This window comes from Brevibacillus sp. IT-7CA2, from assembly GCF_949767855.1.
In the GTDB taxonomy this organism is placed as follows: domain Bacteria; phylum Bacillota; class Bacilli; order Brevibacillales; family Brevibacillaceae; genus Brevibacillus.
In genome coordinates this window covers 112,573-573,945 of record NZ_CATKQT010000011.1, presented here as the reverse complement: position 1 = coordinate 573,945, position 461,373 = coordinate 112,573, and the positions used below count along the sequence as shown (strand labels likewise).

The following is a 461,373-nucleotide window of genomic DNA, read 5'->3' as shown; positions in this document are numbered from 1 at the left end:
CATGTTGACGAGCGATCAACGCAATGCGCCAGTATGGCTGTTATTAGGATTAGAGCATGCTGAGCAGGGGGATCGTACGGAGGCTTTACAGGCGTTTACGCAGGCCCTTGCCTATGGAAATGAAGCGATGAAGGAAAAAATTGTGATCGAGCTCAACAAGCTACAAAAGGAATCCCCATATTCGCGGACGTTAAAAGGGATCCATCAGAAGGATTCCTCTACATATACTACGATGTTTACACCTAAGATACGCGTCATCGAAGGGGGCAAAGGGAAGGCCACCGAGAAATCGGTTCAACTCGTTGAGAAAACGGCAGGTTTTGGAATGGTCGGCGGGCTTGGACGAGTAAAAGAGGCAATCTTTCAAAGACTCCTACATCCTATTTCGCAACGGTTGCCTCAAAAGAGAAGTACCATTTTACTTTACGGACCATCGGGGTGCGGAAAATCTTTGCTAGCAAAAGCAACCGCAGAAGAATGCCAGGCTCATTTTTTCTCCATGGCGATCACAGGCGGTCGAAGTATGTATACGTCGTCGAACAGGCAGTTCAACATCCATGACTTACTGGCAACAGTCCCTGCCAATAAAACGTTTCTGTTCTTTTTAGATGAACTAGACGCTTCCAGCCATTACGAAGAGAATGCGAATTCCAACAGACAGGAGATCGATTCCAAATGGCTTCAGCAGATAGTGGAGGCAGGCGAGTACGACGAACGATTCGTCCTGATGGGAGCAACCAACGTTCCATGGGAATTGGAGCCTTCCATGCTCCGAGCGGCTGGTTTTGATCACTGGATTTTTGTTGGACCGCCAGATCGGCAAGCACGGGAGGATATTTTTCGCTTAAAACTGGAGGGCCGTCCCACTGAGATGCTCGATTATGGGCATTTAGCAGGATGGACAGAGTTTTATTCGGGGGCAGACATCGAGTATGTAGTGGAGCTCGCAACGGAGCAGGTATGGCATGATATCGTAACAAAAGGGGTCGATCGCCCGATTCAAATGAGCGATCTACGAGAGGCTATTGCAGCTACCTATCCAACAACCATTGAGTGGTTGAGGACTTTGAAAGAACATTTGAAACAAGTGGATTACAACGGAATCTACGATGAAGTGTGGGACTACCTGTCTCTTCATAGTAGAATCTGATATCAACGAAAAGACTGTCGGCTCACTATCAAGCTGCGGTCTTTTTTTGGCACAAATGTTAGAATATTGACTCAATATAGTCTTTTTTGTACGCTGAGTATAGGTATAAACAGTTGCTGGAAGGTGGAGGATTCGCGATGAAAATAATAGATATATCCCGTCCGCTCATGGCAGGTATGCCGACCTGGCCAGGGGACACTCCCTTTCACTATGTCGTAAACTGGCCCAAAGCGGAGAGTGGCTCAGTCAATGTCGGTAAAATAACGATGAGTGTACATACGGGTACACATGTGGATGCTCCATTCCATTTCGATGATGATGGTCGAAAAATGGCGGCATTGCCCTTGGATCTGTACATTGGAGTGACAAGAGTGGTAGAGCTTACTGGACGTCCCAGCATTGGCCCAGAAGATTTTGCCCACGTTGATCTGGAGGGGGTGGAGCGCTTGTTGCTCAAAACATTATCGTGGAGCGACCCCGATCAGTTTCCATCAACCATCTGTCATCTGCGAGCGGACTTGCCAGCGTTCCTCGCCCAAAATGGCATTCGGCTGATCGGAGTGGATGTCCCATCTGTCGATCCGTTGGACAGCAAGGAACTGGCTGCTCATCATGGGCTTCACCAGCATGATATTCATATTTTGGAGGGGCTTCTGCTCGATCATGTCGAACCGGGTGATTACGAACTGATCGCACTGCCGCTGCTTTTAATGGAAGCAGATGGAAGTCCAGTACGTGCAATCTTGCGTCGTTCGTAAGGCTGCATATTGATAAAGCAGAGATTTTCTCGAATAATAACAGTGTAACTACAAAAACCATCATCACGGCGTATGTATGAAGGGAATGAAAAAGTAGATGGAAGCGATGACCTTTGTCCTTTTTGGCGCGACAGGTGATTTAGCCAAACGCAAAATTTTCCCTGCGCTCTTTAACTTATATGTAGATCAAAAGTTGCCTGCTGCCTTTTCGATTATCGGTGTGGGGAGAAGGGCCTGGTCTGATGACGATTTTCAGGAATCTGTTCGCCAGTCTGTCCATGAATTTTCCCGTCGCGCCCAGATTGATTCCCACGAGCTAGACGCTTTCTTGTCTGCTTGTCGCTATGCGGAAGTAGATGTCATGGAACCACGTGCTTATGTAACGTTACATGATCTGGTCCTGCAAAGAGAGCAAGAGCTGCAAATTCCGCAAAACCGGATGTTTTACTTGTCAGTAGCCCCGCAATTTTTCGAGGGAATTGCAACCAATGTCAAAGCCAGCGGACTAGGTTCAACGACAGGCTGGAAGCGTCTGATCATTGAAAAGCCATTTGGACATGATTTGCAATCCGCTGAAGAATTGAATGAAAAGCTGGGGAAAGCATTTTCGGAAGAAGAAATATATCGCATTGACCATTACTTGGGAAAACCAATGGTCCAAAATCTCGAGGCTCTCGAATTTGCGAACCCGGTCTTCCAAGCTCTCTGGAACAATCAGTACATCGCCAACGTGCAAATTACGGCGAATGAAACGGTCGGGGTTGAGGATCGGGCTGGATATTACGAGCCTGCCGGGGCACTGCGCGACATGCTCCAAAATCACATGCTGCAAATGCTCATGATCATCGCCATGCAGCTTCCGAAGCGAATCACGTCCGCCCATATCCGCAAAGAAAAGCGCAAGGTGATGGCAGCCGTGCGTCCGATGAAGAAAGAAGAAGTCGGGACCCACGTTATTCGCGGTCAGTATAGCGAGGGACATATTCAAGGAACGCCTGTGGCTGGCTACAGGGACGAGCCTGGTGTCGATCCCGTTTCGATAACAGAAACGTATATTGCTACGCGTGTCTGGATTGATGCCCCGTTTTGGCAAGGGGTACCATTTTATATTCGCACGGGAAAAAGACTGCAAGAGAAATCAACCAGGATCGTTATTGAGTTCAAAAATCCACACGAAAAGCTTTATCAGGAGCAAAATGAAACGACATCGCCTAATTTGTTGATCATCAGCGTGAATCCGAACGAAGGTATTGCCTTGCAGGTAAATAGTAAGAATCCGACAAATAGCGGTAAGATTGAGCCGGTGACGGTAGATTTCAGTGCAGGGACAAAAGACGTGCCAGAAGCGTACGAGCTGCTCTTGTTCGATGCACTCCGCGGGGATTCCACCTACTTTGCGCATTGGGATGAGGTCCGGCTGTCGTGGGAGTGGGTGACACCGATATTGGAAGCCTTCGCTGAAAATTTGGTGCCGCTCTTTACGTACGAAGCTGGTTCATTCGGACCGAAGGCCGCAGAGCAATTACTTGCTGCGGACGGATTCGTGTGGTGGCTGGATAAGGTCGAAGATCGAGTGCCGGTCACTGCAACGAGATAGACAAAAAGAAAAGGGAGCGGATGAGATGCGATTTGGCGTAATCGGAACGAACTGGATCACCGAGGAATTTATCCAGGCTGGTCAAGAAGTAGAAGGATTTTCTCTTCAGGCTGTTTATTCACGTACCAGCGAACGCGCCAAGGAATTCGCTGACAAGTACCATGCTCCATTTGCCTATAACAGCCTAGAAGAAATGGCTACAAGCAAAAATATTGACGCGGTCTATATTGCGAGCCCCAACTCCTGCCACGCGGAACAAGCGATCCAGTGCATGGACGCGGGGCTACACGTATTATGTGAAAAGCCACTGGCTTCCAATGCGATTGAGGTAGAAGAATTGATCGAGGCAGCGAAAAGAAATGACGTGCTACTCATGGAGGCTGTCAAATCTACACTATTACCCAATTTTTTTGCAATACAAGACAACCTGCACAAGCTGGGAAAAGTACGACGCTTTATTGCTAGTAATTGCCAATATTCTTCGCGCTATGACGCATATCGCGAAGGGAAGGTTTTACGTGCTTTTGATCCTGCTTTTTCAAACGGAGCCTTGATGGACATCGGTATTTATTGTCTTTATCCGTTACTCATCCTTTTTGGCAGACCAGACGACATTAAAGCAGAAGGAATTGTGCTTGATTCTGGAGTGGACGGAGAGGGCAGTATGCTTTTGAAGTATCGAGAGATGGACGCAATCATTAGTTTCTCGAAAATTACGACCTCCTATCAACCAGCAGAAATTCAAGGGGAGAACGCTACAATGGTGATTGATCGAATCAACCATCTCAAAGAAGTGGACATTCGTTACAGGGACGGACGAATCGAGCAAGTGACAAGGCCTCAAACCCCGAAGACCATGCATTATGAAATAAGAGAATTCCTACACTTGGCGAAGAGCGGGGTCAGACAATCTGCAACGAATTCGCATGAAGTCTCCAAAATGGCCATGCAGGTCATGGATGAAGCGAGAAGACAGATGGGGATTGTTTTTCCAGCGGATCGTAAAAAACAGTAGGCAAAGGGGAGGGCGTTTGGGATGAAAATGTATGATGTAACTGCCACCGTGTACGAAGGAATGACGGTGTATAAAAACAAGCCGGAAAAGCAGCCGAAAATACGTACCACTACGAATGGCTATGTAACAGAATCGAGAATCGACATGGACCTTCATTCTGGTACCCATGTAGATGCTCCCCTGCACATGGTGAATGCTGGCGATACATTTGAGAGTATTTCCTTGGAAAAGCTAGTGGGCAATTGCAAGGTTCTCGATCTCACAGCGGTAGAAGACAGGATCACTCGCTCCGACTTGGAACGCTTCGATCTTGTGCGAGGAGATTTTGTCCTGTTTAAAACGAAAAACTCTTTTGAAGAGGCGTTCTCTTTTGAATTCATCTTTCTGTCTGAAGAAGGAGCAGAATATTTAAGTGAGCTGGGTGTGCGGGGCATTGGTACTGATGCACTTGGAATCGAACGCGCCCAGGAAGGACACCCCACACATAAAAAGCTGTTTGCAGCGGGAGTCATTGTCGTGGAAGGCTTACGGCTAGGTGAGGTCCCGCCAGGCGAGTATTTTCTGGTAGCAGCACCACTCAAGCTGATCGGAACGGATGCAGCCCCGGCAAGGGTCCTATTGTTTGAAGGCTTACATAGCGTATAATGGTGACGGTCACCCGCCTGTGAAGATCAGGCGGGTGCGTTCGTATTGGGATGGGGATGCATGGTGGTATAATTTGTCTATCCAAAATGAATGACGAGGAGTGGGAAATACATGCTCAGACGACCAGAGCGCGATGAATACGCTGCTTATTTTGACTATTATATTGGGCTTGTACCTGAGGGGGAGCTGCAAACGATCCTCACACAACAAGGCGAGAAGCAAGTCGCGTTATTTTCGTCACTTGCGCCCGAGCAAATGGATTATCGGTATGCACCAGGCAAATGGACGGTAAAAGAGGTTTTGGGTCATCTCGTCGATACAGAACGCATCATGAGCTATCGCTTGCTGAGAATCGCGAGAGGAGATCAGACACCCCTCGTCGGCTTTGATGAAAATGCTTTTGTAGAACACGGGTGTTTTCACCTAAGAGACCTCTCTGATTTATTGGAAGAGTATAAGGCTGTGCGGGCTTCCACCATCGCGCAGGTGCGAGGAATCTCTCCAGAAGCGTGGTTGCGTACAGGACTTGTCAACGGAAACAAGCTATCTGCAAGGACGTTGGCCTATGTGATTGCTGGACATGAAGCTCACCACACTACGATTTTGAAAGATCGGTATTTGGGGTAGGTCAGAGCCTCTCCTCGTTTGTCGGCAACAGCTGGACGAATATTTTTCCGGCAAGAGACAGTCCTTTTCTGTTCCCCTGTGGATGAAAGGGACAGACTTTCAGAAAACAGTCTGGCACACATTGACCACCATTCCCTATGCGCACAAGATTACATACACGGAGCTAACCGCGTTAATTGGGAAGGAAAATGCAGTGAGGGCAGTTGGGAATGCCAACGGAAAAAATCGACTGAACATCATCGTGCCATGTCACAGAATTATAGGAGCAAACGGGAGTTTAACAGGCTATTCGGGTGGCTTGTGGCGAAAGGAATGGCTCCTGGCCCACGAACAATGTTCGCAAAACACGGTCCCGCCACTGTAAGAGGGAGTCAGCGTCCAATAAGCCACTGGTCTATCAATATAGACGGGGAAGGCGACGCTAGATGATGAACCCAAAGTCAGGAGACCTGCCTGTTTCGACAACACTGATAGACCTACGGGAGATAGGGAGGTGTTAGAGATGGCTTGCGAAAAACAGCGAGTAGACAAGTACGTCCCTCCTTTTCTGGCATTTTCTAACGATCGTCACGGTCGAGTAGAAAATGCTCTTTTTATTTTGGGTAGGATAAAAGAAGAGGAGGGTGTGCGATGATGCAACTTTTTATTTGCCAATGGTGCGGATATGTCGAGGAAAAAGAGCTGCCCGAGGAATGCCAGGAGTGCGTGTTTCATTGCACTTGCTGCAGTATGGAAGAGGTAGAAAGCCTGTTCACCTACACCTGAAAGCCTGACCAAATCAGCTTGCAATCAGAAAAGAAAGAATTTTGTTGACGCTTGCCTTGGAATTTCTTAGAATAAAGCTCAACAGCATAAATAGTTCTTATCCAGAGAGGTGGAGGGTCTGGCCCGATGAAGCCCGGCAACCGTTGCATATTGCGACAAGGTGCCAATTCCTGCGAGACGTTTCGTCTCGAAAGATAAGAAGCGGGTTACTCGATTAGTAGGTGAACCTTCTTCTTAGCGAAGAAGGTTTTTTTCAATTTCATATTTTCTTTATCCAGAGAGGTGGAGGGACTGGCCCGATGAAGCCCGGCAACCGTCACGCATGTTTTGTGACAAGGTGCCAATTCCTGCAGGACATATACGTCCTGGGAGATAAGGAGGGGAGCAGTAGCTGCTAACAAGCCTTCTTCTTATCGAAGATGGCTTTTCTTTTTATCTAAAATTCGGGGTATGGGGTGGTCAGGATGAGTGTAGAAGTGGTACGCGTGGGATTATTGGGATTGGGAACAGTGGGTGGAGGCGTAATCAAAACGATCCGTTCGCAGCAGGAGAAGCTGGCTTCTCGTCTGGGTAAACGAATTGAGATCGTCAAGGCATTGGTGCGTGACTCGGAAAAAGAGCGGGCGGTTCATATCGACCCGGCATTACTGACAACAGACTTTGAGGATGTATTGAGCAGCGATGTGGATATCGTGGTGGAGGTCATGGGCGGTGTAGAACCTACCTATGACTACGTCCGTGCTTTGATCGAAAAGGGCTGCCATGTAGTAACTGCCAACAAAGAACTCCTGGCGAAAAAAGGAACGGAGCTAGTCGATTTGGCAAATCAGCATCAAGTGCATCTTGCCTATGAAGCGAGTGTGGCAGGGGGCATCCCGATCTTGAGCGTGCTCCGGCAGTTCCTACGCACGAACGATATTCAAGGCGTTCGCGGTATTCTTAACGGAACAACGAACTTCATTTTGACGAAAATGGAGGCAGAGCAGCTCTCTTACCAGGAGGTGCTCAAGCAAGCGCAGGAGCTGGGCTATGCGGAAGCGGACCCTCGTTCGGATGTAGAAGGCTTTGATGCTATGTACAAATTGTATATCTTGGCACAGCTTGTTTACGGAGAATCGCTGCCTTTAGCAGATGTTGTTCGCAGAGGAATTGCAGATTTGTCAGCAGGTCACATTCGGATTGCTAGCGAGCTGGGGTACCGGATCAAGCTGATCGCGCAGGCCTATCAAGCTGAGAAAGGAATTCGCCTATCAGTTGAACCAACCATGCTTCCGCTGAGCCATCCGTTGGCACAAATCCACGACGCGTTTAATGCTGTCCAGCTATCCGGCAACATCGTGGGAGACTTGTTGTTTACAGGAAGAGGGGCAGGAGAGCTCCCTACAGCAAGTGCAGTCGTGGAGGATTTGGCCTATTTATTGACACAGCCATTCACACCACATCCTACCTGGAAAGAAAAAACGGCCGACAAAGCTGGAGGCACGGTAAACTCGGCAGAACACGTCCTATGTTACCTTGAGGGCTCATGTCATACTGCTACGCCAGATCGTGTCCTGCATTTCCTTCAGCAGGCAGGAGTCAACGTGCATAAACTAAAAGTCCAATTCGACTTGGGAGGCGTCTTGCGCGCAGGTTTGATCGTGACAGGAATCAGTGAAGAGCACGAGTCCCTATTGAAAAATGATTTCGGCTTAGAAGTGCGCTGCTTCCCCATTATCGAATCTGCGTAAGTAAGAGGAATCATATGAAGAAAAGCCGTATTTCTAGTTACCTGGAAACACGGCTTCTTTTGTCAGGGGGCAGTCTCCACCGCTTTTGCACGCGGCTGTATACGCCCGTCACTTTGTATGTCGACACTCTCAGAAATGGATTCAATGCGTTTTAGCAGGGCAGCGCCGTTGCTTTCATTCATGGGTACAGCTTGTCCCAATTCTGCGTGAAACGGAAGCATCGTCAGCTCACAATCACCGCTTTTCGTACAGTTTGCTTGCAGGACCATCGTTTCCCAAGTCTTGGGTTCGTTTGATCGTGTGAAAATGAAATTGCCGAGACTGTACGCAATCCATTTGTCGTTGTATCGTTCAAAACCTTGAAGTACGTGGGGATGACCGCCGACAATCAAATCTGCACCAGCATCGATGTAGGCACGAGACAACTCTTTTTGATGATCGACAGGATAATCAGCGCGTTCCTTGCCCCAGTGTGCAATCACCACGACGAGATCCGCTTGGTTGTTCGCATCTTGGATCGCTTTTACTGCTAGCGTAGGATCATAGGAAGCGGCCATACCTGGCTGGGAATCCCCCGCATACCAGCTCGTTTCGGGAATGACCCTGCTGAAGCCGAGAATCGCGATCTTGATGCCGTTCTTTTCTATGAATACAGGTGAATAGGCACGGCTGGCATCCTTACCTGCGCCGACGTATTCAATCCGGTTTTCGTCTAAAGCGTCAAAGGTATCCAGCAATCCCGGAACTCCTTGATCCATGGAGTGATTATTGGCGAGATTCACCACATCAATCCCAGCGTTTTTCATGGCAGGAACAGCAAGTGGCGACGACTTGTAGACATACGCCTTGTTCTGTGCAGCAACTCCTGTCTCGGTGATCGGCGTCTCCAAATTGGCAATCGTGATATCATCTTGCAAAAAGAGTGAGCTTACATGCTTGTATGGGTAGTCATAGCTGTTTGCGAGTAAGGTTTTCTCTACATTCCCTGACATCATGACGTCACCGACAAAGGTGAGCTGCACAGAAGTCTTTTGGTTCACGGTATTGTCAGGAGCAGGCTGCGTGTTCGGGTTGGCATGTTCTCCATCCATAGCAGTTTGGAATAGGTAGTAGGTTCCGACGACGAAGATGGCCAACACGCTAAATAGGAGCGTGTTCTTTCCAACACGTGCCCATTTTCTGCGTGAGTGCTTGCGCCGAACTTTTACCCGGCTTGATCTGGTCTCGTTCATTTTTCCCCCTTGTCATTCTATCCTTACATAAATGAATTTTGATATCCTATAAGTAATACGAAAAGAGGCGAAAAAAGGTGCGATTAACTTTTGATCATTTGGTTCATTTTGTACAGCGAACTCCTCAGGAAGCATCGGAACAATTTTGCCAAGCGGGTTTTCATGCAGTAGCTGGAGGGCGTCATGCGTCTTGGGGGACATGGAATAGCCTTAGTTATTTCGGGCTTTCTTATGTTGAATTTTTGGCGGTTGAACACGAGGAGCTTGCTCGACAATCAGATAATCCGCTCGTACGTCAATGTATCGAGGATGAAGCAAAGGGAGAAGGATTTGGTCAGATTGCGCTTCGTACCAACGAGATGGATGCGTGGGCAGAGCGCCTGCGAAGCCAAGGTTTGAAGGTTACTGGACCTGTTGCGGGAAGTCGTACGCGTGATGATGGCACGACGCTTCGGTGGCGGATGTTATTCCTCGAAGATGCAGATAGTGCTCTTCTACCGCCATTTCTCATTGAATGGTCGCAAACAGATGAAGAAAGAATAGAAGATTTGACTAATCGTGGCATCATTGGCGTACATCCGAACGGTGCAGCCCATCTCCAGTCAGTAGGCTATGCAGTAAAGGATCTGGAAGAAGCAACAGCACGTTGGCAAAGCTGGTTCGGATGGAAGAAGAGCGAAAGATTCCATGATAAAGAACTGGGGGCCATCTGCCAAGCATTTGAACTTCCGGGTGGAAATGTAGTGCTTTGCCAACCGACTGAAGAGGGATTGGCGCAGACTGCATGGGAAAATCGCGGGCAAAGACCGTTTTTTGCGAGGCTGGCAGGAGCGAGCCAAAATAGCGAGTATAAGATTGGTGGAGGATCTTACTTTCTAGCAGCGCTGGAATAGTCGTTTAGAACCTATTTACGTAAGTGTCCCTATCTGACACACACATACAAGGGGTGGTACCAACGTAGTTGACACCACCCGTAATGTAGATAGTTTAATCATCTACCAAGCCTATTTATTTTTGTTTTCAGCATATCCGTTCGTCTCTCGTAAAAGTACATTTGGAACAAGACGAATATATAATAGTTCCCCAATAAGTTCTACAATTGTTTGCGTTACGATTACAGCAGACACTAGCCCGTTTAGAGGTTCAGGTAGCGCCAGTGCAAAAGGAAGAACGACAAGAGAGTTACGGGTTCCTGCACTAAAGATAAGAGCCCGCCCAGCTCCGGTATCTAAACGGAATATACGAGAAACGATACGTGCAATAATCGGTGTAATGGCCATATATGCTACATAGACGGGAATCACTTGGCTAATAAAATGAAAAGAGGTATATAGTTTAGCGATTTGGGATGCAACAACAATAAAGAGGGTTAGTGCCATAAAAGGCACAGGAAGCCATGCTGTAGCATCAAGAAAACGTTCTCCGTATGGTTGGCGTCTTGACCACCATTGAGTAAGTAGAGCAAGTACCAGTGGAACAACAATAAGACCTAAAAATGCTTCGAGAAACGGCCCGACACTCACAATTTCTGCCGATGTCTTGCCCATAAAAAGCCATAGATAAATAGGCAATAAAAGCATTTGGGTGACAAAGAGTATAGGGGTTGAAACCAAAACAAGCTTTTCGTTCCCTCGCCCAAGATGTGTAAAGACGATAACATAGTCAATGCAGGGGGTAAGCAAAACAAGAAGTACACCTAATAGAATTGCTGGATCGGTTGGAAGAAACCGAGTTAACCCCCAAATAAGGATAGGTACAGCTATGTAATTCGTAACAAGTAGCGCATAGATGAACTTTCGGTTCGTCAGTGCCTCTTTTAAACGAAAAAACGGTATTTGAGCAAACATTCCATACATTAAGATGGCAAGTATGAACGAAATCATGCTATCTAAGCTCTTACTGGATTCTGGCCACAACAAGCCTGTTCCAGCGGCAATAATTAGTACGAAAGCATAGAGCCATACTTGATTCTTTTCAAATTGTTCTCTTGAAATCACTTCTTGCACTTCCCCTTCCTAACACGAACCCGTATTTTCTATCTTCTCCAAGCATTCCGAGCATGTAAGACATTTACAGCTTAGCCCTCTGTCTAGTATCTGTATCATCGAGTTAAGCTGTTTTTTCTTCTCCTCAAGTTGGGAGCGTTTTTGCTTTGCCATCTGCTCCCACCGCTCGGAAAGTGGATCACGGGTATCAAAACCTTCTAGCCAAATAGCGATATCCTGGATGCTAAAACCGGTTTGTTGTGCAATTTTAATAAAATGGATGCGTTTACCTCTGCTATTGACGCGAGTTGCCCAATGCTAAGTCCAGTCATAACTTCACTCGTTGACTTAAAGTTAACATTAAGTTTAATGATCAATTATATCTCGTTACCAAAGGGGAAGATAGTATCGAGTAAAGAAATATCTGTCGCTTGTTGCCATACGGTTTTTGCCCATTCTTAACGTTTACAGTCATTGCAAGCAACGAAGAGAACCCGGTTTTGCTAGAACTTACCGGAAACGAAGAAGCGAAAGCATTCAAATCAAAAACCATCTCGTAATCAGAGAGGGTTTTTGGTTTTTTTATGTTGTACGTTCCTCGATCACTGGATGCCAACCGTTTTCTTACCCAGAGGATTCTTGTGATGCTGGAATGCCCAATCTGAAACGGAATGAAAATTAGAATTTGTAAAAATGGTGAAATTTGGATGAAAAAACGCAAAAATGAAGATAAAATACAAGGCAGAAGAGAAAGTGGAGGTGATAGGGATGCTCATAGTGAGTATCTTATTAAACATAGTCCTAATTGTTCTGTTAGTCTTTATTTACAAAAAACGTGAAGAAACCGAGTCAAACCTAGGATGGAAAGTTTTTGGATATTTTTGTTTAGGGGCATTTGCTTTTATGGTAGACGAGATCCCCTTACCTTTAGGTTTTTTGTTATTTCTTTTGATTTTCCGCCCAAAGACGAATGTTAAAACAAAAAAATGTTCCGCTTATCTCGGTTTAGTATGTTTCCTCATCCTGCATTTGATTTTGCCAGCAGTGGAGAGGGATCTGTTTGAACGTCCACGAGATGTAGTTGCTGCCAGCGACAATATGTTTCAAATCAATTTCACGAACGATTGGATGACGATACGAGATCAACTCAAAATCGACGAGCATGCACGGCTGGTATATTTTAAGGCGCATTATCAAAAAAATGGTCAGATAGATGACTTGTACTATTATGTAGTCAGCGTTTCAGGAAAGAACTCTGTTTATTATGATATCAATTTTTCTGTTGACACAAATCGATATACAATTCGCGCTGAGAAAATTGGTGTTGAAGGGTTAGAATATGTGGAATTTGTAGAGGCTTCGAGATTTTTTGAAGTTTTGGATGAGGTTCAGGTCCAAAACCTATCTCTGGAACAGCCTTTTGTAGGGTATACCCTCAGATTCGATGGAGAATGGATAAAGGATACTGACGAGTATCAGCAAAAATATGTGATCCTGGGGAAAGAAATCAAAACCATTACCAGGGATCAACTTCCGACGGAAGGGTACCCCATCAATATTTGCGGGAAAGAGAAGCCTTACGAATTACCGACTGGCTCTGGAGTATCAAACAGATGTGAAGCGAATGCAGATTTCTTTTTTGATGACTGAATAATGAAAGAAACCACCTCGTATTGGAGGTGGTTTTCTATTAGGTGCCAAACGTCTTTTTGGTTAAATTCCGGTACATCACCAGCATCGCGATACGCCAAGGTACGAGCATACCGAATGCGAGCAAGAAGAACAGTCCACCCGTTTGAATCGGTGTAAAGCTATCATTGATCAGCAGTTTAATAATCAGCCGGATGACCAACAGACCGGACAAAATGAAGAAAAACGCACGGGACCGTTTCAAATACACATCTTGCCCAATGATTTCGAAACGTGACGTCATAATCAACGGAATCGAAAAGATAAGCCCAACCACAAAGGCTGCAATATCAAACTTGGGCGGTAATTGCGCCTCCGGGAACAAGAACATCGCAAACCCTGTCGCCATAAAGAAGGGTGGCAAAATAATGCTTTTTGCAGAAGCCGGCTTTTTTTGCCGACGCATTCTCACAAAGATCACGGCAATGGCCATGACGAGAGGCAGCAAAATTCCCAAAATGGGAGAGGAAAGTATCTGCATGGAAAGACGCCTCCATAAGTGTTCAACATACTTCCACTAGTGTACACCAAAGCATGGTCTGTGGGAAAGCGTTTGTCATGGTATGTTACATTCCGATACTAGGCAGCTGCTTCATCGTGAGAGCGTACATCCAGCTTATGCTTTTTACTGTAGAAGAAAGTCAACAAGCCAAAGAGCAATGTCACCGAGCCGATGAAGAGGAGGTAGCCGCTAATGCCGAGAAGGTCCAGTCCAACCCCTGTAATCGCGAGAGCCAACAAGAAGAATCCACGATCCAGCATGCTTTTGAAAGAAAAGAATCGCCCTTGCTGGTGTGGAGGTAGGCGCTTCTGGAAAATCGTTGCGATAACCGGGAAGAAGAAAGCAACGACAAAGCCGAACATGGAGAAGGAAGCAAGCACCATGAATTTGTTATCGGCGAATGACATGCCGAACTGGGACAGTGCGAAGAAAAAGAGCATGATGGTGGACGCTGCCACAAGGTTTCTGCGGCCTATCCACCGTTTTGCCAAGAGCCCCCCCATCAAAATGCTGATTCCTTCTGCTGCATAGATCCATCCCATGAGCTGAGGTTCCTGTTGCAGCTCGCTAAAGTTCAAGATCATCAGGTTCACACCGCCGAGGAACAAGGTGATCAACCCGTTATTAATCAATCCGACAAACAAGGTTGGGTCCTGTCGCGAGATCGTCAGTACTTCGCGAAACTCCACTTTTTCCTGAATCTTCCGAGAAGTGACTGGCGGAATGCGGAGAAAGAGTGTGACGACAGCGAGTACAGCGTACGCGATGATGGAGCACACATACAGCATGGATAGGTCCATAGACGCAACGAGTATACCGCCGATCGCTGTTCCCCCAATGCGCGAGAGGGTAGAAATATTCAAATATGCGCTGTTCGCCTTGAGTAACTCGTCTTGGGAAAGGATGGCTGGCAAGGAAGCCTGCACGGTCGGAAAATAAAACGCAGCAGAGCATTGCATCACGATCAAAGATACGATCATCCACAGAAGAGAATCGTTTGCAAGAGCCGGGAACATGAAGACTGGGCTGAGTGTTCGGACCAGGCTGGCAAACAGCATGATCTTGCCCTTGTCGTACATGTCAATCACCACACCCGCTTTAGGGGCGAGGAGAATGCTGACCACCAATCCACACATCAGAATCAAGCCCTTCACTGTATCAGAAGGAACAAGTTTCTGCATGAACGAAAGATTGGCAATAATCGAAATCCACATGCCCGCTCCCGCGACGATCTCTCCGCTCATTAAAAGCAGAAAGGTACGATTACGCCATAACATGAGAGCCACTCCAAACATTCGTTAGATAGGTAAAAATTTGAACAGATCCATTCATTTGATAAAAAACGATTTCTCTAGTATAGCATTCATGCAAACGCTTGTATATTTATTGTCTTTGTGGGTATTCTTCGCATTCATAACGGACAAACTAACGCAATACTGCGGCCATTACGCCCAAAAGGAGCTATTCGTAAATGGCGCGAAAACGAACGTTGCTACTGTTGATCGTGTATGGATTTGCTGCGACACTCACGATCTTTTATGGATTGGTGGAAAAGCATAGCGTCATTGTCACGTTCTTTTCTTTTCATGTGCTCGTTTGCATCTGTATCCCCGTCATTCACGGATGGTGGGAAGGAGATTTGCGAATGCACGGGCGCTTAGCGTGGGGAAGTTTTGAATGGCAGGGTACTTTATACGGACTGGCATTTGGCGTTCTTATGCTGACAGGAGTGCTGGCTGGGCTTTGGTTGCTCCTGCAGGAACCGGGAAGACCTGAAGCTGTTCGAACAGGTATGGAAGCATGGGGGATTGAACGCCGCTGGATTTTGGTTTTTTCCTTCTACCTCGTTTTCATTAACTCGCTGCTGGAAGAGTTATTCTGGCGAGGCTTCGTATTGCAGCGGTTGCGCGCATCCTTATCCATCTTGATGTCCATTTTTCTTTCCAGCTTTTTTTATTCTTTGTATCACCTGATTATCTCTACGATCCTATTTGGTTTTCGAAACGGCTTGCTCATTACGTCGATGGTTTTTGGTGCAGGGCTGATTTGGGGATGGATGAAAGGAATGTTTCCTTCGATTTATCCAAACTGGCTTAGTCATTTGTTCGCGGATTTGGGTCTCGCACTAGCTGTGATTTTCTGGATTTATTGACCGGATAGGAGGGCGAAACTGATGCTGGCGATTCATGAAGAAACGAGGCTTCGCAAGCGATTGCTCAGTATACTTCGGCAAAACAGTGAAGCATTTCAACTTTACTATGACACGTATGGTTATACCCCGGTTGAGCCGTTGCTGGACTATCTTCATACGCTGAAAGGGTGCGCATACATAACCAGGCAAGATCTTCATCAAGTCGTGGAATTCGATCCGGAGCGGAGTGTCGAATGGGACGGTGGAGCACTCATTCGAGTTACCTTCGGATTTTTGCCCTCGATTGCAAAAAGCAGGCTCATCGAGATCGTACCACCTGACGTTCTTTATTACGGAACACATCGAAAGTTAGTGAAACAAGTACTCACTGGAGGCCTGTTGCCGATTGCCAGTGAGTATGTGCAGCTTGCGGATAGACCGGAGCATATTGGAGAGCCGACAGACACATTGCGCCTCGTGGCTGTGAATGCAAAGGAGGCCCATGAAGCCGGGATTTGCTTTTACCGAGTGGGTGAACACTATTGTTTGAGCGATGCTGTCCCAGCCGGTTATTTGCAGCTGTACGCAGATTAGTTCGACTCGTTGTTTCGACGTGCTTCGCGCCTTTGTAGCTGGTGCTGGCGTTCTGCCAAAACGTCGCTTCGATCTCTCAGGGTATGCTTATTCAGCAAGTAGGCGTTTTGCATATCGCTATCCCGATGTTCAGGGTGATTTTGCATCGTACAAGCCTCTTGATACGCCTGTTTCAAAGCATCGGACATGGGCAAGGACAGGCTTCGATAGGGCTGACCATTTTGTATTTCCGTCAGGCGCTCTTCAAGCAGGCTCGCTAGACTGTCACTATCCAACCCAAGCTTTTGGATGTCAAGATGATGCTTTTTGACAAGGGATATGGCGCTTGTGAGCATTTTGATTGCACCTGACTGATTCCCTCGTCTCTGGTGATAAAGAGCGACGGAGATTTGAATCAAGCCAACCCATACTGGCTGTCGCTCATGTGGAGGAGCGCTTTTCCAATACTCCTCGAGAATTTCATGACACTCAAAATAATCGCGTTCTACATGAAACTGGATCAAATAATCCAGATACGGTTGCGGATACATGGTGATCTTCACCTCACTGCTTGGTTTTCAATAGTTCGTTTATGTACTATTATAAAGCATAGAGAGTAGAAAATGAGGTGTAAAACCATTTATGACAAGAGATGAACTCGTAGCCGTATTGGAAAAAAAGCGAATGACCGAAATCATAGAACTGATCGAGGATGCAGAACAAGGAGAACTGGAAGAGCTCGAGCTCGTGGAAAGCCTGGGATTGCTCATGGATCAGGAGTTGAACAAAGAAGTCCTTTCGTTATTGGAGAGCTTGGGAGTCACCGTTATTTACTTGAGCGGTGATGAAGAAGACGAAGAGGAAGAAGACAACGAAGATGACGATAATTAGTAAAAAAGAGAACCAACCTTGTGCATGGTGCCAGGTTGGTTTTTGCATTCCTTACTTTTGCGTCCATACGCGATTTTTATTTCGTGTAGCGGGGAACTTTTCCCCTCTGGAAAGCTCGATGATCATCGGGTCCTGCACACTTGCGCCGGATTCACCAATCTCCATGTATACGGCATTTTTCGGAGACTTTTCTCCTTCACGAAAACGACTGTGTTCTCCCACGAAGGCACCTTCTTCCTAAGGAATTGTCATCTGAATTAGTATGACCCGGTACACTGGCTTCATGCTTTCCCTTCTATTGACGATCGATTTTGAATTCCTATACGATCATTTTAATTACTTTTGGAGAGGTGAATACATGCTACCTTTGACCTTGAAAAAGGAATCCAATATATCTTATCACGAGCAATTATACCAACAAATTTCATCCTCGATTCGAAGCGGTGAGCTTCCTTCCCAAGAGCAGTTGCCAACGGTTAGGGAGTTGGCGGCACAGTTGAAAGTCAATTACAACACCGTTCGCAGCGTGTATTTGCGTCTCCAGCAAGAAGGGCTGGTTGATTGTCGGCAAGGGAGGGGAACGATTGTAAGCAATAGCGCAAGTGACGCGCTCTTGACACGTAACCCGATCCATCTTGCTTTACTCGCCAAAGAAACCATTCATAAAGTAAAAGCAATAGGCTATTCCATGGATGAATTCTCTCGCGTCCTTTCCTGTGTGTTACAAGAAATCAATCAGTTTCCGGTTCTTTTTTTGCGGTTCACAGAGCTGGAGGTCACTGAATATATGCGGTTGGTGCAGTACCATCTTCCGAGTGTGATGGTCGAAGGGAGAACTTTCGAGGATTTTTCCCAGCAGGTACAATGCGATGCGAATTTTTTGCAACAATACAAAGCCATCGTTATCCCTCCTTGTGTTAACCTGAAACTTCCGAAGGATGCTCCTCCTATCGTTAGCCTTGATTTTATCCCGGACCCGACGACTGTGATCCCTGCCATGGAGGCCTACCCACGAAATACGAAAGTCGGATTGATCTGTGCGACCATACGAGGTGGTGCGGGGATGATCAATGATCTCTACAACGCAGGCATTACACATTTGGATATTCGGACTATAGAAGCGAACCATGCCGAAGTGTTTGATTTGATTACATCTTGTGATGTCGTGTATATTTCCAAGCCTGGCTATATGGTGAAGCCTCATTTGTTGACGTTGCCAAAAGTAAAGGAATTTCAAGAAATTCCCGACCACCACGGTATTAATGAGCTACGCAAGCTCGTTACCCATTAAGTTGGATGAATGAGTATGCTCTCATGTACCGGAGTTACCGGCAGAATCCGTTATTTTTGGGGCAGATGATCGGAAAAAGCGCGATCCAATCAGCAATTGACCACTCCTACTACTGAATTGCCTACGAGACATCCGCTGATTTTGACTAGTGTATAGACTTATGTCCATGCCGATATGTCTTCACCTACATACCTTGTAGATGTAACGAACAGGAAGGAGTGAGGTTAATGAGTTGCGGATGCAGAAGATCTCGTCGCAGATGCTTTAAATGCTGCGAAAAGAAAGTGTACAGAAAGCATTGCTTCTACAAGCCACACTACAAAACCCATTGTAAACCATACGGTCGTAGTGGGGGACACGGACATTGTGGCGGTTATGGCCACTTTGGCGGCGGTTACGGCGGTTTCGATGGTTACGGCTCCTCTCATGGTGGCGGGTACGACGGCGGATACGGCGGCATGTACGGTGGAAGTCACGAGAGCAAGTATTAATAGAGAAAGGCGCCGTGGTGGCGCTTTTTTCGTTTTTTCGCAAGTTTTGCGCAATTTGTCGTACAATAGAGGAAAAGGATTAATGGAGGTATGGATATGCAATTCCTGAATGGGAAAGAGGAACGAATGTGGGCGATGATCGTACATCTATCCGCCTTCCTTGGTTTTATCGTTCCGTTCGGCAATGTACTAGGACCTTTAATCGTATGGTTGATCAAACGTGAAGAAGGAGCCTTTTTTTATCAGCATGGAAAAGAGGCACTGAATTTTAGCATCTCGGTGACGATTTATGCCGCCATTTCGAGTTTGTTGATCATCATTTTTATCGGCGTACTATTATTGGGAGCCCTCTTTATTTTTTGGGCGATCTTCGTTATTATCGCTGCGGTGAAAGCGAATGAGGGAAAAGAATTCCGTTACCCGCTCACTCTCCGGTTAATAAAATAACCGTTCTTGGAAAAGTCGTTCCACTTGGGACGGCTTTTATATTTGTTTGAATTTTCTATTAAAAAAGAGGGTGAACAGTCGTTCATCTCGAATTAAAGGAGAGTGTAGTCGGTGAAGGGGGAGTCAAATTATGTTGACGGGAGTGACGATAGTTGATTTTTCTCGCCATCTTCCAGGTCCGATTTGTACGATGCGCCTGGCTGATTTGGGGGCAGAGGTCATCGAGGTGGAACCGTTTCACGACAAAGCTCACTCACCGTTAACCGGGCCTTCTCATCCTGAAGCTAGAGAGACGGGAGCGTTTTACCTGCGTTCACATCGCAATCATAAAAGTATTTCCTTGAATTTGCGGACGAATGAGGGAAAAGCGCTCGCGTTTGCTCTGGCCAGACAGGCTGATGTCGTGGTGGAAAGCTATCGACCAGGTGTAATGCGACATTTGGGACTTGATTACGATCGCCTGTGGGAGATGCACCCTGCGGTCATTTATTGCTCCGTGACGGGCTATGGTCAAAGCGGCGAGCTATACCAAATAGGGGGACATGACTTGAATGTCCAGGCAGTAAGCGGATTTCTCTCGCTGATTCGCGATCTGGAAGGCAAGCCTGTCGTTGCAGATATTCCGCTATCTGATTATGCGCTCGGGTTGTATGCCAGTGAACAAATATGCGCGGCGCTTGTGCAACGTGAACGGACAGGACGAGGAGCTTATTTGGATGTTTCGTCGGCTGACTTGTTTAGTTCTTGGACAGGGCTGCATGCACTGTTCATGTTATACAGCTCCTCGATTGGACGGGAGACCGGGAGAGGAAGTTTGCTGGCGTATCAGGTCTTTGAGACAGCAGACGGTCAGTATGTCGCACTTGCTGCTTTGGAAGAGAAGTTCTGGCTTAATTTTTGTCGCGCGGTAGGAAGAGCAGACTGGGAGCTATGCTATCGAGCTAGCGTTGCTGAGCATCCAGAGGTGTTTGACGATATGAAAGCACTGTTTCTGTCCAGAACCCAAGCAGAGTGGAGTGAACTGGGCAGTGAAGTGGATTGCTGTCTGACCGCCGTTGAAGATTGGGAAAACTGGGTAGACAATCCATACGTTGCGAACAGGGAGATAGCGTATACGCTTCCTTATTTGGAAAAGAAGTCGCCCGATCAAGAGGGGAGCTTCGCACATCGATACAGGGCGGAGCGATTGTCACCCCCGTGGCACACCGATTACACGTACGAGCTGCTCAAGCGCAAGCTGAACCTTACAGAGGAGGATTTGAGCAGGCTGCAAAGGCAGGGGGTTATTCCTGCTGCTTCTTTATAGGAAAGGGTGAGAAAAATGATGGAACAGGATCATCATACGCAATTGATCGTAACAAAAGCTGGTGGAATCTGCACGATTACGCTCAACCGACCACAGGTCCTTAATGCGATGACGGTTGAAATGTTTTCCCTTTTGCAGGACGCGATCGCAAAAGCCTCAGCAGATGAGGAAGTCGATGTGCTTATTTTGCGGGGAGCGGGGGGGAACTTTTGCTCCGGTGCTGATTTGGGCGTGTTGACTGCGCTGACGGATAAGAGTGACGCTGATCAATCATTGACGATCATTAATGATTTCATCACCAACTTGCATCAAATGCCAAAGCCTGTGATTGCAGTCATCGAGGGAGTAGCCGTCGGAGCGGGACTCAACCTCGCGTTGCATGCTGATTTTGTCATTGCGAGGGAGGACGCTCTGTTGCAGGAGCCTTTTGTCCAGATCGGTCTGACAACGGATTTTGGCGGGACATACCTTATGCCAAGGCTTGTTGGTACGGCATGGGCGAAGCGTCTCGCACTGCTGGGAGAAAAGATTACAGGGAAAAAAGCGGAGGAAATCGGCTTGATCTATCGAGCGGTAGAAGCTAGTCAAGTCGAAAGTGAGGTTGCAAAATTGGTTGCTGCGGTACGTCGCCTGCCGAAGCAAGCGTATGCGGTAACAAAAGAAGGATTGGGACGCTGCCAGGCAAACGGCCTAGAATATGCATTGGCTTGGGAAAAGCAACAGCAGCCGTCCCTAATCGCACGTCCTGAATTTCAGGCGCTTGTACAAGCGAAGCTGAAGCGCACGTAGCGGTTTATTTTGGCAATGGGATGTTTAGCTCATGAATGCGCTGTCCTGTCGCTGCACTTTCCTCGAACAAAGAGAGCACAGGTGATTTTGCGCTTGGGTCCAGCTTGAGATCGATGGAAAAGCTCCCCCAGTCAGGAGCCCCCATGCTAGCTGTCACAAAGCTATTTGCCAATGTCTTGTCTCCGTCCTTCACGACGAATCGTACGTTGGCTTCGTTCACGCGTGCTTCACCCTTAATCGTATATTGTCCTTCACCTGTTTTGGTGATCGCAATATTCCGAAACGATTCATTCTCGTATCGTCCCTTGTCCTCGCCAACAGGATGAGAATGTGTGCTAGCTGCTGCGGGCGGAATGATGGTGGGGAATGATACAGCATTCAAGCTCATGGCGAGTAAGCAGGTTGTCAGCATGTTTGTTCGAAATTGCATGTTTTTCCTTCCCTTCATTCGTTTTCCTCTCTAGGTTGGCGAAATTGGAGTGGAACTATTCTTGGGAGTTAAAATGTGTATCCTTCGTGTAGAAGGGATGAGATAAAAGTCCAAAGGGAACTTTATCCGTTGAGCAAAGGACCATTCTGTGATAAAGTAGGGATATCAAGATCCTGCGATGTACGATAGGCCGTAAATGTTTCTAACCTTATACGTGTTTTTCGGGAGACGGAAACTGTGATGGATGTCAGGCCCACCTCCTTTTTGGATGCATGGGAAGGCTGAAGTGCAGAAGGGTCGCCCACCTGTGTGAGCGCAGGTTATAGAAACATGAGGTCAACGGCAGAGCGGGGACTTGGCCGTTTATGAATGCAATGAATTGCCGATAGCACAAAAAACCACTTGGAATCTGCTTCCAGGTGGTTTTTGTTTTTGTAGCTTGATTAATGGGTGGTTTTGTTTTGCTTGCCCGAGCCGTGACCCTGCCCTTGTTTTTGGGAGCCCTGGTCTTGATCCCCGTGATCGACAATGGTCAGGTCCTTTTCAAGTGTTTGGGAGTCTTGGGCGTCTTGAAGAATTTGATACATTTGCAGGAAGTTTGCTTTTTGCCCCTCAGGAATTCCTTTAATGCGAACGGTCAGTTCTTGCGGGCCGCCGCCATTTTGCTGTTGCCCACCTTGGCTGTTCCCTTGTCCGCTGTTTTCATTTGAACTCGGCTGCTCATCAAGAAAGCTGAGAAACATTGAGTCGCTGTCTTGGTCTTGTTGGTTATTTTGTCCGCTGCCGTGTGATTGCTGTCCTTGTCCGTTTCCGCCTTGTCCGCCCTGTCCGCCTTGCTGCTCAAACAGCACGTTGAATTCGTTAAGATCGGTCTGGATGATGCCAATGACGTTCATCCTGATCCTCCTTCCAAAATAGAAATGATGCTTCAGCCCGGATGTTTGGAATGATGGACTCCGTGCCGTTGCAGGTAACCATGGAAAAAGTATTCGACCACCGTAATGGCAAATGCCGTCAACAACAAACCAGATAAGGATATGGTCTGACCAAACAAGTAACAGCCAAGCCACAAGGAGGCAAACACGAACAAGAAATCAGCGGAGCTCGCAAACGTATTGTTCGTACGCGGAAGGATTGTCAAATCAAGTACATAACCCAGTAAACTGACAATCACGCTTGCGAGCACTGCAAACATAAGGGACGTTCCCGACCACCAAAGCCCTGGAATGGCAATGATTCCGTTAAACAAGAGCTTGAGAACGATGTTCAAAGAGCGAACACCACCTTTCATGCCCTTAGTATGAACTTAGGTAGTCGCACTATTCGTAGAAGAGGTGTTTGATTTTAAACGGCGGATCAGTGCTTCATTGGGTGTCACATACAGCGTTCGTTGCTGCTCGTAGATCACATAGCCAGGCTTGGCCCCGCTCGGTTTTTTTACATGCTTGACGAGCGTGTAATCTACGGGAATTTGACTTCCTTCTTTGGCACGACTGAAATAAGCCGCCAGATTTGCTGCTTCAAGCAACGTTTCATCCGAAAATTCACGAGCGCGAATGACTACATGGGATCCAGGGATCTCCTTGGTGTGCAGCCATGTTTCTTGCGACGATGCGAGCTTGTTGGTCAAGTATTCATTTTGCTTATTGTTTTTACCGACCAAAATTTCAATGCCGTCCGAAGAAAAGTACGTATCAAGCTCTGGTCGGATATCTTTTTTCTTGCGCGGACCGCGTTTTTTACGATCACGCATGTAGCCTTGCTCAACGAGCTCCTCGCGAATTTCTTCGGCATCTTTTAAGGTGGCATGTTCCAGTTGAACCAATACACCGTCCAAATACAAGAGTTCAGCCTGCGCTTGCTCAATCTGCTCACTTACGATGGAAAGGCTGTTTTTGGCCTTGTTATACCGCTTATAATACGACTGCAAATTTTCCGATGGGGTCTTCAACGGATCGAGCGGAATTGTGATGGTACCTCCCGCTTCGTCATACCAATTGACTGTGACGAGTTCGCGATCCCCTCGCTTCATTTGGTGCATATTGGCGGTCATCAATTCACCGTACAGGCGGAACTGATCTGCTTCATGCGCATCTTGCAGTGTTTGCTCGAGCTTCTCGATTTTCTTTTCATTTTTATTGCGCTCAGAGGTGACAAAACGAATTAAATCGTGTGCACGCTGCTTGACAGTGTCACGGAGCGCCTTTCCTTCGTAAAATGCCTGCAAGCATTCTTGGGCGGAAGGATAGGGGGTGGTAACCCCATTTGAGAGATGAGTCAGCTCAACGACGTGAAAATACGCTTTGCCATTTGCCTCTATAATGGATGGCAAATACTCATGAGCATTGATTGCCTTCATCACCTGTGAAAAGACAGCCCATAGTGTTTCACGATTCGCGAGGCCAGCTCTGTGCAAAATTTCTTTTGCCAATAAGGGGCTAATCCCGGTATAGCCATCTACGATTTGCTTGTCCAAACGGCCGCCGTTCCAGTCGAGGGAAGAAATAAACGCTTGCTCGGTTACAGTGAGAGGGTCGCGTTTATCTTGGCTCGGAGGAGAGACATAAGGTCTGCCAGGTGTAACTTGTCTGTACTGGCTAATGGCGAGCGTCACATGCATAGCGCTGTCCAAAATCATTCCGGTTGCAGGATCGATGAGGATGATGTTACTGTGCTTGCCCATGATCTCTACAATAATTCGGCGGACAGCCGTGTCACCCAGCTCATCTCGGGTGCGTACGTCGATGTGAATGATTCGCTCCATCCCGATTTGCTGGACAGATTCAATTACGCCGCCTTCACAATGCTTGCGCAATAGCATGCAAAACATCGGAGCTTCCAGCGGATTCGTGAATTCTTCTGTCGTGATGTGCAAGCGGGGATAGGTCGGGTTTGCAGACAGGAGAAACTTTACCGTTTCTCCTTGTGTCCGTATTTGCATAACAATATCACTATGGTGGGGCTGGTGGATTTTCGAGATGCGTCCTCCTACCAGTTTATGTAATTCCCTCGCAACGGAGCGGGTTACTACGCCATCAAATGCCACAAAGGTCACCTCAGATCAAAAAAATGGCTAGAATAATAAATAGAGAGCTGCCAGTCACAGTGTAGCATAAGTCAGAGCAAGGAGGAATCTCATCGTGGTGGGGTTGCTTCGGTTGACACTGCCAAGAGTTGTCTCCTATAATAAATTAACGATTTTTTCGTCTATGGAAGTGAAAACTTGTGATTCGAAGCATGACTGGTTACGGTAGAAAAGAAGATAGCAAAGGCTCCATTCGAGCAACAGTCGAGATTCGTGCAGTGAATCACCGCTTTTCTGAGATTGTTGTGCGCCTGCCCAAAGCATGGAATATGCTTGAGGATTCGATTCGTAAGCTGGTCGCGCAGTATGTCAGAAGAGGGCGTGTCGATGTCACTGTCTCAGTGGAAGGGAAAAATTCTTCTGCTACGGTTATGGACATTGACTGGGATGTAGCTGAACAGCTAGTCTCCATTTCCCGCGAGATGACTCAGCGTTTTTCGCTTGAGACGCCTTTAACCGTCAAGGATCTGCTACACTTTCCTGGCGTGATACATACCAAAGAGTCAGAGGACAATGTCGAGGAGCTGGCAGAGTGGCTCCAAGACCTGGTCAGGGGCGCAGCAATGGATCTCGTTTCGATGAAAGAGACCGAGGGTAATCTGCTGCACACTGATCTAGCCAGTCGCCTGACTGCCGTCAACACATGGACGCGGGAGATCTCCCAGTTGGCCCCACTTTGTAGAGAAGATTACAAGGGCCGACTTGAGCAACGCGTAAGTGAGTGGGCCGGTTTGACACCTTTTGAATTGGACCCTGCTCGTGTAGCGCAAGAGGTTGCCTTTTTCGCTGATAAAAGTGATATTAGTGAAGAGTTGACCCGTTTAGATAGTCATTGCCAACAGTTTGCTATTCAATTAGGCAAAGAAGAAGCAATTGGTCGAAAACTGGATTTTCTGCTCCAGGAAATGAATCGGGAAGCCAATACGATTGCTTCCAAAGCGAATCATTTGCGCATTCAGCATCTGGCTGTCGAGATCAAGACAGAACTGGAGAAAATGCGGGAGCAAATACAGAATGTCGAGTAGTATGAAAGGATGGGCTGGGCCGTCATGGCAATCAAGCTAATCAATATCGGTTTTGGCAACATCGTCAATGCCAACCGCATTATTTCAATTGTAAGTCCGGAATCCGCTCCTATCAAACGGATCATCCAGGAAGCGCGTGATCGCAACATGCTTGTGGACGCTACCTATGGGAGACGTACACGTGCGGTAATTATTACAGACAGCGATCACGTGATTTTGTCAGCGGTACAGCCAGAAACAGTGGCACAGCGCTTGACTACGAAGGATGACGAATCGGACGAATAATGTAGGAGTGTAAACAATGAGTATGGTTGATCGTGGTCTCCTTTTGGTTCTTTCCGGACCAGCTGGTGTGGGAAAAGGAACAGTATGCAAGGCGCTTCGTGAAGTGATGCCTAATCTGGTGTATTCTGTTTCCGCTACCACACGCCAGCCGCGTCCTGGAGAGGTGGAAGGAGTTAATTACTTTTTTAAAAGCCAGGAAGAGTTCAAGCAGATGATTGAAGAAGATGCTCTTCTGGAATGGGCAGAATACGTAGGAAATTACTACGGAACACCTCGTCATTTCGTGGACGATATGCTGAATGAGGGGCGCGATGTCATTCTTGAGATCGAAGTTCAGGGTGCTCTTCAAGTAAAAGAGCGCTTCCCGCAAGGTACATTCCTGTTCCTGGCTCCGCCTGATTTAAACGAACTGGAAAACCGGATCGTTGGTCGCGGGACAGAATCACAAGAGATCATTCGCAAGCGCATGGAAGTGGCGCGTGCTGAAATCGAGCTCATGGACCACTACGATTATGTAGTCGTCAATGACGTCATCGAATCGGCTTGCGATCGAATCCAAGCGATTATTACAGCGGAACATCTGAAAAAAGAACGTCAGGTTCACAAATATCGCAAATGGTTACAGGAGGTTGAATAGAATTATGTTGTATCCATCTATTGACGAATTGACTGAAAAAGCGGAGAGCAAGTACATCCTGGTGACAGTAGCGTCCAAGCGTGCGCGTCAGCTTCGCGAAAACAGCGAAGTTCAAGTGGTGAGACCAAAATCCAAAAAGTTTGTAGGTTTGGCACTGGAAGAGTTCATCACCGACGAGCTCGTTCACGAGTTTTTGGACGGTCGTAAATAAGCAGTCACCTTAAAAAACAACCTCGCGAGGTTGTTTTTTTCGGATTTCGGATAGGGGAGAAAGGAGAGAGTGCAGATGCATTCGCTTGCAGGAAAACGTATTGTTCTTGGAGTATCTGGCGGCATCGCTGCTTACAAGGCTGCTGCACTGACCAGCAAGCTGACACAGGCAGGTGCATTGGTGCATGTCATTTTGACAGAGAGCGCCTTGCAGTTTATTCAGCCTTTGACGTTTCAAGCCTTGTCTCACCTGCCTGTTTATACAGATACGTTTACAGAGCCAGATCCACATGTGATTAGCCATATTGAACTGGCTGATCGAGCTGATCTCGTTTTGATCGCGCCAGCAACAGCCAACGTGATTGGCAAAATGGCGAATGGCATAGCGGATGATATGCTGACGACGACTTTACTGGCTACGAAAGCGCCAGTCATGGTCGCGCCTGCCATGAACGTCAATATGTACAATCACCCTGCGGTTATCGCAAATATGGATAAGCTTACGGCTTATGGTTATCGGTTTGTTGAGCCAGGTGTCGGGCTCTTGGCATGTGGCTGGATTGGCAAAGGACGTTTGGCGGAGCCAGAGGAAATCGTCGAAGCTGTTCGTCAATGGTTTGCTTCCGATGAGACAAGACAAACGATCCGAGAAAAAGATTTGCTGGACAAGCACGTACTGATCACAGCGGGACCAACTCGTGAAAAAATTGATCCAGTTCGTTACATAACCAATCATGCTTCAGGAAAAATGGGCTACGCCATCGCGGAAGCGGCACGAGACAGAGGGGCGAAGGTCACACTGATCAGTGGGCCGACTTCCTTGGCACGTCCTGATGGAGTGGAATTCATCGCGGTGGAATCGGTACAAGAAATGTTTGATGCCGTGATGGAGCAGTTGCCGGACTGTGACATCGTCGTCAAATCAGCAGCAGTGTCCGATTATCGACCGAAGCATGTAGCTGAACATAAGATGAAAAAGGGTGATGGTCCACTCGAACTTGCGCTAGAGAAAGCACCCGATATTTTAAAGACCATTGGTGAGCGGAAAACGAAGCATTTCGTCGTTGGCTTTGCAGCAGAGACCCAAAACGTGTTACAGCATGCCCAGTCCAAGCTGGAGCGAAAAAATCTCGATATGATCGTAGCCAACAACGTATTGCTCGAGGGAGCAGGTATGGGGAGCGATACGAATATCGTGACCTTGCTAACCCGTGGCGGAGAGCAACTGGCATTGGATAAATTGAGCAAGCGGGCTGTGGCAGACAAGCTGTTTGATGCTGTCCTTGCAGTGCAAGAGCATAGACCGCTCCGAGACCTGTCATGATTGCCCAAATTATCGTGGATGTTCCGGTCAATCGGACGAATCGACCTTTTGATTACCATGTTCCGCCTTGGTTGCGTCCGCTGATTCGCATTGGCAGCCGTGTGGTTGTCCCATTTGGTCCCCGTCAACTGCAAGGCTATGTCATCGGGATCGTAGAGGATGACGAAGCCATACCAGATCGTTCGCGACTAAAAGACGTCGTGCAGGTACAAGACGACACTCCTCCTCTTACGCTAGAGCTGCTAAAGATGAGCGAATGGATGTCTAAGCAATACTTGTGTCCATGGGTAACGGCTGTACAGGCGATGCTTCCGGCTGTGCTCAAAGGGAAGTCGGAGAAGTGGCTGACGGCGACAGACGCATTAGACGAAGAAGCATGTGGGAGATCGGGGCTTCTGTGGGAATTGTTTCGCAAAAGGCAACTGCCGCTGACAGAAGTGGAGAAACAATTTGCGGAGGAGTATTTGCTCGTTCCGGGTTGGATACAGAGTGGTCTGCTTGCAACGGAGTATCAAGTAAGGGACAAAATTACTCGCAAGCAGCAATCATTTGTCCGGAGCTTATTGGATGAGGGTAAGCTGGAAGAAGCGATTAGTTCGTTGCCTGCACGAGCAGAGCAGATGCGCCGTGTCCTTCAACTGATGTTCATGCACAAGGAGCAGTCCTTATCTGTACAAATGCTGCGGGATGAATACGGAATAACGCGTTCTCCATTGAAAAGCCTGGAATCAAAAGGCTGGATCACGATCGAGCAAGTGGAGGTTTACCGGGACCCGTACGCCAATCGGCGTTTTCAGGAAAAGCAAAAACCGGTCTTTACCCCGGTACAGGAAGCGGTACTGACACCTATCTTGCAATCGATTGAATCGGGAACCTATGCTTCTTACTTGCTGCACGGCGTTACCGGAAGCGGTAAGACAGAAGTGTATCTCGAAGCGATCGAACGAACGTTGGAAAAAGGGCGGGAGGCGATCTTTCTCGTTCCGGAAATTTCACTGACTCCGCAAATGGTGGAGCGCTTCAAGGCCCGTTTTGGTGCAGACGTCGCTGTTTTGCACAGTGCGTTGTCACAAGGAGAGCGCTATGACGAGTGGCGCAAGATCATTCGCAATCAGGTCAAAGTGGTGGTAGGTGCACGATCTGCCATCTTTGCTCCGTTTCGGAATGTTGGTTTGATTGTGATCGATGAAGAGCATGAGAGCTCGTATAAACAAGAAGAGACCCCTCGCTATCATGCACGGGAAGTAGCCCTGTGGCGAGCGAAAGAGAATCAGGGTGTACTCGTCATGGGAAGCGCGACTCCTGCCTTGGAGACGTATGCATTAGCTACACGAGGCCGATACGAGCTGTTGCGCATGCCAGAGCGTGTCGGGAATCGCCCGATGCCAGAGGTACATGTTGTGGATATGCGCGAGGAGCTTCAGGCCCAGAATCGTTCGATGTTCAGCAGGAAGCTACATGAGATGATTGCAGATCGATTGGCAAAAGAAGAGCAGATGGTCATTTTCCTTAACCGAAGAGGCTTCTCTACCTTTGTCATGTGCCGATCCTGCGGCTATACGATGCGCTGCATTCATTGCGACATCTCGCTTACTTATCATAAAACGAATCATACGGCGCGCTGCCATTACTGTGGATACACCATCGCACAGCCTAAGCATTGTCCAGAGTGTCAGAGTGAGCATATACGTTTTTTTGGTACCGGAACGCAAAAGGTGGAAGCAGAACTGGCAAAACTTTTCCCTGGAATCCGGGTCATCCGAATGGACGTGGATACAACCTCGCGTAAAGGCTCTCACGAAGAGCTTCTAAACAAATTCCGCTCAGGTCAAGGCGACGTTTTGCTCGGTACGCAGATGATTGCCAAGGGCCTTGATTTTCCACGAGTGACGCTGGCGGGAATCATTGCAGCGGATACGTCCTTGCATCTGCCTGACTTCCGTGCAGCGGAAAAGACATTTCAGCTCCTGACGCAGGTAGGTGGACGCGCAGGACGGCATGAGTTGGACGGCGATGTCGTGATTCAGACGTATACGCCAGAGCACTACAGCATTATTCACGCGACTAAGCATGATTATCCCGCATTTTATCAGGATGAAATGATGCAGCGTAGACGAACTGGCTACCCGCCGTATTTCCGTCTCGTATTAATTACGTTTAGCCACGAGGATGTACCTGTTGTTATCCGCGGTGCGCATACAATGGCTGACTATTTGCGGCAGCGTTTGGCACAGACGACGGTCCTCTTGGGTCCAGTCGCTTCGCCCATTGCAAGGGTGAAGGATAGATTTCGTTTTCAGATCATGCTAAAATATCGTGATGAACCGCAACTGTCAGACCTGCTCGCTCAGGCGACGGCTGCGTTTGAAGAATGGAACAAACAGCAGAAAGTATTGATGACGATTGACGTCGACCCTTACGTACTGCTTTAGGGAGGATATGAAACACATGGCGATTCGCACAATTGTAAAACATCCAGATCCGATTTTGCGTGAAAAGGCAATGGTCGTAACCAAATTTAATTCCAACTTGCACAAGCTGCTTGATGATATGGCAGATACGATGTACGATGCAGACGGTGTAGGCTTGGCTGCTCCACAAGTGGGCATCTCCAAGCGTGTCATCGTGATGGATTGCGGTGATGGACTGATTGAAATGATCAATCCGGAAATCGTTGAGCATGAAGGGGAGCAATACGATTATCCAGAAGGCTGCCTGAGCATTCCTGGTCTGCAAGGAGACGTTCGTCGCCACAAGTGGATCAAGCTGCGCGGTCATGATCGTAACGGGAATGTGGTTGAGCTCGAGGCAGACGACCTGTTGTCCCGTTGCGCTCAACACGAGATCGATCATTTGAATGGTGTCCTCTTTATCGATGTAGCTGACAAGGTGTACAAAGTAAACCCGAACCAGGAAGGGGAATAACCATTTGAAAGATGCTCGCATCCTGTTTATGGGTACGCCTGACTTTGCTGTATCGAGTCTTACGGCTGTACTCGAAGCAGGCTACAACGTGATTGGAGTCGTAACGCAACCCGATCGTCCCGTTGGACGCAAGCAAGTATTGACGCCGCCCCCCGTGAAGGAGGCGGCTTTGCGTCATGGACTTTTGGTATTGCAACCAGAAAAAATCAAGGCAGAGGAAGCACTTGAAGAAGTGCTGGCGCTCGAGCCAGACCTGATCATTACCGCGGCGTATGGGCAGATTTTGCCTAAAAAACTGCTCGATGCACCGAAATATGGCTGCATCAATGTGCACGCCTCTCTTTTGCCGAAATATCGCGGGGGTGCCCCGATTCATAAATCGATTGTCGAGGGAGAAGCGGAAACAGGCGTGACCATCATGTACATGGTGGAAGCTCTCGATGCAGGGGATATGCTGTCCAAGGTAGTCGTGCCGATTGAGGAGCGCGATACCGTAGGGACTTTGCATGACAAATTGGCTGCGGCAGGCTCTGAGCTGTTGATGGCTACCGTCCCGCGCCTGTTGGCTGGTGAGCTCGTAGCAGAGCAACAGGATCATTCGGCAGCGACTTTTGCCCCGAATATCAAGCGTACAGATGAAAAAATTGACTGGAGCCGTTCTGCGGAACAGATTTACAACCAAGTCCGCGGCTTGAATCCATGGCCGGTCGCATTTACTACATGCGAAGGCAAGATTTGGAAGCTGTGGTGGGTAGAAAAAATGCCTACGTCAGTCGAAGGCAAAGAGCCGGGAACGATCATCGCCCGTGAGGAAGACGGTATCGTTGTCACTTGCGGTAGCGGTGCAGTGAAAATAACCGAATTGCAGCCAGAAGGCAAAAAACGTATGAGTGCACTCGACTTTTTGCGTGGAGCGGGCAGCAGCATTGAAATCGGCACAAAGGTAGGAGAATAGTCCGTGGCAAAAAAGGGAGCTCGCGATATCGCCCTCGATGTTTTGAACAGGGTAGAAGAACATAAGTCCTACAGCAATCTTGAGCTGCGCAATGTCTTGGATCGGGAAAATCTCAGTGCAGTAGATGCAGGGCTGGTAACAGAGCTTGTGTACGGTACCATTCAGCGCAAGTTGACGCTGGATCATGTCCTGTCCCATTTTGTCGGGAATAAAAAGGTCCAGACCTGGGTCCGTAATTTGCTGCGTCTCAGCTTGTATCAAATTCGCTTTTTGGACCGTATTCCTGAGCGCGCTGCCGTACACCAGGCGGTTGAAATCGCCAAGAAACGTGGTCACCAAGGGATTGCTTCGATGGTCAATGGTGTCTTGCGTAATGTGTTGCGCCAGCCGGATGTGTGGGAGCGTCAGCCAAAAGGCGGCCGTGCCTTGCAAATCGCCGTAGCCTATTCTCATCCAGAATGGCTTGTTCGTCAGTGGCTCGCCGTATATGGCGAAGAGACGACGATTGCGATTTGCGAAGCCAACAACAGAACCCCGCATAGCTCTGTCCGGGTCAATGCATCGAAAACGACGAAGGATCAATTGCTGGACAAGCTGGCGGAAGAAGGGCTGGAAGGACAAGCATCGACTGTCAGTCCTCATGCTATTCTGATGGAAGGCGGACATGCAGCAGGCTCTCGCTTGTTCAAGGAAGGCTACTTCACGATCCAGGATGAGAGCTCTATGCTCGTAGCACCAGCTCTTGCTGCCGAACCAGGCATGCGTGTACTGGATGCTTGCGCGGCACCTGGTGGAAAAACAACGCACATAGCAGAAATGATGGAAAACCGCGGGCAAATCATTGCGAGTGACGTGCATGCGCACAAACGCGATCTGATTGCGAGTGCAGCGAAAAGACTCGGGATTACGATCATCGAGCCAATCGTTAGTGATGCGCTGGACCTACCTGAAAAAGCGTTGGGAACTTTCGATCGAATCCTGCTGGATGCGCCATGCACCGGATTTGGCGTGATTCGTCGCAAGCCTGATCTGAAATGGAACAAAACACCTGAAGATGTCCGTGCGATTGCTCAGCTTCAGTACGAACTGCTCAAGACATTGGCGCCGATGCTTGCTCAGGGTGGTGTGATGGTTTACAGCACATGTACGATCGAGCCAGCAGAAAACCAGGAGATTGTTCGCCGCTTTGTCGAAGAACACCCTGATTTCGTATTAGATGATACACTGGCACAAGACCTGCCTGAGGCTGTCAGAAAGCATGTCGATGAAACCGGAGCCTGCGTACAAATTTTGCCTCACCATTTCGAGAGTGATGGATTCTTTATCGCGCGATTGAAACGAAGAGGATAAGGAAACGGACATACAAACAAGGGGTGGCGCACCAACAGGTGGAAAATGCCACTCCTTTGCCTTTGTTTGCGAGCGCGCGTATTGGTTTACACTAGGAAAAGCGACGCATTTATGAATCTGGATGTCAAAACCGTTTGAAGCGAGACGCCCCACGAGGTACAATGATAGAATGGATTTAGGCAAGCAATGATTTTGAGGATGTGGAGATAGAATGCCGTTAACGACATTTACAAGCGCAAAGCCGCTTATTTACAGTTTGACACAAGATGAAATGAAGGAATGGCTGGTTAGTGCTGGCGACAAAGCATTTCGTGCGCAACAAATTTTTGACTGGCTATATGTAAAGCGCGTCACTACTTTTGACGAGATGAGTAATTTGTCCAAGGACCTGCGCGAAAAGCTGGCTGATACATTCCGCATGGAGCCACTCAAGGAAATCACGCATCAGGAGTCGCAGGATGGGACGATCAAGTTTTTGTTCCAGCTTGTCGATGGACATGCGATTGAGACGGTGATTATGCGTCATAACTACGGAAACAGCATTTGTGTTACAACACAGGTGGGCTGCCGTATCGGATGTACGTTTTGTGCCTCTACATTAGGTGGACTAAAGCGTAACCTGGATGCAGGTGAAATCGTCTCTCAAGTATTGACGGCACAACGCAGATTGGACGCGGAAGGTGAGCGAGTAAGTCACGTTGTCGTCATGGGGATCGGGGAGCCTTTCGAGAACTTCGAGAGCTTGATGGCGTTCTTGTCCGTAATCAACGATAACCGTGGACTGAATATCGGTGCTCGTCACATAACAGTTTCCACCAGTGGAATTGTGCCGAAGATTTACGAGTTTACTGAACGAGGCGGACAAGTGAACCTGGCGATTTCCTTGCACGCTCCAAACACGGAGCTGAGAAGCCAGTTGATGCCGATCAACCGCGGCTTCCCGCTCGATAAGCTGATGGAAGCATGCCACCATTACATTAACAAGACAGGGCGCCGCATCAGTTTTGAGTACGGTCTTTTCGGTGGGAAAAACGATCAGCCTGAGCATGCAGAGGAGCTGGCCGAACTCATTGGCGACATGCTTTGCCACGTGAATCTGATCCCAGTGAACTACGTACCAGAGCGTGATTATGTGCGTACGCCTCGCAATGAGATTTTTCAGTTCAAACGCATTTTAGAGGAAAAAGGAATCAATGTGACCATCAGACGCGAGCAAGGCAGTGACATTGCTGCTGCTTGCGGACAATTGAGGGCACAACACGCTAAAGAAACCGTGGGGTGATGCCATGGAAATCGCGATGAAATCCCATGTTGGCCGCGTTCGACAGGTTAACGAGGACTATTATGCCTGTGTGACCGATTTAAACGGACGCGTGCTCGCCATTGTAGCAGATGGTATGGGTGGCCATCAGGCTGGTGATATCGCCAGTCGCCTTGCTGTTGAGCGAATAGTAAAAGAACTGCGTCACCTAGATGGGGAACTCGAAGCAGAGGATGTGCGTGAGCAATTGATGAACGCTATCCTGCTGGCGAATAAAGAAGTCTATGAATATGCGGTTGAACATCCGGAGTGCAGTGGCATGGGCACAACTGTGGTTGCTGCCTTGTTCGATCAATCCACTGTGATTACCGCGCATATTGGCGACAGCCGTCTGTATTTTTACAACCAAGACGGACTGGTCATGAAAACAGAAGACCATTCCCTTGTCAATGAATTGGTGAAAAGTGGACAGATTACAGCCGAGGAGGCGTCTGTCCACCCTCACCGCAACGTCATTATGCGTTCGCTCGGGACTGAACCGGATGTGCTCATTGATCTTGGGCAGTTTGAATGGTCAGAGGGTGATATCGTCTTGATTTGCTCAGATGGACTGAGCAACAAGGTCAGTCATCCTTCTTTAGAAGAAGGTTTGCATAAACAGATATCGTTACAAGCGAAGGTGGACGGTTTGGTGCAGGAAGCACTGGATGCCGGTGGGGAAGATAACATAACGCTGGTTGCCGTACGAAATACGCTTGATGCCGGTCAGGAAGAGGGGTGAGAGAGATGGAAGGTCAACGACTGGGAGGACGATACCAAATAGAATCCCGCGTCGGTGGGGGCGGTATGGCCATTGTATACAAGGCCAGAGATTTAATTTTGAATCGTCCAGTGGCAGTCAAAGTGCTGCGTTCACAGTTTGGTACGGACGAAGATTTCGTCAATCGTTTCCGACGAGAAGCGCAGGCGGTGGCGAGCTTATCTCACCCCAATGTGGTTGGGGTGTATGATGTCGGTCAGGAAGGCGATACCCATTACATGGTGATGGAGTACATAGAAGGCTACACGTTGAAAGAGGTCATCATTCAACGTGGTGCGCTGCCGGTAGAAGAGGCAGTACGGATCGCCGAGCAAATTTGCGATGCACTCGATCATGCGCATCAAAACCAGATCATTCATCGAGATATCAAGCCGCATAACATTATGATTGGAAAAAATGGTCGGGTGAAGGTTACGGACTTCGGGATTGCGCGAGCCGTTACTTCAGCAACGATAACGCATACGAATGCGATGCTTGGCTCTGTCCATTATTTTTCGCCAGAGCAGGCGCGCGGTGGGATTACCGGAGAAAAATCCGACATTTACTCGCTGGGGATCGTCTTGTACGAAATGGTGACGGGTGAACTGCCGTTTTCCGGTGATTCGCCTATATCAGTGGCGCTCAAGCATTTGCAGGAGCCGCTTCCAGAGCCGCGCCAAGTCAATCCGGCTATCCCACAGAGTGTGGAGAATGTCATTTTAAAGGCGCTGGTAAAGGATCCGTTTCTCAGATACGCATCCGCGAGCGAAATGCTAGAAGATTTGGAGACCTGCCTGTTTCCAGAGCGATTAAACGAAGAAAAGCTGACGTTTCCGGTGGATGAAGAGATGACGCGTGTGGTGCCGATCATCACACCTGACATGCTCGAAGGTCATGCCAATGGCAAAACCGGGGGAGCGGGGCGTGGTCGCTATGAGCAGCGTACGGAAGAAGAGGACGCCAAACCAGCCAAGAAACAATGGTGGGTCAAAGCCCTATTATGGGTAGGCGGTATTGGACTGTTTTTCGTACTGGCATTCTTCGGATTTAACTTACTGTTGAATCTGTTTCCTTCCGTTCCAGAGGCACAGGTACCTCATGTAGAAGGGATCGAAGTGACGCTTGCCGAGAAGAAGATTCAGGATGCCAAACTTGTTGCCCGTATCGTCGAAGAAGCCAATGATACGATAGAAAAGGGAATGGTGATACGCCAGGACCCTGCACCTCCCATGCGGTTAAAGGAAAATTCCGTTGTGACCTTGTATGTAAGCAAAGGACAACAAGAGATCAATATGCCAAATCTGGTTACGTTGCCGCGGGCAACAGCAGAGGAAGCATTGAAAAGCAATGGTTTTAAACTGGAGAATGTCACTTTCGTAGAGGAAGAGGACGACAAGGCCGAGGTCGGAACGGTTATCAAGCAGTCTCCAGCCGCAAATGAAAAGGTGTTCCCGACCAAAACGAATGTAACGGTCACGATTAGTAAAGGAAAAGCCTTCGTGAAAATGCCGGATGTCCGGAATAAATCAATAGAGGCTGCACAAGTAGAATTGTTCAAAAGAGGGCTGTCTGTCGGTGAAATCAAGGAAGTGCCTACTTATACCACTGACAAACCAGGCATTGTTCTGAGTACGCACCCATACGATCCGGGAATGGATGTGCAAAAGAGTGTAGCAGTTCCGCTTGAGGTAAGCAATGGCCAGTACCCGCAGGACGCCAAGCTGGCAAACGTTCCGGTTTATGTAGAGGTTGTGCCTGGTGAAACACTGGAAGTGAAAATTGAAGTGACAGATGCTCGTGGAGAGGCAAAAGTTCTCCACACAGAAACGATCACCGAAAATAAAGAGTACGATGTACCAATCGTCTTAGCGCCACAGAAGGACTCGGTAGTCAAGGTCTTTGTGAAACGATCGACTGATCAAGGCTTCAATGAATACCAGACGATTCCAGTTTCGTATAACAGCTTGCCATAGTGTAGTGGAGGGACATGAATGCCAGAAGGACGGATTGTGAAAGCGCTCAGCGGTTTCTATTATGTAGCCGACGAAGGGCGAATCTACAGTTGCCGTGCACGAGGGCTCTTCAAGAAAAAAGATGCAAAAGTAAATCCACTGGTTGGGGATTGGGTCGTCTACGATGCAATCAATGAGGAAGAAGGCTATATCATGGCGGTGGGCGAACGGACGAATGAGTTGGTTCGTCCGCCCGTTTCCAATGTGGATCAGGCGGTACTCGTCTTTTCGATGTACAAGCCGATGTTCAGTCCGTTGTTGTTGGACAAGTTCCTGACGCACACGGAGCGTGCAGGGATTGATTCCGTGATTGTGCTATCCAAAGCCGATCAAGTGTCGGAAGAAGAGGTAACCGAAATCGTGGAGAAATATGAAGCGATCGGGTACCGCGTGATTCCGACTTCAACAGCGGATGAACGCGGTGTGGAGGACGTGCGTGAGATTTTGAGGGACCGTATTTCGGTTTTTGCAGGTCAGTCAGGTGTAGGCAAATCCTCCCTGATCAACATGCTGTTTCCGGGTGTCAGCCTGCAGACAGGAGATGTCAGCCAAAAGCTCGGACGAGGAAAGCATACAACGCGTCACGTCGAACTGATTCCGCTTGCGAGCGGCGGCTATGTGGCAGACACACCGGGCTTCAGTTCACTCGAATTTATCGATTTCTCCGAGCTTGATCTGGCGGAATCCTTCCGGGACTTTGCCGATCGCAGTTCGGAATGCAAGTTCCGCGGCTGTCTTCACGTAAGCGAGCCAGCTTGTGCCGTACAGGCCGCACTGGAAGCCGGTGAGATCAGTGAACAGCGCTACGAACACTACAAACAATTCCGCGAAGAGCTAAAAGAATACCAACGGAGGAACAAACCATGGTAAAAATCGCACCTTCTATCCTATCTGCTGATTTTGCCCGTCTGGGTGAAGAAATTCTCGATGTCGAGAAGGGAGGAGCAGATTGGATTCACGTGGATGTGATGGATGGACACTTCGTTCCAAACATTACGATCGGCCCTCTAATTGTGGAGGCGATTCGCCCAGTGACCAAGCTGCCTCTCGATGTACACTTGATGATTGAGGAGCCAGATCGCTACATTCCGCAATTCGCGAAAAGTGGGGCAGACTGGATTACTGTTCATCAGGAAGCATGCCGTCATCTGCATCGCACGCTGCACTTGATCAAGGAGCAAGGCGTGAAAGCAGGAGTGGTATTGAACCCGGCTACACCGATTTTCACGATTGAGCCAGTCCTTGCTGATTTGGATATGGTTCTCCTCATGACAGTGAACCCTGGTTTTGGTGGACAAAAATTCATTCACAGCGTTGTGCCAAAGGTTGCCCAGTTGCGTCAAATGCTGAACGAGCGTGGCTTGGGTCATGTGGAAATCGAAATCGATGGCGGTGTCAATGCACAAACAGCACGTTTGTGCGAGGAAGCAGGGGCGACTGTCCTCGTTGCAGGCAGCGCGGTATTCAATCAGGCAGATCGCGGTCAAGCGATCGCTGCGATTCGTGGATAGTAAGAATAACACGTAGCTGTAAGCTGACGACGATATGCAATCGGCGTCAGCTTTTTTGTGCTTTCTCCTATTTATGTCGTTTGTAATCATCTGAATATTGCAATTAATTATGTGATAAATCAATTAATAATAAAAATAAAAGTATAATTATAGTTCGTGCTACAAATAGAATAAAATCGAATTATTCCTATTATTACAAGGATTTATGGTCGTATATGGTAAAGGTTAATTAACAAAAATAAAACATTTTGGAAAATATTGCTTTTCAATAAATATAATGATTAAATCAAATTATCCAGATAGTGGTAAAAACTTCCTATCTGAGAGATACTGGCCAGTATCAAGAAATGTTTCTCGCCCTCTAAAAAAATCAGGAGTTGATCATGTATGAAATCGTTATGGAAAAACAGTGTAGCGGTTCTCACCATTCTCTCCATTCTGCCATTTTCACAAACTGCCGTGCACGCTGAACAAAAACATTCGGAGCCGATCGCGACTTCTCAAGAAGACGTGCAAACGAAAAAATTGTCTATCGAAAAAGAAGGTACATTGACAGCGGTTGAACGAGCATTCGTAGGAAAAGTAAAATCGAAGAAGGGTGTACATCGCCAAGGCGACCTGTATGTGGTCTCCCGTGGTGAAATGCCTACCTCTGGCTACAATTTGAAGGTTGTTGGAACTCAGCAAGGATGGGAAATGCTCACGGTCTATGTAGAGCTGACAAATCCTGCTCCAGAAGAGATTACAATGCCAGCGGTGCACACACCTTATATCATTGTGCGTGCAAGCCTACCGCCGTACACAACTATGGTGTTTATGGATGCGAATACAGATAAGGTGTTGTTCCGATAAACTGCTTGATGGATAGAAATATAAAAAGGCCGGATGATTATATCCGGCCTCAGAGTGTTGAGAAAGTCCCCTTTCGCAAAAAAGGGGACTTTCTGTGCCATTTTAGGGGGTACAAATATGTCTCCCCACCTTCGTAAAACGCCTTAGAAGCGAATCTAGAAGGTCAAAATTTTTCATCTTAATCCGAGAAATCCAGACTGGGGGTTTCTCGACAGCCTGAGGCCGGATGATTATATCCGGCCTTTTTTCGTCGCAGAGCTGCTATTCTATTTCGGATGAGTGGTAAATTAAGGCTGATTCGATGTTACATACGTACCGGCGATCAAATCATGGATCGAGCGTTTATCCTGACGAACACCAACCATGATGGCGCTGACGATTATACCAAGACCGAGTGTAATGACATACACGATTCCTCCAACTAAGTTGCGTAACAGCATGGTTCCGATTCCTACAGGCTCTCCATCGATTCGGGCGATGCGAATAACGGCAATTCGTTTGCCCACTGTATAGCCATGCCAAAATACAGGCACGAGGAGGCTATACAGTGAGGAGATGATATTGGTAACAAGATTGTCTTCTGTATTGCCTGTAATGATATAGGTGATCAGTAGTAGCGGTAGTCCGATAATGATTGCATCTAGCAGACCGGCACCCAGCCGGCGCCAAAATCCTACGGGATTGCTTGGCGATGTGGTGATTGATTCCATGTTTTACCTCTCCTTGTTATTCGAATAGGAATATATATGACTGCCCATTCGAAAATAGTGCAGATAAGGCTCCGTCGTTAAATAGACGGAGCCTTAATTTTCCATAAAATTATACACCTGTAAATTTATTATGACAAGGTTAAAAACATCCGAAGCATTACGGCAATCCTGCCAGGAATGGCGTCAATGACGATATGCTCGTGGGAAGCGTGGGCTCCATCACCAACAGGTCCCAAACCGTCAAGCGTTGGTGTTCCTGCATCAGCGGCGAAGTTTCCGTCGCTTGTTCCACCGACACCTTGCTCCGTCAATTCAAATCCTTCCAGACGAGCTTGTTCCTGCGCATGCAAGAACAGTTGCTCGGTACCCGCCGTTCGTTCCATGGGGGGCTTGGTGATCCCGCCTTCTAGGGACAGCTTGGCTTCGGGATGGACAGGGGTCAACTGACTCATCAATTGGGTAATACGCTCGCTTTCCTCGCGGCTTTGGATACGCACATCGATTTCTGTCATGGCAAAGTCAGGTACGACGTTCGATGCACTTCCGCCTGTAATGGTACCGACAGACAGGGTAGTCCCCGCCTCATAATTCGTAAACGATTGAATATCGAGGACGTGGTGAGCCAGCTCAGCGATCGCATTGATCCCCTTGGCGTGATCATTGCCTGCATGTGCAGCGCGCCCCGTTACTTTTAAAATGAAGTCTCCGCCGCCTTTGCGGCTTGTTTTCAAAGAGCCATCCCCAGCGGCAGGCTCCAGTACCAATGCATATTTACTTCTTTTTGCTTCCTCTCTAATGAGCATTTCGGAGGAAACACTGCCAATCTCTTCGTCGGTGTTCCAAAAAAAGACGAGCTTATTTTTGGGCGAAAGATTATGTTCCATCATGGCGCGCAGGGCGAAATAGCTAAAAACGATCCCTGCTTTCATGTCGTATGTACCAGGCCCATAGAGTCGGCCATTTTCCTCGCGACAAGGCTCAACGGCTAATGTTCCAATCTCTTTTACGGTATCGAAGTGACCGAGAATGAGGATTTGCTCGTCGCCATCTCCATACTCCATTCGCAGCTGATTTCCGTATTGTTCTTGTGGCAAGCTCTCTACCCGACACCCCAATTGGCGAAAGCGTTCGGCAATCAGGCTGCCTAATCGATCGACAGCTTGCTTGTTATGGGTAGGTGTTTCCATCTCTACATATGTACGCAGTTCCTCAATAATTTCTGGGAGCTGCTGCCGAAAATAGGTCGTCCAGTTTTTCTCCATGTCAGCCTCCTGTAATTCCTTTTACTAGCACTATAAAGCCTTGTTTGCTTTTCTGCCACAAAAATAAAGATTTGTGCATAAAATTCTGTATATTCCGCGTTTGAAATGTGAGTAAAAAATGATTGAAATTGTTCAGATTATGAGTAAAATAATCATTGTGATGCATAAATATAAGTTTTCATGCAAATTAATGCTACGAATAGACTGCTTTATGCGTAAAAATCAGAACAACGGGGGTTCATCATGAAGAAAACAAAATCATTTATTTCTCTGGCACTTACTTCTATGCTTGCGGCAGTCGTGATCGCTGGATGCGGTACAGGCAATCAAACCGCAGCAGGACAAGCACCTGCACCTTCTGCTGGCGATAAGAAAACATTGGTCATGGCTACTTCTGCTGACTATAAGCCATATGAATATCACGATCTGAGCAGCGGAAAAGATGAGATTGTCGGCTTTGACATTGATATCGCGAAATACATTGCAAAAGAGCTCGGCTATGAACTGCAAATCAATGACATGAACTTTGACGGACTTATTCCGGCACTGCAAACGAATCGCGCGGACTTCGTTATGGCTGGCATGACAGCAACACCTGAGCGCGAGAAGAACGCTGATTTCTCCACCATCTATTACGATGCGAAAAATACGATCGTAGCAAAGAAAGACAGCAATCTGACCAAACCTGAGCAATTGGCTGGCAAAAAAGTGGCGGTACAGCTCGGTTCTATTCAGGAAGGGGCAGCAAAGGAGATTGCTAAGACTGTTTCCGGCTTGCAGATCACTTCGCTGAACAAGCTACCTGAGATTGTCGAAGAAGTAAAAGCGGGCCGTGTAGATGCTGCTATTATCGAGGACACGGTAGCGAAAGGCTTTGTGGAAAACAATGACACTCTTCAATTCACCACTCTGGAAGAAAACGAACAGAATGGCTCTGCTGTTGCGTTTCCACAAGGATCGCCACACGTAGAGAAATTTAATGAAGTTATTAAAAAGATGCAAGAAAACGGAGAAATGGACAAGCTGATTCAAAAATGGTTCGGTCAATAATCTCTCCAGGCAACGAAGAATAACGGTATAAGCAGCAAGAGGGGAGAATGGGCATGAATTTGGATTTTGCACAAATCGTGCCCTATATTCCTTTCATATTGGAAGGGATAAAGGGCACGCTACTTGTTACTTTGATTTCGGTTGTATTGGGATTTTTCTGGGGCTCCATCCTCGCACTCATTAAAATTTCGAATGTGAAATTGCTAAACTGGATCGCGGTTGCCTATACGTCTGTTTTCCGCGGGACACCTTTGATTTTGCAGCTGACCTTTGTTTATTTTGCAACGCCACAGCTTACTGGCTACAACATTTCGCAACTGGAAGCAGCTGTACTGACGTTTACACTAAACTCAGGTGCATACATTTCTGAGACGATTCGCGGTGGAATTTTGGCGGTGGATAAAGGGCAGTGGGAAGCGGCTAAGGCGCTTGGTGTACCATATCACCGGATGATGCTCGACATTATTTTGCCGCAGGCTGTCAAAAATATCTTGCCTGCACTTGTCAATGAAACAATTGCGCTTTTGAAGGAATCTGCACTCGTTTCCACTATTGGTCTTGCAGACATCATGCAGAACGCGAATGTGGTTAAAGGCACCATCTTCCGCTATTTTGAGCCATACATGATCGCCGGTACCCTGTACTATGTCATGGTTATGATCCTGACTTGGGTAGCTCGCGTACTGGAACGGAGGATGAGACTCAGTGATTAAGATCGATAACATTACGAAGTCATTTGGACAACTGAATGTATTGAAGGGCATCACTACGAACATTGGAAAAGGGGAGGTTGTCGCCATCATCGGTCCATCTGGATCGGGGAAGTCAACGCTATTGCGTTGCATCAACCTGATGGAGACACCAACGACGGGTACAATTACGATCAACGGACAGGAAATCACAGCTCCAAAAGCTGACGTAATGGGCATTCGTCAGCAAATCGGGATGGTTTTCCAGCATTTTCACCTGTTTCCGCATATGACGGTATTGAAAAACTTGACCTATGCCCCAATGAAAGTAAAAGGCATGTCTGCGGCTGAAGCGGAACAAAAGGCGAAAGAGTTATTGGCGCGCGTAGGGCTGGCAGACAAAGCGGATGTCTTTCCATCACGGTTGTCAGGCGGTCAGAAGCAGCGTGTAGCCATTGCCCGTTCGCTGGTGATGGAGCCACAAATCATGCTGTTTGACGAGCCGACCTCTGCCCTCGACCCAGAGATGGTCAAGGAGGTTTTGGAGGTTATGAAGGGGCTGGCTGATAGTGGAATGACCATGGCAATCGTCACGCATGAAATGCGCTTTGCTGAAGAGGTGTCAGACCGTATTTTGTTCCTCGATGATGGTCGTCTGTTGGAGGATACGCCACCAGAAGAGTTTTTCCAAAAGCCAAGAAGTGAACGTGCCCAGCAATTTTTGGAGAAGGTTCGGTAATACAACTAGCCGCAGTGCCGATGAGGCAGCGGCTTTTTTCTTTGACACGAGCATAGACTTGGGCTAGAATCAGAAACATTATCAGTGTAAAAAATTTTTTGTTTATTCTATTTTGAGGAGTGACTATTTTGGATCGTCAACGGTTGGTCATTTTGTTGGAAATGGCGATGATGGCGGCTCTTGCAATTGTGTTTAGTCAGATCAAGGTTTTCGATATGCCACAGGGCGGCTCTGTATCCCTGGTGATGGTGCCAATCGCGTTGATCGCTGTTCGCCGTGGACTCGCTGCTGGTGTGATTACAGGACTTGTTGTCGGATTTCTTCAATTGCTCTTGGGCAGTACAGTTGTCCATCCAGTTCAGCTGTTGCTGGATTATCCGCTCGCTTTTGGTGCGCTGGGTCTCGCTGGGCTTGTTCGCCTGTCTGGCTACGAAGGAACGAAGCAACGAATCATGGTACTGTGGAGCGGCTTGTTCATCGGCGTGATTGGACGATTTGTCTGCCATTTTCTATCGGGTATTATTTGGTTTGGCAGCTACGCGCCAGAAGGTGTACCCGTCTGGCAATATTCCCTCATTTATAACATCACGTATCTGCTGCCAGAAATGATTATCGCAGGAGTCGTCTTGACAGTTGTGCTTAGCAGTGCATCGCAGCTACTGTTCCCCGCACGCGATCGAGTCGCATAAGAAACAGGAAAAATCGGTATCAAGTACAAACTTATCCACATAATGTAATCAGGCAGCGAGTTCCGTTGCCTGATTTTTTACTTCTTAGGCATATACTTTTTTCATGTGGCAGGATACATGTTTATCCGACAGCAGAATATGATGTAATATGCACGTTTTTGAGAACACCTAAAGGAGGTGCGGCACGAAATGGGATTGCGCTCCTATCGCCTGCGACAGGGGGGCGCCTTGCGACGTGTTCTCGGGGTTGCGTTGGCTGTCGGGGGAATCACCATTTTCTTGTATTGGGCACCTCCGTGGGTTTGGTATAGCCTATTGGCATTAGCACTCATAGGGGCCGGCGTGTATTTGTATCGTGTGTAGTAATTTCGGTGAGGAGGGGTAGCATGCGGTTTTACACCATCAAGTTGCCGAAGTTCCTGGGTGGCATGATTCGGGGCATCATCGAGGCGTTCAACAAGAAGAAGTGAAGCTTCGGCCCCGATTCTCCTTTGGGAGAAGAGTGGAGAAACGGGAGAAATGCAAAAAAGCACCTCGAGGGTGCTTTTTTTCGCATAGCTGAGATCAACTATACGCGAGTTACGAGACCGGATTTCAGTGCTCGAGTACTTACATAAACGCGCTTCGGTTTTCCATTTACGAGAATGCGCACTTTTTGTACGTTGACACCCCAAGTGCGGCGAGTTGCGCGCATGGAGTGGGAGCGAGCGTTTCCAGCTTTAGCAGATTTACCTGTTACAAAGCAACGACGTGCCATTACAATCCACCTCCCTTGTTACATATAAACGGGATTTCCTTTGTGGGAAATACAAATACTCGATTATATTAGCACAACATTGCTGTCAATTGCAATACTTGACAACATGATTTACCCCTACTTTCTCAACGTGTAGGAATTTATGAAGTAAAACGCGGTCGCTCCCCCATGCTAGACCTCGATACAGTTTTTTATAGGGTTGATAGGATCGACAAAACGCTTCATTTCTCTTTTGTGTTAGTGTAGAATTGTAAGGAAGCATGGTTATGCTTACCTATGACGGTCAAGCTGTTTAACAGAGGAGGAGTCCTTGCATGACAGTGGAAATGAATACATCGCTAGGAAAGATCGATGTTACAGAAGATGTGATCGCACGGATCGCTGGAGGCGCGGCCATGGAAGTTTTTGGACTTGTGGGCATGGCTTCTCGCAAAGCGTTGAAAGATGGAATCGCTGAACTGTTAGGAAGAGACAACCTGAGCAAAGGTGTCGTCGTTCATAACACAAATGGCGAAGTAGTATTGGACATGCACATTATCGTCAGCTATGGCGTGAAAATTTCCGAGGTGGCAGGCAACGTTCAACGCCGTGTTCGATATACCTTGGAGCAAACGGTAGGCATTGATGTGACTGCTGTTAATATTTTTGTGCAGGGAGTTCGTACAGACAGGGATATGTAAGGAGGAACATCAGTTGGTACATACGCGTCTAGATGGCGTGCTGTTTAGCCGGATGGTTTACCTGGGGGCGAACCTTTTATCCGACAACGTCAGAGTAGTGGATGGATTAAACGTCTTTCCTGTGCCGGATGGCGATACGGGGACAAACATGAATTTGACTTTCTCTTCCGGTGTGGAAGAGCTGACTCGAAAAGAATCCCCCCGAATCACTGAATCGGCAGCTGCTTTGGCAAAAGGTCTGTTAATGGGCGCGCGCGGTAACTCCGGCGTGATTTTGTCCCAGTTATTCCGCGGCTTCAGCAAATCAGTCAATGGAAAAGATGAGGTTAACGCCCGTCAGTTTGCCGATGCCTTGAAAGCTGGTGTTGACTCTGCGTATCAGGCAGTGATGAAGCCGGTAGAAGGCACGATTTTGACTGTTGCCCGTGAAGCGGCGGAGATGGCTGTGCGTGCAGCGCGCACGTCAGATGATATTATCTCTGTCATGGAAAAAACATACGAGCAGGCGCAAGCTACGCTGTTGCGTACGCCGGAAATGCTGCCTGTTCTAAAAGAAGTGGGCGTAGTCGACTCAGGTGGACAAGGTCTCTTGTTTATTTATGAAGGGTTTTTGCGAGCATTACGCGGGGAAGAGCTATCCGCCGATCGTGAGCGTTCGGTACCTAAAATCGGTCAGGAAGAGCTGGACAAGCTCATTTCTGAGCAGCATAATGCACAAATCCACATGAAAACAGAAGACATCACGTACGGATATTGTACGGAGTTTATGGTTCATGTCGCGCATAGCACCGAGCCGAACAAAAAGCCGTTCTCAGAAGCGCTGTTCCGCAACCATCTGGACACGATGGGCGATTCATTACTAGTCGTCTCTGATGAAGAAGTCGTCAAGGTACATATTCATGCAGAGCATCCGGGAAGCGTATTGCAATACGCTCAGCAATTCGGCAGTCTGCATCGACTGAAGATAGAAAACATGCGCGAGCAGCATGCGAACATTCTAAAAGCGGAAGAGAGCAAAGGACAGGCGAAGCCAGAAACAGCTGCTCAACCTGCTACAGAGCTGCTTCCATACGGATTGATCGCGGTAGCTGCTGGTGGGGGAATCGCTACGATTCTGCGCAGCATGGGTGTGCATGTGGTAGTAGAGGGCGGTCAAACGATGAATCCGAGCACAGAGGACTTCATGAAGGCCATCGAAGGACTGAATGCCCAGCACATCATCATCCTGCCAAACAACAGCAATATCATCATGGCAGCACAGCAGGCATCCGAGCTCGCTGAAGTTCCTGTATCTGTCATACCGACGAAGAGCATTCCGCAGGGATTGGCAGCACTGGTCAGCTTCCGTGCAGATGTTGAACCGGAAACGAACGTGCAAGCGTTGACTAAGGCGATTGCTCAGGTGAAAACAGGTATGGTGACGCACGCGGTTCGCGACACGCAAATGGGTGAGGTAGAAATCAATGAAGGCGATTTTATCGGCATGGCTGAGAAAGAAATCGTCACTGCAGGTCCCGACTTGCTAGCTTGCGCAACGACGCTGCTCTTGGGAATGGTGGATGAAGACTCCGAAATCGTGACGATATTCTTAGGAGAAGATGCGACAGAAGATCAGGCTCATGCTTTAGAAAAAGCTTTGTCTGATGCATACCCGGATGTGGAAGTTGAGATCCAGGCAGGCGGTCAACCGTTGTATCCATTCATTTTTTCTGTCGAGTAAAAGCCAACTTTTTGAATACGAACGAATAGGGAGAGGAGCGATCGAGAATGCCAATTGTGATTCTTACCGACAGCGCGTCTGATATCGATGCGTCTGTGAGGCAATCATTGGGGATCGTGGCCGTCCCGTTGAAAATCATGTTTGGGGCGGAAACGTATGTGGATGCGGTCACTATCTCGTCTTCGGAGTTTTTCGATAAGCTGAAGCAATCGAGCGTGATGCCAACGACCTCGCAGCCGTCTCCGCTTGAATTTGCCGAAGCGTACAAAGCGATCTATGAGAAATATGGCAAGGACGTGCAAATCATTGCCATACTCTTATCGGGTTCCTTATCGGGTACGTATCAATCAGCGATGATCGCCAAGTCGATGTTGGATGAAAATATCGACATTACGGTGATCGATTCTCGCAAAGCTTCATTTGTTCATGGAATGATCTGCGTAGAGGCTGCCAAAGCCGCACAAGCAGGCAAGAACAAGGAGCAGATTCTGGATCAGATTGATCGTTATTTGGATGAGGTGCAGGTATACTTTATTGTGGATACACTGGAGTTCCTGCAAAAAGGCGGTCGGATCGGCAAAGCATCTGCCGTCATCGGTTCGCTCTTGAATATCAAGCCGATTTTGACACTGGATACCGCTGGGTACGTGTCTGCTTTTGACAAGGTAAGAGGGACGAAGAAAGCCCTAAATCGCGTATTTGAAGCTTTGCAGGAATACGCGCAAGGGGAGTCTGTGAAAATCGCTGTGCTGCACAGCAGTGTTCCAGATCAAGCGGCTGAGCTCTTGGAGCGACTCAAGCAAGAGTTTTCGGTAACGGACTCTTGGTTGGAACAGATTGGTCCCGTGATCGGTACGCATACAGGTCCAGGGCTTCTTGGGATCGTCATGGTAAAAGATAAGTAAGGCATATATCGTATGGAGAGGAGCTTCCCTGAGGCAGGGGGCTTCTTTTTTATACAGAGGTTCTGTTAAAACTATTTAACAGTTATGAGAAATAAGGGGGAGGTTTTGGTGAATAAGGATGATTTCCTTAATGAGTTGGAGGATATTGTGTATGACTCTCTATTTATTGGCGGTCATAAAGATGATTTGAACAAAGAAATTTCTGCTAATAAATAGAGAATAGACAACAGCAAATTTTAAAATCAAATAGTGATCATGGAATGCTGTTATATGTTTGGTTCGATTGGCAGGCTTCGCAACTAAGATTTAATCTTATATCTCAGATTCATGAAAGACTCCCCTTTAGCGGAAGGATTGAAATCCTTGATGTGCTTGAACCAATCATTAACGAGTTTATTCATTTCCCTTATCATGATGGAATTCCAATAGTAGAAACAGCAAACGAAGGAAATGATGTTCAAGCAGATTTCGACCAAGAACTAGATTCCGTAAAGGTATTCTTAATTTCACTTCCTTGACGACCCCCCTTCTTTTCAGAGGGAGTATTTTCATTTAGCCTGATTTGACCGCATGTTGTCAGCATAAATCGGTTATGATTGCTTTACGTACAGTTTCCTCTGTAGCGCTTTCAAAGGCTGTAGGATACAATGAAAGTGAATCTTGTTGAACCCCTTGTGATTCAGGAGGAGAACCGGTTGAAGTACAAAAGCGTATTTGATATTATCGGTCCAATCATGGTTGGGCCATCTAGTTCCCATACGGCTGGTGCAGCCCGTATCGGTCGTGTGGCTCGCAAGCTGTTTGGCAGAATGCCTTTGCGAGCAGAAATTGTTTTTTACGGCTCATTTGCAAAAACGTATCAAGGACATGGTTCTGATGTGGCTACTGTTGCAGGAATTCTTGACTTTGACACGTCGGATTTGCGTCTGAAAAATTCGTTGGTGATTGCAGAAAAAGCTGGCATGGAAGTGGAGTTGACCACTTCTGACGTTTTGACAGAGCACCCGAACACGGCGCGGATCAAGCTGTCTGATGATGAGCAACAGATTGAAATCGTTGGTGTTTCCATTGGTGGAGGGAAGATCGAAGTGTTGGAAGTGAACGGGTTTTCCTTTCAGTTGGGCTTCGATACACCGACGCTCTTGGTCTTGCATGAGGATCGCTTTGGGATGATTGCGGCTGTGGCAAAGGTGCTGACCCAGCACAACATTAATGTGGGGCTCATGGAAGTGTCTCGACACACACGTGGTTCGCGTGCTTTGATGGCAATCGAAACGGATTCGACGATCTCGCCGGAAGTCTTGGAGGAAATTCGTCAAATCCCCCATATCTTTGACGTATCCCTGCTCGCATTAAACTAAGCAAAAGGACGAGCAGGATTAGAGGAGTGAACAACCAGATGTTTCGTAATGTGGCTGAACTAGTAGAGCTGGCCGAATCCCAGGGGAAGAAGATCTCCGAGGTGATGATTGAAGCAGAAATGGAAGTTTCCCAGCGTAGTCGGGATGCCATTATGCAAGATATGTACGCCAACCTCGATGTGATGGAAAAAGCAGTACGTCGCGGGCTTACCGAAGATATTCGCTCGCATAGCGGGTTGACGGGCGGCGATGCGAAGAAGCTGCAAACATATATGGAGACCAAGACGTTTTTGTCTGGTCCCACACTTTTGAATGCCGTCTCGATGTCTGTGGCGGTTAACGAAGTAAACGCAGCAATGGGTACGATTGTCGCAACGCCTACAGCAGGAGCTTGTGGCATTGTACCAGGGACGTTGTTTGCCGTATCTGACAAGCTGCAACCGACCCGCGAGGAAATGGTCAATTATTTGTTCACAGCAGGCGCTATCGGGTATTGCATCGCCAATAACGCATTCATTTCGGGTGCTGCGGGTGGTTGTCAGGCAGAGGTGGGCTCCGCAACGGCCATGGCTGCGGCGGCGATTGTAGAAATGGCTGGCGGTACGCCTGAAGAATCTGCCCAAGCAGTGGCGATCGCGTTGAAAAATATGCTCGGTCTGGTCTGTGACCCCGTAGCCGGACTAGTTGAAGTACCATGTGTCAAACGAAATGCGATGGGAGCAGCGATTGCGACGGTAGCCGCAGATATGGCAATGGCAGGCATCAAGAGCGTAATCCCGACAGATGAAGTCATCGATGCCATGTACCGAATCGGCTGCGCCATGCCGACTACGCTGAAGGAAACCGCACAAGGTGGTCTTGCTGCCACGCAAACGGGCCGCATGATCGAAGCCAAAGTGTTCGGCGTACGGATGGAGAAGTAAGATGGCTGGTGCATATCATTCGCCCGTCTCCCTTTTGCATGGGGTAGGGGAAGAGCGGGCGAAGGCATTTGCAGGACTGGGAATCAACAGCATTGGTGATTTGCTGGAGTATTTCCCGTCTCGCTATGAAGATTACCGTGTGCGCGATTTGACAGAAGTAAAAGACGGAGAGAGGGTCACGCTGGCAGGTACGGTGTACGGCGAACCCTCTGTTCGTTTTTATGGAAAAAGAAAATCACGACTGTCCGTCAAGGTTGTCATGGATCGTGTCGTGGTGACGGCTGTCTGGTTCAATCAGACGTTTGTCAAAAGCAGGCTGTCGCCCGGCAAGGAAATCCTCGTCACAGGAAAATGGGACAAGCACAAGCTACAAATCACTGTGAGCGAAATGACAGAAGTAGACTCCGAACGTGCGACAAAACGAGGTGAGCTCGCCCCTGTCTATCCACTTGGCGGCGATGTGACGCATACCCTGCTGCGCAAAACCATTCAACTGGCGTTGCGTCAGTACGGCAAGGAGATTCCTGAGATCCTTCCGGCAGATATCGTGGAGCGCTACCGACTGATGCCGCGGATAAATGCCTTTCATTCGATTCATTTTCCGGAAAATGCGGAAGATGGTCGTCAAGCGCGGCGACGGATTATGTTTGAGGAGCTTTTCTTATTCCAGTTGAAAATGCAAACACTGCGCAAGATTAATCGGCAGCAAACGGAAGGCGTTGCTTTGGCGATCCCGATGGAAGAGGTACGGGAATTTGTCAAAGGGTTACCGTTCCCGCTGACAGATGCACAGAAACGAGTGGTAAAAGAAATATTGGACGACATGCGGGCCCCTCATTCGATGAATCGGCTGCTGCAAGGGGACGTAGGCTCGGGGAAAACCGTCGTAGCTGCCATCGCGCTGATTGCTGCGGTGAAAGCAGGTTATCAGGGAGCGTTGATGGTACCGACGGAGATTCTCGCCGAGCAGCATGTGCAGTCGTTGACGAAGCTCTTGTCCGATTACGGCATTCAGGTCGCGCTCTTATCTGGCTCGCTGACGGCGAAACGTAGACGCGAAGTCATCGGCTCTCTGCAAATGGGGTTAATCGATGTTGTGGTCGGCACCCATGCGCTCATCCAAGAGGATGTCTTTTTCTCCCGTCTTGGTCTCGTGATTACGGACGAGCAGCACCGATTCGGTGTGGAGCAGCGGCGAATTTTACGAAATAAAGGTTTGTCACCTGATGTCTTGTTTATGACTGCAACGCCAATTCCGAGAACACTGGCAATTACGGCGTTTGGCGACATGGACGTCTCGACGATTGATCAAATGCCTGCGGGGCGCAAACCGATTGAGACGACATGGAAAAAGCATGATCAGTTTCCGGCTGTGTTGGAGCAAATGCGGGATGAGCTGCGCAAAGGACGACAGGCGTACGTTATTTGCCCGCTCATTGAGGAGTCGGAAAAGCTCGATGTACAAAATGCGATTGATGTACATGCTCAGCTCACACACATTTTCCCTGAATTCGGCGTAGGATTGATGCATGGCCGACTGCCAGCGAAGGAAAAGGATGCAGTCATGCAAGCCTTTCTTGCGGCAGAGCATGCTGTCCTGGTCAGTACAACGGTCGTAGAGGTCGGTGTGAATGTGCCGAATGCCACCTATATGGTGATTTATGATGCGGAGCGGTTTGGTCTTGCTCAGCTTCACCAATTGCGCGGGCGGGTAGGACGTGGCTCTGAACAGTCGTATTGTGTGCTGATCGCTGATCCGAAATCCGAGATCGGAAAAGAGCGGATGCGTGTCATGTGCGAGACGACGGATGGATTTGAGCTGTCGCAGCGCGATTTAGAATTGCGAGGACCGGGTGATTTTTTCGGGACAAAGCAGAGCGGCTTGCCGGAGTTTAAAGTCGCTGATTTATTAAGTGATTACAAGGCGTTGGAGGTAGCGAGACAGGAGACTGTCAAGCTGGTAGCAGAGGATTCTTTCTGGCGCGATGAAAAGTATCACTGGCTGCGTGACTATTTGAAGAATGAGGGCGTGCTGGACGGTGTCGTCTTCGATTAAGAAAGGTAGGTAGGCCTTCCCACTTTAAGCATGTGGGGGGCTTTTTCTTTTGTGGGGTGAAACTTTAAGCAGGCTATCGACGTCTATCCTCTGTAAGGTAAATTTTTCTAGGAAGCGAGGCGAGTTTTTTTGTCTTTGCGAAAAATTCGGGGAATGAGTATGTCCATTGTGTTCGCATTGCTTATCATGACAGGATCCGACTTCGCGCAAGCAACTTCCACGGACAGTCGGATTGCTCAGACTGACCCATCCCATACGACCAGCCAAACGACTAAGGAATGGAAGCAAAAGGAACTGCCTTATGACTACGCGGCGATGAAAGAAGACGTGGTCATTCAGCTAAACGATGCTCCACAGCTCCGTTCTCCTCGAAGAACAGTCGTGGGACCCGCACCACAGGCGTACACCATATTTTTTAAAGAAGCTGTGAACCGTGGAACAGTCGAAGCAGCTATCCGCAAAAATGCCCAGGAAGAGACCAAAAAAGAGGACTTGGGCTACGTGGAGCCGATTTTTACGTTTCACTGGGTGCACGACCGTCAACTGCAATTGAAGGCTACCCTTCCTGATACGCTTGCCAAAGACAGAAGCTGGACGGAATATGTTGTAAACGTAGCAGGAGCGAAGACGGTAAAGGGAACCGTGTTTGACGATACGAATGATTTTTCGGCGGTGGTGTTTGCTCCGTCTCAGATTTGGCGAGTCTCAGTCGATGGTAAGGTGAAAGAAAAAATGACGGACTTTGCCGTCAGGACTCCCATGGAATTTATCGACCCTGAGGAACGGTATGTGCTGCTGGAGCGATTTACAGAATATTGCGAGTGCGATGCGCGATTCCCCATGCTGTATTCGATTTATGACACACAGACAAAAGAGTTGACTGCTTATCCAGTGGAGCTGACTGACAACTATAGCGGTGCAGGCGACTTCATGGTAGATCGCCGCGGCTTCTTTTTCGCTCTTCCACCGAAAGGGACAGAAATACCGAAAAGCGAGTTTGCCACTCGTGTCAAGGTAGATGGATATGTACATGGAGCCAGCTTTAGCCATGATCGCAAGCATGTATTGATGGCAGTAGGAAAAACCGAACAGAAAAAGGATCTCGATCTGGTCGTGTATGATTTGGCGACTGGAAAAGAACGGCGCCTCCCAGGTGTAATTAAAGGATGGGTCCCAACAGATGAGATGAATGGGCAAGTCCAGCCCGTCAGTTTTATGGATGATGGACGTTACGCAACGTTTGAAATGAGAACAGAGGAAGATAGCTTTGAAGAGCTTCGTCAACGCTACGATTGGCAGTCAGGCAAGGTAATCAGCTGGAATCCACCCGTACCCAAAGAAGCTTGGTCTGGCTATATCCAGTCGACAGATGGCGCCTATCAAATGTATTGGAATGCAGGGGTGTTTAAGGGCGACGTCAAACTGATGGAAATGAAGCCAGAAGCGATATGGATTCCAGGCACTCACCATTTGGTTTATATCGATTGGGAAAAAGCTGAACAAGGAGCGGAGTCCGTGTCGTCGCTCTTCCTGTTCGATGCCGATCGTAAGCAACAATCTGTGCTGGTGAAAGGACTACCAGCAAGTGTATCGATTTTGGGAGCTAGCAACGATGGCAAATGGCTGTACGTCACGACTCCGGACGCATTTGCCCCCTAGGCGTCATATTCCGTTGCCAGCATCGATAAAATGATCAAGGATTCGTAAGTATCGCCTGATTTCAGGCAATCGCGCAAGGTGCCCTCTATGTGAAACCCTTCGGACAAGTAAAGGCTGCGGGCGCGGTCGTTCGTTTCTTTTACATCCAGCCATAGTCGATGGGCTTTTTGCTCGATGAATGCCCAATGCTTGATTTGACGCAGGATGTTGCGACCGTAGCCTTCCCCCTTCACTGCGATTGTAATACGCATAAGCTCAATACATTGATGAGGATTGGTCAGCCCGGCGATGATAACGTAGCCGACGGGGTGGCCTGTTTCTTTTTTTTCGGCAATCATATGGAGGATGTCCGGGTCGCCAAGAGCGTTGTGGTGCCGATGTTCGCTCCACGGAATAATGAACGGGGTATTTTCTGGTGCATTTTCTACTTCGCATACGAATGGCATGTCTGCCGGTGTAGTGCGGCGCAAGTGGATGGTCATGCCTGTATCTCCTCTTCCGTTTAACATTGGCTTACCATGATCAGATTGCCGTCGGGATCGCGGAAGTTGAACCAGTGGCCATGCTGGATAGGAACAACGACTTCAACTCCGCTCTCCTTGAGAAAGGCATAAGAGGCTTCAATATCCTGTGTGTTGAAATGAAATAAGGGGGCATCATCTGTGATGCGCTTCGGAAAGATTTTGCTGTCCAGAACGAGCGTCAGTCCGCTTTGCAAGGGAATGCAATATATATGTCCGAACATAATCTCACCGTCTGCGGGAATGCCCAATAGGCGGCAGTACCAGTCGCGTGCGTGCTCGATGTCGCTGACGGCTACAAAAATAGCTCCGATTTGGGGGAGCAGGGGGGAAGTGGTTGTCATTGTGATAAAGCTCCTTTCAATTGGTGTTTTTCACAAGGTAGACCCGTCATAATCGTGCACCAAATGTCGGATCGCCCGATTTTGCATCTGTTATTCTGAGGGGGAAAGAGAGGTCATTACCATGGATTTGCTTGCAAAGCTGAATGAGGCTCTGGACTATATCGAAGACAATTTGACAAGCGAGATTGACTACAAAGAAATCGCTCGGGTGGCTTGCTGCTCCGAGTATCACTTCAAAAGGATGTTTTCTTTTCTCGCTGGTGTTCCGCTATCCGAGTACATCCGGCGTCGGCGCATTACGCTTGCAGCTTTTGAACTTGCGGACAGCAACGAGCGAGTCATTGACATTGCGATCAAATACGGATACGGATCGGCTGATTCCTTTTCCAGAGCTTTTCAGAATGTGCATGGATTCATTCCGACAGAAGCCAGACACATCGGCCATTCCTTGAAGGTTTATCCGCGAATGACCTTTCATCTATCCATTAAAGGAGGCAGTGCCATGAACTACCGCATGGAAGAAAAAGAAGCATTTCGCATTGTGGGTCTGAAAAAAAGAGTCCCGTTGATTTATCGTGGAGTCAATCCAGAGATTGCGGCCATGTGGGCTTCATTAGAGATGGAGACGATTCAGCAACTGAAGTCTCTATCCGATGTCAAGCCACTTGGACTGCTCAGTGCGTCCACGAATTTTTCAGAAGGTCGGCTGGAATATGGCGAGCTCGATCACTATATCGGCGTAGCCACTACAAAAGCTTGTCCAGACTATCTGGCGGTACTCGAAGTTCCTGCTTCCACCTGGGCGGTATTCGAAGCAGTGGGTCCTTTTCCTGATACGCTGCAAGATGTCTGGGCCCGGATTTATTCGGAATGGTTTTTATCCTCCGGCTATGAACAGGCTGAGGGTCCAGAGATTTTGTGGAACGAAAATAAAGAGATTTCATCACCGACCTTTCGAAGCGAAATTTGGATTCCTGTCGTGAAAAAGTAACCCCTTATTGGATTCGCTCTCGCCTGCGGAACACCTACCGGCGTGTGCTTATCCGGTGGGAAATAATTACCAACTTTTTTTTGCGCGAGACAGGCATAAAAACGAACGTTTGTTTGCTATAATAAGAACAAAGCAAAACAAGAACATAAGTTCTTATTAGGGGATGATCGTGTGTCCAATGCGAACAAGCGGATCGTGTTTTTGATCGACATGCAGAGCTTTTATGCCAGTATCGAGAAAGGGGCCAATCCAGAGCTGCGAAACAAGCCGATTGTCGTCGCAGGTGATCCAGAGCGGCGCAGCGGAGTTGTGCTGGCAGCGTGTCCGATTGCCAAGTCATACGGAGTGGTCGCGGCTGAAGCGCTATGGCAGGCGCAGCAAAAGTGTCGCCAGCTCGTCGTTGTTCGTCCGCGCATGGAGATGTACATTCGCATCTCCATGCAAATCACTCGCATATTCGAGGCATTTACAGACAAGGTGGAGCCGTACTCGATCGATGAGCAGTTTCTCGACGTGACGGGCAGCGTCCATCTGTTTGGTGATCCGCTACAGATGGCTGCGCAGATTCGGCAGCGCGTCTGGATGGAGACGGGAATCAACTGTCGGGTAGGCATCGGAGAGAACAAGGTACTGGCCAAAATGGCCTGCGACAATTTCGCCAAGAAACGGGAAGAAGGCGTTTTTTGGCTCAAGCGGGAAACGTTAGCGGATACGCTCTGGAAGCTTCCGATTGAAAAGCTGTTCGGGGTAGGCTCACGCATGAAGCGTCATTTTCATCGAATGGGCGTCTATCAGATCGGGCAGCTTGCAGATATGAGGCCAGCCATCCTCACCCGACATTGGGGAGTGAACGGGGAAGTGCTGTGGCGCACGGCTCACGGAATCGACGATTCACCTGTGGCTTTGGATTCCTATGATTCACAAAAAGGAATCGGTCATCACATGACGTTGCCTCGGGATTACCATACAGCAGCAGAAATCAAGGTTATATTATTGGAGCTATGCGAAGAAGTATGCCGTCGGGCGCGGAAAAAGGAGCTGATGGGCTCTGTTCTGTCTGTGGGCTGTCGTGGAGCCGATTTGGCTGCTGGAACGGGCTTTGGGCGGCAGATGAAGCTCACGGACCAGACGAACGATGCCATGACTCTGTACGAAGCAGCCTGCTTTCTGTTTGACCGTCACTGGCAGGAAACGCCCGTCCGCAGTATCGGGGTCAATCTGGGGCAGCTTGTCCCTGACAACGTGGTGCAACTCAATCTGTTCACGGACAATCACAAGCGGCGTTCGTTGGCACAAGCCATGGATGATATCCGGAGCCGATACGGTCAGGACGCCATCCTGCGCGCCACCTCTGCCTTGGAAGCGGGACAGGCGAAAGAGCGTGCACGTAAGATCGGAGGACACTACAAGTGACGGAGCCGATGGTGTCAGACGAGCAGGAATTGATACGCCAGTATATTTTATTTGGCATTTTGTTTCGGGCAGTCATGGCCGATCTGGGGCAGATGCGGATTGTGCCGTTGAAGTTTTCTTATCAGATGATGTTCGATGAGCTCTCGCGGTGGGCGGAGCGGCAGCATCACCAGCTGCGTCGCATCTTGCGGCAGCGAGGGTGCACCGTGGTCAGCTCACGACGTCAGGGACATATGTATGTCGTCCACTATCGACAACGCGGGTACGTGCGAGAAGCGATCTATACGATTGAGGTATTGCGGGCAGAGTGTCAGGAGCTCGTCCATTTGTGGACCCGATATGAACAGCGAGGAGAGAACAAGCGATGAGGGAAAAACGCGTGTCCAAAAAGGAAAATGTATTCGTGGCCAGTCGGTTTGTGCTACCGGAGCATCGGGAAATGTATTTGCGCATCAAGGAAGAAGAGCGCCGCTATGTACCACCCGAGCTGGATCAGGAGCAGCTCAGCGCCTTGAGCGAGCTGGTATGGCAGGCGTTCCAGACAGAGAGCACCCTGGCACTGACCTATTATGACGGGCGAGAGCCGCGACGCCTGTCTGCCCACATTATCCATATTGATCAGGCGGCGAGACGCCTCAAGCTTCGGGCTGGCTCCGAGATTCACTGGGTTCCTTTTGCTCGACTGCTGCATGTGGAGCTGGCAGCGAGCTTCTAAAACGAGGAAATACAGGTACATGATGGGCAGGACATGAAAATTACTCAGGAAATCTGCAAAAATAGGCCTCTTTTTCAAAAGCAAGCGGCAAAAAACAGCGTGCCGCGTTGAAACGGTGTGTGCGAGGAAGATGTGAGATTCCTGAAACGAAAAGCGGTCAAAAACAACCGTTTTTCGTGTTTTTTTGGCTTACACGGATTTTGCCAGAAGGGAGGTTTCCCTGTATTGTTAGATTATCTTTTGAAGCATATATTTGACGGATAGAACAAAGGAGATTTTACATGCTAGCACAAGAAATGGGTGTCATATTCACCAAGCACGCCGATCAAATTACTTCCAAGCGTTGGGGAGAATTCATGCAACAATTGGAGGAAAAAGGCCTGTACGTGCTCATTGAGACAGACACGATCGGAAGAGTGATGAGTCCATTGGGCGGATTGATGCCCATGCCGTGTAAAAGTGAGACGCTCCATATTGTGACAGCTGATGAGCTGGAGCAGCGCGGCTTGCCGCTCGGACACCACATCGTAACGAAAGCGAAAGAAAAAGTAGTCCAACCATAATCGAAAAAACCAACGCAACCTTTCCTGTGGGAGCTAGCCTCCAAGTGGGAAAGGTTTTTTGTGTGAAAAACGTCCCCTCTCATCGGGGGATCGAAACATCTCGACGTTTTTCATAAAGGTGGATGCGACCGCTTGCGGTCAAACAAAACGGTCATGACCGTTTTGTTGTTCCCAAATAAGATAATACTCCGGCTAGGGGCAAGATCTATCCGGCAATCGGCGGTAGAGGGCAGAAGGTCACATTATGATAAGAGGTAGGACAAAAGAAGCAAGCAGGAGAGAGGAGAACAGGAATGACGACAATGGAGAGCAAAGAGGGGATGCAACCCAAAAAAGGCGTGCGTCGCTTGCTGGAGATTGCGGATGAGAAGCGCGGATTGCTCGTCGTCTCGGCAATATTGTCTTCCTTGAGCGCAATATGCATGTTGGTGCCTTATGCATCTGTCTACTTCATTTTACGCGAACTGTTAACGCATGCAGCGTCTCCCGCTATGGCAGACGGGGCGTACATGATTCGGTGGGGAGTTATTGCACTTTTGGGACTCGTGGGAAGTCTGGTCATGATGTATGCGGGCGGGATGGTGTCTCATATCGCTGCGTTTCGCATTTTATACGGAATGCGGGTCAAATTGGCTTCGCATATCGGCCGTTTGCCGCTTGGTTGGCTCAACGGAACGTCTACCGGTGCAGTTAAAAAAACATTGGAGCAAAATGTGGAAAAGGTCGAGACGTTTGTCGCGCATCAGCTTCCGGATTTGGTACATGTAGTCGTGACGACGGTGCTCATGATCGGCGTGATGTTTTACTTGAACGTCTGGCTGGCGCTGGCCTGCGTCGTGCCGATCATCCTGGGACTGATTGTGCAGATCATTACGTTTTCCGGGACGAAAACAAAAGAAAATATCAAGAGGTACTACGATTCGCTAGAACGGATGAACGGATCTGCCGTCCAGTATGTACGCGGAATGCCGGCGATCAAGGTATTCGGGCAGACGGTTCATTCCTTCCGGCGCTTTTATGCAGATATGATCACCTATCGGGACTATTGCGTCAAGCATACGGATGATTTTCAAAACGGATTTTTGGTGTTCAAGGTGATCCTGAGTTCATTTGCGGCCTTCATACTCCCGGTAGGGGTGTTTATGCTGAGTCAAGACCCGCAAAATGTTGCGTTTGCGTCTGTTCTGCTCTTTTTTCTCGTAATGGCGCCAGGTGTATCTGCACCGATGTTTAAGCTCTTGTTTTTGACCTCTACCCTGCGTGACATTGGCGAGGGGGTGGAGCGCATGGATCGAATTTTGGCAGAGCAACCCGTTACCGAACCGCTTAGCTCCCAGCGTCCACAGAGCTTTGATGTCGCATTTGAAAACGTCTCTTTTTCTTATGCAGCAGAGGGAAAAACAGGAGGAGAGACACTATCTGGCATATCTTTTTTGGCGAAGCACGGGCAGGTGACGGCTCTGGTCGGACCGTCTGGTGCAGGAAAATCTACGGTAGCGAATCTCATTCCAAGATTTTGGGATGTTTCGGAGGGAGCGATTCGCATTGGCCAGGTAGATGTTCGGGAGCTGTCGAGCACGGATTTGATGAACACCGTAGCATTCGTCTTTCAGGATACGTTTTTGTTTTACGACACGGTTTACAACAACATTGCCATTGGATTGCCAGAAGCAACGCCAGAGGCAGTCTATGCAGCGGCGAAGGCAGCCCAATGTCATGATTTTATTCAAAAGCTCCCGAAAGGCTACGACACCCTGATTGGGGAAGGGGGAGTCTACTTGTCCGGGGGAGAGGAGCAGCGTGTGGCGGTCGCACGGGCGATCCTGAAAAACGCACCGATTCTTGTCCTCGACGAGGCGACTGCCTTTGCTGATCCTGAAAATGAGTATGAGATGCAACTGGCTCTGGCAGAGCTGATGAAGGGCAAAACCGTCATTGTCATCGCGCATCGCCTGTCAACGATTCGGGATGCCGATCAAATTTTGGTGCTGGAAAAAGGGAAGCTGATCGAACAAGGCAGGCATCAATCATTGGTAGAGGCGAATGGGCTCTATGCCCGGATGTGGAACGCTTACACCGATGCGCAGGACTGGCAAATGGGCGAAGGAAAGGGGAGTGTGGACACAGATGAGTATGTTGAACAATATCACAGCAGGTAAACCAAGGGCGCTGATCAAACCCGTTATTTACACGACACTTGCCAACCTTGCGCAAATATTGCCGTTTGCCTTGCTCGTGGAGGCTGCCCGATTGATTTTTGAGCCGTTTGCCCAGCCGGATGCCCCATTGAACATCGAGCGACTCTGGTGGGTATGCGGATGGATGGTAGTCTCGTTGCTCCTTTTGTTTCTATGCGAAATTCCAGCGTATCGTACACAGTTTCGCGGTGCCTACAGCACGGCTGCAGAAGGACGAACCAAGCTCGCAGAGCATCTTCGCAAGTTGTCACTCGGTTACTTGAACAAAAGAGACCCAGGAGATTTGGCCAATATGATGATGGGAGACTTTACGATGGTGGAGCACGGGATTTCCCATCTCGTACCGCAAATGCTGGGGGCGATCATCATGCCTGTCATGGCGATCGTAGGTCTTTCTTTCGCAGATTGGCGCATGGCACTGGCCCTGTTTGCTGCATTTCCCATAGCGATTCTCTTGGTGCTGATGACATCAGGACTTCAACGCAGGCTCGGAGCAACGCATATGCGGGCCAAAATTGACGCCGCCAATCGCTTGCAGGAATATTTGAACGGCATTCGTGTCATCAAGGCGTACAATTTGACCGGCGAACGCTTTGTACGGCTGGAGCAATCCTTTCGCGAGTTCATGCGGCAGAGCATACGAATCGAAGGTTTGCTGGGACCGATTGTGCTCGCCGCCATTGCTTTTATCCGAGCTGGCCTCACACTCATGGTCATGGTCGGCGTGTATTTGCTCGTAGCAGGTAGCATAGACCTGATCACGTTTGTCATGTTTCTGCTGGTTGGTACACGTCTCTTTGATCCATTGACAGCTGCACTCGTCAACTATGCAGAATTCCGTTACCACGAGCAAGCGGGGGAGCGGATTGTCCAGTTACTGGCGGAGCCGATCATGACAGGCGAGCACCAACCGCCTGCGGAAAACGATGTGAAGCTCGAAGGCGTCTCTTTTGGCTACATCGAAAAGAACGTCCTGAACAACGTGAGCATGCACATGCCAGTCGGTTCATTTACAGCGTTGGTTGGGCCGTCCGGCAGTGGAAAAAGCACCGTGATGCGGCTGATTGCCAGATTTTATGACCCGTCGCAAGGCACTGTTCAGCTAGGCAATCAACCGCTTGTCGACATGGACCCGGAGGCACTTCTCTCCCGAGTGTCGATGGTGTTCCAGGACGTGTATTTATTCCAGGACACGATTGCAAACAACATTCGCTTCGGAAAAAGGGATGCGAGACAAGCTGAGGTCGAGGAGGCGGCCAAACTAGCGAGCTGCCATGATTTCATCATGAAGCTGCCCGATGGCTACGATACGCTCGTAGGAGAAGGGGGAAGCACGCTGTCAGGCGGGGAGAAACAGCGCATTTCCATTGCCAGAGCGATCTTGAAAAATGCGCCGATCATTCTCTTGGATGAAGCAACAGCCTCACTAGATCCGGAAAATGAGGCGCAAATTCAGAAAGCGATCGATACGCTTATCGAGGGAAGAACGGTTATTGCCATTGCTCATCGCCTGAAAACCATCCGAAATGCTGACAACATCTATGTGCTGGAAAATGGCACTGTCGTCGAACAGGGACAGCATGATGAGCTTGTGATGAAAAACGGCTTGTATGCACGGCTGTGGAAGCTGCAGCAAACGACAGGCGGCTGGAGACTGTCTTCATAAATCGGTGACAAAACCCGCTAGGCAAGACAAGTCAGCCGAAGCGGGTTTTATCATGGGCGCACGCTTACGTTTAGTTGTCTGGTTTTTTAGTCGCAGGGACGTGACGGAATAGCTTGGTCATGCACGCCCATGCGATGAGTGGGCCGATTCCGATGCATAGAATCAACCAGTTCAGCGTAAGCGGAGAGACGCTCAAGGAGGTTACCAGCAGAAAGATCAGAATCCCCACCAGCCGACCAACGTCCAGAGCGAACTCTCGCAGCACGACATACTCGACCCGATTGCGTGCGCTCTCTTCGTTAGTGCCAATCAGATCAAAAATCGTGGAGAGCATGGGCACAGAGAACAGCGGATAAGCGATAGACACGGCGATCCCGAAAATAAGCAGTGTCGTAAAGCTCACCTGCCAAAAAAATACGAAGAGAATCCCCCACATGATGACAGAACCAGTGAGCATTCCCCACTTGCGATAGCGAGGAGAGAACCATTTGGCGATCAGGAAATAGCTTACAAGCCCCACGGCAGATGTAGTCAACCAGTAGTTGCCGAGAGTCATCTCGCTTCTCGTGGAAATGTAGACGAGTAGACCGATCACAAAGCCGAATACGCCTTCACGCAGTCCTTGACCAGCTAAAGCGCCTGCTGCCCAGCGCCACTCGGGCTCCTCTCGCAAGCAACGTAAGGAAAAGCTCCAAGAATACGTCCCTTCCGATTGGCGTTTTTTCAAAAAAAAGCTGATGAACACGCCGACGACAAATAGCGCAAGAGAGATCCCGAAAATAAGGGAGTAGCCACTATTGCCCGGAAGCTGCGTAATGAGCAAGCCTGATATCCATGGAGCGAGCATACCGCCAATGGAAGCAAGCAACCCTGCCCAACTGTTGAAAAGGTCGCGGTTACCGGCATTCGTGATTTCGAAGTACACCACATTAAAAGAAAGCCAGAAAAATCCACTCGCCATACCCTGAACGAGCCCAAGCGGTACGGCATAAGAGACAGCTTTTGGCCCCGCCAGAAGAACGAGCAAATAAAAAAGGGCAGAAACTGCCATTCCGGCACGCAAGACATTCATTTTGTTCAAACGCTTGACGTACCAGCCAGCAAGCCAGAAAGTAAGAGCACCCGCGAGATGGGCGGCAAAAGTAAACCAAGCGATCGGCGCAAATTGACTTTTTACCTTCCACAAATAGACGTTTACAAACGTGCCAGAAAGGGCGCCGGCCGCAATGAATACAGCGTTGACCAGGAGCAGCAGCTTGGCTTGATTGTCCAGACGCCCTGATGGCTTTTGCTGAGAAGGCTCGTGGCGCGACATTTTCAGACCAGTGGACTCCTGAGTTTGAAGGAAGGGTGGAAGGCGTTTTTTTGTTTTCTGTTGCATACGTTCCCTCCGCGCAAAAATAGGACATGAACATAACGTGCCCTACCGCTGCTGCTTTCAACAGGAAAGTGAGTAAATACCATGTTTTCCCAAATGAAAGGTCGCAATTTTTTGAACGTTATTTCATTTCAGGGAGGAAAACGACTATCAGCAAACAAATTAAGAGAGGATAGGCATGCGAAAATACAGAAGCGAACAGAAAAGAGGTCACGAGATGGCGACAACCATTTTCAGGAATGGACGCATTTACACAGGAGATACCAGGCATTTGTTCGTACAAGCACTAGTCGTTCGAGATGGAATTGTCCATGACTTGGGCAGCGATGCGGACATGCTTCTTCAATACGGAGGCAGCGATGCAACGATCATTGATCTGCAAGGATATACCGCTACTCCGGGATTGATTGACAGCCACCTGCACTTGGGATGGCTCGGTCTCACGTTTTTGCAGCTGGATTTAAGCAAAGCTCGGTCCAAGGACGAGATGCTGTTTCTCTTGAAAGAAAAAGCGCAAGCCACACCAGAAAATACGTGGATACAGGGCTACGGCTGGGATGAGAATTTGTTCGCGGATGGTGGCGGCATTCCTGACATCGAAGAGCTTGATGAAGCTGCACCACATTGCCCGATTCTTCTTGCACGAATATGTGGACATGCGAATTTGGTCAACAGCAAGGCATTGGAGCTATGTGGCTATCATCGTGACATGGAGGTGCCTGCGGGGGGAGTCATTGTACATGATCCTGTGAGCGGAAAGCCAACGGGTATGCTATTAGAAACTGCCTCCACCCTGATTACGAAGCATATTCCGAGACCTGACTACGATCAGTTGAAGCAAAGCCTGCGCAGCTCGATTCGCTATGCAATGGCGCATGGATTGACAGGGGCACATACGGAGGATTTGCGTGAATTGGGTGGACTTGCGCAAACGTATCGGCTCTATGATGAGCTCATCAATGGCGAAGAGCTTGCGTTGCGTAGCAACCTGCTTGTCTTCTATCCGCATATGCATGAGCTGCGCGACTTAAACATGACGGCAGGTTACGGCAACGCACATGTGCAAATCGGTGCGGTGAAAATTTTTGCAGATGGGGCATTAGGACGCAGGACGGCTTACCTGTCAGCTCCGTACGCTGATGATCCGAGCACCAGTGGTTATCCCGTACATGAGCAAGACGAGCTGACAGAGCTGGTTCGACAAGCACGTGGACTCGGGATGCCCATTGCTGTACACACCATTGGCGACAAAGCACTGGAAATGGTGCTGGACAGCTTGGATCAGTTCCCGGCAGTCGCCTATCGGGACCGCCTCATACACACTCAAATCTTGCGGCCGGACCTGCTGGACCGCTTGAAGCATCCTCTTCGAATCGCTGATATTCAACCGCGTTTTCTTGCAGGAGACTTCCCGTGGGTGATGGATCGCGTAGGGCAGGAGCGGATTCAACACTCGTACATCTGGAAAACGATGATGGATTACGGAATCATTTGTGCTGCGGGCTCGGATACACCGGTAGAACCAATCGATCCTCTGTTGGGGATACACGCAGCCGTCACGCGCAAAGCACCGGGGGAAACACACGATGGATACTTCCCGCAAGAAAAGCTGACGATGGAGGAAGCGATTCATCTGTTTACATTGGGCAGTGCACAGGTGACGAATGAAGATCAAGTCAAAGGCACGCTGTCTCGTGGAAAATATGCGGATATGACCGTCTACTCCAAAGATCTGTTTACCATCGATCCAGACGAGCTGCTCTCGACAAAGGTCATGATGACCATCATTGGCGGGAAAGTTTGCTACACGTCTTAAAAAATAACCCGAAAATCAGAGCAGTGGCTGTCCTGGACAAGAAAGTAAAGTCCTGGACTGCCGCTGTTTTATGGAACGATCTACTTTTCAGACATACTTGCCAGATGCACTTCAAGACGATCCATAGTCTGTTCGGCACCTGGAACGGCGTATGTTTTCACCTTATCGAATACAGCGGCAGTTTCTTCAAAAACGGTGCGATAAGTGAGTTTGGTCTTGCCATCCAGATCCTCAAAGATGGCTGTCGCTTGAAAATGAGGAAATACAGTATGTTTGAAGACGATTCGCTCGAGATTAACGACCTCGACAAATACGTTGGTGTTGGGAAAATCAACGCCATCAGGACCGTGCATGATAAACTGCCAAGTACCGCCCGGTTTTAGATCAAACTTCTGAGAAGTCGTCGTAAAACCTCGAGGCCCCCACCACTTCGACAGGTTCTCCTCTTTCGTCCAAGCATCAAACACAAGATCGCGTGGAGCATCAAATACCCGGGTGATCACAATCTCGCATTCACCTACTTGCGTTGTGATTTTGTTTGCTTCGTTGTTTTGGTTCATGCCCATCCCTCCATACTAACTAGCTTCGTCATGGATAAACTCATTTTTTCAATCATAGCAAATAAATCAGGCTTGGAATTCCTTCAGATTACTCTCTTTCATGACCCAACGCAAAACCCAACTCAGGATAAGTGGGTCGGGTTTTTTGTCAGCTGCTTTCCGCGCAGCAAGCTCTTCACATCGATTTCCGCAATCAGCACACTGATCAAAACGAGACCTGCGCCTATGTACCCGCGAGCAGACAGTGTTTCGCCTGCGACCAAGAAGGCAAACAGGGCAGCGAAGACTGGCTCCAAGGAAAAAATAACACCGGTGTGCGTGGCAGTCGTATATTTTTGGGCCACCGTTTGAACGACAAAGCCAATTGCACTGCACAATACGCTAAGGGCGAGCACGGCGATCCAAGCCTCTGTAGTCTGCGGCAATGTGGGAGTCTCCAACGCAAAAGAAAAAGTAATGCCCAACAGTGCCGTAAAGCCAAGCTGGTAAATCCCCAACTGGATCGTATCCGATTGATTGGCCCATCGGCCTGTTACGGTAATATGTGTAGCGTAAAAGAGGGCACCTGCGATGCACAAAAGGTCTCCTTGGCTGATTCGAAATTCAGCGTTTAGTGTGAGCAGGCCGATACCAATCATGGCCAGTCCAGCGCCGACAAAGACTCTTTTTTCAGGACGGTTTCTCAAGAGAATAGATAAGAGCGGAACAAAGATAACGGTCAAGCTAACGAGAAAACCAGCCTGGGAAGCTGTCGTTGATTTCACTCCGTTCGTGATGGTGGCAAAAACCCCGAAAAGGAGCGCACCGAGTACGAATGCATGGAGCAATGTTTTTCGATTCGTGCCACGCAAGCGTTTATGGAACAAGGCGGCTGCCAGTAGAAAAGCGATGCCAAAGCGGATACCGATCAGATTGAAAGTCTCCAAATCCTTCAATCCCATTTGCATAAACACATACGACGTTCCCCAAAACAGGGTGACCAAAATCATAGCCAAATCGGCTTTCACTTGCGGTTTCATGATGGGATAAGCCTCCTTGCCCGGGAAAAAGCGGGTCCTAATCACTGTTGCGCCATAAACAGTATACGAGTATCGTTTAAATAAGAAAAATGAATGTTTGTGATGATTTTCATGAATCAGATTCATGTAAAGGGGACGAAGAAGGGTGAGTTTGAACAAGTTTGAGGTAGTGATCACCGTTATTGAGTCGGGGAGCTTAACCAAAGCTGGCGAAATACTAGGTCTGACACAATCAGCGATCAGCCATGCGATTGCGAGTCTGGAACGGGAATTTGGGTTTTCGCTTTTGACCAGAGGACGATCGGGCATTAGCCTCACGAGTAATGGGGAGCGACTGCTACCGTACATGCGTGAGACCTTGCGCTGTCATGAGCGGATGAAGCAAGAGGTGTTTGCCATCAACGGGTTGGAGGTCGGGACGGTGAGAATTGGAACGTTCACGAGTGTTTCCACGCAATGGCTTCCCGGAACCCTCAAGCGGTTTCAAGACCAGTATCCAGCGATCGAGATTAAGCTGATGGAAGGGTATTACGATGGAATTGAGAGCTGGATTCAAACCGGAGAAATTGATTTCGGCTTCGTCTCCTTACCGACAACAGAGGATTTGGAATGTATTCCTTTAAAAAAGGATCAAATGTATTTGCTGGTGACAGAGGAACACCCGCTCTACGGAGAGGAGCGGGTGCATGTGAGCCGATTGGCCGAAGAGACATTTATCATGCCGAAGACGGGCTGTGACAATGATATACAGCGCTTGCTGGCCCAGTATCAGATCGAGCCGCGAATCAAATATGAAGTGGGAGATGATCACGCGATTATTGCCATGGTGCAAAATGGGCTCGGGATCAGCATTCTTCCGGAAATGATTTTGTTCCGTTTGCCTGCAAATATTCGGATGATCCCGCTTGAAGGGGAGCATTACCGTTCGCTGGGGGTGGCAGCAACTTCTTTTTCCAAGCAGTCACCGGCTGCCAAGCGCTTCTTGCAGTTTGTAACCGATTGGGTGAACGAGCAGCAAGCGTAATTCAGACAGATAAATCGCCCCTGACTTCCTTCGCCAACGGCTGCTTTTGGACAAAGGGCAGGTACAACAAGAAAAACAAAGCGAGTGCTACTCCTTCCAACGAAATGATATACCACGGATACGGGCCCAAAAAGTCAATCAGACTGGGATTGTCCGGTTTGCGCGAGACAAATAAGTAATTTCCGCCCGTCCATTGGTTGACGAAAAGTGCGACGAGCAAAAGCAGGTTTAAAAAGCCCATCGTTTTCCAAATCGAACGGACAGTCGGACGGTAGCCTTCTACCCACGTCATGTACAGGCAAGCAAGGACAATTCCCGCGTGGGCTACAAAAAAATGCACAAAGCGAAAATGTGGAAATGGATAAAACAACTCGGGGGTAAGCAATGCTTGCATGGCTCCGCCAATCCCGGCAAAAAACGTAATCTCATATAGCCCGTAGCTTCTCGTCATCAGCATCACGGTAGAAAGAAGGAGAGTCACGCTACACAACTGCAAGGGCAGTGTGTAAGCAGCCGTCCAGCTCTCGGTATAAACATGCCAAAGCTGATAACAAATCTCTGACAAGAGCAAGACACCCGCAAGTACGTAACGTGTGGCGAGTCGATTTGTCGGGGCTTGGAGCTTTTGCCGAAATAAATAGGTGAGCACGATAAGACAGAGCACAAGAATCAAGGTGATAACGTGAGAAGTGGAAAACAGCCGAAACGGCTCCCCTGTCAGGAAAAGTGAAAAATAGGGTGAGGTCATGATGATCTCCTCTTTGTTTATTATTTTTTATATTTGAAAATTCACGAAATTTTAACAGATAGCTATTTGTCTGATATAAATCTTTGGTTATAATATAAATAGACTACGTTACATCATTGAGAGGAGATATAGTCTTGAACTTAGTGCTCACGGAAAAACAATGCAAGTCTTGCCAGGCTCGCTTGACCGAGTATGAAATCGAGAACAATGGTGCACTCTGCATGGAATGCTTCAAGGAAGAACAAGGCGAGTAAAAGTAACAGCAAGGCATACGGCAACCGACTGTCTACTGCTATCTAATAATAGACCCTTTCAATCAGACCCTCTCTTTTTAATAGAGAGGGTCTGATTTTTTTTGCAGGCCTTATTCCGGGAGCGGAATGATGAGTTCCATTCTCCGGCTGCCGTCTTTCATGCTTGTTTCAAACAAGATCAGTGTCAGTGTGCTGTTCGGCTCCGCTTTTTTCACTTTCAGTGTATGGGTAAAATCTCCCCAATCAGGAGCAGCGGTCGTAGCCTGCACGAAACCTTGCGTTAGCTCGTTATGTCCATCTTCTACGACATAATTGAGTACAGCTTCGAACACGCTCGCCTGTCCTTTGATTTCAAACGTGTCTTGGGCGGTTTTCTTCACAGTGACATTGCGGAAAATATCATTGGCATAGACTGTCTCCTGCTGAGCTGGTTGCTCCGTTGGTGGTTTCTCAGGAGTTGTAGGTGGTTGCGTGGTTGCGGGTGGCTCAGAAGCAGGTGTCTCTGGCTCGGCCGCAACGGGTGGCTTCTGTTGTTCTGTTGGAGTGGAAGGGCTAGTTGTGCCACTCGTGCATCCTTGCAGCAAGCCAATCGTCAACAGCAGCAAAAGCAGTTTTTTCATGGTATCCCTCGATTCTGTCTGGTATGAAATGGTACCTACAAATAGTAAGACGTAAAAACAAATAATAGTGTTTCAGGTGGAACGGTCTTCCTGCGTCAAACTGTGGTAGAATGGAGAGGAAGTAGCAACCATTATCCTAGAAGGCTGGTCTGATAAGAATGGAACAACAGACGTTTCGAGTGGAAAAAGACTTTCTCGGCGAGAAGCAAATTCCAGTAAATGCTTATTATGGCGTGCAAACGATGCGAGCAACGGAAAACTTCCCAATCACCGGGTATCGTCTTCATTTTTCCCTCATCAATGCAATGGCAATGGTAAAGAAAGCAGCTGCGATGGCAAATATGGAAGTTTCCAGATTGAATCCGCGCTTAGGAAATGCGATTGTCGCTGCGGCGGAAGAAATCATGCAAGGAAAATGGCATGATCAATTTATCGTCGATCCGATCCAAGGTGGAGCAGGTACTTCGATCAATATGAATGCCAACGAAGTGATCGCGAACCGCGGTCTTGAAATGATTGGTGAGAAAAAAGGGGATTATTTCCACCTAAGCCCAAATACACATGTCAACATGTCTCAGTCTACCAATGATGCTTTCCCGACAGCGATTCATATTGCAACACTCACCCTGTTGGAAAAGCTGCTCGTGACGATGGATAAGATGCATGATGCATTTGGCCAAAAAGCAAAAGAATTCGATGATGTCATAAAAATGGGCAGAACGCATTTGCAGGATGCGGTTCCGATTCGCTTGGGCCAAGAATTCGAAGCATACCGTCGAGTACTTGAGCGCGACATCAAGCGTATCAAGCAATCTCGTCAGCATTTGTACGAAGTGAATATGGGAGCGACTGCGGTAGGAACGGGTTTGAATGCTGACCCTCGTTACATTACAACAGTAGTCAAGCATCTTGCCGATATCACAAGCTTCCCGCTGACAGGTGCAGAGCATCTCGTGGATGCTACACAAAACACAGATGCGTACACAGAAGTATCAGCAGCACTGAAAGTTTGCATGATGAATATGTCTAAAATCGCGAATGACTTGCGTTTGATGGCATCAGGACCTCGAGCTGGACTGGGAGAAATCTCCTTGCCAGCACGTCAGCCAGGCTCCTCGATCATGCCAGGAAAAGTCAATCCTGTCATGGCAGAGCTCATCAACCAAGTAGCGTTTCAGGTCATCGGAAATGACCATACGATTTGTTTGGCATCCGAGGCAGGTCAGCTAGAACTGAACGTTATGGAGCCTGTGCTTGTCTTCAATTTGCTGCAATCGATCAGCATTATGGACAATGCATTCGATGTCTTTACGCGTCACTGCTTGGAAGGAATCGAAGCAAACCGCGAGCGCATGAAAGAATACGTGGAAAAAAGCGTTGGCGTCATCACTGCGGTGAATCCTCATCTCGGGTATGAGACTGCTGCACGTATTGCCCGCGAAGCTATTTTAACAGGAAAGTCTGTACGTGAGCTGTGCTTGCAACACAATGTACTGACAGAAGAAGAACTGGATCTGATTCTTGATCCATTTGAAATGACTCATCCAGGTATTGCCGGAGCATCCTTGCTGGATCGCGACTAAACCCAAAAAACTCCCGCGCTTTGCACATGCGAAGCAGCGGGAGTTTTTGCTTGCAAAAGGAGGGGGTGCACTACTTTTTCGGAAGGTGATCCAAGCTCTTGAATTCATAGCCTTGCTTGCGTGCTTCATCGATTATCATCCCGAGAGCCTCTGCATTGTCTTTGGAGACAGAATGGAGCAGAATAACAGCGCCGGGATGCAATTGGGCCATCACGCTATCATAGGCATATTTTGCCCCCCGTTGGACTTTGGTATCCCAATCCTTATAGGCGACCGACCAAAAGACATTGGTATAGCCCAAATCTTTGGTTACAGCAAGTGTCCGATCGCTGAAAATACCTCTAGGAGGTCGCAAGTAACGCATGTTAGCTTGTCCGGTCACTTGCTGGACCGCATCGCTTACTTTCGTCAGTTCGTCTTTGATTTTTTGATTCGATACAGTTGTCATATCGGGATGGCTCCAGGAATGGTTGCCGATCAGATGTCCCTCTTGTGCCATTCGCTTTATCAACTCGGGCTGTTCCTTCACAAAGTGCCCTGTCACAAAGAAAATGGCAGGGACTTTTTTCGCGACAAGTGTATCTAAAATCTTTGGCGTAAAGCCATTTTCATAACCGTTATCAAACGTCAAGAAAAGCTCTTTTTTCGTAGTATCCCCTAAAAAAACCGCACCGTGACGATCCACAATGCCTTTAAAGCCTTCCTCGTTGATAGAGGGTAACTGACCATTCTTGCTCTTTTTAAATCCAAAATGGTACGGGTGATCTGGTGAGGCCATAATCGAGTCAACTGGCAAGGCACTTGTAAGCAACAAACTAATCCCAATCAACAAGCTTTTGATCATTCGTCTTTTCAATAATGAGCTCTCCCTTCTGTAGCGAAGTCGTGATGTATTTAAGGCGATTCCCTCAAAAGTTTGTCCAGTCTACTTCCAAATATGTAAACGTACATCTACAACTGCGGCTAGGCAGAAGCGCACGTGAAGCGGTATTCCAAGTTGTGTAAAAAACTTCTTTGGGTAAGGCGACAACTGTCCATACAAGAAAAAGAAACTCGTCATATAGTATCAAAGTCGACAGAAAACTGTTGGCAAATGCCACCAAGTAATCATCTATAGCCAGGAGGTGTGGTTAACATGGAAGAATGGTTGGAGCAATTACGTGAGGCCATCGGTGAAGGTGCAGAAGAATTGGAAGTAAAAATTGAATACGAAGATGGTACTACGAAAAAATTGTACTTCGGCAGTAATGAAGAAGATGAGGAAGATGAAGACGAGGAATCCGAAGACGAAGAATCCGAAGACGAGGAATCCGAAGACGAAGAATCCGAAGACGAGGAATCCGAAGACGAGGAATCTGAAGACGAAGAATCAGAAGACGAAGATGAAGATGAAGATGAAGATGAAGACGAAGATGACGACGACTAATCGTTTGTATTTGTTGAAAAAAGATACGCGTACATGCGTATCTTTTTTCTGTTGCATTCTGTAATATTAAACATATTTCATGAAGAGGATGGAACAGAAAATGAGCTTTCAAGTGAGTCATCAAACGATAAAAGAATGGTGCGGTCGCCTTTCTTATGAAAGAGGAAAGACTTTTTACCGTTCTGGGAACGTGCTTGTGGAGCATTTTCAACAGGAACCTGCCTGGATCAAAACGACAGTGAACGCAGGAAAAAATAATTATCAGGTCACTATTGAACTGGACGAGTCTGGTATGGCAGCAGTGTGCAGTTGTCCTACTTTAGCGTCGTACGATCACTACTGCCAACATATCGCAGCCTCGTTGTTAACCATGCGTGATCTGCAAGTTGACGAGCATCCTGTCAGCTATTCCAATTCCTCTGCAACGAGACCAGCAGGCATGACAACACAGTCTGATTCCCAACTAACAGAGGGACTGTTCGGCTTGTTCGTGGACCGGCCGATTCGGACAAGCCATAATCGCGTGTTGCTGGATTCACGAACAACGCTTGACTTGGAAATCATATGTAAAATCGTACCGTACGGCTTTCGCAAGAGCATGATCGGAATAGAGCTGAAGCTAGGGCCAAAGAGGTTGTACATCGTAAAGGACATTCGTGCGTTTTTAGACCGTGTGGATAAGCAGCAAGTGTATCGTTTTTCTAGCCAATTTACCTATGATCCGAATTTGCATCGCTTTTTGCCAGAACATGAAGCCATCCTCCGTGAACTCCTGCAAATTTACCGCACGGAAAAAATATATCGAGAGACAGCCAGTTACCAGTATCAGGAACAGAAGCATGTAGGTGGGGAACGGGTTCTTCTTGTTCCACCCTTTACCTGGGAGCGATTATTTGCTTTGCTACTTACCGCACCGTCTGTTCACATTCAGCATCATGACCAAATGTATCCAACGTTTGCATGTATCGATGAGCCGCCGCCACTCCACTTCGAATTCGACCAGACAAAAACCGATCAATATCAGCTGGAAGTCCAAGGATTCAAGCAAATCACTGTCTTGGAAGCTTACGGATTGTTGCTCGTAGATGGCAAATGGCACAGACTGCCAAAGGAACAATGCCACAGTTTGGCAGAGCTGAAGCACTTGTTAGAATCTCATAGCAGTGAGCGGATTCACATTCCTACGGAAAAAATAGAGTCATTCATGGTGCAGATTGTTCCGGCCTTGATGAAACTGGGGAACGTGCAAATTGCAAAGGCCGTCTCAGAACGAGTCGTGCAATTCCAGTTAAAAGCCAAGCTGTATTTGGACAGGGTAAGAGACCGGCTGCTGGCGGGACTTGAGTTTCAATACGGCGATATCATCATCAATCCGTTGGAAGGCAATGAAGGGGGAGGGCAACGTGGCAGTGAGCTGATTTTGATGCGTGACGGGGAGAAGGAGCGACAGATTTTAGAGCTGATGGAGGAAAGTGCCTTTACCCGCACGGAAGGAGGGTATTTTCTCGATGACGAGGAAGCTGAATATGACTTCCTTTACCACGTCGTCCCTAAACTGGAAAAACTGTTAAAGGTATACGCGACAACTTCCGTAAAAATCAGGATTCAGCCTCTCCACCTACCACCAAAAGTAAAAGTGGATGTCGATGAGCGAACAAATTGGCTGGATTTTCGCTTTGATATGGATGGGATACCCGAGTCCGAGATCCGAGGTGTGATCCAATCGGTAGAAGAAAAGCGCAGATATCATCGGCTGTCGAATGGAGCGCTCCTGCCGCTTGAGACAAAGGAATTTGAGCAAATCAATCGTTTCCTGGACGAGATGGGCATGCAATATGCTGAGCAAATGGGAAGTGGTTTTCAACTGCCTGCTTTTCGCGGACTGCGCTTGCTTGATATACCTATGCAGGGGCAGTCTGTTCAGCTAGGCAAATCATTGCGCCAGTTTTTGGAGAATATGCGTAACCCTGATAATCTGGACTTTCCAGAACCCGAATCTTTGCAAGCGACACTTCGAGATTATCAGAAGTTTGGCTATCAATGGATGAAAACACTGGCACACTACGGCTTTGGGGGAATTCTTGCAGATGATATGGGCCTGGGGAAGACATTGCAAAGTATTACTTTTCTTCTCTCTGTTCTGCCTGAAATCCGAGAACAAAAGCTCCCAGCGATTATCGTGGCTCCTGCCTCTCTTTTATACAATTGGCACAATGAAATCAAAAAGTTCGCGCCAAATATCCGTAGCGTTATTGTGGATGGTACGAAGGAAGAGCGAAATCAAATCGTAAACGAGCTGTCAGAAATCGATGTGCTCATTACTTCGTATCCGCTCTTGCGTCGTGATCATGCCCAGTTCGAGGAGCATTCCTTCCACACCTTGATCTTGGATGAAGCGCAAACCTTCAAAAACTATGTGACTCAAACAGCCCAGACAGTAAAACGAATAAAAGCCAAGCATCGCTTTGCTCTTACGGGAACACCTGTGGAAAACAGGGTAGAAGAGCTGTGGTCCATCTACGATGCTGTTTTCCCTGAGCTTTTTCCGGCACGAAAGGAATTCCTCGACTTGCCGCGAGATACGATTGCGAAGCGGACGCGTCCATTTTTATTGCGCAGGCTCAAAACTGAGGTACTGAAGGAATTGCCGGCCAAAATTGAAACACTGCAAAGCGCAAGACTGTTGCCAGAACAGAAAAAGCTGTATGTCGCCTACTTGGCGCAGCTCCAACAGGAAACAGTGAAGCACCTGTACAATAAAGGTTTTCAAAAAAATCGGATCAAAATTCTCGCAGGCTTGACGAGACTGCGCCAAATATGTTGTCATCCAGCGCTGTTCATCAAAGAGTATGACGGAGGGTCAGCCAAGCTCGAACAGCTATTCGAGATTATCGGTGAATGTAAAAACGCAGGGAAGCGCGTTTTGCTCTTTTCTCAATTTACGGAGATGCTAGGGATAATCGGACGCGAGCTGGGGTATCACGGTGTCCCGTTTTTCTATCTGGATGGGCAGACGCCAGTGGCAGAGAGACTAGAATTGTGCAACCGATTTAACGAGGGAGAACGGGATTTGTTTCTCATGTCTTTGAAAGCTGGGGGAACAGGATTAAATGTGACGGGTGCGGACACCGTAATCTTGTATGATCTGTGGTGGAATCCCGCTGTGGAACAACAGGCAGCTGATCGTGCTCATCGTATCGGACAAAAGAATGTCGTCCAAGTGATCAGGCTTGTTGCAGAGGGAACGGTCGAAGAGAAAATGTACGAGCTGCAACAAAAAAAGAAAAACTTGATCGAGGAAATCATTACACCGGGGCAAGAGGCAATCTCAGCTTTAACCGAGCAAGAAATACGCGAATTGCTGATGATTTAACACGAACAGCTTGACTATCGCTACCATGCGAAGGGTCAAGCTGTTTTTTTGCGAGACTTTATCCCTGTGCGAATAACGAATTGGCAGACTCCCAATGATATTTGTCCGGTTCGAGATAAGGATATAGCGAATAGCTTATGGAGAAGGACGAAGGCATCACCACAGGAGTGTGGGGGGAATGGAATGGAACAATATGTGATTAAGCCATGGGATACCCGAGAAGGGAATGTGGAAACGCCGGCTAACTGGGATATGACAGTGCCACCGGAAGTAGATGCGATCGCAGAACAAGTGATCAAAGAGTATGACATGTCGGTGAAGAGTCGTACGCTCATTACTTCCAAGCCAGACAAAGGCGGGGCTATTTGGCGCATTGAGACAGATAAAGGTCCGCGCAGTCTAAAGGTACTGCACCGTACGCCTGAACGCAGTCTCTATAGTGTGGCTTTCCAAGAATACGTCGTCAAACAGGGGGCAAGGGTACCAGCACTGATTCCTGCCCGAAATGGCAGTCTATATGTGGAAAAGGCTGGGAAACTCTGGATTGTTACCGATTGGATTGCCTTGCAACCGGCAACAAAAGTAGATTTGATAGGCGCGCAAGAGCTTTGCTACGGTCTTGGTGAATTCCATCGTCATTCGAAAGGCTATGTTCCGCCCGCCGGAGCCAAAAACTCTTCCCGTTTATATCGTTGGCCCAATCATTATCAAAAGATTGCCAAAAAAATCGGGTGGATGCGGGAAGTAGCAAAAGCCTACAGTGAAACACCAGCAAGTAAATCCATTTTGGCCGTCGTCGATCACTATGAACAGCAAGCATGGGCAGCCTTAGAGAAACTAAAAGCATCTGCCTATCCGAAAATGATCAAAACGGGAGAGGCACACTGGGGATTAGTGCACCAAGATTATGGCTGGTCAAATGGTCAAAATGGTCCGGGAGGGCTTTGGGTCATCGACCTGGATGGCGTGTCGTACGATTTGCCGTTTCGGGATTTGCGCAAGCTCATCACCAGTACGATGGATGATATGGGCGTCTGGGATGTAACCTGGATGCGCGGCATGATCGAAGCCTATCATAAGGCAAATCCACTGGATCGCGAATCGTTTGAAGTGCTCTTAAATGACATGGCAGTGCCAAACGAATTTTATAAGCACCTCAAAGAGATGTTTTACGATCCCGAAATCTTTCTGTCGACGGAAGCGGAAGGCATTCTTCAGCGAGTGTTGACGGGGGATAAAACGAAAGATGCGGCATTGGCAGAGCTCGCAAAAGACATCAGCAAATACGAACCGGGCAACTATGACCAAATAACGGAAGTAGTTGAACCGCAAAGGCTGGCGTCAGGTATCAAGGAATTCATCCCTGTTGCGGTATCCACTCCACCGACAGAGTCTTTGGTCGAGGCGCCGAAAGACAAAGAGTCCAAGAGCAAGGTGTCTAAGGTAAAAGTGTCTAAGGTGAAGGGATCCAAAGACAAAGAGTCCAAAGTCAAGGAGCCTGCAAGCGATAAAACGCCAGTTATACCGGAAGAAAGCCAGCGAGAAGCGGCAGAGGCAGAACAAAGCACTACTCGCAGAACTCGAATCTCATTCTCGGGAAATGTTCCTTTTACGCCATCAGCGCCACTCGCTACAAGCGAAGCACGAAACCTCGTTCGTCGAAACAAAAAACGGGGGATGAGCTCAGCTGTCTCAAAAAGCAGCAGCAATAAGTCAAGCAAGCCTCAAAGGAGAGTAAAGGTCTCTATCCAAGTAAAGGCCAAATCACCACAAGCAAAACCCGCAAGTCAAGGGAAAAACAAAAAAGGAACTTTGTGGACATCTAAAGAGCAGTCCCGGACCGTCACTTCCAACAAGAGTAAGAAAGTTGCCAAGACGGCGAAACCAAGCCGTAAATTCATCAACAATCAGATGAAGAAGCAGCGTCAAAAATCAAAGAAGACGAGAGGCAACTAATGTAAGAAGGCGGAACGGGAAAGGAGAATACGGATGAAAGTTATCATGGTCTGTACAGAAAAATTACCAGTTCCTCCTATACGAGGGGGAGCGATTCAGACATATATTGCAGGGATTGCAGATATTCTAGGGAGGCATCACGAGCTGACTATCCTGGGAACGTCGGATCCCACGCTACCGAAGGATGAAAATGTTCGCAATGCGCGTTATGTGCGAGTAGATGGTCAAGGTGTTTTCGAGATCTATGCACGCGAAGTAGCCGCTTTCCTGAGTGCGAACAACTATGATGTCATCCATGTTTTTAACCGACCGAGGATGGTTCCCATCATTCGTGAAGTATGCCCGAACGCACGTATCATTCTAAGTATGCACAATGATATGTTTGATCCGGTAAAGATAGGGCAGGCAGAAGCTGCTAGAGCCGTTGCTGAAACGGAACGTATCATCACCATCAGTGATTATGTCGGCCGGGTCATTGGCTCGCTATATCCCGAAGCCGCAAACAAGCTTCGTACGATTTATTCAGGTGTGAACTTGGAAACATTCGTTCCGGTGGCAGGATCCAATACGGCGCAAAAGATTCGTCAGGAACTGCGGGCGACGCACAATCTTGGCAACAAACAAGTGATTTTGTTTGTAGGACGATTGACGCCGAAAAAAGGAGCCGACATTCTGGTTCGTGCGATGAATGAACTCCGCTCCTACCATTCCAACATCGCTCTCGTCTTGGTTGGAGGGTCCTGGTACGGTGAAAATAAAATCAGTGACTATGCAGCGTATGTACGCTCATTAGCGAATCGTTCGCCTGTTCCGGTTATTACTACGGGATTTGTTCCGGCAGATCAGATTCACCACTGGTTCTGGGCGGGAGACGTTTTTGTCTGTCCTTCGCAATGGGAGGAACCACTGGCACGTGTCCATTATGAAGCGATGGCTGCCGGTCTGCCTTTTGTCACGACAAAACGGGGTGGAAATGCTGAGGTGATCATCGGAGGCAATGGACTGTTGGTCGAGCAGCCGGAGGACCCTCAAGCGTTTGCTGTACAGCTGAAACAACTGTTGTCCAGCCGCGATCTCCAACGTCAAATGGGGAGAAGTGGACGCCAGCTTGCCGAACAAAGATTTACATGGGATCGAGTCGCAAGAGAAGTGCTAGACGTATGGAATAACAGTGGTAGGTAAAACCCAAAAGTGAATGCTATCAGCCCACTTCCCGCAAAAGAGATCGGAGAAGTGGGCGTTTATTCATACCTTCGAGACGAAAGAGTCATGCAATTTCCTGCTAGAGTGGACAGGCCTGTCTGAACAAAAAGGCTTGTCCCACATGTTATATTGCACGGAATGGGGGGAGATGCGGGGAATCTACTACGCACAGACTCCCCGCATCTTTAGGCAAACCTAAAGCCTCGCAGAATATCAGCTTTTTCAATAAGGTTCTGCATTTGGAATAATCGCGACGATGTGGGTGATAGGAATCAGGATAGAGGCTCCGTTTGTACGTGAGGAGGTTAAGGTCTGTAATTCAATGATTCCTTCATCCACTCTAAGAAGCTTGCCGACTCGGTAAGAACGACTCTCAGGTCCCCAATCCGTCGTCAGTAAGACCTCCACAAGTTGATCGTTTCTCAGGCATTTGCTGAGCTCTTGACGAAGCCCTTCTATACATGCTTGATCCGCTGATTCTTCCGCTTCGACATCTACCTTCACTAATGGTGCCGGGATGACGATTGGCTTCGGAGCTTCCACTTGTACATAAGGTGCCTCTACTTGTACAACAGGCGGTTCTACATGTACAACGGGTGCTTCTACTTGTATAACGGGTGCTTCTACTTGTACAACAGGCGGTTCTACATGTATAACGGGTGCTTCTACTTGTACAACAGGTGCTTCTACATGTACATCAGGGGCTTCTATTTGTGGAAAGGGGGTGGTCACATTCACTCGGGGTGCGCGAACATGGATACGCACAAAACGGCGTAATTGCCTGAGCAGACTTTTGGATTTGCGTCTGGTAGATCGCTTCTTGCAGCGGGCTTGCTTCGCTTTTAGCTTCTTTTTTCTCAATGCTTTCAAAGTCAATACCCTCCTTCCTATACATGCAATATCATATTCAGCAGGGGGGCGACCGCATTGGACTAACACCTGATTTGACAAAATCAGGCAGGAAAACATTAGCAAAATTAGATGATTTTTTTAAAAAAATAGGAAAATCGTGTATACTTATCAGGTAATCTCAAAAAGAAAGATGGAGGTTTCTCATGAATCGTACGCCGATTGCCCCCATGGGAGTGGGGAAGCTGTTGGACAAGAGCTTTTCTGTGTATCGCCAGCATTTTGGAGCATTCTTTTTGTTGGCTTTAATTTGGTTCGGTCCATTGTTACTCCTGCAGCAACTGCTTCTGGTTGACCTTACCAGAGTGCCTTTGCTCGCACAAGATACAGAAGGTATGGACTTTGCAGAATCGTTAGGCGCAAGATTTGCCGGACAAGAAGAATTTATGACACAAAGCCTGCCTATGCTGCTCATATTCATATTCCTTGTCGCACCAATCCTTTTGATCATCGCCTACCCGCAAATGATTTCCGGTTCGATTTTACTGACGAAGGCTGCTCTCGAGGGAGAGACCTTGAGCTTAAAAGATGCCTTGAAGGGGGCACTTCGTCGATTTTGGCCGCTCGCGGGCAGTACTTTCCTATATGGAGTAATCGCGTTTGCAGTGTCGACAGCATTTGTCATCGTATATGGATTGATTTTCGTTATGATCGCCTTCGCGGGTGGAATGACATTGGAAACCATATTTGATCCGTCAGATGAAGGCAGCATTGTGCTTATGATCGTTTTGGTTTTATTTGGCTATTTATTCTTAATTGCTGGGATGATGCTCGTACCGGGTTTTTTCTTAATTCGTTGGGGTTTTTATATGCCGCTCGTTCTGTTCGAACGTGATGGTGTCGGAATCGGCCAGAGCTGGAATTTGACAAAAGGAAACTTTTGGCGTTTATTCGGTATTTTTGTTGTTCTTAGTGTGATCTACTCGATGTTCTCGAGCGGCATGCAATTAGCACTCACTGGCGTCTTAGGTACATCTATCCTCGCGCAAATTATTCTGGTTGCACTTACCTGCCTCTTGAGCCCTTGGATGGCCATTGTTTACGCTTTGGCTTACTTTGATCTGCGCGTGAGAAAAGACGGGACAGATTTACAAGAGCTAGTAAGCCGTCAGCTTGCCACATCTGCACAAGTAGAACCAGCAGCTCCTACCCCTGCACAAGAGCCGGGAGTTACACATGATTAGCACGAGTCCTTGGGTAGATGACAAGGAGCATTTACAAGAGATTCTAGCCAGAGAAGAGTTCAATTTGCCCCAAGGCAGTGGAGAGAACTGGATTCAAAGAGCGATGGAGTTTGTGATCGAGTTGATCGCCGATCTTTTTGAGTGGACCAGTATTCCATCTGGTGCGGCTAATACCGTATCTACACTCGTGCTCATTATGGCAGTACTGGGACTGGTCGGCATCATTTACTGGTTGTTCCGCAGAATGATTTGGGTACAGAAGAAGCATCGACCGCTGTTTATGGAAGGTGAAAAAATACGTTCTCATGCAGACTATTTGCGTGATGCGAAAGAAAAAGCAGCGCGAGGAGAATGGCGGGAAGGAGAACGCTCGTTGTTTTTGGCGTTGTTGGTTTATTTGCAAATGAAATCATGGGTTCGTGTGGAGAAATGGAAAACGAATTGGGAATACGCAGAAGAAATTGAGGCAAATCAACCGAGCTTACGCGATGTGTTCGGCAGCTTCGCACGAGAATTCGACGCTGTTTGGTACGGGCAAGCACTTGTTGATGAAGCGTCGTTCTGGCAGCGTGTAAACGAACTGGAAGGCATCTGGCGCGAGGAGGGACAGCATGGATAGTTTGCGCACCTATCGTGTCGGAATTGTTGTGGCTACCTTGCTGCTCGTCATCGTGGGCTGGTTGATTGTCAAGCCTACAGCTGAGCCTCTTCCACCGTACTTGGCTTCTTCTGCACAGCCGAGCGGAATCAAGGCTGTGCTCGTATTGCTGGAGGAAAAAGGCAAGCAGGTAAAGGAATGGCGGCAGCCTATGCGTTTTTTACCAACAGCAACTGGGCAGGCCATGCTCGTAGTAGAGCCGGAAAGACTGATGCCAGAGGAACAGATAGACATTCTGGATTGGGTCAGTGAAGGCAATAACCTGATTCTCTTTCACTCGAGACCAGAGTGGGAAGGCCTTCCCTTTTATACGGAGTACATCCGGGATAAAGAAAATCAGGAGCGAAATATTCAGGGACCTCTCGTTCAGGGTAGGTTCATGGGCAAAGCAGAGACCTCATTGAGATTTTTAGAAGATGACGACATGGAGCCACTTCTCTACGACGATCAGGGGATACTCGGAGGAAGAACAGAAGTGGGAGATGGCAGTGTCACGTTTTTTCTCGTACCGGAATGGCTAACCAATCAAAAAATTGATCGACTGTCCCACTTTGAAGCGATCTGGCCGTACGTACAAGGAGATTGGTCGGTCCTTTGGGTAGACGAATACCATCACGGCTTGCAGGAAAAACCAGGTTTTTTGGCGATCTACCCAGGGTGGCTCATAGCTGCCTGCATTCAACTCGGTATCCTGCTTTTGCTATATGTGTGGTGGAGAGGAAAACGTTTCGGACCGGTTTATACGCTTAGGGAATGGACGGTGCGACGTGGTGATGAGACGTTGCTCGCCGTGTCTAGCTGGTATGAGCGAAGAGGGCTGGCACAGGATGCGTTACGCCATCGAGAGGCTTACATGCGACAGCTGTTGTACGATCGGTGGGGAGTGCACCAACGGGCTGATCGTGTGGAAATTGTGCGATATGCCAAAACAAGATGGACAAATCAAGAGGTAGAGAAATTCGCTCATCTATTGGAACGACTGGAACAGGCAAAAAACGAAGGGCGATACTCGCCGAAGAGCTTGCTTGCAGACAGTCTTTTGTTGGATGAGATTACGAAGCGTCTGGAGAAGGAGTGACAACAACTGTGGAGCAATTGTTGCAACAAATGGAAAAAGAGCTGGTTGGTCAGCGGCAAAATGTCCGGCTACTGCTAACAGCTTTGGTTGCTGGTGGACATGTCTTGCTAGAAGGTGTACCTGGTATCGGAAAGACGAAAATGGTCAGGACCTTATCGGAATTGATGGGGGGCGTAAGCAAACGCGTCCAGTTTACGCCTGACATGATGCCATCGGACATTATTGGTCACGTGGTGTTCAATATGCAGCAAAACCAGTTTGAGACAATCAAAGGTCCTGTTTTCGCTAACTTATTGCTGGCGGACGAGATCAACCGGACTCCCCCGAAAACCCAAGCGGCCCTTTTAGAAGCAATGGAGGAAGGGCAAGTGACGATTCATGGTGTCACCTATCCTTTGCCAGATCCGTTTTTCGTCGTCGCTACGCAAAACCCGGTGGAGTACGAAGGAACGTATGTGTTGCCGGAGGCTCAGCTTGATCGCTTTTTGTTCAAGCTAACGATGTCCTATCCTTCGCATGAAAACGAAAAGCAAATCCTCGCCAAACATATTCCCAACAAGCGCAGCCACGAGCGTAATCAAGAGCCGCTCTTTACATGGGAGGCGATTTTGGAGAAGCGACGCCAATTAGAAGAAGTTGTTGTGGATGATTCGATTTTGGAGTACATCACGACACTGATTCGCAATACACGCGAAACGAAACGATTGCTTTTAGGTGCCAGCTCTCGTGCTGGAATCGCTGTGTTGATGGCGAGTAAAGCCTGGGCACTTTTGGACAATCGCAAGTTTGTGACGCCTGATGACGTGAAGATGGTGGCCCGCCCTGCATTGCGGCACCGACTCATACTGTCACCGCAGGTAGAATTGGAGGGGGGTACCAGTGACCACATCATCGAAGAGACGCTGGCGGCTATTCCAGTTCCTCGCTGATTTTTTGGCAGACCGTTTTGTCTTGCCATCCAAGCGACTGCTTGTGGCAGTTTTGCTAGGCACACCCATCGCGATCGTCGGATTTCTACTGGAGATTGGTTATTCGACATTCTTTTTGTACAACGGTTTACTCCTGATCGCTAGCATCTTGGATTGGATGACCATCCCTAAACGCCGAGACTTGTCGATCCAGCGAATCTTGCCTGAGCAGACGGATATCGGACAATCGTTTTTGATAGAGCTTGAGCTGGCGAACAGAAGCGGGCAATCCGTTGCGTATTCCATCGTGGACGATCTTCCACTGTCATTTGAAGAAGCCGGACCGGTCACAGGTGTGATGGAGCAAGCCTTAACTAACATAAGTTTTGAAACAAGAGGAAAAGAACGCGGAGAGTACGTGTTCCGCTGGCTTTACATGCGGTGGCATGGCAAGCTCGGCTTATGGTATCGACAAAGCCGCTTTGCGTGTGAACAAACGATCAAGGTATACCCCGACCTTTCAGCCGTTCGTGGCTATTTGGCTTCGTTGCAGGAGAGCTTGATCGTCGACGGAAAAAAAATCATGCGCAGGGCAAAAGCTGGGACGGAATTCCATGCAATCCGCGATTACGTGCCTGACGATGATCCTCGGATGATTAACTGGTCTGCTTCAGCACGCTCCCGCCGTCTGATGACGAACCAATATCGACCAGAGCATGGCAAGGTGATTACCATACTGGTCGATTGCGGTAGGTTGATGGGTGTTGAGCTGGATAACCAGACGAGACTGGATCGATCACTGGAGTCTGCGCTCACGTTAGCAGCAGTAGCATTGCGTCAAGGAGATCAGGTAGCGCTACTAGCCTATTCGCATGAGATCAAGACGTACATACCTCCAGGCAGAGGGCTGCGCCACTTGCACACCCTTTTGGAGGCAACCTACAACCTGACGAGTGATTTTGTAGAGGCTGATCCGGCGAAGGCGCTTGAATTTTTGAATCGCCAGCAGAAGAGAAGGAGCTTGGTGGTTCTTTTTTCAGATATGGAAAACTACCTCGTCGAAGATCAGTTGAGCAATTATTTGTGGCGGATGCGCCGTTCGCATTTGCTCTTGCTTCTGTCTTTGGCAGATCCGCTTCTGCATGAATGGAGTCATATAGACACGAGCAACAGCAGCTTGGCGTTTACGAAGGCGGTAGCTCAACGGTTCCAGCTCGATCGCAGGGCGTTTCAACAAAAAATGATCGGCGCGGGTATCCAGGTACTGGACGTTCCGGCCGATCAATTGACGCTAACGGTTATCAATACTTATTTGGACATCAAATCAAGAGAAGCTTTGTGAGAATCGGGTCTGTATCCGAGGAGGTACCAGGCAATCAGCAAAAGCAATGTGCCGACAGCTACGATGTACTTGGCTTCGAGTGAGAGACTCGATGGAGTAATATAGCCCTCGATGATTCCCGCGATGAACAAAAGTGGGATGGTAGCCAATAGTAGATGCGCTGATTCTTTTGCCGCCTCCAAAAATTGATGTCTTCGTGCGTACCGGCCGGGCACAAGCAGACGGTACCCCATGTGAAGACCTGCTCCGCCAGCAATGAAAATGGCAGTCAGCTCGATCACGCCGTGTGGCAAAATGTAGGCCCAAAACGCATAGCTGCTATCTGCCTGATAGTAGACGGCTGCCAAAGCTCCAACGAGAAGGCCATTGAACAAGAGAAGGTAGATAGGGACGATTCCAAACGTTATTCCACTGACGAAGGCCAGCATCGCGACTTTGATGTTGTTGGTCATAATCATCGTGGAGATGACCGGACTGTCGAGAGATTCGTGCCCTTCTCCCAGCCTAGATGGATCGATCTGCTCAGCCATCCCTTGTGGCAATACATAATACAGGTTGAGTGGATCGACCATAACGGCGGCAAAGCCAGAAATACCACCGATGATGAAGAGAAGCGCTGCCACACCAATGAAGCTCATTCGCTTATGTACGAGACCCATCAAGTAGTTACCAAAGAAATGCTTGAGCTGCTGCCAGCTGCCTATTCGCTGCTTGTACGCCAAATTATGTGCACGTAAGACGAGTTGATTTAAGTAAAGTGTGATCTCGTCTGCAGGATGGTAGGAGCGCACATAGGCCAAATGAGCAGATGTTTTCTTATATAGTTGAGTCAGGCGATCAATATCGGTAGCACTGATGTGTCGAGGTTGTCGGGTAAAACGCTCCACTAATTGTTCCAGTTCGGCCCAAGAGGCTTTATGCTTGTGCCAAAACGAGGTAATATCCATGTATAATGCCTCCTTCATTAGCGCGTGTGTAAAACTCGAAAAAACCTCAAAGTTTCGAGGGGGGGAAGAAAAACATCATGAATGAACCGACATACGTCAGTGGGGCAAATCGAGAAGCGTCTGTCGTGACGCCTGAGCATGTTATGCTGCGATTTCAGACGGCAGGTCTAGGCAGCCGCGCCACTGCGATGCTGATTGATACAGGAATCTTGCTCCTGGTTAATCTTACTGTATTTATTTTGTTTGGTATAGTTTTATTTGGAAATGAAGATGGTTTTTTCCTGGATTCTGACAACTACGTGTTGGCCATCGTTCTCCTGGTTATCTTCGTAGTGAATTTTGGCTACTATTGGTTATTGGAAGCATTCTGGGGCGGACAGACCGTTGGCAAAAGGCTGGTGGGAATCCGGGTCATCCGTGATAACGGACAGCCTGCGACTTTTGTTTCCTCAACGATCCGGAATCTGTTTCGCATCATTGACGCAATGCCAACTGGTTATTTTCTCGGGGCGCTCGTATGCTTTTTCCACCCTCGTGATAAGCGAATTGGCGATATGGTAGCGGGCACAATTGTCGTGGTGGAGTCAGGACAGCAATCGACTCTTTTTCAGAAAAAGAAAGACAAACAGCCAAACGGCTTTGATTTGAATCATGCGCTACTCGTTCTTGATGAGCGCCAAAAACAGGCGATTACCCGAGAGGACTGGCAGCTGCTTTCCTCCTTTATCAGCAGATTATCCTCTTTAACTCAAGCGAAAAAATATGAACTCGGGAATCAAATTGCCAGCATCATGCGCAAAAAATTAGAGCTTGTTGACGAACAGAACACCAAGGAAGACCCGATCCTGTTTTTGCAAAGGCTGCACAATCAGTTGCAAAGCGAATTTCAACTCCGAAAATAAAGGGAGGTACCGCCAAAAATATTGGCGGTATTTTCTTTTCTTGACCTATTTTTCCATTATTCAGCAAAATGCTGCTTCAAAAACTTTCTATGTTATAATGAAACCTCACTCTAAGTCACAGAAAGGAGGAGGGGGCCGATGGACGACAAATACATGGGAGCGTCATCTACTTCGTCACCCACACTGCCACTCCCGGCAAACGGGAAGCAGAAAGGAAGACGCAGAAGAGGCAGTCTTTTTCAGGCATTGATTCCCTCCCAGACAGAAGGTAAGCGCCCTTTACTACCAATCGTTTTGGCCGTTCTGGTCTGGGTAGGACTTGCCTACGCTGGATATGCCTTTGCTGTTTATACGTTGGACAAGCAGCAGCAATTTGTGAACCAACGAATTGATCAAATTCAAGAAGATAATCAAAAGCAGATGAAGGTATTGGGAGATCAATTGACTCTGGTGCAGGAAGAAATGCAAAATGTCCAGAAGGGTCTGGGAAATCTGGAAGAAGATCTGGCATTGACTGGTGAAACCATTGGTGGAACTAACAAGACCAAAGAAGCTCTGCAGGATCGGGTTGACCAGCTCAACAAACAGCTGGTTGATTTGAAAGCATCTCTGAAAAAATTGGAGGATGCTGCCCGTGCTTGGTAAGATAAACCGTTTCTTTCTCTTTCTGGTGGCGCCTGCTCTCGGTTTTTTGGTCGCTTTTGCGCTGGACAATCCAGGGGACAAGCTCCAGACAGAAGGCCTGAAGCTTCCTTCTGCCGTAGCGAAGAGCCAAGCAGATGAGCTGGGGGAACGGCTCAACGACACCAAGGTGCAGCTTCGAAATGTAGAAGTTGTCATCGAAGACATCCAGGATCGCTCGAAAAAGGAACAGAAAGAATACGAGCAACAAAACAAGAACATCAGCAGCGCACTTGAAGCGAGTAAATCCCAGACGCAAAAATCTGCGGATGTATTGGACACGATTTTGTCCAACATGCTTGGCAAGCCGATCGGTCAACACTTCGGGAAAAACTCGACAGTGAAAGTCTATTCCCTGCAAGAAGGCGGATACCGCGGTTATATGGCCAAAGTTCGCCTCAATGATCCGAACGCGTTGAAAATGGTGCTGGCCAACAACTCTGTGAAAAGTAAAGGAGAAACGACGAGTCAAGCTGGTAAGCGGACAGGAGCCATACTTGCGATCAATGCAGGCGGCTTTATGGCGGACAAGCAGGGCAATCTGACTCCGTTAGGCATCACTGTTGTTGACGGCAAGATTCGAACCTTTTCCAATAATGCGAAGCTGAGCTTTGTCGGTTTCAACAACAAAGGTCATCTGGTTGGAACGAACATCAAGACACAGGCGCAAATTACGCAACAAGGGATATTGCAGGGAGCGAGCTTTTTGCCGCGTCTCTTGCAAGACGGAAAGCGATTGCCTATTCCTCGTGAATGGGCGAATGCGCGTCAACCGCGAACACTGATCGGTCATTTCGACAACGGCGATTTGCTGCTGATTGTTATTGATGGAAGACGAGATGGTTGGAGTAATGGTGTTACGCTGGAGGAAGCGCAAAGAAAGCTGCAAGAGTGGCATGTAGTAGATGCGTATAACCTCGACGGTGGCGGCTCCAGTGCGTTTTATTACAATGGCAAGCTGTTGAACAAGCCTTCAGGCGGCAAAGAACGACGCGTGGTGAGCAATTTGGTCGTCATGCCATAAGCAAAAATCGCAACACTCTTCTGTGAAGACGACAAGTCTTGCTGCAGAAGAGTGTTTTTTTCTGTAGAGAAAAGTTTGCCTAGGCAACTGTGAATGTGGGTTGACCTTAAAAAATGCCGAAAATTATAATAATAGGTAGAAGTAATGAAATGGTATAGGAGGGATCGCATGAAAAAAGGGATGTTGGTTGCTCTCTCGATTGTTTCCGTGCTTTCGTTTCCTCATTTTGCTGTGGGAAAAGTCCCAGGTGTACCAGCAGGTGTGCAAGGAGCTACAAAAGGAATTGTCGCGGTCTCTCATCCAGCAGCGGCGCAGGTCGGTAGAGATATCTTGGCAAAGGGCGGTAATGCGATTGACGCTGCGGCTGGGATCCAATTTGCTCTGAATGTGTCAGAACCGTATATGTCCGGTATCGGCGGCGGTGGCTTCATGATGATTTATGTGAAGGATCAAAACAAAGTGACCGTGTTAGATAGTCGGGAAGTGGCGCCTGCCAAGGTGACTCCCCATATGTTTTTGCGGGCGGACGGTACGCCGATCCCGTTTGAGGAGAGACATACGAGCGGTCAGGCCGTAGGTGTTCCAGGTACATTGCTGGGTGTAGAACAGGCGTTGGAATCGTATGGGACATGGGACCTGGGAAAAGTGATAGAACCGTCGATTGAACTGGCGGAAAAAGGAGTTCGCGTCAACTGGGTGTCTGCTCAATTTATTGCCAATTCCATGGAAAAGCTGAAGAAGCACGGGACGGCTGCACAGGTGTTTGTGCCAAACGGCGTTCCACTCAAAGAAGGCGAGATACTGGTTCAGCCCCAGTTGGCGAAAACGTTAAAGATCATCCGCGACAAAGGCTCGGATGCCTTATATGAAGGGGAAATTGGCAAGGCCCTCGTCGAGGAGGTACAAAGGACGGGTGGCTCCATGACACTCGATGATTTGCAGGCGTATCAAGTAAAAGAGCGTGAACCGGTCCGCGGCATGTATCGCGGATATGAAGTGATTTCGATGGCACCACCCAGCTCTGGCGGCTTGACGCTGATTCAGATTTTGAAGCTGATGGAAGGCTACGATAACACAAAGGACGAAATCGGGTCGGTAGCCTATTTGCATCATCTGATTGAAGCCAACCACCTCGCCTACGCAGATCGGGCGGCGTATATGGCGGACGAGGACGTGTATCCAGTACCGAAAAAGGGGCTGATTGCGGAGGAATACATCAAGGAACGGCGTCAGCTCATTCGTGAAGAAACCGCGAATGCCAATATAGTGGCAGGCGACCCTTGGAAGTACGATCCTGGCAAAAAGCCAGAGGTGTCCATAAAACTGAGAGATCAATCTCCGGTCAAGCAGACCACGCACTTCTCTGTGATGGACAAATGGGGGAATATCGTTGCGTATACGACCACCATTGAGGATATTTTTGGCAGCGGTGTGATGGTTCCGGGTTACGGCTTCATGCTCAATAATGAGCTTACAGATTTTGACGCGATTCCTGGTGGTGTCAATCAGGTCGAGCCTGGCAAGCGTCCACGTTCGAGCATGACACCAACCATGGTGCTAAAAGACGGGAAGCCTTTTTTAGCAATTGGCTCACCTGGTGGCTCCACGATTATCGCCTCCGTATCGCAGACGATTCTCAATGTGATCGATCATGGAATGGAAATTGAGGATGCCATCCGTGCACCACACATTTTTTCTAGCGGCTATCCGAATGTGACGTGGGAAGCGGGCATTGACCAAGATGTCATCCTGCAATTGATGGCAAAAGGTCACGTCTTTGCTGAGGAACCGACGAACATTGGCAACGTCCAAGCGATTGTGTACGATTTTGAAACGGGAAAAATGTACGGTGGAGCGGATAACACACGCGAGGGCACTGTACTCGGGGTCGATGCCATTGCGTATACGGCTGCGCAGCCAGTCCAGTCGCCAAAAGAAAAAGAAGGCCCCTTTGACTTACGATTGAACGGCAATGTCTACCCATATACAGCAGAGCAAAAAGTGATGATAGATGGGGTAGCGTATATTCACGCCAACAAGTTGCTGTTAGGTTTGGGACAAAAAGTGACGTCCTTCCAGTCAGATGTGGTCATGGTAAGGGGAATGCCTTACTTGCCTGTCAAAAAAGTTGGCGAGAAGCTGGGTTATACGGTCATTTGGAAGGAAGAGGAGCGGTCCATCGAGTTGAATCGCAAAAAGTAGGCTGATCAAGGAAAGGATGTAGCAAAATGAAGAAAGTACTTGTACTCGGAGGAACGCGATTTTTTGGAAAGCGATTGGTCCAGCTTCTCGTTGAAGCTGGGGTAGACGTTACGGTGGCAACGAGAGGGCTGACCCAAGTGGAGTTGCCTGACTCTGTCAAAAGAATGACGCTTGATCGCGATGACGTCCATTCACTAGCGGTTGCAGGGGAACAGCAGTGGGACGTGGTGTACGATAACATCTGTTATTCCTCCCAAAATGCAATGGATGCGTGTAAGGTTTTTCGGGGGAAAGTGGGTAAGTACGTTTTGACCTCTACCCTGTCCGTCTACGATTATGCAGAGGAACCACTACAGGAAGAAGCATTTGATCCATACACGTATGAAATCAACCGGAAAACGAGAGACGAGACGACCTATCAAGAAGGCAAACGTCAAGCAGAAGCTGTCTTTTTTCAGGAGAAGGCCTTCCCTGTCGTAGCCGTTCGTTTTCCAATCGTACTGGCGGAAGACGATTACACTCGTCGGCTATGGTTTCACATTGAGCATGTGCAAGAGGAGCGACCGATTGGTATCACGAATCCCGCTGCCCGGATATGCTTTGTACATGCACAGGAAGCAGCTCAATTTTTGGCATGGGTGCAGACAACGTCCATCACAGGGCCAGTGAATGCGTGCTCGGATGGGACTGTTTCGCTTGCTGAACTGATGGAGATGATTGCGCAAACAGTCGGAAAACCTGCCCGCATCGAGCCAACGACAGATGCTTCTGATGCGTCTCCCTTTGGGTTTGTAGCATCCTTTTACATGGATAACAGTAAGGCTAAGGCCGCGGGCTTCCCATTTTGGTCGCTGGATGAATGGGTGTCGGCGCTTGTCAAAAACCTAAACGAGGAATATACCTTTTGAAAAAGCGTGACCTATCTACCTTTTCTTTCGTATAACTCCATGGTAAGGTAGAGCAGAACATATGTGTCTGTAAGGAACCAGGAGGATCGATCATGAACAAAAATCGCACCAGCAGCCTTGCGATCGTCGCAGCATTATCAGTAGCACTACTCAGTGGATGTGAACCTCCCTCATTAAGTGGAATGTTATCCAGCGAGTCGAATGGACAGTCCGCGGGAGAGGGAACGCAGTCAACGACAGTTGAGCCAAATAACGAGGAGACAGCACGTCCCCAACGGGCATCTCTTACAGAGACGATAAAAGATGTGGATGGAGTGCCAACCGTTACGAATGCAACAGATCCCTCGGTTGTCGTAAATAAACAGCGGGCATTGCCTGCCGATTATATTCCGCCGGATTTGATAGAGCCGAATGTGCCGTTTCCTTTTGATGAAAAAGTTGAGAAGCGATTGCTGAGAGCAGAAGCCGCACAAGCATTAGAAGAACTGTTTGCCAAAGCAAAGACAGAAGGTATTGAACTGTATGCTGTTTCTGGCTACCGCTCATATAAGACCCAAAAATCGCTGTACGAAACGTATGTAAGAACACAAGGTGCTGAACATGCCGCTGCCTACAGTGCTGTACCTGGAAAGAGCGAGCATCAGACTGGCTTGGCTATGGATGTGTCCGGATATGATGCAAGTACACGCTTGGAAGAATCATTTGCTGAGACACCTGAAGGAACATGGCTGGCAGCCAACTGTGCAGACTCTGGCTTCGTCATTCGCTATTTGAAGGGCAAGGAAGATACGACTGGATATGCGTATGAGCCTTGGCATTTGCGTTATGTAGGGAAGGAAATGGCGAAAGAAATTATGGCAGGTGGCCTTACTTTGGAGGATTATTTTTCTGAAGCGGCAATTGCCCACAAATAACGTCATCGAAAATGAAAAGAGCCGCCCCGATAAGGAGCGGCTTTTTTCTGCATGGATAAATGTTAACGTGGAAGGCGAACCTGGGACAGCGGCCAGTATACGACCTCTGCACGTCCTACTACATGATCCAGTTGAACAGGGCCAATGACACGGCTGTCCATACTGTTGTTGCGATTGTCCCCCATAACAAACACACTGCCCTCAGGAATCTTCACAGGATCAAAATCTTCGGTTAACGTCACACCTGATGAAGAAGCTTTTAGCTTGTTTTCGACCAAATACTCTTCGCTGAGCGGTTGGCCATTGACATACACTTGATCATTTTTGGCTTCAACGGTGTCACCAGCTACTGCGACCACGCGCTTGATCCAGTTGTCGCCAGTTGCATCTGGATGAATGATGACGATATCGCCAGGTTGCGGTTCTTTGAGATAGTAAACCGCTTTGTTTACAATGACACGCTCGCGGTCATGCAACGTACTTTCCATGGAACGCCCTTGGACGACGTAGGGAGCCATGACAAATACGTAGATAAAGGCAGTCAATCCGCCAATCAAGACAAACGATTTTAACCAATCGAGCAATTCCGCTTTCCATTTTGGTGTAGGGTTGGTTTGTTCCATTGAAATTCTCCTATGTATGTAGTTTCTGTGGCAAATATGCCTGAGTCAAATGCCTCGTGTGTGTAAGGCTGTCTTCCCATTATACATGCTTTACGAATAGATACGAAAGATGATTCAAGGAAATAATTGGCTTCGTGGATGAAACTGAAAAAGTCGTAACATTATTTTGCAAGCTTACCTATTGTCAGTTTTTCCTGTTTGAGTTAAGATGTTCTTGAAATAAGTTTTACAATAAAAATATTAAGTGGTAAACACTTTGTCTGGCTCATACATATCTTTCGTGAAAAGAAATAATTTCGGGAGTGCTCTTGATCTTCCGGTACTTAGGCTATATAGTTTTATAGTAAAAGTACTTATATTATTAATTTTCCGAAAATGGGTGATGTTGTGAGCAATATGTCCCGTGCCAGTAAACTTGAGGAACTGGATCGAGTATTTGTCGAGATTGCTCGTTTCTTTATTAACAATTGGCTAGAGGAAGAGTCAATCAGTCCGAAGCAGTTTATCTTGCTGCGTGTGTTACATCAAAAAGGACGAAGCACAGTTTCTGAGCTGGCGACTATTTTGAAGTTATCCAATAGTGCCACCACAATCGCACTCAATCGGTTAGTCAAGGCCGGTTTTATTGACCGGGTTCGAGATGAACAGGATCGACGTGTCGTGTGGGTCACTTTGTCACAACAAGCCATTCCGACTCTGGAAGGACTTTTGTGCCACAGGAGAGCACTAGTAGGAAAGCTGCTGGAGAATCTGACTGACGACGAGTTAGAGCAGTTTACGTATTTTCTCAGGAAAATGCAGCAGTGCATATAGCATGCCTTCAAGTTCGGGTTTGGGGACATTCGTGTAAGACAAAAGTGTGTACCGCGGGAATGGGAGTGTACACATATGAAAAAGAAAAGCACACTGATCATGAGTTCTTGTATCCTAGGAGCAGCTCTCTTCACACAAGCTGCATTTGCAGAAGAGGCAGTAAAAGCTACTGAAACGACTACTGCAACAGAAGCAACAACAACGACAACAGAAGAAAAACCTGCAACAGATGAAAAGCCAGCTACTGAAGCACCTGCAACTGAAGAAAAGCCTGCAACTGAAACAACACCTGCACCTACAACAGAAGCAAAACCAGTAGCTCCACAAACAGTTAACCCTATTCAAGGGCTGACTCAACAAGGTGGCTGGATGATGATGCCAGGTAAAGATGAGTTCGTAATGGTGAGTGGCCAATACGTTCCAGTAATCTCTACTGTAGCTGGATGGACAGCGATGCCAGGAACAGATCAATTTGTTACAACTAATCGCATCACTCCTGTAAGTGCTCCAGCTGCTGGTTGGACAATGAGTGCACCTGAATCCGATAACAATAAATAATTTCCTTTAAAAAAGACGCTTTGTCCCTCGATGGGCAAGGCGTCTTTTTTCGGCTAAATCTGGAGATTCCCGTACAAACTATAGCGGATAGAAACCAAAAGGAAGGAGGAATGGAAATGGCAGGTTATGATAAAGATCAGACTCGATCCAGGGTGAGAGAGTTGGGCGCTGAGGATGCAGGTGGAGCCGTCTACTATCAAGAGGCAGACGAATATACGGCTGGTCTAGCTACAACGCAAGAGTTGGTCAGTGACATGTACAAGATGGGAACCATTGAGGACAGGGAACAGACGGTGTAAAATCATAGGAAAAGAGCAAGGTCAGCCTGGATACAAGGAGGCTGGCCGCTTTTTGTTTCGTTGATAAAAAAAATTTTATTGACTTGGTAGATTGTATCGGTAAAAATACAAGAGGAATCAGAAAATTTAAAAAGGGTGTGCCACGAATGAGAGACTCACGATTAGATCAATTAGCGTACAATCTGGTTAACTATTCTGTACGAGTACAGCCAGGGGAAAACATTTTGATCAACGCGAAAGGGGACACACCGGATTTGGTGCAAGCCCTCGTGCGTGAGATTTACAAAGCAGGCGGCAGTCCTTATGTTCAATTGATTAATCCCGCCGTAAGCCGAGAAATCGCAATGAATTGCAATGAAGAGCAGTTGAAGACCATGGCTCAACATGAAGTTGAACTCATGGAGAAAATGCAAGGTTACATCGGGATTCGTGCAGCGAACAACATCAATGAGATGGCTGATGTTCCAAGTGACAAGCTCGGCATCTATTCTCGCCTGTATGAGCTGCCAGTGATGAACGTGCGCGTGCCTAAAACGAAGTGGGTTGTTCTTCGTTACCCGAATCCTTCCATGGCACAGCTTGCGAACATGTCTACAGCAGCTTTTGAAGATTTTTACTTCCAAGTATGTAACCTGGATTACGCGAAAATGGACAAAGCAATGGACAGTCTGGTCGACTTGATGAATCGCACAGACAAGGTTCGCTTGGTAGGGCCTGAAACGGATCTCAGCTTCTCAATCAAGGATATTCCTGCTGTAAAATGTGCTGGCCTGCGCAATATTCCAGATGGTGAAGTGTATACAGCACCTGTGAAGGATTCCGTAAATGGCGTTATCACCCATAATGCGCCAACACCATACCACGGCTTCACTTTCGAAAATGTTCGCCTGACCTTCAAGGACGGTAAAATTGTGGAAGCGACAGCGAACGATACCGAACGTTTGAATCAAATTTTGGATACGGACGAGGGGGCGCGCTTCGTTGGCGAGTTCGCTATCGGTGTGAATCCTTACATTCGCAACCCGATGAAAGATATCTTGTTTGACGAAAAAATAGACGGAAGCTTCCACTTCACGCCTGGTCAATGCTATGACGAAGCATACAATGGCAACAAATCGTCTGTGCACTGGGACATGGTTTCCATCCAGCGTCCGGATTGGGGCGGAGGAGAAATCTGGTTTGATGACGTCCTGATTCGCAAAGATGGTCGTTTTGTCATTGCAGAGCTTGAATGTCTGAATCCAGAAAACCTGAAAGGGTAAGGCAAAGCCTACCCAAATCATTTGTCGTACTGACGAAGCCTTTCGTGAGCAAGCATAATATCCATTTCTAGCTGAAATAGCATGTGCAGATTGCTTGAAGGAAGAGTAATTCTGCGTGCCGCGTGGTAGAGAAGTGGCTTGTTTTGTTTGAAGACGGTCATGATTTCCACAACCGGAGGAACGACTTGCTTGATTCTTAGCAGACTTTGCAAATAGCGAAGAAAGGTTTGAATGCTAGCCTGGTCATCCTTATTCGGTACCGTTTCAATCAAAGCGAAAAAGTCTCGGACGATGATACGCTTCGTCTCCTGAGGCTCCACTATGGTTGTACGATTCAATTGATCCACCTCACGGGAAAGAGTAACAGCTTCTTTTCTTTACCCGAGAAATGACAAGTGATAAACCTTTTGCTCGATAAAAAGTCTTTGGCATGTGCGTGTGCCAAAGACTTTTCGGTTTTATGACTCACGATGACCATCGTAGACGCTTGCTTCTTCCAAGGGAATCCGTATACGCAGGAGCAGCCAGGCATTCAAGAGTGAAAACGTCAGGGCAGTTGTCACAGCGGAAAATGTTAGGGGGAGTAAGAGCAGCTCAAGCGATACGACCAAGTAGTTGGGGTGACGAATGAACCGATAAGGACCTCGCTTGATCGGAGCCTCCCCCGGGAGTATGAAGATGCGAGTATTCCAGCGTTTGCCCAAGCTGCGAATGCACCAGTAACGAAGTCCTTGCGCGATCAAAAAAAGGCTGAACGGAACCGCCCACCAAGAGGGCAGAACCAAGGCGCTGCCTTTTCCCACCACCTCGAAAATAAGCGAGAGAAAAAAGAAAAGATGAAGAAGGACGATGTATTTGTAATGACTCGCCCCAACCTCGTAGCCACCTTTTGACCGGATATAGCGGGCATTCCTCATGGCAACGAGAAGCTCGACCAGCCGCTGCAACACGACTGCAACCATGACGAATCCAAAGAAGAGCAACATGACTATCTCGCCTCCAGAAGTAAGAGCTCGGAGCTAAATCCAGGTCCAAGCGCAGCGACCAAACCACGATCTCCTGGCTCCCACGCCCTCTCCAAGCTTTTTTCCAAGACGAACAAAACCGTAGGGGAAGACATATTTCCAAAATTGGTTAAGACATCTTCAGACAAACGAGTGGCCTCTGTACCAATGCCCAGAGACCGTTGGTAAGCCGTTAATACCTTGACTCCTCCTGGATGGAAAATGAAATGACGCAGATGATCAATAGACATCCCATGCGGTGACAAAAAGCTCTCGACGTTTTCTCGCATCGAAGAACGAATGAGAGTAGGGATGTCGCGAGAGAAAATGACTTTTAACCCTGGATCGGTCAATTCCCATCCCATAACATCTACGGTGTCGGGCCATGTTGTCGTTCGCGCATCACAAAATTGAACCTTAGGTGCGTCAGAAGAGGACAAGACTTGGTCTCCTTCTATTAATGCGGCTGCAGCTCCATCTCCAAATAGGCACGTTGCGACCAAATTGCTTTTAGACAAATCTTGTCGGATGAAGGTCAAGCCGCACAGTTCTACGCTCACAAGCAATACTCGCCGTGAGGGATAAGCCTGGGTGTATTCACATGCCCGCGACAATCCCATCGCTCCACCGGCACAGCCAAGGCCCCACAACGGTACACGGGTTGCTTGCGGACGGAGTCCTAAACGGTGAAGCAAGCGGGAATCAAGGCTTGGGGTCGCAATGCCAGTGCTTGATACAAACATCAGACAATCAATGGATGACGGCTCGACACCAGCTTTTGTCAAACACTTTCGGGCTGCTTCCTCGGCCAAGGCTTCTGCATGTTCGATATACAATTGATTTTTCTCTGCAAAGGGCCGGTCCTCCAAAAACCAATCCATTGGCATGCTAAAATATCGCTTCTGAATGTGACTGTGTGCAAATACGTGTAACAAACGGTCTATGTCAGGAAAAGCATCTTGAAAAAATAGGCGTGCCAGCTTCATGGAATCCTCTTGTGTAATCTCGTGGGAAGGTACTGCTGTAGCCACTGCTTCAATACGGGGCATACATTCATTCACTCCCGTCTGTCTTCATTAGCCATTAGCTTATCCCTTCCAATTGGTTCCAATTCATGTTGCACCATGTGTATAGACCACAGGCTGGTTGTCAGGATTTTTCCAAGATTCGCTTGAATGAATAAGTAACAGTTTCGTGGTTTTGCTTGAACTTACAAAAAAAGATAGGTAAAATATTCCTGATTATACGAAAAAAGACCTACTATAAACTCGTTTAGATAGGTCTAATGTCCGAATTGAATTGAAATAGGGTTACATCGGATAGATTGGGGGTAGTGTACTTTGGGCTCACGCTGGATAAGCTTGGGTGTGTCCTGTGTGATCATCTCGGTTTGGCTGATCGGATACGGATTGCCGACGGATGAGAGTATGATTGTCTTTCTTATACTTGTGGCTATCATTCAGTCGCTTGCTGCCTATCAAATAGGGAAATATGTAGATCAGTTGCGGCAGATGGCTTATCACGATTCACTTACAGGCGTTCTCGTCAATCGCAGATTTCTGGACAAGTTGGTTGAAGAAGTAGAGTTGGCAAAAAGCAATCATCAATCTGTTACTTTATTGTTTATTGATTTGGATAATTTCAAAATATTCAATGATTCATTTGGCCATTTGGAAGGCGACCGACTCCTTTGCCAATTTGCAAGACTCTTGCAAACAAGTGTACGTAAACAAGATACGGTTGGAAGATGGGGTGGGGAAGAATTCGTCGTTTTGTTAACACATACAGACACAATAAGAGGACTGGCAATCGGAGAACGTATTCAAAATCAAGTGAGGCACGCTCTTTCAGGTGTCACGGTCAGCATCGGAGTAGCCTCGTACCCACACCATGCTTCAACAGCGGAAGAGTTAGCGAAAAAAGCAGATATGCTTATGTATGAAGCGAAAAAAAGGAAAGATTGCATGATGGTTGCTTCGAATGAAAAGATAAATATTGGCAAGAATAACACTCGTCATCTCTCTTGACACGGGTGTTTTTTTTGATTGTAAAGGGCATTTACAAAAACTTAACAATTCCTTAAAGAAAAATATACACACTTGACCTTGATTTTAAATTTACGGAAACAATAACTTTCGATATAATCTGTAAGGTGTCATTTATTCAAAGGAGTGAAGAAGTCCCGTATGTTGAAATCAAACAAGTATATCTTCTTTGATCTGTTCGAGCAGCAGATTGCCACTGTGCACAAAGGAACTCATCTTTTCTATGAAATGATAGGAAACTATCAAGATCTAGAAACAAAGGTTAAGGCAATCAAGGCTGTCGAGAAAGAAGGAGACGAGATCGTTCGTCGCATCATGAACGAGTTAAACTCCACTTTTATCACTCCGCTTGAGCGTGAAGACATTCACCAACTCGCTCATACGATGGACTCGATGATCGACTACATTGACGGTGTCGCTGATCGTATGTATCTGTACCAAGTGACTCAACCAGATCCACGTGTATTGGCACAAGCAAATATTTTGGTAAAATGCTCGGCTAAGCTGATCGAGCTGATTCGCACACTGCGCAAGCTGGATCATAAAGTCGTTACACAAATCGCTGGGGAAATCAAAGATTTGGAGCATGAATCTGACTCCAACTACCGCAAAATGGTATCTGATTTGTTGAATTCTCCTGATACCAACCCAATGGAAGCGATCAAACTCAAAGAGATTTACGATAAGCTCGAAGACTGTGCTGACTTTGCTGAGGACGTCTCCAACCTGGTAGAAGGGATCGTGTTAAAGAATGCCTGATCTTTCGCCAGAGTTGCTTATTCTGGTACTCGTCGTCATCATGGCGCTAGCTTTTGACTTTATCAATGGTTTTCACGATACAGCGAATGCAATTGCGACTTCTGTTTCGACGCGTGCATTAAGTCCGAAAACCGCGATTATTATTGCATCCGTGTGTAACTTGCTTGGTGCACTTTCGTATACAGGTGTAGCGAAGACAATCGGGGGAGGCATTACCGATCCATTCAAACTGGAAAATGGATTGGTCGTCGTTTTGGCCGCGTTGACATCTGCGATTTTGTGGAACCTGATCACCTGGTGGTTCGGAATTCCTAGTTCGTCCTCGCACGCGATTATCGGCGGTGTTGCAGGTGCTGCTTTTGGTGCCGCAGGAAGTGGTGCCATTAACTGGTCAGGCTTCATTAGTATTATCCAAGCGTTGATCGTATCACCGCTTGTTGCCTTTGCTGTTGGTTTTGTCGTGATCAAGCTTGTGTCTTGGTTTGTTCGTAACTCAGCGTACCACAAAACCAATCGAAATTTCCGTTCGATGCAAGTCGTGTCAGCAGCTTGGCAGGCCTTCAGCCATGGAGCCAACGATGCGCAAAAAACAATGGGCGTAATCACCCTTGCTCTGATTTCTGGAGGATTCTTGATACAAGAACCGGGCGAATTCGTCATTCCACTGTGGGTAAAACTCTCAGCTGCTATTGCAATGGCTTTAGGTACAGCCTTTGGTGGATGGCGTATCATCAAGACCTTGGGTGGTAAGATTATGAAAATCAAGCCAATTTCCGGTTTCTCAGCAGACCTGTCTTCTGCCTTGATTATCACAATCTTTACAGCTTTGAAACTGCCGGTGAGCACAACGCATGTGATCACATCCGCCATCTTGGGGGTTGGGGCATCGCAAAAGCTAAACGCAGTAAAATGGGGCTTGGCTGGCCGAATTTTGGTCACTTGGGTCATTACCCTTCCGATTACCGGACTTTTGGCTGCAGCATGCTACGTCGTGTATGACGTATTCCTGTAGAGCTACATCTTTATACAACAGACACCTTTCCGTGTAGAGTACGCGGGAAGGTGTCTTTTTCATTAATTTGATCCAGTTAAACGCTCCCATAAGCCGGGCTTGGGTTTAATTTGTACGAGGCGTACGGCAGAGAATGGGATGTAGTCCAGCGAGCCATCCCGCTCTTCAATTAAAATCCCATTTGGGCTGTAATCATATAATTTGCCTTCTGCATATGCGGATAATCCTTGACCGATCATATCAGGAGCAAAATGAATACGTACGTAGCGATCGAGATACTCTTCCAAAATTCCATCATCCATGTTATTCTCCTCCTTTTTTCATTCTTTCTCCTAGTTATTGCCTGCATTGCGACAATTCAGACAAGGTAAAGAAAAAACCACCCAGTCGGACTGACCTGAGTGGTAATGGATATAGCGTGTTGACGTTATTCAATTGAGTTTTGGGAATGTCCTGTCTGCTTGCTTTTGCGTGCAAACACGAGCATCAAGATGACACCGGCAGCAATTAAGCACAGACTGACTAATTGAGCGACACGCAGGGTATCTGCTATTAACAAGCTGTCTGTACGCATTCCCTCAATGTAGAAGCGACCGAGTGAATACAGGATCATGTAGCTAAACAATACCTGTCCATCGAATTTTTTGAACCGGTACAGCATGAACATGAGAACGGCGAAAACGAAAAGGTTCCAAAGTGATTCATACAAAAACGTAGGGTGGTAATATTGTCCGCCGATAAACATTTGTTCGCGGATGAATGCAGGGAACTTTTCCATAAACTCAGCAGAGACGGGACCACCGTGCGCTTCCTGGTTGATAAAGTTTCCCCACCGTCCGATGGCTTGACCCAAAATGACACTTGGCATAAAGATGTCAGCCAAACGAAGGAACGGCAGATTATGTTTTCGAATATACCAGCTTCCTGCCAGAACACCACCGATTAATCCACCGTGAATAGCCAAGCCGCCTTGCCAAACTGCGAAGATGTCCAGTGGATTGTCTTTGTACTGCTCCCATTCAAACGTTACATAATACAATCTTGCACAAACGATGGCTGCTGGAATGATCAGAACCACCATGTTCAAGACGTGATCAGGATCAATGCCAGAACGTTTGGAATTGTAGCGCGCGAGATAAGTACCCAAGAAAAACGCCAGCCCCATAATAATGCCATACCAGTGAATCTTTAAGGGGCCGATTGCAATTGCGATCGGATCAATCATGAATGTGCCTCCTTGCCTCAAAACATCTGTGCCAAGTATAGCACAAATAGGCTGCTGGATTCCAACTAATGGCTTACTGGGACTGCAAAAAGCCGAGGATGGCATCAAGGGAGGCTCGTTTCGTCGGAGCAGATACGGATGAGAATAAATCTCCGAATGCTTCCAGGCGTTTGGGCACCGTATAAACGGTAAAGTCTGTGGGATGAGAATGGGGAACCTCCTCCCACAGGAGTGGTGTTGATACGGTTGCCTGTTCTTTTGCACGGGTTGAATAAGGGGCTGGTAATGTTTTCCCGCGCCAGTGTTGCAAATAGTCAATGTACAGCTTATCTCCCCGATTCTTCACTAGTCGCTCAATGGTTAAAAGTGAGGGATGCTTGCTGACTAAATAGGATGCGATGAAATGTCCGACCTGGCGTGTCTGTTCAAACGTATAGCGGAGTTCAATCGGAACGTATACTTGCAAGCCGCTGGAACCAGATGTTTTGACCCATGAAGGCAGCTGTAATTCATCGAGCAGCTGTTTCAATAAGAGGGCAGACTCTATCACAACGGCAAAATCATCTGTGGAAGGGTCGAGGTCAAATACGAGCTCTGTCGGAGTCTCATCCTTGGCGAGGTGAAAGGAGACGTGCCACTCCAATGCTGCTTGATTTGCCATCCACACGAGTGTCCCCCGATCATTGCACAGTACGTAACGGACATTTTCCCACATACGCGTTTGTATCCAGTCAGGCGCATAGTCAGGGGCGTTTTTTTGATAGAAGTGCTTGTCGCCAACTCCGTGAGGGTAGCGAATGACGGTTAACAGCCGATCCTTGCTATACCGTAGAAGTGGGGCTGCGACAATCAGCAAATAGCGCAAGTAATCTAGCTTGGTTACCTTGGCCTGTGGCCATAGAGGCTTGTCAGGATTTGTAATGGACAATGTGTGATTGTCGATCGTCAGCTCGTACTCTTTTGTTGCAGTACGCAATGGCGTTTTCACCTTCCTTATTAAACGGTTTAGGTGTTCCTACTATCTCCCATCCGTGTTTCTCTATGTAAAAGGAATACCTCTTTGCATATATTTCCTGCCAATCAACCATAATACGGGTAGCTTTCTAATGGCTGGTGATGAAATGAAATTCAAGAAGAAAGATAAAATGAAAGAACTGATTGAGACAATGAATGCCTGCAGCTTGATTGAGCTGGAGGGTATACCGATTTCGCCTCAATTGGGAGAGAACATTGATCTGTTGAAAAAAATGTTCGCTGATTGCTCCGATTTTGTCATACGAGAATTCCGCCAAAAAAACAGTGTCCGAGCGATTGCTGTCTTCGTAGATGGGTTAATTGATACCAAAGAGGTCAATTCTGCACTGAAATCGTTAATGGTGCTTGAAGACGGCGATGAAGATATAAAAGTGATAGAAGAGTCACTTTTGCCCGTTTCCCAGATGGGAAGAGTAGACGATTATAAAAAGCTGCTACAAGCTGTGCTTTCAGGTGATACAGCTATTCTTGTAGAGGGAAATACAGAAGCGCTCACGCTCGGCATTCGTGGAGCAGAAAAACGCTCCGTTAACGAACCAGAAGGAGAAGCGGTCGTACGGGGGCCGCGTGAGGGCTTTATCGAAAATATTCGCACGAACACGTCGATGCTGCGGCGCAAATTGCGAACACCTCGATTGAAAATGAAGTCCTTGGTAGTTGGACGTGAGACGAACACCAATCTGGTGGTTGCCTTTCTTGATGGGATTGCTGATCCAGAGATCGTACAGGAGGTCACTGGTCGAATCAGCAAGATCAATATGGATGCTGTGCTGGAAAGCGGATATATCGAAGAGATGATCCAGGATAACACGTACTCGCCTTTTCCACAGCTGATGTATTCCGAGCGCCCAGACACGGTTGCTGCGGCATTGCTGGAGGGACGTGTCGCGATATTTGTGGATGGGACACCGATGGTTTTGATAGCGCCTGTTACGTTTTGGATGATGATGCAGGCGAGTGAGGATTATTACGAGCGATTTCAAATGGCTACGTTTGTTCGACTGTTGCGTTATCTGTTCCTCATCATTTCGCTCATTACCCCTGCCTTATATGTGGCCATTACGACTTATCACCAACAGATGCTGCCAACCACGCTCCTTTTAAGTATTGCGGCTGCGCGCGAGTCTATTCCTTTTCCTGCTATTGTGGAGGCTTTTATCATGGAAATTTCTTTTGAAGCCTTGCGAGAAGCCGGGATTCGTCTCCCGAAAACGGTCGGGCAAGCCGTCAGTATTTTAGGCGCGCTGGTCGTTGGTCAGGCAGCCGTGCAGGCAGGGATTGTTTCTGCCCCCATGGTTATCGTCGTATCGCTTACAGGGATTGCTTCGTTTACCATTCCGCATTTTAATGCATCGATTTCACTGCGAATGCTGCGTTTTCCGATCATGATTGCCGCTTCGATCCTCGGCATCTATGGAATGCTGGTATCGTTATTGCTAATCCTCGGGCATATGGCCAACCTGCGCTCTTTTGGTGTCCCTTATTTATCGCCACTAGGACCGATGTCGATCGGCGATCTTAAAGACGTACTGATAAGAGCTCCATGGTCGATGATGGAAAAACGCCCGAGCTTCTTAGGCGTACAAAACGCAAGGCGCATGAACGATGGTTATGCAAATTCTATCCAGCAAAGAGGAGGGCAATCAGGGATGACAGGGAACCGTCAGCAGAGTGAGGAGGGGCAATCGTGAAGACTGTGACCCGCGTGCTGGTAGTGTCGCTCTGTATGTTCCTAGTATCGGGATGTTGGGATCGCCGTGAAGTAAATGATATGGCCATCGTCATTGCAATGGCGATGGATAAGGAACCAGACGGCAGGTATCGGTTATCCATTCAGGTCCCACTGGTCAGCAGTCTAGGCGCACAGTCCGGAGGTGGCGGTGGGACGAGTGGTGATAAGAGTTATTACGTTGATTCCGCAGTAGGCAGGACAATTCGGGAAGCGAATGGATTGATCCAAGCAAGAATGTCTCGAGAAATTTACTACTCCCATCACCGGATGATCGTCATAGGCGAAGAACTGGCGAAGAACGGAATGTCGGAGGTGCTGGATATTGTGGCGCGCTTTCCAGAAAACAGACTGACAGCTTACATTGTCATGACAAAAGGCAAAGGAATCGAATTACTAACCGCCCAGCCGCAATTTGAACGTTTTTCAGGAGAGGCGATGCGTGAGTTGGTCAAGATGGGGGGGATTTCGGTAACGTTGAAGGATGTGGCCCAGATGCTCGGTACACCAGGGATTGATGCCATTTTACCCGTTCTGGCAGCAGTGGATTCCCATCCGAAAGGAAAGTCAAAAGAAATAGAGGCGACGGGGGTAGGCTTATTTCGACACGACAAGCTCGTAACCATCGCGAAGCCCAAAGAACTGCTCGGCTTGCGATTGTTCCAACGCGATTTTACACCGTTTTCTGTTGTGTTGTCCCTTAACAAACACGAACGGCTTACGATAACTCTTTCGAAAGGAAGGGCGAATATCAAGCCCGTAATCAGGAAAGGCCACATCCATTTCAAAATTGACCTCTACGCTTCTGCCGTTGTGGTGGAGAATATTTCAAACCTCGATCTCGAGGAAGAGAAAAATATTAGAATGCTGCAAGCGAAGCTCGTCGAGCAAATCAATAACGGTGTGAAACATATGATGCAAACGATCCAACAGAAACAATCAGACTTCATCGGGTTAGGAATCGCATTGTCAAGGAATTATCCGCGAGAGTGGCGAGACCGATATCGGAACAGGTGGAATGAGGAGCTTCCGAAAATCACATATGAAATCCGAACCAAAGTGAACATGGCCAATTTCGGGCAGACAACGAAAAATATAACCCAAGGTGAAGATGATCATGAATAGAATATTTCTGGTCTTTTTTGTCTTCATGCTGTTACTTTCCTTTGGAGAATTCATCCTGAAGCGAAAAGGCATGGATGGAAGACAACAGCGAGTCATTGTTATTTTCTACACCCTAACCATTGTTTTTCTGATTGCTTTACAATTCCAGTATTATCAAGTGCTACCCACGAGTAATTTGATGAACTTTCTATCTCCTCATGTGAAGCGGTGGGTGGATCAGTTCGTATAAGGAGGCCCCAAGTATGATTCACAAGCAAGTTGTCAACCATCGACAAATTGCCTGGCTGGTCGGCAGTGTCTTGATGACAGGAATGATGATCAGTTTCTTGCGGTCTGTCGTTCAGGTAGCAAGGATGGATGCTTGGTTCTCTCAAATTTTCCCCATCTTTTATGCGCTTTTTATCGCCTACGTTTTGAGTGGGCTGGTTGAAGCATACCCCGGGAAAAATATCTTTGAAATCTTGTTTATCATTGGCGGGAAGTGGATTGGTGGAGCTATCAATCTACTCATTTTGTTTTACATTTGGATCATCCTGGCGATCGATATTAAAGGGGCTGCTGATTTTTTACATATCTCGTTATTGCCAACCACACCATTGGAGGTCATCTTACTCGTCTTCGTCCTGCTAATGATGTACTATGGCAAAACGAGTCTTGAGGTGGCGGCACGGGTAAATGAGTTTTATTTTCCCCTTTATTTCATCATGTGCATTTCGCTATATTTCCTGCTGATTAATGAATACAACGTAGAGCGATTGGAACCAATCTTGACCAGTAGGTTGGATCGGATCGTGGTCAGCAACTTTTTACCAGTGGGTGTATATGGTGATATTTTTCTCATTGGGGCATTCTTACATGCCATTGTAGAGCCGCGACTATTTTATGCTGCGATGAAGCACGGGGTCATCATTGTTGGCTTTGGGACGACGATTATGTTGCTCGTCTTGCTCGGGGTCATGGGCTTCATTATCGCCGGTCGACTGAATTTCCCCATCTATATTCTCGTCCAGCAAATCCACATCACAGATTTTCTGGACAGGGTCGAAATGATCCTCTTTAGCGTGTGGTTCCCCGCTTTCACAATCAAGGTCATAGTTGCTTACTTGGCATTTTTAGTGGGGGTGGGATCATTTGGAGGACAGCGGCATTACAATACATTCAATGCTCCGTGTGGATGGTTTATCGTTGTATCATCCATATTTGCGTTTCCAAATGTAGCGCATATCGATCAATTTATTAGTTATAGTTTGCCGTTGATCGTGCTCGTTTTTCAATTGCCGTTGGCGATCTTTTTGCTTATTCACGTAAGGCGAAAGAATAAAGGAAGAGAGCAAAGCCTCATTCCCGAAGGAACGAAGCTTTATCGATTTTACCGGTCGATGGTGTGGATCACGAAACTCTGTTTGAGTGGATGTGTGCTAGTGATTTTTATTGGGGACTTTTTTAAGGATAAATCAGCGGTAGGAGGGGTTGCGACAGCTGTTGTGTACATTTCCCTCTTACTTATAGCGCTGTTGACGAGCTACGGGGAAATGCAAGCGCTTAATCATGGCAAGCAAAAGCTGGGAAAGGCAAAACAGGCTGGATCTTTTCGGCAATGAGGTCGAAAGCCAAGGAGTTCCTTACTCCAAAACACACTGGTGAGGAGGGACATCAACAAAGCCTTGTATACTTGGCTGTCGCAAGGAATGCCCTTCCTTCCACTCCGCAAATTTGATTTTGACGGTGATTTCCGGTTGTATCCATAAGGTATTGGTTGCGCGTGGTGGCTTGTTAACAAAAGCCATCTTCTGTTGGACGAGGGGCTGTATTCTCTCCGTTAAAGCACGCCAGTCCGTTTGGGTCAATTTTCCAGTGCCTGCATGACCGATGTACCAAAAAGAACCTTGTTGATCGAAGAGGCCCAGAAGCAAAGAATTGACAATATCATTCCGAAGCGTAACGCCGCCTACAACAGCGATGAGATCCCGGTAATACTTTATCTTTCTCCAGCGTTTATCTTTCCCATTGATCAAGTAGCTGCTTGACGTATCCTTCATAATGATTCCTTCCATGCCTTGAGTTTCTACGACACGGTAAAGAGCGTCTCCATCAGGAAAATTTTCAACGAGCTGCACATGAGAAGTAGGAGTGATGATTTTGCCCAGTATTTGTTGGCGCTCTGATAGTGGATAGGAAGTTACCCATTCATCATTCCAGTACAGTACATCGAAGACCATGTATGTGACAGGGACAAGCTTTTGTATCGGGGGGACTTTCTCTAAACGGCGCAGCCCGTCTCTCCTCATGACCTCATAAAAAGAAGGCTTTCCGTCCGGGCCAAGAGCGATTATTTCGCCATCCAAAATCACAGAATCGGCACGGCAATACGAGCGAAGATCGGTCACTTCAGGATAATGGAAAGTCCGTTCGTTTAATTTTCTGTTGAACAGTTTGACCTCCTGTCCATCGTAGTAGGTAAGAATGCGAACGCCATCCCATTTCACTTGGCCTATCCATTGTGGTCCTACAGGTATAGCTTCCGTGCTGGTAGGCTCAAAAGGAAAAAGCGGGGTTAGTTCCATAGCTGCCACCTTTATGTTTAGTTGGGACTTGCCCAGTTTTCTAATACAGTTTCACGGATGGGCATGATCTATACGAGTGGTGAAGGTGGATGAATTCCTGTGCGAATTTTACGAAACTTTTTTATTGATTAAGTATTGAATTCGAGCTATACTACTTGTATCTAAAGGAACTGATGGGTTAGCGAGTTGGGCTGTATCTGGTTGAGCTGCTTCCTCCTTCCGTGGTACGTCCACCACACCTCATGGGAAGGAAGCTACTCTCTAATATGGCCCTCTTTGTGTTTCGGTCCGGTTGGGAATTTTTGTTGTTCACTTTCTTTAATCCTTTTTTCATTGATATACAATTAGAGACTTGTTTATAATGACTGTGCGAACTCATTTACGAAAGAAGGAATTGACTTGCCGTTTCTTCGGTTTAAAGGCTTTGCGAAGCAAGACATAGAGCCCATTTCTCAGATTCTTATAGAAGAGTTTTCCAAAATTGCTCAGGTAGCTCAGGAAAAGGTGAAATTAGAGCTGCTTCAGGTAGAACAATTGACAAACAGTCCTTTGTCCGTAGAGATCATGATGTTTCCACGTGAACAAAAGCAGCATGACGCGATTGCTAGTGCCATACACGGCATTTTGAAGAAGCAAGGCTTTCTACATGTCCATATTTTCTTCATTCTGCTATCGCCCTCTCTCTATTATAAAGAAGGACTTCCGTTGCAAGTCGGAATGACGAAATAAGCAAGAAAAAAGGTCGAGATCCTCCAAAGGGATTTCGACCTTTTTCTATTAATAATAGAGGCTTTCGGTTTGCTGGCATTTGGAGCATGTTCGCGTAAGTGGAGTTTCGATATAGACGTGGCTGCAGTCCTGTTGAATCAGCCGCAATTGTTGTTTAGATTGCTCTAGCTCAGCTTCTAATCGACTAATCTTTTCACGTAAACGACTAGCTTCCTCCATAGGCATCCTCCTTCATTACGACTGGTACAAACGGCTTCCCTGTTCGCGGAACTCACGCGATTTTTCCTGCATCCCTGCAAGAATAGCGGGATCTTGGGCAGACCCTTGTTGATTGGCGATGTGACGAATGTCGTGCGATATTTTCATGCTGCAAAATTTAGGTCCGCACATGGAACAAAAATGAGCGGATTTGGCGGCTTCTGCTGGCAATGTTTCGTCGTGATATTCGCGAGCGCGCTCTGGGTCCAGGGACAAATTGAATTGATCGTTCCAGCGAAAATCAAAACGAGCTTTGGATAAGGCGTCGTCTCGCTGTTTTGCCCGCGGATGTCCTTTTGCGAGATCAGCGGCATGCGCTGCGATTTTGTATGCGATTAAACCGTTGCGGACATCCTCTTTATTGGGTAAGCCGAGGTGCTCCTTGGGCGTTACGTAGCAGAGCATTGCTGTTCCGAACCATCCAATCATGGCGGCGCCAATCGCTGAAGTAATGTGATCATAGCCGGGTGCGATGTCTGTCGTGAGTGGCCCAAGTGTGTAAAAAGGAGCCTCATGGCAAATGGATAACTGTTTATCCATATTTTCGCGAATGAGATGCATCGGGACGTGACCAGGGCCTTCAATCATGACTTGTACGTCGTGTTCCCACGCAATTTTTGTGAGTTCTCCCAATGTTTCAAGCTCTGCGAACTGCGCCTCGTCATTCGCATCCGCGATAGAGCCAGGACGTAGTCCATCTCCGAGGGATACACAAATGTCATAGGCCTTCAGAATTTCGCAAATTTCAGCGAAATGCGTATACAAGAAGTTTTCCTCATGATGGGCCAGGCACCATGCGGCCAAAATCGATCCGCCGCGAGAGACGATACCAGTAACACGGTTAGCTGTCATAGGAATGTAGCGCAATAGAACGCCAGCATGAATCGTGAAGTAATCGACGCCTTGTTCTGCTTGCTCAATCAAGGTGTCTCGGTAAACCTCCCATGTCAAATCCTCGGCTTTCCCATTTACTTTTTCAAGTGCTTGATAAATCGGGACAGTACCGACTGGAACGGGGCTGTTGCGGATAATCCACTCCCGCGTAGTGTGTATATGTTTTCCCGTCGAGAGGTCCATAATGGTGTCGGCACCCCAACGGACCGACCAAATCATTTTTTCAACTTCTTCTTCCATCGAAGAGCTGACGGCCGACGTTCCGATGTTGGCATTGATTTTGACATGAAAGTTGCGGCCAATGATCATCGGCTCGCTTTCAGGATGGTTGACGTTAGAAGGGAGGATCGCACGTCCAGCGGCGATTTCTGCCCGTACAAATTCAGGGGAGACCCCCTCGCGAATGGCAACGTATTCCATTTCCGGTGTGATGATATTTTTTCGGGCATAATGAAGCTGGGTAACATTTTTCCCTGGCTTTGCCCGTTTTGGTTTGTAGCCCTCGCGAGGGAAAGTAGGGAGGGTGGCTGCCTTCTCTTCGTTTCGGATGCCGTCGTCAACTAGTTTTGGTTCGCGACCAACATACGTTTCCACATCATTTCGCTCATCGATCCACTTGTGGCGAATGGAGGGCAGTCCTGCTTGAATGTCAGGAACGTAACCCGTTGCGGTATACTCGCCACTCGTATCATACACGCGAAGAGGAGGATTGGGTGTGGAACCAGACAATCCTTCGGTAGGATGAAGGGAAATCTCGCGCATCGGGACACGGATGTCCGCACGACTACCTGTTTCGTATACTTTGCGACTGCCTGGAAAAGATGACACCAATGACATAAGAAAAACCTCCTTGTTTTGGTTGCACGAAAGCGAGAACCGTTTAGGGAGGCGAAAGAAACATCCCACGAAAAAGCGCCGCATAAACAACATGCGACGCCAACGCGAGAGTAGAGAAGAAACGGGTATCCTAAAAATACACGCATCTTTTCGTGTCGTATATGACATTCCTCCGCTGGCATTACCCAGTTCAGGTTCAACGGTCGATGGCACAGTACCATCCTCTCAGCCTGGTGATTTCCAAGCTCCCGTGCTTTTTTTTATTTTGGATTGCAAGAATAGGATAACGGGAAGTCCATTTAATTTCAAGGGAAATTTTCCAGTGAAAAAATTGCGGGTGTGCAACACATTTTCCTCCCCCCTATTCTCATGAATCGGACTAAAACTGTTTCTGTAGACCCACATGAATCCTATCTGTTACGATGAAGTTCGAAAAAAAGCAACTGCTTCCAGCGCTTTGATTTTTCTCGTTGTCGAAGCAGGATGGAGAAGTATTTTGAGGTGATGAGGTATGGATGTCTATTCGGATCTAAAACAAGGAGAACGTGGAGCGTGGGTAAGTATTTTCGCCTACATATTCTGCTCTGTATTAAAAATAGGAGTTGCGTATGTCACTGCGTCGGAAGCTTTAATGGCCGACGGTCTTAACAACTCAACGGATGTCGTCGCATCGATTGCTGTTTTGATCGGGCTTCGTATTGCAAGGAAACCACCTGATAAAGATCACCCGTATGGTCATTTTCGGGCGGAGACGATTTCAGCACTTGTCGCATCATTTATTATGCTATTTGTCGGAGTTCAAGTCGTTACGAATGCCGTACCATCCTTATTGGACCCAAAGCATGAGGCTCCTGACCTGTTGGCAGGGTGGACAGCACTTGCGACTGCAGTCATTATGCTTTTCGTCTATCGCTATAATAAAAAGCTCGCCATCAAAACAAACAGCCAAGCATTAAATGCAGCGGCCGCTGACAACCGTTCAGACGCATTCGTCAGTATCGGGACGTTTATCGGGGTAGCTGGCGCACAATTTCAATTGCACTGGCTTGATCCTTTAGCTGCTTTTGTTGTTGGTCTCATCATCTTGAAGACTGCTTGGGACATTTTCAGGGAAGCTACTCACCGTTTGACAGATGGCTTTGACGAGAGCGAGCTTGCGGACCTGCGGGCTACCATTTCCTCGATTTCGGGAGTTAAGGATATCAGTGACATCAAAGCCCGCTACCATGGCAGCAGCGTGCTGGTGGATGTTGTGATCCATGTAGATCCAGGTCTGAATGTGGTGGAGAGCCACACCATCACCGAGAAAATTGAAGAACAGATGCGCAAGATTCACCGCATTAACGCCGTTCATATCCATATTGAACCATGCAAGAAGATGGTGCCAAACTAGATTCCATGATGTGAATGCAAAAAACCTGTCCATAGTGGGCAGGTTTTTTTAGGTGCAATTAAACAGGGGTAGCCTTCTTTTTGCGCAGGGTTTTGGTTGTAGAAGTAGTCGTAGTCTTTTTCAGACTGGCTGCGGTCTCCTTTTTCGATGCCTGCTCTTTATCGGACGAAGAGGCAGCAGTGGTACGTTTTCGCGCAGGCTTTGACGGAGTTGGTTCAGGCTCGATTTTGATGGGAAGTGCGGCTTGACCAGCTGTAGACTCCAAGCTTTCTTTTAGAGCCTGCATAAGATCAATTACATTGGTTCTTGCCACGGTAGGTGCGGTGGCGATCTCCTGGCCCTCCAGTTTTTTCTCAATCAGTTTTTGCAGGTCGGATCGATATTCATCTGTATATTTTGCCGGATCAAAAGGGATCGTCATATTGCTAATGAGCTCAGTTGCCATCTTCAGTTCATTTTCGGCCAACGGTACAGTGGCTTCTGGCAAGGCAGGTACTTGACTGACGGGACGTACCTCATCTGGATAGAAGATCGTCTCCAGCATAATGCAATGCTCATACAGTCGGATAACGGCCAGGCTCTGCCGATTGCGCATCGTCACCTGTGCAACGCCGATTTTGCCTGTCTGTTCCATGGCGGAGCGCAGCAGGGCGTATGCTTTTTCACCAGTGTCCTGTGGGGATAGGAAATAGCTTTTATGAAAATAAACCGGATCGATCTCCGACAAGTCTACGAAGTCGATAATTTCAATGGCTCTACGTGTTTCTGGCGTAATGGCTTCCAGATCATCATCGTCAATCATAACAAAGTGTCCTTTTTCATATTCGAAGCCACGGATGATTTCGCTCGTATCAACTTCGCGCTGGCAGTGCGGGCACATTTTCGTGTACTTGATCGGGGTATTGCACTCTTTATGCAGTTGGCGAAAGCGAATATCGCGCTCTTCCGTTGCAGTAAACATGCGAACAGGTATATTGACGAGGCCGAAGCTGATCGAGCCCTTCCACACCGTATGCATGCGGATACCTCCTTCACAGCTATTTTTTTATAGTATCTGTAACCGCATCGAAGAAGTGCCGAGGGAATTGAAGGTGGAAAAGTAAAAAGCCAGCCGATTCGATGCGGCTGGCTTCTTGTATAGCTACTGCCCATGTTTGACGATGTCCGATTGATCTGCACGTGATTGCATGTCTCGCGCCAGCTCGACATCATTGCCAGTACGGTCCGCAATGGACTGGGCTTTGGACGCCTTCAGCTTTTGTGCAGACGGTCGCTTTTCTGCCATGAACGACTCACTCCTTTCAGGCAATCTACATGTAGGGGGGTGTTGCAGGTACATGTAGTATGCGCTGCACACAAAAAAATACCCCATCGCCAAATGACGAGGGGCAGCCGTTCAACTCCTCCCGATGAAGGGAGCGATGGCACGAAATGCTCCTATCAGACACGTCGTGCGCCAGAGTGAACAGCCTTTCAATTATGGGAGAGGAGAAACCGGAGGAAGAGCTTATGGGGAAACGTAAGTCTTCTCCGCGGTTGTCAGCGACACCGTTGCGTCGCTATTCATCATCTTTTCCAATCGAAATGGGTTGTATACCTTTCTTGCACATAAATTTTTCCAGTTGCTAATTTTACGGGTGTATGCAGTTGTGATAGTATGATATCATTCTCAGTCTTAGAAAATTGCGTCTAACAATACGCGTTCAAAAAGTCATCTTTTTGAACAACCTCTTACAACATACATAGGAAAGCAGACAGGTGAAATGAGTATGCGAGTCATCGCTGGAGAGCACAGAGGAAGACGGTTGGCAGCAGTTCCGGGCAAAGGAACCAGACCGACAACCGATAAAGTTAAAGAATCGATTTTTAATATGATTGGTCCGTATTTCGATGGCGGTTGGGCATTGGACCTATACGCAGGAACAGGTGGTCTCGGGATCGAGGCATTGAGTAGGGGAGCGGATCGAGCTGTTTTCGTGGAGCGAGATCACAAAGCATTTGCCGTGGTAAAACAAAACGTCAGCACTTGCAGGCTAGACGATTATGCAGAACTATATCGAATGGATGCGGACCGCGCCATTCGCACACTGAGTACGAGCAATCAAAAATTTGATCTCGTCTTTTTGGACCCGCCGTACGCCCAGCAAAAAATTGTCGAAGAAATTGAGATGTTGCAGGAGCTGGGAATGTTGGCGGACGGAGCATGGATCGTGGCTGAGCATGATATCACAGACTCCTTTCCAGATGCGATTGGTCATTGTGTAAAGGATCGAGCGGCTAAGTATGGGGATACGGCCATTACCGTGTATTATTACGCTTTGGAGCCACAAGCCTAATTTTCAAATCAAGGTGCAAAAGAGCACCAAGGGAGGATAACCCGCTATGGCAATCGCCGTATGTTCAGGAAGCTTCGACCCTGTTACGTATGGGCATCTCGACATTATTGCGCGGGGTGCCAACGTTTTTGATAAAGTCATTGTTGCCGTCTTGATCAATTCAAAGAAAAACTCATTGTTCAGCGTAGAAGAGCGCGTCGATTTGCTTCGTCAGGCAACGGCTGACATGAAAAATGTAGAAGTGGACTCTTTTGACGGCTTGTTGATTGACTATATGAACAAAAAGGGTGCACAGGTGATCATTCGTGGCCTTCGTGCTGTTTCTGATTTTGAATATGAGATGCAAGTCGCCTCGATTAATAAAAAGCTCGACGAAAATATCGAAACGTTTTTCATGATGACGAACAATCAATATTCATACTTAAGTTCAAGTATTGTAAAGGAAGTTGCGAAATACAAGGCGAGTGTCGCCGATTTGGTGCCGCCGATCGTAGAAGAGGCACTGAAGCGAAAAATGGCCGAGTAGATTATCGTGTCTTGCTTCGGTTCATGCGCGAAAGAGTCAAGCTGGTACACAACAGAATCGCACCGACGCCGATGGCGATTCCCCCTGATAGGAGCAAGGTCTCCCACCAACTCGTCGCCGGAATCTCAGATTTCACATGCATAAATACGGGGACGGCTTTCTCTACGAACCAGGAGCTGACTGTGGCAAGAGGACCCCAAAAGACAAAGGTCAAAATCGCAGCTAGAAAAGCGTGCAGCGCTCTGGCAATCAAGTAAGGGGCGACACGAATATCCGTTTCACTCAAGATACTCGCGACTTGCGCGTGAACACTCAAACCGCCCCAGGACAATATAGCGCTGGCAATGGCCGCTTTCCAGACCAAGGAAACATTGTCAGGCACAATGCTCGCTGCTTGTGCGCCGAGGGTTACTTCGAACAACCCAGCCACGATTGCTTGGGAAAAAGTTGGTGGAAAACCAAAGGGACCGAGAATGATCGAGAGAAGCGTACTGATGATCTGTGTCAGATGAATTGTGGAGAATAGTTGAATTAATACCGAAAAAACAATGATGAAGCCACCGATCATGAGCAAAGTATTCAGGGCGGATTGCACCGCTTCCCCCATTAATCTTCCGAACGGACGTCCATCGCGGACACGTGCCCGATGCATCGCTTGCAAGGCGCGTAAAGGAAGAGGCAGTGAATTTTTCTCCAATGGGGCTGAAGTAATGGCAAAAGGCGCATGGAAACGATAGATTACGCCCATGAGTACAGCTGACAAATAATGAGTCAGAGCTAGTGTGATGCCCATTTGCTCACTGTGAAAAAATCCGATTGCCACTGCTCCCATGACGAATAAGGGGTCTCCCGTCGTTGTAAAAGAGACGAGACGTTCACCCTCAGCCTTCGTTACATTGCCTTGTAGACGCAGGCGTGTTGTCAGCTTTGCGGCTACCGGATAGCCGGACGAGAAGCCCATAGCCAGTACGAACCCGCCAGTGCCCGGAACGTTAAACAGTGGACGCATTAATGGCTCCAGTAACACGCCGACGAAATGAACGACGCCCAGACCCATCAACACCTCAGACAGCACAATAAAGGGAAGGGTAGAGGGGAAAACTACCTCCCACCATATTTTCAGACCGCGTACGGCAGCTTCAAAAGAAATCTGCGAGTAAGCAATCAACGAAATAACAATGAAAACTGTCGAGACGGCGAGCAACAAAGTAAGTACGGGTGAGTGGCGTGACATGGATTCCTCCTGAATCGAAGAAAAGTAGTAGTACATGTCTACGTGGCAGGCGGGAGAACTATGCGTAAGCTTGGTCGACGAATATCTCCCAAGTGTGAAAGATACAGCGATTTACCACATAGGCTGGTTACGGGGAGGGGTTTTTCCATGGAGACAAAGAGTAAACCAATCGTGGGTGTAGCCCTGGGTTCTGGGGGCGCTCGCGGTTTTGCGCATATTGGTGTATTGAACGCGTTAGAAGCACATGGCATCCAGATTGACATGCTGGCTGGCTCCAGTATGGGCAGTTTGATTGGGGCCGTCTATGCCAACGGAATTGAACCGCACATGATGGGAAAGCTTGCCCTTAATTTAAAACGCAAGCATTGGCTCGATTTAACCGTACCCAGCATGGGCTTTGTTACGGGGGAAAAGATCAAGCAATTGATTCGTCTGTTAACGCACGGAAAGCGCTTGGAAGAGCTGAACAAGCCGCTTGCCATTGTGGCGACGGATATTGAATCCGGAGAGCGAGTCGTATTTCGAGAAGGCCCAATTGATCAAGCTGTGAGGGCGAGTATATCCATTCCAGGCATCTTCGTACCTGAAAGAGTAGGGGGTCGGCTTTTAGTCGATGGAGGCGTCATTGATCGTGTGCCCGTGACGGTGCTGCGTGAAATGGGCGCTGATATTGTAATTGCGGTAGATGTCGCCCAATTCGATACACGGATGGAGGTCAAAAGTATTTTTGATGTCATCGCCCAGACGATTGATGTGATGGAAAGGGAAATTCTGCGACATCGAATCATTGCGGCAGACATCGTAATCAGGCCGGATGTTGGACACTATAGCAGTATCGCGTACACGGGTGTCGAAGAAATTATCGAGCTAGGCGAACGTGCGGGTACTGAGCATATCGAACGCATTCAGGAACTAATTGCAAATTGGGAGGCACAAGAATGAGTGAGGAACAGCTTTATGCCAATAGACGCAGATCTACAGGAACCAGAGGCTTTAGCTGGATACTTGCCTTGGTTTTCGTCTTGTTGGGTATTTCTTTTTTTGTACCGACGAATTATTACGTGAGTCGACCGGGTTCAGCGATTGAGTTGGGGCCGATGATTCAAGTGGAAGGTGGCAAGAAAGACGAGACCGGCTCCTTCATGCTCACGACAGTTCGAATGGGCGAAGCGAATTTGCCGTGGTATTGGTATGCAAAAGTGGCGCAGGATGTTGAATTGATGCCCAAGGAGCTCGTTGTCAGCAAGGGCGAGGACAGCGAAGATTTTATCCGTCGAGAACAAGCAGTCATGGACAATTCACAAAAAATTGCGGAGGCAGTCGCATTCCGTCTTGCCGGTTTCGAAGTGAAAATCGAGAAGCAGGGTGTGTGGGTGATGGGTACCTTGGAAGGGTTCCCTGCCTATAAAAAATTGCAAATCGGTGATGTCATTACGTATGTAGACGGGGTTCGCACGTCTGAGGCAAAAGATTTGCTGACAGCCCTCTCTACAAAAAAAGCAGGCGATCAAGTCGAAATTACGTACACAAGAGATGGACAAGAGGCCAAAACGATGTTAACCTTGGAACCACTACCTGAGTCCAAGTCAGTTGGAATTGGTGTACGCCCTGACAACAAACAGGAAATCATCATTCCGAAAGAAGTAACCATTGCCTCTCAAGGGATTGGTGGTCCTTCTGCTGGATTAATGATGACACTGGAGATTTATGACCAGTTAAATACGGAGACGGATTTGACAAAAGGCTATAAAATTGCAGGAACAGGCACGATTTCGTTAGACGGAAAAGTAGGCAGGATCGGTGGCATTAATCAAAAGGTAATCGCAGCGGACACAGCGGGCGCAGAGATCTTCTTTGCTCCACAGGATACGCCAGATACGAACTCCAATTACGAGGAGGCGTTAGCGACTGCCAAGCGGATTGGAACTTCAATGAAAGTGGTTCCGGTCAAGACGGTAGAAGAAGCGATTACGTACTTGAATGGACAAAAACCGAAATCTACCTGAGCAAACTAGCTGTCAAGCAAAAATGGTTGACAAAGCTTTGGGCAGGGTCTATAATCATCTTTGTTGTGCATGAGGTGAAATGCTATGAACATTAAGTTAGCAGAGTTAGAGCACCGAAAAGGAGAGCCGTTGCCATTCCAGGTAACCCTGGAAGCAGATGAGCTAAAGAAGCGCCATGATGAGATTCGCGGGATTACTCCTGTGACTGCGAGTGGTGAAGCCGTACAGCTGGGCAATCTCTATTACGTAAAAGGAAGCATGAAGGCAGATGTGAATTTTGTCTGCGCGAGATGCTTGAATCCTTTTGTCGATCAGGCAACAGTAGATTTCTCTGAGACATTTGCGCTTGCGGATGATCCAATCCTGCAAGATGACGAGGACAGCGATATCCTTCCTTTGGAAGGCGATGAAATCGAGCTGGACTCACTGCTTCAAGAGGATTTCTTACTGGCAATGCCGACCTTCCCGCTTTGCGAGGAGGATTGCAAGGGTCTGTGCCCGACTTGCGGTGTGAACCGTAATGAAGTGGCATGCAGCTGCAAGAATGAGCGTGTTGACCCGCGTTTGGCTGGGTTGGCTGACTTTTTCAAAGACAGCAAATAAGTATTCTTACTGTATTCAAGATGATTCGCCGACCATTCGTGGCAGCGTCTCATTTTTGAAGGATGGCATAAGCATTTTGCCTATACTGTCCACCCAATAGAGCTTCTTAGCATTTGTCAGTTGAAGGAGGTGTAAGGAAGATGGCAGTACCTCAACGGAGAACTTCCAAAACCCGTAAAAGAATGCGTCGTACGCACTTCAAATTAGAGATTCCAGGCATGATCAAATGCGATAATTGCAGCGAATACAAGCTTGCGCATCGTGTTTGCCCAAGCTGCGGTCACTACAAAGGCGTGAAAGTAGCGAAGTAATATTCGCTGCTAAGAAAGCAAGGTGAGAAATCGCCTTGCTTTTTTTGTTTCTTCCTATTGCTTATGATTACTTACAAGTGCTTATTATCACTTGTATTATTTACTTAAATGACTTATAATGAAGTCAAGATAAGGATGGGGTTGAGGCTTCGTGTTTCAAGAGGAGAGGCTCGCTGCAATTCTTGCGTATTTGCAGGAGTATCAGCGAATCAGCGTGCAAGAAGTAGTTGAGCAGTTTGGGGTTTCCCGTGACACAGCGAGGCGTGATATCGTCAAGCTGGAGGAGCAGGGGCAAATTCTGCGAACTAGGGGAGGAGCAGTATTGCCCAGCCTCAACAAAAAGAACTACTCCCATCAGGAACGAATGCAGCTTGATTTGACAGGAAAGCGCAGTATTGCAGCAGCGGCGGCCAGTCTGATCAAAGATGGCGATTACTTGCTGCTCGATGCGTCCACAACTGTTCAGCTAACAGTGGAATCCTTGCAGACCCGCGACCATGTCATCATCACGAATTCATTAGCGGCTGCCTCCAGTATGTCCCGAAAAGAAGGCGTTCTTGTCAAGCTTTTAGGTGGAGACGTACATGCTGAAGATCAATGTGTGCTCGGTTCACGCGTGATTCAAAACCTCGCTGATTTTCATGTGGATAAGGTTCTGGTTGGTGCTTGCGGTCTTACAAAGGAAGGGCTCATGTCCACGCAGGAAGATCACGGCTTTCTGATCAAAGAAATGATCAAGCGCGCCGATCAAGTGATCATACTCACCGACCATACCAAGTTTGGAAAAAGCATGCTGTATCGCGTTGCAGGTTTTGAGCAGATCGATATTATCGTGACCGATAAGCTGCCTGAAAAGGAAATAGCTGAGGCTTTGCACGCCAACGATGTAGAGGTGATTGTAGCTTCCACATGAAGCTATTGATCCATAAAAAAGAGGATAATTTCCATTTGGCTGGCGTGAATGGGTGACCAGCGTGACAGCAAATGGATTTATCAGAGAGAGTCCTTCAAATGGGAAGGGCTCTTTCTTTTTTTCTTGCATTTGTGTACGGCCCCTGCTATTCTAGTAATCCTGACTTTTTCAAGAGGAGGGTTATATGGTCTATTGGCGGATTATTCGCAAGAGCTATCGTCGAAATCTTCAGTATCGTTTATCGCATGTCATCAACAATGTCGCAAGCTCGATTTTTGGGCTTGTTTTTATTGCCATTTGGACGGGTGTCCTTTCTGGAAAACAAGTATACGGTCCCTATGATGTCAAAACGATGGGATATTACATCGCGATTTGCCAAAGTGTTCTCTGGATGACAACATTTATATCGCCGGGCCTGAATGTGCAAATAGCGGTAAGAAGCGGGGCTGTCAGTTTGGATATGATCAAGCCTGTTCATTACCTCTGGTACATGCTTAGTCAGGAGTTTGGAAGACTTTTGTACAACGCTTGTTACCGAAGTGTTCCGATTGGCTTGCTGCTAGGATTAGCGGTAGGCTTCTTTTTTCCCTCCCATCCGTTCACTTACTTCTCGTTTATCCTCTCGCTACTGCTAGGAACTTACGTAGGTATGTTGCTCTTTTATCTCGCGGGGATTTCCTCCTTTTGGACGACAGAAATTCGCTGGGTACACCTCATCCTTTTGTCATTGATCTTTGGGTTAGGTGGACAAATGATTCCGATAGACTTGATGCCCGGGATGATTGGAAAGGTAGCACCTTATTTGCCTTTTTCCGCGATGATTTATTATCCAGTCATGACCTTGCTAGAGCTTGCGCCTCCTTATGGCATGCTTGTACAAGCTGGCTGGGCGCTCGTTTTAACGGCAGTTGCTTTATTGGTGACGAACATGGCAAGAAGAAAGCTAGAAATTCAAGGAGGATAACCACACATGTTTGCCCTCTATCGCAAGCTGATTACGGCCAGCATTCGCTCGCAAATGCAATACAAGATAAATTTTGTCACGAGCGCTGCCACGACCGGAATGATTATGGTGCTTGATTTTATTATTCTCTCTGCGATTTTGTACCGATTTCACGATGTGGTGGGGTGGAATATTTACGAGGTTGGGATGCTTTACGGGATTTCCTCGGCATCTGTCTCCTTGTATCGAATGTTTGCCCCGGAAATCAACGACTTTGAGAAGTACATCGTACAAGGGGAACTCGATCAATTGCTCATCCTTCCCGTTTCACCATTGCTTCTGCTATTGACACGCAATCTTGATTTGTCGAGAGTGGGAGGCTTGGTGCAAGGGGTGTCTGTTTTGGTCATCTCATTGTCGGGTCTTGCGGCGGAAGGAAAATCGATCATGGGGTTGGTGCTATTCTCACCGATTGCCATATTGTCTGGCGGAGTAATCTATTTCTCCATTGGGCTTGCTACGGCAGGGGTTGCCTTTTGGACGCATCAGATGAAAGACATGCTGACCTTTACCATTTATGCGCCAGCCAATGCTTCCAATTATCCGATCGAGCTATATCCAAACTGGCTCAAATGGTTGTTTTTCTCAGCGATTCCGATCGCGTATATGAATTATTTGCCAATGTTGACGCTGTTGCGCAAAGGGGGCGAATGGTTTTATCCGATACTCACCCCGGTAGCTGCAGCGATTGCTTTTTATTTCGCTCGTATGCTGTGGAATGTCGGGATTCGACACTACCATAGTACAGGGAGCTAAGGAGGGGTAACAATGATTGAAGCAAAGCACATCGAAAAATCATTTTTCCTGAATCAAGCGAAAGAGGGGCGCTTTGCTTCTCTACGAACACTCTTTTCTCGAGAACAAAGGGAAGTCAAAGCCGTCCACGATATCTCTTTTTCCATTGATAGAGGCGAGTTCGTGGGATATATCGGGCCGAATGGCGCAGGAAAATCGACGACAATCAAAATGCTCGCAGGAATTCTTCATCCCAGTCAGGGGGAAATACGAATTGGCGGATATAGTCCACAGCGGGAAAGAATTCAAGTAGCTTCACAAATCGGTGTGGTGTTCGGTCAGCGAACACAGCTGTGGTGGGATCTGCCGGTCAGAGATTCCTTCGAAATTTTGCAAGCGATGTACAAGGTTGAGGACAAGGCATATCGGCGATCGATGGAGGCGTATCAGGAACTGCTGGATCTGCATGAATTCCTTGATACGCCAGTGCGTAAGCTGTCATTGGGTCAGAGGATGAGAGCTGATTTAGCGGCGGCACTGCTACATGATCCGCCTGTCCTGTTTTTAGACGAGCCTACGATTGGGTTGGATGTGGTCGCGAAGACTCGCATCAGAGCGTTTTTGAAAGAAGTGAATCAATCCCAGAAGAAGACCATTCTATTGACGACTCATGATATGGACGATATCGAGCAACTCTGCAACCGAATCATCGTGATCAATCATGGCAAAAAGATGATGGATACGAGCTTGGCCGATTTGCGACGTCAGATAGGGTTGCCAAGCCTCATTCGAATCGAATTTCGACAACGGCCCGAAAAGCTTTACGACCTAGAGGGAATCGAGCGGATGGAGCTATCAGAAAATGTACTTTCGATTTACTTCGACAAAGGAAAAATTTCTTCCCCGCGAATCCTTGCCGAAGTCGCGGGGTGGGGGGAGCCTCTGGACATTCAGATGAAAGAACCGGGGATTGAGGAGATCATTCGCCTCATTTATCGTTAGGGACGGCTACCTAATTTCGTGAACAATACTTGTAATTCCACATCTTCTCCCTTATACTGTGTTTTGGTACCAGGTATTAAAAACAGATCGCAATCATACATAGTACAATTGAATCCTGCTTAAGGGGGTGTTCGGCATCGCCCGCTTGCCAAAAAAAGATCGCCAGTCCCGCTTGGTGCAGTATCTGGCGGATAATCCATTTGCGACGGACGAAGATCTGGCTGAGTTATTTCATGTCAGTATTCAAACCATACGTTTAGACCGACTGGAATTAGGAATACCGGAACTGCGTGAACGTATCAAGACGGTCGCAGAGAAAAGTCTTGATCCTGTAAAATCATTGGGCGTCGATGAAATCATCGGTGAAATGGTTGATCTACAGCTCGATTCACAGGCTATTTCCGTATTGGAAATAAAAGAAGAACACGTATTTTCGAAAACACAAATTGCCAGAGGGCATTATATATTTGCTCAGGCCAACTCATTGGCAGTAGCAGTAATTAACGCAGACGTAGCGTTGACAGCTACGGCGAGAATCCGCTTTGTCCGTCCTGTACGAGCAGGGGAGAAGCTGGTTGCCAAAGCAGTGGTGAGAAGTCGTAACGGCGACGAATGTAAGGTGCGTGTAGAGACGAAGGTCCAAGGTGAATTGGTCTTTACCGCAACCTTCCGTGTAGTTGAAATGTCGAGCTACCATAACAGCATGAATGACGAGTAAGGAGGAGTCACGGTTGCGAATTGCAGTGGATGCGATGGGCGGCGATCACGCACCGAAGAGTACCGTATTAGGGGCGCTTGCTGCCATCAAGGAAAACCCGGCCATTACAGTTGTATTGGTGGGAGATGAACAGGCTATTCGGAACCACTTGCCGCAGGATATTCCGGCAAACATTGAAATCGTTCCTGCAGCGGAAGTGATTTTGCCAGATGATGAACCGGTTCGAGCTGTTCGGCGTAAGAAAAATTCTTCACTGGTCGTAGCTGTTGAGATGGCGCGTGAGAAAAAAGTCGACGCAATGATCTCGGCTGGGAATACGGGCGCATTAATGACAGCAGGCTTGTTGTACGCAGGTCGCATGGATGGAATCGAGCGCCCTGCGCTTTGTGCCTATATCCCGAATACAAAAGGCCGAGTAACACTGACGCTGGACGTCGGAGCCAATATGGATGCCAAGCCGCACCAGCTTGTACAATACGCGGTGATGGGGAGCTTGTATGCTGAAAAAGTGTTGGGCTTCGAGCGTCCGACAGTAGGCTTGCTGAATGTCGGGACAGAAGAAGGAAAAGGGAACGAATTGACGAAGGCTGTTTTTCCTCTCCTTCAAGAAGCTGACTTGAACTTTGTAGGAAATGTGGAAGCACGCGATGTTATGCAAGGAGCCTGTGATGTGCTCGTATGCGACGGCTTTGTAGGAAATGTTTTGCTAAAGGCCGTAGAGGGTGCTGCTTCCACAATCTTTTCGCAGTTGAAGCAGGAGTTTACTTCCAGCCTGATTAATAAGCTAGGAGCGGCCATTCTGAAACCTGGATTGGTTCGCTTTAAAAAGAAAATGGATTATGCGGAATACGGTGGTGCTCCCTTGCTGGGATTGAAATCCCCAGTGATCAAGGCCCACGGTTCCTCAAATGAACGCGCGATGAAAAACGCGATCGTCAGTGCTACGCGTTTTATTCAGCAGGACGTGAATGATGTTATCCAGCAATCATTACAGAAAAATAATTTGGGAGAAAGCGAGTGAAGCAGATGAGTGCAAAGCGTTCAGTAGGGATTTTGTCTACAGGCTCTTATACCCCTGAGCGGGTGTTGACGAACTTTGATCTGGAGAAAATGGTGGAAACCTCTGATGAGTGGATTGTTTCCCGTACTGGAATCAGAGAACGCCGCATTAGCTCACCGGAGCAAGCTTCCTCCGACTTGGCTTACGAGGCTGCCAAAGAAGCGCTCCAAAAAGCAAACATCAGCGCGGAACAGTTGGATATGATCATTGTCGCTACCGTAACGCCTGACATGTCGTTCCCGTCTACTGCTTGCTTGCTGCAAGAAAAGCTGGGTGCTACGCGTGCGGCTGCTATGGATCTTTCCGCGGCTTGCACAGGCTTTTTGTACGGAATTACGACAGCGACTCAGTTCATCCAAAACGGTTTGTATAAAAAAGTGTTGGTCGTAGGCGTTGAGACCTTGTCTAAAATTACGAATTACAAAGATCGAAATACATGTGTCTTGTTCGGAGACGGCGCGGGTGCGGCTGTTATCGGTGAAGTTACCGAGGGCTACGGCTTCCAGTCCTTTGAGCTCGGCGCAGATGGATCAGGCGGGTCCCTCTTATGCATGCCGGCAGGTGGTTCCAGAACACCTGCATCCGCTGAGTCTGTCGAACAAGGACTGCATTATCTCTACATGGCAGGCGGAGAAGTTTTCAAATTCGCCGTTCGCGTTATGAATTCTGCAACAGAGGCTGTCTTGTCCAAAGCGGGCGTATCGAAGGATGAGATCGACCTGTTGGTGCCGCATCAGGCAAACAAACGCATCATCGACTCTGCTGTACAGCGTTTCGGTCTGTCTGAGGATAAAGTTGCGATCAACCTGGATCGCTATGGAAACATGTCTTCTGCTTCCATTCCAGTAGCGCTGGATGAAGCAGTAAAGGCTGGTCGTGTAAAAGAAGGCGATAACCTGATTCTGGTTGGATTTGGTGGTGGCTTGACTTGGGGAGCGACGCTCTTGAAGTGGTGCACGACTCCGGCAGAAGGGAGCAAGTAGGAATGGGAAAAGTAGCCTTTGTTTTTCCAGGGCAAGGTTCACAATTTGTAGGAATGGGGCAAGCTCTCTCTGAACAATCGGAAGCTGCCCGTCACATATTTGAGCAGGCTGATGAAGCGCTCGGATTTTCCTTGTCGGGACTGTGTTTTGCAGGACCAGAAGAGGAATTGAAGCTGACAGCAAACACACAGCCAGCTATTTTGACAGCAAGCATCGCTGTTATGGCAGCATTGAACGAAAAGTTGCCTGACTATAAGCCTGCGTTCGTAGCGGGTCACAGCTTGGGTGAGTATTCTGCTTTGGTTGCAGCGGGGGCCTTGTCCTTTGCAGATGCAGTCAAAACAGTGCGAGCTCGTGGTCAGTTCATGGAAGAGGCAGTGCCAGCGGGACAAGGTGCAATGGCGGCTGTCTTGAACATGGATCGCGCGGCACTGCATGCGGTTTGCGAAGAAGTAACAGCATCTGGACATCCTGTTCAATTAGCAAACATGAACTGCCCAGGGCAAATCGTAATCTCTGGTTCTGCTGAAGGTGTGAAGCTGGCCGGTGAAAAAGCGAAGGAAGCGGGCGCAAAGCGTGTCCTTCCATTGAATGTAAGCGGTCCGTTCCACTCGAGCTTGATGCAGCCAGCAGCAGATAAACTGCAAGCGGTTTTGGCTGGAGTAACGGTACAAGAAGCGACTGTGCCTGTTGTGGCAAACGTAACGGCTAGACCGGTGTCTGAGGCTACAATCATTGTAGATCAATTGGTTCAACAAGTTTCAGCTCCAGTTTTGTGGGAGGATTCTGTACAATGGATGGTCGAAGTAGGCGTGACGACCTTTATAGAAATCGGTCCAGGAAAAGTTTTGGCTGGATTGATCAAGAAAATCGCACCAGCGGATACAACGATTATCTCTGTACAGGATATGGATTCGCTTACTGAGCTTTTGAACGGAGGGGTACTATGTTAACAGGAAAAACAGCACTGGTCACAGGGGCTTCCCGTGGTATTGGGCGTGCGATTGCATTGAAGCTGGCAGAAGCTGGGGCTAATGTGGTTGTCAATTACGCAGGTAGTGAAGCTGCGGCGAGTGAAACTGTTGCCCTTATTAAAGAAATGGGCCGCGATGCCATTATGATTCGCGCGAACGTTTCTTCTACAGAAGATGTCAACGACATGTTCAAAGCTGCTTTGGATCATTTTGGTGCGATCGATATCCTCGTGAACAACGCGGGAATTACTCGCGACAACCTGATCATGCGCATGAAAGAAGACGAGTGGGACGATGTCATTGCGACGAATCTGAAGGGTGTATTCAACTGCGTAAAGGCAGCGACCCGCCCAATGATGAAGCAGCGTTCAGGCAAAATCATCAACATCACTTCTGTGGTAGGGGTTTTGGGGAACGCAGGACAAGCAAACTACGTGGCGGCAAAAGCTGGGGTTATCGGCTTGACGAAGACGGCTGCTCGCGAGCTGGCTAGCCGCAATATCACGGTGAATGCTGTTGCGCCAGGATTTATCGATACAGAAATGACTGCTGTATTGCCGGAGGATGTCAAAGCAGGGCTCACAAGCCAAATTCCGCTTGCCCGTTTGGGACAAACAGATGATATCGCATCTGTCGTGCTGTTCCTGGCATCTGACGCAGCCAACTACATGACAGGGCAGACCCTGCACGTAGACGGCGGAATGTACATGTAGGAAGAAAACCTCAATCGAGCGTTTTCACGAAAACTGGTTTTTTGAAAGCTCATCCACTATAATACGGGAGAGGGGGTGAAGCAAGATGGCAGATACTTTGGAGCGTGTAAAGAAAATCATCGTCGATCGTCTGGGTGTAGATGAGTCCAAAATTACTTTGGAAGCTTCTTTCAAAGAAGACCTGGGCGCTGACTCCCTGGATGTGGTTGAACTCGTAATGGAACTCGAAGATGAGTTTGATTTAGAGATTTCCGACGAAGATGCTGAAAAGATCACTTCTGTTGGTGAGGTTGTTAAATACATAGAATCTCACAAGTAGGTTGATCTGTTGGAAGTCCCGTACCATACGGGACTTCTCCTTCAATAGCCACCTGTTACATAATCCAAATAAATACACGTTTTGCATGCAGTGAATGTTAGAAGCTGACTGCTGACTTTCATATAGAGGTGATTGCAATGAAACGCAGAGTGGTGATTACTGGCGTTGGTGTCGTTTCTCCAGTAGGGAATGACGCACAGACTTTCTGGAACAGCTTGCTGGAAGGAAAATCAGGCATTGACCGTGTGGCTGCCTTTGACGCTTCTGATTATCCGACACAAATTGCAGGCGAAGTGAAAAACTTCGATCCTGAGCAGTATATGGACAAGAAAGATATCCGACGTACAGACCGATTCGTTCAGTTTGGATTAGCTGCTGCCAAAATGGCTGTAGAAGATGCAAAACTGGAGATCACGCCAGAAAATGCGGAACGAGTGGGTGTATACATCGGATCCGGAATCGGTGGTCTGACTACATGGGAAGAACAGCATTCCGTATTGTTGGAAAAAGGACCGCGTCGCGTGAGTCCATTCTTCATTCCGATGCTGATTGCAAACATGGCGTCTGGTGCAGTATCCATTCAATACGGTGCAAAAGGACCAACTTCCAGCGCGATTACCGCTTGTGCGACAGGTACAAATGCGATCGGTGATGCGCTGCGTCTGATCCAGTTCGATCACGCAGATGTCATGATCGCAGGTGGAGCAGAAGCAACGGTGCGTCCAATGGCATTTGCAGGCTTTTGCTCAGCGAAAGCGATGTCCACCAGAAACGAGGAGCCGCAAAAAGCAAGCCGTCCGTTTGACCAAGACCGCGATGGCTTCGTAATGGGCGAAGGTGCTGGTGTACTGATCTTGGAAGAGCTTGAGCATGCGAAAAAACGTGGAGCAACGATCATCGCGGAAGTCATTGGCTACGGGATGAGTGCAGATGCTCACCATATTACTTCTCCATCTCCTGGTGGCGAAGGGGCAGCGCGTTGCATGGCAAGCGCAATGAAAGACGCTGGCGTTGACCCAACGGAAGTCCAATATATTAATGCACATGGTACTTCTACTGGCCAAGGAGATATCGCAGAAACACAAGCGATCAAGAGTGTGTTTGGCGAGCATGCATACAAACTGGCTGTCAGCTCGACTAAATCGATGACAGGCCATTTGCTGGGTGCTACTGGTGGTGTCGAAGCAATCGCGACGGCATATGCGCTGCGTGATCAAGTACTGCCTCCAACAATCAACTTGGAAAATCCGGATCCAGAATGTGATCTGGACTATGTTCCGAACCATGCGCGCAAGGCGACCGTCAATGTGGCTGTTTCCAATACATTTGGATTCGGCGGTCACAACGCAACGGTAATCCTGAAGCGATACGAAGCATAAATGAGCCCTACTGATAGAAAAAGTAGGCAGTCTCCTGGAATGGTGGTGAGGGTGATGAATTTTGCACAGCTGCAAGAAACGATAGGCTTTCGCTTTCGCGATGAAAGTGTTTTGCGGCAGGCATTCACCCATTCTTCCTACGTGAACGAGCAACGCGGCAAACGTATATCAGACAATGAGCGGCTAGAGTTTTTGGGGGATGCTGTGCTGGAGTTGACTGTCTCCCAGTTTTTGTATAAAACTTTTCCGAAGATGAGCGAAGGGGAAATGACGAAGCTGCGTGCAGCCATTGTCTGTGAACCTTCTCTCGTTAAGTTTGCTGAACTGTTGAATTTTGGCGATCTCGTATTGCTGGGAAAAGGGGAAGAGCTGACAGGTGGACGTCAGCGACCAGCCTTGCTAGCGGACGTTTTTGAGGCGTTTGTAGGTGCGCTTTACTTGGATCAGGGGTTGGACGCGGTCTTTTCCTTTATGGAAAAATACGTGTACCCGCGCATCGACAAAGGAGAGTTTGCCCAGGTAACCGACTTCAAGAGCCAGTTGCAGGAATTTGTTCAACAAGACAATCTGGGAGACATCCATTACCGAATAGTAGAAGAAAAAGGACCAGCTCATAATCGAGAATTCGTATCTGAGGTGCTTTTGAACAATCGTTCGCTTGGCATCGGCTCTGGCCGCTCCAAAAAAGAAGCGGAACAGCAAGCTGCTGCACGAGCGTTGGTCAAGCTGGGGGATAAATAATCACTCGTCAGCGAGAAGGGCTGCATCATCTGCTACAAGATGGTGCAGCTTTTTTCTTTCGGGTGGGAAACATAGGGAAAATACTGCGAGATGACCGCTATCTATGATACACTTACCTATAGATGACCATGTAGGCTCGTAGTAGGTAGCTCCTGTTTGATGCAGGGGCTTCTTTTCGGGTACCATCCGAACCTTGCATGTTTTTAAGTCTGTCAGTTTGGCAGGCAGTCTGGATGGTTTCTTAAGGAGGACCGTACGTATGTATTTGAAACGCCTGGAGCTGGCTGGATTCAAATCCTTTGCCGATCGCACGGAATTGGAATTTGTACCAGGGGTAACAGCTGTAGTGGGACCGAACGGAAGCGGGAAAAGTAACGTTTCTGATTCGATCCGCTGGGTGCTGGGGGAACAGAGCGCGAAGTCGTTGCGTGGAGCGAAAATGGAAGACATTATTTTCGCGGGCAGTGATAAGCGCAAGCCAGTGAATTTCGCAGAAGTGACACTCACCTTGGACAATACAGATCGTTCGCTCGATGTGGAGTATTCGGAGGTATCCGTTACCCGCAGAGTGTATCGTTCTGGTGACAGTGAGTACTACATAAACAACAGATCCTGCCGTCTAAAAGACATCATGGAGATGTTCATGGATACCGGGCTGGGTAAAGAAGCGTATTCCATTATTGGTCAAGGAAAAATTGAGGAAATTCTCAGTACCAAGTCCGAGGATCGCCGTGGAATATTTGAAGAAGCAGCCGGAATCGTCAAATACAAAACGCGCAAGCGCGAGGCTGAGAAAAAGCTCGATGACACCGAACAAAATCTGGTGCGTATTCACGATATCGTCAGTGAAATTACAGAGCAGATCGGACCTTTGCAAGAGCAGGCAGAAACAGCCAAGACGTACAAGGAGCTTCATCGCCAGCTGGTTGAGCATGAAGTAGCTCTTTACGTGCAGCAAATTGAAGCAGCTCATACGAAGTGGGAAGCAGCCACAGGACGCGTAGAGGAACTCAAGCATCTGTTAATCGGACAAACGACCGAAGCATCCAAGCAAGAAGCTGACTTGGAGCAGGCGCGTTTTCATGTCACCCAAATCGACCAATCTATCGAAGAACTGCAACAAGTTCTTTTGACAGTCAGTGAAGAGACCGAGAAAGTCGAAGGACAACGTGAGGTATTGCGGGAGCGTATGCGCAATCTCAATGCCAATCGCCAGCAGACGATGGAGCAGATGCATCGGATTACCGAGAAGCAGCACGGGATTGAGGCCGAACTGGCTGAAGAACAAGAGCGGGCAAAGGAAGCGGATCGTCGAATGACCGAAGCCCACGCTTCGCTGCAAGAAGCAGAAGGTCAATTTTTTTCCATGGTGCAATCACTGACAGATGATGTCGAGCGTTTGAAGAGCGATTACTTCGAAAAGCTTAACGAAATGGCGAATCTGCGCAACGAAAATCGCCATCAAGAGCAGCTTCTCAAGACTAGCGAGGCCAGAGTTGAACGCCAATTGTCTGGAAAAAAACAGCTGGATGAAGAAGAAGAGCAGCGACTAGCTCAGTTGAGCCAGCTCCAAGATCAGCTGGAGAAGATCGTTTCTACCATTGAAGAAACCGGCGTCAGATACAAAGAGCTGGTTGAGGGCATGCGCGAAGGACAAGCACGCCTTGAAACAACTCGTCGAGAGCTGCGCCACTGGGAACAAAAGCGGGAAGCAGCGAAGTCGCGTTTTGACCTGTTAAAAGAAATGCAGTCGGAGTTCGCAGGGTTTCAGCAAGGGGTAAAAGAAATTTTGAAAGCACGCGAGCGGGGCTTCAAAGGGATCCATGGAGCAGTCGCTGAGCTCGTTGTCGTGCCACAGCAATACGAGACAGCGATGGAAGTCGCATTGGGTGGCGCACTGCAAAACGTCGTCGTGGACAACGAAGCATCCGGTCGTGCAGCCATTGCTCACTTGAAGCAGCACAATGCGGGTAGGGCGACATTTCTTCCGCTCGATGTCATCCGTTCTCGCACCTTGCAGGCAAGCGATAAGCGCCAGCTGGAGGCGGAAAGCGGAGTTGTTGGAATCGCGAGTGAGCTCGTGTCCTTTGAGGAAGCGTACCGACCCATCCTCGAAAGTCTATTGGGCAATGTCATTATTACGGAAAAGCTGGAGCAGGCAAACCGAGTGGCCCGTACCCTTGGCTACCGCTATCGTGTCGTGACGCTGGAAGGCGATATCGTGAATGCTGGCGGTTCCATGACAGGCGGGGCCTTGAAAAAGAACAGCACGAACCTACTTGGACGCAACCGTCAATCAGAAGAGTTGGAAGCACAGCTGGTAGAAATCGACCAGGCAATTTCTGGGCATACTACCCTTATGGAGCAGCTGACGAAGGAATTGACGCAAATGCAGCAGGAGCAAGAAGCTCTGCGTACAGAAGGCGAGAGTCTGCGACTGAAAGAACAGGAAGTAAAAGGGCTTTTGAAGCAAAAAGAATCGGAAGGTAGATCCTTGGGCGAGCGAGCAAAGCTTGTTGAACAAGATATTGAAGGCTATCGCCGCGAGATGGAAGAAGCCAAACGCAAGCAAGAGCAGCTGCAAGCCTCTTTGGCTGCCATGGAGCAAGAGGAAAAAGAGCTCGGTGCGCAGATCGCAGAAGCAGAGGCGAAACGCCAAGAGCAGCTCGAATCCAAAGAAGAAATGAATCAAAAAATAACAAGTCTCAAAGTACTGAATGCGCAGGTCAAGCAAGAGTATCAATCACGATTGGAGCAAACAGAGCGTTTGCTGGAGCAAAAAAGCCAATTGCAGCGCGAATGGGAAGAACAAAACGCGAACTTGGCATCTCTTGATGAGCTGGAGCGTACGAACGAATCGTCCGGGCTTGAGCTGGATCAGCGCATTAGCGAATTGCGTCAGGATAAAGACCGTGTAGCTGGCTTGATTCAAGAGCGGCGAAGTGAGCGGGCGACTCTCTTTTACAAACAGGAGCAAGTGGAACAGCAGGTGAAGGAAATCCGCCGCGAGGTCAAATCGCTCGAGGAAAAGCTTCATCAGGAAGAAGTAAAAGTAAACCGTAACGAGGTAGAGCTCGATCATCTGTTGAATAAACTCTCCGAAGAATACGAAATGAGCTACGACCTGGCAAAGCAAAAATATCCGGCACGTGGCGAAATTCAGGAAGAGACACAAGTGGTCAATCGTCTCAAAAAACAGATTGGGGCACTTGGCACTGTGAATCTTGGCGCGATTGAGGAATATGAGCGCTTGTCCGAGCGACAGCAGTTCTTAAGCTCGCAGGAAGCTGATTTGAATGAAGCAAAAGACATGCTCTATCAAGTGATCCAAGAAATGGACGCAGAGATGTCGCGCCGCTTCAAAGAAACATTTGATGCGATCTCGGAGCAGTTCCGCGACGTGTTTGTCCAACTGTTTGGAGGAGGACGAGCAGATCTTGTACTCTCCAATCCAGATAATTTGCTTGAGACGGGCATCGATATCGTGGCGCAGCCACCTGGCAAGAAGCTGCAAAATCTTGCGCTCTTATCCGGGGGCGAACGCGCTTTGACTGCGATGGCCTTGCTATTTGCCATCCTGCGTGTGAAACCAGTACCATTCTGTGTATTGGATGAGGTAGAAGCCGCTTTGGATGAGGCAAACGTTAACCGTTTCGCCGAGTACATGCACCATTTCAGTAACCAGACGCAGTTTATTTGCGTCACGCACAGAAAAGGCACAATGGAGAGCGCAGACGTGCTATACGGTATCACGATGCAAGAGGGCGGCGTGTCCAAACTCGTCTCCGTGAAGCTGGAGGACAGCGACAAGTTTATCGAATCAGCCTCTTAAACGGATTTGCCATTCAATTGATACTACCCGCAAAGGAAGATGAACATGAGTTTTTTCAAGCGCCTTCGTGATGCTATTGTCCAAAAGTCCGAAGAGGTCACCCAGAAGTTTACGGATGGTCTGGCTAAAACGAGAGACCTGTTAGTAGAAAAAGTAGAGGATTTGGTACGTCGCTACAAAAAGATCGACGATGACTTTTTCGATGAATTAGAGGAAATTTTGATTACGTCCGATGTGGGCGTCAATACCGTGATGGAGCTCATTGACGACCTGCGGACAGAAGTACGCAAGCAAAAAATTGAGAATGCGATCGACCTGCAGCCGATTCTCTCAGAAAAACTGGTTGCCCTTTTGAAAAATGATGATGCGGCGGATACGACTCTGAACGTAGAGGACGGTCGTCTGAACGTCATTTTGTTCGTAGGGGTAAACGGAGTAGGGAAAACGACCACAATCGGTAAAATGGCACATATGTTCAAGCAGCAAAATAAAAAAGTGCTGTTGGCAGCAGGTGACACGTTCCGTGCAGCAGCGATTGAACAGCTAGAGGTTTGGGGAGAGCGTGTAGGAGTTGACGTAATCAAGCAACAGCAAGGCTCTGATCCAGCTGCTGTGATCTACGATGCGATTCAGGCAGCGAAATCCCGACAGGTTGATGTGCTGTTGTGCGATACCGCAGGCCGCTTGCAAAATAAAGTCAATCTGATGGAAGAGCTGGCGAAGGTACACCGCGTATTGCAGCGTGAATTGCCAGGAGCTCCGCATGAGGTCTTGCTAGTTTTGGACGCTACGACTGGACAAAATGCGCTTTCGCAGGCGAAAACGTTTGGTCAGTCTGCTGGTGTAACAGGTTTAGTCCTGACCAAGCTGGATGGTACAGCAAAGGGCGGTATCGTCATTGCGATTCGCAACGAGCTGAACATTCCAGTGAAATACGTCGGGTTGGGGGAAAGAATGGATGACTTGCAGCAGTTTGATCCCGAGCAATTTGTTCATGCGCTGTTTGCTGGATTGATCCAAAAAGATGAAACAGAAGAGCAGGAAAATGCGTAAAACATAGTGTTTCGAAGATAAAAAAATGATGTCAATAAAAAACCTTGACACTAGGTGTGGAATTAGGTACTATAATCTACGTGCTGTAAAGAAAAAGCCTTTACAGTTTGAAACGAGTACCTCATAGCAAAGGATTGGTTTCATGTTAGAAAAGACCAATCAAGTCAATCTCTTGTTTGACTTTTACGCGCCGCTACTCAAGGGCAAGCAGCGAGAATATCTTGAGCTGTATTATCTGGACGATTTATCGCTCGGAGAAATTGCCGAGATGCATGAGGTCAGCCGCCAAGCTGTTTATGATCATATCAAGCGGGCAGAGAAGCAACTGTTTGAATACGATCAGAAGCTTTGCCTCGCTGAGCGTCATGAAAAGCGCATGGACGTGTTGAATCGCATGAACGAACTTGTAAGTGAGCTTTCGGAGAGCGAGACAAGAGACGAGCTGAACACTTTGCTCCACCAACTGTCAGAGATGGATTAGGAGGGCTCGCATGGCGTTTGAGAGCTTAGCCAATCGGCTGCAAAACGCATTTGACAAACTGCGCGGCAGAGGGAAAATAGACGAGACCATCGTGAATGAAGCGATGCGTGAAGTTCGTCTGGCCCTGCTGGAAGCAGACGTTAACTTTAAAGTAGTAAAAGACTTCGTTGCTCGTGTCAAGGAGCGCGCAGTCGGTCAGGAAGTCATGAAAAGCCTGACGCCTGGTCAAATGGTGATCAAGATCGTGAACGAAGAGCTGGTCGCTCTGATGGGTGGTAACGTCGCTCAGCTCACGATGGCGCACCGCCCGCCGACCGTCATCATGATGGCAGGTTTGCAAGGGGCAGGTAAAACGACCACAACAGGTAAGCTGGCCAAGTATTTGCAAAAGCAAAACCGCAAGCCGCTTCTGGTAGCAGGAGACATTTACCGTCCTGCTGCGATCAAGCAGCTTCAGGTTTTAGGGGACCAACTCAATGTTCCAGTCTTCACTCTCGGTGATCAAGTCAGTCCTGTCGATATCGCTCGCCAAGCGATTGAACACGCGAAGACGAATCATCTCGACGTAGTCCTCATCGATACCGCAGGTCGCCTGCATATTGACGAAGCGCTAATGGACGAGTTGAAGCAGATTCGCGAGGTAACCAAGCCCGATGAGATTTTGCTCGTCGTGGACTCGATGACAGGTCAAGATGCCGTCAATGTAGCAGAGAGCTTTAATAGCCAGCTCGAACTGACTGGTGTGGTTCTCACGAAGCTCGACGGTGATACCCGAGGCGGTGCGGCACTGTCCGTCAAAGCTGTCACTGGCAAGCCGATCAAATTCGCGGCGATGGGTGAAAAGCTGGATGCGCTCGAACCGTTCCATCCGGATCGTATGGCTTCCCGTATTTTGGGTATGGGGGACGTACTCAGCCTGATTGAAAAAGCACAGGCATCCGTGGATGAAGACAAAGCACGCGATATGGAACGCCAAATGCGTCAAGGTGAGTTTACCTTCGACATGTTCTTGGACTCCATGCAGCAGCTTCGCAACCTGGGTCCTTTTGAAGACATTCTCGGCATGCTGCCAGGAATGAACAAGATGAAGGGCAAAATGAACGTGGATGAGAAGCAGATTGCCCGCGTTGAAGCGATCGCCAAATCCATGACCAAACAAGAGCGCGCTAATCCTGATTTATTGAATGCCAACCGTCGCAAGCGCATCGCAAGCGGAAGCGGAACGAGTATTCAAGAAGTCAATCGCTTCCTCAAGCAGTTCGAGGAAATGAAAAAGATGATGAAGCAATTCTCAGGCGCTGCTGACAAGATGGTCAAGAAGTCGAAGAAAAAAGGCTTCGGATTACCTTTCATGGGCAAAGGCGGAGGTAACAACCAAGGCGGCATGAACTTCCCTTTTAATTTCAAGCCACCGTTCAAGTAAGTAGGCATGATCTCTCGCGACACTGACTTATCAGATGGACGCGATGGTTCAGATATAGTAGCACCAACGCAGATGTTCTTCTAGCGTTGATTAATACAGGAGGTGACACAACATGGCAGTAAAAATCCGTCTGAAGCGTATGGGTTCCAAGAAAGCTCCTTTCTACCGTGTAGTAGTAGCTGACTCCCGTTCCCCACGCGATGGCCGTTTCATTGAAGAAATCGGTTACTACAATCCGGTTGCACAACCGGCAGTGGTGAAAATTGATACCGACAAAGCGGTACAATGGATCCTGAATGGTGCAGCTCCAACTGATACCGTTCGTAACCTTCTCTCCAAAGAAGGCGTTATGGCTAAAGTGCACGAAACCAAATACGGCAAGTAAGTCGGTCATCTGGAGGTTTGATGATGAAAGCGCTGGTCGAAACGATCGCTAAAGCTCTCGTCGATCATCCGAATGAGGTTCGTGTTAACGCAGTGGACAAAGAGCGAACTCTCGTCTTTGAATTGTCTGTGCACCCTGATGATATGGGGAAGATTATTGGCAAGCAAGGTCGAATCGCGAAAGCCCTGCGCACGGTCGTGATCGCCGCATCCGTGGAAACGGACAAGCGTGTCACGGTTGAAATTGTATGAGAAAAGGCTGGGAGCTTTCCCAGTCTTTTTTCTAGTATCCAAGATGCTCATAAACCATGATGGTTTTTCCGAAAGGAGTGGCGAAAGGTGCTTACTATATTTCGGACGGTACAGGTTAAACTGATCATTACGGAAGCATCACGGGCTGCTCTCATTGATCAGTATAGCCAACGACTTCGTTTGCAGCGTAAAGAGTGGGAGCAGTGGCAGTTTCAATCGAAAAAGCTATTAACCGAGGCGAAGAAAAAGTCTGCGGATACATATGCGTTGGCGCAGGAAAAAATCGCGCAAGAAGAGCGTCGACGCAAGGAAAAGATAGATCATCTGACATATACCCTCCAGCAGGTAGAAAATCTCCCAGAGGGAAGCGAGATCGATTACCAGACTGTTCAAAGCCCTGTCACGATTCAAGAGGGCGATGTATGGGATGAAATTATGTCCGGAACGGAAATCATGATAAAAGATGGCCTGGTACATGAGATTCGGTTACAAACGAAAAATGGGAACAAAGAAAAGGAGGAATGAACACGTTGAGCCAAAATAGTTTTTACGGAGTAGGCAAACTGGTTAATACGCATGGCCTGCGTGGTGAAGTACGTGTAACACCGACGACTGACTTTCCAGATCAGCGTTTTCACAAAGGAAATGAACTGTACTTGTTCCATCCGACACTCAGTGAGCCGCTAAAATTGAAAATCGCTTCCCGTCGCTCGCATAAAAATTTTGAGATTGTGAGCTTTCATGGCTTCGAGCATATTAACGATATCGAAAAGTACAAGGGCGGAGAGTTGAAGATTCCAGCGGAAGCGCTGATGGAATTAGAAGAGGACGAGTTCTACATTCATCAGCTCGTCGGTTGCGTCGTAGTAACTGACGAGGGCGAAGAACTGGGGAAAATCGTGGATGTCATGCAGCCAGGAGCAAACGATGTGTGGGTAGTGAAGGGAAACCGCGGAGAAATCTTGCTGCCGTATATCGATGAATGCATCAAGGAAGTGGACATCGCGAACAAACGTGTGGTCTGCCATCTGATGGAAGGCTTGCTGTAGGAGGAACTTCAGATGCGGATCGATATTTTCACGCTCTTTCCCGAAATGTTTACAGGTGTTTTGTCCAGCAGTATTTTGGGAAAGGCAAGCGAAAAAGAACTGGTTGATTTTCACGTCACCAATTTTCGCGATTTCTCTGAGAGCAAGCATGGTACAGTAGACGACACCCCTTATGGTGGTGGCGGTGGAATGGTTTTGAAGCCAGAGCCGTTGTTCCGGGCAGTAGAAGCCTTGTCAGGAGAGAAAAAACCTCGAGTGATTCTGCTGTGTCCACAGGGTGTACCTTATCATCAAAAGCTTGCAGAAGAGTTAGCGCAAGAAGAGCACCTTGTCTTCATTTGCGGTCATTATGAAGGGTACGACGAGCGAATTCGGGAGCATCTCGTCACGGATGAGATATCGATTGGGGACTATGTACTGACCGGCGGGGAGCTTGCAGCGATGGTCGTAATCGACAGTGTTGTCCGCTTGCAACCAGGGGCATTAGGAAACCAGACGTCAGCCGTGGAGGATTCCTTTTCAACGGGGTTGCTTGAATACCCTCATTACACGAGACCGGCTGAGTTTCGTGGCTGGAAGGTTCCAGATGTTTTACTGTCTGGACACCATGCGAATATCATCAGTTGGCGGTTAAAGGAATCGCTGCGGAGAACCAAAGCACGACGTCCAGATTTATTGGATAAAGTAGAGCTGACGAAGGAAATGAAAAAGCTTTTAGCTGAATTGGAACAGGAAAAAAAGTAGGGGACAATTGATAGAACGTCCTTGTGGTTTACTACCTACTGTGTTAATATATTTCTTGTGGCAATTTTGCCCGCTGACTAAGGCGGTCCGCTACTCGTATCTCAACTACTTGTGGTTGACCCTACTAAATGGGTTAGACGAGTAAGAACGTCTATCGGAAGGAGGAAATTCAAATGAACCAAATTATCCGTGAACTGGAAAAAGCGCAATTGAAACAGGACATTCCTGCGTTCCGACCTGGTGACACTGTTCGTGTACACGTTAAGGTTATCGAGGGTCAGCGTGAGCGTATCCAGCTGTTCGAAGGCGTATGTATTCGCCGTCGCGGTACAGGTGTCAGCGAAACATTTACAGCTCGTAAGATTTCTTACGGCGTAGGTGTTGAGCGTACATTCCCAGTACACACGCCTAAGATCGACAAGATCGAAATCGTGCGTCATGGTAAAGTACGTCGTGCGAAACTGTACTATCTGCGCGATCGCGTAGGTAAAGCAGCTCGTATTAAAGAAATTCGTCGATAAGCGTAACGCTTAGAAAGAGGACTGGCCTGCTTGCCAGGCCTCTTTTTTCCATTTAACGATCTTGAAATAAAATAGTTCATCTTGACATATGTTACAGCTAAGGTTGGACGAGCTTTCATGGGAGGATCGTAAGTCATGAGCGAAGAAATTACCTCCAGTCATAAGAAGAAAAATGAACTATGGGAATGGATAAAGGCACTTGGGATCGCGTTAGTCTTGGCGTTTCTCATTCGTACCTTTTTGTTCGCCCCGTTTATTGTAGAAGGCGAATCCATGGAAATTACATTACATAACAGCGAAAAATTAGTTGTGAACAAGGCGATTTACTTTTTGCAAGATCCGAAGCCTAGTGAAATCATCGTGTTCCATGCTGAAAAGGAACGAGATTACATCAAGAGAGTCATTGCTGTTGAGGGTGATACAGTAGAGGTCAAAAGCGATCAGCTGCTGGTCAATGGCAAAGTGGTAGAGGAACCGTATCTTGCACAATTCAAAGAACAAGCGAAGCAGCAGGGAGAGCCGTTCTTTACCCACGATTTTCCCCCGGTCCAAATACCAGCAGACCATATCTTTGTGATGGGCGACAACAGGTTGAACAGTCATGACAGCAGAGCCATTGGTCCTGTTGCCGTCAGTACGGTTGTTGGTAGAGCTGAATTTACTTTTTGGCCGGTTGCGGGAATTCGCTTGACTAGATAACGCAAAGCTTCAAGGTAGGTGAGACATCATGACGATCCAATGGTTTCCTGGCCATATGGCTAAAGCACGTCGTCAAGTAACGGAAAAGCTGAAGTTAATCGATGTAGTCATTGAGCTTCTCGATGCACGTCTGCCGCTTTCCAGCCGTAATCCGATGATTGACGAGATTGTCAGTGATAAACCACGTTTGATATTACTTAACAAAGCAGATTTGGCGGATGAACGGGCAACAGATGAGTGGATTGCTTATTTTCGCAAACAAGGCATTCGCACATTGCCGATTGATGCCCTGAGTGGAAAAGGTGTCAGCAAGCTGCCAGAAATGTGTAAGGAGCTAGCTGCTGACATGCTGGCAAAGCGCAGTGAGCGGGGGATGCAAGGTCGTGCCATCCGCATTATGATCTTGGGAATCCCCAATGTCGGCAAGTCTTCCCTTATTAACCGCTTGTCCAAGCGCTCGGTAGCGGCAACAGGTGATCGACCAGCGGTAACCAAGGCGCAACAATGGGTAAAAATGGGCGATACACTAGAGCTTCTCGATACGCCTGGTATTCTTTGGCCGAAATTCGAAGATCAGATGGTAGGTCTGCGATTGGCGGCAAGTGGGGCAATTAAAGACGAGCTCATCGATTTTACGGAGGTAGCATTATTTGTTATCAGCTACATGATGCACTACTATCCGGAACGCCTGATCGAACGCTTCAAGCTAAAAGAATTGCCTGAGGATCGAGTAGAAATGCTTGAAGAAATCGGGAAGAAGCGTGGATGCCTCGTTTCTGGTGGAAATATCGACTACGACAAGGCAGCGGAAATTTTCCTGCGTGAGCTGCGTTCCGGCAAGCTGGGAACGATCTCTGTCGAGCGCCCGATTGACTGGGAAATGGACGAACCGATTGGTAAGCCAGTATCTTTTCCAGAATAAGCTTTCCAGCCATCAAAAACCTGTCTATCGATATATACGGTAGGCAGGTTTTTTACTATGAGGATCGGTAAGGAGAAATGAGTCAATGAATCTAGCGGATATGTCGATAAAAGAAATACGAGTGACGATGGAAAAGTTGGACGAGGTACCCAAAGATTTTTTACAATTGCTGAAAGAAGATAAAAGAGCGGGTGTGCAGGCTCTAGCGAAGCAGGTGGAAGCAGCGATTGTGCGTCAAGAAAAGCTCGCACAGATGTGGGCTGACATGACCGTATATGAGAAAGCCATGTTTGAGAAGGGGCATCAGTACATATTCGGAGTTGATGAGGTCGGAAGAGGACCATTGGCTGGTCCAGTTGTCGCGTGTGCCGTGTGCCTGCCCAAGGATTTTTACTTGCCAGGCCTGAATGACTCGAAGAAGCTACCTGTATCCACTAGGGAAGCTTTTTGCGAAATCATTCAAAGAGATGCACTTGCTGTGGGAATCGGAATTGTCGATGCAGCAAGAATCGATGCGATCAATATATTGGCTGCTACAAAAGAGGCGATGAAGCTGGCGATCCAACAGGCAGGTAAATCTCCAGATGCTTTACTGATTGACGCTGTGCAGCTAACCGGAATGGATTGCGAGCAGGTTCCGATTATCGGGGGAGATGCCAAGAGTGTCTCGATTGCAGCCGCATCGATCGTAGCCAAAGTCACCCGCGATCGATTGATGGCCCAGTATGCCGAACAATATCCAGCCTATGGCTTTGACAAACATGCAGGCTACGGCACCCCTGAGCATCTGGCAGCAATCGCTCGATTTGGACCTACACCGATTCATCGCAAGACATTCACTGGCGTAAAAGAACACGCCTAAAAAGTGCTAGTAACATATTGCCTACAGGAGGAGGATCTGCATGTTTTCCCCGTCGCAACTTATTCAATCATTCGTGCAAAAAGCACCCATATCCGCTCCGAAGCCGGTTGAGCTTACTCCCGGACAAGTGTTTAAAGGCACGGTAATCAAGCATTACCCGGACAATATGGCGCTCGTACAAGTCGGGGGAATGCAGGTTCAGGCGAAAATGGAAGCAAGTCTGGAACCGGGCCAGAAAGCTTGGCTACAAGTCCAACCATCAACAGGTGTCGTCACGTTGAAGGTTTTGGAAAGCGTCGGTGAAGGAGCTGGCAAAGACGCATCTCTAGAAGGGCTAATGCGGTCACTAGGGATTGCCGATACAAAAGAGAACAAAGCGATCGTGCAAGCCCTGCTTGGTGCCAATCTTCCTGTGAATAAGGAAACGATACAAGCTTTTTCAGCCGTGGCTGGGCGATTAGGAGTAGACAATGCCACTATTGAGGCATTCATGACTGCCATGAAACGAAATTTGCCACTGTCTCCCGATACAATCGCAGGGCTCAAAGCTTTTTTATCGGACAAACCAATGGGGCAGCTCATGCAAAACCTGCTGCAGCAAGCCTCGCTCTTTTTAGAGGGAGAGGGCCAGCCTTCACAGCCGACAGGGCAGGTGCCTCAAAGCCAATCACAGCAAGTCCCCGGACAAGCTAATGTAGCAACGGGAGATGTCAAACAGCTTGTTAGTCAGTTAAAAGAAAAGTTGACGGGACTCTCTTTCCTTATCGCGGGGAACGATGGTACAGACGAGGGACTGGCAGTCAAACAAATGCCACAAGGGAATCAGCCCAATCAAGCTGCTTCGCAGAACGCGACTGGAGGAAGCCAGACTCAGCCGCTGCCTGGACAGAGCGGTCAGCCTTCATCGCAAGTGCAGACATCGCCCCAACCATCAACGCAGGCTTTCAGTAACATACCATCGCCATCACAAGCTGTTTTGTCAACTGTTTCCACTGAGACAGTACCTGCACCAAACACCGCCGGTAAGCAGGTGGAATCGCAGCAAAACACCATGACCGGAAAGAGTTATCAGTTGCTGCCTAACCAGACCAGTGGTCCAAGTATCGAGTCAAAAATTGCTCGAAACGAGCCATTGCCTACTCCTCAGTCATTACAGATGAATCAGGACACGATCCAAAACAAGCAGATGGCAGAGCAAAGGGCCGTAGTGACAGATGCTGGGCAAAAAGTCATTCCACAAATGATGTCTCAAGCATCTAGTGCAGCGAATGGAGCCACAGCTGCTAACCCGATTGCTGAATTGTTTCGTCATTTAGGCGTAACCCACGAGAGAGAATTGATGGGACAGGCACTTTCACAGGGGGCAAGCGATTCCCATTCGTTAAAGCAGATGGATACAGTCAAATCCCTCTTGCTGCAAATCAGTCAAGCGCCAGCTCAGGCACTTCCAACCGCCTTGCGTGAAGCTGCAGATCAACTGCTGCAACAAGTGACCGGACAACAGTTGATGATGGTACAGCCCTCTAACCAAGCTTTGTCTCAAATCGTTATGCAAATTCCGATTCGCCAAGCAGAAGGGGATGAGACGGCTTTTGTCCAAATTGAGTCGAAAAAGAAAGGCTCTGGACAGCTTGATCCGGAGAACTGCCGTCTGTTCTTTCATTTGGAGCTCCAAAGTATGGGGACAACCATGATTGATGTAAGTATCGTGAATCGAATCGTGAACCTGCAAATTTTTAACGATACGCCATGGGTGGAAGCACTCATTCAAGGGTCCAAGGATCGTTTTGCTGACCAATTACAGGACGTTGGTTACCATCTATCGGCTATGCGTGTCCAGCCAGTCCCGGCCGAGCGCGGCAAGTCAATAAGTCCGATTCAAACCAAAGGCCCCATCCTGGCTGACTATAAAGGGGTTGACCTTCGCATATGAAGCCGCCATCCTCTTCAGAGCAAAAACGCAAACAGGCAGTTGCGCTAAAATACCAGGCGGGTACCATGGAAGCGCCAAAAATTGTGGCAAAAGGCAAGGGATACGTGGCTGACAATATACTGAAGACAGCTAAGGAGCATGATATACCGGTACAAGAGGACCCATCACTCGTAGAGGTTTTGGGCAAGCTGGATTTGGATCAACAAATTCCTCCGGAGCTGTATCAAGTTGTGGCAGAAATCCTTGCTTTTGTCTATCGCATCGATAAAGGCGGAGGAACCAAATAATGAGCGATCGCCGCCGTCTTCTTGGTCAAAGAGGAGAACAGCTTGCTGAAAGCTTTTTAGTGAACAAGGGTTTCCGTATTGTCGATCGAAATGTTCGAACAAAACGAGGGGAAATGGATTTGATTGCTCTAGACGGAAATTGCTTGGTTTTCATTGAGGTTCGAACGAGGAGCAGCCAATTTTTTGGAACAGCAGGCGAGTCCATTACTTGGAAGAAGAAACAGAAGCTGCGTGAGCTTGCCATCGAATACTTGCAAAAAACCTCACAGCCAATCCCTGCTTTTCGTTTTGATGTCATCGCGATTTACACGGGTACATCAACGCAAGGTGGAGACATCATGAAGCCAGTCATTGAGCATTATGAGAGTGCTTTCTAGGAAAAACGGGCTCTCGACTACGGATATATTGGGGATACGTCTACAGCATCAGTCGCAGAGCCAGCGTACTATGTACTGTACTCGACGCGATGAAACTCCTCCAAGCATCAATATCCGCTTTCCGGCTCAAAGCTGGAAAGCATTTTTTTTGATGAAACGGATCGATTCGATTCGTACAGACAAGCCCATAACTAGTGTCACTTTTGCTTTTGTATTTGGGTTACCAACAATTGTTTGAAATAAAAACAAATATTTTTCAAAAAAAGAGCATATTTGGTGTGACATTTTTCCATCTCATACGTCAATACAAGTATAGGAAATAATTTGGAGGTAAAAACATGAAAAAGATCAAAAGCAACTTAATGAAAAACGTCTCCTTAGCGGTTGCAACAATTTGTACTGTTCAATTTTCAGTTACAGGTATTGCTTCTGCACAAGTCACGACACCACAACCTTTACAAGCTTATAGCGTGGTAGCAAGTACTTCAGGCCTGAAAGCCAACTCGAGTTCAATGAATATCTCCGTAGGTTCAACACAAACGGTTCGCCTTACTTATAATGGCAGCACCATCGATAATGGACTGGTTAACTGGGAAGTAGGCACTTCTAGTATCGCTACTGTTTACAATGGAGTCGTGACAGGTAAAAAGGCAGGATCGACTTTTGTTACAGCAAAATATAATGGAGATAAAGTAACAATCAGAGTCACCGTTTCAAAAGCTGAGATTTTGGAAGCAAATCGTTCTGAAATCAACATTAAAAAAGGTAAGAAATCGACAATTAGTTTGAAATATGCTGATAAGACTCTAGCTGGATCAAAGGCAGATTGGAGTACTGAGGATAAATCCATTGCTACTGTGGATGATGGTGAAATAAAGGGTGTATCTTCTGGAAGCACAATCATTACCGCGGAATATAAAGGCCAAACAGTAGAAATTCAAGTAAATGTTGGTCAAAGCAACTCAGATGGGAAACTGGAAGCAGACGTCTCAAAACTCAAGATGGAGAAAGGCGATAAAGAAACAATCAAATTGACTTATGACGATGATAAACTGTCTGGTTCCAAAGCAACTTGGAAATCGTCGGATACTTCCGTAGCAAGAGTCAGTGATGATGGGGTCGTTACTGCTAGAGCCAAGGGTACAGCTACGATTACTGCCAAATACAAGGGCGACGAGGTAGAAATTGACATCTATGTCGATACAGATGCCTCAGGTAGACTGGAAGCGGATTATACTAGTATTTCCTTGAAAGATGGACAAAGAGAGACTATTCAGTTAAGATATGACGATGAAAAATTGTCTGGTTCCAAAGCAACTTGGAAAACATCCAATTCGTCTATCGCAACTGTAAGTGACGGGGTTGTAACAGCTAGAGGTAAAGGAACTGCTTACATTACAGCTGAATACAAAGGTAACAAGGTAGAGATCCAAGTAAAAGTTGATGCAAATACCTCAGGTAAGCTGGTAGCGGACGACACCAAACTCTCCATGAAGAGAGGAAATCGTGAAATCATTATTCTGACTTACGATGGTGCAGTGATCAGTAATTCCCAAGCAACCTGGAAAACTTCTAGATCTTCCGTAGCAACTGTCAGCAGCAGCGGTACTATTACAGCGACAGGTAAGGGTAAGGCAACGATTACAGCTAGTTACAGAGGCGAAACAGTTGATATTGATGTAACTGTTGATGGTTCATCCTCATCACTGGAAGCGGATGATACCAGCCTCACCATGGATAAAGGTGACAGAGAAATCGTTGTATTGAAGTATGATGGCGACATCATCAGTGGTTCTAAAGCATCATGGAAATCCTCTAAAACTTCTGTAGCGACTGTCAGCAGCAGTGGTACGATTACTGCAAAAGGAAAAGGAACGGCAACGATTACAGCTACGTATAAAGGCGAAAAAGTGGAGATTGAGGTAAAAGTTGACGGCTCAAGCTCAGGTAAGTTGGAGGCAGATGACGACACTATTTCGCTCAAAAAAGGTGACTCCGAAAAGATCAAGCTCACATATGATGGCGATGATATCAGTGGTTCCAAAGCTACATGGAAGTCCTCCAAGTCTTCTGTAGCCACCGTATCAGACAATGGAACTGTAAAAGGGAAAAAGAAAGGTAAGGCCACTATTACAGCAAAATACAAAGGCTATACAGTGGAAATTGAAGTTACTGTAAAATAGGATAGTACAGAAAACTCGCTGAATCTTAATTGGTTCAGCGAGTTTTTTTCAAAAAGAAAGGGAAGCCTGATATTTGTTGTGGAGGAGGAATGAACCTTGAGAGAGACCATCTTGGAAAAGTTAAAAGAAATCGAGCAAGAGCATGACTTGAAAATATTGCTCGCTGTTGAATCAGGAAGCCGAGCATGGGGATTTCCGTCAAAAGATAGCGATTACGATGTACGTTTTGTTTATGTGAAGAAACCCGAATGGTATTTGTCCATTGACGACAAACGGGATGTTGTAGAAGTACCGATCAATGATCTCTTAGATATTAACGGCTGGGATATTCGAAAAGCGCTTAAGCTATTTCGAAAATCGAATCCGCCCCTACAAGAATGGCTTGTGTCAGATATTGTTTATCTCGATACACTTGGCTTTCGAGATGAGCTGGAAAGGTTGCAAGGGGAAGTATTTTCGCCAAAGGCTTCCATGCATCATTACCTCAGTATGGCAAAAGGGAATTTTCGGGACTATCTGCAAGGGGAGCAAGTCAAAATCAAAAAATACTTTTATGTGTTACGCCCGATTCTCGCATGCATATGGATCGAAACGTATCATACGAATCCCCCCATTGGATTTGATCGGTTAGTTGCAGAGCTGATAACCGATTCTACGTTAAAAGGTAAAATTTCTGAGCTGCTCCAAAGAAAAATAGCTGGGGATGAGTTGAACTTGGAGCCAAGGATCGAAGAGCTTCACCATTTTATTGAGGAACAAATTGAGCGTCTGACTGCACTCACTAGTCAATATACAAGGGATCTGGAGGACCCAACAGACAAGCTGGATGAGATATTTCGGAAGTATTTACAGAGGGCGTGGAACGTCAGTTAGTCATGATGGAAACGTTACGATAGATAGGGAGGTACAAATATTCATGCAGGATCATATTCGAAAACATATGCAGCAACCTCTCGAAATTCACTTCGATCAACCAGACAAACCTTACGGCTGCTTCTCCAATTTCTCCGGTCATCCAATAGAGTTGGAAGGAGAACTATGGACAACCTCGGAACACTATCTGCAAGCCAAGAAAGTCTCAGGGATTATTCTTGAAAAAGAGATCATGCGCAAGGCATTACAAGCAAAAGTAGAACAGTACCCTGTCATTCGTGAAATTCTGCTCTCTACTGGGGATGCAGCCTTAATCGATCGTACGAGTAACGATTCAAATATACTAGGAAGATTGTGGATGGAAGTACGTGTAAGCTTAGATGGATATCAACCGCATTTCTATTTGCCGCCGTGGATTGTGTTTCCAGAAGAGCATCCTTATAGTTTGTTTTGGCGGATGGGTTTTGGTGAGGACTATGTCATGCATTATTGGCCATGGCTAGAGGAAATGAGCGAGGATGCCAAGAAAGAGTATGACGCTTATTTTCCGGTACCAGAGGAATGGCAGTTTGAAGATTTGGATGAGGAGGAAGAATGAAGCTACTGTTCATTTGCAGCAGAAATAAATGGAGGAGCTTAACGGCAGAAAAGATTTTTCATGGGATCAATGACTATGAAGTAAGATCAGCAGGTACTGAAACTGGGGCGCGTATCAAAGTAACAAGTGGTCTTATCGGCTGGGCTGATCTCATTTTTTGTATGGAGAAAAAACATGTAAGGCGGTTACAAGAAAAGTTTGGCTCGGAACTGATGGATAAAAGGATCATTTGCTTGGGCATCCCTGATGAATACATATACATGGATGAGGAACTGATCGAGATATTAAAATCGAGTGTTTGCGCATATATAGAGATTCCGGATTAAGCTGTTATTACCCGTTGTCGATGTATACCGGATTATTATGTATAATGGGGATGATATGGCTCGATCGCACTATCCATACTTATCGTAAAGCGAGGATTTTCACCATGAAGAAAAAACTTGTACTGGTTCTAGATGTTGAAGTAGCAGACAAAGCTGATATGCAGCAACTGGCCGATTCTATGTCCACAGCAATTCAATCCGTGGAAGGAATTGCTTTGCAAGACCTGGTTATGTTTGATAACGATGAAAACAATGCTGACAAGCTAATTGCTAACATAAAAAAAGAAATGTCCTAAAGAGGAGAGCAGTCCTGTGTTTTTCGTTTATGTACTGGCTTACCTGATCGTTGCTCTCCTTTATGGATTTTGGACGATGAAAAGCCAACAGCTCTGGGTTCGACTAACAGGAAATTTCATCGTTCACCTATTTATTGCTGCAATAGTGAGTCTCGGTTACTTTTTTGCGTAAAGAAGTGGCTATGACCTGTAAATGGGAGATGAGTGTATGGATTATCAAAAATTGAGTAAAGAACTGTCCTATGCGCTTCGTCATGCCCCCCATGAATATGAGCTTGAGTTAGACGAACTAGGATGGGTACCTATCAAGCAATTGCTTTTGTCACTTCATGAACAGCCCAAGTGGCGAGCGGTTACCGAAGAAGATTTACATACGATGATTGCGTTATCAGAAAAAAAGCGTCATGAGATCAATCAAGGCAAAATTCGCGCCCTCTATGGACATTCAGTGCCGCAAAAGATTCAAAAGGAAGAAAAAGAACCGCCTGCGTATCTTTTTCATGGCACGCCGCAAAAATTCCTCGATTCTATTTTGGCTAGCGGGCTTGTTCCAAAAGGAAGGCAGTATGTGCATCTGTCTGAAGACGTCCAAACAGCACAGCAGGTTGGGAAAAGGCGAGACGATCATCCCGTACTTTTGCGAATCGATGCGAGGCAAGCTTGGCAAGATGGTGTGAGGTTTTACCATGGAAATGAGCTCGTTTGGTTAGCAGATCACGTGCAAAAAGAATACATCACCGTCTATCAGAAGTAGCTCGATTTGCTCAAGAAGAAACAACACAGCATGAGAAAAGACTCGCATTCGATCGCGGGTCTTTTTTATATCAACGTTAATCGTAAGGAGGTAAAAGCGGCATGGAATTGTTGTTTGCTTTTCTACTGTTGGCAGGACTTTTTGCAATTTACGACGCGATTCGGAAGATGAACCAGAACATCGTAACACAAGTGGATCAAAACCAGCGAATCATTGAACTACTGAATGAATTGAAGAGAAAGCAGTGAGGTAAGTCTGACTGAGCACGACTGCGCAGTTGTCACGACAGGCTTGGAGTAAGCAGTTTTTTACGTATTCTGCATGATGATCGATGAGTGGAAAATCGCTAATCCGGAGTAAACTGTAATTACATCCATCGGGCACGGTGTCGTCCCCCATCGTATTCAAATGGTTTCAGCAATAATACCCGTTCTAAATCGTTGGATAAAGTGATGCGGTCCAGTTCACCTTCGTTTTTATGCTTTTTCATAAAGATAAAAAATACCGTCGTCGATCGACCAACAACGTAATGAATGCCTCCAATCGCTTGTTTGCGAGGGTAAGTATTTTTCGAGGTCATTTACGATTTTTTCCCAATTTTGATCACTATCATTAATCTCAATGAACTCACCGTATACCAAGTCAAAAACGAGGTAACCCATTTCGTACTCAATGCAATCGATCTTATAGTAAGAGACACCGTATACTTCGTCCCAGTCGATCTGAACAGGTTCAGCATGTTCGTAGTGGATGGAAATTTGATGGCGATCAACAGTAAAAATCAAAGAGAACCAACCCCTTTCCTGTTTATTTGCAGTATACCTGTTGGAGTGAAAGTTTTCCATAAATGTATGGGGGAGTAGAAGCTACGTGGGGAGAGTGCAGACGTCAAGTTTGGAAATGAGTTAGATTAAGAGTTATTAGAATTAATAGCAATCAGGAGAATTCTTTAACGATGTGGTCCGCTATCAATAAAAGCATTTTACTGTTCTATACCCAATGCAAATGAAGTCCAGAATAAAAGACTTTTGACAAGTTTGTATAAACGTTTCGGCAAAAGCCCCAATTTACTTGCCCACCCCCTCTATCTTTTCCTACCCTATAACCAGAGGGGGAGAGAACATGTACGCATGCAGTTATTCAGGCACTGTGCTTGGCATTGACGGAATGGTCGTCACTGTAGAAACAGACATAGCAAATGGCTTACCTCAATTCGATTTGGTCGGGCTTGGCGGTTCAGCAGTTAAAGAAGCGAGAGATCGCGTTCGTGCTGCCTTGCGCAATGCAGGATACGACTACCCAATGCAGCGGATCACTGTCAACCTGGCACCAGCAGACCAGCGTAAGGAAGGTTCTGGTTTCGACCTTGCTATTGCCTTTGGAATTTTACTAGCATCGAAGCAAATGCTCCCTAGAGCAGAGAGAATCCTTGTTCTAGGAGAGTTGGCATTAGACGGTTCTCTTCGCCCTGTAACGGGTGTACTCCCCATCCTGCTAGAATCCAAAAATGCAGGATTTACCCACGTGATTCTCCCCGAACAAAATGCAGCGGAAGCACGGCTAGTCGACATTACCGTATTACCTGCGAGCAATCTGGAAGAGGCCGTGAACTATTGGAAAGAAGGACTTCATAGTAAAAACTCCGACTATATTTTTCCCGAGTCAGAGAAAGGCAAGACAAATGCGAACCAGCTGCCTCCCGACTTTGCCAATGTTTACGGACAGCAATTTGTAAAACGTGGCTTGGAGATCGCAGCAGCTGGATTTCATAATGTGATATTGGTGGGGCCTCCAGGTTCAGGGAAAACCCTATTAGCAACTTGCCTGCCTGGCATCATGCCTAACATGACCATTCATGAATCTTACGAAGTGACGAAAATATACAGTATTGCTGGTCAATTGAAGCGGGAGAGTGGGCTTGTCGAGGAGAGACCTTTTCGTGCCCCGCACCATACGATTACCGCTACTGCACTAATTGGCGGTGGTGCGCAAATCCCGCGTCCCGGAGAGTGTAGCTTGTCTCACGGTGGTATCCTCTTCCTTGATGAGATGCCCGAGTTTTCTCGGCATGTATTAGAGGTACTGCGCCAGCCGCTGGAATCAGGGGTTGTCACGATTGGACGATCTAAGCAGGTTTTTACCTTCCCTGCTCGGTTTCTGTTAATCGGTTCGTGCAATCCTTGCCCTTGTGGATTCTTTGGTACTCGAGAGAAGCAAACCTGCTCGTGCTCTCCCCAACAAATCTACAAATACCGTTCAAAGCTCTCAGGTCCCTTGCTAGATCGCATAGATCTGCACATCGAGGTTCCGAGAGTACCCGTTCAACTTCTTCACAACAGAAAAGCAGAGGAGTCCTCAAAAAACATTCAGATGCGAGTAGAGCAAGCGAGAGCTGTCCAATGCGAAAGATACCACTATCGTCCAGGATGTCCTTTTAACAGTGTGATGAATGGAGAAGAGCTGCGTCAATTCGCTCAGCTGGATAAGGAAGGACAAGAGATGTTGCAGCTTGCCTTCGAGACATTAGGTTTGAGTGCAAGAGCCTACGATAGGATTGTGAAAGTGGCGAGAACGATTGCAGATTTAGATGGGGCTTCTCGTGTTGATGCTGCACATGTAGCGGAAGCAATTCGCTACAGAGCATTGGATCGAGGGCTACTATTTTAAGAGTCCTGAATATATAAAAAAACCGTTAAATTTTGACGTCTCAGTGCTAATACATCAAAGAAATGGACATTTACCCTCATTGCTATGGTGAAAAGAAAGAACATAGATGTCTTGAGGAAGAAACCATCATTTTCATTAATATTAGGTGTATACATGTAAATTTTAACCTCATTCAGACTCACTAGTTTCATCAAACAAAGTCTTATCCTCAGCAGTAAATTCTAATCGCAAATGAATACGATACAAGATTTCAATTACTTCAGCAAATCCAAGCAAAAATATAGAAGGAATGATGGAATAAAACACACTGGTTAGAAAATGAAGAAAATTATCATTAAGATCGTCGAACCAAATATATAACCCGACGATAAAACCAACTATAGTAATAACAGACGCCAGAATCCGAATCCATCGAGCGTATTTATTTGTATAGCGTTTGAACAATACTCTCAACTCCAAGTATCCAATATTGTGGAAAGTAGAAATCCTCAACATTTTGGTTAAGAAAACAGAGTAGGGCAGTAGTTATCACTCGCATCATTACATTTAGTCTCAAGTAAGTGGCATTCACTTTTTATCTTTTTCGTCATCGTATGTAGGCTTTCAAACAAATGGTTTGCCATGATCGTCGCAAGCCCCAAAACGAATAAAGGTTCCCTGTACCTCTCGGAGGGATACTTTGTTTGCGCCCCTATCTGAATCTGGGTCCATAAATTGAAGGAGATCACCCTCTTAGAAGCAGAATGAACAGACATCAAATTCTCCATCATGGTAGAGCCATTTATAACCGCAACATGGACAAGTAAATTTTGTATTCATTTGAATTTGCTCACTTCCTAAAACCAAGAGATAATTTTCTCAACAGTGAATCAACTACCTTGCCATAATGAGCAATCCATAAGAAAAAAAGATCCATACGATCAACAATGATCCGAAGACTGCATGTCGCCTATAATCCTTATTGTTGACAATTTTCTTCATAATAAATGTAAAGTTAACAAAGAACAAAATAGCCAGAATAGGGTTAAGGTACAATGCAGATAAAGCAATGAAACCCATATTATTCACCTCATCCAAATTATACCATATCCTTCTGGATGATTATCAATATGCGCAGATTGAATCAGTATGCTGATCATGCTCCTTCTGTGTTCCTCGACTTTTGCTCCTCAACTAATGTTGCTTCGATGCACAGTTTGCTTTACTGCATGGCCACGTCTGCAAAGATGTCAACGCCTGTCCAAATGGCAGATAGTTAAATTGTCGAGGAAAATCGTTTAGTCTGCATGCGCTTGTAAATGAACACAGCACATACAGACTAACCACTTCACTACCAAGTAAGTAACAGTAAGTATTTTTTAAAACATATCTCCTATAGAACCGTAACAACATAAAACACAAATTCCCCGCAATCCCCACTATCCCAAGGCCGACAATACTTCAAAGAAATCGACGTCATTCCTCGCCGCAAAGCCTGAAAGGACATCACCTGATGCCCCTCTTGCCCAATACGAGCTGGCGATGGTGGAGGAACAAAATGATTCGCATGCAACGATAAAAAGCGAGCATCCACTGGATTAGACAAGTCCCACTGGTAGCCAGTTGAGGGATTTGCCACTAGCGTAATCGTGAACAAGTGGCCTTCCTGAACTTGTAGTGTATACGTTGAGGTCTTGACCACTGGTTTTCCCCCCTTTGGATGATGTCGATACCCATTTTCCATACCATATGAAAAAAGATTGATAGCTGCTAACGACGAAACAAGCAGTAAAAAATTTATTTTCATTTATTTCATGTGATTCAGTGCGTTTACAAGTTGTGGAATTACTTGATAGATCTATCATTTTGCGAAAATATAACGATAGAAAATATTGATTATACGTACAATGTTCCTAATTAATTTGAAACAATTAGTATGATCTGGAAAGGAATATGCAAGATGCTGGCGAATATGTAGGGACAAAGACATATATTGTCGAAGTGTCTGTTGTTATTTGTAATCTTTATTACCTAGTTGTTGTTATGACCCGAATTATCCAGAGAGAGTAGAATTTCTTTTGCTCGTGCATGTAGGTACATTTCCCAGCACTTCCATGGCGCAGAATATCTCGCGCATAGAAGAAGCTTTTTCTTTGTGTTCATACTTGCTAGGAAAGGGAAAGGAAAATTGATGGAGAGCATTGCAGAATTATTTAAGAAAAAAGAGTACTACCACGCATTTCAGCCCATATGTCAGCTTCCTGAGAAAAGTAGGATAGGGTATGAAGTATTACTTCGCAGTAAAGCGGGGATCCATCCAGAGGCATTGTTTTCTTTGGCGAAGGAAAACAAAATGCTGCCAGAACTCGACGCTCAATCCCTGCATTATGCGCTCTTGACTTTTTTTCATTCGTCGATTGAACACAAAAACGAGCTTTTATTTGTGAATATTTTTCCTTCTACCATAATAGAAGACACATTTCCTGGCTTCATTCAAAAGATCGCTCGTTCCTTCCATCCCTTTTTAACCCAAATCGTTTTGGAGATCAACGAATCGATTATGGAAGGAGAATGCTGGAGCGAACCCGTTTTTACACGACGCATAGCTGAATTGAAAAAGTTGGGGTTCCTAATTGCGTTGGATGATGTCGGAGATGGCGCAAACATATTCAGTAAAATTGAAGATATCTCGCCTGATTACATCAAGATTGATCGCTTTTTTTCGCAAGAGCTCTCAAGTTCATTAGAAAAGCAAAAGACTGTAAAATTGTTTGTCGATTTTTGCAAAGATGCACCTCAACTCATTCTCGAAGGAGTTGAAGAAGAAGAGGATTTTGCTTGTGCTTCTTTATTGGGCGTTGCAATCGGCCAGGGATACTTGTTTGGTAAACCAGGCAGTTTGCCGGACGAATAAGAGGGCAATGCAGAATTGGAGGAATTTTTATGGCTAGTGATAACAACGTATATTCGCGGAAGGCAACGCTTTCCTTAAAAATATCCGAGTTTGAAGTCCCTCCGATGCAAGATCTGTTGATCATCGGACGGAAAGCACCAATTGGCCCTGAGGCAGCAAGGAGAATGGCGGATGCCCTTTCACCAGAGCAGTTTACTTTACTGAAAATGAATCATCCAAAGATTGAGGCGGTTTTGTTAAGAAATACCCTTTTGCAAATGATTGATGAAAAATTGTTGATGAAAATCATTCTGGAAGAGGCAGAGCGTATGATTAGCGACTCTATGGTTCTGCGATCTGAGTTGAAAATAGCATTGTCTGTTCAACGAGAGGTGGATCTCTTATGAATATCTCCGACATCATGACGACGACGATTTGTACCATCACCTCTGACAAAAGTGTCTCTTATGCGGCGGAGCGAATGAACGAATCTCAAGTTGATTCGTTAGTTGTCATGGATCACGGAGAGGTACTGGGAATGGTTACGACAAGAGATGTTTTGTCAGCTCATCCAAACCGAATCGTTGCCGATGCCATGAGTAGTCAGCCGTTCTATCTGTCAGCCAATCACAATGTTTGGGAGGCCTATCACGCGCTTCATCAAGAACAAAATGGACTTGCTTTGGTCAAACACGAGGATCAACTGATCGGATTCATCACAAAAGAAATCGTAGAGATGAAAATAGCAGAATATCGAGACCCATTATCGGGTTTGTATCGCGCTCCATACATCCAGTTTATTGGGGAAAATTTTTTAAAGGAGCGAAAACCTTTCCATTTGCTTTTCATCGATTTGAACGACTTTGGCCGAATTAATAAGCTGCATGGCCATCCATTCGGGGATGATGTCATCCGCACCTATTCTTCGGTCCTCTCTTCTTTGGCGGAAGAACAGGGGGATTACTTATGTCGTTATGCAGGGGACGAGTTTGTTTTGATCTCTACGATTTCCGATGAACAAATTCAGGAATACATTACGCTCATTAAACGTCCAACAAACGTTCTGGATATCTTCGTATCTGCAGCTGTTGGTCATGTGAACGGGTACCAAACACCAGACTTCTTCGCCAGATCGTGGCGGGAATTAATCGCTGAAGCAAGTTTAGGCTCCTCAGCTGCCAAATTATCCAAAACACTTACTCCCACGGTGGGATAGGAAAAGTATAGTTTGCCAGCAATGCGCATACACTTTTGGACAGGCTAAGATCATTCTTTGCAACCGATTATTTTATGGTACGTAATACATATTGTGAATAGATCGATATGAGGAGGCAATGACATGATTGTAACTACTACCAGCATGATCCAAGGAAAAGAAGTGGAGCAGTATTTGGATATCGTCAGTGGAGAGGTAATCATGGGTGCAAACGTAGTCCGTGACTTTCTCGCAGGGATTACTGACATCATCGGAGGCAGAAGTGGCTCATATGAGAGCAAGCTCTCAGAAGGTCGTGAACTGGCCTTGCGTGAAATGAAAGAAAAAGCACGGGTATTAGGTGCAAACGCAGTGATTGGGGTTGATCTCGACTTCGAAACATTGCGAGAAGGTATGATGATGGTTATTGCCACAGGCACAGCTGTACGTGTGAAGTAAGCCGGTAAACACCCGGCTTTCTTTTTTTACCTAATGGGGTGCTAGTACATAGAATGCAAGGAGAAGTGAGCATGCAAGTACAAAAAACTCTTCAGGATTTATCGGATAGAATAAACGCCCAGCCACAAGGGATCGCTGGATTACATGCGGTGTACCATTTTGTCCTAAGTGGAGAAGAGGTGGGCACCTACGAGGTTGTCTTTGCCGATAATCAAGCGGACTACAAGCTGGGTGTGACAAGGGAAGCAGGCTGCAAGCTGGAGTTGTCTGACAAAGATTTTATTAAGCTCGTAGAGGGACGCTTGAATCCCACCGTTGCTTTTGTAACGGGTAAGCTAAAAATTAGCGGAGAAATGGGACTTTCGTTTAAATTGCAAACAATTTTACATCACTATCAATCACAAAAATAACGAAAAAACTAGTCAATTCTTAAAAGGTTGCGTTAAAATATGACCAAACAATGACACCTACTCTAACATAAAACGAGGGGAAACATGCGCCATATTTGTTCATTGATTGCGATGGTAAGCCAACTGGAAGAACAATCTGTGCGTTTTGATTTTTATCAAGAAATCAGACGATCCAAGCCAGAACGTCAGTTATTAAAGCATCATGCACAATTACCGCGTCATTATTTCGATTATTTAATTCATTCAGGAGTATTGGAAGTGGAAACAGATGCTCCATATCAGCCGGGGAAGATCATGCCTGCTTCCATCGGTATGAACATACGCTCGCTTGGTGGAAATGTATTGTTTGACATGTGCTTTGCTCCACAAACATATAAATTGTGGCAAAACACAGATGCAAGCATAGAAGACCTTTCTCTGCCTGCTGATATATTTGAAGAATACGTCTATCGCTTAGGAGCCATCAGTCGCTTTCGCTATTTAGGCCGAATCGATGATCCCGTAACAGCAACAAAACTTGGTGAAAACGACATGATTGAATTCAAACGCGACTTTCTTTATTCGAAGACGGGAATTATTAAGTCTATTGTGGCGTTTGCGAATTCAAACAACGGGAATTTATTTTTAGGGATTACAGATGAGGGGACAGTGTGCGGGATTGATCATGAGATCGAGCAGTATGGAGACCCGGACAAATACATTCTTGCCATTACGCAATACATCCAAGATAAGACGTCACCATTTGTGACCCCATTTCCAAAAATTTCGTTGAAAAAAATAGATGGGAAAACGGTGGTAGCTATCTTTGTAGAAGCCTCATCTGATTTAATTTGTGGTTTGGACAAAAACAATGAAAAGTATGTGGTGATCCGTACGAACAATCGCTCCGTTATCGTGAAAGATCCGCACCAAATTGGTGAAATTTACGTGAAACGAAAGCTTGGCAGTGAGATCAGCCGTCGATTGGGACTTCTGTAGCGTTATCTTACAGGAATACACGAGGAGGGTTACTGCGTGATATCGTCTTTACGTACGTGTCTACTGGTTATGATGGTGAGTAGCTTGTTCGTCACTGGCTGTGCACAGTCGGGCAAGGTTTCTGATGACATGAAAGATCATATCGAGACAGAGCTTGGTGCCGTTGAAAAAGTAACGGTGATGTCAACAGATGGACAGGAAGTACTACTGGACTCGCGCTTGTTTTTGCAAGAACTGTCCGGACAGGGACAAGATTTACAAATATCATCCGAGCCTTTAAAGCAAGAAGATGTACGTTTTACGCTTGTCCTCTACCGAACTCAGCAGGCTCCACTCGTGGTGACAGTGGGTGAGTCGGCAAGTGAGATTGGAGGACACACGTATCGTGGAGCGGGTGCCAGCTATTTTTATCAGTGGGTAAACAAGTTAACTGGCAGAGGAGTGCTCTCACAAAAAATTCAGAGCGTGCGTTTAGCGGCAGAGGACCTTGGTCAGGCGCGCGTGTTGAACGAAGCAGAAGCAGAATACATCAGGAAAGTAATGGGATCGGCAGTCCCGGAGGTGGACAGTCGTAGCAAGCAGTATCCACTCTACCCAAACTATCGGATGAGAATAAATTCTGCTGACAAACCGGTGGAAGTGGCCATTTTGACGCCGACGCTGATTGCGGTTCCATTTGGGAGAGAAACGTTTTTCTTTCACGTAGAGGGTAGCCTCTTTTCGCGCTTAACGGAATGGATGCCGCCAAGCAATCGTAAGGAAGACAGAATCGACCAGTTATTTAAATCTACACGGATTCGCATCACAGCAAATGGCGAGATGAACGTCCAAGACTCAGAGTTGGATGTCACCCAAACGACGATCGAGCAAGGAATTGCCCATCAATCTGTCCGATTGCTAAAAAATGCAGATCCACTAAATGCTCTACCGAAAGATCTGGGCTCAAAACAATACGAACTTCATTTTTTGGTGAATGATACAGAACAGAGAATTGAATTATATCCACGTTACTTTAAGTATGACCAAACTTGGTACATTCACGATGAACTCGCTGAAAACCAGTGGAAATTGTTTCAATTTCTACGAAAATGAGGAATTTCCTCATGAAGTTTCGCATTTCTGGTCACGATAAAAAGAACATATTACTACCACTTTTGCAGTTTTTGTCGTAGAATAGTTACGTTGCACTGATAGTGGAGGTTATGACCGGAAAAAGACAGACGTCTTTGAACCGGTCTAAAAGCCTGCCGATCTTTATCTGCCATAGGAGGATGGAGAATGAACATTCATGAGTATCAAGGTAAAGAGATACTTAAGCAGTACGGTGTAAAAGTTCCTGAAGGACGCGTAGCTTTCACAGTGGAAGAAGCTGTTGAAGCAGCGAAAGAACTGGGCACCCAAGTAAACGTAGTAAAAGCGCAAATTCACGCTGGTGGCCGTGGTAAGGCTGGCGGTGTAAAGGTTGCAAAAAATCTTGATGAAGTTCGTACATATGCCAGCGAAATTCTTGGCAAAGTACTGGTTACTCATCAAACAGGACCAGAAGGTAAAGAAGTTAAGCGCCTTCTGATCGAGCAAGGCTGCGACATCAAGAAAGAATACTACGTTGGTGTAGTAGTTGACCGTGCTACTGGAAGCGTTGTAATGATGGCTTCCGAAGAGGGCGGTATGGACATCGAGGAAGTAGCAGCAAACAATCCAGAAAAAATCTTCAAAGAAGTAGTTGATCCAGTAACAGGTCTGAATGGCTTCCAAGCTCGTCGCCTGGCTTACGCAATCAACATTCCAAAAGAATTGATTAACAAAGCTGCCAAGTTCATGATGAGCTTGTACCAAGCTTTTGTTGATAAAGATGCTTCTATCGCTGAAATCAACCCACTGGTTGTAACTGGCGACGGTGAAGTAATGGCACTGGATGCGAAACTGAACTTCGACAGCAACGCTCTCTATCGTCACCCTGACATCGTAGCTCTGCGCGATCTGGATGAAGAAGATGAGAAAGAAATCGAAGCTTCCAAGTTCGATCTGTCCTACATCGCACTTGATGGTAACATCGGTTGCATGGTAAACGGTGCAGGTTTGGCGATGGCAACGATGGATATCGTGAAATTCTACGGTGGAGACCCAGCTAACTTCCTTGACGTTGGTGGCGGAGCTACTGAAGAGAAAGTAACGGAAGCGTTTAAAATTATTCTCCGTGACGAAAAAGTAAAAGGTATTTTCGTCAACATCTTCGGCGGCATCATGAAATGCGACGTTATCGCAAACGGCGTAGTGAATGCAGCAAAACAAATCAAATTGGACAAACCTCTCGTTGTACGTCTGGAAGGTACAAACGTAGATTTGGGTAAGAAAATCCTCAATGAGTCCGGTTTGAACATCGTAGCTGCAGAATCTATGGCGGATGGTGCTGAGAAAATCGTATCCTTGGTGAAGTAAGATATTTCGAGTAGATACGTTAAAAAAGGTGGGAAAATTACGCGATGAGTATTCTCGTTAATAAAAATACAAAAGTAATTACGCAAGGGATTACGGGTGCAACTGGTCTGTTCCACACTCGCGGAGCCGTTGAATACGGTACACAAATGGTGGGCGGTGTAACACCTGGTAAAGGTGGAACCGAAGTTGACGGTATTCCAATTTTCAACACAGTAAAAGAAGCGGTTGAAGCAACTGGTGCGACTGCATCCGTTATCTACGTTGCTCCTCCTTTCGCTGCTGACGCGATCATGGAAGCAGTTGACGCTGAACTGGATCTGGTAATCTGCATCACTGAAGGTATCCCAGTTCTGGACATGGTGAAAGTTAAGCGCTACATGGAAGGCAAGAAAACCCTTCTCGTAGGTCCTAACTGCCCTGGCGTAATTACTCCAGGTGAGTGCAAAATCGGTATCATGCCTGGTTACATCCACGTTCCAGGTAAAGTGGGTATCGTATCTCGCTCCGGTACCTTGACGTATGAAGCAGTTCACCAAACTTCTACTCGCGGCCTTGGTCAATCCACAGCTGTAGGTATCGGTGGAGACCCAGTAAAAGGTATGGAGTTCATCGATGTACTGAAAATGTTCAACGAAGATCCAGGCACAGAAGCAGTTATCATGCTGGGTGAAATCGGTGGTACTGCGGAAGAAGAAGCAGCAGAGTGGATCGCTGCGAACATGAAAAAACCAGTTGTAGGCTTCATCGGGGGACAAACTGCTCCTGAAGGAAAGCGTATGGGCCACGCTGGTGCGATCATCTCTGGTGGTAAAGGTACAGCTGCTGAGAAAATCGCGAAGCTCGAAGAATGCGGTATTCGCGTAGCGAAAACACCTGCGGTTATCGGTGAAACACTTGTTGAATTGCTGAAAGAGCGCGGTATGCTCGAGAAAGTAATGGGCAAGTAAGCAGATAAGACAGAAGTGGACAGGCTCAGGCTTGTCCGCTTTTTTATTTTTGAAGCAGCCTCTTTCTTTCGATAGAATAGCTTTCAATACCGTCCGCTGTGACAATTGTGATCGGGATGAAGGAGGATTTGGAGTGGAAAAGGCGAAGCTCGACGAGAGAGACTGGGTGTATGTGTTAACGATGATCTCAGGTTTGGGAAGAAAGAAAATCCGAGAAATTTTTGAAAGCACAGGTTCTTTTCAGGTTGCAATCGAAAATTGGTATGAATTGGCACGTGAGCTCAGATTGACTTCCTCGATCACTGGGCAGGTTGATAAGCATAGCAATGTAGCTTCAGCTATGGCACTATTGGAAAAGCGTGAAGAAGAGGGAACGCGCTTCTTATGTCCTTTTGACGATGCTTATCCTGCTTCGCTCCGCAATATCCCTGATTCTCCCTGGACGTTGTTTTATCGTGGCGATCACACATTATTGGATAAATTGTCGATTGGCGTCGTTGGTTCGCGCAAACCGACACCATATGGAAGAGCGAGCTGTAGCTTTTTTGTCCGAGAACTGGTACAAGCAGGTCTTGTCATTGTCTCAGGGGTAGCGTATGGAATTGATGCGGAGGCTCACCGAGCTACCTTGAAAGCAGGCGGTAAGACTATTGGCGTGCTCGGCTGCGGAATGAATCACGTTTATCCTTCTCGACATCGAGAACTTTATCGCGAAATTGAATCTTTTGGCCTACTCCTCAGCGAATATCCTCCTCATATTCCACCTGTTTCTGGATTATTTCCAGAGAGAAATCGTATCATAAGTGGACTTTCTATCGGTGTATTAGTGGTGGAAGCAGCAGAAAAAAGCGGATCCTTGATTACGGCAGACTGTGCACTTGAGCAGGGCAAGGAAGTTTTTGCAATTCCTGGTCCGATTTTTTCATTGATGAGTGCGGGACCGCATAACTTGATCAAACAAGGTGCAAAGCTAGTAACGTGCAGTAGCGATATATGGGAGGAAATCAAACATCATCTTCCAGTAGCTGAGCAGATGCAGCAGGCCGAAAAAAGCAATGCAACCGATGTTATTCCCTTATCTAATGAAGAAAAAGCTATTGTGGAAGCCGTAACATATGATGGGATTCATCTGGATGAGTTAATGAGTAACTTAGAAAAAGAACAACACAGGATGCTACATCAGCTGGTCATTCGTTTGGAAGCAAAAGGGGCCATCGTGGCACTTCCTGGCGGTTATTTTGCACGACAATAGCATATCCGCTAGCTTTTTGGCAATGCTTAGAGGCACAAGTGTTTGACAAACCGGATGAGGGTATTTAATAATAGGGAAGATTCCTTACTAAAAGGGGAGGAAAAAAATGGCTGATACGCTAGTAATCGTAGAATCCCCTACGAAGGCCAAAACCATTGGAAAATACCTGGGTAGTAAATATATCGTGAAAGCGTCTATCGGGCATGTACGCGATTTGCCGAAAAGTCAAATGGGTGTAGACGTTACACATAATTTTGAACCCAAATACATAACCATTCGCGGCAAAGGCGATGTATTGAAGGGCTTAAAAGATGCCGCTAAAAAAGTAAAAAAAGTATATCTCGCAGCCGACCCGGATCGCGAAGGGGAGGCAATTGCTTGGCATTTGGCACAATACTTGGGTCTCGATTTGAATCAACCGCTTCGTGTGGTATTCAATGAGATTACCAAAGATGCCATTAAAGAAGCGTTCAAGCATCCACGACACATAAACATGGACTTGGTAAATGCTCAACAGGCACGTCGCATTCTCGACAGACTCGTTGGCTACAATATCAGTCCAATTTTATGGAAAAAGGTTCGAAAAGGCTTGAGTGCCGGACGTGTTCAATCGGTTGCGGTAAAGCTTATTATGGATCGTGAGCGGGAGATCCAAGAGTTTATCCCGGAAGAGTATTGGACAATTGCGAGTACATTGATCAGCGACGGTAAAGAAATTAACGCGAAGTTCTATGGTTATGGCGTTGAAAAGGTGGAGCTTCATTCGGAAGATGATGTAGCAGCGGTATTGAAACGAATGAAGAACAAACCATATGTGGTACAAAAGGTAACCAAGCGTGAGCGCAAGCGCAATCCTGCACCTCCTTTTATAACGAGTTCTTTACAGCAAGAGGCAGCGCGTAAGCTGAATTTCCGCACTTCTAAGACCATGCGAATTGCTCAAGAGCTCTATGAGGGAATCGACGTTGGCAATAAAGAAGGCGCAGTTGGTTTGATTACCTATATGCGTACAGACTCTACTCGCCTATCTGTAACTGCACAGAACGAAGCAAGAGAATACATCCTTGAGAAATATGGTCCAGACTATGTGTTATCTGAGCCACGCAATCAGGCGAAAAACGAAAATGCTCAAGATGCTCACGAAGCGATTCGTCCAACAGGTGTGATACGTACACCGGATGAAATTAAGGAATACTTGTCGAGAGATCAGTTGCGCTTGTATCGATTAATCTGGGAGCGTTTCCTCGCCAGTCAAATGTCATCTGCTGTTCTTGATACGATGAGCGTAGATATTGACGCAGGTGGAGTTACCTTCAGAGCAACTGGATCAAAAGTGAAGTTCCCTGGATTTATGAAGGTATATATTGAAGGAAACGATGATGGCGCAGAAGAAGAAAGCTTCCTTCCGCCCATTGAAGAAGGACAAATCCTCGAACAAAAAGAAATCGAACCGAGTCAGCACTTTACACAGCCTCCACCTCGATTCTCCGAAGCGCGCATGCTTAAATCGCTGGAAGAGATGGGAATTGGACGTCCGTCTACCTATGCGCCTACATTAGAAACCATTCAAAAGCGGGGATATGTAGCATTAGAGGAGAAGCGATTTGTCCCGACTGAGTTGGGTGAGATTGTGATCACGCTTGTCGAGGAGTTTTTCCCAGAGATTCTCAACGTAGAATTCACTGCGCATATGGAATCGGGCTTGGATAATATCGAAGCAGGAGCCACCAATTGGGTGCAGGTGCTGGACGATTTTTATCAAGACTTTGCAAAGCGCGTAGTTGTTGCAGAAGAAGAAATGAAAGAAGTAGAGCTGAAAGTAGAAGAATCGGATGAATCATGCGAGCTTTGCGGCCGTGTGATGGTATATAAGCTTGGCCGATTCGGCAAGTTTTTAGCTTGTTCTGGATTCCCGGATTGCCGTAATACGAAGCCGATTGTAAAAGAAATCGGCGTAAAGTGTCCGCAGTGTGAAACCGGAGAGATTATCGAACGTAAATCTAAGAAGAGTCGTATTTTTTACGGCTGCAATCAATATCCGGAATGCGATTTTGTATCATGGGACAAACCGATTGCCAGACCTTGTCCAAAATGCTCCAGCATGCTGGTGGAGAAAAAGCGTAAGAAGCAAGGAGTTAGCATTGTTTGCACCAAGTGTGATTATCAAGAAGAGGCAGACTCCTAAGCAGCCTGATTCGATTTTGTAGTTTGGAGGATTAACAGCATGTCACAACCAACAATTACAGTAGTGGGCGCCGGCCTCGCTGGTAGTGAGGCAGCATGGCAAATCGCGCAGGCGGGTGTAAAAGTAAAGCTGTATGAAATGAGACCGAAGACACAAACGCCTGCACACCATACCGATAAATTTGCAGAGTTGGTATGCAGTAATTCATTGCGTGCTAACACGTTGACGAATGCAGTGGGTGTATTAAAAGAAGAAATGCGTCGATTGAACTCTGTCATTATCGATGCGGCAGATCGTTGCGCGGTTCCAGCTGGAGGCGCGCTTGCCGTAGACAGACACGAGTTCGCGGCTCATGTTACAGATGCCGTTCGTAATCATCCATTGGTGGAGGTCATTTCGGATGAGATTACCGAAATTCCTGATGGGATTGTCGTAATTGCGACGGGGCCACTTACTTCTCCAGCTTTGTCTACAAAGTTAAAAGAGCTGACGGGTGAAGAATATCTGTACTTCTATGATGCAGCTGCGCCCATTATCGAGAAAGACTCGATTGATATGAACAAGGTATTCGTTGCTTCCAGATATGATAAGGGTGAAGCAGCCTATCTGAACTGCCCGATGACAGAAGAGGAGTTCAATCGCTTCTATGATGCGCTGATCTCTGCAGAAACAGTTCCATTGAAGGAATTTGAAAAGGAAATCTTCTTCGAAGGCTGCATGCCGATTGAAGTATTGGCAAAGCGTGGTCACAAAACCATGACATTTGGTCCCATGAAGCCAGTAGGTCTGGTTGATCCGCGGACAGGCAAAAAGTCTTACGCAGTTGTACAACTTCGTCAGGATAATAGTGCTGCGACATTGTATAACATCGTAGGCTTCCAGACCCATCTGAAATGGCCGGATCAAAAAAGAGTCTTTTCACTCATTCCTGGGTTGGAAAACTGCGAAATCGTTCGTTATGGTGTGATGCACCGCAACACCTTTATCAACTCGCCAAAACTGTTGAAGCCTACGTATCAGTATAAGGACCGGGAAACACTTTTCTTTGCTGGTCAAATGACTGGTGTAGAAGGATATGTAGAGTCAGCGGCATCTGGTTTGCTTGCGGGGATAAATGCAGCACGACTCGCAAAAGGGGAAGAATTGATCGAACTTCCGCCAGAAACAATTATGGGCAGCATGGCTCGTTATATTACAACGGCAGATCCAAAGCATTTCCAACCAATGAACGCAAACTTCGGGTTAGTACCGGAATGGCCAGAAAGAATCCGAGACAAGCGTTTGAAAAATGAAAAGCTCGCTGAGCGGGCGCTAGATACAATTCAGAATTTTACACAAGAACGACACAATTAACATTGATATCCGATTTTCGTCTGTGTTACTATATAGGTGCTTCGAGGAGGGTGCATCCCGTATGGACATTTCGCAACAAAATTCTGCGGATATTGAGATGTTTACCCGCTATTTGCGAGTTGAAAAAAACGCCTCTCCTCATACGGTGAAGCAGTATGTGGCAGATATCAGCGAATTTGTCTCCTTTATGGAACAGCACCAAATCACCGTATTTGCTGCTGTTTCTTATTTGCATGGTCGCTCCTTTCTCGCGCAATTGGCTGGCAGGGGGCTTTCCCGACGAAGTATTGCCCGCAAGCTATCCAGTTTGCGTAGCTTGTACCGATTTCTGTTGCGTGAAGATCAACTGGAACAGAATCCATTTCAACTAGTCTCCACTCCCAAAATGGAGAAGAAACTTCCTTCCTTTTTATATCCGCAAGAAGTTCAAGCTTTTTTCGATCTGCCTGATACCACTACTCCATTGGGAATTCGTGATCGGCTGATTTTTGAACTGTTGTATGCAAGCGGCATGCGTGTTACGGAGCTCACCACTTTATCTGTGAATGATGTGAATCCGAGCATGGGAGTCGCATTGGTTTATGGAAAAGGAGCGAAAGAACGGTATGTGCCGGTTGGAAGTTATGCCTGCGACGTTCTTCGGCAATACCTAGAATATGGAAGAGAAAAACTGTTGGCTGGAAAAGTAGAACACGGTAATTTGCTGGTTAACTATCGGGGAGAACCGTTATCCGACCGCAGTGTTCGGCGGATTGTAGACAAATACGTAGATACGTACGCTCTTCAATTGCGGGTTTCACCGCATACCTTTCGTCATACGTTTGCGACCCATATGTTGAACGGCGGCGCTGATCTGCGTACCGTGCAAGAATTACTGGGCCACGTCAATGTTTCGACGACACAGGTGTACACGCATGTGACCAAAGAGCGACTTCGGCATGTATATGACACCGCTCACCCACGAGCAAACCCGGGCAATACAGGTTCCGCCAATCGGACATAACGGGAGGAATCAGTGATGGAACAGTTTCACGCAACAACCATATTTGCTGTACAGCACAACGGGTCTGTAGCGATGGCCGGAGATGGTCAGGTTACTTTTGGCAACAGCATGGTAATGAAGCACGGTGCCAAAAAAGTAAGACGTCTATATCGCGGCGAAGTTTTAGCAGGATTCGCTGGCTCTGTTGCTGATGCCATTACGCTTTTTGAGAAGTTTGAAGGAAAGCTGGAGGAGTACCACGGCAATCTGCAGCGTGCTGCTGTAGAGCTGGCGAAAGAGTGGCGCATGGATAAAATTTTGCGTCGTTTGGAAGCAATGATGATTGTTGCCAATAAGGAGCATTTGTTGCTTATCTCCGGAAATGGCGAAATCATTGAGCCTGATGATGGGATTCTTGCAATTGGTTCTGGCGGTAGCTTTGCCCTTTCAGCAGGTCGTGCATTGAAAACATATGCGCCTCATCTCGGCGCACGTGAAATTGCGGAAGCATCGCTTCGTACCGCTGCTGAAATTTGCGTGTTCACAAACAACAATCTTGTTGTGGATGAGTTGAATTGAGCGAAAGGGAGGAACCTACTGTGCTGAATCTTGAGCAATTAACCCCGCGTAAGATCGTAGAGCATTTGGATAAATACATTGTCGGGCAGGCACAAGCCAAGAAAGCCATTGCTGTAGCGCTTCGCAACCGCTATCGTCGCAGTCGTTTGCCAGAGCAAATGATTGAAGAGGTTGTTCCAAAAAACATCTTGATGATCGGACCTACTGGTGTTGGAAAAACGGAAATCGCACGTCGGATTGCAAAACTGACAGGTGCTCCTTTTATTAAAGTAGAAGCAACGAAGTTTACGGAAGTCGGTTATGTAGGACGAGATGTGGAATCGATGGTCCGTGATCTGGTGGAAGCTTCTATCCGTACGGTCAAACAGGAAAAAGTAGAGTCGGTGAAAGAGAAAGCCGAGAAGCTTGCGAATGAAGCGATTGTGAACGTACTTGTCCCATCTCGCAAGCAGTCGAGCTCGTTCAAAAATCCGTTGGAGATGTTCTTTGGTGGACAGCAGCAACAGCAGCAGGATACCTCTGATCAAGAAGAAGTGTCGATCCAACAGCAACGCAGACAAACCATGTGGCAGTTGACGAATGGCCAGTTAGAAGAGGAAATGATTGAGATTGAAATCGAAGATCAATCACCTTCGATGTTTGACATGTTCCAGGTTCCGGGTACAGAACAAATGGGGATGCAAATGCAGGATATGCTCGGCAGCCTGATGCCTAAGCGGATGAAGAAACGAAAATTGCGAATAAAAGATGCGCGAAAGGTATTAATTCAGCAGGAAGCGCAAAAACTGGTGGATATGGACGAAGTTACGCAGGAGTCAATTCGTCGAGCTGAACAACACGGTATTATCTTCATTGACGAAATTGACAAGATTGCGGGTAAGGATGGGCGTGGCCCGGATGTATCCCGTGAAGGGGTCCAGCGTGATATTTTACCGATTGTGGAAGGCTCAACTGTCATGACCAAGTATGGTCCTGTCAAAACAGATTATGTTCTGTTTATCGCAGCTGGTGCTTTTCACATGGCAAAGCCATCAGATTTAATTCCTGAATTGCAAGGCCGTTTTCCGATTCGGGTGGAACTGACTAGCTTGCGCGTTGAAGATTTTGTCCGAATTTTGACTGAGCCTAAAAACGCGTTGCTTAAGCAGTACGTGGCCCTCTTGGAAACAGAAGGTGTGCGTGTTGAATTTACACCGGAAGCCATTCAGGAACTCGCTCGTCTCGCTGCTGAGGTCAATCAGAGCACAGATAACATTGGTGCTAGACGATTGCACACCATATTGGAGAAGCTACTGGAGGATCTCTCTTTTGAAGCCCCAGAAATCCACCTAGAAGTAGTACAGATTACCCCCGATTATGTCAAACAGAAATTAGGTACAATCGTGGGGAACAAAGACTTGAGTCAATATATTTTATAAACATTGGATAGGCAGCACATATAATTAGGAGGAAATACAGATGGATCTACTGTCAAAAACAAGAAGAATTAACCGCATGTTGCAAAAATCTGCGGGTCATGCCGTGAACTTCAATGAAATGTCCCAAGTTTTGAGTGACGTTATTGAAGCAAATACTTATGTTGTAAGCCGCAAAGGAAAACTTCTCGGCTTTGCGATTCATCAAGAGATGGATAACAGCCGTATGCGCAAAATGCTGGAAGAGCGCCGTTTTCCAGAAGAGTACAGCATTGGGTTACTGAAAGTAGATGAAACATCTGCGAACCTGGATGTAGATAGCCCATACACCATTTTCCCAGTTGAAATGAAAGAAGTATTCCGAACAGGTTGGACGACGCTCGTTCCAATTATGGGTGGAGGAGATCGTCTCGGTACGCTGATTTTGGGACGCATTAACGATCAATTTGTCGATGACGACCTGATTCTTGCAGAAGTAGGGGCAACTGTAGTAGGTATGGAAATCTTGCGTGAGCGTTCTGAAGCAATCGAAGAAGAAGCGCGCAGCAAAGCGGTTGTACAAATGGCGATTGGTTCCCTCTCTTATAGTGAGCTGGAAGCAGTTGAACATATTTTTGAAGAACTCGAAGGCAAAGAAGGCTTGCTCGTAGCCTCCAAAATCGCGGATCGCGTAGGAATTACTCGCTCTGTAATTGTAAACGCACTGCGTAAGCTGGAGAGTGCGGGTGTTATCGAATCCCGTTCTTTGGGAATGAAAGGTACCTTCATTAAAGTGCTGAATGAAAAGCTGTTGCCTGAATTAGAGAAGCTCAAAAGCTCGTAATATACCTTGCCAAAAGTTACACGAAAGTAAACAAAAGGTGTAGCAACTCATGTTGCTGCACCTTTCTTCATGGGACTTTAGTCCTGTTTATTGCAAAAAACGACACATTATTACCATAAATTATATGTTGATTTTTAATGCATGCCTCGATGTTTGCAATGGTTTGAATATGGATTCCTTGTAAAATGCAGTAAAAAAACAGGAAGGATAAGGGATTTAGTCCCATTGAATCATTTTGAAAAACGTCATGAAAAGGGGCTTTTTTGTCCAAATTGATTTTGCTATGATTGAATCGTATTAGGATGTCGAAAATACAGGAAATATAGGTGGTTTTAGGGAAAGCAATTGACTCATATTGGGGGAGAAGGAAAAATGCTGGATAGTTACCATCTGCAGGTCCTGGAGAGATCACTCGACGCTGCAACATTGCGACATAGAACGATCGCAAACAACCTTGCCAACATAGACACCCCTCAATTCAAAAGTCAACAAGTCATCTTCGAGAGCTTTTTGCAAGATGAGTTGAACGCAAGAGCGGGAAATGGCAAGTTAGAAGCGTATCGGACCAATCAACGACACCTCCCGTTTGGAAATGTAGGGGGCGTTGCAGTACCACAGGTTGTGTCCAATCCGAATAACTTCATTCAGAACAGTGGCAATGATGTTGACTTGGAAACAGAAACAACAGAATTGGCCAAAAACCAAATTTGGTACAGCGGTTTAACGCAATTGACAGCAGGACATTTTCAAAAACTACGCAGTGTAATTGAAGGTGGAGGTAAATAAAGATGAGCTTGTTTCAGGGAATTAACACAAGTGCTTCTGCCTTAACAGCTAACCGCTTGCGGTTGGATACGATTTCTTCCAACATTGCAAATGCGGAAACCACTCGAGCAAACTTCGTAGATGGCGCCTGGCAGCCATATCGGAGGAAAATGGTGGAGTTGTCACCTCAAACAAATGGAACATTTGATAACTTCCTGCAAGCAGCCGTAGGGACGGTCTCAGGAAGTCGGGGTGGACAAGGAGTGAAGGTCACAGCGATTCAAGAAGACAATACTCCGTTTAAGCGAGTATTTGATCCATCTCATCCAGATGCAGATCAAGACGGATATCTCTTGATGCCGAATGTCGATCCGATGAAAGAGATGGTGGACATGATCTCCGCATCAAGATCATACGAAGCCAATGTGACAGCACTGAACGCTTCCAAATCGATGATGTTAAAAGCATTGGAAATCAAGTAAAGCGGGTGACAGTAAGGAATGGAAATGAGTGCAATCTCCCAACTAACGCCAATTCGTACGCCGAGTGTGAACAAGCCAACTCCAGCTGAAGTCTCCCAAGAATTCTCATCGTTTCTATCGGATTCCATAAATAAAGTGAATCAGGCGCAAGTAGAATCGTCGAATCTTGCCGACAAGTTTGCAGCGGGAGAAATTACCGACTTGCACCAATTGACTGTTGCAGGTCAAAAAGCTTCCGTGATGCTACAAATGACTATGCAGGTCAGGAACAAGATGATTGAGTCTTATCAAGAAATCATGCGCATGTCGATTTGATCGTTGTTGGTATCCTTTGAGAGGTGAAACATGAACGAACGTTTAGCAGTATACAAAGACCAGTTTGCGTCAAAATGGAACCAATTTTCCAAGAAACAAAAATGGATGATTCTCGGTATTTCGCTCTTCCTCTTGATTTCGCTTGGTCTATACATATACATCGCTTCTCAGCCGGTGTACAAACCACTCTACAACCAAAAATTGAGTGAACAAGAAATCGGGACTATCAAGCAAGAGTTGGAAGGTTCACAAATCCCTTATCGTATCACGGGGAATGGCACAAGTATCGAGGTTCCAGAAAAGATGGCACAAGATGTCATTGTCGATTTGGCTGCACAAGGTATTCCGAGTCAGGCAGGAATTAATGCAGAAATTTTCTCCAGTACCCTTGGAGTTACAGATCGCCAATTTGATGTCATGAAGAAAGAGGCTTTGCAACAAGAGCTGCGCAAGATGCTGGAACGTGTAAAAGGTGTACGCTCCGCACAAGTGATGATTACATTGCCGCAGGAAAGCGTTTGGGTGACGGAGACTCCGGATACAGCTACGGCTTCCGTTATCGTCGATGTTGAACCTGGAACAACGCTTGATCAAAAGCAAATTAACTCGCTTTATCTGCTTGTTTCCCGAAGCGTTCCGAAATTGCCGATGGAAGCGATTGCGATTACAGACCAGTATTCCAATCCGCTAGAACGTTCCGAAGGCAATGAAAACGAAGGCACATTGAGTAGCTTTAAGCAACAGGAAACAATCAAAGCAGATGTTGAAAAGAAAATTCAACAAAACCTGTACAACTTGTTGGGTACAATCATGGGCCGCGATAAAGTCATCGTCCATACGTTCCTCAAAATGAACTTTGACAAAGAAAATCGCGTAGAGAACATAGTCGAGGCACCTGACAAAGAGAATAACGAAGGACTTATCATTTCTTCTCAAAAATTATCAAAAGCTTTCTCTGGACAAGGTCAACCTCCAGGGGGAATTGCAGGAACTAATAACAATGCAGTTACGAACTACCCGGGGGCTACCCCACAAGGAAGTAACAGTCAATACGAAGAGTTGAATGATACGATTAACCGTGAAGTAAATCGCATCACACGAAATGTTACATCAAGCCCGTACAAGATCGAAGACATCACAATCAACGTTGGGGTAGAACCGCCAGATGGTGGCACGTTGGATGCTGCTACGCTCGAAAGCATCAAGCAAGTGTTACGCAATGTTGTTCGTGTCACATTAAGTGATCAGGCTTCTGATTTAACGGATGCTGAGTTGGATAAGCATATTTCCGTACTCCCTCGTCAGTTCTCAGGAAAAGCTGAGATGGAGGATTCCAGTGCACTAAGTCCTGCTGTTCTTTGGACTGTTGGCGGTATTGCAGTCTTGGCACTTGCTGCTGTTGCCTTCCTCGTTTATCGCAGACGCAGTCAAGCGAAGCAACAAGAAGAAGAAGAAGAATTGCCAGACTTGCTGACACCGTTAAACGCGGGCGAAATACCAGACTTGATTTACCAAGAAGATGGAGACCAGGTAGTGGTCAGAAAGCAACTTGAAAAATTGGCGCGAAGCAAACCAGATGAGTTTGTTGTTCTGCTTCGTACATGGTTAGCAGAAGATTAAGGAGTGAATGGTATGGCTCGCGGCGCTAAAGAGTTGTCAGGACGACAAAAAGCAGCTATCCTCCTCATCTCACTCGGGCCGGAAGTTTCTGCCCAGGTGTTTAAGCATTTGCGTGAGGATGAGATCGAGCAACTGACATTAGAAATCGCCAATGTGCGAAAAGTGGATACGGATGAAAAAGATAAAATTTTATCTGAATTTCACCAGATAGCAGTTGCCAAAGAGGTAATTGCACAAGGCGGGATTACATACGCCAAAGAAATCTTGCAAAAAGCTTTGGGTGAGACCAAAGCGATGGATATTATCAATCGCTTGACGGCAAACCTTCAAGTTCGACCGTTTGACTTTGCTAGAAAGGCTGACCCAGGTCAGATCCTTAACTTTATCCAAAATGAGCATCCGCAGACGATAGCTTTGGTGCTTTCTTATCTGGAAGCTCAACAAGCAGCCATGATCCTGTCCGCTCTTCCGCAAGAACGTCAAGCAGAGGTTGCGAAACGTATTGCGACTATGGACAGTACTTCACCGGAAGTAATCGCCCAAGTTGAACAGGTATTGGAGCAAAAGCTCTCTGCCACTGTTACCCAAGATTACACCCAAGCAGGCGGGATCGAAGCGATCGTGGCGGTACTCAATGGTGTCGATCGTGGAACCGAACGCACGATTCTGGATTCCCTCGAAATTCAAGATCCAGAGCTGGCAGAAGAAATCAAGAAGCGTATGTTCGTCTTCGAAGATATTGCTACACTCGACAACCGTTCGATTCAGCGCGTTATCCGCGATGTGGAAAATGCCGATCTGCAACTTTCTCTCAAAGTATCCAGCGAAGAAGTTCGGGAAGTTATTTTCCGGAACATGTCCAAACGGATGGCGGATACCTTCAAAGAAGAAATGGAGTTTATGGGCCCAGTTCGCCTTCGCGACGTAGAAGAGGCACAATCTCGTATCGTTGCAATTATCCGTCGCTTAGAGGAGGCTGGTGAGATCATCATCGCCCGCGGTGGAGGAGATGATATCATTGTCTAGAATCATCAAAAGCGCCAATTATCGGCCTTCTGAGGAATCTTTTCTCCTCTCGGTGACGCCTGTACCACTTAAGACGGAAGAAGTTGCCGAAAGGTTGCAAGAAAATCAAGAAATTTTAAATCAAGCTGAGATCGAAGCGAAAACGATCATCTCAGATGCAGAAGAGACCGCGCAAAACATCCTGCAGCAAGCTTCGGAGCAAGTAGAGCAATTAAGACAAGAGACTCTTGCTCAGATGGAAATATGGTGGGAACAAAAGCGTCAGGAAGCTGCGCAACTGTTTCAACAAGTACAAGAGCAGGCTATGACGGAAGGGCAAGAGGCAGGTTTCGAAGCGGGTAAACGTGAGGCGTACGAGGAGCAAACAGCTACACTCAGCCAAGCAAAAACCATTCTGGAACAGGCGTTTGCCGAAAAAAAACAGATTATAGCTGAGGCGGAGCCTTTTCTAGTGGAACTCAGTATGGAAATCGCAAAAAAAATCATTGGACAGGAATTGCAACAGCATCCCGAGCAGGTCCTGGAAATGACGAAGAAGGCACTCCGCCGTTCCCGTGTTCATGGCGAGATAACGGTGTGCGTCAACCATAAGTACTTTGATTATGTGCTCGAACATCGTGCTGGTTTTCTGGAATTGTTAGATGGACAAGCAGAGCTCTCCATTTATCCTGACTATACAGTACAAGATGGTGGATGTGTCATCCGTACTGCTTTGGGAAGTGTCGATGCCCGCATTGATACACAAATGGAGGAGATTAAGCAGGCGCTGCTTACGATTGCCAGAGGAAGTGAGGCTCCATGAGCATCCTAGATCTCTCGAAGTACAAGCACATGCTGCATGGATTAGATCCGATGCGCGTGAATGGCAAAGTGACACAGGTTGTTGGGCTCACTATTGAGTCGCAAGGGCCAGAAGTGAGATTAGGCGAGATATGCCATCTATATCCGGCTAACACAAAGGAACCGATCATCGCAGAAGTAGTTGGCTTTCGCGAAAACAAAGTGCTGTTAATGCCATTAGGCGAATTGAACGAAATTGGTCCAGGTTGTGATGTGGTCGCGACAGGACGTTCGCTAGATGTAAAAGTTGGACCTGAAATATTGGGTTCGATCCTCGATGGACTGGGCCGACCCTATCAAGGTTCACTGCCATTTGGGCTGACGTCTTATCCTACGAACAATATGCCGCCAAATCCGATCCTTCGACCGCGCATTCAAGAACCATTGAGTGTAGGTGTGAGAGCGATAGATGGTCTGCTTACCATTGGGAAAGGTCAGCGGGTCGGCATCTTCGCTGGATCAGGGGTAGGAAAAAGTACATTGATGGGAATGATCGCCCGAAATACTACGGCAGATATCAATGTCATTGGTCTAATTGGAGAACGCGGCCGTGAAGTCATGGAGTTTATCGAGCGTGATCTTGGGGAAGAAGGACTAAAGCGATCTGTTGTTGTCGTAGCTACTTCCGATCAACCTGCCATGATTCGAATCAAGGGAGCAATGATTGCGACTTCCATAGCGGAGTATTTCCGCGATCGCGGAATGAATGTCATGCTCATGATGGATTCCGTCACGCGTTTTGCCATGGCACAACGTGAAGTGGGCTTGGCAATCGGAGAACCGCCGGCTACACGTGGTTATACGCCATCAGTGTTTGCGATGCTGCCAAAGCTGATGGAGCGCGCAGGAACAGCGGATAAGGGAAGTATTACGGCCTTTTATACCGTATTGGTTGATTCTGACGACATGAACGATCCGATTGCAGATGCGGCGCGGGGGATTTTGGACGGTCACATCGTTCTTGACCGAAAAATCGCTCACAAAGGACACTTTCCTGCGATTGATGTGATGGCGAGTGTGAGTCGTGTCATGAATGAAATTGTCGATAGTAACCATTTGGATGCTGCTCGTCAGCTGAAAAAGCATTTGGCTACGTTTCGTGAAGCGGAGGACCTCATAAATATTGGGGCGTACAAGCCTGGGAGCAATCGGGAAATTGATGCAGCCATTCGCTATCGTGATATCATTTCTGGTTTTACGGCACAAGGAACGCATGAGCCATCTACTTTACAGGGCACTATCCAAGCGTTGACAGCTCATTTCGGAGGAGTGAACTAACGTGCGTGTGTTTCAGTTTCATCTCCAAAAGGTTCTTGATTTAAAGGAAAAAGAAAAAGAACAAGCAGAGTGGGCTTTCGGAAAGTCGATCCAGCGTAAAAACGAAGAAGAGTGGAAGCTTTCTCAACTAACCGAGCATCATGATGAGATGACGGTGAAGCTCCAGGAAGTACAGATGCAGACATGCAGTGCTGCACAGCTCATTACCATTACGCAATATCAGCAATCTGTTGCAAGATCGATTCAGAATCAGCAACGTACTTTGCACGGTTGTGTACAGGATGTGGAACGCTGTCAGTCACGATTGACGGAACGTATGAAAGAGTCCCAACTATGGCAACGCCTTCGGGAAAAGTCGCTCCACCAATTTCTGGACGACCAGAAGCAAAGAGAGCAAAAAGAGTTGGATGAGATCGGTACGCAACTCTATCTTCGCCGAAGTTACTGAGGGAGGTTCCAAATGGAAGAAATCCAAGAAGAACGGGAATACGGCAGGTGGGAATGGTTCTTTTATATGATTGTCATTCCTGCACTGTTTGCCAGCCTCCTTGGCGGTGTGCTCCTGAGCTTGCTCGGAGTAAATGTGTTAGGGAATGTTCTCCACTGGGCTAACTCCATACCGTACGTGGAAAAATTAGTTCCAGACGAATATGCGACAACTCCCAACTCAGAAGAACAACCTGACATGGACAAACAAGTGGCAACCCTACAGCAAGATCATGCAAAAAATCAGCAGCAGATTTCCACTTTAAAAGAAGAGTCAGCAAAGAAAGACGCCACCATTGAGGCGCTGGAAAAACAACTGGATGACATAAACAAGGCAATGGAAGACAAGCGTGCGACTGAGGAAGAGCGTCAGAAGCAGTTTGCAGGTTTGGCAAAAGTGTATACAACCATGTCACCGAAAAATGCGGCGGCCATCATTGAAAACCTAAAACTGCAAGAGTCAGTTGCCGTTATGACAAAAATGAAGCCTGCACAACAGGCAGACATTTTGGCCAAGATGGAACCGAAGAAAGCTGCCGATATTTCGATCTTATTAAAAGATTCAGTAGTGAACAAAGATGATGACATTGCGGCCTTGCAACAACGTGTTGATGTGTTGACAAGGGCATTAAGCGATACGCGTGAGGGTTCTGATGCAGAGGATCTAAAAAAGACGTTCGCTCAATTGCCTCCAGCGGATGCTGCTGCCATCATTCGTTCACTCATGGATACAAACAAGGGTCAAGCTATTGCTTTAATGAAAGATTTGCCTGTGGATAAACGGGCACAAACTCTCTCAGCGATCGCCAATGACGACAAGAAGCAGAAAGAACCAGATAATCTGGCGGCTCGCGTCACGACAGAGTTGCTTCGAAAATAGATTGAGTAATCATCTGTTTTCGTTTCTATAAGCAACAAATCAAGAAGAGGAGGTGAACGAGATGAATGTGGCCAATTTGACTCCTGCCGTAGGATCAGCAGGATCTGTTACAGCGACACCTGTAGCAAATGCGGGAGGAACTGGTTTAGGTCAAATGTTTTCCATGCAATTGATGCAGGTGTTGGATCAGGTGGGGAACGCAGAAGAGACTATGGTGGCCCCAGAGGGTTTAAGTGAAGAGGAAATGCTAGCATTAGCTGAGCTCATGGCATTATTTGCCCAACTGCTTGGCTCTGGCCAAACTACGCAAGACGAATTACCGCCTGACGCCCAAGAAAAATTTGCAACTGCTATTGAACAACTTTTGGGTAAAGCGCAAGGAAATGCTGGTCAAGTGAGTGAGGATTTGAAGCAGATTCTAGCTAACCTGAAAAAAGGGGAAGCAACTCCAAACGAACTGGATAAGCTGGCAGCTCTTCTCGAATCCCTGAAGAATCAAAAAGGAAATACTGAGGAGTCAAAACGAAGTGGACTGAACTTGCGATCCGATGTGATGGCAAACATGAACACAACGCAACAGGACACGTTTAAGACGATTTCTCCACTGCGGTTGAATCAAGGTCTCTCGGCTTACAAGCTAGAGGCAGGGATTCAGTCCCAGACAGTACAGTCTACCCTTCAAAGCGGCCTTTTGAATCAAGAGGGCAATGCAGAAGAGGGCATGTTGAATGGAAATGGTCAGACACCGATTATTGCTTCTTCTAATACGCAGACACAATCTGTACAGACCTTTCAGCAACAGTCGGTTCCAACACATCATGTGAACGCCAATCAACTGACACAGCAAGTCACACAGCTTTTCGTGTCCAAGATGCAGTTGACGCAAAATAATGGCGTCCATGAGGCAAAGCTGATTCTGAATCCACAATCTTTGGGCCAAGTAGATGTTACGATTACTTCCCAAAATGGAGTGATTACAGCACAGTTCCATGCTGAAACACAGGCTGGAAAGGAAATGCTGGACAATCAGCTTCCACAGCTTCGAGCTGCTTTGACCCAGCAAGGCTTGCAGGTTGATCGTTTGGAAGTAAACCAGCAACAGGATACAGCTTTTAACTTCCAACAGCAGCGTGAACAAGCACGACAGCAACAAGAGAATCGACAACAGCAAGATAATGACGAGCAAGAATTTGCTCTCGATGCCCTAGTAGACAGCAATGAATCAACAGAAGTGCTATGGAATCGATTGCGGGACACGGCTCGCGGCATTGACGACATCGTCTAGGATTGGATATAAGGAGGAAGCGCCATGAACCATTTTCGTGTGGGGCAACCCTATTTTCCTCCGAATACGAATCACGTCGCAAAAGCTACTACCCAAACTGCTCCGGGAAACAACAAGTTATTTCAGCAGTATTTGACGGAATCGATTGGCGCTGCAACCAAGTCGGAGCCACTTAGCTTTAGTCAGCATGCCGTCAATCGCTTGCAGGAGCGGGGCATTACGCTAGAAAGACAGCAGATGGAGCGTTTGGAGTCCGCTGTGCATAAAGCAGCCGCCAAAGGCGCCAGAGAGTCTCTCATTATGATGGATAATGTGGCCTACGTCGTGAGCATCGTAAATCGGAAAATTATTACCGCCGTAGACGATGGCAGCATGAAGGACAACGTATTTACAAACATCGACAGTGCCATTTTCGTGTAGGTTGCTGTTTACTGGGCTGGACCTCCTTTTGAGGAAGCCCATTCGGCTACCGACTGACAGAGGTAGCCGCTGTAAATGAGAAGGTAAAGGAGGAAATAAATATGCTTCGCTCAATGTACTCAGGTATTTCAGGTATGCGTGGTTTTCAAACAAAACTGGACGTTATTGGTAACAATATCGCGAACGTAAACACAGTTGGCTTTAAAAAGGGTCGTGTGATGTTTCAAGATATTTTGAGCCAAAACGTTCAAGGGGCTGGTGCTCCTACAGATGGTGGTAAAGGCGGTACAAACCCGACGCAAATCGGCCTTGGTGCTTCCATTGGTTCGATTGATACGGTTTTCTCTGCTGGTAGCCCAATGACAACGAACCTGCCGACAGACCTTTCCATCGAAGGGGACGCGTTTTTCATGGTCAGTCCTGATGAAGGGGCAACCATTTATTACACGCGTGCAGGGAACTTCACTCGTGATGCCCAAGGTTTCTTGGTGAACTCCCAAGGGATGAAGTTGATGAACACTGACCCAGCTCCAATCCAAATCAACCAAGCAGATGGAATTGTTTCCTACTCCATTGGCAAGGATGGCGTAGTTACGACTGTGGATGATACTGGAGCACTTGCTTCGGACAATACCATTGGCGTAATGACCTTCAACAACCCAAGTGGTTTGAAGAAGATCGGTAACAATCTCTACGAAAACACAGTGAACGCCGGTGCACGTGATGATGATCCAATGACTCCAGCTACTCCAGCTGATGCTCGAATCAGCATCATCGCAGGACAACTGGAAATGTCCAACGTTGACCTTTCTGAAGAATTTACAGAAATGATCGTGGCACAGCGCGGTTTCCAAGCAAACTCTCGGATCATCACGACATCTGACACAGTACTAGAAGAACTGGTGAACCTGAAACGATAATTTCGTTTAACGGAAAAAAGCCGGGGAAGTGTTCTAAGCCTTCCCCAGCTTGATCTGGAAAGGAGCAGCCAATGATTAAGTTAACGCGGTTTAACGGCTCTACTTTTTATCTGAACATTACTCACATTGAAACTGTTGAAGGAACTCCGGATAGCGTAATCACGCTGTTCAACGACAGAAAGTACATCGTGAAGGATTCGGTGGAATCCATCGCTGAACGTGTTCAGGCTTTTTATCATAATGTTCCTCCGGCAACATCTGTACCGAAAATGCCGGGTGATTCAAATGAATAGCGGGAGGCATTAGCGATGTTTCAAAATCGATTGTTTAACATGGCTCTAATCATTATCATCGCGATATCGCTACTGGGAGTGATCTCGTTTGTTCTCTGGCAAACATATCTCTCTCCGGCTGCGCAAACAGCCACGACGGAAGAGCAAGAAGTGAAGACGCTCACGGCAGAGGAAATGAAAGAGTTCTCCGTTGACACTGGCGAAATTACTACGAACTTGCTAACGAATAATTACATGATTGTACGCTTTAGCATTACAGCCGACAGTGCTGATGCTAAAACAGAGCTGGAGCAGCGTTTGCCGCAAGTCAATCAGGTGATTATTAAAACATTGGCGGGGTTGACACCAGAAGACATAAAAGGAACTGAAGGTGTGAACAAGCTGGAAGCTAAAATCATGAATGAAATCAGCTCCCTGATGCAAGAAGGTAAGATTGTTCAAGTAGTGACAACCAAACGCGTCTTGTCATAGGAAGCGATTATGGTATACATAGCAAGGAGGTGACGACATATGGCCGAGGTTCTCTCACAGAGTGAGATTGATGCGCTGTTGGCCGCCCTATCTTCGGGCGAAATGGATGCCAACGAGCTGAAAAAGGAAGAAACTGAGCGTAAAATCAAAGTATATGATTTCAAACGCGCCCTGCGGTTCTCAAAAGATCAGATCCGTGGTCTAACGCGAATCCATGAAAACTACGCGAGGCTGTTGACTACGTATTTTTCAGCTCAGCTCCGTACCTTCGTGCAAATTACGGTTGCCTCCGTCGATCAATTGCCGTATGACGAATTTATACGTTCTATTCCCAAGATGACCATCTTGAACATCTTTGAAGCTCCTCCACTGGAAGGACGAATGGTTTTGGAAGTCAATCCAAACATCGCCTATACCATGCTGGATCGACTTCTGGGAGGACAGGGGGCGATTCCGGAAAAGATGGGCGCCCTTACGGAAATTGAAACAACGGTGATGGAACGCGTATTCGGCAAAGCGCTGGATACTTTCCACGAGGCATGGAAGCAAATCATTGAGCTCGATCCATATCAAGAAGGTTTGGAGATGAATCCACAGTTCATGCAGATCGTCTCACCTAACGAGATTGTCGTGGTAATCTCCTTTAGTACCAAAATTGGCGATACAACAGGAATGATCAATCTCTGTTTGCCTCACGTGGTACTGGAGCCAATCATGACAAAGCTGTCTGGACAATACTGGTTCTCCAAACAAAAGAAAACGCGGGATGAAGAAGAGCGCCTGCGTGTAGAAGAGCGAGTAAAAGTTGCAAAATTGCCGATTGTTGCTGAAATGGGAACAGCTACGATTACAGTAGGAGATTTCCTACAGCTACAAAAAGGCGATGTCATTCAATTAGATCAATCGATCGACAACAAGCTGAAAATTAAAGTGGGCGACCACTTAAAGTTCTTGGGTCAACCAGGAACACATAAAGGAAGAGTCGCCGTACAGATTGATGAAGTCATAGAGGAGGGGGAGGAACAAAATGAGTAGAGATATGCTTTCTCAAGACGAGATTGACGCGCTGTTACGTGCGAACAACTTGGTTGAGGACGAAGAGGAAGCTGTGTCGGCAGTGACCCAGGATGTTGCTGAATTTCTGTCCCCGTTTGAACAGGATGCACTTGGAGAAATTGGTAATATCTCCTTTGGGAGCGCGGCTACTGCGTTATCTACTTTGTTAAGTCAAAAAGTAGATATTACAACCCCTACTGTTTCCGTAGTCAATGTCGATGAATTGGAAAGCGAATTTCCGATTCCTCACGTGGCCGTCCACGTGGAATATACAGATGGTTTCAAAGGAATTAACCTGCTAGTCATTCGCATGGAAGATGCTGCAGTTATCGCGGATTTGATGATGGGCGGAGACGGCAGACCAGCGAACACTGAAATGTCTGAGCTTCATATCAGCGCGGTTCAGGAAGCGATGAATCAGATGATGGGTTCCGCTGCTACGTCCATGTCGACGATTTTCAACCAGTTTATTAATATTACGCCACCAGGCATTGATGTAATGGATCTGGCGCAAGGCAAGGGTGGAGACAGTTTCTCTGATGATGACAGTCCTCTGGTGAAAGTATCTTTCCGCTTAAAGGTAGGAGAGCAAGGCGAACTTATCGATTCAAATATTATGCAGCTTCTTCCGCTGTCCTTTGCGAAAAAGATGATTGATAGACTGGTTGGAGGTACAGGGGATGAAGCAGCAGCGGCAGCCCTCATAGATGAGATAGAGATGCCTTCTCTGCCTGCTATGAGTATGTCGGCTCCTTCTATCCAACCGAGTGCGCAAGAGCAACCACAGAGCCACGTACCGCCTGTAGCGCCGCCACAACAGCAACAGCCGATGTATCAGCAACCGCCGGGTTACGCACAGCCGATGGGTTACCCAGGACAGCCGCCGATGTATCCTGACGCGTATGGACAACCAATGATGCCACCTGGCTACGCTCCATACCCAGGAATGTATCAGCAGCCTCCAATGGCTCCGCCAACACCACAGCATTTCGGAGGTCCTGCAGCTAGTCAGGCGAATGTAGTATCAGCACAATTTGCTCCGCTTGGAGGTGCTCCTATGTATACAGGAGACATACAGAACTTAAACTTGCTTCACGATATTCCATTGCAAGTAACAGTTGAGTTAGGTCGTACGAAAAAGCTTATTAGAGAAATTCTTGACTTGTCCGCTGGATCGATTATACAGTTGGACAAGCTGGCAGGTGAGCATGTAGACATTTTGGTGAACAACAAATTAATTGCCAAGGGCGAGGTTGTCGTCATTGATGAGAACTTTGGGGTTCGTGTTACAGACATCATCAGTCAGATAGATCGTGTTCAAAAATTACAATAATACAATTAAGAGGGAAGTATTAGGGAGGAGCTATTCATGTCTAACAAAGTTTTAATCGTAGACGATGCAGCATTCATGCGTATGATGATCAAGGAAATTCTTTCGAAAAACGGGTACAGCGTCGTGGGGGAAGCAAGTGACGGTGCACAAGCAGTTGAAAAGTACAAAGAATTGGGACCTGATCTCGTAACCATGGATATTACCATGCCAGAGATGGATGGAATTTCTGCATTGAAAGAAATTAAAAAGTTGGATCCTAACGCGCGTGTGATCATGTGCTCCGCGATGGGACAACAAGCGATGGTAATCGATGCGATCCAAGCGGGCGCAAAAGACTTCATCGTAAAACCATTCCAAGCGGATCGCGTTCTGGAAGCGATCAAAAAGACAATGAGCTAATGATGATGATCCGGAATGCAGGGGCAAGACTCCTTTTAGCCTTCAGTCTGATCCTGTTGCTTTTCGTCTCCTCCCTGCCGAGTACCGTTTTTGCGGAAGGTTCAGTAGCGGATGCGTACAACCAGGGAAAAGTGCCAACTAGCAATGCGTCCGCCGGCAGTGAACAGCCGGCGGCCATTCCGGGCAGCGGAACAGGAAGTATGATCGGGTATCTAGTTCAAGTCATCTTTTCACTTGGCTTTATTGCAGTACTGATCTTTTTATTGCTCCGTTTTCTTGGTCGACGTCAAGGGGCTCAAAGTCATGGACCGATTAAAGTGATTAGCGCTACTGCGCTAGGCAATGGCAAAACACTTCAGGTTGTTATGATCGGCGAGTCATTGTACATCGTGGGAGTTGGAGAAGACGTTCAATTGCTTCGTAGGATCGAACCGGGCGAAGAGGTAGATTTGATCTTGGCTGACGCAGAGATCAAACCGATGAAAAGCCCATTCTCGCTAGAATGGCTCCCATTCGGTAAGAAAAAGCAGGCAGAAGAAGAAATCTTGTTTTCTTCTGATATGGAGGGCAAAAGCTTTCAAGATCTGTTACAGGGTCAATGGAACGACTTGAAAAATCGTCCAAACCAAACAGAACATTGGAAGAAAGAGCAAGCTCAGGACAGAGGGGACCAAAAATGAAATATTTTTTGCAGGTGCTGATGCTTGTCGGAGTGTTGCTATCCGTACCTGATATGGTCATGGCGGCGCCAGCGGGTACACCGCTTGTTCCGAGTATTGATTTGAAGATAGGCGGCGGAACAGGAACACCGCAGGAGACATCGACGGCCATTCAGCTGTTACTGATTTTGACAGTACTATCTGTAGCTCCAGCGATTTTGCTTTTAATGACCAGTTTTGCGCGAATTATCATTGTCTTGTCTTTTGTTCGAAATGCGTTGGCAACTCAACAAATGCCACCGAACCAGGTATTGATTGCCCTTGCGTTGTTTATGACATTTTTCATTATGGCTCCGACACTCGGACAAGTGAACGAAACAGCCGTGCAGCCGTTTATGCAAGGAAAGCTAACACAACAGCAGGCATTGGACGCAGCGGTCATCCCCTTTAAGGAATTTATGGCAAAGCAGACGCGTGAAAAAGATTTAGCACTTTTTCTGGAATACACAAAAGCCGAACGACCAAAATCGATCCAAGATATTCCGTTGAATGCGCTGGTACCTGCTTTTGCCATTAGTGAATTGAAGACGGCTTTTCAGATCGGCTTTATGATATTCATCCCATTTCTCGTAATTGATATGATCGTCTCCAGTATTTTGATGGGGATGGGGATGATGATGTTACCACCGGTTATGATTTCATTGCCGTTTAAGATTTTATTGTTCATTATGGTGGACGGCTGGTATCTCATTGTGAGATCACTTTTGACTAGTTTTTAGCGACATTCCGAATGCCTCAGGAGGTAGAGCATGACACAAGAATTACTTATGCAGATTGCCCAAAGCTCTGTTTATACCATCCTGCTGGTTTCGGCACCCGCACTTGGGGTCGCCTTACTGGTCGGTTTGATGGTCAGTGTCTTTCAGGCAACGACACAAATTCAGGAGCAGACACTCGCTTTCATTCCAAAGATCGTGGCCGTATTTGTCGTGATCTTGGCTGTTGGTCCATGGATGCTTCGGGTACTGCTTGATTTTACGATGGGGATCTTCGGTAACCTTCATCGTTTTGTTGGGTAGCATATGAATCTTTTTCTGATGTATCTGCCCGTATTCTTGCTTGTTTTTGTCCGAATGAGTGCCTTTTTTGTAACGGCTCCGTTCTTTTCTATTCGTGGTGTACCGAATCAGTTTAAAATCGGTCTCGCGTTTATCCTTGCCGTCATCAGTTTTCAATCCTTGCCGGTACAAGGCGAGATTCCGATGGATTTGACTTTTATTCTGTATATCATGAAGGAAGCACTTGTTGGTGTCATTCTTGGTTACATATGTGAAATGATGTTTATCGCCATTCAGGTTGCCGGTGGATTGATGGACATGCAGATGGGTCTTGCCATGGCAAACGTGATTGACCCTAAAACGGGTGCATATATCCCGGTAACAGGTAACTTCAAAAACATTCTCGCTGTCCTGTACTTTTTCAGTATTGACGGGCATCACATGCTGATACGAGGTGTGATAAGCAGTTACCAGGTTATACCGGTGGACATCATGTGGGCGGCTTTCGGAAGCGAAAACGTCATGATGACAGCAATAAAAACATTTCAAACGATGTTTACGAGTGCGTTTATGATTGCGGCACCGATCGTCGTTGCATTGTTTCTGGTTGATCTCTCTCTTGGTATTATCGCCAAATCTGTCCCGCAGTTTAATATCTTTGTGGTGGGCTTGCCCATTAAACTGCTTGCCGGCTATTTACTGCTTATCGTGGTGATGCCTGCGTTCTTGCTGACTCTGAACGGATTGTTTGGGAACATGTTCCGGGCACTTGCAGAAATGATGAAATCGCTCGGAGGATCACCATGAATCAATTGAGGCTTTCTTATCAAGTAGATCTTCAATTTTTTAATGGGGAAAAGACAGAAAAAGCTACGCCCAAGAAAAAGCAAGACGCACGAAAAAAAGGGCAAGTCGCGAAAAGTCAGGATCTTTCCCCAGCCCTATCTTTGACAGCATTTTTCTTTCTGTTAATGATGCTTGGCTCTACTATGCTAGGCATATTTCAAGATTTGATGCGGGAGTCATTGATTACATACACGACGTGGCAAATAAATGAAGAAAATTTAAAAGTCATCGTGATGCAGCTCGCATTTGAAGCGATAAAGATTGTAGGACCTATCCTAGGCTTGAGTTTTCTTGTCGCATTTGCGGTGAACTACATGCAGGTAGGCTGGCTAATTAGTACAGAACCCCTTCAAATGAAACTGGAAAAGATCGATCCGATTAAAGGGGCAAAACGAATTTTTTCCTTACGCTCGCTCGTAGAGCTACTGAAATCATTATTAAAAATAAGCGCAGGCATCTATGTCGCGTACGTCATTTTGTGGAATGCAAAGGAACAAGTTGTACAGCTTTCCTTATTGTCTATCGGAGCAGTCCTATCGTTTACTGCCGAAGAGGTGACAAAGCTGGGAATCTATCTCGGGTTATTGCTTTTCATTCTCGCGATTCTGGACTACGCCTATCAGCGTTATGAGCATGAAAAGAATCTGCGGATGTCCAAGCAGGATCTCAAGGACGAGCATAAGCAAGCGGAAGGTGATCCGCTCATTAAAGGGAAGATTCGTGAACGGCAAAGAAGTATGGCCATTCGCCGTATGATGCAGGAGCTTCCCAAAGCGGATGTCATTATTACGAACCCGACTCACTTTGCCGTTGCCGTTCGCTATGACGCAAGTGCGATGAGTGCACCTACGGTAATCGCCAAAGGGCAAGATTATCTAGCATTAAAAATAAGGGAAGTAGCGAAAAAGCATCGTATCGTTACCATGGAAAACAAGCCCTTGGCCCGGGCTCTCTATAGTCAAGTTGAAGTTGGGCAACAAATTCCCGAAGAGATGTTTAAAGCGGTCGCGGAAGTTCTCGCGTACGTCTACAAGCTGCAAGGGAAAGTGAAATAAATGGAAGGAGGATAACCAGTGGGATTCAAATTTAAAGAAATTGGTACGATCCTTTTTGTCATAAGCATTGTTGTCATGATGGTAATCCCACTTCCTTCAGCGCTACTTGATTTGCTGTTGATTTTGAATATCTCCCTTGCATTGACCATCTTGCTTGTGTCGATGTATACAAAAGAAACTTTGGAATTCTCGATCTTTCCGACGGTTTTGCTTATTACAACACTTTTTCGACTAGCCTTGAATGTGTCGACGACGAGAAATATTTTATCGCACGGTGAAGGCGGTAAAGTTATTGAAACGTTCGGTAGCTTTGTAGTCGGTGGTAATCAAGTCGTCGGTTTCGTCGTGTTTCTGATCTTGATCATCATTCAGTTTATCGTAATCACCAAAGGTTCTGAGCGTGTCGCTGAGGTAGCAGCACGTTTTACGCTCGATGCGATGCCTGGTAAACAGATGAGTATCGACGCCGATTTGAATGCAGGAATGATCACAGAAGCAGACGCACGTGTCCGAAGAAAAAAGATTGAGAACGAAGCTGACTTTTATGGAGCAATGGATGGTGCCAGCAAATTCGTAAAAGGGGACGCCATCGCGGGTATTATCATTTTTATCGTAAATATTATCGGTGGTTTTATCATCGGGATGCTCATTCACGATATGAGCTTTGCCGAGTCTGCCTCTCGATTCACTACCATGTCTGTCGGTGACGCACTGGTGAGCCAGATTCCAGCGCTCTTAATCTCGACCGCAGCGGGTATTATTGTAACGCGTTCTACTTCTGGTGAAGGTCTTGGTGAAGATATCGTCAAGCAAATGTTCAGCTTTCCGCGTCTTCTCTATATCGTAGCCGGCTGCATGCTTTTGCTGGGGCTCTTTACACCGATTGGAATTCTGCCTGTACTTCCGGTATGTGGGATAATGGCATTTGCTGCATGGAAAATGGAGAAGAACCAAAAGATGGAAATACAAGAATCCGCCGACAAGGTGGAAGAGCAGCAAATGGAAGAAGTACGCAGTCCAGAAAGCGTCGTGAACCTGTTACAGGTCGATCCGATCGAATTCGAGTTCGGTTATGGCTTAATTCCACTTGCTGATGTGAAGCAGGGAGGAGATCTGTTAGATCGGGTCATCATGATTCGAAGACAAATCGCACTCGAGATGGGGATCGTTGTACCGGTCATTCGTATACGTGACAACATCCAGCTTCGACCGAATGAATACATGATCAAAATAAAAGGCAACCAGGTCGCAAAAGGGGAAATCATGCTGGATCACTATCTGGCGATGAGCCCGGGGATCGAAGATGATTCCATTGTTGGGATAGAAACCGTAGAACCTGCGTTTGGATTGCCTGCATTATGGGTAACAGAAGAGAATAAGGAGATTGCTGAGCTGTCTGGCTATACAGTTGTCGATCCGCCTTCTGTTGTGGCTACACACCTGACAGAGGTCATCAAGCGACATGCCCACGAATTGTTAGGTCGCCAGGAAACAAGGGCCCTGATCGACAATGTACGGGAGACAGCACCGGTTCTCGTAGACGAGCTGATTCCAAGTCTGCTCGCCATTGGGGACGTACAGAAAGTATTGCAAAAGCTGTTGCGTGAAAAAGTGTCTGTTCGAAATCTCCACGTCATCCTTGAAGCACTTGCGGATCAAGCCATGTATACAAAAGATCCAGATGTACTCACAGAATATGTGAGACAAGCGATGGCGAGACAGATCACACTCCAATTTACGGAGCCAGGGCAACCACTTCATGTGCTTACAGCTGGAGCAGGATTGGAAAAAGCAATCTCTGAACGTGTGGAACAGTCTGAGCAAGGAAGCTATCTGGCGATGGATCCGGAAACGTCTCAGCGAATATTCCAAAACATGTCGACTGAAGTGAGCAAAATGATCAACTCGGGTCAACAGCCGATCATTCTTTCATCACCAGCGGTCCGAATGTACTTGCGTCAATTAGTAGATCGCATGATGCCAGACGTTCCCGTTTTGTCGTACAGCGAGCTCGAACCACATGTTGAAGTGCAAAGCGTAGGGATGGTGAACATTTCGTGAGGGTAAAACGTTACATTGTCGATTCGATGCCAGAAGCAATGGAAAAAATCAGGACGGACTTAGGAATGGATGCAGTGATTCTTAATTCCAAGCCGATCAAAACAGGTGGATTGTTCGGGATGTTTGGCAAACAACGAATCGAAGTAATCGCTGCTGTCGATGAAAAGGCATCCGAGCGAGAAAATCCCACAGTAGCAGCTGAACATCGAACCAACAACGTTTTGCCCAAATCGCAGACGGGTACGTACACGGCTGCTCAAGCGTATCGAAGACCGACTGTGACAAAAACATCAGAGAATCAACAAGTTGAATCAACAGGTAGGGAGCAGGTCGTCGCCGCGATGACACAAACCGCGGTTGCGACGCCTCCAAAAGAAGAGATCCCAGATACGAGAGTTGTGCAAAAGCAAGGAGAGCCAACTGAGCAGCATGCTCCTGTCACGACATCCCAAGAAAGAGCTTTACCCGCAAGCAATCATGACGCGATTGCCACTGAAATGCGAGATATGCGTCAAATGTTTCAAAAGCTGTTGGTGCATGACTTAAGTGAACAACTTCCTCCGGCGATACAGTCTATTCGTGCAAAGTTATTGAAGCAAGAAGTGACTGAAGAGCTAACAGCGGAAATCATTCGAAAAGTAATGGAAATGCCGCAACCGGGTGAAAAGTGGACGGAGGAGGAAGCGTTTGTGGCATGCCGAACGATCATCACTTCGATGATCGAGCCATATACAGCATCTTCGCCAAAGCTGGGTAAGAACGTACGGTACGCTTTCTTTTTCGGTCCGACAGGGGTTGGAAAAACAACGACCATTGCGAAGCTTGCGGCGAACAGCATGTTGAAGGAAAAACGAAAAATTGGCTTTATCACGGCTGATACGTATCGAATGGCAGCTGTAGAACAATTAAAGACGTATGCAAACATTTTGAATGTCCCGCTGGAAGTTGTCTTTTCACCGAAAGAAATGGCGTCAGCCATGGAACGCTTAAGTGATTGTGACCTCATTTTTGTCGATACGGCTGGACGGAATTTTCGCAACGATGAATACGTGGAAGGCATTCGTGAATTGTTGGAGCATGGAAAAGACAGCGTGAACTACTTAGTACTTAGCTTGAGCTCCAAATTCAACGATATGAAAGCAATCGTCCAAAATTTTGCGGAAGTTCAAGTGAAGCAAGTCATTTTTACAAAAGCGGATGAAACGAACAGCTTTGGCACGATGTTGAATGTTTGTCAGGAGATGAATCTACAGCTCTCCTATGTAACCACAGGTCAAAATGTACCAGATGATATCGTTGTAGCTACACCCGAGATGGTTTCAACGATGATTATGGGAGAGTAAACAGATGCGTGACCAAGCAGAGCAACTCCGTGAGCGGATGCTACAAAACAAGAAGACACGACCAACTAGACTGGTGACAGTGACGAGTGGAAAAGGTGGTGTCGGCAAGTCCAATTTCAGTTTGAATTTTGGGCTTGGTTTGATTGAGAAGGGTCATAAGGCGGTTTTGTTTGACTTGGATCTGGGTCTGGCAAATCTGGATGTATTAATGGGAATTACCCCAAAAAAGCATCTGTTTCATTTGTTAGAGCCAGATACGACTGTTTGGGACATTATCGAGCATGGGCCAGGAGGCTTAGAATTCATCGCGGGTGGATCTGGATTTACGCAGATTATGCAGTTAGATGATGAGAAGCTAGATCGCTTATTCTCGCATCTGGACCCGTTGCAAGGCTATGCCGACACAATTATTTTTGATACGGGAGCAGGTTTTTCAAAAGAATCCATGCGATTCATGCTCTCCTCTGACGAGGTCATCCTCGTTACCACCCCCGAACCACCAGCGATAACGGATGCATATGCAGTCATTAAGATGCTACACGCACGTAATCCCGCTGTCTCTATTCGATTGGTGATAAACAGAGCGTCTTCGGAGAGAGAAGGGAAGATGACGGCGGACAAGCTTGCGATGGTTTCTAAACGTTTTTTGAATATGGATATTCAGTCGCTTGGATATGTTTCGGATGATCCTTATGTTTCAAAAGCAGTTAAACTGCAGCGTCCTTTTCTACTTACATATCCACAATCGCAAGCCGCGAGAAGCATACGAAATCTGGTAGAACGGTATTTGGATGGTCCAGTTACTTCAGATGCTTCTGACAGTGGTCTCAAAGGGTTTCTTGCGAAGTTGAGGCACTTCATACGATGAGACATAAAAGTAGGAAGGGAGCGACATTCGAATGAGCAAAATCCGCGTTCTCGTCACGGACGATTCTGCATTCATGCGTAAAGTGATTTCGGACATTTTATCTACGGATCCTGAGATTGAAGTGATTGATCGAGCTAAGAATGGACTCGAATGTATTGAAAAATGTAAAGAACTGGCGCCGGATGTTCTCACACTCGACATTGAAATGCCGGTTATGAACGGTTTGGACGCTCTGGAAAAGCTGATGAATGAGTGCCCGGTTCCAATCGTCATGTTGAGCAGCCTGACAAAAGAAGGGGCCGAAGCTACGATTCATGCGTTGGAACTAGGCGCGTTTGACTTTGTAACGAAGCCTTCTGGTCCAATTTCTCTCGACATCCACAAAGTGGGCGATCGTCTTATCGAGCGCGTGAAGGCTGCGGCAGCATCGAAAGTACGTTTGAAAAAGCAGATCTCTCGCGTAGTCAAACCGGTATCTTCGGAATCAAAAGCTGCACCGGCCTCTCCAGTAATACGTACGAAAATACCGAGCTCGCCTGCCGTGATGCGGTCACAAGTAGGTGGAAAGGCAAGACTGGTGGTTTTAGGTACTTCCACGGGTGGTCCTAAAGCATTACAGAGTGTACTGACTGCAATTCCGGCGAATTTTCCGGCACCAATTGCCATCGTTCAACATATGCCAGCAGGTTTCACAAAATCGTTAGCAAATCGGCTAGACTCGTTATGCCAAATTCGAGTAACCGAGGTTGTCGATGGCGAGTATTTGGAAAATGGTACAGCTTACATAGCTCCAGGCGGCTTTCATTTCGAAGTTCGTCAAGTAAATGGGAGACTGCAGGCCTATTTACATCAAGAGGAGCCACGAGGCGGTCACAGACCGTCTGTCGATATCCTGTTTGAATCAGTCAGTCAATTGACAAATGTAGACAAATGGGCAATCATCATGACAGGCATGGGAAATGATGGGACTAAAGGGCTAAAACGCATGAAGGAGCTTGACCGTGTCACAAGCATTGTCGAAGATGAGTCGAGTTGTGTCGTATATGGAATGCCACGAGCAGCGATTCAAGCAGGCTTGGCAGACAACGTGGCCCCATTAGAAAAGATTCCAGAGCTGTTGTGCAAGCTCTTGCACTGATTTTTGGGAGGTGGATCACCTATGGATATGAATCAGTATTTGGACATGTTTATTGAGGAGTCAAAGGAACACCTACAGGCAATCAACGCCAACTTGTTACTCTTGGAAAGTGATCCGGGTAATATTGGCCACGTCAAAGAGATTTTTCGTTCCGCTCATACATTGAAGGGTATGTCGGCGACCATGGGCTTTGAAGACATGGCGAGTTTGACTCACGAAGCGGAAAATGTACTTGACCTGATTCGCAATCAGAAGTTAACGATTACCAGTGATATCATGGACGCTATTTTTCAGAGCGTAGATTTGATTGAAGGCATGGTCATCGATATCACAGAAGGTGGAGACGGTTCAGCGGATGTATCCGCTATTGTAACGAAGCTACGGGCGATTGTAGCTGGAGACTTTTCAGCCGAGCAGGAAGTAGCAGCTGCTACTATGGAAGTGGAAGCACCGCAAGAGGAAAGCACGCCAGCTGAAGATCATGAGCTGGATGATTATGCAATGATGGTCTTGAAGCAGTCTCAGGAGCTCGGAAACAACGTTTTGTGGATCAAAGTGACATTGAATGAAAACTGCTTGCTCAAGGCTGCTCGCTCTTACATGGTTTTTGATCAATTGGAATCCATGGGTGAAGTGATCAAAACGAAGCCAGCTGTTGAAGATATCGAGAACGAGCGATTTGAACAATCGTTTGAAATTGCCTATGTGACGGAGCAATCGATTGAAAAAGTACGTACTACGATTCTTAACATTTCGGAAATCCAAGATGTGACAATCGAAACGATTCAATTGAAGAGTGAAGCTCCACCTGCTCCCGTAGTGCAACAGACACCAGCACCAGCTGAAAAAGGAGCAGCAGAAGCTCCTCAGGCACCTGTGAAGAAGGCGACGGCTGGTGGAAAAACAATTCGTGTGGATATCGAACGCTTGGATATCTTGATGAATCTGTTTAGCGAATTAGTCATTGATCGCGGTCGTTTGGAGCAGTTGGCACGCGAGATCGGAAAGAATGAACTGCAGGAAACCGTGGAGCACATGAGCCGGATTAGTGGCGATTTGCAAAACATCATTCTGACCATGCGGATGGTTCCGGTTGAGCAAGTATTCAATCGTTTCCCACGTATGATTCGCGATCTGCAAAAAGATCTGAATAAAAAAGTGAATCTGGAGATTATCGGTGCGGAGACAGAATTGGACCGAACCGTCATCGACGAAATCGGGGACCCACTCAATCACTTGCTGCGTAACTCGCTTGACCACGGAATTGAGTCTCCAGCAGATCGGAAAAAGGCGGGTAAGCCAGAGGAAGGTAAAATCGAGCTCCGCGCTTTCCACAGTGGGAACCATGTATTTATTGAAGTAAAAGATGATGGTGCTGGAATCAATAAAGATAAAGTTCTCAAAAAAGCGCTTGAGAGAGGCATTGTCAATCCTGCTACTGCAGATAGCATGAGCGACAAGCAAATCCACGAGTTGCTTTTTGCAGCAGGCTTTAGTACCGCGGAAGTTGTTTCTGATATTTCCGGTCGTGGTGTTGGACTGGATGTCGTTAAGTCCAAAATTGAATCGTTGGGCGGTAGTGTCGGCGTAGATTCTGTGCGCGGCCAGGGCACGACTTTCCTCATTCAATTGCCACTTACGCTCTCTATCATTTCCGCGATGCTGGTACAAGTGAAAGATGAGAAGTACGCTGTCCCACTCAGCTCCATCATTGAGACGGCTGTATTTAAAAAAGATCAAATCATGATGGCTCACCGCCAAAAAGTGATCGACTTCCGGGGACGTGTAGTTCCGCTCGTTTCGCTTCAGGACATTTTCCAAGTGCCTGATAATGCGGAAACGATGGAAGATGAAGTGGCAGTCGTCATCGTACGTAAAGGTGAGAAAATGGCAGGCCTAGTCGTCGATTCGTTCATCGGCCAACAAGAGATTGTTCTAAAATCTCTCGGCAAATATCTGGTTAATGTATTTGCCATTTCAGGTGCAACGATTCTGGGAGACGGTCAGGTCGCGCTCATCATAGATTGTAACTCGCTGATTAAGTAGAAGGAGGGGCAGCCACATGCTCGATCAAAAAGAAGTCATTAGTGAAGTGAAAGTGATTGTCTTTCGATTGAAGGACGAAGAGTACGGCGTAGAGGTTCATCAGGTCAAATCCATTGAAAAGCTGGAGCACATCACAAGAGTTCCTCGAACGCCTAGTTTCGTCAAAGGGGTTATTAATCTGCGTGGTGTTGTGACACCGATTATTGACCTGCGCAATCGCTTTAGTCTCGAAGAAAGCGTCTATTCCGAAGCAACTCGAATCATTATCGTGGCCGTAGGCGAGTTGGAAGTGGGTCTCATTGTAGATGCTGCTAATGATGTCATTGATATACCAGTTGATGCGATTGAACCGCCTCCAGAGGTTGTTGGAGGAGTGGAAGCTGCTTATTTGCGAGGCGTCGCTAAACTGGATAAACGACTGTTAATCCTCTTAAACCTCGATAAAGTATTGAGCACTGAGGAAATCAAGCAGTTGGACGCAATTGAGGGGTAAGTAAAATGGGCGATTTTACGAAGTTTGGGGATTTCCAATTTGACGTTTTACGGGAAATCGGGAATATCGGTGCTGGTCACGCTGCCACGGCTCTCTCCAAGCTCATACAAAAAGAAATCGATATGAAAGTTCCACAAGTCAAGATTATCCCCTTCGACGAAGTTGCAGATTGTGTAGGAGGAGCGGAAACTGTAGTAGTGACCGTCTTCCTCCGGGTTGAAGGCGATTGTCCAGGGAACATGTTTTTCATCCTTGATTTGGATTCTGCCAAGCACCTGCTCGAACAAATTACAGGAATTAATAAAGATGTGTACGAGTGGGAAGAGCTGGAGATCTCAGCGCTGCATGAGATTGGCAACATCTTAACAGGTTCTTATCTATCATCGTTAGCTGATTTTACACAATTAAATTTACAGCCGTCCGTACCTGCACTCGCTGTGGATATGGCTGGAGCTATTCTAAGTTATGGATTAATAGCGTTGGGTCAAGCGGGTGACTTTGCCCTCACGATTGACACCGCTTTTTTCGAAGGCAATGATCAAGTAAAAGGGAACTTTTTCTTAATTCCTGATCCTGAATCGCTCCCAATACTATTTCGTTCATTAGGGGTTCCGTTCGATGGAGATTATTAAGATAGGGATGGCTGATCTTGGTGTGGCAAAGCCGCCGAGTAAGCTCCGAACTACCGGTTTAGGTTCTTGCGTAGGGGTAGTGCTCTACGATCATATCCATAAAATTGCAGGTATGGCACATGTTATGCTTCCAGAATCGTCTTTGGCTAAAAGCGGGGAGCTAACGATAGGCAAGTATGCGGATACAGCAATCCCCCATCTGATTCAGTTGATGGTGAAGGCTGGCGCGGAGACCAGACACACAGTTGCGAAATTGGCTGGCGGTGCACAAATGTTCGCATTTTTAGGGAATAATGACACCATGCGGATTGGGCCTCGGAATGTAGAGGCATGCAAACTTGTATTGAAGGATGCTCATATAAAGATCGTGGCAGAAGATACAGGGGGAAACTGCGGTCGGACAATAGAGTTAGATGCCACAAACGGCATTCTTCAAATCAGGACCGTAAATCAAGGTGTGAAGGAAGTATAACAAATGTTAGGAACCATTTGGATTAATTTTGGATTAGGAATGCTCGCATTTCTTGTGACGCTGGGTACGGCTGTGGCGAGTAATGTCTGGCTCGTATCACTGGAGAGAGCAGGTATCGCATTTGTCCTATTCTTCCTCGCTGCATTTCCAATTCGTTGGCTGCTCGCAACGTTCATACAGTCATCTACTCCACCAATGGTTACGGACACGCTAGAGGGGACAAGCTCTCCTCTAGCAGAAGGTGGAGTCGTTCTGGAAATTGGACAACACTTGGAACAGGAAGATCAAACATTTGCACCACTCTCAATCAACAAGATGGAAAGGGTTCATCCTACTGAGGATCCAGCCACCGTTGCAGAGGTCGTTAGGCGCTTATCAGATGAGTAAAGGTTGGTGACTATTCGTGGCACGGCTAACCAGTCAAGAAAAAGCAAAAGAGTTCGATAAATGGGTCATGTGGAAGCAAGAGGGAAGTCGCGAGGCGGAGGTTGACTTGATCACGCGGTTTTTGCCACTGGTAGATAAGGTGGCAAATCGGTTGGCAATTAATCTGCCAGCAAATGTGGACAAGGATGACTTGATTAGTTATGGGCGCTTTGGGCTATTGGACGCTTTGGCTAAATTCGATCATACCCGGGGTCTCCAATTTGAGACGTACGCCATGTGGCGGATTCGTGGTGCAATGATCGATGGACTACGCGAGAACGACTGGATCCCTCGTACTGTTCGAGACAAGGCCAAAAAAATCGAAGAAGCATACACCACCTTGGAACAGCAAATGCTGCGAATGCCAACCGATCAAGAAGTGTCTGATTATCTGGGAATAAGCAAAAAGGAGCTTCAACAGGTTTTCTTGGAAACCTCTCTTGCCAGCATGGTTTCTATCGATGAGGCAGTAGGGGATGAGGACGAACAAAAAACAGCAAGACATTCGTATATCATCGACGAGCTCACACCTCGCCCTGAAAACGTGGCGGAAGTATCCAGCTTAAAAGAGGTTCTTGTAACGGTCATCGACAAATTGCCTGAAAAGGAACGATTGGTTGTCTCCTTGTTTTATTTTGAAGAAATGACCTTATCAGAAATTGCGGAAATCATGAGCTTGTCACCTTCAAGAATATCCCAGTTGCACTCCAAAGCTCTTTTCCGACTTCGTTCTGCGTTGTCCAGATGGAAATCGCAATTGATGTAAGGGGACATTACCCAAGCTTGAGAGGGGTAGAATGATGGAAGGGATCGGGAAATATAAATTAGAAGTAAAAATTTCAGCTGATAAATTAGAGGCTGAGTTACTTCTCCGTATGGACGAACAAGATATCGACGAAATTGTCGTTTTGGAAACAGATGTATACAAAGTATTACAAACAAGCAATGTGAAGTATGGAATTCTCGACGATGTAGTTCAGAACTTATGTGCCTTACCCGCGAAGTATGCAAACGCGAGAGTAAAGGTTGCTCAAGGGATTGCACCTGTGGCCGGAACCGATGGGACTATCGAGTACCCCTATTTGGCATCTATTAATGAAGGGGAAGGTCCAAGAGAGCTAGAGGATGGCCGGGTTGATTTTTATAATGTGACGACAATCCCAAATGTGGCAAAAGGGCAACTCTTGGCACGTAAAATATCAGCAAGCCAGGGACAACCAGGCACAGCAGTTACCGGAGAGCCCATCGCTCCCAAAGCCGGCAAGGAAATAAACATAAAGCCTGGGAAAAATGTTGTGCTTAATCAAGAGCGGACAATGCTATACGCCGCTATTGACGGACAAGTCTCCTTTACGGAACAGGCAAAAATGAACGTGTTTCCCGTATTTGAAGTAAACGGGGATGTTGATTTTGGTGTTGGCAATATTGATTTTGTGGGAACGGTGGTCATTCGCGGGAACGTATTGAATGGCTTTCGCGTAAAGTCATCAGGAGATATACGCGTACTTGGTAGTGTAGAAGGGGCCGAGTTGTACGCGGAAGGCTCCATTGAAATCAAAAGCGGGATTGTTGCCCAGGACAAGGGCTGCATTGTTGCGGGGAAAGATGTCCGGACATCCTTTATCCAAAACGCCAATGTAACGGCTGGCAATCAAGTGATTGTTTCTCAAAGCATCATGTTCTCAACCGTACGAGCCGGAAAGCAAATCATTTGCAAAGGGGCAAAAGGCTTCATCATTGGCGGCGTGTTGCAAGCTGGGGAAAAGATTGTGGCTCGAGTATTTGGGAACAGTAGCGCCACTCCTACGATACTCGAAGTAGGAGTAAAACCGGAATTAAGACAAGAACTGGCGAACATTCAAAAAGAACTACAAAATGTGTATGAAAATTTACGCAAAACAGATCAAGGTCTGGGCGTTATTAATCAGATCCTTCAAGTCAGCAAAGAACTTCCAGCAGACAAACGTCTCATGCAAATCAAGCTAACTAATACTCGTCTGGTTCTGGAAAAAGAAAGCAAGGAATTAGAAGCACGCAGAAATGATATTGAACTCGAGCTGAAAGGGGAAGGACCAGCAGCTATTGAGGCATATCATGTGATGTATCCAGGAATTAAAATGACGTTTGGAAAACTGGTTCACTTTATCAAGCACGAGTATGCGAGAACGCGATTTATTGTGCTGGACGGTGAAATTAGCACAGCAACTCTTATCTAATCCAGGATGCTTACATACTTAGTGTGACAAAGGGAGTTGGGGCCATATGAGTTTGAAAGCGGTTGAATTGCAGGTGGCAATACCACGCACGCTAGAAGTCAGCCGAATTCAGGAGCATCAGCAACAACGAACCATGCATGAGCAGCAATCAATGATTGATCAGCGAAGAGACCTGGATGAACATATGCGCCAGCGCCCGAGCGATCTTGAGCAATCACAAAAGAACCAGATACGTGAACGAGAAAAAAAGCAAGGACAGCAAGAACATCAGGACAAAAAAGAATCCGCTGGAAGTCAATTGTCCGAATCGAGCGAAGGTGTATCTACGAATGCTGATCTCATGAGAGATCCATTGCGTGGACGTATTATAGATATTTCTTTATAAACGAAGTCAAGCCAGAAATAAAGGTGGACAACATGGACGTAGTGTATCCCATCCTGATTGGAGCAGGAATGATCAGCATGCTTCTTGCTTTTGTCATTAAAAAGAAGCAGCCTGTTGACTCCTTTTCCTCAATACCGACACAACGCACGACGGACAAGGACGAGCTCGAAAAAAGCGTGCAGCGTCTTCAAAAACAGGTAAAGCAAGAAACCAATCTTCTTGCTGCAGAATGGCAGGAAATGAGAGCGGATCTTCTCGAGGATATCGCTAGTTTGAGCAAGCGATTAGACAATGTGGAAGAACAATGGCAAAAGCGTGAAACTCATAAGCAAGAAGCTCCAAAGGATACGAATAGGATAGAACCAGCACCTCAAGCTCAAGAGGTGGATATGCTGGCACTGCGAGAACGTTATCGCCGTGCCTTTGAGCTGAGTAAAGAAGGTTTGTCTCGGGATGAGATCGCAAAACGACTCGGTGCCGGCAGAGGGGAAATCGATTTGATCTTTTCCTTGGCTGACAGGCATGAACGAGGTCTTGCCGATGCGTAAACAAGAGCTATTATTTGGATTTGGAGCAGGACTGATTGTCGCTACCTCCATTATCGGACTGTTAGCGCCTAAGCAAACTGCGCAAGCCCCAGCCATGACTGTCGATCAAATGAAAGTAGCTGCACAAGAGCTGGAAATGGTCGTACTTACTGCAGAAGAGTACAAACAGTGGCAGGAAGAAAAGAAAGTGAACGTACAGCCAGCTCCTGGAGTGCCTAAGGCGCCAGTTGCGCCAAAGGTAGGTCAAACAGTGGCGCCTGTGACAAAGCAACCGCAGACGCCAGCTGTACAGGCTACGACACCTGCAACTTCATCAGAGCAAAAGGTGATTCCGCCAACAAATCCAGTGAGTAAGGACAACCAGCCTACTCCAACCGTACCGAATACGCAGACACCAACGTCACCCAATATGGTAGCTCCTAAAGCTCCGACAGTGGAAGCACCAGTAGCAGACAAGAAGGTATCTTTCACTGTTCCTTACAAAGCAACTGCAGAGGATGTAGCGCAGGTTCTAGTCAAAGAAGGAATTCTTCCTGCCGACAATCAATTTGTGGCCCAGCTACGTGCAAGCGACAAGCTAAATCGTATTCGTGTCGGTACCTATGAAGTGTCGACCGCCGCTAAGGAAGCAGATATCGTCAAGTTGATAACAACTCCGCCTAAAAAATAGGCGGTTTTTTCAATGTAACCAAATGTGTCCATTTGTCGTCTGCCAAAAAGGGTCAAAACTTTTTTTACGAAATAAATGGAATTGGTTTGTTGCAATTGAAACTCCCATATGATATATTCATATACGGTGTTGAAATCGCACGTCCACCAATTCCGGCAACGGTGCTGCCTATGGCAGAATTGCTTGGAACATGCGGTGAGACGGAGGTAGGCATCACAAAAACCATTTTTGAAGGAGGTGTGAAATATGGCAGTAATTTCGATGAAACAATTGCTCGAGGCTGGTGTACACTTCGGTCACCAAACTCGTCGTTGGAACCCGAAAATGGCTCGCTATATCTTCACCGAACGTAACGGAATCTACATTATCGACCTGCAAAAAACCGTTAAAAAAGTAGAGGAAGCGTACAACTTCGTACGTGAACTCGCTCAAGACGGCGGAAAAATTCTCTTCGTTGGTACGAAGAAACAAGCACAAGAATCCGTTAAAGAAGAAGCAGAACGCACAGGTCACTACTTCATCAACCAACGTTGGTTGGGTGGTACTCTGACAAACTTCACTACTATCAAAAAGCGTACTTCTCGCTTGGCTGAGCTGAAGCGTATGGAAAACGATGGTACTTTCGAAGTATTGCCTAAGAAAGAAGTTATCGTTCTGCGCAAAGAAATGGATCGTCTGGAAAAATTCTTGGGCGGTATCGCTCACATGGATAAATTGCCTGACGCTCTGTTTGTCATCGATCCTCGTAAAGAGCGCATCGCTGTAGCAGAAGCTCGTAAATTGGGTATCCCAATCGTAGCGATCGTAGATACTAACTGCGATCCAGATGAAATCGATTATGTGATCCCAGGTAACGATGATGCAATTCGCGCTGTGAAATTGCTCACTGCTAAAATGGCAGACGCTCTGCAAGAAGGAAACCAAGGTACAGAGCAACAAGCAACAACAACTGCGTAAGCATGTGTGTTAAAGGGTGGACTGAGGGTGTCAGAACCCCCGTCCATCCTTTTTTGCTGATTAGCGTCGCTGAGGTGTTAGCAGGCGGCTTGCTTTTCGACTATAATAGGATCGTAACTTTCCGAGGAGGTTTCACTCAATGGCAATTAGTGCACAAGCGGTTAAAGAACTGCGCGAGCGTACAGGCGCAGGTATGATGGATTGCAAACGCGCGTTGGAAGAAACAGCAGGCGACATGGAAAAAGCAATTGACTTGCTCCGTGAGCGCGGTGTAGCGAAAGCAGCGAAAAAATCCGGACGTATTGCAGCAGAAGGTTTGACTGCAACTGCGGTAGCTGGAAACGTTGCAGCAGTTGTAGAAGTAAACTGCGAAACTGACTTCGTTGGTAAAAACCCTGAGTTCCAAACACTTGTTAAAGACATCGCTGAGCACGTTGTATCCCAACGTCCTGCATCTGTAGAAGAAGCTTTGGAGCAACCTTTCAAAGGTGCTGGCGAGACTTTGGGTCATGTAATCAACGAGAAAATCGCGACTATCGGAGAAAACATCTCCTTCCGTCGTTTTGCACTCTCCGAGAAATCAGACAACGGCGCTTTCGGTGCTTACCTGCACATGGGTGGCCGTATCGGTGTTCTGGTAACTTTGGAAGGTACACAAGACGAAACACTGGCTCGCGACCTGGGCATGCACGCAGCAGCGTCTAACCCTCGTTTTGCTAACCGTGATGAAGTTTCCGCTGATGAGATCGAGCGCGAGCGTGAAGTTCTGAAAAACCAAGCATTGGCTGAAGGTAAACCTGCTAACATCGTTGAGAAAATGGTAGAAGGCCGCCTTTCCAAATTCTTCGAAGAATACGTACTGGTTGAGCAACCATTCGTAAAAGATACTGACAAGAAAGTAGCTGTTCTGTTGAAAGAAGCAGGTGCTACCTTGAAAGGATTCGCTCGCTTCCAAGTAGGCGAAGGTATCGAGAAAAAACAAGAAGACTTCGCTGCTGAAGTTATGGCACAAGTTAATAAGCAGTAATAAAGGTTATAGGGAACACCTTCGTGTTCCCTATTTTCAAAGCGAGAGTTTCACTTAATGTGAAACTCTCTGCATGTAAAGAGCAATGTGTACCTGTACCCTTGTAGAAGGAATGAAGACTGGGCACAGAGAATGATTCATGAATGGAGGCCGTTTCACATGCCACTTCCTGCCTATAAACGGGTTGTGTTAAAGTTGAGTGGGGAAGCTTTGGCGGGGGACTTAGGGTATGGTATTGACCCAAAGGTTATTTTCTCCGTCGCTAACCAGATCAAGGAAATCGTAGAATTGGGTGTACAAGTCGCAGTAGTCGTCGGAGGAGGTAACATCTGGCGCGGACTTTCCGGCAGCTCTAAAGGTATGGATCGGGCAACAGCCGATTACATGGGGATGCTGGCCACAATTATGAACTCACTCGCCTTGCAGGATGGGTTAGAAAAAGTGAACGTCCCGACTCGTGTTCAAACCTCGATTGAGATGAGACAGGTAGCAGAACCATACATACGGCGTCGTGCCATTCGTCATTTAGAAAAAATGCGCGTGGTCATCTTCGCTGCAGGTACTGGTAACCCTTACTTTTCAACGGATACGACTGCTGCTCTGCGTGCAGCTGAGATTGAAGCTGAAGTAATCCTGATGGCGAAAAATAAGGTAGACGGTGTGTACTCTGCAGACCCAAGCCTTGACCCGAACGCCAAGAAGTACGATCAGTTGACATTCCTGGAAGTGCTGAACAAAGGTTTAGGTGTCATGGATTCTACAGCATCCAGCCTGTGCATGGATAACAGTATCCCATTGATCGTCTTTAACATTTCTGAAGAAGGCAATATTCGTCGGGCAGTAATGGGCGACAAAATCGGTACTCTAGTGAAAGGGGAATAATTATGCCACAATCTGTGCTAAAAGACATGGAAGATCGCATGAATAAAGCGATCAATGCTTTGAAAAAAGACATGTCCAGCCTGCGTGCAGGACGTGCGAACCCAGCGATGCTGGACCGCGTAACAGTAGACTACTACGGTACTCCAACGCCGATTAGCCAATTGGCTAACATCAGCGTACCAGAACCACGTATGCTGACTATCCAGCCATGGGATAAAACAGCGCTCAAAGAAATTGACCGTGCGCTGCAGCAATCGGATTTGGGAATTTCTCCATCCAACGATGGCGTGATTATCCGCCTGATGATTCCTCCACTCACAGAAGAGCGTCGCAAAGAGCTCGTGAAGCTGGCTGGAAAAGGTGGAGAAGAAGCAAAGGTAGCGATTCGTAACATCCGTCGTGATGCAAACGATGAAATTAAGAAGCTGGAAAAGGCTGCTACCATTTCTGAAGATGATTCCCGTCGTCACCAGGAAACTATCCAAAAAACAACGGATAAATTCATTGCTGAAGTTGACAAGGTCGTCAAGGACAAAGAGAAAGACATTTTGGAAGTATAGGTAATGGTAATCCCCCTCGTTTGAGGGGGATGTACGTCTATATCTCTCATTACGGGGGAACACTTTATGTTAGAACATCTGGCGCGCAAATGGGGCCGCAAAGAAAAGCAATCGGAGCCAGCCGAGTTCGATCGTTCCGGTAAAATTCCGGAGCATGTGGCAATTATTATGGATGGCAACGGTCGTTGGGCCAGTAAGCGCAGTTTACCCCGGGTTGCCGGGCACCGTGCAGGTATGAAAGCAGTAAAAGAAGTCGTGAAGGTTGCAGACGAGATCGGCGTTCGGTATATGACGATGTACGCATTCTCTACCGAAAACTGGAAGCGTCCACGTGATGAAGTGGATTTTCTCATGAAACTTCCGCAGGAATTTTTGTCGACAGAATTGGATGAATTAATAGAACGTGGTGTCCGCATACGCATGTTGGGTAGTAAAAACGAGCTGCCTTCTCATACGTTGAAAGCGCTGCTGGAAGCAGAAGAGAAAACGAAGGACAATAGCGGTTTGCAATTGAATTTTGCCCTGAATTATGGCGGGCGTGATGAACTTGCAAAAGCATTTTCAGTGATGGCAGCACAAGTAAAAGCAGGTGAGCTTCAACCAGAGCAACTGACTGAGGAATTGATATCGAGCCACCTGTATACAAGCGAAATTCCCGATCCAGACCTCTTGATTCGCACAAGTGGGGAGATTCGCTTGAGTAACTTTATGCTGTGGCAATTGGCATATACAGAATTATGGTTTACGGATGTGCTATGGCCTGATTTTACCCGTGAACATTTTTATCAAGCAATCGTGGAATACCAAGGCCGAGCTCGTCGCTACGGGGCGGTATAGCCGAGAGGTGGAATCAGTTGAAGCAACGTATAATAACAGGCCTGATTGGTGGGGCTGGTTTTCTATTATTGATGTATGCTGGTGGAGTTTGGTACTCACTATTGGTGTTTTTACTGGCTGTCATTGGCTATTATGAATTTATGAGAATGGCTGGCATTCAGTCATTTTATTTGGCAGGATTGCTCGGATATGTATTGATGTTAAGCATTTTGTGGCCGTCTCTATTATTTTCGGATTGGCTCAGTATCAGCATGCCGGATCTGATGCTGCCCGTCATCCTGCTCTTGTTGATTTACTCCGTTTTACGGAAAAATCAGTTTCACATTGAACACGTCGCCCTTACGTTGGTGGGGGCGTTATACATAGGCTACGGTTTTACTTATATGGCCGCTACCCGAAACCTACCTGAAGGATTCATGCTAACGGTCATGGTCATTATGGGAATCTGGTCGACTGATTCTGGCGCCTATTTTGTCGGAAAAGCAATAGGTAAGCGTAAACTGTGGCCAGAAATAAGTCCAAACAAGACGGTGGAAGGGGCCTTAGGAGGTCTCGTCGCTTCTGTCTTGATTGTTCTTTCCATCAATGCAAGCTTTGGACATTTTGCGATTGATCAAGCTTTGACAATCGCACTTGTTGCGGGGATCGTCGGGCAATTGGGGGATCTGGTTGAGTCGGCTTTCAAGAGACATTTCCATGTAAAAGATTCAGGACAGCTCATTCCGGGTCACGGGGGCGTTTTGGATCGCTTTGATAGTTTTTTGCTCGTCTTTCCGGTTCTACATCTATTAGGTATTGTCTAAAACCTTTTGCATATAGAAAGAGATATAGAGGGTGAAATCCGTGAAAAAAATAGCGCTCTTAGGTTCAACGGGGTCAGTTGGAACGAGCACGCTTGAAGTCGTAGACCAGCATCCCGAGGATTTTTCGGTGGTGGCTATGGCTGCTGGAACAAACGTCGATCTATTGACGCGCCAGGTGGAAAAGTTCAAGCCCGAGCTCGTTTCTGTAGGAAATGAGAAGGCTGCCGTTGAACTGCGAGAAAGATTGGCGGGCAAGTCTCATCCAGAAATCGTTTACGGGGCGGAAGGATTGGAACTGGTTGCCCGTCATGAAGCTGCCAATTTCGTTATGACCGCTGTTGTCGGCAGTGTAGGGGTCGCACCTACACTCGCCGCGATTGAGGCGGGAAAAACAATTGGACTGGCCAACAAAGAGACACTAGTGAGCGCTGGCCCTGTCGTCATGAAACGAGCGAAAGAAAAAGGTGTATCGATTATTCCAGTAGACAGCGAGCATTCAGCTGTCTACCAATGTCTGCAAGGCGAACGCAAGGAAGATGTGGCGCGGGTTATTTTGACCGCTTCAGGCGGTTCCTTTCGTCACCTCTCTCGCGAGGATCTACAGCAAGTGACAGTAGAGCAGGCATTGGCTCATCCGAATTGGAGCATGGGTGCAAAAATTACCATCGATTCTGCTACCATGATGAACAAAGGTTTTGAAGTGATCGAGGCTCATTGGCTGTTCGATTTACCTTATGAGCAAATCGAATGCGTATTGCATTATGAAAGTATCATACACTCTATGGTAGAATACAAAGACAGAGCGGTCATGGCCCAACTCGGTACGCCAGATATGAAGGTTCCGATTCAGTACGCCATGAGCTATCCCATCAGAAAAGAACTACCTACGGAACCACTTGATTTGGTCAAGATCGCCACGCTTCATTTTGCAGCCATGGATTATGAGCGTTATCCTCTGTTAAAATTAGCGTATGAGTGCGGCATGGCAGGAGGTACGCATACTGCAGTACTGAATGCAGCCAATGAAGTCGCAGTTGATAGGTTCTTGAAGGGAGCGATCAGTTTTTTGGACATCGAAAAGGTCGTCCGAAAAACATGCGAAGCTCACCCTGGTGTAGCGAGTCCAGAGCTTGCAGATATTTTCGCAGCTGATGAGTGGGCACGCTCTTATGCGCTCGTCTCCATCTAAGGAATATGAGTGTTAGATACTTGACAGAAAGGTGGCTGTTCACTTGCCTTTGCCCAACCTGGATTCCGTTGAATCAATTCTCGCGATTGTAGTTGTATTTGGGGTACTTGTCTTTGTGCACGAACTAGGACACTTCCTTCTGGCAAAGAAGGCGGGGATCTTATGTCGTGAATTTGCACTGGGAATGGGGCCAAAAATTTTTCGCGTGAAGCGGGGAGAAACGGAATACACCTTACGCCTGTTACCCATCGGTGGTCTTGTTCGCATGGCGGGGGAAGACCCGGAGATGGATATGTTGAAACCGCACATGGAAGTAAGCGTGGAGCGGGATGCGTTAGGAAAGGTCACACATATTTTGCTCGATGGGCCAAGTTCTGGTTCTACTCGTGCGATCACTGGTACGGTGGTACAATTTGATCTGGAGCAAAATTTAAATATCGTGCTTGAACTAGATGGAGAGCAGAAGACGTTTGCTGTTCATCCACAAGCTCAGCTGGTCAAGGATGGACAAGAAGTACAGATTGCCCCTCTAAACAGACAGTTCAAAGGCAAGACAGTTTCACAACGTTTTTGGGCGATTTTTGCAGGACCTGCAGCCAACTTTTTGCTGGCGTTTGTTTTGTTTATCGTGATCGGTTTCTTGTACGGCGTACCGAATGGCAGCTATCTGGGGAATGTGATCCCGGGAGGACCTGCTGCTCAAGCTGGATTATTGCCAGGTGATAAGGTGATCGCGATTCAAGGTCAGCCTGTATCCTCGTGGAAAGACGTTGTAGAGAAGATTAGCAAAGCGCCGGAACAACAATTAACATTTGAGTACGAGCGCAATGGCCAGCGTATGACTGTGCCAGTTAAAGTAGGGAAAGACGAAAACAACGTGGGCAAAATCATGGTAACCAATGCACTCACGTTTGCCCCAGGGGAAGTTCTCAAATACGGTGCAACCTCCACTTACGAGTTTACGATGATGATCCTGAAAAGCTTGGGAATGCTCGTAACGGGTGAATACGGACTGAAGGACTTGAGTGGTCCAGTCGGTATTTTCAAGATGACTGGAGAGGTTGCTCAACAAGGTATGGCGATTCTTTTGAAATGGGCTGCAGTATTGAGCATTAACCTCGGATTGTTCAATCTGTTGCCGCTGCCAGCATTGGATGGCGGACGTCTCGCATTCTTGGGAGTAGAGGCGCTGCGTGGTCGACCTGTTGACCCGCATAAAGAAGGAATGGTTCATTTCTTGGGCTTTGCCTTTTTGATGTTGCTGATTTTGGTAGTGACGTGGAATGATCTGCAACGATTGTTCTCCTAATCACGTACTAACACGATAGAGAGAAAAACAGACATACCTAAAAGGATGGTGCAAAATGTTCAAGCGCGAGGAGACGAAACCGGTTTTTGTAGGTGGAGTGCAAATCGGGGGCCAAAAAAGCGTAGTCATCCAGTCGATGACGACAGCAGACACGCGTGATGTTGAGAAAACTCTGGCTGAGATTCAGAGACTGCACGATGTCGGTTGCCAAATTGTTCGCTTGGCCGTCATCAATGAAGATGCAGCCCGTGCCATCAAAAAAATTAAAGAACGCTCCCCGTTGCCGCTCGTTGCCGACATTCATTTCGACCACAAGCTGGCATTGATTGCGCTGGAGAGCGGGATTGATAAAATTCGTATTAACCCAGGAAACATCGGTTCGAAAGAAAAAACGCAACGCGTAGTGGAAGCGTGCCGCGAGCGCAATGTTCCGATCCGTATCGGGGTCAACTCCGGTTCAGTCGAGAGAAGACTTTTGGAAAAATACGGTTACCCTTCTCCGGAAGCGATCGTAGAAAGTGCGATAGACCACGTGGAAATTCTCGAAGACTTGAACTACGACAACATCGTCATTTCCTTGAAGTCTTCCGATGTTCCAACGATGATCCAAACATATTCGTTGATGGCACAGAAACGCAACTATCCGCTGCACGTCGGTGTAACAGAAGCAGGTACACAGTTCTCCGGTAGCATTAAGTCTTCAGTTGGAATCGGAACGGTATTGTCGATGGGAATCGGTGACACCATTCGCGTATCCCTGACGGCTGATCCTGTTGAAGAAATTAAAGTAGCAAAACAAATCCTTCGCAGCTTGGATATCGTGAACAACGATCCAGTGGTCATTGCATGCCCATCTTGCGGTCGATGCGCAATTGACCTGATCGGTTTGGCAACAAAAGTCGAGGATGCGATTTCCACGCTGAAAGTACCGTTAAAAGTAGCGGTAATGGGTTGCGCGGTAAATGGTCCTGGTGAAGCTCGTGAAGCAGATGTAGGCGTTGCCGGCGGAAATGGCGAGGGCTTGATTTTCCGTAATGGTGAAATTGTTCGGAAAGTAAAAGAAACCGAGTTGTTTGAAGAGCTGATGAAAGAAATTAACGAAATAGTAAACGAGCAAAAACCTACAACTGTAGGATAATGCACGTTGATTGCTGAAAGGCATAAGGAGGACACGCACGTGTTGAAGCAAAGTCAAATGTTGATCCCTACCCTGCGGGAAGTGCCATCCGACGCTGAGATTGCCAGCCACAAGCTGCTGCTCCGCGCAGGTATGGCCCGCCAACTGGCTTCCGGTATTTATACGTACCTGCCCCTGGCGCTCCGTTCCCTACACAAAATCCAAGCGATTGTGCGTGAAGAAATGAACAATGCTGGGGGACAAGAGCTGTTGATGCCAGCGATGCAACCAGCTGAGTTGTGGCATCAAACGGGTCGCTGGGATGTATACGGTCCCGAGCTCGTTCGCCTGCGTGATCGTCATGATCGTCCTTTTGCCTTGGGTCCAACCCACGAAGAAGTCATTACGAGTCTCGTGCGTGATGAGATTAACTCTTACAAAAAACTCCCGATCAACCTTTATCAAATTCAAACCAAGTTCCGTGATGAAGTGCGTCCACGCTTCGGTTTGATTCGTTGCCGCGAGTTTATTATGAAGGATGCTTACTCTTTCGATTCGTCACAGGAAGGTCTGGATCGCAACTTCCAGGCGATGTATGATGCGTACACGAACATCTTTACCCGTGTAGGCTTGAACTTCCGTGCAGTAGAAGCGGATGCAGGTGCAATCGGCGGAAAAGGCACATACGAATTCATGGCGTTGTGCGACATTGGGGAAGACACGATTGCTTATTCTGAAGAAGGCGATTATGCAGCCAACTTGGAAAAGGCAGAAGTCGTGTACAAACCATCTGCAAAGCCAGCAACAGAAGCGCCAGCTCGAAAAAAATTGCATACGCCTGGTACCAAAACGATCGACCAATTGGTACAAGCACTGCAAATCGAAGCAAAGCAGATCATCAAGAGTCTCATTTATCGCCTAGACGACAAGCTGGTTATGGTGCTGGTACGCGGTGATCATGAGATCAATGAAGTGAAGCTGAAAAACTTGTATGATGCAACGATCGTAGGGCTGGCTTCTGAAGCGGATATCGTTTCGGTAACAGGAGCGCCTGCAGGATTTGTTGGCCCAGTTGGCATTGATCCTGAAAAAGTGGAAATCATTGCGGACAATTTTGTTCAAGATGTTTATGATGGTGTCGTCGGTGCCAATGAAACAGACTATCATCTGACTCACGTAGTTGCTGGCCGTGATTTCACGGTTTCCCAGTACGCTGACTTGCGCAACATTACAGAAGGTGACGAGTGCCCTCGTACAGGTGGTGTTATCAAGTTTGCACGTGGTGTAGAGGTCGGTCACGTATTCAAACTGGGTACGAAATACTCCACAGCGATGGGTGCTACGTACTTGGATGAGAACGGTCGCAGTCAACCAATGATCATGGGTTGCTACGGAATCGGTGTATCTCGTACAATTGCGGCAGTGATCGAGCAGAACAATGATGAAAATGGTATCATTTGGCCAGTATCTGTTGCACCTTTCCATGTGCATGTGATTCCGGTCAATGTTAAAGTAGAAGAGCAACGTCAAGTTAGCGAACAAATTACAGAAGCATTGCGCAAGGCTGGCGTAGAAGTTTTGTTTGACGATCGTCCTGAGCGTGCTGGTGTGAAGTTTAAAGACGCTGATTTGATTGGACTGCCTCTGCGTATTACGGTTTCCGATAAAGCGGCACAAGAAGGAACAGTGGAAGTGCGTATCCGCAAAAACGGTGAAACACATGATGTGAAGCTGGATCAATTGGTCGATGAAGTGAAAGGTCTCTTATCTCGTGTTGACCAAACAGGAGCTGCCTTGTTCGGTAATTAGTTGCATGCAGGAATAAGAAGGATTTTGTCGAATTTTTACGGGGTACTCCCCTAGATTAATGGGGAGTGCCTCTTTTTCTTGTTTAAACGCTCACTTATAGGGAAGGTGGGAAAACCGTGGACCGTTTACAAGAGCAAAAACATCGCTTCTCCCTATTGGTCAAGCAAATGGAAGTTCCTGACGAATGGGTGGAGCGATTTTTTCTTGATGCTCAGATTGAAAAGTTAGAGCTGTATAAGCAGAACAAAGAATGGGTTTTTCACTTTGCCCTCCCGAGAATGATACCTGCGGATGTTTATGCAGCTTTTACCAAGCGATTGACGCATACATTTTCACATCTAGCCAAAGTTGATACCCGATTTCGCTATCTGCAAAAGCCGTCTCTCGATCAAGTAGTCGAAGAGTATTGGGACGTCTTGCTGGCGGGGCTGGAGCCGACTCTGAACTCCTTGGCAGTTACGATGCGTCAAGCACGTAAACAAGTCGAACAGCAGGAAGTCAAGGTATACTTGCCAACGGAGATGTCCGTTGAGGTTGCCAAGCGTAAACGAGCGGATAATGAGCTTTTGGCTGCTTTCCAGAAAGCTACCGATTGCTCGATGCGCTTTACTTTCCATGGGGAAGAAAGCGATGACGCGTATAAGGCCTTTGAGGAGCAACGTAAAGAGGAAGAGCGTGCTCTCGTCGAAGTTGTGATGACGGCTGTTCAACAGGAGAGCAAATCGTCTGATAAAGCTGATGCTGTCACTACGCTCATGATGGGCTATGAAATCAAAGATGCGCCGATCCCGATTTGCGAGATTCAAGATGAGGAACGCCGTATCGTCATCCAAGGAACCGTATTTAACGTAGAAGTCAAAGAGCTTCGCAGTGGACGCCATTTGCTCACGTTCAACGTATCAGACTATACGGATTCTCTTACAGTGAAGATGTTCTCTCGCGATAAAGAAGACGTGAAAATGCTTGAATTGCTGAAAGACGGTATGTGGGTGAAAGTACGGGGAAGTGTACAGCATGACACATTTGTACGCGATCTCGTGATGAATGCCAATGATTTGAACCAGATTGAGCAGGTCATTCGCAAAGATCACGCGGAAGAAAAGCGTGTTGAGCTCCATTGCCATACGCCGATGAGTGCGCTGGATGCCGTTGCATCGGTAAAATCACTGGTCTCGACGGCAGCGAAGTGGGGTCATAAAGCAATTGCTGTCACTGACCATGGTGTCGTGCAGGCTTTTCCAGAGGCGTATTCCATAGCCAAAAAGAACAACATCAAATGCATTCTCGGTATGGAAGCATACGTAGTCGAGGATGGTATCGATATCGTTTATAACCTGCATGCAGACAATAACCTTTCCATTGATGAGAATACCGAATACGTCGTGTTTGATACGGAGACGACGGGCTTAAACGCGTCAGAGCATACTATCATCGAGATCGCTGCTGTAAAAATGAAAGGCTCAGAAATTGTCGACCAATGGACGGAGCTGATCGACCCGCAATTGGAAATTGGGCCAAAGACAACCGAGATTACGGGGATTACCAACGAAATGCTCCGCGGGCAAGAGACACTCGATGTGGTACTCCGCAAGTTCAAGGACTTTACTGGTGACGCCATCCTGGTTGCGCATAATGCTGAGTTTGACAAAGCGTTTATTAACGCCTGCGCCAAACGGATTGGCATGGAACCATGGAGCAATTCATTTTTAGATACGCTGCCTTTGGCTCGTTTGATGTACAAAGGAATGCGTAATTATCGTTTGGGATCATTAGCGAAAAAGTTCAACGTCGAGCTCATCAATGCTCACCGTGCGTTAGACGATACTGTGGCCCTTGCTCAGGTGTTCCAGCAAATGTTGAAGGACATAAAAGAAGCGGAAATCAAATCGCTTGCTGAACTGAATGAAAAAAGCAACAAAGAGGCGGATTACAAGAGTGGACGTCCATTCCATGCGACGATTCTCGTTCAAAATAAAGAAGGCCTCAAAAACCTGTACAAGCTCGTAACCCGTTCTCATGTGGAAACATTCTTCCGTTGGCCCCGAATTCAGCGAAGCCAGCTGACCAAATACCGCGAAGGCTTGCTAATTGGTACGGCGTGTAAAGACGGAGAACTCATGCAATCGATTCTTCGCGGTAAGTCATCTGAAGAGTTGAAGGAAGTTGCTGCTTTTTACGACTATTTGGAATTACAGCCGGTCGCTCATTACTCACCACTGTTGCGTAATGAAGAAATTCCTTCGCTGGAGACGATGAAAGGCTACCATGAAAAGATCGTCGAAATGGGAAAAGAGCTCGGCAAGCTGGTCGTTGCTACAGGGGATGTGCACTTCCTGAATCCCCAAGATGAAATCTTCCGCGATGTTTTCTTATTGTCAAAAGGTGATCCAACCGCAGGCAATCAGCCGCCGCTTTACTTTCATACAACGGAAGAGATGCTAGAGGCATTCTCCTTTTTGGGGGAAGAGACCGCAAAAGAAATTGTCGTAACAAATACGAATGCCATTGCGGATATGATTGAGGATATTAGTCCGATTCCAGACAAGCTGTACACGCCGATCATTGAAGGGGCGGACGAAGAGCTTCGTCAAATGTGCTATGACAAAGCAAGGTCGTTGTATGGTGACCCATTGCCCGAACTGGTCGAGCATCGCTTGGAAAAAGAATTGAACAGTATCATCAAGCACGGCTTCGGTGTGATTTATTTGATTTCGCAGCGTTTGGTAACGAAATCGTTGAATGATGGTTACCTGGTAGGTTCCCGGGGATCTGTAGGCTCGTCTTTTGTTGCCACGATGTCTGAGATTACAGAGGTAAACCCATTGCCTCCTCACTATCGCTGCCCAAATTGCAAGCACAGCGAGTTTATTACAGATGGTTCAATCGCCTCCGGGTTTGACTTGGAGGATAAAGAATGTACGCAATGTGGAACCATGTATGCCAAGGACGGCCAGGACATCCCATTCGAGACATTCCTCGGCTTTAAAGGAGACAAAGTACCGGATATTGACTTGAACTTCTCTGGTGATTATCAGCCGCGAGCACACAAGTACACACAAGAGCTGTTCGGAGCGGATTACGTATATCGTGCAGGAACGATTGGTACCGTTGCGGAAAAAACAGCGTATGGCTACGTGCGCAAATATGCCGATGAACGAGGCATGACGTTGCGCAATGCGGAGATATCCAGGATCGTCAACGGCTGTACAGGTGTAAAAAGGACGACAGGACAGCATCCGGGCGGTATTATCGTAGTACCTGACTACATGGAGATTGAAGACTTTTGTCCGATTCAGTTCCCGGCTGATGATAATGAGTCAGAATGGCGCACAACCCATTTCGACTTCCACTCCATTCATGACAACTTGTTAAAACTCGATATTCTGGGACACGACGACCCGACCGTCATTCGTATGCTGCAAGACTTGACGGGAATGGACCCGAAGACGATTCCACTGGATGATAAAAAGACGATGTCCATCTTCAGTTCGACTGAGGCCTTGGGGGTTACACCGGAGCAAATCGGTACGAACATGGGCACACTGGGCATTCCTGAGTTTGGAACCAAATTCGTACGTCAGATGCTAGAAGACACCAAACCAACTACGTTTGCCGAGCTTGTTCAGATTTCTGGACTCTCGCACGGTACGGACGTTTGGTTGAACAACGCCCAGGACTTGATCCGCAACGGTACTTGCAAGCTGCCAGACGTAATTGGTTGTCGTGACGATATCATGGTTTATTTGATCTATAAAGGGCTAGAGCCTTCTCGCGCCTTTAAGATCATGGAGTCCGTGCGTAAAGGTAAAGGGGTTCCTGAGGACGATCAGGAAGAAATGCGCAATAACAATGTGCCAGAATGGTATATTCAGTCGTGCCAGCGGATTAAGTACATGTTCCCGAAGGCGCACGCGACTGCTTACGTCATGATGGCTGTGCGGATCGCATATTTCAAAGTACATCGTCCATTGGAGTTTTACGCAACCTATTTCACTGTTCGCGCAGACGACTTTGACATTCCGCTGATGGTCAAAGGCTCAGCGGCGATCAAGCAAAAGATTGAAGAGATCGAGGGCAAGGGACACGATGCACAGCCAAAAGAAAAGGCATTGCTGACTGTTTTGGAGATGGCGTTGGAAATGATAGAGCGGGGCTTCCGCTTTGCCAACGTTGATTTGTACAAATCAGACGCCACGCGCTTCTTGATCGAGGGAGATTCGCTGATCGCTCCATTTAACGCCCTGCCTGGTTTAGGGACGAACGCGGCGATCAGCATCGTAGCTGCGAGAGAGCATGGAGAGTTTTTGTCCAAGGAGGACCTCCTATCCCGTTCCCGCATCTCCAAGACCATTTTGGAGTTCTTGGACGAGCAAGGTGCTTTGAAAGGATTGCCAGAATCCAACCAGCTGTCCTTGTTCTAAGGCGTGCAGTCAAGGCTCACAGTCATCCAAAGGTTGTCAGCGGAGGGCTGTTATGCTATAATTTTTTTGGAAATACTGGTTTTATACGCATGGCTGATCGAGAGTGGGGAAACCCACTCTTTCTTTCTGGCTACACCTCATGGTTCAAATGAGAAGGAGGTACTTGCTTGAGCAAGGTAACAGGCATCGTCACTGAACTCGTCACGCCCATTGTTGAAGAAGTGGGCCTGGAGCTAGTTGACATCGAGTACAAAAAGGAAGGCAGCAACTGGTTTCTGCGCGTGTTTATCGACAATGAAACTGGCAACATCGACATCGATGACTGCCGCCTTGTCAGCGAGAAGCTGAGCGAAAAACTAGACGAAGTAGATCCCATCCCTACGGCATACTTTTTAGAAGTATCTTCGCCGGGTGCTGAGCGCCCATTACGCAAGGATAAGGATTTCACGAAAGCTGTCGGCAGAAATGTGCATATCACAACAAAAGAGCCAATAGAAGGTGCAACCACGTTCGAAGGCGAACTGGTATCCTATGAGGATGGCAAGCTGACAGTAAAAGAAGCAAAGAAAACGTATGTAATTTCCCAAGAGCAAATTGACACGGCTAGAATGGCAATTATTTTTTAGTTGTCGCGGCCAGTGTTAGCCCGTGGTAAGTAAAGGAGGAGGCAACGAAAGTCATGAACGGCGATTTTATCGAGGCTTTAGAAGCCATTGAGAGAGAGAAAGGCATCACCAAAGACGTACTGATCGAGGCCATCGAAGCGGCTCTTATCTCTGGATACAAACGTAACTTCAACTCGGCCCAAAATGTGCGGGTGGATGTAAATCGTCATTCAGGTATGGTGCGTGTGTTTGCGCGGAAGAGCGTAGTCGAAGAGGTTTTGGACGTGCGCCTTGAGATCTCTCAAGAAGCAGCACAAGAAATCGATCCTAACTTCCGTCTGGAGGATATCGTCGAAATCGAGGTAACGCCTCGTGATTTCGGTCGTATTGCCGCTCAGACTGCGAAGCAAGTGGTTACACAGCGCATTCGCGAAGCGGAGCGCGGTTTGATCTACAGCGAGTTTATTGAGCGTGAAGACGATATCGTAACTGGCGTCGTTCAACGTATGGACGCTCGCAATTATTACATTGATCTGGGTAAGGCGGAAGCTGTTATGCCGATCACTGAAAAAATGCCATCCGAAGATTTTAAATCACAAGATCGCGTGAAGGCATACATCATCAAAGTAGAGAAAACCACTAAAGGACCGCAAATCGTCGTTTCCCGTACTCACCCGGGGCTCTTGAAGCGCCTCTTTGAATTAGAAGTGCCAGAAATATATGACGGTGTGGTTGAAATCAAGTCTGTAGCGCGTGAAGCAGGTGATCGTTCGAAGATCGCTGTGCATTCCATCAACGCAGATGTTGATCCAGTAGGGGCTTGTGTCGGTCCAAAGGGCATGCGCGTCCAAACGATCGTTACAGAACTCAAAGGCGAGAAGATCGACATCGTTCGTTGGTCTGAAGATCCTGCCGAGTACGTAGCTAACGCTCTCAGCCCTGCAAAGGTGCTGCATGTTGAGGTTAACGTAGCGGAGAAGGTTACACGTGTGATCGTTCCTGATTATCAATTGTCTCTGGCGATTGGTAAGCGTGGCCAAAACGCACGCCTTGCAGCCAAGCTGACTGGCTGGAAGATTGATATCAAGAGCGAGTCCCAAGCCGACCAAGAAGGCATCGCTTATCCAAAAGAAGTAGAGAGCGATGAAGGGACGGACAACGAATAATCATGAAGCAAAAAAAGATCCCGTTGCGTAAGTGCATTGTTTGCCAAGGAATGTTTCCGAAAAAGGAATTAATCCGCGTCGTCCGGACGCCAGAAGAAGAGATCGTCATTGATCTTACTGGAAGGGCGGCGGGACGCGGTACCTATGTGTGTCGGCAGGAAAGCTGTCTGAAGCCGGATGCGTTCGCATCGGGAAAATGGAAAAAAGTGCTGGAACGTGCCCTCAATATGTCCATCTCCCAAGAAAAGTATGATGCTTTCCGTGAGAAATGGTTGGAGATGATGGGAAAATGATCCCAAAAGCAGCACAACTACTCGGATTGGCGATGCGTGCGAGAAAGATCGTTACCGGGGAGGAACTGGTCATTACCGCTATTCGTAATGGGCAGGCCCGCCTGGTTTTGCTCGCATCAGATGCATCAGACAATACCGCCAAGAAAGTAAAGGATAAATGTTCCTATTACGGTGTCTCATGTGTAACCACTGGCGACCGACATTCATTGGGACACGCAATCGGAAAAGATGGGCGCGTTACCGTGGCGGTAACCGATGGGAAATTGGCCGAAAGCATTCAGCGTCTGCTCACCTAACTTAGAAAGGGTGAAGTATATTTGAAGACACGTGTGTATGAGTATGCCAAACAGCACAACATGAGCAGTAAGGAAATCCTCAATTTGCTAAAACGATTGAATATAGAAGTAGCAAATCATATGAGTATCATGGAAGAAGGGACGATCAAAAGGATCGAGGATCACATGGCCAAATTGCGTTCTGGTGCCAAACCAGAGAATACGTCAAGTGATGCAAGACCCAAACAAACGGAAGATCAACGACGCCCCAACGACTCCAGAGGACAACAGAACAAACCCCAACAACAAGCGGGGCAAGCTCAACTGGTTAGAAATGACAGACCAAACAGCGATCGTGGAGGAAGCACATCAAACATCAATCGTCCAGCTAACAACAGTGCGAGTGCCAATTCCGATCAGCAAAGTCCTCAGCATGGAAAAAATCAGGGGAAGAATCAGGAGAGAAAACCAAACAATATGAGAAGTCAACCCGCAAAGCCGAATGACCGCAAGCCACAAGGTAATCAGCAACGACCACAAGGCCAAGGACAACAAAGACCACAAGGCCAAGGACAACAAAGACCACAAGGCCAAGGACAACAAAGACCACAGGGTCAAGGACAACAAAGACCACAGGGTCAAGGACAACAAAGACCACAGAACAATCAGCAACGACCACAAAACCAACAGCGTCCTGCACAACAACCTGTTGCTAATCAAACAGAGGGACGTACAGGGGAAGAATTTGAAGATAAAGTAAATCTGCCATCCAATGTTGGTACAGAAAAACGTGAGAAAATCAAAAAGGGTCCACAGACTCAAAAGACTTTTGAAGATAACAAGAAGAGTCAGCCTTTCCGTGGCGGTGGTAATAACCGCTATAACCAAAATAATCGACGTGGCAATAACAATCGTGGTGGCCAAAAGGCTCCACGTCCAGTATTTGACCCACCAACAAAAATTACCTTTACCGAGTCTTTGACCGTTAACGAATTGGCTGTAAAACTACGCAAAGAACCAGCAGAAGTCATCAAAAAGCTGTTTAATTTGGGGATCATGGCAACGATTAACCAGTACCTTGACCGTGAAGCTATCGAACTCATTTGCGCAGATTATGGCATTGAAGTCGAAGAAAAAATCATCATTGATGAGACTAACTTCGAAACGTTGGAAGAAGTAGATGCACCAGAGAGCCTTTTGGAGCGCCCGGCAGTTGTGACCATCATGGGTCACGTTGACCACGGGAAAACGACTTTGCTGGATGCGATCCGCTCTACCAACGTAGTAGCAGGCGAAGCAGGCGGAATTACCCAGCACATTGGTGCGTATCAAGTAGAGATCAAAGGAAAGAAAATTACTTTCCTCGATACGCCAGGTCACGCGGCCTTCACAACCATGCGTGCTCGCGGTGCGCAAATTACAGACATTACTATTCTGGTTGTTGCTGCAGATGATGGTGTCATGCCGCAAACGATTGAAGCGATTAGCCATGCGAAGGCAGCAAATGTACCAATCATCGTAGCGGTCAACAAGATTGACAAACCAGAAGCAAATATGGACCGTATTAAGCAAGAATTGACCGAGTATGAGCTGGTTGCCGAAGAGTGGGGCGGCGAAACTATCTTCTCCCCATTATCCGCTAAGCAGCGTACAGGTATCGAAGAACTGCTTGAGTACATCTTGCTCGTATCCGAGGTACAAGAACTGAAAGCCAATCCAGACAAGCGTGCTCGCGGTACTGTTGTAGAAGCTGAGCTTGACAAGGGACGCGGTCCTGTTGCAACCATTCTGGTTCAACAAGGTACCCTACGCGTTGGTGACCCAATTGTAGTAGGTTCCGCTTTCGGACGTGTACGTGCAATGGTGAACGACAAAGGACGCCGTCTGAAGGAAGCTGGTCCATCTACGCCAGTTGAAATCACTGGTCTGAATGATGTACCACAAGCAGGTGACCAATTCCGTGTCTTTGAAGACGAGAAAAAGGCGCGCGCAATCGGGGAAGCACGTGCATCCAAGCAGCGTGAATCCGAGCGTCGTGAGAGCTCCCGCGTTTCTTTGGATGACTTGTTCCAGCACATCCAAGAAGGCGACATCAAAGAGCTGAACCTGATCGTAAAAGGTGACGTACAAGGTTCTGTAGAAGCTCTGCGTGGTTCTTTGGAGAAAATTGATGTCAACGGTACACGTGTGAAAATTATTCATACAGGTGCTGGGGCGATTACGGAATCCGACGTTACGCTGGCAAATGCTTCGAATGCCATCATCATTGGTTTCAACGTACGACCTGAGCCAAATGCACGCAGCATGGCTGAACAAGAGAAGATCGACATTCGCCTGCACCGTGTCATCTATACTGTAATCGAAGAGATCGAGTCTGCTCTCAAAGGGATGCTTGATCCAGTCTTCAAAGAAAATATCATCGGCCAAGCTGAGATTCGTGAAGTGTTCAAAGTATCCAAAGTCGGAAACATTGCAGGTTGCTATGTGACTGAAGGTAAATTGAGCCGCGATGCTGGTGCACGTTTGATCCGTGAAGGCATTGTGATTTATGAAGGTAAGCTCGATACCCTCAAGCGCTTTAAAGATGATGCGAAAGACGTTGCAGCAGGCTATGAGTGCGGTCTGACTTTGGAACGCTTCAATGACCTCAAAATCGGCGACGTAATCGAAGCATTCGTCATGGTTGAAGTGAAACAATAATGATAGCAGGTGTGCAGATTGAACTGTTTCTGCCCGCTAGCCAAAACCTGAAAGAAAAACGGGCCATCGTCAAAAGTTTGATCGGCAAGCTGCGGAGCCGATTTAACGTCTCCGCGGCAGAGGTGGCTTATCTCGAGCAATGGCAGCGTACCGTGTTGGGTATCGCTGCCGTTGCTAATGAGATCTCTTTTTTACAACAAGAAATGCAGACTGTCGTTCGATTTGTAGAGAACCATCCAGATGTAGAGTTGATTCGTGTGGATACGGAATACTACGATTAATGAACAGTCAGCGGAGGTGAAAAATCGATGAATAAAACACGGATTAGCCGAGTAGGCGAAGAAATCAAAAAAGAACTGAGCCTCGTATTGCAGCGTGGACTGAAAGATCCTCGTGTCGGTTTCGTAACAGTAACGGATGTAGAGGTAAGCAGTGACCTGCAATTAGCGAAGGTTTTTGTCAGCATTTTTGGCAGTGAGGAAGAGCGTAAAGCTTCTCTTGCTGGTTTGACAAAAGCAAAAGGTTATTTGCGTACGGAGATCGGGAAACGCGTAAAGCTGCGTCACATTCCTGATTTTGTATTCAAGCTGGACGAGTCCATTGACTACGGCAGCAAAATTGAATCAATCCTGCGGGAAATCTCCACAGAGGGAGAGAAACAGGATGAATCCTAATCAAATGGCAGTACAGGAAGCGGCGCGGTTTATGCAGGAGCACAACCGCTTCCTGGTTCTCTCTCATGTAAGTCCTGACGGAGATGCTACTGGATCTGCTTTGGGAGTCGTGCTCATGCTAGAGCAGTTGGGAAAAGAGTATGTGGTTGTAAACGAAGGGGAAACACCGATCAAGTTCAACTTCTTGCCGCGGTTTGACCGTCTTTATAACCTGCGCAAACAATCACTGAACGAGACGTTCGGGGCCGTAATCGCTGTAGACTGCGCGGATGAGTCGCGGATGGGCGATGTACGGTCTTTATTTGCGTCTTGCGCTGCTTTGCTGAATATCGATCACCATCCGACCAACGATCATTTTGGCACGGTAAATCTGGTTCGTCCGGATGCAGCCGCAACAGCAGAGATTTTGTTTGATGTGGTAGAAGCAGCAGGGGTTTCTTTCAATGAAGAGCTTGCGCTGTGCATCTATACCGGTCTTCTGACGGATACAGGCGGTTTCCGCTATTCCAATACATCGCCGCGCGTCATGGAGATCGCTGCTCGATTACTCGGATACGGTGTGAAGCCAGGAGACGTAGCAGAGCGCTGCCTGGAGGAAATCACTATTGCCCATGTGAAAGTTTTGCGACATGCGCTCCAAACCTTGCAACTGTCCCATCAAAATTTGGTTGCTTCCATCACTGTTTCAGCCGCAGATTTTGCCGAAGTGGGTGCCGAGCGAGAAGATGCTGGTGGATTAGTGAATTACTGCCGCAACATTGAAGGAGTCGAGGTCGGCGTTTCTTTTGTGGAAGCGGAACCGGGAGTGGTCAAGGTGAGCATGCGCGCTCGCGATCGGGTTGACGTAGCTGTCATTGCGAAGCAGCTCGGTGGCGGTGGACACGCAAAAGCAGCAGGATGCACGATCAAAGGACCACTTCCAGAAGTACAGCAAAAAGTATGGACTGTGCTGGACGATGCAGTAGGAGTGAAATTCGATGAGTAACGTGAACGGCGTGCTGGTTATCGACAAGCCAGCTGGTATGACCTCCCATGATTGTGTAGCACGTATTCGTCGACTATATGGAACAAAAAAAGTGGGGCATACGGGTACACTTGATCCAGATGTAACGGGTGTACTCCCCATTTGTGTGGGACACGCAACGAGGCTAGTTGAATATTTGCAAGAGCTGCCTAAGCGATATGATGTAGTCATGCGCCTCGGCTCTACGACCACGACGGAAGATGCTTCCGGAGAAGTGGTGGAGCAAGCTGGAGTAGATACAGTATCGATTACGACGGAGCGTATTCAAGCGCTGTTCGAATCCTTTTTGGGTGAAATGGAGCAGGTACCTCCGATGTTCTCTGCGGTAAAGGTAAACGGCAAGCGGCTGTACGACCTGGCTCGTGAAGGTACCGTGATCGAGCGGCAGGCTCGGAAAGTGATGCTGTATGAGCTGACACTTCATAAGATTAGCGTGGATGGAGACACTGTCGATGTTGCATTCACGTGTACGTGCTCAAAAGGCACATACATGCGCACCTTATGTGTTGACCTCGGACGCGCTCTGGGTTATCCTGCCCATATGAAGCTGTTGCGGCGAATAAAAAGTGGCCCGTTCCAGGAGCAAGAGGCAATCCCTCTCCAGCAAATTGAGGAACAGGCATCAAACGGGGAAGACATTTCCCGTCACTTGGTCTCCATCCCTCAGGCAATCTCGTTCTTACCATCGTTTCAGGTCAAGCCAGAACGGATCAAAGCAGTACGTAATGGACTTGCGACCGCGCTTCCGGGCGTCACTACGGAGGAAGGAAGTTTGATTTGCTTGTTTGCGGGGGAAGAATTACTTGGCATCCATCGCGTATGCCGTGGAGACAAAGGACTTTTCGCCAAACCAGAAAAAGTCTTTCCAGCCGAGGTGTAATCCGTGAAAACGATCTACTTGACATACCCGTTTCCGTCTGACCTGCAAGCGAATCCTTGTGCGATTGCACTGGGGTACTTTGATGGTGTACATATTGGGCATCGCCGTGTAATCCAAAAGGCGATTGATACAGCGAAAGCAAACGGATGGCAAAGTACGGTAGTGACCTTTGATCCGCATCCTCGAGAAGTATTGGGGCAAAGCGGTTATACCCGCTATTTGACACCACTTGCAGACAAGCTCGAGCAATTCGAAAAGATGGGCGTAGACACCACTTATGTGATGAAGTTCGATATTAGCTTTGCGGCTATTTATCCAGAAGATTTCATCGCGGAGTGCCTTCTCCCATTGGAATGCCGCCATATTGTTGTTGGCTTCGACTACACCTTTGGTTATCGCGGAATGGGGACTGCCCATACCTTGCAAGAAATGAGCAAAGGTCGCTATGGGCTCGACATAGTGGGTCCGGTAAATCGCTTGGGTGAAAAAGTGAGCAGTACAATCATCCGTGAATATCTTCATCATGGGGATGTCGAGCAGGTTCGCCATTTGCTAGGCCGTGCCTACAAAGTGCGTGGGACAGTCGTGCATGGCGACAAACGCGGTCGAACCATTGGCTTTCCTACAGCGAATGTCCAAGTGAATCAGCCGTACTTGATCGGAAAGAATGGGGTCTACGGTGTTCGCTTTACTGTGGATGAACACAGCTACTATGGTGTCATGAACGTAGGGATCAAGCCTACATTTGAACTGGAGAAAAAAGAAAAGTCACTAGAAGTGCACATTTTTGAGTTCTCTGGTGAAATCTATGACAAAGAAGTAGAAGTAGAGTTCCTTTTCTACATTCGTGAAGAACAGAAGTTCGCTGGTGTGGATGCACTTATCGCTCAAATTGGACGAGATGTGCAGACGGCGAAGCAAAAATTCGCAGAGGGAATCTCGTAAAGGATTCTCTTTGCTTTTCACAAAATGGTATGCTATAATTCAAAACGTTGTACAGATAACCGTAGCTTGGCTGTCCGATGCTCACCGACGGCAGACTCGGCAAACGGTATAAAAAATGAGGAGGTGAGTCATGATGGCATTGACTCAAGAACGTAAAACTCAACTGATTCAAGAGTTCCGTACTCATGAGAACGACACCGGTTCCCCGGAAGTGCAAATCGCTATCTTGACCGAAAACATTAACAATCTGAACGGACACTTGCGTACGCACAAGAAAGATCACCACAGCCGTCGTGGTCTCTTGAAAATGGTTGGTCAACGTCGTAACCTGTTGACATACCTGCGTGAAGCAGATGTTCAACGCTATCGTTCGGTAGTAGACCGCCTGGGTCTGCGCCGCTAATCAGCGTTTTGTAAAAAGCGGGTTCTGCCCGCTTTTTCTATCGTGTAGGAGGGTTTAGCGTAGAAATGCGCTAAGCTCATCCGAAACGAGTAAAAAGAGTTGGAACCAATTTGTCTGATTAAATTAGCTTCACAAAAGAAGCTTTTTTTATTATCTAGAACGACTGCCAAAGGTACCCATTTAATTTTTATGATGGCAGGAAATAATACATATAGGTAGAAAACAAAGTGTGAAATGCACATTGTTGTGAAGGAGGACTGCTAGCATCATGGAGCAACAATACCGTACATATGACTTCGAACTGGCAGGCCGTAAACTGACCCTGGAATTTGGCAAAATGGCTAAACAGGCGCATGGTTCGGTCTTGGTTCGTTACGGCGATACAGCAATCCTATCCGCAGTTACAGTCTCGAAGGAGCCAAAACCTCTTGACTTCTTCCCGTTGACTGTTAACTATGAGGAACGTCTCTATGCGGTTGGGAAAATTCCTGGCGGTTTTATTAAAAGAGAAGGACGACCAAGTGAAAAAGCAATTTTGGCTAGCCGCTTGATTGACCGCCCTGTCCGCCCTCTTTTTGCAGAAGGATTCCGTAACGATGTACAAATCGTAAATACTGTTCTGTCTGTGGATCAAGACTGCTCACCTGAAATCGCAGCGATGATCGGTACTTCCGCAGCGCTATGCGTTTCGGAGATTCCTTTTGAAGGTCCGATTGCAGGAGTAATCGTAGGACGAATTGACGGTGAGTTCGTCATTAACCCTACTGTAGCTCAAGCGGAGAAAAGCGATATTCACCTGACTGTCGCTGGTACGCAAAAAGCGATTAACATGGTAGAAGCTGCCGCAGATCAAGTACCGGAAGCAGTTATGCTCGAAGCCATCATGGCAGGTCATGAGGTTATTCAGCAACTGGTAGAATTCCAAAACATGATCGTAGCAGAGATCGGCAAACCGAAGATGGAAGTCATCCTCCATGAGGTTGATCCTGAAATCGATCAAGCAGTGCGCGAATTTGCGGAAGCTCGTTTGAAAGAAGCTGTCCGTATTGAAGAAAAGCAAGCGCGCTACGATGCGATCGACGACATCAAGGCCGAAACCAAGGAACATTTCGCAGCCAAAGATCCTGAAGCTTATACCGCGCAGGAAAAAATGATTAGCGAAGTACTTGGAAATATTGTCAAAGATGAAGTTCGCCGTCTGATTACAGATGAAAAGGTCCGTCCAGATGGACGAGCACTTGGCGAAATTCGTCCGCTGTCCAGCGAGACAACCATACTCTCTCGTACACATGGTTCCGCTATGTTTACTCGTGGTCAAACACAAGCGCTGAGCGTTTGCACATTGGGCGCGCTGGGAGATGTTCAAATTCTGGATGGTCTCGGTCTGGAAGAATCGAAACGTTTCATGCATCACTACAACTTCCCGCCATATAGCGTAGGTGAAGCCCGTCCGTTGCGTCCTCCAGGGCGTCGAGAAATCGGACACGGTGCGTTGGGTGAGCGTGCAATCGAGCCAATCATTCCTTCTGAGGTCGAATTCCCTTATACGATTCGTCTCGTATCAGAAGTTATTGAATCCAATGGTTCCACATCGCAAGCGTCGATTTGCGCGAGCGTACTTGCCTTGATGGATGCAGGTGTACCGATTAAAGCACCAGTAGCCGGAATTGCGATGGGCTTGATCATGAGTAAAGATGAGCAATCTTTCTCGATCCTGACTGACATTCAAGGTATGGAAGATCATTTGGGGGACATGGATTTCAAAGTAGCTGGTACGGAAGCAGGCGTAACGGCAATCCAAATGGACATCAAAATTTCCGGTATTAACCGTGAGATTTTAGAGCTGGCCTTGGAGCAAGCACGTGAAGGTCGTTTGCACATCTTGAAACATATGATGAGCACGATTTCCGAACCGCGTAAAGAACTGTCTCCTTATGCACCAAAAATCATGACCATGACGATCAATCCGGAGAAAATTCGCGATGTAATCGGTCCACAAGGTCGTGTCATTAATAAGATTATCGAAGAAACCGGCGTAAAAATCGACATCGAACAAGATGGACGAGTCTTCATCGCATCCATCAACCACGAAGCGAATCTGCGCGCGAAACAAATCATTGAAGATCTGGTTCGTGAGGTAGCTGTTGGTCAGGTGTACCTGGGAACAGTAAAACGCGTAGAGAAGTATGGTGCGTTCATCGAGTTGTTCGCAGGTAAAGAAGGCTTGTGCCACATCTCTCAACTGGCTGAAGAGCGTGTAGCCAAAACAGAAGATGTTGTCGCAGTTGGTGATAAAGTAGAAGTGAAAGTGACCGAGATCGACGACCAAGGTCGTGTGAATCTCTCTCGCAAAGCAGTTTTGAAAGAGCAAGCTGCTGCGGCACAAGCTGCTGAAACACCACCAAAAGCAGAATAAAGAAAAACAAAAGGCTTCGTCACTCGAAGAAATTCGTGTACGGAAGCTTTTTTCTTTTATGTGACAGATGCTCCCGTTTCGTATGTCTAAGTCGTTCCTTCCACTCATACATTGGACAAGAGAGACTCGTACGATCGATAGAGGAGGGCGACGCCCTAATGACGAATAGGACCAGGAGACTTTTGTTCATATTTATATATGGAGCAGCGCTGATCGTTCTCTTGAATTATCAGCCTATTCATCATTACATCAGTACGATTAAAAATGTCCAAGTAGTGAGTGGAGATCGTAACGAAAACGAAAAAGCGCGTTTGCGGGCGCAGATTGAAAAGTGGAAAGAGGGCAGAGAGGAACAGCCGATAGATGCCGTCGTCGATCAGACGTGGAAGGCGATTCCGGGATATAATGGCCGTGTAGTCGATGTAGAAGAATCAATCAATAAAATGCTGGCTGCGGGAGTGTCCAGTCCAGATTTGCTGGTATACAAGGAAGTACCTCCAGCGGTTTCGCTTGAGCAATTGGGAGCACATCCCATCTATCGAGGAAATCCGAATAAACCAGCGATTTCTTTCATGATCAACGTGGCTTGGGGAAATGAGTATCTCGATTCGATGCTCAATACACTTGATAAACACAAGGTAAAGACAACTTTCTTTCTGGATGGCTCTTGGGTAAAACGTTACCCAGAAGAAGCAAAAAAGATCTTGGCACGTGGCCATGAGATTGGTAATCATGCGTATTCCCATCCCGATATGAACACACTGGGGACACAGAGGATTCATCAAGAGATAAGCCGTACGCAAGATGTTATTTATAAAACGATGGAAGTGAAGCCGTCGTTGTTTGCACCGCCATCTGGTGCTTTTAACCAACGCGTTGTACAAATCGCGCATTCGTCTTATCAAATGAAGACGATTCTATGGACGGCAGATACGATTGACTGGCAGAAACCTTCGCCTGCTTATGTGATCAATAAAATAAGCCGGAAAATGGAGAACGGTGTCCTTGTACTCATGCACCCAACTTCTACCTCCGAGGCAAGTTTAGATCAACTTCTGACGATCGCCAAAAAGAAGGGGCTACAGCCGACGACTGTTTCGGAGGTTATATCGAGTCGTAGACTCCCGTCACCGTAAATACATGTTCATTTATTGTGGAGACAAAGGAAGTTTGCTATAGTTAGACGTGTTTACAAGAAATTCCCCGAGGTTTCGGGTAGAGAAAGATGAACAACCGAGGAGGATTTACGTGATACAACGTCATACGTGTGATAACGGTCTTCGAATCGTGACGGAACGGATTCCGTCCGTTCGCTCCGTTGCCTTAGGCATCTGGGTAGGGACTGGTTCGAAATATGAAAACGAGAAAAACAACGGGATTTCCCATTTTCTCGAGCATATGTTTTTCAAAGGCACGACTACTCGTTCTGCAAAGGAAATTGCGGAAACCTTTGATGAGATTGGTGGGAACGTGAACGCCTTTACCTCGAAGGAGTATACCTGCTATTACGCAAGGGTGCTGGATCAGCACGCGCCAATCGCCCTCGATGTTCTTTCCGATATGTATTTCAACTCGGTGTTTGATGCAGATGAGTTGGAAAAGGAAAAGAACGTCGTCATTGAAGAGATTAGCATGTATGAAGACGCGCCAGATGATTTGGTACATGATTTGATTGCACGCGCTTCGTATAGCACACACCCACTTGGGTATTCGATTTTGGGTACGGAAGATGTCCTGCGCAGCTTGAAACGTGACGATTTGCTCGCTTATATTGATCAGCATTACCTGCCAACGAATACGGTGATTACAGTAGCAGGTAATTTTGAAGACAGTTTGATTGAAGACATTCAAAAGCGCTTTCAGACTTTCTCGCGTTCAGGCAGTATGCCGACCTTGTCTACTCCTGATTTTGCTGGAAATGTGATCGCGCATCATAAGGCGACAGAGCAAGCGCATCTGTGCTTGTCACTTCCTGGCTTTAAGGTAGGGCATCCTGAAGTATACTCCTTGATTTTGCTGAACAACGTGCTTGGTGGCAGCATGAGCTCGCGTCTTTTCCAAGAAATTCGCGAAGAACGCGGCTTGGCATACTCTGTTTATTCCTATCATTCGTCCTATAAAGAAGCGGGTACGTTCCACGTGTATACAGGAACGGCACCAGAGCAAGTAGGACAGGTATTTGACATCGTCTCGCGCGTCCTGCGCGATGTCGCTGATCATGGAATTACGGATAAAGAGCTGAACAAAGGAAAAGAGCAGCTGAAAGGCAGCCTGATGCTCAGCTTGGAAAGCACGAATAGCCGTATGAGTCGACTTGGCAAAAATGAACTCCTGCTGAGCCGTCACCTTAGTCTAGACGAGATCATCGCCAAAATTGACCGTGTTTCCCATGAATCTGTTTTGGCTGTGGCGCAGCAGCTCTTCCGCTCCAAGATGTCTATGGCGATGGTGAGTCCACTCGACGGCTTCCCTGAAAACGTAAAGAACGATATATTGTTGTAAGCAAAAATCCGGCATAGCCCGGATTTTTTTTGCGTATATCAACAGTAAATGAAGGACAAAGGGGGCTTCTCCATGCGCTTAAGCGAGTTGGGTGGGAAGGAGATTATCGGACTGGACAACGGGGAGAAAATGGGGGTCATCAGTGATTCCGATTTAGTCATCCATCCCGAAAACGGTACCATTCAATCCATCATCTTGCCAGGTGGCAGTTTCTTTGGTTTCGGCAAGAAGCGAGAGGACCTCGTGATCCCATGGAGCTCCATCGTAAAAATTGGGCCAGATATGGTCATCATCCAGCTTCAAGCGCCTGAGGCACAAGCTTCGCAAAAGTAGGCGCTTCTGTCACCGAAGTAGCAAGAGCGGAATAGGATGGGGGTAGACCGCATGGATTTCCGTCAACTTTTCCAAATGGAAAACCTTTGCGTTCCGATCATTTAATGCAGTAAAATGTGTGGAAAGGGGAACGCAGCATGCTAACGGGCATACATGTTGCCTTCATCGGCGGAGACGCTCGCCAGTTGGAAGTCATTAAGCGATGCATACAACTGGATGCTAGCGTCACGTTAGTTGGCTTCGACAACCTGGAAAGTAATTTTACAGGGGCAACGAAGAAACCATTAACATGCGATGTGTTGAAAGACGTGGACGCCCTCATCCTACCCATCGTAGGGACCGATGACCAAGGATACGTGGAAAGTATTTTCTGCTCCAAACAAATGCAGTTGCTAGACGAACATGTGGCGAGTCTGCCGAGTCATTGCGTGGTTTACACAGGAATGGCAAAGCCTTATCTGAAAAAGCTGTTGGCTTCCACACAGCTTCCTCTCGTGGAGCTCTTGGATCGTGATGACGTAGCTATCTATAACTCTATCCCTACTGTAGAGGGAGCGTTGATGATGGCGATTCAACATACGGATATTACGATTCATGGATCACAGTCAATTGTCTTGGGATTGGGCCGAACAGGTTTGTCCATGGCTCGAGCATTGCATGCGTTGGGGGCCCGCGTAAGAGTTGGGGCCAGACGTCAGGAACACTTGGCACGCATTTATGAGATGGGATTGACTCCCTTCCATATAAGCGAAGTAAGGCAACAGGTTACGAATGCTGATTTCATTTTTAATACCATCCCGCAATTATTACTCACGGCAGAAGTGATTGCTCAAATGCCTCAGTCGGCGTTTATTCTTGATCTTGCCTCCAAGCCAGGGGGAACGGATTTTCGTTACGCTGAAAGACGAGGTATCAAAGCTCTTCTTGCTCCCGGATTACCTGGAATCGTTGCACCGAAAACCGCTGGACAAATTTTAGCCCAAACATTGTCTCGTCTTATTGCGGATCAAAGGAAAGCGCCAGGAGGGGATGCAACATGAGTAAGCTTCAGGGAAAGACCATTGGATTTGGATTGTCTGGATCGCATTGCACCTTTGAGGAAACCATGCCGCAAATTAAGCGATTTGTGGATGCTGGAGCACGGGTGGTACCGATCGTATCGAATACGATTATGACCACGGATACACGCTTCGGTACTTCCCAAAGCTGGCAGCAACAAATCAAGGAACTGACGGGGGAAGAGCTTATTTCGACGATTCCTCAGGCTGAGCCGTTGGGACCTTCCAAGTTGTTGGATGTCATGCTCATTGCGCCTTGCACAGGCAGTACGACGAGTCGACTGGCGAATGCCATTACGGATAGTGCCGTACTGATGGCAGCTAAAGCGACGATGCGTAATCTGCGACCCATTGTGATTGCCATTTCCACCAATGATGGTCTGGGATTAAATGCAGCCAATATTGCCAAGCTATTGGCCGCGAAAAATATGTATTTCGTGCCGTTCGGGCAGGATGCCCCGGATAAAAAACCGAACTCGCTTGTAGCTCGTATGGATCTCCTATTGGAAACATGCGAAGCAGCTTTGGAAGGTCGACAATTGCAACCCTTGCTCATCGAAAGATTTAACTACTAATAAGACTACAGAAAAAACAATTAACCTGCTTTTTCGCGATTAGGAGGAGAGTAAGAGATGGCAAACCAACTGACTTTCAATGTTGCTGTAGTCGGTGCGACTGGTGCAGTCGGACAGCAGATGATTCAACTATTAGAAAAGCGCAACTTCCCAATCAAACAGCTTAAGCTGCTTGCTTCTGGACGTTCTGCAGGAAAAACAGTCACCTTCAAGGGGCAAGAAATTGTACTGGAAGAGGCGACTCCAGACAGTTTTGCAGGGGTTGATTTTGCCTTGTTTAGTGCTGGCGGATCGGTCAGCAAGGAACTGGCTCATCACGCAGTGCGTCATGGTGCAGTTGTCATTGACAATACCAGCGCATTCCGGATGGACCCGGATGTTCCTCTCGTTGTGCCAGAAGTAAACATGGATGCTGCGCTCGCTCATAATGGAATCATTGCGAATCCGAATTGCTCTACGATTCAGATGGTTGCCGCTCTAAAACCCCTGTATGATCGTTTTGGTATAGACCGAATCATCGTTTCTACTTATCAGGCAGTATCTGGTGCAGGTCAATCTGCGATCAATGAATTGCTCGACCAAAGTCGAGACATTTTGGATGGTAAAGAACCGCAGTGTAACGTACTTCCCGTAGGCAAATTGCCTGTACATCATCAGATTGCGTACAACGCGATTCCGCAGATTGATGTGTTCACCGACAATGGTTTTACTTATGAAGAAATGAAAATGATCAGTGAGACCAAAAAAATCTTCGGTGATGACACTGTACTTGTTTCAGCTACTTGCGTACGTATTCCAGTGGTCTACGGCCATAGCGAGTCGGTATATGTAGAGCTGAAACAGGATTACGATCTGGCAGAAGTAAAGGCCCTGCTGAAAAACGCTCCTGGTATCGTGTTAGTAGATGTGCCGGAGGAACAGCAGTATCCACTCGCTACTGATGCAACAGGCAAATTGGAAGTATTCGTGGGCCGGGTGCGTCGTGATCTCCATCATCCTCGTGGACTGCATATGTGGATCGTTTCTGACAATCTTCTCAAGGGTGCAGCATGGAATACAGTACAAATCGCTGAAGAACTCATAAAAGCAAGAGTATAGGGGAGAGGTTAGTGAAGATTCTCGTCCAGAAGTTCGGTGGTTCTTCCTTGACGACGGAGGATTGCCGGATGCGGGCAATCTACCATATGGAAAAAGCAATTGATGAGGGCTATGCCCTCGTCGTTGTCGTATCAGCGATGGGTCGCAAAGGTGATCCATACGCAACTGATACACTCTTGCAGTTGGTTCGTGGTAATGGGAACCAACTGCCAAGTCGAGAAACGGATATGCTGATGCATACCGGAGAAATCATCTCTGCAACAGTCATGTGCAGCATGCTGAATGCACGAGGAATTAAAGCAAAGATTTTGACAGGCGGTCAGGCAAATATTGTGACGAGCGACGACTTTACGAATGCACAAATCATGTCGATCGATCCAAGTCGTATTTTGCAGGACTTGCAGGAAAGTCAAGTTGTAATCGTTCCAGGATTTCAGGGACGTACAGCCGAGTGGGAAATTACGACACTGGGGCGGGGCGGAAGCGATACGACTGCAACCGCTCTCGGTGTCGCCTTGAAGGCTGAAACGGTGGATATTTTCACCGACGTGGAAGGCATCATGACGGCAGACCCGCGTATCGTCGAAGAAGCGCAGCGGCTCGGTATGGTGACCTACACGGAGATTTGCAACATGGCTCACCTGGGTGCAAAAGTTATTCATCCTAGAGCGGTGGAGATCGCGATGCACGCAAACGTGCCGATTCGTGTTCGCTCTACGTTTTCGGACGACCCCGGTACACTCGTTACGACAATGCTGGAGATCGGGAAAATGGGCTACACTGTACACGACAGAGTCGTCATGGGAATTGCTCATGTACCGAACATTACCCAGATCAAGGTCGCGAACAAAGAAGGGTCTTACGATACACAGCTACAAGTCTTCAAAACGATGGCAACCAATAACATCAGTGTAGATTTCATCAATGTGAACCCAATGGGTGTTGCTTACACGGTCCATGATGAAATGGGAGAAAAAGCTGCTCGTCTGTTAACGGAAATGGGATACGAGCCGCAGCTTTTGCCACATTGCGCAAAAGTGTCCGTGATTGGTGCAGGGATGACGGGCGTGCCGGGCGTGATGGCGCGGATCGTGGAGGCACTTACGCAAGAAGACATTCAAATTCTTCAATCGGCAGACTCCCATACAACCATCTGGGTACTCGTGCATGAAATGGATATGGTGAAGGCTGTTCGTGCGCTGCATCAGCAGTTCAACCTGCATGTTCAACATATGTAAGAGCATATCCTGACTTTAATACCTACTGATCACGATAAGAGGAGTTGGAATGGTAGTGGCACGTTTTGGTCGACTGGTTACCGCTATGGTAACGCCTTTTAATGAGCAGCTAAAGGTCGATTACGATAAAACAGAGCGACTGATTGACCATTTGATTGCAAATGGTACAACTGGAATCGTACTTAGTGGTACCACGGGTGAATCACCGACTTTATCCCGTACGGAGAAGCTCGATCTTTTCCGTCATGTGGTTTCCTACGCAAAAGGAAGATGCCACATCATTGCAGGAACAGGCAGTAATGATACAGCATCAAGCATTGAGTTTACCCAAGCTGTACAGTCCATTGGAGTAGACGCTGTCATGGTGGTTGCTCCTTATTACAGCAAGCCATCACAGGAAGGGCTTTACGCACACTTCAAGGCATTATCGGAAGCGACCGAGCTACCCGTGATGCTATATAATGTGCCAGGAAGATCCGTTGTCAATATGACTGCTGAAACGACACTTCGTTTGGCGGAGCTGCCTAATGTAGTCTGCATCAAGGAAGCCTCCGGCAATTTGTCGCAGATGTCGCAAATCATTGAACATGCTCCGGAAGGCTTTGAGCTGTACAGTGGTGATGATGGCTTAACCTTGCCGATCCTGTCTATCGGGGGAGTGGGCATTGTCAGTGTGGCGAGTCACGTAGCTGGTCGCCCAATGACAGACATGATGGACGCCTTTTTTGCCGGTAACTTTACGGAGGCAGCAAGACTCCATCGCAAGCTGTTGCCGATTTTTGAAGGCCTGTTTGCCTACCCGAGCCCAGGACCGACCAAGGTCGCTTTAGAAAAGCTCGGCGTTCAAGTTGGGGGCGTTCGACTGCCTTTAGTCGAGCTGAACGAACAAGAAAAAGCATTTGTGTATTCCCTGCTTGTTTAACTCCATAGAAGTTCAAGAGCCATTCCTGCCCGGGATGGCTCTTTTTCCTTGTGTTCATGATTTCACTTCGGGTATAATAAGAACAAGTGATTTGGGGCGGTTTTTTTGAGTGGACATGACAACTAAATATAGGAGGTTACACGTTTTGGCAAAGTCGAATCACTCTGTTCTCGTTTTCGCCCTGGGCGGAGTCGGCGAAATTGGGAAGAATATGTACGTGGTACAAAGCGGTGACGACATCGTAGTGATTGATGCCGGATTGAAGTTCCCAGAAGAGGAAATGCTGGGGATTGATATGGTTATTCCGGATATCACCTACTTGGAGGAACATCGCGACAAGGTTCGGGGTATTATTATTACGCATGGACATGAAGACCACATCGGCGGCCTCAGCTACGTGCTGAAGCATTTGAAAGTCCCGGTTTATGCGACAAAACTTACCCTTGGTTTAATTGATGCAAAGTTAAAAGAAGCGGGCATCCTAAACGAAACAAAACGCGTATTGATCAACAGCGACTCGGAAGTCGTTCTCGGAAAGATGAAGGCGACCTTTTTCCGCGTAAACCACAGCATCCCGGATTGTGTAGGGGTATGCCTGGATACGCCAGAAGGTTACATCGTTCATACAGGAGACTTCAAGTTCGATCAAACACCTGTTAACAATCAGGTAGCTGATCTGGCAAAAATGGCGATGATCGGTGACAGAGGCGTTTTGTGCTTGCTCTCTGACAGTACAAATGCAGAACGGCCTGGATTTACCGGATCGGAACGCTCAGTGGGCAAAGCACTTATGGATGTGTTCAGCAAAGCATCTGGACGTATTGTTGTTTCTACGTTTGCATCAAATGTTCACCGCATTCAACAAGTGGTGGACGCTGCAGCACAGTTCAACCGTAAATTGACGGTTGTCGGCCGGAGCATGCAAAATGTCATTAATATCAGCAGAGACTTAGGGTACTTGTTGGTCCCTGAGGGCTTGATTGTTGAGATCGATGAAATCAACAAATTGCCTGCTGAACAAGTCGCTATTTTATCAACTGGAAGCCAAGGAGAGCCTATGTCCGCGCTCACTCGGATGGCCCGATCCGCCCATCGGAAAATTGACATCCTTCCAGGAGATACAGTTATTATTGCAGCGACTCCCATTCCAGGGAATGAAAAATACGTGGCGCGTACAATTGATCAATTATCGCGCATTGGTGCAGATGTCATTTATGGTGGCCATGGACCTAACGGAACCGTCCACGTCTCCGGTCATGGTAGCCAAGAAGAATTGCGCCTGATGCTTAACCTAATGAAGCCTAAGTACTTTATTCCTGTTCACGGTGAATATCGCATGTTGAAAACGCATGCCTTACTTGCTGAACAGGTTGGCATTCCTGAAGAAAACACGTTCTTGCTGGATAACGGCGATACAGTTGAATTCTCAGGGGGCAAGGCCCGTTACGGTGGAAAAGTCCATGCTGGCAACGTTTTGATTGACGGCTTGGGCGTTGGTGATGTAGGAAACATCGTGCTTAGAGATCGCAAATTACTGTCACAAGATGGCATACTGGTAGTTGTCGTTACACTCAGCAAACAAAATGGCACGATTTTGTCAGGTCCAGATATCATTTCTCGCGGTTTCGTCTACGTGCGTGAATCCGAAGAGTTGCTGGATGAGGCAAATCGCATAGTGACCCAAACACTTGTCAAATGCATGGAAGAAAATGTGAATGAATGGTCTTCGCTGAAAAATAACGTAAAAGAGTCATTAGGCCGTTTTCTGTACGAGCAAACGCGCAGACGTCCAATGATCTTGCCGATTATCATGGAAGTGTAGGATCACTTGATAAAGAGCTGGAAACCCTTTTGAAGAAGGGTTTCTGGCTTTTTTTGGCTTTGAGGGCGCATGATTTTTCTTCCCCTTATCCATACTACAGAGGAAAGTGAGGGAGGATCATCCATGCCGAATCAACAATTTAACGATTTTTTAAATAGGCCGCCGTTTGCAAACACAGAGGTAAAAAGTAAGGAATCCCAGCCACAATCACCAACTGATGATCAGGAGCCTGCTGCTTCGCCGCCATCTGAAGCACCTGCACAAGAAGATCCGAAGAAAAAACTGCTCGATTCCATTACGCAATTGGGTCAGACAAACGTCCCACAGCTCGAAAGCAATATTTATTGTATGACCATTATCGGACAAGTAGAAGGGCATATTCAGCTTCCTCCTCAAAATAAGACGACCAAATACGAGCACCTCATCCCTCAATTGGTTGCGGCAGAACAAAACAGCAAAATAGAGGGCGTGCTCGTTATTTTGAATACGGTTGGTGGGGATGTGGAAGCGGGCTTGGCGATTGCAGAAATGGTATCGTCCTTATCCAAACCGGTAGTCACACTCGTACTCGGCGGTGGTCATAGTATTGGTGTGCCAATCGCTGTAGCTGGTTCGTACTCGTTTATTGCAGAAACCGCTACAATGACGATCCACCCGATCCGCTTGACGGGTCTTGTGATTGGTGTGCCACAAACGTTTGAGTACTTGGATAAAATGCAAGATCGTGTAGTTAGCTTCATTTCCCGACACTCCAATGTCACAGAAGAAAAGTTCCGTGAGCTCATGACCCGAACCGGTGAATTGACACGAGATATCGGAACCAATGTGATTGGCGTGGATGCGGTTAAATACGGTTTGATTGATGAAGTCGGCGGCCTTGGTAGTGCGCTGAAAAAGCTGAACGAACTGATCAAAGCGCAAAAGGGCGAGGAGAGTGTACTCCAATGATCTTATACTCCATCATTCCGATGGAAACGGTTTTTGAGAACATGGAGCAAGTGGAGAAACAAGAGCTGAAAGAGATCGCGGTGGGTCATGCCACGATGCTCATTGAGCAAACCGGACCGTTTGAAGGAAAAATCGTCAGGCTGATTAGTCCAGATCCGCAAGACTACCTGAAGGAGCAGTACGCACCCGGAAAAAAAATTCAGTTTCATCCTGAGTGGCTCGCCTAAGAAGTCCTGTATTTCTATGAATTTCCTGTGTTATACTAGTGATGTACGAACAGCAGCCGAACACGCGACGGCTGCCTTTTTTAACGAATAGGAATTTATAAAATAAATTCCGGAGCGCTTGGAAACTTTCCGCTAAAACGCGGTCGCTCTACGTTGAAAAGGCCTCGATAGAGGTTTTCTTACCATTACGGTACATAACGAGTGTAATAACGAGGAGGAGGCGTGCCATTGAGTAGGAGAAAAAAAGAGCGTTCACAAGCGGCATTGGCCTCAGTTGTCAAAATAGAGCTGCTGGGACTTCTCATCATCGTGCTGTCCTTGATCGGGCTTTTGGAGAGTGGATGGCTGGGCAAAAATGTACTGGCGCTACTATTTCGGTTTATTGCGGGTTCATGGGATTTCATTATTCCTGTTCTTCTAATCGGTATGGCCATACATATGATGTTTACGAGAAAGTCACCGAAGCTTACTTACCGCGTCTTAGGGATAGCTCTCATTGGTGTGGCGATTTTGACCTGGGATCACATGATTCTATACAAACAAATTACCGCAGATGGAAAATTTGCAGAGCAAAGCATCATTAAGGTTACATGGGACAGAATTTGGCTCGATCATGGTCAGAAAGTGTCCACCACCGGAGTAGGCGGAGGAATGATCGGTGCCCTGTTTTTTGCCATAACCAATGGTCTTGTTGGAACAATTGGTACTGGTCTCGTGATTGTTTTCCTTTTCCTTGTGGGACTGATGTTTCTGTTCAATCTTTCTTATGTAAACATTTTGATGTTTGCCAAGGACAAGCTCGCTATGTTTTACGGAAAGGCGAAAGATACAGTGAAGGACTCTGTACAGCTTTTGCAGGAAGAGAACGAGAAGCGAAAGAAAGATGCAAAGGAAGCCGAAGAGGCTCGCAAGCAGAAGCAATCGGAGGCAGAGAACGAGGCCATCGCAGTTACTGCGTTGAAAGAGCAAAAATCTCATCCACAGCCTGCTATTCAGGAGGAAGAAGTCCAGAAACCAAACGCCCCGTTAATACGTGATTTTACGGATCGCATTGCATTGGATGAGGATGAGGAAAAGGTTGATCCTAGTCATCAAGCGAGAGCTGCACAACCGAAAATGAATCAGGAAATTACGTTTGCGCTCGAAGGAGAAGAAGAAATCTTCGGTACACTAGATACTAAAGAAGAACAGAACACTATACCGTATGAGCTCCCAAGTTTGCAAATGCTCGCAAGGCCAAAAGCGAGTTCAACAGGTAAAGACGTCGATCATACCTCAAATGCGGCAAAATTAGTGCAGACACTGAAGAGCTTTGGTGTCAATGCAACGGTTTCCGAAGTACATCGCGGACCAGCTGTTACACGCTATGAAGTTCAGCCTGCTACAGGAGTAAAAGTAAGCAGGATTGTCAGCTTGACGGATGACCTTGCTTTGGCATTGGCGGCAAAAGATATCCGGATTGAGGCACCAATCCCAGGAAAATCAGCCATCGGCATCGAGGTTCCGAACTCGGAGGTAGCGGTCGTATCACTACGAGAAGTGTTGGAAGCTCCCGAGTATCAAGATGCGTCAGGGAAGCTCACCGTTGCTCTTGGCCGGGATATTTCCGGAGAGCCGATCGTAGCAGATCTGACCAAAATGCCCCATTTGCTCGTAGCGGGTGCGACGGGAAGCGGAAAATCAGTATGCATTAACGGATTGATCATGAGTATTTTGTTCAAGGCCAAACCAGAAGAAGTCAAGCTGATGATGGTTGACCCGAAAATGGTGGAACTGAATGTGTACAACGGAATTCCACATTTGTTGGCTCCTGTTGTTACTGATCCGAGAAGAGCTTCTGTTGCATTGAAAAAGGTCGTGTCCGAGATGGAGCGGCGTTATAATTTGTTTGCCAAAACAGGGAGCCGCAATATAGAAATGTACAATGCGCAAGTGGAAGGGACGCCACTTCCCTATATTGTCGTCATCGTCGATGAGCTTGCGGACTTGATGATGGTAGCGCCGGGAGAAGTGGAGGATGCGATTTGTCGACTTGCGCAAATGGCTCGTGCTTCCGGGATTCATCTCATCATCGCGACACAGCGTCCTTCCGTAGATGTTATTACGGGTGTGATCAAGGCAAATATCCCTTCCCGCATTGCCTTTGGGGTATCTTCGATGGCTGACTCCAGAACGATTCTGGATATGGGAGGAGCAGAAAAGCTTCTCGGAAGAGGGGACATGCTTTCGCTTCCAATGGGGGCATCCAAGCCGACTCGTGTTCAAGGAGCCTTTGTATCTGACAAGGAAGTAGAAGAGGTCGTTCGTTTTGTGAAAGAACAGCAAGAAGTTCGCTACAATGAAGAAATGATCCCCGGTGACGTGCAGGAGGAACAGCAGCCAGTCGTGGATGATGAACTGTACGATCAAGCTGTTCAAATCGTTTCAGAAGCCCAAACGGCATCGGCATCCTTGTTGCAGCGTCGTCTCCGTGTCGGTTATACGCGAGCGGCACGATTAATTGATATGATGGAAGCCCAAGGAATAGTCGGTCCTTATGAGGGAAGCAAGCCTCGGGAGGTTCGTCTGCCACGTCCGTCCATAGAAAGTAATATTTCATAGAGAGAGACCTTGCCACCTTTTGTATCGGCAGGGTCTTTTTTTCTATTTTAGTAGAAAAATCCCTGTCGAAATTAATCATTTTGCATTATTATTCATAAATATTTGGCTTGCATGATACTCGCCCCTCATGTAAACTTTTTAAGAGATTGACGGAAATTGTTGTTATTAAGTCTCATACGAATCAGAGGTCTGACGTCCTACCTGTTGGGATGGCTGAAGGACAGCAGGAGTGAATGATGATGAGCATCAAAGGGAATGTTCGATCACTGTTTCTCTTGGTAATGGACAAGATCAAGAGTGATATCGAAACCGGACTTCTTCGTCCTGGTGAACGCCTCCCTTCTGAAGCCGAACTATCCAAACAGCTTGGTGTAAGTAGGGCGACGCTTCGCGAGGCACTCCGACTTCTTGAGGAAGAGAAGATTGTCATTCGTAGACACGGTGTAGGTACCTTTATTAATTCAAAGCCTGTTTTTTCAGGCGGGATTGGGGAACTCTTTAGTGTGACGGATGCAATCGAGCGTCAAGGATATACGGCAGGAACCTTGATCCTGAAAACATCCTTTGGCGAATCTGCTGAAGAAGAGAGGAAGCGGCTGGCCTTAAATCCGGGTGAAGGCGTTCTCATAGTAGAGCGAATTCGAACGGCTGACGGTGAGCCTGTGGTTTATTGTGTGGACCGCATTCCTGCACATCTGGTGCCCGGGGGCTATGCGGCAAGTGGAGAGTCTATCTTCAAATGGCTGGAGAGCGTAACAGGGGTAAGGATCGCATACGCAGTAGCCGATATTGAACCCATGGGCTACAATGAAAAGGTTTCCAACCTGCTGCATTGCGATAAATCTGCTCCCATGCTCTTGCTCAAACAGATTCATTACGACGAAAGTGAAAAGCCAGTGCTATACTCCCATAATTACTTCAGGGCTGACAAAATTCACTTTCATGTCGTACGGAGACGGTTGTAACTGTGGGGGCGACCTCACTCAACAATTTCATCAACTAAAAACAGGGGGTAATCTCAGATGAAGAAAGTTCTATCCGTGCTTTCTGTGGCAACACTCAGCCTGTCGCTCGTTCTCGCTGGGTGCGGAAGCAAACCAGAAGCACAGCCTCAAGGCCAAACTGGTAGCAATGGAGGCGCTCCAGCCGCTAAAGCTATCAAAGTAGGTATGGTTACAGATGTTGGCGGTGTAAACGACAACTCCTTTAACCAGAGTGCTTGGGAAGGGCTGCAAAAACTCCAAACCGATTTGAATCTCCCGAAAGAAAACGTAAACTATCTGCAATCAAAATCAGATGCTGACTATGTACCAAACCTGACTCAATTCGTAAAAGACGGTTGGGATCTGACTTGGGGTATCGGCTTCCTGATGGGTGACCACCTGAAAAAAGTAGCAGATGAAAACAAAGACGCAAAATTGGCGATCATTGACGCTGAAGTTGATGCTCCTAACGTAGCATCTGTACTCTTTAAAGAGCATGAAGGCTCCTTCCTCGCTGGGGTAGTTGCAGCGAAAATGACCAAAACGAAAAAGGTTGGATTCGTGGGTGGCGTTGACATCCCAGTAATCAAACGTTTTGATCTTGGTTTCGAAGCGGGTGTAAAAGCTGTTGATCCAAGCATTCAAGTAGTTAAAGTTTACACGGGTGCTTTTGATAAACCAGACATGGGTAAATCTACGGCTTCCTCCATGTACGGTCAAGGTGTGGACATCATCTTCCACGCTTCCGGCGGTACAGGCGACGGTGTGTTCAACGAAGCAAAAGACCGTAAAGCTAAAGGCGAGAACGTATGGGTAATCGGTGTTGACAAAGACCAATCCCTGACTTTCGGCGACGAGATCACATTGACTTCCATGGTAAAACGTGTTGACGAAGCAGTTATTCGTGTAGCGAAAGACCTGTCTGAGGATAAATTCAAAGGCGGAGTACAATGGCTCGGACTGGCTGAAAACGGTGTAGGTCTGGCTGACACTTCCACGAAAAACGTTCCTGAAGACGTACTGAAGCTGGTTGAAGAATACAAGCAAAAAATCGTTAAAGGCGAAATCACAGTTCCTGACAAGTAAAAACTAAGGAAGCTGCAAACGGACAAGGCTGGTTCGAGCTACTGGCCTTGTCCTTTACCTTCACAATAGACCCGAAAAATGGGGTGAGCATGCATGAACTCGGTAAAAAAAGTGGTTGAAATGAGAGGGATCACAAAACGGTTCCCAGGCATTGTTGCGAATGACAGTATTACACTGTCCGTAGGTAAAGGTGAAATTCATGCGCTACTCGGAGAGAATGGCGCGGGTAAGTCCACACTCATGAATATCTTGTTCGGTCTATATCAGCCGGATGAAGGCGAAATTCTGATTAACGAGAAAGTTGTACAGATCACCAGTCCAAGGATTGCAAACGAACTTGGTATCGGAATGGTTCACCAACATTTTATGCTTGTAGAAACATTTACAGTCACGGAAAACATTGTGCTAGGAAATGAACCGAAAAACGGGTTGAAGATAGATATTCAAAGCGCTGAGAAAGCGGTAGAAAAACTGTCGAATCAATACGGGCTCAAAGTTGATCCGAGAGCAAAGATTCAGGATATCTCAGTAGGGATGCAGCAGCGCGTAGAGATTTTGAAAACGCTTTATCGCGGTGCGGACATCTTGATTTTTGATGAACCTACGGCTGTATTGACGCCGCAGGAAATCCATGAACTTATCGAGATTATGCATAACTTGGTAAAAGAAGGAAAGACGATTATTCTGATCACACACAAGCTGAAAGAAATTATGGCTGTATGTGATGCGGTTACGATCATTCGTCGAGGAAAAGTCATTGACTCCGTATTGGTAAAAGATACGAATCCAGACGACCTGGCTGCAAAAATGGTTGGTCGTGAAGTGAACTTCCGCGTGGATAAAACGGAAGCAAAACCAAAAGAAACGATATTGGCTGTAGAGAAATTGACTGCGATGGGTAACCGAGGTGTGAATGCACTGAACAATCTCAGTTTAGAGGTTCGCGCCGGTGAAATTCTCGGAATTGCTGGAGTCGACGGAAACGGTCAAAGTGAACTGATTGAAGTATTAACTGGCTTGCGTAAAGCAACAAGTGGGCGTGTCCTTCTTAATGGCAAAGAAATTACGAATCAAAGTCCGCGCAACATCTCGGAATCAGGATTGTCTCATATTCCTGAAGACCGACATAAGCGTGGATTGGTTCTTGATTTCACCATGAGTGAAAATATGGTATTGGAAACGTACTTCCATCCAACGTTTTGCAAAGGCGGTTTTCTTGATTATGGCGCCATTGACAAGCATGCGGCCAAGCTTATCGAAGAATTCGACGTTCGGACTCCGAGTATTTACACGCCAGCACGAGCGCTTTCGGGAGGAAATCAACAGAAGGCAATTATTGCCCGCGAAGTGGACAAGAACCCGGATCTGCTGATTGCGGCTCAACCTACTCGTGGCTTGGACGTAGGTGCTATCGAATTCATTCATCGCAGACTGATTGATCAACGCGATCAAGGAAAAGCGGTTCTCTTGCTTTCCTTAGAATTGGATGAGGTCATCAATGTGTCCGACCGGATTGCAGTTATTTATGAGGGAGCTATTGTGGGGATTGTCGATGCAAAATCGACAACGGAGCAAGAGCTCGGCTTGATGATGTCCGGCGGAAAAGTAATGCAAGGAGGGGGAAACGATGAATAGAATTATTGCGGTCTTCACGAAAGAATCGTTTCTCGTTCCTGCCGTTGCGATCATTCTTGGTCTTTTGACTGGAGCAATCGCAATGCTGGCAGGTGGATTTAATCCAATCGATGCCTATATGGCTTTGATTAAAAAAGTATTTGGAAGCGCGTATAACTTTGGTGAAACGATTCGTCAAATTACGCCTTTGATCTTTACAGGTTTGGCTGTAGCGTTTGCTTTCCGTACAGGTCTCTTTAACATCGGGGCAGAAGGTCAATTTATCGTAGGGATGATTGCTTCTACTGTCGTAGGTGTTTCTTTTGACCTTCCAGCTATCATTCATGCTCCACTTGCTATCCTTGCAGGTGCTGTAGCAGGTGGTTTGTGGGGTGCTATTGCCGGTTATTTGAAAGCAGCCCGTGGTGTCAATGAGGTTATTACCAGCATCATGTTGAACTGGGTAGCTCTTTACTTTGCAAACTGGGTCATGAATGCTTTCTTTATTCCTGCAGGAAAACAAACATCTGAAGAGGTAAAGGATTCTGCGATCATTACTATTGGATGGCTCGCTGAAATGTTTGATAATGCTCGTTTGCACTGGGGTACACTGATTGCCGTACTCGCAGCTATTTTCTTCTATATCATCCTTTGGAAAACAAAATCTGGTTTTGAATTGCGTTCTGTTGGTTTGAACCCGCATGCTTCTGAGTATGCCGGTATGAACGTGAATCGTAATGTTGTAAAGGCTATGTTCATTGGTGGTATGTTTGCAGGGATTGGTGGAGCTACTGAGATTTTGGGCGTATTCCACTATCAAGCGATTATGACGCAGCATACGGGCTATGGCTTTGATGGAATCGCGGTAGCATTGATTGGCGGAAATTCACCATTTGGGGTTATCCTTGCTGCCATATTGTTTGGGGTGCTCACATTTGGTGCGAGCGGCATGCAGTTTAGTGCGGGTGTACCGTTTGAGTTGATTCGTGTCGTGATTGCTTCTGTTATTTTCTTCGTTGCTGCACATGGCATCGTGAAAATTTTCGTTAAGCCGATCTTGATGAAGAAAAAGGAAGGTGGAAACTGATGGATTGGGGATTAATTCTTAGCAACCTCGTTCATGATACCATCGTGTTTTCCACTGCCTTGATTTTTGCCGCATTGGGTGGACTGTACTCTGAGCGTTCTGGTGTCGTGAACATTGCGCTAGAAGGTATGATGATTATCGGTGCTTTTACCGGTGCCGTAATGACCTATGCTTTCCAAGATTCACTGGGTGCTTGGGCACCGTGGGTTGGGTTTATTGCAGCAGGGATTGCCGGTTCTATTTTTGCACTTCCGCATGCCGTTGCTTCGGTTACATTTAAAGCGGACCAGACCGTCAGTGGTGTGGCCCTGAACTTCTTGGCAGCTGGACTTTCCATCTACCTGACCAAAATTATTTTCGACGGAGCAGGTCAGACAACAACATTGAACAATGTGTTTAACAAATTCAGTATTCCTGGATTGAGTGAAATTCCGTATATCGGACATGCCATTTTTGAGGCGTATCCCACTAGCTATCTAGCTTTCATTGCCGTTTTCCTTACTTGGTATGTTGTATTTAAGACACCATTCGGATTGCGCTTGCGTTCAGTTGGTGAGCATCCGCGTGCTGCTGATACAGTAGGGATCAATGTTAAGAGAATGCGCTACACGGCTGTTATGATCAGTGGTATGCTGGCTGCATTAGGTGGAGCTACCATTTCTTTGACGACAACCAGTAACTTTTCCCATAACACGGTTTCCGGACAAGGGTTTATCGCGATTGCGGCCTTGATCTTTGGTAAATGGCATCCAATGGGTGCGATGGGAGCAGCATTGTTCTTTGGTGTCGCTCAAGCGATCAAGTCTTTGGTGCAAATCTTCGGATTGACCAATTACATTCCTACTGAATTTATCTTCATGCTTCCGTACGTACTGACGATTCTTGTGATGGCTGGTCTGGTAGGACGATCCAGTGCTCCAGCGGCCCTCGGCAAACCTTACGATACGGGATCACGTTAATCATTCGTTGACAAAATTTAGCGTCTAGAACCTGTCACTTCCCCTGTGCGATAATTTTTGTGACTGCTTGCGGTCCGCATAAAACGGTCCTATCCGTTTTTGCAAATTGTCTGTGGGGAGGGAAAAAGATGAACCGCTGTCTACATAAGTACAGCAGTTATCGATGGAACAGGTTTCTAGGCGCTTTTGTTTTTTGCCTGATGATAGCAGGATCCGGTGGAATGGTTTCAGCAAAAGAGCCAGGACCGATCATTTCTGTCGTTGTCGATGGAATGGGAGTCCAATCAGATGTATCGCCAATCCATCAAAATGGGCGCATGCTCGTTCCGATACGGGTAGTAGCGGAGGCAACAGGATCAGAAGTAAGCTACGATGCCGACACGCAAAAAGTATTGCTCAACAAAAAAGGCAAGCATATAACCCTTACGATCGGCAGCCAGACAGCGCACGTAGATGGAAAACGTTTGAAGATGGATGTTTCTCCAATCATTGTGAATAAGCGGACGCTTGTTCCGATCCGATTTATCTCCGAAGCATTTGACTATCAAGTTCAATGGGATGAGACGTCGGCCGTTGCATACATACAATCCAAACCTGTGGAAGACAAGGCTGTGAGTGTGAAATACTCCTTGAATCCATATGTCGTTCAACAGGGTGATACCTTATCAAAAATTGCAGCTCGCCACGACACGAACATGAGTGCCATTCAGAAAAATAACCATCTCTCTTCTGATGAGTTACTGGTGGGCCAAATTTTATTTTTGCCAGAAGGTGCACAAAGAGCTGAGCATTCCATTGCCACAAAAGTTGCGGATGACCAATTGGTTGGGAAACAATTTCGGTTTCCTTTCCACGATAATAGTTGGTATGAGCCGTATGGGGATAGCTTCGGGTCCGATCGAGAGTGGACCGAGACGAATAACGGCAGTGTCCGTAGTCACGAAGGCATCGACATTATGGCACCGAAAGGAACGCCGATTTACTCGGTATCCGATGGGACGATCAACAAAGTGGGCTGGAATACGTATGGTGGCTGGAGAGTAAACATTACGGATGAGAATGGCCAATATCGGATGTATTACGCTCATTTGCAGGCGTATGCACCAGGATTGCATGTAGGAAAAACGATAAAAGCTGGACAGCTGATCGGTTTTGTTGGAGGTACAGGCTACGGTGGAACTGGTACAGTGGGAATGTTTGAACCTCACCTGCATTTTGGCCTCTATCGTAACAACTCGGGAAATGCAATCGATCCGTATGATTACTTGCGGATTTGGGAGCAAAATAAAGTGGAGAGTCCCCTCTAATATTGGGACAAACTACTACGGAGTACCTTCACGCATAAAAGGAGGCCCTTCGTATGTGGACTTGTCCGTACTGTGGGGGAAGCCACGGCTTACCCTTTCACGATGAGCAGTTGGATGGCATGCTCTGTCTCTCGTCTGATTGCGGTCGATTTGTTGAAGAGCATAGCACTTCGGATGATCCTCGAGACTGGGATGCAATGGATATGTAAGGAAAAGAGTGAACGCCCTTCGTAAAAAGGTGGCGTTCGCTCTTTTTTTATACAATGGAAGCGCTGTGATTTGCGTATTATAGGACTTGCGTGAGCGCATAGGATGAAGCACTGGGATATATAATGGAAGATTCTGATGCTTGATGCCCTGACAATTGGTTACAATAGAGAAGAGTATGAGTAAGCTGATGGAGAAGGGAGATTGGACTATGACTGCTTCTACAACCGAAATTGCATTTCAAAGCTCCCAAATCAATGGGATGAACGTACATATCCTTCCAACAGAAAAGTTCAAGACAACGACGATCGTGACGATGATTGAACAGGCGTTATCGGAGGAGCACGTAACGAAAACAGCGTTGCTAGCGATGGTCATGAAACGTGCCAGTGAACGTTTTCCGGAAACGAAGCTGTTGCGAGCGCATTTGGATTTTCTGTATGGTGCCATTTTTGATGTAGATGTCACCAAAAAAGGCGAGCGGCAAATCCTGCAAATTTACATGGAAGTACCGAATGAAAAATATTTATCCAATGAAGCCTCACTTTTGGAGCAGGCAATCGAATTCGTTGGAGATATGCTCGTCAGACCGTATGTACAGGACAACGCTTTTTCCGAAAAGTACATGGCACAGGAAAAAGAGACGCTTCGTAAACGGATGGAGAGTTTGATCGACGACAAAATGAAGTATGCGAACCAACGCGTTACAGAAGAAATGTGTAAAGGAGAACCATTCGCTCTTCTCGTCCAAGGACGCGTGGCGGATTTACCGAAGATCACCGGTCAGGAGCTGTATCAATACTTTAAAGAAGTAACGACGACCAATCCGATCAATATGTTCGTGGTGGGCGATGTTGATCAGCAGGAAGTAAGCGAGGCTATTCGCAAGCATATCCCATTGGAGCGCTCCCAAGCAGGAGAACTGCAGATCGAATCGACGGCGAAGGACGTATCAGCTGAACGCGAAGTGATCGATCGACTCGATGTCAACCAAGCAAAGCTCAACATCGGCTGCCGCACACAGATCACTTATAAGGATGACGATTACCCGACGCTGTTGCTATTCAACGGGATTTTAGGCGGTTTTCCTCACTCCAAGCTGTTTGTCAACGTCCGTGAAAAGGAGAGTCTCGCTTACTATGCCGTATCCAGACTAGAGAGCCACAAAGGGATTCTCATGATTATGTCCGGGATTGATGTTAGCAAATATCAGCGTGCGGTTGAGATTATTAAGCAGCAGCTTGATCTAATGCAACAAGGAACCATATCGGATGAGGAAATGAGCCAGACGCGCGCGACTTTGTCTAACCAGTTCCGTGAACTATTAGACAGTGCTCGCGGCATGATTGAATTTACGTACAACGGTGTGATTAGCGGACGTCCTCGGAAAATCGAAGAGCTTTTGGCGGGGATCAACCAAGCGACCATTGAGGATATCAAGAAAGTAGCGAGCAAGGTGACGATCGACACGGTTTATCTGCTACGGGACAAGAAGGGAGAGGCATAAGATGCAGACCACTGTCTTTGAACAAGTGAATGAAACAGTATATCATGAAACTCTCCAAAATGGATTGCAAGTCTATTTGGTTCCCAAACAAGGCTTCAGCAAAACATACGCTGTGTTCACTACGCGCTATGGCTCCATAGACAGCCATTTCCGGACTCGAAGCGGGGAAGAAATCAATGTTCCCGACGGCATTGCGCATTTTCTGGAGCACAAAATGTTTGAGAAAAAAGATCGGGATGTCATGCACGAATTCAGTAAAAATGGGGCGAGCTGCAACGCGTTCACGAGCTTCAATCGTACGGCATATTTGTTCTCGTGCACAGATAAGTTAGATGACAATCTGAATCTGCTGCTCGACTATGTGCAGGACCCGTATTTTACAGATGCGAGTGTAGAAAAGGAAAAAGGAATCATCGGCCAGGAAATCACCATGTACGATGATAATCCTGACTGGAAGGTGTACATGAACCTCCTTAAGGCCATGTACCAAAAGTATCCGATTAACATTGAGATTGCGGGTACGATCGAGACGATCTCTCATATTACAAAAGAATATTTGTACCAGTGCTATGAAACGTTTTACCATCCTGCCAATATGCTCCTATTGGTCGTGGGTTCCTTCGAGCCAGAAGCGATCATGAAGCTCATTCGTGAAAATCAGGGAGCAAAGGAGTTTTCTCCTGCGCCACAAATCACGCGCGTGTTTCCAGAAGAGCCATCAGCTCCAGCGGAAGCGAAAGTAGAAGCATTTCTAACAGTTGGTCTGCCCAAATGCATGATCGGAATCAAAGAAAAGGAAAACGGTCTAACCAAGGAAGCCTTGTTAAAACGCGAGTTGACTACTAAACTGGTATTGGACATCGCGTTCGGCACAAGCTCCGGTGTCTATGAGCGTTTGTATGACAGCGAGCTGATTACGGAAAGCTTTGATTTTGACTACAGCAGCGAGCAGGATTATGCGTATACGATTATTGGTGGAGATACACCTGATCCGGAGCGTTTAGTGGAAACGATCAAAGCAGAAATCGAACAGTTGAAGCAAAACGGTATAGCCCAGGATGATTTTGAGCGTGCGAAACGTAAAAAAATCGGAAACTTCTTGCGTTCTCTTAACTCCGTGGAGTTTATCGCTAACCAGTTTACCAGCTTCAAATTTAACGGAAATGATCTGTTTTCCGTAGTGCCGACCTTGGAGTCGATCACACGCGAAGATGTGGAAAAACGTTTGAAGGAGCATTTTTTAATCGAGCAGATGGCTGTTTCCATCGTTCGTTCCGCTTCGCCACAGGAGTAATGTATTCATGTTCAAGCAAGAGACGCCGTGGGCGTTAATTACGGGAGCTTCCGGAGAGATCGGCCAGGCGATCGCTGCCTACCTGATTGATGCGGGAGTTCCCCTTTATCTGCATTACAATCGAAATATAGAAAAATTGGAGCCGTTGGTGCAAAAATGCCAAGAGCAGGGAGTTCCGTACGGCATCCTCCAAGCTGATCTACGGGACCCACAGCAAATTGCAGCGATGTTTGCTCAAATGCAGGCTGCACCACTATTGATCGTAAACAACGCTTCAGTGGACGATGTCGGATTATTTACGGATGTAACTGTCGAGAAATTCGATGAACTCATCGCACTCAATGTTCGATCCGCTTTTTTGGTCTGCCAAGCTGCTGTTCCGGCCATGCTGCGCGCAAGATATGGGCGTATCGTCAACATTTCTTCCATTTGGGGACTGACAGGCGGTTCATGTGAGGTGTTGTATTCCATGACCAAAGGAGCAGTCAATACGTTCACCAAAGCCTTGGCAAAGGAAATGGCCCCAAACGGAATTACGGTAAATGCAGTTGCTCCTGGAGCTATTGCTGGTGGAATGATGGAGCGCTTTGCTCCAGATGAAATGGAAATGATCGCGGAAGAAATACCTGCCAACCGTCTCGGACAACCATATGAGGTAGCCGCAGTCGTGCGCTTTTTGCTTTCGGCGGATTCCAGTTATGTGACGGGGCAAGTGATTAGTCCAAACGGTGGATGGTACACGTAGAAGAGAAGTATGCATGAATAAAATACGAGAAATGATGGAATTCTACCTTTTGTGTGGGCAGCAAATCTGTTCGCAACGTACAAAAGGAGGAATTTCCCTATGTCGATTCTTGACAATTTCAGCGACTGGAAAGCGTTTCTCGGAGATAGGGTAGACCAAGCGAAACAAGCCGGGATGGAAAGCGAAACGCTTCAAAATGTAGCTTATCAAATTGGTAGCTATCTGTCTGAGCAAGTAGACCCGAAAAACGATCAGGAGCGTCTGTTGAAACAGCTGTGGGACGCAGGTGATCAACAGCAGCAACAAGCGTTGGCATCACTCATGGTGAAGCTTGTTCAGAATAGCAATAACGCGAACGCTGGCAGCTAGCCATTCAAATCCCCTACTTTTGGGGATTTTTCTTTTCGCGATTGTCGAATGAAACGAACGTGATATACTACATAAGAAGAGAATTCTGGTTGGCGGAGAGGATTGCATATGGAAGCGAAGAAAGAATGGTACATGGAGTATGAGATTGCCCGTAACCGTCCCGGTCTCTTAGGGGACGTATCTTCTATTCTGGGGATGTTGAACATCAATATCGTGACGATCAATGGTGTGGATACCATGCGTCGAGGTATGCTGCTCTTGACCGATGATGATGAAAAAATGGAGGTTTTGCGCAACGTTGTGCAAAAAATGGACAACATAACTATAACGAGGTTACGTCCCCCGACCATGCTGGATCGATTGGCTGTACGCCACGGTCGCTATATTGAACGGGATAGCGAAGACAAAAAAACGTTTCGCTTTGTTCGTGAGGAGCTGGGCTTGCTGGTCGATTTCATGGCAGAAATCCTGAAGAAGGAAGGTCACCAGCTCATCGGGATTCGTGGCATGCCTCGCGTAGGGAAGACTGAATCCATGATTGCTGCCAGCGTATCCGCCAATAAACGTTGGACATTCATTTCCTCTACTTTGTTGCGTCAAACGGTGCGTAGCTCCTTAGCCATTGATGAAATGTCTACTGATCATGTATATTTGATAGATGGAATTGTCTCAACGCTGCGATCGACAGAAAAGCACTACACCTTGCTTCGGGAGATTATGAACTTTCCTGCCGCAAAAATCATTGAGCATCCGGACATATTCGTAAGGGAATCAGAGTACCAACTTGATGATTTCCATTACATTATTGAGCTGCGTCATCATCCGGATGAAGAGATTACATATGAGCTTATCAACAATCGCGGCTTTGATAATTTCGAAATGAATTAAGGAGGGGCAGCTGTGTCTGAGCTAGGTCAAGTCCTACAAAGGGCCCGCGAAGAAAAAGGAATCACGCTCGACGACATCCAACGTATCACCAAGATACAGCGGCGATATTTGGAAGCCATTGAAAGGGGTCATTTTCACGTACTTCCTGGCCACTTTTACGCGCGTGCATTTATAAAGAGTTATGCGGAAGCTGTCGGTCTAGACCCGAACCACATCCTGAATCACTTTCAGTCCGATTTGCCGGCCCAGCCACCTACAGAGCAAGTAGAACGACTGCGTCGCAGACGAGTTGCTTCAGCGAACAATCCATTACAAGCGGGGCGATGGGTTACCAAAACCTTGCTCGTATTATTTATTGCCTTGATTATTGGGGTTATTTATTTCGCTGTCGTCAACAACAACGGAGGTCAGTTGACTCAGCCAGTGCCGGGTGGAGCAGTTAACCCTGGAGCTGAAATTGTCACGCCTGGCAATGGTGGTGGAGCAGCAACATCCCCGATTGCTCAACAACCGAAGCCTCCTTCTATTACCACACCGACTCCTGAAACAGGAACAAACTCACCTGAGACCGGTACGGAAACTCCTCAGGCAACCATCACATTCGAATCGCAGCAAGGATCGATGTATAACTATTCCTTGCAAGGTGGAGAAAAAATCACGGTTTATCTGAAGGTGAAAGAAGAAACGAGCTGGTTTGGTATTTCGGAAGGAAAAGGCAAAACTTATGTTGAGCAGGGCACGCTCAAGAAGGATCAGGAAAAAACGATTGAGCTGGGGAAATCCGCTTATATTCGTTTGGGCAAACCGACTGTAGTGGAATTGAAGGTTAACGGAGTCTTGGTAGACACGTCTAAAATGAAGTCAATGCCGTCCAATATTACGATGAAAGTAAAAGAGGCGGTCACCCAGTAGGCAAGCATATGCTTGCCTTTCGTACTTTTCTCTGTTTTGACACTTCCTTTAGGCTTATATTATACTGGATAGGTGTAATATGGGTTGGTGTGACCAATTGGAGGAAAAAAGATGACAGAGAAGGTAGGCACGCGTGAAAAAGTAGCGATTGTTACGCTGGGCTGTGAAAAGAATCTCGTTGATTCGGACATGATGGCCCATCTGATAGATGAAAAAGGTTATGAACTGGTTGATAACCCGGAAGAAGCAACTGTGGTCATCGTCAATACCTGCGGTTTCATCGATGCAGCCAAGGAAGAATCCGTAAACAAGATTCTGGAAATGGGTGAATTGAAGGAATCCGGCAAACTGAAATCGCTTGTGGTGGCAGGCTGTCTCACACAACGTTACAAAGAGGATATCTTGAATGAGATTCCTGAGGTGGACGGCATTGTCGGAACAGGCGATTTTATGTCGATTACAGGTATTATCGAAGAATCTCTAGAGGGCAAGCGACCGATTTTTGTAGGAAATCCCATTTTTACGTACGAAGATGTAGTGAAGCGGAAAGTAAAACAAGGCACATACACCGCATATATTAAAATTGCCGAGGGTTGCGACAACGCCTGTACGTTTTGCTCGATTCCTTTGATGCGTGGGGGATTCCGCAGTCGTACAATCGAGTCCATCGTAGAAGAAGCGCGTCATTTGGCTGCTCAAGGTATCGTAGAAGTAAGTCTGATCGCACAAGATTCTACGAACTACGGTACGGATATTTACGATGGAAAACTGATGCTTCCTGAACTTTTAAACCGTTTGGCAGAAGTCGAGGGCATCGAGTGGATTCGTCTTCACTATGCATACCCTGGATTTTTCACCGATGAATTGATCCACACCTTTGCTACCAATCCAAAAGTGTGCAAATACGTAGATATGCCTTTGCAGCACTCCGAAGACCATATTCTGAAAAGAATGCGTCGCCCTGGAAGACAGACGGACATTCGTGCGTTGGTAGCAAAAATTCGCGCGCAGGTTCCAGATGTGGCACTGCGTACCTCTTTGATCGTAGGATTTCCGGGGGAAACAGAGGAAGACTTCGAACGTCTGAGCGAGTTTGTGAAGGATATTCGCTTTGATCGACTGGGTGTGTTTACTTACTCCAACGAGGATGACACTCCAGCTTCCCGTCTGCCTGACCACGTAGACGAAGAGGTTAAGGAAAAACGTGCGAACATGCTGATGGAAATTCAGCGAGAAGTAGCCGGAGATCGCAACGGACGCTTTGTTGGTCAAGTCTTGGAAGTGTTGATTGAACGTTACGAAGGACGTAACGATATTTATGTAGGTCGAACACAGTATGACGCTCCGGAAATCGATGGTGAAGTATTCGTCACTGGTTTTAAAGGCGAACTGGGCACCATTGTAAAAGTAAAAATTACACACTCCTATGAATACGATTTAGCCGGGGAGGTAGTCTAGGTGAATCTCGCCAACCGCATCACCCTCGCCAGGATTTTTCTGGTGCCGGTAGTAATGTTTTTTATGCTGGTGCGTTACAACATCGGGACATTTACGATTGGCAGCCTGACGATGACGTATAACGAGCTGATTGCGGCTTTGGTGTTTATCCTAGCAGCCAGTACGGACGGACTCGACGGTTATATTGCACGGAAAAATAAAATCGTGACGAACTTGGGGAAGTTTCTGGACCCGCTTGCTGATAAGCTGTTGATATCTGCAGCACTCATTTCACTCGTAGAGATGCAGCGTCTGGAAGCGTGGATTGCGATTGTCATTATCAGCCGGGAGTTTGCGGTAACGGGTCTACGGCTAGTTGCTGCGGCAGAAGGACAGGTAATTGCTGCGAGTGCATTGGGTAAACTGAAAACATGGGTGCAGATCGTAGCGATTACGGCTGTCATGATTCGCAACTTCCCATTTGGGTTCTTCGGTATTCCGTTCGACGAAGTAGCTACTTGGGCGATGGTGATCATCACGATTTACTCCGGGTACGACTACTTTGCGAAAAATCGTAACGTGATCCAATACTCGTAATGCGGGTATTGGTCTCTTTTTTCACAAGACTCTTCTCTTGAGCGATTGCAAGTGATAAACTATTAGTTTAGAGGCTTTTCTACTCTCAAAGAGAATGGATGAGGAAGATGAGAGCGGAGATTATCGCGGTAGGTACTGAGCTTTTGTTAGGCCAGATCGCTAACACCAACGCACAGTTTCTTTCTCAGAAGCTGGCGGAAATTGGCGTGGGAGTTTACTTTCATACCGTTGTTGGAGACAACACGGAGCGATTGCTACAAGTGATTCGATTGGCATCAGGGCGATCTGATCTCGTCATTTTCACGGGTGGGCTAGGTCCGACTCAAGATGATTTGACCAAAGAAACCTTGGCGGGGCATGTAGGCATTGGATTAGAAACGAATCCAGAGGCCATGGAGAGAATTGAAAAATTCTTTTCGCAACGTGGGATTGTCATGACGGAGAACAATCGTAAGCAGGCGCTAGTGCTTTCTGGCAGCCATGTATTCTCCAACGACTTCGGGATGGCGCCGGGGATGGCGATCCGTCATGACAGTAGTACGTTCGTGCTGTTGCCGGGACCACCAAGCGAGTTGTATCCAATGGTGGAGAATTACGTGATGCCTTACTTGACCGATTTGCTTCCCGAAAAACAAGTGTTTCATTCTCAATTACTCCGGTTCTACGGGATAGGCGAATCCGCTTTGGAGGAAAAACTGCTCGATCTGATCGAAAAGCAGGAAAATCCAACGATCGCGCCATACGCCAAAGAATTCGAAGTAACGCTGCGGATTACGGCAAGAGCTGCTACAGTCGAAGAAGGGGAAGCCCTAATCTTGCCTGTAGAAAAAGAAATTCTCAGCCGTGTTGGCCAGTATATGTACGGGATGGGCGAGAACTCGTCGCTGCATGATGTGCTGGTTTCTGAGCTAAAAAAGAGAAATGAGACGATTGCTTGTGCAGAAAGCTGCACAGGAGGAGCAATTGCCTCGTTGATTACCTCTGTACCAGGAAGCTCGCAAGTGTTTCGTGGCGGGGTAGTCTGCTACACCAATGAAGTGAAGAATCAGCTGCTCGAAGTACCTGATTCCATTTTGCAAACAGATGGGGCAGTCAGTGAGAGAACAGCTCAATTGCTGGCTGAACATGTACGAGAAAAGCTGGGAGCTACTTACGGGATTTCTGTTACGGGAGTGGCTGGACCCGATCCTTCCGAGGGCAAGCCTGTTGGTCTTGTTTATGTAGGGATCGCGGCAGAAGGAATGCCCACAGTTGTAAAAGAGCTGCGCCTTGCCGGAAGAAGGCATGCAATCGTTGGGCGTGCCGCTAAATACGCGTTGTTTTATGCGCTGCAAATGCAAAAAGAAAGGTGATTTTTTTCATGACGATTTTTTCCGATTTTCCTTTACATAAATCTATTCTGCAAGCGATTCACGATATGGGCTTCGAGGAGCCATCACCGATTCAGGCAGCTTGCATTCCAAAAGTTCTGGATGGCGGAGACCTGATTGGTCAAGCACAGACAGGTACTGGTAAGACTGCTGCATTCGGGATTCCACTTGTAGAAAAGATTACGCCTGCCAATCGTGTACAAGCGATCGTACTGACCCCAACTCGTGAGCTGGCTATCCAGGTTGCGGGAGAGCTCTTGCGCATCTCGAAATACAACAAAGTTCGTACGCTGCCAATCTATGGCGGACAATCGATCGGACATCAAATTCGTGCACTGCGTCAAGGTGTACAAATCGTTGTAGGTACTCCTGGCCGTGTCATGGACCACTTGCGCCGCAAAACATTGAAGCTGGATCACGTACATACACTCGTTTTGGATGAAGCGGATGAAATGCTGGACATGGGCTTTATCGAAGATATCGAGACGATCATCACGCATATGCCGGAAGAGCGTCAAACCTTGCTGTTCTCTGCAACGATGCCGCCAGAAATCAAGCGTTTGGCTACCCGTTACATGAAACAGCCGCAAACGATCGCGGTTAGCCGTGAAGAAGTAACGGCCCCATTGATCGAACAGGTATATTACAAAGTGTTTGACCGTAACAAAGTAGAGAGCCTCTGCCGTATTCTGGACAGTGAGGATGTCGAGCTGGGAATCATTTTCTGCCGTACCAAGCGCGGTGTAGATGAGTTGTCCGAAGTGCTGCAATCCCGCGGATACCTTGCGGACGGCTTGCATGGCGACTTGTCACAAGCACAACGTGACAAGGTCATGAATTCTTTCCGTGAGGGCTCAATTGAATTCTTGATCGCGACAGATGTAGCAGCACGTGGTATCGACGTAGGAAACGTTTCTCACGTAATCAACTACGATATTCCACAAGACTCTGAGAGCTACGTACACCGTATTGGCCGTACTGGTCGCGCAGGTCGCAAAGGAATCGCGATGACGTTGGTTACACCTCGTGAAGTAAGACAAATGATGTTTATCCAAAAGCAGACAAAAGCACAAGTGCTCTCTCGCAATGTTCCTTCCCTGGAGGAAGTTGCTGAGCGTAAACAAGAGCAATTGCGTGAACAGTTGACTAGCCTTTTGGAAAGCGATGCAATCGCAGATATGTATCAAAAAGTAGCGGATGCTCTCGTAGGTCAATACCCGGCTGAGAAAGTAGCAGCTGCTGCATTGCACCTGGCATTCCATACAGAAGCAGGACAAGGGCAGGAAGTTGAAGCGTACAACTTTGGTGAGACGGGTGCAGCAAAAGGCATGGTTCGCTTCTTCCTGAACGTAGGTCGCAATGCGAATATGAAGCCGCAGGATCTGGTACGAGAGATCTCTGAATCTGTTGGTATCCCAGGAAAATCAGTAGGTCGCATCGACATTTTCGAGAACTTCACGTTTGTTGAGGTTCCAGAAGAGGTAGCGGCATTCGTATATGAGTCACTGCGTCAAACGCGTATCAACGGAAAACGAATCAATCTGGAGCCTGCAAAGCCTCGCGGAGCGAAGCGTTCCTAATTAGAGAGTATTACACAAAGCAGTCATTTCTCTGGGAACAACCAGGAAATGACTGCTTTTTTGTGATGCGAATATTTGTTCGCAAAAAATACTTGGCAAACACTTCTGTCTCGAGGTATGATGAAGACAAGCAAAAGAGATGCGAAAATTGAAAGGGTGTGTACCATTTGTCAGATCGTCGCGCAGCTTTGGAGAGTGCATTGCGTCAAATAGAAAAGCAATTCGGAAAAGGTTCCATTATGAAGTTGGGGGAAGTATCCAACATCCAAATTTCTACAGCTTCTAGCGGTGCACTTGCTCTAGATATTGCACTTGGTGTGGGTGGGTTCCCACGCGGACGGATTGTTGAGATTTACGGACCAGAGTCTTCTGGTAAAACAACAGTAGCGCTTCATGCCATCGCAGAAGTGCAAAGACAGGGTGGACAAGCTGCGTTTATCGATGCTGAGCATGCCTTGGATCCGGTTTACGCTGCTAAGCTGGGTGTGAACATCGATGAATTGCTGTTGTCCCAACCAGACACTGGTGAGCAAGCTTTGGAGATCGCGGAAGCACTGGTGCGTTCTGGTGCGGTAGACATTATCGTAGTCGACTCCGTTGCGGCACTCGTGCCAAAAGCAGAGATCGAAGGCGAGATGGGAGATTCCCACGTAGGTTTGCAAGCACGCTTGATGTCCCAAGCACTCCGCAAGCTGTCTGGTGCCATCAACAAGTCCAAAACGATTGCCATCTTCATCAACCAGCTTCGTGAAAAAGTGGGAGTCATGTTCGGTAACCCGGAAACAACTCCAGGTGGACGCGCTTTGAAGTTCTACGCGAGTGTTCGTTTGGATGTTCGTAAAGCGGAATCTATCAAAGTCGGTAACGATATTTTGGGAAGCAAGACGAAGATCAAGGTCGTGAAAAATAAAGTAGCACCACCATTCAAGGTTGCTGAAGTGGATATCATGTACGGCGAAGGTATTTCCAGAGAAGGTAGCATTCTCGACATCGGTTCCGAGATCGATGTGGTACAAAAGAGTGGCGCATGGTACTCCTTCAATGAGGAGCGTCTCGGCCAAGGTAGAGAGAATTCGAAAGTCTTCCTGAAAGAAAATCCGCACATTGCATCGCAGATTGAAACAAAAGTGCGCGAATACTTCAGCCTAAACCCTGGTTCTGTTCCAGAAGGTGAAGCAGTAAATGACCCAGAGCAAGATGAAGAGCCTACATTTGATCTGGAGTAATGAAGAGTAGAAGAGCAGCCTGTCGATGAGACAGGCTGTTATTTTAGCTTTGCGAAGGAGTGAATCATCATGAAGAGCGGCCTGATCACTGCCGTTCATCGAGATATCAAACAAAAGCAACGCTACCATATCGATGTAGAAGGCGAGTATGCCATTACCGTACACGAAGACATACTGGTAAAGTACAACCTATTTAAGGGAACAGAATTAGATGAAGCTTTTTGCCGAGAAGTCCTGATAGCAGAAGAAAAGCATAAAGCGTATTTAGGTGCTTTGCGATACCTCAGCATACGCCCACGGACAAGTAGTCAGCTGCATTCTTATTTGGTAGAAAAGGGATTTTCTACGCAGATTGCCGAAGAGATATGCCAGCGATGCAAGGATCACGGCTACATCGATGATGAAGCATTTGCGAAGCAATGGGTAGACGAGCGATTGCGTTTGAAGCCGAGGAGCCCGTATATGCTGCGTATGGAGCTTACCCAGCGTGGAGTGGACAGAGCGATTGTAGAGGACGCAGTACGTGGCGTGTCTAGGCAGGCTGAACTAGATGCTGCCCGCGCATTGATAGAGAAGAAGGCGCGACGCATAGAGGGCGCACCGAACCCAGATGAAGAACGCAAGCTGCTGTCTATGCTGATGCGCAAGGGATTCTCTCATGCTATCATTCAACAAATGCGTGAAGAATTGCGTCAGAGAAGCGATAGTTAGACGCAACTCTATTTGCATGATCTTGACAATTCTTGTTCACAAATAATAAAATAGGTTTGTATTTACTTGGTGTATCATATCTTTTTGCGATTTGCTCACTCGTTGCCTATGGAACAACTGAAAAACCGTGCGATAACTGTACGGATTCAGCGGACCGAGTAAAATCGGTCTTGTTTTTTAGCCGAATGTTCAAATGTGAGAGCACTCCATGAAAAACAAATGCTTGGAAAGCGGGGAGATGTCTTACAATAAGGAGGTGAAACGAAAAAGCCTATGGATCCTATAATTACTGTTGTCATTGTGCTCGTTGCCCTGCTGATCGGCTTGGGTGCTGGCTACTTCACTCGTAAATCGATTGCGGAAGCGAAGATCTCCAGTGCAGAAGAAGCTGCACGACAGATCGTGGAGGAAGCCAAGCGAGACGCCGAAGCCGTTAAGAAGGAGAAGGTGCTGGAGGCAAAGGATGAAGTGTTCAAGCTTCGCTCCGAAGCGGAAACCGAATTGCGTGAGAGACGCAATGAGATCCAGCGTCAGGAACGACGAATTCTACAAAAAGAAGAATCGTTGGACCGCAAGATGGAACAGTTGGAGCGCAAAGAAGAAGAATTGTCTGAGCGTGACCGTGCCATCGCAGAACTGCAAAGCAAGGTAGAGCACTTATATAAAGAGCAAGTATCAGAGCTAGAACGAATCTCCGGCTTGACGCAGGATGAGGCGAAGACGATCATTCTCACGGATGTGGAGAATACCGTCCGTCACGAAATGGCTGTGATGATCAAGGAGATTGAGACTCAGGCCAAGGAAGAAGCGGACAAGCGTGCTCGTGAGATCATTACGACCTCCATTCAACGTTGTGCAGCAGACCACGTAGCAGAAACAACCGTTTCTGTGGTTACGCTGCCAAATGATGAGATGAAGGGACGTATTATCGGACGCGAAGGACGTAACATTCGTGCCCTGGAGACGTTGACTGGTATCGATCTGATTATTGACGATACTCCAGAAGCAGTCATCCTGTCTGGCTTCGATCCGATTCGTCGGGAAATCGCCAAGACAGCGTTGGATAAACTGGTCGCAGACGGTCGCATTCACCCAGCTCGCATCGAGGAAATGGTGGAAAAAGCGCGTCGCGAAGTAGACGAGCGAATCCGTGAATACGGTGAGCAAGCAACGTTCGAAACAGGCGTTCACGGCTTGCATCCAGATCTGATCAAGATTCTTGGACGTTTGCGTTATCGTACAAGCTACGGTCAAAACGTACTGAAGCACTCTATGGAAGTGGCACATCTCGCTGGTTTAATGGCGGCAGAACTGAAAGAAGATGTGAAGCTGGCCAAACGTGCAGGCTTGCTGCATGATATCGGAAAAGCGATTGACCATGAAGTAGAAGGTTCACACGTTGAAATCGGTGTAGAACTGGCTAAGAAGTACAATGAACATCACGTAGTAGTGAACAGTATTGCATCTCATCACGGTGATACCGAACCAACTTCCGTCATTGCTATGCTCGTGGGAGCTGCTGACGCTCTGTCTGCCGCACGCCCAGGTGCACGCCGTGAGACATTGGAAACATATATCAGACGTTTGGAGAAACTGGAAGAAATCTCTGAGTCGTTCGATGGCGTAGAAAAGTCTTATGCAATTCAAGCAGGACGCGAAATTCGCGTGATGGTTCAACCTGATAAGATTGACGATGCGGAAGCTACCCGTCTGGCACGGGATATCACGAAACGAATTGAAAATGAACTTGACTACCCAGGTCATATTAAAGTAACGGTTATCCGTGAAACACGGGCAGTTGAGTATGCAAAGTAAAGTGGCTGCGTGCCACTTTACTTTTTTTGTAGCACACCCAAATGCTTGACGAAGTCAAGTTTTCTAATGAGCAGAGGAATTGTGTATACTAGCAATGAGGTGATTTGGTAATGAAGTTGTTATTCATTGGAGATATTATGGGCTCGCCTGGCAGAGAGATCGTGAAAACATATCTGCCGTTACTGAAACGAAAATACAACCCTACCTTTATCGTAGCGAATGGAGAGAACGCTGCGCATGGTCGCGGGATTACAGAGAAAATTACCAAGGAGCTTTTCGCGTGGGGCGTTCAAGCGATTACGCTCGGGAATCATACGTGGGACCAAAGAGAAATTTTCGATTTTATTGATGATGAGCCGCGGATGATTAGACCCGCGAACTTCCCAGAAGGGGCTCCTGGAAAAGGGATTACATATATCAAACAATCTGAAGGGGAACTAGCCGTCATTAATTTGATGGGGCGAACGTTCTTGCCGCCGCTCGATTGTCCGTTCCAAATGGCTGACAAGCTAGTAGAGCAAGCTCGGAAGCGTACGAAGCTCATTTTTGTAGACTTTCATGCGGAAGCGACATCGGAAAAGCAAGCAATGTCATGGTATCTCGATGGGAAGGTAACGGCAGTCGTGGGGACACATACCCATGTGCAAACCGCTGATGAACGTATTTTGCCTCAAGGAACCGGATTTTTGTGTGATGTAGGAATGTGTGGCCCGAGTAATGGCATTTTGGGGATGGAGCGAGAAGCTGTTATTAAGAAATTTTTGACACAGCTCCCTGTTCGCTTTGAAGTAGCGCCAGATCCTGCGCAGTTGAATGCGGTGCTGATTACTCTAGATAAAACGACTGGGCACGCGAAAAAAATGGAACGAATCAGAATTGACTCTGACCATCCGTTTATGGAATAATGGGAATAAGATTAGAATTTTTTGAATCTTTCAAGCAAGTTAGCAGGAATTTTTAGGGGTTATGCGAATATCATTCTAATGATGACAGGATTCCTATCAGACGGGAGGTTCAAAAAGGATGGAAGTATTAAAAGTTTCAGCAAAGTCTAACCCCAATTCCGTTGCTGGTGCCCTTGCCGGAGTTCTTCGTGAACGAGGCGCGGCTGAGATCCAAGCCATTGGCGCTGGGGCGCTTAATCAAGCTGTGAAGGCAGTAGCAATCGCACGAGGGTTCGTAGCGCCGAGTGGAGTTGACCTCATTTGTATTCCAGCCTTTACCGACATCGTGATTGATGGAGAAGAGCGAACTGCAATCAAATTAATCGTAGAACCCAGATGATACAACTGCAAATGCTTCACCTGCCTGTTTGTTCGAAGAATGAACAGGTTTTTTCGTTTGTCCAGAAGTATGAACTCCGAAGTGATCGAAGAGAAGGAGCGTTTCCATATGAAAATCTTTGATGCGCATAGCGATGTATTATGCAAGCTGTGGCAGAACCCCGAGCTGGACTTTTATAAAGAAGACAAGCTCTTGCAAGCTGGTTTTACCGCTCTTGAAAAAGGGAACATAGACATACAAGTGCTTGCCTGTTTCGTCCCTTCTCAAGTGCCGTTTGGACGTCGCTTTCATTCTGTACTAGAAATGATCGATATTTTTTATCAAAAGGTGGCCAGTGATAAATTCCGGCCGATTTTCACAAAGGCAGATTTGACTGAATGCGTATTAAAGGGACAGAAAGGGGCTATTCTGTTTGTAGAAGGTGCGCATGCATTAGAAGAGAGTCTGGTTCAGCTACGTACGTGGTTCCGGCTTGGTGTACGAGGAATGACGCTGACCTGGAATCATGGCAATGCCCTAGCAAGTGGAAATGGAGAGCCGAATCCAGGTGGACTTACTTCATTTGGACGAGAAGTCATAGAAGAAATGAATCGGCTGGGGATGATCATTGATGTTTCGCATTTGGCCGACCCAGGATTCTGGGATGTACTAGAATGCTCGAAAGCACCAGTGATCGCTTCACACTCGAACGTGAGAAGCCTATGCAATCACTCTCGGAATTTGACGGATGAGCAAATTCGAGCGTTAATCGCCAAAGATGGCGCGATTGGCTTGACGTTTGTAGACTTCTTTACCGTGCCGGACAAGCGCACGGTTTGGATCGATGACTTGCTGCGCCACTTGGATCACATATGCGCGTTGGGTGGCGTAGACCACGTAGGTTTTGGCTCCGATTTCGATGGTATTACCGAGACGTTTGGGGACATGGCATCCGCGGCAGATTACTCCCAGTTACTAGAAGCTTTGTTAAAACGATATAAAGAGGCGGAAGTATTGAAATTTGTGCAAGGAAATTGGTTGCGTGTTTTCGGAAACATGCTACAATAAAGCATGAGGATATTAATGTACCAAGTTCAACATTAAAATTCAGGTCAAAAGTAAGTTGAGTAAAAGCACTTGCAATTTGACATGGACAGGACTACAATTGTTACTGTCTATGCACAGAAATGTCACATCTTATCAGTCTTTTCAAGGTGTGATAGCGCAGCTTTTCTCACAGTCACTGAAAGGGTGGAATCTGAATGATTAGTCAACTTTCCTGGAAAGTTGGAGGACAGCAAGGGGAGGGCATCGAGAGTACTGGTGAGATTTTCTCGATGGCAATGAACCGGATGGGGTACCATCTGTATAGCTACCGTCACTTCTCTTCCCGTATTAAGGGTGGACACACGAACAATAAAATTCGCGTGAGCACTACGCCAATGCGCGCGATCTCTGACGATCTGGACATTCTCGTAGCGTTTGACCAAGAGACGATCGATTTCAATGCGCATGAGCTGCGTGAAGGCGGTATCATTATCGCGGACGCGAAATTTAATCCAAAGTTGCCGGACGGCTTGAAGCCAGTTCGCTTCTTCACTGTACCACTGACTGAGATCGCTGATGAGCTGGGAACTTCCCTGATGAAAAACATGGTGTCGATTGGTGCGTCCAGTGCCATCCTCGGCATTTCAGTGGAAAGCTTCCGTCCCATTGTTGAAGATATGTTCCTCCGCAAGGGCGAAAAAGTGGTTGAAAAGAACATGGATGCCATTCGCCGCGGTTTTGATTTTGTAAATGAATTGACTGGTGGTCAACTGCCTGAGTTCCAAATGGAAAAGGCTGATCCACAAAAACAACTGTTCCTCATCGGTAACGATGCGATCGCTCTGGGTGCTGTAGCAGCAGGCTGCCGTTTCATGCCAGCTTACCCGATCACACCTGCTTCCGAGGTAATGGAATACTTGATTAAAAAGCTGCCTAAATTGGGCGGTACTGTTATCCAAACAGAAGACGAGATTGCTGCTATTACGATGGCAATCGGTGCTAACTTCGCGGGTGCTCGTTCCTTGACTGCTTCTGCAGGTCCTGGTCTGTCCCTGATGATGGAAGCAATTGGTCTGGCTGGTATCACGGAACAACCAGTTGTAATCGTGAACACACAGCGTGGTGGCCCATCTACTGGTATGCCTACCAAAATCGAGCAATCCGATGTGAATGCTATGATCTACGGTACGCATGGTGACATTCCAAAAGTAGTTATCGCGCCAAGCACAGTAGAAGAGTGCTTCTACGATGCAGTTGAAGCGTTTAACATTGCGGAAGAATACCAACTGCCTGTTATCCTGATGACAGACTTGACGCTGTCCTTGGGTAAACAAACCGTTGTTCCATTTGACTACAGCAAAGTAGAAATCCGCCGCGGAAAACTGCTTGCTGGACAAGAATTGCCAGAAAAAGAGCAAAACGACCTGTTCAAACGTTATGAAGTAACAGAAGACGGCGTTTCTCCTCGTGTTATTCCGGGTCAAAAATACGGTCTGCACCACGTAACTGGTGTTGAGCATGATCAAACTGGTCGTCCATCTGAGAATGCTGAAAACCGTATTCAACAAATGGATAAACGTATGCGCAAAATGGAAGGCGTCCTGAAAAGCTTCAAAGGCGCTGTAACAGCAGATGCTCCTCACGCTGATGCGGATGTTCTGGTTGTGGGTATCAACTCCACAATTGGTACTATTCAAGAAGCAAAAGGCCGTCTGGAACAAGAGGGAATGAAAGTAAACCATGCACAAATTCGTTTGCTGCATCCGTTCCCAACTGAAGAAATCAAAGCACTCGTAGATAAAGCGAAGAAAGTTGTTGTTGTTGAGCACAACGCTCAAGCGCAAGTAACAAGCTTGCTCAAACAACACGTTGGAAACGCTGAAAAAATCGAATCCGTGCTTAAATATGACGGTAACCCATTCCTGCCGAAGGAAATCTATGCTGAAGTGAAGGAGCTGGTAAAACATGGCGACTATGAAAGAGTTTCGAAATAACGTAAAGCCAAACTGGTGCCCAGGCTGTGGAGACTTCTCCATCCAAGCGGCTATTCAACGCGCTGCAGCGAACGTAGGTCTGGAACCTGAAAATCTGGCGGTTGTTTCCGGTATCGGTTGCTCTGGTCGTATTTCCGGCTACATCAACTGTTATGGTTTCCACGGTATTCACGGACGTTCCCTGCCAATCGCACAAGGTGTGAAAATGGCGAACCGCGAGCTGACAGTTATCGCAGCAGGTGGTGACGGGGATGGTTTCGCGATCGGTATGGGCCATACTGTACACGCTATCCGTCGTAATATGAACGTTACGTACATCGTAATGGATAACCAAATCTACGGTCTGACAAAAGGTCAAACCTCCCCGCGTTCCGCGACTGGTTTCGTGACCAAGTCTACACCGGCAGGTTCCATCGAGTCCTCGATTTCTCCAGTTGAACTGGCGCTGTCTGTAGGTGCGACATTCGTTGCTCAATCCTTCTCCAGCGATCTGAAGGGCTTGACTGAACTGATTGAAAAAGGTATCCAACACGAAGGCTTCTCCTTGATCAACGTATTCAGCCCTTGTGTAACCTACAACAAGGTAAACACATACGACTGGTTCAAAGAGAACATCGTACCAGTAGACACGCTCGAAGGATACGATCCACATGACCGTATCAAAGCAATGTCTACCTCTATGCAACACAAAGGCCTGATTACAGGTCTGATCTACCAAAACACTGAGCAAAAACCTTACGAAGCTCTCGTAAATGGCTTCAAAGAAGAAGGTTTGGTGAACCAAGACATTCGCTTGTCTGAAGAAGACTTCGAAAAATTGGTTAAAGAATTTGCTTAAGTTTGATAGAGTGAAAAACCTCTCCTTAACGGGAGAGGTTTTTTTATTACATACGATCTCGCCACTGCCTGTACACGAGCATGACAAGGAAAAAGACGACCAGTTGACCAAAGAGTGGATACAAGAAGCGGAGAAGCGAGCTAAACCCGATAAAACTAATTAAATAACAAATCAGCAAAATCCCGAGAAGTATAGTCGGACCTCGAAGGGGGGTAACTTGTCTAATCTGTTGGGCTAGACCAAAAACGTTAGCTACAAGTGTCGAGAAAATTTCCGCATACACTAATAGGGAGAACAAAAAGGGAATAGTCGGTCCCAAGCCTTGCAGCACAGCAATCATGGGCATTTCCGCGTGATGAATTCCCGGCATTTTTACAGACAGAGAAGCGTAGGCGAGTAAGAGCAGAAGGCCTATTCCCAACCCTCCGATGATTCCCCCTAGGATGAGAGGCTTCTCGCTCGTACTCTGTCTGCCCATCGGAATCAAAACCGCTTGTGTAAGCGTGACATTTAAGGCAACATAATAAAAGGGAGAACTAAGCCACGCCCAAGGCCGTAACGATTCGACTATGACATTCGTATCTAACCATGGCTTCGTATAAAGGAAGACAAGTACAGTAAAGCCAATGAGCATCGGAACAAAAATGCTGTTCACGTGATGGATGGCAAACAGCCCTTTTTTCGTCACGAAAAAAATCAAAATCATGCTAAACCAAATGCCGATTTGGGGAGATAATCGAAAAGACTCCCAAAAAATCGCGCCGGTAGCAGCGAGCATGACGGAGGTAGTGCCTAGCAATACGGTTAGAAGCAAGGTATTAAATACAGTACCAAACGGATGCCCAAATAGATAGGTGCTGACTTCTTGATAGGAATCGGCCTGAATCCGATAGGCAATCAGCATGACGCGGATGCCTGCCCAAATAAACAGCGTCGTCGCCAGAATGATGCCCACTAAGCCTTGTGTTCCATATTGAACAAAGAACTCTACAATTTCTTTGCCAGAGGCAAAACCAGCTCCTACGACTGTCCCAATATACGTAAAAGCGATCTGCCATGCGGCTCTCCATGTTCCTTGCATCTCAGACCTCCTGTCCCACCTTATTCCATCCTATGAGAGGGAGTGAACCGAATATGCGCGTTACCGTGTTAGGCTATCAATCTCCTTATCCTGGCCCTGGAGGTGCTACTCCGGGTTATCTGATTGAGACAGACCGTGTCAAAATTCTTCTCGACTGCGGCAGCGGTGTTCTTGCACAGTTAGGCAAGCATTTGCCCATTTATGAGCTGGATGCCATGCTCTTATCTCACTATCATCATGATCATGTTGCGGATGTAGGAGTGATGCAGTACGGTTTGATGGTTCATCAGCTATTTGGTCAAAGACCTGCTGACAAGCCGCTCCGGATCTTCGCACCAGCGCTCCCGGTGGCCAATGCTCATTCATTGGTGTATCGCGATGCGACCACATTTACCCCAATCACCGAAGAAACGTCTGTTACCATTGGGGACGTCTCGATCACTTTTTTACGGACAGACCATGGTGATGGAGATCCATGCTACGCCATGCGCTTGGAAGCAAACGGACGTGTCCTCGTATACGGTGCTGACAGTGGACCAGGTACAAGCTGGGAAGGGTTTGCAAATCAAGCGGATTTGTTTATTTGCGAGGGGACCTATCTGGATTACAATTTACCAGCGAAGCCAAATGGGCACCTGTCTGTTCGCCAGGCGGCAGAACTGGCACAATCCTTATCCTGTCGTTCTTTATTAGTTACGCATTTGTTTTACGGCTATGAGGAGTCTCAAGTAATTGCGGAGTCCAATGCCTTTGGCGCAGGCCCAGTTTATGCGGCGCGCATCGGTCTGCAAATCGATTTGTAACGTTGTTTGTGTACATAGAGAGGAGAGTTGACTGTGTTTCCAAATGTATTAGAAGTCGCACGTAAATTAATCCGTGAACGGGTACAAGTAGGAGAAACTGTTGTAGACGCTACGATGGGAAATGGAAATGACACCTTATTTCTTGCGCAATTGGTGCAAGAAGAAGGGAAGGTAATCGCCTTTGATATCCAGCCGCAGGCGATTGAGAAAACGAGAGAGAGACTCGAGAGAGAAGGTCTGGCGAACAGGGTAGAAATGAAGCTCGCCAGTCATGAGGAAATTGACAAGCTGGTGATTAATGCCGCGGCGATCATGTTTAATTTGGGCTATTTGCCGGGTGGAGACAAAGAAATCACAACACAAGCGAGCAGTACCATTCAAGCGATTCAATCAGGGTTGAGGATACTCAGACCAGGCGGAATCATGACGGTAATGATTTACTGGGGACATTCGGCGGGAGAAACGGAAAAAGAGGCAGTGGAAGCATTTTGCCACGAGCTAAGTCAATTGGATTATTTGGTTTTAAAATACCAATATATCAATCAGCAAAACCAAGCCCCGTTTTTACTGGCCATCGAACGCAGGGAACAATAAAGAGAACGAAACGGAATCTTTTCCCGGGCAAGCGCAGCATCCGACATCATTCCTATGGGAAAGCAAATATTTTGTCGGGTCGCGGATAGGTGTACAAAAATAGGCACGCTCTTGCCCTTTCTGGCACATACCCTATGTAGAGCAATGTGGCAAGGGGGATCTACGTGGACAGAATCGGAATAATGTTGGATTGGGCCCTTATGGAGAAAGGAATTCATGGCATCAAGTCATATGAGCGTCTGCCTTATTATGTCGAAATCGGTAAAGAGCTTGGATTGGAGCCTGTTTTTTTCCATCCGCGGCATGTGAAGCCAGGAGATGAAAGGGTCAAGGGATATTTTTGGAACGGAAACCGACTCGTCTCACAACTAGTTTCAGTCCCGCGAGTCATCCACAATCGTGTTTTGACAGGCGATGCAAAAGCGAGGAATGTGATTCGAAGATTGAGCCAAAAGAAGACGGTGTTTAATGGCTTGGTTGTACGGGATAAGAGAAAAGTACACCAGATGCTCTGGAAAAACGAACAAATCCGCGGCTATCTCCCGCATACGGTGCCTTATTCCATGGAGCAGTTGCGTCAGTTCTTGGATAAGTACCAGGTGGTGTACGTCAAGCCTTCGATTGGATCAGTCGGAATTGGGGTAGCACGTATTGAACGGCACGGAGGCAATTATCACTTCATTGCATCGAAAAAACGGCAGATTTTATCTCATTCGCAGATACTCTCCACGGTGCGACGCTGGGTCGGTAACAAAAGATTTCTGATCCAGCGAGGAATTCCTTTGGCGCGCTATGGAGGAAAAACGTTTGATATTCGTGTTTCGGTGCAGAAAAACAAAGAGAAGCAGTGGACTGTGAGCGGGATGGTTGCCAAGGTCGCCAATAAGAAAAACAAGCTGAGCAATCTCTCTCGAGGAGGGACAGCAGTACCGTTTTCGGAAGCTTTGGTACCCATCTTTGCTGAGGTGAAACAACAACAAGCGGTCATAGAGAGAGTTGGCATAGCGGCGGTGGAAATTGCGAAGCAGTACGGTCGGCATTTTTCATCATTAGCAGATCTAGGCATGGATATGGGAATTGACGAGCGAGGTAATCCGTATTTAATTGAAGTCAATGTGCGTGATCAGCGCTATTCGTTTTTCAAGGCTGGAGAGAAGGCGATGTTTAAACAAACATACCGTCATCCACTGGAATATGCGCAGACATTACTCGCTGAAAAAAAGAAACGGAAGCATCAGCTGCTATCGCCAAGCTATATGTTCTAAAGAAGCAACGCAGAAGAATGTGAAAAAGACGGTGGCAATTATTGCCCCGTCTTTTCGTATGCGGTGACCTACGATTCTGCCGGCTGTTGTTGGTCAGCCATAGGAAAGGGTAGATTGCGAAAGTGACGATATACCAAAGCCAATATCGATTTTCGAGTCAAGATTCCTTGGAAATAGTGCTCGTCATCTTCAATGCAGACGAAAGGGTGATTAATGGACACTTCCAATGCTTTCAAAAATTCATCGGTGTCACGCAATCGTGGGACCTTCGTGTCCATCACATCATCTACAATATGTTCGGACATATGCTCAGTCTCGAAGCGTTCCAGACCTAGAGTCTTATTCATGATCATATTCGTGCTGATTAACCCATGCAAACGATACTGATGATCCAGTACAGGAACGGCTGAATAACCGGACTTGATTAGGACTAGCAGGGCGTGCTCAAGCGAATTACCTAACTGCACATGTGCGACCTTTGTGGACGCGATTATGAGATCTTTGATCGGAATATGTAACAAAGGGATCTCTTGATTCATCCAGATCCACCACCTTTTCTTTCTGTCGTCTATAGCAGCAAGCACTGCTTGTGGTCCTCTTCTATGATACCGTAAGCGAGGTACAAACGGTAGGGTTACATTTAGAAAACTTGGCGTCGCCAAGCCTTTGGTGGGCATAAGACGAAAAAAAGCCCGGCAGTTACGCCAGGCAAGTAATCGAGGTGTGGAACAATCGTCCCTAGTTCTAGTATGGGAGATCATGTATCTTTTTACATTAGGAGTTTGGAGGAAACCAGGTTCTCCCTTACGCTTTATACGTTTGATTTTTGAAAATCGGTTTTGCTTCCACCCGTTTTTTCCGATTGAACCAAAAGGACATCGTCGTCAACTCATAAAGGAAAATGCACAGTGGCGGTGTAATCATGAACATGCCGAGAACTATTGACGGTGTTGACCAGCCTAGTCGATGAATGACGTAGCTCTGCAGTAAGAACAAGATCAACGGATGAACCAAATAGATAGCCATATTTTGTTTGGCCAACCGGGCAAGCCAAGGACCGAGTTTAGGCAGTTTGCCGAGATAACTGGATGCAGGGTAAAAGCTGATGATCACACAGAGTGTGTACACCAAGTAAAGCGGTTCGAAAATATTCATGCTCTCGTAATAGCTTTTGGAGCCGGAAAGATAGCTGTACGCCATCCACACGGCTGCACTTGCCATCACAACGATAGAAGGTATTTGAAGGCGTTTCACCCACGTCCGCCATTTATCCACATTCATCCCTGCATAAGCGCCGAGTGCAAAAGTAAATACGTACATGAAAACATAATGCTGTCCGTAAACATAACTGTGCTTTATGAGGGACAGGAATGGGGTTGCAGCCCAATCAATGGCCCATAAAGGCTTGATAAACAAATAGTGGTAGAGAACGTACAGACCAGCTTGTCCTATAAATAGGGCAATGATCCAGCGGAAGTTCAAGTACCGTTCCACCCACGGTTTGATCAGGCAAAACAACAAGCACAGTTGCAAGTAAAGCGGAATGTAGTACAGGTGGTAGAAAGAGCTACCCGTAAACAGACTATCGAAAAAAGGTCCTACCAGCACGGCCGGGTCAAAGGTTTGGTGTTTAAAATAGGTGAAGATGGCCGTCCAAATTACGTAAGGAAAAATAACCGCGCGCCAGCGTTTTTTCCAGAAAGCACGCCAATCCAATTGTCGGTTCTGATACCAGTAAAACAGCAGCATTCCAGTTGCAAATATAAACAAAGAGCGACCGAATTTTAACAAGATGATTAGAACGGCTTGTAAATCACTATTCCACGGATACGTCTTCTCATTCGAGAGAAAAAAACTGAGGATGTGAATCATCAAGACAGTAAGAGCCCCAAAAACAAAAAGGGCATTCAGATCCTGAAACGTCCCCTTTCGATTGCTATTCATAATTCCTCCAGAATTTTACCGGCAGCACCTGGAGAATCAAAAGCAAGTAAAATGCCCGTTATTCGGGTAAGTGCCAGTCAGGTGCGGCCAGTTCTTTTGCGGTATAAGAAAATAAATGTAATCGTTGCGACAAATGATGCCTCGACTCTGTCACTAATTTATTTTGCACATAAAAGGGGGTAGGTGATACAGCCCACTCAGAACGGATTGTCTCCAATAGACGTGCTTTCACATCATCTATGGTGGCCAATTTTCCAGTCAAACTCGCAATGCTGCCAACAGTAGAAGCATCGATGGAAGGAATTGGCTTATGACTTTGCATTTCATCCAAGCCTGCGAGACGGTAAAAGCGTTCCATCCATTCCCCACGTGGCCGATCATCTACGTTAATGCATAACTGCAAAATAGAGCCGTGTCGCGTGCGTCTTTGTGCCATACCTCCGATTTTTTTACCGTGAATGGAAAAATCGTATTCCCCTGCACAGTAGGAACCCGTCACTTCTCCAAATTCCAGCTTCCCGTAATCGCGCAGGCCCACATCAAGAAGCTGGGCTACAAACGAGAAAAAGGAGTCAATGGAAATCGAAGTATCGGGCAATAAACAAGCCATATTGAGTACGCCAGCATCAAGCGGAACGCAAGCTCCACCAGACGAGCGAAGAACACAACCAAAGCCATCTTGACCGAATTCACGTAAGGCTTGCTGGAGATGAGGAAGCTTGGCGTCTCTGCGGCCGAGATACAGCGCCTGATCGTACACCCAGAGATGAATCACAGGGGTTGCAGATTCAGATTGCATGCTGGCTGCCAACGCTTCATCACGGATTAAAGGCTCAAGTGGACTATCCTGGTAGGTACCGGAGTCCATCCAGCGAAACGGTTGATTAACAGAAAATGACATAGAAGGCTCCTTCACAGGACAAGAATAGCTACCATTATAACATTTGAAATGCGGTTATTTCTACGTTTTCGCCATCTTTTTTCCGTTTGGTAGAACATACATGTCAAGTAGAGTGAAAAAATACCCGACAGGCCAAATAGCTTGTCGGGTCAAAATATGGTTGTTTATTTGGTCTCCTTGAAGGAGAAATTGTCCAGGTAGGTCGTTTTGCGAGGCGCGTTTTCAGTTGCCTCTTCTTGCAGGTACAGACCGAGCTTTGTGCCTTCTTGTTTCACATACTGTTGACCGAACAAGTATTGATCGTTCAGATAAATGGAAACAGTGTTCTCGTTAACTTCTACTTTTAAGCGATTACTGGATTTCAGCTTGTAGGAGCTAGAAGTGATGATGTCAATATCGTCTTCTTCGACATCATTCACTTTTCCTAAAACAACGCGATCTTTTTGGACGAATACAACATTGGCTTTTCCGTCTTTACCGTTGAAGTAAAGGCCTCCTAAGCCTTCACTGCCTACGACATTGACATCGACGCTCAATTCGTATTTCTTAACTTTGTCAGACTCATTCCAATCCAGTGGCAGGAAGTAGTGATCCAGATCATCATCATCGGATTCCGCTGTCACTTGTTTGCTAGCGACCTCCCAGTTTCCAGTCGCTTTGTCTGTATCCCAGTTCTTCAATTTGGAATCAGAGAAGGAATCGCTGATATTGATTCGCTCTGGTTCTGGCTGAGGTTTCGGTTGACCAGGGGTAGGGAATACAATTTTGATCTCATCATCATCGTCACGATCCAAAATAGCGCGATAGAGCAGAGAAGCAGCTTCCGCACGAGTAATCGGATCTTGTGGACGGAAATTGCCATTGTACCCTTTCATCAGATCAGTTTGGATCGCAATTGCAATATACGGACGCAGAGCTGACGAAATATCATCGTAATCACGGAACTTTTTCAATTGATTCAGGTCGGCTTTGTACTTTTGATCGTAGCCCAACAAGCGAACCAATGCGACAGCAATGTCTTCACGTACTGCCGCTTGATCTGGCTTATACGTGTAGGTGGAGCCTGATTTGTAACCAGTCAAGTAAGGCTTGGCGTATTCCACATACAGAAATGCCCAGTGATGACGCGGAACATCTTTAAAGGTTTGGTCGACGTAGCGTTTGTTTATATCTACATCTGCTGCTGCGATCATAATCTTGGCAAATTCGGCGCGGGTAACTTCATTGTTCGGTCTAAATGTCCGATTGTCGTACCCTTTGATGATCCCTTTTGCCGCCATCTCCGTAATTTCCTTGTATGCCCAATGGCTACGTGGAACGTCTGAGAACGAAGGAGTGGAAGCGGCACCGACGACAGGGATAACCGTTAAGAACATCAACACCGACAAAAATACGGCTAGTGCTCTTTTCATGTTAACCTCCTCAAAATGGCAATGTAGTTTTTGTTGACTGCTATTCAGACGGCGAGTGGGCTTGTATTGTTGCAGGAGAAAAAAATATTTTGGTGAAAATAGGAAAAAAGGCGGAGTTTCAAAAAAATTGGCAGGAAAGGAGGAGCATGTACCAATGGTAAAGGCATGCTTGTTTGATTTGGATGGAACGCTTTTGGATCGGGAACGGTCGTTGGATGCATTTTTGGCACGACAATACGAGCGTACATGGCCGCTCCAAAAAAGAATGTCTCTGAATGCGTTCACGTCCCGTTTTCATGAGCTGGACCAGCGTGGGTATGTGTGGAAAGATGTTGTCTATCAGACCATCGTGGAAGAGTCAAAGATCGAAGAAATGACTTCTGCATTTTTATTAGAAGAATACGTACAGTTATTTTGGCAGGACTGTCTGGCATTTACAGGCGTAGTTGAAACACTTCAGATCTTACATCAATCGGGCATGAAGCTAGGGATCATTACGAATGGACGCAGTGAATTTCAAATGAAAAACTTGAATGCGATTGGAATTGAACCGTTTTTTCATGCCATTTTGATTTCGGAGCGGGAAGGGGTGTCCAAGCCAGAGTTAATCATATTTGAAAGAGCGTTGGATCGGCTTGGAGTGAAAGCGAGTGAAGCGGTATATGTGGGGGATCACCCGGTTAACGATGTACAAGGTGCGCGTGGGGCAGGGATGAAGGCCGTTTGGAAGCGGGATATGTTTTGGGGGGATAACGTGGAGGCAGACGCTATCATCGAAGAAATCCCTCAACTGATCACTATCCTAGGAGAGTGGCGAGAAAAATAGAGGAATCGCCATCAGCAAACACAGACCAGGAGGTTCAGGCGAACATAACAACTGAATCTGCCCTAAGCGATTTGCGTGCGCCGATGATGTCTTTCTTTGAATACGAAGATCGTCATTATGACTTCCGGGCAGCCAACAGGCATAGCGAGCAGCTCACCAAACAACCACATCCTCTTGCCGGGAATACCCAGAGATGATCGGAACAGTCACTCGCCGTTTCGTACATATTTTGCCTCATAATGGTTATTATGCATTAGCTTTTGTATCCCCAAAAATGATATAATTCTTTATTGGTTACTTTTGTAGATGATTTTAGCTGAGGTGATACATGATGAAGGAAACGAAAGAGGCGACTGTGGACTTAAAATCCGATAAGTCTCCAAAGAAAACGGAAGACTATGCGAAATACTTCCAGGCCCCCTCTCTGAAAGATGCGAAAAAGCGTGGTAAGGAAGAGATTTTAGTCCATTACGATTTTAATATCCCAGAAGACATGCAGAACATCGGAAAAGGAAAGCGTTATCATGTTCGTACGTATGGCTGCCAAATGAACGAGCATGATTCGGAGACGATTTCTGGTATCTTGCAGGCAATGGGCTATACCTCCTCTGACTCTGTCGAAGATGCGGATGTCATCCTATTTAATACCTGTGCGATCCGCGAAAATGCAGAGGATAAAGTATTTGGCGAGCTTGGCCACATGAAGCGGCTCAAGAATAACAATCCGAATCTGATCCTCGGTGTTTGCGGCTGTATGTCCCAAGAAGAGAAAGTCGTCAAGAAAATCCTGAAAAGCTACCAGCAGGTTGACTTGATTTTTGGAACGCACAATATTCACCGACTGCCAGAACTGTTGCGCGATGCGATGTTCAGCAAAGAAATGGTGATTGAGGTTTGGTCCAAAGAAGGCGATATCGTCGAAAATATGCCGAAGCTCCGCGAAGGAAACACCAAGGGCTGGGTTAACATCATGTACGGCTGTGACAAGTTCTGTACGTACTGTATCGTGCCGTATACCCGCGGAAAAGAGCGCAGTCGACGCCCGGAAGATGTTATCGCGGAAGTGCGTGATCTCGCTCGCCAAGGCTTTAAAGAAATCATGCTTCTTGGACAAAACGTCAATGCGTATGGGAAAGATTTTGAGGATATCGAGTATGGTTTTGGAGACCTGATGGACGAGGTCCGCAAGATTGATATCCCGCGTGTGCGCTTCACGACAAGTCATCCGCGTGATTTTGACGACCACTTGATCGAGGTGCTGGCAAAGGGCGGCAACCTGGTGGAGCAAATCCATTTGCCTGTCCAATCCGGTTCGACAGAAGTACTCAAGCGGATGGCGCGCAAATATTCGCGTGAGCATTATCTGGAGCTCGTTCGCAAAATCAAGGACGCGATCCCGAATGTCTCGCTTTCTACCGATATTATTGTTGGCTTCCCAGGCGAAACCGATGAGCAGTTTGAAGATACCATTTCGATGGTGGAAGAGGTCAAGTATGAATTTGCGTATACCTTCATTTACTCACCACGTGAAGGTACACCGGCTGCTGTCATGGAAGACAACGTTCCAATGGAAGTGAAAAAAGCGCGCTTATATCGACTCAATGAAGTGTTGGCTCGCATCGCACTGGAGCAGAACAAAAAACTGCAGGATCAGGTTGTCGAGGTACTGGTGGAAGGAGAATCGAGGACGAATGCGGAAGTGCTTGCGGGACGTACGCGTACGAACAAGCTGGTCCATTTCACCGGCGACAAATCCTTGATCGGACAGTATGTGCACATAAAAATTACAGATGCGAAAACGTGGACACTCCACGGAGAACTCGTATCCAAAGTTGAGGTGTAGGTCATAATGGAACAAACAAACGTGTATACCCAGAATGAAATTCTTGAGAAAGCTCGCGAACTTGCAGCTATGATCGCGCGTACCAATGAAGTCGATTTCTTCAAACGTGCCGAACTGCAAATCAAGCACAATGAACGTGTGCAAGATTTGATTGATACCTTGAAGCAGAAGCAAAAGCAAATGGTGATGTTTGAATCCATCAACAAGCCGGAACTGGTGAAAAAAGTGGAAGGCGAGTACAACCAATTGCATGAGGAGCTGGATTCCATTCCAATCGTTACGGAATTCAAGCAATCGCAGGTCGATGTGAACGATCTTTTGCAAATGGTCACGAACGTGATCACGAACACCGTTTCGGAGCGTATTATTTTGGATACAGGCGGAAACCCATTGACCGGAGAGACCGGTGGCGGGCCTGAAAAGAAAAAATCTGGCGGTTGCTGCTCCTAATTCTTGATAAAAAGCCTTCCCGGCGCTGTTTTGATGAATACCCAACAACTTTCCCAAATATAAGGTGGTTGTTTGCACGCTAGTCGAATGCCCTGCATACAAATGTACAGAAACGTTGTATGGAGGAGGTAACGAAATGTCGGGTATAGACAAAGATCTACAGTGCCGGGAACTTATCGCGAAAGCAGTCTGCGGCAAAGGCCATAAATTTTCTATTACCACCCACACCATCATACCGTCGCAAACTCCTTCGACGATCCTCGGATGCTGGATTATAAACACGAACTTCCAAGCAGAGAAAGTCGGAGATGCCGTTGAAGTATCTGGTACGTATGACGTCAACCTGTGGTTTTCGTTTGCTAATAACACGCAAACCGAAGTCAAGCGGGAAACTGTTCAGTTCTCCGTACTCGTACCGCTTACGTTCTTCGACAAGAACTGCAGAGGCGATCTGGAAATCGTTGCACGCGCCGTGGAGCAACCGAAGTGCATAAAAGCGGAGTTAAGTGGTGGTGGCACAATCACAGTCAGGGTTGAAAGCGAATATGCAGTAGAGGTCATTGGAGAAACAAAAGTGTGCGTTGTTGTCTGCAATAGTTGTGATGAAAAAGAGTTCCATCTGGTTGACGACTTTGAAGATAACAGTGACGAGTTTGATGACTTTGATTCCGCTACGCTACTCGACGAGCTCGACTAAAGAGGAGAAATTATCTCCTCTTTTTTCTTTTTTTCGGATACGTACCATTCTCACTTTTTTCTGGGCGCAGTCATAAGATAACGAGAGAATAGCGGGGGAGTGTGGAAGGCATGATTCTACGCACAAAGGCGAGTCAGCGAGCTAACAAGCAGGAAACGCCAGCAACACAACCGATGACGGCCAACGCTAAAGAAGTCGTAGCTTATTTGCATCGTCCAGAAATCGGGCGCTGGTTGCTCCGGCAAGGGAGAATACCTGTAACGACAGGAAAAGCAGCGCGACCGGGCTGGCGGACATATAGGATCTGCCTTTATCAAGACTATGTACTGGATATCGCTAGGAGCGAGGAGCAATCACAATGGCTGCTGCACCGGATGGAGGAACCCGAATGGCATTCCGTCTCCTTGCCTTCCACCGAAACGGAGGTTCAGGTGGTGCAAGGGCTGGCAGCTCGCAGTTTGTATGCCGCCGGAGCCGATGCGGGTCAAGTGACGATCATGGCGGCTTCACCCCATCGACTTAAGGTCGTCGAGGTGGAACCAAATTGGCCAGCCAAGCATGCTGACGAATATATGCAGCGGGCTCGAGAGTGGTGGGAAGGTCGGATACGCAAACAGCCGCAAAAGCTGCAAAGCATGGGGGCTGATCCCGAGTTTGCTTTACGCAAGCCTGCAGGAGAGATGGCACTTGCTTCTGACTTCCTGAGTATAAATGGCACGGTTGGGTGTGATACGACACGCTATCGGGAAGAATTAGGTCTCCATCAGCACCCGGTTGCAGAGTTGAGGCCTGCGCCATCGGAGGACCCTGATCAATTATTTATGCATATCTACGATAATCTGGCACTCGCATACAAAAAAATAGGGAATTCGTCTATCGAATGGCTCGCTGGCGGAATGCCGTTTCAAGGTTATCCAATCGGCGGGCATATTCATTTTGGCGGGCTTACCCCTACTTTTTCTCTTCGGCGAAAGTTGGATGCGTACTTGGCTCTTCCCCTTGTTCTGATTGAGGATGCAGGCTGTATGAGTCGCAGAGAGCGATATGGATTTTTGGGGGATGTAAGGGAGAAGGAATATGGATTCGAATATCGTACACTCCCCAGTTGGCTCGTTGATCCCCTTGTCACTAGAGGTATTCTTCATTTGGCCCATTTGGTTGCAACCAATCACGAGAAGCTACAAGCAACGCCTCATCTAAAGCTCCCGCTCATCAAAGCGTATTACCAGGGCGAAAAAGAAAAGCTCCTGCCGTACGTTGCCCAAGTCTGGCAAGAATTAAAGGAGCTACCAGGCTATACCCTGTCACGAATTCATTTGGATCGATACTTTTCTTTTTTAATCGAAAGCCAATCGTGGAAAACGGATGAAGACCTTCGCAAGACATGGAAGCTACTATAAACAGATCTACCATCGGATGCAGGGTCAACATTACCGTACAATCATGATATAATAGCGACGAGAATTAGTAGGCTAGGAGAAGAAAACCATGGCTCAATATACCCCGATGATTCAACAGTATCTGGCTATCAAAAAAGATTATCCGGATACTTTCTTATTTTTTCGCTTAGGCGATTTTTATGAACTGTTTTTTGATGACGCCATTCTTGCGTCCCGTGAGCTGGAAATTACACTGACGGGACGTGAGGGTGGTGGTTCTGAGCGCATACCGATGTGTGGTGTTCCACATCATGCGGCAGATGGCTATATTGCAGAGCTACTGAAAAAAGGACATAAAGTAGCCGTTTGCGAGCAAGTCGAAGATCCAAAAGAAGCCAAAGGGGTCGTTCGCCGGGAAGTTACACGCGTCATTACCCCGGGAACGATGATGGAAGGCAAATGGCTGACGGATAAGGAAAACAATTACATGGCAGCGTTGGCCCAAGTAGAAGGGCGAACGGGTGTTGCTGCGTGTGATATGAGTACAGGCGAGATGTACGTTACCTCTTTGGTGGGACAGGCAGAGGCTGTTCTGGATGAAGCCTTGCAATATCGCCCCAAGGAGCTCGTCTTTTTTGGCCTCGCTGTTTTGCCGAAGACAGCACTGCCATCTACTGTCGTGGATGCGCACCAACTGGACGCATTTGCGGTGGATAGTCAATATGCGGAGCAGGCAAAAGGGCTGGATACGTCCATGCGAGCGGCGGTCAATGCTCTCTTGTTCTACATAGGGACGACGCAAAAACGCAGTCTTGCCCATATGCGGCTGTTAAAGCAGTACGATGCAAAGCAGTATCTACAAATGGACGGCTTTTCCAGACGTAATTTGGAATTGACAGAGACTATTCGCGATAAGACGAAAAAAGGCTCTTTGTTGTGGCTGTTGGATCGGACTCAAACCGCAATGGGTGGTCGTCTCTTACGCAGATGGATTGAGCGTCCATTGCTCAGTCGCGATCAGTTGGAGGCACGTCTGAGCGCTGTGGAAGCCTTGAAGGGTGACATGCTGCTCCGCTCCGATTTGCGGACTTGCTTGGATCGTGTCTATGATTTGGAGCGTCTGGCGGGTCGTATTTCCTACGGGAATGCGAACGCTCGAGACCTCATTCAGCTGCGGATGTCTTTGGAAGCTGTCCCAGAGCTGAAGCAGTATATGATCCAGACGAATACGACGGTATTAATGGAACTGGCGCAAGGGATGGATGAGTGCACGGATATCGTCAACTATTTGGCTCATGCGCTCGTAGATGATCCCCCGATATCGGTTCGTGAAGGCGGAATGATTCGGACGGGATATGATGAGTACCTGGACAAGCTCCATACGGCAAGTCGTGAAGGGAAGACATGGATTGCCCAACTGGAGCAGGGAGAACGCGAAGCGACTGGGATTCGTTCACTCAAAGTTGGCTTCAATAAGGTGTTCGGTTATTACATCGAAATATCGAAGTCCAATATCGCAAATGTTCCATCCGGGCGGTATGAGCGCAAGCAAACATTGGCCAATGCAGAGCGGTACATCACGCCAGAGTTGAAGGAACGCGAAGCGCTCATTCTTGAAGCGGAAGAAAAGATGATTGAGCTGGAATACCAGCTGTTCGTGGCGGTAAGAAGTGAAGTCGCGAAGCATATACCAAGATTGCAGAACCTCGCTGAGCGCATTGCATCTGTGGACGTTCTCCAGGCGTTTGCTACGGTAAGTGACGAGCGGGGCTTTATACGCCCTGAGCTTGTGGAAAACGGCGAATACGTCATTACAGAAGGGCGTCATCCTGTAGTAGAAGCCGTTCTGGAACGCGAAAAATACGTGGCAAATGACGTGGAAATGGATCAGACGAACCGTCAAGTTTTGCTCATTACGGGTCCAAATATGGCAGGTAAGAGTACGTACATGAGACAGATCGCCTTGATTACGGTGATGGCACAGATCGGTTGCTTCGTTCCGGCTAAACAGGCCAGGCTGGCGATTGTCGATCAGATCTTTACTCGGATTGGGGCAGCTGACGACTTAGTAGGTGGGCACAGTACGTTTATGGTGGAAATGCTGGAGACCAGACACGCCCTACAAAAAGCGACAGCGAAGAGCTTGATTCTACTCGATGAAATTGGGCGCGGGACTTCGACGTACGATGGAATGGCGCTTGCACAAGCGGTCATTGAGTACATTTGCCAAAAAATCGGTGCCAAAACACTCTTCTCGACGCACTACCATGAGTTGACAGGGTTAGCAGAGACGTTGAGTGGTGTCGTGAATGTCAATGCTCGATGCGAAGAACGGGAAGGAAAGCTCTTGTTCCTTCACAAAATTGAAGAAGGACGAGCAGATAAGAGTTATGGAATTCATGTGGCAGAGCTTGCGGAAATGCCGACTTGGGTCATTGAACGGGCGCGCAGCATCTTAACCGGACTTGAAGCGAATGGGAGTGCAGGGAATGGAAATGCAGCGAGTGACCTCCAAATGTCGCTCGAATCGCTATGGACGGCACCAGTTGCTGCGGTACGTGAAGAACCGATGCAGTTTGCGTCTGCCGAGGAAGAAGCGATTATGGCTGAACTGCGCGAGCTGGATTTGAATTCAACCACGCCAATGGACGCCATGATGAAGCTATATGCATGGAAACAGCAATTGAAAAAGCGATAGGGTTCGTCCGGAGGGGAGGCACTCATGGGAACCATTCAAGTTTTAGATGAGCATCTCGCCAATATGATTGCTGCAGGGGAAGTAGTGGAAAGACCGGCTTCGGTTGTCAAAGAGCTGGTCGAAAATGCAATTGATGCCAGTGCAACGACAATCGAGATCCACGTAGAGGAAGGCGGTCTGGAGATGATTCGGATCGTTGACAATGGGAAAGGGATGGATCGGGAAGATTGTCAGCTGGCTTTTGAGCGCCATGCCACCAGTAAAATCAGCAATGCGCGTGATTTGTTCCGAATTCGTACACTGGGATTTCGTGGCGAGGCACTGCCAAGTATTGCTGCAGTCTCGCGCATGGAGCTGACGAGCAGTACGTCCAGTAGTGAGGTAGGTACTCATCTCTTATTGGAAGGTGGGCAGCTCGGAACGATTTCCGATAAGGCCGCTGTAAAAGGGACGGAAGTATGCGTACGCAGCTTGTTTTTCAATACACCTGCTCGCTTGAAATACATGAAGTCGATCGCCACAGAAGTCGGACACATTTCCGATTATGTGAATCGGCTTGCACTTACGAATCCGTCGATTTCCTTCCTGCTGACTCATAACAGCAAGACACTTTTGCAAACGTCTGGCGACGGAAAGCTTCTGCACGTCATGGCGGCTATCTACGGTGTGCAAGTAGCGAAGCTGTTGCTACCAATTGCAGGGGAGACTCTCGACTATAAGTGGTCTGGTTTTCTTTCGAAGACGGAAGTGACAAGGGCGAATCGCTCTTACCTTTCGACACTGGTAAACGGTCGGTATGTGCGCAGCTATTCAATCAACAATGCGATTATGCGCGGCTATCATACTTTGTTACCCATCGGACGCTATCCGATTGTGGCTTTGCAGATCGAGATGGATCCGTCACTGGTCGATGTGAACGTACATCCTGCCAAACTAGAGGCGAGATTCAGTAAAGAAGATGAATTGTGCAGTGCAATTGAACAGTCAGTAAAAGAGACATTGCGACAAGGCTTAGGAATTGTCAGACCCATGGCTACGCAACCAAAAGCTAAGGTCGTCACCCAGGTCGTACAACCGCAGTTTGACCTGCAAATCAGCAAGCCTGAAACACCGCAATCGTCACTATTAGCAGCGAGTCCCCGACTCCAGGAATGGATGGCCAAGCAGGAAACGTCAAGTAAGCAAGAGGATGTAGTGCCGCATATTGCACCATCCATTGAGAACGGCACGGTGAAGGAGTCGGCAGCCAACTATGAAAAGCTGGAGTCTGCGAAAGTAGAGGCTATCCCGCATGAAATCGTGCAGGCGACTCTGTTGGATCAAACGGACACGAGGGAAGCTTTCCAACCTTACGAGACTAAGCTTCCGTCACAGTTGGACATTGCTCAGGACAATTCAGCCGCAGTAGGTATCGATCAATCACCGCCACTCTCGGAAGCTACCAATGAAAATGAGACGGATTCACCTGTTCCCGTTATGTACCCAGTTGGTCAAGTACACGGCACCTACATCGTCGCGCAAAATGACGAAGGCATGTATTTAATCGATCAACATGCCGCGCAGGAGCGGATTTTTTACGAGTATTTCATGGACAAGCTTGAAGAAGAGGACATTTCCAGCCAGATCATGCTGTTTCCTCATACGGTGGAATATACGGCTGCAGAGGCAAGCAAACTGGAGAAGCGACTGTCGCTTTTGCAATCGTTTGGTTTGGAGATTGAGGCGTTCGGTGGACGGACCTTTATCGTTCGCGCTCATCCGCATTGGTTCCCAGAAGGGGCTGAGCTGGAGGTCATTGAGGAGCTCATTCAATTTGTACTGGAAACGGGCGAAAACGCCCAAGCGAATGTCGTGCTGATGCGTGAGAAAGCAGCCATCATGATGTCCTGCAAAGCTTCGATTAAAGCGAACCGCTTCCTGACACATGCAGAAATGGAAAGCTTGCTGAATCAGTTGCGCAAGACGAGCAGTCCGTATACGTGCCCACACGGCAGGCCGATTGTGATTCATTTTACTGGTTATGACTTAGAAAAAATGTTTAAGCGTGTGATGTGAACATGTATGGGGAAGACATTTGTGAGGATAAAACTCACGAAGAGACGAGAAGCATTTTAAACCAACAAAAAAGCGGTAGTCAGGAAATGGTTTATTGTGCCTGACTGCCGCTTTACTTTTCATAAGTGGATCTTCAAAGTTAAATAAAGCAGTGCCAAAACCACTCCAGGGATAAAAGGTAGGAAGATTTATCTGCTTTTTGGGAGATACCGTATATCTCTTATCAATGACGTACCCGAGCAAACTATGATCCATATCCAGAGCTCAGTCAGCAGGGGTCAACTACGGAATTGAATGACGAGAAGCGAGACAAGACTCGTGTCACTCGCTCCCTGCTTGGTGGGCGTTGATCTTTAGATTTTTTTAAATAAAGGGTATTGTTGAAAATAATGAGGAAATATATACCGTTTATGTAATAAAGCGTAAAATAAATGGTGTGGAGTATGATTAAAAAGGTAATGACTTTGGGTGCAATTGTTTCTGCATTAACTTTCGGTTCACAAGCCGCTTTTGCCAGTGATGGATGGCAGATACAAGAGAAACTGCTCAAGTTATCCATGCTGGTGGTAGTTTCTTTCAAACAATCTCGGATAGTACAGATGTTGATTGGTATGTTTATAGAAATGACTCCGACAAATCGAATTGGGTATTCGAACTTCAATCCCCGGCTGGTATTAACTATGACTATGACTGGATAGCTTTTGGACCTAATGGCGAGTATATATTGTCTGGTACTGCTGGTGATTTAGGGCCTGGTGAAATCGACGCTGCATCGGCAGGTGGCATAGGATTTTGGTAGGGGGGTGACAGTATACTTTAAAGTTCGCGGACATGCCTCCCAAGATTTTGATTCGAGACATATTTACGCTGTTTACTTATCGACTTGGTAATGTAGAGGAAATGAAAAGCACCCAAGTGGTGCTTTTTCTTTTTCAATAAAAAAACTGAATAGACGACTATTCTGCCTCCTTGGTTTTGTTCAGAAAATTTAAAAATTAAGATTGATTTTAGACAAACACTGACTTATGATTACTTGCAAAAACGAGGTGAAACGAAATGAGCTCATCACGCCAAACGGGGATGTTTATTTATCCGTGGGATATAGCCGAGAGCGGTATCGAAGCTGTGATGCAAACATTGCAAGAAGCCAGGTGCAATACAGCAGTGGTCAATAGCAGCTACCATCAGGGGAGATTTTTTCACCCGCGAAGCAAAACGTTTCGCAGGTTGCCGTTTTCAGGAGTATCATTTACGCCTGAATGGTCGAAGTACAACCGTTTGCGCCCGACCGTACACGAGCAAATCGCACAAGCAGGCATTCTTGCCAAAATGAAAGAAGCTTGTGAGCAGGCAGGAATGGCGTTTCATACATGGTGGGTTGGCCTTCACAATTCTACGCTTGGTTTGGCTCATCCAGATCTTTGTGTGCAAAACATTTGGGGGGATACATACACTTACGCGCTATGTCCTTCGCAGCCTGAGGTTCAGCATTACGCCAAGGCGCTTTTTACCGATACGCTGGAGCAGGTCAAGCCAGAGCGGATTTTGATCGAAGCGACCGCCTTTTTGCCGATGAAGCATGGCGAGCATCATGAAGTATGCCTCCTACCGTTAGGAGAATCACTGCAATGGTTACTCTCGCTCTGTTTTTGCGGGGCATGTATGGAGCGTGCCGAATCAAAGCGAATCGATGTAGGAGCAGTCCGGAAGCTTGTATCAAGGCTGGTCAATCAGATAATGGAGGCCGATTCCATCTCACAAGTATCCGCTGAAGCGAGAGAAGTTGCCTTTTTGCTGCTGGAATACCCGGAATTGTATCACTATCAACAATCCCGTCTGGAAGTAGTAGATGGGCTATGGAAGAGCCTGAAGGAAATTGCACAGAGTAAGGGGACTGCGCTCGATGGCTTTCCGTCCTCAACACCGTTTTTTGTGAATCAGTCCTATTGGGAAGGGGTTTCGTTGCGAAAAGCTGCCGCTACATTGGATCGCCTCGTTCCGCTCGCCTATGGAGACAGTGTCGGTGATGTGGCATATTCCTTTCATGCGATCAAGCTTGTAGCGCCAGAAGCTGCGCTTGGGGCAGCTTTCTCCCTGCATCATAGCCAAATCCAGTCAGCCGTCGATCTGGCAGCGAGGGTGAAAACTGCCGTGGATGCAGGTGCACAATCGATTATTTATTACAATCTCGGCTTGTTAAATAACCGCAGGCTGGACTGGATCAAACAGGCAAACCTTGCAGTTGAGGAATGGAGATAGCTTTTTCATTTGCATGGTGTATGCCCACATTTAAGAAGACCCACAGAACTTCGCGGGTCTTTTTTACATGGGTGAAACTGATGGACTGGAAAATCATACTACAGTCCGACGCGCTTTCATAAAAAATGGTATGATTGTCATAGCGAATAGGAAAACAGTTTGGTTCAGATTCTATTTGACCGGCAAATTAATCCTGCTTACAATAATATGATCGTTACCGTTTATGTAAAAACCGTCGAGTCGTTTTTCTAGAACAGCAGTTCTTATCAAAAAGGGCGAAGACGTAAGGAAGGGAACAAAGGCGTGATTGTTACGACAGGACTTGAGCCTGGTGAAGAAACCTTGCGTCACGCAGCTGAATTGGCTAGTACATTGGGGCTACAGGTTGTGAATCGACGCGATTTTTCATTGGGTCAAATGCGCAAGCGATATGGGGTAGAAGAAGTATTGGTGGTTTCCGCTCTCGGAGCACGTTTGGAAGTGCCGGGGAAAAAACCATTCTTTTTTCATCCGAACACATCTGCTTTTCGTATAAAGCGGCTCATGCGCGGCGATAATGATACTATGCTTGTTGCTTGCCAAATTCATCCAGGGGATGAAGTGCTCGACGCAACCTTGGGTTTGGGTGCTGATGCTATTGTATTTTCTCATGCGACTGGCGCAAAGGGGAAAGTTGTTGGCATCGAATCGGAGCGATTGCTAGCCATCTTGGTAGAAGATGGACTGCAGCACTGGTCATCCGATGCGGAAGAATTGGAGCAAGCCATGCGTCGTATTGAGGTGCGATGTGGCAACCATCTAGAAGTACTGAGAGGACTGCCTGCACGTTCCTTCGACGTCGTTTATTTCGATCCTATGTTCGAGATAAGTGTACATAGCTCGTCGGGGATTGCCGGAGTCCGGGAGCTCGCCAATCCAGATGCTCTTTCAGAGGAGGCTGTTTTGGAAGCGCAGCGAGTTGCGAGAAAACGTGTGGTAATGAAAGAAGGAAAAGAAGGTAGGATGTACGAGCGCTTTGGTTTTACGCCGTTTCGCTCCCGCGGCCAGCAGGTCGTGTACAGCTACAAAGAGATAGGTGGAGGGGAGTGACCTTGCAACAGAGAGAAAGGCTAGTCGTGATTATTGGCCCAACAGCGGTCGGCAAGACCCAGCTTAGTTTGGAGCTGGCCGAACAGTTCGACGGTGAGATCATTTCCGGAGATTCCATGCAAGTATACCGTGGAATGGATATTGGCACCGCAAAAGCAGAACCTGAGGAGCTTGTGAGTATACCGCATCATCTCATTGATATTAAAAATCCAGACGAAGAATACTCTGTCGCGATGTTTCAGGAAAGTGCCGCAGCGCTGATTACAGACATCAACCAACGTGGCAAACTTCCGTTTATCGTCGGCGGGACAGGTCTGTACATAGAATCGGTTACCCATCGATTTCAGTTTTCCACCACTTCTCAAGACCCTGAGTTCCGTGATCGTCTGCAAAGATTGGCTGACAGCGAAGGCGTGGAAGCACTGCACGCCAGACTGGCCGACGTCGATCCGATTACAGCCGAACGCTTGCATCCCAATGATGTAAAGCGGGTGATTCGCGCATTGGAGATTTATGAAAGCAGCGGGTACAAAATGTCCGACTTTCAGCTGCGGGCACAGCATTCACCTTATGATTTGGTGATGATCGGTCTCACGATGGACCGCGCAAAGCTGTACGAACGAATCAACCACCGGGTCGAACTCATGATCGAAGCGGGACTGGTTGAAGAAGTGAGGGGGCTCTTGGATGCTGGCTACGACGCGTCACTGGTATCCATGCAAGGCTTGGGGTACAAGGAGCTCATCCCTTATCTATATGGGGAAATCACGTTAGAAAAAGCAGTGAACGACATACAGCAGCGAACGCGACATTTTGCCAAACGCCAGCTTTCTTGGTTCCGTCGCATGGCAGAAATTCAATGGTTTGACATGACTGATCCGGGCGAACAGAGGAATAACGTGGAAACTATCAAGCGAATATTGGCAGGAAAGTTTCAACAATTGCCGAATATATAACATACAAGTCCTTTTAGGGGGTAGTGTACATGAAACAGACGATCAACATTCAAGATACGTTCTTGAATCATTTGCGGAAAGAAAATATCGCGGTTACCATTTACCTTGTGAACGGATTTCAATTGCGCGGGTATATTAAAGCATTCGATAATTTCACGATTGTGATTGATAGCGAAGGCAAGCAACAATTAGTATACAAGCATGCGATCTCCACTTTCACTCCGCAACGCCCTGTATCGCTCATGTCTCAGGAGAACAACCAACAGTAAGCAAAGCAACACCAACAGCCAGGATACATGTGATCCTGGTTCTTTTTTTTATGATTTGGTGCGTGGGGGGAGGGGAAATTTGGAAATCCAAAACGATGCTGCTTACAAAACGTATTTTTATCGTAGGATATGGGTGACCACGACCATCATTCTGTTCATATCGACTTCAATGGATGGATTTTGGAGTTCTGAGTCCGGAGAGAATACGTGGGGGATGATTGCAATTTCCTTTGTTTGGTACTCTTGCGCATCTTTTTTTATTAGTGCATTTCTCATCAATCAGAAATGGAAATACCACAATCGCAAAAAGTATCAATAAAAACCCTGTCGCCGTAGAAGCGAACAGGGTTTTCACATTACTCCATGCAATGATTATTCGTGTAAATTTGGAACGTGATGCCAAACTTGTCCTTCACATTGCCGTATGCTGGGCTGAAGAACGTTTCTTGCAGAGGCATAAGCACTTGACCGCCTTCTTGCAGGGCATCAAAAATCTTATGAGATTGCTCTTTATCATCGGTCGAGATGCAGATGGTCACTTGATCACCAAGTTGATGCGGTTGTCCTGGAAAGGTATCGGAAAACATCATTTCAGTTTCACCGACGCGAATAGTAGCATGTCCGATACGATTCTTGGCTTCTGCAGGTAATGGGAACTCCGGATTTTCCGGCATATCACTGAAGGTTTGCTTGAACAGCACTTCAGCACCTAGTGCACCCTCGTAAAAGCTGATCGCTTCACCTGCAGTACCATTCAAAACAATGTAAGGAATCAAACGCAATGCCATGTGTCAACATCTCCCTTGGTTTCATATGACCAACTTGTCAAACCCACTTGCTATTATTGCCCATATTGTGATTGTAATGCACAGAACGTATGTTTGCAAGTGGTGAATTGATCAGGACGCTGATGAACTCCGACGAACCATGACTACGTAGCAGACGATGGCGCCGATAGTAGAAAGAGCAATGATGATCCCCATTGGTACTGCGGTATGTTCGCCGCTGATTCCCACAAGTGGAGCGACAATTCCGCCGCTGATGAAGGAAAGGAGCCCCTGGAGAGCAGATGCGCTTCCTGCCGCCTTGCTTTGATTTTGCATGGCGAGGGAAAATCCTGTCGCGCCCACAATCCCTACGCTGGATACGACAAAGAAGAGGGGAACAAGTACAGCAATAAGACCAGCTTGAAGTAGAATCATTGCCAGAAGGAGGATTCCGCCAACTCCCGCAATGGTAATCCCAGCAATGAACAAAGAAGTTTCTCTCACTTTACCTGCAAGCTTACCTGTGATTTGACTCGCAATAATAATGCCTACACCATTAATCGCGAAAATGAGACTAAACGTTTGTGGAGACACTTCAAATATTTTTTGAAACACAAAGGGCGAACCGGCGATGTACGCAAACATGGCAGCGGTTACCAGTCCCTGCGCGATGGCGTACCCCATAAAAACGCGATCCTTCAGCAAGGTACCAAAGGTCGTCAGTGTATTGCCGATTCCTGCCTTGGAGCGGCGCTCTTGTGGCAATGTTTCTGGAAGAGCAAGCACGACGACGAGAAACATGATAGCGCCAATCAGACCCAGTACGACAAACACGCTGTGCCAGGTAGTAAATTGCAGAATTTGTCCCCCTACGATAGGTGCCGCGATCGGGGCGATCCCGTTAATAAGCATCAAGAGGGCGAAAAACTTCGTCAGTTCTGTCCCCGAATACAAATCGCGAACCGTAGCGCGGGCGATAACAATTCCCGCAGAACCAGCAAGACCTTGTACGAAGCGAAGCAAGACGAACGTATAAATAGAGGGAGCTACCGCACACAAAAAGGAAGAGATCGCATACAAAATGAGCCCGATAATTAAAGGGATTCTTCGACCGCGTACGTCGCTGATCGGCCCTGCGAATAATTGACCAATGGACAGGCCGAGCATGCATGCTGTCAGACTGAGTTGGGTCATGGAGGTGCTCGTCTGCAAATCATCGGCAAGCATAGGAAGCGCAGGTAAATACATGTCTAGGGACAGTGGACCAAAAGCAGAAAGTGACCCTAGAATCGCAGCCATCCACAGCCGGCGTGATTTGTTGCCGGTTAGGGACGTGGAATCAAGTTCTTTTGCTAGATTATTCACGGCAAGTTGTCAAACCTTTCTCATTATTATTCCAGGAAAGAAGCTTTTTACAACTCAGAAGAGGGTTGCGTATTTTGCAAGTAAAAAGCTTGGAGGTTGCTGTGCATGCGATCGAGCAAGCCACGCAACACATTCTTTTCTTCCTCTGAGAATCCGATGAAGCAATTTTCCTCAATGACGCGTAATACTTCTTTGACATGTTTGGTAGCCATCCGACCTTTGTCGGTAAGATAAACGCGGGAGATACGTTGGTCCCGTTCATCTGCTCTGCGCTCGACAAGTCCCGATTTGGCCATCCGATTAATCATGACGGTAAGCGTTGCGGGCTTTACCCCGATTTTTCGGGCCAATTCTCTTTGAATCATCCCATCTTTTTCAATCAAGCGCATCAACAGAATGGGCTGACCGGGATAGACGTCGTATTTTTGAATAAGAAATTCTACATTTTGCCGATGCATTTTCATTACATGCGACGCAGAATGGGTTAATGCGGTTGCATAACTGAACTCCACCAAAGTACCCCCAATTAATTAGTTTGCTAATGAATATTCTGTTAAAGACGTCCGTAAGTTAATGCCTTGTCCTATTATACAAAAACGATGGATCTTCGTCATGAAAATGATTTGCATTTACGAGCTTTGGAAGGATACTCCGCATTCTTTGGAGAAGTAATGATGTCCTTGAAAATCGAATGAACAGGTTAGGTGATATCAAGATGATCCTGAATGAAAAAATAAAAGCGGCAGTCGTACAATTAACAGGAGTAAACGGGGAAGATCTCGGAATCATCTCTACAAAAGAAGCGCTTCAAATGGCAAAAGAGCAGGGAGTGGACCTGGTATGTCTTTCTTTGGCTTCGAGTCCGCCGCCTTGTCAGTTAGTGAATCGAACGAATTATAAGGAACAGGTCATCAAGGAAAACGCCAAAAACCGAAGAGTAGAAAAAGGCGTAAAAGTAAAAGAAATTCGTTTAAGTGCCTTCATCGAAGACCATGATTACGATACGAAAAAAAGACAGGCAGAACGAATTCTTTCATCCGGGGATGCCGTGCAGATGACTGTAAAACTGGAGAAAAAGGAAAGTCAGGAAGCCAAGCGATTAATTGAGCAGCTCATCAAAGATCTGGCTCATTGCGGAAAACAGGATAAAGGGATTCAAGTAAGCGGCAAGCAGGTAGTTGCCAATCTATTGCCACTCTAATGACGAAAAGGGAGTAAGCGCATGCCTTTTACTTTTGCTCATCCGGCTATTGTACTGCCGTTACGTAAATGCAAGTGGTTTTCGTTCTCTGCCCTCGTCTTTGGCAGTATGGCTCCGGATTTTGAGTATTTCTTCCGGATGCAGCCATTCAGCATGTACAGTCACACCATGCTCGGATTGTGGCTGGTTGATTTGCCCATCGCGATCCTATTAGCGTTTTTGTACCAGTACGTGGTCAAGAAGCCGATGCTTGCGCGTTTGCCGGAGTGGATAGGACGAGGGCTGGACTACACAAACCATGGAAGCAGAATGCCAGCGTGGCGAGCGGCAATTGTGTTTATATACTCAGCGTTAATCGGCAGTTTGAGCCATATTGCATGGGATGCCTTTACCCATGATGGTGGACGTATGGTAGACCACTTCTTGTTCTTGCAACAAACCATCTTGATCGCCCATTATAAGGTGCCTGTTTACAAGCTGCTGCAGCACGGTAGTACCCTTTTCGGTGGCTTGGCCATTTTGTATGTCATTGCGCGAAGGGCGCACAAAAACAGACAGATCGTTATGAGACAAGTACCTGTCTTGGAAAAATGGATGTTCTGGTTCGGGGTGGGGTTGTTTGGTATCGTGGCGGTCTTTTTACACGCATTCCTGGTCAAAGAAATTTCACCCTTCGTCCATCCTTTGCAGCAAGTGGTCCCGTTTCTTTCGGGATCTCTGCTTGGAATCGTGGTGCTCTGCTTCGCTTTGGACAGGCTCAGATTGAAACAATAGAATCCCTCAATATGAGGGATTCTATTGTTTCTAAATTGAAAAATCCTCAGACTTCAAATTCATTAAATCATCACGGGTTGGGTCAGGAATTTTGAGCAATCTTACGGCTTGCACACGTATTGCCTTTTCAATATTATTTCGTACATATCTTGCATTACTGAAATTTACATGAAATGGATCACTTGTTACTGTTAGCAGTCTTCTTCTCAGTTTTTCACTTGCTTCAGCAGAGATTCTATACTCCTTGTTCTTTGCCATTACATTTGCAATTTCCATCAACTCATCAACCTCATAATCTGCAAAGTTGATGTGGACGGGAAAACGTGAAGGCAGTCCCGGATTTAACTCAAGGAATGTATCCATTTCATCATTGTACCCTGCAATTATACAGACGAAATCATTGCCAAAGTCCTCAAGGCATTTTGTAAGACAGTCTACAGCCTCTTTTCCAAAATCTTTTTCACCGCCACGAGCTAACGAGTAGGCCTCATCGATAAACAGTATTCCTCCCATGGCTTTCTTAACAAGATCACGGGTCTTTTGTGCCGTGTGCCCAATAAATTCACCAACGAGATCTGCACGTTCAACTTCAGTTAGATGGCCCTTAGTTAAAACACCCATTTCCTTAAAGATCTTTCCGAAAAGGCGTGCAATTGTTGTTTTCCCAGTACCGGGATTTCCTTTAAAAACCATATGGAAAACTTGCTTCTCAATTTTAAGCCCATGTCGTTCCCTTGCTTTATTCATTTTGATGAGCGCATAAATTTCATAAATCGTTCTCTTGGCTTCATGTAAGCCAATCAGGCTTTCTAATTCTTCAAAAACAGTTGTTAAATTTGAGCTCGACGTAGTACGAACTATTTCAGGTAAAGTATTTAGCTGCTTAACACTTACTGGTCGATTGAATACAACTTGAATTCGATTATTACTACTTGAAGATTCGAGCACCTCAGTTTGAGGAATAGCTCCTGCTTGCTTCACATGTTTCACCTGCCTTGACCATCATACAGAAAGTATACTCAGGAACATCGGAAAACCTGCCAATTTTTACGCAAGTGATCGAATTGGACAGTCATTACGTGGACTGTTGTGAAATTGATGTTATGCAAGTTCTTTTAGATGAGAGTAAAAAAGACTTGAAAGTTATAAATGACAAAAAGACTTGCAATTACGCAAGTCTTTTACTCTGTACAAAAATAAAAATGCCGCTCTTTTTAAGCGGCAATCCTGTTCTATTTCCTAATTATCAGTATTTAATATATGCAGTTCCAGTAGATGTAGTAAAAGCGCCTCCACTTACTTTCAATAGATAATTACCTTTTGGCAGATCAACAATTGTACCTCCACCATAAGCGTTAGCGGGCATACCAGCTACTTCTTTGCCATCGCCAACAGTTATTATAGCGATTCGAACATCGCCGCCATCCTTGTTAGTCCATCCGTACTCAACAGATCGGGCAGTATCCAGATAAATCTGTTCAGTAGATGTAAGGTTTGAGCCAAAGAAATAGAAATTCCAATTCACTGTTTTCTCTGCCGCTGATGCTACTGGTGCGATAACCAGAATAAACATTAGCATTAGGGTAAAGAATGAGCCTTTGCTAAACATTTTGTTCATAAGAATCTCCTTTTTAAATTGAATTTTTTGGAAATATAACAGGATTGTAAATATTATACATAATATCCATTAACTTTCAAATAATTTCACTCATTCTATATCTAAAAAGAAAGAGTTGGATTTGAATGATGAAGCTTTAGAATGGTAAGTTGAACAAAGCGATCTGTTACATTAGTTTCACTTAAATGATTGGACTAATAAGAGAGTTAATATGGAGAGAACATTTCAATCTAAAGTGGGCACAAGTAAACATAGAGGTGAAGTAACTAGAACTGTTGAATTTAATGATAGTGATTTCGATGGTAAGTCAGAATAAGAAATTGAGGAAATACTTTCTGAAGCTTGGCAAGAATGGTCTAATGAAAAAATAAGTGATGTTTGGGAAGAATTTAGTTAGAAATTCTACTAGGATAGAAGATGTCAACATAGTATTAAAGGAACTTTAGCTAGTGATTTAATGAGACTATAGGGATGCTATGACTCAGCAATGCCTTAAAGATGTGGTGCAATTACTGCTGTCACAGACACGATAGTAATCAATTTTTTAAATGGTCACACATCTTTTCCATATTGCGTTCCACTCGTACACAGCAGACCAAAGTAAACCCGAGTATTTTTCATCTAAGTTGATATCTTCATATATCACATCATAGATGTCCCACTCTCCTCCGAGATAGTCAGCAAATGCAGCGGGAGTAAAAAGTGAAAGCGAAGCGAAGGTGGACGTACATGGAGGTTATCATGGTAGCCTTGTTAAAAGATAATAATGACGTTGGTAAATATCTTGAGATATCATTTGTATATCATGATAGGGATGAAGATGAGGGCAGTAAGCTAATTGCTAACTTTTATTTAGAGGATGATCTAGAAATAGGGTTGAAGTTTAGATGGACTAATCAAGTGTTAAAGTTATTCGTAGACTTGCTCAAACAGTTCCCGATTGAAAAATACAAAGGTATATTTTCGCACTATGAGAAACATCTAGAAATGCGTTGGGAAAGTCAGCCTCAATCTGGGAGCTACAACTTGACGTTTGATTTGCTGACAGAAGATGAAGATCAATTTTCGATTAGTGTTAGCAAAGAGCAAATTCATGACTTCGGTTTAGCACTTGAACTGTTAATGCAAAATGCCCCAACATCAGAAGAGTAGTACATAAAAGACTGGATGCTCCCAAGTGTTCTTGGGGCATCGGGATAAATGCAGTTTTGGCTCAAATACATAAACTTGAATTGAATCCAGGCATGCCCTTCATTTTCTGGTCAAATTCACATAAAACGGCATCAGAAGATAAACGACCATTACTCCGTGACCGAAGAGTGATGGTCGTTCTGTTTTCTTCAACGATTCCCATTCGAAATTCCACAATATGATATAATCACCCGAAACAAGGAACTTTACCAAGCATGCTGAGGAACAAGATGGAGCAAAAGAAATATACGGACGTCGTACGTCTCGGTCATCAAACGACAGAAGGTGTATTCAAGGAAGAGGCGGATGCCTTGCCTGATGGATATGATGAGAAAGAACTCCGCAAAGTGATTAGCAAAGCGATTCCGTTTTTCGTGAAGGAGATTTTATCAGAGAAAGCGGCAAGTAACCCATGACACAAGTTGATTTCAGTTGGCGTGCCCTGCTGCCGTAACGTTTTGGGCAAAATGTGGTATGATAGTGAATGAAGGGGCGTGAATCGGTGAACGATCTGATCAAAACGAAAGAAACAGCCATACTGATTGGTTGCTATTTAGATAACCGGGATGAAGAAAGAACCCGTCTTTCCATGGAAGAATTGCATGAGCTGGCTGATACTGCTGGTGTAGAAGTACTGGACGTCATCACGCAAAATCGGGACCGGGTTGATTCTGCCTGGTATTTGGGGACAGGAAAAATTGATGAAATCGCGCAGAGAGCTGAAGAGCTGGATGTGGACGTGATCATTTTCAACGATGAGTTGTCTCCGAGTCAGACTCGTAATTTGGATAAAGTTTTTGATTGCAAAGTGATTGACCGTACGCAGCTCATTTTGGATATTTTCGCAGGGCGGGCACAGTCGCGTGAAGGGAAAATCCAAGTAGAGCTGGCGCAGTACAACTACTTGCTGCCTCGACTTGCCGGGCAAGGAAAACAGCTATCTCGTCTCGGGGGCGGTATCGGTACGCGTGGCCCGGGTGAAACCAAGCTGGAAAGCGACCGTCGACATATTCGCAAGCGGATCAGTGAACTCAAGCAGCAATTAGAGGATACTGTTCGGACGAGACAATTGCATCGGGAGCGTCGGAAGAAAAACAATGTGTTCCAGATTGCGTTGGTCGGCTATACGAATGCTGGGAAGTCAACGATCCTCAACAAGCTTACGAATGCAGACACCTTGCAGGAAGACAAACTGTTTGCCACTTTGGACCCGACGACCAGACAATTGGAATTGCCGAGCGGACTGGATGTGCTTTTGACAGATACGGTTGGTTTTATTCAAGACTTGCCTACGAGTCTAGTCGCTGCATTCCGTTCGACATTGGAAGGTGTAAAAGAAGCGGACCTCATCCTGCATGTGGTGGATAGTCATCACCCTGACTTCCAAGTACATATGGAAGTCGTAGACAAAATTTTGCGCGAGTTAAAAGCAGAAGAAATTCCGCTGCTAGTCGTTTTCAACAAGGCAGATATGCTTGTAGAGGGCTCTTACTTGCCGCGTGCAGACGAATCGATTTTGATTTCTGCCATGCTGGAAAATGACCTGAAGCAACTGCTTAGCCGGATTGAGTCATTTGCACTCGAATCTTTCAATGAGATGAAGCTGCGCGTTCCTGTCGAGCGCGGAGACATTCTCTCCCTTTTGCATCGGGATGGGGTAGAGATGGAACAAGAATTTAATGAAGAGGAAGCGGCCTACTTGATCACTGTCCGTGTGAACAAGGATAATCCGATTTACGGCAGGATTGCTCCTTTCCTCCTGGATAAACCAGAGACTGTTGAAGAGAGTTGGTAAGTAACAGATGTTTTCATATTTTTCCCATGGAGAAAAGCTTCGCCCCCTCGTAATGGAGGTGGAAGCGACGATCTCAGAGAGACATCGTCAAATTTCCGCTTTGGTGGATACGAATCAACTGAAAGTATTGCGTTCCTTCCAAAAGCATGAGGTCAATGAATTTCATTTTTCAACATCAACAGGCTATGGCTACGATGATTCCGGACGTGCAACGTTAGAATCGATTTACGCCGAAGTGTTTGGTGGAGAAGCGGCATTGGTGCGCAACCATATTATCTCGGGTACACATGCGATTGCGATTTCTTTGTTTGGCATTCTTCGTCCAGGCGACGATCTTCTCTATATTACGGGTAAACCGTACGATACGCTTGAAGAAGTAGTAGGTGTGCGCGGCGAAGGGCAAGGCTCACTCAAGGATTACGGTATCGGCTACAGCTACGTTCCTTTGACGCCTGAAGGTGAAATTGATTTTGTGGCAGTTGCACAAGCGATTACGCCAAAGACGAAGGTCATTGGGATTCAACGTTCGCGAGGTTATGCAGATCGACCTTCTTTCACCATTGCGAAAATCAAAGAAATGATTCGGGTTGCAAAAGAAATCAAGCCTGATCTGATCGTATTTGTAGACAACTGCTACGGAGAGTTCACGGAGGAGCAAGAGCCATTGCACGTAGGTGCAGACATCATGGCAGGCTCTCTCATCAAAAACCCGGGTGGTGGCTTGGTCAAAACAGGCGGTTATATAGTAGGACGCGAGGATTTGGTTCAGCTTGCTTCGTATCGGATGGCAGCACCGGGAATTGGCGCAGAGGGTGGTGCATCGCTCTACTCGCTACTGGAGATGTACCAAGGCTTTTTCTTGGCTCCACACGTAGTGGGAGAAGCTTTAAAGGGAGCGGTATTCTCTTCGGCAATTTTGGAGCGTCTGGGGTTCAAAACGAACCCACTGTGGCATGAGCCGCGGACCGACCTGATTCAATCCGTGGAATTCGGCAGTGCTGAACGATTGATCACGTTTTGCCAAGGGATACAAAAAGCAGCACCAGTCGATTCACATGTCACTCCGTATCCAAGCGAAATGCCTGGATACGCTGATCCTGTGATTATGGCAGCAGGTACGTTTATTCAAGGGGCGAGCATCGAATTCTCGGCAGATGGCCCGATTCGTCCACCTTACTTGGGGTTCGTTCAAGGCGGGTTAACGTACTCTCACGTAAAAGTGGGGATTTTGACGGCGTTGAACGGGATGTTGGAAAAAGGCTTACTCGAAATACCGGGTGAATAGGATAAAATCGCAAGGATTGGGCGGCATTCTCTAGATAATGGAGGATGTCGTTTTTTCATGTATAAAAACAGTACATAACTTTCTGTGTAATATTATCTAACATCTATTGACAGGGATTTTGTTATAAAATAGAATAAGACTAAGAAATACGAAACAGGAGGGACAAGTCATGAGTGATGACCTTCGCCGGAATATGGCCCTCTTTCCCATTGGGATCGTCATGAAGCTGACGGATCTCACTGCGAGGCAAATCCGTTATTACGAACAAAACGACCTGATTCAGCCCGCCCGCACAGAAGGGAAGCAGAGGCTCTTTTCTTTCAACGACGTAGATCGCTTGTTGGAGATCAAGGCTCTGATTGAAAAAGGACTGAATATTGCAGGGATCAAGCAAGTCCTGCAAATGCAAGAGCCTGCTTTGGAACAAACAGAGATTACCACGACGTCCGAAGAGAAACGCAAGGACATGTCCGACAAAGAGCTACATCAGCTCCTAAGGCAACAGATTATGTATCGCGATGCCACTCGCCATGGCGAGGGTGCATTGATACGTGGAGAGCTTTCCCGCTTTTTCCACTAGATAGAAAGCCGATATAGAGACTGGAGGAGAGAAATGTGAGCAAGTTTACAAGAGAAGACATCATGCGCATGGCCCAAGAAGAGGACGTAAGGTATATCCGACTGCAGTTTACCGACCTGATGGGGATCATTAAAAACGTAGAAATCCCGCTGTCCCAATTGCCAAAAGCACTCGATGGCAAAATGATGTTTGATGGTTCTTCCATCGAAGGCTTTGTTCGCATCGAGGAATCCGACATGTACCTGGTACCTGATCTGGATACATGGGTTGTATTCCCGTGGGGCAATGAGTTTGGTAAAATTGCACGTCTGATCTGTGATATCCACATGCCAGATGGCTCTCCATTCGAAGGAGATCCGCGCTACATCCTGAAGCGTGCCTTGAAAGAAGCCGAAGAAATGGGCTTCACAGCTTTCAACGTAGGTCCAGAGCCTGAGTTTTTCCTGTTCAAGCTGGATGCAAAAGGCGAGCCTACGCTGGATCTGAACGACCAAGGCGGATACTTCGACTTTGCTCCACTCGACTCCGGTGAAAACTGCCGTCGTGATATCGTATTGACATTGGAAAAAATGGGCTTTGAAGTGGAAGCATCTCACCACGAGGTAGCCCCAGGTCAACACGAAATCGACTTCAAGTATGCAAATGCACTCCAAGCAGCTGACCAAATTTTGACGTTCAAACTGGTCGTTAAAACGATCGCACAAAAACACGGTCTGCATGCGACCTTCATGCCAAAACCACTGTACGGTGTAGCTGGTTCCGGTATGCACGCGAACCAATCGCTGTTCCGTGGTAAAGAAAATGCTTTCTATGACGAGTCCGATGTAATGGGACTGAGCCAAACAGCGAAGCATTATCTGGCAGGTATTTTGCAGCATGCTCGCAGCTTTACTGCGATCACGAATCCGCTCGTAAACTCTTACAAGCGTTTGGTTCCTGGTTACGAGGCTCCTTGCTACGTAGCTTGGTCTGCGAAAAACCGTTCTCCATTGATCCGTATCCCTGCTTCCAGAGGCTTGAGCACGCGTATTGAAGTACGCAGCCCAGACCCTGCAACGAATCCATACTTGGCGTTGGCAGTTATGCTGAAAGCTGGTTTGGACGGAATCAAAAACAAGCTTACGCCACCACCTGCTATTGATCGCAACATCTACGTGATGACCGAGCAAGACCGCGAAGCAAACGGAATCGAGAACTTGCCTGCTACTTTGAAGGAAGCAATCGAGTGCCTGAAAGCAGATCCGGTGATTTGCGAAGCATTGGGCGAGCATGCATTGGTACACTTTATTGAAGCGAAAGAAATTGAGTGGGATATGTTCCGCACACGCGTTCATGATTGGGAGCGCGAGCAATACATGACTGCTTATTAATATGAGAAACCCCTTGTGCCTGTAGGTGGTCAAGACCCTATTTAGTAGACAATGAAAAAAACACCTAGGCTGCAAACTGGCGTCGGTACTGAACCGGCGTCAGTTTGTTTAATTTTCTTTGTGGTCGATTGTTATTGTAAAAATGGATGAATTCCTCGATTCGTCTTTGTACCTCATCCATAGTTCGTATATCATAAGGATAGAGGGCTTCTGTCTTAAGATGAGAAAAGAAGCTTTCCATAGAGGCATTGTCGTAACAATTGCCTCGACGGGACATGCTGATTTGGGCGCCAACCTTTGGCAGCATGTCGTGATAAGCGTAGGACGTGTATTGGAATCCTTGGTCGCTATGAACGATCAATCCAGTCACGTCCTTCTGTTTTTCAAATGCTTTGAGAAAGGTTTGTAAAACAAGGTCATTATCATTTCGAAGACTCATTTGATATGCCACAATTTCATTATTAAACAGGTCTTTTATAGCTGAAAGGTACAACCATTTGTCACATACACGGTACTGCGTCACATCTGTTACCCATTTCTGATTGGGTTGTTCTGCATGGAAATCACGTTGTAAAAGATTTTCAGCAACACGGCTGCTGACCGTCGATCCAACCATATGCCTTCTCTTCCGACGTGTCCGAGAACGAATCCCCATTTCTTGCATCAAACGGAGTACCTTTTTGTGATTCATCAAGACCTGATGGTCTTGGTACAAATGCATTTGGATTTGGCGGTAGCCATAAACACCATCGTATTTCTTATACAGGGAAAGAATTAGTTGCTTTGCTGTCTCGTCCTTTTTATTGTATTTCCGCTTTAAATAGGCATAGAATCCGCTTCTCGAAATCCCAAGTTCCTTGCACATAGATTGCACGGAGTAGCGCTTTCTCAGTTCGTTTACGAGTTGGTATTTGTCTTGTACACCTCCTTCTTCGTAATTTCTAACCACTTTTTTAGGACAGCATTCTCCATTTCTAAACGCTTCAAGTAACGATCTTTATCTACATACTCCTTGCGGCGTCCACGGCGATCCATCAGTCCAAAATCGCCATACAACCGGAATTGCCTCATCCACACTTTCAGCCGTTGAATATCCACTATCCCCAATTCATCAGCCACTTGCTGTTTGGTCATTCCCTGTAGCCGCATCTCAATGGCTTTCTTCTTCAACGCATAACTAAATGATTGGAATTTTTGCCCCTTTTTAGCCACGAAAAAGCACCCCCTAAAATATTCATCGGTTTTAACACCAGGGTGTTTTTCCAATGTCTACTTTAAGGGGTGCACTTCATTCCGGGGGAGGTTTTTTTATTTGAAAGGGGACGTTTTTTGAAATTTACATTTGTGGTTAAGATGGTACAAGATCATTTTAGTAAATAAAATGATTAAATTTTTACACGCTTAAACAAGCAAAATTGAACACGTTTACATTGATATTTATTGGTGATAATGACATATTTTGGAGGAGTGAACCTATTAAGAAAGGATGATTTTTGTGAAACCTAATCAAAACCAATTTTATAAGATTGCCAATAAAACTTTCGACGCTGCCACTGTATTGACTGCTCAGGGAGGTAGTAATCCCGGATTTCCACTGCTTTCGCTAATGTGGGCCGAGTGGGATCAACAACGTTTGATGTTCGTCCCGCTTAATAATAATAATTATGCGATTGTCGATAAATTAGGCGGCTATGTAGTGGATTCTGTACATACGGAACCCGGACAATGGGTGGTGACGTCGAAGTGGAATGGGGGGGATAGTCAACAATGGTTCCTACATGATTTGGAAGGTGGTTACCAAAAAATTAGCAACAAATTAACCGGCTTAGTAATAGTTAATGCGTTTCCTTATGTGCTGACGTCGCAGTGGAATGGGGAGGATACTCAACGATGGCTTCCTGAAGCTGTAGAAAGTTTCACACTTCCTTCTGTTCCAACGTATCCTGTACCAGATGTTCCTGAATATGAACATATAAATGATATATTACCAGAGTTTACCCAAAAGGTTACAACTCACTATACGGTTGCGCCATTTATTGCGGTTGACGATCCTTATTATCCTGATAATACTCCACAACAAATAAAAACTAATCCCTATTATTTATACGTAAGAAAACAATACTGGAGGCGAGTAGCTTCACATACACTTGCTCCAAATGAAACACACAAATATTCACAAACCACAGGTATGACGCAAGAAGATCAAAATTTAGTGTCAAAAACCGTTGGTCATACGATTGGGGCAGACGTAGGATTTCAATTTGGAAAGGAGGAAAAGAGTCATTCTTCTGCCAGTTTGTCTTATCAATATACAACGCAACTAGCAACACATGAAAGTCACACAACCACACAATTGAGTGAAGTAACAAAAGAATATTCAATTGTCAACGAGAATCCCTATATTGTCGCATGGTCTAAATATGTATTGGTTTCAGAATATAGTGTACAGCGTTCAGACGGTACACTCGTAAGGGAACCATGGACAGTAACAGATATAAATAGCACAAGCTCCAGTTACTATCCTCTAACAGCAAAGATTTTGGATAATTAGAACATGTACAACAAGTCTACCTAGTTCCAGCAATTGGAAGCCTAAAAAACGACATGCCAGAATGCATTCAAGAAATAACTAACCCGTCTCCCTTTTGAGGAGGCGGGTTTTTACTTTTGTCTATTCGTATACGGAATTTGCGGGTACACGAAACAAATACTTTATTTGACCACGAGGTACAATTCGTAACAAGCGATTTGCTACTTCTTATTATCTTCAGGAAGTAGCGAATACTCCAAACCCATAAAACTAGCTACAGAGAGCTTTTCTTCGTTGCTGACCTGAAATCGGTAATTAGCAGGAGATAATAGCGCCTGTTCATCATCTTCCGTCAAATTTTCTTTTAGCTTTAGCTGTTGCGAAATCGTATACCGATTCTCTTTACTGTTGAACTCAATTTGAACGTGTGAAGGAGTCTCAGCAAGCAAATTTTTAATGGTCTCGTTGCCTGGCATATCTGCAAACGTAAAGTAAATGGGTTTTTCCGTATGCATCATTTTTTCTCTTAAATCGTCCGAAATTAAGATTCGTAACGTGAGTTCTGCCGAATTACCGTTTTTTGTTATTTGAAGCACGGACGTTTTTAGATTCTCCCCTGTAATTTCTTCGAAATAATCGTAGACAGTTACATATGACTTCTCTTTAGGGACTGTTACTGCCTCGCTACAGCCACTAAGAAGAACTATGAACAGTAGGAGAAGTATATGGAGAGGTCGGATCATAGATCTTTTGATTTTTTACTAGAATACTCTTTGTACGAGTATTTGACGTTAACGTAGTTAGAATCTACTACTCTGCCTTGAAAATATTCGTTTAAGCTTCCAGTTGTTTTTACGGCTTTTGATCCGTATTCAACGGTTGTAATCGTACGCTTTGGTATGACCCAACTGTGGGTTGTTTCTACAATGTCTTCATCTCCAAATGAAACTTCTGCATTAATCCCCACTTTTCCCTCTATTATCCTCCAGTTGACTTTCGTCTCGGCTTCCACGCCTATTTTTCCGGTTAGAAATGTTTTTCTTGTAACCTTCCTTGAAAAGGTATCGTTTTCGCTACTATCGTTCTCAATATCAGCTTCATAAGATTTTGATTTGTATAGGTCTTTCTTAGACATTTCATACACTTTGCCAGTCATATCATTGCCCATGGGACCAATCTTAGATGAATCATTCTTTGTAAGGGCTGTTGTAAAATCATACTCTACTGGGGTTTCATATAAACGTTCAACAATCTTCAGGTTACCTATTTTAATAGGCTCACTTTGAGATACTGCGAAGGCAGAACCAGCTCCAGATACTACTAAACTGCTAAGTAAGACAGTTGCGATCGAGAGTTTCTTAATATTCATTTTCTCCTCCTGTTAATTTACGCAATTTTCAATACAGAGTGATTATAGCACATATTTCCATTTAAATACATAAAATGGAAATTATTGCACTGGCGATTGGGAGCTGACCACTCTAAGTTGATCCTGAATGGCACGAGGGACAAGCCTACTTGATATCATGGCGTAATGGGCGCTGACTACGAATCCGCATGCTACGCTATTTGGAAAGGTGGCTATGCGACCGATCCTGACTATCCTGGAAAGCTGGTAAGCCTGATCGAGAAGTATGAGCTGTATAACCTGGTGGCGACATAAGAAAAATAATCTTGGAACTACTTGTTAGATGTTCGGGAAAGTTGAATGGATTGATATGAATACCAGACGGGTCAAGTTGCTCATTGTTGAGGATGTCCAATGGATAAACGTGGATTATAATGTTGATGTAATGGCTTAGCGTTTATTAATAGATAAAAGAATGGATTTTCTTAGTTATAAATGTATGATAATGGTAGGAATGGATTTCTGTCATATAATTAAGAAATCTGTATTAGAAAAAAGAGGTACGCCAATGGAAATAAATATCAGAGGGACGTATAAGATTAAAGAGGGATACTATTATAACAGTAATGAACTGCTTAGTTTTAAAGACAAATCACGTCATATAGAAATAACTATTGATCCAGACGGCGCTAGAGCAATTGCTTACAAAAAGATCCAAGTTACAGAAGATATTTTTCAATGTTTGCACTTAGGGGTAAATGAGATTTTAGAAAATAAATTAATCGAGGAAATAATTCAGCAATGTGATGAAGAATTTATTGCATCGATAGAAAACGTGCTAGCGCTGATAAAATACTGTTTCAATCAACTAGTAGTTGATGATGACTTGAACTACCTTGGAAGTTTTGCGTGGTTTAAGGATGGAGAATGGAAGTTTATACCTTCATCCGGGGAGATCTATGTGCGCCTCGTCGAAGGTGTTCTTATCAATCCAAAGAATTCAATATTCATACAAAATTACTTGGATAGTGGGTATAAACCATTTATAGCTTTAAAACACTTACACAGAGCAAAGAGAGAAAAGGATCCTCGATTTAAGTGGATCGATGCAACTATTTCAGCAGAATTAGCAGTTAAAGAATTTTTAATTAAAATGAATCCGGATATAAAGCTGTTGCTTTTAGAGTTACCATCACCACCACTATATAAACTTTATGGGCCAATATTAGAACAGTATGCAGGGGAACCGTCCCCTAAAGTTAAACAAATTCAAAAAGGAATAGAGATCCGAAACAAACTAATTCACAAACCAGAAGATGCCGATATTAGTTTAGATAAAGCTAGCGAATATGTTCATGATATAGAAATTGCAATCTATCACCTCCTTCAATTGCTCTATCCAGAAGACCTTGTTGTAAATTTAATGTATAAATCATCACTAAAATAAACTTAAAACCTGAAATCACAGAATGATATCGTATTGGTAAAATTGATAATGAAATAGTTAACAGATTCTATAAGAAACATGGATAGGAGCCGTTATAAATGAAGGGAATGTGTTTTAGGAGGCTGGGATAATGAAGTTTTGTATTTATTTAAAGAAAACGGAGCCGGAGGTAACTTTCAAATCTGAAGAACACATTTTTCCTGCTGGTGTTGGTGGTATTCAAAAACTTCCTTTAGAATATGTTAGCCATGATTGTAACAATGCTTTTTCCTCAATGGAACTTTATGCAATGAGATACTCTGTTCTCGCGCTTCATCGTCAATTTGTGGGGCCAGGTAAGAGAGGGAACTTAAATCCTAAGAATGCGACAAAATCTACAATTAGCTTAATGAGTGGTGTAACTGATTTAAATCAGGTTGAATTTGGATATATTAGTTTAGGACAGCCATACAGCATTTCCCAAATAAAAATTCATCTAAATGGTACCTGTAACTTCATATCGGATACTTCCTATGGTGATATTACTGAACAAATCGAAGATTTTAAAAAGGAATTAGGGAAATATAATAGTAGGTACACCTTGCATAAAGATGAGAGATTGAACCAGGAAGAATTTATTCTTGGGGTTCATGAGGGCAAATGGCATGTAGCACTAAGCAATAATGACCTTGAGTTAGAAATTAATAAATTTATAGAGAAATTAATTGTTCAAAAACCATTTGAAAATCAAACTCCTAGTTATAGAACGGAACGACCAAAAGTAGAGCAAACTATTCAGTTTGATGATAGGTATTTTAGATTATGTGCTAAAATTATCTTCAATTATCTTGCATTTATAAAAGGTCAAGGCTTTGTATTAAAAAATTGTTTCGATTCTTTACGTAAGTGGATAGTTAATGGTGGAGAAAACAAATTTGCTGCTTTGACTGGACGAGAGCTAAATTACCCTATCCCTTATCCCGAACAGGCGCATAAACTTTTCATCGTACAGGATGGGAAATATTTAAATGGATTTATAAGTTTTTATGGAGATAGGTTCGAAACACAGGTTAAATTATGTGATGATTTTGAAGGGATGTTTCAACCAGATGGTTTTATTTGCGATTGGCAACAACGCCAAGAATTTAGACATGTTGATTATATAAATTCATTAGTTGAAAAATTTGAATAACCTTTTGATATAAGCTCTATTGATTAAGCAGAAAGGGCTCTTTACTATAGTCGGTGGATATATACATAAGATTAGTTAAGTATATAAAAGAAGCCTCGGAGCATGTTGTCCAAGGCTTCTTTTATATACGAATGAAATAAAAACAATCAATTAAGTTTCACCCACAAACGCACCCATAAAACACCCACAAAATGATGAAATGTTTTGATGTCATTTGAAATGACAGTAGCTAAAACTGTTGATTTTATGCGATTTCTAGGGAGGATTAAAACCGATTGAAAGCGAAGGATATGTTCCGCACACGCGTTCACGATTGGGAGCGCGAGCAATACATGACTGCTTACTAATAAGCGAAACCCCTTGTGCCTGTAAGTGCGAGGGGTTTTCTATTTGGTGGGTAAATTTTACATATTAAGAGGTTTAACATTTTTGCCCACTATTTTTTTCTGAGTCTTGAAAAATCAGTGATTTAACAAAATGTGTAATAAGTAAGTTTCATGGGAAGGTAATAGCATTTAACGAAGTAATAGGAACGAACATTTCGTATCCTGGAGAAGGAGTATCAACCCAAGTAATAGTAAGAGGAAGCATTTCATATTTCTTTTGAGCAGAAGTGTAAGGGGAGTTAGTTTGACTGTGCCAATTTGAGTAACCCGCAATTAGAGAGGTTCTACGTCCACATTAACGACTAGATGAGCCATAGAATCAAATTTAATTTGCTGACCAACACGTGTTGTTATCGGTGATAGAGAAACAAGTGTCGTTTCAATCCCAGTGAGCAGAGGAAATTTTACACAACGGTAATTAAAGTAAGTCACCGGCAAGCGGTTCAACTTTAACATCTACAATAGGGTTGCCTGAAATCTCGTAAGCTGCCAAAAAATCTATCAGTAGAAGTTTGATCTCATCGAGGTCTCGTCTTTTACGGACAATCTCATACTCCACATGTACTGTATGTAACCCCAAATCACATTTTAAGAGTTTAAATGGCTTAATAAACCGATCCTCGCCATATGTCCAAGTGGATAGAAAAGAAGGTAAAAGTAACTTATCTTCTTTCTCAAGTGGGTATATTAAAGTCAACAAGTAAACATTAAGCAAAGGGTACACGAATTATGTTCGATGGATTTACAAAACACACGTTTTGATAAATAGGAAAATAAAAAGACACTCCTTGAATAATTAAGGAGTGTCCATGAAGTCCAAGATTAATGTTGGGACTATATTTGGGCAATTTGTTTTAAGACAATGATCGCTCTATTTAGAGGATGGTCACATTACTGGGGGGTGGCTAGGGCAACAATAACCGCAGCCATCATCCCAGCAACACGGGAAACAACGTCTAGCACGTGATTGATATTGCCCATATGATTCATATGGTTGATATTGCACCAATTGACCTTTTACTTTCTTGAATTTCTTAGAATTAGATTTCTTCTTTTTCATGAGGTACTTCCTCCTTTATAACGATCTAAGTTAAGGTATTAACAAAATTTGCCTTTTGACTGGATGAGTGTTCGCAAGGGTCAAAAATGGACTTGAAAAACAGGCATAGAAGGACAATGCTATGTCTTATAGGAAGGTCTTGAAAAATCAGTGAATGAACAAAATGTGTACAAAGAAAAATAGCCGTTCGAGTAGAACGGCACTTTGGGTGAGTAGTTACGGTTTAGGGGCATCTAAACATCTCAAAAATTAGTGGGATGATTTTAACAACATTATACAAATAAAAGTGCTGATAGTTAACAAATTTTGTATTGTGCTAAAGCTTTAAGCCTCTTTGAAGGACTTGGAAATAGTCTGAAGTGATTTCGTCCAAATCGGTATTGGAGTCGATTTTTTCAAGATACTTCCAATAAATTAATTCTTCAGTACCGATGTGAACCACTTCCATTTCAAATTTATCATCTTTAAATTCACGACTGAAAATTTCAGACGAAATACTTAGGTTGTTTAGTTTTGCTGATTTACGATCAGCCCAATCACGTAAAAAAAGTAGAATCATTTTTTACCACCAGCCAATCATCGATTGATGCAGTAAGTATATCAGGGAGAATTCGGAACTGATATCAAGATTTACAATATTAGTCAGGGAGGAAAGAGCGATGAATAGACAAGCAGTTTTGGACATTTCGAACAGCCTGGAAGTGGTCGATAGTGAAAGTGGCGAATTTGCGTACATCTGGTCGAAAACAGCGAGTAAGTGCGCCGGAAGCTCAACGCCGTAGGTATTACTGATGAAGTTATCAACCAATACGGTGACGATGAATCATTTGACGTACTTGCCCTAGCTTTTGCGGAAGGATACACAGACTACTACACAGACTACTACACAAAAGGAAAGTTCGTATTGTGGGGACCAATTGACGACGAGTTGAGACAGCGTGTCCTAAACGGTGAAGGAACTGCAATGGATGCAGAACGGTTGCTGCTGGCGCTGGAACCGGAGGTGTTCGGACAATGACCGAGCAGCAGATCATTGAAAAGCTGGCAACGAAGGTGATGGGGTGGGAAAAGTACGAGGTTGAACTCGACCTTTCCGATGGAGGAAAGCAAAATGTTCTTTGACTCTTGGCGGCTTAATGGGAGGGAGGTTGCAACAAACTGGCACCCACTCCAGAACATAGCCGATGCTTGGATGATTGTAGAGAAGTTCAAAACATTGCGAGGAACTAACTATTTGGCGTACCTAGTCTTTTATGAGCACATCCCAAGCAGCATATATGCCATAACCCCGAAGACAATTTGTGAAGCCGCTTTGGACGCTTTTGAAGTGCTTGATTAACAAAGTGGAAAATAGAGTTGAATGAAGTGTCTATAGGGATAATGTTCTTCTTAGGGAGAAATATTGATGAGATATTGAAACTCTAGCCTATGTGGACAGGGATAGACTTCTAAAACGTTTTAGGAGCCGGCTTGGTTCCGATTACGACGGTAGCATCCAACTCATCAGACCTTGTCACCCGTGTAATCAGCCCGCAACTAGTGAAGATATCGACTGTCTGGGGTTTCTGACGCTCGCTCGTCTCAATTAGTAAGTGTCCACCAGGAGCCAGCCAGAGTGGAGCTACAGCTACTACTCGTCTCTGAACGTCAAGCCCATCCGTTCCCCCGTCGAGTGCTATTCTCGCCTCATGTATGCGAGCTTCAGGTGGAAGAAATTCGATGGCTTTAGTGGGAACGTAGGGAGTATTGGCAACGATGACGTTAACGCACCCCCTAAGAATTATAGGAAGAGGCTCAAATAAGTCTCCTTCGTATACGCGACCTCCTGCGGTAGTAACATTGCGTCGGGTGCATTGCACCGAGACTGGATCAATGTCAGTAGCATACAATTCGATCTGTTCCAAGTAAGCAAGAACCGCCCCCACCGCCCCTGAACCGCAACATAGGTCAAGCACTACCGACTTTTGACGAATGAGGGCGGCAGCCTGTTCAACGAGAAATGCTGTACGTTGTCTGGGAACGAAAACCCCCTTATCCACAATAATCCGCAGTCCACAGAACTCAGCCCAGCCGATAATGTGTTCAAGAGGCATGCCAGTTGTTCGCAGTTCTACCATGTCCGAAAGTTCAGTCGTTGTCCCTGCAAAGGCGATGAGTAACCTGGCCTCATCTTCAGCGAAAACACACCCAGCTGCCCGAAGTTTATTGACGATAATTGTAAAAATTTTACCACTATGAATCTCATAATCATTCAAAGAATGAATTCACCCATTTCAGAATTGATGTAATTTAGTGTATAGTATTCGCATTTTACTTTATCTTAGTAGGCAACACAACACACGATTTGAAAAATTGGAGGGCTTGTATGGATGAGTCAATGAAGAAGGAAATCGAAATGGTCAAACAGCGTGACGGATGTGAAGATTACGTATGGCAAGGCAATATCGATTTCTATTGCGCCAGTTGTAGACTTGCTGAAAACGGAAGATATTTTGACCCAAATATGTTTTTGTCACGGCATCGTAATCACAGACAGCAAATCGGGAGGGTAGATGATGTCAGAAGTAATTTTAAATCTTGATGAGTCAGCGTTTTCTCATAGAGGACCCTGAGAGTGTTGCAGTGATCATGGTCGATCAGGTAACGATACTTCCCATTGCAAACCAAGTAGTGTATAGCGGGTACTATTTTAATGTTGATTACATGAAGATGGAATTTTCTAATAGACGCAAGGTACAAATGGTGTTTAATTAAACGCTGGACGCCGTTTTTGGTGAAGAGGATTAAACTTAACAATCGATTTGTTAATGGGGAGGTTCTGAATACTCTTGAACTCGCCAAAGAAACCATTTGCGAGTTTGTCCAGAAACAATGAAAACGGTGTGCCCTTTGGAAACACGAGACACACCGGATGCTGTTTGACGAAAAAAGATATACGGTTTCACTTATTACTGATGGGAATGATCTTACCGAAAAAAAGGTTCCACTGTTTGGGCCACATTGCATTGCATCGGTCTTAATCACTTTTCCATTCTTTTTCCCTAAAAAAGCATACTTGGTGTCTGCAGCCTTTTGGTGACGCTTTAGCAGGTATAAATCATCCTCAATATGTCCAAAGGTGTCTATAAAACCAGAGTCCATATCTAAGCCGAGTACTTGATATTCTTTCGGAAAAATAACTGGGGGTGATGGGTAGTGAACGGGACTATCATCTTGAGGCGATTTCATATGCAGTACTGGTAATCGACAATAGTGCGGCTAACAAAGAAACTACTACTTTCTGCAAAATAAAACCTCCTGTTTAAAATGATGGAAATATTCTAGCGAACTGATGTAACCTGCACAAGCATGAATCTAGGGTACTTCACCAAGTGAATTATACAACGGGGGCTTAACAACTGTGGAATTAGGGAGGGGAACGGGATGCAAGCAGGACGTGAAGTAAAGGACCAGGCGTGGATTGTACCCACGAGCGAGATGAAAATAGTCACATCGCTACGCTTTGATATCAATGGGGGGTGTACGGAATAACAACACATGATACGCCGGGGCTATCAGCGACAAATCCGTCACGCGCTTAACCGTCAACCTTCTTAGCTCATTTACCGGAACTGCTGTAGCCTGATGCTACAACTCAGAATGACTCTCCCGGGGGGCAAACAGAAGATAACTTAAAGCCTTATCTCGATGCAAAAGTCGCAGCCTCATTGGCTGCGTGCGGCCAATGCTTCGGTGTTATCCATAAAAATCAAGGAGAGAGAACTGGACAATCACTTGTTTGCCGCCGCGCAAGTCCTGCTTGATCTGAACCCGGTCCAGCTCAATAGGATTTTTGATCAGAATCTTTCTTTTCCATTTCTTCTGCACGAATAAACCTCCTATTTGCCGTCTGGTGCAAGCTTGCCGCATGAAAACTCCAGTCAATTTTGACAAATAAAGTGAGTGAGTGGTAGATTCTATTTATACTAATTCTTTAATTTGGGTGGGCCTATGAAAAAAAAATTACAAATTTACATATCGTCTACTTACTACGATCTTATTGAGGAAAGACATACCGCTGTTGAAGCCGTACTTCAAGCCGGTCATATCCCTGCTGGAATCGAGCAATTTTTCAAGGAAAGTCCAATGAAAATTAGGAAGAGATGGATCGACGAGTCCGATGTATATATCCTGATTCTCGGAGGATTCTATGGTTTAACGCTTCCTGATGAATCCAAGAGCTATACGCATTGGGAATATGAGTATGCCGGAGAAGCGGGCAAACCTAGATTTGCTTTTGTTGTCACAGATGAAGCATTAAGACAAAAACCATACGACTTCGCAGCAATTGAATACTATCAGAAGTTTCAAGAGTTTAAGCAATCGGTCATGGAACAAATTCCTACCTATTATGTTGAAGATGTACGGCACATTAAAATGGTACTTCGTGATCAATTGCCGGAGTATGCAGCAAGAGACGATTTGTATGGCTGGTTTTCCGGCAAGGATGTCCCGGACGTCCAAAAGCTGTTGGAAGAGAATGCAAGAATAAAGGCGGAGTTAGAGAAAAAGAAATGAAAGAGGGGCTGGCACAACCAGCCCTCTTTCCGCTTGGAAAAAATTGTGGTTGCATATTCGCACGGCGTTCTCATAAAATAGGAACAAACGTTCTTGAGAAGGTGATTAACATGGAGACAATCCAAGCAGTGATTGATGGCCAACTCCAAGCTGTTCCCGTTTTAACCCCAAAGCATCTAAAAGCAATAAGCAAAATCCGTACTGGGGCAAGTCCTGGATGCGCCCCTGACATTCTCCTGGATCTGATCGAGGCTGGATTGGTGGAGGAAACTTCGAATGACCATACTGCATGAACATCACTATGAGGAAGTCGTGGCTCCGTTACCCCAGGTTGGCCCAGATTCCTTGGCAGAAATGAACTTGATCATTTATGACTCGGTACGTAAAGACTATGCGATCAACGTCAGCTGGCATGAGGACTGTATCCGTAGGGAATGGGGCGTAGTTAAGGATATCGACCGGGATGAGCACAAGATCAAGCTTGTTCGGGTCGATGGGGTTTGGTGGGTGCCCATTGAAAAAATGCTGCAGGTTGAACGGGTGTAGTGGATAATGATTCAACCTGACCAATGGCGAGAGATACTACACGAAACAATTCTGTATGGAATGCTTTTTAAGGCAATCGCACTTGATGCAGAAAGCCTTAATCAGGATCAGCTCAAAATGTCATCCCGCCCAATTCTACAACGTGTCGCACCTGAAAGCTGAATGTCAGGTACGGCTTAACAATTATCTGTACGACGCCAATTTGTGCAGATGAGTCTACGCTATTTTATTGTGGCAAGAGAAGGTATGCATACCTATATATACTTGTAGTAAATATTGATCTGATAACCTACTATATTGATAAGAACTTTTTTATTCACGTACTACTTCTTGTGTACCCCAATTTGCTTAAAGCAGTTGGGGGCTTTTTTGTATCGAGGTGACCACATGTTTATTTCTCCGATGCTACCCCCTTTTACTCATTCCTCACGCGAGACAAAATTTCCAACCAGACATTAGGATAATCCCAATAAGCTTAAAGATTTATGGATGACCGATTGTAAATAATAATCTAACTGGGCAGGATAGTGCGATCTGTTGCTATATTGATCTACATACAGTTGACTACCACTCGATGTATATGTTATTCTTTAATAATACCCATTTTTTGGGTCACTATTTAAGGAGTGCTTGGTATGAAGTTACCATTACACGATCGATTCATTGAACAAGCAATTGAGTATGTAAGCCAAGATCAACGACTTATAGGTCTCCTCGCAGGCGGATCTATGATGTACGGAGAAATGGATGAGTATAGTGATCTGGATTTAATAATCGTCTACAATTATGCTTTTCGAAACGAGATCATGGAACAACGCTTCCGAATTGCCGAAAGGCTCGGTGATTTACTTTCTGCATTCACAGGCGAGCATGTCGGGGAACCCAGATTGCTTATTTGTTTATATGGCCCAGCCCCTCTTCATGTCGACCTTAAATTTGTGCAACTGGAAGAGCTCGAATCCCGAGTCGAGAATCCACTGATTCTTTGGGAGAGAGGTTCTGGTATTGCAACGATACTCAGTAAAACAAGTCCATCGCTCTCTTTCCCTGATCCTCAATGGATCGAAGATCGCTTTTGGGTATGGGTGCATTACTGCGCCACAAAATTAGGGAGAGGCGAATTATTCGAATTAATCGATACTCTAACATTTATGCGCAATGTAGTGTTAGGGCCGTTGGTACTCCTTCGCAACGGTCATTCCCCGAGAGGGGTTCGAAAGCTCGAGAAATACGCTCTCAAGGAACTGGAGGAACTAAAAGGAACGATTCCCATCCACAGCTTTGAAAGTTGCTACCACGCGCTAAAAAATACGATCAAGATGTACCAAAGTCTACGCCAAGGTTCGGAAATTGTACCTAGGAAGGAAGCAGAACGCGTCTCAATCGAGTTTCTTGATGGTATATATTCAGGACAATCCCAATAGCAACTTGTTCAACTAACGTGTAACGATAGCTGAATACAAAGACCCAAAAGTCGGTAATCCTTAGCATAGGAAAACCGACTTTTCTTTTGGTAAAAACTGTATCAGAGTGGGGTTTACTTTATTTGGTTGGCGGTACCCCGTTAGCATGAATACTGTTCTCAACTAAATTCCTATAACATTCGGGGGAAACCTCATTTATTGTGGTTCAGAGGCTAATTGGGAATCTGTAAAAAAAGTGTTTAACAAGGGGACTGTTCAAAAAGATGTATTTAAAGTCACGTTTCCACGTTCCGATTTGCATGTAGAAGTCGGGGATGTTCAACTCGATCCAAACCTTGCTTTAACATCTTACTTAGCATTCAAACAAGTGGGCAACCATTCGATGATGATGGGCGATCTTGTTCTTCTTGAAAAAGAAGTAAAACCTGTCGAGAACATGTTAGTGGAGCAAGGGATTGAAGTGACTGCTTTGCACAACCACATCATGGAAGAAAATCCTAAGATCATGTATTTGCATGTTGTTGGTCATGGTGATCCAGTAACTCTGGTTCAAAAAATGAAGCATGTTCTTGGCCTCACAGGCACTCCATTAACTTCTGCGCCAGCTGAGAAATCTCCGTCTACTTTTAACTGGTCTAAGGTTGAGCATCATGGGGTGGAAAGGTGAGAAAAAAGGTAAGGTGTTTCAATTCTCTATACCGAGATCAGAGGAAATTACAGAAAAATGCGCAAGTATCCCACCTGCTATGGGTATCGCCATGCCTATTAACTTACAATTGATTGGTGACAAGGCAGCAACTACTGGTGATTTCGTTCTGTTGTCAAACGAAGTGAATCCAGTTGTTCGTGAATTAACGAAAAATGGCATAACCGTAACAGCGATACACAATCACATGTTAGATGAATCTCCTCGGTTATTCTTCTTGCATTTCTGGGCAGTAGATGAACCTGAAAAGTTGGCTCGTGGTCTCCGTGCGGCGCTAAATCAAACCACAGTTGGGACACAATGAAAGTAGTCATAACGGGAATAGTCAGTAGCCTTCGCGTAAAGGATACCGGCTTTATTTCGATACAAACGGATAAACATAGAACATTAACCTAGCGTGCCGAATACTCACAAGCAAGCGTTTTACGGCGTTGCGAAATCATTGGTTACCGGAGAGGATCACGATTTTGTTTACGTGCAGTCGCAAATAAAAGCACGCGTCAAAATGCGGAATTGGACGAGGAGCGGCATGCTTCGTTCGCCCGTCTTCGTAGATTTTATTTTGGCAGCATAGGTGTAAAGATAAATGCACCCGTGGGGCAATCAAGCTCCTAGGTGCACTTTTTTTTAAAGGATAGTCATTTCAAATTCTGCCCACTTTTTGCCCACGAAAAAATGAAAAGTTTCGAAATCATTTGAGAGGGCACTAGGTGAAATCATTGATACAATGGGATTTTCATGGAGTTTTAAAACTGATCGAAAGCGAAGGATATGTTCCGCACACGTGTTCACGATTGGAAGAGCGAGTAATACATAACTGCTTACTAATAAGCGAAACCCCTTGTGCCTGTAGGTACGAGGGGTATTTTCTATTTGGTGGGCAATTTTGATTTTTTCAGGGGATTAACATTTTTGCCCACGATTTGTCCGCTATTTTTTCTGAGTACACACTTTCCATGTAGCTTTCAAACTTGTCCATGTTATCTAATTCAATTTTCTTTGAGATGTGGGCATATACATCTGAAGTGATCCGGATAACACATACACCTGTAACGAATCCAAGTTTGCCGCAGACACATTCAGCCAAGGTCTTAAAGCTATCTTACATCACAAGCAGTTGGATTCGGTAACTCTTCACTTTCTCACTCTCATCTTCTTCCGGATATACCAGCCGCGTTTATGAAAGGAGATGGACCTGTATTTCTGGGCCAGTTTGATGATTCGTTTGCGAGTAAGTGATACCGGTTTTGAAGATAAGCTTTTGTTAAGGGAACTTCTTACAATCAGTTGACCAGGGTAGTGAGCTTTCACGAAGTTACCGTAAGTTTCGAACTCGGAGAAGCCGGCATAACTCTGCTTGTTGGTTTTCTTGATAATCGCCCAGTACCATCTAGTCTTATGCCTAGCCTCAATTTTAGACTTCAGTCGGGAGAGCTTCGATTTGTCGAACAGCATATAGTGGGCAACGAAAGAGCGCGAGGCGGTTGGCTTGGTCCCCAGTAATTTCTTGTACGTGCGAAAATACTCGGGACGACTCCAGTTACGGCAGTAAAAAACGGTTTTCCCGTTGACGAGAAAGACATGAGGTCGGATGAGAATGGTGTCGGCGTCAATCACAAGATAATACCTTTGCTTGGTCAAGTTTCCTCCCGCCAGCTTCAACAATTGTTGGAGCAGCCAGCCTGAGCGATTGGTGCGCTTGGTTTGGTAGTGAATGTCTTTTTTTGTAATCGGTAGGACGCGTTTTTCATTGATGAAGGTGCAGTTTTTACGCCTGCAAAGGGCTTGGATTCGTTTGCTTGGTGGCGATACAACCATGATCTTACCGACCGGATGCTTCACTTGCTTACGGATACTGTCAATGACATAGGGAAGAGTACCAAGGTCTTTCTCAATAGCTGGGATCAGGACATCAATTTTAATAGAGCTGTTGAAGGTGCTTTTCGCTGAACGTGACAACTTCTCAACTCCTTTTCACTAAGCAGTTTCAAGCAAATGTGCCTGAACAGGTTAGCCAGAGTGTCCGACATTCCAGATAGGATATGATTTTCTTTCTTAGGGTGAATATGTCAGAAATGGAAATCCTGCAAAATGTGTGTTTGTCTGCCTTCTTGAGTCATGAGTAAGTATTTACATTTCAAAAATTTATGTAAAACCCCTTTGAAACTCTCCTCACTTTGTCTCGTCGAAATCGTTGACCTACAACAATGGCAGCTCGATCCGACTCCGATGGTACTGACTGGATAAATACGTTTCTTTGAAGGTAGTCCAGAACAGATGGAGCTGGCAGAAAACCAGGAGCGCTGTAATGGACGCGACGAAATCCGACTACTTCTTTTAGCGATATGGTTGAATCGTCGGGCTTAAAATCAACACCGAATACAGAATTGAATTCCTCCGTGTCTTCACTTTGGCAGTTTGCCTTTAATTTACCACAATAGTTAGTGAAGAAAATTTTAACAGCTGGACTATGTAAAATAGCTATTTATAAAAAATACCCCGGAAAGGGGCAAAGATTACTGTTTCAGGACTGAAATGGCGTGACGAGCTTTATAGGCAAATTGGATCGGCTCGTCGATTGATTCAAAGTGTATAAACATGATACCAGGGTTGTTAAAAAGCCAGTGATTGTGGAGGGCAGTAACCAGTATATCGTAATGGCGAAGAACAGAAATGAATGGAAAGCGCCTTCCCATTTTGATCCACTGATTCAAATGAGAACATCATCGGTATCGTTAGTGCCGAACGAGAAGGACGTCCTAAAATAGTTACAGGAAAATTTCTAACAGTCATTAAGGTACACACACCATTTATTATCTGTGGTGATATTCCCAATACTCCACCAAATTGTTGACAAAGGGGATCTATAGCCATTGAATCCGTCTCCTCCTAAAGTTTTTTATGATATGGTACTTTTGCGGAGAAGAAAGTGCCTCTAGGTTATCGCCTATTTTACAAAACGGTAATGAAATTAGCTTTTACTCTAAAACAAGAACAACATGGCCGTGTTTAGCAATTATCTCCAGAATCCAATCCAAGATAGTTTAGGAGACGGGTTTTTTAAAAAAATGTCTATTCGTATCCGGAATTTGGGGATATACGAAACAAATACTTTATTTGACCACGATTTCAACTTTTGTTCCGTCTGGAAAATCCTCTAATTGATTGGAAATCCACGATCCAGCTCCTCGATTATCTGAAGGCGATATGTATTCGATATGTGCTCCCGTGCCTCCCTCAGCACACATGGCCATTGGCCATTCATCTCGATCATACCCCTTTTTTGTAGGAATGCCCTTGAGAGATTCTTCGCGATTTTCATCTGCTCCATCACGGTCAATTGTGCATATAGCTGACTTCCCAGAGGCAATCGCTTCTTTGATATGCTTTGCAGTCTGAGGGTATCGATTAGACGGAAAAACAATCGTATGTTCTACGTTCCCGTTGCTGACTGTTTTGTTCTCTATTGGCACAAGTCCAAAGAAATAGGCGGCGCCGATTAGCAGCACCACAATCAACATCAGCATTTTTTTCTGTGTCATGCTTTTGTCCTCCAATATAAGTTCTTTTTCATTTAATCACACCGCCCAGCATTATGGAGAAGCGGTGTGATTGGCCTGAGTAAAGGGAGCTAGCTATACCTGCAAAGGTCGGAAGTCCAAAGAATGACGACCCAAATGTGTCGAAGATGCTAACCTATGAATAAAAAGAGGCACCTCCCTGTTTTAGAGGAGGTGCCTCTTCATGTTATTTTGTATATTCCATCACTTCAAAGGATTGAATCTTACTGAAAGCCACATAATCTTTTCTAGAAGTGAAGGGCCCTGTTATCGAACATATAGGTTTCTTTGCCCTGACCGTCTGCACGTCCATTATACCAGGCGATGAAGTCCTGTACTTCGGATGCAGTTAATTCAAATTCCTTCTCGAGACCACTGATCATTTTAATAACAAGAAGTGCGTTATCTCCAGTTGGTTCTGGTTCTGGCTCAGGCTTCGGCTCAGGATCTGGATCAGTACTTGTGATTGTATCGCCTGTCATCTCTATTTCCATGATTCCTACAGAACTACCAGACGGATCATAGTAACTATTTAGTACATTAATACGATAATACCTAAAATATTTGTCATTATTCGGTTCTACTGTTATTGGAGTTCTATCATTTTCAAATGTACCTTCAGTAACAATAGACCATGTCAAACCATCATTTGAACCATAAAATTTCCAGTCTTTTATAAGTGACTGTAGAGAGTCATTATGAAATAAAGGGGTTATAGTCATGGTATTAACTTTCTTTTTTTCGGAAGGACCGAAGTCAATTTTTAAAAAATGTCCTCCTTCAGGGGGAATTGTTGCATAAACGTACCAAAAATCTAAGTGGCTAAAATCAACAGAATCGTCAAATGCTTTCCAGCCATAGTCATTCCGTCCACCGCTTCCATAATGTGCGCTTTCACTAATAATAATAGGTCCTGGTTTATCAAAGTCAGTCATAGTTGGAACAAGGTCCTTATTGGTTTGTTGATCTTCAGCTAAACTAATGTTTTTTGACCAGAAAATAAAACGGCAGTGATTAGACCCATACTTATAAAAAGCTTACTGTACCTCTTTACAAAATTCATAAAAACCTCCTTGAACTGTTAAAAATGGATAATTTCCCTTAGGAATATATTACATTTCGATGATTTGAGCAAAACAGTAAAAGGAATAAATTCAAATCAAAGGAACGTTCAATGAAAATGTTCATATTGTGTTCAAGAAATAGAAACCCGTCCCTATTTTTTAAGGAGACGGGTTTTCTTCATAAAATACTTAAGATTGAAGGGCTCTAAGCAGCATTATATTGGGTTTTTCAACATGCATAACGCACCCACAAAACACGCGTTCACGATTGGGAGCACGAGCAATACAAGACTGCTTATTAATAAGCGAAACTCCCATTTTTTTTCATTTATTGATGCTTTGAAAATAGGGAAGAAGGTGATTCTTACAATTTCTTTAATGAAGTTCTACTGTCTTTTTCGAATGCTGTTCTTCTTGTAAAAATAATCGAACAGAAAGGGCTCTACAGCACGCCAATGATATTTAATTCGATTTGCTAACGGAACTTGGATAGGGACCAAAAACTGGGGCTAATCTTGACGGGTGCAGCTTGGGGCTAAGGCCAAAAAATTCACAGAAGTTCATAATTAGCGGGCTCCACTTCTCGGGATCGATGTAGTTCTTCTCGCCAGTCATTAGGATTTGTTCATCAACATGAACACGTATTATCTTTGCTTCAATTGCTTTTAAAGAGCTGGGCAGTTCAAAATTATGGACTTGTTCTACAACTGCCTCTAATTGAACCGGGCACTCCGCAACGCGTGGAGGCCGAATGAGGTCCGAATCTTGGGGGGTGAGCCTAGACGTTCCGAATTTATCCGGTTCAAATCGGTATCCCACATTAGCCTTGCGCTCCGGGACAGGATTTCGTCCAGTTAGTAGAGCCAGACAGTCCACCGCATGAGCAAGATCAGACGAAGGAAGATTCAAAACACATTCGCGCTCGCGCAACAAATTGGTAACGGTTTGAGATGAGCTACTCATTCCAAGCATGCATGATTGATTAAGCCACCATGCAGAAGACATAGGGGCAAGGTTGACAGAATTGTCCTCATTTAATGTGCTGATGAGTACGACTGGCGTTCCAAAGTAAAGAATTTTTGGTTCAACGACCTTGTGCATAATGCCCTCCCTCCACTATAAACAGAAAAGTTTTCCATCGTCTCAAATAAGAGACCTATTTCAAATTATAATGACTATTCTTTTCGTTATTTTGCTGTTTCATTTCGAATGAACTTTACACAACATTACCTGTGAGAAGGGGAGGGAGTAATCAATGGCTTACGTGATCTAGAGCATTCCCCAATCTGCAACATGGGGCAACCTCTTTTCTTTATATACACAAAAAATATAAAAAACATTGACATATACACTAAAATATGTGATTATCTTCTCTGTCACTTATAATGATAATCATTATCAAATGATACTTTACACCAGACATCACGTGACAAGGAGAAATGAGGAAATGAAAAAAGGAACACGAATCGTACTGGCCTGCTTGGTTGCAGTAGTCACTGCCGTATCGGCAGGTTGCGGAAGCAGCCAAACGGCTTCGGAAGCACCCAAGAAGTCTGAGACACGTGTAGTTAAGCATCTGATGGGGGAAGTGACAATCCCGGCGGAACCAAAGCGGATTGCAGACGTATCGGGAGCAGCGGAGGAGCTATTAATTTTGGGACACAAGCCGGTTGCGACGGCAAATACATACAAGACAAAAATCATGTCCCACGTAGCGGATAAGCTGACAGATGTAAAAACGGTTGGCTGGATGTGGGATGACTCTATCAATCTCGAAGCTGTGGTAGAAACAAAGCCAGATCTGATTATTATGAATAACCGCCAGCAAAAGATGTACGAGCAACTATCCAAAATTGCGCCGACTGTCGTACTGGAGACAGACATGGATAAATGGCGTGATAAGTTTAAAGAAATCGGCCGCGTGTTTGGACAAGAAGAGGACGTGAACAAATGGCTGGCTGGTTATGACGAGAAGACGAAAGGGATGCGCGAGCAACTCAAGCAAGCGTACGGCGACCAGACCTTTATGTTCCTGGCCGTAACCCCTAAATTGTTCCGCGTGTACGGAAACTATGGATATGCAGATATCTTGTTCACTGATCTCGGCCTGAAGCCGGCAGCCGGAACACCTACGGATAAAACAATGGAAATGATCGAGTTGGAAGGACTGACGAATTTTCAGCCAGACCATATGTTCCTCGTCAATTTCGGCGGAAAAGCGGATGATGTATATGCAGAACTGAAAAAGAGTCCAGTATGGAAAAGCAACAAGGCAGTTCAACAAGGCCATCTCTTTGAGGTAACCAATGAAACATTCAACATCAAAGCCTTTGGCCCAATTGGAAAGGAAATGCTCTTAGAGGAGATTGGTAGCATGTTGCTGAAAAAGCAATAACTATACGATCGACAAACAAGATGGGGCTGACCGAAAAGTCAGTTTTGACTTCCCATTTGAGGATTGTGTACTAACGTGGACATGATAAAGTACATGTCGCGTTTCGGATTGTGGCCTGAGGACCTAATCTTTCAAAGGTGGCTGGTATTCTCCTAGTCAGTTTCCTAAAAGGCAATCGGGACAAATAGTGAGGCAGAAGCTGGTGAAAAACGAAATGTTTTTCCCAGCTTCAATTACTTTTTGAAACCTGTTCGCCGGTTACTCTTCGTCCTTCTGTGAAATAATAGATTGTCTACGATTCAGCAAATTACCAGGGTCTCTTCACGGATCAATAAGTTCCCGAAGGCTATTGAATCGGTTGAGCTTCTTAAGGAGTAGTCCGAGTAATCACATTTCCGTTCCGATCTTTAATAGTTCTTCTAACAAAGGGCTATTCTCTCGAGAATCTCGTAAATGTACGAAAGTGCTAAACGCCATCAAAGAAGCCATTTACAAAACACACGTTTTGTAAAATGGCTCCGGGAATTGTAACAATCTTATTTTAGAAGTGCGAAAGATTCATTTATTTTCAAATCACCATACAGTTGGTCAAACAGCTTGCCATCTTCAGATTGGGAATCAAACGGATTGGACTGTGGCGTTGTATAGACATATACCATGTCATTTGATTCTGCAATGGATGTCCCTACAGGCGGCCCTTCTTCGCTAGAGAGGCGAGTCCAATCAGTTTTCGTGAAAACGGAGATCATTAGAAGCGTTTCTGAACCTTGTCCATCCTTCGTCGCATAATCGAATTGCACTACATGCTTGGCTGATGGTAGAATTTTGTCTGCATCTACACCTGCATATTGGTTCACCTTGTAGTGCCCGTTCCAAGAAGTTGGCGGCTTAAAGCTGAAATTTGCTTGAGAGTTAGTGTAAAGGTCAGTTTTTTCGCTTTCCTGTGCAACAGGCTGTGCAGAGTGTTCTACTTTGCCATTGTTAACAGCGAGGATGATGCCGATCACTACGACGGATGTCAGTATGGTGCCGACGATGATTTTTTTGAAATTCATGTTGGTTTCCTCTCTCTTCGTATAAGGGGTAAAGTTGTTTGTAAGTGAATTATAAACGAAAGACATATGAAGGTCGTTACAGAAAAGAGACATTTTTCTATTCCATAAAACTTATTGGGTCAATAAGGCACCTGACAAATGTGATCACAAATCCCGTGAGACCTCCAGCGACGGCAACGTTCATAACACTCTATATCCAATCGTATTCTTCTTGAGTCTAGATACGGGAGACATAACGTTTCACAATCTTCATGAGGTGGACTTACACGTCTACATTTCGTTCATACATTCTTGTAAGCTAGGAAGAAATTCAACCAATTGACCATTTACTTTCTTGAATCGCTTAGACTTAGATTTTTTCTTTTTCAAGTAATATCCCCGACGATCTAGGATAGTGTACGAACTCAATTACCCTTTTGATTGGCCAAATATACGAATATCTCGAAAATGTATGTAGATCAGTATTCAGGAACGTCACCAAGGTCAAGGATGATCGCTTGCATTATCAGAAACTTGACGAACAACACGGTATAGGCTGACATTGAAATAATGTGTAGGGAAGAAAGAGCGATGCAAATATGTATAAAGCCCGTCCTCACAATCAAGACGGGCTAAAAGCTATTCATGTTTTATTGAATCGTAAAAGTAGCTACGATGACATTTTGATCCTCATAGGAATAGGGAGCTTGAAATTGTACGTAGCGATACCCGTCCGTATCAGCCTTAATGATGATACCTGTTGTACCGCTCCAAATCTGTTTGTTTTGAGCATTATAAACTGTGTAATTAGCAAAGCTGCCTCTTGGATTAATACGGAGCTCCTGCCCTTTCTTTAGATAAATGGCTTCTTTTGGACTTAACTGCCCAGGTGTAAGGTAGTAATATTTGGTGAATTGTTGTTCTTGTTTTTGTTGCTCCAAGGCTACTGTGTCTGTTTCACCTTGTACTTGAGCATTGGTAGAAGCGGAAGCATATACAGGTGCGCCAGAGAGGAGTAAAGCGAGCATCGAAATAGAGAGAAGCTGTTTTTTCATACCTTGTACACTCCTTAGTATCAATTCTGATCAAATTCTAAATACACGAACTAAAGATAATTATACTCAAATTGAACGAAATGGTAAATATTTACATGAAAAAACAAAAGATTGTCTATTCATATTTCTTGACCACAACTCTCTATTACGGTGGTAGTCATGGAAAACGACACGGATTATCTTGTAGCAGGGATATCTCTCTAGAAGGCATTGGAGAAGCTAATTCCTATGTCGAAGGGGACGGCGATTCTCTTGTATCTGTTCAACGGCGACAAAAGGAATGCCTCTATAATGCAGAGTTTATTTAAGCTAATCAGCAAACGAACAGGCTTGCATAGAATGAGCGGTTGGGATAAATCATTTTTCATTGAAATAAGCCTCGGAATGATGAAGCGTTCCGAGGCTTATTTCAATGATAGTAGCTCATATTATTGCCCACAATGAGTTGAAAAGATGGTGAGAGCGAACCTCCCAGAGCTATACGTACGGTCCGGGAATATTGCCGCATTTGAGCGATACAATGAGCAGCCGGTTGGGTAACTGGGGCTGTCAATTTAACAAAATGCTCACTAAGTAAAGAAGGTGAAGGCTAATGATGAATTGCGTTGTGTTTTCAGGTATAGGGATGTTTCTAACAGTTAAAATGTTTATCTTGTGATAGTTAAGGTAACGTACCAGATCATGACGGAATGCTTGAGTTAAAAAGAAATAGATGATGATGGAGGGGGGCACATAAACGCCGCACCAATGGTTCTACTCGATCCTCTATAGGATCGAGTAGTCAAAAAGTCCCAGGTGGTCGGGGATGAGTGCTTACGGGTGGTATCGGTGGGGGATTAGGATGGAGTGGGGGAAGTGGTACAGGAGTTGGTGGATGAGGATCGAGATGGTGTGGTGGCCATGGGGTGGGTGGGTCAGGAACTGAACCCGCTGGCGGGAAGTGTGGATCAGGTAAATTACAATCTGGTGGACACTCAGAATTAGCTTTGGGATCGTCATTTGTTGGTGTCAAACTGAACTACCTCCTTTACATGTTTTTAGTATCTAATGATTGAAAGGAACTTATACAAATTAGTTAGGGTGATAAGGAGAGTGTTCAGGTATGGCAATATCATCGGATGTCAAAGAACGAAGGAACATACCTTTTATCAAACGCGGGATGCGGGTGGAAGTTGACGGACAAATAGGAAATATACCCAGGAATATTATTTTATGACTTTTAAGATCGTCCAGAAACATTTCAGGAACTATTAGACGGTACCTATTATACAGTTCGAGATAATCATGGTCAGCTTACCGGCTTCTTCTGTTTGGGGCTCAATGCTCAAGTCCCAGAAGCTCGAAAGCAAAATCTTTACAAGGGTGAGAACGTGTTGGATATCGGGCTCGGAAAAAACCAGATTTGACAGGGAAAGGGATTGGCTTTTCGTTTTTACAGGCTGGGATCGAATTTGCCAAACTGCAATTTGAACCAAAATATCTACGTTTAAGTGTTGCTAGCTTTAATAGTAGAGCACGGCCTCATTCGTAAACAAAGGGACCCCCTTTATCGTGATGACGATGGAAGTGGAGCATCTTGTATAGGTAGAGTGCAGAGCTTGCCATTTAACGTAACAGAAATTGTGATGAGGCTGTAGAATTATCGGTTTTGAAGTAAATCGGTTGTACAAAAAAATGCCCCTAGCAAGCGGCACAAAAGACTCCTAATCTGATGATCTAATCGCTAATAAGTGAAAAATAAATAATATTCTGAAAGTATGTAGTTATAACAAAACAAACTAAGCGATCCAGCAGAGGTTGGTTGCTACCAGTTGTGATGCAACAAGTGTGCTGATCGGGAAAGGGTTCGTCTCTCTACATTGTCTATGCAGGAAGAACGGTATGAAAAGCGAATCGAAGGAATGAAAAGCTTTGAAAACAAAGTCCGGAATTAAATGATTTCGCTATCGGTCTGTGGGTAGCGAGCATTGGATAGTTCTAGAATGCAAGATGGAAGGAATGCATATGAACAGTATTGAAAGGCACATAGGCGTATCCGTACACACTTAAATAAGTTCTCAATCGAACTATAGTAAACTGATTAACAAGAGAGCTATACAGTACGAGTTAATAGGTTCCTAACATGAAGACGTGAAAGGCGTTAAGCCGCTCGGGGAAAGAACCGGGCGGCTCTTTTGTTGAAATCGTAGGTGAAGGACATACCACTGAAAAAGTATTGTCATATGACAGGGTGTCCAGATCTAACCTCTCCACAAAACTACACTCCTTCTACTAAAGTGTAACGTGGGAGGATTGGACAAAAAGATGGGATCAAAGCTCAATGATGTCAAAGAGGGTGAAAGAGGGCAGCTTAGCCGCCCATAACATTGGACAGAAATTAGCACTCATCACAACTGCAAGCAACAATTGTTAATAAAACGAAAAGAACCAAAACTAAAGCAAAATTGTCGTCAAAGAATCCCATGGATATCACCCCTTCAAGTGTATGAGGAATAACCTCAAACTCAAGCTATGCAAATTGATGAGCTATGTAAGGGCGATATCACAGTAAGTGGGAAATTTGGGCAGGCAACAAACTGTTACTTGTTATGTCCAACAGATCAATAATGTTAAATCAGCAGGGGGATAAACGACGAAAAAAGGCTATCCCTTAGCCACATTCAGGGCATTTGGGACAGCCTTCTTGGAACTTAGTTACCTCTACCAAGGGCATAAGCATCTGCCATGATAAATAATGCATGAATCTCCGCAAGGCTCAATTGAATAATTTGAACCTAGCTTTTTCAGGAGCTTCTTCAGCATGATCATTCACCTCCTTGGTAGATGTATTTTCCATGTATTACCATTCTATCGTAAGTAAGTGATTTAAGAACATGAATTTTTTTATAAATTGTGTGCGGCGTCAAAGTTTCAAGCCGGTTTGAAGAACTATGAAATAATCTGAAGTGATTTCGTCAAAATTGGAGTCTATCTTCTTAAGATACTTCCATTAAGTCTTCAGATTCGATCTGCAGCATTTCCATTTCAAATTGTTGTGATTTCCACACAATGATCTGACCCATGCAAAGCTGTGATTCATGAATAACTCGTGAAGAAGGGTCATGAACAATCATGGATTTTGTAATGTAGTATGTGTTCTATGTAAAATTCGGAGATTTACGCTGCATCAAAATCGAAAAGAACATGATCGCTCCAGAGCCTATAAAGCCAATTACACTCATCAGCGTATCATAGAGGTGATACTGATGGGTAAATACTTGAGCAATAGAAAGTCCCCACAAAAGTGTAGGAAGAGACAGGAAGATATGTATTTTTCCATTATGCGTGAACCTGACATAGATTAGAGCTACTACCGTAGAAACGAGATAACTGAAAGAGAAAAGGATCGTGTCCCAGGGCGAAATGGTTACTGGAATATCACTTGAAAGAAGCGATTTACAAGCCCAAAGAATAAAGAACCAAAAAGCAAAGGCCAAACCTATCATCATTTTCAAAAGACTTTTCATGCTTTCTTCTCCCTGCTAAATACGTTTGCTTATTAAGACGAGGAACACAAAGAAAACGATTCAATAGAAAGTGAAAATGAAACTAGTTCTTTTACAAATCGGTAATTGAAAGCTTCAATCTATAAATGTTATTTCACAATTTGATCCAGCTTTAAATTGCTTGATTAGTGAAATAGTATCACGAATGAAAAAAGAAAAACATCATACCGATAGTTAAAAAGTCGGTGCATGATGTTTGATTAAAATAACGATGTAGAATTTACGTTGCTTCCTTTTACCTTTACTATTTCATATCAATCATAAACTTCTTTATATCCCTTAGCACCTTTGTCGCCAACAATCACTTGTAATTTGTTTTGGTAGATGTCGTTTATGGAGTAATTGTCGTTGTGGAACTTGGACAATTGTTTCTTTCCGAGTTCATCTCAGTCTTTATTGGATGTGTTGGTGTTAAGCGCTATAAGTCGGCCATCCGCAATACCCGTCAGCTTCACATGGTACACGTTGTTCTTTTGCGCTGCTAACAGCAGGAAATGAAAGCGATAGAAGTAATGCAGCAGCAATACCAAACAGAGCAAATTTTTTCATAAATCTTCCCCCTTATAAGTAGGAACGAAATTAGGATGATAGGCAGACGGAAAAAGACCATCCCTCTGCCACGCAAATAGCTGTTAGGACGGCCTTTTTAAGTACTATCTGACATTAAGCGGGACACATGCAATGTTTTCCTGCTGGTATGCACTCCCGAGGACATGGGCGGATGGAGTTAGCACCAATTTTTTGAAGTAATTTCTTAAACATTGTTATTCACCTCCTGAATTGGAAGAATATAACTTACGATTCTATAATAACACATATACATTCCAGTCAACATATAAAATACCAAAAATTCGGAAAATAAAAATCTGCTAATGATGTCAGCGACCAAATACAGTATTCCCTCCGAAGATCGAGATAGAAATTGAAGTAAGAAAGTAACTAAAAGAAACAAGCTGATGTCGATCGAGTTTCGACGTCAGCTTGTTGTTTGGACAGCGTTATCCCACTTGTTTTGTTTAGCCAATATATCTGATCAGGTTCCTAGTTCCTGTACTATCCACTATCACCCATCCGGCTGGAATAGGGGAGCCTAGCATTACCCAAATTTGCTCACCAAATGCAGCATTTTTGATTTTAGTAGTTCCGTGCTTAGTCTTAGTTGATTTTGAAGAAGTTTCTTTCCCTTTCCAGTCATTCTGGGTAGTGCTTGCTGCGAAGGTGAGCGGTTTCTCCTGTAAAGCGAGTGTTGCTCATTGGGCGGTTGTGGCTAAACTTGGTACCGTGACAACAGAGCTTACTGCTAGAATCATCGTGGCTTTTTTAATCATTTGCAACAACTTTTCTTGAAAATGATAGTCAATCGCGAAGTTTGTGGCAAGTCTGTATGGGAGTGATACACGTCATTTGAAACCGATCACAAACTGACGTATAATCAGGTATTATTGATTAATCACTAAAAAGGAGGCGGTTTTTGCAATGACGTCGGTCAATCGTAAAACGGAAATCATTTCTGCTGCCATTGAAGTCTTTGCTGAAATCGGATATTTCCGGGCAACGACAGCGCAAGTAGCAGAGCGTGCAAAGATTTCTCAGCCATATATTTTCAAGTTTTTTGCATCAAAGGAAGCTTTGTTACAGGCAGCCTTGGAGGCGTCGTGGGAGCGGATCATTGACTCTTTCCGTCTCGTTGTGGAGTCCGCATCCAAAGAGCAATTGGAAACAGATTTAATCAAGGCATATGAAAAGATTTTGGCTTCCCATCAAAATGAGATACTTCTTCAAATGCAGTCCCAGACGATTCAAGAGCCTTCGATTCGAGAGGCAATGCGCGAAGGATTTCGGGAGGTTCGTCAGATCGTCCTAACAGCTTTTCGTGAAGCGGGTATCGCGAGTCCGGAAGAGAGAACACTTATTTTCCTGGCAAGAGGAATGCTGTGTAATATTTCAGCAGCTTTGGACATGCCAGAAATAATGGAGGTGTAGCGGAGAAAAAATTGCGACAATTAGTTATTGACTAATCACTAACTAAAACGTTATAGTTCAAATCAGTTAGTGATTAATCAATCACAAATAAAACGAGTGGAGATGATCCGAATGAAAAAAGCGATTGTCGTCGGGGTAACAGGCGGAACGGGAGCGGCTATTCTGAAGGAGCTCATCAATCGAGGGGTTGAAACGATTGCTTTTGGACGTTCTCGACAAAAGCTAGAGCAAATGGCGTCAGAGCTAGGGAGTCCAGCACATTTGTCACTGGCTGTCGGGGATGCATTCCAGTCTCAAGACATCGTAACAGCCTCGGAAGGAGCGGATGTACTATTCCATTGTGCAAACGTCCCTTATCACGAGATGGTAAATAAGCTGATCCCACTTGGCGAAGCCGTCATGGAAGCCGCCAACAAGAGAGGTTTGAAGGTTGTTGCGGTGGACGGCATTTATCCATACGGGAGAAAGCAGATGGAACCAGTAACGGAGGAGCATCCAAAGCAACCGCATACGAAGAAAGGGAAAATCAGGTTGGCATTTGAACAGATGCTGTTTAGCAGTCGCTGGGATCATGCGCGAACGATGATCGTCAGATTACCGGATTATTACGGACCTACTGCTAATCAAGCATCGTATTTGGGTTCAACACTTGAGGCAATTGCGGCTGGAAAACCCGGGTTTTTCATTGGGAATATGCATGTTCCTCGCGAGTTTGTTTATTTGCCGGATGCGGCGAAGATGATTGTAGAGTTGGCCAGTCGTGAGTTTGCTTATGGACAAAACTGGCACATTCCAGGTGAAGGCACCATTTCCGGTCGAGACATCGTTCGAATCGCTCAAAAAGCAAGTGGTACCGTGAAACCTGTCATTCCTCTTGGGAAAATGGGTTTGTCTTTGCTGGGTATGTTCGTCCCAGTGATGAAGGAGGTTGTCGAGATGCTGTACTTAACCGAAAAACCGTTGATCCTTAGCGGAGAAAAATATAAACGGCATATTGGACCGATCCCAGCGACGAAGTTCGAGGAGGGTATAACGGCAACGATCCAGCATTTGCAGAATCGTACTTCCATGAAATAAATGATAGTTGTTAGTTATTGATTAATCACTAACAAGTGGACTTCCACAATTCTTTTAAATATTCCTTTACAGGAATATTCCCCTTAGTGTATATTTTACCTAACAAGATCATCACAATAACGCTGAAGGGGATGAGATGAACGTAGAATCCATCATGTAACGAGGTGAGTGGCATGTCGGGGATGAATCCGGGCATGGACATGGCGACGCTGAGTGCTTTGGCTGAACCGAATCGTATGAAAATCGTCGAACTTTTGCGCGATGGTCCTCTAACTGTAGGGGAAATCGCCGAACAACTGGGGCTTCGCCAGCCCCAAGCCTCGAAGCATTTGAAGGTGCTTAGTGACAGCGGGATCGTAGATGTGAAGGCCGAAGCCAATCGCCGATTTTACAAACTCAGGCCCGAGCCCTTCCGAGCGCTGGATTCTTGGGTGAGGTCATTCCAGCGTGTTATGGAAGAAAGATTCGATAATCTGGAAGACTATTTGCGGGAACTGCAAAACAAGGAAAATACTTGAGATCCATTCAAATGAATGAGGAGGAATTGATATGTCAAGAAACACTATGGTATCAAGGGTAGAGAACGAGCGGGTGCTGGTACTGGAGCGTGTATTCGACGCGCCCAGAGATCTCGTGTTCAAGATGTTTAAGGAGCCTGAGCATCTCAAGCGTTGGTGGGGACCGAAAGGCTGGGAACTCCCGGTTTGTTATGTCGATTTCCGACCAGGCGGTGTTTGGCACTATTGCATGAAATGCGTCGATAAGAATCAAGGTGATTTTTACGGCATGGAATCTTGGGGCAAAGGCGTTTATAAGGAAATTGTTGAACCAGAGAAAATCATCTATACCGATTACTTTTCAGATGCAGAAGGCAACACAAATGATACCATGCCTTCGACAGAAGTTATGATGGAATTCATCGATATGGGTGGTAAGACGAGGCTGGTCAGCCGTTCTGAATATGTATCTGCGGAAGCTCTCAAAACTGTCATGGACATGGGTATGCTAGAGGGTATCACCCAAACGTGGGATCGTTTGGAAGAGAGTCTGACCGAGATCAAGTAAGGGACATATAGGAAAGGCCGCCTGGCATGAAGACCCGGCGGCTTTTTCAATTTCGTTGCAGAGTTATTTCACCATCAGTGCAATAAACTCGTTCAGCTTATCTAGCGAAATGATATTTTGATTGCACGTCGCACTGTCTTGGCAAATGTAGTTTCCTTTTTTCAAATATGTTCCATCCCCAGAGCTCTTTGCTTCAAGGACGAACATGCCGATTTCTTCAAAGCGATTACAGAGCGCACAAAGGCCTTTTTTATTTACATTGGTAAACTGCCCATGAATGCCAATCAGTTTTCCTTCGTGGTAAGCGACAATATACTTCTTTTCCGTCGCAGTGTCTAGCCAGCCCACATAAGAGATTTCTGAAAAATCGATCTCAGCTAAATTCGAGATTTTAAGCTTCTTTACTTTTGGAAAGAGCTTCTTAATAGAAGACTCTGTGAGAGCAGGGAATGGAATCACAAACGGTGAAAGCTGGTGCAAAAACTGTTTTCCTTCTGCTTTTTCTTTAATCGAGTCAATCGGATACAAAATCTCTTTTTGTTCTTCTGTCATGTTCGGGAACAACTGAAAGATTTCTTCATGGGCGATTTCTTTTCGAGCACGAATCACATTGACATCTGTACTGGTCGCATAGGCGTTCATGATTGCTTGAACGCGTGATTGAATGAAGTGATACTGATGTGTATGGATAAAAGGTTCCATCTTGCGGTTCCTCCTGTTTCTGTCTTGTAAGGTGGGTTCCTCTTTACTTTAGTGTGTTTGCAAGAGAGGAGAAAGGGAGAAGACTTTTCACAAAAAAACTCGCCATAAAAAAGCACTGACAACCTGTATGAAAAGGTCGCCAGTGCTTTATAAACGCCTATTTGGTGTACACGATTTTTTTTATCGTCTCTGTAGACAAAAAGTATTCCTCCGCTAACTGAGAAATAGCCGTTCCGGCCCGAAAGCTGCTTTTAATAGCCGTATTCCGCTCATCGAGGAGTTTTCTCCCGCCAGTGCGCGTCCCCCATTTTTGATGGGTTACTTTTGTCTTCGGAATGTAAATGGTTTCTCCTTGCACGTACTTTTGAATTTCTGCGAGTAACGATTCAGGAAGGATTAAATTTGCTTTCACACATTTCATTTCTGCTCGCTCCTTATTTATAAATAGGCAAATAAGGGGCAAAGCCAAGAAATAGGAAATGAGATACGCAAATGAAGGCGATGATTCGATTAAACGAGAGACCACCTCATGCAAAGTATCGCCTCACTATTTCTAGGCTTTGCATGAGCCGTTGCGGTATGTGGCAAATTGAGAGCATTCGCCATTCGTACACCCCCCTCGAGGTCCATTTTAAAAACGGTGTCCCCTCTCCTTTTCGGAAAGGGAGTATTTGTAATTATATAAGAAAATGACTTTTTTGTATAACGTTACTTACAAAAATGTAAGTGGATATGTAAGGAAAGGCGATGGTAATCATCTCTATCGACTGCTGGAGAACAAAATGTGATGGTTATGAACAAACCGATGGCCCAATCGCTGCTGGAGAAGGAACTGCTGAGAAAAGTAGATGCGGGGAATAACACGACACCAATAGATACCTTGCCACAGATCACAAGCGACGCAGGTGTATACTTTGCTAAAAATGAAACGACCAATCTGACTGTTGGCCCAAACAAGCTCACGTATCAAGGCAATGTGATCATTGGCGACGGGCGGAGCTATGCTGATCTTTTCGTGATTGTGGATGATGCCACTTGGGAACAAGTAGAGGGAACCGCCAAAAAAGTCTCGGTATGGGGATATAACAAATATCCTAAGAATGAGATGGGTACTTTTAATGTGGAAACGGAACAGCTCGTTCACATGAAAGAAATGGACACAAAGAAATAGAAAGAAAGGTAGACTTATGGTCTACCTCGCGGCTGTATCGGGAGCATTGCAGGTGTATGGGTTCCATCGCGAAAAACCATGAAATGATAAAACATTTACAGTCCATGGAAACTCCTATATAGTTACAATAATGAACGTGAAAAGAGGTTTTGATTGTATATGATGAAACTCATAATCGCTAAGTAAAATTCGAATGAATTTTATATGGGAAAAGGTCAAATGAAGGGCATGCCCTTTGTTTATTTTTTATACCTTTTTTCAAAAGCGATTAGAAGGCATTATATCTCATCAAAACAAATTTCACGTTTGTGCATGATATCTATTTTGTTCGGGATAGGTATCTTCATCACAACGATAAATTTGACCATGAGAAGAGAATTCTTCTTGTGGTCTTTTTTATTGGAAAGAAGGGATTGCTGAAAAGGAATGAATGATGACAAACAGCACAAACAACAGAATGGGAGGTTTTTACATGGGTGAATATCGATTGATTAGCGACTACAAGCATATCGAAAAATACAAAGAGAGCTTTAATGACCTCGCCAAGCAGATCTTTCAGCTCGATTTTAAAGAATGGTATAACAAAGGCTATTGGAATGACAACTATGTCTGCTATTCCTATTTGGATGGGGATCAGGTTATTGCTAACGCTTCTACCAGTAAGATGATCGTGACATCTAATGGCAGAGACTATAAGGCACTTCAGATCGGAACGGTCATGACGCATCCTGCCTATCGCAACCAAGGATTGGCAGCGAAATTGATGAACCATATTCTTGAAACATGTGAGAAGGAATACGATTTTATTTATTTGTATGCCAATGATACCGTGCTCGATTTTTATCCGAAGTTCGGATTTGAGAGAGTACAGGAAAGTAGTTTTCGCTTATTGGCATCTGATTTGAAAAAGCAAGTAGGACAAAAATCAGTCTTGCGCAAGCTAGATGTTGATAATGAGGCTGATTTTATTGTCATGAAGGAATTTGCTTCCAAAAGAATCCCCGCTTCATCGAGACTAGGTATCAAGGATAGCGAGCATCTGTTGATGTTTTACTTGCTGCTCGTTTTTCGGGATGCGATCTATTATGTCGAAGAGGAGGATGTGATTGTCTTATTGGAACGAGAAGACGACCAACTGCATGTATTTGATCTTGTAAGTAAAAAACCAGTTGATCTAGAAGCGGTCATTTCTCATTTGGTAACGACTGAGACAACGATCATTCATTTTCACTTTATGCCGGATAGTGAGAATGAAAACATCCAATCTGCATGGATGACAACGACGGATGATGTCTTATTTGTTCGTCCCTCGTTAAAAATGGAGACAGAACATTTTCGTTTTCCCCTTACTTCACACGCATAAAAGGTTTGAAATGACACATCGTGTGAAACAGTAAAATAGAAGAAAAAAGCAGACGTCCAGTATGGAAGGATGTGAGGGGAAAAGCATGTGTGGCCGTTTTACTCTCGTAACGAACTTGGAAAAATGGAAGGCACGGTTCCAAATCGAAGTCATTCCATTTGATGCAAAGCCACGGTACAATATTGCACCGGGTCAGTTCATTCCAGCGATTATTGCTGATCGCGGCGAGCGACGTATGGGTCAGTTGAGATGGGGGTTAGTGCCGTCGTGGGCTGCCGATGAGAAGAGCAGCTACAAAATGATCAATGCGCGTTGTGAGACATTAAATGAAAAGCCCGCATTCAAACAGCTTTTCGCCCGAAAGCGATGCATTCTTCCTGCTGACAGCTTTTATGAGTGGATGAACGCCATCACAGGGAAGCAACCGATGCGGATCATGTTGAATACCGGGGAACCCTTTGCTTTTGCTGGCCTGTATGATACGTGGACGAATCAAGAGGGAGAAAAAGTACATACCTGCACGATTGTTACGACAAAGGCGAATGAGCTCATCGAGAATATACATGAGCGAATGCCTGTCATCTTAAAGAAAGATGACGAGGACTTATGGCTTGATCGGGAGAAGTATGATCGGTTGCAGCTCCAGTCGCTGTTTACCCCCTATGATTCCAGCGAGATGATGGTGTATCCGGTATCCATCAAAGTGGGAAGCCCCAAAAATGATGATCCTTCCTGTATTCAAGAAGTAGGGATCAGCTCATTGTTTGAGGATTAATCCTTTCGTAGGAGCTGAACTCTTTTTCGTAATTCCTGTTCGGTTAACGGCTCCAAATGCAACAAAGCCTCGTATGGATCATCACCCGGAATATGAAAGTATCGAGCAAATGCTGGCTCTGTTTTGATGCCACTTTGCTTCAGAGCTCTGATATGTTGGTACGCATCCAAGCCTCCTATGTCTAACAGTAGTGCTTCGATGTCCATATGACGATAGGCGTTTTGCTTTTCGACAGCTACCGGTTGAGCAAACACTTCAAACCAAAAGTCAGCTGTGAAAAACGAAATAACGCACGTGGGAGTACTTTTTACATCTAGGTGTGTCACTTCAAATCTGGGCAAGCAGCCAAATGCTGTACGAACAGCCTGCTCAAACTGTTCCAGATCATGACTCTCGCAAATAATGTCCAGATCGCTTTGCTTGACGTCAATGTTTAATGGGATGGTTCCGGCAAGCACTGGACGGTAATCGGATAGTACCTCCATGATGTGCGTCTGTTGAATCGCTTCCCACGCCGCTTTTTGGCGCATCGTTCCTCTGCCCAAGTAAGAGAGATCATGCCAATTTCTCAAGAGACTACCTCCATGTCTACTTTCTTTTAAAATAGTTTAGACAAAAGTGAATAAGTACGCAACGAAATCGGTAATCACTCGTATACCTAGATGAAGGGAGTGTAGTAGATGGAAATATTTTTGTGGGTAGTGGTTGTGTTATTGTTCTTGCTAAGCATCGCAGGAATTTTTTTACCCGTTTTACCTGATACGATATTACTGTGGGCGGGCTTTTTGCTCTATCACTTTTTCATTGCAGATCCGGGAGCGGGATTGCCCGCATCCTTTTGGTGGGGAATGGTCGTTCTAAGTATTCTGCTTTATGGTGCTGACTTGCTGACGAACATGTACTTCGTAAAAAGGTACGGAGGGTCCAAGTGGTCGTCCATTGCTGCTGCGGTCGGAATTATCCTCGGGATCTTCGTTTTCCCACCGTTTGGTATGTTGATCTTGCCGTTCGTATTCGTCGTCCTGGTAGAGTTGATGGTGCAGAAGCAGTCGATGGAGCGAGCAGTGAAAGCGGGCGTAGGCTCACTGATCGGATTTTTGGGCAGTGCGGTCGTAAAAGTCATATTGCAAGTTACAATGATCATCTGGTTTTTTGTCGCCAGATAACATACAGAAAACGAAAAGGACAGCCGAGGCTGTCCTTTTTTACGTGGAAACTAGTGAATGAGTCGATATACACCGATGACTTTACCGAGAATGGTGACATGCTCCAGAATGATCGGTTCCATCGTGGCATTTTCCGGTTGGAGACGGAAGTGGTTCTTTTCTTTGAAAAATCTTTTGACGGTCGCTTCGTCTTCTTCTGTCATGGCTACGACAATGTCACCATTGTTCGCTACGTGCTGTTGGCGAACAATTACGTAATCTCCGTCGAGAATCCCGGCATCAATCATACTGTTCCCGGAGACGCGCAGCATATAGACCTTGTCAGAAGTCACGATATTGTCTGGAAGCGGGAAGTATTCTTCCACATCCTCAATGGCAGTGATCGGTTGTCCAGCGGTTACTTTTCCGATTACTGGGACACGGACGACAGAGTCTTCGAAATTGTCTTGAAAACGATCTTCATCTGATAGCAATTCGATGGCGCGAGGTTTGGTAGGATCTCGACGAATGAGGCCTTTTTTCTCTAAGCGTGCCAAATGCCCATGTACCGTTGAGCTGGAAGCTAGTCCAACAGCCTCCCCAATTTCACGTACAGAAGGAGGATATCCTTTATCACGAACTTCCTTTCGTATGAACTCGATGATGGCTTGTTGTCTACTCGATAATTTTGACATAGAAAGACACCCCTGATTTCTCGAACATATTTTCCTATATTATACCATGGGAGCTTGCGTTCGACAAACATAAGTTCGATTCTTTGTTGACATGAACATATGTTCTCATTTATCATGAGGTTACAAGTGATTAGAACGTATGTTTGCGAGGAGGCCATTATTATGAATTCATCGACAGAACGAAATCGTTTCGAGAAAAAAGAAGAACGTCGTGTTCGTTTTGGTATCACGAGAGGACAAGCTCTCTTGTTTCTTATTACATTTACTCTCTTTTTTTACTTATTGACCGAACTAGTGTTTGCTTCTTCACCAATGGAGGAGCCACAAGGTATAGAAGTAACCGTACAATCTGGAGATAGCCTATGGTCGTTAGCTGTTCAATACAATGCAGATCAGCATATGGATGTTCGCGACTATATAATAGAAATTAAGGATGCGAACGGTTTAGAGAGCAACAGGATTTACCCAGGTCAGACTCTCATCCTTCCTGATACTCCGTAAGTGTTCGGCTGTCTTGCGGGATCATTCGAATGTGGTATAATGAAGCGGCACTACTACAGAGTGGGAGGAACCAGCAGTGGTATCTGACGCAGAAATTAAACGCATTAACGAATTGGTCAAAAAATCTCGCGAAGAAGGTTTGACCGAAGAGGAAAAGCTCGAACAAAAAGCATTGCGCCAAAAGTACATTGACGCCGTTAAGCTTTCATTGAGAGCAAATTTGGATTCCATCCGTTATGTGGAAGACCTTGAAGAAAATAAGCCAAAACAGTAAGATAACAATTACTGATACGACAGACATCCTCGCTTGACGCTAGGGTGTCTTTTTCTGTGACATACATAACGCTTTGATAGTCAGGGAGGGAGAGCGATGGCGTGGATAGCTGTGGCAGTTGGAGGAGCAGTTGGCTCACTTTTGCGCTACCTATTGTCTTTGCTTGCGAATCAGCCGGGATGGCCGTGGGGAACTTGGATCGCCAATGTTTGTGGATCTTTGATCATCGGCATCTTGTTCGTGCTGGGGAAAGAACGTGGCATTTTATCTCCGACAATCTATCTATTATTTGCAACGGGGGTCATGGGAGGATTTACGACGTTCTCTAGCTTCTCCTTGGAAGTGGTCTCTTTTTGGGGAGAAGGTCACCTGTTGCGTGGCACTTTGTACGCTCTTCTCAGTTTGGGAGTCGGACTACTTTCTTGTGCGGCTGGAATATGGTTGGCTAGGCAATGGTCCTAATACGTCCAATGACACGATACATGTGAGGGGGAATGAATGTGAGTACACAGCATCGTGATTATGAATGGGAACAAAAAAAGCTGGATGAAACAATTTCAGCGATCGACGAAGAAATGGAGCAGCTTCGCAATGATATTCGCGAGGCAACAGATGACTATGTGAAACAGGTCGTTAACTATAATAAGGCTAAGGATTTGCGCTACCTCGAAGATCAGGGGCGAGAGAAGCCTTATTTCGGCAGAGTGGATTTTTTGAAAGATGAAATCTACGAGCTGGATCAGGTATACATAGGAAAACGAGGAATTGTACGCAGCGATACGTTTGATTCTGTCGTCGTGGATTGGCGTGCGCCTATCGCCAGTCTTTATTATTCCGGTGAGAGCAAAGACGCGTTTTACCGGATGGGACGCGAGATTGTGCGTGGTGAAGTTCGATTGAAGCGTAATTTTGCGATCGAAGACGGAAAGATCGTCGGCATCTATGATGGAGCGGTAAAAGAAACGATTAACCGCGAAATGGGGCATCCCGACGAGTTTTTGCAAGAGGGCTTCATCGATGAATTTTTGGCAGCCAATCTGAATCAGGCAAACGATAGCAGGCTAAAAGACATCGTCGCTACCATTCAATCCGAGCAAAATGATATTATCCGGGCGGAAAAAGAACGGCCCATTGTTGTGCAAGGAGTAGCAGGGAGCGGAAAAACGACCATCGCGCTGCACCGACTATCCTATTTGATTTATAACTACCAGGATTCCATGATGTCCAAAAAGTTCATGGTGTTTGCACCGAACCGGATGTTTCTTACCTATATATCCGAGGTTTTACCTGAGCTCGGCGTCGATGACGTTCAACAGTCTACCTTTGTAGATTGGGCAGCGCGTCTTGTGAAGCCACTGCTGCCAAAAGGATGGAAAATCGTGAGCCCTGATAAGCCTCTTCAATTGTTCTTTGAAGAGGGGCAGGATGAGCGCCAGCAAGAAATGACGCGAAACAGGCTTCGCTTCAAAGGATCGCTCGCTTGTCGAGAGGCGCTGGAGCAATACATTCGTCATATCGTCGAAACAAGAATTCCTTTTAAGAAGCTCAGCTTTTTATACAACAAAACGAAGCAAGTCTTTTCAATTCCGGGTGATTTTATTCGCCAATGCTTCCTGGAGCAATTCGCGAATATGCCGTATCATCGCAGGGTAGAAGCGCTTCGCAAGCATTTGAAACAAGAAATGAACAAGCAATTATTTGCCCATTTGCGAGAGCGAAAAGTCGATTTGGACAAAGAAAGCTTGTACAAATTCGAGAAAATGCTGGAGCAAATACTGGATACATACCTGACTTCGTTTCCAAGACTGGAAATCTTCGCAGCTTATCGCGAGCTGATTGCTGACGAGGAATTGCTGCGCAAGCTCGTACCTGCTGACATTTCAGACGAAGTTGTGCGTGATGTGACGCAGTCAAGTGCTGCGCTGTTTGCAGAGGAGAGATTGGAGCCGGAAGATATCGCGCCATTGCTATATTTGCAGCACATTGTTGAAGGAATGAATAAGGCAGAGCATTTTGATCATACGGTCGTGGATGAAGCACAAGACTTGAGTGCGCTGGAAATAGCCGTCATTGCATTGGCAACCAAGCGAAACTCGCTAACGATCGTGGGAGATATTGCGCAAGGAATTCATAGCTACCGGGGGATTCATGCGTGGGAAGAGTTGACGAAGGGGATTTTTTTCCAGCTGTTTCCTTCCTATTATACGTTGTCACAAAGCTATCGTTCGACAGTTGAGATCATGCGCTGTGCCAATGAGGTGTTGCGGCAAATTGAATTGCCCGAGACGGTATTGGCAAAACCGGTTTTGCGACATGGTGAAAAACCAATCATGGTCAAGGCTCGTTCACGAGCGCAACTGTGGGAGGACATCTCTTCGCGTGTGGCTGCCTACCAGTCGGAAGGCTTCAAAACGATAGCGATTGTAGCGAAAACCATTCAAGCGAGTAAAAAAGCACATAAAGGCTTGCAAGACAAAATAGCTGATCTGACCCTGTTAGGCAGCAAGGATAATCAATTTCCGGGTGGCGTAACCGTCATGCCTGCTTTTTTAACGAAAGGCTTGCAGTTCGATGTGGTCATTTTACTGGATGTGGACGCCTATCAAAATAATGAATGGGACGCAAAACTATTGTATGTCGCGATGACGCGACCGGTCCATCGCCTTGTTATGACGCAGGTTGATGACGTTTCTTCACCGTTGCTGAAAGATTTATCGACAGAGCTGTACACCATGGCTACTGACAAATAAGAATCTACGTAGCAAAGAAAACCCTCTGCCTGTAAAAAAGCAGAGGGTTTATCTGTATCATGCTTAGTGGTCGCCTGTGTTACCTTTAGAAGGGTTGGTAATGACAAAACCTTCTTGCGGCAAGAAGAGGTAATCAATGACGATGCCATCCAGCAATGGCTCATCCTTTTTCACGATCACATCGATCTCTTTGTCGGTCGAGATCACAACATCTTCTTCTGTTGGCTTGTCCAGAGCGAGTCCGTAGTGTGCATGATCACCGTGAGCGTGAGTAATATAAACGCGCAGTTTCAATTCTTTGTCTTCTTCTTGCTCGATGATTGGAGCCAGTTGCTTGGCAGCGTTACGAGTGATTTTTAGTTTCACAGGTCAAATCCCCTAACTGTATGTAAGTTACCCCTCCATCTTAGCAAGAGGGAAATCAGGATGCAATGTTGAAAGTGTTACGATATGTCTAGAGAATGACAACAGGATGGAAGGAGAGTCATCTATGAAAATCGATTTGCGCAGCGATACCGTTACGAAACCAACCGAGGAGATGCTTCGAGCAATGGCGGAAGCGGAGGTTGGTGATGATGTTTATAGAGAGGACCCAACTGTCAATCGTTTGGAAGCGATCGCGGCTGAAATACTCGGAAAGGAAGCTGCCCTGTTCGTAACAAGTGGCACGCAAGGCAATCAGGTCGCTGTTTTGACGCATTGTGTCAACGGAGACGAGGTCATTGCGGAAGCGGATTCGCACATTTTTTACTATGAAGGCGGCGCTATGTCAGCATTGGCTGGTGTGCAAACACGAACGCTGGTTGGAGAACGTGGAGCTTTGCGTGCAGAAGATGTAGAGAGAGCGATTCGGGGCAACAATATCCATTTTCCTCGCACAAAATTGATCTGTCTCGAAAATACACATAATCGTGCTGGCGGTGCGGTAATCTCTGTCGCGCAAATGAAGAGTGTCTATGATACAGCACAAAAACACGGTATTCCCGTTCATTTGGACGGTGCTCGTCTCTTCAATGCGGCTGTGGCCCAAGGTGTTGCAGTCAGTGAGCTAAGCGCTTTTGCCGATACCGTTCAGATTTGCTTGTCCAAAGGGCTGAGTGCTCCAGTTGGTTCCATTTTGGCTGGAGATCGTGCGTTTATCGAAGAAGCGAGATGGTGGAGGAAAAAGTTGGGGGGTGGGCTGCGTCAGGCAGGGTATTTGGCAGCACCGGGCATCATCGCTCTGACACAGATGACCGAACGATTGGCAGAAGACCATGAACGGGCACAGCAATTGGCAAAAGGCTTGCGCCAGCTATCGCTTCAGGTCGAGCAAGTCGAGACGAATATCGTGATGGTGAATACAGAGCCGATTGGACAAACAGCTGTCGCCTTCTTGGAACGTTTGGAGGAAAAAGGAGTGCTCGCAGTTGATTTTGACGAGTATGTCATTCGCTTTACGACGCATCGACACATTACCGATCAACATATCGAGACCGTTGTGGAAGCAGTAGAGCAATTATTGGAAACGGTGTAATCGTTTCAATCGCTTGTAGCCAGTCCGAAGGGAAGACTGGCTTTTTTCTTTGGCCTGATAATTAATTCTAAATAATTAGACAATTTGTACAAAATATGAGTCTTTACGCGATCTGTTTTTCGCCATACCGTCTGATTTGTTTCGTCTACACTTGCGCTATCATGGTAGTGTGATAAAGCGATAGTGCTTACTAGTGTATGGAATCGAATGGAATCAAGGGGGATGGACTCGATGAGAAAGAGGATGAGCTTCATTTTGAGCTGCTTCTTACTGCTTCAAGTTTTAGCGGGATGTAGTTCAAGTGAAACGGCGGTAACGAACAAACCGAATGATCAGGCATCTCAACCAACGCAGCCAACGGGAAAAGAGATGGTATTGAATTGGAACGCAGACGGTGGAGAGCCTCCAACAGCAGATCCCGGTCTTGCTTCCGATGGCACTTCCTTTGATGTCATTACTGCCTGTTTTGAAGGATTGACTCGCTATGGACCGGATGGGAAAATAGCCAACGCAATTGCCGACAGTTATACTGTATCCGAGGATTTGACGACGTACACGTTTACATTGAAAACGAATGCGAAATGGAGCAACGGAGATTCGGTAACCGCCCATGATTTTGAGTTCGCTTGGAAAAGAAATCTCGATCCGAAGACAGCATCCGAATATGCCTACATGCTTTATTTCATTAAAGGGGCTGAGGAATTCAACACAGGGAAAGGATCGCATGAAGGCGTAGGGGTCAAAGCGCTAGACGATTTTACACTAGAGATCAAGCTTAATTCGCCAGCTCCGTTTTTTTATGAGCTGACGGCTTTCCCGACATTGTTTCCTTTACATAAAAAGACCTTGGAGGCACATCCGGACTGGGCAGCGTCTCCAGACAACTACGTGGGCAACGGCCCATTCAAAATGGAGCTGTGGGAGCATAAAAACAAATTGGTTCTTGTGAAAAACGAGAAGTATCATGATAAAGATGCCGTGAAGCTCGACAAAATCGTTTGGAGCATGATTACCGATACTAATACCGCTCAAGCATTGTTTGATTCTGGTGATTTGGATTGGGGAGGGCATCCAAGCTACGTGTTGCCCGTCGATGTGATCCCCGCTTTGCAGGAAGAAGGAAAAATCGTAATGGCGCCGTATCCGAACACAGTTGCAGTCACTTTTAATACAACCAAGCCCCCTTTTACGAATAAAAAGATTCGTCAAGCCTTCTCGTATTCGATCCAACGGCAGCCTCTCGTAGACGGAATAGTACAGACAGGGGTGCCTGCGGCTTTTGCATGGGTTCCGCCCTCTATGCAGCTCAGCGGAAATGACTATTTTCAAGAGGATGTAGACAAAGCCAAACAGTTATTGGCTGAAGGGGTAAAGGAGCTGGGGCTTTCATCGATGCCTGAAGTGACATACACGTATGGCTCAGGTGACGATCGTCAGAAAAAGCTGGCTGAAGCTCTTCAGGATCAATGGAAAAGAAGCCTAGGTGTTGATGTAAAAATCAGTGGCTTGGAGGAAAAAGTATTTTTACAAAACAAGCGCGCCAAAAACTATCAGTTTGCTTACCGAAATTGGGGTGCTGATTTTAACGACCCCATCAATTTCCTGGAAATTTTCAAGGACAAAACAGTGGGGACGAACGACGCTGCTTGGGAAAACGACAGATACCGCGAGCTAATCGTCCAGAGTTACTTGGAAAAAGACCCGACGAAGCGTAATGCGATCATGCGTGAGGCAGAGACCATCTTAATGGAGGAAATGCCGATTGCTCCTGTGTATTATGGCGCAAGACCGTATATAAAAAATGACAAAGTCAAAGGATTTTTGATCAACCCGTTTGGTGGTAGAGATTTTAAATATACAACCATCGAACAATAAATAAAGACGTATAAAAGTCTTGCCGTGCCCGGAAAATTGGAGAGCGGCAAGGCTTTTTTTGTTCCATTCGGTTGACTCACTTGTGTGTAATTCAGACCTGCCGATGAAATACTATAGCTATCCAACATAGGGGAAAAGAGGGATGGATATGATCTCGGCTAAAGAGCGAGAACGCATTCTCAATCAAATGAAACGGGACGAGAGCAAGATTGTCAACATCGTCCTAAACGACGCCAATCAGGTTGCGGGCGAAATTGAAAAAGCCAACCACCAAGGTATTTTCCTGGTGGATGGCCGGTATTACGGGTACGAGGATATTAAAGAAATCAATGGCTCGTAATGGTTACAGACGTGGAGGTGGGAAGAAGTAGCGCAAGGCGTCAGGCAGCTCTTTTTGCCACAAACCCCAGACGTGATTTCCTGGTTTTTCTCGATAGGACAAGGTTGCTTGCTTGTCCTCAAGAATCTGTTTTGCCTCGCGATTCCATTGCACGAAATCGAAGGTACCCGCACTTGTTTCCACAGCTGTCTCATCGAGGCCGACAACCATCCAGATTCGCAGCCAGGATAGGCTGGACTGATTCAAAAGCGGGTCGAGTGTCGTTTGGAAAAACGCACCGGACAGCGCGAGTACTTGTGGAAAGAGGTCGGGGTGTTCCAAGGCGAGATGCAAAGAAACGGTTCCGCCCAAAGAATCTCCTGCCAGTATACGTGAACCAGGATCACGGCGCACAGGATAACGCTCCTCTATGTAAGGAATCAGCTCTTCGGTGAAAAAACGCTGATAGGCTGCGTTTCTCGACCCCGATGGAGAATACTCGCTCGTGCGCTTGTTGCGATCGACTGAGACACCGACGACGATGTAGGGTTCGATACCTTCTTCCAGAATCAATTGATTGGAGATGGTTGCGATTCGCCCCATCGTAAAAAAGTCGTTCCCATCCTGGCAATACACAACAGGGTAAGAAAGAAGCTCATTGTACCCCGGCGGTAGGTATACTTTGACCGAGCGGGGAGTGTCCACGTGGATGCTGGGCACTTCTTCTTTCATAATGGTTCGCTTTACATAATCAGACATCGATTCACACTCCCTGTTTGCTCAAATGAAAAACTAAGCCTTGAAAAAAACTGATACAGCTTATATAGTAAATGATAACAGAGAGGAAATAAACCCTGTAATATCAATACTGTAACACATTAAACAGGTATTTTGTCTGCAATATAACAGGGTGTTGCAAACGGCGCTGTAAGCCCTTTCTTGCACCATGCAACTTTCTTCTGGTTTTTAACAGGGTCACTTCCGCCGCGAATTGCATTCGTCACTCATCGAGCAGATGCTCAGATAGAGGCGACAAAGGGCAACTCGGGAAAAGGAAGTCCCTTATTCTAGTGACGAGGTGAATGTGATGAGCGTATCCACTGCTGTTGAACAAACAGAGAACAACGCCCCGCTGCAAATTCTTGCCCCGGATGGTACGGTTGTTCGTCCTGACTTGATGCCTAAGCTCTCCGATGATGAATTGCGTGAACTGATGCGTAAAATGGTATTTACCCGTGTATGGGACCAACGCGCAATCAGCTTGAACCGCCAAGGCCGTCTTGGTTTCTATGCGCCAGTAGCTGGTCAAGAAGCAAGCATGATCGGTTCCGAAGCTGCTCTTTCCAAAGAAGATTTTGTCCTGCCTAGCTACCGTGATATTCCACAAATGGTATGGCATGGTTACCCTATGCATAAAGCATTCCTGTACTCCCGCGGACACATCGAGGGTGGCAAAATTCCTGAAGGTGTAAACGTATTGATGCCACAAATCATCATCGCGGCTCAATGTACACAAGCAACAGGTGTTGCAATGGGTTACAAGCTGCGCGGTGAAAAGAATGTTGCGATCAACTACTTTGGTGACGGTGCGACCTCCCAAGGTGACTTCTACGAGGGTATGAACTTTGCAGGGGTATACAAGCTGCCTGTTATCTTCTTCTCCCAAAACAACGGTTATGCGATCTCTCTGCCGTTCGAAAAACAAACGGCTTCTGAAAATATCGCAGTCAAAGCAGTTGCGGCTGGTATTGCTAGCGAACGCGTTGACGGTATGGACATTCTCGCAGTTTACTACGCGGTTCAACAAGCAAAAGAGCGCGGCGTGAATGGCGAAGGTGCGACTCTGATCGAAGCAATGACGTACCGTTATGGTCCTCACACCATGGCTGGTGACGACCCAACTCGTTACCGTACAGGTGAAGAGCAAAGCGAGTGGGAACTGCGCGATCCACTGATCCGCTTCCGCAAGTTCCTCGAAGCAAAAGGCCTCTGGAGCGAAAAAGACGAAGAAGCTGTCATCGAAGAAGCGAAAGCAGCTGTTGCGGACGCAATCAAAAAAGCGGACGAAACACCTAAGATGAAAGTTAGCGAACTGATCGATGTAATGTTTGAGACACTGCCGCCTGCACTCGAAGAGCAAAAGGCAGAATTCCTGGCGAAGGAGTCGAAATAAGCCATGGCACAAATGACAATGGTTCAAGCCATTACGGATGCAATGCGCGTAGAGTTGAAGCGCGATAAAACCGTTCTTGTCTTCGGTGAAGACGTAGGTAACAACGGCGGGGTGTTCCGTGCAACAGAAGGTCTGCAAGCTGAGTTCGGTGAGCAGCGCGTATTCGATACGCCACTCGCTGAATCCGGAATCGGCGGTTTGGCTGTCGGTCTTTCCATCAACGGCTTCCGTCCAGTAGCAGAAATTCAGTTCTTCGGTTTCGTATTTGAAACGTTTGATGCTGTAGCATCCCAATCTTCCCGTATGCGCTACCGTTCCGGTGGTCGCTTCACGAGCCCAATTACATTCCGCTCCCCGTTTGGTGGCGGTGTAAAAACGCCTGAACTGCATGCGGACTCTTTGGAAGGTTTGATGCTGCAAACTCCGGGTCTGAAAGTGGTTATCCCTTCCAACCCATATGATGCAAAAGGACTGTTGATCTCCGCGATTCGCGACAACGATCCAGTTGTATTCCTGGAGCACATGAAGCTGTACCGTTCCTTCCGTCAAGAAGTTCCAGAAGGCGAGTACACGATTCCACTTGGCAAAGCAAACGTAGTAAAAGAAGGTAGCGATGTTACCATCATCACCTATGGTGCGATGGTGCATACCAGCCTGAAAGCAGCAGAAGAAATCGAGAAAGCGCGTGGAGCAAAAGTAGAAGTAATCGACCTGCGCACCATCAGCCCACTCGATATCGATACCATCGTAGCTTCTGTGAAGAAAACAAACCGTGCGATCGTTGTTCAAGAAGCACAAAAAACGTCTGGTGTTGCGGCAGAAATCATCACGCAAATCAACGAGCGTGCGATCCTGCACCTCGAAGCACCAGTACTGCGTATTACAGCACCAGATACCGTTTACCCGTTTGCTCAAGCAGAAGATGTATGGCTGCCTGACGTAAAACGCGTAGTAGATGGTCTGACACAAGTCCTCGATTTTTAATTGAGAAACAGACATAATGGCGGAAAAGTTGAAAGCTTTCCGCCTTCTTTTGGGAAATATAGGCTTACTACTATGGCGAAGTGTTATAAGGAGGAGATACTGTGAGTCGTTTTACATTCAGACTCCCGGAGCTCGGCGAGGGTATCCATGAAGGCGAAATCGTCAAATGGCACGTGCAGCCCGGAGATTCCGTAGAAGAAGACCAAGTCATCATGGAAGTACAAAATGACAAGGCGGTTGTAGAAGTACCGTCGCCTGTTAAAGGAAAAGTTATCGAACTGAAAGTAACCGAGGGTACGGTTTCCGTAGTCGGCGATCCACTGATCGAGTTTGACGTAGAAGGCGAAATTCCGAACCTGCCAGACCATGGCCATGGCGATTCCCACGCTGCTGAAGCGGCACCAGCGCCTGAAGCTGCAGAAAAAATGGAGCCAGGCTGCGACATCGGTTCCCAAGTGAGCGCAAATGCGAACCAAGCACTGGAAACGCCAATGGCACAAGCAACTGCAACAGCAGTAGCGGCACCAATTGACCGTAAACACGTGTTGGCAACGCCTTCCGTTCGCAAATACGCTCGTGAAAAAGGCGTTCAATTGGCTAATGTACTTGGTACAGGCAAATTGGGTCGCATCACACGCGAAGACGTAGATCGCTTCGTATCTGGTGGAGCAGCAACACCAACTGCACAAGCAGCGGTAGCTCCAGTAGCAACTGAAGCTCCTGCAGCAGCAGCTACAGGTGTAGCACAAGCAGCAGCGGCTCCAACTGTTCACCACGCACCTACAGCAGGCGAGCTGGAAGAGCGCGTTCCGCTGAAAGGTATGCGTAAAGCAATCGCGAAAGCAATGGTGAAATCTGCTTACACAGCACCACACGTTACCATCTTCGACGAAGTGGATGTTACAGCGCTTGTCGCAATGCGTAAAGATGCGAAGCCACTTGCTGAAGAGCGCGGTGTGAAGCTGACTTACCTGCCTATGATCGTGAAAGCAGTTGTAGCTGGTCTGAAGAAATTCCCAGAACTCAACGCTTCTATCGATGATGAAAAACAAGAAATCATCTTCAAAAAGTACTACAACATCGGTATCGCTACCTCGACAGAAGACGGTTTGCTCGTTCCAGTTGTAAAATCTGCTGACAGCAAATCCATCTTCCAAATCGCAGGCGAAATCGGCGAGCTGGCGAAGAAAGCACGCGACCGCAAAGCAACTGCAGATGAGTTGAAAGGTTCTACTTTCAGCATCACAAACATTGGTTCTGCTGGCGGTATGTTCTTCACGCCAATCATTAACCATCCAGAAGTAGCAATTCTGGGTGTTGGCCGCATTAGCGAAAAACCAGTTGTGAAAAACGGAGAAATCGTGGTAGGTCAAATGTTGCACTTGTCTTTGAGCTTTGACCACCGCTTGGTTGATGGCGAACCTGCACAGCGTTTCGTCAACTACGTGAAGCAGCTCTTGGAAAACCCAACGCTGCTCGTCATGGAGGGATAAGAGACAATGGTAGTAGGTGAATTTACCACAGAAGTAGACGTGCTCGTAATCGGTGCGGGCCCAGGTGGATATGTTGCAGCGATTCGTGCTGCTCAAATGGGAAAAACAGTAGCTGTCGTGGAAAAAGGTGAACTGGGTGGCGTGTGCCTGAACGTAGGTTGCATTCCTTCCAAAGCGATGATCCACGCTGCACACACATATGAGCACACACAACATACAGAATCCATGGGTATCACGATGGAAAATGTAAAAGTGGATTTTGCCAAAGTACAAGAGTGGAAAAGCGGCATCGTGAAGCAACTGACTGGTGGCGTTGGCTCCCTCTTCAAAGGCAACAAAATCCAGGTAATCCCTGGTGAAGCGCTGTTCGTAAGTGAAAATGAAGTACGTGTATTCCACGGTTATGATGTCAACCGTTATCGCTTCCAGCATTGCATCATTGCAACTGGTTCGCGTCCAATCGAGTTGCCTGCATTCCCGTTTGGCAAACGCGTAATGTCTTCTACTGAAGCGCTGTCCTTGACTGAACTGCCGAAGAGCCTCGTGGTAATCGGTGGCGGATACATTGGTATCGAGCTCGGTACGGTGTTCGCGAAGTTCGGAACAAAAGTTACGATTTTGGAAGGCTCCGATCAAATCTTGCCAGGATTTGAGCCAGACATGCCACGTTTGGTGGAACGCAAGCTGAAAAAGCTCGACGTTACCATCCATACAAAAGCATTGGCACAAGGAATGGAAGAGACAGAAAACGGCGTGATCGTAACTGCAGAAGTAAAAGGCGAGCAACAAAAAATCGAGGCGGAATACGTACTCGTTACTGTTGGACGCCGTCCGAATACAGATGAACTCGGTATTCGCGACATCGGCATGAACGTGACTGACCGTGGGTTGATCGTTGTTGACAAGCAAGGCCGCACGAACATTCCTAACGTGTACGCGATCGGGGATATCGTAGCAGGTCCTGCGTTGGCTCACAAAGCTTCCTACGAAGGTAAGGTTGCTGCTGAGGCAATTGCTGGACATCCGGCAGAAGTGGACTACAAAGCGATTCCAGCGGTTGTATTCTGCGATCCAGAAATCGCAAGCGTAGGAATCAATGAGAAAGAAGCAAAAGAAAAAGGCATCGATTACGTTGTTGGTCGTTTCCCATTCGCAGCAAACGGTCGCGCTCTGTCTGTAAATGCAGGCGAAGGCTACGTGAAGCTGATTGCAGAAAAAGAAACGAATCTCGTATTGGGTGCGCAAATCGTTGGTCCAGAAGCATCCAACATCATCGCAGAGATCGGATTGGCGATCGAAATGGGCGCAACACTCGAAGACATCGAGCTGACCATCCACGCACATCCAACACTGGGTGAAGTAACAATGGAAGCCGCTGAATTGGCTCTGGGTCGTCCGATCCACGTCATGAAATAAAAAGTGGGAAAAGCCTTGTGCCGGAAATGGGTGCAAGGCTTTTTCTTCCACATCTTACCCTTTCCACCTGTTCTTATATAATGTAAAATAGTGGGAGACAACGTTAGGTGGGGGTCTGCATCATGGAAACTACGAGTAAGATGATTGATGACTTGCGACTAAAGTTAGAGCGCGCAGCAAAAGATGCAGGTTACAATTTTCTTGACCCTGAGATCGTGAGAATCAGCCAACAATTAGATAAATTGATTGTCGCACATATGCAACATGAAAAACGCCCTTCATGAGGGCGTTTTTGGTTGAGTGGGTACTTCCGAGATGGAATACAGCAAATGGGCATTATAGCCTTTTTTCGTAAGCGTGGGTTCTTGGGCATAATAATAGCTAGGATAAAGAATGAGATGCTGCGCATCGTAGCTTGGACCATTACTCGGACAGGTAAGCTGATGAGTTTCTGTGTCATAGGTAATTGCGGGAGAAATGGATTGCAGATAGGTAGTAAGGGATTCGATTCCTTGTAAAGAGTAAAAAATTCGTTCTGCTTCACGTACGAATTTGGGAGCAATCGCCTCCCAATTCGCCTCAAAAAATAACTGCCAATAAGATGAAACGAACAGGCTGAAACGGCCTTTCACATAATCGGCATCCTCTTCTAAATCGAAGGCAACCACAGGAGTATCATGATGCGATATCCACTCTTCTAAGATCGGTTTCATGCTACGCACAAAATGATCAGTGGGAAGTGTGACGAAGTACTCATATTGATCATCGACAGCCATCACACCTTTTGTATGTAGGGGGTCAAATGAGTCTGGGATCCCATATCGAAAGAGGGGGACAAAATAACCCCATTCTTTTAAAAGACGGGCTGACTCAAACTGCTCTAACTTTTCTTCGGTCCAATACGCAAATCGCTCGGGAGGTGTCTCTTGGGCGAGTGTATACAAACTAGCAGCCATCTCATACAGCGGGGAAACACTATAGCTGATCAAATTGGAAAGAGGGCTATGGTTGCCCGGAAGTGGAATGGTGATCATCTTCACTTAACCTCCATCAAGGATACTAAATTTATCATAGTGCATCCTTGTGGGACAATTCAATCTTTTTCGATGTAAAAAAAAGGAAGGGGAGTGGCACCCGACTGCAATGGAGCCGGGTGCCATTCATTATCCTTCGCGTGTTTGAATGGATCGCGAATGATTTTCCTGCTTCACTTTTTTAGAGCCAACCTGGGGTTCGTCAGTCTGTTCCAGCGGGCGAGCTACGTTATTGTAAGTTTGATGCGGATTTTCATCAAGAATATGGTCCTTTTCCATAAAATCAACTCCTTCTTTACCTAGTTTGGCGTAAACACATGATGACGAATCATAGGAAATGCTGGTATTCTATAATGAGGTTGTCCAAAAGTCGTCTTTTGATCACGATGTTGTTCTGTAAGTTTACTCGACATCGAAATTGGCGTTCACCTTCGAAGTCCGGTGCTCATGTAGGTCCCCTACACTCCGCTCCTCCTTCTTCAAGTTCTCGCCACTTTCTCGGTGCTGAAAAGACAACTTTTGAACTCGTAGGGTGAGGAAGCATGTCCACATTTAGAAGGAATTGATATGTTGTCAAAACTACAGAATGGCACGATACTGTTTATAGAACATAATATTTATTATGTAAACAATAAACGAGCTCTGCTGGTCTGGAAGGAGCGAGAACTATGCCTGTCTTAATCGCCCCCGTATTCAATTCAACAACAGCACAGCCCGTTCGGATCGCTTTGCCTAATTCGTACACGCTCATATCAGGCGCAAAGAGGCCATATGAGATCGCGTCTCGTTTCTTGCGTAATGAGATGGACGAGAACAAGCGAACCTTTGATTTGCGTGTAGATCCCAGCAGTTTATTTTTAGTCGGGGATCACGAAGAGATGAAAGTAACGGATGATCGGGTGTGGATTGAAGAAATCGAAAGTAAGCTGAATCTAGCGTCCACAACGGGGACTTGTTCGATTCCTTACATCATCACCGTCAATGGCAATATGTATGGCATTACGTATTTGAAGCGATCGCTTGATGGTGACAAGTACACATTTGATGATGAAACTGCGGGCATTTTTACTTCATTAGTCGAACAGAAGCTGCCGTCCCTTGCTTTTCGTCGCTATGCGCTTTCGCTGGAGAAGAAAAACTACGAGGATCAGCTGTTGGATCTGTGGATTGCATTGGAATCATTGTTCGTTCCCGATGGCAAAAAAGGCGAGATTACCTATAAATTGCGTGTCCGAATGGCGTACTATTTTGGAGAAACCGCCTTGCAGCGTGAACGGATTGCACAGTTTGTAAAAAAATCGTACAATCATCGCTCAGAGATTGTGCATAGCGGCAAGCTGTTTGGTGACAAGCTGGCTACAGAAGTCAATATTCTGAGGGCGATGACACGAGCCGCGATCTTGAACATCGCTGGGGAAAGTGTCAACCTTCAGGATATGCGTGTTCGGCTGGACGAATTGGTATTTACGGGCGAATCTTATGTGGCACGGTACGCTCCTACTTTTTTTGAAAGAATTTTGTTGTAAGCCTCATAGAGGAAACAGATCAGGAGGAAGAATAGAGCATGAGTGTTTTGATTGTAGAGAATTTGTCCCATGGTTTTGGGGACCGTGTTTTGTTTCGCGATGTGTCTTTCCGTTTGCAACCGAATGACCGGGTAGGACTTGTAGGCGCAAATGGTACCGGAAAATCAACGATGATGGGGATTTTGACAGGCCAAAACTTGCCTGATAACGGTCGTATTGAATGGATGCCCAAAATCGAATACGGATATTTGGATCAGCATACCAAGCTGCAAGCTGGCAAAACGATTCGTGACGTACTCAAGGACGCCTTTCTGCCTCTGTTGGAGCAAGAGGCGGAACTGATGACGATTGGTGAAAAGATGGCCGAGGCAACTCCAGAGGAACTGGAAGAATTGCTGGAGCGCATGGGCGAAATTCAAGACAAGCTGGAAACAAGCGGCTTTTATTTGATCGATGCAAAGGTAGATGAAATCGCCAACGCTTTGGGCTTGAGTGCAATCGGTTTGGAACGTGACGTTGCATCCCTCTCTGGCGGTCAGCGTACCAAGGTTCTTTTGGCAAAATTGTTGCTGGAACAACCAACTGTTCTTTTGCTGGATGAGCCGACGAACTACTTGGATGAAGAGCATATCGTGTGGCTGAAAAACTACTTGAAGGAATACCCTTACGCTTTCATGCTGATTTCCCATGACACGACCTTCATGAACGAAGTCGTGAATGTAATTTATCATTTGGAATTTACCAAGCTGAATCGTTACACAGGGAACTACGAATCCTTCCTGGCACAGTCTGAGACGAAACGCAGTCAGCACTTTGACGCATTTGAGAAGCAGCAGGAAGAAATCGCAAAAATGGAAGATTTTATTGCGCGCAATAAAGCACGTGCGTCTACTACCGGCCGCGCGAAGAGCCGTCAAAAGCAGCTCGATAAAATGGATCGCATCGACAAGCCGGAAACGGCTGCGAAACCTTCGTTTATCTTTAAGGAATCCCGGGCAAGTAGCCGTTTTGTCATCGAGGCTGAAAACCTTGAGATCGGATATTCTCATGCATTGCTGCCAAAGCTTAGCGTGAAGCTGGAGCGCGGTGAAAAAGTAGCGATTGTCGGCATGAACGGTGTCGGTAAGTCTACCCTGTTGAAAACGTTGCTGGGTGTGATTCCTCCGCTGGATGGAAAGCTGGAGAAAGGTGATTTCCTCCATCCTGCTTACTTCGAGCAAGAAGTAAAGGCGAAGCCAATTACTGCACTCGATGATGTATGGAATGATTTTCCTTCCATGAATAACCATGAGGTTCGCGGAGCGCTGGCACGTTGTGGCTTGAAAAATGAGCATATCAATCGTAACATGAACGCTCTATCCGGGGGCGAGCAAGCAAAAGTTCGTCTCTGTAAATTACTGCAGCGCGAGAGCAACTGGCTGGTATTTGACGAGCCGACGAACCACTTGGATGTCGTCGCCAAGGAAGAGCTCAAACGCTCCTTGAAGGAGTTCAAAGGGACCGTCCTTCTCGTATGCCACGAACCTGAATTTTATGAGGATTGGGTTACACAGACGTGGGATGTTGAGAAATGGAGCTTGGAACAGGCAAAAACACCGATTAAATTGTAAAGCAAAAACAGGCAGCCACCATCGGGTGAGACTGCCTGTTTTTTTATGTGAGCGACGCATTCCGCATACGGATCATGGAAAAGTGCAGGCTGCTTTGTAGCAGTGAATCTCGAAGCGGCAACAGCGAAGGAGTGATTCTCAATTCAATATCCGCTTGGCTAAGGCAGTGTACGAGGTCTCCTAATGGCTTTACGTCTAGTGGCGTAACGGTTTCCTTTGACAAATAGTAGCCCGCGCCTTCGTCCCAGCAATAAAAAGATTCTGGCGAGAAGACATATTCATATAGCTTTGTTTGTGTAAGCACGGGATACCATTTGCTTTCGATAGCCATAACCATTTTGGCACTCGTCAACCCAAGAAAGCGCTCGACGTCTGCTGACTCAGAATCTGCTTTTTTGTAAAAGCAAATCCTCGGGCAATCTCGCGGTAAATAATACATCGGCGCTCGTGCTTTATCAATCGCCCATACAGCCGGAGCAAGTGTGGGGTGGGAGGGATGGGCGCGAGGATGGAAAATTGCAATGGCCGGGTCTTCACTATAATGAAACAATTTGTCCAAAAATCTTAAACCTCCTCTAAATCATCTCAGCCGTTCTCTAAAAAACAGCCCACGCATTTGGCAGATAGCGGCCTCGATGATAAGGAGAAGACGTTTTCGTGATGGCTTCACCGTTGTGCATCATCATGGAGCTGGAACCACCGTCCATGGCCATTGCTGTAACCACACCGCGCTCGGCCAATACTTCCGCCATGTCGTTCATGCTTGCGCCGATGGAATGGCCGGGTTGGCGTCCGTCTATGACAGCAAATACGATCGTCCCGTCTTCTTTTTGTCCAATTGCGGTACGCGGTTGAATACCCCAGCTCTTGGCAGGCTTTCCTTCAAACATATTTTTCCCGTTTACAATCAACTGGGGACGGAAGCTCACAGCGTCACGCACGCCCATCTTTACGAGTTGTTCAGCCGAGTAGCTGCCTGTAATCATTTTACCGTCATAGGTAAGCCCTAACGCGGTTTCTCCGCTTCTCGGATTGTAGCCCTGCAAAATCTTTCCGTCGTGGATGACGACGCCGTAGGCATGCGCTCCTTTGCCGTAGCCGTCTGGGTCAGCGAATCCACTCGCATTGACAATCCCGATGGCTCCTGTTTTCTTCACAAACTCATCGAGCAGATCTCCACGGTCCTTGCGATTCGTGACAACGAGCCGTACTCTGCTCGGATCGCTAATGTACATGATTTTTCCTTTAAAGTAATAACTGCCTTTCGAGACGTCAATTTCCTCAATCTCGATTAGTTCCTTTGGTTTCTCCGGAAGTGTAACCGTTACCAGATTCGATTTCGGCGGAACAGGAGGTCCTGCCGTACCTGTGCCTTCTGAATTGATAACGGTCGGATGTGTAATTTGCTGCTTTAGTTCTTTCAATTTTTCATCAGGTAAAAACGTATAGGGGGCCCAGTAATCATGCTGTGTTGTCAACAAAGTGCCTGCCGCCCACTCACGTAATTCTACTCCGTTTTTCGTTCCAAATAAAAAAATAATTCCCAGAAGAGCTAAGGTTGTACAGGTTAAGGCAGTGCCGAGGATCCATTTCTTAACCCAACGCCATGGTCTTTTACGCTTGGCTCGCTTGCGTGTGCGAGTGCGCGATAACATCTCCATATCCATATTCACATCCATTTGACAAATTGTACGAGGGTTATCATTCCTATAGGAGAAGACGCATGACCGGGTAAAAGGTTTCAGGAAAATAATATGTGATCACCCTGGTCAAAATAAAGGACAGGAGGTGATAGGTGTGCGTGACTATGATGAGGCGTTTCAAAAGGAAGTAGAGGAGTACATGGAAAGTCCAAAAGGGACACGTAACCAAACCACCAGCCGGGACCGTCAAGACCAGGGTGAGAAGCAGGAAACCCGTATCGATTCCAATAACGGGTAGAAGGAAGGTCAGGCGAAGTCCATTGCGGATTTCGCCTGTTTTTATCTAGCTCCGATGGACCATACCTCACGAGGACTGGCTTACCTCTGTTTTCTACCTGCAAAGTGTGGTAAGCTTACCCAATGCACGAATTTATGCCAGGAGGGTTTTTGTGAGCACCACGTTTGCAGATTTACAAATTAGCGCACGGCTGTTGACTATATTGCGAGAGCGAAAGATGGAAACACCGACACCTGTTCAGAGTGAAGCAATCCCGGTGATTCTGGCCGGTCGAGATGCTTTGATTGAATCACCGACTGGGACAGGCAAGACGTTTGCTTATCTATTGCCGATTTTATCGAAAATCAATATGGAGCAAAAAGATGTACAGGCCATTGTACTTGCACCGACGCATGAGCTCGTTGTTCAGATTGCGCGGGAAGCAGAAAGCCTTCTGCCAGGCAAGGACACGGCCGTGATGTCCATTATTGGCGGAGTCGATGTGAAACGCCAAATCGAGAAACTGAAAAAGAAGCCTGTATTGATCGTAGCAACACCAGGAAGACTGCTGGAGCTAATTGATCAGCGCAAGCTAAAGGTCCATGAAGTGAAGACAGTTGTTGTCGACGAGGCAGACCGGATGCTGGATGCGGGCTTTGGCAAGCCGGTTCAAGAGGTCATGAAAAAAACACTACGTGATACTCAACGCCTGTTATTCTCCGCGACAATCGCAGAGGAAGTCGTACATACGGCTGAAATTTTTACAAAAGATGCTGCTGTTATTCGCGCAGCAGCACCAGAAGGCGCCGCAGGAGTAGCACACATGTATTTGGTCACCGATCCACGCAAAAAGGTGGACACGCTCCGTCGTTTGTTGCGCCTCGTCAATGTTCGCTCCTCAATTGTTTTTGTCAATCAAATCGAAAAAGTGGACGAGATTGTATCGAAGCTCAACTACCATCATTTGCCGTGCAGACTCCTGCACCGTGATGCTACGAAAGAAGATCGTGCCCGCACCTTGCAACAATTCCGGGATGGAGCATTCCCTGTGTTGATTACGACAGATGTATCGGCACGTGGCATTGATATTCCAGGTGTGGAATGTATTGTTCATTACGATCCTGCATCGGATGCTGACACGTACATTCATCGCAGTGGCCGAACTGGGCGTATGGGGCGTGCCGGACTGGTATTTTCGATCATTACGACACAGGAACAGTTCATCGTCCAAAAATTTTCGAAGCAAACAGGCTTGCCTATTGCTGAAAAATTCATGACGCACGGAGCGCTGGAAGATCCGCGTCCTGTACGAAAGCCCGCTCCAGCACAAAAGTCAGGAGCTCCAGCAAAAAATGCGAGCCCAGCAAAACGGAATCAAAATCGTGCACATAAGAAGGGCGGCTTTGGAACAAAGTAGGACAAGAAGTACACAACTTGTCTGCAGGAGGTTTCCATGCGCAAAGATCGGTTATATGAAGAGGATTTGCTGGTAAATGGCACAGTTGGTGGAGAAGTTCTGACGAAACACGAACGACAAGTGCTGCGCCAGGAAGCAGGGGAACTGAAGGAAAAGATGGAACAGGCGAAACAAGAGCCGATTGCAGAATGAATGACGAAGAAGAGCAGGGAGAATCCGTGAAGTCTACGGATGTCCTGCTCTTTTTTCTTGGGAGTGAATCAAATAGCGGTCCAGCTCTCTGAGCCAATCATGTACGCTTTCATAAGGGGCGTCCATTTGTAACAAACGCCGAATCATCATTCGAATGGATGGGGATAACGAGAGCTCCTCTTCCCAGCTTTTTTCAAGTGCGTCCGCTTCCGCTTCGTATCCGGAATAGAGCAAGAATAAAAAGAAATGTCCCAATGCGTACAAATCACTGGAAGGCGCAACTTCTCGCTTCAATTGTTTTTCAGACGGGTAGGCGGAAAGGGTATCAGCTGTGTAAGTCGGGCGATCACCAACGAACCGAGCGAGGCCAAAATCAATCAGGTACGGCTTGTCCTCTTTCCAGATGACGTTGGGGATACGCACGTCGCGGTGAATCAGATTTTGCTCGTGGAGGTAAGCCACCAGTTCCCCGATTTGGCGGATCCATTCGGCGCATTTTTGCTCATTCGCCACGATGTTTTGATCAAACAACATATCTTCGAGTGTCGGGCCTGCTATATAAGTCATGACCATAAACGAGTCTTGCCGATAAGTGAAGGAATCCAGACAGCGAGGGATTTGCGGATGCGAGAGGGACGTCAGCACCTTTTTTTCATACGCTTGCATAGCTTCTCCTTTTGGCGTGTGCCGCAGGCTTGGTTTCACTTGTTTCAGCACGACCTGATTACCTGTAGGGTTGTGCGTCGCGAGATAGGCGATCCCGTAGCTTCCCATCCCTAATACTTTTGTTATTTCATACTGACCTGCTAGGTGGCCGGGCTGATACGGCTTATCGCGTATCGTTTCGTTCCACCATGCCTTCATACGAGTCCACATTGTGTGATTTTCCCCTCCTCCCTTCATCTTATCATGATTTGAAAAAGCTGACCTTTTTTTCAATAGGTTTGCTATAATCAGTTCGTTACATGCAGACAGGAGCGAAGGGTATGAATTTTACAATTGACTGGTTATCCTTTTATCTAATGGAACAGCCTGAAGAAGAGGATGGCATTAAACAAGTGCGGATGACGCGCTATTTGAGCCATGATGAATATCAGAGAAGTGAGCTGAAAGATTTTCTCGATGGGGAATTCGCCCGGATTGCGAAAAGAAAAGTCGAGATGAATCCAAAGACAGAAGGCACGCCGACAAAACTGGGGCAATTTGTGTTGGAGCCTGGACATCCATTGGACTCGAACCCCAACTATGCCCTCTTGAATCGATTGTTGGCAGCAGAAACGTCAGGGGAGAGCAAGGAGCCCTGTCAGGAGCTGATTCAGTCGTATTTGCGAACCTCTCAAGTGAGAGGCGGAGTCATGATTGTGGTACGAACGAGGTTAGAGCTGATTGACGAGCGCTATGTCTTTATTTTAAAATGCGATTTCGAACAAAAAACAGCGGTCATCACAGATGAGAAGAGCCTCATATCGAATGTACGCATGGCGATCAATGCCAAAAACATGAAATCGCTTATGTATCCGTACATGATCGAATCAGGGATGAATGACCCGTATCACGTGAAAATTCATCAGTTCTCCCACGCGCGGTATTTCGAGGAATTTCTGCGCTTTATCGAGTATCCACAGACGATGACACAGATCGTCTCTGAAGAAGTCATTTCATTGGCGAGACAGCATATCGAATATACGTATCCTGAAGAGTCCGAAGAGCGGATACGGGAAGAGGAAGCAATCGAACTCATTGCCGCAAGTCCTAAGCGGGAGCTGGCAGAAAAATGGGAGCATGAGACCGTGATGGAAGCGATGCAAATCATTACAGATCGCCAACCAGAGGTCGAGCTGAAGTTCAAGCTGGATCATATGCAGATCCGCACGTTATTGGCCGATTACGGCACCAGCCTGCATATCGCCAAAGTGAACGGGCGTTATTTGGTGCTATTAGAGGGCGAGCAGCTACAGTTCGAGCGTGGCATGTCCCCTGTTGAGTTTTTAAAGCCAAAGGCATTGACAGATATCGTGAAAGAAATCGAAGAAAGAAGCCAGAACGTTGCATATACCCCGGTGAGCACGCCTACAGAGGACGATGATAATCCACCTTGGTAATGCACGAAGGGAAGGGAGTGATGGAGTTGGACCGACAACTAAGAGTAAACGGCCAAGAGCATAACATCTATCCGGTTTTGCGTCATGCCTCTATGATCAACAAGTACCCGGAGCGGTGGGTGGTGAAGGAGCATACAGCTGATACGTATGTACTGTACGCCCTAGATCAAGGCGAAGGCTACGCATTGATTGAGAAGCGGATGCTGGAGGAAGCAGGCTGGACGAGTGAGCAGCTTCATTCCTACGCGATGGAAAACTTGCGAAAGCTACCCTTTTCAGTGAAGTCACAAGAGGTAGGAGGCCAGCGCATCCATTTTATTAGTCCGGCAGATGGTTACGCGGCAAGCCGAATTTTGCTTGATTCATTTCTAGCGGAGATGGATCAGAAGAAGCAAGGGGACTCACTTGGTGTCGCGATTCCGCATCAGGATGTGCTGATCGTGGCGGATATGACAGGAGAAGCCGGGGCCCACCTGTTAGCGCGTCTCACCTATGATTTTGCATCGAAAGGGCAAGTGCCGATTTCTGTCTTGCCTTTTTATTGGGAGGAAGGGGAATTGACCCCATTTCTCGTGGTGACGCACGACTCAGGTACGAAAATTGAAAGAAAGTAGAGCAAGCGCGGGGATAGCTTTCCCGCGTTTTCTATATCGTCGGCAAATAGGAGGAAACCCTCGAATGAAAAATTTCATGATTGGTCAATATGGAGGTTTTGATCAGGCACAATACGCACGAGACTTTAAGGAGGGCTTTTACGGAATAGAGGCATGTTTGTTTGATTCGGAGGAGGATATCCAAATCCTACAGCGTGAATCTCAAGCAAAAGGATTTGCGATAGGTGTTCATTTTCCTCTGCGTGCAGGTCAATCCGAGCTGCGGGATGCTTTATTCATGGATGCTCATGATCAGACGAAAGCCGATGCACTTGAGAGGATAGAGCGGGAACTGGCGTATATGGCATTCATTCAGCCAACCTATGTCTTATTCCATTATCCGAAGCCCGTCATTTTGGATGATCGCGTCGACTGGAGTGTATGGCGATTTCATGATTCACGAGACTATGTATGGGAGCATGCCTACACGGAAGCAGAGTTTCAAAGTCGTAGTGAGCAGCTGTTTGCGTGGTTGGCTGAGAAAGGTAAGGAGTTTCGCTTCATGCCAGTCCTTGAATTTGATGCACTCAACCGATATGTGTATGAGACAGAATTTTTAGAGCACTTGCTACAGAAGTATCCAATGATCAAGCTCTGTCTCGATACTGGGCGATTATTCCTGCAAGAAAAAATCGACCCGTTTTTCAATGCCCGTAAAGTCATCCAAACGTATGCAAAATACGCGTGGAGCATCCATTTGAAAAATATGAAGATGACCGCTGATACAGTTGAATTCGTTCACTTTCCCGTTCTTCCCGAATGCAAACCGGATGAAGGATGGGCCCCGATTGAGGACTACCTGACAATCATCCGGAAGGAAAACCCGCACGTTAAGATTATGTTCGAGCATCGTTCCGACCAAGTAACAGACGAGCAACTCGAGCGTTGCTATCATTGGGTAAAGCAACTCCTATCTGAGCCTCATAAATCCACGTCCAGTAATAACTCAATATAGCGCCCGGCATCTTGAATTAGCCAGTACGGGTACCTAGGACCCTGTATGTACAAGTCTGTGGCGGTCACGAGCATCGTCTTCACCCGTGTTTTATCACCCATCAATTGCGCACATACCCCCATCGTCATCCACGGATACAAATCACCAGTTTGAAACGTATCAAAATGCGGGAACGCATCCGTGATCCTCTGGTAGAGTAGCGAGGCGGTATTGGCATCTGTCAAGCTGTAGACAATGGGAAACGCTTGGGAAGTGACGTCCGGGTACCATTTTCGCCAGCCGGGGTAAGTACGATCATACATTGCATACGACTTGCGAATCCGACTGTACATTCCACTGATGCCGAGCTCGCAGGCTTTGGCGCGTGCAGCCGCTTCCTCGGCAGCCTCCACATTTCCGATCAACGAAAATAAATACGATGCATCTTCCAGCCCCTTGGCCACCTCGCAATTGTCCATCAAATATTTAACCCGATACGAATGCTTCGCCCAGGTCAGACCGTCCTTCTGTTGAAGGCGGGCAACTGCTTGCAGAAGGGACAAGAGTTTAACGTGGTTGGCATGCAGCCAGTCCATACGCCCCGTTGCTCGTATCCATTCCGCAAGCAGGCTGAAATAAGTAGTGTGGTAGCTATCTTCGCTATCATTTGTGCCGGTATCGATTTCTCTGCCATGTTCAAGACGAAAATCATTGATATAGCCGTCTGCATTTAGGTTCCGCAAATACCAATCGAGATGACCGCGAACAGCCTCTACTTCCTTCATGCGGATGAGGGAAAGAATTCCGAGGTTGGTGAAGTACGGATTGATTTGATCACGATTGGGGCCAAGGCGAAAGGTACCGCTCGGCAATTGGCAGGATAGCAAAAAATTTGTTTGATTCAACGTCATTTCTTGCATCCATTTTTCCATGAGGCTGATCTCCTCTCCAGGCTACGTGATTGCTGAGACGAGTTTGACTCCGTATTCGATCCATTGCAAGGAACGCACATAAGAATCACTGTCGATGGAAGGCAATGAAGCGGGTTCTTTCATGACCTTGTGCCATTTTTTATCTCGAAACCAATCTACCCCATCTGCCGGATCGTGTCCATAATCAGCCCATGCATCTTGAAGACGTGGGCTGTATATCTTCGGGCTTCCTTCTAGCAACTCATGTCCATCCAATCGTAGTTGGTACTCATCTTCTGTGATGGAATCAGTATGATGAGGTGTGAACAAATGCGGCCAATAATCCGCTCGTGAGCCTGTATGAGGAATACGAGAGCAATAGGAGAGCATTTTTTCGAAGCGAAAAGGATCCCCAAACAATTGCTGATACAACGTTTTTCCAACCTGAATGCGGTTTCTGACGTCGGGAAAATGATGAACATTCAACCCGATCAAGCTAAGTCGGCGATCAGTAGGATGCGCTTTATAAGGAATGAGCACTTGATTCATCGAAAGAGCAGATTGGGCGACGAAAGCAAACGAAGCGAAAATACGATTCAGTGTAAACGGCTTCTGTACGACACGTTGTTCGATATATTGCTGTTCATTAACGATGAGTGCATGTGTAATGCGCGCGCTGTCTTTTGAGGCGAGGAACTCTTGCCAATACGATTGCATAAAGACTGAAACCCCAAGTGGCGCCAAAAGCTTTGTTAAATCTGTCCCCGTACGTTTCATCTCCGCATACAGTAGTAATTGTGGGTAGGCATCGTGAAAAATCAACCAGTTACATCTTTCTAAAAACCAAAAAAAAGGCTCGATTGCTTGTGTATCCATGATAAGCGGTAGCCATTCCCCTTTTAAATCGGTCATGTTCCACCCGCCATTTCGTGAGACCAGATGGGCCAATAACGCCCAGTGAACCTCTTGGTGCTCGAGATAAAAGGCGAGGTATGCTTGTGTGCGGGTGACATTGTTGCGATTGGCTTTGGTTGTTGCTTGTCTGATTTGAGCAACCAGGTGCTGCTCGGCAATTTTTGTTGTTGTCGAATCTGTCATGGTTATGGGTAGCTCCTTGTTGTTTTCACATTGAAAAAAGCAGGTCCACTGGGCGACCCGCTTTTTACTCAACCAATCATTTCTAGTACGAGAAGCCGAACGAGTAGTTTTTCCTTGGCTTCCTCCCACGTATTCGCAAAAATGACAACGTGCTCCGATTGGAACTCCGTTTCAGCGACAAAAATCCCATCTTGTTCGTAGATGTTCATAGATGATCGTCCTTTCAGCTGCCTTTCAAGCATTGTATGCTATCATGTAAGAGATGATGCATTCAGCATGCTGGAAAATCATGAGAAGGGTGGCACCAAACATGATAGTAAAAGTGACAAAAGAGGCAGTAGAACGCATAGCCAGTACAGACAAGCCCATTAGGATCAACGGTGAGCTAGTCGGTGGCTGCGGGATGAATGTAGAGTATGCGTTGTGGTGGGACACCCAAGGTCCAGAAGATGAAGTCTACCAGGTCGATTCTTTGACGTTTCTGATAGATCGCGAAACCATTGCCTATATCGGGTCTGAACTGCTTACGATTGATTATCGTGCGCAGCAAGGCTTTCGCATGGTTACGCCACAGCAAATTTTGGCGTATGGCCTTCAGTTGAAAGAGCGCTGGATCTAATCACTTCGGGAGAAATTGCAAAATAAAGGCGAGAATACCTGCTGCAATTAAAGGGCCGACTGCAACACCGCGGAAAAAAGTGACACCAGCGATTGTACCTAGCAACAAGCCAGTAACAATCAAGGGATTTTGGGTCATCAAGACGGTTCCTTTTCCCGCCAAGTAAGCCACAAACATACCGACGGCGACGGCCAGTAACGAATGCCAATTCGTGAAAATCTCCAAGATGGAGGAAGGATTGATTTTGCCGCTTGCAAGCGGAGTCATGATGCCAATCGTCAGTATAATGATCCCGAGCTGTAATCCATGCTGCTCGAGCATTGGGAAATATCGGTCCAATGACAGGAGTCTCATTAAGAGAAGGATCGCAACGGCAATGGAGACGGTTGCGTTGTTGCCAATGACACCGAGCGCCAGTAGTACCAAGAGGATGATAGAAATCCAGTCCATATGCGGGTTGGCTCACTTTCGTTTTTCTTAGTATATCCATGCTGCTGCGGCATGTGCCCGGAGAAGAAAAAAGAGATCAGCATGCACAAGAGTGCGAGTGCCGATCTCTTTTTTCTAGTCGAACCACAGTTCCAGCATTCCTACTGGAAAGCCTGTCTGTTCGTCCGAATCAGGGAAACGTCCCCAAGCAAAGACGCCGTTGAAATAATCAATTGTAAACGGCTGATCGTAATCAGGCACGCTGTATTTGCTGCCGATTCGGAACTCATCCGTTCCTAAATAGTACGATTTCGCCATAAAGTATTTTTGTGTAATGATTGCAAGCTGTGAGTGATCACCAAGCTTCTTTTTTTCTTTCGCTTCGACGTGCAGGCGCTCCATTTCCTCCTGCAGCTCGGCGAGTGTCATTTGACTGTACAAACGCAACAGACTGCCCCCTTTCCATACAGGTATATTGTAGCAAAAGACAAGGGAAAAGGCGATGGATGCAGAATCCTCTAAGGAAACGAAAGGGGAGTCGTTTCGAAAATGACACGTTTCGATTTGCATGGAAAGAAAGCAATTATAACAGGTGCTGGAAGAGGGATTGGGAAGGCACTAGCGTTGGGAATCGCAGAAGCGGGTGCGGAGGTTGCGGTAGTCTCGCGAACAGCTTCCGATTTGCAAGAAGTGGTAACGGAGATTGAAGCAAAAGGCGGAGTGGCTTTTCCAGTTGAGGCTGACTTGACTGTATCTGATGCAGCGGACCGTGTTGTGAAGCAAGTAGTCGAAGGGTTAGGGGGTGTGCATATCCTGATCAACAATGCAGGAATGAATATCCGCAAAAAAGCTCATGAGGTAACGGAAGAAGAGTGGGATAGGGTAGTGGATTTGAATTTGAAAGCAGCGTTTTTCATGAGTCAAGCTGCTGGCAAAATCATGTGCGAGCAGCGCTATGGTAGAATTGTCAATATCGCTTCGGTCGCAGGTGTAGTAGCACTTCGCACGGGTGTCGCATATGGTGCCAGTAAAGCAGGGCTCATCCAGATGACGAGGGTGCTGGCATTAGAATGGAGCAAGTTTGGTGTCAATGTAAATGCGATCGCGCCGTGGTATTTCCGTACGCCATTAACGGAGAGCTTGCTTAGCGACGAAGCGTTCGTCCAAGAGGTGTTGCAGCGAACGCCGAGTAGTCGAATCGGGGATGTCGAGGACTTGGTAGGACCAGCGATTTTCTTGTCCTCTGATGCAGCTTCATACATATCGGGTCAAACGCTTTCGGTTGATGGCGGTATGTCTATATACGGGTTTTAATAAAAAAGGGGCATTCCCAGTTGGGAATGCCTAATTATTGGGGGCGATTGAGAAAAAGAACGACTGATTGTTCTATGACTGGTTTGCTCTCACCCAAAACAGTCAATCAATCAAAGCTATTAGCGTAGGCATACTCAGATTGAATAATCGATCTAAACATGCTTACGTTAAAAAGTCATCCAAAGAAGATAATCGATCTTTTTCTCAATGCGTTGAAAAAGTGCTTACACCTACAACATAGCAAGCAAAAGTAAAACATCAATTAAATAAAAATAAAGTATTATTAAATTTTGTTCTGTAAGTACTGCGTTAACGAGCAAAACGATGGTTACCGATCTCAACCGTTACAGGACGTGACCAAATCCACTTGGATGTAGCCGTATCGGGATTGAAGAAGTACAGGGAACCATTGCTCGGATCCTTTCCATTCACCGCGTCCTGGACCGCTTTTCTCGTACTTTCATTTGATTTATGTGTCAAATTGCCGTCATGGACAGGCGAAAACGCATTGGGAGCATAAATAACCTCCCGTACCGTATTTGGAAATTCATCTGAAGCAACCCGATTCAATACAACGGCAGTAATCGCTACCTGTCCTTCATACGGTTCTCCCCGGCCTTCCGCATACACTAACCGGGCGAGCAGTTCCATATCCCTCTCCGAAACCTTCACTTTTCCATTGCGAACCACTTTTGGGCGACTATCACGACTAACCTGCACAGACTCGCGTTTTACTGCTGTAGCAGATGTGGTTGATTTCTTTTCCTTCTTCGAAACTTGTTCCGATGGCGCCTGTGCACTACCGAGAACAGGGAGAATTTGTACTGCTTGCGGTGCCATTGCACTTGTCGGTGTGACAAATAAGCATAACAGCATCAAGCCAAAACTGTTCAAAAAGAAGAAAAAGCGCGTTGGCGCTTCTCGTGTCAACATGGTGTGAACCACTCCTTTTCGCTTTTTGCGTTTTGATTGCGGAAGCGAATCAGGTCTTTTGCAAGTCTATCGGTCTTATCGGAATGGTTCAAGAGGGAATTGGTTCCATAGAACTATTTACAATATCTTTCGGTTTGTGAAAGTGTTTTCATAAACGGATGTTTCCTCTTTAAAAAAAGCCACTTTCCCGTTGAGAAAGTGGCTTTCGTGTGCAGTTTGAGGCTGCTCTTATTTTTCCGTAATCGCGATGGATTTAATGGTAATCGTTTGCTCAGGAATACTTGGTTCACCTGTTTGTGGGTGTTTCTTTACTTTTGTTCCTGCGATTTTTTGAACGACATCCATGCCACCCGTAACTTTTCCGAAAATCGTGTAATTCGGAGAGTTGTCCAATCCTGTCACGTCAGGTCCAGAACCAATGAAGAATTGGCTACCATTCGTGTTTTTACCAGAATTCGCCATGGCAACCACGCCTGGTTCATATTTATGACCATTTTTCAATTCGTCTTCAAACGTGTAACCAGGACCTCCCATGCCAGATCCTAATGGATCCCCTGTTTGAATCATGAAGTCTTTCATGACCCGGTGGAACGTGATGCCGTCATAGAACTTGTCCTTTGTGAGGAAAACAAAGTTATTGACAGCAATTGGGGCATCTTTTTCAAACAGATCGATCGTAATGTCTCCCATGGAAGTAGAGATTTTCGCTTGATAGTCCTTTGCTTTGTCGATCTGCATAGCCGGAGCCTTCTCGTATTTCTTCTCTCCGGTTGGGCCCGGAGGGTTAGCCGGCTCTTTGGATACTGGTTTCTCTGCTGGCGTAGTCGGTTGATTAGGAGCCGCTTCATTGCTTCCTGTAGAACAACCCGTAACCAAGGCGATTGCCGTCAGACATGTGAACAGAGTTGTCATCATCTTTCTCATCTTATGCACCTTCCTTTGTATCGTACTGTTGGGTGGTTCGGTTTCGAATTATAACACAAATAGTCGATCATTTGCCAATCCGCTAGTTTCCTTTCCAATCTCGCATGGTATGATTGGGTTAAAAGGGTGATCAATGTGGCAGAGCGATTTGAGACCAAAACGGTACATATCGGACATGACCCTTTGCGGGGAGTAAAGAGCAAAACGACACCGATTTATCAAACCTCCGTTTTTGCCTACGAAGGCTTGGAAGAAGTAGAACAGTATTACGTCGGCGAAGGGGAATACTTGTACACCCGAAATGGCAATCCTAACCAAGCGGAGCTGGCTCATGCAATCGCTGTTTTAGAAGGCGCAGAAGCAGGTGTCAGTGCTGCCTCCGGTATGGGAGCGATCATGGCGGGTTTACTTGCCGTTCTTTCCCCTGGCGATCATGTGCTGGCTTCCCATGAAATTTATGGCGGTACCTACGCTCTACTGCACAAGGAGCTGTCGCGGTTTGGAATCGAGCTTGAGTGCATCAAGCTTGGTCAAATGACAAAGCTTGCTGACTATGTTCGTCCAACTACGCGGCTGTTTTTCTTGGAGACCATCACCAATCCGCTATTGACAGTTGTGGATCTGCCTTACTGGATCAAGGAAGCAAAAAGTCTTGGCTTAACCGTCATGGTGGATAATACGTTTGCGACCCCGTATTTGGTACAACCCATTTCATTCGGAGCGGATCTCGTGGTACATAGTGGAACCAAATACATAGGTGGACATAGCGATGTGACGTCAGGTGTTCTGGTTGGATCACAGGCGACAATCAAGCGTGCCACAGAGATCGTAGCCAACTACGGTGCATCGCTCAGTCCTTTTGAGGCCTGGTTGACATCACGTGGCTTGAAAACATTGGCAGTGAGAATGGAACGACAATGCGATAATGCTAACCAGATCGCTGCGTTTCTTCGTGAGCATCCTGCAGTTGGACAAGTGTATTACCCAAGTCCTACGGATACCTTCTTTTTTTCACGGCAAAAGCAGGGGGCAATGGTATCCTTTGTTCTGGCAGACGAGACGAAGATCTATGACTTTTACCGGGCACTTGACTGGATCAAGTTGGCTCCGTCTCTTGCAGGTGTGGAGACGAGTGTATCTCATCCTGTTACGACATCCCACCGTGCTTTTTCTGAAGAGCAGCGCAAGGAAACGGGAATCACGATGGGACTGGTACGGTTATCGGTCGGAATCGAGGCTGTTCAAGACATTCAGTTAGCATTAGATGCTGCATTAGGTAAATAATTCAAAAAACTTTGCCGCATTATGAAACTTTCTTCCTAAGAAATACGTAATACTTAGTTAGAGTAGTCTCAGAATGCAGTGGGGAAAGCCCATTCTGAGAACATGCTTCAGTCTGGAAGAAACCGAGGAAAACGCAAATGGGAATGGCTATGAAGCAACCGTCGGGGCCATCATCCGGAGATTATTATGAATCTCGTCCATTTACGGAACTGTATGACGAATATTTTGATCGCGTCAACCGGTATTTGCGATGCCGGGTTCAGAGTACGTGGGATGCCGATGATTTGACCACCGTGGTCTTTTTAAAAGCGCTAGAAAAATTCGAGCAATATAGCAGAACAAGTCCTTTCGCATCATGGATTTTTCGTATTGCTCACAATACATATGTAGATTTTATGCGGAAAAACAGGGAGTTACCGGTCGACCAGGAAGATTTTCTAGGAGCAGAACCGGACGACACATGGCAGCCGGAACGGCAGGCGCTGACGAATGAAGAGATTCGTCAGCTTCGTGATCGTCTGGACTTGTTGTCTCAGGATCAACGAGACGTGTTGATGCTCCGCTACTTTGCTGACCTCAAAATCAGCCAGGTAGCTGAGGTGCTCGGCAAAACAGAATCGAGTATCAAAATGATTTCTTATCGCGGATTACAAAAACTTCAGAAGATGTATGAGAGGGGGGACTCCGAATGAGAGAAGAGGAGAAGCACCCCCAGGATCATCAATGGGATGATCAGACTGTAACCCAACTCCTAGCCCATTTGAAGCAGATGCGCGGAACGGTTCCTGTCAATTATCAATTAAAATCAGACCTCAAAAAACAATTGCTCCAGAAAATGAGAGATCTCGAAGCCAAGCAGGCAAAAGTTCCAAGTTCCGCACCAAAAAAATGGGGGAGGTTGGTTTGGAGCGGAATCGCAGCTGCTGCTCTCACCCTTGCCATAGGCGGATTTGTGTGGTGGAACAATACCTCTCTTGCCGTTCGAGAGCATGAAGTACTTAAGCTGCCAGCACAAGCAACCGTGGAGCTTGTTGATATTGATCAGAAAGCCACTCAGCTAGCTTACATCAATAACAATGCAGAGTTGAAAACCATTCCAATCGATGAGAAATTAAAGCCAGTCACGATCAAGCTGCCGCCAACCGAAGGAAGATACACCGGGGTAGCGTGGTCTAATTCTGGGAAGCAAATCGCTGTCGTCGAGCAGGATAAAAAATTATCGCGGCTATGGATTGTGGAGATGCCAACGACTTACAGCATGGGAAGCAGCCGATTGCTGAAGGAAGAAGAAGGAGTATTGTACTCTTCACCAAGCTGGTCTGAACATGATGATTCGCTTGCCTTTACCCGCTCTAAAAATGGCCTCGAAGAAATTTGGGTGAGCAGCACAGTATCGTTCCAAGAATGGAAGCTAGTAGAAGGCTCTCAGCCTGAATGGTCACCAGATGGAAGCTTGCTTGCCTTCAATAAAGCCGGTGAAGTACAGCTGATGGAAATGCGGACGGGGAAAGTTATCTCGCTTTCAGTGGGACAGTGGGCATCGTGGAGCTCCGATACGCGATTGACCTATACACACCCAAATGGAACGCTGATGGAAGTAAACGTGAGTGAAGAGCCTTTTGTGACACGCGAGCTACCATTGCGAAACCAGTCCTCTGAAGAGCTGATCAAAGGCAACTGGGCAAACAAAGGTAAGCACTTACTGCTTATCTCACGCCTTGATCAGCTGCAACAACTGGTTATCTCTTTGGCGTCACGAAAATGAGCGGAGGAACAAGCATGAGATGGAAATGGGTGTTAATCTTTGTCATCACATGGCTTAGCTTTTCGATACGCCCAGCTATGGCAGAGAGCAACGTAGACATACAATTCGAGATACCTTTAAGTGGTATCGTCAAGTATGAATCATGGATGAGACTAAACGTAAAGGTAACCAGCCAAGAACAGGATTTCACAGGGGCTGTAGAGTTATCGCAGCGACAAGTCAAAAAAAATAATGAATTTAAGCTTCGGCGTCCAATAAAGCTTGAGCAAGGAAAGAGTACAACTGTTTACTTTGATATGCCTTCCCAAATATTGCTCGATGATTGGTACGTCCAGGTGACGCAAAACGGTCAAGTTGTCAAAAGCGAAAAGCTGCGTATCTCTTATCCAACAGACGGGCGCACCATTGGGGTGATCAGCGAGGAGGGCAATGCGTTTCATTTCCTTGCCGTCAATCAATCACAATCCAAAATGAATCGCCCCTTGTCCGTTCAAAATCTCACGGAACAAATGTTGCCTGACCAATCGTGGATTTACGAAAACATAGACATGTTAGCACTGGCAGGCAATAGTGGCTCCACGATTAATGATCAACAGATGGCAGCGATCAAGGAGTGGATCCAGCTAGGGGGGATCGTGGTTGTTTCCGCAGGTCCCAATCAAGATGGGATGATCCAGCGGTTTGCTGATATTCTCCCTGTGGAAGCCGGAAAAGCTGGTAATATAGAGCTACAGCAAGCATTAAGTGAGTATGACATTGCAAAAGTCGCGCCAAATGGCAGTATCGGTGTATACAACCGTGACTTGCCCTTATTTGTGTCAAAATCGTACGGCAGAGGGCTGCTGCTGTTTGTCAACTATGATGTGACAGCAGAGCCGTTGGCATCGTGGCAGTTCAATCCACAACTGTGGCAGAATGCAATGATCCAGCATGGTGCCAAGAAGATTTTTGAAGAGAAGCCTTATATGGATCAAATGACACGGCCTTTTCTTGACTTGAGCAAGAAGATTCCTGAAGTACAGACTCCTCCACCGATCTGGATGGTGGCGTTGTGGGGCGGCTATGTAATTGTACTCGCACCATTGACATACTTCGTTCTGAAAAGAATGAGAAAACCTGAATGGGCGTGGGGAGTAATCCCGCTTGGAGGAATTTTCTTGACCGTCGCTATATTCGCGGTTGGAAAGCCTGCTGTTGTGAAAACGAGTATCAGCTACACCGTAACCAAGATCGACATATTAGATGAGTCTCTGGCTCATATTCGCTCAGCCGCAACGTTTTTGGGAGTGGATCAAAACGAATACGATGTTCAGCTTGAACCTTCAATCGTTGCACTGCCCTTGACATTGGGGAGAAATGATTATCGACCAGAGGGATTAATGGATGGCAATGAGGTTCTCTCTTTCCGCAATCTCCCCTATTTGACACCGAAACAGGCAATCGGTATCGGGGTAAAGCATGACATGGGTGCTTTTGAAACTTCCTTGCGAATCAATGAGAATCGTCTGCAAGGTCACGTGAAAAACAATACGGAGTTTGCCTACGATCAGACTTTTATTGAAATTGGTTTTCAGCGGATTCCGCTTGGTCCATTGAAAAAGGGAGAAGAAAAGCAGATTGACAGTATGCTTGAGCCCTTGTTTATGCCAAGAAAACCACAAGCAACAAACGAATTGCAAACGATGGAAGAACGAATCAAAGAAATGCAGGAAAGAGTCGTTGAGTATGAAGAGGGGAATCAGATAAGTATCATCGGGACAACGACAGAGCCTCTTCCTCTGATGACAATGCAGGTGCCTCACCAAGCGCAATACTGGAATGTCATTCAGCAGCCTATTCAATTCCAGCCGAATGAACAAGGTCTAGTAACTAGTCCTTATGGCCTGCTTGATGCCGATATGTATGAAGTGACAGGAGATTTCGACAGCACCGGGTACATTTGGCAGCTTGGGAAGGGCAGTATTACGTTTGAATTGCGTACAGATAAAGCGGCGATCAATATAAAGCGAATAACAGTACCGCTGAATCACAGCTCGTTCAAGCCTTTCCGGATAGAGTACTTCCACCAAAAGAGCGGTAGGTGGATACCTGTTGAGCGCGGGACGAGACTTGTCCTCAATAATGAACTCTAGCAAGTATTGACGCCAAATCAAACATTATTGCTTCGCTTTTCCCACAATGGAACGTCGCGATTAGCTCTACCAGAGCCAATTTTCCAGGTAGAGGGGGTGCGGAAATGGTAATCGAAACCGTTCATTTAGGAAAAAGATACGGCAATTTGCAAGCGTTGACGGATTTGAACCTTTCCATCGAGCCAGGAAAGGTGTTCGGTTTCATTGGTCCAAATGGCGCCGGAAAATCTACTACGATGCTCATCTTGTCTACCCTTCTGGAACAGAGTGAAGGGGAAGCATTTGTCTGCGGCTACAATGTACGAAAAGATCCTGCGAGTGTACGCCAGTCTGTTGGCTACATGCCCGATTTTTTTGGCGTGTACGACAATTTGACAGCGGTGGAGTATTTGGAGTTTTATGCCGGAGCGTACAAAATTCCTGCCTCCAAAAGACGGGCACTCGTCGGTGATCTTTTGGAACTGGTAAATTTGTCTCACAAAGCAGACGCTTTCGTCGACTCTTTGTCTCGAGGCATGCAACAGCGCCTGGGGCTAGCACGTTGTCTCGTACATGATCCGGCCGTGCTGATTTTGGATGAACCCGCGTCAGGACTGGACCCGAGAGCTCGTATCGAATTGCGCGAAATTATGAAGCAATTACGTGCAATGGGTAAGACGATTATTATCAGCTCCCATGTTTTGCCGGAGCTAGCCGAGCTGTGTGATGATATTGGTGTCATTGAAAAAGGAAGATTAATTGCGTATGGTTCTGTGCATGAGGTCAGTAATCGGGACACAGGACAAAGCCGGATGCAACTGAGAGCCCTGCGGAACTTGGACAAAGCGGGACTACTGTTAGCGAGTTCTCCGTACGTACATCAATTGACAGAATACATGGGAGGCTATCGCTTCTACTTTCAAGGGACGGAGCAACAAAAAGCTGAATTGCTTCAAGAACTGCTGGATGAGCAGGTCGCAGTCGTCTACTATGGAGATTCCAAGAAAGATTTAGAAGACGTCTTCTTAGCGATTACGGAAGGAGTCGGTATGGAGTGAGCGACTTCTTGTTCAATCCTCTTTTGGTCAAAGAAATGCGGGACAGATTCCGCTCGAGAAAGACCATGTTCATTTTAGTGGTTTACTTGTTTGTCATGGGGGGAATACCGATGGGCTTTTTGCTCATGGACCCCTTAAAGGCCGAATCGTTAGGAGATAACCGGGATCTGTTTCTGATTTCCGCGGGGATACACTACGCGATGGTTTGCTTTGTAGCGCCAGCTTTGACTGCTGGAGCAATTAGTGGAGAGAGAGAACGCCAGACCTTGCATATTTTGCTGACGACCCAGTTGTCGACGCGCACGATAATTTTGAGCAAGCTCATTACGTCTTTGGCGTTCTCTACGCTGCTCTTGGTTGCATCGATGCCTTTGTACAGTATTGTGATGCTCTACGGAAGTGTCTCCCCGGAACAAATGGCCCAGCTCGTCCTGTTTCTCGCGGTGAATATGTTTTTTCTCGGGTCGTTGGGGTTGTTCTGCTCCACCTGGATTAAACGAACGTCGATCTCGACGGTCACCACATACGGCATTGCCTTCTTTTTTGTAGTAGGTACTGGTTTGCTGTTCTTTTTCATCGGTGAGTCCTTGCAACAGACGTATCCAGAACGGTACGTCAATTCGGATGTATGGAACATGTATGAGCTGCAGATGCTGGCAGGGACGAACCCTATCATCGTGTTGTTCGATATTTTAGGCGAGTCATTCGATCAATCCGATGACATCAGTTTTGCCCCGTGGTTGTTTTTCTCATGTGTGTACGTGGTTCTTTCGTTTGTACTCGTCATCTGGAGCGCTTATTTGTTAAAACCAATCCGCCGAAAATGGTGGAGTTGGAAGAAACGACCTGTTCGTGTACAATGAAAAAGGTGCATGGGAAAAGGGAGGTTTTTTTGTGAGTGATCAAGATGTACAGATCATTGATTTTGAAGAACTGCTTCGTGCGATTGAGAGCCGTCTGGCATCTGCAGGGATGTATGTCAAACGCGAAGCGATCGTGACTATTCTTCAGGCAGAAGAAGCATTTTTACTTGAAAAAGGTGTTCTTCAAGAGTATAGTGAGTAATCAGCTAACAACCTGCCTCAAGTGGTAGGTTGTTTTTCATGGACAAGGAAGGCATCAATTCTTTCGCCTGTTTGCTTCTCCCGGAAAAAAACGGTATGATGGAACAGAGTACGAATATCAGCATAAGGACGTGAACACATTGACAGAAGAGAACAAAGACCTCGAATTGGGCGATATCATCACATTGGACGATGAAAATGGTGAACCGTTGGGGGATTTCGAAGTATTGGCTATGTTCGACCTGAACGGTAAAGAATATATTGCCTTGGCTGAAGCTGTGGAAGATGAAGAAAGCGAAGAAGATGAAGAAGTGGATATCTTCGTATTCCAAGTGGACGGCGGCGAAATGGTACCATTGGAAGAGGACGAGGAAAGCACTGTTTACGCGAAGCTGAACGAAGTGCTGGAAGGCATCGAACTCATTAAAGAAGACAAGTAATCCCGGTATAAACGAAACAAGCCACTGCTGGCGTTAGAACCCAAGCAGTGGCTTTTTCTTGCGGTCGATCAGTCATTCATTTTAATAATGTTATCCTTAAGGTCTCGTACAGCAAGAAGGCATGTATAATCCGTTTCTTGCAGTTCCCGAACCAATGCCGAGCACTCGTCTTTCGTAAGACCTAGCTTTTCGAGACGGGTACGGAGTTCTTTACCGCCATTGTCAAAGAAATGCGCCATACTGTCAATGTGACCGACGGCACTTTCAAAGTGGGTACTGTATTTATAAAAATTGTTTCGTTGATTGGAGTGATTTTTATCAGGATTCCATTTCAAAACCCAGATGTCATCACTGTTGTATCCGGCAGAATTTAACGCATGAACGTCGGAAGCTAGCTCAGCATCATACTTATGGAATTTGACAAACGGCTTGGTAGCACTGATCAAAAGTATTCCCCCCTTTTTGGCCTCAGGAATCGATGCCTTACTAGGATGCCCAAAGCCAAAGCGCGGATGAATGGAAATACCTGAGGCACAGTTGTGAACGCTACGTAAGAACAATTGACATATTTTCCTTGATAGTAGCAGGATTTACGCTGATGGGGGAAGAAATAGAGAAAGGGAAACAGATGTTTTGGTTTTTCATTTTGACCAATCTTCACCGTTAGTGCTACACTAATTAATGGAATATGCATGTCATGTACAGAACGAAATGAGAAACGAGGAATACTGAGAAGAATCGGCCATCTCGCTAGGGGCGAGGTGGCTTTTTTGCCCCATTTTGCTACTGGCGTTGAATACTATGGGAACCATACGGTACAATAGCGATTAAGTGTTCGCTTTTATTAGGAAAACGTTCCTCTCATGGGGGTTGAATCATCTCGGCGTTTTTCAAAAGAGGTGAATACGACGCTAGCCATCAGTAAAAAGGCATGATCGTTTTTCTACGTGTCCGAAGAGTAGAGGGGAGAGCGCGATTGAAGGAAACAGAAACACAGCAAACACTAACGTATACAGAAGAAGATATTCAGGTCTTAGAAGGCTTGATTGCCGTTCGAAAGCGGCCTGGAATGTACATAGGCTCCACTGGCTCGCGTGGCCTGCATCATCTGCTGTGGGAAATTGTAGATAACGCCAAAGACGAGTCGCTTGCCGGCGTTAACGATAGCATCATCGTCACTTTGTACAAGGATGGCAGTGTCAGTGTGGAAGACCATGGACGCGGAATTCCAACGGGTATGCACAAGACTGGCCGACCTGTACCAGAAGTTATTTTTACGACGCTCCACGCCGGTGGTAAATTCGGCGGTGGCGGATATAAAAAAAGTGGTGGCTTGCACGGGGTTGGCTCCAGTGTCGTTGTGGCCTTGTCCAAATGGCTTGAGGTCGAAATCCACCGGGAAGGCAAAATTCATAAGCAACGCTTTGAATATGTTGTGGATGCAAATGGAACCGAGCATGTCGGTAAACCGGTTACCGGTCTTGAAATTACAGGGAACACCAAACGCACAGGAACAACGGTACGTTTTCTGCCGGATGACGAGGTGTTTGGCAATGCTCGCTTTGACTATGAGACGATTCGTGATCGATTTCGTGAGACGGCATTCCTTCTGAAAAAGCTGCGCATGGTTTTGATTGACGAGCGTGGACCTGAAAAGAAACGGGAAGAGTTTTACTTCGAAGATGGCTTGAAATCATACGTTTCTTACTTGAACGAGGGGAAAAATACGCTCCATCCGATCGTTTACTTCGAAGGGGAAAAGGACAATATCTATGTCGAGCTGGCTTTTCAGTACAATGACGGCTATGCAGAGACACTGGTGTCCTATGTCAACTCAATTGTAACAACAGATGGCGGAACTCATGTCACAGGCTTCCGCAACGGTACGACCCGGATCTTTAACGAATTTGCCCGGAAAAAAGGGTACTTGAAAGAAAAGGACCCGAACTTGACTGGAAACGATTTGCGGGAAGGTTTCCTCGGTGTATTGTCATTGCAAATGGCTGACGTCCAGTTTGAGTCCCAAACAAAAGACAAGCTGGGGAACGAAGAAGCACGGGCAATCGTAGAACAGATTGTTTCCGAAAAGCTAGGCTTCTTCCTCGAGGAAAATCCGGAAATAGGCAAGCTGCTGATTGACAAGGCGTTGCGTTCTGCTGAGATTCGCGAAGAGCTGCGCAAACAACGCGAAGCCCTGCGCGGCGACAAGAAAGGCAAAACCGCGAAAAAGCGCAAATCGATTTCGGAAAAGTTTACTCCGCCGCAATACAGAGACTCCAAGCGCAATGAGCTCTTCCTCGTCGAGGGGGATTCTGCGGGTGGCTCTGCAAAACAGGCGCGTAATTCAGAGTTCCAAGCCTTGTTCAGCCTGCGCGGGAAGCCGTTGAACACGGAAAAAGCAAAGCTTTCCGAGGTATTGGCGAATGAAGAGTTCCGCACGATCCTAGAGGTGCTTGAAACCGATATTGGCGAAGAGTTTTCCATCGAAAACTGTGCATTTGACAAAGTGATTATCATGTCTGACGCGGACGTTGACGGCTCGCACATTCAAACGCTGCTGCTGACCTTCTTCTTCCGCTACATGCGCCCGATGATTGCAGCTGGTCACTTGTATATTGCCCAACCGCCTTTGTATCAGGTGAAAAAGCAGAGCAAGGGCAAGCAAACAGAGGGGATTTACTGTTGGAGCGATTACGAGCTGGAACAGGCGTTGAAAAAGGCTGGACGCGGTGCTGAAGTGCAGCGCTACAAAGGTTTGGGTGAGATGAACGCCGACCAGCTCTGGGAAACAACCATGGACCCTGAGACGCGCAAGCTCATTAAGGTTGAACTGGAAGACCTCGCTCACTGTGAGAAGCTGGTAACCGTTTTGATGGGTGACAAAGTCCCACCTCGGCGTGAGTGGATCGAGAACCACGTCACCTTTGAAGTGGGGGAGGATGAATAAGCATGCTGTCCAATCAAGTTATTAATCAGAGCTTCGCGGAGATTATGGGAAAGCGCTTCGGGGACTATGCCAACCTGGTTATTCTCTCACGCGCGATCCCGGATGCTCGCGATGGACTAAAGCCGGTACAGCGCCGTATTTTGTATGCCATGTACCAAGAAGGCAACACAAACGATAAACCATACCGGAAATCAGCGAAAACGGTCGGGTACGTGATGGGTACCTATCACCCTCACGGTGACTCGGCGATTTACGAAACGATGGTGCGGATGGCGCAATGGTGGAAAATGCGTCAGGTGCTCATTCAAGGCCACGGAAACTTTGGTAGCTTGGACGCAGACCCACCAGCCGCTATGCGTTATACCGAATCCAGACTGTCGGCATTGGCTAATGAGCTACTGCGCGATATTGAAAAGGATACGGTTACATTTATCCCGAACTACGACAACTCCGCTCAACAACCGGCAGTATTGCCTTCACGGTTTCCCAATCTACTCGTGAATGGCGCTGCCGGGATCGCGGTTGGTTTTGCAACGGACATCCCTACTCACAATTTGGGCGAAGTCATCGATGCGGCTGTTGCACAAATGAAGAACCCGAATATCTCGCTGGATGAGCTGATGCAGCACGTCAAAGGTCCAGATTTTCCGACAGGCGGCATTGTCCAAGGCCTGTCCGGAATTCGCAAGGCGTTTGAGACAGGCCGTGGTCAATTCATTATTCGCGGGAAGACCCATGTAGAGGAGCCAAAAGGCGGCAAGATCAAAAAAATCGTCGTTTCCGAAATCCCTTACGAAGTGGTCAAGTCGAAGCTCGTTGGTCAAATCGATGAGCTCGTAATGGATCGCAAAATCGAGGGAGCACTGGCGGTTCGCGATGAAACCGGTCGTAAAGAGGCCGAGCAGAAAAAAGTTCGTATCGTAGTGGATATTCGCAAGGAAGCGGATGAGCAGGCGATTCTCAACTACCTGTACAAAAATACGGATCTGCAAATCTATTACAATTACAACATGAACGTGATTCATGAGGGGACCATCCGCCAGATGGGACTCAAGGCTTTGTTGGGGGCGTACATCGACCACCAAAAAGAAGTTGTCACGAATCGCTGCCAATTTGATCTGAATCGAAAGCAAAGCCGCGAGCATATCGTGGAAGGCTTGATTCGCGCCAAGTCCATTTTGCGTCAGATCGTCGATACGATTATGGATTCGGAAGACCGTGCAGATGCCAAGAAAAACATCATGGAGAAATACGGCTTCACCGAAAACCAAGCAGATGCGATCTTGAACATTCAGCTCGCTTCCTTGACACGTTTGGATATCGTCAAGCTGGAAAAAGAATTGGCTACGCTGGCAAAAGAAATCGAGGAGCTGAAATCGATTTTGGCGAGCGAGAAAAAGCTGATTCAAGTCATTACAGGCGAACTGAACGAGATCAAGAAAAAATACGCAGAAGAGCGCTTGACAGAAATTCAGGGCGAGATCGAGGAAATTAAAATCGATATTGCCATGCAAATCAATGCAGAGGATTGCATCGTAACCCTCACAAACGAAGGATATATCAAGCGGACGAGCCCGCGCTCCTTCAAATCAGTGGGGGGAACGCTGGAGACATGTGGGGTAAAAGAAGGAGACCGTGTCCGTTACTTCATGGAGACCAATACGTCTCACACTGCTCTCTTCTTTACTCAGGACGGTAAATACTTCGCTACACTGGTAAACGCCTTCCCGGACGATAAGTGGAAGGATATCGGATCCGCCCTCGTCAACATCATCCCGTTGGAGAAGAATCAGCGGATCGTTGGCTTTACGATCGTAGAAACCTTCAAACAACCGCTGTATGTGTACCATGTAAGTAAAAATGGTTTGATGAAAAAGACGGCGTTGTCCGAATACGAAACGAATCGTTCCAGTGCGTTGGTAGCTGCGAAGCTGAAAGCAGACGATGACGAGTTTGTGAATGTATTTGTGGCTGACGAAGCTGGGGCGATACTCGGTGCTACGAAAGATGGCATGGGCATTCGATTCCATCGTAGTGAAGTCAGCGCAACGGGTAGAGCGTCGAGCGGGGTAAAAGCAATCGCACTTGCTCCTGGCGACGATGTCATCACGATGCTACCGATTGAGGAAGTCGATTCTCGTGCCTTTAGCTTGTTGACGGCTGAAGGGGTTGTAAAACGCACAGCGATTGCTGCGATCCCACTCCAGGCTCGCGCAGGCAAAGGCGTACAGTTGATTCGTAAACGAAAAAATAATCCGCATGAACTTGTTGCGATGTTCATCGAGGAAACAGTTTATGCTTGGACCTCGCAGAACGAATGGACCCTTGTCGAGACAGAGCAAGTGATCGTCAACGAGCAAGGTGGCATCGGCCGACAACTGGTGGAGGGTGGGGTAAAAGCAGTTGCTTTTGAAACCGTTTTGCCGACAGATGAACCGAAGGACGAAGCGACTGCAAAAGGCTCAGGAGACGGAGCTGGCACTGCAAGCCAACAGAAAAGGCCTAATGCCCAGGCTAACCTGTTCGATGGAGATCATCGTGAATAAAAGGAATGATGAATAGATGGCATTTGAAGCCTTTGTTTCACCGCTAAGCTGGCAGCAGGTTTCTCTGCTCCTCGATACTGTGCAATATTTCGAAGACGCGCCGAAACTGCTCTCTCTTCCACAAGAGCAAGGAGCAAGTGTGCCTGTGCCGATTACGTCAGACACATTGAAGACGATGCTTGGTTGTCTGGACGAAGAGGAAGCATTTAGCCGCAAAGCTTTTTCATTGAGTTGGGAAGTAGCTGAGGACGAAGGGAGTGGCTATCTCGTTGTTGAGCTCCCGAATGGAGACACCGTGAGACAGCCAGCCGTTCTATCCGCTTTTTCTCCGGTTTAATAAATAAACGCTTTGGTGACGCGCTTGCATTCATGACAGGATGTGAGCCGTTTAGCCAAAGCGTTTTTGGCATACAAAAAGATTGCCAGCGAATTGGAGTATGTGATACAGTTTGAACACGAGTTGTTGCGTAATAAAGTTAGTAACTTACTGAATTGGCATACTTACCACTGGAGGATGGAATCATGGAAAAAGTCATCGATCAAAAGGCTTTTATGGACGTCATTCGGGAGCGTCGTTCCGTACGTCATTACGATCCAACAGCAAAAATCTCGCGGGATGAACTCAAGGAAATGCTAAAAGAAGCGACGTTGGCACCTTCCAGCTCCAATCTCCAGCCATGGCGTTTTTTGATTATCGATGAACAGCCATTGAAAGAGAAGCTGCTCCCCATCGCATTTAACCAAAAGCAGGTGGTAGAGTCTGCGGCGATTATTGCAGTCCTGGCTGATTATGAGGGCTACAAACAAGCCGGGAGCATTTACAAAAAAGCGGTAGAAGCAGGCTACATGACAGAGGAAGTAAAAGCTACACTCATCGACAACATTAACAAGCGCTATGAGAATCGGGATCGAGCAATCATCAAGGAAATTGCTTTGGTAGACGGAGGTCTCGTCTCGATGCAATTGATGCTCGTTGCCAAGGCAAGAGGGTATGACACGGTGCCAATGGGCGGCTATAACAGCGAGAAATTCAAGGAAGCTTTCCAAATCCCTGATCAATATGAAACGGTCATGTTGATTGCAGTCGGCAAGGCAGCAGAGCCTGGTCATCCGACTACTCGCCTGGATGTAGAAGAGATTACGTTCTGGAATGAGATGCCGAGTAAATAAGCATGGAGAAATGGAATAGCCTTGGCCTGATAGGATTTTGGGCCTGGGCTTTTTTCGTGTTTGCAAGCTTTCGAGGGCCAGACGTGCTGGCAATCAGGTGAAATGGGGCGTACAATAGGGAGACATGACAGTAACGAAAGAGAAGCCGCAGACGAGCGAAAGAAGGGTGTAGGATGAAAAGATTGTTGGCAATCAGCGATATTCATGGGGAATTGGAGAAACTGGAATCGTTGATGGAGCAAGTTCAGTACGATCCACAAAACGATCAATTGATCCTGCTAGGTGATTATGTAGACCGTGGACCAGAGTCGAAAGGAGTCGTCGACAAGGTAAAACAGCTCCATGCAGAAGGGGCAATCGTGTTGATGGGCAACCATGATCATATGATGGTTAAATCATTCGAGCAAGACCCTGTCTTTATCGAACGATGGTTCCGAAACGGTGCCCAAAAGACGTTGGCGAGCTATGGTCATGCCGCAGCAGATACGGAGTCTGGCGCACCGGAGGCCTTGGAAATCATCTCTTCAGTCAAAGAGCATCTGGAATTTTTGGCTGGCTTGGACTGCTATTATGAAACCGATGATTATATTTTTGTTCACGGGGGTGTACATCCCGAGACTCCGGTTGCAGAGACTGACCCGTACCTGCTGATGTGGATACGTGATGAGTTCCATAAAGGCTATCAGGGTGAGAAGACCGTTGTTTTTGGTCACACGCCAACCAGTTCTTTGCACGGTAAACATGATGTGTTTTACGGTGAAAATAAAATCATCGGCATTGACGGAGGTGCCGTATACGGCGGCCGTCTGCATTGCTTGGAGCTGCCCAGCCGAAAGGTTTACTCGGTAGAGTAATAGAACAAGAACGAAGGGCTTCCACCTCTCATTACAAAGAGCGGGTGAAAGCCTTTTTGCTGTGGGTCAAGATAAGTTCAGAGTAATATTGTAATGAATATTATTTAAATAAATTGCAAAAATTAATAATTAAAGGCTTGTCTTCTAATATTTGGGATAGTAAAATATTCCCAACTCACTCATATTCTTATTGTTTACCATCATATTAGCCCACGTGAATATTTGCAAATCAATGACCAATTTCCCCTGCCATACTCGCTGCAATGTGACCGTTACTCTAATTGTCGCCCTTATTCCACTCCTAGAAAAGACAAAAGAACCAGCCATTTTAAAAAAATCATTGATCGATACATTCATTCCTGGAAAAAGGTAAGAATCACCCATCTCATTATGGCGATGGTTTCTTACTGCTTAATACTTCAAGAAAAATCAAGAAAAGGGAATGAAAGTAAGTAGCATATACCTGGTCGTTACATTCCAAAGTGCGGAAAGAAAAAGAATTGGCTAAATTTTTTCTTCCGGGTCAGTGGCGATAAGGTTTCCGAGTAAAGGTTCCTAATATTCAGAATGAAATTACTGTTTGCTTCTTCCGGGTACCAGCCTATCTGCTACCCGGAAAAGCAAGCGGGAGACAGGCGATTCATACAACGAGTCACGGCTTGGGGAAATTCACTTCTCTTGTATACACGTGGGGAGCAAGAGGGAGCATTTGGAGTGGTTATGCTCACCAGGCAAGTGCTAGAACTATCAAACACGGGACAAGGGAGGAACAACGCTTTGCATTTTGTTCAGACATTAGTAGAAGCGCTGGAATTGTGGAAGAACGAGGACCATAAAGGCGTTACCTTCATTTTGGGAGACCAGAATGAGGTGTTTGTTTCCTATAAAGAATTGTATGAAGAAGCCCTCTGTTATTTATTTGTCCTCCAAAAACACGGAATCAAGCCTGGTGATGAGGTCGTTTTTCAAATTGAGGATAGTAATCTCCGAACTTTTGTCTGCCTTTTTTGGGGATGCTTACTCGGTGGAATGATTGCTGTTCCTATCTCTGTAGGGGATAACGAAGAGCATCGTCTTAAGCTGTTAAAGGTTTGGCAGACATTAATCAATCCCTATCTGATTACGACGGACAGCGTCTGGAAACGACTGGAGGATTTCTTTAGTAAACACAACTACCTGACGGAATTGGAATCATTGAGGTCGAAGTCCTTCCTGCTTGATGAGACCGGGAAAAAAGAAGAGAAGGGCACAATCTATTATCCTTCTGCTGATCATGTGGCCTTTATTCAATTTTCATCTGGGTCTACAGGAGATCCGAAAGGGGTTACCCTGACGCATGAAAACCTTGTCCATAATGTGCGTGCGATTAATAACAGACTTGGAACGATTGAGTCTGACTCATTCCTAAGCTGGATGCCCCTAACTCATGACATGGGGATGATCGGATTCCATTTATCCCCGTTGTATGCAGGAGTTCAGCATTATTTTATTCATACCTCACTATTTATCAGGCGGCCTACGCTATGGCTGAAGAAAGTAAGCGAGCACAAGGCGACGATTTCTTCTTCTCCGAACTTTGGATATAAATATGTGTTGTCCAGGTTTAAACCGGAAGTGGCAGAAGAGTGGGATTTGTCTACGCTTCGCACGATTTTAAATGGAGCAGAACCCATTGCTTCAGAATTGATCCATCAGTTTTTAGATCAGATGAGCCCTTATGGTTTGAAGAAAACGAGCATGCTCCCGTGCTATGGATTGGCTGAAGCCTCTGTGGGAGTAACAATTCCGGATCAGAACCTGCATTTTACAACGCTTTCTCTGGATCGTAGGTTTATCCAGGTAGGAAAGCCAATCAAGATGACAGATCAAACAAATCCAGAAGCTCTCACACTGGTAGAAGTGGGTTACCCCATTGATTTTTGCGAGGTAAGAATATGTGATGACGAGGATCAAGAGCTACCAAGCGATACTGTTGGTCATATCCAGATTAGAGGGAAGAATGTAACCGCTGGATACTACAACAACCCTGCTGCCACCGCAAATGTAATGACGTCTGATGGATGGCTCAGAACAGGGGATCTGGGTTTTATGCGAAAGGAACGTCTTGTCATCACGGGGCGTGCGAAAGACATCATCTTCGTGAATGGTCAAAACGTTTATCCGCATGATATTGAGCGGATTGCTGAAGAAGTCGAAGGAGTCGAGCTTGGGAAGGTCGTTGCCTGCGGGGTATTCAACGAGAAAAGCAAAGAAGAGGATATTCTTGTGTTTGTCCTTCATCGGAAAAGTGTAGACGAGTTCATTGCGCTATCTAAGAAAGTGAAAATGCATTTGAACGAGCGAACCGGATGGAGAATAAGTGAGGTCTTGCCGATTCAGCGTATCCCCAAAACAACGAGTGGAAAAGTCGAACGATATAGAGTAGCTAGGGAGTATCAGTCTGGAGCATTTCACGATGTTTCCGAGGAAATGCAACGACGAATTACCGAACAGGTAGAAGAGGAAAGAACCGATAAATCCCCTCACTTGCGCGAAGAATTAGAAAAACAATTGCTTGCCATTTGCCGCGAAGTGCTTCAATCAGATAGATTGGGACCAAACGACAGTTATTTTGATGTAGGCGTGTCCTCTATGCAGTTGACCCAGTTAGCAGGGCGGATAGAAGAAGAGATGGGGATTACGTTGGCGGTAACAGATTTGTTTGCCTATCCGACGATTTCCAAGCTTTCTCGCAGTCTCTTCCACGACGATCAAGCGACTGATCGCATAAAAGAGACAGATGCGAGCGAACAGAAACAAAAGGATATCGCTATTATCGGGATTTCTTGTAAGTTCCCGCAGGCTCAGGATGTGGATCAATTTTGGCAAAACATCCGGGGAGGAAAGGATTGCATTCATGAGCTTCATGGACAGAGACGAAAGGACACAGAACAATATGTATCGCTGGTAAGAGGTGAACAGGGCAATCCTAACCTTGTGGAGGGTGGTTATTTAGAGGAGATCGATAAGTTTGACTATTCGTTCTTCTCGATCACCCCGAAAGAAGCGAAGCTAATGGACCCCAACCAAAGGCTGTTCCTTGAAAATGCTTGGAATACGCTAGAGGATGCTGGCTATGGCGGGCACAAGCTTTCAGGGGAAAAAGTAGGGGTGTATGTCGGCTTCTCCAAGTTGGGATACGATTACGAACGCCTTTTGTCAGTGGTAAGTCCCAAGGATTTGCCCTCTTATGCAGTAGGCAACCTTCCTTCCATTATTGCAAGCCGCATTTCACACTTGCTTGATTTGCGCGGCCCTGCTGTCACCGTGGATACAGCCTGCTCTTCTTCCTTGGTTGCAGTTCATATGGCGTGCAAGGCAATCCAAAACGGTGATTGTGAGATGGCATTGGCAGGGGGAGTCAAAACCATCCTGCTGGCGCTGAAGGCTGGAATTGGAATGGAATCCTCTGACAACCGTTCAAGGGCGTTTGACGATCTATCTGATGGAACGGGTTGGGGTGAAGGTGTAGCTTCTGTTCTGTTAAAACCTTTGGAAAAAGCCAGCGAGGACGGGGATCACATCTATGCCGTGATTAAGGGAAGCGCTGTTAATCAAGACGGTGTTACAGTCGGGATTACCGCACCGAACTCACAGGCCCAGGCAGAATTGATCACAGACGCTTGGGAGGATGCGCAAGTCGACCCTGAAACGATTAGCTATATAGAGGCACATGGAACGGGTACAAAGCTAGGGGACCCCGTTGAGCTGGATGGAATTCAGAGAGCATTCCGACAATATACACAGAAGAAACAGTTTTGTGGAATCGGCACTGTCAAAGCGAATATTGGACATTTATATGAAGCAGCAGGAATCGCTGGCTTGATTAAGGCTGCTTTGCAGTTAAAGCACAAAGAGCTGCCTGCCCTCGTCCATTTCCAGAAACCGAATCGGAATTTCGCATTTGAAAAGTCGCCAGTCTATGTGCAAAACAGACTGGAAAAATGGGAAACAGATGGACATCCGAGGAGATGTGGGGTTAGCTCGTTTGGGTTTAGCGGGACCAATAGCCACGTTATCTTGGAAGAGTATGTGCCGGTTAATGAAATGGAGATGACAGTCTCAGATGAGGTGCAAGTGTTTACCTTATCGACTAAATCCGAGTCAGCCCTTCAACGTCTGATTCAAAAATATCGGGAGTTTCTTTCTTCCAGTGGCCCGCTTTCTCTGTCTGATTTGTGCTATACGGCAAATACCGGAAGAGAAACGCTTCCCTATCGGATTGCACTCATTTTGCATAGTCGCAGTGATTTCGAACAAAAGCTCGACCGATTGGCGGTTCGGCTTGAAAATGACCGAGATGTTTTTGTTTACTCACATGGTAAAAAGCGCGTTCCTGAAGAAACCGTTCATCTGTTGAGTCAATCCGCTCGGGATGTGCAGGAAAAGTACCACACGGCGAGTACTGAGATGAAGTATTCGTATGCAACGACATTATGCGATTTGTATGTACAGGGAGCTACGGTTGAATGGGATGTGTTCTACAGAGATGGCAAAAAGAGAAGAAAGATGCCATTGCCGGTTTATCCTTTCGATCAGCATCGCTCTTGGATTACAGATGATGTGATCAGCATCATTCCAGAACAGATGAATACTATTAGCGGAAACAGAGGTGCTACAGTGTCAGAGATAGGAACTGCGCCAATCGCAAAAGTTCTGAAAGAGTTGGTTCATCATGCTTCAGGTTTTGCTGTAGAAGAAATAGATCCATCCCTTCATTTTCTAGAGCTAGGCTTGGATTCTATTATGCTCGTACAAATCAATCGTGAAATTCAGGAAAAGTTTGGAGTGGTCATTCCGGCCCAAGAGTTGTTTGAAACCATTACCAGCGTTGATAAGCTAGCAGCGCACATCGCTCTGGAGCTATCCAGTAGCCCAGCTGTGGCTTCTGCCAAACAAATGGAATGGATGGCAATCGAGCAACCGAAAGCAAACGTAGTTGTGGAACAGAATGACGTTCAGCATATTCAACAGTCAGAGCCAAGAGAACAAAACATGAAAATGGCAGTCTCGAGAAGCACAGGGGCGGTTGAAACTATTATCGAAAAGCAGATTTCGCTCTTGTCTGAACACCAAAACCAAATGGCTACGCTGTTACAAAAACAATTGGAGCTATTGAATCAAGAACAAAGCTTTGTACCAAAGCAACAAGCTGAATATGCGCCTGTTGCTCCCGAGAGCAAGAAACCCGAAGTAAAATCACCCGTCAAGGGGAATGAAGAGGAACGCCAGAAGCCATTTATACCGTATCAGCCACTGATGATCGGTGAACAAGGCAATTTTACACCGACACAAAGAGAGTATCTAAACGCATTCATTCAAAGCTATACGGAAAAGACAAAGCACTCCAAGAAGTATACGCAAGAGCACCGATTTGTTCATGCCAACAATCGCAATGTGTCTGGATTCCGTTCGTATTGGAAGGAAATGGTCTATCCGATCATTACACAAGCATCAGCTGGTTCAAAAATGTGGGATCTGGATGGGAATGAATATGTCGATCTGACGATGGGTTTCGGTGTAAACCTGCTCGGTCATAATCCCGCTTTTATCATGAAAAAGCTGGAGGAGCAGATTCAATCTGATCTGCCTCCGCTGGGTCCTATGTCGGATGTAGCTGGAAGGGTAGCAGAATTAATCAGCGAGTTAACCGGAGTAGAGCGTGTCGCCTTTTACAATTCGGGGACAGAGGCAGTAATGGTGGCACTGCGCTTGGCCAGAGCTGTTACAGGCCGTTCGAAAATCGCATTATTCTCCGGCTCCTATCACGGTACATTTGACGGGGTTCTGACTGTTGCTGATCCTGAGTCCCAGGACGGGAAGGCCATACCAATGGCACCAGGTATTACCCAGCATACGGTGGATGACGTCCTGGTCTTAAACTACAACCATCCAAAATCAATCGAGCTGATCAAAAAACATGCCCATGAACTGGCCGCAGTATTAGTTGAGCCTGTTCAAAGCCGACGTCCAGATCTGCAGCCAGTGGAATTCTTGAAGGAAGTCAGAGAGATTACAAGCCAATCAGGCACTGCCCTTATTTTTGACGAGATCATTACGGGATTCCGCATACATCAGGGTGGCGCACAGGCGTGGTATGGAATAGAAGCAGACCTCGTTACGTATGGGAAAGTTCCGGGTGGTGGCATGCCGATCGGTGTTGTAGCCGGTAAAGCTGCTTTCATGGATGCAGTAGACGGGGGAACCTGGAATTTTGGGGATCATTCTTACCCGGTAAATGCCGAGAAAAAGACGTTTGTGGGCGGAACGTTTTGCACGCATCCACTGACGATGCATGCTGCGATCGCTACGCTGGAATATTTGAAGGAGCAGGGGCCGAAGCTTCAGGAAGCGTTAACTCAAAAGACACTCTACTTGGTAGAAACACTTAACGCGTATTTTAAGAACGAGCAGATTCCAATCCAGATGATCAATTGCGGTTCTTTGTTCCGCTTCGTATCGTTTACCGATATCGAATTGTTCTTCTATCACCTGATCAGCAAGGGCATTTATATATGGGAGGGCAGAAATTGCTTCCTTTCCACTGCCCATTCCGATGAGGATATCGAGAGACTGATCCATGCGGTGAAGGAAAGTATTGATGATCTGAGGCGAGGAGGTTTTTTGCCGGAGCCACCCCCAACTTCTCCGAATGGTGGACGGAAACAAAATCAAGTCGTCGAAATGACAAACTTTACGAGACGGGATGGGCAAAAGCCAGAGGCAACGCTTGTGGAAAGTGTGGGGGAACAACTAAAGCTTCCTCTTAGCCCTGAACAGAAACAAATGTGGTTTGCAGTCAAATATCGCGTGGAAGCATCTGCAGCTTTTAACGAGACTATTTCCCTTCAGGTAGAAGGTGAGCTTGATATTACTGTGTTTGAGCAGGCTGTCCAAGCCATGGTGGATCGCCATGAAGCGTTGCGAACCATCATTGATTCCAACGGAGAGTATCAGGTGGTACTGCCCAAGAGGGACATACGTGTTCGATTCGTGGATTTGAGCCACCTTTCGTCTGAGGAACAGGAAGAAAAAAGGAATCAGCTGTTGGATGAACAAACAGGCACGCCATTTGAACTGTCTTCTGAGGACCCCCTGTATCGAGTAAGTGTCATCAAGCTGGCTACCGCCAAATTCCTGACTTCCTACACCTTCCATCACATGATTGCGGATGGGTGGTCCATGGCTGTTTTTATAAAAGAGCTGGATGATATCTACTCGGCCCTTACACAGAAACGACCAATATCGCTCGAGCCTTCTACACCGTTTTCTACTTACCGAAACTGGCAAGAAGATCAGATGCAGAATCCAGCGTTTCAGGACGCGCTCACGTACTGGAACGAGAAATTCGCAGATCCAATCCCCAAGCTCGTTTTTCCTTTAGAGCAACGAGAAACGGGAAAACCATCTTTTACAGGTGAGCGAATTACTTTCAAGATCGACAGCAGCATCACAAGGAAGGCAAGAAAAAGAAGCATTCAAAACAAGAACAGTTTGTTTATTACCTTACTGGCTTCTTTTAACCTCTTCCTTCATCGTATTCTTGGAAATAGAAAAATGGTTGTTGCGATTCCTACTGCGGGTCAATCTCATATCGGCAAAATGTCCTTGATAGGAAACTGCGTCAATCTGTTGCCGGTTTGCACGGAGATTGACGGCAATGATACGGCTGCGGATTATTTGTCCCGAGTGAAACAGGCGGTTGCGGAGATGGAAAAGCATCAAGCCTACTCCTTTGCAGCATTAGCTGAGAATTTGCCGCATCAGAACTTGCCAGAGCTCTCTGTGTTGTTCAATATGGATCGACCGCTTCACAACCTGACTTTCGCTCAAATGAAGGCTACGCTGTTGCCCAATCGGATCATTTACAGCAAGTACGATCTTTTTGTAAACGTGACAGAAGTGGGCGGAGAGCTTGTGGTTGATGTGGATGCACGAAGCGGGGTAGTAACCACAGAGGTTCTTCGCCAGTGGGGCGTCTACTTTGCCAATCTTTTGCATCGTATTGCAGAAGACGATCAGGAAAAAATTCATGCACTATCGCTTTTACAGCCCAACGAGATGGAAAGAGTGATACGCGAATCCAGTGGCAACCTGGGCAAATATGCAACAGAATGGACAGAATTATTGCAGGATGTGCCAGATGATCGAGTAGGACGAGCTTCCCTCTATGTCCTGGATCAGTATCAGCAATTGGCCCCTGTGGGTGCGGTCGGACAGGTGTATATGGCTGATGGGGGATTCGAGCATGTAGCCCCGTCTCAGTGGCAGCGAACAACGAAAACTGCTGTTTCGCTAGGAAATGGAGAAATCCATATTATCCATTCATCCGATCGGATTGCAGGGCAAAGAAGCACGAGAGTCAGAGAAGTAGAGCCGGCTGGAACGGTGACCGAAGAGACCATCAGGGTCATTTGGCAAGAAATCTTGGGAAGCTCCCCGATGTATCTGGATGATAATTTTTTTGAACAAGGCGGGAACTCCTTACTAGCGACTGTCATGCTCAGCAGAATCTACAAGGAATGCCATGTGCAAATTCCTTTGCATCAAATTTTTCAATCGCAGACGATACGTGAATTAGCCAAATATGTAGACTCTTCAAAGCATCAAGCTTTTACTCCCATTCGCTCATGCGAGTTGCAGCCATACTATAAGTCTTCTTCGGCGCAGAAAAGAATGTACATCCTCCAAGGTCTGGATGGAGGAACTGCCTATAACCTATCTGGCTACTTACAATTGGATGGGGAACTGGAACTTGATCGTTTGATTCACTCTTTGCAACAGGTTGTACAAAGGCACGAGTCTTTCCGAACCAACTTTGTGATCAAAGATAATGAAGTCGTGCAAGTTTTACATGACGATCTGCCATTGGATATTGAGGTCGAACAATTGGCTGAAGAGGATGTAAATGAGGCGATTCGCACCTTTATCCAGCCATTTGATCTCAGCAAAGCACCGCTTATTCGGGCGAAAATCTTCCAAGTGTCAGCCAAACGCTTCATTGTGGCTGTGGACATGCATCACATTATTTCGGACGGCTATTCGGTATCACTGTTTATCCGTGAGCTGCTCCATACGTATAGAGGAGAATCCCTGCCTGAGCTCGGCGTGACGTATAAAGATTTCGTGGCATGGGAGCAAGAGAGGGAGCAGACAGAACAGCTCTTGGCTCAAAAGGAGTACTGGCTTGAGCAATTTAGCCAAGGAGAACTTCCGGTATTGAAGCTTCCCATTGATTACCAAAGACCGCCGGTTCAATCCTTTGAAGGTGACCGTTTGACGATGGGGATCGGTGAGGAAGTCAGGAAGCAGTTACTCCAATTGGCTAGGGAAACTGACACGACCTTGTACATGGTATTGCTTGCTGCTTACAATGTACTGCTTTATCGATACACGGGGCAGGAAGAGCTGATTGTCGGTTCTGCTGTGGCGGGAAGACAACACCCTGATTTGGAACGAATGATGGGCATGTTTGTAAATACGTTGGCCATCCGAAACTATCCGACAGGAAGCAAGACCTTTACGGATTTCCTGAAAGAAGTGAAAAATCAAGCCATACGTGCCTTTGAAAATCAGGAGTACCCGTTTGAAAAACTGGTTGATGCTCTTCAATTAAACAAAGATTTGAGCCGCAATCCTTTATTTGATACCATGTTTGATTACCATTATGAATCCTTTGACGACGTGGCCTCAGTTGATTTCAACGTCACGACGTATGAATATCCAAAAGATGTGTCCCTCTTTGATCTCAGTCTTGATGTCCATGACGATGGGACAACGCTCACTTGCCAATTTGATTACAGCACTCATCTGTTTAAACGCGATACGGTTGAGCGAATGGCTAATCACTTTGCCAAGATTCTTCACTCCATTCTGCAGTCTAATGAGAGTTGCCTAGCTGATTTGGAGTACTTGTCCAGCGAGGACGTCAAGCAGGTTGTTGCCGACTTTAATCAAGCGAGAAAGCAAATACCCGCTCCTCTCTATCCAACGTTTTATGAATGGTTTGAGGCAGAAGCAATACGCCATGCAGCGCAAGTCGCTGTTTCTTACGGGGAAGAGCAGATCAGCTATCAAGAACTCAATGCAAAAGCAAACCGTCTGGCCCGAACGCTGCGTGATCAGGGTGTAAAACCAAATAGCTCCGTTGCGATTTTGGCAGAACGCTCGATTAACATGGTCGTCGCTGTTCTGGCTGTCATGAAGGCGGGTGGAGCCTATGTTCCGATTGATCCCCAGTATCCGAAAGACCGCATTTCGTTCATGCTGGAAGACAGTCAGGCAACGGTCATGCTGGTCAATCAAAATGGACAGAGCGGACTAGACTTCAGCGGCGCCATTATCGATCTGGACGCAGAGGACAGTTACATGGAGGACTCGTCCAATCTCGACGCCATCTCCGGACCGAGTGATCTCGCTTATATCATCTATACATCCGGCACTACTGGCAAACCCAAAGGGGTCATGATCGAGCATGGCAATCTGGTGAGTGTAGCCAATACATGGCGCTATGAGTACGAACTAGAACAGATGAATGTGAATCTCTTGCAGATGGCGAGTTTCTCTTTTGACGTGTTTGCAGGGGATTTGTGCAGGGCCCTGTTGCATGGTGGACATTTGGTGATTTGTCCAGGTGATGTAAGGATTGATCTTCCGGCTCTATATCAGTGGTTGACCCGGTATGAAATTTCCTTGTTTGAATCGACACCTGCTCTTGTTCTTCCATTTATGGAGTACATTTATCAAAATGGATTGCCGCTCACTCATCTGAAACTGCTCATTCTTGGTTCGGATACATGCCAAAGTGAAGCGTTTGTCCGCTTGGTCGAGCGTTTCGGGCAGATCAAAATCATCAATAGCTATGGTGTTACGGAGGCTGCTATTGATTCCAGTTACTTCGAAATGGCTGGCGATACCGAAATGACAACCGGAAATGTTCCGATCGGAAAGCCACTGCAAAACACAGAATTTTATGTGTTGGATTCCCAATTGCGGCCACAGCCGGTGGGCGTGTACGGAGAACTATATATCGGGGGAGCAGGTGTTGCGCGGGGTTATTTGAACCGAGAGGAATTAACCCGTGAGCGCTTCATCCAAAATCCTTTCCGTCCTGGCGAGACCATGTATAAGACCGGCGATATTGTGCGCTGGATGGCAGATGGAAATATGGAGTTTGTTGGTCGTTCGGACTACCAATTGAAGATTCGTGGATTCCGTGTGGAGCTGGGCGAAGTCGAAAATCAACTGTTACGGCATGAAAAGGTTCGCAATGCCATTGTGCTCCCGAAGACAAGGGGAGATGAATCCGTTGTATTGTGCGCGTATTACACGATGGATGAGGCAGTAAGTACGTCCGAAATCAAGGGGTTTTTAGCGGATTCCCTGCCTGAGTTCATGGTGCCAACCTTTATCTTTCAATTGGAAGAGTTGCCTGTGACGCCAAACGGCAAAATCGATCGTAATGCTTTGCCTGAACCGGATCTTTCTAAGTTGGTTTCTGAGGAATACGTAGAGCCTGCGACGGAAAATGAAAGAAAACTTGCAGGAATATGGCAAGAGGTATTGGGGATCGAACGAGTCGGCGCTCTGGATCGATTCTTTGAAATCGGTGGACATTCGCTGCATGCCGCCATTCTTCTTGCCAAAGTGAACAAGGAGTGGCAGGTAGAAATCCCGCTGCGAGCCGTTTTCCAAAATCCTACCGTCAGAAGTTTTGCCCACGTCATTTCTGAATCGACACAGACCGAAAAGCCTTTGATTCAGGCGGTTGGAAAACAAGAGAATTATGAGCTCTCTCCTTCGCAAAAAAGGATTTTTACGGTTCAATCACTCGATGAAGAGAGTGTGGCCTATAACATGGCAGGCGCTCTGGTTCTTTCCGGGCAGCTGGATTCTGCGGCATTGGAAAACGCATTCCAGTCTCTCATCCAAAGGCATGAGGCGTTCCGTACGTCCTTCGACTACGTAAATGGTGAGCCTAAACAATTTGTCCATGACTCTGTCCGTTTTGCCATCGATCAGGCTCGCGCAGAGGACAGTCCTGAGAGTATAGAAAATCTCATACGGACGTTCATTCAACCATTCGAACTGAGCCAGGCACCATTATTGCGAGTCAAGCTGGTCAAACTGGTTGAGGACAAGCATTTGCTCCTGATCGACATGCACCACATCATAGCTGATGGAACATCGGTGAGCATTGTGATTGATGAGTTGAATCAACTGTATAACGGACGAACTCCAGATCCACTTACCATTCAGTACAAGGATTATTCGGCTTGGTTGAAACAGATCAAGACGACGGGCCAGTCGCATAGGCAGGAGAAGTTCTGGATAGATGAATTCAGCGGGGAACTACCTGTCATGAATCTGCCTACGGACTATCAGCGACCGCAGTTTCAAAGCTTTGAAGGGGGTACGGTCGAAAGCGAGATTGAGGCGGATGTATCCAGCAGATTGCACGACTTGGCGAAAGAAGCAAACGTAACGGTCTTTTCGATTCTATTGGCGGCGTACAACGTTTTGCTGTCCAAATATACCGGGCAAGAGGACATTGTCGTAGGGACTCCAGTGGCAGGACGTAACCACAACGATGTTCAAAATGTAGTGGGGATGTTTGTAAATACGCTTGCACTGCGAAATTATCCAGCAGGCTCCAAAACGTTCCGCGAGTTTGTCCAAGAGCTAAGTGAGAAGTCACTACTGGCGTTTGAACATCAGGATTATCCATTGGAAGACCTGGTAGAAAAGCTTCAAGTTCGACGTGACCCAAGCAGGAATCCGTTGTTTGACACCATGTTTTCCTATGACAATGTGGCAGATACAGCATTTGACTGGAATAGGGTAGAGGTCAGTCTTTATCCGTTCCAAACGAAAATATCCAAGTTAGACATCGTCATGAATGTCGAGACGAGAAATGAAAGCTTTTTTGTGGAGTGCGAATATAGCACCGGTCTATTTAAGCATGAAACGATGGAGCGTTTTATCAGCCATTTTACCAATGTACTGCGGCAGGTAGCTGCGAACATGGATATTCTTGTGGGCGAGATTGACCTCATGTCTCCGGAAGAAGTGCAGTTTTTGGAGAAGCTCAGTAATGATACGAAGCGGGAGTATCCTGTGGTACAACCGATCCATGTTGCCATCGAGGAATCAGCCAGACTTTATCCAAATCGAATCGCCGTTTCCTATCAAGGCTCGACAATCACTTACCAACAATTGAACGAGAAAGCCAATGCAGTCGCTTCTGATCTGCTGAAACGCGGTATAGGAAAAGGCAAGTATGTACCTGTGCTTATGGAAAGAAGTCTGGAATTGGTCGTATCGTTATTGGGTGTAATGAAGACGGGAGCAGCGTTTTCACCACTGGACATTCAGTGGCCTGTCGATCGACTCCAGTCTGTTATTGCCGAGCTGGGTAGCGAGTTCGTATACGTAGAATCTGACCATTCCTTTACGGAAACGGATTTGGGAGCGAATTTGGTCGCGATTGATCTGGGGCACCTGACAACGGAAGCCGAAAATCTGAATCTGTCCGTATCGCTGGAAGACCCCATCTATGTCATTTTTACTTCTGGTTCAACAGGCAAACCAAAAGGAGTCGTCGTACCGCATAGAGGGATCGTCAACCGTTTCCTCTGGATGGATGATTACTTTGGACTGGACGCAGCGCAATCTGTCCTTCAGACCACCAACCATGTATACGACAGTGCCATTTGGCAATTCTTCTGGCCGCTGACCAATGGCGGAAAAACGGTATTGCCTACTACAGGGATGACTGTCTCGGCTGATTACATGGCAGGAATCATAGAAGACGAACAAATTACCTTAACTGATTTCGTCCCATCTGTCTTTAATGTGATCGTAAATCAGTTAGCTGAAAATCTCGAACTGCAGGGCAAATTACAATCGCTCAAAAAGATCATTATCGGCGGCGAGGAAATCGTTCCGTCCACAGTTTCCAAATTCCTGAAAATATTCCAGTATGTATCACCGACGAATTTGTATGGCCCGACAGAAGCAAGTATCGGATGCATTGCCTATCAAATTACGGGAGAGGAAGATCGCATCCCGATTGGAAAACCGATATTCAACACGAAAATCCTTCTACTCGATGCGTACGGAAAGCGAGTGCCGATAGGTGTCCCTGGAGAAATTTACATCTCAGGCATGCCGCTTGGATTAGGTTATTTGCATAACGAGGAGCTAACGGGACAGAGCTTTGTTGATAATCCATACGCGGAACCCGGCTATGAAAAAATGTATAAGACAGGGGATTTGGCTGTCTATTTACCGGATGGAAACATCCATTTCCTGGGCAGAAGGGATTTCCAGATTAAAATCAGGGGATATCGAATCGAGCCAGGGGAAATTGAAAGCAAGCTGCTTTCGCTGGAACAGGTAAAAGAAGCAATCGTTATCGCTAGAGAAGAAGAAAATGGGAGCAAGTACTTATGCGCGTATATTGTGACAGAGCATGAGCTTGCGGCTGACGAGTGGAGAGACCTGCTCGCTAAAGATTTGCCCGATTACATGATCCCGTCTTTCTTCGTTCGACTAGACGCTATGCCGATTACCGCTGTTGGAAAAGTGGATCGGAAAAAGCTCCCTCTTCCTGATCGCTCCCTCTTGGTGGAGGAACACATCGTCGAGCCGTCCGATGAACAGGAGCAGATCATGGTCTCCATCTGGAAGGATGTGCTGGGGCTTGCGCAAGTAAGTGTGACCCACAACTTCTTTGAGCTTGGGGGAGACTCTATTAAAGCTCTTCAGATGATAGCGAGATTGAGGAATCATGGGTATGAGCTCCGATTGAAAGACTTGTTCCAAAACCCACGTATTCGCAGTGCAGCAAGATATCTCCAGACGCTGACCAGACAAATTGATCAAGGGCCTGTAATGGGAGCAGTAGCATTGACTCCGATCCAGATGAACTTCTTTGAACAAAACCATCAGAACCCGCATCATTACAATCAATCTGTCATGTTGTTCAGTGAAGCTGGCTTTGATCCAGAGCTGGTTCAACAAGCATTTATGAAGCTGATTGAACATCATGATGCTTTGCGAATGAAATTCCAATTGAACGAGTCAGACATTGTGCAGGAACATCGGGAACTAGACGAGTGCCAGGTCCCTATTATGATCAGAGAGTTCCCGGCTCAAAGCGTAGTGGAGATAGAGCAAGCAGCGCAGCTCATACAGGAAGGGATCGATCTGACGGATACTGCGTTGGTAAATCTCGGTCTTTTCCGAACAGAAGCAGGAGATCACTTGTTAATCGTGATTCATCATCTCGTTGTCGATGGTGTCTCATGGCGGGTTCTTCTAGAAGATTTCCATACGGTGTATGCCTCCTTGCTGCAGAAAGAAGAGCCTGCTTTGCCTACGAAAACCGATTCCTATCAAACATGGTCAGAAGAATTGCAAAAATATTCGCGGGGAAGCGAGATTCAACAGGAAATCGGATATTGGAAGCAGGTCGAGGAAATGCCATTCTCTCCTCTGGCAAAGGCAGAAACGATTGAAGCACCGCTTATGCAAGATACAACAGATGTCACCATCGAGCTTGATGAAGCCTACACAGAAAAGCTGCTGAAGCAGAGCCACCAGGCTTATAACACGGAAGTGAATGATTTGTTGCTTACGGCGTTGGGCTTGACGGTAAAAGAGTGGGCGGGGATAGATCATGTGCTCGTCAATCTGGAGGGACATGGCAGAGAAGAGATCGTGAAGGGCATCGATATTTCACGCACCGTCGGATGGTTTACTGCCCAGTATCCATTCGTACTGGATATGAGCCGATCGGAATCGCTTGGCTACCAGATCAAAATGGTGAAAGACAACCTGCGACGCGTGCCGAACAAAGGTATTGGATACAGCATTTTACAGTATCTGTCTGCGAGACAAACCGATGTTCCGTTAACTTTCCAAGTAAAGCCTGAGATCAGTTTTAACTACTTGGGCCAGTTCGATACAGACTTGGAATCAGGGAGCATGACGACTTCCTCCCTTTCACCGGGCCGAGAAATCAGTCCGACCTCCATTCGATCCTTTGCGCTTGATGTGAATGGAATGGTGGTGAATCGCAAGCTGACACTTACTTTTACGTATCATCGTGAAGAGTTTGAAGAAGGAACCATTCAGCGCCTCGTGGATGCCTACCGAGAAAAGATCGTAGAAATCATTACGCACTGCTTATCGAAAGAGTCAGTCGAGCAAAGCCCAACAGATTTCACATACGATGAGCTGTCCATTGAGGAATTAGATCATCTTTCCCAACTGCTGGGTGAAAAAATTCAATGATAGATGGTGATGAGGTTTGAATGGTGTTCAGATAAAAAATATATACCGCTTGACACCTATGCAAGAAGGCATGCTGTATCACTTTATCCTTCATCCTGAATCAGAGGTTCACTTCGAACAAACGGTGATTACGATGGAGGAGTCGTTGCGGCTTGATCTCCTTGATCAGAGCTTTCACGACCTCGTCGGAAGATTCGATATCCTGCGAACAGTCTTTCACTATAAAGAAAGTAAAAAGCCTCTACAAATCGTGTTAAAGCAAAGAGAAGCAGCTATTCAGATTGAGGACATCTCTGACCTGACTCAGGATGAACAAGAAGCATTTGTGGAGCAATTTCTTGTAAGGGATCGGAGCAAGAGATTTGATCTGGAGAAAGATCTGTTGTTTCGGATTACCGTTATGAAATTGAGTGAATCAAAATTCAAGATGGTGTGGAGCTTCCACCATATTATTATGGATGGCTGGTGCTTGGGGATTGTCGCAAAAGACTTTTTCCATATCTATCGCTCTTATCTTCAAAACAAGAAGGCTGAGCTAGCTCCACCGTATTCATTCAGTAGCTATGTCACTTGGCTTGGCAAGCAAAACAAACAAGAGGGACTCTCGTTCTGGCGAGATAGCTTGGACGGGTTTGATCAGCAATCTCCGTTACCGGTTGAATATATTTCAACCGGTAAAGGGTACCAACGAGAATCGATTGTGTTTCGCATTGATCAGGAAACGACTGCGCGTTTGGAGCAGATAGCGAGATCAAATGATGTGACACTGAGCATCGTCTTTCATTCCCTCTGGGGATTGTTGCTGCAACGATACAATTATGCCAATGATGTTGTCTTCGGATCAGTCGTTTCGGGACGTCCGTCTGAGCTGGTTGGCGTGGAAGAAATGGTTGGATTGTTTGTCAATACGATTCCAATGCGAATTCGCAGTGAAGGCAAACAGACGTTTTCGGAGCTGCTTCGGCAGGTGCAACAGTTCTCCACAGCCACAAGCAGCTACCAATACTTGTCTCTGGCCGATATTCAGTCCGAAACCGCATTAAAACAAAACCTGATTCAGCATCTCATGGTCTTTGAAAACTATCCATTGACGGAGGAGGCATTCGACGAAGATGGAAAAGGCGGTTTATTCGGAATCACGGATGTCCAAGGATATGAGCAAACCAGCTACGACTTCAACTTGTGCATTATTCCTGGAAAGGAATTAGAAATTCACTTTATTTATAATGCACTTGCTTACAGCGATGCCTACCTGCAAAGAGTGCAAGCGCACTTGAATCAGTTGATTCAAAGTGTCGTCCGCAATCCCGACCAGCCGCTTGCAAAAATGCAAATGGTCACGGACGAGGAGCAGGCTCTCATTCTGCAACAATGGAATGACACGGAGATGCTGGTTGATCAAACGCTAACCATTGACCAGCTATTTAAGGAACAAGTCAAAAAGGGACCGCATCACATTGCCGTGGTCGATCAGGAAGGCACCTACACGTATCAGGAATTAGATGACAAATCCGATGCGCTGGCCCACGTGCTGCGTGAGAAAGGGGTACAACCAGGGAGCATTGTTGCTGTAATGGTGGAGCGCTCTACTGCTTACAGCCTCGCCATCTTGGCCGTTTTAAAAGCGGGCGGTGCCTTTCTCCCAATCAGTACCGACCATCCGAGTGAACGGATCAGCTATATGATCGAAGATAGCGGGGCCAGCATTGTTTTGGTCCATGATCCGACTGTAGCGTATGCAGAGCGTATTCTCCCAGCAGCAACGTTGATCAATCTTAATGATAGGAGCGTATACAACGGCGTTACATCTGATGTACAGACCCTTCATCTCTCCAGTGACCTGGCCTATGTCATTTATACATCCGGGTCAACGGGGAAGCCCAAGGGGGTAAGACTGCACCACGTCGGAATCGCCAACCTCCAACAGTTTTTCATCAACGATCTCGGTATCACCCAAAAGGACAAGGTGTTGCAGTTTGCCAGCATCTCCTTTGATGCCTCTGTCTGGGAGTTTACGATGGGGGTATTGACAGGGGCGAGATTGGTTATTGTTTCAAAGGATGTCGTACTCGATCCGCAAGCTTTTAGTGAGTATATGCTGCGGCATGAAGTAACAGTTGCGACACTTCCGCCTACCTTTGTGACGTATTTGGAGCCGGAAAATTTCCCGAAATTGAAAACGTTAATCACCGCAGGTTCCGCAGCAAACTGGGAGCTTGTCCATAAATGGAGCGCGCATTGCCGATACATCAATGCATACGGTCCAACCGAAACAACCATTTGTGCAACGACTTGGACGTATGAAGGGCAAGAGAGGCTGCCGCAGCAAGTGCCAATCGGAAAGCCTATTGCCAACACAAAAGTATACGTGTTAGATGCGCATGGTCATTTGCAGCCTCAGGGAATTCCTGGTGAGTTGGCAATCGCGGGTATTAGTGTCGCTGATGGCTACATCAATCGCGAGGAGTTGACGAACGAGAAATTTGTGGCAGATCCTTTTATTTCCGGTTCGAGGCTCTACAAGACGGGAGATATGGTGAAATGGCTTGCGGATGGAAGTCTGGAATATTTGGGGCGAATGGACAACCAGGTTAAGATTCGTGGTTTTCGTATCGAGCTTGATGAGGTTGAAAACGTGATCCTATCCCAGGCAGGAGTGAAGGAAGCGGTCGTGTTGGCCCAAAAAGAGCAGGGAGGAGATGCCTGCCTGATCGCTTATCTGGTCTGGGAGCAGCCTGAGTGGAACAGAGATTTGCGTCAGGAGCTTTTGGCCACCCTTCCGACCTATATGGTACCAACGTATATTCACGTCCTTGAGAGAATGCCTGTAACACCGAATGGAAAAATAGATCGAAAAGCATTGCCTGAGCCTGTCATGATCCGGGAGGCGAGTAAGCAACTGAATCCACCTGTTACAGAGCAGGAGATTAGGCTGGCGGAAATCTGGAAAGAAGTGCTCGATCTACAGGAAATCAGTGTGGATGACCATTTTTATGATCTGGGCGGGCATTCTATCAAAGCGATCCAACTGGTAGCGCGACTTCATAAAGAAGGCATTGAAGTGAAGATTCAAACGATCTTCCAATACGATACAGTCAGAGCGCTAGCAGGATATTTAGATACAGTAAACCGGATTCGCACCACAAAAGCGCAAGATAAAAAAGAGCTGGAAACCTTGATCTACGCTCATTTTCAAGTGCGAAGCAACTATGTAGAGGTGCCGTTCGGCAGCAAGCAACGAGCTGTTCTTTACGTGGAGGAAAATGCGCGGGACAAGCACCAAGAAATACTGTCCTTATTGCGTAGGTCTTGTGATCCTGTTATTCAGCCGCACGCCATTCAATATCTGGATCTCTCGCAAAAAGCATGGGAAAAAGAGAGGAATCATTTCCAAGAGGCTACACTTGATGAGAAGGAAACTCTGTCATGGCAGGAGCGGCTCGTCAACGACCTCGATCAGAAGCTCCTTCGTTATTCGGAGGCAATCGTCAATCAGCAGACTTTTATCAGACAGCCGCTGTCACCTTCACAGCGCTATCATGTACAGGAAAAGGACATTTCTGGAACAGTGATTCGCTTTGAGCGGATGATCGATCCTAAGACGCTGGAAAAGGCCTTTCTTGACGTCTTAGAGCGACATCATTTACTGCGATGCACGTTGGCTTTTGAGGAAGAAGAGCCGTATTGGAAAGAATATCCTTGCCCTCGTGAAATTGCGCTCCCTGTTGTTGATGTATCGGGTGATTCGGATGACAGAAAAGAAGCGGTGCACCATCTTTTGCTGAGCGAATATTTTTACAAGCAGCATGATTCGATCGGATCTTTGTCATACAAAGTGATCTTGCTGAAAGAGAGCGAGAAAGAGTACTCGTTCATATTCCCGGCATCGCATCTCATTTTTGATTTGATCAGCAGTGAAGTTCTGCAAAACGATATGAACCTGTATTACGAAGCGTTGGAAAATGGTACAGACCTCTCGGAACATGATCGGCATACGTATTGGGACTTTGTCCGGCAAATTACTAGAGGTCCAGTCGGAATCGAAGATCAGCAGCTCATGGAGGAATTTGATCTTCACGCATTTGAAAATAGTCTTCAGTCCATAGAAAGACAGCTCGAATCTTCATCCGCTTTGGACGGCTACACGATTGTTACCTGCGAAGTGGATATGGACAACCCGCAGGAGACAGAAAATGCGCGGATTCCGATTGCTCTTTTAGCCAGATTTTGCGAAAGAAGTTATGGAGTCCACAAGGCTCCCGTCTTCCTCATGAACTTTGGCCGATCCTTTATGGGGAACCATTACTTCGATGTGCTTGGTGAGTGCATCGATCATATTCCGCTTCATATTGATCCGACGTGGAGTCTGAATGAGTTGGAAACGCATGTGAAGGTTCGGATGGATCTCGCAAAGGAGAGGAACATCCATTTCACCTATCTCGTGCAAAATCCTGACGTAACGGAAAACTATCCTCTTTCCCATCACTCACTCATCCGATCCATGCAGATGACACCTATTATTTGCAACTTTCTGGGTGAGCAGAACAAGAGTCAACCAAGTGAATACGATCACCTGTTTATAAAAGGCAAGAAGCGTATTCTCTTTGAGGCTTCCTATACATCCATGGGCAAAATGACTATTTTTATGGCGTTGCCATATCGCGAGGATGAAAGGAAGTTGCGAGTGATCTTGGAAGAAGAAGCGAAAAAATTGATAGGGATGCCTCTAGTCATACGCTAAGAGTCGCATTGGCATCGTATTGGAAATCGGCAGATGGATTCCGCTCTATTCCGGGGCTAATTGTCCGTGGGGTGTAGCGGGATCATCTTGCCGAAATAAATCGTCACCTAGAGGGATTACTATTCAGGGAGGTTAAGATGGGCAACCAATCATACGGATTAAATATTTTTCTCTTTTCTTTTACTCGTTTCATTACAGAATTAGGTAGCGGTGTCTACAAATTTGCTCTTGCCCTGTACATTGCGGATGTGACGGGTTCTTCCGCTGCATTTGCAACTGTTTTGGGCTTTTCGTACTTGCCAGGGGTGCTGATTAATATTTTTGCAGGCGCCTATATTGATAGACACAACAAGAAAACAATCATGGTTGTCACCGAGCTGCTAAGTGGTGCGCTCGTTCTCTTGTTTTTACTGTTTTTCCTTCAGTTTCCCACGAATCTATGGCTGTTTGTCGGATACGCCTTCTTGATCAGTACCATTCAGGCTTTTACGTATCTCGCTTTGCAAGCATCCATTCCTGAGCTGGTAGACGAAGAAAGAGTAGGAAGTATGAATTCTATTTATCAAGCGATCAGTGCCATTCTCAATGTAGCGGGTCCTTTGGTAGGGGCGGTTGCCTATGGGTTAGTCGGGATGGAAATGATTTTGCTGATTGATGGCCTTTCTTTTATCGGAGCAGGGATCATGCAGATGTTCCTCCGTTTCCGCAAGACCGAGGTTGTACAGGAGACAACGCAAAGCTATACAGAAACAATCAAGGAAGTCTTCCAATATATCCGTGAACAGGTCGTCATCAAGTACTTGTTCCTGATTTTCCTTGTGCTCAACTTTATTTTCCCTCCGCTCATGTATGTAGGGCTGCTGCATATTGCCTATCGAGTTGAAAAAGTATCGATGGAGCAATTCTCCTTTATTCAGTCCTCCTGGTTTATCGGGATCATTATCGGAGCGGCTATTGTCTCTATGAAAAAGGTGAGCAAATACGTTGAGAATAAAATCTTCCTTTTGATTCAATTGCAAGGGCTTCTCTTGCTGACGTGGGTATTTCCGATTTTTGTTCCGGAAACGAGTAACGCCTCTTGGATCATTACTGGCGTATTTGTCTCGATTTTATTAGTCTCAGCAATTTTCAACTCCATGGGGAACATCCCGATCTTTACCTTTGTTCAATTGAACACGCCTGAGCATTTGCGTGCCAGCATGTTTGGAGTGGTCGGTACTTTTACCGGAGTGGCCGTACCGTTTGGGATCTGGCTGTACGGTATTTTACTGGAGGCCGTGCACTGGACGTATCTCGTGTTGGCTTCGGGTGCCATCATTTTCGTGATCGCCTTGATCGCTCATCTGAACAAGCAAGTGAGTCAATACTTTAAGAAAAAAGAAGAACAGGTGGTTGCTACCGACAAGTCTGCTTGAGCAAGGTCATGATAACGAGAGAGAGAATATGATGTCAGCTTCATTCAAAAAGACAATGACAAAACTACTGGAGGACTCTACGTGAAGAGTATGCACTACGTCGTTTTGACCGTTGTACTGATGTTCATCACGGGGTGTGGAGTGGAAACGAAAGAGGAAACGGAGCAAACCAAACAAAAGATCGTGCAAGTGCACACCGTAAAACAGACGGATTCCTTGCCGATACCACTTACTGCTTTCGTTGAATACAAACAGGAGAGCCATTTAGCCTTTGGAGCTTCTGGTACGATTGAACGAATGAACGTAACAAAAGGGGCAAAGGTGACACAGGGCCAGGTATTAAGCTCATTAAATACGAACTATTATCAAAAAGGGCTGGAAGCGGCACAAAGCCAAGTTCAAAGCGCATCTGCGTTGCGTTCAAAAACGTTGCAAGGAGCAAGTGCCGATCTCATCAGCAAACAACGCTTGGCAGTAAACAGCCAGGAAAAGCGCATGAAGGATGCGCAACGAAAATGGGAGACAGCCCAGGAGCTGTTCAAGGGCGGCGCGATTTCGCAGAGTGAGCTGGACAGTGCACAGTCGGAAAAAGAGCAAAACGAGATTTCGCTACAAGAGGCGCGCATTACGTTGGATAAGTTGCTAAAGGGTGCGGAAGTCAACGAGATTGCTAGTGCAGATGCCGATTTGAAACAAGCGGCCAGTGAAGTAGAGCTCGCAAAGAAAACCCTTCAAGAAACGCAACTCGTCGCGCCATTTAGCGGTACGGTCATCGATGTGACCCAAAAGGCAGGTAGTCTTGCCCAGCCAGGTGAAAGTATCATTCACCTGGTTGATAGCTCGGAAGTGAAGCTGAAGGTCGATGTCCCATTGGATGTGATGGAAAACTACAAGCAAGGGGACACGGTACCTGTGGCAGTGGAGGGAAAGGGCAAAAGTAAAGGGACCATTACATTTATCTCGCCTGTACTTAACCAGGAAACGGGAAAGTATCTTGTAGAGATAGCTGTTTCCAATAAAGACAACGTGTTGATCGAGGGGATGGTCGCGACTGTAGAGATGGCACGCAAAGTGAACGGAATGCTCGTTCCCGTCCAAAGCGTGGGCATTAAGGAAACACAGCGCTTCGTCATGGTTGTCGAGAATGGTGTAATCAAGAGACGCGACGTGGAAGTGGGACAAATTTTTGGAAATAACGTCGAGATTCTATCGGGCCTTCAGTCAGGTAATCAAATCCTAATCTCCGGCATAACGTACTACGCCGAAGGAGAAGTCGTTACGGTGAAAGGGGAGTAACCGATGGACAAGGTCATTCTCTTTTTGCTGAAACGAAAAGTGATCCTTTATTTGTGCACATTCCTCATCGTGCTTACCGGAATCGGTGCTCTCTTTTCCTTCAACGTGGAGCTTGTACCGAAAACGAATTTGCCTTGGATTGAAGTGAATATTTCAGGAGGAGCGCTCCCCCCTGAAGAGATGGTGGAAAAGGTCACGAAAAAAATAGAGCAGGAATTGAAATCTGTGGCTGGGATTAAAAGTTTCTCATCGAAAACAGGGACGGGGTTTTCTGGCATCTCGATCCTTGCAGAAGATGGGGAAGGTGAAAAGGTCAAGCAAGAGACACAAAATATTGTGAATCGGCTGCGCAACGAGTTTCCCAAAGTAGTAGATACCGTAACAGTCACTCAAACGAATTTGGGTGATGAGGACTTAATCGACTACGCAATGGTGGGTGCTGATACACAGACCATGCTCACCTTGCTGAAGACGACCATTAAGGATCGAATAGAATCCGTCCCGGGTGTGAAGGAAGTGGTCGTATCTGAGGACGGTTTTGAAAATAAGGTTGCGATAACATTTCGTCCTGAACGGCTTACTGCCTATCGAACGACAGCAGCGGATGTGGTTGGTCAGCTACAGGGTGCCAATTGGAAAAAAGCCGTGGGCATATTGGAAAATCCCGGGTTCGACACCGTTGTGATGATTGACAACAGCTTAAAAAATGTAGAAGAGTTCAAAGCCATTTTGATCAAGACACCCAAGGGCAAGGTTGCACTCGAACAATTGGCAACGGTGAGTGATTTGCGCGGAAGCGTGAAGGACGCTATTTCCATGACAGAAGGAAACCTCTTTGTGCAAATCAGTGTAAAGCGCGCTGCGGGGAGTGACCTGATCACTACACAGAAGAAAGTCGAAGAAGTTGTGAGGCAAATTAATGATGAGGCGGGCGGAAACTACGAGCTGAGAGTCATGTTTGAATCCGTCTCCTTCATTAAAAAAGCGATCACCAATTTGAGTCGCGATGTTGTCATCGGGGGAATATTGGCAATCCTCGTACTCTGGGTATTCCTGCGAAATTGGCGTGTGACGATGGTCATTGCAACGACGCTGCCTCTTTCTATCCTGATGACTTTCATCGCTTTGAAAGCTGCCGGATACAACATTGACATGGTGGTATTGATATCACTGAGTTTGTCAATCGGATTGATTGTTGATGCCGCGATCGTTGTTCTGGAGAGTATTTATCATTTGAGAGAAAAGGGAATGCAGCTGAAACAGGCCATCGTTCAGGGCTCAAAAGAAGTCATAGCACCTGTTTTTGCTTCCCAATTAACCTTGATTATTGTGTTTTTACCGCTTGTGGTCGCGGATTTTGAACAGTGGCTGAAGCCTATTCTTCATACCATTGCGTTTACCGTTACGTCTACCATTCTTGCGTCTACGATTGCAGCTTTTCTGTTTGTTCCGATTTTTTCCGAGCGTTTTCTTCAACATGATAAACAGTTGCAGACCCGTAGTGAAAAAGGGAAAAATCGGGTTGCTTCTCTCTTTCAGCGATTACTGTTGTTAACCCTTCGTCATCGAATTCTCACATTGCTGGTGGCTCTTGCGGTGTTTGTAGGGGCCTTGAGCCTCTTCCCATTGATTAAAATAGGAAATGGCTTGAATGCCAATGAGAATCAAATTTTTGCCACGCTGACGATGCCTGATGGCACTAGCTTGGATCAGGCGCGAACAGCGGCAGTTGATGCGGAAAAAGCTTTGAGAGAGTTGTCCGATGTGAATCAAGTCTTCTTTACAGCAAAGAAAGAGACAGTCGAATTAAATATTACGTTAGTTACCAAGTCGCAACGAACGCAAGAGAAAGAAGAATTTATGCAAGAAGTAAACGGTCGCTTGAATGCGATTGACGGTGTGGAACAAACGAGTATGACATTTGGATTCTCAGGTAAATCGGCACCCATTGAGTTGCAGATCGCGGGCGAAGATTTGGAGGTTTCCCGGTCGATTTCCACAAAGATAGAAGAAATGCTGGGGAGCATCCCTGGTGTAGTCAATATTCGGAATGACTTTGAAAGAGGGAAGGAAAAAGTAACGCTGACACCGAATCAGGAGGCAATGTCTCAATTGCAGGTTGACTCAGATTCATTGGACAGCCAAATCAGCGTGCTGCTTGGGGAGCAGCCCCTTTCCACAATCAGTCAAAATGGTATCGAAACCTCGATTGTTGCCAGATTTCCAGAGACATGGGTGACACATCCTGACCAACTCCAGCAGATTATGATACGAACAGAAACAGGCTCACAGGTGCCGTTACACGAGCTGGTCGATTTCCATTTCAGCAAATCTCCGATTACGATCAAACATGAAAAAGGAGAACAAATCATCACGGTATCAGCAGAACTGTTGGGCACGGATATGGGTACGGTGGGCAGACAAATAAATGAGAAGCTGGGTACAGTGGAATTGCCCGCTGGTTACAAGATCGAGATCGCTGGCGATTTGAAGGAACAGAATAACACCTTTACACAAGGAATTATCGTCCTGGTAGCGGTCGTCTCCCTCATCTATGTGATTATGGTGGCACAGTTTGGGAGGTTATCTCAGCCGTTTATTATTATGCTGTCGTTGCCTATGGCCTTGGTGGGAGTCATTCTCGGATTCGTAGTCACGCAGCGAACCTTTGGTGAGATGGCGATGATTGGGCTCGTCATGCTGGTAGGAATTGTTGTTTCCAATGCGATTCTGTTAATTGACAGAATCAATCTGCTCCGCTCACGAGGGATGGGGTTGGAAGAAGCGATTGTACAGGGTACGCGCGATCGTGTTCGTCCGGTGATTATGACCAAGTTGACGGCGATACTCGGTATGCTGCCGATGGGACTCGCTGTTGCGGAAGGTGCGGAACTAGAAGCGCCGCTTGCTACAGGAGTAATTGCGGGATTGATTTTTCACACGCTCGTAACGCTTGTATTGGTTCCCGTGCTTTATTCGATCTTTGAGGGACTTCGTGAAAAGAGATTAGCACGAAAAAAAGCGCATCGAATTGCTGATTTGTAAAAAGGGAAACGGGGCACGGCGCTGTCGCACAGCGTTGTGCCTCTAACAACTTTATAGAGCGAATAACTTTACGACAGGTGAATCTGTCAAGGGTTCAACACAAAGGAGGAGCAATCATGAGCATAAAAGTAGGCACTATTGGCTGGAAAACATGTCTTGTGTGGGTACGGCTTCTTTTAGCTGGAGCTACTACGGTGAAGAGGACAATAGTACGATTCTCTACGGCGAGCGTGGGATCATGAAGATTTTTGCTGATCCAGACCCTTTTGATTATCGAAGCGGCCTTGGAGTCAGCTGCAACGGGAAAAACGATTTCTTTGCAACAAAATATTGGATGATTGCCTTGTTGCTTGGTCACACTAAGGTGGGAGGTGTAACCATGGAACGAACTATTCAGGTCAATGGTGAGGATTATCATTTCGAGTCAACGTATGATGGGGATTCACAGTATAATGTACAAGTACGATGCGGCAAGAAAGTGGTATCGAGTTTCAAAATCTCGGCCGGATCGGAAAGTGAAGTGTTTGAGGCTGCTCGTGCTCATTTCAGTGCGGACAAGGAATTGGGCAATCTAAATGGATAGAGAATGGTCTCGGAACGCAGCTTGCGAATGCAGGGCTGCGGTTTTTTCTTGTGCAAAAGGAAATCTCATGATAAGGTTATTTTGTTTCCGCGGAAACAAAAGTTGAAATAGATGAGGAGCTGATGCTGCATTGGACCCTAAAAAGAAGATTTGGAATCGATGGATTACCTTCCTACATAAACAGGAGGAGCGCAGCAAGCTACGTGAAGAAATGCTATTGCGTCAGATCAGAATCAGCGTACCTGATTACGATAAAGTTGGAAGGTTATCCGTAACAGAGCTCCACGTCCTTCAAGAGGTAGGGGGAAAAGATCGAGTCAATGTTACGACAATTGCACAGCATATTGGGGTAACAAAGAGTGCGATATCCAAAATAACAGTCAAACTTTTGAAGAAAGGATTACTCGAGCGCTATCAACTCGAAGACAATCAGAAGGAAGTTTTTTTTCGACTGACATCAGTAGGAGAAATGGTAAACGAGATTCACGAACACTACCATCAACGCCTTGCGAACGACATGTACCGATTCTTGGATAGGTATACTCCCGCTGAATTGGCATTTTTGGATGAGGTTATTAGAGAAGCAACAGAAGATTAGGGGAAACATACAATTTGGTGTTCATTAATTTTTTTTGTAAAAATTGTTTCCAAGGACACAATACTAACGAGATAAGAGGAGAGCAACCATGAGTCCAAAAAAAGTACTGTACCTACTTGGGGTAACGCTTATGCTAGGTATGTTCGCGCAAAATTTGTTCATGCCTATTTTACCAGCCATGCAAAAAGAGTTTCAGACGAGTGCAACCATGATTAACTGGACGGTTTCAATCTTTACCGTCATGCTCGCGATTATGCAAATCATCTACGGACCATTTATCGATCGGTTCGGCCGAAAACGTGTCATGATACCTGCCCTGATCCTATTTACGATCGCGTCAATTGGATGCTATCTGGTCGATTCTATTTATGGGCTACTATTTTTCCGGGCTTTACAAGGGGCGGGGTTTGCTGCCATTCCGATCGTAGCCGCAACGATCATTGGAGACATATTTACAGGAATCCAACGTGCATCTGCGATGGGTACTTATCAGATGCTGCTTGCGCTCAGTCCGGCACTTGGTCCACTGTTAGGTGGCTGGATTGGCGGCATCGGCGGACATTCTGCGGTCTTTTTGTTTTTGGCGATCTGTGCAGTCTTTCTCGTCGGCATCAATGCTATATGGTTACCCGAAACGAAAAAGGCTCAAGCTACATCATCAGGCGGTTTTACACTAGGCTCTTTCCGTAATATTTTGCTCCACCCGGTCGGTGCATCTGTCATTTTGATCGGTTTTAGCCAAATGTATGCCTATTATTGCTTCCTGCTGTTTCTCCCTGTCCAATTGACGAACCATTACGCAGTCTCCGTTGAAATAATTGGATTGGTTTTCTTGCTCGTGTCAGTCGTCTTTATTATCAGTAGCAAGCTGTCTGCTGTATTGCAAAATCGATGGGGGGCACGTAAAACATTACTGGTGACGACCGGCTCAAATGCTTTGGCGATGTTTCTTTTTATGACTGCGGCTGATGTTTCTTTTCTTCTGCTTGTGGTAACAAGTACGCTGTTTGCCTTAACCTTAGGTGTAGGTATGCCTGCACACACGATTTTGCTATCCGAAGTATTTGAAGCAGAGCGTGCAACGTCCATTGGTGTGTACAATTTTATCCGCTATTCGGGGATGGCTGCAGGTCCAGTTGTGGGTGCGATGCTGTTGGAATGGGGAGGGGTCTGGCTTGAATTTGGTATGGCCGGTATCCTCATTGCTTTGGCGACCTTATTCGCAATTCAAAAGGTGAAAAGAACCGCAGCGAACATCCAGGGGGAGTTCTAATGTTCGGACAGACTTTTCATGTTCGGCTAAATATGCTACAACAGGGATGAAACAATGGAGCGGGAGGAGCAATCAAAAGATGCAGCATCAAGAAGAACGGGACCCGAGGGTACTGATTGCAGGTTTTAGCGAAAATCCGTCCAGCATCCTGTCACTATCCGAAGGCGAATGCCTAACATTCCTGCAAATGCTCGAACAGTATCGTCAAGAACATCCAGGCGAAGAGCTTGATTTGATGGAAGCGATGGTGTTGACGCGGATGTCTGCTTTGCGGATGCACAAAACAGGAGGCCATACGCTTGCAGCTGAATGGGTAGATCGTGCGCTTCAACTAGCCCCTGATTATCGCTACGCTGGAGAAGTTAAGCTCGAGCTGTACTTTTCACAATTGCGATCCCATGCCTTTCTCACTGAATTCAAGTCCGTGCGTGAAACGGATAACGTCGTCATGCGCAGGAGAACAGTTGAGGTGCTGGAAGAGCAGGCAACCAATGAGTTGGCTGAAATTACGAAGTGGCGCTCTCTTGCGAAGGAGACGCTACAAGCAGCGCAAAAGTGGAACGATTCGGAGGCGGAAGCTACGGCTGCTGGCCTCGTGCTGTTATACACGGAACGACAAAATTTATTAGTACAATTGCAAGAACGTGTTCAAGCGTATGGAGCGTCTTTATCCGGGGTTTTTTACTCCAGTGAAATGCTCATCCAATTGCAAGAGACGATTCGCGCTTTAACTAACCAGCAAGAACAAAAAGAAAAGCTCCTGCCGCAAAGACGTGAAGTCGTAGAAGATAGTGATCAATTACCACAGCAGGAACTGACCGCCTTAGAGCAATTGGAGCGGTTGATCGGCTTGGACGAGATCAAACATCGGGTTCGGCAGTTGGCGCAATTTCTGCAGTATCGCCAGCTGCGCGAAGAAAAGGGCTGGCATATGAAAGACCAGCTCCCTCTTCATCTCGTGCTGATGGGGAACCCAGGAACGGGGAAGACGACATTGGCTCGCTTGATCGCCAAGCTGTATCAGGAGCTCGGGTTGTTGGCAAAAGGACAGCTCATCGAGGTGGATCGTTCTCAGTTGGTCGGCGCTTACGTGGGACAGACAGAGCAGCGCGTCATGGAAGCGATCAAGCAGGCAGACGGTGGAGTCCTATTTATCGATGAAGCATACAGCTTGAAGCGCCCAGATAGCTCCGGTAGTGATTACGGGCAAGTGGCGATTGACACACTTGTATCCGCTATGACGAGCGGTGAGTATGCAGGACGCTTCGTGGTGATGCTGGCGGGCTATCCCGAAGAAATGCGTCATTTTTTGTACGCCAACCCTGGGCTGAATAGCCGTTTTCCGGAGACGGGCCACTTTTTACTGCCGGACTATCAGGCGGACGAACTGGTGCATATCGCAGAAGAAGTAGCCGGACGGAACGATTTTACTCTGACAGAGGCGGCAAAAGTTACGCTGCGCCAGCGCATTGAAAAAGTGCAAGTAGACGAGACGTTTGGCAATGCACGGGCAGTCACCAATATCGTGCTCGATGCGATTTTTGCCAAAGGACGCGAGACAGACGGTAAGGAACTGAAATGGGATGACTTTACGATTCTGAAACCCGAGGATGTCCGTGGCTTCGATCCGCCGCAAAAAGAAAGGAATGCGGAAGCTCGACTGCAAGCGTTGATTGGTCTTGCTCAAGTGAAAACGGAGTTGAAAAAAATCGCGGCGTATGTGTCCGTTCAGAAAGAACGCGCAGCAAGAGGCCTGCCGAAAAGTCCGATTGAGCTGCATGCCGTCTTTACAGGAAATCCAGGCACAGGGAAGACGACGGTTGCCCAGCTATATGCGCAGATTTTGCAAGAAATCGGCTATTTGAAACGCGGTCATCTTGTTACGGCGAGTAGAGCCGACTTGGTCGCGGGGTATGTCGGTCAGACCGCAGCGCTTACTCGCAGAAAAGTTCGAGAAGCTTTGGGTGGCGTCTTGTTTATCGATGAAGCGTATTCGCTGCTCGGCGGGGGAGAGCGGGATTTTGGGCAGGAAGCGGTTGACACACTCGTAGAAGAGATGACCAAACACGAAGAGAATCTGGTCGTGGTCCTCGCAGGCTACCCACTCGAAATGAATTCATTATTAATGAGCAATCCCGGACTCTTGTCACGGTTTAAAAAATATATTGCATTCCCCGACTACAGTGTGAAGGAACTCGTGCACATTCTTGAACAGGCTGCATGTGACGTTGAATATGCCATTGAGAAGAACGTGCTGGAAATGATCGCGCAGTCTTTGGATAAAGTAGTTAGTGATCATCGATTGAATGGCAACGGTCGTTTTAGCCATAACCTGTTGCAAGAGGCGATTCAAAACCAGGCCGTGCGACTGATGGATCTTCCGAAGCAGGAATGGAATCAGGAAATGCTGATGCAGTTGGCATGGGCTGATTTTCAACCGCTATTACAGTGGACGGTAGAAGAGGATGGGACAAAAAATTAGCTTTTGTCCCATGTCTATGCCTTCTTACTCTTTTGACAATTCACCCTTTCTCTTATAATGGATAGAAATGGTTACATTATGCCATGGGGGAAGGGTGTTTGGTTTGCGAAAAAAATGGCAGGCAGCTTTATGCACGACACTTGTTCTGACACTTTCGCTGGAGGGCATTCCAGCGGATGCCAAGCAAGAAGGGGAGCGTCGGGGCAATATCCAGATCGAAGCGGATGAGGGTCTTGCACTGGACAAGCTTACGTCGAAAAAGAGAGAGTCTGAGCTCGTCGTTATTCAGTTATCTGGTCCTGTTCGTGAGGAGTGGAAAGAAGAACTGGAAGATATCGGCGTCACGCTTGGTGATTACATACCGGATTATGCATTCATCGCGAAAATTGAGGATGAACAGGTAAGAAGGAAAGTCGAGGAGCTGTCCTTTGTCGAAGATGTTTTGGCGTTTACACCGAAGTCCAAGGTATCGTCCGAGGTTCGCTTTCAAGGAGGCAACAGAGAGCGCGTCGAGGTTGCCGTCATCGGTTTCAATCAACGGGTGGACATGTATCGAGCGATGACGGTATTGACGGAGGATCAAGATATACGAGACATTCAATCGCCAGAGGATGCTCCGCATATATCAATCGCTAAAATGGATCAGCAAACGATTGAACAAGTGATTGAATCAGATGATGTCATTGCTGTTGTCCCCGTGCCAGAAAACAAGCTGCGTAATGATGTGGCAGCTACCATCATTCATTCGGACAAGCTGGCCTCGACAGGGTACACAGGCAAGGGACAAATTGTTGGAGTCGCCGATACTGGACTTGATACAGGGAAGCTTCAAACGATGCATCGAGATTTTAAAGGCCAGATTGAGAAGCTCATTTCTCTTGGCCGACCGAATGATGCAAGTGATGTCCACGGTCATGGTACACATGTAGCCGGTTCTATTGTGGGCACAGGAGAAGCATCAGATGGACAGTATAAAGGAACGGCACCGGGTGCAAAGCTCGTTTTTCATTCCATAGAGACCGCAAAAGGGAAGCTCAACACGGATGTCGAGACCATTTTACAGGAAGCATACGAAGAGGGTGCCCGCATTCACTCCAATTCATGGGGGGCGAATGATAAGGGAGCGTACAGCCTATCATCGCTTCTGTTTGATCGCTTTTTATGGGAGCATCCAGATATGACGGTGCTTGTTGCGGCTGGGAACGATGGCGAGAAAGGCTATAAAACGATTGGGAGCCCAGCCACTGCTAAAAACGTCATCGCCGTTGGCGCTACGGAAAATGTTCGACCCAGCTTGGGGAAGAACTCCGATAAAGCGGACGACGTGTGGGTATCGAGCAGTCGCGGCTTAACGGCCGACGGGCGTTTGAAGCCCGATATTGTCGCGCCTGGTTCAGCGATCTTGTCTACGCGCTCTTCACTGGCACCGAGCAAAAATTTCTACAAGCGTTTTAATGAACATTACGCATATATGAACGGCACGAGCATGGCTACGCCGATTTTAGCGGGCGGTGTGGCACAAATCCGGGAATTTTTGCAGGAAGAAGGGGAAAAAAATCCGAGCGGTGCATTAGTAAAAGCCATGCTGTTAACTAGTGCAGACAACTTGGATGAAGACATGCGAGAGCAAGGCTTCGGCCGAGCCAATCTGGAGCAGGCGATTGAAACGAACTTCAAGGACGAGAAGGATGGCATTCGCACGCGTGAAAAAGTCACATATAAGGTCAAGGTCTCGGATGATTCCAAGCCTTTGGCAATTACGCTTGCGTGGACGGATTATCCCGCTGCTATTGTCGCAAAGCGTGCACTCGTCAACGATTTGAATCTTAAGGTGACGACACCAAGTGGAGAAAAGCTGAATGGCAACGACTTTTTTGAGGCCCCGTACAACGACGAAGTGGACAACCTGAACAACGTCGAACAGGTATGGATTACTGAGCCAGAAGAGGGAACCTACACGGTGACGGTCGAAGGCTATAACATCCCGAAAGGACCTCAGCCGTATGCGCTAGCGACAACGGGAAAATGGCGTAAGGCCGATGATGAGGAAGAGGAAGAGCCACCAGTTGTAGACAAAGAACCTGCGCGAACAGGGAAACTGACGAAGAAGCAGAAAAGCATGGAGTACTTGATCCGCGTTAATGAACCGGGTGATTTGGAATTGTCCGTAGAGTGGGAAGAGGATGCAAATATTGATTTGTACGTGTATAACAGTCGTTCACAAGAGCTTGCTGCTGCAACAAGCATCAACAATCCAGAACAACTAACGGTGAATCTTGAAAAATCCGGCCTGTACAATATTCGCGTTGTGTTGACGGATGGAAAAGAAGCGAAGTATCGCATGTATATGAAAAAGCCAGGAAAATAAATAACAGGCACAACCTTCATCTCGGATGAAAGGTTGTGTCTTTTTTTACTGATGTTGCTCTTCTTTGCTTAACCAGTCCCGCGCTCGCATAGCGATTTCCAGGCAAATCCTATTTTGCGTTGCCGTGTAATCCTCACCGAGAATTTCTTCGATTTTTTCCAAGCGATGATAGAGCGTTTGACGATGAATGAACAGTTTTTCCGCAGCCTCCTGCTTGGACAGGTTGACATCCAAATAGACACGTAGCGTATGAACGAGCGAGGAGCCGTGTGCTTGGTCATGGGCTAACAGCGGGCCGAGGTAATCGCTTATGAAGGTCTTTAACACAGGCTCACTAGGTACGTGGAACAGCAGTCGGAACAATCCGAGATCAGCGAAAAATGGACTGGATGATTCCTGACAAAAAGCCAGTGCCTGTTCCGCCTCTGCGAGGTGTCGTCCAGCGTCAGACAACCGTTTCCCGGCTCGACTGACGCCCATCCAGATTTGAACTTCCGCCCCGAGCATTTGTGTCATGATTCCTTTGACATCCCGAAAGGCTTTTTCCAGGGTACGACGGGAATCTGCAAGCGGCCGCTGCTCGATCAATAAAAAGTAAAAGCGATGGCCCTTGCAACGTATGAAAGGACGAAAGTGATGACGAGTCAATAGTGAACGGAATATAGCCGTCAGATCGTGCGGTGGAAGGGAATCCTCGGTCAGGTTCTTCGGCTTCTCAAACGATAAAATAATCATGTGATAGGCCGAGGCTTTACCGCTGCCCGTGAAACCAAGCAAGGAACGCATTTGTTCCTCCGGTAGGGAGCGGTTGGCAATCAAATCATCAAACAGCCGGTTTTCAGTAGCAAGCGCCTGTTCCTCGACAAACATTTTTCGCATTAAAATTTGGGCCATCGCGCTGACCGTATTGTCTAAGGTCAGGAGCAAATACTCATCCGGACTGCGTTCATACAAGACAATGCCGACATAGGCGAGCACGTGACCCATCGCCATCACTGGTTGATAGGCTAGTTGCCTGGTCGCAGATAGAGAAAGGAAACGGACGCCAGCTTTACTACTTTCCAGTTCGGAAAAATGAGACCGCATCAAATCGCTCATCTCCACTGCAACATCATGCGGTACCACTGGGGCAAATTGTGTGGAGCCATCTGGTACGTAATAGAAGACCTGCGTCTGAACCGCCATCTGAAAATGCTGCAATAGCTTGGGTATGCCTGCTGCCTGCAAGCTGAGCTGCTGCAAACTGCGAGAGTATGCTTCGAGATTGCGAAGTGCTTGCATTTGCGCATGGATCAAATGCTCGTGCAAATCTTGCGTGATGTCGACAAAGCGGACAGGATGATGAAAGACGAGCAACGGAAACTGGTGGTGGTTCGCCAACTCTAGCATATCCTCAGGGATGGAGGGGATGTAACGTCCCAGTTCTATGCACAACCCGACTGCTTTTCGGCGAATGAGTTCTGTTAAATACGCAAGTCTCTTTTCCTTTTCTTCGCCAAATCCTAGCCCTGTTGATAGGATCAGCTCGCCGCCATTTAAAAACTGTCCCGTATCGGCAGTCTCCAAGACGTGAACCCAGCGAACAGGGCGGGACAGGCCGTGATGCCCTGCCACCACTTGGGCATGTTGAAACAATGGACGCTTGATGATTTCTGCAATAGTCAGGCGCAAATCGTTGCTCATCAGGATCACCTCTTCCGTTTACACTCTGTATGATTAACCCTACGTAATGCGTTACGCTTTGTCTAGTGCTGACAGGCATTATTTTTGGATAAAATGGAATTGTCAATTAATTGAACGTGAGGAGTTGAAGGGATGAACACAGCTATCGTTGGAAATCCGTTGAAAAACTACATCGGAGGGCAGTGGGTAGATTCACTGACGACACGTTTTGAGGATGTACCCAATCCGGCAACAGGAGAATTGTTGTCACGCGTGCCATTGTCGACGAGAGAAGATGTGGACAAGGCTGTTGCTGCTGCAAAGGAAGCGTTTGTGAGCTGGAGTGCTACCCCTGTCGTGGATCGTGCGCGCATTATGTTTCGTTTTCACAGTCTTCTCGTCAAGCATGAGGATGAACTCGCCCGGATGATCACCATGGAGAACGGAAAAAATCTGCCTGAGGCACAGGCAGAGCTATTGCGTGGGCTGGAAATGGTAGAGTTCGCTTGTGGGATGCCGACATTGATGATGGGAGAAACATTGCCCAATATCGCAAACAGCATCGACAGTCAGGTGATCCGTTTTCCGTTGGGGGTAGTGGGCGGGATTACCCCATTTAACTTCCCGGTGATGGTCCCGATGTGGATGTACCCGATTGCGATTACAGCAGGAAATACGTTTGTTCTAAAGCCCTCGGAGCGTACGCCGCTGTCTTCGATTCGGATTGCTGAATTGCTAAAGGAAGCAGGGCTGCCAGACGGTGTATTCAATGTCGTAAACGGAGCGCATGATGTCGTCAATGGTCTGTTGGAGCATCCGGATGTTAAAGCGATCTCCTTCGTCGGCTCGCAGCCGGTTGCAGAATACGTGTACAAGACAGCAGCAGTGAACGGGAAACGTGTGCAAGCCCTGGCTGGGGCGAAAAATCACCATTTGGTCATGCCTGACACGGATTTGAAGCGCGCGGCAAAAACAATTACAAGCTCAGCGTTCGGCTGTGCAGGAGAGCGGTGTATGGCAGCCAGCGCTGTAGTAGCTGTTGAGGAGATTGCCGATGAGTTGATCGCGCATCTAATCGAGGAAGCCAGTGCTCTTGCGATGGGAAATGGATTGAAGGAGGGCATCGATCTCGGGCCAGTCATCCGTGATTCTCACTTGTCCAAAGTACATGACTATATCGAAAAAGGTGTCGCGTCTGGCGCTGCGCTGGTCCGCGATGGTCGCGAGGACGCGAAAAAGCTGCCGGATGGTTACTTCCTCGGTCCAACGATTTTTGACAAGGCAGATGCCGAGATGGTCATTGTCCGCGACGAGATTTTCGCGCCTGTCCTGAGTGTCATGCGTGTGAAAGACTTTGAAGAGGGCTTGGAGACGATCAGCCGCTCGCGTTTTGGCAATGGGGCGACCATCTATACGAACAACGGAAAATGGGGAAGAGAATTCGTTCAGCAGGTGGAAGCGGGTATGGTCGGTGTCAATGTAGGGGTGCCTGCTCCGATGGGCTTCTTTGCTTTCTCAGGCTGGAAGCAGTCCTTTTACGGTGATTTGCATGCAAATGGAAAAGACGGCGTCCTCTTTTTCACGAAGAAAAAAACGGTCACATCCAGATGGTTCGAAGATGGCGACACAAGCATTGGTTCGCAAAAGGTTTTTGTAAAGTAACCTCTAACGAAAAATAAGGAGGATTGCGCGATGGAACAAGGACAAGTGACGAAAGATTTTGATAAAGAGAGCTTGCTGGATGCTGACCGTTCGCATATGTGGCACCATATGTCCCCCTACAATCCCAATCCGATGATCGTAACAGAAGCGAGCGGATCGTGGATCACCGATATCGACGGGAACCGATATCTGGATGGAATGTCTGGCTTGTGGTGCGTCAATGTTGGCTATGGCCGACAAGAGCTCGCAGACGCCGCTTACGAGCAGTTGAAGCAACTGGCTTATTTTCCACTCACACAAAGCCACGTCCCTGCAATTCGTCTATCCGAGAAGATCAGTGAATGGCTTGGCGAGGAGTATCGTGTTTTCTTTTCCAATAGCGGCTCGGAAGCGAACGAGGTCGCATTCAAGATTGCCCGTCAATATCATCATCAGAACGGGGAGCCGGGCCGTTACAAATTCATTTCGCGGCATCGGGCTTACCACGGGAATACGATGGGGGCTCTCGCTGCAACTGGTCAATCCATACGCAAGGAAAAATACGAACCATTGGCGCCTGGCTTCCTTCATGTACCACCGCCTTACTGCTATCGCTGTCCGGCTGGAAAATCGTATGGCAAATGCAATCTGGAGTGCGCCCAATATTACGATCAAGTGATCAATTGGGAAGGTGAAAAGACAGTGGCAGCGGTCATCATGGAGCCGACCATTACCGGAGGAGGCCTCCTTGTTCCTTCGCCGGAATACATGCCAAAAGTGCGGGAAATCTGCGATAAGTACGGCGTGTTGATGATCGTGGATGAGGTCATCTGCGGATTTGGTCGCTCTGGTCAAAAGTTCGGCCACCAAAACTTCGGAATCAAGCCAGACATCGTGACCATGGCCAAAGGTATTACGAGTGCCTACCTGCCACTTTCTGCAACGGCTGTGCGGGCCGAAATCGCGGATAAATTCAATGAGCAGGGGAATAATCTGCATTTCCGCCATGTCAATACGTTCGGCGGCAATCCGGCGGCATGCGCGCTTGCCCTGAAAAATCTCGAAATTTTAGAAGAGGAAAAACTGGTGGAGAGAGCGGAGGAACTTGGTGCAGAATTGCGTACCAAGCTGGCGTTTCTCGCAGAACATCCGTACGTGGGAGACATTCGCAGCTTCGGTTTCTTGATGGGGATCGAAATGGTAGAGGATCGCAAAACAAAGGAACCTGCGGCGCCAGCGAAATTGACACAGGTGATTGCCGAGTGCAAGAAGCGGGGGTTAATCATCGGGCGCAATGGCGACACCATTCCCAGCTTCAACAATGTACTGACACTCTCGCCACCGTTTACCACAACGAGCGATGATATCGATTTTATTGCGCAGGTTATGAAGGAAGCCTTTGATACATTAGAGTAGGAGTAGCTTGGACGAAAAGACGAATAGATGAAAGCAGCGGTAGACTAGGAGATGCGAAAATCCTAGGCTGCCGCTGTATTTCTTCAACGATGGAGCTGATAGCGCTTTTGCAGCTTTGCTCGATGTGCTTCCAATATCTCCTCAAAAGGAACCTCGTATTGATTTGCCAGCAAGATTAAATTCCCAAGTACATCGCCCAACTCTTCCACCAGCTCCTGCCGAGCTTCCGCTGCGGGCTTTTCCCCTTCATCCGGACGATCGCGACCAATTTCAATGGCGCGAACAGCTCTTGCCAGTTCGCCAGCTTCTTCCATTAGAAAACCTACACGAATAAACGGACCGTACCCTGTCCATCCGCGTTCTTGATAAAAATCTCCAACCCATTTTTGAAACTCAGTTATATTCATATATATCTGTCCCTTCCTGATTTTAGTATAATTATATTACACGCAAAGAAATTCAGGAAAAGCCATTCTACTTCAATAAGTTTTTGGGAGGATGACATGAAACGTATTTGTGTTTATGCAGGTTCCAATCCAGGTGTGAATCCACTTTTTGAGCGGTACGCACTGGAGTTGGGAAAAGAACTGGTCGGTCGTGGTCTTGAATTGGTCTATGGTGGCTCTAGCATGGGACTGATGGGGCGCGTTGCAAATGCAGTACTGGAAGGCGATGGCAAAGCGATCGGCGTCATGCCTACAGGACTGTTCCGCGGAGAAATCGTACATAAAGGGCTGACAGAATTGCATGAGGTCCTGACGATGCACGAGCGCAAAGCGAAAATGATCGATTTGTCTGATGGCTTCATTGCTTTGCCGGGCGGATTGGGTACCTTTGAAGAAATTTTTGAAGTGGTGAGCTGGAGTCAAATTGGCATTCACCAAAAGCCAATCGGACTGTTGAACGTGGATGGTTACTATACGCCATTGATGCAAATGGTGGAGCATGCGACTGAAGCCGGATTTATTCCTGCTATGCAGGGCGAATTGATCCTGTGTGAGAGTGATCCCGCTATTTTGCTAGATCGGATGCGAGATTACACACCGCCAGTGAAAGTAAACAAATGGTCGGAACTGGATAAATAAGAACGAGCGAAAAAATAACCCGAAGTCCTCCATTTGTGCGAGGAATTCGGGTTATTCTAGTTATTGACAAGATGAATGCAGGAGTGTTAATGTAGTTGATTATATCCCTAGTAAACACATAGGAATAATATTAATATGATTCGTCTTCATACGTCAGGAGGATTCTTCATGAACAGATCAGCGAAATGGCTAAAACTCTCCACCTCAGCTGCCGTACTCTCAGCGGCACTCGTTTTTCCAACTGCAGTCGGTGCTACAACGAAAACAACAGTAGAAGCACACGTAGAGTGGAACAGCTTTTTGCAGCAGCAATACGGTGTGACTTTTGACAAGACGGTAACTCGTGAGCAATTTGACAAAGCGTTGCTCAAGATCGTATCTACTACTTCAAGTATATCGGAAAAAGACTTGTCAGCCAAAACTTTCTTGCCTGCATCCAAAGATGCCTCCAAGCTGGTTGTATGGGAAGCAGTCAGCGCTGCCGCAAAAGCTGCTGAGTTAAAAGAGCTCGGGTATACATATAGCGAAGAAAAAGTAGCGGCTGCCTTGAAAAAAGCAGGGATTTCGTATAAAAAAGGCGGCAGGCTTACCTTGCAGGCTGCACAAGAGCTGGCTGTAGCCATTGACACGGGGCTTGTATCCGCCAATGCTTTGAAGTCAGCTTCTGTAGAAGGAGCAGTATCCGCAGAGCTTGCGAGTCAATTGCTAGCAAAAGTAGCAGAGTTCCATGGTTCTGCCAAAAACTATCTGGGCACAATTGCCGATGCAGAGATTTTTGGCAAGCTCGCACAGGCGTGGAACGAATCGCAAATCATCAAAGCCGGTGAATTGCAAGAGCTTGTAGACAAAGGCTTGAAGCAAAACCTGATTACTGGCTACAATCTGAAGGATGCCGCATTCGATCCTCATTTTGATCCACAGCGCACGATTACGTATGGGCATAGTGATATCGCTCACGCCATTCAATTAATCGGCCTGTTAAAAAGTGAAGGCGTCAATGCCAAGGTTCAATTTGAGCCGAAAACATCTGCCTTCATTTACTTGAAGGAATGGGGAGAGCCTGTTCAAACAGCCGATTATCAAGTGGTTCAGATTGAAAACGGCAATTACATTGCGTATGCCAAGGAGTACGATCTCAGCTTGGAATTCGACAGTGTAGAAGAGAAAGAGAAGTTTCAGCCACTTGTTTTGAAATATGCCAAACGAGATCAAGAGGACATGACTGGATTACTCAAGGCTTCTTGGTGGCAGCCGCTTTATCATTCCCGTACGGAGCTGGCAGATTATGCTGTCATCACGAACAACGTGTTAAAAGATGGCCGTTATGTCGTGCAGTCTTTCTCCCTGAATGAAGAATCACCAAAAGTCGTGGAAGGCTTCCAAAAGCTGAATGACAAGGTAAAGGTAGAGACATACAAATTTTGGGTAGATCAACCGTTCTTTAATTATCTCAACGGCGAATCGAAGTAAAATACTGTGCATCGAAAAGCGTCCTTCCCTTCACAACATCGGGGAGTGGACGCTTTATTCTGTTACATGGATCATGGATGAAAAAATCCGTTTAGCGGATTTTGTCTATTTCTGGTATAATTTAGGGATAACCGTTGTTTTATGGCGATGGTTGTACAGTTATGCTGATAGTTTGGGAGGGAATGAAGTGGAAAAGAAAGCGATAATGCTACTGTTGTCCTGCTGTTTGTTCGCTTCGACAGCATTCGCAGCAAGCGCATCAACGACAATGCCAACGACGCCGCAAAGCGGTACAGGAACTTCCGTGCAGGCACCAGCAGATTTGTCAAAAGGGCTGCTCGTGAATACCTTCACTTCCCATCAGTGGAAACAAGATTCGCTTACGAAGCTACTGGGGAAATCCGGAAAAGAGTTTGATGATTATGTGTATTACCCACAAGGAATCAGCATGAAGTGGGACGAAAACAAGCAAGCGTTTGCCGTTCTCGTTGAACCTTCCTATAAAGGCGAAGTTGTAAAAGGTATTACGACCTCTAAAAGAAAAGACGAGATCGTCCGAGTCTTGGGTAAACCACATTTTTCCGATGAAAAGCTTGAGTTGATTGGCTATGCGGAACAGGGCTATCACTTGTTTTTCACGTTTGCTCAGGATAAAGTAAAAGCCATTTCCATTTATCGTCGTGATCAGATCGCCGATACAAATGCACTTGTTGATATGGCTAAAAATTTGCAAGACTATGGTGAAAAATTAGGGGCACCCGCAGAATATGCTGATTTTTCTATCTTTGGAGCATGGGGTAAGCCGGATTTTTCGTACCACCTCAGAGGAATCGGTACATATGCGTGGGAGTATCCATCCAGAGGCATCGCCTACGATGGTATGCCAGATGATGCAACGCTAACCATCTACAGTAATTTTGCGAGCAAAGACAAGCTCGCTGATTTGAAAAACGTAAAAAACATTGTCTTTTCCAATGAAGATTCCCTGTTCTTGATCGAAAAACTGAGAATCGAAACCGAAAAAGAAAAAATCGAATTGGCGAAAAAAGCTGGAATCCCATCACCAGACAAGAAAAAAATCGCGGTGATTGATTCAGACAATTTGTACAATACCGCGAATGTTCGCTTCTATCAGCCAGACTACACACCGCAGGCTCAACTGTTTCCAGGTTATTTTATCGATGAAGTAACATGGCTGGACAACAACTGGATTTTGTATCAGACAATGATGGGTGTGGGTGTTTATCACGTTACTACCCATGAAAAGATAGAAATTGTAGGAACAGAGAAAAAGGCAAATGAGCCGTTTGATATATTGGATGTCAATACAGTCAAGCCTGATCTAACGAAAAAAGCAATTGTGTTTGAATTCGGCATGGAAGAGAAGAATCAGACTTACACGGTTCGCTATCAAATCACGGGCGACAAAATCACGTTTACCAGGTAGAGAGCAGGGATTATCGTTCTTTTTTGGCGCTGATGGGCGAGCTGGCTGCTTCCTTCTCGGCCAAGTACGAGCGCATGCCTCGAACGAACAACTCACGAAGGACTTCCTGCTGCGTTTTGCTGCTGACGAGAGAGCGAATGAGCTCCAGTTCAGCAACCAATTCTGAATCAAGGTGAAGATTGACAGTCTTCCCTTTGGTTCGGGGGTGCAGCTCGTAGTACTCCGCTGATTTTTTTACGATTCCTTCGATGACAACAGCTTCGTCCAACCATTCCTGGTCGGGGATATACAAGCATGGTGCTTCTAAAATAATATGGGTCAGCTCTTCGCTAAATCGGATGGCGAGGGTCTGACCCTTTTTTTTATGCAAGTCGCGGATTTGTCGTGATCTTTCTTGATTGGCAACTGTATTTTCCAGCGTGATTACGGCCAGTTCCATAGCGCCTCCTTACGGGATGAGCAGTTCTTCTTCTGCTACCGACAACAATACTTCTCCCGTTTTTTCCAATTGGACTTGGTAGGTGAAGTGCTGATCGCTTCGCTCGACGGAGGTGATAATTCCCCAGCAGCATATGTTCTCTCTCGTGAGTTGGACACGGTCCAAAACCTCGTAGATCGGGCGAAGATACCCTTTTTTATATAGATAAGTGAGCACGGATTCTCGAGGAAAAAGAAATCGTTTGTTTCCTTGTTTACTGACCAAAAGGGGGAAGGTCTCCCGTTCGTCTATACAATCCCCTAAATAGCCTTGATCTGCCCAGCGTTTGACGGTAGCCATACTGCCGACACGGCCAGCTTTTGTCTCCAGGATGTCTAGTATTTCGCGTGAAGAGAGAAACGCTTTGCGTCTTTCGAGTTGTGTCAGGTAGTTTTTTCGCTCGGTTTCCAATTGGCTGAGAAGCGCATGTGCATCCGCGATTTTTTGCTTCACTACCTTGATCTCCAGGTCGTAATCCTTCATACGGGACGGCCCTTTCTTCCTTGTTTGTTTTATCCTATTCGATTATGAAATCATTCATGTCAATCCAAGCAGATTGATTTCGTTTCGTTGCTAGGCAAATACGAAATGTAACAATCATAAAAAAGCGATTTCGCACATTGATTAATAGCAAGCATGTTTAGATCTGGTGAGGAGGTTGTGGACAGATGAGCATACCGAATGAGCTCGCGAAAAATTTTGCGGAAGTCGTGCCTGCCCTAAAACCGATGGAAGCCATCCATGAGGCGAATCGCTGCTTGTATTGCTACGACGCACCCTGTATTAAGGCTTGTCCCACGTCGATTGATATCCCTTCCTTCATCAAAAAAATTGCGACCGGGAACTTGTTCGGATCAGCCCGGACTATCATGGAATCGAATCCCGTCGGGGCGAGCTGCGCGCGCGTATGTCCAACCGAGGAGCTGTGTGAGGGTGCCTGTGTACTCCATTCAGCTTCCAAGCCCATCATGATCGGCCTTCTCCAGCGTCACGCGACAGACTGGGCAATCCAAAATCAAGCAACGCTTTTTTCAAAAGGCGAAGCAAATGGAAAACGGGTAGCCGTCGTCGGAGCGGGCCCAGCGGGATTATCAGCAGCGCGTGAGCTTGCGCGTCTCGGCTACGCGGTTACGGTATTTGAAGCCAAAGAAAAGGCAGGAGGATTGAACACGTACGGCATCGTGTCGTTCCGTCTGCCACAGGAAATTTCGCTATGGGAAGTAGAGCAAGTAGAGGCATTGGGGGTAGAGATACGTACCAATACACGAATCGGAGTGGATGTAGCGCCAGAAGAGCTATTGGACCAGTATGATTCCATCCTGTTGGCAGCCGGTATGGGCAATGTCCCTCAGCTGCATATCCCGGGAGAAGAATTGGAAGGTGTCCTTGATGCCATTGCACTCGTGGAGGAGACCAAGACAAAGCCACTATCCAGGGAGATGCAGGGCAAAAAAGTCGTCATCATCGGTGCGGGGAATACGGCGATTGACGCTGCCACCTGTTCGAAACGGCTGGGTGCAGACAATGTCCAAATTCTGTACCGGCGGACGGTTCAAGAGATGTCCTGTTATCAGTTTGAGTACGAATTCGCCAAGCAGGATGGCGTAGAATTCCGCTGGCTCGTTGCCCCAACGAGTGTATTGGAGGAAAACGGCCGTGTGAAGGGCTTGGAACTGGTGCGTATGGAGCTAGGTGAGCCGGATGAGAAAGGTAGAAGGCGGCCAGTAGAAATTCCAGGCAGTCATTTTGTCATTGAAGTAGATTATGTCGTCAAAGCGATCGGACAAAACAGACATCTGTCATTGATTCAATCATTTGGGCTTCAACACCGCAATGGGATTGTCGAGGTCGAGGAAGGCACCTATCGAACTTCCCATGGCAAAGTTTACGCGGCGGGTGATGTCATTTTTGGTGGAGGCAAGACAGATGCGATGGTAGTCGATGCAGCCAATCACGGGAAACGAGCGGCCCATGCCATCCACCAATCGCTCCGTGATCAAAAACAGCCAGTATAAAGGAGGAGACCTTTCATGGCAGATCTCAGCATTAATCTGGCGGGAATCCAATCCCCGAATCCATTCTGGTTGGCCTCTGCGCCGCCGACCAATTCAGGCTACCAAGTACAGCGTGCCTTTGAAGCGGGCTGGGGTGGTGCAGTCTGGAAGACACTCGGAGAGCCGATCATCAACGTCACCTCGCGCTTTGCCAGTCTGAATTTCGGGGGACAGCGCGTCTTTGGTTTCAACAACATTGAATTGATTACGGACAAACCGCTTGAGGTCAATTTGAAGGAAATGGATGAAACGAAGCGCCGTTTTCCGAAGCACACATTGATTGCGTCGTTAATGGTTGAACATAAACAGGAAGCATGGCATGAGATTGTCAAAAAGGTGGAGGCAATCGGTGTAGACGGTCTGGAACTGAATTTTGGCTGTCCGCACGGTATGGCAGAACGCGGGATGGGTTCTGCGGTCGGTCAGCATCCAGATTTAATCCGGCAACAGGTCGAATGGGTAAAAGAAGTCGCCCAAACCCCTGTCATCGTCAAGCTCACCCCAAACATTACGGACATTCGCTTTACTGCACGGGCCGCGAGCCAGGGTGGAGCCGATGCCATCAGCATGATCAACACCATTAATAGCTTGATGGGGGTTGATCTCGAGAAATGGCTGCCGATCCCACATGTAGATGGAAAAGGGGCGCACGGCGGCTATTGTGGACCAGCTGTCAAACCAATCGCCCTGAACATGGTCGCAGAATGTGCACGCGATCCCAAGGTTGGTATCCCGATCTCTGGCATTGGGGGAATCTCTGATTGGCGCGATACCGTTGAATTTTTACTGATGGGAGCAACCGGTGTTCAAGTATGTACAGCCGCCATGCACCATGGATTCCGAATCGTGGAAGACATGATTGATGGACTTAACAATTACCTGGATCAGCGTGGTATTGCGTCCGTAATGGATATTGTCGGAAAAGCCGTGCATACGTACTCAGATTGGGGCCATCTAAATCTGAATTACAAGGTCGTGGCGCGCATCCATGAAGAGACCTGTATTAACTGCAACAAGTGTCATATCGCTTGTGAGGACACCTCGCATCAATGCATTGACATTGTTCCTGATGCAGCGACAGGCAAAGAGCGCTTGGTTGTACGAGAAGAAGATTGTGTAGGCTGTAATTTGTGCTCCATCGTTTGTCCAGTGGAAGGAACGATTGAGATGGTCGAGATCCCGAGCGACAAAGCCCCTCTCAGCTGGAATCAGCGGCAGGCTGCCTTGGCTACGGGTGGCACCTGCGAGCTGTAAAGCAGTCATGTTTTCGGCGTGGGGTGCATAGCGTGTACAAGGGAAGGCATGTCTACTCAGTGACGGGTTGAAGGGGAGATGATCATCGGATGAAAAAATGGATTCGAAGTGGCACAATCGTGACAGCTTCAGACACGTATCAAGCGGACATCTTGATCGAAGGGGATAAGGTAGTCGCAATCGGCTCTAATCTGGATGGGAAAGATGCCGAAGTCATCGATGCTACCGGATACTATGTTTTCCCAGGTGGGATTGACCCACATACTCATCTCGATATGCCTTTTGGCGGAACGGTTACTTCCGATAACTTTTATACAGGCACGAAGGCAGCAGCATTTGGCGGGACAACGAGCATCATTGATTTTTGCCTGACGAATAAAGGGGAGCCATTGCATTCAGCCATTTCGACCTGGCACGAAAAAGCAAGGGGCAAAGCGGTCATCGACTACGGCTTCCACCTGATGGTTTCAGATGCGAACGATCAAGTGCTCGAGGAATTAGGAGCAGTCGTACGAAATGAAGGGATTACTTCGCTCAAAGTATTCATGGCCTACAAAAATGTGCTGATGGCCGATGATGAGACGCTATTTAAAACGTTAGTTCGGGCGAAGGAACTAGGTGCCCTTGTACAGGTCCATGCAGAGAATGGAGACGTTCTGGATTATTTGATCAAGCAGGCGATTGCAAAAGGGCAGACAGACCCCGTGTACCATGCATACACCCGCCCACCTGAAGCAGAAGGGGAAGCGACGGGACGCGCAATCGCATTGACTGCACTGGCAGATGCCCAGCTGTATGTCGTGCATGTATCGTGTGCAGAGGCAGTGCGCCGGATCGCAGAGGCTCGCGAAAAAGGATGGAATGTGTACGGGGAGACATGCCCGCAATATTTGGTGCTCGATATTACGGATCTACAGAAGCCGGGCTTTGAAGGAGCGAAGTATGTCTGGTCGCCTCCACTTCGGGAAAAGTGGAATCAGGACGTCCTGTGGAGCGCATTGAAAAATGGCATTTTGCAAACGGTTGGCTCCGATCACTGTTCCTTTAATTTTTCCGGTCAAAAAGAGCTGGGGCTAGGGGATTTCACGAAAATCCCGAATGGTGGGCCAATCATTGAGGACCGGATGCGCCTCCTCTTCTCGGAAGGGGTAGCAAAGGACAAGATCAGCCTCAATCAGTTCGTTGATATGACCTCTACAAAAGTAGCCAAACTGTTCGGGATGTTCCCGCAAAAAGGAACGATTGCGGTAGGCTCGGACGCGGATATCGTATTGTTTGATCCAACGGTGAAGCGCACGATCTCCGTTGAAACTCACCATATGAATGTCGACTACAATCCGTTTGAAGGAATGGTGGTGAACGGCGATATCATCTCGGTGCTTTCGCGCGGCTCATTTGTCATTCGCGATCAGCAATTCGTCGGTCAAGCCGGGGCTGGACGCTTTGTAAAACGATCAACCTTTGCAAGACCGTAATAAGGGACAGCGTAAAAAGGCGAGGAGGGCGATTATGGCAGATATCATTCGCATCGGCTTGATTCAGGCGAAAAACGATGTCCATGGAGACGAACCGGTTCATTTGCACAAAGAAAAAGCCATTGAGAAGCATGAGAGGATGGTGCGGGAGGCGGCAGCCAAGGGGGCACAAATCATCTGTCTGCAAGAAATCTTCTATGGCCCGTATTTTTGTGCCGAGCAGCAACCAAAATGGTATGAATCAGCGGAAGAAGTCCCAAACGGACCAACCGTGCAGCTTTTCTCTTCCCTGGCCCGCGAATTAGGAACCGTACTCATTTTACCTGTGTACGAGCGCGTAGGGATCGGTACGTATTACAATACGGCCGCTGTGATTGATGCGGATGGCACGTATTTGGGCAAATATCGCAAGCAGCATATTCCGCATGTCGGAGTGGGCAGTAGCGGGTGCGGATTCTGGGAGAAATATTACTTTAAGCCCGGCAATCTTGGGTATCCCGTTTTTGAAACCGCTTTTGCCAAGGTCGGGGTCTATATATGCTATGACCGTCATTTTCCAGAAGGCGCACGACTGCTGGGCTTGAATGGGGCGGAGATCGTATTCAATCCGTCTGCGACGGTCGCCGGCTTATCTGAATATTTGTGGAAGCTCGAGCAGCCTGCTCATGCCGTAGCCAACGGTTATTATGTGGCAGCGATCAATCGTGTAGGGACAGAAGCACCGTGGAACATGGGAGAGTTTTACGGACAATCGTACTTGGTCGATCCGCGTGGACAAATTGTCGCCATTGGGAGTCGGGATCAGGACGAGGTCATTCTCGCTGAAATGGACCGTAACAAAATTCATGAGGTGCGGGATACGTGGCAATTTTACCGGGATCGCAGACCGGAGACCTACGAAGATATGGTAAAGCTATTACCTTAATACAAGAGTGAGGGAGGTGCCGGATACGCGCCTTCCTCCTTTTCACATCATTGGAAGGATTCCATCAGAGTCAAAAGGAGCGTTCAGGGATGAGGCAGATTGTATATCGAGGGGTCGAATACGGTGAGGGACTTCGCGTCGTGAAAACGCAAAAGTATGAGAGGGCAGAACGACGTCATTTTACAAACGGTGCTAGTGCAAAGGCAGTGTTTGGCGCCGGTGTTTACTTGGTGAGCAATCCGGAAATCGCCGCACAGTATGCGATTTGTCATGCGGAGACCAATGGGGAGAAGGCAGTTGTGTTGAGCCAGCAGCTACATTTGCAGGGTCTCGTTTGTTTGGACGAGCGCTATGGGGAAAATGAACTGCGCATCGATGCATTGCGTGCTGCGTATTCAGAAGAGGAACTCGAACAGAGACAGAACGGAATGGGCTATGAAGAGTGGCTGGAATGGACAGGGGATAAGGTGCGTGCGTATTTGATTGCCTGTGGATACCGGGGGATTCGATATCGGATCAGCCCAGAGCTAACGTATTATATCTGCTATGAGCCTGACGTTCAAATTGAAGAGATTGCGATTCTATCTGTGCTCGATGTGTGAGTAAGCGACTACGACTATCGACTTATTCGACAAACTTTGGTAAGATTAGACAATATTCGCGCTTTTTCTAGCTTACCTATTTGATACAGGAAGGATTGCCGCAACGATGAGTCTATTACGTAACCTCAGCACCCGAGCCAAACTGTTTAGCTTGATTGTGATGATGGCCGTCTTTTTATGTGCTGTCGGATTCACCGGATATTTTCATGTGCAAGTCCAAGGTGAACGCATTCAGGCCATGTACGAAGAGCAGCTTCTTCCCGTTAAGTGGATTAACGACTGGAGACAAGAAATCCGCGCGATTGACGGATTGGTCTATAAAATGATTCTCGATCCATCTCCTGCAGTCTTTGCCGAATACAAGACTGAATTGGATTTACGAATGGAAACAGCAAATCAAACGTTCCAATACCTTCAGAACTCTAAGCTGGATGCGCAAGAACAAGAAAGAGTGACAATGCTAAAGGAGCTCATCGAGCAGTATCGCAAAGACCAGGGCGAGGTCATGAAAATGATCCAAGAGGGGAAAGCGGATCAAGCCTATTCGTTTTATCGTGCAACGGATAAGACGCTGAATTGGATTAATCAGGAACAACTTGAATGGGCGAATTACAAGTCAGAGCAGGCAGTCGCCATGCAGAAGGAAAACCAAGCCGAAACACAGGAAGCAATTACATTCCTGATTGTGGTTGGCATACTGTCGATCGTACTAGGCAGTGTACTTGGGTTCATTATCTCTCGGATGATCGCGGACCCACTGCGTATCGTTTCGAGCCGTATGCAGCAATTAGCGAACGGAAACATGGCAGTTGCCCCTGTTACCTATGTGACTCGAGACGAGGTAGGTACACTTGGAACTGCGTTCAATGAATTGGTAACGAATTTCCGTTCATTGATTGAACAAGTAAAAGTAGCGGGTGAGCAAGTCGCTGCTTCCTCTGAGGAATTGTCAGCGAGTGCGGAACAGTCTGCCTATGCAACAGAACAATCGATCAGCAGTGTGCAGCAAATTGCCTCTGCCTCTGAAGTACAGACGCAACGCACGCAAGAAAGTGTTCGTGTCATGGAAGAAATGTCGATTGCCATCCAGCGGATTGCCGATACGTCTGGAGCCGTTTCTGAATCATCGGCACAGGCAGCAGAGGATGCGGAGCAAGGAAGCATTCATATTCAGCAAGCCGTTGATCAGATGAATACGATCTCCAACTCGGTGATTCACGCAGCGGATCTCGTGCAATTGCTCGGGGAGCGGTCAGAAGCTATTGGCCAAATAGTTGATGTGATTACTGGGATTGCTTCTCAAACGAATCTGCTGGCGCTCAACGCGGCGATTGAGGCGGCCCGTGCAGGAGAACACGGCAGGGGATTTGCTGTCGTAGCCGATGAGGTTCGAAAACTCGCAGAACAGTCAGAGGAATCTGCGCGCGAGATTGCGAGACTGATTGGGGAAATCCAGCAAGAAACCACGCAGGTCGTGCATGTCATGATGGATGGAACCCAAGAGGCTAAAAAGGGTGCAGAAGTCGTTCAAGAAGCGGGTGTCACCTTCCAGCGTATCGTAGCGTCTTCTCAGGAGGTTGCGGGTCAAATTCAGGACGTATCCGCAGCTACACAGCAAATGTCTGCAAGCATACAGCAGGTCGCATCTGCTCTGGATGAAATGAATCGTCTCGCACAGGAAGCAGCCGTACATACCCAAGGTGTATCGGCGGGGGCAGGAGAACAGCTTGCCAGCATGCAAGAAATCGCCCGTTCCAGCGCGAATCTGAATGAGCTCTCTCAAGAGCTGCAAGAGTCCATCAGTCAATTCAAATGGTAGAGTAAGTGAGCATACGAAAGACTGGCAAACCCATTGGGGCAGCCAGTCTTTTTTGGTTACTTGCTATTAGGAAGCAATCGTTTGTTTGTTGTTTGCTGTGATTTTTTCGTAATCGCTGGCACTCAAGATCGAAGCATCATTTTTCATCATCCACGTGTAAATCACGAGTGAAATAAGGAGTCCGATAGTCCACGCATTGTCCCAAATAATGGTTAGGGCTGGAATGTATTTACTTATAAAAGGAATCGCAATCCCGATGAGCATCGCCCAGATGGCTCTACTATTAAAGCCCGTTTTGTAGTTGTAGATCCCGTTTGTTTTGTACAACTCTGTTACATGAATGCGCCGCTTGCGCACGAGCCAATAGTCGGCAATGGCTATACCGTCGATCGGGCCTAACAAGGCTCCGTACGTTCCGAGCCATAAAAAGATATAGTTGCCGAAGTTCTCCAAAATGTACCAAGGCTGCATCAAGAGCGACACGACCCCGGCGATGATGGCGCCGGCTTCATACGAGAGACGGCGAGGCGCCAGATTCTCCACTGCCCGGGCGGGAGCAACGATATTGGCCGCTACGTTGGTCGTTAAAGTGGCAAGAATAATTCCAATCGTTCCGAGGAAAATGGCGAAAGGCGAGAATTTAGCCAACACGGCAGCAGGGTCCCACAACGCTTCTCCGTATATAACGACGGTAGCAGAAGCGACAGCAACTCCGATGAACGAGAAGAAACCCATCGTGGTCGGTAACGAAGAGGATTGTCCGATGATTTGTGCTTTTTGACTTTTGGCATACCGACAGAAATCCGGAATGTTAAGGGCCATCGTTGCCCAAAAAGCAATCGCTCCCGTCAATGCTGGGAAGAACACCTTCAAGAATTCTGCATTGGTAGTGAATTTCGAAGGTGCCGAGAGCATCGGTCCCCATCCGCCTGCTTTCGTAAGCGCCCAGACGAGGAGAGCCAAACTCATGATGATCAGAATGGGAGCAGCCCAAGCCTCCATTTTTTTGATCGCTTCGGGACCGCGATAAGCGACCCATACGTTTAACAGCCAAAAACCAAAGAAGGATATCCAGAGATGTCCGGGAACATTTGCCCAGCCTGTCATCGACATGAGGAGTGTATCGATGGCAGCACCTCCGAACCAACAGTTGATGCCAAACCAACCAGCACCAATCAAACCGCGTGCGACAGCGGGAATGTGCGCTCCTTTGGAGCCGAACCAGAGGCGCGCAAAAACTGGATACGGAATGCCAAATTTCGTCCCGGCATGAGAGTTGAGAAGAATGGGAATAAGGACAATACAGTTACCGAGAATGATCGTCAAAATGGCCTGCCACCAGTTCATACCCAAGGAAATTAACCCTGCCGCCATTGCATATGTCGGCAAACAGATCGACATACCGATCCACAAGCTGGCGAAGTTGTAGGATGTCCAGCTGTGCTCCGCTGTCCTCGTTGGCCGAAGACCTTCATTATAAAGCGGACTGTTCTTGATTGCCTCTTCGCCTTCTTTTGTCAGGGTAACAATTCCATCTGATACCGTTTGCGTCTTCATTTCTTTCCCTCCTTTGCTTTTCAAGATGTCTCGTATTCGGACAAGCGCCCTAGTTTGTCTTGAATACAAGTTGTAACATTATATTGGGGGAAAGAAGGCCTAATACCTGATTTTTCGTCGTAAAAAGACAGCCTGCAACGACCAGCTTCGCCATTGACAATGGGAATGATTCTACCTTTTTTCCTAATTGGGATGGTAAGATGAAGCAAGGGGGGAGCGAGCTGTGACGACAAGAAGAATCCAGATGTCTTTGCAAACCAGAATGATCTTATTGATTACTATTGTCATTATTCTGATTGTTTCGTCAGTTGGGGCGGTGTTTTCTTCCATTGTTGCGTCTTCGATTGAAGAGCAGGTTGGCAAAAAAGCATTGAGTGTGGCGAAAATTGTTGCCAGCGATCCTGAGCTGCGTAGTGCTTTTTCAAGCGATTACCCTCCAGCGCTCATTCAACCCATCGCTGAAAACGTCCGGATTCAAACTGGAGCAGAGTTTGTGGTCGTGGGAAACCACGAGGGAATTCGGTATGCGCATCCGATTCAGGATCGGATTGGAAAGGAAATGGTGGGAGGAGATAACGAGCCGGGACTCTCGCATGGTCAATCTTACATATCGAAGGCGGTCGGCAGCATGGGACCATCATTGCGAGGAAAGGTGCCGATCAAAAATGATAAAGGGGACATCATCGGAATCGTTTCCGTTGGGTTCTTGCTGGAAGATATTGAGGAGGCCATTGACCTCTACCAAGACCGCATATTGATTCTGACTCTTCTCGCCTTGTTGTGTGGTGTTGCTGGTGCCATTGCACTCAGTCGCTATTTAAAGCGCTTAATTTTGGGATTGGAGCCGGAAGAGATCGCATCCTTGTACGTAGAGAGAAATGCTGTACTTGAGTCCGTCCGCGAAGGAATCGTGGCGATTGACCGCAATAATCGAATCACGATGATGAACAAGGCTGCTATTCGTATTTTGAACTTACCGGAAGAAGAGTTTCATCGCAAAGAAATAGTTGAAGTACTACCAGACAGTCGTATGCCAGAAGTTCTGGAATCAGGCGAGCATCAATTAGATCGTGAGTCCATCATGAGCGGAAAAGAAATTATTGTAAATCGACTTCCGATCAAGTTCGGAGGGAAGGTCGTAGGAGTAGTTAGCAGCTTTCGTCCCAAATCGGAAATTGATCAGCTAGCTTCTGAGTTGTCCCAAGCGAGGCGTTATGCAGATGTACTTCGTGCCCAAACACATGAATTTCACAATTTGTTGTATACCATTTCTGGTTTGTTGCAGCTTGGCTCGATTCAGGAAGCAGTTGAGCTGATTACGAGTGAAACGTCCGCACAGCAAGAGATGATATTGTTTTTAGCGAAGCAAATTCCAGATCCGTTAATTGGGGCTTTGCTGTTAGGCATGCACAATCGAGCCAAGGAGCTGAAAATTCAATTCGTCATCCATCACGACAGTCACTTGAAGGAGCTCCCACTGACGATCAACCGACAGCAGATCGTGATTTTATTGGGGACACTGATCCAAAATGCGATGGAAGCTGTCAATGAGCCAAACGTCGAGCACAAACGAGTGGAGTGTTATTTGTCTGACACGGGCGATGAAATCATGTTCGAAATCGAGGACTCGGGTCCGGGAGTTGTGGAAGAGTTGCGAGAAAAAATATTCGAGCACGGCTTCTCAACGAAAAAAGGCGAAGATCGTGGTATTGGTCTGGCCAAGGCCCATGGAATCATTAACGAATTAGACGGCTATATTCTCGTTGGCAAAAGCGAGCTGGGAGGTGCACTTTTCACAGTATCCCTACGCAAAAGAATGGAGGTGGCGTCTTGAGAAAGCTGGAGGTTCTCATCGTAGAGGATGACATGCGGATTATCGATATAAACAAGCGATTTGTCAGCAAAATTGAAGGTTTTGAAGTAATTGCTACAGCAACGAATGGGGCGGATGCAAAAGAATTGCTGTCTTATATGCGCCCACAGCTCGTTTTGTTGGACGTATACCTGCCTGACATGCTGGGAACGGAGCTGGTCTGGTTTATTCGGCAGCATTACCGCGAAGTAGACGTGATCATGATCACCGCAGCCAAGGAAATGGAAATGGTACAGGAAGCGCTACGCGGGGGAGTATTCGATTACATCGTCAAGCCGCTGGTTTTTGAGCGATTTCGTGAACGGTTGGAAAGCTATCGGGAGCATGTTATTCGGACGAGAGAAGCTGTCGAGGTGGACCAGGAAGTCATTGACCAAATGCTGACCAGAAGACTGGTCGCCCCGAAAAATCGAGATGTGCTCGTACCAAAAGGAATTGACCACTTAACTTTGGAAAAAGTGATCGAAGCGATCAGACAGACGGGAGATAAGGGGGTCTCGGCGGAGGAAATTGGCCGCGAGATTGGAACCAGTCGAACAACGGCACGACGGTATTTAGAATACTTGGTCCTGGAAAAAAAGGCGCGTGCTGACTTGATTTATGGCACAGTGGGCAGACCAGAAAGAAAATATCGCTATCTTCCATAATGTTCCATGAACAATATGAACAAAAAGTGATTAATTTTCAAAATAGACCTTATGCACGAAAACTATTCCCCTAGCTTCCGCGGTGGTACATTATGTTCAAGCGTGACAGCGCTTACAAAAAAGCGAGTTAAGGGGGATATTTGCTTGATGAAAAGAAAAAAAGTGCTAATCACAGTGTCCACTTTTCTTACACTAGCATTGGCTGCTTGTGGTGGAGGTACTGGAAATACGGGAACAGCAAGTCCAGGAACGCAACCAGCGCAAGCGCCGCAGCCTGCCGCAGAGGCATCCAAATACCCAGAAAAGCCGATCGTGTATGTAGCTCCATCCGGTGCAGGTGGGGGCTGGGATAAGACAGCTCGCTCGGTAGCAAAGGTGTTGGCAGAAAGCAAGCTGGTGACAGAAACCATCACGGTAGAAAACAAGCCGGGTGGTGGGGGAACCGTGTTCTTGGCTGAGTATGTAAGCAAAGACAAAGGCAATCCTTATAAATTATTCGTGAGCTCTCCTCCTATCTTGATTAACAATAACAAAAAAGAGGGGAACAGCCCATTTGGTTACAAAGATGTCACACCATTGGCGCAAATGACGAAAGATTTCGGTACCCTCGTTGTGAAAGCGGATTCACCGCACAAGGACATCAAGAGCGTGCTGGACGCGATCAAGGCAGATCCAAGCAAAATTACACTGGCAGGGGGCTCTGCTCCCGGATCGATGGATCATCTGATCGGTGTAATGCCAGCAGCCAAATATGGAATTGATCCGAAAAGCGTAAAATACGTCTCTTATGATGGCGGCGGAGAAGCAATGGCTGCTTTGTTGGGAGGCAATGCGGATATTATTGCAACGGATGCTTCCAGCGTGGGTGAATATCTGAAAGCAGGTAAAATCCGCGTACTGGGCGTTACTTCTGATGAACGTCTCGGCGGTGCCTTGAAAGATATCCCAACGTTAAAAGAGCAAGGCATTGATGCGACATTCACGATTTGGCGCGGTGTCTTCGGTCCGGCTGATATGCCAGCAGACGCAAAAGCTTACTGGGATGCAAAGCTGAAAGAACTTTCCACGCATGAGACATGGACAAAAGAATTGGCTGCAAACGGTTGGGAAAGCGAGTACAAGGACGCTGCTGCTTTCTCTGCATTCCTGGACGAACAAGATAAGCAGGTCAAAGAACTGTTGACATCACTTGGTATGTCGAAGTAGGGAGAGGAGGGGCATCCCCTCCTTTTTCCACACCTGAGGAGGTATACATGAACCTGATGTTTGATCGTATCGGCAGCCTGTTTTTTGCGCTAGTTGGTGCACTCTTTATTGCTGAAAGTCAAAATATTTCGTCTAGTGCTTACGGAAGTCAAGTCGGGCCGAATATGTTTCCATTTGGGCTTGGCGTCATCCTGATCTTATTGAGCTTGCGACTGTTGTGGGAGACCTACAAGAAAGGCGTGGCAGTTACCTCATCCGAGTCACAGAGTCCACTGCGATACAAACGATTTTTATTCATTTTGGCAGCGACAGTCTTGTATGTTTTTTTGTTAGAGAATCTCGGTTATGTTATCTCGAGCTTCGCTTTCCTTATGTACGCCTTCACCATGATGGGAAGTAAAAGCGTTCTTAAATCGGGAATCGTTTCCTTACTGTTTTCAGTAGGCGTGTATGTCATCTATGTGCATTTGCTAAAAGGTACGCTTCCAGGACTACCTGCCTGGCTAGGCGTCTAGGGAGGGGATAGATTAGCATGAGTGCATTGCAATTTTTGGCGGATGGTTTTCTCGTTGCCTTACAGTGGCATAATCTTGTCTTTGCCTTTATTGGCGTCCTGATCGGTACTGCGGTAGGGGTCCTTCCCGGCATTGGTCCAATGAGCGGAGTCGCGTTATTGATGCCCGTTACGGCTTCCTTGACCTCTGGGTTACCTCCTGAAAGTGCGGCGGCTAGCGCACTGATTTTGTTGGCAGGCGTTTACTATGGCGCGATGTACGGTGGTTCCACAACATCCATTTTGTTAAATACGCCGGGTGAATCCTCCTCTGTCGTTACGACACTGGATGGCTATCAGATGGCTAAACAGGGACGTGCTGGCGCAGCGTTGTCGATTGCAGCGATTGGTTCTTTTGTCGCAGGGCTCGTGGCGTTGATTGCTCTTGTGTTTTTGGCTGAGCCATTATCCGATCTCGCTTTGAAATTTGGCCCTGCTGAATATTTCTCCCTCATGCTTCTCGGCTTATGTGCGGTTAGCGGACTAGGGGGGAAGTCGATGACCAAAGCCCTTATTATGACAGTCATGGGACTCTTGCTTGCGACCATTGGGATGGATACCGTTTCGGGTGTGGCGCGGTTTACCTACGATATTCCCGATTTGTACCAAGGCTTGGAGTTCCTCACGATAGCAGTTGGTTTGTTTGCCCTTGGAGAAGTGTTCAAGACGATCATCGAGGACGATGAATCCACAAAGGAAATTATTAAAGTGGGGCGGGTACTTCCTTCCAAGCAAGACCTAAAAGAAAGTGCCGGTCCAATTACACGCGGCTCGTTGCTCGGTTTTTTCATTGGTGTTTTGCCAGGCGCTGGTGCGACTCTCGCATCCTTCTTCTCGTATATTTTTGAGAAAAAGCTGAGCAAAGATCCTAGCCGCTTTGGAAAAGGAGCGATCGCAGGTGTAGCAGCACCAGAGTCTGCAAACAATGCTGCTTCTGGCGGTGCGATGATTCCACTATTAACGTTGGGGATTCCAGGGTCCGGTACTACTGCGATTTTGATGGGTGCATTATTGATGTATAACGTACAACCGGGACCTCTATTGTTCACTGATCACCCGCAGATTGCCTGGGGCTTGATTGCGAGTATGTTTATCGGAAATGTCATGTTGTTGATTTTGAACATGCCATTGGTGAAAGTGTTTGCCAAAATTATTGAAACACCGTCTCATTTCCTGATTCCGCTCATTATCGCCATTTCCGTTTTTGGAGTGTACGCTGTGCAAATCAGTACGTTTGACTTGATCTTGCTCGTGATTTGTGGGGTAGCTGGCTATTACCTGACGAAAAACGACTTTCCGCTGGCACCGCTCGTCCTCGGCCTTGTGTTGGGACCGATGATTGAAAATAACATGAGAAGAGCATTGACCACCTCGAATGGCGACTTCTCGATCTTCTTCACGAAGCCGCTTTCCGCTGCTTTTCTGGTTTGTGCGCTTCTGTGGTTGCTGATCCCTATCTTCTTAAAGCGCAGAGGGAAGCAAGTCGTTATCAGTGAAGAAGCGTAACACCCCATTATTTGTCTTGACAGTGTCCTCGCGAGCCCGTATCATTGGAAAAATTTCGGGAAACTGTTCTGCTTGATGGATGAAGCAGAACAGTAGAGGAGAGACAGACATGTTAACCATTGAACCTGTAATTTTGGAAGGCAAGCTGGTCCGATTGGAGCCACTCAGAATGGCCCATGTGGACGGAATCTGGGAAGCAGGCGCATACGAAGAGATTTGGCCGCATATGTCCGTTACCATTCAAACGAGAGAAGATGCTCAGGCTTTTATCCTGCAGGCTTTACAAAATGAACAAGCCCAAACAGAATTGCCATTCGTCATCATTCGCCTAGCAGATGAGCAGATCATCGGGAGCACGAGATTTTTAGGGATAGCGAAAAAGGATCGCGGATTGGAAATCGGGTTTACATGGCTGACCCCATCCGTCTGGAAAACAGGTGTCAATACAGAATGTAAATGGCTTCTTCTGCGCCACTGCTTCGAACAACTGGGTTGTATACGCGTACAGCTCAAGACAGATTCGCGCAATTTGAATTCGCAACGTGCCATTGCCCGAATCGGTGGCATTCGAGAAGGAGTCCTGCGTAACCATATGGTGATGCCAGATGGATACATTCGCGACTCGGTATACTTCAGCATACTCGACCGTGAATGGCGAGAAGCCAAGCAAAAGCTGCAATTGTTGCTGTTTGGTGAATAAAGGCTTGGATTGATTGAAGGGCGTTCAGAGCAGTTGTACAATAGGGGTGAACCAAGAGGGTTTACTCTGACAAGACCCGGAAAAGAGGGTATACATGAGACTGCGTTTGTCGACACCGGGCTATTTATTGTTGCTCGGGGATCTGATCGCCTTTGTGCTTTTTGTTTATTACGGAAAAATCATTCATAACTACCCTGTCACGGTCATGGGGATTATCGAAACATTAGCCCCTTTCCTGGTGGGATGGATCATCGCAATTCTGTTTTTCAAGAGCTACGGACAGCGAACGTATGAATCTGCGGGCCGACAATTACTATCGTCACTGATTACTTGGACAGTAGCCGCACCAATTGGCTTACTGATCCGCTCCTGGTGGACAGGTGTACCGATTACGCTTATTTTTGCAGGTGTGACTTATTTCATTACGTTGGCGTTTTTGCTCGGGTGGCGTGTACCGTTCGCCATCGGCTACACGATCCACAAACGCAATAGACGACTGGCAACCAGCTAATAAAGTGACCCGAATTGGTTACGCTATCCTATGAACGACTTAGGAGGTGAATCAATTGGGAAAGAACAACAACAGCAAAGACCTCGGAAAAAACCGTGGGAAAACGCTGGATGAAAAAGATCGCAACACAAATTTGCGACAATCGAACCATAATGATCGAAATGAAGGAACTGCAAAAGACCGCTGAGCAATCAGCGGTTTTCTTCATCGTGGAGGAATTCAAAAGCTTATGAATTCTGGAGCGGATAACAACTTTCCGCTAAAACGCGGTCGCTCCCCCATGAGAAGGCATCGATAGATGTTATTTTATTGATACAGGGCATGATGTGATATAATAGATTTTGTTTTTTTCTAGCGAGTGGAGGGAAACGTATGACGGAACCGATGCAGAATGTACAGCCGGTGACCTTGTCGTCACAGGCGTTTTTACTTTTGTGCAGACTATATGATGGCTGCTATGACGAATTGAAGCAAAATGAGCAGGTTCGCGAACTTGTGGAGTCCATCGGTGATATTTTGTTGGCGGGCGTGGAGACGTTGGAGAAACAGGAAACAAAGCCGAAAAATATTACCTTTCCACTTACCGTTCAACAAGCATTTTTCTTGCGACGGCTCGTGATTGAACTTTTGGCTCAATCGCCGACGGACAATGAAGACCGAACGACACAATGGCTGCAGGAATGTGTGACAGCACTCACTGGAGGCGGTGTCCAACCTGATGTCAAGCATTCGTGAGCTGCATGTGATTACGAGTGGTCGGCATTCGCTTGATGAGGTATTGCGAATGGCAGAAGCTGCTTATGCGGGTGGTATGAACTTTTTACACATACGGGAAAAACAGCGTACCGCAAAGGAATGCATGGACTGGGTAAAGGCATTGGCGAATGTCATCCCCCTTTCGTCCTTGATCGTGAATGATAGGGTGGACGTGGCTGCTGCGTCGGGTTGTTCCGGTGCTCATCTGGCATACCATAGTCTGTCTCCTGTGGAAGCGAGAATGGTACTGAAGACTGGTCAAAAAATAGGGCGTTCCGTCCATTCCGTGGAGGAAGCACAGCAAGCCATTGCCGCAAAAGTCGATTATTTGCTCTACGGGCATATTTTTGCGAGTGGTTCGAAGCCGGGTCTTGCGCCAAGAGGAACAATGGAACTTGCGCAAATGACGGCAAGATGGCAAGTGCCGATCATCGGACTCGGCGGAGTCACACCGGATCGAACGGTGCAAGTTTTGGAAGCAGGGTGTGCGGGCATTGCTGTCTTATCGGGGATCACCGATGCAACTGATGCCAAGTCAGCAGCCAGCGCTTATCGAGAGGCATTGGATCGTTGGGAGGGGAAATAAAGCATGCGAGATATACAAAGACTTCGGGAAAAGATGGGTGTATACTTTGTCATTGGAACGCAGGATTGCAGCTATTCCAGCGAAAAGACCGTGCAAATCGTGGAAGCAGCATTGCGCGGAGGAGTGGGCACGCTTCAGCTGCGTGATAAAGGAAGCAAGCTGACTGCTGAGGAACAATATGAGCTGGGCAGACAGCTGCAACAGCTATGTCGTGAACATGAAACCGTATTTTTTGTGAATGACGATGTGGATCTGGCGATTCGTTTGCAGGCAGATGGCGTCCATGTCGGGCAAGATGACATGGCATTGTCGGAAGTACGAGCCAAGGTTGGCTCCGAGATGTACATCGGTGTTTCGGCAGGTACGGTCGAAGAGGCGCTCGCTGCCCAAAGCGGCGGCGTTGATTGTATTGGCGTAGGAGCGATGTTCGCTACCCGTTCTAAGGCAGATGCTGGCGAGCCTATCGGACCAATGGGGCTAGAGGAGATCCGTCAGGCAGTCGGTAATGATTTGCCTATCGTCGGAATTGGTGGCATTACCCTGGAAAATGCTTCTGAAGTGCTTGCTGCCGGTGCCGATGGAGTCGCGATTATCAGTGCGATCAGCCATGCCGAATCACCTGAAGAAGCAGCGCAAGCGCTACAGCGGATTGTACGATCTCGTTAGCACGGACAAAGCGACGATTACATATGGTAGGGTAATAGAAACAAACCAGGATGATGCAATATTGGCGATCAAAAGGAGGTGAAGCCGATGAAAAATCGGATTTACCGTATCGGATATGAATGGGTGAGCAAACGGGAATTGCTCGAGCGATTGTTCATGACCGACTGCATTCTTATCGAACACAAGCGAATGCATCCCCCACCGGAGGATCAAGATACGGAATTGCCACCAGAAAAGGAAGTTCATGCTGTTTTGGTTCGCAGCCAGCGCCGCCCGGGCGAATGGGTGACGTTTAACGGGCTATACGAAGTACAGTCTAGAGAGCCCATTCCTTGGATAGATTCACCACTGGAGTACCATCAATTCGGAGTAGAATTGATTCCTGGTAATATGCGCAGGGAAAAGGCACCTCAAGGCAGGATACCCGCACGAACCAAGCTGCAGATCGCAGCTGTGCGACAAGATACGGTATTTGTCACTGTTCCTGGGCATCCATCACGGCGTTACGAAATGTCGTTGGCTCACGCGCGTTTTGCCAAGGATAACCCGACAGAATTGGAAATGAAGCTGCAAGTATACGCTTTTCCTCCACGCAATGATATTTTTGTGGATTGGTTATTGAAAGAAGGGCGTAAAACAGGAATCATTACGCGCCCCAATCAGGAAAGGGTAGAAAAATCAGCTTTTCAGGTGTGGGAAGATCTACGCCAAGAATACGGCATTAGTGTCAGTGGGGCATTGATTGCGATTAAACAGGCACTCATTGTTCTGGATCGTGCTGGTGTCGAGACTGACTTCCCATACCCGACCCAAGAGCGATCGGATATATCTTTGTTCAGCGAATCGGAGCGGGATGCCTTTTATTCCTACCAATCCGTTCGATGTGCGATGGCCGCTGTCGCTGCTCTGTTGACGGTAGACCCGAAAGATCCGTTGCAGGATACACTCTTGATGGATATCATGCTCGAGCAACAAATAAACCGCAGGCGCGAATAGCGTTTGCGGTTTTTAGGTTTTTCACCAAAGTAGTAGTATAATGGGAGTTGGTAGATGAACCCAATGGAAAGGATGTGTGACCATCATGTATGTATCCATGAACAGACTGACTGTACCAGCAGACTACCAATCCCATTTGGAGCGCGCATTTGGTAATGGGGGAGAACGGATGAAGGAGGTTCCGGGTTTTTTGGAGTTCCTTTTCCTGGCACCAACGGAAGGTGACGAATACATCGTCTTTACGAAATGGACAGATGAGGAATCGTTTAAGAATTGGACAGAAAGCGAAGCTTTCAAGCGCGCGCATACAGGAACCAACCCAAATAGCCCGGTAAAATCGGATTTGCGCAATTACGCTGTCAAATCCCATTCATAAAGCGAAAGCATTTGTCTCTGCGGGGGCAAATGCTTTTTGGATGATTGAATAATAAACATACTTTACCATTTTATGCTCGATCGTGATATGATAGAAAATGTTGGGAAAGCGTTTTCAGTCAAACATGATCAGGAGGTGAAGGTGTCCGAAAAAGGCAAAAGATAACGCGCGATAATAGGATGCTAGCCGAGATTGTTTGTCTGTAAGGATAAGAAGAGAACCTGATTGGATGGTGTCATTCTCTGCACCAGGATATCATCATGCCGCTTTACATCTTGTCTCATTTACGTCCATAATAGAGCCTATACATACTTGGAAAAATAGCCTCAATGAAGCACGGAGAAAAGGAGCCAGAGTGTTTTGAAAAATCGAATAAGTAAGTATCTTACTCATTTGGTCCCTGCGGCGGTGGCCAAGACGTTTTCCTTTCTTTCAGATCATCATTACTCTGCTTTGCTTCTAGAAGACCGCGAAAATACAGAGGCTTTGTTTGTTCAGCAAATCACGAAATGGATTGAGGTAGTAAAAGTAGTCGACACATATGCATTCGAACGAGAATTGAGTGAAATTGCGTACAAGTTTTCGCTGCTCGGAATGAATCTTACGTATTTGCAACAATTTTTGCGCAAGTGTCGAGACGTTATTATGGAAGAAATGAATAACAACGCATTTTCTCTTGCCACGACGGAAATGGAGCGAGTAGAGCTTTTGCAAGGACAGATTCGTCTCTATCAATCGATGGATTACATTTTGCATCAAATGGACGATGTCTTCAACAAAAATTCGCTTCAATTTCCAGTTGAAAAAACACCAACTTCTCCTACAAGTTCGGCCAAAGGAGAAGATGTTACAATGCTCGCTGAACAGGAGCTTGTTCAATTGGTGCTGCAATCCAGTGATATTGCCGTCTTGATGATCGACCGCCAGTTAAGAGTCATTGAAGCGAATTACGCTGTCTGTCATTTATTTGGCGTAGATCGGAATCAACTCATTGGTCAAAACATTGATTATGCTCTTCGCCCTCATATAAGCGAGCGTTTTGTCCAGTGGGTAATTGAACGCGGGCAGTCCGGCCATTATGTTGCGGAATACAGAGGCAAATGGACGACAGTGAGTACGAGCCCCATTTATTACGGTGGAGAGATGTGGGGAGCAATCGCCGTTCTTCGGAATGTTACGGAAAGCAAAAAGTACGAAGAAGAATTGAGCAAGCGAGAAGCGCTGGCAGCAGTTGGGCAACTGGCTGCTGGGATGGCGCATGAGATTCGGAATCCACTGACAGCCATCAAGGGCTTTATTCAGTTGTTGCGGGAGCAAGGGGAAGCAAATCGAAGTGAATCTTATTTTTCTGTCATCTTAACGGAAATTGAACGCATTGATGGGCTATTGAACGATGTCCTTGTTTTGGCCCGGTACAGGGATGATAAAATCGTATCGGAACGTTTCTTAGTGATGGACGAGTTATATGGCGTCATTCGTTTACTGGAGCCAGAAGCGAATCGAAGAGGAATCAAGCTAGAGCTGGACATTGCACAAGGCGAGTGGCATGTGTTTGGTCATCGTTCGCGAATCAAGCAAGCCATCTTGAACATCTTGAAAAATGCGCTTGAAGCATTGTTGACCCAGGGCAACCTCGTTCAAGTGAAAGTGTACTCATCACTCAATCAAGTAATCATTGTTGTGGAAGACAACGGACCTGGTCTATCAGATTCTTGCCTGCAAAATTTATTCGTTCCTTTTTATACGACCAAACAAGAGGGAACGGGGTTAGGTTTGTCTACGACACAACGCATCATCGCGGATCACGGTGGCGAACTCTATGCGGAAAACTCTCCGAAACTGAAAGGAGCCCGTTTTGAGATTCGTTTACCTCTTTCAATTTCCTAAAAAAATAAAAAAGGATTGTGACTGTAGGCGGATCGAATATCCGTCTTTTTTTACGTTTGAATGAGCGGATGGTCCTATTCGTGAAAAAGTTGCAAGTCTTTCGAATCAATCTTTTTGTAAGTTGTTGTCAAGACCTGTCGATCAGTGGAATAATTTACAAAACGGTTACAATTTGAACGGAGTTGAACAACGGTGATTCGGATGCTGAAAAAAAACGAAACGAGGTGGAGCTACTGGGAGGTTTGGTATGAGGAAACGGAGCACCTTTACACCGTTCATTATGGAAAGGTAGGGGAAATTGGCGACTATTTTGCTGTAGTAGCGGAGCAGATCGAGGGAAGGCCAGACGAAGTTTTGCAGAGCTGGGCCGAAGAGATGAAAGAACAAGGATATCAGGTCATGAAAGAGAACGATTTCCATCCGATAATCATTCGCTTTCCCCATTTGTGTGAGTCAGAGATTGAAATGCGCTATTCGATCGAACAGCTATTGGACGAATGCTTGGGAAAGACAGGGAATGGCCACAGCGACGGTGGGGAAGACAGCGAGAGGACGTTGGCAGTGATTTGTCGGGTGATCGATACGAAGAAAGCGGCTGCTGCCGTATTTGAAGCGATGTCCAGCGCACAGCTGGTACAAGGGTTTTCCATCAGCATAAAGCAGGAGGATGGAAACTTGATTCCACTTAATCCTCCTGCCTAAAAATGTCTGATTTATTTAACGATTTTGTGCCGCAGTGCTTTTGCCACTGCCTGTGTACGATCCTCGACACCCATTTTTTGCAAAATCCGATGCACGTGTGTTTTTACAGTGCCCTCTGATATAAACAAGTTTTGCGCAATCTGATCATTTCGATAGCCATTTGCGATCTGTTGAAGGACATCCAACTCTCGATCTGTCAGTTCATCTAGCAAGACTGATTGAGAAGAGGTAGTCGAATCAGGTGTCTCACGTTGACCTTGCAGTGCTTCGGCAAGGGCTTTTGCAGCTGTTACGGTGTGGAAGAGCGCTTCTCCCTGGTGGGCTCTGCGAATGAGATCAAGCATTTCCTGAGAGTCGGCATCCTTTAGCATATAGCCGACGGCTCCAGCACGAATCCCTTCCACCACATAATTGTGATTGTCAAAGGTGGTAAGAATCAATACCTTCGTGCGAGGATGTTGCAGCATGATTTCCCTTGTGGCTTCAATACCAGACTTGTTGGGCATCTGAACATCCATCAAGACGACATCAGGTGCGAGGGCGCCAATCAGTTCTACAGCTTCCACGCCATCGGAAGCTTCCCCAATGACTTCCATATCGGATTGCATTTGAATGACATAACCCAAACCTTGGCGAATCATGGTTTGGTCATCTACTAGGACCACGCGAATGGCTCCTTCTTTTTGTTTACCGGTCATGTTCGCATGCTCCTTTCAGGTTCAGTCTGGCCAATCGGAAAGCTGAAATCGAGTTGGAATCCGTGGGGCTCTCGAATGCGATAGGCGAGAGTTCCGTTCAATAACTGAATTCGTTCAGATATGCCAGTTAGGCCAAAGCCAGGTTTGATTTTTTGGTCACTCGTGATGCTTCCATCGTCTCGAATGGACAACAAAAGGATGTCCTTCTTTTGTTCAATGATGACGAGAATTTCTTTTGCGTCAGAATGACGTAGCGAATTGGTGATGGCTTCTTGTAAAATTCGATAAAACGTTATCGTCATTTCTTGAGAGAGCGGAATGTCCAGATCGGAGCATATCAGCTCCATTTTTATTCCTGTATGCTTTTGAGCCTGCGACAAGAGAGCTCGCAGAGGTGTAAGTCCCAAGGAGGTTTTATCCAGGGCCAATGTATGGACAGACGTGCGAATATCCTCCAGACTTTGCTTGGCAACACCGAGCATGTTGCGCACGGCTTCTTGTGCGGTGTCAGGCCCATCCTGCAACATATACTTCAAGGCATGTAGCTGGACAATGAGTGAAGTCAAACTATGGCCCAATGCATCGTGAATATCTCGGGCAATTCGCGTTCGTTCCTCCAGAACCGCTACTTGAAGGGAATGGAGCGCTGCTTCTTGAAGTTGTAAGTGCGCCTCTTGCAACTCTGTATGTGCTTTTTGCAGCTGCTCCAGGTGCTGTTGGTTGGTTTCGTATGCTTCTGTTTGAATTCGATAGCCACGTGCGCCGATATAACAACCCACATACGTAAGAATATAAGAGATGATGTGCGTGAATTTCAGGTTTTCTTCAAAATATAAAAAAAGCGTACTGCACGTACCAAAAAAAGTAGCATAAGCCAACGCACGACGTCCATGAATGTGAAAACCGATAAAAACAGCGAGTGGGAGCATCAAGCCGAAGCCCTCACCACCCAAGATGAGGGACTTTAGTAACGAGACAATTCCAAGCACGACTGTCACTAACTCGAATTGGAGAGGCTTCCATTTTTTCTTGGAAGTCCAAAATACCACAAGGTAACAAATAAATAGTACAATGGTAAGGGAAAATTGCAACGGAGTTTCCCGTTTAAAGGAATCAGGAAGCAAAGCTAATACAATTAAAATGGAAAACCACATGATCAGTAATCGTTTTTGTATGGCTTTCATCATTATCTTCAACAATGAGAAGTCCTTCTTTCTCTGCCGGATAATCACTTAACTTCATTCTAGCATGCGTTGTCGTCTATCTCCAGATAGATAAATCTCTGTCAGAAATCTACCCCTGGGTAGACTTCACTACATATACATTTCAGTAGAATTATTTTTGGGAAATAAACGATTAGTTATGGGTGTGAAGTGGTTAAGTAAGGATGGCAAGGGAGGTTCTCATGAAAGAACTGATTCAGTTGGCAAAACTCCTGCAAGAAGCCAGTGTTTTGTTTACCACGATTTCTGAGCAAGAGCTGGATACAAGCGATGTAACCTGGCAACAGGTCTTGATTCTGGAGCAGCTTGGAAACGGGCCAAAAACAATGGGGGACATAAGTAAGACTGTCGGTCTTTCATACAGCACAACTTCCGGTCTCATTAACCGGTTGGAGCAGGAAAACCTGGTACGCAGGTTCCGAGACCAATCAGATCGACGAGTTGTGTGGGTGTCACTGACAGAGCGTGTATACCAACAGCGAGATGTGAAATGGGGAAATTCACAAACCGTCTAAAAACGGTTTTATCCCTTGATATTTCGTTAAACGAAATGTTAACTCGAGGTTCCCTTATTCATTTCGTCATGCGAACTATTACTCACAAAAAATTAGCAGATATATAAAGAAGAGGTGAGTGGATTGAATCTTTCTGAACTATCGATTAAACGCCCGGTCACCATGATTATGCTGACTCTGGCCATGCTGATTTTTGGTTTCGTTTCACTGCCTCGCTTGTCGATTGATCTCATGCCGGATCTTAACTTCCCGGTTGCTGTCGTGGTTACATCCGTTGACGGCGGATCTCCGAGTGAGGTAGAAAAACTGGTAACGAAACCGATTGAGGACGCACTTGCAACGGTATCCGATTTAGATAGTATACAATCGGTATCGATGGAAGGCGCTTCGCAGGTTATCCTCATGTTTAACTGGGGGACAGACCTTGATCAGGCGACTCTCGACATGCGGGAGAAGGTAGATCAGGTTCGTGGCTCTTTGCCTGACTCAGCCAGAGCGCCACGCGTACTGCGCATTGACCCGAACAGTACACCGATCATTGAATTTGCGGTGACGGGTGAGCAAGATATCAACAAATTGAAAAAGATGGCAGAGAATATGATCCAATCACGCCTGGAGCGTATTGATGGGGTTGCATCTGCTTCCATCAGCGGCGGACAAAGCCGGATCATCGATGTTACAGTCGACCCAGCCAAACTAGCGGCGTATGGACTGTCACTTGACCAAGTTCAACAAGCTCTACAGACCAGCAACTTGTCAGGTTCTGGTGGAGCGGTACGCGAGGGTGACGCCAAGCTCAACATCCGTGTACAAGGTGAGTTTGCCGATGTCGAACAAATCGCGCTGACACCAATCTCTGTCGGAGGAAACTCCATTAGGCTCAGCGATATTGCCGAAGTAAAAGACACGCATCAAGATATAACGCAAATGAGTTACGTAAATGGAACACCTAGCTTGGGTATTAAAGTGACAAAAGCTTCTGGCGGAAACACCATTGAGGTAGCAGATGATGTAAAAGCTGAGCTGGAGAAAATCAAAAGCGAGCTGCCAGAAGGCGTAGAAATCATTACGACTCTGGATACATCCATCTACATTAAGGATTCCGTTTACACCACCGCTGAACATGCCCTGTTGGGTGGCGGTATCGGTATGATCTTGCTGTTCTTCTTCTTGGGCAGCTTGCGATCCATGGTAATTGCGGTCATCGTTCTTCCAGTATCGATCGTTGCTACGTTCTTGCTGATGTACATGACTGGACAGACGATCAACCTGATTTCCCTCTCCGGTTTGACATTGGGATTGGGATCATTGATTGACTTTGCAGTTGTTATGCTCGAGAATGTTTTCCGTCACCGAGAACAGGGAAAAGGCATGATGGAAGCCGCCTTGGATGGTTCCAAGGAAGTAGGTACAGCAGTTATGGCTTCGGCCTTGGCGCAAATTTGCGTATTCTTGCCGATTGCCCTCACAGAAGGTATTGCTTCTGAGTTGTTTGGACCACTTGCATTGACGGTTGTTTACTCACATATTGCAGCGCTAGTATTCTCGATTTTGCTCGTGCCGATGCTGAGTTCGAGAATTTTGAACAAAATTCCGTCGCATACACATCATGAGAACTATCGTGGAATCAATCCTGTTACTTGGTTCAACATTGGATTTAGCAAAGTAGAAAAAGGCTATCAAGGATTGTTAAAATGGTCTTTGGGCCATCGTAAAACGGTCATGATTTCTTCGGTCGTCATGATGGTGGGCTCTCTCGCATTGACTCCATTGATCGGGGCAGAGTTTATCCCGGCCATGGACCAAGGTCAAGTAAACATCTCTATCAAAATGCCAAATGGTACCGTTCTGGCTGAAACAGAAAAAGTAACCAGACAAGTAGAAGAAATTGTCAACACGGTTCCGGAGAAGAAAATTGTAGCGACTTCGGTTGGTAGTAATGCATCACCGATAGCAAGTACATTGTCATCCAATCAGGGAACGATCAGTCTGATGCTGGTAGACCTCGATCAGCGCAAACGTTCCTCCAATGAAGTTGTGATGGATCTCCAGGAAAAGCTGAAGCATATTGCTGGACCTGAAATTAAGGTAAGCGCACCAGCCGGTATGTCTACTGGTTCCCCAATCCAATTGAAGGTTAGTGGGGATGATCTAGACGTATTGAAAGATATTAGTGGTATCATTAAAGGTGAAATTGAGAAGGTACAAGGAACGAGTAACGTAACAACCAGCTTGGAAGAATCAAGACAAGAGCTGGAAGTGAAGATCAATGCGGAGAAAGCGAGCTTGTACGGATTGACGACCGGACAAATTCTCTCCAGTGTTCGCACTTCCTTCCAAGGTCAAACGGTAACGTACTATCGCACGGGTGATGATGAGGTTGACGTCAACCTCAAACTACCGAAAGAGTATCAGGAAGATATCAACTTCTTGAACAATATGCGAATTTCTACTCCAGGTGGGGCACAGATCGCGCTGACCTCGGTTGCGACTATCAATAAGATAGATGTGCCTGTATCGATTAACCGTGCCAACTCAAGCCGTGAAGTTCAAGTAACGAGTGATTTGGCAGGGCGTGACCTGAGCTCTGTCACACGGGAAGTGCAAGAGAAAATCTCGAAGCTGAATCTCCCAGATGGCTACAAGGTCGATTTTGGCGGGCAAAGCGAAGAAATGATGGAATCCTTCAGTAGTCTTGCTCTCGCGATTGTACTGTCAGTTGTGTTGCTTTACATGGTAATGGCAGCGCAGTTTGAATCGTTCTACACCCCATTTATCATCATGTTCTCCGTGCCACCGACCGTTACAGGCGTTCTGCTTGGACTATTGGCGACAGGCACAACGATCAGCGTTGGGGTTTTGATCGGGTACATTTTGTTGATCGGTCTGGTCGTGAACAACGCGATTGTATTGATCGACTATGTGAACCAATTGCGTGCAAAAGGTATGGAGCTGTATGATGCGATCCTGCATGCTGGCCCGATTCGTCTTCGTCCGATTTTGATGACGACACTCACCACCATTCTGGCGATTGGCCCGCTCGCATTCTCTGGCGGTGCCGGATCTGAGACGAATGCACCAATGGCCGTAACGGTTATTTTCGGTCTTGGATTCTCTACACTGATTACGCTGGTTCTGGTTCCTGTCGTTGCTTCTTGGTTTGATGATTTAGGGAAAAAGAGACGTTTGAAGCGCCAGTTGAAACTCGAAAAGAAACTAGAAAAGAAACAAAAGAAAATTAATCCCGCTTTGGAATCGTAAGACGTTTGTGGGAAGAGGAGGGACATACATGAAACTAAGTAAAAAACCCGTCATTTTGGCATTGCTAGCCATCTCGCTAGTGGCAGGGTGCTCCAGCCCGCAAGCGGAAACGCCGCCTACGGAAACCGTGGCAGCCGCAACCCCTGTACAGGTGGAAACTGTTGCAACGGGCACAGTAGTATCAGATTCTGGTCTCACAGCAAAGCTGGCGCCGAGTGAGGAAGTGCAAGTCTCCCCGAAAATGGGTGGGAAAATTTCTTCCCTGCCAGTGAAACTGGGCCAATACGTGACAAAAGGCCAAGTATTGTTCAAGCTCGATGAAAAAGATCTGGTGAACGGTGTTAAACAAGCAGAAGCAGCCTACAACGTATCAAGAGCGAGCTTAAACCAAGCAGGCAGCAGCTCTGATCAAGGCTTGGTCCAAGCAAAAAATAGCCTGAAGCAGGCAGAAACTGCCCTTCAGGATGCAAAAGTAAACCAGCAGCGGATGCAACAGCTCTTTTCTCAAGGAGCGATTTCCGCTCAGCAGATGGAACAGGCAAATTCCCAATTGACAACGGCACAGACCTCTTATGATAACGCGCAGCAGGGTGTGCAATCTGCAGGACAAAAAACAAGTGTGCAAGTTTCCGAAGCCTCTGTACAGCAAGCACAAGTAAGCCTGCAAAATGCTCGTGAGCAATTAGCGAATGCGACTGTGACGTCTCCGATCAACGGATATATTTCCAGCGTAAATGGCGCAGTTGGTCAAATGGCAGGTCAGCAGCCGGTTGTGGTTGTTGTGAACACGAACCCACTTCTGGTAAAAGCGAATTTGTCAGAAGCAGATATCACAAAAGTAAAAGTAGGAACTACCGTAAAAGTAAACGTACAATCGACAGGAAAAACGATTGATGCCAAAGTAACGGCGATGAGTCCAGTAATGGATACGAATCTCAAGGCATATCCAGTGGAGATTACGATTCCAAATCCATCCAATGAGCTGAAGTCCGATATGGTTGTGAATGTAACCTTCCCATCGGTTGGAGAAAGTGGAGCCAAATCGATCGTTGTAACGCGCGGTGCAGTTTTTGATCGCGACGGTAAACAGTATGTATTCAAGCTGGAAGGTGACATTGCAAAACAAGTCGAGGTCACTACAGGCAAATCCTCCAGTGATCAGATCGAAATTTTGACAGGTTTGTCTGCCGGCGATAAGATCGTGGTAAAAGGGCAAACACTGCTTCAAGATGGCGGCAAAGTCACGATTCAGTAAGAAAAAGAGTAGCAGGGAAGGGGCGGAGTACATCCGCCTCTTTTTTGTGTACAATGGAAGTATTCGTCTCATTATTCCAAAAGGGAGGTGTCTTCATTTGTACTTCCGCAAACCACAGTCTGGTGATTATCCTGCGCAGT

455 protein-coding genes, 1 other RNA gene, 5 pseudogenes and 4 riboswitches (2 of these 465 cut by a window edge) are annotated in these 461,373 nt (G+C 46.7%); of the genes and pseudogenes, 368 read left to right on the top strand and 93 right to left on the bottom strand.

The genetic code is table 11. The features are described 5' to 3' along the window. The 9 genes and pseudogenes from ACM6JA_RS09285 to ACM6JA_RS09245 all read left to right on the top strand — a co-directional run. A protein-coding gene (locus ACM6JA_RS09285; protein ID WP_414852055.1) for an ATP-binding protein crosses the window boundary here: on the top strand, positions 1-1,150 show its 3' portion. 26 nt of this gene lie to the left of the window's left edge; the window shows 1,150 of its 1,176 coding nt (coding positions 27-1,176); the start codon falls outside the window, past its left edge; it ends in the stop codon at positions 1,148-1,150. Between the two features lie 137 nt (positions 1,151-1,287). Then, the gene (gene kynB, locus ACM6JA_RS09280) at positions 1,288-1,908 is read left to right on the top strand and encodes an arylformamidase (RefSeq protein WP_414852054.1); all 621 of its coding nucleotides are present in this window, start codon (positions 1,288-1,290) and stop codon (positions 1,906-1,908) included. A 97-nt stretch (positions 1,909-2,005) separates the two neighbouring features. Continuing rightward, positions 2,006-3,505: a glucose-6-phosphate dehydrogenase gene (zwf, locus tag ACM6JA_RS09275; protein ID WP_414852053.1), complete on the top strand. Its 1,500-nt coding sequence runs from the start codon at positions 2,006-2,008 to the stop codon at positions 3,503-3,505. A 25-nt stretch (positions 3,506-3,530) separates the two neighbouring features. Next, positions 3,531-4,520, top strand: a complete 990-nt coding sequence (locus ACM6JA_RS09270) for a Gfo/Idh/MocA family protein (protein WP_414852052.1) — start codon at positions 3,531-3,533, stop codon at positions 4,518-4,520. A gap of 21 nt (positions 4,521-4,541) precedes the next feature. Further along, on the top strand, positions 4,542-5,165 hold the full coding sequence (locus ACM6JA_RS09265; protein WP_414852051.1) for a cyclase family protein: 624 nt from the start codon (positions 4,542-4,544) through the stop codon (positions 5,163-5,165). Positions 5,166-5,276: 111 nt separating this feature from the next. Then, positions 5,277-5,792 carry a DinB family protein gene (locus tag ACM6JA_RS09260; RefSeq protein ID WP_414852050.1) on the top strand — a complete coding sequence of 172 codons (516 nt, stop codon included), beginning with the start codon at positions 5,277-5,279 and terminating at the stop codon, positions 5,790-5,792. Continuing rightward, positions 5,776-5,868 (top strand): annotated as a pseudogene (locus tag ACM6JA_RS09255) (hypothetical protein); the annotation flags it as partial. The gene ACM6JA_RS09260 and the pseudogene ACM6JA_RS09255, both read left to right, overlap by 17 nt. A gap of 189 nt (positions 5,869-6,057) precedes the next feature. Further along, a riboswitch (cobalamin riboswitch) is annotated at positions 6,058-6,264 on the top strand. A 158-nt stretch (positions 6,265-6,422) separates the two neighbouring features. Beyond that, a complete protein-coding gene (locus tag ACM6JA_RS09250; protein WP_414852049.1) occupies positions 6,423-6,557 on the top strand; it encodes a hypothetical protein in 135 nt (44 codons plus the stop codon). Positions 6,558-6,651: 94 nt separating this feature from the next. Then, positions 6,652-6,758, top strand: a riboswitch (SAM riboswitch). Positions 6,759-6,824: 66 nt separating this feature from the next. After that, a riboswitch (SAM riboswitch) is annotated at positions 6,825-6,936 on the top strand. An 85-nt stretch (positions 6,937-7,021) separates the two neighbouring features. Then, positions 7,022-8,287: a homoserine dehydrogenase gene (locus ACM6JA_RS09245; RefSeq protein ID WP_414852048.1), complete on the top strand. Its 1,266-nt coding sequence runs from the start codon at positions 7,022-7,024 to the stop codon at positions 8,285-8,287. A gap of 62 nt (positions 8,288-8,349) precedes the next feature. Here ACM6JA_RS09245 and ACM6JA_RS09240 read toward each other — a convergent pair whose 3' ends face one another. Beyond that, complete coding sequence (locus ACM6JA_RS09240) at positions 8,350-9,519, bottom strand: CapA family protein (protein ID WP_414852047.1); 1,170 nt, start codon at positions 9,517-9,519, stop codon at positions 8,350-8,352. Positions 9,520-9,596: 77 nt separating this feature from the next. On the opposite strand from ACM6JA_RS09240, the gene ACM6JA_RS09235 reads away from it, so the two are divergent. Then, positions 9,597-10,412: a VOC family protein gene (locus ACM6JA_RS09235; RefSeq protein WP_414852046.1), complete on the top strand. Its 816-nt coding sequence runs from the start codon at positions 9,597-9,599 to the stop codon at positions 10,410-10,412. A 111-nt stretch (positions 10,413-10,523) separates the two neighbouring features. Here the strand turns inward: ACM6JA_RS09235 and ACM6JA_RS09230 are convergent, their stop codons facing one another. Together ACM6JA_RS09230 and ACM6JA_RS09225 are read right to left on the bottom strand one after the other, a co-directional pair. Next, positions 10,524-11,516 carry an arsenic resistance protein gene (locus ACM6JA_RS09230; RefSeq protein ID WP_414852241.1) on the bottom strand — a complete coding sequence of 331 codons (993 nt, stop codon included), beginning with the start codon at positions 11,514-11,516 and terminating at the stop codon, positions 10,524-10,526. 18 nt (positions 11,517-11,534) lie between these two features. Beyond that, positions 11,535-11,777 (bottom strand): MerR family DNA-binding protein, encoded by a 243-nt coding sequence (locus tag ACM6JA_RS09225; protein WP_414852240.1) that lies wholly within the window; start codon positions 11,775-11,777, stop codon positions 11,535-11,537. A gap of 158 nt (positions 11,778-11,935) precedes the next feature. On the opposite strand from ACM6JA_RS09225, the gene ACM6JA_RS09220 reads away from it, so the two are divergent. Then, a complete protein-coding gene (locus ACM6JA_RS09220; RefSeq protein ID WP_414852045.1) occupies positions 11,936-12,064 on the top strand; it encodes a hypothetical protein in 129 nt (42 codons plus the stop codon). Positions 12,065-12,227: 163 nt separating this feature from the next. Then, positions 12,228-13,154, top strand: coding sequence for a hypothetical protein (locus ACM6JA_RS09215; protein ID WP_414852044.1), 927 nt, complete (start codon positions 12,228-12,230; stop codon positions 13,152-13,154). A 40-nt stretch (positions 13,155-13,194) separates the two neighbouring features. Here the strand turns inward: ACM6JA_RS09215 and ACM6JA_RS09210 are convergent, their stop codons facing one another. Continuing rightward, positions 13,195-13,674 carry a CcdC family protein gene (locus tag ACM6JA_RS09210; RefSeq protein ID WP_173617282.1) on the bottom strand — a complete coding sequence of 160 codons (480 nt, stop codon included), beginning with the start codon at positions 13,672-13,674 and terminating at the stop codon, positions 13,195-13,197. A gap of 98 nt (positions 13,675-13,772) precedes the next feature. After that, a complete protein-coding gene (locus tag ACM6JA_RS09205; protein WP_414852043.1) occupies positions 13,773-14,972 on the bottom strand; it encodes an MFS transporter in 1,200 nt (399 codons plus the stop codon). 194 nt (positions 14,973-15,166) lie between these two features. Between ACM6JA_RS09205 and ACM6JA_RS09200 the strand changes: the two genes are divergently transcribed. Together ACM6JA_RS09200 and ACM6JA_RS09195 are read left to right on the top strand one after the other, a co-directional pair. Beyond that, positions 15,167-15,847 carry a CPBP family intramembrane glutamic endopeptidase gene (locus ACM6JA_RS09200; protein ID WP_414852042.1) on the top strand — a complete coding sequence of 227 codons (681 nt, stop codon included), beginning with the start codon at positions 15,167-15,169 and terminating at the stop codon, positions 15,845-15,847. A gap of 21 nt (positions 15,848-15,868) precedes the next feature. Continuing rightward, on the top strand, positions 15,869-16,420 hold the full coding sequence (locus ACM6JA_RS09195; RefSeq protein WP_414852041.1) for an RNA 2'-phosphotransferase: 552 nt from the start codon (positions 15,869-15,871) through the stop codon (positions 16,418-16,420). Here ACM6JA_RS09195 and ACM6JA_RS09190 read toward each other — a convergent pair. After that, entirely contained in the window at positions 16,417-16,950 is a 534-nt protein-coding gene (locus ACM6JA_RS09190) for a DUF309 domain-containing protein (RefSeq protein ID WP_414852040.1), read from the bottom strand. The two genes, ACM6JA_RS09195 and ACM6JA_RS09190, sit on opposite strands and share 4 nt — an antisense overlap. A 91-nt stretch (positions 16,951-17,041) precedes the next feature. On the opposite strand from ACM6JA_RS09190, the gene ACM6JA_RS09185 reads away from it, so the two are divergent. Then, positions 17,042-17,290, top strand: coding sequence for a hypothetical protein (locus ACM6JA_RS09185; RefSeq protein ID WP_414852039.1), 249 nt, complete (start codon positions 17,042-17,044; stop codon positions 17,288-17,290). Between the two features lie 51 nt (positions 17,291-17,341). Here ACM6JA_RS09185 and ACM6JA_RS09180 read toward each other — a convergent pair whose 3' ends face one another. Continuing rightward, positions 17,342-17,512, bottom strand: coding sequence for a YjzC family protein (locus ACM6JA_RS09180; protein WP_007728413.1), 171 nt, complete (start codon positions 17,510-17,512; stop codon positions 17,342-17,344). A 136-nt stretch (positions 17,513-17,648) separates the two neighbouring features. Between ACM6JA_RS09180 and ACM6JA_RS09175 the strand changes: the two genes are divergently transcribed. The 5 genes from ACM6JA_RS09175 to ACM6JA_RS09155 all read left to right on the top strand — a co-directional run bounded on the left by ACM6JA_RS09175 (position 17,649) and on the right by ACM6JA_RS09155 (position 21,614). After that, complete coding sequence (locus tag ACM6JA_RS09175; RefSeq protein WP_007728411.1) at positions 17,649-18,581, top strand: GntR family transcriptional regulator; 933 nt, start codon at positions 17,649-17,651, stop codon at positions 18,579-18,581. Between the two features lie 284 nt (positions 18,582-18,865). After that, positions 18,866-19,072, top strand: a complete 207-nt coding sequence (locus tag ACM6JA_RS09170) for a hypothetical protein (protein ID WP_414852038.1) — start codon at positions 18,866-18,868, stop codon at positions 19,070-19,072. Between the two features lie 96 nt (positions 19,073-19,168). Continuing rightward, a complete protein-coding gene (locus tag ACM6JA_RS09165; protein WP_414852239.1) occupies positions 19,169-19,519 on the top strand; it encodes a DUF4870 domain-containing protein in 351 nt (116 codons plus the stop codon). A 130-nt stretch (positions 19,520-19,649) separates the two neighbouring features. After that, complete coding sequence (locus tag ACM6JA_RS09160; RefSeq protein ID WP_414852037.1) at positions 19,650-20,825, top strand: CaiB/BaiF CoA transferase family protein; 1,176 nt, start codon at positions 19,650-19,652, stop codon at positions 20,823-20,825. An 18-nt stretch (positions 20,826-20,843) separates the two neighbouring features. Next, on the top strand, positions 20,844-21,614 hold the full coding sequence (locus tag ACM6JA_RS09155) for an enoyl-CoA hydratase/isomerase family protein (RefSeq protein WP_414852036.1): 771 nt from the start codon (positions 20,844-20,846) through the stop codon (positions 21,612-21,614). A gap of 4 nt (positions 21,615-21,618) precedes the next feature. Here ACM6JA_RS09155 and ACM6JA_RS09150 read toward each other — a convergent pair whose 3' ends face one another. Next, entirely contained in the window at positions 21,619-22,044 is a 426-nt protein-coding gene (locus ACM6JA_RS09150; protein WP_414852035.1) for a Gmad2 immunoglobulin-like domain-containing protein, read from the bottom strand. Positions 22,045-22,211: 167 nt separating this feature from the next. On the opposite strand from ACM6JA_RS09150, the gene ssrS reads away from it, so the two are divergent. Next, positions 22,212-22,402: non-coding RNA, 6S RNA (gene ssrS, locus ACM6JA_RS09145), on the top strand. 85 nt (positions 22,403-22,487) lie between these two features. On the opposite strand, the gene ACM6JA_RS09140 is transcribed toward ssrS, so the two are convergent. The 3 genes from ACM6JA_RS09140 to ACM6JA_RS09130 are packed head-to-tail and all read right to left on the bottom strand — an operon-like array spanning position 22,488 to position 25,090. Next, positions 22,488-22,940, bottom strand: a complete 453-nt coding sequence (locus ACM6JA_RS09140) for a hypothetical protein (RefSeq protein ID WP_390232932.1) — start codon at positions 22,938-22,940, stop codon at positions 22,488-22,490. A gap of 32 nt (positions 22,941-22,972) precedes the next feature. Continuing rightward, a complete protein-coding gene (locus tag ACM6JA_RS09135; protein WP_007728396.1) occupies positions 22,973-23,314 on the bottom strand; it encodes a DUF2512 family protein in 342 nt (113 codons plus the stop codon). Positions 23,315-23,350: 36 nt separating this feature from the next. Continuing rightward, complete coding sequence (locus tag ACM6JA_RS09130) at positions 23,351-25,090, bottom strand: Rqc2 family fibronectin-binding protein (RefSeq protein WP_414852034.1); 1,740 nt, start codon at positions 25,088-25,090, stop codon at positions 23,351-23,353. A 179-nt stretch (positions 25,091-25,269) separates the two neighbouring features. On the opposite strand from ACM6JA_RS09130, the gene ACM6JA_RS09125 reads away from it, so the two are divergent. The 15 genes from ACM6JA_RS09125 to ACM6JA_RS09055 all read left to right on the top strand — a co-directional run bounded on the left by ACM6JA_RS09125 (position 25,270) and on the right by ACM6JA_RS09055 (position 40,275). Further along, positions 25,270-26,154: a YicC/YloC family endoribonuclease gene (locus ACM6JA_RS09125; RefSeq protein ID WP_414852033.1), complete on the top strand. Its 885-nt coding sequence runs from the start codon at positions 25,270-25,272 to the stop codon at positions 26,152-26,154. Between the two features lie 24 nt (positions 26,155-26,178). Continuing rightward, entirely contained in the window at positions 26,179-26,439 is a 261-nt protein-coding gene (gene remA / locus ACM6JA_RS09120) for an extracellular matrix/biofilm regulator RemA (RefSeq protein WP_015891999.1), read from the top strand. A gap of 16 nt (positions 26,440-26,455) precedes the next feature. Next, positions 26,456-27,076 (top strand): guanylate kinase, encoded by a 621-nt coding sequence (gene gmk, locus ACM6JA_RS09115; protein ID WP_414852032.1) that lies wholly within the window; start codon positions 26,456-26,458, stop codon positions 27,074-27,076. Positions 27,077-27,080: 4 nt separating this feature from the next. Then, a complete protein-coding gene (gene rpoZ, locus ACM6JA_RS09110) occupies positions 27,081-27,287 on the top strand; it encodes a DNA-directed RNA polymerase subunit omega (RefSeq protein ID WP_414852031.1) in 207 nt (68 codons plus the stop codon). A 75-nt stretch (positions 27,288-27,362) separates the two neighbouring features. After that, positions 27,363-28,610 (top strand): bifunctional phosphopantothenoylcysteine decarboxylase/phosphopantothenate--cysteine ligase CoaBC, encoded by a 1,248-nt coding sequence (coaBC, locus tag ACM6JA_RS09105; protein WP_414852030.1) that lies wholly within the window; start codon positions 27,363-27,365, stop codon positions 28,608-28,610. Further along, positions 28,607-31,042, top strand: coding sequence for a primosomal protein N' (gene priA, locus ACM6JA_RS09100; protein WP_414852029.1), 2,436 nt, complete (start codon positions 28,607-28,609; stop codon positions 31,040-31,042). The genes coaBC and priA overlap by 4 nt, the downstream gene beginning before the upstream one ends. A gap of 16 nt (positions 31,043-31,058) precedes the next feature. Continuing rightward, positions 31,059-31,535 (top strand): peptide deformylase, encoded by a 477-nt coding sequence (gene def / locus ACM6JA_RS09095; RefSeq protein WP_007728382.1) that lies wholly within the window; start codon positions 31,059-31,061, stop codon positions 31,533-31,535. Between the two features lie 4 nt (positions 31,536-31,539). After that, positions 31,540-32,490 (top strand): methionyl-tRNA formyltransferase, encoded by a 951-nt coding sequence (gene fmt / locus ACM6JA_RS09090; RefSeq protein WP_414852028.1) that lies wholly within the window; start codon positions 31,540-31,542, stop codon positions 32,488-32,490. A gap of 3 nt (positions 32,491-32,493) precedes the next feature. Continuing rightward, entirely contained in the window at positions 32,494-33,840 is a 1,347-nt protein-coding gene (rsmB, locus tag ACM6JA_RS09085) for a 16S rRNA (cytosine(967)-C(5))-methyltransferase RsmB (protein WP_414852027.1), read from the top strand. A gap of 211 nt (positions 33,841-34,051) precedes the next feature. Further along, on the top strand, positions 34,052-35,122 hold the full coding sequence (gene rlmN / locus ACM6JA_RS09080) for a 23S rRNA (adenine(2503)-C(2))-methyltransferase RlmN (protein ID WP_007728377.1): 1,071 nt from the start codon (positions 34,052-34,054) through the stop codon (positions 35,120-35,122). Positions 35,123-35,126: 4 nt separating this feature from the next. After that, complete coding sequence (locus ACM6JA_RS09075) at positions 35,127-35,882, top strand: Stp1/IreP family PP2C-type Ser/Thr phosphatase (RefSeq protein ID WP_414852026.1); 756 nt, start codon at positions 35,127-35,129, stop codon at positions 35,880-35,882. 5 nt (positions 35,883-35,887) lie between these two features. Further along, the gene (gene pknB / locus ACM6JA_RS09070) at positions 35,888-37,873 is read left to right on the top strand and encodes a Stk1 family PASTA domain-containing Ser/Thr kinase (RefSeq protein WP_414852025.1); all 1,986 of its coding nucleotides are present in this window, start codon (positions 35,888-35,890) and stop codon (positions 37,871-37,873) included. 18 nt (positions 37,874-37,891) lie between these two features. Beyond that, positions 37,892-38,782: a ribosome small subunit-dependent GTPase A gene (rsgA, locus tag ACM6JA_RS09065; RefSeq protein WP_414852024.1), complete on the top strand. Its 891-nt coding sequence runs from the start codon at positions 37,892-37,894 to the stop codon at positions 38,780-38,782. Beyond that, positions 38,776-39,423 (top strand): ribulose-phosphate 3-epimerase, encoded by a 648-nt coding sequence (gene rpe, locus ACM6JA_RS09060; protein ID WP_414852023.1) that lies wholly within the window; start codon positions 38,776-38,778, stop codon positions 39,421-39,423. Before rsgA ends, rpe begins: the two co-directional genes overlap by 7 nt. 387 nt (positions 39,424-39,810) lie before the next feature. Beyond that, entirely contained in the window at positions 39,811-40,275 is a 465-nt protein-coding gene (locus ACM6JA_RS09055) for a protease complex subunit PrcB family protein (protein WP_414852022.1), read from the top strand. 287 nt (positions 40,276-40,562) lie between these two features. Here ACM6JA_RS09055 and ACM6JA_RS09050 read toward each other — a convergent pair whose 3' ends face one another. After that, positions 40,563-40,985, bottom strand: a complete 423-nt coding sequence (locus ACM6JA_RS09050) for an RDD family protein (protein ID WP_007728371.1) — start codon at positions 40,983-40,985, stop codon at positions 40,563-40,565. Positions 40,986-41,113: 128 nt separating this feature from the next. Continuing rightward, entirely contained in the window at positions 41,114-42,247 is a 1,134-nt protein-coding gene (locus tag ACM6JA_RS09045) for a M20 family metallopeptidase (RefSeq protein WP_007728370.1), read from the bottom strand. Between the two features lie 243 nt (positions 42,248-42,490). Between ACM6JA_RS09045 and ACM6JA_RS09040 the strand changes: the two genes are divergently transcribed. The 6 genes from ACM6JA_RS09040 to spoVM all read left to right on the top strand — a co-directional run bounded on the left by ACM6JA_RS09040 (position 42,491) and on the right by spoVM (position 45,884). Next, on the top strand, positions 42,491-43,297 hold the full coding sequence (locus tag ACM6JA_RS09040; protein WP_414852021.1) for a transporter substrate-binding domain-containing protein: 807 nt from the start codon (positions 42,491-42,493) through the stop codon (positions 43,295-43,297). Positions 43,298-43,350: 53 nt separating this feature from the next. Further along, positions 43,351-44,010, top strand: coding sequence for an amino acid ABC transporter permease (locus ACM6JA_RS09035; RefSeq protein WP_007728368.1), 660 nt, complete (start codon positions 43,351-43,353; stop codon positions 44,008-44,010). Next, entirely contained in the window at positions 44,003-44,725 is a 723-nt protein-coding gene (locus ACM6JA_RS09030) for an amino acid ABC transporter ATP-binding protein (RefSeq protein ID WP_007728367.1), read from the top strand. Before ACM6JA_RS09035 ends, ACM6JA_RS09030 begins: the two co-directional genes overlap by 8 nt. Positions 44,726-44,853: 128 nt before the next feature. Further along, on the top strand, positions 44,854-45,414 hold the full coding sequence (gene thiT / locus ACM6JA_RS09025; RefSeq protein WP_007728366.1) for an energy-coupled thiamine transporter ThiT: 561 nt from the start codon (positions 44,854-44,856) through the stop codon (positions 45,412-45,414). A gap of 189 nt (positions 45,415-45,603) precedes the next feature. Further along, on the top strand, positions 45,604-45,777 hold the full coding sequence (locus ACM6JA_RS09020; protein WP_007728365.1) for a hypothetical protein: 174 nt from the start codon (positions 45,604-45,606) through the stop codon (positions 45,775-45,777). Between the two features lie 23 nt (positions 45,778-45,800). Further along, positions 45,801-45,884: a stage V sporulation protein SpoVM gene (spoVM, locus tag ACM6JA_RS09015; protein WP_005831022.1), complete on the top strand. Its 84-nt coding sequence runs from the start codon at positions 45,801-45,803 to the stop codon at positions 45,882-45,884. A 98-nt stretch (positions 45,885-45,982) separates the two neighbouring features. Here spoVM and rpmB read toward each other — a convergent pair whose 3' ends face one another. Then, positions 45,983-46,171, bottom strand: a complete 189-nt coding sequence (gene rpmB / locus ACM6JA_RS09010; protein WP_005831020.1) for a 50S ribosomal protein L28 — start codon at positions 46,169-46,171, stop codon at positions 45,983-45,985. Between the two features lie 314 nt (positions 46,172-46,485). On the opposite strand from rpmB, the gene ACM6JA_RS09005 reads away from it, so the two are divergent. The 7 genes from ACM6JA_RS09005 (at position 46,486) to ACM6JA_RS08975 (ending at position 55,475) form a co-directional block, all read left to right on the top strand. Further along, on the top strand, positions 46,486-46,851 hold the full coding sequence (locus ACM6JA_RS09005; RefSeq protein ID WP_007728362.1) for an Asp23/Gls24 family envelope stress response protein: 366 nt from the start codon (positions 46,486-46,488) through the stop codon (positions 46,849-46,851). Between the two features lie 13 nt (positions 46,852-46,864). Next, a complete protein-coding gene (locus ACM6JA_RS09000) occupies positions 46,865-48,571 on the top strand; it encodes a DAK2 domain-containing protein (RefSeq protein WP_414852020.1) in 1,707 nt (568 codons plus the stop codon). Between the two features lie 47 nt (positions 48,572-48,618). Continuing rightward, on the top strand, positions 48,619-49,476 hold the full coding sequence (locus tag ACM6JA_RS08995) for a DegV family protein (RefSeq protein WP_414852019.1): 858 nt from the start codon (positions 48,619-48,621) through the stop codon (positions 49,474-49,476). 695 nt (positions 49,477-50,171) lie between these two features. Further along, positions 50,172-50,837 (top strand): L-serine ammonia-lyase, iron-sulfur-dependent subunit beta, encoded by a 666-nt coding sequence (sdaAB, locus tag ACM6JA_RS08990; protein ID WP_017249447.1) that lies wholly within the window; start codon positions 50,172-50,174, stop codon positions 50,835-50,837. A 38-nt stretch (positions 50,838-50,875) separates the two neighbouring features. After that, positions 50,876-51,760 (top strand): L-serine ammonia-lyase, iron-sulfur-dependent, subunit alpha, encoded by an 885-nt coding sequence (sdaAA, locus tag ACM6JA_RS08985; RefSeq protein ID WP_047068155.1) that lies wholly within the window; start codon positions 50,876-50,878, stop codon positions 51,758-51,760. A gap of 1 nt (position 51,761) precedes the next feature. Continuing rightward, a complete protein-coding gene (recG, locus tag ACM6JA_RS08980) occupies positions 51,762-53,816 on the top strand; it encodes an ATP-dependent DNA helicase RecG (RefSeq protein ID WP_414852018.1) in 2,055 nt (684 codons plus the stop codon). Between the two features lie 159 nt (positions 53,817-53,975). Beyond that, entirely contained in the window at positions 53,976-55,475 is a 1,500-nt protein-coding gene (locus ACM6JA_RS08975) for a hypothetical protein (protein WP_414852017.1), read from the top strand. Here ACM6JA_RS08975 and ACM6JA_RS08970 read toward each other — a convergent pair. Then, positions 55,472-55,984, bottom strand: coding sequence for a GNAT family N-acetyltransferase (locus ACM6JA_RS08970; RefSeq protein WP_414852016.1), 513 nt, complete (start codon positions 55,982-55,984; stop codon positions 55,472-55,474). The genes ACM6JA_RS08975 and ACM6JA_RS08970 overlap by 4 nt on opposite strands. Continuing rightward, positions 55,978-56,340 carry a VOC family protein gene (locus ACM6JA_RS08965; protein ID WP_414852015.1) on the bottom strand — a complete coding sequence of 121 codons (363 nt, stop codon included), beginning with the start codon at positions 56,338-56,340 and terminating at the stop codon, positions 55,978-55,980. The genes ACM6JA_RS08970 and ACM6JA_RS08965 overlap by 7 nt, the downstream gene beginning before the upstream one ends. A 121-nt stretch (positions 56,341-56,461) precedes the next feature. Here ACM6JA_RS08965 and ACM6JA_RS08960 point away from each other — a divergent pair, with 121 nt between their 5' ends. The 7 genes from ACM6JA_RS08960 (at position 56,462) to ACM6JA_RS08930 (ending at position 63,886) form a co-directional block, all read left to right on the top strand. Further along, positions 56,462-57,331 (top strand): AraC family transcriptional regulator, encoded by an 870-nt coding sequence (locus ACM6JA_RS08960; RefSeq protein WP_414852014.1) that lies wholly within the window; start codon positions 56,462-56,464, stop codon positions 57,329-57,331. Between the two features lie 171 nt (positions 57,332-57,502). Next, positions 57,503-58,744, top strand: coding sequence for a DNA polymerase IV (locus ACM6JA_RS08955; RefSeq protein ID WP_414852013.1), 1,242 nt, complete (start codon positions 57,503-57,505; stop codon positions 58,742-58,744). After that, positions 58,741-59,112 (top strand): hypothetical protein, encoded by a 372-nt coding sequence (locus tag ACM6JA_RS08950; RefSeq protein WP_414852012.1) that lies wholly within the window; start codon positions 58,741-58,743, stop codon positions 59,110-59,112. The genes ACM6JA_RS08955 and ACM6JA_RS08950 overlap by 4 nt, the downstream gene beginning before the upstream one ends. After that, entirely contained in the window at positions 59,109-59,459 is a 351-nt protein-coding gene (locus tag ACM6JA_RS08945; RefSeq protein WP_414852011.1) for a YolD-like family protein, read from the top strand. Before ACM6JA_RS08950 ends, ACM6JA_RS08945 begins: the two co-directional genes overlap by 4 nt. Positions 59,460-59,740: 281 nt before the next feature. Further along, positions 59,741-60,022: a hypothetical protein gene (locus ACM6JA_RS08940; RefSeq protein WP_007728325.1), complete on the top strand. Its 282-nt coding sequence runs from the start codon at positions 59,741-59,743 to the stop codon at positions 60,020-60,022. A gap of 320 nt (positions 60,023-60,342) precedes the next feature. Then, complete coding sequence (locus ACM6JA_RS08935; RefSeq protein WP_414852238.1) at positions 60,343-62,181, top strand: ABC transporter ATP-binding protein; 1,839 nt, start codon at positions 60,343-60,345, stop codon at positions 62,179-62,181. Beyond that, positions 62,150-63,886 carry an ABC transporter ATP-binding protein gene (locus tag ACM6JA_RS08930; protein WP_414852010.1) on the top strand — a complete coding sequence of 579 codons (1,737 nt, stop codon included), beginning with the start codon at positions 62,150-62,152 and terminating at the stop codon, positions 63,884-63,886. Before ACM6JA_RS08935 ends, ACM6JA_RS08930 begins: the two co-directional genes overlap by 32 nt. 70 nt (positions 63,887-63,956) lie before the next feature. Here the strand turns inward: ACM6JA_RS08930 and ACM6JA_RS08925 are convergent, their stop codons facing one another. Then, positions 63,957-65,267 (bottom strand): MFS transporter, encoded by a 1,311-nt coding sequence (locus ACM6JA_RS08925; protein WP_414852009.1) that lies wholly within the window; start codon positions 65,265-65,267, stop codon positions 63,957-63,959. Positions 65,268-65,481: 214 nt separating this feature from the next. Here ACM6JA_RS08925 and ACM6JA_RS08920 point away from each other — a divergent pair, with 214 nt between their 5' ends. Beyond that, a complete protein-coding gene (locus ACM6JA_RS08920; RefSeq protein ID WP_414852008.1) occupies positions 65,482-67,080 on the top strand; it encodes an amidohydrolase in 1,599 nt (532 codons plus the stop codon). 80 nt (positions 67,081-67,160) lie between these two features. Here ACM6JA_RS08920 and ACM6JA_RS08915 read toward each other — a convergent pair whose 3' ends face one another. Next, a complete protein-coding gene (locus ACM6JA_RS08915) occupies positions 67,161-67,640 on the bottom strand; it encodes an SRPBCC family protein (protein ID WP_414852007.1) in 480 nt (159 codons plus the stop codon). Between the two features lie 122 nt (positions 67,641-67,762). Next, a complete protein-coding gene (locus ACM6JA_RS08910) occupies positions 67,763-68,659 on the bottom strand; it encodes a DMT family transporter (protein WP_414852006.1) in 897 nt (298 codons plus the stop codon). A gap of 145 nt (positions 68,660-68,804) precedes the next feature. Between ACM6JA_RS08910 and ACM6JA_RS08905 the strand changes: the two genes are divergently transcribed. Further along, a complete protein-coding gene (locus tag ACM6JA_RS08905; RefSeq protein WP_414852005.1) occupies positions 68,805-69,683 on the top strand; it encodes a LysR family transcriptional regulator in 879 nt (292 codons plus the stop codon). 1 nt (position 69,684) lies between these two features. On the opposite strand, the gene ACM6JA_RS08900 is transcribed toward ACM6JA_RS08905, so the two are convergent. Beyond that, positions 69,685-70,431 (bottom strand): TIGR02206 family membrane protein, encoded by a 747-nt coding sequence (locus tag ACM6JA_RS08900; RefSeq protein ID WP_414852004.1) that lies wholly within the window; start codon positions 70,429-70,431, stop codon positions 69,685-69,687. A gap of 364 nt (positions 70,432-70,795) precedes the next feature. After that, positions 70,796-71,305, bottom strand: coding sequence for a Gmad2 immunoglobulin-like domain-containing protein (locus ACM6JA_RS08895; RefSeq protein ID WP_414852003.1), 510 nt, complete (start codon positions 71,303-71,305; stop codon positions 70,796-70,798). Positions 71,306-71,463: 158 nt separating this feature from the next. Here ACM6JA_RS08895 and aspA point away from each other — a divergent pair, with 158 nt between their 5' ends. Then, complete coding sequence (gene aspA / locus ACM6JA_RS08890) at positions 71,464-72,888, top strand: aspartate ammonia-lyase (RefSeq protein ID WP_414852002.1); 1,425 nt, start codon at positions 71,464-71,466, stop codon at positions 72,886-72,888. 70 nt (positions 72,889-72,958) lie between these two features. On the opposite strand, the gene pdaA is transcribed toward aspA, so the two are convergent. Continuing rightward, entirely contained in the window at positions 72,959-73,744 is a 786-nt protein-coding gene (pdaA, locus tag ACM6JA_RS08885; RefSeq protein ID WP_414852001.1) for a delta-lactam-biosynthetic de-N-acetylase, read from the bottom strand. A 279-nt stretch (positions 73,745-74,023) separates the two neighbouring features. Here pdaA and ACM6JA_RS08880 point away from each other — a divergent pair, with 279 nt between their 5' ends. From ACM6JA_RS08880 to ACM6JA_RS08865, 4 genes are all read left to right on the top strand, one after another. After that, on the top strand, positions 74,024-74,314 hold the full coding sequence (locus tag ACM6JA_RS08880) for a DNA primase (protein WP_414852000.1): 291 nt from the start codon (positions 74,024-74,026) through the stop codon (positions 74,312-74,314). Positions 74,315-74,414: 100 nt separating this feature from the next. Beyond that, positions 74,415-77,687: an SNF2 helicase associated domain-containing protein gene (locus ACM6JA_RS08875; RefSeq protein ID WP_414851999.1), complete on the top strand. Its 3,273-nt coding sequence runs from the start codon at positions 74,415-74,417 to the stop codon at positions 77,685-77,687. Between the two features lie 183 nt (positions 77,688-77,870). Continuing rightward, positions 77,871-79,643 carry a CotS family spore coat protein gene (locus ACM6JA_RS08870; RefSeq protein WP_414851998.1) on the top strand — a complete coding sequence of 591 codons (1,773 nt, stop codon included), beginning with the start codon at positions 77,871-77,873 and terminating at the stop codon, positions 79,641-79,643. A gap of 33 nt (positions 79,644-79,676) precedes the next feature. Then, positions 79,677-80,825 (top strand): glycosyltransferase family 4 protein, encoded by a 1,149-nt coding sequence (locus ACM6JA_RS08865; RefSeq protein ID WP_414851997.1) that lies wholly within the window; start codon positions 79,677-79,679, stop codon positions 80,823-80,825. Between the two features lie 243 nt (positions 80,826-81,068). On the opposite strand, the gene ACM6JA_RS08860 is transcribed toward ACM6JA_RS08865, so the two are convergent. After that, positions 81,069-81,716: a hypothetical protein gene (locus ACM6JA_RS08860; protein WP_414851996.1), complete on the bottom strand. Its 648-nt coding sequence runs from the start codon at positions 81,714-81,716 to the stop codon at positions 81,069-81,071. Between the two features lie 185 nt (positions 81,717-81,901). Between ACM6JA_RS08860 and ACM6JA_RS08855 the strand changes: the two genes are divergently transcribed. From ACM6JA_RS08855 to ACM6JA_RS08835, 5 genes are read left to right on the top strand one after another with little or no spacing between them, the layout of a single operon-like run. Continuing rightward, positions 81,902-82,939: an ABC transporter ATP-binding protein gene (locus ACM6JA_RS08855; RefSeq protein ID WP_414851995.1), complete on the top strand. Its 1,038-nt coding sequence runs from the start codon at positions 81,902-81,904 to the stop codon at positions 82,937-82,939. Next, positions 82,932-83,558, top strand: coding sequence for a DUF4129 domain-containing protein (locus tag ACM6JA_RS08850; protein ID WP_414851994.1), 627 nt, complete (start codon positions 82,932-82,934; stop codon positions 83,556-83,558). Before ACM6JA_RS08855 ends, ACM6JA_RS08850 begins: the two co-directional genes overlap by 8 nt. After that, positions 83,551-84,675, top strand: coding sequence for a DUF4350 domain-containing protein (locus ACM6JA_RS08845; protein ID WP_414851993.1), 1,125 nt, complete (start codon positions 83,551-83,553; stop codon positions 84,673-84,675). Before ACM6JA_RS08850 ends, ACM6JA_RS08845 begins: the two co-directional genes overlap by 8 nt. 8 nt (positions 84,676-84,683) lie before the next feature. Further along, positions 84,684-85,604 (top strand): AAA family ATPase, encoded by a 921-nt coding sequence (locus tag ACM6JA_RS08840; RefSeq protein ID WP_017249417.1) that lies wholly within the window; start codon positions 84,684-84,686, stop codon positions 85,602-85,604. Then, positions 85,555-86,925 (top strand): DUF58 domain-containing protein, encoded by a 1,371-nt coding sequence (locus ACM6JA_RS08835; RefSeq protein WP_414851992.1) that lies wholly within the window; start codon positions 85,555-85,557, stop codon positions 86,923-86,925. Before ACM6JA_RS08840 ends, ACM6JA_RS08835 begins: the two co-directional genes overlap by 50 nt. Here the strand turns inward: ACM6JA_RS08835 and ACM6JA_RS08830 are convergent. Further along, positions 86,892-87,872 (bottom strand): stage II sporulation protein M, encoded by a 981-nt coding sequence (locus tag ACM6JA_RS08830; RefSeq protein WP_414851991.1) that lies wholly within the window; start codon positions 87,870-87,872, stop codon positions 86,892-86,894. The two genes, ACM6JA_RS08835 and ACM6JA_RS08830, sit on opposite strands and share 34 nt — an antisense overlap. A 77-nt stretch (positions 87,873-87,949) precedes the next feature. On the opposite strand from ACM6JA_RS08830, the gene ACM6JA_RS08825 reads away from it, so the two are divergent. From ACM6JA_RS08825 to ACM6JA_RS08800, 6 genes are all read left to right on the top strand, one after another. After that, the gene (locus tag ACM6JA_RS08825; RefSeq protein WP_414851990.1) at positions 87,950-88,774 is read left to right on the top strand and encodes an RDD family protein; all 825 of its coding nucleotides are present in this window, start codon (positions 87,950-87,952) and stop codon (positions 88,772-88,774) included. 138 nt (positions 88,775-88,912) lie between these two features. Then, the gene (locus tag ACM6JA_RS08820; RefSeq protein WP_414851989.1) at positions 88,913-89,419 is read left to right on the top strand and encodes a hypothetical protein; all 507 of its coding nucleotides are present in this window, start codon (positions 88,913-88,915) and stop codon (positions 89,417-89,419) included. Then, positions 89,400-90,479 carry a phosphodiester glycosidase family protein gene (locus ACM6JA_RS08815; protein ID WP_414851988.1) on the top strand — a complete coding sequence of 360 codons (1,080 nt, stop codon included), beginning with the start codon at positions 89,400-89,402 and terminating at the stop codon, positions 90,477-90,479. Before ACM6JA_RS08820 ends, ACM6JA_RS08815 begins: the two co-directional genes overlap by 20 nt. A 168-nt stretch (positions 90,480-90,647) precedes the next feature. Continuing rightward, entirely contained in the window at positions 90,648-92,681 is a 2,034-nt protein-coding gene (gene ggt, locus ACM6JA_RS08810; protein WP_414851987.1) for a gamma-glutamyltransferase, read from the top strand. A 26-nt stretch (positions 92,682-92,707) separates the two neighbouring features. Continuing rightward, on the top strand, positions 92,708-93,589 hold the full coding sequence (locus tag ACM6JA_RS08805) for an NAD-dependent epimerase/dehydratase family protein (RefSeq protein ID WP_414851986.1): 882 nt from the start codon (positions 92,708-92,710) through the stop codon (positions 93,587-93,589). A gap of 92 nt (positions 93,590-93,681) precedes the next feature. After that, entirely contained in the window at positions 93,682-94,503 is an 822-nt protein-coding gene (locus tag ACM6JA_RS08800) for a D-alanyl-D-alanine carboxypeptidase family protein (RefSeq protein WP_414851985.1), read from the top strand. Positions 94,504-94,565: 62 nt separating this feature from the next. Here ACM6JA_RS08800 and lepB (ACM6JA_RS08795) read toward each other — a convergent pair whose 3' ends face one another. After that, positions 94,566-95,126 carry a signal peptidase I gene (gene lepB / locus ACM6JA_RS08795; protein WP_173617350.1) on the bottom strand — a complete coding sequence of 187 codons (561 nt, stop codon included), beginning with the start codon at positions 95,124-95,126 and terminating at the stop codon, positions 94,566-94,568. 375 nt (positions 95,127-95,501) lie between these two features. Between lepB (ACM6JA_RS08795) and ACM6JA_RS08790 the strand changes: the two genes are divergently transcribed. The 4 genes from ACM6JA_RS08790 (at position 95,502) to ACM6JA_RS08775 (ending at position 98,058) form a co-directional block, all read left to right on the top strand. Further along, a complete protein-coding gene (locus ACM6JA_RS08790) occupies positions 95,502-95,939 on the top strand; it encodes a MarR family winged helix-turn-helix transcriptional regulator (RefSeq protein ID WP_007728263.1) in 438 nt (145 codons plus the stop codon). 99 nt (positions 95,940-96,038) lie between these two features. Continuing rightward, the gene (locus ACM6JA_RS08785) at positions 96,039-96,497 is read left to right on the top strand and encodes a hypothetical protein (RefSeq protein ID WP_414851984.1); all 459 of its coding nucleotides are present in this window, start codon (positions 96,039-96,041) and stop codon (positions 96,495-96,497) included. 116 nt (positions 96,498-96,613) lie between these two features. Continuing rightward, a complete protein-coding gene (locus tag ACM6JA_RS08780; RefSeq protein ID WP_414851983.1) occupies positions 96,614-96,796 on the top strand; it encodes a DUF4025 domain-containing protein in 183 nt (60 codons plus the stop codon). 146 nt (positions 96,797-96,942) lie between these two features. Beyond that, positions 96,943-98,058 carry an aminopeptidase gene (locus tag ACM6JA_RS08775; protein ID WP_414851982.1) on the top strand — a complete coding sequence of 372 codons (1,116 nt, stop codon included), beginning with the start codon at positions 96,943-96,945 and terminating at the stop codon, positions 98,056-98,058. Positions 98,059-98,075: 17 nt separating this feature from the next. Here ACM6JA_RS08775 and ACM6JA_RS08770 read toward each other — a convergent pair whose 3' ends face one another. From ACM6JA_RS08770 to ACM6JA_RS08760, 3 genes are all read right to left on the bottom strand, one after another. Beyond that, positions 98,076-98,405, bottom strand: a complete 330-nt coding sequence (locus ACM6JA_RS08770) for a hypothetical protein (protein WP_414851981.1) — start codon at positions 98,403-98,405, stop codon at positions 98,076-98,078. A gap of 111 nt (positions 98,406-98,516) precedes the next feature. Then, entirely contained in the window at positions 98,517-99,044 is a 528-nt protein-coding gene (locus tag ACM6JA_RS08765; RefSeq protein WP_414851980.1) for an isoprenylcysteine carboxyl methyltransferase family protein, read from the bottom strand. Positions 99,045-99,046: 2 nt separating this feature from the next. Then, a complete protein-coding gene (locus tag ACM6JA_RS08760) occupies positions 99,047-100,111 on the bottom strand; it encodes a type III polyketide synthase (RefSeq protein ID WP_414851979.1) in 1,065 nt (354 codons plus the stop codon). Between the two features lie 291 nt (positions 100,112-100,402). Here ACM6JA_RS08760 and ACM6JA_RS08755 point away from each other — a divergent pair, with 291 nt between their 5' ends. From ACM6JA_RS08755 to ACM6JA_RS08745, 3 genes are all read left to right on the top strand, one after another. Then, entirely contained in the window at positions 100,403-101,089 is a 687-nt protein-coding gene (locus ACM6JA_RS08755) for a GGDEF domain-containing protein (protein ID WP_414851978.1), read from the top strand. Positions 101,090-101,248: 159 nt separating this feature from the next. Further along, positions 101,249-101,866 (top strand): DUF47 domain-containing protein, encoded by a 618-nt coding sequence (locus ACM6JA_RS08750; RefSeq protein WP_007728239.1) that lies wholly within the window; start codon positions 101,249-101,251, stop codon positions 101,864-101,866. Continuing rightward, the gene (locus ACM6JA_RS08745) at positions 101,859-102,878 is read left to right on the top strand and encodes an inorganic phosphate transporter (RefSeq protein WP_414851977.1); all 1,020 of its coding nucleotides are present in this window, start codon (positions 101,859-101,861) and stop codon (positions 102,876-102,878) included. Before ACM6JA_RS08750 ends, ACM6JA_RS08745 begins: the two co-directional genes overlap by 8 nt. Positions 102,879-102,940: 62 nt before the next feature. Here ACM6JA_RS08745 and ACM6JA_RS08740 read toward each other — a convergent pair whose 3' ends face one another. The 3 genes from ACM6JA_RS08740 to ligD form a co-directional block, all read right to left on the bottom strand. Beyond that, on the bottom strand, positions 102,941-103,180 hold the full coding sequence (locus ACM6JA_RS08740) for a hypothetical protein (protein ID WP_414851976.1): 240 nt from the start codon (positions 103,178-103,180) through the stop codon (positions 102,941-102,943). A 125-nt stretch (positions 103,181-103,305) separates the two neighbouring features. Continuing rightward, the gene (gene lgt / locus ACM6JA_RS08735; protein WP_414851975.1) at positions 103,306-104,103 is read right to left on the bottom strand and encodes a prolipoprotein diacylglyceryl transferase; all 798 of its coding nucleotides are present in this window, start codon (positions 104,101-104,103) and stop codon (positions 103,306-103,308) included. A gap of 73 nt (positions 104,104-104,176) precedes the next feature. Continuing rightward, on the bottom strand, positions 104,177-105,079 hold the full coding sequence (gene ligD, locus ACM6JA_RS08730) for a non-homologous end-joining DNA ligase (protein WP_414852237.1): 903 nt from the start codon (positions 105,077-105,079) through the stop codon (positions 104,177-104,179). A gap of 169 nt (positions 105,080-105,248) precedes the next feature. Here ligD and ACM6JA_RS08725 point away from each other — a divergent pair, with 169 nt between their 5' ends. Genes ACM6JA_RS08725 through ACM6JA_RS08710 form a run of 4 tightly spaced genes read left to right on the top strand, consistent with a single transcriptional unit; the run spans position 105,249 to position 109,593 of the window. Beyond that, entirely contained in the window at positions 105,249-106,829 is a 1,581-nt protein-coding gene (locus tag ACM6JA_RS08725) for a spore germination protein (RefSeq protein ID WP_414851974.1), read from the top strand. Continuing rightward, positions 106,826-107,992: a Ger(x)C family spore germination protein gene (locus ACM6JA_RS08720; protein ID WP_414851973.1), complete on the top strand. Its 1,167-nt coding sequence runs from the start codon at positions 106,826-106,828 to the stop codon at positions 107,990-107,992. Before ACM6JA_RS08725 ends, ACM6JA_RS08720 begins: the two co-directional genes overlap by 4 nt. After that, positions 107,985-108,221, top strand: a complete 237-nt coding sequence (locus ACM6JA_RS08715) for a hypothetical protein (RefSeq protein ID WP_414851972.1) — start codon at positions 107,985-107,987, stop codon at positions 108,219-108,221. The genes ACM6JA_RS08720 and ACM6JA_RS08715 overlap by 8 nt, the downstream gene beginning before the upstream one ends. Before the next feature lie 13 nt (positions 108,222-108,234). Continuing rightward, complete coding sequence (locus ACM6JA_RS08710; protein ID WP_414851971.1) at positions 108,235-109,593, top strand: GerAB/ArcD/ProY family transporter; 1,359 nt, start codon at positions 108,235-108,237, stop codon at positions 109,591-109,593. A 21-nt stretch (positions 109,594-109,614) separates the two neighbouring features. On the opposite strand, the gene ACM6JA_RS08705 is transcribed toward ACM6JA_RS08710, so the two are convergent. Beyond that, the gene (locus tag ACM6JA_RS08705) at positions 109,615-110,556 is read right to left on the bottom strand and encodes a DNA ligase (protein WP_414851970.1); all 942 of its coding nucleotides are present in this window, start codon (positions 110,554-110,556) and stop codon (positions 109,615-109,617) included. 399 nt (positions 110,557-110,955) lie between these two features. On the opposite strand from ACM6JA_RS08705, the gene ACM6JA_RS08700 reads away from it, so the two are divergent. Continuing rightward, positions 110,956-111,285 (top strand): DUF1904 family protein, encoded by a 330-nt coding sequence (locus ACM6JA_RS08700; protein WP_414851969.1) that lies wholly within the window; start codon positions 110,956-110,958, stop codon positions 111,283-111,285. Positions 111,286-111,519: 234 nt separating this feature from the next. Here ACM6JA_RS08700 and thiC read toward each other — a convergent pair whose 3' ends face one another. Continuing rightward, positions 111,520-113,274, bottom strand: coding sequence for a phosphomethylpyrimidine synthase ThiC (gene thiC, locus ACM6JA_RS08695; protein ID WP_414851968.1), 1,755 nt, complete (start codon positions 113,272-113,274; stop codon positions 111,520-111,522). 149 nt (positions 113,275-113,423) lie between these two features. Then, a riboswitch (TPP riboswitch) is annotated at positions 113,424-113,536 on the bottom strand. Between the two features lie 249 nt (positions 113,537-113,785). On the opposite strand from thiC, the gene ACM6JA_RS08690 reads away from it, so the two are divergent. Next, positions 113,786-114,667, top strand: a complete 882-nt coding sequence (locus ACM6JA_RS08690; RefSeq protein ID WP_414851967.1) for a cation diffusion facilitator family transporter — start codon at positions 113,786-113,788, stop codon at positions 114,665-114,667. Positions 114,668-114,725: 58 nt separating this feature from the next. Here the strand turns inward: ACM6JA_RS08690 and ACM6JA_RS08685 are convergent, their stop codons facing one another. Both ACM6JA_RS08685 and ACM6JA_RS08680 read right to left on the bottom strand, forming a co-directional pair. Beyond that, positions 114,726-115,685: a Ku protein gene (locus tag ACM6JA_RS08685; RefSeq protein ID WP_414851966.1), complete on the bottom strand. Its 960-nt coding sequence runs from the start codon at positions 115,683-115,685 to the stop codon at positions 114,726-114,728. A 123-nt stretch (positions 115,686-115,808) separates the two neighbouring features. Continuing rightward, the gene (locus ACM6JA_RS08680; protein ID WP_007728203.1) at positions 115,809-115,952 is read right to left on the bottom strand and encodes a hypothetical protein; all 144 of its coding nucleotides are present in this window, start codon (positions 115,950-115,952) and stop codon (positions 115,809-115,811) included. A gap of 484 nt (positions 115,953-116,436) precedes the next feature. Here ACM6JA_RS08680 and rsmD point away from each other — a divergent pair, with 484 nt between their 5' ends. Both rsmD and coaD read left to right on the top strand, forming a co-directional pair. Further along, complete coding sequence (gene rsmD / locus ACM6JA_RS08675; RefSeq protein WP_414852236.1) at positions 116,437-117,003, top strand: 16S rRNA (guanine(966)-N(2))-methyltransferase RsmD; 567 nt, start codon at positions 116,437-116,439, stop codon at positions 117,001-117,003. 46 nt (positions 117,004-117,049) lie between these two features. Further along, the gene (coaD, locus tag ACM6JA_RS08670; protein ID WP_144614402.1) at positions 117,050-117,529 is read left to right on the top strand and encodes a pantetheine-phosphate adenylyltransferase; all 480 of its coding nucleotides are present in this window, start codon (positions 117,050-117,052) and stop codon (positions 117,527-117,529) included. Position 117,530: 1 nt separating this feature from the next. Here the strand turns inward: coaD and ylbJ are convergent, their stop codons facing one another. Continuing rightward, entirely contained in the window at positions 117,531-118,763 is a 1,233-nt protein-coding gene (ylbJ, locus tag ACM6JA_RS08665; RefSeq protein ID WP_414851965.1) for a sporulation integral membrane protein YlbJ, read from the bottom strand. Between the two features lie 147 nt (positions 118,764-118,910). Between ylbJ and ACM6JA_RS08660 the strand changes: the two genes are divergently transcribed. The 40 genes from ACM6JA_RS08660 to ACM6JA_RS08465 all read left to right on the top strand — a co-directional run bounded on the left by ACM6JA_RS08660 (position 118,911) and on the right by ACM6JA_RS08465 (position 152,320). Then, positions 118,911-119,705, top strand: a complete 795-nt coding sequence (locus ACM6JA_RS08660) for a patatin-like phospholipase family protein (RefSeq protein WP_007728195.1) — start codon at positions 118,911-118,913, stop codon at positions 119,703-119,705. Continuing rightward, on the top strand, positions 119,702-120,769 hold the full coding sequence (locus ACM6JA_RS08655; RefSeq protein WP_414851964.1) for a SepM family pheromone-processing serine protease: 1,068 nt from the start codon (positions 119,702-119,704) through the stop codon (positions 120,767-120,769). The genes ACM6JA_RS08660 and ACM6JA_RS08655 overlap by 4 nt, the downstream gene beginning before the upstream one ends. Positions 120,770-120,853: 84 nt before the next feature. Then, positions 120,854-121,372: a YceD family protein gene (locus ACM6JA_RS08650; protein WP_007728192.1), complete on the top strand. Its 519-nt coding sequence runs from the start codon at positions 120,854-120,856 to the stop codon at positions 121,370-121,372. A gap of 140 nt (positions 121,373-121,512) precedes the next feature. After that, positions 121,513-121,683 carry a 50S ribosomal protein L32 gene (gene rpmF, locus ACM6JA_RS08645; protein WP_005834357.1) on the top strand — a complete coding sequence of 57 codons (171 nt, stop codon included), beginning with the start codon at positions 121,513-121,515 and terminating at the stop codon, positions 121,681-121,683. Between the two features lie 151 nt (positions 121,684-121,834). Then, positions 121,835-122,596, top strand: coding sequence for a DeoR/GlpR family DNA-binding transcription regulator (locus tag ACM6JA_RS08640; protein WP_414851963.1), 762 nt, complete (start codon positions 121,835-121,837; stop codon positions 122,594-122,596). Between the two features lie 184 nt (positions 122,597-122,780). Further along, the gene (locus ACM6JA_RS08635; RefSeq protein WP_414851962.1) at positions 122,781-123,560 is read left to right on the top strand and encodes an ABC transporter permease; all 780 of its coding nucleotides are present in this window, start codon (positions 122,781-122,783) and stop codon (positions 123,558-123,560) included. Between the two features lie 6 nt (positions 123,561-123,566). Continuing rightward, positions 123,567-124,355, top strand: coding sequence for an ABC transporter permease (locus ACM6JA_RS08630; RefSeq protein WP_414851961.1), 789 nt, complete (start codon positions 123,567-123,569; stop codon positions 124,353-124,355). A 12-nt stretch (positions 124,356-124,367) separates the two neighbouring features. Continuing rightward, positions 124,368-125,336, top strand: a complete 969-nt coding sequence (locus ACM6JA_RS08625) for an ABC transporter ATP-binding protein (RefSeq protein WP_414851960.1) — start codon at positions 124,368-124,370, stop codon at positions 125,334-125,336. A 127-nt stretch (positions 125,337-125,463) separates the two neighbouring features. Then, entirely contained in the window at positions 125,464-126,054 is a 591-nt protein-coding gene (gene fapR / locus ACM6JA_RS08620; protein WP_414851959.1) for a transcription factor FapR, read from the top strand. Between the two features lie 13 nt (positions 126,055-126,067). Next, the gene (plsX, locus tag ACM6JA_RS08615; protein ID WP_414851958.1) at positions 126,068-127,075 is read left to right on the top strand and encodes a phosphate acyltransferase PlsX; all 1,008 of its coding nucleotides are present in this window, start codon (positions 126,068-126,070) and stop codon (positions 127,073-127,075) included. A gap of 5 nt (positions 127,076-127,080) precedes the next feature. Next, on the top strand, positions 127,081-128,097 hold the full coding sequence (locus ACM6JA_RS08610) for a beta-ketoacyl-ACP synthase III (protein ID WP_414852235.1): 1,017 nt from the start codon (positions 127,081-127,083) through the stop codon (positions 128,095-128,097). Between the two features lie 2 nt (positions 128,098-128,099). Further along, entirely contained in the window at positions 128,100-129,050 is a 951-nt protein-coding gene (gene fabD / locus ACM6JA_RS08605; protein ID WP_414851957.1) for an ACP S-malonyltransferase, read from the top strand. Further along, positions 129,044-129,784: a 3-oxoacyl-[acyl-carrier-protein] reductase gene (gene fabG / locus ACM6JA_RS08600; protein ID WP_047068008.1), complete on the top strand. Its 741-nt coding sequence runs from the start codon at positions 129,044-129,046 to the stop codon at positions 129,782-129,784. Before fabD ends, fabG begins: the two co-directional genes overlap by 7 nt. Before the next feature lie 85 nt (positions 129,785-129,869). Beyond that, complete coding sequence (gene acpP / locus ACM6JA_RS08595; protein ID WP_005834336.1) at positions 129,870-130,103, top strand: acyl carrier protein; 234 nt, start codon at positions 129,870-129,872, stop codon at positions 130,101-130,103. A gap of 137 nt (positions 130,104-130,240) precedes the next feature. Then, positions 130,241-131,482 carry a beta-ketoacyl-ACP synthase II gene (gene fabF / locus ACM6JA_RS08590; protein ID WP_414851956.1) on the top strand — a complete coding sequence of 414 codons (1,242 nt, stop codon included), beginning with the start codon at positions 130,241-130,243 and terminating at the stop codon, positions 131,480-131,482. 54 nt (positions 131,483-131,536) lie between these two features. After that, the gene (rnc, locus tag ACM6JA_RS08585) at positions 131,537-132,223 is read left to right on the top strand and encodes a ribonuclease III (protein ID WP_026043146.1); all 687 of its coding nucleotides are present in this window, start codon (positions 131,537-131,539) and stop codon (positions 132,221-132,223) included. 259 nt (positions 132,224-132,482) lie between these two features. Further along, complete coding sequence (gene smc, locus ACM6JA_RS08580; RefSeq protein WP_414851955.1) at positions 132,483-136,055, top strand: chromosome segregation protein SMC; 3,573 nt, start codon at positions 132,483-132,485, stop codon at positions 136,053-136,055. A gap of 45 nt (positions 136,056-136,100) precedes the next feature. Further along, entirely contained in the window at positions 136,101-137,108 is a 1,008-nt protein-coding gene (ftsY, locus tag ACM6JA_RS08575; RefSeq protein ID WP_016743282.1) for a signal recognition particle-docking protein FtsY, read from the top strand. Positions 137,109-137,250: 142 nt separating this feature from the next. Further along, positions 137,251-137,589, top strand: coding sequence for a putative DNA-binding protein (locus tag ACM6JA_RS08570; protein WP_064200682.1), 339 nt, complete (start codon positions 137,251-137,253; stop codon positions 137,587-137,589). Positions 137,590-137,599: 10 nt separating this feature from the next. Then, positions 137,600-139,012, top strand: coding sequence for a signal recognition particle protein (ffh, locus tag ACM6JA_RS08565; protein WP_414851954.1), 1,413 nt, complete (start codon positions 137,600-137,602; stop codon positions 139,010-139,012). A gap of 112 nt (positions 139,013-139,124) precedes the next feature. Then, a complete protein-coding gene (rpsP, locus tag ACM6JA_RS08560) occupies positions 139,125-139,397 on the top strand; it encodes a 30S ribosomal protein S16 (RefSeq protein ID WP_007719713.1) in 273 nt (90 codons plus the stop codon). Between the two features lie 23 nt (positions 139,398-139,420). Beyond that, positions 139,421-139,648, top strand: a complete 228-nt coding sequence (locus ACM6JA_RS08555) for a KH domain-containing protein (protein WP_007719711.1) — start codon at positions 139,421-139,423, stop codon at positions 139,646-139,648. 87 nt (positions 139,649-139,735) lie between these two features. Further along, a complete protein-coding gene (locus ACM6JA_RS08550; protein WP_007719709.1) occupies positions 139,736-140,173 on the top strand; it encodes a YlqD family protein in 438 nt (145 codons plus the stop codon). Then, positions 140,170-140,697, top strand: a complete 528-nt coding sequence (gene rimM, locus ACM6JA_RS08545; protein ID WP_414851953.1) for a ribosome maturation factor RimM — start codon at positions 140,170-140,172, stop codon at positions 140,695-140,697. The genes ACM6JA_RS08550 and rimM overlap by 4 nt, the downstream gene beginning before the upstream one ends. Before the next feature lie 12 nt (positions 140,698-140,709). Beyond that, positions 140,710-141,441: a tRNA (guanosine(37)-N1)-methyltransferase TrmD gene (gene trmD, locus ACM6JA_RS08540; RefSeq protein WP_414851952.1), complete on the top strand. Its 732-nt coding sequence runs from the start codon at positions 140,710-140,712 to the stop codon at positions 141,439-141,441. Positions 141,442-141,614: 173 nt separating this feature from the next. Then, complete coding sequence (gene rplS, locus ACM6JA_RS08535) at positions 141,615-141,962, top strand: 50S ribosomal protein L19 (RefSeq protein WP_007719703.1); 348 nt, start codon at positions 141,615-141,617, stop codon at positions 141,960-141,962. A gap of 135 nt (positions 141,963-142,097) precedes the next feature. After that, the gene (gene lepB / locus ACM6JA_RS08530; protein ID WP_414851951.1) at positions 142,098-142,661 is read left to right on the top strand and encodes a signal peptidase I; all 564 of its coding nucleotides are present in this window, start codon (positions 142,098-142,100) and stop codon (positions 142,659-142,661) included. A gap of 28 nt (positions 142,662-142,689) precedes the next feature. After that, a complete protein-coding gene (gene ylqF / locus ACM6JA_RS08525; protein WP_007719698.1) occupies positions 142,690-143,583 on the top strand; it encodes a ribosome biogenesis GTPase YlqF in 894 nt (297 codons plus the stop codon). An 85-nt stretch (positions 143,584-143,668) separates the two neighbouring features. Then, on the top strand, positions 143,669-144,445 hold the full coding sequence (locus ACM6JA_RS08520) for a ribonuclease HII (RefSeq protein WP_414851950.1): 777 nt from the start codon (positions 143,669-143,671) through the stop codon (positions 144,443-144,445). A 40-nt stretch (positions 144,446-144,485) separates the two neighbouring features. Beyond that, positions 144,486-146,378, top strand: a complete 1,893-nt coding sequence (locus ACM6JA_RS08515; RefSeq protein ID WP_414851949.1) for a hypothetical protein — start codon at positions 144,486-144,488, stop codon at positions 146,376-146,378. Beyond that, positions 146,375-146,665 (top strand): EscU/YscU/HrcU family type III secretion system export apparatus switch protein, encoded by a 291-nt coding sequence (locus tag ACM6JA_RS08510; RefSeq protein ID WP_392429775.1) that lies wholly within the window; start codon positions 146,375-146,377, stop codon positions 146,663-146,665. The genes ACM6JA_RS08515 and ACM6JA_RS08510 overlap by 4 nt, the downstream gene beginning before the upstream one ends. Continuing rightward, a complete protein-coding gene (locus ACM6JA_RS08505) occupies positions 146,665-147,042 on the top strand; it encodes a YraN family protein (protein ID WP_414851948.1) in 378 nt (125 codons plus the stop codon). The genes ACM6JA_RS08510 and ACM6JA_RS08505 overlap by 1 nt, the downstream gene beginning before the upstream one ends. Before the next feature lie 338 nt (positions 147,043-147,380). Then, a complete protein-coding gene (locus ACM6JA_RS08500; RefSeq protein ID WP_414851947.1) occupies positions 147,381-149,225 on the top strand; it encodes an Ig-like domain-containing protein in 1,845 nt (614 codons plus the stop codon). A gap of 96 nt (positions 149,226-149,321) precedes the next feature. Further along, positions 149,322-150,098, top strand: coding sequence for a nucleotidyltransferase domain-containing protein (locus ACM6JA_RS08495; RefSeq protein ID WP_414851946.1), 777 nt, complete (start codon positions 149,322-149,324; stop codon positions 150,096-150,098). Between the two features lie 43 nt (positions 150,099-150,141). Continuing rightward, a complete protein-coding gene (locus ACM6JA_RS08490) occupies positions 150,142-150,696 on the top strand; it encodes an NADAR family protein (RefSeq protein WP_414851945.1) in 555 nt (184 codons plus the stop codon). Then, positions 150,693-151,022: a low molecular weight protein tyrosine phosphatase family protein gene (locus ACM6JA_RS08485; RefSeq protein WP_414851944.1), complete on the top strand. Its 330-nt coding sequence runs from the start codon at positions 150,693-150,695 to the stop codon at positions 151,020-151,022. The genes ACM6JA_RS08490 and ACM6JA_RS08485 overlap by 4 nt, the downstream gene beginning before the upstream one ends. Positions 151,023-151,126: 104 nt before the next feature. Next, on the top strand, positions 151,127-151,318 hold the full coding sequence (locus ACM6JA_RS08480; RefSeq protein WP_007719678.1) for a hypothetical protein: 192 nt from the start codon (positions 151,127-151,129) through the stop codon (positions 151,316-151,318). A 16-nt stretch (positions 151,319-151,334) separates the two neighbouring features. After that, the gene (locus tag ACM6JA_RS08475) at positions 151,335-151,490 is read left to right on the top strand and encodes a hypothetical protein (protein ID WP_007719676.1); all 156 of its coding nucleotides are present in this window, start codon (positions 151,335-151,337) and stop codon (positions 151,488-151,490) included. A gap of 36 nt (positions 151,491-151,526) precedes the next feature. Then, positions 151,527-152,072 carry an RNA 2'-phosphotransferase gene (locus tag ACM6JA_RS08470; RefSeq protein ID WP_414851943.1) on the top strand — a complete coding sequence of 182 codons (546 nt, stop codon included), beginning with the start codon at positions 151,527-151,529 and terminating at the stop codon, positions 152,070-152,072. Positions 152,073-152,173: 101 nt separating this feature from the next. Further along, positions 152,174-152,320 carry a hypothetical protein gene (locus ACM6JA_RS08465; protein WP_007719672.1) on the top strand — a complete coding sequence of 49 codons (147 nt, stop codon included), beginning with the start codon at positions 152,174-152,176 and terminating at the stop codon, positions 152,318-152,320. A gap of 228 nt (positions 152,321-152,548) precedes the next feature. Here ACM6JA_RS08465 and ACM6JA_RS08460 read toward each other — a convergent pair whose 3' ends face one another. Further along, entirely contained in the window at positions 152,549-152,857 is a 309-nt protein-coding gene (locus ACM6JA_RS08460) for a hypothetical protein (protein WP_414851942.1), read from the bottom strand. 337 nt (positions 152,858-153,194) lie between these two features. On the opposite strand from ACM6JA_RS08460, the gene ACM6JA_RS08455 reads away from it, so the two are divergent. Beyond that, positions 153,195-154,739 (top strand): YifB family Mg chelatase-like AAA ATPase, encoded by a 1,545-nt coding sequence (locus ACM6JA_RS08455; RefSeq protein WP_414851941.1) that lies wholly within the window; start codon positions 153,195-153,197, stop codon positions 154,737-154,739. Positions 154,740-154,907: 168 nt separating this feature from the next. Here ACM6JA_RS08455 and ACM6JA_RS08450 read toward each other — a convergent pair whose 3' ends face one another. The 3 genes and pseudogenes from ACM6JA_RS08450 to ACM6JA_RS08440 form a co-directional block, all read right to left on the bottom strand. After that, a complete protein-coding gene (locus ACM6JA_RS08450; RefSeq protein ID WP_390232689.1) occupies positions 154,908-155,183 on the bottom strand; it encodes a hypothetical protein in 276 nt (91 codons plus the stop codon). A gap of 159 nt (positions 155,184-155,342) precedes the next feature. Further along, positions 155,343-155,558: pseudogene (locus tag ACM6JA_RS08445) on the bottom strand (CPCC family cysteine-rich protein). A 553-nt stretch (positions 155,559-156,111) separates the two neighbouring features. Next, positions 156,112-156,420: a protease inhibitor I42 family protein gene (locus ACM6JA_RS08440; protein WP_414851940.1), complete on the bottom strand. Its 309-nt coding sequence runs from the start codon at positions 156,418-156,420 to the stop codon at positions 156,112-156,114. Positions 156,421-156,909: 489 nt separating this feature from the next. On the opposite strand from ACM6JA_RS08440, the gene ACM6JA_RS08435 reads away from it, so the two are divergent. The 112 genes from ACM6JA_RS08435 to ACM6JA_RS07880 all read left to right on the top strand — a co-directional run bounded on the left by ACM6JA_RS08435 (position 156,910) and on the right by ACM6JA_RS07880 (position 269,865). Beyond that, a complete protein-coding gene (locus ACM6JA_RS08435; protein ID WP_414851939.1) occupies positions 156,910-157,632 on the top strand; it encodes an EAL domain-containing protein in 723 nt (240 codons plus the stop codon). Between the two features lie 29 nt (positions 157,633-157,661). Continuing rightward, positions 157,662-158,018: a hypothetical protein gene (locus ACM6JA_RS08430; RefSeq protein WP_007719401.1), complete on the top strand. Its 357-nt coding sequence runs from the start codon at positions 157,662-157,664 to the stop codon at positions 158,016-158,018. Then, positions 158,015-158,827 carry a CBS domain-containing protein gene (locus ACM6JA_RS08425; RefSeq protein WP_414851938.1) on the top strand — a complete coding sequence of 271 codons (813 nt, stop codon included), beginning with the start codon at positions 158,015-158,017 and terminating at the stop codon, positions 158,825-158,827. Before ACM6JA_RS08430 ends, ACM6JA_RS08425 begins: the two co-directional genes overlap by 4 nt. Before the next feature lie 123 nt (positions 158,828-158,950). Next, on the top strand, positions 158,951-159,265 hold the full coding sequence (locus ACM6JA_RS08420) for a YbjQ family protein (protein WP_414851937.1): 315 nt from the start codon (positions 158,951-158,953) through the stop codon (positions 159,263-159,265). A gap of 71 nt (positions 159,266-159,336) precedes the next feature. Further along, positions 159,337-159,675 (top strand): SCP2 sterol-binding domain-containing protein, encoded by a 339-nt coding sequence (locus tag ACM6JA_RS08415; RefSeq protein WP_414851936.1) that lies wholly within the window; start codon positions 159,337-159,339, stop codon positions 159,673-159,675. Positions 159,676-159,759: 84 nt separating this feature from the next. After that, on the top strand, positions 159,760-160,653 hold the full coding sequence (locus ACM6JA_RS08410) for a helix-turn-helix domain-containing protein (protein WP_414851935.1): 894 nt from the start codon (positions 159,760-159,762) through the stop codon (positions 160,651-160,653). Between the two features lie 36 nt (positions 160,654-160,689). Further along, positions 160,690-161,745: a hypothetical protein gene (locus ACM6JA_RS08405; protein WP_414851934.1), complete on the top strand. Its 1,056-nt coding sequence runs from the start codon at positions 160,690-160,692 to the stop codon at positions 161,743-161,745. A 186-nt stretch (positions 161,746-161,931) separates the two neighbouring features. Then, on the top strand, positions 161,932-163,092 hold the full coding sequence (gene sucC / locus ACM6JA_RS08400; protein ID WP_007719385.1) for an ADP-forming succinate--CoA ligase subunit beta: 1,161 nt from the start codon (positions 161,932-161,934) through the stop codon (positions 163,090-163,092). Positions 163,093-163,136: 44 nt separating this feature from the next. Further along, positions 163,137-164,039, top strand: coding sequence for a succinate--CoA ligase subunit alpha (sucD, locus tag ACM6JA_RS08395; RefSeq protein ID WP_007719376.1), 903 nt, complete (start codon positions 163,137-163,139; stop codon positions 164,037-164,039). A 133-nt stretch (positions 164,040-164,172) separates the two neighbouring features. Next, positions 164,173-165,291: a DNA-processing protein DprA gene (gene dprA / locus ACM6JA_RS08390; protein WP_414851933.1), complete on the top strand. Its 1,119-nt coding sequence runs from the start codon at positions 164,173-164,175 to the stop codon at positions 165,289-165,291. A gap of 106 nt (positions 165,292-165,397) precedes the next feature. Then, complete coding sequence (gene topA, locus ACM6JA_RS08385; protein ID WP_414851932.1) at positions 165,398-167,476, top strand: type I DNA topoisomerase; 2,079 nt, start codon at positions 165,398-165,400, stop codon at positions 167,474-167,476. Between the two features lie 39 nt (positions 167,477-167,515). After that, positions 167,516-168,829: an FADH(2)-oxidizing methylenetetrahydrofolate--tRNA-(uracil(54)-C(5))-methyltransferase TrmFO gene (gene trmFO, locus ACM6JA_RS08380; RefSeq protein WP_056488428.1), complete on the top strand. Its 1,314-nt coding sequence runs from the start codon at positions 167,516-167,518 to the stop codon at positions 168,827-168,829. A gap of 61 nt (positions 168,830-168,890) precedes the next feature. Further along, positions 168,891-169,832 (top strand): tyrosine recombinase XerC, encoded by a 942-nt coding sequence (gene xerC / locus ACM6JA_RS08375; protein ID WP_007719368.1) that lies wholly within the window; start codon positions 168,891-168,893, stop codon positions 169,830-169,832. Between the two features lie 15 nt (positions 169,833-169,847). Beyond that, entirely contained in the window at positions 169,848-170,390 is a 543-nt protein-coding gene (gene hslV / locus ACM6JA_RS08370; protein WP_007719366.1) for an ATP-dependent protease subunit HslV, read from the top strand. A 20-nt stretch (positions 170,391-170,410) separates the two neighbouring features. After that, positions 170,411-171,808 carry an ATP-dependent protease ATPase subunit HslU gene (hslU, locus tag ACM6JA_RS08365; RefSeq protein ID WP_414851931.1) on the top strand — a complete coding sequence of 466 codons (1,398 nt, stop codon included), beginning with the start codon at positions 170,411-170,413 and terminating at the stop codon, positions 171,806-171,808. A 40-nt stretch (positions 171,809-171,848) separates the two neighbouring features. Continuing rightward, positions 171,849-172,628 (top strand): GTP-sensing pleiotropic transcriptional regulator CodY, encoded by a 780-nt coding sequence (gene codY, locus ACM6JA_RS08360; RefSeq protein ID WP_414851930.1) that lies wholly within the window; start codon positions 171,849-171,851, stop codon positions 172,626-172,628. A gap of 372 nt (positions 172,629-173,000) precedes the next feature. After that, on the top strand, positions 173,001-173,414 hold the full coding sequence (flgB, locus tag ACM6JA_RS08355; RefSeq protein WP_017249334.1) for a flagellar basal body rod protein FlgB: 414 nt from the start codon (positions 173,001-173,003) through the stop codon (positions 173,412-173,414). Between the two features lie 2 nt (positions 173,415-173,416). Then, positions 173,417-173,875: a flagellar basal body rod protein FlgC gene (gene flgC / locus ACM6JA_RS08350; protein WP_069849280.1), complete on the top strand. Its 459-nt coding sequence runs from the start codon at positions 173,417-173,419 to the stop codon at positions 173,873-173,875. 18 nt (positions 173,876-173,893) lie between these two features. Then, positions 173,894-174,190: a flagellar hook-basal body complex protein FliE gene (fliE, locus tag ACM6JA_RS08345; RefSeq protein WP_414851929.1), complete on the top strand. Its 297-nt coding sequence runs from the start codon at positions 173,894-173,896 to the stop codon at positions 174,188-174,190. 30 nt (positions 174,191-174,220) lie between these two features. Next, on the top strand, positions 174,221-175,810 hold the full coding sequence (gene fliF, locus ACM6JA_RS08340) for a flagellar basal-body MS-ring/collar protein FliF (RefSeq protein WP_414851928.1): 1,590 nt from the start codon (positions 174,221-174,223) through the stop codon (positions 175,808-175,810). 12 nt (positions 175,811-175,822) lie between these two features. Beyond that, the gene (fliG, locus tag ACM6JA_RS08335; protein WP_007719331.1) at positions 175,823-176,836 is read left to right on the top strand and encodes a flagellar motor switch protein FliG; all 1,014 of its coding nucleotides are present in this window, start codon (positions 175,823-175,825) and stop codon (positions 176,834-176,836) included. Beyond that, complete coding sequence (gene fliH / locus ACM6JA_RS08330; protein WP_414851927.1) at positions 176,820-177,638, top strand: flagellar assembly protein FliH; 819 nt, start codon at positions 176,820-176,822, stop codon at positions 177,636-177,638. The genes fliG and fliH overlap by 17 nt, the downstream gene beginning before the upstream one ends. Then, positions 177,635-178,954, top strand: a complete 1,320-nt coding sequence (fliI, locus tag ACM6JA_RS08325) for a flagellar protein export ATPase FliI (RefSeq protein ID WP_414851926.1) — start codon at positions 177,635-177,637, stop codon at positions 178,952-178,954. The genes fliH and fliI overlap by 4 nt, the downstream gene beginning before the upstream one ends. Position 178,955: 1 nt before the next feature. Beyond that, positions 178,956-179,402, top strand: a complete 447-nt coding sequence (gene fliJ / locus ACM6JA_RS08320) for a flagellar export protein FliJ (protein ID WP_007719315.1) — start codon at positions 178,956-178,958, stop codon at positions 179,400-179,402. Positions 179,403-179,414: 12 nt separating this feature from the next. Continuing rightward, a complete protein-coding gene (locus tag ACM6JA_RS08315; protein WP_414851925.1) occupies positions 179,415-180,320 on the top strand; it encodes a MotE family protein in 906 nt (301 codons plus the stop codon). Positions 180,321-180,381: 61 nt separating this feature from the next. Then, positions 180,382-181,605 (top strand): flagellar hook-length control protein FliK, encoded by a 1,224-nt coding sequence (locus ACM6JA_RS08310; RefSeq protein WP_414851924.1) that lies wholly within the window; start codon positions 180,382-180,384, stop codon positions 181,603-181,605. 24 nt (positions 181,606-181,629) lie between these two features. After that, positions 181,630-182,025, top strand: coding sequence for a TIGR02530 family flagellar biosynthesis protein (locus tag ACM6JA_RS08305; RefSeq protein ID WP_414851923.1), 396 nt, complete (start codon positions 181,630-181,632; stop codon positions 182,023-182,025). 101 nt (positions 182,026-182,126) lie between these two features. Then, a complete protein-coding gene (gene flgG / locus ACM6JA_RS08300) occupies positions 182,127-182,945 on the top strand; it encodes a flagellar basal body rod protein FlgG (protein WP_414851922.1) in 819 nt (272 codons plus the stop codon). A 71-nt stretch (positions 182,946-183,016) separates the two neighbouring features. After that, positions 183,017-183,238 carry a flagellar FlbD family protein gene (locus ACM6JA_RS08295; protein ID WP_015891749.1) on the top strand — a complete coding sequence of 74 codons (222 nt, stop codon included), beginning with the start codon at positions 183,017-183,019 and terminating at the stop codon, positions 183,236-183,238. A gap of 15 nt (positions 183,239-183,253) precedes the next feature. Beyond that, the gene (locus ACM6JA_RS08290) at positions 183,254-183,709 is read left to right on the top strand and encodes a flagellar basal body-associated FliL family protein (RefSeq protein ID WP_414851921.1); all 456 of its coding nucleotides are present in this window, start codon (positions 183,254-183,256) and stop codon (positions 183,707-183,709) included. A gap of 39 nt (positions 183,710-183,748) precedes the next feature. After that, a complete protein-coding gene (gene fliM, locus ACM6JA_RS08285) occupies positions 183,749-184,744 on the top strand; it encodes a flagellar motor switch protein FliM (protein WP_414851920.1) in 996 nt (331 codons plus the stop codon). Then, the gene (gene fliY, locus ACM6JA_RS08280) at positions 184,737-186,098 is read left to right on the top strand and encodes a flagellar motor switch phosphatase FliY (protein WP_414851919.1); all 1,362 of its coding nucleotides are present in this window, start codon (positions 184,737-184,739) and stop codon (positions 186,096-186,098) included. The genes fliM and fliY overlap by 8 nt, the downstream gene beginning before the upstream one ends. A gap of 36 nt (positions 186,099-186,134) precedes the next feature. Next, on the top strand, positions 186,135-186,497 hold the full coding sequence (locus ACM6JA_RS08275) for a response regulator (protein ID WP_007719294.1): 363 nt from the start codon (positions 186,135-186,137) through the stop codon (positions 186,495-186,497). Beyond that, a complete protein-coding gene (locus ACM6JA_RS08270) occupies positions 186,497-187,177 on the top strand; it encodes a flagellar biosynthetic protein FliO (RefSeq protein ID WP_414851918.1) in 681 nt (226 codons plus the stop codon). Before ACM6JA_RS08275 ends, ACM6JA_RS08270 begins: the two co-directional genes overlap by 1 nt. Then, a complete protein-coding gene (gene fliP / locus ACM6JA_RS08265) occupies positions 187,174-187,935 on the top strand; it encodes a flagellar type III secretion system pore protein FliP (RefSeq protein ID WP_414851917.1) in 762 nt (253 codons plus the stop codon). The genes ACM6JA_RS08270 and fliP overlap by 4 nt, the downstream gene beginning before the upstream one ends. 30 nt (positions 187,936-187,965) lie before the next feature. Continuing rightward, entirely contained in the window at positions 187,966-188,235 is a 270-nt protein-coding gene (gene fliQ, locus ACM6JA_RS08260) for a flagellar biosynthesis protein FliQ (RefSeq protein WP_414851916.1), read from the top strand. A gap of 3 nt (positions 188,236-188,238) precedes the next feature. Next, positions 188,239-189,021, top strand: a complete 783-nt coding sequence (gene fliR / locus ACM6JA_RS08255) for a flagellar biosynthetic protein FliR (RefSeq protein WP_414851915.1) — start codon at positions 188,239-188,241, stop codon at positions 189,019-189,021. Beyond that, positions 189,018-190,115 (top strand): flagellar biosynthesis protein FlhB, encoded by a 1,098-nt coding sequence (gene flhB, locus ACM6JA_RS08250; RefSeq protein ID WP_414851914.1) that lies wholly within the window; start codon positions 189,018-189,020, stop codon positions 190,113-190,115. Before fliR ends, flhB begins: the two co-directional genes overlap by 4 nt. A gap of 18 nt (positions 190,116-190,133) precedes the next feature. Continuing rightward, the gene (gene flhA / locus ACM6JA_RS08245) at positions 190,134-192,176 is read left to right on the top strand and encodes a flagellar biosynthesis protein FlhA (RefSeq protein WP_414851913.1); all 2,043 of its coding nucleotides are present in this window, start codon (positions 190,134-190,136) and stop codon (positions 192,174-192,176) included. Next, entirely contained in the window at positions 192,173-193,519 is a 1,347-nt protein-coding gene (gene flhF, locus ACM6JA_RS08240) for a flagellar biosynthesis protein FlhF (RefSeq protein ID WP_414851912.1), read from the top strand. The genes flhA and flhF overlap by 4 nt, the downstream gene beginning before the upstream one ends. A 4-nt stretch (positions 193,520-193,523) precedes the next feature. Then, positions 193,524-194,387, top strand: coding sequence for a MinD/ParA family protein (locus ACM6JA_RS08235; protein WP_414851911.1), 864 nt, complete (start codon positions 193,524-193,526; stop codon positions 194,385-194,387). Between the two features lie 31 nt (positions 194,388-194,418). After that, positions 194,419-195,525, top strand: a complete 1,107-nt coding sequence (locus ACM6JA_RS08230; RefSeq protein ID WP_414851910.1) for a protein-glutamate methylesterase/protein-glutamine glutaminase — start codon at positions 194,419-194,421, stop codon at positions 195,523-195,525. Positions 195,526-195,546: 21 nt separating this feature from the next. Next, complete coding sequence (locus tag ACM6JA_RS08225; protein ID WP_414851909.1) at positions 195,547-197,571, top strand: chemotaxis protein CheW; 2,025 nt, start codon at positions 195,547-195,549, stop codon at positions 197,569-197,571. 16 nt (positions 197,572-197,587) lie between these two features. After that, a complete protein-coding gene (locus tag ACM6JA_RS08220; protein WP_007719278.1) occupies positions 197,588-198,064 on the top strand; it encodes a chemotaxis protein CheW in 477 nt (158 codons plus the stop codon). Positions 198,065-198,069: 5 nt separating this feature from the next. Further along, entirely contained in the window at positions 198,070-198,696 is a 627-nt protein-coding gene (locus ACM6JA_RS08215) for a chemotaxis protein CheC (protein ID WP_048033437.1), read from the top strand. Further along, positions 198,683-199,168 (top strand): chemotaxis protein CheD, encoded by a 486-nt coding sequence (locus ACM6JA_RS08210; RefSeq protein WP_414851908.1) that lies wholly within the window; start codon positions 198,683-198,685, stop codon positions 199,166-199,168. The genes ACM6JA_RS08215 and ACM6JA_RS08210 overlap by 14 nt, the downstream gene beginning before the upstream one ends. A gap of 3 nt (positions 199,169-199,171) precedes the next feature. Beyond that, positions 199,172-199,555: a hypothetical protein gene (locus tag ACM6JA_RS08205; protein WP_414851907.1), complete on the top strand. Its 384-nt coding sequence runs from the start codon at positions 199,172-199,174 to the stop codon at positions 199,553-199,555. A 16-nt stretch (positions 199,556-199,571) separates the two neighbouring features. After that, the gene (locus ACM6JA_RS08200) at positions 199,572-200,360 is read left to right on the top strand and encodes a FliA/WhiG family RNA polymerase sigma factor (RefSeq protein ID WP_007719268.1); all 789 of its coding nucleotides are present in this window, start codon (positions 199,572-199,574) and stop codon (positions 200,358-200,360) included. A 31-nt stretch (positions 200,361-200,391) separates the two neighbouring features. Beyond that, positions 200,392-201,810, top strand: coding sequence for a DUF342 domain-containing protein (locus ACM6JA_RS08195; RefSeq protein ID WP_414851906.1), 1,419 nt, complete (start codon positions 200,392-200,394; stop codon positions 201,808-201,810). 46 nt (positions 201,811-201,856) lie between these two features. Next, positions 201,857-202,195, top strand: a complete 339-nt coding sequence (locus tag ACM6JA_RS08190) for a hypothetical protein (RefSeq protein WP_017249305.1) — start codon at positions 201,857-201,859, stop codon at positions 202,193-202,195. Positions 202,196-202,227: 32 nt separating this feature from the next. After that, a complete protein-coding gene (locus ACM6JA_RS08185) occupies positions 202,228-202,743 on the top strand; it encodes a DUF6115 domain-containing protein (RefSeq protein ID WP_414851905.1) in 516 nt (171 codons plus the stop codon). Then, positions 202,718-203,413, top strand: coding sequence for a DNA polymerase III subunit gamma/tau (locus ACM6JA_RS08180; protein ID WP_414851904.1), 696 nt, complete (start codon positions 202,718-202,720; stop codon positions 203,411-203,413). The genes ACM6JA_RS08185 and ACM6JA_RS08180 overlap by 26 nt, the downstream gene beginning before the upstream one ends. Positions 203,414-203,659: 246 nt before the next feature. After that, positions 203,660-204,370, top strand: a complete 711-nt coding sequence (gene rpsB, locus ACM6JA_RS08175) for a 30S ribosomal protein S2 (protein ID WP_414851903.1) — start codon at positions 203,660-203,662, stop codon at positions 204,368-204,370. A gap of 139 nt (positions 204,371-204,509) precedes the next feature. Then, positions 204,510-205,397 carry a translation elongation factor Ts gene (gene tsf / locus ACM6JA_RS08170; RefSeq protein WP_007719256.1) on the top strand — a complete coding sequence of 296 codons (888 nt, stop codon included), beginning with the start codon at positions 204,510-204,512 and terminating at the stop codon, positions 205,395-205,397. A gap of 159 nt (positions 205,398-205,556) precedes the next feature. Then, the gene (gene pyrH, locus ACM6JA_RS08165; protein WP_007719254.1) at positions 205,557-206,279 is read left to right on the top strand and encodes a UMP kinase; all 723 of its coding nucleotides are present in this window, start codon (positions 205,557-205,559) and stop codon (positions 206,277-206,279) included. A gap of 2 nt (positions 206,280-206,281) precedes the next feature. Further along, on the top strand, positions 206,282-206,839 hold the full coding sequence (gene frr / locus ACM6JA_RS08160) for a ribosome recycling factor (protein WP_007719252.1): 558 nt from the start codon (positions 206,282-206,284) through the stop codon (positions 206,837-206,839). 66 nt (positions 206,840-206,905) lie between these two features. Beyond that, on the top strand, positions 206,906-207,676 hold the full coding sequence (locus ACM6JA_RS08155) for an isoprenyl transferase (RefSeq protein ID WP_007719249.1): 771 nt from the start codon (positions 206,906-206,908) through the stop codon (positions 207,674-207,676). Between the two features lie 17 nt (positions 207,677-207,693). Continuing rightward, positions 207,694-208,479, top strand: coding sequence for a phosphatidate cytidylyltransferase (locus tag ACM6JA_RS08150; RefSeq protein WP_414851902.1), 786 nt, complete (start codon positions 207,694-207,696; stop codon positions 208,477-208,479). Positions 208,480-208,519: 40 nt separating this feature from the next. Next, a complete protein-coding gene (locus ACM6JA_RS08145) occupies positions 208,520-209,668 on the top strand; it encodes a 1-deoxy-D-xylulose-5-phosphate reductoisomerase (RefSeq protein WP_414851901.1) in 1,149 nt (382 codons plus the stop codon). A 43-nt stretch (positions 209,669-209,711) separates the two neighbouring features. After that, positions 209,712-210,977, top strand: a complete 1,266-nt coding sequence (gene rseP / locus ACM6JA_RS08140; protein ID WP_414851900.1) for an RIP metalloprotease RseP — start codon at positions 209,712-209,714, stop codon at positions 210,975-210,977. Between the two features lie 55 nt (positions 210,978-211,032). Continuing rightward, entirely contained in the window at positions 211,033-212,115 is a 1,083-nt protein-coding gene (gene ispG, locus ACM6JA_RS08135; protein ID WP_414851899.1) for a flavodoxin-dependent (E)-4-hydroxy-3-methylbut-2-enyl-diphosphate synthase, read from the top strand. 42 nt (positions 212,116-212,157) lie between these two features. Continuing rightward, a complete protein-coding gene (locus ACM6JA_RS08130; protein ID WP_414852234.1) occupies positions 212,158-213,903 on the top strand; it encodes a proline--tRNA ligase in 1,746 nt (581 codons plus the stop codon). A gap of 116 nt (positions 213,904-214,019) precedes the next feature. After that, the gene (locus ACM6JA_RS08125) at positions 214,020-218,324 is read left to right on the top strand and encodes a PolC-type DNA polymerase III (RefSeq protein ID WP_414851898.1); all 4,305 of its coding nucleotides are present in this window, start codon (positions 214,020-214,022) and stop codon (positions 218,322-218,324) included. A gap of 167 nt (positions 218,325-218,491) precedes the next feature. After that, positions 218,492-218,950, top strand: a complete 459-nt coding sequence (rimP, locus tag ACM6JA_RS08120) for a ribosome maturation factor RimP (RefSeq protein ID WP_007719235.1) — start codon at positions 218,492-218,494, stop codon at positions 218,948-218,950. Positions 218,951-219,003: 53 nt separating this feature from the next. Beyond that, positions 219,004-220,095 carry a transcription termination factor NusA gene (gene nusA, locus ACM6JA_RS08115; RefSeq protein WP_007719234.1) on the top strand — a complete coding sequence of 364 codons (1,092 nt, stop codon included), beginning with the start codon at positions 219,004-219,006 and terminating at the stop codon, positions 220,093-220,095. 2 nt (positions 220,096-220,097) lie between these two features. Then, positions 220,098-220,388, top strand: a complete 291-nt coding sequence (gene rnpM / locus ACM6JA_RS08110; protein ID WP_048033422.1) for an RNase P modulator RnpM — start codon at positions 220,098-220,100, stop codon at positions 220,386-220,388. After that, on the top strand, positions 220,385-220,684 hold the full coding sequence (locus tag ACM6JA_RS08105; protein ID WP_007719232.1) for a YlxQ family RNA-binding protein: 300 nt from the start codon (positions 220,385-220,387) through the stop codon (positions 220,682-220,684). The genes rnpM and ACM6JA_RS08105 overlap by 4 nt, the downstream gene beginning before the upstream one ends. A 21-nt stretch (positions 220,685-220,705) precedes the next feature. Further along, complete coding sequence (gene infB, locus ACM6JA_RS08100; RefSeq protein ID WP_414851897.1) at positions 220,706-223,363, top strand: translation initiation factor IF-2; 2,658 nt, start codon at positions 220,706-220,708, stop codon at positions 223,361-223,363. Next, positions 223,363-223,644, top strand: a complete 282-nt coding sequence (locus ACM6JA_RS08095) for a DUF503 domain-containing protein (protein WP_007719228.1) — start codon at positions 223,363-223,365, stop codon at positions 223,642-223,644. The genes infB and ACM6JA_RS08095 overlap by 1 nt, the downstream gene beginning before the upstream one ends. Positions 223,645-223,671: 27 nt before the next feature. Beyond that, positions 223,672-224,037 (top strand): 30S ribosome-binding factor RbfA, encoded by a 366-nt coding sequence (gene rbfA, locus ACM6JA_RS08090; RefSeq protein ID WP_007719226.1) that lies wholly within the window; start codon positions 223,672-223,674, stop codon positions 224,035-224,037. After that, on the top strand, positions 224,027-225,022 hold the full coding sequence (locus ACM6JA_RS08085; protein WP_414851896.1) for a DHH family phosphoesterase: 996 nt from the start codon (positions 224,027-224,029) through the stop codon (positions 225,020-225,022). Before rbfA ends, ACM6JA_RS08085 begins: the two co-directional genes overlap by 11 nt. Further along, positions 225,015-225,941 carry a tRNA pseudouridine(55) synthase TruB gene (gene truB / locus ACM6JA_RS08080; RefSeq protein WP_414851895.1) on the top strand — a complete coding sequence of 309 codons (927 nt, stop codon included), beginning with the start codon at positions 225,015-225,017 and terminating at the stop codon, positions 225,939-225,941. Before ACM6JA_RS08085 ends, truB begins: the two co-directional genes overlap by 8 nt. Before the next feature lie 3 nt (positions 225,942-225,944). After that, entirely contained in the window at positions 225,945-226,886 is a 942-nt protein-coding gene (locus ACM6JA_RS08075; RefSeq protein ID WP_414851894.1) for a bifunctional riboflavin kinase/FAD synthetase, read from the top strand. Positions 226,887-227,019: 133 nt separating this feature from the next. Next, on the top strand, positions 227,020-227,289 hold the full coding sequence (rpsO, locus tag ACM6JA_RS08070) for a 30S ribosomal protein S15 (RefSeq protein WP_015891708.1): 270 nt from the start codon (positions 227,020-227,022) through the stop codon (positions 227,287-227,289). A gap of 268 nt (positions 227,290-227,557) precedes the next feature. Continuing rightward, positions 227,558-229,705 carry a polyribonucleotide nucleotidyltransferase gene (gene pnp, locus ACM6JA_RS08065; RefSeq protein WP_414851893.1) on the top strand — a complete coding sequence of 716 codons (2,148 nt, stop codon included), beginning with the start codon at positions 227,558-227,560 and terminating at the stop codon, positions 229,703-229,705. A gap of 158 nt (positions 229,706-229,863) precedes the next feature. Then, positions 229,864-230,841, top strand: coding sequence for a polysaccharide deacetylase family protein (locus ACM6JA_RS08060; protein WP_414851892.1), 978 nt, complete (start codon positions 229,864-229,866; stop codon positions 230,839-230,841). Between the two features lie 112 nt (positions 230,842-230,953). After that, entirely contained in the window at positions 230,954-232,207 is a 1,254-nt protein-coding gene (locus ACM6JA_RS08055) for a M16 family metallopeptidase (RefSeq protein ID WP_414851891.1), read from the top strand. Between the two features lie 72 nt (positions 232,208-232,279). Next, complete coding sequence (locus ACM6JA_RS08050) at positions 232,280-232,540, top strand: YlmC/YmxH family sporulation protein (protein WP_144614610.1); 261 nt, start codon at positions 232,280-232,282, stop codon at positions 232,538-232,540. Positions 232,541-232,677: 137 nt separating this feature from the next. After that, entirely contained in the window at positions 232,678-233,580 is a 903-nt protein-coding gene (dpsA, locus tag ACM6JA_RS08045) for a dipicolinate synthase subunit DpsA (RefSeq protein WP_069849228.1), read from the top strand. Next, positions 233,577-234,173 (top strand): dipicolinate synthase subunit B, encoded by a 597-nt coding sequence (locus ACM6JA_RS08040; RefSeq protein ID WP_007719213.1) that lies wholly within the window; start codon positions 233,577-233,579, stop codon positions 234,171-234,173. The genes dpsA and ACM6JA_RS08040 overlap by 4 nt, the downstream gene beginning before the upstream one ends. A 57-nt stretch (positions 234,174-234,230) precedes the next feature. Then, positions 234,231-235,271, top strand: coding sequence for an aspartate-semialdehyde dehydrogenase (locus tag ACM6JA_RS08035; protein ID WP_414851890.1), 1,041 nt, complete (start codon positions 234,231-234,233; stop codon positions 235,269-235,271). 11 nt (positions 235,272-235,282) lie between these two features. Next, positions 235,283-236,509, top strand: coding sequence for an aspartate kinase (dapG, locus tag ACM6JA_RS08030; protein ID WP_414851889.1), 1,227 nt, complete (start codon positions 235,283-235,285; stop codon positions 236,507-236,509). Positions 236,510-236,564: 55 nt separating this feature from the next. Continuing rightward, entirely contained in the window at positions 236,565-237,431 is an 867-nt protein-coding gene (gene dapA / locus ACM6JA_RS08025; protein ID WP_414851888.1) for a 4-hydroxy-tetrahydrodipicolinate synthase, read from the top strand. Between the two features lie 145 nt (positions 237,432-237,576). Then, the gene (locus tag ACM6JA_RS08020; protein ID WP_414851887.1) at positions 237,577-239,253 is read left to right on the top strand and encodes a ribonuclease J; all 1,677 of its coding nucleotides are present in this window, start codon (positions 237,577-237,579) and stop codon (positions 239,251-239,253) included. Between the two features lie 123 nt (positions 239,254-239,376). Further along, on the top strand, positions 239,377-240,201 hold the full coding sequence (locus ACM6JA_RS08015; protein ID WP_414851886.1) for a ClpP family protease: 825 nt from the start codon (positions 239,377-239,379) through the stop codon (positions 240,199-240,201). Then, entirely contained in the window at positions 240,198-240,428 is a 231-nt protein-coding gene (locus ACM6JA_RS08010; protein ID WP_414851885.1) for a YlzJ-like family protein, read from the top strand. The genes ACM6JA_RS08015 and ACM6JA_RS08010 overlap by 4 nt, the downstream gene beginning before the upstream one ends. Positions 240,429-240,650: 222 nt before the next feature. Further along, positions 240,651-243,029 (top strand): DNA translocase FtsK, encoded by a 2,379-nt coding sequence (locus ACM6JA_RS08005; protein WP_414851884.1) that lies wholly within the window; start codon positions 240,651-240,653, stop codon positions 243,027-243,029. A gap of 239 nt (positions 243,030-243,268) precedes the next feature. Next, positions 243,269-243,994, top strand: coding sequence for a GntR family transcriptional regulator (locus ACM6JA_RS08000; RefSeq protein WP_017249274.1), 726 nt, complete (start codon positions 243,269-243,271; stop codon positions 243,992-243,994). A 57-nt stretch (positions 243,995-244,051) separates the two neighbouring features. Further along, positions 244,052-245,098, top strand: coding sequence for a BMP family ABC transporter substrate-binding protein (locus ACM6JA_RS07995; protein ID WP_414851883.1), 1,047 nt, complete (start codon positions 244,052-244,054; stop codon positions 245,096-245,098). Positions 245,099-245,191: 93 nt separating this feature from the next. After that, positions 245,192-246,733: an ABC transporter ATP-binding protein gene (locus tag ACM6JA_RS07990; protein WP_414851882.1), complete on the top strand. Its 1,542-nt coding sequence runs from the start codon at positions 245,192-245,194 to the stop codon at positions 246,731-246,733. Beyond that, the gene (locus ACM6JA_RS07985) at positions 246,726-247,799 is read left to right on the top strand and encodes an ABC transporter permease (protein ID WP_007719198.1); all 1,074 of its coding nucleotides are present in this window, start codon (positions 246,726-246,728) and stop codon (positions 247,797-247,799) included. Before ACM6JA_RS07990 ends, ACM6JA_RS07985 begins: the two co-directional genes overlap by 8 nt. After that, positions 247,799-248,758: an ABC transporter permease gene (locus ACM6JA_RS07980; RefSeq protein WP_173617461.1), complete on the top strand. Its 960-nt coding sequence runs from the start codon at positions 247,799-247,801 to the stop codon at positions 248,756-248,758. Before ACM6JA_RS07985 ends, ACM6JA_RS07980 begins: the two co-directional genes overlap by 1 nt. A gap of 128 nt (positions 248,759-248,886) precedes the next feature. Further along, entirely contained in the window at positions 248,887-250,065 is a 1,179-nt protein-coding gene (locus ACM6JA_RS07975; protein ID WP_414851881.1) for a stalk domain-containing protein, read from the top strand. A 53-nt stretch (positions 250,066-250,118) separates the two neighbouring features. After that, complete coding sequence (locus tag ACM6JA_RS07970) at positions 250,119-250,274, top strand: hypothetical protein (protein ID WP_007719195.1); 156 nt, start codon at positions 250,119-250,121, stop codon at positions 250,272-250,274. 209 nt (positions 250,275-250,483) lie between these two features. Then, positions 250,484-251,779, top strand: a complete 1,296-nt coding sequence (yfmF, locus tag ACM6JA_RS07965) for an EF-P 5-aminopentanol modification-associated protein YfmF (protein ID WP_414851880.1) — start codon at positions 250,484-250,486, stop codon at positions 251,777-251,779. A 1-nt stretch (position 251,780) separates the two neighbouring features. After that, positions 251,781-253,073, top strand: coding sequence for an EF-P 5-aminopentanol modification-associated protein YfmH (gene yfmH, locus ACM6JA_RS07960; RefSeq protein WP_414851879.1), 1,293 nt, complete (start codon positions 251,781-251,783; stop codon positions 253,071-253,073). Positions 253,074-253,080: 7 nt separating this feature from the next. Further along, positions 253,081-253,818: an elongation factor P 5-aminopentanone reductase gene (ymfI, locus tag ACM6JA_RS07955; protein ID WP_414851878.1), complete on the top strand. Its 738-nt coding sequence runs from the start codon at positions 253,081-253,083 to the stop codon at positions 253,816-253,818. 99 nt (positions 253,819-253,917) lie between these two features. Then, a complete protein-coding gene (locus ACM6JA_RS07950; protein ID WP_007719182.1) occupies positions 253,918-254,187 on the top strand; it encodes a DUF3243 domain-containing protein in 270 nt (89 codons plus the stop codon). Positions 254,188-254,295: 108 nt separating this feature from the next. After that, entirely contained in the window at positions 254,296-255,075 is a 780-nt protein-coding gene (locus ACM6JA_RS07945) for a YmfK family protein (protein WP_173607967.1), read from the top strand. Positions 255,076-255,087: 12 nt separating this feature from the next. Next, positions 255,088-255,987, top strand: coding sequence for a RodZ domain-containing protein (locus tag ACM6JA_RS07940; RefSeq protein ID WP_414851877.1), 900 nt, complete (start codon positions 255,088-255,090; stop codon positions 255,985-255,987). Between the two features lie 111 nt (positions 255,988-256,098). Continuing rightward, positions 256,099-257,445, top strand: coding sequence for a 30S ribosomal protein S12 methylthiotransferase RimO (rimO, locus tag ACM6JA_RS07935; protein ID WP_007719172.1), 1,347 nt, complete (start codon positions 256,099-256,101; stop codon positions 257,443-257,445). After that, positions 257,446-258,021 carry a CDP-diacylglycerol--glycerol-3-phosphate 3-phosphatidyltransferase gene (pgsA, locus tag ACM6JA_RS07930; RefSeq protein WP_007719166.1) on the top strand — a complete coding sequence of 192 codons (576 nt, stop codon included), beginning with the start codon at positions 257,446-257,448 and terminating at the stop codon, positions 258,019-258,021. Between the two features lie 107 nt (positions 258,022-258,128). Beyond that, positions 258,129-259,373, top strand: a complete 1,245-nt coding sequence (locus ACM6JA_RS07925) for a competence/damage-inducible protein A (protein WP_414851876.1) — start codon at positions 258,129-258,131, stop codon at positions 259,371-259,373. A gap of 8 nt (positions 259,374-259,381) precedes the next feature. Next, positions 259,382-260,971: a DEAD/DEAH box helicase gene (locus ACM6JA_RS07920; protein ID WP_173617470.1), complete on the top strand. Its 1,590-nt coding sequence runs from the start codon at positions 259,382-259,384 to the stop codon at positions 260,969-260,971. Between the two features lie 167 nt (positions 260,972-261,138). Further along, positions 261,139-262,197: a recombinase RecA gene (gene recA, locus ACM6JA_RS07915; RefSeq protein WP_017249260.1), complete on the top strand. Its 1,059-nt coding sequence runs from the start codon at positions 261,139-261,141 to the stop codon at positions 262,195-262,197. Positions 262,198-262,266: 69 nt separating this feature from the next. Further along, the gene (locus ACM6JA_RS07910) at positions 262,267-262,908 is read left to right on the top strand and encodes a RecX family transcriptional regulator (protein WP_414851875.1); all 642 of its coding nucleotides are present in this window, start codon (positions 262,267-262,269) and stop codon (positions 262,906-262,908) included. Between the two features lie 273 nt (positions 262,909-263,181). After that, positions 263,182-264,723, top strand: coding sequence for a ribonuclease Y (gene rny, locus ACM6JA_RS07905; protein WP_007719154.1), 1,542 nt, complete (start codon positions 263,182-263,184; stop codon positions 264,721-264,723). A 110-nt stretch (positions 264,724-264,833) separates the two neighbouring features. Beyond that, a complete protein-coding gene (locus ACM6JA_RS07900; protein ID WP_414851874.1) occupies positions 264,834-265,628 on the top strand; it encodes a TIGR00282 family metallophosphoesterase in 795 nt (264 codons plus the stop codon). Positions 265,629-265,746: 118 nt separating this feature from the next. Then, entirely contained in the window at positions 265,747-266,007 is a 261-nt protein-coding gene (spoVS, locus tag ACM6JA_RS07895; RefSeq protein WP_003385776.1) for a stage V sporulation protein SpoVS, read from the top strand. A gap of 108 nt (positions 266,008-266,115) precedes the next feature. Further along, positions 266,116-267,054: a dipeptidase gene (locus ACM6JA_RS07890; RefSeq protein WP_414851873.1), complete on the top strand. Its 939-nt coding sequence runs from the start codon at positions 266,116-266,118 to the stop codon at positions 267,052-267,054. A gap of 194 nt (positions 267,055-267,248) precedes the next feature. After that, positions 267,249-269,027 carry a 2-oxoacid:acceptor oxidoreductase subunit alpha gene (locus ACM6JA_RS07885; protein WP_414851872.1) on the top strand — a complete coding sequence of 593 codons (1,779 nt, stop codon included), beginning with the start codon at positions 267,249-267,251 and terminating at the stop codon, positions 269,025-269,027. Further along, on the top strand, positions 268,999-269,865 hold the full coding sequence (locus tag ACM6JA_RS07880; protein WP_007719146.1) for a 2-oxoacid:ferredoxin oxidoreductase subunit beta: 867 nt from the start codon (positions 268,999-269,001) through the stop codon (positions 269,863-269,865). Before ACM6JA_RS07885 ends, ACM6JA_RS07880 begins: the two co-directional genes overlap by 29 nt. 46 nt (positions 269,866-269,911) lie before the next feature. Here the strand turns inward: ACM6JA_RS07880 and ACM6JA_RS07875 are convergent, their stop codons facing one another. Then, on the bottom strand, positions 269,912-270,946 hold the full coding sequence (locus tag ACM6JA_RS07875; protein ID WP_414851871.1) for a hypothetical protein: 1,035 nt from the start codon (positions 270,944-270,946) through the stop codon (positions 269,912-269,914). 53 nt (positions 270,947-270,999) lie between these two features. On the opposite strand from ACM6JA_RS07875, the gene ACM6JA_RS07870 reads away from it, so the two are divergent. The 3 genes from ACM6JA_RS07870 to ACM6JA_RS07860 all read left to right on the top strand — a co-directional run bounded on the left by ACM6JA_RS07870 (position 271,000) and on the right by ACM6JA_RS07860 (position 273,608). Then, positions 271,000-271,749 (top strand): MBL fold metallo-hydrolase, encoded by a 750-nt coding sequence (locus ACM6JA_RS07870; RefSeq protein ID WP_414851870.1) that lies wholly within the window; start codon positions 271,000-271,002, stop codon positions 271,747-271,749. 33 nt (positions 271,750-271,782) lie between these two features. Beyond that, the gene (locus ACM6JA_RS07865; protein ID WP_414851869.1) at positions 271,783-272,343 is read left to right on the top strand and encodes a class I SAM-dependent methyltransferase; all 561 of its coding nucleotides are present in this window, start codon (positions 271,783-271,785) and stop codon (positions 272,341-272,343) included. A gap of 164 nt (positions 272,344-272,507) precedes the next feature. Then, the gene (locus ACM6JA_RS07860; RefSeq protein WP_414851868.1) at positions 272,508-273,608 is read left to right on the top strand and encodes a YheC/YheD family protein; all 1,101 of its coding nucleotides are present in this window, start codon (positions 272,508-272,510) and stop codon (positions 273,606-273,608) included. A 68-nt stretch (positions 273,609-273,676) separates the two neighbouring features. Here ACM6JA_RS07860 and cbpB read toward each other — a convergent pair whose 3' ends face one another. From cbpB to ACM6JA_RS07840, 4 genes are all read right to left on the bottom strand, one after another. Beyond that, a complete protein-coding gene (cbpB, locus tag ACM6JA_RS07855; RefSeq protein ID WP_414851867.1) occupies positions 273,677-274,147 on the bottom strand; it encodes a cyclic-di-AMP-binding protein CbpB in 471 nt (156 codons plus the stop codon). 265 nt (positions 274,148-274,412) lie between these two features. Next, complete coding sequence (locus ACM6JA_RS07850; protein WP_414851866.1) at positions 274,413-275,552, bottom strand: acyltransferase; 1,140 nt, start codon at positions 275,550-275,552, stop codon at positions 274,413-274,415. Between the two features lie 58 nt (positions 275,553-275,610). Next, on the bottom strand, positions 275,611-276,453 hold the full coding sequence (locus ACM6JA_RS07845) for a lipoate--protein ligase family protein (protein ID WP_414851865.1): 843 nt from the start codon (positions 276,451-276,453) through the stop codon (positions 275,611-275,613). Between the two features lie 164 nt (positions 276,454-276,617). Then, positions 276,618-277,865, bottom strand: coding sequence for an S-layer homology domain-containing protein (locus ACM6JA_RS07840; RefSeq protein ID WP_414851864.1), 1,248 nt, complete (start codon positions 277,863-277,865; stop codon positions 276,618-276,620). Between the two features lie 154 nt (positions 277,866-278,019). Between ACM6JA_RS07840 and ACM6JA_RS07835 the strand changes: the two genes are divergently transcribed. The 13 genes from ACM6JA_RS07835 (at position 278,020) to hfq (ending at position 292,386) form a co-directional block, all read left to right on the top strand. Continuing rightward, the gene (locus ACM6JA_RS07835) at positions 278,020-278,691 is read left to right on the top strand and encodes an HAD family hydrolase (protein WP_414851863.1); all 672 of its coding nucleotides are present in this window, start codon (positions 278,020-278,022) and stop codon (positions 278,689-278,691) included. Next, positions 278,676-278,888: a hypothetical protein gene (locus ACM6JA_RS07830; protein ID WP_414851862.1), complete on the top strand. Its 213-nt coding sequence runs from the start codon at positions 278,676-278,678 to the stop codon at positions 278,886-278,888. The genes ACM6JA_RS07835 and ACM6JA_RS07830 overlap by 16 nt, the downstream gene beginning before the upstream one ends. Positions 278,889-279,022: 134 nt before the next feature. Continuing rightward, a complete protein-coding gene (gene miaB / locus ACM6JA_RS07825) occupies positions 279,023-280,534 on the top strand; it encodes a tRNA (N6-isopentenyl adenosine(37)-C2)-methylthiotransferase MiaB (RefSeq protein WP_173617520.1) in 1,512 nt (503 codons plus the stop codon). Positions 280,535-280,540: 6 nt separating this feature from the next. Continuing rightward, the gene (locus ACM6JA_RS07820; protein ID WP_007719127.1) at positions 280,541-280,984 is read left to right on the top strand and encodes a RicAFT regulatory complex protein RicA family protein; all 444 of its coding nucleotides are present in this window, start codon (positions 280,541-280,543) and stop codon (positions 280,982-280,984) included. A gap of 136 nt (positions 280,985-281,120) precedes the next feature. Next, positions 281,121-281,681 (top strand): outer spore coat protein CotE, encoded by a 561-nt coding sequence (gene cotE, locus ACM6JA_RS07815; RefSeq protein ID WP_414851861.1) that lies wholly within the window; start codon positions 281,121-281,123, stop codon positions 281,679-281,681. A 110-nt stretch (positions 281,682-281,791) separates the two neighbouring features. Next, complete coding sequence (locus ACM6JA_RS07810) at positions 281,792-283,081, top strand: putative amidoligase domain-containing protein (protein ID WP_414851860.1); 1,290 nt, start codon at positions 281,792-281,794, stop codon at positions 283,079-283,081. 88 nt (positions 283,082-283,169) lie between these two features. Next, a complete protein-coding gene (gene mutS, locus ACM6JA_RS07805) occupies positions 283,170-285,758 on the top strand; it encodes a DNA mismatch repair protein MutS (protein WP_414851859.1) in 2,589 nt (862 codons plus the stop codon). A 24-nt stretch (positions 285,759-285,782) separates the two neighbouring features. Then, the gene (gene mutL / locus ACM6JA_RS07800; protein ID WP_414851858.1) at positions 285,783-287,813 is read left to right on the top strand and encodes a DNA mismatch repair endonuclease MutL; all 2,031 of its coding nucleotides are present in this window, start codon (positions 285,783-285,785) and stop codon (positions 287,811-287,813) included. 523 nt (positions 287,814-288,336) lie between these two features. Then, on the top strand, positions 288,337-288,612 hold the full coding sequence (locus ACM6JA_RS07795; protein ID WP_414851857.1) for a hypothetical protein: 276 nt from the start codon (positions 288,337-288,339) through the stop codon (positions 288,610-288,612). Between the two features lie 257 nt (positions 288,613-288,869). Further along, positions 288,870-290,072 carry a hypothetical protein gene (locus ACM6JA_RS07790; RefSeq protein WP_414851856.1) on the top strand — a complete coding sequence of 401 codons (1,203 nt, stop codon included), beginning with the start codon at positions 288,870-288,872 and terminating at the stop codon, positions 290,070-290,072. A gap of 303 nt (positions 290,073-290,375) precedes the next feature. Beyond that, on the top strand, positions 290,376-291,161 hold the full coding sequence (locus tag ACM6JA_RS07785) for a class I SAM-dependent methyltransferase (protein ID WP_414851855.1): 786 nt from the start codon (positions 290,376-290,378) through the stop codon (positions 291,159-291,161). Further along, positions 291,158-292,117 (top strand): tRNA (adenosine(37)-N6)-dimethylallyltransferase MiaA, encoded by a 960-nt coding sequence (gene miaA, locus ACM6JA_RS07780; protein WP_414851854.1) that lies wholly within the window; start codon positions 291,158-291,160, stop codon positions 292,115-292,117. The genes ACM6JA_RS07785 and miaA overlap by 4 nt, the downstream gene beginning before the upstream one ends. Positions 292,118-292,146: 29 nt before the next feature. Beyond that, positions 292,147-292,386: an RNA chaperone Hfq gene (gene hfq / locus ACM6JA_RS07775; protein ID WP_007719110.1), complete on the top strand. Its 240-nt coding sequence runs from the start codon at positions 292,147-292,149 to the stop codon at positions 292,384-292,386. Between the two features lie 356 nt (positions 292,387-292,742). On the opposite strand, the gene ACM6JA_RS07770 is transcribed toward hfq, so the two are convergent. The 3 genes from ACM6JA_RS07770 to ACM6JA_RS07760 form a co-directional block, all read right to left on the bottom strand. Further along, positions 292,743-293,174, bottom strand: a complete 432-nt coding sequence (locus ACM6JA_RS07770) for a VOC family protein (RefSeq protein WP_414851853.1) — start codon at positions 293,172-293,174, stop codon at positions 292,743-292,745. A gap of 111 nt (positions 293,175-293,285) precedes the next feature. Continuing rightward, positions 293,286-294,518: a multidrug effflux MFS transporter gene (locus ACM6JA_RS07765; RefSeq protein ID WP_414851852.1), complete on the bottom strand. Its 1,233-nt coding sequence runs from the start codon at positions 294,516-294,518 to the stop codon at positions 293,286-293,288. Between the two features lie 47 nt (positions 294,519-294,565). Beyond that, positions 294,566-295,033 carry a MarR family winged helix-turn-helix transcriptional regulator gene (locus tag ACM6JA_RS07760; RefSeq protein WP_414851851.1) on the bottom strand — a complete coding sequence of 156 codons (468 nt, stop codon included), beginning with the start codon at positions 295,031-295,033 and terminating at the stop codon, positions 294,566-294,568. A 200-nt stretch (positions 295,034-295,233) separates the two neighbouring features. Here ACM6JA_RS07760 and infC point away from each other — a divergent pair, with 200 nt between their 5' ends. Both infC and ACM6JA_RS07750 read left to right on the top strand, forming a co-directional pair. After that, entirely contained in the window at positions 295,234-295,719 is a 486-nt protein-coding gene (gene infC, locus ACM6JA_RS07755; RefSeq protein WP_414852233.1) for a translation initiation factor IF-3, read from the top strand. Positions 295,720-295,740: 21 nt separating this feature from the next. Next, a complete protein-coding gene (locus ACM6JA_RS07750; protein WP_414851850.1) occupies positions 295,741-296,493 on the top strand; it encodes a DUF4184 family protein in 753 nt (250 codons plus the stop codon). Positions 296,494-296,523: 30 nt separating this feature from the next. On the opposite strand, the gene ACM6JA_RS07745 is transcribed toward ACM6JA_RS07750, so the two are convergent. Together ACM6JA_RS07745 and ACM6JA_RS07740 are read right to left on the bottom strand one after the other, a co-directional pair. After that, the gene (locus ACM6JA_RS07745) at positions 296,524-297,474 is read right to left on the bottom strand and encodes an AAA family ATPase (RefSeq protein ID WP_414851849.1); all 951 of its coding nucleotides are present in this window, start codon (positions 297,472-297,474) and stop codon (positions 296,524-296,526) included. A gap of 265 nt (positions 297,475-297,739) precedes the next feature. Then, positions 297,740-298,111 carry a hypothetical protein gene (locus ACM6JA_RS07740; protein WP_414851848.1) on the bottom strand — a complete coding sequence of 124 codons (372 nt, stop codon included), beginning with the start codon at positions 298,109-298,111 and terminating at the stop codon, positions 297,740-297,742. 729 nt (positions 298,112-298,840) lie between these two features. On the opposite strand from ACM6JA_RS07740, the gene ACM6JA_RS07735 reads away from it, so the two are divergent. The 6 genes from ACM6JA_RS07735 (at position 298,841) to glnA (ending at position 304,332) form a co-directional block, all read left to right on the top strand. Continuing rightward, complete coding sequence (locus ACM6JA_RS07735; protein ID WP_414851847.1) at positions 298,841-299,263, top strand: hypothetical protein; 423 nt, start codon at positions 298,841-298,843, stop codon at positions 299,261-299,263. A gap of 269 nt (positions 299,264-299,532) precedes the next feature. Then, positions 299,533-299,718, top strand: coding sequence for a hypothetical protein (locus tag ACM6JA_RS07730; RefSeq protein ID WP_414851846.1), 186 nt, complete (start codon positions 299,533-299,535; stop codon positions 299,716-299,718). 86 nt (positions 299,719-299,804) lie between these two features. Beyond that, positions 299,805-301,097 carry a GTPase HflX gene (gene hflX, locus ACM6JA_RS07725; RefSeq protein ID WP_414851845.1) on the top strand — a complete coding sequence of 431 codons (1,293 nt, stop codon included), beginning with the start codon at positions 299,805-299,807 and terminating at the stop codon, positions 301,095-301,097. 7 nt (positions 301,098-301,104) lie between these two features. Beyond that, complete coding sequence (locus ACM6JA_RS07720) at positions 301,105-302,382, top strand: aminotransferase class I/II-fold pyridoxal phosphate-dependent enzyme (protein ID WP_414851844.1); 1,278 nt, start codon at positions 301,105-301,107, stop codon at positions 302,380-302,382. A gap of 169 nt (positions 302,383-302,551) precedes the next feature. After that, positions 302,552-302,962: a MerR family transcriptional regulator gene (locus ACM6JA_RS07715; protein WP_007719086.1), complete on the top strand. Its 411-nt coding sequence runs from the start codon at positions 302,552-302,554 to the stop codon at positions 302,960-302,962. 35 nt (positions 302,963-302,997) lie between these two features. After that, positions 302,998-304,332 carry a type I glutamate--ammonia ligase gene (gene glnA, locus ACM6JA_RS07710; protein ID WP_007719084.1) on the top strand — a complete coding sequence of 445 codons (1,335 nt, stop codon included), beginning with the start codon at positions 302,998-303,000 and terminating at the stop codon, positions 304,330-304,332. A gap of 64 nt (positions 304,333-304,396) precedes the next feature. On the opposite strand, the gene ACM6JA_RS07705 is transcribed toward glnA, so the two are convergent. After that, positions 304,397-305,206, bottom strand: coding sequence for an IS3 family transposase (locus tag ACM6JA_RS07705; protein WP_414852232.1), 810 nt, complete (start codon positions 305,204-305,206; stop codon positions 304,397-304,399). A 23-nt stretch (positions 305,207-305,229) separates the two neighbouring features. Then, a complete protein-coding gene (locus ACM6JA_RS07700; RefSeq protein ID WP_414851843.1) occupies positions 305,230-305,544 on the bottom strand; it encodes a helix-turn-helix domain-containing protein in 315 nt (104 codons plus the stop codon). A gap of 283 nt (positions 305,545-305,827) precedes the next feature. Here ACM6JA_RS07700 and ACM6JA_RS07695 point away from each other — a divergent pair, with 283 nt between their 5' ends. Further along, positions 305,828-306,883 carry an insecticidal toxin gene (locus tag ACM6JA_RS07695; protein WP_414851842.1) on the top strand — a complete coding sequence of 352 codons (1,056 nt, stop codon included), beginning with the start codon at positions 305,828-305,830 and terminating at the stop codon, positions 306,881-306,883. A gap of 200 nt (positions 306,884-307,083) precedes the next feature. Here ACM6JA_RS07695 and ACM6JA_RS07690 read toward each other — a convergent pair whose 3' ends face one another. Both ACM6JA_RS07690 and ACM6JA_RS07685 read right to left on the bottom strand, forming a co-directional pair. After that, entirely contained in the window at positions 307,084-307,458 is a 375-nt protein-coding gene (locus ACM6JA_RS07690) for a hypothetical protein (protein ID WP_414851841.1), read from the bottom strand. Between the two features lie 143 nt (positions 307,459-307,601). Beyond that, entirely contained in the window at positions 307,602-308,231 is a 630-nt protein-coding gene (locus ACM6JA_RS07685) for a hypothetical protein (protein ID WP_414851840.1), read from the bottom strand. A gap of 102 nt (positions 308,232-308,333) precedes the next feature. Between ACM6JA_RS07685 and ACM6JA_RS07680 the strand changes: the two are divergent. The 3 genes and pseudogenes from ACM6JA_RS07680 to ACM6JA_RS07670 form a co-directional block, all read left to right on the top strand. Beyond that, positions 308,334-308,504: pseudogene (locus ACM6JA_RS07680) on the top strand (glucosaminidase domain-containing protein); the annotation flags it as partial. A gap of 211 nt (positions 308,505-308,715) precedes the next feature. Continuing rightward, entirely contained in the window at positions 308,716-309,657 is a 942-nt protein-coding gene (locus ACM6JA_RS07675; protein WP_414851839.1) for a hypothetical protein, read from the top strand. 130 nt (positions 309,658-309,787) lie between these two features. After that, a complete protein-coding gene (locus ACM6JA_RS07670) occupies positions 309,788-310,828 on the top strand; it encodes a hypothetical protein (RefSeq protein ID WP_414851837.1) in 1,041 nt (346 codons plus the stop codon). A gap of 1,762 nt (positions 310,829-312,590) precedes the next feature. Here the strand turns inward: ACM6JA_RS07670 and ACM6JA_RS07665 are convergent. Continuing rightward, entirely contained in the window at positions 312,591-312,833 is a 243-nt protein-coding gene (locus tag ACM6JA_RS07665; RefSeq protein ID WP_414851836.1) for a hypothetical protein, read from the bottom strand. 100 nt (positions 312,834-312,933) lie between these two features. Here ACM6JA_RS07665 and ACM6JA_RS07660 point away from each other — a divergent pair, with 100 nt between their 5' ends. Together ACM6JA_RS07660 and ACM6JA_RS07655 are read left to right on the top strand one after the other, a co-directional pair. Continuing rightward, positions 312,934-313,056: a hypothetical protein gene (locus ACM6JA_RS07660; protein ID WP_414851835.1), complete on the top strand. Its 123-nt coding sequence runs from the start codon at positions 312,934-312,936 to the stop codon at positions 313,054-313,056. After that, on the top strand, positions 313,032-313,292 hold the full coding sequence (locus ACM6JA_RS07655) for a hypothetical protein (RefSeq protein ID WP_414851834.1): 261 nt from the start codon (positions 313,032-313,034) through the stop codon (positions 313,290-313,292). The genes ACM6JA_RS07660 and ACM6JA_RS07655 overlap by 25 nt, the downstream gene beginning before the upstream one ends. Before the next feature lie 430 nt (positions 313,293-313,722). Here ACM6JA_RS07655 and ACM6JA_RS07650 read toward each other — a convergent pair whose 3' ends face one another. After that, the gene (locus ACM6JA_RS07650; protein ID WP_414851833.1) at positions 313,723-314,529 is read right to left on the bottom strand and encodes a putative protein N(5)-glutamine methyltransferase; all 807 of its coding nucleotides are present in this window, start codon (positions 314,527-314,529) and stop codon (positions 313,723-313,725) included. A gap of 153 nt (positions 314,530-314,682) precedes the next feature. On the opposite strand from ACM6JA_RS07650, the gene ACM6JA_RS07645 reads away from it, so the two are divergent. Further along, the gene (locus ACM6JA_RS07645) at positions 314,683-314,826 is read left to right on the top strand and encodes a hypothetical protein (protein WP_414851832.1); all 144 of its coding nucleotides are present in this window, start codon (positions 314,683-314,685) and stop codon (positions 314,824-314,826) included. A gap of 28 nt (positions 314,827-314,854) precedes the next feature. Continuing rightward, positions 314,855-315,028, top strand: a complete 174-nt coding sequence (locus ACM6JA_RS07640; protein WP_414851831.1) for a hypothetical protein — start codon at positions 314,855-314,857, stop codon at positions 315,026-315,028. A gap of 981 nt (positions 315,029-316,009) precedes the next feature. Here ACM6JA_RS07640 and ACM6JA_RS07635 read toward each other — a convergent pair. After that, entirely contained in the window at positions 316,010-316,141 is a 132-nt protein-coding gene (locus tag ACM6JA_RS07635) for a hypothetical protein (protein ID WP_414851830.1), read from the bottom strand. A gap of 123 nt (positions 316,142-316,264) precedes the next feature. On the opposite strand from ACM6JA_RS07635, the gene ACM6JA_RS07630 reads away from it, so the two are divergent. The 7 genes from ACM6JA_RS07630 (at position 316,265) to ACM6JA_RS07600 (ending at position 320,081) form a co-directional block, all read left to right on the top strand. Continuing rightward, positions 316,265-316,831 (top strand): DUF4062 domain-containing protein, encoded by a 567-nt coding sequence (locus tag ACM6JA_RS07630; RefSeq protein WP_007719076.1) that lies wholly within the window; start codon positions 316,265-316,267, stop codon positions 316,829-316,831. 110 nt (positions 316,832-316,941) lie between these two features. Continuing rightward, a complete protein-coding gene (locus tag ACM6JA_RS07625; protein WP_414851829.1) occupies positions 316,942-317,124 on the top strand; it encodes a hypothetical protein in 183 nt (60 codons plus the stop codon). Continuing rightward, the gene (locus ACM6JA_RS07620) at positions 317,108-317,377 is read left to right on the top strand and encodes a hypothetical protein (RefSeq protein ID WP_414851828.1); all 270 of its coding nucleotides are present in this window, start codon (positions 317,108-317,110) and stop codon (positions 317,375-317,377) included. Before ACM6JA_RS07625 ends, ACM6JA_RS07620 begins: the two co-directional genes overlap by 17 nt. 635 nt (positions 317,378-318,012) lie before the next feature. Continuing rightward, positions 318,013-318,801 (top strand): nucleotidyltransferase domain-containing protein, encoded by a 789-nt coding sequence (locus ACM6JA_RS07615; RefSeq protein ID WP_414851827.1) that lies wholly within the window; start codon positions 318,013-318,015, stop codon positions 318,799-318,801. A 235-nt stretch (positions 318,802-319,036) separates the two neighbouring features. Continuing rightward, positions 319,037-319,468, top strand: coding sequence for a DUF1259 domain-containing protein (locus ACM6JA_RS07610; protein WP_414851826.1), 432 nt, complete (start codon positions 319,037-319,039; stop codon positions 319,466-319,468). Then, a complete protein-coding gene (locus ACM6JA_RS07605; RefSeq protein ID WP_414851825.1) occupies positions 319,452-319,811 on the top strand; it encodes a DUF1259 domain-containing protein in 360 nt (119 codons plus the stop codon). The genes ACM6JA_RS07610 and ACM6JA_RS07605 overlap by 17 nt, the downstream gene beginning before the upstream one ends. A 93-nt stretch (positions 319,812-319,904) precedes the next feature. Further along, the gene (locus tag ACM6JA_RS07600; RefSeq protein ID WP_414851824.1) at positions 319,905-320,081 is read left to right on the top strand and encodes a hypothetical protein; all 177 of its coding nucleotides are present in this window, start codon (positions 319,905-319,907) and stop codon (positions 320,079-320,081) included. Between the two features lie 560 nt (positions 320,082-320,641). Here the strand turns inward: ACM6JA_RS07600 and ACM6JA_RS07595 are convergent. From ACM6JA_RS07595 to ACM6JA_RS07575, 5 genes are all read right to left on the bottom strand, one after another. Beyond that, entirely contained in the window at positions 320,642-321,466 is an 825-nt protein-coding gene (locus ACM6JA_RS07595; RefSeq protein WP_414851823.1) for a DUF6492 family protein, read from the bottom strand. 557 nt (positions 321,467-322,023) lie between these two features. After that, complete coding sequence (locus ACM6JA_RS07590; protein ID WP_414851822.1) at positions 322,024-322,203, bottom strand: DUF1259 domain-containing protein; 180 nt, start codon at positions 322,201-322,203, stop codon at positions 322,024-322,026. Between the two features lie 417 nt (positions 322,204-322,620). After that, positions 322,621-323,049, bottom strand: a complete 429-nt coding sequence (locus ACM6JA_RS07585; protein ID WP_414851821.1) for a DNA-entry nuclease — start codon at positions 323,047-323,049, stop codon at positions 322,621-322,623. A gap of 266 nt (positions 323,050-323,315) precedes the next feature. Beyond that, on the bottom strand, positions 323,316-324,002 hold the full coding sequence (locus ACM6JA_RS07580) for a discoidin domain-containing protein (RefSeq protein ID WP_414851820.1): 687 nt from the start codon (positions 324,000-324,002) through the stop codon (positions 323,316-323,318). Positions 324,003-324,593: 591 nt separating this feature from the next. After that, complete coding sequence (locus ACM6JA_RS07575) at positions 324,594-325,232, bottom strand: flavin reductase family protein (protein WP_414851819.1); 639 nt, start codon at positions 325,230-325,232, stop codon at positions 324,594-324,596. Between the two features lie 346 nt (positions 325,233-325,578). On the opposite strand from ACM6JA_RS07575, the gene ACM6JA_RS07570 reads away from it, so the two are divergent. Beyond that, positions 325,579-326,526 carry an ABC transporter substrate-binding protein gene (locus ACM6JA_RS07570; protein ID WP_414851818.1) on the top strand — a complete coding sequence of 316 codons (948 nt, stop codon included), beginning with the start codon at positions 325,579-325,581 and terminating at the stop codon, positions 326,524-326,526. 536 nt (positions 326,527-327,062) lie between these two features. Here the strand turns inward: ACM6JA_RS07570 and ACM6JA_RS07565 are convergent. After that, entirely contained in the window at positions 327,063-327,581 is a 519-nt protein-coding gene (locus ACM6JA_RS07565) for a hypothetical protein (RefSeq protein WP_414851817.1), read from the bottom strand. A 629-nt stretch (positions 327,582-328,210) separates the two neighbouring features. Then, on the bottom strand, positions 328,211-328,615 hold the full coding sequence (locus ACM6JA_RS07560) for a hypothetical protein (RefSeq protein WP_414851816.1): 405 nt from the start codon (positions 328,613-328,615) through the stop codon (positions 328,211-328,213). Between the two features lie 95 nt (positions 328,616-328,710). On the opposite strand from ACM6JA_RS07560, the gene ACM6JA_RS07555 reads away from it, so the two are divergent. From ACM6JA_RS07555 to ACM6JA_RS07545, 3 genes and pseudogenes are all read left to right on the top strand, one after another. Continuing rightward, complete coding sequence (locus tag ACM6JA_RS07555) at positions 328,711-328,923, top strand: hypothetical protein (protein WP_414851815.1); 213 nt, start codon at positions 328,711-328,713, stop codon at positions 328,921-328,923. A 538-nt stretch (positions 328,924-329,461) separates the two neighbouring features. Next, positions 329,462-329,599 (top strand): hypothetical protein, encoded by a 138-nt coding sequence (locus tag ACM6JA_RS07550; RefSeq protein ID WP_414851814.1) that lies wholly within the window; start codon positions 329,462-329,464, stop codon positions 329,597-329,599. Positions 329,600-329,847: 248 nt separating this feature from the next. Beyond that, positions 329,848-330,131, top strand: a pseudogene (locus ACM6JA_RS07545) (GNAT family N-acetyltransferase); the annotation flags it as partial. Positions 330,132-330,992: 861 nt separating this feature from the next. Here ACM6JA_RS07545 and ACM6JA_RS07540 read toward each other — a convergent pair. From ACM6JA_RS07540 to ACM6JA_RS07530, 3 genes are all read right to left on the bottom strand, one after another. Beyond that, positions 330,993-331,079: a YjcZ family sporulation protein gene (locus ACM6JA_RS07540; RefSeq protein ID WP_016743434.1), complete on the bottom strand. Its 87-nt coding sequence runs from the start codon at positions 331,077-331,079 to the stop codon at positions 330,993-330,995. Positions 331,080-331,752: 673 nt separating this feature from the next. Further along, a complete protein-coding gene (locus ACM6JA_RS07535; RefSeq protein WP_414851813.1) occupies positions 331,753-332,121 on the bottom strand; it encodes a hypothetical protein in 369 nt (122 codons plus the stop codon). A gap of 425 nt (positions 332,122-332,546) precedes the next feature. After that, the gene (locus ACM6JA_RS07530) at positions 332,547-332,684 is read right to left on the bottom strand and encodes a hypothetical protein (protein WP_414851812.1); all 138 of its coding nucleotides are present in this window, start codon (positions 332,682-332,684) and stop codon (positions 332,547-332,549) included. Positions 332,685-333,636: 952 nt separating this feature from the next. On the opposite strand from ACM6JA_RS07530, the gene ACM6JA_RS07525 reads away from it, so the two are divergent. The 4 genes from ACM6JA_RS07525 to ACM6JA_RS07510 all read left to right on the top strand — a co-directional run bounded on the left by ACM6JA_RS07525 (position 333,637) and on the right by ACM6JA_RS07510 (position 336,285). Next, the gene (locus tag ACM6JA_RS07525; protein WP_414851811.1) at positions 333,637-334,143 is read left to right on the top strand and encodes a TetR/AcrR family transcriptional regulator; all 507 of its coding nucleotides are present in this window, start codon (positions 333,637-333,639) and stop codon (positions 334,141-334,143) included. Positions 334,144-334,254: 111 nt separating this feature from the next. Next, entirely contained in the window at positions 334,255-335,220 is a 966-nt protein-coding gene (locus ACM6JA_RS07520) for an SDR family NAD(P)-dependent oxidoreductase (RefSeq protein WP_414851810.1), read from the top strand. A gap of 173 nt (positions 335,221-335,393) precedes the next feature. Further along, positions 335,394-335,738 (top strand): ArsR/SmtB family transcription factor, encoded by a 345-nt coding sequence (locus ACM6JA_RS07515; protein ID WP_414852231.1) that lies wholly within the window; start codon positions 335,394-335,396, stop codon positions 335,736-335,738. 31 nt (positions 335,739-335,769) lie between these two features. Beyond that, positions 335,770-336,285, top strand: coding sequence for an SRPBCC domain-containing protein (locus ACM6JA_RS07510; protein WP_414851809.1), 516 nt, complete (start codon positions 335,770-335,772; stop codon positions 336,283-336,285). A gap of 63 nt (positions 336,286-336,348) precedes the next feature. Here the strand turns inward: ACM6JA_RS07510 and ACM6JA_RS07505 are convergent, their stop codons facing one another. Further along, positions 336,349-336,987 carry a FusB/FusC family EF-G-binding protein gene (locus ACM6JA_RS07505; protein WP_414851808.1) on the bottom strand — a complete coding sequence of 213 codons (639 nt, stop codon included), beginning with the start codon at positions 336,985-336,987 and terminating at the stop codon, positions 336,349-336,351. A 157-nt stretch (positions 336,988-337,144) separates the two neighbouring features. Then, the gene (locus ACM6JA_RS07500; RefSeq protein ID WP_007718970.1) at positions 337,145-337,408 is read right to left on the bottom strand and encodes a CD3324 family protein; all 264 of its coding nucleotides are present in this window, start codon (positions 337,406-337,408) and stop codon (positions 337,145-337,147) included. A 357-nt stretch (positions 337,409-337,765) separates the two neighbouring features. Here ACM6JA_RS07500 and ACM6JA_RS07495 point away from each other — a divergent pair. The 3 genes and pseudogenes from ACM6JA_RS07495 to ACM6JA_RS07485 form a co-directional block, all read left to right on the top strand. After that, a pseudogene (locus ACM6JA_RS07495) lies at positions 337,766-338,158 on the top strand (lipoprotein BA_5634 family protein); the annotation flags it as partial. A 472-nt stretch (positions 338,159-338,630) separates the two neighbouring features. Then, complete coding sequence (locus tag ACM6JA_RS07490; protein ID WP_414851807.1) at positions 338,631-339,521, top strand: GNAT family N-acetyltransferase; 891 nt, start codon at positions 338,631-338,633, stop codon at positions 339,519-339,521. Between the two features lie 85 nt (positions 339,522-339,606). Continuing rightward, positions 339,607-340,296, top strand: coding sequence for an SOS response-associated peptidase (locus ACM6JA_RS07485; protein WP_414852230.1), 690 nt, complete (start codon positions 339,607-339,609; stop codon positions 340,294-340,296). Here ACM6JA_RS07485 and ACM6JA_RS07480 read toward each other — a convergent pair. Continuing rightward, a complete protein-coding gene (locus ACM6JA_RS07480; protein ID WP_414851806.1) occupies positions 340,293-340,868 on the bottom strand; it encodes a DUF4269 domain-containing protein in 576 nt (191 codons plus the stop codon). The two genes, ACM6JA_RS07485 and ACM6JA_RS07480, sit on opposite strands and share 4 nt — an antisense overlap. A gap of 108 nt (positions 340,869-340,976) precedes the next feature. Between ACM6JA_RS07480 and ACM6JA_RS07475 the strand changes: the two genes are divergently transcribed. Continuing rightward, positions 340,977-341,462, top strand: coding sequence for a DUF456 domain-containing protein (locus ACM6JA_RS07475; RefSeq protein ID WP_007718943.1), 486 nt, complete (start codon positions 340,977-340,979; stop codon positions 341,460-341,462). Between the two features lie 50 nt (positions 341,463-341,512). Here ACM6JA_RS07475 and lexA read toward each other — a convergent pair whose 3' ends face one another. Continuing rightward, the gene (lexA, locus tag ACM6JA_RS07470) at positions 341,513-342,136 is read right to left on the bottom strand and encodes a transcriptional repressor LexA (RefSeq protein WP_007718939.1); all 624 of its coding nucleotides are present in this window, start codon (positions 342,134-342,136) and stop codon (positions 341,513-341,515) included. 162 nt (positions 342,137-342,298) lie between these two features. On the opposite strand from lexA, the gene ACM6JA_RS07465 reads away from it, so the two are divergent. From ACM6JA_RS07465 to ACM6JA_RS07450, 4 genes are all read left to right on the top strand, one after another. Then, positions 342,299-342,637, top strand: coding sequence for a LysM peptidoglycan-binding domain-containing protein (locus tag ACM6JA_RS07465; RefSeq protein WP_414851805.1), 339 nt, complete (start codon positions 342,299-342,301; stop codon positions 342,635-342,637). 76 nt (positions 342,638-342,713) lie between these two features. Then, complete coding sequence (locus ACM6JA_RS07460; protein WP_007718933.1) at positions 342,714-342,911, top strand: DUF896 domain-containing protein; 198 nt, start codon at positions 342,714-342,716, stop codon at positions 342,909-342,911. 96 nt (positions 342,912-343,007) lie between these two features. After that, the gene (crcB, locus tag ACM6JA_RS07455; protein WP_414851804.1) at positions 343,008-343,373 is read left to right on the top strand and encodes a fluoride efflux transporter CrcB; all 366 of its coding nucleotides are present in this window, start codon (positions 343,008-343,010) and stop codon (positions 343,371-343,373) included. A 38-nt stretch (positions 343,374-343,411) separates the two neighbouring features. After that, positions 343,412-345,661 (top strand): HelD family protein, encoded by a 2,250-nt coding sequence (locus ACM6JA_RS07450; protein ID WP_414851803.1) that lies wholly within the window; start codon positions 343,412-343,414, stop codon positions 345,659-345,661. A 63-nt stretch (positions 345,662-345,724) separates the two neighbouring features. Here ACM6JA_RS07450 and ACM6JA_RS07445 read toward each other — a convergent pair whose 3' ends face one another. After that, the gene (locus tag ACM6JA_RS07445; protein WP_414851802.1) at positions 345,725-346,027 is read right to left on the bottom strand and encodes a HesB/IscA family protein; all 303 of its coding nucleotides are present in this window, start codon (positions 346,025-346,027) and stop codon (positions 345,725-345,727) included. A gap of 124 nt (positions 346,028-346,151) precedes the next feature. Here ACM6JA_RS07445 and ltaE point away from each other — a divergent pair, with 124 nt between their 5' ends. From ltaE to ACM6JA_RS07430, 3 genes are all read left to right on the top strand, one after another. Continuing rightward, a complete protein-coding gene (ltaE, locus tag ACM6JA_RS07440) occupies positions 346,152-347,177 on the top strand; it encodes a low-specificity L-threonine aldolase (protein WP_414851801.1) in 1,026 nt (341 codons plus the stop codon). A gap of 231 nt (positions 347,178-347,408) precedes the next feature. Continuing rightward, on the top strand, positions 347,409-349,052 hold the full coding sequence (locus ACM6JA_RS07435) for an ABC transporter substrate-binding protein (RefSeq protein ID WP_414851800.1): 1,644 nt from the start codon (positions 347,409-347,411) through the stop codon (positions 349,050-349,052). Positions 349,053-349,194: 142 nt separating this feature from the next. Next, positions 349,195-349,392 (top strand): hypothetical protein, encoded by a 198-nt coding sequence (locus ACM6JA_RS07430; protein ID WP_015891590.1) that lies wholly within the window; start codon positions 349,195-349,197, stop codon positions 349,390-349,392. A gap of 3 nt (positions 349,393-349,395) precedes the next feature. On the opposite strand, the gene ACM6JA_RS07425 is transcribed toward ACM6JA_RS07430, so the two are convergent. Then, positions 349,396-350,130, bottom strand: coding sequence for an alpha/beta hydrolase (locus tag ACM6JA_RS07425; RefSeq protein WP_007718904.1), 735 nt, complete (start codon positions 350,128-350,130; stop codon positions 349,396-349,398). Between the two features lie 328 nt (positions 350,131-350,458). On the opposite strand from ACM6JA_RS07425, the gene pdhA reads away from it, so the two are divergent. The 5 genes from pdhA to ACM6JA_RS07400 all read left to right on the top strand — a co-directional run bounded on the left by pdhA (position 350,459) and on the right by ACM6JA_RS07400 (position 355,721). Further along, positions 350,459-351,544: a pyruvate dehydrogenase (acetyl-transferring) E1 component subunit alpha gene (gene pdhA, locus ACM6JA_RS07420; protein ID WP_007718903.1), complete on the top strand. Its 1,086-nt coding sequence runs from the start codon at positions 350,459-350,461 to the stop codon at positions 351,542-351,544. A 3-nt stretch (positions 351,545-351,547) separates the two neighbouring features. Beyond that, positions 351,548-352,528, top strand: coding sequence for an alpha-ketoacid dehydrogenase subunit beta (locus ACM6JA_RS07415; protein WP_414851799.1), 981 nt, complete (start codon positions 351,548-351,550; stop codon positions 352,526-352,528). Between the two features lie 101 nt (positions 352,529-352,629). Next, on the top strand, positions 352,630-354,021 hold the full coding sequence (locus tag ACM6JA_RS07410; RefSeq protein WP_414851798.1) for a dihydrolipoamide acetyltransferase family protein: 1,392 nt from the start codon (positions 352,630-352,632) through the stop codon (positions 354,019-354,021). A gap of 6 nt (positions 354,022-354,027) precedes the next feature. Then, entirely contained in the window at positions 354,028-355,437 is a 1,410-nt protein-coding gene (gene lpdA, locus ACM6JA_RS07405; protein ID WP_007718888.1) for a dihydrolipoyl dehydrogenase, read from the top strand. 122 nt (positions 355,438-355,559) lie between these two features. Next, entirely contained in the window at positions 355,560-355,721 is a 162-nt protein-coding gene (locus ACM6JA_RS07400) for an aspartyl-phosphate phosphatase Spo0E family protein (RefSeq protein ID WP_007718886.1), read from the top strand. Here ACM6JA_RS07400 and ACM6JA_RS07395 read toward each other — a convergent pair. Together ACM6JA_RS07395 and ACM6JA_RS07390 are read right to left on the bottom strand one after the other, a co-directional pair. Next, the gene (locus ACM6JA_RS07395) at positions 355,716-356,471 is read right to left on the bottom strand and encodes a hypothetical protein (protein WP_414851797.1); all 756 of its coding nucleotides are present in this window, start codon (positions 356,469-356,471) and stop codon (positions 355,716-355,718) included. The genes ACM6JA_RS07400 and ACM6JA_RS07395 overlap by 6 nt on opposite strands. Positions 356,472-356,600: 129 nt before the next feature. Beyond that, a complete protein-coding gene (locus ACM6JA_RS07390) occupies positions 356,601-356,750 on the bottom strand; it encodes a small acid-soluble spore protein P (RefSeq protein WP_414851796.1) in 150 nt (49 codons plus the stop codon). A gap of 389 nt (positions 356,751-357,139) precedes the next feature. Here ACM6JA_RS07390 and ACM6JA_RS07385 point away from each other — a divergent pair, with 389 nt between their 5' ends. Beyond that, a complete protein-coding gene (locus ACM6JA_RS07385) occupies positions 357,140-357,997 on the top strand; it encodes a hypothetical protein (protein WP_414851795.1) in 858 nt (285 codons plus the stop codon). A gap of 38 nt (positions 357,998-358,035) precedes the next feature. After that, the gene (locus tag ACM6JA_RS07380; protein ID WP_414851794.1) at positions 358,036-359,607 is read left to right on the top strand and encodes an ABC-F family ATP-binding cassette domain-containing protein; all 1,572 of its coding nucleotides are present in this window, start codon (positions 358,036-358,038) and stop codon (positions 359,605-359,607) included. 43 nt (positions 359,608-359,650) lie between these two features. Here ACM6JA_RS07380 and ACM6JA_RS07375 read toward each other — a convergent pair whose 3' ends face one another. Next, positions 359,651-360,166, bottom strand: a complete 516-nt coding sequence (locus ACM6JA_RS07375; RefSeq protein WP_414851793.1) for a DUF6886 family protein — start codon at positions 360,164-360,166, stop codon at positions 359,651-359,653. Between the two features lie 37 nt (positions 360,167-360,203). Next, entirely contained in the window at positions 360,204-361,268 is a 1,065-nt protein-coding gene (locus ACM6JA_RS07370) for a phosphodiester glycosidase family protein (RefSeq protein ID WP_414852229.1), read from the bottom strand. A gap of 136 nt (positions 361,269-361,404) precedes the next feature. On the opposite strand from ACM6JA_RS07370, the gene ACM6JA_RS07365 reads away from it, so the two are divergent. From ACM6JA_RS07365 to ACM6JA_RS07355, 3 genes are all read left to right on the top strand, one after another. Further along, entirely contained in the window at positions 361,405-361,548 is a 144-nt protein-coding gene (locus ACM6JA_RS07365) for a hypothetical protein (protein ID WP_007718864.1), read from the top strand. Positions 361,549-361,699: 151 nt separating this feature from the next. Continuing rightward, entirely contained in the window at positions 361,700-362,944 is a 1,245-nt protein-coding gene (locus ACM6JA_RS07360) for a DEAD/DEAH box helicase (protein ID WP_414851792.1), read from the top strand. 36 nt (positions 362,945-362,980) lie between these two features. Then, complete coding sequence (locus tag ACM6JA_RS07355) at positions 362,981-363,136, top strand: hypothetical protein (RefSeq protein WP_007718860.1); 156 nt, start codon at positions 362,981-362,983, stop codon at positions 363,134-363,136. Positions 363,137-363,169: 33 nt separating this feature from the next. Here the strand turns inward: ACM6JA_RS07355 and ACM6JA_RS07350 are convergent, their stop codons facing one another. After that, positions 363,170-364,012: a serine/threonine protein kinase gene (locus ACM6JA_RS07350; RefSeq protein WP_414851791.1), complete on the bottom strand. Its 843-nt coding sequence runs from the start codon at positions 364,010-364,012 to the stop codon at positions 363,170-363,172. A 110-nt stretch (positions 364,013-364,122) separates the two neighbouring features. Between ACM6JA_RS07350 and ACM6JA_RS07345 the strand changes: the two genes are divergently transcribed. From ACM6JA_RS07345 to ACM6JA_RS07335, 3 genes are all read left to right on the top strand, one after another. Then, positions 364,123-365,238 (top strand): DUF3900 domain-containing protein, encoded by a 1,116-nt coding sequence (locus ACM6JA_RS07345; protein WP_069844740.1) that lies wholly within the window; start codon positions 364,123-364,125, stop codon positions 365,236-365,238. After that, positions 365,238-365,852: a DUF1444 family protein gene (locus tag ACM6JA_RS07340; protein WP_414851790.1), complete on the top strand. Its 615-nt coding sequence runs from the start codon at positions 365,238-365,240 to the stop codon at positions 365,850-365,852. The genes ACM6JA_RS07345 and ACM6JA_RS07340 overlap by 1 nt, the downstream gene beginning before the upstream one ends. A 64-nt stretch (positions 365,853-365,916) precedes the next feature. Next, the gene (locus ACM6JA_RS07335) at positions 365,917-366,846 is read left to right on the top strand and encodes a sugar phosphate isomerase/epimerase (protein ID WP_414851789.1); all 930 of its coding nucleotides are present in this window, start codon (positions 365,917-365,919) and stop codon (positions 366,844-366,846) included. Here the strand turns inward: ACM6JA_RS07335 and ACM6JA_RS07330 are convergent. The 3 genes from ACM6JA_RS07330 to ACM6JA_RS07320 form a co-directional block, all read right to left on the bottom strand. Further along, positions 366,813-367,757: a hypothetical protein gene (locus tag ACM6JA_RS07330; RefSeq protein ID WP_414851788.1), complete on the bottom strand. Its 945-nt coding sequence runs from the start codon at positions 367,755-367,757 to the stop codon at positions 366,813-366,815. The genes ACM6JA_RS07335 and ACM6JA_RS07330 overlap by 34 nt on opposite strands. Before the next feature lie 21 nt (positions 367,758-367,778). Then, positions 367,779-368,834, bottom strand: coding sequence for a DUF2515 family protein (locus tag ACM6JA_RS07325; RefSeq protein WP_414851787.1), 1,056 nt, complete (start codon positions 368,832-368,834; stop codon positions 367,779-367,781). A 68-nt stretch (positions 368,835-368,902) separates the two neighbouring features. After that, the gene (locus ACM6JA_RS07320) at positions 368,903-369,043 is read right to left on the bottom strand and encodes a hypothetical protein (protein ID WP_007718846.1); all 141 of its coding nucleotides are present in this window, start codon (positions 369,041-369,043) and stop codon (positions 368,903-368,905) included. A 101-nt stretch (positions 369,044-369,144) separates the two neighbouring features. Between ACM6JA_RS07320 and ACM6JA_RS07315 the strand changes: the two genes are divergently transcribed. Continuing rightward, positions 369,145-369,453, top strand: coding sequence for an iron-sulfur cluster biosynthesis family protein (locus ACM6JA_RS07315; RefSeq protein WP_007718845.1), 309 nt, complete (start codon positions 369,145-369,147; stop codon positions 369,451-369,453). On the opposite strand, the gene ACM6JA_RS07310 is transcribed toward ACM6JA_RS07315, so the two are convergent. Next, on the bottom strand, positions 369,454-369,903 hold the full coding sequence (locus tag ACM6JA_RS07310; RefSeq protein ID WP_414851786.1) for a DUF441 domain-containing protein: 450 nt from the start codon (positions 369,901-369,903) through the stop codon (positions 369,454-369,456). Positions 369,904-370,017: 114 nt separating this feature from the next. Next, positions 370,018-370,329, bottom strand: a complete 312-nt coding sequence (locus ACM6JA_RS07305; RefSeq protein ID WP_017249145.1) for a YfhH family protein — start codon at positions 370,327-370,329, stop codon at positions 370,018-370,020. A gap of 102 nt (positions 370,330-370,431) precedes the next feature. On the opposite strand from ACM6JA_RS07305, the gene ACM6JA_RS07300 reads away from it, so the two are divergent. Further along, positions 370,432-371,196, top strand: a complete 765-nt coding sequence (locus tag ACM6JA_RS07300) for an SDR family NAD(P)-dependent oxidoreductase (RefSeq protein WP_414851785.1) — start codon at positions 370,432-370,434, stop codon at positions 371,194-371,196. 309 nt (positions 371,197-371,505) lie between these two features. Here the strand turns inward: ACM6JA_RS07300 and ACM6JA_RS07295 are convergent, their stop codons facing one another. Both ACM6JA_RS07295 and ACM6JA_RS07290 read right to left on the bottom strand, forming a co-directional pair. Continuing rightward, entirely contained in the window at positions 371,506-372,129 is a 624-nt protein-coding gene (locus ACM6JA_RS07295) for a cell wall hydrolase (protein WP_414851784.1), read from the bottom strand. A 228-nt stretch (positions 372,130-372,357) separates the two neighbouring features. After that, positions 372,358-373,053 (bottom strand): peptidylprolyl isomerase, encoded by a 696-nt coding sequence (locus tag ACM6JA_RS07290; RefSeq protein WP_414851783.1) that lies wholly within the window; start codon positions 373,051-373,053, stop codon positions 372,358-372,360. Between the two features lie 126 nt (positions 373,054-373,179). Between ACM6JA_RS07290 and ACM6JA_RS07285 the strand changes: the two genes are divergently transcribed. The 8 genes from ACM6JA_RS07285 (at position 373,180) to ACM6JA_RS07250 (ending at position 380,775) form a co-directional block, all read left to right on the top strand. Then, complete coding sequence (locus tag ACM6JA_RS07285) at positions 373,180-374,337, top strand: trans-sulfuration enzyme family protein (protein ID WP_414851782.1); 1,158 nt, start codon at positions 373,180-373,182, stop codon at positions 374,335-374,337. A 137-nt stretch (positions 374,338-374,474) separates the two neighbouring features. Beyond that, positions 374,475-375,029, top strand: a complete 555-nt coding sequence (locus ACM6JA_RS07280; protein WP_007718835.1) for an RNA polymerase sigma factor — start codon at positions 374,475-374,477, stop codon at positions 375,027-375,029. After that, complete coding sequence (locus ACM6JA_RS07275; RefSeq protein WP_414851781.1) at positions 375,026-376,102, top strand: TolB family protein; 1,077 nt, start codon at positions 375,026-375,028, stop codon at positions 376,100-376,102. Before ACM6JA_RS07280 ends, ACM6JA_RS07275 begins: the two co-directional genes overlap by 4 nt. 14 nt (positions 376,103-376,116) lie before the next feature. Next, positions 376,117-378,234, top strand: a complete 2,118-nt coding sequence (locus ACM6JA_RS07270; protein WP_414851780.1) for a hypothetical protein — start codon at positions 376,117-376,119, stop codon at positions 378,232-378,234. A 104-nt stretch (positions 378,235-378,338) separates the two neighbouring features. Next, a complete protein-coding gene (locus tag ACM6JA_RS07265; RefSeq protein WP_414851779.1) occupies positions 378,339-379,271 on the top strand; it encodes an ABC transporter ATP-binding protein in 933 nt (310 codons plus the stop codon). Next, positions 379,268-380,134, top strand: a complete 867-nt coding sequence (locus tag ACM6JA_RS07260; protein ID WP_414851778.1) for an ABC transporter permease — start codon at positions 379,268-379,270, stop codon at positions 380,132-380,134. Before ACM6JA_RS07265 ends, ACM6JA_RS07260 begins: the two co-directional genes overlap by 4 nt. Beyond that, on the top strand, positions 380,124-380,336 hold the full coding sequence (locus tag ACM6JA_RS07255; RefSeq protein ID WP_017249136.1) for a hypothetical protein: 213 nt from the start codon (positions 380,124-380,126) through the stop codon (positions 380,334-380,336). Before ACM6JA_RS07260 ends, ACM6JA_RS07255 begins: the two co-directional genes overlap by 11 nt. A 139-nt stretch (positions 380,337-380,475) precedes the next feature. Beyond that, positions 380,476-380,775, top strand: coding sequence for a DUF1292 domain-containing protein (locus tag ACM6JA_RS07250; protein ID WP_007718819.1), 300 nt, complete (start codon positions 380,476-380,478; stop codon positions 380,773-380,775). Between the two features lie 68 nt (positions 380,776-380,843). On the opposite strand, the gene ACM6JA_RS07245 is transcribed toward ACM6JA_RS07250, so the two are convergent. Further along, entirely contained in the window at positions 380,844-381,221 is a 378-nt protein-coding gene (locus tag ACM6JA_RS07245; protein ID WP_414851777.1) for a general stress protein, read from the bottom strand. A gap of 485 nt (positions 381,222-381,706) precedes the next feature. Between ACM6JA_RS07245 and ACM6JA_RS07240 the strand changes: the two genes are divergently transcribed. The 15 genes from ACM6JA_RS07240 to ACM6JA_RS07170 all read left to right on the top strand — a co-directional run bounded on the left by ACM6JA_RS07240 (position 381,707) and on the right by ACM6JA_RS07170 (position 422,431). Beyond that, positions 381,707-383,722 (top strand): DNA gyrase/topoisomerase IV subunit B, encoded by a 2,016-nt coding sequence (locus tag ACM6JA_RS07240; protein ID WP_414851776.1) that lies wholly within the window; start codon positions 381,707-381,709, stop codon positions 383,720-383,722. Positions 383,723-383,724: 2 nt separating this feature from the next. Continuing rightward, positions 383,725-386,268 carry a DNA topoisomerase IV subunit A gene (gene parC / locus ACM6JA_RS07235; RefSeq protein ID WP_414851775.1) on the top strand — a complete coding sequence of 848 codons (2,544 nt, stop codon included), beginning with the start codon at positions 383,725-383,727 and terminating at the stop codon, positions 386,266-386,268. A 16-nt stretch (positions 386,269-386,284) separates the two neighbouring features. Then, positions 386,285-386,605 (top strand): hypothetical protein, encoded by a 321-nt coding sequence (locus ACM6JA_RS07230; RefSeq protein ID WP_414851774.1) that lies wholly within the window; start codon positions 386,285-386,287, stop codon positions 386,603-386,605. 185 nt (positions 386,606-386,790) lie between these two features. After that, the gene (locus tag ACM6JA_RS07225; RefSeq protein WP_414851773.1) at positions 386,791-387,438 is read left to right on the top strand and encodes a nitroreductase family protein; all 648 of its coding nucleotides are present in this window, start codon (positions 386,791-386,793) and stop codon (positions 387,436-387,438) included. Positions 387,439-387,611: 173 nt separating this feature from the next. After that, positions 387,612-388,292 carry a metallophosphoesterase family protein gene (locus ACM6JA_RS07220; RefSeq protein ID WP_007718809.1) on the top strand — a complete coding sequence of 227 codons (681 nt, stop codon included), beginning with the start codon at positions 387,612-387,614 and terminating at the stop codon, positions 388,290-388,292. 567 nt (positions 388,293-388,859) lie between these two features. Further along, positions 388,860-404,630, top strand: coding sequence for an amino acid adenylation domain-containing protein (locus ACM6JA_RS07215; RefSeq protein WP_414851772.1), 15,771 nt, complete (start codon positions 388,860-388,862; stop codon positions 404,628-404,630). Positions 404,631-404,646: 16 nt separating this feature from the next. Beyond that, entirely contained in the window at positions 404,647-409,371 is a 4,725-nt protein-coding gene (locus ACM6JA_RS07210; RefSeq protein WP_414851771.1) for an amino acid adenylation domain-containing protein, read from the top strand. A gap of 137 nt (positions 409,372-409,508) precedes the next feature. Continuing rightward, positions 409,509-410,786: an MFS transporter gene (locus ACM6JA_RS07205; protein WP_414851770.1), complete on the top strand. Its 1,278-nt coding sequence runs from the start codon at positions 409,509-409,511 to the stop codon at positions 410,784-410,786. A 90-nt stretch (positions 410,787-410,876) separates the two neighbouring features. After that, positions 410,877-412,082, top strand: coding sequence for an efflux RND transporter periplasmic adaptor subunit (locus ACM6JA_RS07200; protein ID WP_414852228.1), 1,206 nt, complete (start codon positions 410,877-410,879; stop codon positions 412,080-412,082). Positions 412,083-412,085: 3 nt separating this feature from the next. After that, the gene (locus ACM6JA_RS07195) at positions 412,086-415,127 is read left to right on the top strand and encodes an efflux RND transporter permease subunit (RefSeq protein ID WP_414851769.1); all 3,042 of its coding nucleotides are present in this window, start codon (positions 412,086-412,088) and stop codon (positions 415,125-415,127) included. 151 nt (positions 415,128-415,278) lie between these two features. Further along, positions 415,279-415,710, top strand: coding sequence for a hypothetical protein (locus tag ACM6JA_RS07190; protein WP_414851768.1), 432 nt, complete (start codon positions 415,279-415,281; stop codon positions 415,708-415,710). Positions 415,711-415,840: 130 nt separating this feature from the next. Continuing rightward, positions 415,841-416,308: a MarR family transcriptional regulator gene (locus ACM6JA_RS07185; protein ID WP_007728001.1), complete on the top strand. Its 468-nt coding sequence runs from the start codon at positions 415,841-415,843 to the stop codon at positions 416,306-416,308. A gap of 88 nt (positions 416,309-416,396) precedes the next feature. After that, positions 416,397-417,581, top strand: a complete 1,185-nt coding sequence (locus ACM6JA_RS07180; protein ID WP_414851767.1) for an MFS transporter — start codon at positions 416,397-416,399, stop codon at positions 417,579-417,581. Positions 417,582-417,660: 79 nt separating this feature from the next. Continuing rightward, entirely contained in the window at positions 417,661-420,063 is a 2,403-nt protein-coding gene (locus ACM6JA_RS07175; RefSeq protein WP_414851766.1) for an AAA family ATPase, read from the top strand. 94 nt (positions 420,064-420,157) lie between these two features. Next, on the top strand, positions 420,158-422,431 hold the full coding sequence (locus ACM6JA_RS07170; protein ID WP_414851765.1) for a S8 family serine peptidase: 2,274 nt from the start codon (positions 420,158-420,160) through the stop codon (positions 422,429-422,431). Between the two features lie 45 nt (positions 422,432-422,476). Here ACM6JA_RS07170 and ACM6JA_RS07165 read toward each other — a convergent pair whose 3' ends face one another. After that, positions 422,477-424,114: a PucR family transcriptional regulator gene (locus tag ACM6JA_RS07165; RefSeq protein WP_414851764.1), complete on the bottom strand. Its 1,638-nt coding sequence runs from the start codon at positions 424,112-424,114 to the stop codon at positions 422,477-422,479. Positions 424,115-424,246: 132 nt separating this feature from the next. Between ACM6JA_RS07165 and ACM6JA_RS07160 the strand changes: the two genes are divergently transcribed. Both ACM6JA_RS07160 and ACM6JA_RS07155 read left to right on the top strand, forming a co-directional pair. Beyond that, on the top strand, positions 424,247-425,755 hold the full coding sequence (locus ACM6JA_RS07160; RefSeq protein ID WP_414851763.1) for a CoA-acylating methylmalonate-semialdehyde dehydrogenase: 1,509 nt from the start codon (positions 424,247-424,249) through the stop codon (positions 425,753-425,755). 30 nt (positions 425,756-425,785) lie between these two features. After that, the gene (locus tag ACM6JA_RS07155) at positions 425,786-427,150 is read left to right on the top strand and encodes an aspartate aminotransferase family protein (RefSeq protein WP_414851762.1); all 1,365 of its coding nucleotides are present in this window, start codon (positions 425,786-425,788) and stop codon (positions 427,148-427,150) included. 83 nt (positions 427,151-427,233) lie between these two features. On the opposite strand, the gene ACM6JA_RS07150 is transcribed toward ACM6JA_RS07155, so the two are convergent. Further along, positions 427,234-427,557 (bottom strand): MazG nucleotide pyrophosphohydrolase domain-containing protein, encoded by a 324-nt coding sequence (locus tag ACM6JA_RS07150; protein WP_173605206.1) that lies wholly within the window; start codon positions 427,555-427,557, stop codon positions 427,234-427,236. Between the two features lie 96 nt (positions 427,558-427,653). Between ACM6JA_RS07150 and ACM6JA_RS07145 the strand changes: the two genes are divergently transcribed. The 3 genes from ACM6JA_RS07145 (at position 427,654) to ACM6JA_RS07135 (ending at position 431,152) form a co-directional block, all read left to right on the top strand. Beyond that, positions 427,654-428,235: a TIGR00730 family Rossman fold protein gene (locus tag ACM6JA_RS07145; protein WP_414851761.1), complete on the top strand. Its 582-nt coding sequence runs from the start codon at positions 427,654-427,656 to the stop codon at positions 428,233-428,235. A 168-nt stretch (positions 428,236-428,403) separates the two neighbouring features. After that, positions 428,404-429,705 (top strand): hypothetical protein, encoded by a 1,302-nt coding sequence (locus ACM6JA_RS07140; RefSeq protein ID WP_414851760.1) that lies wholly within the window; start codon positions 428,404-428,406, stop codon positions 429,703-429,705. A 187-nt stretch (positions 429,706-429,892) separates the two neighbouring features. Then, on the top strand, positions 429,893-431,152 hold the full coding sequence (locus ACM6JA_RS07135) for a hypothetical protein (protein ID WP_414851759.1): 1,260 nt from the start codon (positions 429,893-429,895) through the stop codon (positions 431,150-431,152). A 10-nt stretch (positions 431,153-431,162) separates the two neighbouring features. On the opposite strand, the gene ACM6JA_RS07130 is transcribed toward ACM6JA_RS07135, so the two are convergent. Together ACM6JA_RS07130 and ACM6JA_RS07125 are read right to left on the bottom strand one after the other, a co-directional pair. Beyond that, positions 431,163-431,591: a hypothetical protein gene (locus ACM6JA_RS07130; protein WP_007727983.1), complete on the bottom strand. Its 429-nt coding sequence runs from the start codon at positions 431,589-431,591 to the stop codon at positions 431,163-431,165. Between the two features lie 9 nt (positions 431,592-431,600). Further along, positions 431,601-432,113, bottom strand: coding sequence for a hypothetical protein (locus ACM6JA_RS07125; protein ID WP_414851758.1), 513 nt, complete (start codon positions 432,111-432,113; stop codon positions 431,601-431,603). Between the two features lie 185 nt (positions 432,114-432,298). On the opposite strand from ACM6JA_RS07125, the gene ACM6JA_RS07120 reads away from it, so the two are divergent. The 6 genes from ACM6JA_RS07120 to ACM6JA_RS07095 all read left to right on the top strand — a co-directional run bounded on the left by ACM6JA_RS07120 (position 432,299) and on the right by ACM6JA_RS07095 (position 439,759). Further along, positions 432,299-433,645, top strand: a complete 1,347-nt coding sequence (locus tag ACM6JA_RS07120; protein ID WP_414851757.1) for an NAD(P)-dependent oxidoreductase — start codon at positions 432,299-432,301, stop codon at positions 433,643-433,645. A gap of 15 nt (positions 433,646-433,660) precedes the next feature. Then, a complete protein-coding gene (gene preA, locus ACM6JA_RS07115) occupies positions 433,661-434,938 on the top strand; it encodes an NAD-dependent dihydropyrimidine dehydrogenase subunit PreA (RefSeq protein ID WP_414851756.1) in 1,278 nt (425 codons plus the stop codon). Positions 434,939-435,027: 89 nt separating this feature from the next. Beyond that, a complete protein-coding gene (gene hydA, locus ACM6JA_RS07110; protein ID WP_414851755.1) occupies positions 435,028-436,413 on the top strand; it encodes a dihydropyrimidinase in 1,386 nt (461 codons plus the stop codon). 34 nt (positions 436,414-436,447) lie between these two features. After that, positions 436,448-437,338, top strand: coding sequence for a nitrilase-related carbon-nitrogen hydrolase (locus ACM6JA_RS07105; protein WP_414851754.1), 891 nt, complete (start codon positions 436,448-436,450; stop codon positions 437,336-437,338). 89 nt (positions 437,339-437,427) lie between these two features. Then, positions 437,428-437,940 carry a hypothetical protein gene (locus ACM6JA_RS07100; protein ID WP_414851753.1) on the top strand — a complete coding sequence of 171 codons (513 nt, stop codon included), beginning with the start codon at positions 437,428-437,430 and terminating at the stop codon, positions 437,938-437,940. A 106-nt stretch (positions 437,941-438,046) separates the two neighbouring features. Next, positions 438,047-439,759: a methyl-accepting chemotaxis protein gene (locus tag ACM6JA_RS07095; protein ID WP_414851752.1), complete on the top strand. Its 1,713-nt coding sequence runs from the start codon at positions 438,047-438,049 to the stop codon at positions 439,757-439,759. A gap of 66 nt (positions 439,760-439,825) precedes the next feature. Here the strand turns inward: ACM6JA_RS07095 and ACM6JA_RS07090 are convergent, their stop codons facing one another. Continuing rightward, positions 439,826-441,316 carry an NCS1 family nucleobase:cation symporter-1 gene (locus tag ACM6JA_RS07090; RefSeq protein WP_414851751.1) on the bottom strand — a complete coding sequence of 497 codons (1,491 nt, stop codon included), beginning with the start codon at positions 441,314-441,316 and terminating at the stop codon, positions 439,826-439,828. A gap of 223 nt (positions 441,317-441,539) precedes the next feature. Here ACM6JA_RS07090 and ACM6JA_RS07085 point away from each other — a divergent pair, with 223 nt between their 5' ends. The 15 genes from ACM6JA_RS07085 (at position 441,540) to ACM6JA_RS07015 (ending at position 454,281) form a co-directional block, all read left to right on the top strand. Beyond that, complete coding sequence (locus ACM6JA_RS07085; protein WP_414851750.1) at positions 441,540-443,150, top strand: ATP-binding protein; 1,611 nt, start codon at positions 441,540-441,542, stop codon at positions 443,148-443,150. Between the two features lie 32 nt (positions 443,151-443,182). Further along, on the top strand, positions 443,183-443,836 hold the full coding sequence (locus ACM6JA_RS07080; RefSeq protein ID WP_414852227.1) for a response regulator: 654 nt from the start codon (positions 443,183-443,185) through the stop codon (positions 443,834-443,836). Positions 443,837-443,983: 147 nt separating this feature from the next. Next, positions 443,984-445,042 carry a tripartite tricarboxylate transporter substrate binding protein gene (locus ACM6JA_RS07075; protein WP_414851748.1) on the top strand — a complete coding sequence of 353 codons (1,059 nt, stop codon included), beginning with the start codon at positions 443,984-443,986 and terminating at the stop codon, positions 445,040-445,042. A 47-nt stretch (positions 445,043-445,089) separates the two neighbouring features. Continuing rightward, on the top strand, positions 445,090-445,557 hold the full coding sequence (locus tag ACM6JA_RS07070) for a tripartite tricarboxylate transporter TctB family protein (RefSeq protein WP_414851747.1): 468 nt from the start codon (positions 445,090-445,092) through the stop codon (positions 445,555-445,557). Positions 445,558-445,574: 17 nt separating this feature from the next. Continuing rightward, entirely contained in the window at positions 445,575-447,101 is a 1,527-nt protein-coding gene (locus tag ACM6JA_RS07065) for a tripartite tricarboxylate transporter permease (RefSeq protein ID WP_414851746.1), read from the top strand. A gap of 109 nt (positions 447,102-447,210) precedes the next feature. Next, positions 447,211-447,801, top strand: coding sequence for a GNAT family N-acetyltransferase (locus ACM6JA_RS07060; protein ID WP_414851745.1), 591 nt, complete (start codon positions 447,211-447,213; stop codon positions 447,799-447,801). Positions 447,802-447,895: 94 nt separating this feature from the next. Beyond that, positions 447,896-448,312: a DUF3054 domain-containing protein gene (locus ACM6JA_RS07055; protein ID WP_414851744.1), complete on the top strand. Its 417-nt coding sequence runs from the start codon at positions 447,896-447,898 to the stop codon at positions 448,310-448,312. A gap of 55 nt (positions 448,313-448,367) precedes the next feature. Next, a complete protein-coding gene (locus tag ACM6JA_RS07050) occupies positions 448,368-448,499 on the top strand; it encodes a hypothetical protein (RefSeq protein WP_255344520.1) in 132 nt (43 codons plus the stop codon). Positions 448,500-448,684: 185 nt separating this feature from the next. Continuing rightward, on the top strand, positions 448,685-449,047 hold the full coding sequence (locus tag ACM6JA_RS07045; protein ID WP_414851743.1) for a hypothetical protein: 363 nt from the start codon (positions 448,685-448,687) through the stop codon (positions 449,045-449,047). Beyond that, complete coding sequence (locus ACM6JA_RS07040; protein WP_414851742.1) at positions 449,031-449,654, top strand: thiamine phosphate synthase; 624 nt, start codon at positions 449,031-449,033, stop codon at positions 449,652-449,654. The genes ACM6JA_RS07045 and ACM6JA_RS07040 overlap by 17 nt, the downstream gene beginning before the upstream one ends. A 3-nt stretch (positions 449,655-449,657) precedes the next feature. Beyond that, positions 449,658-450,320: a thiamine phosphate synthase gene (thiE, locus tag ACM6JA_RS07035; protein WP_414851741.1), complete on the top strand. Its 663-nt coding sequence runs from the start codon at positions 449,658-449,660 to the stop codon at positions 450,318-450,320. Positions 450,321-450,407: 87 nt separating this feature from the next. Then, entirely contained in the window at positions 450,408-451,316 is a 909-nt protein-coding gene (locus tag ACM6JA_RS07030) for a hypothetical protein (protein WP_414851740.1), read from the top strand. A 97-nt stretch (positions 451,317-451,413) separates the two neighbouring features. After that, positions 451,414-451,692 carry an antibiotic biosynthesis monooxygenase family protein gene (locus ACM6JA_RS07025; RefSeq protein WP_235617487.1) on the top strand — a complete coding sequence of 93 codons (279 nt, stop codon included), beginning with the start codon at positions 451,414-451,416 and terminating at the stop codon, positions 451,690-451,692. Between the two features lie 360 nt (positions 451,693-452,052). Continuing rightward, positions 452,053-453,579 (top strand): two-component system sensor histidine kinase NtrB, encoded by a 1,527-nt coding sequence (locus tag ACM6JA_RS07020; RefSeq protein ID WP_414851739.1) that lies wholly within the window; start codon positions 452,053-452,055, stop codon positions 453,577-453,579. A 192-nt stretch (positions 453,580-453,771) separates the two neighbouring features. Next, positions 453,772-454,281 (top strand): hypothetical protein, encoded by a 510-nt coding sequence (locus ACM6JA_RS07015; RefSeq protein WP_414851738.1) that lies wholly within the window; start codon positions 453,772-453,774, stop codon positions 454,279-454,281. Between the two features lie 11 nt (positions 454,282-454,292). On the opposite strand, the gene ACM6JA_RS07010 is transcribed toward ACM6JA_RS07015, so the two are convergent. Further along, positions 454,293-454,979, bottom strand: coding sequence for a response regulator (locus ACM6JA_RS07010; protein ID WP_414851737.1), 687 nt, complete (start codon positions 454,977-454,979; stop codon positions 454,293-454,295). After that, complete coding sequence (locus ACM6JA_RS07005) at positions 454,976-456,166, bottom strand: sensor histidine kinase (protein WP_414851736.1); 1,191 nt, start codon at positions 456,164-456,166, stop codon at positions 454,976-454,978. Before ACM6JA_RS07005 ends, ACM6JA_RS07010 begins: the two co-directional genes overlap by 4 nt. Before the next feature lie 218 nt (positions 456,167-456,384). Between ACM6JA_RS07005 and ACM6JA_RS07000 the strand changes: the two genes are divergently transcribed. The 4 genes from ACM6JA_RS07000 to ACM6JA_RS06985 all read left to right on the top strand — a co-directional run. Then, a complete protein-coding gene (locus tag ACM6JA_RS07000; RefSeq protein ID WP_007727206.1) occupies positions 456,385-456,717 on the top strand; it encodes a MarR family winged helix-turn-helix transcriptional regulator in 333 nt (110 codons plus the stop codon). 123 nt (positions 456,718-456,840) lie between these two features. Then, a complete protein-coding gene (locus ACM6JA_RS06995) occupies positions 456,841-459,978 on the top strand; it encodes an efflux RND transporter permease subunit (protein WP_414852226.1) in 3,138 nt (1,045 codons plus the stop codon). A gap of 28 nt (positions 459,979-460,006) precedes the next feature. Further along, positions 460,007-461,233: an efflux RND transporter periplasmic adaptor subunit gene (locus ACM6JA_RS06990; protein WP_414851735.1), complete on the top strand. Its 1,227-nt coding sequence runs from the start codon at positions 460,007-460,009 to the stop codon at positions 461,231-461,233. Positions 461,234-461,330: 97 nt separating this feature from the next. Next, a protein-coding gene (locus ACM6JA_RS06985; protein ID WP_414851734.1) for a DinB family protein crosses the window boundary here: on the top strand, positions 461,331-461,373 show its beginning. It continues 488 nt past the right edge of the window; the window shows 43 of its 531 coding nt (coding positions 1-43); its start codon is at positions 461,331-461,333; its stop codon lies off the right edge, out of view.

Excerpts from the sequence above, each read along its gene's own strand:
- ACM6JA_RS08900 (WP_414852004.1), bottom strand. The coding sequence starts at position 70,431 with ATGACCTCACCCTATTTTTCACTTTTCCTGACAGGGGAGCCGTTTCGG.
- ACM6JA_RS08715 (WP_414851972.1), top strand. The coding sequence starts at position 107,985 with ATGAATAGAATATTTCTGGTCTTTTTTGTCTTCATGCTGTTACTTTCC.
- ACM6JA_RS08410 (WP_414851935.1), top strand. The coding sequence starts at position 159,760 with ATGCGCCATATTTGTTCATTGATTGCGATGGTAAGCCAACTGGAAGAA.
- ACM6JA_RS08210 (WP_414851908.1), top strand. The coding sequence starts at position 198,683 with ATGGAGATTATTAAGATAGGGATGGCTGATCTTGGTGTGGCAAAGCCG.
- ACM6JA_RS08465 (WP_007719672.1), top strand. The coding sequence starts at position 152,174 with ATGGAATTGTTGTTTGCTTTTCTACTGTTGGCAGGACTTTTTGCAATT.
- ACM6JA_RS07295 (WP_414851784.1), bottom strand. The coding sequence starts at position 372,129 with ATGTTGACACGAGAAGCGCCAACGCGCTTTTTCTTCTTTTTGAACAGT.
- ACM6JA_RS08205 (WP_414851907.1), top strand. The coding sequence starts at position 199,172 with ATGTTAGGAACCATTTGGATTAATTTTGGATTAGGAATGCTCGCATTT.
- fliY (WP_414851919.1), top strand. The coding sequence starts at position 184,737 with ATGAGTAGAGATATGCTTTCTCAAGACGAGATTGACGCGCTGTTACGT.
- ACM6JA_RS08765 (WP_414851980.1), bottom strand. The coding sequence starts at position 99,044 with ATGTTGCTCTTCTTTGGATTCGTCATGGTTGCAGTCGTGTTGCAGCGG.
- ACM6JA_RS08850 (WP_414851994.1), top strand. The coding sequence starts at position 82,932 with ATGATTAGCACGAGTCCTTGGGTAGATGACAAGGAGCATTTACAAGAG.
- pnp (WP_414851893.1), top strand. The coding sequence starts at position 227,558 with ATGGAGCAACAATACCGTACATATGACTTCGAACTGGCAGGCCGTAAA.
- crcB (WP_414851804.1), top strand. The coding sequence starts at position 343,008 with ATGGCGTGGATAGCTGTGGCAGTTGGAGGAGCAGTTGGCTCACTTTTG.
- ggt (WP_414851987.1), top strand. The coding sequence starts at position 90,648 with ATGAAAAAAGGGATGTTGGTTGCTCTCTCGATTGTTTCCGTGCTTTCG.
- ACM6JA_RS07505 (WP_414851808.1), bottom strand. The coding sequence starts at position 336,987 with ATGGAACCTTTTATCCATACACATCAGTATCACTTCATTCAATCACGC.
- ACM6JA_RS08315 (WP_414851925.1), top strand. The coding sequence starts at position 179,415 with ATGGAAGAAATCCAAGAAGAACGGGAATACGGCAGGTGGGAATGGTTC.
- ACM6JA_RS07025 (WP_235617487.1), top strand. The coding sequence starts at position 451,414 with ATGAACAGACTGACTGTACCAGCAGACTACCAATCCCATTTGGAGCGC.
- ACM6JA_RS07055 (WP_414851744.1), top strand. The coding sequence starts at position 447,896 with ATGAGACTGCGTTTGTCGACACCGGGCTATTTATTGTTGCTCGGGGAT.
- ACM6JA_RS07810 (WP_414851860.1), top strand. The coding sequence starts at position 281,792 with ATGATTCTACGCACAAAGGCGAGTCAGCGAGCTAACAAGCAGGAAACG.
- ACM6JA_RS07995 (WP_414851883.1), top strand. The coding sequence starts at position 244,052 with ATGAAGAAAGTTCTATCCGTGCTTTCTGTGGCAACACTCAGCCTGTCG.
- ACM6JA_RS07000 (WP_007727206.1), top strand. The coding sequence starts at position 456,385 with ATGAAAGAACTGATTCAGTTGGCAAAACTCCTGCAAGAAGCCAGTGTT.
- cbpB (WP_414851867.1), bottom strand. The coding sequence starts at position 274,147 with ATGAATCAAGAGATCCCTTTGTTACATATTCCGATCAAAGATCTCATA.
- ACM6JA_RS09205 (WP_414852043.1), bottom strand. The coding sequence starts at position 14,972 with ATGTTATGGCGTAATCGTACCTTTCTGCTTTTAATGAGCGGAGAGATC.
- ACM6JA_RS08010 (WP_414851885.1), top strand. The coding sequence starts at position 240,198 with ATGATCTTATACTCCATCATTCCGATGGAAACGGTTTTTGAGAACATG.
- ACM6JA_RS07840 (WP_414851864.1), bottom strand. The coding sequence starts at position 277,865 with ATGAAAAGAGCACTAGCCGTATTTTTGTCGGTGTTGATGTTCTTAACG.
- ACM6JA_RS07380 (WP_414851794.1), top strand. The coding sequence starts at position 358,036 with ATGAGTGTTTTGATTGTAGAGAATTTGTCCCATGGTTTTGGGGACCGT.
- ACM6JA_RS07090 (WP_414851751.1), bottom strand. The coding sequence starts at position 441,316 with ATGAAGACGCAAACGGTATCAGATGGAATTGTTACCCTGACAAAAGAA.
- ACM6JA_RS08750 (WP_007728239.1), top strand. The coding sequence starts at position 101,249 with ATGTTGAAATCAAACAAGTATATCTTCTTTGATCTGTTCGAGCAGCAG.
- ACM6JA_RS08680 (WP_007728203.1), bottom strand. The coding sequence starts at position 115,952 with ATGGCAGAAAAGCGACCGTCTGCACAAAAGCTGAAGGCGTCCAAAGCC.
- ACM6JA_RS08875 (WP_414851999.1), top strand. The coding sequence starts at position 74,415 with ATGAGCTTTCAAGTGAGTCATCAAACGATAAAAGAATGGTGCGGTCGC.
- fliE (WP_414851929.1), top strand. The coding sequence starts at position 173,894 with ATGGAAATGAGTGCAATCTCCCAACTAACGCCAATTCGTACGCCGAGT.
- ACM6JA_RS07005 (WP_414851736.1), bottom strand. The coding sequence starts at position 456,166 with ATGATGAAAGCCATACAAAAACGATTACTGATCATGTGGTTTTCCATT.
- rnc (WP_026043146.1), top strand. The coding sequence starts at position 131,537 with ATGAATTTTGCACAGCTGCAAGAAACGATAGGCTTTCGCTTTCGCGAT.
- ACM6JA_RS08780 (WP_414851983.1), top strand. The coding sequence starts at position 96,614 with ATGGCAGGTTATGATAAAGATCAGACTCGATCCAGGGTGAGAGAGTTG.
- ACM6JA_RS08470 (WP_414851943.1), top strand. The coding sequence starts at position 151,527 with ATGGATTATCAAAAATTGAGTAAAGAACTGTCCTATGCGCTTCGTCAT.
- ACM6JA_RS08225 (WP_414851909.1), top strand. The coding sequence starts at position 195,547 with ATGGATATGAATCAGTATTTGGACATGTTTATTGAGGAGTCAAAGGAA.
- ACM6JA_RS07630 (WP_007719076.1), top strand. The coding sequence starts at position 316,265 with ATGAAAAAAAAATTACAAATTTACATATCGTCTACTTACTACGATCTT.
- ACM6JA_RS09040 (WP_414852021.1), top strand. The coding sequence starts at position 42,491 with ATGAAGAAAACAAAATCATTTATTTCTCTGGCACTTACTTCTATGCTT.
- ACM6JA_RS07730 (WP_414851846.1), top strand. The coding sequence starts at position 299,533 with ATGGAGCAAAAGAAATATACGGACGTCGTACGTCTCGGTCATCAAACG.
- gmk (WP_414852032.1), top strand. The coding sequence starts at position 26,456 with ATGAGTATGGTTGATCGTGGTCTCCTTTTGGTTCTTTCCGGACCAGCT.
- ACM6JA_RS08705 (WP_414851970.1), bottom strand. The coding sequence starts at position 110,556 with ATGGAACTAACCCCGCTTTTTCCTTTTGAGCCTACCAGCACGGAAGCT.
- ACM6JA_RS09005 (WP_007728362.1), top strand. The coding sequence starts at position 46,486 with ATGACAGTGGAAATGAATACATCGCTAGGAAAGATCGATGTTACAGAA.
- rpsO (WP_015891708.1), top strand. The coding sequence starts at position 227,020 with ATGGCATTGACTCAAGAACGTAAAACTCAACTGATTCAAGAGTTCCGT.
- ACM6JA_RS07200 (WP_414852228.1), top strand. The coding sequence starts at position 410,877 with ATGCACTACGTCGTTTTGACCGTTGTACTGATGTTCATCACGGGGTGT.
- ACM6JA_RS07590 (WP_414851822.1), bottom strand. The coding sequence starts at position 322,203 with ATGGGAAGGCGCTTTCCATTCATTTCTGTTCTTCGCCATTACGATATA.
- ACM6JA_RS08050 (WP_144614610.1), top strand. The coding sequence starts at position 232,280 with ATGCGCTTAAGCGAGTTGGGTGGGAAGGAGATTATCGGACTGGACAAC.
- ACM6JA_RS08040 (WP_007719213.1), top strand. The coding sequence starts at position 233,577 with ATGAGTAAGCTTCAGGGAAAGACCATTGGATTTGGATTGTCTGGATCG.
- ACM6JA_RS07270 (WP_414851780.1), top strand. The coding sequence starts at position 376,117 with ATGAGATGGAAATGGGTGTTAATCTTTGTCATCACATGGCTTAGCTTT.
- ACM6JA_RS07605 (WP_414851825.1), top strand. The coding sequence starts at position 319,452 with ATGGGGTGGAAAGGTGAGAAAAAAGGTAAGGTGTTTCAATTCTCTATA.
- ACM6JA_RS07620 (WP_414851828.1), top strand. The coding sequence starts at position 317,108 with ATGACCATACTGCATGAACATCACTATGAGGAAGTCGTGGCTCCGTTA.
- ACM6JA_RS07925 (WP_414851876.1), top strand. The coding sequence starts at position 258,129 with ATGAGAGCGGAGATTATCGCGGTAGGTACTGAGCTTTTGTTAGGCCAG.
- ACM6JA_RS07945 (WP_173607967.1), top strand. The coding sequence starts at position 254,296 with ATGGAAGCGAAGAAAGAATGGTACATGGAGTATGAGATTGCCCGTAAC.
- aspA (WP_414852002.1), top strand. The coding sequence starts at position 71,464 with ATGGAACAACAGACGTTTCGAGTGGAAAAAGACTTTCTCGGCGAGAAG.
- trmD (WP_414851952.1), top strand. The coding sequence starts at position 140,710 with ATGCGGATCGATATTTTCACGCTCTTTCCCGAAATGTTTACAGGTGTT.
- fliG (WP_007719331.1), top strand. The coding sequence starts at position 175,823 with ATGGCTCGCGGCGCTAAAGAGTTGTCAGGACGACAAAAAGCAGCTATC.
- ACM6JA_RS08650 (WP_007728192.1), top strand. The coding sequence starts at position 120,854 with ATGAACATTAAGTTAGCAGAGTTAGAGCACCGAAAAGGAGAGCCGTTG.
- ACM6JA_RS07625 (WP_414851829.1), top strand. The coding sequence starts at position 316,942 with ATGGAGACAATCCAAGCAGTGATTGATGGCCAACTCCAAGCTGTTCCC.
- ACM6JA_RS07555 (WP_414851815.1), top strand. The coding sequence starts at position 328,711 with ATGAAAAAACAAAAGATTGTCTATTCATATTTCTTGACCACAACTCTC.
- ACM6JA_RS07970 (WP_007719195.1), top strand. The coding sequence starts at position 250,119 with ATGTGGACTTGTCCGTACTGTGGGGGAAGCCACGGCTTACCCTTTCAC.
- dpsA (WP_069849228.1), top strand. The coding sequence starts at position 232,678 with ATGCTAACGGGCATACATGTTGCCTTCATCGGCGGAGACGCTCGCCAG.
- zwf (WP_414852053.1), top strand. The coding sequence starts at position 2,006 with ATGGAAGCGATGACCTTTGTCCTTTTTGGCGCGACAGGTGATTTAGCC.
- ACM6JA_RS07900 (WP_414851874.1), top strand. The coding sequence starts at position 264,834 with ATGAAGTTGTTATTCATTGGAGATATTATGGGCTCGCCTGGCAGAGAG.
- rpmB (WP_005831020.1), bottom strand. The coding sequence starts at position 46,171 with ATGGCACGTCGTTGCTTTGTAACAGGTAAATCTGCTAAAGCTGGAAAC.
- ACM6JA_RS07010 (WP_414851737.1), bottom strand. The coding sequence starts at position 454,979 with ATGACCGGTAAACAAAAAGAAGGAGCCATTCGCGTGGTCCTAGTAGAT.
- infC (WP_414852233.1), top strand. The coding sequence starts at position 295,234 with ATGATCCTGAATGAAAAAATAAAAGCGGCAGTCGTACAATTAACAGGA.
- ACM6JA_RS09020 (WP_007728365.1), top strand. The coding sequence starts at position 45,604 with ATGGGATTGCGCTCCTATCGCCTGCGACAGGGGGGCGCCTTGCGACGT.
- ACM6JA_RS08820 (WP_414851989.1), top strand. The coding sequence starts at position 88,913 with ATGGACGACAAATACATGGGAGCGTCATCTACTTCGTCACCCACACTG.
- ACM6JA_RS07790 (WP_414851856.1), top strand. The coding sequence starts at position 288,870 with ATGAGCTCATCACGCCAAACGGGGATGTTTATTTATCCGTGGGATATA.
- rsgA (WP_414852024.1), top strand. The coding sequence starts at position 37,892 with ATGCCAGAAGGACGGATTGTGAAAGCGCTCAGCGGTTTCTATTATGTA.
- ACM6JA_RS08485 (WP_414851944.1), top strand. The coding sequence starts at position 150,693 with ATGAAGCTACTGTTCATTTGCAGCAGAAATAAATGGAGGAGCTTAACG.
- ACM6JA_RS07820 (WP_007719127.1), top strand. The coding sequence starts at position 280,541 with ATGGAACAAACAAACGTGTATACCCAGAATGAAATTCTTGAGAAAGCT.
- ACM6JA_RS07225 (WP_414851773.1), top strand. The coding sequence starts at position 386,791 with ATGGAAAAAGTCATCGATCAAAAGGCTTTTATGGACGTCATTCGGGAG.
- ACM6JA_RS07315 (WP_007718845.1), top strand. The coding sequence starts at position 369,145 with ATGATAGTAAAAGTGACAAAAGAGGCAGTAGAACGCATAGCCAGTACA.
- ACM6JA_RS07950 (WP_007719182.1), top strand. The coding sequence starts at position 253,918 with ATGTCGATTCTTGACAATTTCAGCGACTGGAAAGCGTTTCTCGGAGAT.
- thiC (WP_414851968.1), bottom strand. The coding sequence starts at position 113,274 with ATGTCATTGGTGTCATCTTTTCCAGGCAGTCGCAAAGTATACGAAACA.
- ACM6JA_RS08825 (WP_414851990.1), top strand. The coding sequence starts at position 87,950 with ATGAATGAACCGACATACGTCAGTGGGGCAAATCGAGAAGCGTCTGTC.
- ACM6JA_RS07885 (WP_414851872.1), top strand. The coding sequence starts at position 267,249 with ATGATTAGTCAACTTTCCTGGAAAGTTGGAGGACAGCAAGGGGAGGGC.
- ACM6JA_RS09140 (WP_390232932.1), bottom strand. The coding sequence starts at position 22,940 with ATGAACGTCATTGGCATCATCCAGACCGATCTTAACGAATTCAACGTG.
- rpe (WP_414852023.1), top strand. The coding sequence starts at position 38,776 with ATGGTAAAAATCGCACCTTCTATCCTATCTGCTGATTTTGCCCGTCTG.
- ACM6JA_RS07345 (WP_069844740.1), top strand. The coding sequence starts at position 364,123 with ATGAATTTTACAATTGACTGGTTATCCTTTTATCTAATGGAACAGCCT.
- ACM6JA_RS08415 (WP_414851936.1), top strand. The coding sequence starts at position 159,337 with ATGCAAGTACAAAAAACTCTTCAGGATTTATCGGATAGAATAAACGCC.
- ACM6JA_RS08660 (WP_007728195.1), top strand. The coding sequence starts at position 118,911 with ATGGAGACAAAGAGTAAACCAATCGTGGGTGTAGCCCTGGGTTCTGGG.
- nusA (WP_007719234.1), top strand. The coding sequence starts at position 219,004 with ATGAACGGCGATTTTATCGAGGCTTTAGAAGCCATTGAGAGAGAGAAA.
- ffh (WP_414851954.1), top strand. The coding sequence starts at position 137,600 with ATGGCGTTTGAGAGCTTAGCCAATCGGCTGCAAAACGCATTTGACAAA.
- flgB (WP_017249334.1), top strand. The coding sequence starts at position 173,001 with ATGCTGGATAGTTACCATCTGCAGGTCCTGGAGAGATCACTCGACGCT.
- ACM6JA_RS07080 (WP_414852227.1), top strand. The coding sequence starts at position 443,183 with ATGCGGATTATCGATATAAACAAGCGATTTGTCAGCAAAATTGAAGGT.
- ACM6JA_RS08190 (WP_017249305.1), top strand. The coding sequence starts at position 201,857 with ATGAGTTTGAAAGCGGTTGAATTGCAGGTGGCAATACCACGCACGCTA.
- ACM6JA_RS07910 (WP_414851875.1), top strand. The coding sequence starts at position 262,267 with ATGAAGAGCGGCCTGATCACTGCCGTTCATCGAGATATCAAACAAAAG.
- ACM6JA_RS09210 (WP_173617282.1), bottom strand. The coding sequence starts at position 13,674 with ATGCAGATACTTTCCTCTCCCATTTTGGGAATTTTGCTGCCTCTCGTC.
- rimM (WP_414851953.1), top strand. The coding sequence starts at position 140,170 with ATGAACACGTTGAGCCAAAATAGTTTTTACGGAGTAGGCAAACTGGTT.
- ACM6JA_RS08740 (WP_414851976.1), bottom strand. The coding sequence starts at position 103,180 with ATGGATGATGGAATTTTGGAAGAGTATCTCGATCGCTACGTACGTATT.
- ACM6JA_RS07175 (WP_414851766.1), top strand. The coding sequence starts at position 417,661 with ATGCAGCATCAAGAAGAACGGGACCCGAGGGTACTGATTGCAGGTTTT.
- rbfA (WP_007719226.1), top strand. The coding sequence starts at position 223,672 with ATGAATAAAACACGGATTAGCCGAGTAGGCGAAGAAATCAAAAAAGAA.
- ACM6JA_RS07485 (WP_414852230.1), top strand. The coding sequence starts at position 339,607 with ATGTGTGGCCGTTTTACTCTCGTAACGAACTTGGAAAAATGGAAGGCA.
- ACM6JA_RS07750 (WP_414851850.1), top strand. The coding sequence starts at position 295,741 with ATGCCTTTTACTTTTGCTCATCCGGCTATTGTACTGCCGTTACGTAAA.
- ACM6JA_RS08970 (WP_414852016.1), bottom strand. The coding sequence starts at position 55,984 with ATGTTAAACGGAAGAGGAGATACAGGCATGACCATCCACTTGCGCCGC.
- ACM6JA_RS07125 (WP_414851758.1), bottom strand. The coding sequence starts at position 432,113 with ATGAAGGATTACGACCTGGAGATCAAGGTAGTGAAGCAAAAAATCGCG.
- ACM6JA_RS07430 (WP_015891590.1), top strand. The coding sequence starts at position 349,195 with ATGGATATGATCTCGGCTAAAGAGCGAGAACGCATTCTCAATCAAATG.
- ACM6JA_RS09155 (WP_414852036.1), top strand. The coding sequence starts at position 20,844 with ATGGAACAGGATCATCATACGCAATTGATCGTAACAAAAGCTGGTGGA.
- ACM6JA_RS08305 (WP_414851923.1), top strand. The coding sequence starts at position 181,630 with ATGAACCATTTTCGTGTGGGGCAACCCTATTTTCCTCCGAATACGAAT.
- ACM6JA_RS07165 (WP_414851764.1), bottom strand. The coding sequence starts at position 424,114 with ATGAGCAACGATTTGCGCCTGACTATTGCAGAAATCATCAAGCGTCCA.
- ACM6JA_RS09045 (WP_007728370.1), bottom strand. The coding sequence starts at position 42,247 with ATGGAGAAAAACTGGACGACCTATTTTCGGCAGCAGCTCCCAGAAATT.
- fliR (WP_414851915.1), top strand. The coding sequence starts at position 188,239 with ATGAATCTTTTTCTGATGTATCTGCCCGTATTCTTGCTTGTTTTTGTC.
- ACM6JA_RS07990 (WP_414851882.1), top strand. The coding sequence starts at position 245,192 with ATGAACTCGGTAAAAAAAGTGGTTGAAATGAGAGGGATCACAAAACGG.
- ACM6JA_RS09250 (WP_414852049.1), top strand. The coding sequence starts at position 6,423 with ATGATGCAACTTTTTATTTGCCAATGGTGCGGATATGTCGAGGAAAAA.
- ACM6JA_RS08555 (WP_007719711.1), top strand. The coding sequence starts at position 139,421 with ATGAAAGCGCTGGTCGAAACGATCGCTAAAGCTCTCGTCGATCATCCG.
- ACM6JA_RS08155 (WP_007719249.1), top strand. The coding sequence starts at position 206,906 with ATGTTAGAACATCTGGCGCGCAAATGGGGCCGCAAAGAAAAGCAATCG.
- ACM6JA_RS07265 (WP_414851779.1), top strand. The coding sequence starts at position 378,339 with ATGGTAATCGAAACCGTTCATTTAGGAAAAAGATACGGCAATTTGCAA.
- ACM6JA_RS08790 (WP_007728263.1), top strand. The coding sequence starts at position 95,502 with ATGGGTGATGTTGTGAGCAATATGTCCCGTGCCAGTAAACTTGAGGAA.
- ACM6JA_RS08865 (WP_414851997.1), top strand. The coding sequence starts at position 79,677 with ATGAAAGTTATCATGGTCTGTACAGAAAAATTACCAGTTCCTCCTATA.
- ACM6JA_RS09075 (WP_414852026.1), top strand. The coding sequence starts at position 35,127 with ATGGAAATCGCGATGAAATCCCATGTTGGCCGCGTTCGACAGGTTAAC.
- ACM6JA_RS08430 (WP_007719401.1), top strand. The coding sequence starts at position 157,662 with ATGGCTAGTGATAACAACGTATATTCGCGGAAGGCAACGCTTTCCTTA.
- ACM6JA_RS08625 (WP_414851960.1), top strand. The coding sequence starts at position 124,368 with ATGATTGAAGCAAAGCACATCGAAAAATCATTTTTCCTGAATCAAGCG.
- ACM6JA_RS07195 (WP_414851769.1), top strand. The coding sequence starts at position 412,086 with ATGGACAAGGTCATTCTCTTTTTGCTGAAACGAAAAGTGATCCTTTAT.
- ACM6JA_RS08920 (WP_414852008.1), top strand. The coding sequence starts at position 65,482 with ATGGCGACAACCATTTTCAGGAATGGACGCATTTACACAGGAGATACC.
- ymfI (WP_414851878.1), top strand. The coding sequence starts at position 253,081 with ATGTTCAAGCAAGAGACGCCGTGGGCGTTAATTACGGGAGCTTCCGGA.
- ACM6JA_RS09200 (WP_414852042.1), top strand. The coding sequence starts at position 15,167 with ATGGCGCGAAAACGAACGTTGCTACTGTTGATCGTGTATGGATTTGCT.
- ACM6JA_RS08480 (WP_007719678.1), top strand. The coding sequence starts at position 151,127 with ATGAAGAAAAAACTTGTACTGGTTCTAGATGTTGAAGTAGCAGACAAA.
- ACM6JA_RS08870 (WP_414851998.1), top strand. The coding sequence starts at position 77,871 with ATGGAACAATATGTGATTAAGCCATGGGATACCCGAGAAGGGAATGTG.
- ispG (WP_414851899.1), top strand. The coding sequence starts at position 211,033 with ATGTTCAAGCGCGAGGAGACGAAACCGGTTTTTGTAGGTGGAGTGCAA.
- rpoZ (WP_414852031.1), top strand. The coding sequence starts at position 27,081 with ATGTTGTATCCATCTATTGACGAATTGACTGAAAAAGCGGAGAGCAAG.
- ACM6JA_RS08215 (WP_048033437.1), top strand. The coding sequence starts at position 198,070 with ATGGGCGATTTTACGAAGTTTGGGGATTTCCAATTTGACGTTTTACGG.
- ACM6JA_RS08690 (WP_414851967.1), top strand. The coding sequence starts at position 113,786 with ATGGATGTCTATTCGGATCTAAAACAAGGAGAACGTGGAGCGTGGGTA.
- rpmF (WP_005834357.1), top strand. The coding sequence starts at position 121,513 with ATGGCAGTACCTCAACGGAGAACTTCCAAAACCCGTAAAAGAATGCGT.
- ACM6JA_RS07585 (WP_414851821.1), bottom strand. The coding sequence starts at position 323,049 with ATGACACAGAAAAAAATGCTGATGTTGATTGTGGTGCTGCTAATCGGC.
- ACM6JA_RS07065 (WP_414851746.1), top strand. The coding sequence starts at position 445,575 with ATGAGTGCATTGCAATTTTTGGCGGATGGTTTTCTCGTTGCCTTACAG.
- ACM6JA_RS07320 (WP_007718846.1), bottom strand. The coding sequence starts at position 369,043 with ATGAACATCTACGAACAAGATGGGATTTTTGTCGCTGAAACGGAGTTC.
- ACM6JA_RS07095 (WP_414851752.1), top strand. The coding sequence starts at position 438,047 with ATGAGTCTATTACGTAACCTCAGCACCCGAGCCAAACTGTTTAGCTTG.
- ACM6JA_RS08220 (WP_007719278.1), top strand. The coding sequence starts at position 197,588 with ATGCTCGATCAAAAAGAAGTCATTAGTGAAGTGAAAGTGATTGTCTTT.
- ACM6JA_RS07140 (WP_414851760.1), top strand. The coding sequence starts at position 428,404 with ATGAACAGATCAGCGAAATGGCTAAAACTCTCCACCTCAGCTGCCGTA.
- coaD (WP_144614402.1), top strand. The coding sequence starts at position 117,050 with ATGGCAATCGCCGTATGTTCAGGAAGCTTCGACCCTGTTACGTATGGG.
- fliP (WP_414851917.1), top strand. The coding sequence starts at position 187,174 with ATGAAATATTTTTTGCAGGTGCTGATGCTTGTCGGAGTGTTGCTATCC.
- ACM6JA_RS08095 (WP_007719228.1), top strand. The coding sequence starts at position 223,363 with ATGATAGCAGGTGTGCAGATTGAACTGTTTCTGCCCGCTAGCCAAAAC.
- ACM6JA_RS08275 (WP_007719294.1), top strand. The coding sequence starts at position 186,135 with ATGTCTAACAAAGTTTTAATCGTAGACGATGCAGCATTCATGCGTATG.
- ACM6JA_RS08855 (WP_414851995.1), top strand. The coding sequence starts at position 81,902 with ATGAATCGTACGCCGATTGCCCCCATGGGAGTGGGGAAGCTGTTGGAC.
- ACM6JA_RS07395 (WP_414851797.1), bottom strand. The coding sequence starts at position 356,471 with ATGATCACCATTCCACTTCCGGGCAACCATAGCCCTCTTTCCAATTTG.
- pdhA (WP_007718903.1), top strand. The coding sequence starts at position 350,459 with ATGAGCGTATCCACTGCTGTTGAACAAACAGAGAACAACGCCCCGCTG.
- cotE (WP_414851861.1), top strand. The coding sequence starts at position 281,121 with ATGTCGGGTATAGACAAAGATCTACAGTGCCGGGAACTTATCGCGAAA.
- ACM6JA_RS07415 (WP_414851799.1), top strand. The coding sequence starts at position 351,548 with ATGGCACAAATGACAATGGTTCAAGCCATTACGGATGCAATGCGCGTA.
- ACM6JA_RS07465 (WP_414851805.1), top strand. The coding sequence starts at position 342,299 with ATGAATTCATCGACAGAACGAAATCGTTTCGAGAAAAAAGAAGAACGT.
- thiE (WP_414851741.1), top strand. The coding sequence starts at position 449,658 with ATGCGAGATATACAAAGACTTCGGGAAAAGATGGGTGTATACTTTGTC.
- ACM6JA_RS08915 (WP_414852007.1), bottom strand. The coding sequence starts at position 67,640 with ATGAACCAAAACAACGAAGCAAACAAAATCACAACGCAAGTAGGTGAA.
- ACM6JA_RS09150 (WP_414852035.1), bottom strand. The coding sequence starts at position 22,044 with ATGCAATTTCGAACAAACATGCTGACAACCTGCTTACTCGCCATGAGC.
- ACM6JA_RS07675 (WP_414851839.1), top strand. The coding sequence starts at position 308,716 with ATGGTAGGAATGGATTTCTGTCATATAATTAAGAAATCTGTATTAGAA.
- ACM6JA_RS08800 (WP_414851985.1), top strand. The coding sequence starts at position 93,682 with ATGAACAAAAATCGCACCAGCAGCCTTGCGATCGTCGCAGCATTATCA.
- ACM6JA_RS08775 (WP_414851982.1), top strand. The coding sequence starts at position 96,943 with ATGAGAGACTCACGATTAGATCAATTAGCGTACAATCTGGTTAACTAT.
- lepB (WP_173617350.1), bottom strand. The coding sequence starts at position 95,126 with ATGGAACAAACCAACCCTACACCAAAATGGAAAGCGGAATTGCTCGAT.
- fliI (WP_414851926.1), top strand. The coding sequence starts at position 177,635 with ATGAGCATCCTAGATCTCTCGAAGTACAAGCACATGCTGCATGGATTA.
- ACM6JA_RS08435 (WP_414851939.1), top strand. The coding sequence starts at position 156,910 with ATGGAGAGCATTGCAGAATTATTTAAGAAAAAAGAGTACTACCACGCA.
- ACM6JA_RS07570 (WP_414851818.1), top strand. The coding sequence starts at position 325,579 with ATGAAAAAAGGAACACGAATCGTACTGGCCTGCTTGGTTGCAGTAGTC.
- ACM6JA_RS09035 (WP_007728368.1), top strand. The coding sequence starts at position 43,351 with ATGAATTTGGATTTTGCACAAATCGTGCCCTATATTCCTTTCATATTG.
- ACM6JA_RS09245 (WP_414852048.1), top strand. The coding sequence starts at position 7,022 with ATGAGTGTAGAAGTGGTACGCGTGGGATTATTGGGATTGGGAACAGTG.
- ACM6JA_RS07240 (WP_414851776.1), top strand. The coding sequence starts at position 381,707 with ATGATCGTTTTTCTACGTGTCCGAAGAGTAGAGGGGAGAGCGCGATTG.
- ACM6JA_RS08295 (WP_015891749.1), top strand. The coding sequence starts at position 183,017 with ATGATTAAGTTAACGCGGTTTAACGGCTCTACTTTTTATCTGAACATT.
- ACM6JA_RS07070 (WP_414851747.1), top strand. The coding sequence starts at position 445,090 with ATGAACCTGATGTTTGATCGTATCGGCAGCCTGTTTTTTGCGCTAGTT.
- lepB (WP_414851951.1), top strand. The coding sequence starts at position 142,098 with ATGAGCGAAGAAATTACCTCCAGTCATAAGAAGAAAAATGAACTATGG.
- ACM6JA_RS07350 (WP_414851791.1), bottom strand. The coding sequence starts at position 364,012 with ATGTGGACTCGTATGAAGGCATGGTGGAACGAAACGATACGCGATAAG.
- ACM6JA_RS08965 (WP_414852015.1), bottom strand. The coding sequence starts at position 56,340 with ATGACAACCACTTCCCCCCTGCTCCCCCAAATCGGAGCTATTTTTGTA.
- ACM6JA_RS07490 (WP_414851807.1), top strand. The coding sequence starts at position 338,631 with ATGGGTGAATATCGATTGATTAGCGACTACAAGCATATCGAAAAATAC.
- ACM6JA_RS08910 (WP_414852006.1), bottom strand. The coding sequence starts at position 68,659 with ATGAAACCGCAAGTGAAAGCCGATTTGGCTATGATTTTGGTCACCCTG.
- yfmH (WP_414851879.1), top strand. The coding sequence starts at position 251,781 with ATGCAGACCACTGTCTTTGAACAAGTGAATGAAACAGTATATCATGAA.
- ACM6JA_RS06990 (WP_414851735.1), top strand. The coding sequence starts at position 460,007 with ATGAAACTAAGTAAAAAACCCGTCATTTTGGCATTGCTAGCCATCTCG.
- ACM6JA_RS07580 (WP_414851820.1), bottom strand. The coding sequence starts at position 324,002 with ATGACTGACTTTGATAAACCAGGACCTATTATTATTAGTGAAAGCGCA.
- ACM6JA_RS08895 (WP_414852003.1), bottom strand. The coding sequence starts at position 71,305 with ATGAAAAAACTGCTTTTGCTGCTGTTGACGATTGGCTTGCTGCAAGGA.
- fliM (WP_414851920.1), top strand. The coding sequence starts at position 183,749 with ATGGCCGAGGTTCTCTCACAGAGTGAGATTGATGCGCTGTTGGCCGCC.
- ACM6JA_RS08500 (WP_414851947.1), top strand. The coding sequence starts at position 147,381 with ATGAAAAAGATCAAAAGCAACTTAATGAAAAACGTCTCCTTAGCGGTT.
- xerC (WP_007719368.1), top strand. The coding sequence starts at position 168,891 with ATGGACATTTCGCAACAAAATTCTGCGGATATTGAGATGTTTACCCGC.
- ACM6JA_RS07735 (WP_414851847.1), top strand. The coding sequence starts at position 298,841 with ATGGAGGTTATCATGGTAGCCTTGTTAAAAGATAATAATGACGTTGGT.
- ACM6JA_RS07845 (WP_414851865.1), bottom strand. The coding sequence starts at position 276,453 with ATGTCATTTTCTGTTAATCAACCGTTTCGCTGGATGGACTCCGGTACC.
- ACM6JA_RS08815 (WP_414851988.1), top strand. The coding sequence starts at position 89,400 with ATGCTGCCCGTGCTTGGTAAGATAAACCGTTTCTTTCTCTTTCTGGTG.
- ACM6JA_RS07370 (WP_414852229.1), bottom strand. The coding sequence starts at position 361,268 with ATGGAGATGTTATCGCGCACTCGCACACGCAAGCGAGCCAAGCGTAAA.
- miaB (WP_173617520.1), top strand. The coding sequence starts at position 279,023 with ATGAAGGAAACGAAAGAGGCGACTGTGGACTTAAAATCCGATAAGTCT.
- ACM6JA_RS09260 (WP_414852050.1), top strand. The coding sequence starts at position 5,277 with ATGCTCAGACGACCAGAGCGCGATGAATACGCTGCTTATTTTGACTAT.
- hslV (WP_007719366.1), top strand. The coding sequence starts at position 169,848 with ATGGAACAGTTTCACGCAACAACCATATTTGCTGTACAGCACAACGGG.
- ACM6JA_RS08880 (WP_414852000.1), top strand. The coding sequence starts at position 74,024 with ATGGAAGAATGGTTGGAGCAATTACGTGAGGCCATCGGTGAAGGTGCA.
- ACM6JA_RS07875 (WP_414851871.1), bottom strand. The coding sequence starts at position 270,946 with ATGCAAGGAACATGGAGAGCCGCATGGCAGATCGCTTTTACGTATATT.
- pknB (WP_414852025.1), top strand. The coding sequence starts at position 35,888 with ATGGAAGGTCAACGACTGGGAGGACGATACCAAATAGAATCCCGCGTC.
- ACM6JA_RS07665 (WP_414851836.1), bottom strand. The coding sequence starts at position 312,833 with ATGATTCTACTTTTTTTACGTGATTGGGCTGATCGTAAATCAGCAAAA.
- ACM6JA_RS08710 (WP_414851971.1), top strand. The coding sequence starts at position 108,235 with ATGATTCACAAGCAAGTTGTCAACCATCGACAAATTGCCTGGCTGGTC.
- rpsB (WP_414851903.1), top strand. The coding sequence starts at position 203,660 with ATGGCAGTAATTTCGATGAAACAATTGCTCGAGGCTGGTGTACACTTC.
- ACM6JA_RS07385 (WP_414851795.1), top strand. The coding sequence starts at position 357,140 with ATGCCTGTCTTAATCGCCCCCGTATTCAATTCAACAACAGCACAGCCC.
- fliH (WP_414851927.1), top strand. The coding sequence starts at position 176,820 with ATGATATCATTGTCTAGAATCATCAAAAGCGCCAATTATCGGCCTTCT.
- ACM6JA_RS07030 (WP_414851740.1), top strand. The coding sequence starts at position 450,408 with ATGAAAAATCGGATTTACCGTATCGGATATGAATGGGTGAGCAAACGG.
- ACM6JA_RS07155 (WP_414851762.1), top strand. The coding sequence starts at position 425,786 with ATGGAACAAGGACAAGTGACGAAAGATTTTGATAAAGAGAGCTTGCTG.
- ACM6JA_RS08505 (WP_414851948.1), top strand. The coding sequence starts at position 146,665 with ATGAGCGATCGCCGCCGTCTTCTTGGTCAAAGAGGAGAACAGCTTGCT.
- frr (WP_007719252.1), top strand. The coding sequence starts at position 206,282 with ATGCCACAATCTGTGCTAAAAGACATGGAAGATCGCATGAATAAAGCG.
- fabF (WP_414851956.1), top strand. The coding sequence starts at position 130,241 with ATGAAACGCAGAGTGGTGATTACTGGCGTTGGTGTCGTTTCTCCAGTA.
- rsmD (WP_414852236.1), top strand. The coding sequence starts at position 116,437 with ATGCGAGTCATCGCTGGAGAGCACAGAGGAAGACGGTTGGCAGCAGTT.
- coaBC (WP_414852030.1), top strand. The coding sequence starts at position 27,363 with ATGCATTCGCTTGCAGGAAAACGTATTGTTCTTGGAGTATCTGGCGGC.
- ACM6JA_RS08085 (WP_414851896.1), top strand. The coding sequence starts at position 224,027 with ATGAATCCTAATCAAATGGCAGTACAGGAAGCGGCGCGGTTTATGCAG.
- ACM6JA_RS07715 (WP_007719086.1), top strand. The coding sequence starts at position 302,552 with ATGAGTGATGACCTTCGCCGGAATATGGCCCTCTTTCCCATTGGGATC.
- lexA (WP_007718939.1), bottom strand. The coding sequence starts at position 342,136 with ATGTCAAAATTATCGAGTAGACAACAAGCCATCATCGAGTTCATACGA.
- ACM6JA_RS07740 (WP_414851848.1), bottom strand. The coding sequence starts at position 298,111 with ATGAACAAAATGTTTAGCAAAGGCTCATTCTTTACCCTAATGCTAATG.
- rpsP (WP_007719713.1), top strand. The coding sequence starts at position 139,125 with ATGGCAGTAAAAATCCGTCTGAAGCGTATGGGTTCCAAGAAAGCTCCT.
- ACM6JA_RS07985 (WP_007719198.1), top strand. The coding sequence starts at position 246,726 with ATGAATAGAATTATTGCGGTCTTCACGAAAGAATCGTTTCTCGTTCCT.
- fabG (WP_047068008.1), top strand. The coding sequence starts at position 129,044 with ATGTTAACAGGAAAAACAGCACTGGTCACAGGGGCTTCCCGTGGTATT.
- ACM6JA_RS08420 (WP_414851937.1), top strand. The coding sequence starts at position 158,951 with ATGATTGTAACTACTACCAGCATGATCCAAGGAAAAGAAGTGGAGCAG.
- ACM6JA_RS08630 (WP_414851961.1), top strand. The coding sequence starts at position 123,567 with ATGTTTGCCCTCTATCGCAAGCTGATTACGGCCAGCATTCGCTCGCAA.
- ACM6JA_RS07615 (WP_414851827.1), top strand. The coding sequence starts at position 318,013 with ATGAAGTTACCATTACACGATCGATTCATTGAACAAGCAATTGAGTAT.
- ACM6JA_RS08745 (WP_414851977.1), top strand. The coding sequence starts at position 101,859 with ATGCCTGATCTTTCGCCAGAGTTGCTTATTCTGGTACTCGTCGTCATC.
- fabD (WP_414851957.1), top strand. The coding sequence starts at position 128,100 with ATGGGAAAAGTAGCCTTTGTTTTTCCAGGGCAAGGTTCACAATTTGTA.
- priA (WP_414852029.1), top strand. The coding sequence starts at position 28,607 with ATGATTGCCCAAATTATCGTGGATGTTCCGGTCAATCGGACGAATCGA.
- ACM6JA_RS08845 (WP_414851993.1), top strand. The coding sequence starts at position 83,551 with ATGGATAGTTTGCGCACCTATCGTGTCGGAATTGTTGTGGCTACCTTG.
- rnpM (WP_048033422.1), top strand. The coding sequence starts at position 220,098 with ATGAAGCAAAAAAAGATCCCGTTGCGTAAGTGCATTGTTTGCCAAGGA.
- ACM6JA_RS07475 (WP_007718943.1), top strand. The coding sequence starts at position 340,977 with ATGGAAATATTTTTGTGGGTAGTGGTTGTGTTATTGTTCTTGCTAAGC.
- ACM6JA_RS07795 (WP_414851857.1), top strand. The coding sequence starts at position 288,337 with ATGGCAGATACAAGAGAAACTGCTCAAGTTATCCATGCTGGTGGTAGT.
- ACM6JA_RS07330 (WP_414851788.1), bottom strand. The coding sequence starts at position 367,757 with ATGGAAAAATGGATGCAAGAAATGACGTTGAATCAAACAAATTTTTTG.
- ACM6JA_RS08760 (WP_414851979.1), bottom strand. The coding sequence starts at position 100,111 with ATGCCCCGTATTGAAGCAGTGGCTACAGCAGTACCTTCCCACGAGATT.
- ACM6JA_RS07510 (WP_414851809.1), top strand. The coding sequence starts at position 335,770 with ATGTCAAGAAACACTATGGTATCAAGGGTAGAGAACGAGCGGGTGCTG.
- ACM6JA_RS08785 (WP_414851984.1), top strand. The coding sequence starts at position 96,039 with ATGAGTTCTTGTATCCTAGGAGCAGCTCTCTTCACACAAGCTGCATTT.
- topA (WP_414851932.1), top strand. The coding sequence starts at position 165,398 with ATGGCTGATACGCTAGTAATCGTAGAATCCCCTACGAAGGCCAAAACC.
- ACM6JA_RS09215 (WP_414852044.1), top strand. The coding sequence starts at position 12,228 with ATGAAGATAAAATACAAGGCAGAAGAGAAAGTGGAGGTGATAGGGATG.
- ACM6JA_RS07215 (WP_414851772.1), top strand. The coding sequence starts at position 388,860 with ATGAAATTACTGTTTGCTTCTTCCGGGTACCAGCCTATCTGCTACCCG.
- rimO (WP_007719172.1), top strand. The coding sequence starts at position 256,099 with ATGACAGAGAAGGTAGGCACGCGTGAAAAAGTAGCGATTGTTACGCTG.
- ACM6JA_RS09050 (WP_007728371.1), bottom strand. The coding sequence starts at position 40,985 with ATGGAATCAATCACCACATCGCCAAGCAATCCCGTAGGATTTTGGCGC.
- ACM6JA_RS07130 (WP_007727983.1), bottom strand. The coding sequence starts at position 431,591 with ATGGAACTGGCCGTAATCACGCTGGAAAATACAGTTGCCAATCAAGAA.
- ACM6JA_RS07535 (WP_414851813.1), bottom strand. The coding sequence starts at position 332,121 with ATGAAAAGTCTTTTGAAAATGATGATAGGTTTGGCCTTTGCTTTTTGG.
- ylbJ (WP_414851965.1), bottom strand. The coding sequence starts at position 118,763 with ATGTCACGCCACTCACCCGTACTTACTTTGTTGCTCGCCGTCTCGACA.
- ACM6JA_RS07890 (WP_414851873.1), top strand. The coding sequence starts at position 266,116 with ATGAAAATCTTTGATGCGCATAGCGATGTATTATGCAAGCTGTGGCAG.
- ACM6JA_RS08610 (WP_414852235.1), top strand. The coding sequence starts at position 127,081 with ATGAGTGCAAAGCGTTCAGTAGGGATTTTGTCTACAGGCTCTTATACC.
- ACM6JA_RS07835 (WP_414851863.1), top strand. The coding sequence starts at position 278,020 with ATGGTAAAGGCATGCTTGTTTGATTTGGATGGAACGCTTTTGGATCGG.
- ftsY (WP_016743282.1), top strand. The coding sequence starts at position 136,101 with ATGAGTTTTTTCAAGCGCCTTCGTGATGCTATTGTCCAAAAGTCCGAA.
- ACM6JA_RS07180 (WP_414851767.1), top strand. The coding sequence starts at position 416,397 with ATGAGTCCAAAAAAAGTACTGTACCTACTTGGGGTAACGCTTATGCTA.
- ACM6JA_RS08455 (WP_414851941.1), top strand. The coding sequence starts at position 153,195 with ATGTACGCATGCAGTTATTCAGGCACTGTGCTTGGCATTGACGGAATG.
- ACM6JA_RS07150 (WP_173605206.1), bottom strand. The coding sequence starts at position 427,557 with ATGAATATAACTGAGTTTCAAAAATGGGTTGGAGATTTTTATCAAGAA.
- ACM6JA_RS09185 (WP_414852039.1), top strand. The coding sequence starts at position 17,042 with ATGACAAGAGATGAACTCGTAGCCGTATTGGAAAAAAAGCGAATGACC.
- ACM6JA_RS08105 (WP_007719232.1), top strand. The coding sequence starts at position 220,385 with ATGATCCCAAAAGCAGCACAACTACTCGGATTGGCGATGCGTGCGAGA.
- ltaE (WP_414851801.1), top strand. The coding sequence starts at position 346,152 with ATGAAAATCGATTTGCGCAGCGATACCGTTACGAAACCAACCGAGGAG.
- ACM6JA_RS08060 (WP_414851892.1), top strand. The coding sequence starts at position 229,864 with ATGACGAATAGGACCAGGAGACTTTTGTTCATATTTATATATGGAGCA.
- ACM6JA_RS08490 (WP_414851945.1), top strand. The coding sequence starts at position 150,142 with ATGCAGGATCATATTCGAAAACATATGCAGCAACCTCTCGAAATTCAC.
- ACM6JA_RS07575 (WP_414851819.1), bottom strand. The coding sequence starts at position 325,232 with ATGCACAAGGTCGTTGAACCAAAAATTCTTTACTTTGGAACGCCAGTC.
- ACM6JA_RS08235 (WP_414851911.1), top strand. The coding sequence starts at position 193,524 with ATGCGTGACCAAGCAGAGCAACTCCGTGAGCGGATGCTACAAAACAAG.
- kynB (WP_414852054.1), top strand. The coding sequence starts at position 1,288 with ATGAAAATAATAGATATATCCCGTCCGCTCATGGCAGGTATGCCGACC.
- ACM6JA_RS08000 (WP_017249274.1), top strand. The coding sequence starts at position 243,269 with ATGAGCATCAAAGGGAATGTTCGATCACTGTTTCTCTTGGTAATGGAC.
- ACM6JA_RS08960 (WP_414852014.1), top strand. The coding sequence starts at position 56,462 with ATGGATTTGCTTGCAAAGCTGAATGAGGCTCTGGACTATATCGAAGAC.
- ACM6JA_RS07120 (WP_414851757.1), top strand. The coding sequence starts at position 432,299 with ATGAGCATACCGAATGAGCTCGCGAAAAATTTTGCGGAAGTCGTGCCT.
- spoVS (WP_003385776.1), top strand. The coding sequence starts at position 265,747 with ATGGAAGTATTAAAAGTTTCAGCAAAGTCTAACCCCAATTCCGTTGCT.
- ACM6JA_RS08940 (WP_007728325.1), top strand. The coding sequence starts at position 59,741 with ATGCTAGCACAAGAAATGGGTGTCATATTCACCAAGCACGCCGATCAA.
- hydA (WP_414851755.1), top strand. The coding sequence starts at position 435,028 with ATGAAAAAATGGATTCGAAGTGGCACAATCGTGACAGCTTCAGACACG.
- ACM6JA_RS07540 (WP_016743434.1), bottom strand. The coding sequence starts at position 331,079 with ATGGGATTCTTTGACGACAATTTTGCTTTAGTTTTGGTTCTTTTCGTT.
- ACM6JA_RS08975 (WP_414852017.1), top strand. The coding sequence starts at position 53,976 with ATGTCCATTGTGTTCGCATTGCTTATCATGACAGGATCCGACTTCGCG.
- ACM6JA_RS07565 (WP_414851817.1), bottom strand. The coding sequence starts at position 327,581 with ATGAATTTCAAAAAAATCATCGTCGGCACCATACTGACATCCGTCGTA.
- rplS (WP_007719703.1), top strand. The coding sequence starts at position 141,615 with ATGAACCAAATTATCCGTGAACTGGAAAAAGCGCAATTGAAACAGGAC.
- ACM6JA_RS08935 (WP_414852238.1), top strand. The coding sequence starts at position 60,343 with ATGCAACCCAAAAAAGGCGTGCGTCGCTTGCTGGAGATTGCGGATGAG.
- ACM6JA_RS07300 (WP_414851785.1), top strand. The coding sequence starts at position 370,432 with ATGACACGTTTCGATTTGCATGGAAAGAAAGCAATTATAACAGGTGCT.
- ACM6JA_RS08515 (WP_414851949.1), top strand. The coding sequence starts at position 144,486 with ATGTTTTCCCCGTCGCAACTTATTCAATCATTCGTGCAAAAAGCACCC.
- sucD (WP_007719376.1), top strand. The coding sequence starts at position 163,137 with ATGAGTATTCTCGTTAATAAAAATACAAAAGTAATTACGCAAGGGATT.
- ACM6JA_RS07975 (WP_414851881.1), top strand. The coding sequence starts at position 248,887 with ATGAACCGCTGTCTACATAAGTACAGCAGTTATCGATGGAACAGGTTT.
- ACM6JA_RS08185 (WP_414851905.1), top strand. The coding sequence starts at position 202,228 with ATGGACGTAGTGTATCCCATCCTGATTGGAGCAGGAATGATCAGCATG.
- ACM6JA_RS07335 (WP_414851789.1), top strand. The coding sequence starts at position 365,917 with ATGAAAAATTTCATGATTGGTCAATATGGAGGTTTTGATCAGGCACAA.
- ACM6JA_RS09190 (WP_414852040.1), bottom strand. The coding sequence starts at position 16,950 with ATGTATCCGCAACCGTATCTGGATTATTTGATCCAGTTTCATGTAGAA.
- ACM6JA_RS09165 (WP_414852239.1), top strand. The coding sequence starts at position 19,169 with ATGCAATTCCTGAATGGGAAAGAGGAACGAATGTGGGCGATGATCGTA.
- ACM6JA_RS07870 (WP_414851870.1), top strand. The coding sequence starts at position 271,000 with ATGCGCGTTACCGTGTTAGGCTATCAATCTCCTTATCCTGGCCCTGGA.
- sucC (WP_007719385.1), top strand. The coding sequence starts at position 161,932 with ATGAACATTCATGAGTATCAAGGTAAAGAGATACTTAAGCAGTACGGT.
- ACM6JA_RS08995 (WP_414852019.1), top strand. The coding sequence starts at position 48,619 with ATGCCAATTGTGATTCTTACCGACAGCGCGTCTGATATCGATGCGTCT.
- ACM6JA_RS07075 (WP_414851748.1), top strand. The coding sequence starts at position 443,984 with ATGAAAAGAAAAAAAGTGCTAATCACAGTGTCCACTTTTCTTACACTA.
- yfmF (WP_414851880.1), top strand. The coding sequence starts at position 250,484 with ATGACTGCTTCTACAACCGAAATTGCATTTCAAAGCTCCCAAATCAAT.
- remA (WP_015891999.1), top strand. The coding sequence starts at position 26,179 with ATGGCAATCAAGCTAATCAATATCGGTTTTGGCAACATCGTCAATGCC.
- ACM6JA_RS08930 (WP_414852010.1), top strand. The coding sequence starts at position 62,150 with ATGAGTATGTTGAACAATATCACAGCAGGTAAACCAAGGGCGCTGATC.
- ACM6JA_RS09270 (WP_414852052.1), top strand. The coding sequence starts at position 3,531 with ATGCGATTTGGCGTAATCGGAACGAACTGGATCACCGAGGAATTTATC.
- ACM6JA_RS08655 (WP_414851964.1), top strand. The coding sequence starts at position 119,702 with ATGAGTGAGGAACAGCTTTATGCCAATAGACGCAGATCTACAGGAACC.
- spoVM (WP_005831022.1), top strand. The coding sequence starts at position 45,801 with ATGCGGTTTTACACCATCAAGTTGCCGAAGTTCCTGGGTGGCATGATT.
- rny (WP_007719154.1), top strand. The coding sequence starts at position 263,182 with ATGGATCCTATAATTACTGTTGTCATTGTGCTCGTTGCCCTGCTGATC.
- ACM6JA_RS07520 (WP_414851810.1), top strand. The coding sequence starts at position 334,255 with ATGAAAAAAGCGATTGTCGTCGGGGTAACAGGCGGAACGGGAGCGGCT.
- fliQ (WP_414851916.1), top strand. The coding sequence starts at position 187,966 with ATGACACAAGAATTACTTATGCAGATTGCCCAAAGCTCTGTTTATACC.
- codY (WP_414851930.1), top strand. The coding sequence starts at position 171,849 with ATGGATCTACTGTCAAAAACAAGAAGAATTAACCGCATGTTGCAAAAA.
- preA (WP_414851756.1), top strand. The coding sequence starts at position 433,661 with ATGGCAGATCTCAGCATTAATCTGGCGGGAATCCAATCCCCGAATCCA.
- ACM6JA_RS07190 (WP_414851768.1), top strand. The coding sequence starts at position 415,279 with ATGTCTTGTGTGGGTACGGCTTCTTTTAGCTGGAGCTACTACGGTGAA.
- ACM6JA_RS07105 (WP_414851754.1), top strand. The coding sequence starts at position 436,448 with ATGGCAGATATCATTCGCATCGGCTTGATTCAGGCGAAAAACGATGTC.
- ACM6JA_RS08725 (WP_414851974.1), top strand. The coding sequence starts at position 105,249 with ATGAAAGAACTGATTGAGACAATGAATGCCTGCAGCTTGATTGAGCTG.
- ACM6JA_RS07290 (WP_414851783.1), bottom strand. The coding sequence starts at position 373,053 with ATGAGAAAGATGATGACAACTCTGTTCACATGTCTGACGGCAATCGCC.
- ACM6JA_RS09175 (WP_007728411.1), top strand. The coding sequence starts at position 17,649 with ATGCTACCTTTGACCTTGAAAAAGGAATCCAATATATCTTATCACGAG.
- mutS (WP_414851859.1), top strand. The coding sequence starts at position 283,170 with ATGGCTCAATATACCCCGATGATTCAACAGTATCTGGCTATCAAAAAA.
- ACM6JA_RS07230 (WP_414851774.1), top strand. The coding sequence starts at position 386,285 with ATGGCATTTGAAGCCTTTGTTTCACCGCTAAGCTGGCAGCAGGTTTCT.
- ACM6JA_RS07850 (WP_414851866.1), bottom strand. The coding sequence starts at position 275,552 with ATGAATAGCAATCGAAAGGGGACGTTTCAGGATCTGAATGCCCTTTTT.
- parC (WP_414851775.1), top strand. The coding sequence starts at position 383,725 with ATGCTGTCCAATCAAGTTATTAATCAGAGCTTCGCGGAGATTATGGGA.
- ACM6JA_RS07640 (WP_414851831.1), top strand. The coding sequence starts at position 314,855 with ATGAGTCAGCGTTTTCTCATAGAGGACCCTGAGAGTGTTGCAGTGATC.
- ACM6JA_RS08425 (WP_414851938.1), top strand. The coding sequence starts at position 158,015 with ATGAATATCTCCGACATCATGACGACGACGATTTGTACCATCACCTCT.
- ACM6JA_RS07980 (WP_173617461.1), top strand. The coding sequence starts at position 247,799 with ATGGATTGGGGATTAATTCTTAGCAACCTCGTTCATGATACCATCGTG.
- lpdA (WP_007718888.1), top strand. The coding sequence starts at position 354,028 with ATGGTAGTAGGTGAATTTACCACAGAAGTAGACGTGCTCGTAATCGGT.
- rlmN (WP_007728377.1), top strand. The coding sequence starts at position 34,052 with ATGCCGTTAACGACATTTACAAGCGCAAAGCCGCTTATTTACAGTTTG.
- ACM6JA_RS07040 (WP_414851742.1), top strand. The coding sequence starts at position 449,031 with ATGTCAAGCATTCGTGAGCTGCATGTGATTACGAGTGGTCGGCATTCG.
- ACM6JA_RS07145 (WP_414851761.1), top strand. The coding sequence starts at position 427,654 with ATGAAACGTATTTGTGTTTATGCAGGTTCCAATCCAGGTGTGAATCCA.
- truB (WP_414851895.1), top strand. The coding sequence starts at position 225,015 with ATGAGTAACGTGAACGGCGTGCTGGTTATCGACAAGCCAGCTGGTATG.
- ACM6JA_RS07045 (WP_414851743.1), top strand. The coding sequence starts at position 448,685 with ATGACGGAACCGATGCAGAATGTACAGCCGGTGACCTTGTCGTCACAG.
- ACM6JA_RS07325 (WP_414851787.1), bottom strand. The coding sequence starts at position 368,834 with ATGACAGATTCGACAACAACAAAAATTGCCGAGCAGCACCTGGTTGCT.
- ACM6JA_RS09240 (WP_414852047.1), bottom strand. The coding sequence starts at position 9,519 with ATGAACGAGACCAGATCAAGCCGGGTAAAAGTTCGGCGCAAGCACTCA.
- tsf (WP_007719256.1), top strand. The coding sequence starts at position 204,510 with ATGGCAATTAGTGCACAAGCGGTTAAAGAACTGCGCGAGCGTACAGGC.
- recG (WP_414852018.1), top strand. The coding sequence starts at position 51,762 with ATGGCTGGTGCATATCATTCGCCCGTCTCCCTTTTGCATGGGGTAGGG.
- ACM6JA_RS08925 (WP_414852009.1), bottom strand. The coding sequence starts at position 65,267 with ATGCAACAGAAAACAAAAAAACGCCTTCCACCCTTCCTTCAAACTCAG.
- ACM6JA_RS07525 (WP_414851811.1), top strand. The coding sequence starts at position 333,637 with ATGACGTCGGTCAATCGTAAAACGGAAATCATTTCTGCTGCCATTGAA.
- ACM6JA_RS08520 (WP_414851950.1), top strand. The coding sequence starts at position 143,669 with ATGAATCTAGCGGATATGTCGATAAAAGAAATACGAGTGACGATGGAA.
- ACM6JA_RS08230 (WP_414851910.1), top strand. The coding sequence starts at position 194,419 with ATGAGCAAAATCCGCGTTCTCGTCACGGACGATTCTGCATTCATGCGT.
- ACM6JA_RS07310 (WP_414851786.1), bottom strand. The coding sequence starts at position 369,903 with ATGGACTGGATTTCTATCATCCTCTTGGTACTACTGGCGCTCGGTGTC.
- ACM6JA_RS07670 (WP_414851837.1), top strand. The coding sequence starts at position 309,788 with ATGAAGTTTTGTATTTATTTAAAGAAAACGGAGCCGGAGGTAACTTTC.
- ACM6JA_RS07340 (WP_414851790.1), top strand. The coding sequence starts at position 365,238 with ATGCACGAAGGGAAGGGAGTGATGGAGTTGGACCGACAACTAAGAGTA.
- ACM6JA_RS07435 (WP_414851800.1), top strand. The coding sequence starts at position 347,409 with ATGAGAAAGAGGATGAGCTTCATTTTGAGCTGCTTCTTACTGCTTCAA.
- ACM6JA_RS07770 (WP_414851853.1), bottom strand. The coding sequence starts at position 293,174 with ATGGCATTGCGTTTGATTCCTTACATTGTTTTGAATGGTACTGCAGGT.
- hfq (WP_007719110.1), top strand. The coding sequence starts at position 292,147 with ATGAAACAGACGATCAACATTCAAGATACGTTCTTGAATCATTTGCGG.
- trmFO (WP_056488428.1), top strand. The coding sequence starts at position 167,516 with ATGTCACAACCAACAATTACAGTAGTGGGCGCCGGCCTCGCTGGTAGT.
- flhB (WP_414851914.1), top strand. The coding sequence starts at position 189,018 with ATGAATCAATTGAGGCTTTCTTATCAAGTAGATCTTCAATTTTTTAAT.
- ACM6JA_RS07275 (WP_414851781.1), top strand. The coding sequence starts at position 375,026 with ATGAGAGAAGAGGAGAAGCACCCCCAGGATCATCAATGGGATGATCAG.
- ACM6JA_RS08635 (WP_414851962.1), top strand. The coding sequence starts at position 122,781 with ATGGTCTATTGGCGGATTATTCGCAAGAGCTATCGTCGAAATCTTCAG.
- ACM6JA_RS07060 (WP_414851745.1), top strand. The coding sequence starts at position 447,211 with ATGTTAACCATTGAACCTGTAATTTTGGAAGGCAAGCTGGTCCGATTG.
- sdaAA (WP_047068155.1), top strand. The coding sequence starts at position 50,876 with ATGTTTCGTAATGTGGCTGAACTAGTAGAGCTGGCCGAATCCCAGGGG.
- ACM6JA_RS09160 (WP_414852037.1), top strand. The coding sequence starts at position 19,650 with ATGTTGACGGGAGTGACGATAGTTGATTTTTCTCGCCATCTTCCAGGT.
- ACM6JA_RS08195 (WP_414851906.1), top strand. The coding sequence starts at position 200,392 with ATGATGGAAGGGATCGGGAAATATAAATTAGAAGTAAAAATTTCAGCT.
- ACM6JA_RS07390 (WP_414851796.1), bottom strand. The coding sequence starts at position 356,750 with ATGGAAAAGGACCATATTCTTGATGAAAATCCGCATCAAACTTACAAT.
- ACM6JA_RS08290 (WP_414851921.1), top strand. The coding sequence starts at position 183,254 with ATGTTTCAAAATCGATTGTTTAACATGGCTCTAATCATTATCATCGCG.
- lgt (WP_414851975.1), bottom strand. The coding sequence starts at position 104,103 with ATGATTGATCCGATCGCAATTGCAATCGGCCCCTTAAAGATTCACTGG.
- ACM6JA_RS07160 (WP_414851763.1), top strand. The coding sequence starts at position 424,247 with ATGAACACAGCTATCGTTGGAAATCCGTTGAAAAACTACATCGGAGGG.
- ACM6JA_RS08685 (WP_414851966.1), bottom strand. The coding sequence starts at position 115,685 with ATGCATACGGTGTGGAAGGGCTCGATCAGCTTCGGCCTCGTCAATATA.
- ACM6JA_RS08180 (WP_414851904.1), top strand. The coding sequence starts at position 202,718 with ATGAACGAGGTCTTGCCGATGCGTAAACAAGAGCTATTATTTGGATTT.
- acpP (WP_005834336.1), top strand. The coding sequence starts at position 129,870 with ATGGCAGATACTTTGGAGCGTGTAAAGAAAATCATCGTCGATCGTCTG.
- ACM6JA_RS07560 (WP_414851816.1), bottom strand. The coding sequence starts at position 328,615 with ATGAAAAAACAGCTTCTCTCTATTTCGATGCTCGCTTTACTCCTCTCT.
- ACM6JA_RS07400 (WP_007718886.1), top strand. The coding sequence starts at position 355,560 with ATGGAAACTACGAGTAAGATGATTGATGACTTGCGACTAAAGTTAGAG.
- ACM6JA_RS07720 (WP_414851844.1), top strand. The coding sequence starts at position 301,105 with ATGTTTTCATATTTTTCCCATGGAGAAAAGCTTCGCCCCCTCGTAATG.
- ACM6JA_RS08035 (WP_414851890.1), top strand. The coding sequence starts at position 234,231 with ATGGCAAACCAACTGACTTTCAATGTTGCTGTAGTCGGTGCGACTGGT.
- pyrH (WP_007719254.1), top strand. The coding sequence starts at position 205,557 with ATGCCACTTCCTGCCTATAAACGGGTTGTGTTAAAGTTGAGTGGGGAA.
- ACM6JA_RS07220 (WP_007718809.1), top strand. The coding sequence starts at position 387,612 with ATGAAAAGATTGTTGGCAATCAGCGATATTCATGGGGAATTGGAGAAA.
- ACM6JA_RS07280 (WP_007718835.1), top strand. The coding sequence starts at position 374,475 with ATGGGAATGGCTATGAAGCAACCGTCGGGGCCATCATCCGGAGATTAT.
- flgC (WP_069849280.1), top strand. The coding sequence starts at position 173,417 with ATGAGCTTGTTTCAGGGAATTAACACAAGTGCTTCTGCCTTAACAGCT.
- ACM6JA_RS08945 (WP_414852011.1), top strand. The coding sequence starts at position 59,109 with ATGAGGGAAAAACGCGTGTCCAAAAAGGAAAATGTATTCGTGGCCAGT.
- smc (WP_414851955.1), top strand. The coding sequence starts at position 132,483 with ATGTATTTGAAACGCCTGGAGCTGGCTGGATTCAAATCCTTTGCCGAT.
- ACM6JA_RS07205 (WP_414851770.1), top strand. The coding sequence starts at position 409,509 with ATGGGCAACCAATCATACGGATTAAATATTTTTCTCTTTTCTTTTACT.
- ACM6JA_RS08310 (WP_414851924.1), top strand. The coding sequence starts at position 180,382 with ATGAATGTGGCCAATTTGACTCCTGCCGTAGGATCAGCAGGATCTGTT.
- ACM6JA_RS07880 (WP_007719146.1), top strand. The coding sequence starts at position 268,999 with ATGGCGACTATGAAAGAGTTTCGAAATAACGTAAAGCCAAACTGGTGC.
- ACM6JA_RS09195 (WP_414852041.1), top strand. The coding sequence starts at position 15,869 with ATGCTGGCGATTCATGAAGAAACGAGGCTTCGCAAGCGATTGCTCAGT.
- ACM6JA_RS08570 (WP_064200682.1), top strand. The coding sequence starts at position 137,251 with ATGTTAGAAAAGACCAATCAAGTCAATCTCTTGTTTGACTTTTACGCG.
- ACM6JA_RS08270 (WP_414851918.1), top strand. The coding sequence starts at position 186,497 with ATGATGATGATCCGGAATGCAGGGGCAAGACTCCTTTTAGCCTTCAGT.
- ACM6JA_RS07920 (WP_173617470.1), top strand. The coding sequence starts at position 259,382 with ATGACGATTTTTTCCGATTTTCCTTTACATAAATCTATTCTGCAAGCG.
- ACM6JA_RS09055 (WP_414852022.1), top strand. The coding sequence starts at position 39,811 with ATGAAATCGTTATGGAAAAACAGTGTAGCGGTTCTCACCATTCTCTCC.
- ACM6JA_RS09265 (WP_414852051.1), top strand. The coding sequence starts at position 4,542 with ATGAAAATGTATGATGTAACTGCCACCGTGTACGAAGGAATGACGGTG.
- ACM6JA_RS07660 (WP_414851835.1), top strand. The coding sequence starts at position 312,934 with ATGAATAGACAAGCAGTTTTGGACATTTCGAACAGCCTGGAAGTGGTC.
- ACM6JA_RS07425 (WP_007718904.1), bottom strand. The coding sequence starts at position 350,130 with ATGTCTGATTATGTAAAGCGAACCATTATGAAAGAAGAAGTGCCCAGC.
- ACM6JA_RS08830 (WP_414851991.1), bottom strand. The coding sequence starts at position 87,872 with ATGGATATTACCTCGTTTTGGCACAAGCATAAAGCCTCTTGGGCCGAA.
- ACM6JA_RS07515 (WP_414852231.1), top strand. The coding sequence starts at position 335,394 with ATGTCGGGGATGAATCCGGGCATGGACATGGCGACGCTGAGTGCTTTG.
- flgG (WP_414851922.1), top strand. The coding sequence starts at position 182,127 with ATGCTTCGCTCAATGTACTCAGGTATTTCAGGTATGCGTGGTTTTCAA.
- fliF (WP_414851928.1), top strand. The coding sequence starts at position 174,221 with ATGAACGAACGTTTAGCAGTATACAAAGACCAGTTTGCGTCAAAATGG.
- mutL (WP_414851858.1), top strand. The coding sequence starts at position 285,783 with ATGGGAACCATTCAAGTTTTAGATGAGCATCTCGCCAATATGATTGCT.
- def (WP_007728382.1), top strand. The coding sequence starts at position 31,059 with ATGGCGATTCGCACAATTGTAAAACATCCAGATCCGATTTTGCGTGAA.
- ACM6JA_RS07100 (WP_414851753.1), top strand. The coding sequence starts at position 437,428 with ATGAGGCAGATTGTATATCGAGGGGTCGAATACGGTGAGGGACTTCGC.
- ACM6JA_RS08805 (WP_414851986.1), top strand. The coding sequence starts at position 92,708 with ATGAAGAAAGTACTTGTACTCGGAGGAACGCGATTTTTTGGAAAGCGA.
- ylqF (WP_007719698.1), top strand. The coding sequence starts at position 142,690 with ATGACGATCCAATGGTTTCCTGGCCATATGGCTAAAGCACGTCGTCAA.
- ACM6JA_RS08510 (WP_392429775.1), top strand. The coding sequence starts at position 146,375 with ATGAAGCCGCCATCCTCTTCAGAGCAAAAACGCAAACAGGCAGTTGCG.
- ACM6JA_RS08015 (WP_414851886.1), top strand. The coding sequence starts at position 239,377 with ATGCCGAATCAACAATTTAACGATTTTTTAAATAGGCCGCCGTTTGCA.
- ACM6JA_RS07685 (WP_414851840.1), bottom strand. The coding sequence starts at position 308,231 with ATGAATATTAAGAAACTCTCGATCGCAACTGTCTTACTTAGCAGTTTA.
- ACM6JA_RS07500 (WP_007718970.1), bottom strand. The coding sequence starts at position 337,408 with ATGAAATGTGTGAAAGCAAATTTAATCCTTCCTGAATCGTTACTCGCA.
- ACM6JA_RS07355 (WP_007718860.1), top strand. The coding sequence starts at position 362,981 with ATGCGCAAAGATCGGTTATATGAAGAGGATTTGCTGGTAAATGGCACA.